Raw genomic sequence first — 461373 nt, 5'->3', positions numbered from 1 at the left:
GCGGATCTACGACGCGATGTCGCTCGGCCACACGCACGACGACATCGCACGCGAGATCGAGGCGTTCCGCCCCGACCTCGTCGGCGTCACGGCGATCACCGCGATGGAGCCCGACGCGCGCGAAGTCTGTGCCACCGCCAAGCGCTGGAACCCGCGGACGGTGACGCTGATGGGCAACGTCCACCCGACCTTCTGCTGGCAGGAGATCCTCTCCTCCGACCCGAACGTCGACCTGATCGTCCGCGGCGAAGGCGAAGACACCCTCGCCGAGCTGGTCGAGGCGCTTGCCGCCCGCGGCGGCGCGGAGCGGGCGACGGCGGGCGATTTCGCTCGCGTCGCCGGCCTCGCCTACCGCCGCGAGGGGGTGCCGGTGGCGAGCCCCGACCGCGGTTTCTGTGCCGACCTCGACGCACTGGTCCCGGCGTGGGACCTCGTCGACTGGCCGCGCTACTTCTACCGGCCGAGCCCCGAAGGTCAGTTGGCGATCGTCAGCTCGTCGCGCGGCTGCAAGCAGCGCTGCTCGTTCTGCTCGCAGCAGAAGTTCTGGGAGCGCAGCTGGCGCGGGCGGCGGGCCGAGGCGTTCGTCGACGAGCTCGAGCTGCTGCGCGACCGCCACGGCGTGCGCGTGGCGATGCTCTCCGACGAGACGCCGACCGTCGACGGCGATCGCTGGGAGCGCATCCTCGACCTGATGATCGAGCGCGGCACCGGCGTCGAGCTGCTGCTCGAAACGCGGGTCGTCGACATCCTGCGCGACGAGGCGATCCTGACCAAGTACCGCGCCGCCGGCGTCAGCCACATCTACGTCGGCGTCGAATCGACCGACCAGGCGACACTCGACCTCTACAAGAAGGACGTCAAGGTCGCCGATTCGAAGCGGGCGATCGAGCTGATCAACGCCCACGCCATGGTGTCGGAGACCTCGTTCGTCGTCGGCACGCCCGACGACACCGTCGAGACGATCCGCCGCACCGTCGAGCTCGCCAAGTGGTACGCGCCCGACATGGCCTTCTTCCTCGCCATCACGCCGTGGCCGTACGCCGACCTCTGGGACGAGCTCAAGGACCACGTGGCGACCACCGACTACCGCCGCTACAACCTGGTCGAGCCGGTGATCAAGCCGAAGGCGATGACGCTCGAGGAGACGCAGCGTGAGCTCCACCGGGCGACCGGCGACTTCTTCCACGACAAGTTCAAGCGTCTCGGCGAGCTCACGGCCGAGAAGCGGCGCTTCATGCTGGCCGTCCTCAAGCTGCTGATCGAGCACAGCTACCTCGGGCACGAGATGCACGCCATGGCCTCGCACGGCGGCATGCCCGAGTCGGTGCGCGCGCTGATGAGCGAGGCCGGAATCGACCTGGCGAGCATGCGGCGAGCGCACTGAGCGCTCCGCCCGCCGACAGCCCCTGCCCTTTCGCTTCGACGCTCAGCGGCCGAGCGCCGCCGACCAGGCGAGCGTGCCGTCCCACTCGCATTCGTCGGCGAAGAGCGGCCCGGTGCGCACTGTCGAGAAACGCCGGTCGACGCGCGTCACGTTCCCCTGGACATCGCGCACCGAGACGCGCAGGTGACGGCGCACGAGCGGCGGGAGCGCGCCGCCGAGTGCGATTTCGTAGATGCCGTCTCCTGCCGGTGCCGCGAGGTCGGCGAGCTCGGCCCCGGCGGGTCGCACGGCGACCGCGACGTCGGCGGTGATCGACAGGCTCGCCAACGCCACTCCGCTCGTCGCATCCGCGAGGCCGACGCGAACGAACGAAACCGGCGCCGCGTTGTCGCCGGCTCGCGGCGAGCTCACTTCGAGCGTCGGGCGGTTGTCGTCGAGCCACCAGCCGACGCCGGCATTGCTCGTCCCGTGCCCGGTGTCGATCGGACAGCCGAGGTCGAGGATCTCGGCTCGGCCGGCGGCACTTACGTCAACGAAACGCGGGTCCAGCGCTGTCCGCTCTCGCCGGGGGACGTGGTGCGCTTCGGTCCGCGTGTCGAGTACGAGGTGGCTCAGGAGGTCGACACCGGTTCGATCTCGCTGGCGCTCGACCTCAACCAGCTGCGCCGCGCCGCCGAGCCGCGCCCGGAGGAGGGCGAGAACCTCCGTCATCTGCAGACCCTGATGGACGCGGCGCGGGCGCTCAACGCCGCCACGGTCCTCGACGAGGTCCTGCAGGTGGTGTTGCAGGCGGCCGCCAAGCTGCTCGACGCCGAGCGCGGCGCCGTCATGCTCCTCGATGAAGCGGGCGGGCGGACGGCAGCCGTGAGCTTCCCGCCGGGTACGTCGAGCGCGCTCTCCGCCGAAAGCGGTGCGCTGCTCGAGCGCGCGGTTGCCGGACGTAGACGATGTCGTAGGCGACAGCCGAGGCCGCCGGCGCCCACCAAAGACCGAGCAGGAGGACGAGGGCGGTCGCACGGAGCATGCAGTCGGGTTCCGCGCGCATCCTCGCGGAAGCGGCCGGGCGGCGTCCGTGAGGAAGTTCACATGCCGCCGTGGGCCGCCACCCGTTCGACTCAGCCGACCCGTCCCTGGTGCCCCCTGCGGACGAAGCAGGAAGGGCCGGCGAACGAGCTGTCGAAGCTCGCCCGCCGGCCCGGAAGCGACCGCGTTCCGCTGGACTACTTCGACCAGCCGGCCGACACCCGCGCCAGGTAGTCGCGGTGGCTCTCCATCACCGTCGACTCCCGCGCCAGGTTGCGCAGGAGCTGCCCCTGGGCCTCGCCGCGCTTGGCATCGGCGGCCGTGAAGGCGGCCTCGATCTCGTCCTCGGCGGCGGCGCTCGGCGAGAGGCTCACCAGGAAGCGGAGACCGCGCGGGCCGGTGTGAATGTCTTCGGCGTGCAACGCCCAGCTCACCAGTGTGCCCTTGGCCACGAGCTCGTCGAGCACCGGCTTGTAGTACGTGTCGAAGCTGTCCTTCCACTCCTTCTCGTGCCCGGCGCGCACCTCGTTGGTGTTCACGGTCAGGAATCCGCCGGCCACCGTCGCGCTCCGGCTCTTCCCCTCGATCGCCCGCAGCAGGTAGTCGTGGTGGGCGCCCGCGGCGGCCGCCGGATGCATCGGCACCTTGAGCAGCTCGACGCGCGCCTTCTCGATCCCGGCGAAGCTCGTCGCCGTCCACCAGATGCCGTGCGTGTTCTCGCCCTCGGTGTGCACGTAGGTCTCGTAGATGCCCCAGTCGACGAGCGTCCCGTCGGCGGCGAGCCGGTCGAGGACCGGCTTGTGGTTCTTGGCGATCCACTCGGCGTAGCCGCTCCACTGGTCGCGCGCGATCGTCCACTCGGCGACGTAGGTGAAGGGCTCGCGCGCCTCCTCGGCGACCGCCACGCCGGCGACGGCGGCGAGCGCGACGAGAACGAACGCGGCGACGAGGATCCGACTCTTGCGCTGAATCATGGTGACTTCCCCCCGATGGCACCCCGGCGCGAAAGCGCGCCCAGGAAACCGAGCCGGCAACCCGATGACTCGCGGTCGTTCCGACCCGCGAGACGCACACGCTCGCGCGACGGCCCCGACGCTGTCGCCGCGAGTCAATCCGCCGTATCGCGACGGGTCCCTGGCTCGGTTGGATAAGCCGGACGAGACTAGGTGAAACGAAGGGAGGATGCACGCCGCCGAGCGGCTAAAGAGACCGCCGCCGTGGGCTTTCCGGCGACTCCGGAGGACCTTCAGAACGGCAGTTGCCGATTGAGCGTGTCGTCGTCGATCTGGTCGAGGAGCGACGGGGGCATCGCGGTCTCCGCTTCCTGGTGCGCCACGTCCTCGCGCGCCGCCCACTCGAGCAGCGCCTCCTGCACCGGCAGGTCGATCCGCTCTCCGCAGTCGGACGGCAGCGCCCGCTCGACGAAGCGGAAGCTGCCGGCGCGCCAGCCGAGCGCATCGAAGAGCGTCGGCAGGCCGGAGGCTGCCCCCACCATCGCGCCGCGGATTCGTCCGGCCTCGAGGAAGATCGACGCCGCGCCGGGCGACGCGCTCACCTCGAGAACACCGGTCCTCGCGCCGAGCCCGAGAAACTGCAGCACGTCCGCCAACGACATCATCGCCAGATCGCCGCTCATCGTCGCATGGCCGCGTCGCCGCTGGCGCAGCGCGACGAAGATTCCCCCGGCGAGGAGTACGACGCCCAGAAGGGCCATCCCGATCGCTGCGCCGCCGCTCGACGACGCGCCCGGCCCGACGGCCGGCGGGGTGACGCTCCCCGGAGCGCCCGCCGTCGTCCGCGGCTGCGACGCCGGCGATGGTGCCGGCGAAGGCGCCGGAAGGGCTGTCGGTGCCCGCTCCACTTGGCTCTCGCCGTCCGGCTCGGCCGTCGCGGCTGCCGCCCTCGCGCTCTCCCCGACGGTCCTCGTGGCGACCGCCGGAGCGCGGTCGGGCTCCGGGTCAGCAGCCGGGCTTGGCGCGGTCGCCGCCGCCGGAGCCGGGCTGGTGGACGCCGCGCTGTCGGCTGGCCGGGACCGCGCGAGGCCGCTGCGGGCGCGCTCGCTCTCCGGATGGTCCTTGAGGAAGCGCTCGTAGAGGTACGCGGCTTCGCGCAGTCGGCCGAGTGCCAGCATCTCGTCGGCGCGCGAGAGCACTTCGCCCTCGCTCCAGCCGATGGCACCCAGCCGTTCGAGCGCCTGGCGCGCTTCGAGGTTCGAGGCATCGTGCTCGAGAGCCTGCCGGAAACTGGCCACCGCCTCGGCTTGACGACCCGCCTTCTCGTAAGCGCGCGCGAGGCGCAGCAGGCGATCGACGTCGCCCGGCGCTTCGCGGACCTCCTGCGCCAGCGCCTCGATCCCCTTGCCTCGCGCCTGCTCCCCGCTCGCGCCCGGCGCGAGCGCACTCGCGGCGACGACGGCGACGAGCAGGCCGGCGAGAACGAGGCGGTGACCTGAGGGCCCTGGCACGAGGCTCGACTCCGATCTCATCGTTCGACCCGGCGGCGACGGCTCAGGGACAGCGCGCGAGCGCCTCGTTCGCGCGGGCGTTGCCGGCATCGAGAGCGAGGGCACGCTGCAGGCTCGGGCGTGCCGTCGCGCAGTCGCCCTTGGCCGCTGCGACCGCACCCACCACGGCATGGGCCGCGGCCAGATCGGGAGCCGCGGCCAACGCTCGCTTCGCGGCCTCGAGCGCAGCCTCCGGCTTGCCCGCGTCGAGGAGCATGCCGGCGAGCTTGGCGTTGCGCTCGGCCTGCGCCAGGTCGCCGTCGATCTTCACCGCCGCCGGGTGCAGGACCTCCTGCAGCTGCGCCTCGCTGATCTCGCCGAGACAGCGCTGGAGCCAGGCACGGATCGTCGCCTGGTAGTTCACCTTTTCGAACGGCAGGTAGGCGAGAAGCGTCTGCGTGCCGTCGGCGATGCCGACCGACGGATAGAGCCGGACACCGAGCTCGCCGTAGAGCTTGTCGCCGGCATCGACGAGGGTCTCGAGACGAAGCCCGGACTGCGCCGCGGCCTCGCGGGCAGCGTCGGCGCCCAGGCGGTCCGAGATCAGGCCGACCCACTCGACCGCACCGTCCTTGTTCTCCGCCCGCCGCTCGGCCTGCAACTCGCCGAGCTCGCGCAGCAGCTCGCGGCTGTGCTCCTGTGCCGGATCGAAGAAGACGAAGAGCGTCGTCTTGCCGGTCGAGAGGAACGGACGCTGGCCGCCGGAGAGTTGCGCCAACTGCGGGTTCGGCAGCTTGCCGCCGATCTCGACGTAGGCGAAAGCTCCGGCGCCGGCGGCGAGCGCCGAGACGAGCGAGAGCGCGACGAAGGCCCTCATCGCGAGGTCGTCCCGGCGGCAGGGGCGGCGGGCCGCGCCTTGCGGTCGTAGGACTTCGCGGCGTGGCAGGTCTTCTCGCACGTCCCTCCGGTGGCGGTGCTGTGAAAGTTGATGCTGAGCATCCAGCCGCCGGTGCCGTACGGCACGCTGTCCCGGACGAGGTGGTCCTGCGGCGCCGCGTGAACCTCGTGGCAAGCACGACAGGTGCGACCGCGTTCGGACTTGTTGACGTGGAGGAAGTGCAGGTTGCGCGACCCGTCGCGGAAGCCCGTCAGGCTGTCGGTGTCGGCGACCATCACCACCTGCTCGTTGTGGCAGGAGAAGCAGAGCTCGTAGCTGGCCGGCGTGAACGGCGCGTAGAAGGCGGAAGGATAGTCGGCCACCAGCAGACGGAAATGCTCGGAGCCATGAGGAACGTGGCAGGCCGAGCAGTCTCGTGCCGCCACCGGACCGTGCGGGAACCGGTTCTGCGCCAGCAACTGGCCGAAGTTCGTCAGCGGCTTGCCCTCGCGGTCGACCGGGCTCTGACCGGAGTGGCAGTTCACGCACAGGTCGTACGGCAGCCCGGCGAGGAGCTTCTCCACCTTCGCCGCGTGCGGGCTGTGGCAGGCGAGACAGGAGCGCCCCTTCTCTACCGCGTCGTGTCGCACCGCGCTCGTGGTGGCGACCCTCTTCACCTCCGCATGGCACGCGTAGCAAAGGTCGGGCGGCGACGCGGCGAGGAGCTTCGGCAGGCGGGAATCGTGCGCGTTGTGGCAGCGCGTGCAGCGCTCGACCGCCGCCCGGTGCGTGACGCGTGCCCCCGCCATCGCCTCCTGCACGTCGGTATGGCAGCTGAAGCAGATGGCGTTGACCTCGCCTCGCAGGGCGCCGGGTGAAGCGGGATTGTCCGAGGCATGGCAGAGGCCGCAGGCGCCGGCTTCGAACGGGGCATGGACCGAGACGGCGCTCGCGCGATCGGCGAGCGGGCCCTGGGGCGGCCCCGGCGGGTTGGCCGCGGCGGCAAGGGAAAGCGGGAGAAGGACGAGGACGACGAGCGACAACAGGACGGATCGGCAAGCCATGGGCTTCCCCCCCGAGAAGACCTGGAGACCCAGGTGCCGCTCAGTGTAGCCCTGCCATCGAGCCCCGATCCCACCCAAAAGGACTGGACTAGTCCTCGAATCGGACCTCTGGACCGCGATAGCGCACCACGAGGAGCGTCAGGTCGTCCCCGGGCTCGCGCCCACCGCGATGCCGCGCCGCCGCCTCGAGCAGTCGGCGCCCGATCGCCTCGGCATCGCCGTCGCGCTCCCCGGCGAGCGCCGAGCGCACGCCGCCGACGTCGAACTCGACTCCATCGAGCGACTCCGACTCGGTGATGCCGTCACTGTAGAGCACGACGCTGTCGCCGGGGGCGAGCCGGCGTTCGAGCACCGACCAGCGCGCCGCCGGTAGCAGACCCAGCAACGGACCGGTCGGCGGGACGAGCTCGAGCTCGCCGGAAGCACGAAGCAGGCCGATGGGACAGTGCCCCGCGCTGGCGAGCCGGAGCGTTCCGTCGGAAGCGAGCAGGGCGGCACCCATCGTCATGAAGCGGTTTCCGGGGTTCTTGGCGCGCAGCGAGCGATCCAGGGCCGGCAGCATCTGCTCGAGCCCCTGGCCGAGGTCGTGCAAGAGCCCGAGCAGCCCCTGCACCAGCGACATCCAGAGGGCGGCTCCGACGCCCTTGCCCGAAACGTCGCCGAGCGCGAAGCCGAGCGCGCCGTCGGCGCGCGCCGTGGCGAAATAGAGGTCGCCGCCGACGGTCCGCGCCGGCTGGGTATGGGCGAAGACGTCGGCGAACGGCAGGCGCGGCGGCGGGGTGAGCAGCGCCGCCTGGATGCTGCGCGCCAGCCCCATCTCGTGCTCGATCTTCGCCTTCTCCCGCGCCTCGCGATAGAGCTGGGCGCTGTCGATGGCGGTCGCGGCATCGGCGGCGAGCGATTCGAGCACCGCGAGCGCAGAGCGCGGGAAACCGGCAGCAGCTGTCGCGTCGGCAGGATCGCCGCCGCGCTCGAGCAGCATGCCGCCGAGCACCTCGACGCGGGCGATGAACGAGGCCTCGAGCCCCGAGCCGAGCGGGCGGCGAGCCACGAGCAACGGGCAGGCGACCTGCTGCAAGCCACCCGGCGCCGCCTGGGCGAGCACCCGGCGTTCGGCAACCGCGCGCTCGAGCAGCGCACCGCTTTCGGCGGAGAGCGCGCTCGACGTACCCGGCGGGAAGCTCACGGCTGCCGTCCGCCCGCCCGCTTCGTCGAGGAGCATGACGGCGCCGCGCTCGGCGTCGAGCAGCTTGGCGGCCGCCTGCAACACCACCTGCAGGACCTCGTCGAGGACCGTGGCGGCGTTGAGCGCCCGCGCCACGTCCATCAGGGTCTGCAGATGACGGAGGTTCTCGCCCTCCTCCGGGCGCGGCTCGGCGGCGCGGCGCAGCTGGTTGAGGTCGAGCGCCAGCGAGGTCGAACCGGTGTCGACCTCCTGAGCCACCTCGTACTCGACACGCGGACCGAAGCGCACCACGTCGCCCGGCGAGAGCGGACAGCGCTGGACCCGCGTTTCGTTGACGTAAGTGCCGCCGGCCGAGCCGAGATCCTCGACCTCGAGCCGCGAACCGTCGCGCCGCAACACGGCGTGGCGGCGCGACACCGTGGCATCGGCGATCGCCAGGTCGCTCGCCGGATCGCGGCCGACCCGCTGCTCGCTCGCTTGCGGACGGAAACGCGCCGGCCCGCGCGAAGAATCGCGGGCCACGAGCAGGTAGGTGAACGCTCCCATGGCGGTGGTCAGCCTCCGAAACGCCGGCCGAGATGGTGCCAGGCCTGGCGCATCCACCAGTTCCACTGGTGTGCCGAGTCGTGGCCCCAGATGTCCCGCTCGTGCGGGATCCCCTTGTCGGCGAGCAGGTCGGCCAGGGCCAGCGTCTCCTCGATGCAACCCTCTTCCCACGGCCCTCGGCCACAGACCAGCGAGAGCGAGGTGTTGTCGCGCACGCGTTCGAGCGCGGCACCCTCGAGACCGCGCACGTACGCCAGCGGGTTGTTGAAGTAAACCTCCGGGCTCGAGTAGCCGCCGATGAAGTTCGTCATCTCGTACCGCCCGCTCATGCAGAGGGCCCAGCGGAAGGTCTCCGGCTGCTTGAGGGCGAAGTTCGCCGCGTAGAAGCCGCCGAACGAGCAGCCGGCGGTGGCGAGCGGCAACGTCTCCGAGCGGCAATCGGCCCGCACCGCCGGCACCAGCGTCTCGAGGACGAAGCGCTCGTAGGCGAGGTGCCGCTGGATCCGCCATGCCGGATCGGCGTCCTGGCGGGTCCACGCCTCGCTCACGTTGCTCTCCGGGCAGTAGAGCTTGATCCGCCCTCCGTCGAGCAACGGTGCGAGCGAGGCGACCATCCCCTGCGCCTCCCACTCGTGAGCGAAACCGGCGGCCGACGGAAAGACGACGATCGGCTGGCCGAAGTGCCCGTAGACCCAGAGATGGATGCGGCGGCCGAGCGGCGGGCTGTCGAGCTGATAGTGATCGCGGCGCATCGTCGACTCGCGACTCAGCCTTCGCTCGACGAGCCCGCGGCCACTGACGGCCTCTCGGGCACCGGGTCCGGCGGCGCGGTCGCGTCGGTCGCGTCGCGGCCTCCGGCGAGCAGCCGCAATCGCAGGCGCACCGCGTCGAGCTCGGCGGCCACCCAGAGCCGCACGCCGCGCAACGCCATGCGCAGCGGCGCGGTATCGGGCGCGAAGTAGGCGGTCAGCCGCCGGCCGGCGTTGCGTCGCCCGGCCTCTCCCGCCCGGCGGCGCCACTCGGCGATCTTCTTGAAACGGCGATTGGCCGTCTTCATCAGCCAGTAGTTGAACGCCGCCTCGCGCGGTCCGAGCACCGGCATCCAGAAGAACCGCTTGTGCAGCCGGTAGGCGGGGGTGACGACGAAGAGGTAGTACTGCGCCGTCTCGATCAGGAAGGCGGCCGACAGGAGGTCGTGCTCGCCCATGTAGAAGTACTTGTCGCGGTAGATCGCCTCGAAGAAGCGCAGGTACGAGCGACGGAAGGTGGCGTTGTGCTCGGCCAGGCGTTCGGCGATCGGCTCGCCGCGGCTCTCCGCCTTGACCAGCTCGACCGACGCCTCGATGGTGAACGACGCATGGTCGAGCCCGGGCGAATAGTAGGGGTCGAGGAACGCCGCCGCATCGCCGAGCAGCGCCCAGCCCGGCCCGGCGTACTGCCGGCAGAGATAGGCGAGACGCGAGTAGCCGCGATAGTCCTCCTCGCGCAGCGTCGCGCCGGCGAGCAGCTCGCCGAGCAGCGGATGCGCGCGCAGGAACGCCTCGAACGCGCCGCGCGGATCGCCGCGGTGCGCGCCCTGCGGGTCGAGGTCGAGCAGCCGGCGGTCGTAGACCACGCCGATGCTCGTCTCGCCGTTGCCGAGCGGAATCACCCACACCCAATAGCCACGGCCGACGTAGTGATTGGTGCCGAGGCGACGCGATCCGATGTTCCCGGCGGCCAGCGCCGGGTACTCGCGCGCGGCAAGGTCGTCGATGTGCCGGACATCGCGGAAGCGTCCCCAGCAGGAGGTCGTCGGGTGCTCGTCGGTGCGGTCGACCAGACCGAGTCGCTTGCCGACGAAGGTCGCCCGCCCCGTGGCATCGAGCAGCCAGCGGCAGCGCACGTCGAGCCGTTCGCGGCCGCGCTCGATCGTCACCCGGTGATCGAGCTCGCCGATCTCGACCTCGACGGCACGCGCCGGACGCCAGACGGTCGCCCCTTCGCGCTCCGCCTCGGCGAGAAGGTGCTCGTCGAGCACGTCGCGGCGCAGTTGGAACGAGGGAATCGTCGACCGCAGGTAGCCTCCGGTCTCCGATGCCTCGCCGTGGTTGTGGACCCCCTCGTTGACGAACCAGTAGCGGAGGCCCTCCTTGGGGAGGTGCTCGGCTTCGAGATGTCGCCAGAGGGCGAGACGGCGGGTGAGGAACATCGCCGACATTTCGGTCGTGGCCTCGCCGACCTTGGCGTCGAATCGCGGTGCCTTCTCCACCACGAGGATCGAGAGCTGCGGCGCCTCCCGTCGCAGCAGCGTCGCCGCCGCCGAGCCACTGAAAGCTCCGCCCAGAACGACGACGTCGTAGCGCGTGGTCTCCATCGATCCGGCTCCCGAGGGTGGCGCGGCGAGCCGCGACAAGGCGAGTCTAGCAGCGGGATGGCGGTGCGGCCGCAGGTGATCGGCCGCCGACGCCGATCAGCTCGGGCCCGACAAGGCGAGCAGTGCCGCGCGGTCGAGCTTGCCGCGATCGGTACGCGGCAGGTCGCGCACCAGGACGAGACTGCGCGGAACCTTGTGCTCCGGCAGATGCGACCGGCAGTAAGCCGCGACCGCTTCGTAGGCGAGCTCGCCGCCGGGACAGGCGACGACCGCGCGGACCTGATCCCCGGCCGCCCCCGGGGCCGGCACTCCGACGACCGCCACGTCGGTCACCCCGGCGAGCCCACGCAGCACCCCTTCCACCTCGCGCGGATTGACCTTCTTCCCCTTCACCAGGATCAGGTCGTCGGCGCGTCCGAGAAGACGAAGCTCGCGGCCGGAGAACGCGGCGAGGTCGCCGGTGAGGAAGCGACCGCCGCCCAGATCCGTCCCGGTGTCGCTCCCGTCCTCGCGGCTGCGCTCGGGCAGATAGCCGTCGGCGACCGCCGCCGAACGGACGGCGAGCCTCCCGCTCTCGGCGTCGAGCTCGAGGGCGACGTGCGGAATCGCCTCGCCGACCGAGCCGCGCTCGGCCGCCCCGCCGACTCGATCGTAGGCGATCCCGCCACACTCGCTGGCACCGTAGAAGACGTGGACCGGAAGTCCGGTGCGTTCGCGGAAGCTCGTCGCGGTCTCGGGTGCGAGCGGGGCCCCGGCGCTGACCACGAGGCGGAGGGTCGCCGGGAGCGGCGGCGGTTCGGCGAGCCGGGAGAACGCCCCCAGGAACGCCGGCACGGTGGGAAAGAAGGTCGCCTCGCCGGTCCGGGCGGCGAGCAGCGGCGCGAGGGGCGAGCGCTCCTCGGCCACCAGCAGCAGGGCGCCGCGGCGCAACGCCGGGAGCGCCAGGCTGGCAAAGCCGTAGGAGTGGGAGAGCGGCACGGCCGCGACCATCCGGTCGTCGGCGGAAAGCCCCATGACCGCGGTGAGCTGATCGTCGTCGGCGGCGAGCGCCTCGGCCCGCACGGCGATGCCGCGCGGCGCACCGGTCGACCCCGAGGTCAGCTTGACCGCCCCGAGCTCGGGTGCGAGGCGCCGCGAGGCGGCAGCCGGGGCGGGGAGATAGCTCCACTCGCCCGCTCCTGCAGCCCACGCCTGACCCGTCGCCAGGACGCCGGCACCGCCGAGCGCGGCGACCACCGCGGCGCGTGCCGGCTCCGGGGCGGCGACATCGAGCAGGATCGGCACGCAGCCGGCCCGCCGCAGCGCGAGGAAACCGGCGAGGAAGGCGGGGCCGTTCGGCGCCGCCAGTCCGACGAGTCGACCCTCGCCGAGCTCCCGCCGGCCGACGAGACCGGCGAGGAGACCCGCGGCCAGATCCACGTCGGCCACGGTGGCGCGCCGCCGCGGCGAAGCGACGAGCGGGCGGCGCGGCTCTGCGGCAAGCAGCGCGGCGAAGTCCCGGAGAATCGGATCGGAGGTCATCGACAGAGCCGGCCGCGGAGGGCTGGCTGCTCCGCTGCAAGTATACTGACCTGCCACGCCTCCGCGCCCGCTCCGCGGCCCTGGAGACTCTGCGATGAACGAGCTGACACCGCCCACCTACGACGTTGCCGTGCTCGGCGGGGGTCCCGCCGGAGCCATCGCCGCGACCCATCTCGCCCAGCGGGGACGCCGGGTCCTCGTGCTCGAGCGCGACCGGTTCCCCCGCTTCCACATCGGCGAATCGCTGCTCGCCACCTGCAACGACGCCTTCGCCGCGGTCGGCCTCACCGACAAGGTGCGTGCCGCCGGCTACCAGGTCAAGTGGGGCGCGACGTTCATCACCCACGACGGCTCGCACGACCGCTACGCCGACTTCTCCGCCTCGCGCGAGCTCGCCGAGCCGCAGACCTGGCAGGTCGAGCGGGCGCGGTTCGACCGGATGTTGCTGACCCATGCCGCCGAGGCTGGAGCCGAGGTCCGCGAAGAACACCGCGTCCTCAACACCGAGTTCGAGGCCAGCGGCGTCACGGTCACGGCGCGCGACGCCGCCGGCGCCAGCCATCGCTTCCGAGCGGCTGCGGTCATCGACGCATCCGGCCGCGCCGGCCTGCTGTCGCGCCAGCTCGGCCTGCGGCGAGAGGATCCGCAACTGCCCAATATCGCCGTCTACGCGCACTTCCGCGGCGTCCCGCCGCTCGAAGGGCGGCGCCGCGGCGACATCCGCATCGTGGCGCGCCACGACGCCGGCTGGTTCTGGGTGATTCCGATCTCCGACGAGCTGATGAGCGTCGGTGTCGTCCTGCCCAAGCCGCTCTTCGACCGGCTGCCGCGCGGCTCGCACGAGGGGATGCTCCGTCACGCCGTCGCCGAGACGCCGGTGATGGCCGAGCTGATGCGCCAGGCCGAGCTCGTCTGGGAGGCGCGGGTCGAGAAGGAGTTCTCCTACTCCACCTCGGCCTACGCCGGGGACCGCTGGCTGCTCGCCGGCGACTCCGGCTCGTTCCTCGACCCGGTCTTTTCGTCCGGCGTCGCCATCGCCCTCGAGTCTGGGCTCGAAGCGGCGCGCGCCGCCGACCAGGCCCTCACCCGCGGCGACCTCTCGGCGCGATCCTTCCGTCGCTTCGACGCTCGGCAACGAGCACGCTACGAAGCCTTCCGTCGCTTCGTGCTCGCCTTCTACACCCCGAGCTTCCGCGACCTCTTCTTCCAGCCCGCCGCCAACCCGGCGTTCTTCCGCGCCGTGGTGACGGTGCTCGGCGGACGCTGGCGACCGACGCTGCCGACGCGGATGCTGATCGCGATCTTCTTCGTCATCGTGCGGTTGCAGGACCGTTTCGATCTCGCCCCTCGCATCTATCCCAGGGGCGAGGACGGCCGCGCTCGTCTGGCCGGCGCACCGGGCAACTGAGGTCGGGAAGGAGCGCCCCGCCATGGTCACCGCCTCGCCGGCTCGCACGGTGCTCGCCGACCGCATCCGCACCTTGCTCGTCGAGGCACTGCATCTCGACGGGCTCGACCCGTTCGCCATCGACCTCGATTCCCCGCTCTTCGGCGACGGCCTCGGCCTCGACTCGGTCGATGCGCTCGAGCTCGTCGTCGCGCTCGAACGGGAGTTCGGCATCGCCATTCCCAGCACGGAGGTGGACGACGAGTCCTTCGGCTCGGTGGCCAAGGTCGTCTCGCTGGTCGAGCGTCTCGAGCGCTCCCGGACCGAGCAGGGAGGCCGCGGGTGACCGATCTGCGCCCTCGACCCGCCGTCGTGGTCACCGGGATCGGGGCGGTCTCCGGCTACGGCCTCGGCGTCGCAGCGCTCTGGCGCGGGCTCGCCGGGGGCCGGACGTCGATCCGCGAAGTGACCCGATTCGACGTCGAGCCCCATCGCACCCGCGTCGCCGCCGAGGTGCCGGGCGACGTCGCGCCGGTGCGCCGCTTCCGTGGCGCGTCGCTCGCCGACCGCTTCGGTCTCGCGGCCGCCGACGAGGCGCTCGCCCACGCCGGCCTCGCCGACGGCTTCGGCGACCGGCGGGTCGGCGTCTACTTCGGCTGCTCGACCGGCGGCACCTTCGAGACCGAGCTCTTCTACGACGGCTGGACCGGCGCCCGCGGCCGGCGCACCTCGCTCCGACTGCTGCTCTCCCAACAGACGAGCGCGCCGGGCGACGCCGTGGCCCGGGCCGTCGGCGCGAGCGGCCCGACGCGGACCATCTGCTCGGCCTGCGCCTCGGCAACCCTCGCCCTCGGCGACGCCCTCGACGACTTGCGCCGCGGCGAGGTCGACGTGGCGTTGGCCGGCGGCGCCGACGCTCTCTGTCAGCTCACCTTCGCCGGTTTCAACTCGCTGCGCGCCGTCGACCCCAGCCCGTGCCGTCCGTTCCGCGCCGACCGCGAAGGGATGTCGATCGGCGAGGGCGCGGCGATGCTCGTCCTCGAGCGCCAGGCGGACGCCGTCGCACGCGGCGCCCGGCCGCTCGCCCGGCTGCTCGGCGCCGGTGCCTCCTGCGACGCTCACCACATGACGGCTCCCGACCCGAGCGGCCTGGGGGTAGCGCGGGCGATCCACGCGGCACTCGCCGACGCCGGCCTGGAGCCGGCGCAGATCGACTTCGTCAACGCCCACGGCACCGGCACGCCGCTCAACGACGCGGCCGAGTGGGCGGCGCTCGCCGAAGTCTTCGGCGAACGCGCCGGACGGATCCCGGTGACTTCGACGAAGGGCGCCGTCGGCCATCTGCTCGGCTCCGCCGGGGCGATCGAAGCGGTCGCCACGGTGCTCTGCCTGATCGAGCACGCCGTCCATCCGACCCCCGGCGGCGGCGCCGTGGACCCGCAGGGCCCCGTCGATCTGGTGCGGGACCTGCCGCGCCCGGTCGCGGCCGAGGCGATCGCTCTCTCGACCAACTTCGCCTTCGGCGGCAGCAACGCCGCCGTCGTCCTCACGGGAGGCGGGTGATGAGCCGCGTCGTCGTGACCGGCGTGGGCTGGGTCGGCTCGCACGGCGCGGGGCGCGACGCCCTGACGGCGGCGCTCGCCGCCGGCCAACCGGCGACGGTCGAGGTCGATCGCTCGGCAGGACACCATCGCCCGAGCGGCGCCCGCCTGGCCGCGCTGGTGCCCGCCGAGTCGCTCGCACCTCTCGTCCCGGCGGCAGCCGCACGGCGGATGAGCTACCCGTCGCGCCTGGCGGTGGCCGCCATGCGCCTCGCCTTTGCCGACGCCGGGCTCGACGAGAAGAGCTCTCCATTCGATGCGACCGGGATCGTCATGGCGACCGCCTTCGGTCCGGTGAGGATCACCGAGCAGATGCTCGACGCGATTCTTCACCGCGGCCCCGACCAGGCCTCGCCCTTCCACTTCACCGAGTCGGTGGCGAGCGCTCCCGCGTCCCAGATGGCGCTCGCCTGCAAGGCGCTCGGGCCGAACGTGACGATCACCCAGCGCGAGGCCGGGCCGCTGCTGGCGCTCGCCGAAGGGGCGCGCCTGGTCGTCACCGGGCGCGTCGGCCGTGCCCTCGTCGGCTCGGTCGAAGAGATGTCGCCGCTGCTCCATGCGCTCCTCGATCGGTTCCGCGCCCTCGCCCTGCCGGAGCCGGACGGCCGGGAACGTCCGCGCCCATTCGACCGCGACCGCACGGGACTGCTCGCCGCCGAAGGCGCGGCCGTCCTGGTGCTCGAGTCGGAGCCGACGGCCGCCGCGCGCGGCGCTCGACCGCTCGCCGTGGTAAACGCCGCCTGGGGAGGGTTCGACCCGACGGCGCCGCCGCTCTCCTGGGGTCAAGGCATCGCGCCGCTCGCCGAGGGTCTCGCGCGCGGGCTGGCGCGACACGGGATCGACACCGCGTCGCTCGACCGGATCGTCTCGGGCGCCTCGGGCGCGCGCCGTGGCGATCGCCTCGAAGCGGCCGTGCTGCACCGCGCGCTCGGCGAGACGCTGCCGCCCGTGCTCGCTCCGAAGGGGACGACCGGCGAGTTCTCCGGTGGCGCGCTCGCCGCGGCGGTGCTCGCCCTCGACGGCAACGCGGACTGGCCGACCGCCGGCTTCGCCAACGCCGATCCCGCCCTCGGCCTCGCACCGCACGACGGCTCGGCGCTCGCTCCGGCGCGACGGATCCTCGCCTCGAGCCTCGCCTCGGGCGGATCGGCCGCCTGGGCCGTGCTCACCCGCCCCTGATCGCCGCCCGGTCGACCCGGCGCCTCCGAACGGTGGGAGAACCTTTCCGGCGTGCGGCGCGTACCTAGCGCCGGACGCCCTCCCCGATGACGCTCAAACTCCGCCTCGCCCTCACCTTCTTCCTGCTTTCGGCCGTCCCCCTGTCGGGGATCGCCTTTTACAGCTACGCCACCTCACGCGCCGCGCTCCGCGAGGCCGCCGAGCTCGAGGCGGAGTTGATGGCCCGGGAGATGGAGACGCGCGTTGCCAGTGTGGCAAGCGGCGTCGGTCGTCGGCTTGAGCGGCTGCGCGACCTCCCGGCAGGCGCGTGGGCGAACGCTGAGGGCGCCTCCGAGGCGACGACCCTGCCCGCCGAGGTCCTCGCCTCGCTCGCCGAGGCTGCCCCCTACTTCGAGGACCTCCGCTTCGTCCCCGAGCCGCCGACGGCGGAGGAGGCTCCGGATCCGCCTTCTGCCGCAGAGACCCCGCCCGGGATCTCTGCCCGGTCCGCGACTCGCTCGGCCCCGCCGCCCGCAGCGCGGACGAGCGGGGCGGTGCTGCCCCCCCTGCCGCGCATCGTCATCCGTACCTGGAGCGATGTCGATCAGCAGGCGCTGCACCGGGAGCTCGAGAGCGTCCGCCGCGAGGTCGCTCGCGCCCTCGCCCAGACTTCCCGCGCGCGCGCCGCCGCCGAGCGGAACGACGCCGACCTCCACACTCGTGCGGCGCTCCGCGAAGTCGAGCGCCGAGCCGCCACCGAGCTCGCTCACCTGGCCGGCACCGGCCTCGCACCGCCCGCGGCGGCCGTCCCGGCGATCGCAGCGAGCCCGGCCGAGCAGGTGCTCAAGGGCGAGTACTCCTGCCCGATCGAAGAGAACGGCAAGGTGGTCGGCACCGTCACGGCGCGGATCCGCGCCCGCGAGCTGCTCCAGGCGGTGCTCGCCGAGACCCATGCCGAACAGGGAGAGATCCCCTTCGCCATCGACGCCGGCGATCAGCTCTACGCCGCGAACACCGAGCACGCAGCCCGTCTGGCCGGCCTGCCCTGGCTCAAGGAGGCGACCGCCAAGGGTGGCCGCGGGGTCAAGGCGGTCGGCGACTGGGTCGTCGTGGCACGCCGCGATCCGGGCAGCGGGATGCGCTACGGCATCGCCCGGCCGATTTCGGAGGCGCTCGCGGCGCTCGGCCGGGCGACGGCGCGCAATTTCGGCTTCGGCCTTGGACTGGTGGCGATCGCGCTTGCCGGGATCTTCCCGCTCGCCGAGCGGATGACGCGCAACCTCGCGATGCTCAACGACGGCGCCTCACGCCTCGCCGCCGGCGATCTCGACGCCCGCGTGCCGGTGCGCTCGCGCGACGAGATCGGCCGCCTTGCCACGACGTTCAATCGCATGGCCGAGCAGCTCCGCGCCAATCAGCAGCAGTTGCTCGCCCAGGAGAAGCTCCGCAAGGAGGAAGAGATCGCCCGCTGCCTGCTGGCCGCCGAGAACGAGCGCAAGGGGCGCGAGCTCGAGGAGGCGCGTCAGTTCCAACTCTCGCTCCTGCCGCGCGAGCTGCCGCCCGTTGCCGGGCTCGAGTTGGCCGTCTCGATGCACACCGCCACCGAAGTCGGCGGCGACTACTACGACGGCCAGTCGCTCGCCGACGGAGACGTCACCCTCGCCATCGGCGACGCCACCGGCCACGGCGCCGCCTCCGCCACCATGGTGACGGTGGTCAAGAGCCTCTTCATCTGCGAGGCGGGTGCGGCCGCTCCCGCCGCCTTCCTGGGCCGCGCCAACGCACAGATCCAGCGCATGGCGCTCGGCCGGATGGCGATGGCGCTGTCGGTCGTCCGGGCGCGCGGGCGGCGGCTGACCCTCTCGGCGGCCGGCATGCCGCCGGCGCTCTGGCTCCACGCCGCCACCGGCGAGGTGGACGAGATCACGCTTACCGGCCTGCCCCTCGGGTCGATGCCCGGGGCGACGTACCAGGAGGTCGAGGTCGAGCTCGCTGTCGGCGACCACCTGCTGCTGATGAGCGACGGCTTCCCCGAGTTGCAGTCGCCCACCGGCGAGCCTCTCGGCTACGAAGCCGCCCGGGCGCACTTTGCCGCCGCCGTGCGTCGTCTCGGCGACGAGCCCTCGGGCGCCGGCGCGGTGCTCGCGGCGCTGCGCGACGCCGCCGAACGCTGGACGGCCGGCGGCGCCCCCTCCGACGACATGACCTTCCTGCTCGTCCGCGCCGCCTGAGCGCCGCGGGCTGTCGCGCCTGTGCTACCTTGCAGGGCGTGCCCGCACCTCCGGCGACCGATCTGTTCCTCGCTCTGACCCCCGAGCGCGTGCTCGAAGCGGTCGAGGGCGCCGGGCTGCCCTGTCGGCCGCTCTGCTACCCGCTCAACTCGTTCGAGAACCGCGTCTACGAAGTCGAGCTCGCCGACCGCACGCGCGTGGTGGCGAAGTTCTACCGGCCGCAGCGCTGGAGCGAGGCGCAGATTCTCGAAGAACACGCCCTCCTCGCCGAGCTGATCGACGACGAGATCCCCGTCGTCGCGCCGCTGCCGTTCCCCGGCGGCGGCACCCTGCGCTCGATTGCCGGCATCCTCTACACGGTCTTCCCGCGGCGCGGCGGTCGCGCACCCGACGACCTCGACGCGACGCTCTCCGCGCGCCTCGGTCGGCTGGTGGCCCGCCTGCACAACGTCGGTGCCCGGCGGCCGTTCGCCCATCGGCTGCGGATCGGCACCGCCACCGTCCGTGCCGACCTCGCCTGGCTCGCGGCGCACGATCGCGTGCCGCGCTCGGTGGCGGAGCGCTATTTTCCCCTCGCCACGGCGATCTGCGACGAAGCCGACCGCGCCCTGGCCGCCGTGCCGACGGAGGCGATCCGCCTGCACGGCGACCTGCACGCCGGCAACCTCCTGCTGCGCGACGGTCTCTTCCACGTCGTCGACCTCGACGACTCGCTCGCCGGACCGGCGGTGCAGGATGCCTGGCTGCTCTTCCCCGGCCGCGATCGCGACAGCCTCGGCCTGCGCGCCGCGTTCCTCGACGCCTACGAAGAGATGCGCGCCTTCGACCGTCGCACGCTGGCGCTGGTCGAGCCGCTGCGCGGCCTGCGCATGGTGCGGCATGCCGGCTGGATCGCCCGGCGCTGGAACGACCCGATCTTCCCTCGCACCTGGCCCGAGTTCGGCACCGACGACCACTGGTTGCGCGAGGTCGAAGGGCTCACCGAACAACTCGCCTGGATCCGCGGCGAGCGCCGCGGCGAACCGGACGATCCCGCCGCCGCGCCCGCGGCTGACGCGAACGACGAGCCGGAGCCCGAGCTCACCAATCGCGACTTCTTCTGGGACTGGAACGGCTAGCCGAGCGTCGAGTCGACATCGATGCGGCGGCGACACCGCCGCCGGCAGCAAGGGCACCCGGCAACGCCTCACGAGGCCCGTGTAAGATCGGCGACCCCGGCTCCGCCTCGTCGCGGATGCCTCCGATCGACACGGGAGACTCTCGACGATGGGCCTGCTCTCCGGTTCCGCCAGCCTCACCCGCTTCACGATCACCGAACGCCCCGAGGAACCGGACTTCGACGCGCTCCGCTTCGAGCCGCTGCTCGGCACGAGCGAACGGCGCGAGAGCGTCGGCTTCCTGCCCTTCGAGATCGACGCACCCTACCGGGTCGGTCACGATCGTTTCGCCTTCCGCGTCCGCATCGACAAGCTGCGGCCCGACCCGACCGCGGTCGCCGAGCGGTTCAAGGAGCTGGTGCGCGACGAGCTCGCCGCGACCGGCCTGCAGTACCTCGGCAGCCGCAAGCGGCGCGAGCTGCGCGAGCTCGCCGCCGAGGAGCTCGTCCACCGCACGGCACCGCGCGCCAAGGTGATCGAAGGCTGCCTCGACGGCACGACGCTCTGGCTCGGCACCACCGCCAAGGCCCACCTCGGCAGTCTCCTCCTGCTGCTGCGCCAGCTCGGGGTCTCGGCCGACTTCCGCGCGCCCTGGCTCGAGGAGGGCGAAGACGAGCCCCAGCACCCGTTCTTCGAGGTCCGCGAACCGGGTCAGTCGGTTTGGGGCTGCCGCTTCCTGCGGGCGCTCGTCGAAGAGGGCGATGTCCTCGTCGAGCCGCTCGCCGGCAGCGTCCGGCTGCAGACACGCGAGGCGAAGGTGACGCTTTCCGGGGCGGTGATCCCGGAGCTCCTGCGATTCGTCGACGAAGGCGCCGAGTTGCTGTCGGCCCGTCTCGTCGCCGGCGATCACCGATTCCGCCTGGAAGCCTCGACGTTCCGCGTCAACGGTCTGTCGGTCGAGACGGCGCGGCACGACCACTGGACCGAGCTGCTCGACGAACGGCTGGAGAAGATCAGCGCGCTCTTCGAGTTGCTCGACGCGAAGTATCGGGAGCTCCGACCGCGGATGACCGACGCCGAGACGCCGGTTCCGGTCGAAGACGAGCCGGAAGGCTGAGCCCTCCGGCAGCGATCAGGCCCGGCGCTGCCGACGCAACGGCAGGAGGTACGGCACCCGTTCCCGGTAGCGGTCGAACGCTTCGCCGTAGTAGCGCCGGTAGCGCGCCTCCTTGAAGCGCGGCCCGACGAAGCAGTACGCGCTCCAGGCGATGGCGAGCGCCAGGCGGTCGGGCGTCCAGACCGGCGCGGTCCAGAGCGTCAGCGCGAAGCCCAGGTAGATCGGCTGCCGCAGATAGCGGAAGAGCCCGTGCGTCGGGAAGCCGTCGAACCGGGGCGCTTCGCCGCGAAAGACCGCCATCCAGCCGAGCGCCCCACTCTGCAGCGGCAGCCCGGCGTCGGCGAGCGCCTTGCCGAGGAAGAGCCAGGCCCCGGCGAAAAGCACCGAGTGGGCGACGAGCGCGCCCCCCTGCGGCTCCCACCAGACCTTGCCGCTCGGCGACCAGAGGACGAAGAACAGCAGCAACTGGAGACTCGAAATGGCGGCGAAGACCGTCGTCTCGAGGTCCACCGCCAGCTCGCGCGGAGCGAGCATGCGCAGCCACCGCCGGCCGCTCGCGGACAGCAGGTAGGAGTGCAGCAGGGGGAACTGGCCGACCAGAAGGACGTTGACCAGGGCAGCCCATGGGCCATGGAACGGTCCCCGCCCGAGCGTCAGCCCGAAGTAGAGGCCGACCACCATGGCGCCGACCCCGGCGAGGAAGAGTCCGTGACAGGCGATCCCGTAAAGCACGGCGACGATCCGGCGGCGGACGGGGACGAGCGACGGCATCGAGGCAGTATCGTCGGAACGAGCCCGCCTCGCAAGCTCCAGCCGCGCTCGCGAGGGCAAGCGCGGCACCGCGCGATGCTACGATCAGTCGAGCGCGGCATCGGGTCGCAGACCCGGCCCAGCACCCTGGAGCTCGACCGCCCGTGGACGAACCGAACGACCTCATCCGCCCCGACGGCCCGACCGCCGATGCGGAGACGAAATGGACGCGCGACGCGGTCGCGGTCTACGGGCTCGAGCAGCCGGTACGCTGCCCGCACTGCCGGCGGCAGGTCCACGAGCTCCACGTCGTCCGCCTCTACCGCGCCCGGGTCGACTTCGTCTCCTCGCTGCCGCGCAGCGGCCGCCTGCTCGTCTGCCCGGCCTGCCGGACGCCGATCCCCGGCGAGCTCGGAGCCGTCTTCTAGACCATCGCGGCTCTCGCCGGCGCGACAGCGGCGGCGCTTGCGTGTATCGTTGACCCAGCGTTCCGAACCCTACCCACGGAGGACCCCAGCATGGTCTTCGGACTCGTCGTCCTCGCCGTCGTCGTCATCGCCATCTTCTGGGTCGTCGGCCTCTACAACGGGCTGGTGACGCTGCGCAACCGTTTCAAGAACGCCTTCGCGCAGATCGACGTCCAGCTCAAGCGCCGCTACGACCTGATCCCCAACCTCGTCGAGAGCGTCAAGGGCTACATGAAGTTCGAGCGCGAGACGCTCGAGGCGGTCATCCAGGCCCGCAACACCGCCAGCGCCGCCGCCTCGCGCGCCGCCGCCAATCCGGCCGACGCCGCCGCGATCCAGGGCCTCGCCAGCGCCGAGGGCGCGCTCTCCGGCACGCTCGGCAAGCTCTTCGCCCTCGCCGAGTCGTACCCGGACCTCAAGGCCAACCAGAACATGCTGCAGCTCCAGGAGGAGCTCACCTCCACGGAGAACAAGGTGGCCTTCGCGCGGCAGGCCTACAACGACGCCGTCATGGCCTACAACATCGGTCGCGAGAAGTTCCCCGCCTCGATCATCGCCGGCTCGTTCGGCTTCACGCCGGCGCAACTGCTCGAGGTCGAGAACCCGGTCGAACGCGTCGCTCCGAAGGTCTCCTTCACCTAGGCCGCCGCCGATGGACTTCTTCGCCCGCCAGGAGGAGGCGCGGCGGAGGACGCGCGCCCTCGCCGGTCTCTTCGCAGCGGCGGTGGCGGCCATCGTCCTCGCCGTCTACCTCGCGGTCCGCCTGCTGCTCTACAACACCGGCGTCCAGGTCGGCGAGGAGGAGCGCGATCCGTTCCTCGATCCCGAGCTCTTCGCCGGCACCGCCGCGGCGACGCTCCTGGTCATCGCCGTGGGCAGCATCTACAAGTCCGCCCAGCTCGCCCGGGGCGGCTCGGTGGTCGCGCAAGCGCTCGGTGGCCGGCCGGTGCAACCCAACAGCACCGACGCGAAGGAACGGCGTCTGCTCAACGTCGTCGAGGAGATGGCGCTCGCCGCCGGGTTGCCCGTGCCGAGCGTCTACCTCCTCGAGAAGGAGCCCGGCATCAACGCCTTCGCCGCCGGACTGACCAGTGGCGACGCGGTGGTCGCGGTGACGCGCGGCGCGCTCGACGAGCTCTCGCGCGACGAGCTCCAGGGCGTGCTCGGCCACGAGTTCTCCCACATTCTCAACGGCGACATGCGGATCAACGTCCGTCTCGCCGGCCTGCTGCACGGCATCCTGGTGATCGCCCTGATCGGCTACTGGATCCTCCGCGGTACCGGCGGACGCTCGTCGGGGAGCAGCAAGAAAGGGGGCGGCGGCATCGCCCTGTTCGGCCTCGCCCTGCTCGTCGTCGGCTGGGTCGGCGTCTTCTTCGGTCGACTCATCCAGGCCGCCGTCTCGCGGCAACGCGAGTTCCTCGCCGACAGCTCGGCGGTGCAGTTCACGCGGAATCCGGCGGGCCTCGCCGGCGCGCTGGCGCGGATCGCCTCCTTCGGCTCCGGTTCGGCGATCGCTTCGCACCAGTCCGAGGAGGTCGGCCACTTCTTTTTCGCCGACGGCGTCGCCAAGCGGATCTTCGGCTTCCTCGCCACCCATCCGCCGATCGCCGAGCGGATCCGCCGCCTCGACCCGAGCCTGGCGCCACCGGTGGAGGCCAGCGAAGCGACACCGCTCGGCGATCTCGCGGCTGCCCTGGCCGGATCCGACGACGCGGCGGTCGTGACCTCCCGCGCCGCGGGGACCAGCCGCTCGCCGTCGAAGGCGGCGGCTTTCGTGGCGGCCGCCGGCCGGCTCGACGCCGGAACGGTGGCCAACGCCAACGCGCTGCTCGCCGGGCTGCCGGGTGGATTGCGTGAAGCGGCGCGCGAGCCGCTCACCGCTCAGGCCCTGGTGCTCGGCCTGCTGCTCGACCCGCGCCCCGAGGTGCGAGACGCGCAGCTCACCGCCGTCGCCGAGTCCGGGAACAACCCGCTGCTCGGCGAGCTCCGCCAGCTCGAGCCGAGCCTGGCAGCGATCGCAACCTCGGCCCGGCTGCCGCTCGTCGACCTCACGCTGCCGGCGCTGCGACGGCTCTCGCCGGAGCAGTACGCCGACTTCGACCGGCTGATCGAGCGGCTCGTGGCTGCCGACTCGCGGATCGGCCTCTTCGAGTTCTCCTTGCAGCGCGTTCTGCGCCGCCATCTCGCCTCGCGGTTCGGCGAGCGCCCCCAGACCGGCGTGCGGTTCACCTCGATCTCGCAAGTCCGGGAGCCTAGCCACCTGCTCCTCTCGGCACTCGCCTGGTGCGGCGGCGGCGACCCGGGCCAGCCGGAACGGGCGTTCGAGGCGGGCATCGCGCTGCTTCCGGGCGCGGCCGCTCCGCCGCAGCTCACGCCGCGAGAACGCTGCGGCCTGGCCGAGATCGATCGGGCCCTCGCCGATCTGGCGGCCGCCGCACCGGCGGTACGCCGCTCGCTGCTCACCGCCTGTGCCGCGACGGTCGCCGCCGACCGGATCGCCACGGCCGACGAGCTCGAGTTGCTGCGCGCCATTGCCGACTCGCTCGGCTGTCCGATCCCGCCGGTCGCAGCAGCGATCGCCGCCTGAGCCTGTCGTCTTTCCGGCGATCTCCGCACGCGGAGGCGTGCGGAGATCGCCGCGCTACAATCGTTCGGCAGGCGAGGGCGGCCCGAGGCGCCGGGGGGCCTCCGATGTCGATGGTCGACGAGAGCAGCGAAGGGACCGCCGAGAGGAGACGCTCGTTCGTCCTCCTCCGCCTCACGCTGTTCATCGCCACCGCCTACCTCCTCCTGGCACAGACCGGTTTCGCCGGCGTCACCTTCGGCGTCGCGCTCCTCGTACTCCTCGCCCTGATCTCCAACGGCGCACTGCTGATCTTGCCGCCGGCCTGGTTCGACTCCGAGCCGTTCATCGGCGCGGTCCTGCTGCTCGACACGGCATGGATCACCGCCTGCCTCCTGTGGAGCGACGCCTTCGGACCGGAGATCTTCTACATCTACTTCTTCCTCCTCTTCCTCGCCACCATCGGCGAGAACCTCCGCCTGATCGCGCTCGGCGCGGTGATCGTGGCCTCGGCCTATGCCTACGGCATCTCGACCGTCGCCGGCGCCGACTCGTTCCTCCAGCCCGCCGCGATGATCCGTATCCCGTTCCTCTTCGCGGTGGCGATCTTCTACGGCTACCTCGTCGAAAGGGTGCGACGCGAGCGCCGGCGGCGGCTCGCCGAGCACGAATCGGTACGCGAGCTCGACGAGGCACGCAAAGGCCTCGAGGAGGTCAACCAGGAGCTCACGCGGCTCAATCAGATGAAGTCGGACTTCGTCTCGACCGTCTCGCACGAGCTCAAGACCCCGCTCACCTCGATCAAGAACTCGCTGGCCCTGCTGCGCGGCGACAAGGCCGGCCCGCTCAACGAGACGCAGGTCCGATTCCTCGAGATGGCCCAGCGCAACGCCGACCGTCTGGCCCGGATCGTCGACGACATCCTCGACCTCTCCAAGCTCGACGCCGGCAAGCTCGCCTTCCGCTTCGGCGACGTCGACGCCGGCGAGAGCCTGCGGCAGGCCGCCGTCGCCTTCGAGGGGCAGGCCCAGGCGGGCGGGATCGAGCTGCGGGTCGAGATCTCCGCCAACCTCCCGCGCGTCTGGGCCGACGCCGCCCGCCTCGACCAGGTGCTGGCGAACCTCCTGAGCAACGCGCTGAAGTTCACCGCCGCCGGCGGGCTGGTCACGCTCGTCGCCCGACCCGACGACGCCGGCGTCGAGATCACCATCGCCGACACGGGAATCGGCATCCCGCCCGAGGACCAGGACCGCGTCTTCGAGCCCTTCTTCCAGTCGCGCGACTCGCTCACCAACAAAGCTCGCGGCACGGGGCTGGGGTTGGGCATCGCCCGCGATCTCGTCCGCGCTCATGGCAGCGACCTGCGATTGTCGAGTCAGCCCGGCCAGGGAACTCGCCTCACCTTTCGCCTGCCCGCCTGGAGCTACCGGGTCGAGGAGCTGGCGGAGTTCGAAGTCTCGGTCCGCGGCTTCCGTCAGTTCCCCTATTTCGCGCTGCTCGCCATCCAGCTCGAAGACGTGGCGAGCGCACCGCTGGGCGCCGAGATCCCGGTCGTCCGCAGCGAGCTCGAGGTCTTGCAGCGCGTCGTCCTCCGCGTTCTGCCGCGCGCTCTCGACATCTTGACGCCCCAGCCGGCCCACGGCAGGCTCCTCGTGACGCTGCTCGGCACGCCGCGCGGCGGCGGCGAGACGGTGCGGACCCGGCTGCAACGGGCGTTCGAGGAGGAAGAGCAGCTCAACCCGGGCGGACCCTCGGGACGGGCTCGGGTGTTCGGCCCGCGTTGCTTTCCCGAGGACGGATCCTCGGCGATCGAGCTGCTCCGCGGTTTCGCCGAGGTCACCGACGCGACTCGCCCCTGAGCCCAGACGGCGAACCTCGGAAGGTCCGCCGCGTTGTCTGATTCCACGACTGGCGCCGAAGGAGACCCTGGATGCCCTCCACCAAGATCCTCATCGCCGACGACGAGCCCGATGTCATCGAAACGCTGCGGTTCCGTCTCGAACAGGAGGGATACGAGGTCGTCGCCTGCGCCAACGGGCTCGAGGCCCTCGGCGCGGCGCGCTCCGCTCGCCCGGATCTGATCGTCCTCGACGTGATGATGCCGGGCGAGAACGGCTATCGGGTCGCCAAGACGATTCGCGAGGACGAAGCGGCCGGGATCTACGACCGGCGAACGCCGATCATCCTGCTGACGGCCCGCAACCTGAAGTTCGATCCCGAGCGCGAGAAGATGTTCATGGACTTCAGCCAGGCCGACCTCGTCCTCTACAAGCCGTTCGACCTCGAGGACCTGGTCACGCGCATCGCCAGCCTGCTCGAGGGTTGACGCCGCCCACCCGGCCGCACCGTTCAGCGGTTGGCTCGTTCGAAGGTCGCCAGGGCAAGTGCGAGCAGACGCTGCCCGTCGACGCGGATCGCGTCGAGGTGTCCGGCCCCCTCCACGACGACCGCCTCGCCCCCGCTCGCCTCGGCCAGCGCGCGCGTGTCCGCAGGCTGGACGCCGCGGTCGAGGGCGCCGGAGACGTAGGTCGCCGCCCGTGCCGCGCGGACCGCCGCGTGGAGCCGCATGTCGAGGAAGCGATAGGCGCGCGGCAAGGCGAAGCGGAAAAGGAGATAGAAGGGTCTTCCCCAGGGCATCTGCCGCCAAGACCACTCGTGAAGGTGCGGCGAGACGTCCTCGAAGAACGCTCCGGCGAACCCACCCCGGCTGACCACCGGGTGCGCCCAGTAGCCGCCGCTGCTGACGCCCCACACGTGAAGCGGTCGACCGGGCAGGAGGGCGGCGAACGCGGCGAGCGCGTCCTCGACGCCGCGGTCGAAGAAGAGGCGTGGCGGTCCGCTGGAGCCGAATCCGGGGAAGTCCGGCACGAGGACCTCGTAGCCGGCCTCTCGTAGCGCCTCGATCCTCCCGCGACGATGGAAGTAGGTTCGTCCCCAGGCGAGCCAGGGATGGAGGAGCAAGACACCGCCGCGAGCGGCTCCGGTCGCCGCGAAGCGGACGGCGGCGAGGGTCCCGTCCCCGACCGTCCGCGCCAGCCGCAGCTCGTCGAACGGCTGCAGGCCGGCAGGCGTCGGTTCGAGCGGGCGGGTCGCCCGCCGCGGGGCGAGCGCGACGAAGAGCAGGCTCGCGACGCGCTCTTCGGCAAGAGACGGGCGACGAGGCGGAACTCGGCCGGTCATGAGCGGGGTTTGTAGCACACCGCGCCGGCGCCGCCGTCCGAGCGCCGGGAGCCGTCGACGCGGGGTGGCGCTCCCGGTCAGCCCAGCAACGGGTCGACCTTCTCCGGGTCGATCCCCAGCTCGGCGACCGCGCGGACCGCGATCGCCGGGTCGAGCTCGCCTCGCCGAGCCAGGGCCGACAGCGCGGCCAACGCCACCAGCTCGGCATCGACCTCGAAGAAGCGGCGTAGCTCGGCGCGCGTCTCGCTCCGACCGAAGCCGTCGGTGCCGAGCGGATGGAAGTCGGTGGGCACGAAGCGGGAGATCTGCTCCGGCACCAGCTTGAGGTAGTCGGTCACCGCCACGACCGGTCCACGAGCCGCCAACAACGCGCGAGTGACGTACGGCACCCGCGGTGCCTCGCCGGGGTGGAGGAGATTCCATCGCTCGCAGGCGAGCGCTTCGCGACGCAGCTCCTTGTAGGAGGTGGCGCTCCAGACGTCGGCGGCCACGCCGAACTTCGCCGCCAGGAGCTCCTGCGCCCGCAGGGCCTCCCGCATCAGCGCCCCGGAGCCGAACAGCTGGACCCGCGAACGGTCCTCCGGCAGGTCGCTCGCGCGGAAGCGATAGAGACCGGCGAGCACTCCCTCCTCGACACCCTGCGGCTGCGGCGGCATCGGGTAGTTCTCGTTGTAGAGGGTGACGTAGTAGAAGACGTCCTCGCGCTGCTCGTACATCCGCCGCAAGCCGTCGCGCAGCACGATGGCCAGCTCATAGGCGAACGCCGGATCGTAGGTCACCAGGTTCGGCACGGTGGCGGCGAGCAGGTGCGAGTGGCCGTCTTCGTGCTGCAGGCCCTCGCCGTTGAGCGTCGTGCGGCCCGAGGTGGCGCCGAGCAGGAAGCCGCGACCGCGCATGTCGCCGAACGCCCAGATCGAATCGCCGATGCGCTGGAAGCCGAACATCGAATAGAAGATGAAGAACGGAATCATGTCGATGCCGTGCGTCGCATCGGCGGTGCCCGCGGCGGTGAAGGACGCCATCGATCCCGCCTCGGTGATCCCCTCCTCGAGGATCTGCCCGTTCTTCGCTTCCTTGTAGTACATCAACATGCCGGCGTCGACGGGCTCGTAGAGCTGCCCCTGCGAGGCGTAGATGCCGTGCTGCCGGAAGAGCGACTCCATGCCGAAGGTCCGCGCCTCGTCGGGCACGATCGGCACGATCCGCGGGCCGAGGTTGGCGTCCTTGAGCAGCGTGCGGAGGATCTGCACGAAGACCATCGTCGTCGAGACCTCGCGCTCCACGCCGGCGGCGAACTCGGAGAACTCCTCGGCCGACGGCGGTGCGCTCACGGCAACGAGCCGGCGTCGCGACGGCACCGGACCGCCCAGGAGCGCGCGGCGTTCGCGCAGGTATTCGAGCTCCTCGCTGCCTTCCGGCGGCCGGTAGAAGGGCGCGTCGGCCAGTTGCGCGTCGGGGATCGGGATGTCGAAACGATCGCGGAACTTGCGCAGCTCCGCCTCGTTGAGCTTCTTCTGCTGGTGCGTGACGTTGCGCCCCTCGCCCGCCTCGCCGAGTCCGTAGCCCTTGACCGTCTTGGCGAGGATGACGGTCGGCATCCCCTTCGTCTCGGTGGCTGCCTTGTAGGCGGCGTAGACCTTCTCCGGGTCGTGGCCGCCGCGGCGCAACCGCTGCAACTGCTCGTCGGAGAGGTGCTCGACGAGACGCGCGAGCTCCGGGTAGCGGCCGAAGAAGTGGCGGCGAATGTACGCTCCGGTCTCGACCGAGTACTTCTGGTAGTCGCCGTCGCAGACCTCGCTCATCCGCCGGACGAGCAGCCCGCTCGTGTCGGCGTCGAGGAGCGGGTCCCAGTCGTCGCCCCAGATCACCTTGAGGACGTTCCAGCCGGCGCCGCGGAAGGCGGTCTCGAGCTCCTGGATGATCTTGCCGTTGCCGCGAACCGGGCCGTCGAGCCGTTGCAGGTTGCAGTTGACGACGAAGGTGAGGTTGTCGAGTCGCTCGCGCGAAGCGAGGGTGATCGCGCCGAGCGCTTCGGGCTCGTCGGTCTCGCCGTCGCCGAGGAAGGCCCAGACACGGCGGTGTGCGGTCTTCACCAGACCGCGATCTTCGAGGTAGCGGGCGAAACGCGCCTGGTAGATCGCGCTGATCGGCCCGAGACCCATCGAGACGGTCGGAAACTCCCAGAACTCGGGCATCAGCCAGGGGTGCGGGTAGGAGGCGAGCCCACCTCCCGGTGCGAGCTCGCGGCGGAAGTTCGCCATCGTCCGCTCGTCGAGACGCCCCTCGAGGAACGCTCGCGCGTAGATGCCGGGCGACGCGTGTCCCTGGAAGAAGATCAGGTCGCCGTCGAAGCCGCTCTCACCGCGACCGCGGAAGAAGTGGTTGAAACCGACCTCGTAGAGCGTCGCCGCCGAGGCATAGGTCGAGATGTGCCCGCCGATGCCCGCCTCGAGCCGGTTGGCGCGCACCACCATCGCCATGGCGTTCCACCGCAGCAGGCTCTTGATGCGGCGCTCGAGCCGGCGGTCGCCGGGAAACGGCGGCTGCTCGCCGCGCGGAATCGTGTTGACGTAGGGCGTGGTGCCGTGCGGCAACGGCACGCCACGCAGGTAGGCGCGTTCGTAGAGGTTCTGCAGCAGGAACCGGGCGCGGGCGTCGCCGTGGGTGGCGACGATCTGGTCGAGGGCTTCGAGCCACTCGCCGGTCTCCTGCGGATCGACGTCAGGAAGGAAGCGGTCGTCCATTCGGGGCCTTTCGTCTCGCGGCCCCGGCGAGCTCTCCTACCCGCCGGGGTGGGAGAGCCTACTCCAATTCGCTAGCAGCGAAACGCCGTCCTGCGGCAATCCTGATTCGACGGATCCGACTTCGATCAACCGGCCGGCGGCCCGACGGGCGGCGAGCCGTTGCCGTCGTCGCCGGCGAGCGGTCCCCCGGCCCCGCGCGGACCGCGGCGCCGATTGCGTCGCCGCGAGCGGCGCCTGGCCTTCAGCTCCCCCGGAGCGCTCTCGCTGCCGCCCTCGGAGGCGCCACGCGACTCGTCGCCGCCCTCGAATCCGCCCTCCCCCGGGCCTCCGGTCGTCGGACCGCCCTCGGAGCCGGCACCGGGACCGCCACTGCCCTCGCCCCCGCTGCCGTTCCCGCCTCGACGACGACGGCGGCGGCGGCGCTTCCCCTTCGGCTCGCTCGACGGATTGCCCGGACCGGAGGCGTCGTCGGGCTGGGGGTCGACAGAAGGTTCGACCTCGTGCCCCGCGACCGCGGCCGCGGCAGGAGCGCCGACGGGCGCGGGCGGCCGGACCTTTTCGCGGCGCCGGCCCTTGGCTGGGCGACCGCCCCCGCGCGCTCCGGCCTCGCGCTCCGGCTTCGCTTCGGGCGCCTCGCCCCCGGCCTTCGGCTTGTCGCGCTCCTTGTCCTTGCCACGCCGCTTGCGCCGGCGCTTGCCGGCCTGGCGCACCTCACCGTCCGACTCGCCCGCCGGCTCCTCGTCCGGAGCCGCCGCGGCCAGCACGTCGCGAACCTGGACGGCCGGCTTGGCGACCTTCGGTGCCGGCTCGAAGATCGTTCCACCCTCGCGCTCCTCCCACTGGATGACCTCGTCCGGCCGGTGAAGGCGTGCCGAGGCGATGACCTCGACGCTCAGGTGGAACTCCCGCTCGAGCTTGGCGATCTCGTGGCGGCGCTGGTTCTGGAAGGCGTCGGCGAGCTCGGGATGGAGCTCGATCCGCACCCTGCCGAGCCTTCCGGTGACGGCGCGGGCCTCGATGCGGCGCAGGAGGTTCAGGCCGACGATCTCGGGGCTGGCGATGCGTCCGGTGCCGTCGCAGGTCGGGCAGGAGCGGTGGCTGCGCACCTTGAGCTCCTGCTGGATGCGCTGCCGGTTGATCTCGAGCAACCCGTTGCCGCTGATCCGCCCGATGGTGACGCGCGCCCGGTCGGGCTTCATCGCGTCCTTGACCGCCTTCTCCACCAGCTTGCGGTGCTTGGCCGACTTCATGTCGATGAAGTCGACGACCACCAGGCCGCCGATGTCGCGCAGGCGGAGCTGCCGTGCCACTTCGACGGCCGCTTCGAGATTCGTCGCGTAGGCGGTCTCTTCCTGGCTCGCGGCGCGCGTCGACTTGCCGGAGTTCACGTCGATGGCGGTCAGCGCCTCGGTGCCGTCGATGACGATCGCTCCTCCCGAGCCGAGCGGCACCGAGCGGCGGTAGATCGCCTCGATCTGCGCCTCGAGGTCGAAGGCGGTGAACAGCGGCGCACGATCTTCGTAGCGCGTCAGCACGACCTTCGATCGCGGCATGAAGGCCTGGACGTAGGCCTCGGCGCTGGCGAACGCCATGTCGTCGTCGACCAGGATCTCCTCGACCGAGTTGTCGAGCTGGTCGCGCAGCGCCTTGAGGATCAGGTCCTGGTCGCTGTAGAGCAGCTTCCAGCTCCGGCCGCCCTTGCCCTCGACCTGGATCCGCTTCCACAGCTTGAGCAGGGCTGCGGCGTCGCGGTTGAGCTCGGTGCGGGTCTGCCCGAAGGCGTTGGTCCGCACGATGACGCCACAGCCCTCGGGGAGATCGAGCTTGCCGACCATCTCGCGCAGCTCGCGCCGCGACTCCTCGTCTTCGACCTTGCGGGACACGCCGCGGTGGTCGTCGAACGGGGTCAGCACCAGGTAGCGCCCGGCGAGCGAGAGGTTGGTGGTGAGCGCCGCCCCCTTGGTCCCCTCCGGATCGCGCGTGACCTGGACGACGATCGGTCGCCCTCGTTCGAGGATCTCGTCGATCGACGGGCGTTCGTCCTCGCTGGCGGGCTGGCGCGTGCGCGCCCCGGCAACGACATCCTGGATCGCCAGGAAGCCGTTGCGATCGGCTCCGTAGTCGACGAACGCCGCGTTGAGGGCCGGCTGGATCCCGGCGATGACGCCGCGGTAGATGTTGCCGCGGGTCAGGGTGGTATCGGCGACTTCGACCTGGTAGCTCTCGAGTTGCCGGTCGCTGACGAGAGCGATCCGCAGCTCTTCCGGGCTGCGGGCATTGATGAGCATGCGACGTGCCAAGCGTGACTCCACGGGAAGACGGCTCGGCGACCTCGGAAGGCCGCCGGGAGGACTCGAACCGACGGGGCAACGGCGCCAGAGCGCCACGGGGAGTCTACCAGTTCGTGGATCGTGGCTCGCAGCCGGGGCGGGCCGGCCGTCTCAGCCGGGTCGCCGGGGGACACGACCGTCGCGAATCGCCCGGTCGTGGCCCCCGCTTCCTCGTGCGACGGCAGCTGTCACTTGCCGGCGTTCGGCGCCGCTTCGAAGGTCATCGCCGCCGAGTTCATGCAGTAGCGCAGACCGGTCGGCGCCGGCCCGTCCTCGAAGACGTGGCCGAGGTGACCGCCACAGCGCGCGCAGCGCACCTCCGTGCGGCGCATGCCGAACGACCAGTCGGACTCGGTCGCCACGGCGTCGGGCGCCGCCGGCTGCCAGAAGCTCGGCCAACCGGTACCCGAGTCGAACTTCGCGTCCGACCGGAAGAGCTCGAGGCCGCAGGCGGCGCATCGGTAGACGCCCGGACGATGCTCGTCCCAGGTTGCGCCGGTGAAGGCCCGCTCGGTCCCCTTCTGGCGCAGGACGCGGAACTGTTCGGGAGTCAGGATCGCCTTCCACTCCGCTTCGCTCTTCACCACGCGGTCGCTCCTTTCCGGTATCGGTTCGTTCGCCCGGGCGCTCGGCTCACTGACCACGCCACAGCCGGCAAGCAGCAGGACCAGGCCAATTCCGGCAGCACGGGACACGATCGTCGTCATGGTCATCTCCTGTCTCCCCCCTCGGCCGGAACGACCGGACCGGGTCGCCGGAACGGAGGAGGTTCATCTCGCCAGCGCTACTGACTCCTACGCTGCCTCCGTCGACTGGGATGCCGCAACGCGCTCGCCGGTGTCACCCCGGCCGGTGATAGAAACTCGGCGATGGCCGTCCGCTCCCGCTCCGGTCCGCCCCCACCCTCCGACCCCGATGCCGGAGTCTTCGCGGGGCGCGCGATCGCCCGCCGGTTCACCTCGCCGGACGGGCTCATCGTGCTGGTCGGCAAGAGCGCCGGCGACAACGACGACCTCTCGCTGCGCCTCGCCGCCCCGCAGGATTTCTGGCTGCACGTGGCCAGCGAGTCGGGCTCGCACGTCGTGGTGCGCAACCCCGACCGCCTGCCTCGCCTGCCGCGCGAAACGCTGCGCTTCGCCGCCTCGCTCGCCGCGGCCCACTCGAAGGCTCGCCGCGGCGGCAAGGTGGCCGTCCACCTGGCTCGGGCCGGCGACGTCCGCAAGCCGCGCGGTCTGCCGGCGGGGAAGGTCGAGATCCGCGACTACGAAACCGTCTTCGCCTCGCCGTGGAAGGCCGACGACGGCCCTTCTGCCGACTGAGCCGCCCCGGCTCCAGAGCTCTCGGGGCAGCCTCCGGCCATGCGCAAGATCCTCCACGTCGACATGGACGCCTTCTACGCCTCGGTCGAGCAACACGACCGTCCGGAGCTCGCCGGCCGCCCGGTGGTCGTCGCCTGGAGCGCCGAGCAGCGCGGCGTCGTCTGCGCCGCGTCGTACGAGGCCCGCCGCTTCGGGGTGCGGTCGGCGATGCCCACCGCGCGGGCGATGCGGCTCTGTCCGGAGGCCGTTCTGGTGCGCCCGCGATTCGACCGCTACCGCGAGATCTCGCGCGCGGTGCGGGCGATCTTCCTGACGCACACGCCGCTCGTCGAGCCGCTCTCGCTCGACGAGGCGTACCTCGACGTGACGGCCGAGCTGACCGGTCTGCCCACCGCGACGGCCACCGCCGAGGCGATCCGGCGCGAGATCCGCGCCGCGACCGGCCTGACCGCCTCGGCGGGCGTGGCGCCGAACAAGTTCCTCGCCAAGATCGCCTCCGACTGGCGCAAGCCCGACGGCCTCTTCGTCATCAAGCCGCACCAGGTCGAGGCGTTCCTCGCCCCGCTTCCCGTCGCGCGCCTCCCCGGCGTCGGACAGGCGACGGAGAAGGCGCTCCACCGCCACGGCTTCCTCACCGTCGGCGACCTCCGGCAGGCCGCCGCCCGCGACCTCGTCCGCCATTTCGGACGCTACGGCGAGCGGCTCTTCGAGCTTGCTCACGGAATCGACGAGCACCCGGTGGTTCCCAACCGCCCGGCGCGCTCGATCTCGTCGGAGAACACCTTCACGCACGACCTGCCGATCGACGACGTCGGCGCCGAGCTCGCCGCCGCCGCGCGACGAGCCTGGGCCGGCGTCGAGAAACGCCGTCGCATCCCGCGGACGGTCACCCTGAAGCTGCGGACCGCCGACTTCACGACGCTGACTCGGCGGCGCACGCTCCTCCGCACGCCGTCCGACGCCGCCGAGGTCGAGGAGGTGGCGGCCGATCTCCTGGGGCGCTGCGGTCTCCCGGCCGACACCCGCCTGCGACTCATCGGCGTCGGGCTGTCGAACTTCCTCGAGGAGGACCCGGAGGGGGTCCAACCCTCCCTTTTCTGAGGCGCGATAAGCTGGGGGGACATGCCTGAGCGGTCCCTTCCCCAACATCCCGTTCCCACCACCGAAGCCGGGTTCGACGGCCTAGGCCTCGATCCGCAGCTTCTCCAGGCGGTCGCCGAGCTCGGCTACCGCCACCCCACACCCATTCAATTGCGGGTGATCCCCTCGGCGCTCGCCGGCCGCGACCTCATCGGGCTGGCCGAAACCGGCTCCGGCAAGACCGCTGCGTTCGTCCTGCCGATCGTCCAGCGGCTGCGCGGCGGCAAGGGGGTGCGGGCCCTCATCCTCTCGCCGACCCGCGAGATCGCTCTGCAGACCAAGGCCCACGCCGACTACTTCGGCGCCAGCCATCGCCTGCGCGCCGCCTCGATCGTCGGCGGGCTCAACATCCGCCACCAGATCGATGCGCTGGCCCGCGGCATGGACATCCTGGTGGCCACCCCCGGTCGGCTCCTCGACCACGCCGAGCGCGGCACGGTGCGACTCGACCAGGTCACCGAGCTCGTGCTCGACGAGGCCGACCACATGCTGGATCTCGGCTTCATGCCCCAGATCCATCGCATCCTCGAGCGGCTCCCGGCGGTTCGCCACACGATGATGTTCTCGGCCACCATGCCGCCGCCGATCGAACGGCTCGCCCAGCGCTTCCTCACCGAGCCGGAGCGGATCGACATCACGCCGGTGGGCAAGACGGCGAGCGGCATCCAGCACCGGCTCTACCTCGTGGACATCGACGCCAAGCGCCCGTGCATCCTCGCCCTGCTGAACCAGGAGCTCGGCAGCACGCTGGTCTTTACCCGTCGCAAGGTCGACGCCGAATGGCTCGCCAAGATGCTGGTGCGCGAAGGGCACCCGGTCGAACGGATCCACTCCGACCTCTCCCAGCAGCAGCGCCTGGCCGCGCTCGACGGCTTCCGCGAAGGGCAGCATCGGATCCTCGTCGCCACCGACGTCGCGGCACGGGGCATCGACGTCGTCGGGATCCGCCACATCATCAATTACGAGATCCCCGACACGGTGGAGGACTACATCCACCGCGCCGGCCGCACCGCGCGCGGCAACGCCCAGGGGCTGGTCTCGACCATCGCGACCTTCCTCGACAAACCGATGGTCAAGGAGATCGAACAGACCCTCGGCCTCGAGCTCCCCCGTTGCACCGCCCCCGGCGTCGAGCCCTACGTCGAGCGCACCTCGAAGCGCACGATGCGCCGCCGGCTTCGCTAGGCGAAGGAAAGCACCCCACTCCGGAGGCGCGAGATGGAGCGGCGTTACCACCGCTGCGGCGGGGCGGAGCCGCCCGAACCTCAGTGCGACGCGGGCAGCAGGCGCAGCACCGACACCGTGGCTCGGCTGACTGCCGCCTCGCTCCACGCCACCGGCCGGCTCTCCCCCGCCAGGTAGAGCCGTAGCTGGTCGTCGTAGTGTCGATCCCCCGGATGCCCCGACTGGCCGCCCGGCAGGACCGAGAAGGTCGTGTCCGGATTTCGCAGGTCGGTCGTCCGCCGCATCGACGGGCCGTAGGTCACCGCCTGCCGGTCGCCTTTCCAGACGGCACCGAAGGCGTCGACCGTCGTTGCGGAGCCAGGAAGCGACATCGGTCCACGGTCGAACCAGGGGCCGAGAACCGGGAGCGCGCCGAGCGGGTGCGACAGGGTGAGCTGGTGGATCTCCCCGTAAGGCCACTGCGAAACCGCCGGACCAAAGCGACCGCTACCTTCGCGCCATGCCGCCGCCAATGCCGCGGTGACGATCTCCGCCCTCGTCTCGTGCTGGGGGGTCGACACGTCATCGACGAACGACGCGTCGATCTCGCCGTGCAACAGGCCCAGCAGCCGCTCGCGGCTGTCGAATCGCGGGATACCCGCCGCGGTCGCCTCGTCGGCGAACAGGCGGGTTCGCAGCTCACGCTCGAGCAGCACGAAGAGCGCCCCGGCCCCGTGCCGCCCCATGGCGCCGTTCCACGCGCGCAGCTCCCGGTAGGCTCGCCCCGCCTCGCCGCGATGGTCGCCGGCGATCGCCGACACCACCTCGAGCGCATAGCGCGAGATGACGTCGGTCTGCACCGCCACGAGCGCCTCGGCCGTCCAGTCGCGGCGCTCGCCGAGGCGACTCGCGATCCGGTCGGCACGGTGGGGGCTGTCGAAATCGGCGACGAGCGCCGCCGGCCGGGTGCTCCCCCAACTGTCGTTGTTCGCCGTGACCAGCATGCCATCGGCCGGAGCTCGCCGAACCGGGTTCTCGCTCGCCGGGAGCAAGCCGTTCCAGCCGTAGGCCGGGTCCCATCCCGGCGAGGGGAACCGTCCGTCGCCGGCGAGTCGATGCGGCAAGCGCCCGAGGACGGCGTGGAGCAGTCCTCCCTCGACATCGCCGACGACCAGGTTCTGCGCCGGACAGACGAACGACCCGATCGCTGCCGGGACCTCCTCGACTCGCGACGCACGAGCGAGTGCGGTCAGCGCCTTCAGCGGATCGGCCGGTTCGTAGGCGGTCCAGGCAAGGCTGCGCGCCGGAAGGCGACGCGCCGGATCCGCCGGCAGCAGCGGACCCCGGTCGGTCTCGGCGAGCTCGAGCCGGACCTCCGCCCCACCGCGGACGCGAATGACCGACGTCTCGCGCTTCACCGGACTCCAGCCGGCGCCTCGGCGAACTTGCGCTCCCGTGGCGTCGAGTTGCTCGAAGAAGAGATCGTGGTCATCGAGCATCACGTTGGTGAAAGCCCAGGCGAGACGTGCGGTGCGACCGATCACTACACCGGGGGTCCCGGGAATCGTGACGCCCGAGACCTCGTAGTCCGGCGCCACGAGGTGCGCCTCGAACCAGACCCCGGGCAGACGCAGGGCGAGGTGAGGGTCGTTGGCGACCAGCGCCGACCCGGTCGCGCTGCGCTCGGCGCCGACGGCCCAGTTGTTGCTGCCCGCGGCGAGGTCGGGTGAGCTCATCGAGCCGGCGGGCGCCACCGAGCTCGCGACAGCGGGCGACGACCCGGCGGCCAGGGCAGCGATCGCCGCCGGGATCTCGGCCGCCGGCAGGCCCACGAGCTGGCGTGCCCGCTCCGGGCCGAAGGCACGCAACCAGCCGAACCGGACCTCCTCGGGGCGGCCGTCCCAGAACGACAGGTCGCGAGCCATGAGCAGGACGAACCCGAGACTGTCGACCGGCTCCCACGGTTCGGGCCGCGCGCCGAGTAGCTCGAGCTCGGGCGGCAGATCGGTTCCGCGCGCCGTGAGCCAGGCGTTCACCCCGGAGGCGTAGGCCACGAGCCAGTCGCGACTCTCGTCCGACGCGCCCTCCCAGAGCCGCTCGGCGGCTCGGCGAAGACGCAATTCGCGGAAGGAGCGATCGAGCTCCACCGTGCGGTCGCCGAGCAATTCGGAGAGCCTGCCGGCCGCCGCCCGCCGCCCCAGCTCCATCTGGAAGAAGCGATCGTTGGCGTGCAGCCAGCCAAGGGCCGCCGCCAGGTCGCGCCCCGACGCGGCTCGCACGTGGGGCACGCCCCATCCGTCGAACCGCACCTCGACCGCCGCACCGAGACCCGCGATCGCCGCCTCGCCTCGGCGCTGCGGGCGTCCCGACCGCGACATCCAGACGAAGGCTCCGGCGGCGACGGCACCGGCGACGAGGATCAGCGACATGACGACGAGGAAGAGGCGGCGAAGGACGCGCGACATGGGACGAAGCCTAGCCCGGATCGGCAGGGTGACGTGCGCGACACTCGCGAAGAGCCGACGCCGCCCGGCGATGGCCGACCGACTCACCCACCAGACGGCCAGCAGACTGGAGAAGACCAGGGCCGCCCAGGCCCAGGGACGTCCGAGGAGAAACTGCCGGGTGGCCAGCAGGGAGGAACCGGGGATCTCGACCATCACGCGCGTGCCGTGGCGCGCGCTCTGGAAGCAGAACGCCCACCCGGCGTGGAGGCCGATGGCGAGGTAGAGCGAGCCCGTGCGCCGCACCACCTCGGCCACCGAGAGCCCCAGCACGAACAGCCCGAAGAGGACCGCCAGCGAGGCCGGCTCGAGCTGGCGGGCGATCACCTGCTGCAGGTAGGAGAACCCGTCGAGCGGCGAGTAGCCGGTCCGGCGAAAGGTCGGGTCCGACACCATCAGGTGGACGACGGCGTAGGCGAAGCTGGTCGCCAGCACCGCACGTCGCCAGCCGACCCCGGCCGCCAGTCGCGGCAGCATCATCCCGCGGAAGAAGGCCTCTTCGAGAAACCCCGCGACGACGGCGCCCGCCAGCGCGGTCGCGGTGCGCAGGGCGAAGAAGCGGTACTCGTGCGCCGGCCAGCCGAGCTCGCCGAACCGGAAGGCGGCGGTCAGACCGACCGCCACGCCGGCGAGGGCGGCGAGGAATCCGGCCCCGGTTTCACGCGCGTTCTCGCCGCGAGATCCCCGGTTGATCAACCGACGCAGCTCCTCCCACCCGACGGCTCTCCGGACGAGGAGGAGCACCACCACGCCGCACGCCATCGCCACCCGGTTGAAGACCCGCGAGAACGGCCATTCGACCTGCGGCGACGCGGCGAGCAGCAGCGCGTAGACAGCGGGAGCGGCGACACAGGCAAGGCCGAAGCCGCCGGCGAAAACCCAAGTCCAGGCGGCAACCGGCGAGGCAGGAGCCCAACGGAGCGCGGAGCGCGGCGGCAATGGCGCTCCCGCATCGTTCGTCTGGCACGCCTCGCCCGACCGCTCCCGCAGCACTGGATCAGCCCCCCGACAAAGCTCCGAATCGAACCGACTTCACGAATGAACAGCCCGGCTCATTCTACGGAAAGACCCCCCTGCCCAGGTCGTCGCCGCCGACTCTCGGCCGGGAAATCGCAGCTCGTCCGGCCTTCCCGGCTCAGAACGGTCCGCCCAGCTCGAGGACCAAGGGACGGCTCTTGCTCGCCAGGATGACGCCGTCGCCGATCGGCAACATCACGGCACGGAGCTGGGGATGGATCATCAGGTACGGATTGAGCAGCTCGACTCGTCGCCTCGCCGGGTCGTCGAGATCCGCCGCCGTCGGGTCGGCCAGGCGACCCTCGGCGAGACAGCGATCGACGATCACCATGCCGCGCACCGCAAGCTGTGGCAGCACGTGATCGACGAGTTGCCGTGCCCACGGTGCCGGCGCCTCGAGCAGGACGAGATCGTACGGCCCGCCCGCTCGGCCGAGCAGCGCGAGCGGATCCTCCTCGACGAGCTCGACACGCTCGGCGACGAGACCGCGCTCGAAGGTTGCACGGGCGATCGCCGCCAGGTCGGGGCAGCTCTCGACGGCGACGATCGTCGCCCGCGGCGCACCTCGGGCGACAGCGAGCGTTCCCTCGCCGGCGCCGCAGGCGAGGTCGAGCACCCGGGCGGGCTCGCGTGTCGCGGCGAGCACTTCGAGCAGCCGGACCGTGGCGGGATCGCGTCGGCGAGACGCGAGGCCTTCGTCCCCTCGCTCGAGCTCGGCGAGGAGCGGATCGCGCGGCGAGAGAAGGCTCCGCAGATAGCGCCCCTGGGCGGGCCGCAGGATCGGATCACGCGCGGCGCCGGGGCGCCGGACGCTCATCGCGGGCTCTGCCAGGCAAGCGACTCGAGAAGGACGGCGTAGCGCACCGCCGCCCGCTCGCTGGCCAGCACGAAATTGGCATGAAGACCGATCTCGCACGCTCCGTCGGCCACACCCGGCGGAACAACCAGCTCGACCGCGTGCACGCCCGGCCCGGTCAGGACCAGCTCCTCGGGGCTGCAGTTGGAGCGGATCGCCAGCGCCGGCCCCTGGGCGTCCGGAAGGCGCTCGAAGCGCAGCCCCGGCTCGCTGCCGCTCGGCAGCCGCAGCATCAGGTGAAGACGGCTCCCGACCGTCAGGCCGGTGACGCGCAACGACCCTTCGGCGTCACCGAGCCAGCGCGAGGCGACGATCTGCTGGTCCGAGCCGGCCTGGGTCGGCAACCAGGTCGAGGAGAACTCGAAGCGTGGGATCGCACCGGTGGCCTCGGGAACGCGGACCGAGGCCACGGCGTACTCGTGCCGGTCGATCTCCTTGCCCTTGGTCGAGAGTGCGAAACGGCGGCGGTCGTCGGCATCGTAGACGCCGAGGCTCAGGGTGTACTCGCCGGCCGGCAGCGCCTCGCCGATCGCCGACTGCACGAGGCGAAGGGGATAGCGCAGTGTCTCGCCAGGCTTCCAACCGTCCGGGAGCGGATGATCGAACGTGCGTAGCACGTCCCCCGGAGCGCTCAGCAGGTGGACGAAGACGGTCGGCGAACGGCCGAGGGTCTCGCGATCGGTCTTCGGCTTGAAGACCAGCTCGAGATCGCGAAACTCGGGGTAGGCCAGCGTGAGGCTCGGCGGAGTCACCGCGAGCTCGGCGACCGGCGGATCCTGCCGGCGACAGGCAGCAGCCGACACCAGGGCACCCAGCACCCCGCTCAAGCAGAGGGCGACGCGCAGCGATCGATTCATCGGTGATTCTCCTCGAGGATCTGGCACGTCGCGGAACAGTCCGGCCCCTCCCACACGGTCACGGCGTCGATTCCAGCGTGCGGCAGCCGTGCTCTCAACTCGGCGAGAAGCCAGGCGGCGAGATGTTCGGCGGTCGGGCTGACCGCGTCGAAAGGCGGCAGTCGATTCAGATCGCCCCGATCGAAGGGTCGCACGAGGCTCTCGAGCTGTTGCCGGACCTCGACGAAATCGAAGGCCATCCCCTCGCGGTCGAGCGCCTCCGCCACCAGACAGACTTCGACCTGCCAGGAATGACCGTGGGGCGTCTCGGGGACTCCCTTGTAGGAAACGAGATGATGCTCCGCTTCGAAGGACGCACGGATGCGGAGAACGTAGCGGACGGACGGGGGCGGGAAATCGCGTGTCACCAGGTTTCCGGGATCGCCGGGGGGTGCTCCGGTAAGAACCCGGAGGCCGGCGGACTCCATTGTCTCGCACCCACGGGAGGTCCCGCCAGCCCCGCTCGGGAGGGGTTTCTAGCTCCCGGCGCCGAGCTGTCCGGTGGCTCGAATCGTTACCTTCACCTGGCGCTGCACCTTGATCAGGAAGAGGCTCGGATCATGGAGACCCCAGTCGAGGAACGGGATGACGAGCTCCGCCGTGGCGGTGAGCCGCTCGCCGTCCACGGTCACGCTCGCTGGGACCGTCATCGAGTGGGGCGCACCGTGGAAGTCCAGCGACCCGGTGAGCTTGACCTCTCCCCGGCCGGAGACCGGGACTCGCCCCTCGATCCGCTCGAAACGGAACGAGGCCAGGGGAAACTTCTGGGACTCGAGCACCTCCTGGTGCATCGTTTCGTCGCGGGAACCGTTGCCGGTCCGTGCCCCGGTCAGCTCGACGACCACCTCTCCGCTCGCCGTCCCGGCCTCGTCGTCGAAACGGATCTCCCCCGACTTGAGCCGGAAGCTGCCTTCGACGTCGTGGAGCGGCGTTCCGAGAAAGAAGTCGATGTGGGTCGCGGCGGGGTCGAGCCGCAGCACTCGATCCGCGGCAAGCAGCGACGAGGCGGCTCCACCCCAGACCAGGAGGACCAGGAGAGCCAGCCCGACGCGGCGGGCGGCAGGGCATCGGTCACGAGTGCAGTCGGACATCGTCATCCTCCCGCCACGGCCTGGGGTCGAGGCGTTCGACCGGCCGAGCACGCCGCAGTCTAGACCGCCGACCGCCCCGGATGGCTGCGAAGCGGATTACCATGGAGCACGATGCGCCTGCTTCTCGTCGAGGACGAGCACCGACTCGCCGGACTTCTCGCCCGCGGCCTGCGGGAGGAAGGCTTCGCCGTCGACGCGGTGGCGTCGGCCGGCGAAGCCCGCGAGCGGGCGGTCGAGACCGACTACGACCTCGTGCTGCTCGACTGGGTCCTGCCCGACGGCTCGGGCGTCGACCTGCTGCGCGCCTGGCGCAGCGAGGGGATGTCGACCCCGGTGCTCATGTTGACCGCCCGCGACCTCCTTGCCGAGAAAGTGGAGGGACTGGGGGCCGGCGCCGACGACTACCTGACCAAGCCGTTCGCCTTCGAGGAGCTGCTCGCCCGCGTCCACGCCCTGCTGCGCCGACGAGCCGCCCCACCCCGGCGGGTCCTCGCCGTGGGCGGCCTGCGGCTCGATCGCGAGGCGCACCAGGTCGAGCTCGACCACCGGCCCCTCGAGCTGTCGCCGCGCGAGTTCGCCCTGCTCGAGCTCCTGATGCTCAACGTCGGTCTCGTGCTGAGCCGGGCGCGCATTGCCGAAGGCGCCTGGGACGCCACCTACGAAGCGCGCAGCAACACGATCGACGTCATCGTCGCGCGCCTGCGCCGCAAGCTCGAAGAGGGGAGCGGCGAGCGTTGGATTCACGCCGAGCCCGGGATCGGCTACGTCCTGCGCCCGCCCCACGGCGCGGAGCCGCGGTGAGACGCCCCCGCTCGCTCAAGGGGCGACTCACATGGTGGCTGGGCGGTGCGATGCTCGCCCTCTACGGCGCGGGCGCCGCGCTCGGCTGGCTCTACGCGACAGGAACCGCTCGCCAGCTTGCCGTCGTCGCCCTGCGCAACGAGACCGAGGCGCTCGCCTCCTCCCTGCGCGCCACCGGGCAGTTGGACGCTCCGGAGCTTTCCGGCGTCGAGAAGGACCCGATCCCGTTCTGGCTGCGCATCGTGCGGCGTGGCCAGGTCGTCGCTGCCAGCCCGGGCGCACCGGACCTGCCCCCGCTCCTCGGCGTCCCCTCCGATCAGGTCTTCGCCGTCTCCACTGTCGAGCGACCGCGTCCGCTGATGCACGTCCGCCACCTCGTCGGACCGGCGATGCCGGAGCTTTCCGTCGAGGGGATCGGCTCGCTCGAACCGCTCGTCCAACGCGCACACCGATTGGCACTGCGGCTGACGCTCGCCGGCCTGGTGGTGATCCCGCTCGCCGCCTATGGCGGACGGCGGCTCGCCAGTCGCGCTCTCGCGCCGGTCGACCACCTGGTGGCCGCCACGCAGCGACTCGGCCCCGAGCGCCTCGACGAGCGTCTTCCGCTGTCGGACGCCACCGTCGACGAAGTCGCCGCGCTCGTCGGCGCGTTCAACCAACTCCTCGACCGGCTGCAGCAGAGTGTGCAGAACCTGAGCCGCTTCACCGCCGACGCGTCGCACGAGATCCGCAACCCGCTCACCGTGCTGCGCACCGGGCTCGAGGTCGCCCTGCGCCGCGACCGCTCGCCGGAGGAGTACCGCGAGCTCCTGCGCGGCAACCTGCAGGAGATCGAGCGCCTGCACGAAGTCGTCGAGGGACTGCTCGCCATGGCGCGCGCCTCGCCGGGAGCTCCGGTGAAGCGCCACTTGGCGCCGGTCGAGCTCGCACCGCTCGTCGAGGAGACCCTGCGCCGGTTCGATGCGGTCGCCGCCGAACGCCGGATCGCCATCGTCCGCCGGCTCGCCCCCGGCCTCGTGGTCGACGGCGACGCCGCGCTGCTCCGACTGATCGTCTTCAACCTGGTCGACAACGCCCTCAAGCACGGACCCGCCGGCTCGCCGATCGACCTCGTCCTGCGGCAGGCCGACCGGTTCGCCCACCTCACCGTGTCCGATTCCGGGGCAGGGATCCCTGCCGAAGCTCGCCAACGGCTCTTCGAGCGCTACTTCCGCGTCGAGGCCAACGGCGGGGAGGCCGCTGGGATCGGCGGCCTCGGCCTCGCCGTGTCGCGATGGGTGGCCGAGCTGCACGGCGGCGAGGTCACGCTCGCCACCGACGGGCCGGGTACCTGCTTCGTGGTCCGATTGCCGCTCCGCCCCCGCTCCACCTGAGCGCGGTCGGTGCGGCAGCGGTCAGCTCGCGCGCCCCGCGGCGGCGCGACGCGCCGCCAGGTCGAGGAGCTGGTCGATGCGTGCCGCCACCATCTCGAGGGCGACGCGGTTCTCGCCCCCTTCCGGCACGATCACGTCGGCGAACCGCTTCGACGGCTCGACGAACTCGAGATGCATCGGGCGCACGGTCGACTCGTACTGGCGCAGCACGTCGAGCGCCGAGCGCCCGCGTTCGGCCATGTCGCGGCGGAGGCGGCGCAACAAGCGGACATCGGCGTCCGTGTCGACGAAGACGCGGAAGTCGAGCAGCTCGCGGATCGAACGCTCGGCAAAGAGCAGGATCCCTTCGACGAGGATGACCGGCCGCGGCTCGACCCGGACCGTCCGATCGGTCCGCCGGTGGTGGACGAAATCGTAGACCGGGGCCTCGACGAGCTCCCCGGCCTTCAACGCCGCGATGTGCGAGACCAGCAGGTCGGTGTCGAGCGCATCGGGATGGTCGAAGTTGTGCGCCCGCAGCTCGTCGTCGGAGTGCCATTCGACGTCGCGGTAGTAGCTGTCCTGCGCGAGGAAGGCGATGCGGTCGGCGCCGACGGCGGTCAGAATCGCGCGCGCGACGGTGGTCTTGCCGGAGCCGGTTCCACCGGCCACTCCGAGGGCGACGGGGCGGTTCACGGAATCACCTGCCGGAGGACGGAGCGAAGGGACGAGAGTGCGCGGCTCACGATCGAATCCTACGCTCGGGAGGTGCCCGGATGCACCGGGGCGGCGAGGGCACGAACCAGGGCAGGCAATTCGGCCATCGACTCGATCGTGTGGTCGGGCACCGGCCCCACGGCGTCGGGCGACTTCAACCAGACCGTGCGCACGCCGGCCGAGCGCCCGGCGGCGATGTCGGCGCTCCTCCGGTCGCCCACCATGATCGCCTCCGCCGGGGAGACGCCGAGCGCCGCGAGCGCAGCCAGCAACATCGCCGGCGACGGTTTGCGCGACCCGGCCTCGTAGCTGAACTGCCGCACCGCGAACGGCGCGAGCATTCCGTGGCGGTCGAGCAGCGGCTCGTAGTGCGCGCGGGGCAGTGGAATGTTCGAGACCAGGGCCAGGGGGACGCCGATCATCCGCAGGGCCCGCAGCGCCTCGACCGCTCCCGGCAAGGGGGCGACCGTCTCGGCAAACGGGGCAAACCAGGTGGCAAGCAGCCGGCGGTCCGAGAAGCGCCGCCGACTGCGGCGTCGCAGGCGCGCGAGGTGTGGATGCCAGTCGGCCTCCCGCCCCAGCTCGTAGCGGCGGGCGTGATCGCGCTTCCAGGGAGCGAAGAGAAGCTCCTCCAGCTCGTCCTGGCCGATGCGCGTCTCGGGTCGTGACGGCGCGGCGGCGCGCGGGCGCGAGCCCCCTCGGCCGACCTCCCGGTCGCGAAGCAGCGCGACCAGGGCCTCGCGTCCGCGGAAGTCGTGGCGCCCCATCGGCAACCCTTCGGCGTTGCCGAACTCGAGCAGCACGCCGCCCATGTCGAGCAGAACCGCACGCAAGGGCATCGCCGCCTCCTTTCCTCAACGCTGACAACGCGGACAATAGAACGAGCTGCGTCCTCCCTGCACCAGGCGACGGATCGTCGCCGCACAGCGCGGACAGGGTTCGCCTTCGCGTCCGTAGACGGCGAGCGAAACCTGGAACTCGCCGGGGTTCCCCGCGCCGTCGGCAAAGTCGTTGAGGGTCGTCCCGCCCTCGGCGATCGCCTGGCGGAGCGTCGCGATCACCGCCGCGGCAAGCCGTTCCCACTGGGCGGCGCGCAGCCGGTCGACGGTCCGCCCGGGATGGACTCGCGCACGGAAGAGTGCTTCCGACGCGTAGATGTTGCCGACCCCGACGACTACCGCGCCGTTCATGAGGAACGTCTTGACGGGCCCCCTCCGCCCCGCGGCGGCCTCGCGGAGGCTCTGCGGTCCGAAGTCGGCGGCGAGCGGCTCGGGTCCCAGCCCGGCGAGCCGCGGGTCCTCTTCCAGGCCCTCGCTCGCGACGGCGACCGCCAGACCGAACCGGCGCGGGTCACGCAGGCGCAGGCGCTCACCGCCGTCGAGACGGAGGGCGAGGTGCTCGTGCGACTCGCGAGCCGTCTCGTCCGGGGCAAGCGTCAGCCGGCCGCTCATCCCGAGGTGAACGAGCAGAGTCGAGCCGCCCTCCACGTCGATCAGCAGGTACTTGGCTCGGCGGCGAACGGCGAGGATCCGCCGCCCGGCGAGGGCACGGCGGAGCGCCGGGCCGTCGAGCGGCTCGCGGAGGGAGACGTTCCGCGATTCGACGCGCTCGATGCGACGACCGACGAGCCGGGGTTCGAGGCTGCGGCGAAGGACTTCGACTTCCGGGAGCTCGGGCATGGCGGGAGCGATTCTAGTGAGCCCCCGGGAATGCCCTCTTGACGGCTTTCGCCGGATAGGCGTAATTTAGGCGTAAATGAACCGAACCGCCACTCTGCCGCTCTTCCCCTTCCCGGTCGTCGGTCGCCCCGAGCCGGACGTCGAAGCCCTCCGGGAGCGCTCCGGAGTCGCCCACTACCCGCTGCCGGTCCGCGAGATCCTCAATCGCCAGGCGAATCCGCGGATGCCGTTCGTCTGGTCGATCAACCCCTACCGGGGCTGCGAGATCGGCTGCACCTACTGCTATGCCCGGTACACCCACGGCTTCTTCGACCTCGACCAGTGGGAGGACTTCGAGCGGAAGATCTTCGTCAAGAGCGAGGCCGGCGAGGCGCTGTCGCGCCGTCTCCGCCGCTCCTCGCTCGCCGGACAGCCGATCGCCATCGGCACCGCCACCGACCCTTATCAGCCGGCCGAGAAGCACCATGGCGTGACCCGCTCGCTGCTCGAGGCCTTCCTCGCCGCCGAGGGGCTGGAGATCTCCCTGACCACGAAGTCGCCGCTCGTGCTGCGCGACCTCGATCTGCTCGCCGAGCTCGACCGCCGCCATTCGGTCACCGTGAACGTCACCGTGACGACGCTCGACGCGCGGCTCGCTCGCCGACTCGAGACGCACGCACCCGATCCGGCCACGCGTCTGCGGACCGTCGAGCGCCTTGCCGAGGAAGGGATCGCGACCCAGGTCTTCGTCAAGCCGCTGCTGCCCGGGATCAACGACGACCCCACGGCGCTCGACGAGCTGCTCGGCGCCTCCCGGCGCGCCGGAGCGAGCGACGTCCAGGCGAGCCCGCTCTTCCTGCGGCCGGCCGCACGTGCCCGTTTCTGGCCGTGGCTGAAGAACGAGTTCCCGGCGCTCGCCGGCCTCTACTCGCGTCTCTACGGCAAACGCGACACGCTCGACGCACACGCCACCGACCAGCTGCTCGCCGACTTCCGACGGCTGCGACTGCAGCACGGCTTCCCGCACCCGCGTCCCGGACGCGTCTGAGCTGTCGGCGGCCCGAGCCTCGGGAACGTCGCCCTGCACCAGCTTGACGCCGAGCGGCGCGAGGCGGGATCCTCGCCGGGTATGTCTTCACCTGCGGAAGGAACCCGATGCTCGAGCCGCTCGATTACGAGGCCGTGGGCCTGATCTCCGGCCTGGAAGTCCATCAGCAGCTACTCACCCGTCACAAACTGTTCTGCCGCTGCCCCGCCGGTCGCTACACCACCACCCACGACGGTGAGGTGCTGCGCCACATGCGCCCGACGCTCTCCGAGCTCGGCGAGTACGACGGCACGGCGCTCATGGAGTTCAAGACGAAGAAGGAGATCGTCTACCTCCTCAACCGCGCCAACGTCTGCACCTACGAGATGGACGACACTCCGCCGTTCCTGGTCAATCAGGAGGCGATCGACACCGCCATCGAGCTCTGCCTGATGATGCGGATGGACATCATCGACGAGGTCCACATCGCGCGGAAGCAGTATCTCGACGGGTCGATCCCCACCGGCTTCCAGCGCACCGCGATCATCGGCGTCAACGGCTTCCTCCCCTTCCACGGCCGGCCGCTGACCGTCACCCACGTGAGCGTCGAAGAGGACTCCTGTCGCGAGGTGCGCGACAAGGGGCATCAGATCGTCTGGCGCACCGACCGCCTCGGCATGCCGTTGACCGAGACGGTGACCGGCGCCGAGCTGCGCACCCCGGAGGAGGTGCGCGACGCGATCCTCCTCTGCGGTCTGACCGCGCGGTCGACCGGGCGAGTGCGCACCGGGATCGGGGCGAGCCGCCAGGACATCAACGTCAGCGTCCGCGGCGGCGACCGGGTCGAGATCAAGGGGGTCCCGCGGGCCGGCTACGCGGTCAAGCTCGTCCACCACGAGGGCGTCCGCCAGCACAACCTGCTCAAGCTCCGCGACGAGCTCCGGCGGCGCGGCCTCGACCAGCGCGAGGCGATCCGCGTCCACCCCGTCGACATCTCGACGCTCTGCGCCGAGATCGACCTCGGTTTCATGCGACGGGCCCTCGCCGCGGGCGGCAAGGTCTTCGCGATCAAAGTCGAGGGCGTCGCCGGGCTCGCGCAGCATCGCACCCAGCCCGACACCACCTTCCTCGACGAGCTCGCCGGACGGATCCGCGTCATCGCCTGCCTCGACGAAGCGCCGGTCGTGCTGAGCGGCGCGGCGCTTCCCGAGTTTCCCGACCGCTACCGGCTGCTCGAGCGGCTGCGCCGGCGCCTCCATCTGGCTGCGAGCGACGACTTCTTCGTCGTCTGCGGGCCGGAAGAGGACTGCCGCACCGCCGCCGAGGAGATCCGACTGCGCTTCGGCGACGCGACGGAAGGGGTGCCGCGGGAGACGCGCCAGGCGCTCGTCGGCGGCTTCACGACCTTCGAGCGGATCCTCCCCGGACCGGACCGCATGTACCCGGACACCGACTCGCCGCCGACCCGCGTGACCGCGGAACGGGTCGCCGCGATCCGCGCCCGCCTGCGACCGGCCCCGTGGGAGCGGCTCGAGCGCTATCTCGCCGCGCGGGTCCCGGAGGAGACCTGCAACTTCCTCATCCGCCGCGGCGGCGCCGAGATCCTCGACGCCGTCGTCGAGAAGACCGGCGCCGAGTTGCTGCTGGCCGCGGTCGAGATCGGGCAACGCGGCAAGGCGATGGCTCGCGCCGGCATCCCGGTCGAGCGGCTCGGCGCCGAGGCCTGGGTGCAGATCTTCGATCTCTTCACCGACGGCCGCATCCCGCGCGAGGGGATCGCCACCGTCGCCGCGTCGATGGCGCGCCACGGCGGGGACGCCGACAGCGCCGCACGCGCCGCCGGGATCGCGCTCGAGCCGCGCGAGCGGTGGCAGCCGGAGATCGACCGCCTCCTCGGAACCCCCATCCCCGTCCGCGGGGACACCGCCCGCCAGCTCCGCTGCGTCGCCGGCCGAGCGGTCAGGGCACTGCGAGGCCGGGCTCCGGCCAGCGAAGTCGCCGCCGAGCTGCGCCAGCGGATCGCGGAGGTGAACCGATGAACGTCCCCGTGAGCGAGCGCAGCGACCGCTTCCAGGGCTACCGCGGCCCGGCCCGCGAGGCCCTCGAGCGTTTCGGCATCGGCGTCTGGAGCGAGGTGGAGGTCACGAACGACCAGGGCTCGACCTTCGTCGGCGTCGTCCTGCCGCGCAGCGAAACCGCCGACGATCTCCACCTCGTCGTCAAGCTCTTCAACGGCTACAACGTCGGCATCCACGCCAGCCGCATCGCCGCGGCGCACGAGGTCGGCTACAAGAAGGCGGTCTACAAGATCCCGGAGAAGGACTTCCCCTTCGACCCGAAGAAGCGCAACGTCACCCTGCTCGGCACCGGCGGGACGATCGCCAGCCGCCTCGACTACCGCACCGGCGCGGTGATCCCCGCCTTCACCCCGGGCGAGCTCTACGGCGCCGTGCCGGAGCTCGCCGACATCGCCAATCTCGAGACGAAGAAGCTGTTCGGCGTCTTCAGCGAGAACATGGGGCCGACGCAGTACATCGCGCTGGCCAAGGCGATCGGCGAGGAGATCGAGAAGGGGGTCGACGGCATCGTGGTCGGCCACGGCACCGACACGATGTCGCATACCGGCGCGATCCTCAGCTTCATGGTCCAGCAGAGCCCGGTGCCGATCGTCATCGTCGGCAGCCAGCGTTCTTCCGACCGCCCGTCGTCCGACGCCGCGCTCAACCTGATGAACGCGGTGCGCACCGCGGCCGAGTGCGATATCGCCGAGGTGATGCTCTGCATGTTCGGCCCCACCTCGGACAACTACGACCTCCTGCATCGCGGCACCCGCTGCCGCAAGATGCACTCGTCCTACCGCAGCACCTTCCGCACCGTCGGGGCGACGCCGCTCGCCACCGTCAGCCGCTATCCGAAGGTGCCCGGAGGGAGTCACTTCACCTACATCTCCGAGGAGATCCTGCGGCGCGACAAGAGCCGCAAGCCGATCATCAACCCGGCGTTCGAAGAGAAGGTGACGATCCAGTACTACTACCCGAACTTCCAGCCCGACATCATCGACGGCCTCTCGGCGATGGGCTACCGCGGGCTGGTGATCGCCGGCACCGGGCTCGGCCACGTCAACAAGCCGCTCTACCCGGCGATCAAGCGGGCGATCGCCAAGGGCATGACCGTGGTGATGACGGTGCAGACCCTCTGGGGATTTGCCCAGATGTACGTCTACGACACCGGCCGCGATCTGCTCGATCTCGGCATCATCCCGCTCGACAACATGCTGCCGGAGACGGCGTACATGAAGCTCGCCTGGGTGCTCGGCCAGACCGACGACCCGGCGCGCATCCGGTCGATGATGACCACGCCGATCAACCACGAGATCGAGCTCCGCGAGCCGCACAACGGCTACCTCATCCTGCAGGGCGGCCTGCCGGAGGTCGACGCCTTCGTCGAGAAGCACTGGAAGTAGCGCGCGGCGCCGGGTCAGCGAGGCGTGAGCCGGAGGACCAGCTCGGCGAGCGCCGCGGCCGGCTCGGCGCTGTCGCCCTTGAGGCGCCGCTCGGTCTCGAGGACGTCCCAGGGCAGGCGGGCGAGCTGCGACTCGGGGAGCCGCGCGGCGAGCAGATAGGCACGGTGCAGGCGGAACGGGTGAAGGCCGGCCAGCGGGTTGCCCGGCAGCTCCGGGTCCGGCGCCTGGAGCAGCGGCGCCCAGCGCGTCTTGAAGCGGTTGTAGTCGCGGTCGGCCGGCGGGACGCCACGGCGTCGGGCCAGGCCGGCGAGCGCGGTGAGTTGGCGCGCCAAGCCGGCGAGCAGGGCGAAGAAGGAGAGCCGCGCGGCCTCCGGCTCCTCGGCGCCCGCCAGCAGTCGATCGAGTCGAGCGAGCGCCTCGGCAGCCCGGCCGGCGCCGATCGCCTCGAGCAGTTGCCAGACATCCTCCTCGCCGCGATCGACCACCGTCTGCTCGACGAGGGCCCGACCGATCCGCTCGCCGCCAGCCAGGGCGGCGAGCTTGCGGTACTCGCCGGCGAACCGTGCCGTGGAATCGGCGTCCGATCCCCCTGCCGGGGCGCCGCGGCCGGCCGAGCGCAGGGTGCGCCGGGCGAGCTCGGCGAGCGCGTCGGGAGCGATCGTCGCTCCCGTCTCCTCGTGCAGCGTGGCCGCCAGGCGGTCGACTCCGCTCCATCCGCCGCCGCGCTCGGCTTGCACGGTGCCGACGTCGATCAGCGATCCGCGCGCCACCAGCGAGCGCACGAGCGGGTTCTCCTCGGGCGCAGCCGATTCGACGAGCACGAGGTGATGCCCGTCCGGGAGCCCCTGCTGCAGCGCCAGGGCGAGATCGGCAACGTCGCTTTCACCACGACCTTCGAGCCCCTCGCGGCGCGCCGCGGCGAGCAGCGCGGCGAGCCCCTCCCGCGGATCGCCCTCGTCGCGCGACGCCTTGGCGCGACCGCGCCCCTTGCCGCCCCCCTTCGGAGCCTTCCACGCCTCGTCGGGCAGCGCCGAGATCGCCCCGGCCTCGGAGCCGGCGAGCGGGTCGATGCCGAAGAGCCGCAGGGCCTGGAGAAGACGCAGGGCCGCGGATCGCTCCCGCGGCGAGAGGGAGGAATCGACGGTCGCCGGGGAGAAGGGCAGGACCTCGAGTGCCTCGTGGAGCAGCGCCGCGGCGGCGCGCTGGTCGGCGAGCACCGCGCTCTCGACGACGACGAGCACCTTGGCCCCGCCGAACAGCGAGAAGGTCCGGAGATCGGCGAGCAGCGCCGAGAGCCCCTCGGGCCGACGGTGAAGCTCCACCTGCCCTCCACCGCGCTCGGCGAGTGCGGTGGCCAACCGCTGCGCCGCGGGCTCGGCGAGAACGCGGTCCCCGCGCACGAGGTAGACGGCCTGCGGCGGCCCGGCGAGGACCCGGGAGAGCGACTCGTCCGCAGCCATCGCCTCAGGCCTCCCGGGTCGCGTCGACGGGGTGGGAGTCCGGGTCCACCGGCCCCCAGACCGGCCGCTCGCGCAACCCGACGTCCGCGGGGGCAAGCCGCTCCTCGGCGATGTCGAGCTCCACGGAGTTCCAGGAGCCGCAGCGCGGACAGCGGTCGAGCCAGTCGGGGCTGCGGGAAGCGCAGACGCCACAGAGGTATTCGGCGGTCGAGAGGTCGAGCGAGCGCAGGCAGGCGCGATAGGCGTCGAGCGCCGAGCGGGCGTCGCCGCGCCGCTCGTGGAGCCGCGCCAGCAGGAAGTGGTAGGTCGGCGAGCCGGCGAGCCGCTCGGCGAGCGGGGCGAGCACCCGCAGGGCCTCGTCGCGCAGCTCGAGTCGATAGTAGAGGCGGCCGAGGAAGAAGCGCGGGAGCAGGTCGTTGGCGGCCGTCGCCGCGCCCGCCGCCAGGCCCCGCAACGTCTCGATGGCGTCTTCCGGCCGCTCGATCTCGATGCAATGGTCCTCGATCCGCTGCAGGAAGACCGGACTGCCCGTCGCCTCGTAGCCACGCCGCCACTCGGCGAGCGCGGCCTCCGGGCGCCCGGCCAGTTGCTCGGCTTCACCGCGCATGATCAGCGCCGGAACGAAGCGCGGCTCGCGCGCCAACACCGCGTCGAAGATCGCCTTCGCCTCGTCGACCGCCTCGAGCTCGAGCTTGGCGACGCCCCGCTGGTACTCCAGCCCGTCGCCGATGCCGCGCTCGCGGCCGGCGGCCGCGCGGTCTCCTCCGTCCTCGAGCAGCGACACGATCCGCTGCTGGTGCTCGCGGGCGGTTTCGAACTCGCCCGCCGCCATCGCCTCGGCACGCCGCCGGCGATGCACGGCCAGACCGAAGCCGGGGAAGTCGCGGAGGATGCGCCCCTCGATCTCCCGCGCCACCTCGCGCTCCCCGGCAGCCTCGTGGTCGGCGGCGAGCTCGTAGAGGAGCGCCACGCTTCCCGGATGCAGCGCCGCGGCACGACGGTGGGTGGCGACCGCCTCGTCGAAACGGCCGAGGTGGCGCTGCACCTCCCCGAGGCGCAGCAGGCCGTCGTAGTCGTCACTCCGGCCGCCGAGCACGACCTCGAGCTCGGCGGCGGCCCGTGCCCACTGGGCGTCGGCGCGCAGGTCGTGTGCCCGGCGCGAGGCGGCATCGAGCCCGATCGCCTCGCGCTCGGCGCGTCGCGACCGGCGTGCCGCGAGATCCCGCTGCAGGGTCTGCACCAGGAGAACGGTGGCCGGCGGCAGGAATCCGACGAGAGCGGCGAGAATCGCCAGCGTCGCCGGGCTCACCGTGAGCCCCCCGGCGAGCGGCACGACCCCGGTCAGCAGTCCGGGATGGAGGCGGACGAGCGCCATCGCGCCGGCGAGCAGCGCCAGCGCGAGGAGAAGGCCGAGGTAGGTACGAAGGCGCATGAGCGGTGGCGCCTCGAGCAGGTTCGACGCGGACCGATCGAGTCGAGGCGCCGCCGCGGAGCGGGGAGCCTCGGCTCAGGCCTCGGCGAGCATCCCCTTTTCCAGCAGCTCCTGGCAGTCGATGCAGAGGCGGGCCCAGGGCAGAGCCTCGAGTCGCAGGCTGGCGATCGCGCGGCCGCAGTGGGCACAGCGACCGAACGCGCCGCTGTCGAGACGGCGGATCGCCTCGTCGATCTGCAAAAGCAGATTCCGTTCGGCGTCCGAGATCGAGAAGCTGAGCTCGCGCGAGTAGGAGTTGTTGGCGCGATCGACGATGTCCTCGGTCGGTTCGTCGGTCGCCTCCTGGCCGAGGCGGAGGTCGTTGCGGTAGAGCGCGACGATCTCCTCCCGCTTGCGCAGGAGCTTCTCGCGGAAGGGTCCGATCGCGACGACGACGGCCGAGCTGGCGTCGGAGTGGGAGCTGGCGGCCGGTGCCGGGCTCTTGGCGGCGTGCTTGGTCTCGCTCTTCGCCGCCGGCTTGGCCGCCGGCCGCGGGGCGACCGCCGCCGGCTTGGCTGCAACCGGCTCCGGGACCTCGACGCGCACCGGCGGCTTGGCGGAAGTCGCCGGGCGCCCCGTCGACGGGGCCGCTGCCTTCACCGGGGCTTTCGCCGGAGACTTGGCAGCCACCTTGGCCGGAGCCTTGCTCGCGGCCTTCGCCGGAGCCTTCACCGCGGTCTTCTTGGCGGGCTTCGCCTTGGCGGGCGCCTTCGCCTTCTTCGCCGGCGGCTTGGCCTTGGCGACCGGCTTGGCCTTCGCGGCCGGCTTGCGCGCCGGCGCCTTGGCCCGGCCGGAAGCGGCTCGGGCCCCGGCAGCCGGCTTCTTCGCGCTCTTCTTCGCTGGAGTTTTCGAGGCCATGCGATTAGCTCCCGTCCGAAAGCTCACGATGATAGCGGAGTCCCGAGTCGATCGAAAGTGCCCGGTAGAGTTGCTCGAAGAGGACGAGCCGCGCGATGGCGTGCGGCAGGGTGAGCGGCCCGAGCGACAGAACCTGTCGGCATTCGGCGAGCAGCTCCCGGTCGAGGCCGAGATCGGACCCGAGCAGAAAGGCGACCGGATGGGGCCAGCGGGCCTTCCATTGCCCGACGCGGGAGGCGAGCTCGCGCGACGAGATGGCCTCGCCCTGGCGGTCGAGGGCGACCGTCCAGGCACCGCGCGGCACGGCCGCACGCAGCGCCGTGGCCTCGTCCCGCAGGCGCTCCGGATCCCCGGCCGCCGAGCGCGAGCGCACGATCGTCTCGCGCACCGGGACCCAGTGGGAGATGCGCTCGCGGTAATCCTCGCAGAGCTCCTCGTAGCGGTCGCGCGAACGGCGACCGGCCCAGAGGACGACGAGCTCGAGCGCCACTACTCCGGCCGCTCGTCGGCCGGCTCCCCGCCTCCGTCGACCCGGTACTCGTGCCACTCGTCGAGGAAGGCAAGGGAGCGCATGTCGCGCATGCGGTCGAGGAAGACGACCGCGTGAAGATGGTCGTTCTCGTGCTGGACGATCCGCGCCTCGAAGCCCTCGGCCCGGTAGCTCAGCGGTCGCCCGTGGCGATCCAGGCCCCGCACCTGGACCGCCGGATGCCGCGGCACGAGGCCGCGCAGATCGGGGATCGACAGGCACCCCTCCCAGTCGTCGACCAGATCGCCGGCCTCGGGCTCGACCGTCGGGTTGACCAGCACCCGCAAAGGGATCTCCTCCTCGGCGGCGTAGACGAACAGCTGCCAGCCGACGCCCACCTGCGGCGCGGCGAGACCGACACCGTCGGCCGCCCGCATCGTCTCGATCATGTCGTCGATGAGCCGCTGTGCCGCCGTGGAACGCAGCTCCGCCGCCGTGACCTTCTCGGCCGGCATTCTCAGGGCAGGGTGTCCGAGGCGGACGATCGGCAACAACGGCATGGTGGCTCGCTCGCGCGGCGGATCTTAGCAGGCCACATTGCTCCGCTCCGGTGCGTGCTATCGTCCCACTTGTCGTGGCCTGGACGTCGGAAGAAGAGCTGCGACGGCGCCGCCGTCAGCGACTGCTCAAGGGGCTCCTCGTCGGCGGAGCAGCCATTGGCATTCCCGCTCTCCTCAACACGATGGTGGCGCGCCGCGCCCGCCGGCTCCCGCAGCCGAGCTGGGGGCGCCTCTACCGCTGGGCCTACCGCCCCGGCGCGATCGCCTTCCGCCGGCTCGGCGAGGGCGACCCGGTCGTCCTGCTTCACGCCTTCGGCCCGGGCTACGACGGTACCCAGTGGCGGGAGGTCGGCGAAGCGCTCGCCGCCGAGCACACGGTGCTGGTCCCCGATCTGCTCGGCTGGGGACGTTCGGAGAAGCCCGGCGGACCCTACGACGCCGAGCTCTATGTCCAGCTGCTGATCGACTTCCTGCGCGAAGTGGTGCGCCAACGCGCGCCGGTGGTCGCCGCCGGGCTGCCCGCGGCCTACGCCGTGCAGGTCGCCGTCGACTTCCCCGAGCTGGTCTCCGGGCTTGCGCTCCTCGGTCCGCTCGGCATCGAGCTGCACTCCGACGAGCCCGACCTGAAGGACGCGCTGATCTACCGGCTGCTCCGCCTGCCGGTCTTCGGCACCTCGGCGATGAACCTCGTCACCAGCCGCTCCGGCGTCGCCAATCACTTCGAGCTCGACGTCTTCGCCGACCCCGAACGGATCGGCTCGGAGATCGTCGACCACCACTATCGCGGCGCCCACGAACCGGGGGCCCAGACGGCCCTCGCCGCCTATCTCTCCGGCTACCTCAACCACGGCGTCGCCGACGCCGCCGAACGGCTCGCCGTGCCGACCTGGATCGGCTGGGGGCGCACCAGCCTGTCGCCGCCGGTCGAAACCGCCGATCTCTGGCTGCACGCCGTCCCGCAAGCTCGCCTCGAGATCTTCGAGCGCTGCGGCTCGCTGCCGCATCTCGAACGACCGGAAGCGGTGGCCGCATGCCTCGCCGATTTCCTCGCCGACCTCGGCGAGCGCGGCGAACGCGGTCACTGAGCGCAATCCGATAAGATTTCCCTTTCGCGGCCCCTCGGGCCGCCTTGGCCTGCCATGACCGACAAGCGCTTTCCCGACCTGCCCGGCGGCTACCCGTTCCCGCGTCTCGAACAAGAGGTCCTGACCTCGTGGGAGCGCGACGACATCTTTGCCGCGACCGTCCACCGCGAAGCGACGGACGGCTCCCGCCGCCAGGAGTTCGTCTTCTACGAGGGCCCACCGACGGCCAACAACACGCCGCACGTCGGTCACGTGCTGACCCGCGTGGTCAAGGACCTCTTCCCGCGCTTCCAGACGATGCGCGGCCAGCGGGTCGCCCGCAAGGCCGGCTGGGACACCCACGGTCTGCCGGTGGAGATCGAGGTCGAGAAGCGCGCCGGGATCAGCGGCAAGAAGGAGATCGAACAGCTCGTCCCCGGCGATGTCGGCGCCTCGATCGCCGAGTTCAACCGCCGCTGCCTCGACAGCGTGATGACCTACGAGCGCCAGTGGCGGGTGATGACCGAGCGCGTCGGCTACTGGGTCGACCTCGACGACGCCTACTTCACCTACACCAACGACTACGTCGAGTCGGTCTGGTGGGCGCTCAAGCGCCTCCACGACAAGAAGCTGCTCTACGAAGGGCACAAGAGCCAGCCGTACTGCGCGCGCTGTGGCACGACGCTCTCCTCGCACGAGGTGGCTCAGAACTACAAGGACGCCGACGATCCCTCGATCTGGGTGCTCTTCCCGGTGCGCCCGGGGCAGACGTTGCGCACCGTCGACGGCGACGCCTGGGCGACCCCCGTGGGTTTGCGCCTGATCGCCTGGACGACCACCCCGTGGACGATGCCGGGGCACGCCGGCATGTCGGTGCACCCGGAGATGGTCTATCGCGTCGTCGCGCGGCCGGGCCACGCCGACGAGCTCCTGCTCTTTGCCGACGCCGTCGAAGTCCCGGTGCCGTGCGAGGTCGAGGAGGAAGGCAAGCGTCGCAAGCTCGACCTGCGCGAGGAGCCGGTGCTGCGCCGTGTCCGCGGCGCCGACCTGCTCGGCCTGCGCTACGACCGCCCCTATCCCGTCCTCCCCTGGGATTCACGCACGGAGAGCGCCGAGATCTCCCCGCCGCCCTCCGACGAGGCCGGCTGGCCGGTGGTGCTCGCCGACTACGTGACGACGACGGACGGCACCGGACTCGTCCACACCGCTCCGGCCTTCGGCGCCGAGGACTACACGACCGGCGTCAAGTACGGACTGCCGCTGCTGCAGACCATCGACGCCCAGGGCAAGGTCGTCGCGCGCCAGGGGATCGAGCGCTTCGCCGGGCTCTGGTTCAAGGAAGCGGACGCACAGATCCTCCGCGATCTGCGCGAACGCGGCCTGTTGCTCCACACCGAGCGCTATCGCCACAGCTACCCCTACTGCTGGCGCTGCGACCAGCCGCTGCTCCAGTACGCCACGCGCAGCTGGTTCGTCCGCACGACCGCGGCCAAGGAGCGCCTCGTCGAGCTCAACCGGACGATCGGCTGGTACCCGGAGCACATCGGCGAAGGTCGCTTCGGCAACTGGCTGGAGAACGTCGTCGACTGGGCCCTCTCGCGCAAACGCTACTGGGGGACGCCGCTGCCGATCTGGAAGTGCGACGCCTGCGACGGCGTCCACGTCGTCGGCGGCTACGACGAGCTCTTCGCCCTCGCCGGACAGGAGCGACCTGCCGACCCGTACGACCGCGCGCAGTTCGACCCGCACCGTCCGTCGATCGACCAGGTGACGTGGGCCTGCGCAACGACCGGCTGCCCGGGCACCATGCGCCGGGTCGACGACGTCATCGACGCCTGGTTCGACTCGGGCGCCATGCCGTTCGCCCAGCACGGCTACCGCGGCGAGCCGCTGCCGCACTTCGACCCCGAGCGCGGCGTCGGCTACCCCGCCGACTTCATCGCCGAAGCGGTCGACCAGACCCGCGGCTGGTTCTACACCCTGCACGTGCTCGGCACGCTGCTCTTCGACCAGGTCGCCTACGCCAACTGCATCGTCATGGGGCACGTCAACGACGAGCAGGGGCGGAAGATGTCCAAGCGTCTCGGCAACGTCGTCGACCCGATGGCGGTGCTCGAGGAGACCGGCGCCGACGCCCTGCGCTGGTACTTCTACGTCAACGACCCCGAGCAGCCGTCGCGCTTCTCGTCGCGGCTGGTTCGCGAGGCGGCCCAGGGGATGCTGCTGCCGCTGTGGAATGCCGCCTCGTTCTTCACCATCTACGCCAACCTCGACGGCTGGCACCCGGGGCGTGCCGCTGCCGTGCCGATCGCCGAGCGCCACGATCTCGACCGCTGGATCCTCCTGCGCCTCGACGAGGAGATCGAGGGCGTCACGCTGCTTCTCGACCACTACGGCATCGCCGAGCCGGCGCGCCGCCTCGAGCGCTTCCTCGACGATCTGACGAACTGGTACATCCGGCGCAGCCGCGACCGCTTCTGGTCCGGCAACCCGGAGAGCCGTGACAAGGAGAGCGCCTACCAGACGCTCTACGAGGTGCTGACCACGGTGGTCCGTCTGCTCGCTCCGTTCACCCCGTTCGTCGCCGAAGTGCTGCACGAGCGGCTGGTGCGGAGCCAGGAGAGCGGCGCCGCCGCGAGCGTCCACCTCGAGAGCTGGCCCGCGCCGCGCGGCTGGCTCGACCAGCTTGCCGACGTCGACCGTACCGAGGCGTTGCGCCTCGTGGCGGCGATGCGCCTCGCCCAGCGTGTCGTCGGCCTCGGACGCGCCGCGCGCGCCACGCACAACCTGAAAACCCGCCAGCCGCTCGGGGGCGTCACCCTGGTCTCGGCGCCCGAGACCGCGGGCGGCGACTTGCGCGGCGGCCTCGACCGCGTGCGCGACCTGGTTCTCGACGAGCTCAACGTCAAGGAGCTGCGCTGGGCCGAGCGGCGGGGCGAGTTCGTCCACCACGAGGTGCGCCCGAACTTCCGCATCGTCGGCAAGCGCGTCGGCAAGCTGATGCCGGCGGTCAAGGCCGCCCTCGAAGCCGCCGACGGCGACGCGCTCGCCGAGACGCTCGAGCGCGACGGGCGGATCGCCATCCTCGTCGCCGGAAAGACGCTCGAGCTCGCCGCCGACGAGCTCGAGGTCCGTCTCGTCGAGAAGCCCGGCCTGGCGACCGCCGGCGACCGCGAGCTCCTCGTGGCGCTCGACACCGAGCTCACCCCGGCGCTCGTCGCCGAAGGCCTGGCTCGCGAGGTGGTCAACCGCCTCCAGGGAGCGCGCAAGGAGGCCGAGCTCGACTACGCCGACCGCATCCGCGTCGCCTATCGCGCCGACGCCGACCTCGAGGCGGCGATCGCGGCACACCGCGACTGGATCGCCGGCGAGGCGCTGGTCGCCGAGTGGCGCGCCGCGGAGGGACGCGACGACCTTCGCACCACCGACGTCGAAGGCCATCCACTGGCCTTCATCATCGAAAAGCACTGAGGGGACCTCACCATGGCAGGGATCTACAAGGCCTACGACATCCGCGGGATCTACCCGACGCAGCTCAACGAGTCGATCGCCCGCCAGGTGGGCAACGCCTTCCAGCACGTGCTCGACGCCGAGGATCGCGCCCACGGCGGCAACACCGTCGTCGTCTCACGCGACATGCGCCCCTCCTCGCTGCCGCTCACCGAGGCGTTGATCGACGGCCTCACCTCGGCCGGCCTCGACGTGATCGACATCGGCCTCGCGACGACGCCGATGAACTACTTCGCCATCGGCCACCTGCGGGCGGCAGGCGGCGTCCAGGTCACCGCGTCGCACAATCCGGCCGAGTACAACGGCCTCAAGTTCAGCCGTCACGAGGCGCGACCGGTCTCCGGCGACCACGGCATCGCGCTGCTCGAGAAGAGCGTGGCCGAAGGCAATCTCCCGGTGGCCGCAACCCGCGGCAAGGTGTCGCAGGCCGACGTCCGGGCGGCCTACGAACGGCACGTCCTCTCGTTCCTCCGCCGACCGGCGGGCGCACGGCGCCTCAAGGTCGTCGTCGACGCTGCCAACGGCATGGCGGTGACCGACCGGGCGATGTTCGACGCACTCGGCGTCGAGATCCTGCCGCTCTATTTCGAGCTCGACGGCACCTTCCCCAACCACGAGGCCAACCCGCTGAAGCTCGAGAACCTGCGCGACCTGCAGGCGAAGGTGCGCGAGACGGGCGCCGATCTCGGCATCTCGTGCGACGGCGACTTCGATCGCGCCGCCTTCGTCGACGAGACCGGCGAACCGGTGGGCAGCGACCTCGCCACGGCGCTGATCGCCGGCGAGCTGCTGTCGCGCGAGCCGGGCCGCCACGTGCTCTACGACCTGCGTTCGTCGCGGGCGGTGGCGGAGTACGTCACCGAGTCGGGAGGGATCCCGGTGCGCGAGCGCGTCGGACACTCGTTCATGAAGGCGACGCTGCGCAAGGTCGAAGGACTCTTCGGCGGCGAGCTCGCCGGCCACTACTATTTCCGCGACAACTACAACGCCGACTGCGCCATGCTCGCCATCGTCGAGGTGCTCAACGTCCTCTGGCATTCGGGGCGCTCGATGTCGGCAGCGGTGGCGCCACTGCGCCGCTATGCCAAGAGCCCGGAGACCAACTTCGAGGTCGAGGACAAGGACGGCATGATCCGCGAGCTCGCCCGCCGTTACGCCGACGGGCAGATCGACTACCTCGACGGCATCACGGTCCAGTACCCCGACTGGTGGTTCAACGTCCGGCCGTCGAATACCGAGCCGCTGCTCCGCCTGGTGCTCGAAACCCGCGACGAGGCGTCGCTCGCCAAGCGCCTCGCCGAGCTCGTCGGGCTGATCGGCGAGCCGGTCGACCACTGAGCTCTCGCGTCAGGCAACCATTTTCCCCGGTCCGGCGTATGAAGAACGGCGGAGCCTGTGCGCCGGCCGGGGCGTGGCGTCCCGGCGCCGCGCCGACTCTCGCCCCCCCCACGTCATGATCCGACTGCGCGGCATCCAGAAGAGCTACATCATGGGGGCGAACCGTCTCCATGTCCTCAAGGGGATCGACCTCGATCTCGACGCCGGGGAGCTGGTCTCCATCATGGGCGCCTCGGGCTCGGGCAAGTCGACGCTGATGAACGTCCTCGGGCTGCTCGACGGCTACGACGAGGGCGAGTACCGCTTCGACGGCGAGCTGCTCAAGGGGCTCACGGAGACCAAGGCGGCCCTCCTGCGATCGCGGTTGATCGGCTTCGTCTTCCAGTCGTTCCACTTGATCCAGTTCAAGAACGCGCTGGAGAACGTCGCGCTGCCCCTCTACTACCAGAAGGTGCCGCGTCGCGAGCGCCTGCGGATGGCCGAGGAGTACCTCGAGAAGGTCGGGCTCGCCGACCGCGCGACGCACCTGCCGCGCGAGCTCTCCGGCGGCCAGCAGCAACGCGTGGCGATTGCCCGGGCGCTCATCGCCCGACCGCGCATCCTGCTCGCCGACGAGCCGACCGGCGCCCTCGATTCGGCCACCTCCCGCGAAATCATGGGCGTGCTGCAGCAGGTGCAGGACGAGGGCGTTTCGGTGGTCATCGTCACCCACGAGCACGACATCTCGGCGATGACCGACCGGATCATCCACCTCGTCGACGGCCAGATCGAGAGCGACGTGCGCCAGCGGCGCCTGGCGGCCCACGGCGCGCCCGCGGCCGTCGTCGTCCCCGCCGTCGCCCCCGCTGCGATCGCCGCCCCGGCAGCCGCCCCGTGAGCCGCCGATGATCGACTTCGATCTCTGGCAGGAGATCCTCTCCACGGTTCGCCAGAACAAGCTGCGAACGGTGCTGACCGGCTTCTCCGTCGCCTGGGGGATCTTCATGCTGGTGGTGCTGCTCGGCTCCGGGACGGGGCTGCGACGCGGCGTCGAGTACCAGTTCCGCGACGAGGCGACCAACTCGATCACCGTGCAGAGCGGCCAGACCAGCCTGCCGTTCCGCGGTCTCAAGCCCGGTCGCGGCGTGCAGTTCCGCAACGCCGACTACCTCGACGTGCGCGACAACGTCCCGGGCGTGGAGTATTCGAGCGCGCGCTACTTCATCTCCGGCGTCATCAAGGTCGCCTACCACGGGGAGACCGGCAACTTCCAGGTGCGGGCCGTTCACCCCGGCTACCGCTTCCTCGAGAAGACGCTCGTCCGGCAGGGGCGGTTCATCAACGAGCTCGACATCCGCGATCATCGCAAGAGCGCCGTCATCGGCGTGCTGGTGCGCGACGCGCTGTTCAAGAGCGAGCCGCCGCTCGGCCGCGAGATCAAGATCAACGGCGTGTCGTTCAAGGTGGTCGGCGTTTTCGACGACGAAGGCTCCGAGCAGGAGCAGGAGCTGATCTACCTGCCGATCACCACCGCCCAGCGCGCCTTCGGCGGATCCGACAAGATCCGCGGCATCCTCTTCACCACCGGCGAAGCCACGCTCGCCGAGAGCAAGGAGATGGAGCGCGAGACGCGTGAGCGACTGGCCGACCGCCACGACTTCGACCCCGAGGACCCCCGTGCCGTCTTCATCCGCAACGAGGCCGAGCAGTTCCAGCGCTTCGTCTCGCTGATGGCCGGCATCCGCGGCTTCGTCTGGCTGGTCGGCATCGGCACGCTGATCGCCGGCGTGGTCGGCGTGTCGAACATCATGATGATCGCGGTCAAGGAGCGCACGCGCGAGATCGGCATCCGCAAGGCGGTCGGCGCGACGCCCGCCTCGGTGGTGCGGCTGGTGCTCGAAGAGGCGATCTTCATCACCTCGATCGCCGGCTATCTCGGGCTGGTGCTCGGCGTCTTCGTGCTCGAAGGGGTGGCGCGCTTCGTGCCCAACGGCGAGTTCTTCCAGCGCCCCGAGGTCGACCTGCGGGTCGCCGCCACCGCCACCGCGCTGCTGGTCGTCGCCGGCGGGATCGCCGGCTTCTTCCCGGCGCGGCGTGCTGCGGCGATCCGCCCGATCGAAGCGCTGCGCGACGAGTAGTCCCAGGGAGACGCCATGACCCTCTTCGACCCCGACCACTGGCAGGAGATCTTCGAGGCGCTGGCGAAGAACCGGCTGCGCACGCTGCTGACCGCCTTCGGCGTCTTCTGGGGGATCTTCCTGCTGGTCATCCTCCTCGCCTCCGGCAACGGCCTGCACAACGGCGTCATGGCCGGCTTCTCCAACGTCGCCACCAACAGCTTCTTCGTCTGGGGGATGCGCACCAGCAAGCCGTTCAAGGGGCTGCAGGCCGGTCGCTCGGTGGAGTTCACCAACGAGGACACCGAGGCGATCCGGCGCGAGGTGGCGAGCGTCGCCGTGGTCTCGCCGCGCGCCCAGCTCGGCGGCCACCGGGGCAGCAACATGGTGGTGCGCGGCGCCAAGTCGAGCGCCTTCTCGATCATGGGCGACCACCCGGAGATCTTCACCATCCAGTCGCAGGCGCTGCAGAGCGGACGTTTCATCAACCCGACCGACATCCGCGAAGCCCGCAAGGTGGCGGTAATCGGCACGCGACCGCTCGAGGTGCTCTTCGCCAAGGGGGAAGACCCGATCGGCGAGGCGATCGAGATCAACGGCGTCTGGTTCAAGGTCGTCGGCGTCTTCAAGTCGCGACAGAGCGGCGGCATGGCGGAGCGCGACGCCCAGACCATCTACGTCCCCTTCACCACCTTCCAGCAGGCGTTCAACTTCCGCAATCGCGTCCAGTGGTTCGCCGTGACCTCGAAGCCGGGCATCGCGGCCTCGGCGGCGCAGGAGGACGTGCTCGCCCTGCTGCGCGCGCGCCACCAGATCGCCCCGGACGACAAGCGGGCGATCGGCGGCTTCAACCTCGAAGAGCAGTTCGGCAAGATCCAGGGGCTCTTCGCCGGCATCGGCGCCCTGATGTGGCTGGTCGGCGTCGGCACGCTGGCGGCGGGCGCCATCGGCGTTTCCAACATCATGCTCATCATCGTGCGCGAACGGACCAAGGAGATCGGTCTGCGACGTGCGGTGGGAGCGACGCCGCTGTGGATCATGGCGCAGATCGTCGTCGAGGCGGTGATCCTCACCTCGACCGCCGGATTGCTCGGCCTCTGTGCCGGCGTCGGCGTGATGGAGCTCGTCGCCTCGTTCGTCCCCGCCACCGCCGCTGGCGGCGGACCCCAGATGTTCCAGAACCCCGGCGTCTCGTTCGGCAACGCCGTGCAGGCGGTGGCGATCCTCGTCGCCGCCGGCACGCTCGCCGGCCTCGCCCCCGCACAGCGCGCCATCGCCGTCACGCCGGTCGTCGCGCTGCGCACGGAGTAGACATGAAGAAGATCCTCGGCATCCTCCTCGCCCTGGCGTTCCTGGTCACCGTCGTCGGCACCGGCGTCTTCCTCTACCGCAAGTCGCGCACCGCCCCGGTCGTCTACCAGACGGCGAGCGCGCACCGCGCCACGATCATCAAGAAGGCGGTCGCCACCGGCTCGGTCGTGCCGCGCAAGGAGGTCGAGATCAAGCCGCAGGTCTCCGGCATCCTCGACCAGCTCATGGTCGAGCCCGGCCAGATCGTCAAGGCCGGCGACTTGGTCGCGCGGATCCGCATCGTCCCGAACATGGTCAGCCTGGCCAACGCCCAGAACCGCGTCGAACGGTCCAAGATCGGCCTGGAGCAGGCGCAGGCCGACTACGACCGCAATCAGGGGCTGGCCAAGGACGGCACGATCTCGCGAGCCCAGTTCCAGGTCTTCGAGATCGCCCTGCGCAATGCCACCGAGGAGTCCAAGGCGGCGCGCGACAACCTCGACCTGATCGAGCGCGGCACCACCTCGCGCATGGCAGCGACGACCAGCACGCTGGTGCGCGCCACCGTGCCCGGCATGGTGCTCGAGGTACCGGTCGAGGTCGGCCGCTCGGTGATCGAGGCGAACACCTTCAACGCCGGCACCACGATCGCGACGATCGCCGACATGGACGACATGATCTTCAAAGGGAAGGTCGACGAGTCCGAGGTCGGCAAGATCCGCCAAGGGATGCAGCTCCTGCTGACCATCGGCGCCATCGAGGGTCGCCAGTTCGAGGCGGTGCTCGAGCACATCGCGCCGAAGGGCGTCGAGGAAAACGGGGCCATCCAGTTCGAGATCCGCGCCGCGCTCAAGCCGCAGCGCGACCTGTTCATCCGCGCCAACTACAGCGCCAACGCCGACATCGTGCTCGATCGTCGCGACGACGTCGTCGCCCTCGACGAGAGCCTGCTGCAGTTCGAGGGCGAGAAGCCCTACGTCGAGGTCGAGACCGCGCCGCAGAAATTCGAACGACGCGACCTCGAGGTCGGCCTTTCCGACGGCATCCAGATCGAGGTGATCTCGGGTCTCGCGGAGAGCGACAAGGTCAAGAACCCGAACACCGATGCCGCGGCTGCGGCTGGCAAGCCGAGCGGCGCGACGCCGGCCGCCCGCGCCGGCGGCGGCGCCCTGGGCGCCGGCCGCGGACCGCGACACTGAGAACCCACACGTCCCGAGTGGAGATCCCGCCGATGCGCCGAACGATCGCCGTCCTCGCTCTCGCCCTCCTGGTTGGCACCACCCCGACTGCCATCGCGTTCGCCGCCGACCCGACCGCCGAGCCGGCCCGCAAGAGCGCCGGCTACGACCCGACCCGAGACCCCGCGCGGGATCTCGCCGCCGCTGTCGAGCGCGCTGGCCGCGAGCACAAGCGCATCCTGCTCGAGGTGGGCGGCGAGTGGTGCATCTGGTGTCACATCCTCGACGAGTTCCTCACCAGCCACGCCGAGCTCGGCAAGACCCTCGCGAACGACTTCGTCGTGGTGAAGGTGAACTTCAGCAAGGAGCAGAAGAACGAGGCGTTCCTCGGCCGCTATCCGAAGGTGGCCGGCTATCCGCACCTCTTCGTGCTCGAGGCCGACGGCACGCTCCTCCACTCGCAGGACACCGGCGAGCTCGAAGCCGGCAAGTCGTACGACGAGGCGAAGCTCGCCGCCTTCTTTGCCCGCTGGGCGCCGGGCAAGTAGCCGCCTCGGCTCTCCCGATCCCCCGCTGACGAGCGAAAGTTCGCTCGCCGCCCCCACTTCGCCCGGGCGGGTGCTACACTTCGCTAGCAGCGAAAGCACCTTCCGTGACCGTCTCCACCGAAAACCTGCGTCTCGTCCTCGGTCTCAAGCTCCGAGCGCTACGCCTGAAGCAGGGACTTCCGCTCAAGGACGTCGCCGAGAAGGCCGGGATGGCGGTTTCGTATCTCTCCGAAATCGAGAAGGGGAAGAAGTACCCCAAGGCGGAGAAGCTCCTCGACCTGTCGCGCGCCCTCGAGGTGCCGTTCGACGACCTGGTCTCGCTGCGCGTCGACGAGGATCTCTCGCCGCTCAAGACCTTCGCCGGATCGAACTTCCTGCAGGAGTTCCCCTTCGAGCTCTTCGGCGTCAAACCCGAAGACCTTTTCGATCTGGTCAGCGAAGACCCGGCCCGAGCCGGCGCCCTGGTCCGCACGTTCATCGAGATCAGCCAGCGCTACGACCTGCAGGTCGAGCACTTCCTCTTCGCGGCACTGCGCTCCTACCAGCAGCTCCATGCCAACTACTTCCCCGACCTCGAGGACACCGCTGCGGCGTTCCGCCGCCGCGAAGGGCTGGGCGCGAGCGAGCCTCCGAGCCCCGAGCGCCTGCGGCAGTTGCTCCAACGGCGACACGGCTACCGCGTCGACGAGACCTCGCTCTCGGGCCACCCGGAGCTCGCCGGCCTGCGTTCGGTGCTCGCCCGTCCGTCGCCGCCGCTGCTGCTCGTCAACCCTCGCCTCCTCCCCGCCCAACGCGCCTTCATCCTCGCCCGCGAGCTCGGCTACCTCGAGCTCGGACTGCGCGAGCGCCCTCGCACCTCCTCCTGGCTCAAGGTCGAGTCGTTCAACCAGGTGCTGAACAACTTCAAGGCCTCCTATTTCGCCGGCGCCCTGCTCATGGACCGCGAGCGGGTGGTCGCCGACCTCGCCGAGATCTTCCGCGCCGAGCGTTGGAACCCGGAGTTCCTCCTGCGCGGCATGCAGCGCTACCGCGCGACGCCCGAGATGCTCTTCTACCGGCTCACCGAGCTCGTGCCGCGCTTCTTCGGCCTGAAGGAGATCTACTTCCTCCGCTTCGGCCACCACGAGGGGAGCGACCGCTTCTCGCTCACCAAGGCGCTCAACCTGTCGCGCGTGCCGGTGCCGCACGGCGTCGGCCCCGAGGAGACCTACTGCCGTCGCTGGCTGGTCCTGGGGCTGCTCGGCGAGCTCGCGGCGCGGCGCCGCTCCGGCGACCCGATCGCCGCGCCGATCGCTCGCGCCCAGAAGGCGGCCTTCCTCTCCGACGGCGTCGAGTTCTTCGTCGTCGCCGCGGCTCGCCCGCTCGCCCTCGCCCAACGCGCCGACTCTGCCGTCTCGGTCGGCTTCCTGATCAACGACGCCTTCCGCTCGACGGTGCGTTTCGCCGACGACCCGGCCGTCCCCCGGCGCGAAGTGAACCTGACCTGCGAGCGCTGCCCCTTGCCGGACTGCGCCGAGCGCGCCGGCCCGCCGGCGCTCGCCGAGCGCGAGCGCCAGACGGCGCGACGCGAGGCGGCGCTCGCCGAGCTGCTCCGCTCGCTGCCCGCCTCCTGAGGAGCTGCCGCGGCCTCCCGCCGGCCGCGGTTCGCCTGCCGTCGTCGCGTTGGTAGGATCCGCGCCGACCGCGGGCGGAATTCTCCAGCGGGCCGCGCGGTTTTCTCGTTCGGCGAGGAGGCCGAAAAGACCATGATGTTCGACCCGATCTACCTGATGTTCATGCTGCCCGCCCTGCTGCTTTCGCTCTGGGCGAGCTTCCGGACGAAGTCGGCGTTCAACAAGTACTCGAAGGTCCGTGTCGCCACCGGCCTGACCGGCGCGCAGGCCGCCCAGCGGATGCTCGACGGGGCCGGGATCCACGACGTCAAGATCGTCCCCCACCAGGGGATGCTCAGCGACCACTACAACCCGGTGACCAAGACGCTGGCGCTCTCCGAGCAGGTCTACGGTGTGCCATCGATCGCCGCGGTCGGCGTCGCCTGCCACGAGGCCGGCCATGCCATTCAGCACGCCACCGCCTACAAGCCGCTCTGGCTGCGCTCGACGCTGGTGCCGACCGCCAACATCGGCTCGACGGTGGGCTACCTGGTGATGATGGCGGGACTCGTCATGTCCTCCACCAACATGGTGCTCTTCGGGGCGGTTCTCTTCTCGGCCGTGCTGCTCTTCCAGATCGTCACCCTGCCGGTCGAGTTCGACGCCTCGGCGCGCGCCAAGAAGCTGGCGGTGGCGGGCGGGATCGTCCTGCCGCAGGAGCGCGAAGGGATGGACCGCGTGTTGAACGCGGCGGCGATGACCTACGTGGCCGCGGCGATCTCGACGCTGCTCACGCTGCTCTACTTCCTCCTCCGCGCCGGTCTGCTCGGCGGACGGCGCGACTGAACGCGGTCTCGGTAGAAGACGGCCTGGTGCGGGCCGAGCGAAGGCCGGTGCTCCGACGAGCGCCGGCCTTCTTCGTCAGAACGGGTTGCCCAGGCTGAAGAACCAGACGTAGGCCGGCTCGCCGGGTGCGCGGTCGAGCTTCCAGCCCACCTCCAGCCGCAACGGGCCGACCGGCGACCGGTAGCGCACGCCGAACCCGGCCCCCCAGCGCAGCTCGTTCGGGTCGAGCTGCCGGCGGTCACGCCAGACGTTGCCGCCGTCGACGAACAGGGTCCCACCGAATTCGCCGGCGATCGGAAAGCGCCAGTCGAGGTTGACCAGCAGGAGCCCGTTGCCGCCCACGGGATTGCCGGAGATCACCGTCTCTCCGTCGACCCCGAGCAGGTCCTGGCCGAAGGCGCGGTGGGTCGTGCGACCGCCGGCGAAGAACCGCTCGTCGATCGGCACGTTGCCCGCCACCGCCGAGTCGTCCGGCAGCGCGACGCCGATCGGCTCGAGCAGTCCGGTGCGAAGGCCGGTCGCGAGCGTCCCGAGCGAACCGAGGTCGAGGTTGAACGAGCCCTGGAAGAAGAGCTTGACGAAGTGCGCGTCGGCCGAGAGGAGCGGCGAGGCGTACTGGACCTGGAGCAGGCCGTTCCAGCCGCGATGCGGATCGAGAGGATCGTCCCGCTTCTCGATGCCGACGACCGGCGTGAGGCTCGAGACCCGCGCGCTGCGACTGCCGATCGGCACGGCAAGGAAGTCGTCGACGCGCGGCAGCTCGACGATGTGGTAGTCGTAGACGAGCCGCAGCCGCCACGGCCCCTTCTCCCGGTTCAGGCCGACCTGCGTCCCCCAGCGGCGCAGATCGTAGGCGTCCCGCTGCTGCCGCTCCCAGTAGGTCGTCGCCGTCGCGTTCAGCGGCCAACCGAAGATCCTCGGCTCGGAGTAGACGAGGCGGAAGCGCGAGTCGCGCTGGCTCGACAGCAGGTCGAGCTGGAGATTGCCGGCGAGTCCGCCGAGATTGGACTCGCCGAGGGTGAGCAGCCCGCGGGTGCCGCCGTCGGAGTCGTAACCGGCACCGAGGCTCAATCGTCGCGTCTTGCCCTCCTCCACCTCGACCACCACGCCGCGGCGCTCTTCGTCCTCCGGTCCGGGAGCGAGCCGCACGTCGACGCGCGAAAAGAGGCCGAGGCGGTAGAGATCGCGCTCGGCGCCGAGCAGGCGGGCAGGGCTCGCCGGAGCCCCTTCGGGCAGGTCGATCAGGCGGCGGATCACCGCCTGCCGCGTCCGCCGGTTGCCGCGCACGGCGACGCGGTCGATGATCGTGCGCCGCCCCTCCAGGACCGAGATGCCGACTCGGGCCCGTTCGCCATGTTCGTCCCAGGCCACGTCCGACGAGACCAGGGCCTGGGCGAAGCCCTCGGCCTCGTACCGCGAACGGAGTTGCTCGAGGGCCTGGTCGAGCAGGATGCGGTGGTACGGCCCGCCGACGACCAGCGGCATCGGCTTCGTGAGCTCGGCGGGATCGAGGCTCTCGACACCGGAGAGAGCCAGCGACTCGACGGTGCGCCGCGGCCCCTCGACGATCGGGATCGTCAGGTCGAGCACGCCACCGCGCTCGTCGACTCGCGGCGTGCCGATGCGCGACTGCGCATAGCCGGCCAGGGCATAGGTCGAACGCAGATTCGAAAGGTCCTCGGCGAGCACCTCGTCGACCAGCCGACCGCTGCGCGGACGGAGCTTGCGGCGCGGGCCGGTGGTCATCCGGCGGGCGAGCTCCTCGCTCGACACCGAGGCGTTGCCTTCGAAACGGACATTGGCGATTTCGTAGAGCGGTCCGGGCTCGACCTCGAGGCGCAACCGGATGCGCTCCGGCGTACGCTCTTCGGTGCGTTCGACCTTGACCCGGTAGTGCCCGCGCGACTGGTAATCGCGCTTGATCAGGTTGAGCGCCTGCAGCACCAGGGCCTCGTCGTAGCCGAAGGAGCCGAGGAACGGCAGCAGCTTGCGCCGCTCGAGCTGACGCTGGTCGGCGCCGCGCACCACGACCTCGAGAAGCGGCCCGAGCGTGACCCGCAGCGTCAGGTCGACACGCCGGCCGTCGTCCGAAACCTGTTCCGTCGGCGCCTCGACGACGGCCAGTCGGAAGCCCCGCTCGAAGAGCCGGCGCTGCAGGCGCTCGGGCAGCTCGCGGACGACCGATTCGCGATAGCCGTCCCCGGCCTTCAGCCGCAGCGCCTTGAAGAGCTCGGAGCGATCGAGCTTGCCGAGCTCGCCGTCGAGCTGGATCTCGCCCACCCGGGCCCGTGGCCCGGCCGCGAGCCGGTAGGTCAGCACGGCCGATCGGCGACCGGCTTCGAAGTCGACCCCGAGGCGAACGGAGGAGCGAAAGTACCCTTCGGAGCGATAGAGCTCAGAGAGGCGGTAGCTGCCGCGCAGGATGCGATCCTCGACGAGCGGCTGCCCACCCTTCTGCGGCAGCACGGCGAGCAGCCGCGCACTATCGAGACCGAGCTCGCCTTCGACTCGGACCTCGCGGACCTGCACCGCCGTACGCACGACGAAGACCAGCGCCAGCCCGTCGGCGCGCTCCTGCGTCCAGGCCTCGGCGCTTTCCGCCAGGCCGGTCGCCGCCAGGGCGCGCAGGGCCGCCTCGACCTGAGCCGGGTCGAACGGCTCGCCCTCGCCGATCCCGAGGACGGCATGCAGGCCCTCCGGAGCAGCGATCGGACCGTCGCCGCGCAACTCGACCGCGACGATCCGGCGCCCGACCGCGGCGGAGGGCTCGTGCTTCGCCGGCTCGACCGCCGCCGCCGCTCCGGCGGCCACGACGAATGAGGCCCCGAGGGCCCAGAGCGCGAGCCGCCACCGGTCGGATCGGCGCACCCTAGAACCTCTTCTCCCAGCGCAGGTCGGCGGCATAGGTCTCGCTGCCGTTCTGCGTCAGCACGACGAGGAGTTGATCGCTCACCTGCCACTCGACCTGCACCTGCTGCTGCTCGGTCGTCGACGGGTCGAGGGTGTAGGTGACGTAGAGCCGGCGCGAGAGTCGCTTGCCGACGGTAATGCGGGCCGACGAGACGACGTCCCGGCTGGTGGTCAGCGGGTCGATGCGCAGCTTGTCGAGCCCGAAGAGCCCTTCGACCCGCGACGAGATCAGCGACGCGGCCTGGCTGTACAGCAGGGCCTCGGCCTGCAGACTGCCCGCCCCGTCCGTCGTCCCGGTCGCCACCGGCAGCGGAGCCGCGCCCTCGCTCGACACCGGCTGGCCGACGGCGAGCAGACCGAGCACGTCGAGGCTCGGCAGCGGCGGGTCGGAGGTGAACGAGGCCGACAGGCGGTCGAAGGTCCCGGAGAGCGACATCGTCACCTCGTACTCCTCGACCTTGGCACGGGCCTCGAGATCGACCACCGGCTCGATGCGCAGCGGATTCGAGAAGGTCAGCCGCGCCCGTTCGACCGAGTAGTCGGTGCCCGAATAGACGAGCTTTCCGCCGCGCTCCGCTTCGACGCGGCCGAAGAGCGCCGGCTGCGCGAGCGTGCCGCGCAGCGACAGGTCGGCGCTCCCACGCAGGTCGGCGAGGTTGTTGCGCACCCGCAGCGCCTGCGGCGCCTGCAAGGTGAGCGCCAGCGAGGTCCCCGCCAGGAGGTCGTCGGTCGTGCCTGCGGAGAGCCGCTGCCGTTCGAGAATCCGCCCGAGGACCTGACCGACGTTCGCCGGCAGATCCTGCAGGAAGTAGGCACGGTCGAGCCGGACGGTGCCGCGCAGCACTCGCCCTTCGTCGAGCGACTGCAGCGTCAGGTCGGCATCGCCGCGCAGCAGCCAACCGGCCGGATAGCGCAGGCTGACCTTCTCGGCGGCGACCTGGAACCGATAGTCCGGCCCGTCACCTCCGTCCGTCCGCTCCCAGACCACCGTGCCACCCGCCCGCAGGCGCCCCCCGCCGAGCTCGGCGGTGAAGGTGTCGAGGACCGCCCGGTCGGGGTAGAAGAGAACCGAGGCGCGCACCTGGTCGAAGGTGTGAGGAAAATCGGCGAGGAGGATCTTGCCGTCCGAGAGCTCGGCCTGTCCGTTGAAGCGCGGCCGGTCGATCGTGCCGCGAACGGCGGCGAGCATGTCGATCTCTCCGGAAAGCGTCAGCGCCGGCAGATAGCGACCGAGAAGTGCCGCCGGCACGCTGGCCTGGAGTCGCAGGTCGAGCTGCCGCTCCCGCGCGAGGTCGACGAGGCCGGACAGCACGATCTCCCCGCCGCTGCCGCGCTCCCCGAGGTAGAGCGAGCGGAGGTCGACGCGCCCACCGGCGATGTCGAGCGTCACCGGCTGGAGCGCGGAGAGCCGATAGTCCGCGTAATCGAGCTCCACCGCCGGCAGGCTGAGCCGGGCGCGCAGCGGCGCGTCGCCGAAGGGATCGCCCTCGACGTGCAGCGAGCCGCGGAGGCTCCCCGTCACGCCGAGGTCCTCCGGCAGGCCGGCGAGGAGCGCCAGGCGCGGCAGGTCCTGCGCCACGAGTTGCAGGTCGAGACGCGACGAGCCCTTGCCGAACGGTCCGCCGCCGGTCACCTCGACGAGACCGAACAGCGACCCCTCCGCCCGGGCGGCGCCGTCGTTCCAGCGCAGGCTGAGGCTTGCGTCGGGCAGGGACGTCTGCCCGACCTGGACGCCCGCGGTACGCCAGGTCAGCGCGAGATCGGGAGCGGCAAAGCGACCGCGCAGCGTCCCACCGAGCTCGCCGACACCGCTCAACGGCGCCGGGAGCAGCGCGGAAAACGGCGCTGCCGCCAAGTCGAGCCCCGGGGCGGAGAACTGGAAGTCGAGGCTCTCCTCGGGGAGTCCGTAGCGACCGGAGGCGGCGATCTGGCCCGCCGGAAGGCGCGCCGCGAGTCGCTCGACCTGAACCCCGGCGGGATCGAAGCGCAGCGCCGCCTCGAGCGAATCGAGGTCGACACCGTACGCGGTCGCGGGAGTGACGGTGAGGCGAGCACGCCCGGCGAGGGCCGCCAGCGTCCCGGCGAGCTCGACGTCGCCGCGCACGGGGCCGGCTAGGGGAAGCGACATCGGCAGCCACGGCATCAAGGACGCCGCGGGCCAGTCGGCGAGAGCGACATGGAGCGCGAGCGGCTGCGTCTCGGCAAACGGCAGATCCCCTCCCAGGGTGACCGAGGTCGCGCCCTGGTGGGCGGTGAGACGAATCCCCGAAAGTCCGTTGGCGTCGACCCCCATCTCGCCGTCGACCCGCTCGGCCGCGAGCCCGCGGGAGACGGCGTGCTCGAGCTCGAGAGCGAAGCGGCTCGCCACCGCGTGAGGGCGCAGCTCGAGCCGCCCGGTGACCCGGCCAGCGCCTCCTGTCGGATACCAGAGAGGAAGATCGGCCGGATCGACAGCGACCGGCAGGAGGCGGACGAGCGCCGCGAGCCGATCGGTCGTCACGCTGAAGTCGAAGTCGCCGCTCTCGGCCGCCAGCTCGTAGCTTCCGCGCGCGTCGACCGACGCGACTTCGCCGACGAGCGTGAGCTCCCGGCTGGTCAGGCGACCTCCGCCGAAGTCGAAGCGAACCGGTCCGGAGAGCGCCACGGCGTCGGGCCGCCCCGCCGGGATCGCCTCGAGATCCAGCGCACCGGTCGTCTCGCCGCCGTCACCGAGCGGCACGCTGAGCCGCAGTGTGCCGGTCAGCACCGCGTCGAGCGGAGCGCCGAGAACGATCTCCCGGCTCGCCAGCAGGCGCTCGACCGAAGCCGCCGCCACTTGGAGGTCGAGACCGAGGGTGATCGGCCGGGCAGCGAAATCGAAGCGCACGCTTCCGTCCACCGAGCCGTCGAGCGCCTGAGCCGAGACCCCGTCGAGGAGCAGGTGCGCACCGTCCAACGCGAGCCTTCCGGTCACCTGGTGGATTCCCAGGTTCCAGAAGTCGAACGTCGGCACCTCGAAGGTGCCCGTGACCTGCCACGGACGATCGGGCTGCCAGAGGAAGTGGGCATCGGCCTTCACCTGCCCGGCGAGCTCGGCGTCGAGAAGGCCGAGGTCGCGTGCCAGCCGGTCGCTGGTCTCGACGCGACCGTCGAGCCGCACCCGCGTGCCGCGGCCCCATCGCACGTCGCCGTCGAGATGCGCGACCAGGTCGGGACCGGAGACCTCCACCGAGTGCATCTCGAGACCGTTCGCGGCGAGCGCGACCTGCGCCGTCACCGTCGCGGCGTACGACTTCGCTCCGGGGAGCTCCACCGCGGCGCTCGCCACGTGCACGCCGCCGAGCAGCGTGTCCCCCGAGCCCACCAGATCGGCCTCGATGCCGCGGGCAACGACCGACAGCGGCACCCGCTCGTCGCCGAGATCGAAGAGGCCGTCGCGGATCTCGAGTCCGGCGAGCCGCAGACGCAACCGTCCCGCTCCCGTCCCGCTCCTGCCGAGGCGCGGCAGGTTGTCGGAATCGTCGGCAAGGAGCTGGAGCCGGAAGACCGGGCGCTCGAGCAGCACCTCGTGCAGCGTCAGTCGCGGACGGCTCAGCCCTTCGAGGTCGGCGACCAGCGAGAGGTGGGCGATCTCCGCGAGCGCCGGATCGTCCGGGCGAGGGCCGGCGACGGTCACCCCCCACGCCTCGAGCGAGAGCGGCACAGCCGACAGCGCCAGGCGCTCGCAACGCACGCGCCGGCCGAGCAGCTCGCCGAGCCGCGCCTCGACCAGCACGCGCGAGCGTTCCGCCAGCCAGCCGCTGCGCAGCGACCAGGAGAAGAGGCCGACGCCAAGCGCCAGGAGGGCCAGCGACCAACCGAGCGGCCGAACGAGCCAACGCCGCAGGCGACCGGGAACGCCCGGGGCTCCGCCGCTCGTCGCCATCTACTCTCCCCAGTGGAGCTTGGCGCGCAACGTGTCGAAGAAGGCGCGCGACGTCGTCCGGACGAGTCGCGCGGCGGTCGAAGAGCGACGGAAGCGGACGCGGTCGCCGTGCACCAGATCGCCGCCCTCCTGTCCGTCAACCGTCAGGTAGACCTGCTCGCGCGGGGTCACCAGCGCGACCTCGATCTCCGAGCGATCGGGCACGACGATCGGGCGGAGCGAGAGGGTGTGCGGACAGATCGGCGAGATGACGGTGACCGGAAGCTGCGGATCGAGGATCGGACCACCCGCCGAGAGGCTGTAGGCGGTCGAGCCGGTGGGCGTCGACAGGATCAGACCGTCGGCCCGGTAACGGGTCACCGCGCAGCCGTCGACCGCGAGGTCGAGCTCGATGATGCGCGCTTCCGCCCGCTTGGCGAGCACCGCGTCGTTGAGCGCCCGATAGAGCTGAACCTCTCCGCTGGCACGCACCAGCTCCACGTCGGCGAGCGATCGCTCCTCGATCCGAAAGCGGCCGGCGAGCACGTCGACCAGGCTCGGATAGAGCTCGTGGCGGGTGATCTCGGTGAGGAATCCGAGCCGGCCGAGATTGACCCCGAGGATCGGCGCGTCACCACCGAGGGTGCGGGCCACGGAGAGCAGCGTGCCGTCGCCCCCCAGCACCACCACCAGCTCGCAGCCCGCCTCGGGGAGCGGATGCGAGAGCGCGGCCAGGCTGGGCTGCGCAGCCGCCGTGGCCGGCTCCACCAGCACCTTGCAGCCACGCCGCTCGAGCCATTCGACCAGCTCGCGGGCGGTCAGCAGTGCCTCGCGGCTCGACCGCTTGGCCACCACACCGATGCGGGTCAGCTCGCGCATGTCGCTCATCGCGGTTTCCTCAGCCAGAGAAAGGCCTCGCGGTTGCCGTCGGCTCCCGGCAGAGCCGAGTCGCAGCGGCCGACGAGGTCGAGCCCGAGCGCGGCAAGCTCGGCGGCGCGCTGCTCGATCACCGCGAGCCGAGTCGCTTCGTCGCGCACGATGCCGCCCTTGCCGACCGCGGCGCGCCCGACCTCGAACTGCGGCTTGACGAGCGGCAGGAGGTCACCGCCCGGGGCGAGATGGGCGAGCAACGCGGGGACGACCTTGAGCAGCGAGATGAACGAGACGTCGACCGTCGCCAGCCCGGCCGGCTCGGGCAGGGCATCGGGAGCGAGATGACGGGCGTTGACCCGCTCGATGACGACCACACGCGGATCGGCGCGCAGCCGCGCGTCGATCAGGCCGAAGCCGACGTCGAGGGCGTAGACGCGCAGCGCTCCGCGCTGCAGGAGACAGTCGGTGAAGCCGCCGGTCGAGGCGCCGACGTCGAGGCAGACGCGACCGGCCGGATCGATGGCGAAGTGATCGAGGGCGCCGGAGAGCTTGCGCCCGGCCCGCGAGACGAACGGCTCGCGCTCGCGCACCGCGAGCCCGACATGCGGGCCGACGGCGGTACCCGGCTTGTCGAGCCGACGCCCGTCGACCTCCACCGCGCCGGCCATGACGGCGCGGCGCGCCTGTTCGCGGCTCGCGAAGAGCCCGCGCTCAACCAGCAGTTGATCGAGCCGCACCGGGGAGCGCCTCGGCGGAGGGCGTCGCGGTAGCCTGCTCGGCCGGGACGGCAGCGCGCGGCGCTCCGGCGGCGAAGAAGCGGCGGAGGCGGAAGTAGATCCCTTCGGCATCCAGGCCGAGGACCTTGCGCAAGACCTCCTGCGAGCCGTGCGGAACGAAGCGATCCGGCACGCCGTGAAGCATCGTCGAAACGCCGGCGAGCTCGAGCTCGGAGATCGCCTCGACCACGGCCGAGCCGAACCCTCCGCTGACCGCGTGCTCCTCGACCGTGGCGATCCGGCCGCCGCCCGCGAGCTGGCTGGCGAGCAGCTCGCGATCGAGTGGCTTGACGAAGCGCGCGTTGACCACCGTCAGGTCGACGCCCTCCTTCGCCAAGCGCTCGGCGGCCTCGAGGGTCGGGTAGACGGTCGAGCCGATGGCCCAGACGAAGCCGTCCCGCCCGCGCCGCAGCACCTCGGCCTTGCCCACCGGGACCGCCCGGAAGACCTCGTCGAGCGGGACACCGATGCCGTTGCCGCGCGGGTAGCGCAGCGCCGCCGGGTGCTCCTGCTCGAGGGCGGTGGCGAGCATGTGCTGCAGCTCGTTCTCGTCCTTCGGCGCCATGACGATCGCGTTGGGGAAGATGCGAAAGAAGGCGTAGTCGAACAGACCGTGGTGCGTCCAACCGTCGTTGCCGGCGATGCCGCCGCGGTCCATGGCGAAGACCACCGGCAGGTCCATCAGGCAGACGTCGTGGAAGATCTGGTCGAAGCCGCGCTGCAGGAAGGTCGAGTAGATCGCCACCACCGGCTTGACGCCGCCGAGGGCCAGGCCGCCGGCGAGCGTCACGCTGTGCTGCTCGGCGATCCCGGTGTTGAGGAACCGCGTCGGGAAGCGCTCGGAGAACGGAACGAGCCCGGTGCCGTCGGGCATCGAGGCGGTGATCGCCACGACCCGCGGGTCGCGCTCGGCCAGGGCGAGGAGCGCCTTGCCGAAGACCGCCGTGTAGCTCGGCGCGCCACCCCCCTTGCCCTTCTGGATCCCCTTGACCGGGTCGAAGGCCGACGGGCCGTGGTATTCGACCGGCTCGTCCTCGGCGTACTTGTACCCCTTGCCCTTCGTGGTGATGGCGTGCACCAGAACCGGACCGTCGATCTGCTTGGCGCGCTCGAGCACGTCGAGCAGATCGCCGACCGAGTGACCGTCGACGGGGCCGACGAAGCGGAAGCCGAGCTCCTCGAAGAGCGTGCCCGGCGTGAAGACGTGCCGCACCCCCTCCTCGAGACCCTTGGCGACTTCGATCATCTGATCGCCGACGCCGGGAACGCGATGCAGCAGCTTCTTCACGTCGTCCTTGAGCTTGGTGTAGTGCCGGCCGGCCATCAGCTCCTTGAGATAGTGCGTCAAGGCGCCGACGCTCGGGCTGATCGACATCGAGTTGTCGTTCAGCACGACGATCATCCGCGTGCCGAGGTGCCCGGCCTGGTTCATCGCCTCGAAGGCCATGCCGGCGGTCATCGAGCCGTCGCCGATCACCGCGACCACGTGGTGCTTCTCCCCGCGCTGGTCCCGGGCGAGGGCGAGTCCCAGGGCGGCGGAGATCGACGTCGAGGCGTGCCCGGCGGCCACCACGTCGTACTCGCTCTCGTTGCGCAGGCAGAAACCGGAGAGCCCGCCATACTGCCGCATCGTATTCATCCGGTCGCGGCGGCCGGTGAGGATCTTGTGCGGGTAGGTCTGATGGCCGACGTCCCACACCAGCAGATCCCGCGGCGTGTCGAATGCGTAGTGGAGCGCGACCGCCAGCTCCACCGAACCGAGGTTCGAGGAAAAATGGCCGCCGGTCTGGGAGACGCAACGCACGATCTCCTCGCGCAGCTCGTCGGCCAACGCGTCGAGCTGCCCGCGCTCGAGCTTGCGCAGGTCGGCAGGAAGATGGACTTGGTCGAGCAGGCTCATGTCAGTGGTCTCGTGCGGCGAGGAAGTCGGCGAGCGACCGGAATAGGTCGTGCCGCCCGGGCAGTCCGGTCGTGCGGGCCGTCGCCGCGCCGCGCAGCCGTTCGAGCTCCTGCCGGCTACGCGGCAGGTCGTAGAGGGCCGGATAGGTCAGCTTGTGCGCACGAGCATCCTTGCCCGCGGTCTTGCCGAGCGCTCCGGCGGTGCCCACGACGTCCAGAATATCATCGGCGATCTGGAACATCAGTCCGAGCGTGAACCCGAAATCGCGGAAGCGCGCTCGGGTTTCCGCGTCCGCTCCGGCGTGCAGCGCCCCGAGCTCGAGGCTCGCGGCGAGCAGCGCGGCCGTCTTGCCGCGATGGATCCGTTCGAGCGCCGCCTCGGGGTCGGCAGGCCACGCGGCCTCCGCCTCGACGTCTTCCATCTGGCCGCCGATCATCCCCGCGGTGCCGATCGCTTCGCCGACGAGCGCGACAGCGGCGCGTCGCCGCTCCGCCGGAGCGTCGGCCGGCTCGGCGGCGAGGGTCGTCAGACCGAGCGTGAGCAAGGCATCCCCGGCGAGCACCGCGGTCGCCTCGTCGTAGCGGCGATGCACCGTCGCCCGGCCGCGGCGCAGGTCGTCGTCGTCGAGCGCGGGCAGATCGTCGTGCACCAGGCTGTAGGTGTGGATCATCTCGATCGCCGCGCCAGGGGCGAGCGCCACCTCCCGCCCGGCCCCGCACGCCTCGGCGGCGAGCAGGGTGAGCGCCGGCCGCAGACGCTTGCCGCCGGCGAAGGTGCAGTAGCGCATCGCTTCGTGGAGTCGGCGAGGAGCCCGCTCGACGGCGGGGAGCAGGCGGTCGAGCTCGGCGTCGATCCGCGGCAGGACGTCGCCGAGGTAGGCGAGGAACGCTTCAGGCCGGCTCATCGCTCCCGTCCTCGCGCAGGCAGAAGGGCATCGCCATCACGGCGAGCAGCATCCGCTGCACCTCGACGTCTCCCCAGTTGTGCTCGAAGAGGCCGGCCACCGCAAACCCCAGGACCGCCGCCATGACGCCGAGGTGAAGGTCCGCCGGTCCGCTGCCGGCGCGCTCGGCGCGGCGCAATCCACGCCAGGCGGCGAGCATCGGCACGGCGAGCAGGGCGAGCAGGGCGACGAGCGAGAGCAGCCCGCGCTCGGCCGCCACCTGCAGGAAGGTGTCGTGCAGGTGCGGAACGCGAAAGCGCGGCGCGGTCGGATGGCGATAGAGCGGATAGCGGATCTTCACCTGGTCCGGGCCGATGCCGAGCAGCGGTTGCTCGGCGATCATCTGGGCGCCCGCGGCAGCCATGCACAGGCGGTCGTAGTTCGACGTGTCGTCTAGGTCGACGATCGACAGCGCCCGCGCGACCCAGGGCACCGGCGCGAGCAGCAGCAGCAACGCGGCGACCGGCAGATAGGCGGCGAGCAGGCGCGGCGCACGGGCGAGCGCCAGACCGGTGAAGGCCACCGCGACGGCGACCCAGGCACTCCGGGTGAGGCTGCCGAGCAGGGCGACGTTGATCAGCGCCAGCGCCGACCAGCGGAAGAGCGGTCGAGCCAGCAGCCGCCAGAACGGATGGGATTCGGCCGGGCGCGCGGTCGGCCGCACCAGTTGGGCGACGAGCAGCAGGTCGACCACCAGCAGCACGCCGGAGAAGGTCATGTAGTGCGAGAACGGGCCGCGGATCCGCAGGTCGATGCCGCCGTAGCCGAAGAAGTACTGCACCAGCCCGTGCACGGCGAAGGCCGAGGCCGCGAGGATCATCAGGTCGACCAGGCGACGCGTCTGCCGCTCGCCACGCACCGAAAGCACGGCAAGCGGCAGGGCCGCGAGGGCGAAGAACTCGGAGAGCGAAGCCAGACTTGCCAGCGGATCGCTCGACGCGGCGATCGCGGCGAGCAGGAAGAGCAGGTAGAGCGCCGCGGCGGCGAGCAGCGGAGTGCCGCGCCGCCAGCCGGCGAAGCGTTGGCGCAACGTCCAGGGCGCGGCGAGCAGGGCCAGGGCCAGCAATCCGTTCGACACCGCCAGACCGAAGAGGCCGAGCAGATGCGACGCGTAGAGCCAGAATGCCGACGTCGCGCGGCGGTCGGCTACGGCCACACCCTCGTGCTCCGGGGCGCTTCTGGGTTCCTGCTCAGCGGCCGAGGACACTCGCCGGCAGCGCGTCTTCTTCGAGCAGGATGGGGATGTCCGAGACGATCGGGTAGACCAGCTGCGACGCCTCGCAGAAGAGCCCCTGGGTCACGACCGGCTCTTCGTCGCGGAAGTGCTCGCGGTACTTCTGGGCGAGGTCGCGACAGACGTCGGCCGGCAGATCGACGAGCGCCAACGGCGCGCGGCTCTTCGGGCAAACGAGAATCTCGAGCAGCTCTTGGTCGACGGCCATCGCGGGGTCACCTCCTCGGGCGCCAACATAGCATGCCCCCCGGGCCCTCCGGCAGGCCACGAGGCTTGCCTGTGCTACGCTTCAGCGTTCCGGGCGGCGCCCCTCCCTCCGCCGTCCCCGTCCCTGCGCACCCCCCATTGGAGGCCCCCGTGTTCCAGAACTCCCGGCAGAACCGACCGCTCGGTGGCCCGACGTCCATGGCGTCCGGGCGGCGCCCGGATGCGGCGACCACGAGCGAGGGACAGCCATGAGCGCGACGCTCTGCCGCGGTTGCGGCGCACCGCTCACCCTCGAGTTGGCCGACCTCGGCTCGTCGCCGCTCGCCAACTCCTACCTCGAACCGGCCGCGCTCGCCGCCGCCGAGCCGTTCCTGCCGCTCTGCGTCTACGTCTGCACCGAGTGCTGGCTCGCCCAGCTCCCGGAGTGCGCCACGCCCGAGGCGATCTTCTCCGACTACTCCTACTTCTCCTCCTTCTCCGAGAGCTGGCTTGCGCACGCCCGCGCCTACGTCGCGATGGCGGTCGACCGTTTCGCTCTCGACGGCACGAGCCAGGTGGTGGAGATCGCCAGCAACGACGGCTACCTGCTGCGCTGGTTCGTCGAACGCGGCGTGCCGGTGCTCGGAATCGAACCGGCGGCCAACGTCGCCAAGGTCGCCGAGGCGTTGGGCATCCCGTCCCTGGTGCGCTTCTTCGGCAGCGAGCTCGCCCGCGAGCTCGTCGCCTCCGGCCGGCGTGCCGACCTCCTGCTCGGCAACAACGTCCTGGCCCACACGCCGGCGCTCAACGACTTCGTCGCCGGGATGAAGATCCTCCTCGCCCCTGGCGGGGCGATCACCATGGAGTTTCCCCATCTCGTACGACTGGTCGAGGGCAACCAGTTCGACACCATCTACCACGAGCACTTCTCCTACTTCTCGCTCGTCGCCGTGGAGCGGGTGTTCGCGCGACAAGGGCTCTCGCTCTTCGATGTCGAGGAGCTCCCCACCCACGGCGGCTCGCTGCGGATCTATGCCCAGCACGCCGGCGGACCTCATCCGGTCTCTCCGCGGGTGGCCGCGCTCGCGGCGCGCGAACGGGAGCTCGGCGTCGAGGCGAACGACTACTACCGCACCTTCGCCGAGAAGGTGCGGGAGACCAAGCGCGGACTGCTCGAGTTCCTCATCGCCGCCAAGCGCGAGGGGCGCAGCGTCGTCGGCTACGGCGCTCCGGCGAAGGGCAACACGCTGCTCAATTTCTGCGGCGTGCGCACCGACTTCCTCGACTACACCGTCGACCGCAGCCCGCACAAGCAGGGGCGATTCCTCCCCGGCACGCGGATTCCGATCCACGCCCCCGAGCGCATCTTCGCCACGCGCCCTGACTACGTGCTCGTCCTGCCGTGGAATCTGCGCGACGAGATCGCCGAGCAGATGGCCGGCGTTCGCGCGTGGGGCGGACGATTCGTCGTCGCCGTCCCCGAGGTCGAGGTCTTTTGAGATTCCGCCCCACCGCCCTGCCCGGGGTCGTCGTGGTCGAGCCCGAGCGCCTCGCCGACGCACGCGGCTTCTTTGCCCGCACCTTCTGCGCCCGCGAGTTCGCGGCTCACGGTCTCCCCGAGCGCTTCGTCCAGGCGAGCCTGTCGTTCAATCCGCGGCGCGGCACGCTGCGGGGGATGCACTTCCAGGAGGCCGGATCCGGCGAGGGGAAGCTCGTCCGCTGCACCCAAGGCCGGATCCACGACGTCGCGCTCGACCTGCGGCGCGACTCGCCCGCCTTCCGCCGCCATCTGAGCCTCGAGCTTTCGGCCGAGAACCGGCTCGCTCTCTACCTGCCTCCCGGCGTCGCCCACGGCTTCCTCACCCTCGACGAGGGCTGCGAGGTGCAGTACCAGATGACGGAGTTCTTCGATCCCGCCGCGGGGCGCGGCGTGCGTTTCGACGACCCGGCGTTCGGCATCCTCTGGCCGGAAGCGGTCGAGGTCGTCTCGGACCGCGACCGCACCTACCCGGATTTCTCCTAGCTCGACCGTCCGCGCGTTCCACCGCCCGGGACCCGGGCGCCGGGACGACCGCGGCACCGCTCCGCCGGTTCGACGGCGGAGCGGCGAAGCGGTGGAACGGACTATCGGGGCGCAGGCGCCGGCGTCGCGGCACCTGCCGGCAACGGCGCCAGGCTCGGGAGCGCCGGCGTCGCCCGGGCAGCGCGTGGTGCGCGCGAGACACGGGGCGGCGGGGTGACCGGCGACGGCACCGCGGGAGGCGGCGGAGGCGCGATCGCCGGCGGCGGAGTCGGCGCCTCCCCATCCTCGCGCGCCTCGGGTGCCTCGAGCTCTTCGGCGTCTTCGGACGTCGCGGCTTCTCCCCCGTCCGCGAACGCCGACGCCATCTCGCGTCCGATCTGCTCGCCGAGACGTTCGAGCTCCCGCAGTTGCGGCGCGATCTCGGCCTGGAGTCGACTCATCTCCCGGCTCAGGCGCTCGACCTCGAGGCGACGCTCGGCGCTGAGCCCTCGCGTCGCCTTGTCGGCCGCCAACGCCGCTTCGGCGTGCAAGCGGGCGAGCGCTTCGGGCGAGGCCAGCTCGCGGTGGAGCTCGTCCATCGCCCGTTCGATCTCGCGCCGGCGCTCGTCGTTTCCCTGCCGCAACTCCTGCTGGAGCCGCTCGAGCTCCCGACCGACCTCCTGCCGCGCCGCGTCCTCGATTCGGATCAGCTCGGCCGCGCTCGGCACAGCCGCCATCGCCGCGCTCGCGGCGTGCATGCCCTCGGCGGTTGCCCGCTGCGCCTCGGCGATCTGCCGTGCGAGCTCCTCGCTCGACGGCATCTCGCGGCGGACCTTCTCCATGGCCCGGCGGGCCTCGCGGGCGGCGTCCCGCACCGCCTTGCGAGCCTGTCGCAGCTCGCGCCGGACGGCTTCACGCTCTTCGGGCGTCAGCTCGCTCCAGTGGCGACCGTCGACCTTCCACGATTCCTCGCGGTCGGAGGGCTCGGGAGTGCTCTCGTCCGCCGACTCGGGCGTGACGACCGGCGCCGGGGCGGCAACCGGGGCCGGCGCGGCAACCGGCGCCGGTCGCGCGGCGCCGACCTGCTCGACCGGATCGACGACCGCGCTGTCCTCGGCAAAGCTCCCCGGAGCCAGGCCGGGAGCGAAGGCGACGAGCGCCACCGCCGCGAGGCCGCTGCCCAGGCGAACCCAACGGAGCGGGATCTCCCGCACCTCGCCGACGCCACGGTCGAGGAGCCGGCGAACCCTCCCGACCAACCTCCGCGACTCGCTGGCGAATCCCGGTGCCAGACGCGCCTGTTCCACCGGCAGCCCCCACGACGCCACTTCGGCGAGGCAACGGGCCAGCCCCTCGGGATCCCCGGTCCAGCGCACCGCCCGTGCGTCGGCGAGCCACTCCGAAAGCTCGACCAGCCGACGGCGAGCGAAGCGGTTGAACGGCTGAAGACTGCCGACGGTCTCGGCGAGTCGCGCCAACAGGAGCCAGGCCGGATCGCGGCGTGCGTGATGGGCGAGCTCGTGGGCGAGCAGCGCGCGGCGCTCGCGTTCGCCGAGCGACGACAGGACCCGGCGGGGCAGACAGATCTCGCGGCGCATCACCCCGAGGGCGATCGGCACGCCGAGCGACGGGGTCTCGGTGAGACGCACCGGGCGCTCGCCCGCCGCGCTCAAGAGCTCGTCGAGCTGCTGCCGTGCCTCCCGGTCCGCCACTTCGCGGCGACCGCGCAGGCGACGGCGGAGCGCCGAAGCGGCGAGCAGCAAGAAGCCGCTGCCGACGAGGGCCAGGCCGACCCAGACGGCGGCTGCGCCCGCGGCAAGCTCGAGGGGAAGCATCCGCGACGGCTCCACCGCTGCGACCGCGGCGGAGGGCGGAGCGAGGTCGAGGACGATCGCCGACACCGGTGCCGGAGCCGGCCGCCACAGACTTGCGGCCTCCTGGCGGAGAGCCGGCCAACCGAGTTGCAGGCTCGCGGTAAAGAACCCGGCGAAGAGGGCGAGACGCCAGATCGCCTCTTCGGCCCGAGGCGCCCGGCCGGCGACGAAACGCGACAGGCCCCACGCCAGGGTGAGCAAGAGGGTGCTGTGGACCAGGTAGGTCAGGCACCAGGCACCCGCCACGCGGAGCCCGTGGACGCCGGCGGGCCAGAGTACGGCCAATTCGTGTGGCAGGTTCATCGCTCGTCCTCCTCGTTGCCGCGCGCGGCGAGCATGCGACGCAACTCCTCGACCTCTCCGGCCGAGATCTTCCGCTCTTCGAGCAGGTGGCTCACCAGCGCCGCCGCCTGACCGTCGAAGAGGCGCTGCGTCAGCTCGTCGACCATCGACCGCCGCACCTCGCCTTCGCTGACGGTCGCCTCGTACAGGAACTTACGGCCGTCCACCCGGTGGGTTACGGCACCCTTCTTCTCGAGCTTGACCAGCATCGTGGCGATCGTCGTCGGGGCGAGACCGCGCTCGTCGAGCAGCGCTTCGTGCACGTCGGCGACACTCACCGCGCCGCGCGACCAGAGGACGCGCATGATCGCGAGTTGCAGGTCTCCCAGCGTCATCGGTTCTTTCATCGGCAGCCTCCTCTACGACCGCGATAGTACTACTTCGGTAGTTGATGTCAAGACACCGCGGAGGAGCGCGGTAGACTGACCGGGTGAGCGCCCATCCTTCGCTTTCGACGCTCGACCCGGCCGGCGCCGGCCAGGCGATGCACGATTTCGCCGCGCGGCTCTTCCCGATCCCACGCAGCCTCACCGGAGACGGGGTGCGGGCCACCCTGCTCGCCCTGCGCGAGCTCGTCCCGCTGTCGTTCCACGAGGTCCCGAGCGGCACCCAGGTGTTCGACTGGACCGTGCCGCAGGAGTGGAACCTGCGCCGCGCCGTGCTCCGCGGCCCGGACGGCACCGTCGTCGCCGACAGCGACGAGCGGAACCTCCAGGTCGTCGGCTACAGCACCCCGGTGCGCACGCGACTTCCGCTCGCCGAGCTGCGCCCCCGGCTCCATTCGCTGCCCGACCGGCCGGACTGGATCCCCTACCGGACCAGCTACTACCGCGAAACCTGGGGGTTCTGCCTGCCCCACCGGGTCGTCGAGGCGCTCCCGGAGGGCGACTACGACGTCGAGATCGACGCCACCCTGGAGAGCGGGTCGCTCAGCTACGGCGAGCTCTTCCTTCCCGGTTCGAGCGACGACGAGGTCCTCGTCTCCTGCCATGTCTGCCATCCGTCGCTCGCCAACGACAACCTCTCCGGCATCGCCGTCTCGACGTTTCTGGCCCGCGAGCTGGCGAGACGCGAGCGACGACTCGGCTACCGTTTCCTCTGGATTCCCGGCACCATCGGTTCGATCACCTGGCTGGCACGCAACGAAGCGGCGGTCGGTCGCGTTCGGCACGGCCTCGTGCTCGCCAACCTCGGCGACCCGGGCTCGTTCCATTTCAAGCGCAGCCGGCGCGGCACGACCGAGCTCGATCGCGCGGTCGGGGTGGCGCTGCGCGACATCGGCGAGCCGTTCGTCCTCGAGGAGTTCGTGCCGTTCGGCTACGACGAGCGCCAGTACTGCTCGCCGGGGTTCGACCTCGCCGTGGGCCTGCTCTCGCGCACCCCCTGGGGTCGCTACCCGCAGTACCACACCTCGGCCGACGACCTGTCGTTCATCCGGCCCGAGGCGCTCTCCGGCTCGCTCGCCGCCTGCCTCAAGATCGTCGAGCTGCTCGAGAAGAACCTGCGCTACCGCAACCTGAATCCCCGCTGCGAGCCGCAGCTCGGCAAGCGTGGCCTCTACCGCACCCTCGGGGGCGACGACTCCGGGCGCGAGCGCGAGCTCGCGCTGCTCTGGACCCTCAGCCTCTCCGACGGCGAGCACGACCTGCTCACCATCTCCGAGCGCTCGAAGCTGCCGTTCGCGCGACTCGCCGAGGCAGCCGCGGCGCTCGTCGACGCGCAACTGCTCGAGCCGCTCTGACGCCGTTCAGGGTCGGCGCGGCGGGTGATTGACGACCAGCTGCATGCGCTTGCCGGGCAGCAGGACCGTCCCCCCTTCGATCCCCTTCGCGCGCAGGCGCTCGAGTTGGCGGTCGACGACGACGTAGACACGCCGGTCCGACTCCCACCAGCTCTTGAGCTCCTCGACGGTCGGGAAGCGCTCGCGTCGCTGTTCGGGCGAGAGCTGCGAGACCCCGAAAGCCAGGTCCTTGTGCGGCTCGGCCGACTCGACGAACCGCTCGAGATAGAACGGCAGGCTCTGGCGATAGCCGCCGAAACAGACCACCCGGTCTCCGGGCTCGAGACGACTCGCCAGGACCTCGGCGATCTTCCGGCTCGAGCGGGTCGGTCCCTCGATCGCCACCAGCGCCCAGAGTGCGGCGCAGAGCAACGCCGAGGCGCGAAGCGTCGGCCCGGCGATCTCCCCGGGGCGCTCCTTGAGGGAACGCAACAGCAGCGCACCGCCTGCGGCAGCCGCGGCCAGGGAGAGCAGGAGCGCCCAGGGATGGAGGGCATGCGCCTCGCCGAGCGGCGGCACGCTCGCCGGCAACAACCCGGTCGTGGCCAGAGCGGCGGCGGCGCCGACGCTGAGCACGATCGCCGCGGAGACCCCGAGCGCGACGCGCTCGCCGACCGACCAGCGGGCGGAGGCCGTCGCCGGTCCGCCGACGAGCATCGCCGCGAGGAGGGCCAGCGGCGGCGCCGCCGGCAGGACGTACGGCGCGAGCTTCGAATGGGAAGTCGAGTAGAACAGCACCACGAAGCCGATCCAGCAGAAGAGGAAGAGCAACGCGCCGTTCTCCTCCCGCCAGCGCCGGAAGCCAGAACCGGCGAACAACCTCGGCAATCGCCCCAACAGGCCGATCCACGGCAGGCATCCGGCGGCGAGCACGGCGAAGAAGTACCAGAACGGCTCGCCGCGCTCGGCGATCGGCGTCGTGTAGCGCAGGAAGTGCTCGTGCACGAAGTAGAACTGGACGAAGCTCGGATTGCGACGCGCGACCAGGACGTGCCAGGGAACGGCGACGGCGAGGAAGAGCATCGTGCCGCTCACCCACGGCACCTCGCGCAGGAGACGCCAGCGTCCGGAGAGGAGCAGGTAGAAGAAGATCACCCCTCCCGGCAGAACGATTCCGACGAGTCCCTTGGCCAGCACCGCGAGAGCCGAGCCACCGAAGAGGGCCGCCCATCCCGCGAGGCGCCGACGGCGCTCCGCCGCCCCGTCCTGCGCCATCCAGAAGCCGACCAGCGCCAGGGTGACGAAGAACGTCAGCGTCATGTCGAGCGTCGCGACGTGCGACAGGCTGAAGAAGTAGGGGCTCGCGAGCAGCAGTCCGCCGGCCAGCCAGGCGGTGCGACGCGGCGCGAGCGCCAACGCCATCCGAACGAGCAATCCCGCGGTCCCGAGGCCGAAGAGTGCCGTCCAGAAGCGCACGCCCACCTCGCGGTTGCCGAGCAGACGCAGCGCCGAGGCGGTCAGCCAATAGTGGAGCGGCGGCTTCTCGAAATAGAGCGTGCCGTCGAGACGGGGGGTCACATAGTCGCCGCTGGCGAGCATTTCGCGGGGGATCTCGCCGTAGCGTCCCTCGTCCGGGTCGAGAAGCGGCACCGTGAACAACGGGACGACGTACAGGAGCAGTGCCAGCGTCAGCAGCACCAGGTGGCGCGGTCGTCGCCAGAACGGGGCATCGCCCGGGGCTCCCGTGGCGCCTCGCAGCGACTCGGCGTGGGTCGGCATCATCGGATTCTCCACCGGCGGCGCTCACGCCGCCCGCGCTAGAATAGCCCGCCGGCACGCCCTTCCGGAGAACCCTCGTGTCCAGAGCCTTCAGCGTCCGCAGCGATTTCCTGCCGTTTTCCCGACCGACCATCCGCCAGGTCGAGATCGACGAGGTCGTCGACTCGCTGCGTTCCGGCTGGATCACCACCGGACCGAAGGCGGAGCGTTTCGAGCAGGCACTCGGGGCCTACACTGGAATCGGCGAGATCGTCGCCCTGTCGTCGGCGACCGCCGGGCTGCACATCGGCCTCATGGCGCTCGGGCTCGGTCCGGGCGACGAGGTGATCACCACGGCGATGACCTGGGCGGCGACGGTCAACATGATCGAGGCGCTCGGCGCCACGCCGGTGTTCGTCGACGTCCACCCCGAGTCGTTGCAGATCGACGAACGGCAGATCGAGGCGGCGGTGACTCCGCGCACCGTCGGCATCCTGCCGGTGCACTTCGCCGGCGCACCCTGCCATCTCGAACCGATTCTCGCCATCGCTCGCCGCCACGGACTGTGGGTCTTCGAGGACGCGGCGCACGGCGTCGGCACCCGGTACGGGGGCGAACACGTCGGCGCCTTCGACCGGCTCGGCGTCTTCTCCTTCCACGCCATCAAGAACATCACCACCGGCGAGGGCGGCGCGCTCGTCACTCGCGACGCCGACCTCGCCCGCCGCCTGCGCGCCCTGCGCTTCCACGGTCTCGAGAAATCGGCCTGGAACCGCTACGCCGAGGGCGGCACACCGCAGGTCCAGGTGGTGATGCCGGGCTACAAGTACAACTTCATGGATCTGCAGGCGGCGCTCGGCATCCACCAGCTCGCCGCCGCCGACGAGTTCAATGCCCGGCGCCGCGCGCTGGCCGCGCGCTATCTCGAGCTCTTCGCCGACGTGCCGGAGCTCCAGTGCCTCGAGGCCCCGGCCTACGACCACTTCCACACCTGGCACCTCTTCGTCGTCCGCGTGCGCGAATCGGCCAACATCGGCCGCGACGCCTTCCTCACCGAGCTCAAGCAGCGCAACGTCGGTGTCGGCATCCACTTCCGCGCCGCGCACGAGCACCCCTACTACGCCCAGAAGTACCCACACTGGCTGGGGCGCCTGCCGGCCACCGAATGGGCCTCGGCACGGCTCTGCTCGATCCCGCTCTTCCCGACGATGCGCGACGACGACGTCGACTACGTCGTCGCGGCGATCCAGGACGTTCTCGCCCATGCACGGAGCTGAGCGAACCGCTGCCGACCGGTCGGCGGCCGATCCCTGGCTCTCGGTCGTCGTTCCCGTCTTCAACGAGGAAGAGAACCTCGCGGAGCTGCACCGCCGACTGAGCGCCGCCCTCGGGTCGCTCGACCGCACCTACGAGCTCCTGCTGGTCAACGACGGCAGTCGCGACCGCTCGCTCGAGCTGCTGCGCGAGCTCACCGCCGCCGACCCGCACGTCGTGGTCATCGACTTCAATCGCAACTACGGCCAGCACGCTGCGGTCTTCGCCGGCTTCGAAGCCTCGCGCGGCGAGATCGTCGTGACTCTCGACGCCGACCTGCAGAACCCGCCCGAAGAGGTGCCGAAGCTGGTGGCCAAGATGGAAGAGGGCTACGACGTCGTCGGCTCGGTGCGGGTGGCGCGGCAGGACACCCTGTTCCGCCGGCTCGCCTCGCGCCTGGTCAACCGGATCACCGCAGCGGCGACCGGCGTGGAGCTCTCCGACTACGGCTGCATGCTGCGCGCCTACCGTCGGCAGGTGGTCAAGACGCTCTGCGCTTCGCAGGAGATCTCGACCTTCATCCCGGTGCTCGCCGACATGTTCGCCGGGCGCGTCACCGAGGTGCCCGTCGCCCATGCCGAGCGGGCGCGCGGCGAGAGCAAGTACTCGATCTGGAAGCTCGTCCGCCTGCAGTTCGACCTGATGACCAGCTTCTCGCTCTGGCCGCTGCGCGCCACCATGGTCCTCGGCATCGCCACCTCCGCCGCGGCGATGGGGATCGCCCTGGTGCTCGCCGCCGGCCGGCTGATCTACGGCGCCGAGTGGGCCGTCTCGGGGGTCTTCACCCTCTTCGCGCTCCTCTTCTCCTTCGTCGGCGTGCTGCTCTTCGCCCTTGGACTGCTCGGCGAATACGTCGGCCGGATCTACCAGGAGGTTCGCCGCCGACCGCGCTTCGTCGTGCGCCAGGTGCTGCGTCACGCCTCCGTCGACCGTGAGGAGACGCGATGAGAGCGGTCGTCCTCGGCTATCACACGATGGGCTGCCTGGGTTTCGAGGCGCTGAGGCGCCACGGTTTCGAGGTGCCGGCGGTCTTCACGCATCGCGACGACCCGCACGAGGAGATCTGGTGGGACTCGCTCGCCGAGCGCGCCGAGCGCGCCGGCTCGGCGGTGCACTACCCGGAGAAGGGCGAGGTCGGTACGCCGGGGTTCGCCGCCGCGGTCGCCACCTATCGCCCCGACTTCCTCTTCTCGTTCTACTTCCGCTTCATGCTGCCCGAGGCGGTGCTCGCGGTGGCGCCACGCGGCGCGCTCAACCTGCACGGATCGCTCCTCCCCCGCTACCGCGGGCGCGCGCCGGTCAATTGGGTGCTCGTCGAGGGCGAGCGCGAGACCGGCGTGACCCTCCACTACATGGTGGCCAAGCCGGACGCCGGAGCGATCGTCGACCAGGAGCGGGTGGAGATCGCCTTCGAGGACACGGCGCTCACGCTCTATCGCAAGCTCGAGCCCGCCGCCGTCCGCCTGCTCGACCGCGCCCTGCCGCGGCTGGCTGCCGGCACGGCCGAGGCGCGACCGATGGACCTCGCCGCCGGCTGCTACCGCGGCGGTCGCAAGCCGGCCGACGGCCGGATCGACTGGTCGCTGCCGGCGCGACGGATCTACGACCTGGTGCGCGCCGTCACCCATCCGTACCCTGGCGCCTTCACCGAAGCCGGCGCGGAGCGGCTGCTCGTCTGGTGGGCGCTTCCGGTTCCTGCCCGCGAAGGCGACCCTCCGGCCGCGCCCGGTACGATCGTCGAGCTCAATTCGCGCGAGCTGCTCGTCGCCACCGGCGACGGCCTGCTCGCGCTTCACCGCTGCCAGCTCGAAGGCGGCGAGGAGGGCGACGCTCCGGCGATCGCCCGCTCGCGCGGCCTCGCCGTCGGCAAGCGTCTCGGAGAGGGGCGAGAGGCACCATGAAGGTCCTCATCCTCGGCGTCAACGGCTTCATCGGCAACGCGCTGGTGCGCCGCATCCTCACGACCACCGACTGGGAGGCCTACGGCATGGACCTCTCGGCGAACAAGCTCGAGCATTCGCTCGACCACCCGCGCTTCCACTTCCTCGAAGGCGACATCACCATCAACCGCGAGTGGATCGAGTACCACGTCAAGAAGTGCGACGTGGTCCTGCCCCTCGTGGCGATCGCCACGCCGGCGACCTATGTCAAGGACCCGCTGCGCGTCTTCGAGCTCGATTTCGAGGAGAACCTCAAGGTCGTCCGTCTCTGCGTCAAGTACCGCAAGCGGCTGGTCTTCCCGTCGACCTCCGAGGTCTACGGCATGTGCGGCGACGCCGAGTTCGACGAGGACTCGAGCCCGCTGGTGCTCGGGCCGATCGGCAAGTCGCGCTGGATCTACTCCTGCTCCAAGCAGCTCATGGACCGGGTCATCGCCGCCTACGGCCAGCAGCAGGGCCTGCAGTACACGCTCTTCCGGCCGTTCAACTGGGTCGGCCCGAAGCTCGACGACATCGACGCGGCCAAAGAGGGTTCCTCCCGGGTGGTGACGCAGTTCGTCATCGACCTCTTCCGCGGCCGGCCGATCCAGCTCGTCGATCGCGGCGAACAGCGCCGGGCGTTCACCTACGTCGAGGACGGGATCGAGGCGTTGATGCGCATTCTCGAGAATCCGGGCGGTGCGGCCGACGGGCAGATCTTCAACGTCGGCAACCCGGACAACGAGTGCTCGATCGCCGAGCTCGCCGAGCGCCTGGTGGTCCTCTTCGAGAAACGGCGCGCGCGGATCCCCGACTACCGGCCGCCGCAGATCGAGAAGGTCGACGCCGAGGCCTACTACGGACGTGGCTATCAGGACATCCTCACGCGCAAGCCGTCGATCGCCAAGGCTCGCCGTCTGCTCGGCTGGGAGCCGAAGGTCACGCTCGACGACGCGCTCGCCCACACCGTCGACGCCTTCCTCGAGGACTGGATCCGCTCCGAAGCCGCCGCGGCGCCGTCGGCGGGCGACTGACGCGATGAGCGCCGGCAGTCGCGTGACGGCGGCGCGTCCGCTCGGCCTGCGCATCGACGTCGACACCTACGAGGGGATGAAGTCGGGCGTCCCGCGGTTGCTCGCCACGCTCGGCGAGCACGGCGTGCGGGGGACCTTCTATCTCTCCTTCGGGCCCGACCGGGCCGGGCTCGCCGTGCTCAACCTGCTGCGTCCCGGTTTCCTCGCGAAGATGCTGCGCACGCGCGCGCCGTCGGTCTACGGACCGCGGACGATGCTCTCCGGCACGCTCCTGCCGGCTCGCGACATCGCCGTCGCCCTGCCGGCCGTGGCCCTCGCCGTGCGTGCAGCCGGACACGAAGTCGGCGTCCACGCCTGGGACCACCGCCGCTGGCAGGACCGGCTGCCGCGCTTCGATCGCGCGACGGTCGGCGCCGAGCTCGACCGCGCCTTCGACGCCTTCGTCGAGGTCTTCGGCGATCCGCCGCGCACCTTCGCGGCGCCGGCCTGGCTGTCGAACGACCTGAGCCTGCTGCACCAGGAAGGCTACGGCCTGGTCTACGCCAGCGACTGCCGGGGCACCGAGCCGTTCCAGCCGCGAGTCGGCGGCGAGCCGCTCGCCACGCCGCAGGTGCCGACGACCCTCCCGACCCTCGACGAGGCGCTCGGCGACACCCACCGCGATGCGGCCTCCTACTTCGACACGATGATCGACGCGGCCGCCGAGCAGCGCTGGCCGTCGCTGACCATTCACGCCGAGCTCGAGGGGGGACCGTACGCTGCCGACTTCTCCCGCTTCTTGGCGCGAGCGGCCGAGCGCGGCCTCGACGTCCTGCCGCTCGCCGACCTGCTGACGGCTCGCCGAGCCGATCCGGCGCCGTTGCCGATCTGCCCGCTTCGCCATGCACCGGTCCCGGGTCGGCACGGCGTGCTGGCGACCCAGGGTGAGGCGGACACGACGAATCGCGGCTGACCTCCCCGTCTCCGGCGATCCCACCTACTTCTTCCAGAAGAGCAGGGCGACTCCGACCACGGTGACGCTCGCCCCGAGGACCGCCCGCCAGGTCGGCCGATAGCCCTCGTGCCAGACGAGCAGGGGGATGATGAGCACCGGCGTGGTGGCCATCAAGGTCGCGGCGACGGCGACGTCGGCGTAGCGCGCCGCGACGAGCGACAGCCAGACGCCGACGAACGGTCCGAACACCGCGCCACCCAGCACCGGGCGCGCCGCACGGCGAAGCAGGTCGGAGAGCGAGAAGCCGGCCAGGCGGCCGGAGCCGAGCGCGAGCGCCCCCATGCCGAGCGTCGCCACGCCCATGCGCACCCACGTGGCGGCGAGCGGGGGGACTTCGCCGGCCATCCCCCGCTTGGCGAGCACCAGCCCCACTCCCTGGCAGGCGGCCGCGACGACGGCGAGCGCCACCGCGCGGCCGCGTCCCGGCGCGGACGGCGTCCCCGGCGTCCGCTCGCCGACCACCCAGGCCACGCCACCGAGGGTCGTCGCCATTCCGGCGAGCGCGCGGAGCGTCGGTCGCTCGCCGAGGATCGCCAACCCGGCCAGGGTCGCGAACGCCGGCGCCAGGGCCATGAGCAGCGACGAGAGCCGCGGCCCGATGCGCACCAGCGCCGCGAACAGCGCGAGGTCGCCGAGCGTCAGCCCGAGGAGCCCCGAGAGGGCGAGGAGCAACACCCGCCCGCCGTCGAGCGAGGCGAGCGAGGTGCCGCTCGCCACGATGGCCGTCGACAGCAGAACCCAGGCGATCGGCAGACGCAGGAGGTTGACCGCCGTCGCACCGATCCGGCGCGCCGCTTCGGTAAAGAACAGGCCGGTCGCCGCCCAGCAGAGGGCCGCGGCCAACGCGGCAAGCTCACCTGGGTAGGTCATCGGCGGAGCAGCAGGATCGGGAGGATGACGGCAGAGCTCGTCGGCCGGAGGGCCGGACTCAGCCGCCGGCCGCCGGGACCGCGGCGGCGCGCGGCCGGATCTCGATGGATCGCGCCGCAAGCACCTTGTGATCGGCGGGGACGTCCTCGGTGACCATCGCGTGGGCGCCGACGAAGACGCGGTCGCCGATCCGGACCGACCCGATGACGGCGCAGTAGGCCCCGAGCACCACGTCGTCGCCGAGGGTCGGCATCTCCTCGATGCGCCCGGTGTGCGGCGCGCCGAGCGTGACCCCCTGCATCAGCAGCGTGTTGCGCCCCGCCCTGGCACGCCAGCCGACGACGATGCCGGTGCCGTGGCTGATCCGCAGGCCCGGACCGAACTCGGCGGCGGGAGCGATATCCACCCCCGTGCAGAAGAGGTTGAGACGCGCCACCGCCGGTCCCAGCACGGGGATGCGATGCCGCTTGAACCAGTGCGCCAGGCGATGCAGCACCACCGCTTGATAGCCGTTCTCGAAGAGCAGCGACTCGATGACGTACCAGGGGAACGACTTGCGCTTGATGGCGCGCAGCTGGCGGGTGTCCTCGCGGAGGTTGTCGAACATCGTCGCGGCAAGGGTAGCGGGCGGCCCGCCTCAGCGCAAGGACGCGCCGGCCCGGATCACTCGCTCTCCGGCGCCGTTGCTCCGTGCCCCGCCACCACCGTGGCGGCAACCCCGCCCAGCGCCAGCGCTCCGCCGGCGAGCTCGACCGGCGTCAGGCGCTCGCCGAGCAGCACCACGCCGAGCGCCGCGGCGATCAACGGCGCCAGCGGGGCGAAGACTCCCGCCTGCAGGTTGTCGACCCAGCGGAAGGCGTAGGTCATCAGCAGCTGGGCGGCGATCGACGAGGCGCCGACGAGCACGATCCACCCGACGGCCACCGCCGACGGCGTGCGCCACTCCCAGATTCCCACCGGCGCGGTCGCGACCAGACCGAGCAGGCTGAAGCTGCCGTAAACGGCCCACGAGCTCTCGGTGCGGCGCGCGGCGCGGATCGCCGTCACCGCCGCCCCGGAAAGCACTGCCGAGAGCAGGCCGACGGCCGTCCACCTGCCGGAGCGGGACCACTCGCCGGGTCCCACCCGCTCGCCCATCACGAGCGCCAGGCCGGCGAGTGCGGCGACCAGCGGAACAACCTTGCGGACCGGCATCGGCTCGCCGAGGAAGGCGCGGGCGAAGAGCACGCTGAAGATCGGCGAGGAGTAGTTGAGCAGCGTGGCGATCGCCACCGGCAGGTGGGCGATCGCCAGGAAGTAGAGGAGCACCGCCGTGCCGCCGAAGAAGCCGCGGTAGAAGAGCAGGTCCAGCCGCTCGTAGCGCATCGCGCGCCGGGCGAGGGACGGCGCCACGGCGAACGGCACCAGCATCATCCCGAAGCGCAGCAGCGCCACCTGGCCGCCACCGAGGGTCGCGGTGGCAAGCTTGGCGACGAAAGCCATCAGCCCGAAACAGACCGACGACAGCGCGAAGAGGACGAGCGCCCGCCGCCGGGAGGGGATCGCGGCAGGAGCCTCGGGCGGCTCTCGATCGCCGTCCGCTCTCACTCCGCCTCGACCCGACGCTGAGAGGCGAGCGCAGCACGCAACGGCTCGGGGATGGCACGCTTGGTCGTCGAGGCGAGGTCGATGCAAACCGTGACGACGCGTGCCTCGGCTCGCGGCGCCTCCTCGTCGGCGACGAAGAGCCGAAAACCGAAGGTGCACGAGGTCGCGCCGAGAGCGTCGACGGTCACCTCGAGCGCCGCCGACTCGCCGTAGCGCAGCGGGCGACGGAAGTCGCACTCCGCGTGGACCGTCGGAAAGCCCAGACCTTGCTGCGCGACGAGCGCCGGATAGGACACACCAAGCGCCGCGACGAACAGCTCTTCCATCGCGCCATGGAAATAGTGGAAGAAGCGCGGGTAGTAGACCCAACCGGCGGGATCGCAGTCGCCGAAGCGCACGACGAGGGGGGTACGGAACGCCATCGGCGGCGAGCGTATCGCAGCGCTCTCGCCGGCGTCCGCGGCGCCGCCGCTGGCGCCGCCGGCGCCGCTCGCATAGGCTTGGCGCGGCCGTCGTCGGGCCACGAAGCGATGTCGATCCACTCCGTCTGCGTCTTCTGCGGCTCCAGCCCCGGGGCCAACCCGGCCTATCGCCGGGCGGCCCAGGCACTCGGTGCCGCGATCGCCCGCCGTGGCCTGACGCTCGCCTACGGCGCCGGCAACGTCGGCCTGATGGCCGAGGTCGCCGACGCGGCGCTCACGGCAGGCGGCGAGGTGATCGGTGTCATCCCGCGGCATCTGCTCGACCTCGAGCTCGCCCACCAGGGGCTGACGCGCCTCGAGGTCGTCGACACCATGCACGAGCGCAAGGCGCGCCTCGCCGAGCTTTCCGACGCCTTCGTGGCGATGCCCGGCGGCCTCGGCACCCTCGACGAGCTCTGCGAGATCGCCACCTGGGCCCAGCTCGCGCTGCACGCCAAGCCGATCGCGCTGCTCGACGTCTCCGCCTACTGGCAGCCCTTCCTCGCCTTCGTCGACCACGCCGTCGCCGAGCGCTTCGTCCGCGCCGAGCACCGCGAGATGCTCCTCGTCGAGGGCGACCCCGACGCCCTCCTCGACCGCCTGGCGAGCCAGACCTCCCCTGCGCTCTGCAAGTGGCTCGACCGCGCCTGACGGCGCGATCGATTTCCGTGTCCTCTCGATCGGTGGCGTCGCGATGGCGGGCAACAGGAGCTACGAGGAGATGGCAGCCGTCCTCGAGGCCTGCCGTGCCGAGGCGCAGGAACGGGAGCTGACGCTCGGCGAGGTGCTGGACCGGTTCGGCGAAGCGAGCTATTCGTTCGTCTGCCTGCTGCTCGCCCTGCCGTTCCTCCAGCCGATCTCGCTCGGGCCGCTCTCGACCCTCGGCGGGTTGAACTTCGCCGCGCTCGGCTGGCAGCTCGCCCGCGGGCGACAGACCCCCTGGGTCCCCGAGCGGCTGCGGCGAGCCGTCCTGCCGCCGAGGGTCTGGAGCATCCTGCTCGGCGTCCTGCTGCGGCTCTTCCGGATCTGTCACCGCTTCACCCGACCGCGCGGCCAGCGCTGGGTGAGCGGCCGCCGCGGCGAGTTGGTCGGCGGGTCGCTCATCGCGCTCGGCGGGCTGCTGATCTCGATCCCGCTCGCCGGGATTCCGTTCAACAATCTCCTGCCAGCACTGGTCATCGTCTTCGTCTGCATCGGCGAGCTCGAAGGAGACGGGGCGATGGTCTGGGTGGCGCTCTTCTGGCTGGTGGTGTCGGTCGCCTACCTCGGCTTCGTCGCCTGGGCGCTCTTTTTTCTCGGGACCGAGGCGTTCGGCTGGTTCGGAAGGTTCCTCGGCAAGTAGGATGGCGTCGTGTCCGCACCTCTCGTTCCAGGCCGGCGATTTCCCTGGATCCGCCTGATCGGCGGCTGCGGCTGCCTGGCGTTGCTGCTGCTCGGCGCCTGCGTCGTGGCGACCTGGCGGGGCATGGGCTTCCTTGCGAAGCAGGTTCCATCGGCGCTGCAGGACGCGGGCCGCGAGATCGAGCGGGCCGCCGGCACCGCCACCGAGATCACCGAAGCGGCGATGCGGGAGCGTTGGCGGGAGCTCAAGGCCGACCTCGACAAGCTCGCCACGGACGACGGCGTGCGCGAGCTCTACCGCGCCAACCCCGCGCTCGCCGCGCACTTCGGGAGCGAGGAGGAGTTCGTCACCCGCGCCCGGCAGTGGCGCCCCAAGGTGGGCGCGCTGGGGGAGGACCTCCCCGCCTGGGAGCAGGCCGACGCCACCTTCAAGCCGTTCCTCGCCGACGGCACCCCCTCGCTCGAGCTCGCCTACACGAATCGCCGCGGGAGCCGGGTGCGGTTCGTCTGGAAGGGCACGCAGATCTCGTATATCGAGATCCAGTAAGACGCCAGGGCACCGGGACTCCGGCGCCACGGCCCGGTTCGCTTCACTCCCCTTCCCTTCCCCGTCGCCGGTCGGGGTCGGCTTCCTGGCGGCGCGTCGGCCCCTCGCCGGCAGCCCCGGCTTCGGCGGCAGCCCACGCGAAGAGCCCATCCCGCCGCAACACCCCGGATGAACCCGGGTCGGTTCTCCTGGTCGAGATCGTTGGCCGCACGCCGGGGTCACCGTCGGCGGTCGCGGCTGCATCCATCTCCTTCCCGGCGCCGAGAGGTGGCGTACGACGCGGACTCCCGATCGGGGCCTCGGGAGCGACCGACCGAGCCCGCTTCCGCAAATCCTCTGTCGGAAGGGGCGAGCGCGATCGCGGTCCGGGCCGCGAAGGCTCATTCTTCCGCGCCCGACAGGTGTCGAATCATTCGACGGTAGGCGTCGAAAAGTTCCACACGCCTCCAAGTGCATGTTTCCGTTGACTTTCGCCGCGTCCGGGGAGGATTTCGACGGGACGCTTGTTGATTTTCGCCACGGGCCCCCGGGCGGGCGGCGGCGAGCCGAGAAGGCGAATGCCCACGCGAAGTCCCCGGTTTTCGGGCTCTTGGGGTGTTGTCGGACAGCGGAGCCGAGGTTGGCAAGCCCCTTGCTCTAAGGAGACCTCGCAAGGTGGAAACGAACCCAAGAAGGAGACTCCCATGACCGTCCTGCTCGTTCTCGCAACTTTCGCCACGTTCCTCACGATCGACTTCATCGTGCGTCATCGGGAGGCGTCCCGTACTCCGGTCATCGTGCTTTCGGGCAGTGAAGCCTCGATCCCGCCGCTCGCCGAGCCCGTGTGGGTCGCCGGCTACCAAGTTCCCGACGAGTGCCGCTTCCACCCCGGCCACACCTGGGCTCGCCAGATCTCGCCCGAGATCGCCCTGGTCGGCCTCGACGACTTCGCCCGCCAGCTGCTCGGCCGCGCCGAGAAGATGGCGCTGCCGGAGATCGGCTCCTGGGTCCGTCAGGGCGCCGCGGCGCTCCGGCTCGGACAGAACGGTCGCACGGTCGACATGGTCGCCCCGGTCGAGGGTGAGGTGGTCGAGATCAACCGCGCCGTCGCCGCCGAGCCGCACCTGGCCACCGACGATCCGTTCGGCCGCGGCTGGCTCTTCAAGGTCCGGACCACCGAGCTCTCCCGTGGGATGCAGAACCTCCTCTCCGGTTCGCTCGCCCGCCGCTTCATGGAGGACTCGCGCGAACGGATGCAGCACTCCCTGATGGCGCTCTCGGGCACCGTCCTGGCCGACGGCGGCGAGCCGGTGGCCGACTTCGCCAAGCACCTGCCGGACGAGGACTGGCAGCGCCTGGTGCGCGAGTTCCTGCTGACCTAGTCGGGATCGACCACGACTCCAGCCCGGAACCGATCCCATGATTCAGACTCGCCCGAACGCCCTGTTGATCGACATCACCCGCTGCGTGGGCTGCAAGGCCTGCGTCGGTGGGTGCCTCGAAGCCCACGGAATGAAGGGAGACCCGGAGAAGGTGACGGGTCTCTCGTCTGAAGCCCTCACCGCGCTTGCCGAACGCGACGGCCTCTATGTCCGCCAGCTCTGCCGGCACTGCGTCGACCCGGCGTGCGCCAGCGTCTGCCCCGTGGTGGCCTTCAAGAAGACCGAGCTCGGCCCGGTGGTCTACGACGCCAGCCGCTGCATGGGTTGCCGCTACTGCATGCAGGCCTGCGCCTTCAACGTGCCGAAGTACGAGTGGTTCTCCGCCAACCCGCGGGTGATCAAGTGTGACATGTGCGCCTCCCGCCAGGAAGCCGGCAAGCCGACGGCCTGCGCCGAGGTCTGCCCGGCGGAAGCGACGGTCTTCGGCCACCGCGACGAGCTGATCGCCGAGGCCCACCGCCGGATCGCCGAGAACCCCGGCACCTATCACCCGCAGGTCTACGGCGAGACGGAGCTGGGCGGCACCTCGGTGCTCTTCCTGTCGCCGGTGCCCTTCGAGAAGCTCGGCTTCCGCACCGACCTGCCGGCCGGCGCCCTGCCCGAGTTGACCGCCGCGGCCCTGTCGAAGATCCCCGGCATCGTCTCGGTGGGCGGGGCCTTCCTCTTCGGCCTCTACTGGCTGACCCATCGCAAGGACGAGGTCGCCCGCTTCGAAGCCGCCCAGCACCAAGCCACCCGCGAGGAGAGCACCCATGCGCAGCACTGAGCCCTATCGCCTGACCTTCTGGCGGGCGTTCTTTTTTCTCGTCCTCGCGGCAGGACTGACCGTCGCCGTCGTCCGCTACACCCAGGGGCTCGGCGCGGTCACCAACCTGAACGACAACTTCCCCTGGGGTATCTGGATCGGCTTCGACCTGCTCTGCGGGGTCGGCCTGGCGGCCGGCGGCTTCACCCTCACCGCCATGGTCTACCTCTTCAACCTCAAGCGCTTCCAGCCGATCGTGCGGCCCACCGTGCTGACCGCCTTCCTCGGCTATGCGCTGGTCATCGTCGCCCTGCTGCTCGACCTCGGCCGGCCGTGGAACATCTGGCACCCGATCGTCATGTGGAACCCGCGCTCGGTGATGTTCGAGGTGGGCTGGTGCGTGATGCTCTACACGACGGTGCTGCTGCTCGAGCTCACCGGCATGATCTTCGAGCGCCTGAAGTGGGAGCGCGCCGTCAAGATCCAGCACGCCGCCACCGTGCCGCTGGTCATCTGCGGCGTCCTGCTTTCCACCCTCCACCAGTCGTCGCTCGGCGCCCTCTACCTGATCGCCAAGACGAAGCTCTACCCGCTCTGGTACTCCGCGGCGCTGCCGTGGATCTTCTGGAGCTCGGCGATCGCCGCCGGACTGGCGATGGTCATCGTCGAGTCGAACCTCTCGGCACGCGCCTTCAAGCGCCAGCTCGAGCTGCCGCTGCTGCAGGAGGTCGCGCGCGTCCTGCTCGTCGCCCTCGGCGTGACCGGCGTCTTCCGCATCTACGACCTGATTCATCGCCACGTGCTGCACCTGGCGCTCCAGTGGACCTACGAGGCCGCCTTCTTCCAGCTCGAGATCCTCGCCGGCGTGATCCTCCCCTTCTTCCTGCTCGCCGTGCCGAGCTGGCGGATCCGCCCGCGGGTGATGTACGCGGCCTCGCTGCTGGCGGTCATGGGCTTCGTGGTCAACCGCCTGAACGTCAGCGTCACCGGGCTCGAGACCTCCGCCGGGCAGCACTACCAGCCCGCCTGGGGCGAGATCCTGATTTCGGTCCTGATGGTCTCGGTCGGTTTCGCCGCCTTTGCCCTGGCAGTGCGATACTTCCGGGTGTTCCCGGAGCCGGAAGAGGGCGACCACCCGTCGCCCGCCCCGGATCCGGTCTTCCGATCGCGCCTCGCTTCGACGAACCGCGTGGTCTAAGGGCCCGAGACGATGGCGACCGCTCAGCCGGATCCTCTCCCCAGCCGCCCGCTCGCGCGGCGCCTGGGCTTCCGGCTGGCGGTCGCTCTTTCGCTCTCCGCCATGGCGGTGCTCGCCGCCGGCCTCGTCTGGAACCTCCAGCTTCAACGCCAGCACCTGACCCTTCTCGTCGAACGTCGGGCCGCGGAGATCGTCGACCTGATCCTCGCTTCCACCCGGCATTCGATGCTGGAGAACAACGCGGCCGAGCTGCAGCGCCAGCTCGGCCGTTTCGCCGGAACGGCGAGCGTGCGGCGCGCCCGGGTGTTCGACAAGCAGGGGGAGATTCGCCACTCGAGCGACCTCGCCGAGACCGGCCGCATGGTCGACCTCTCGGCCGAGCAGTGCGTCTCCTGTCATGCCGCGGGAAAACCGCTCACCCATCTCGACGTCCCGCAGCGTTCGAGAACCTTCCGCACCGCCGAGGGCGAGCGCGTGCTCGGTGTCATCCTGCCGATCCGCAACGAGGCCTCCTGTTCGAGTGCCGCCTGTCATGCCCATCCGGTCGACCGGACGATCCTCGGTGTGCTCGACGTCCAGATGTCGCTCGCCAGTGTCGACGAGAGCCTCGCCACCTCCGAACGGCAGCTCTTTGCCGGCCTGATCGGCACGGTCGCCGCCTTGCTCGGCCTCACCTGGCTGCTCGTCTGGCGATTCGTGCTGCGCCCGGTCGGCGAGCTCACCGCCGCGGCCCCGCTGCTCGCCTCGGGCGACTTCTCCGCCCGCGTTCCCGACCGCTCGACCGACGAGCTCGGCGAGCTCGCCCGGGCGTGGAACCACATGGCCGTCCGGCTCGGCGCCGCCCACGCCGAGCTGAACGAATGGGGGCACCGGCTCGAGCAACGCGTCGACGACAAGACGCGCGAGCTCGCCGACGCCCATGCCCGGATGCTCCTCGTCGAGAAGATGGCGTCGCTCGGCAAGCTCGCCGCCATCGTCGCCCACGAGCTCAACAACCCGCTCGCCGGCATCGCCACCTACGCCCGCCTGCTGCGCCGGCGCCAGGCCGAAGCCGCAGCAGCAGCGGACGGCGAACCCGCCGCCGCCGCTCCGCAGGGCGCCGCCGACACCGAGCGGATCCTCAAGCTGGTCGAGGAGGAGGCGATGCGCTGCGGCAACATCGTGCGCAACCTCCTGCTCTTCAGCCGCACCCCCGGGGCACGCATCGCCCCCGAGGAGATCGCGCCGATCGTCGAGCGGGTGGCCATGCTCGTCCGTCACCAGTTCGAGTTGCAGGACGTCGAGCTTCGCCAGGAGCTCGCCCCTGGCCTGCCCCGCCTGCCCTGCGACGGAGCGCAGATGCAGCAGATGCTCCTCGCGCTGACGATGAACGCCCTCGAGGCCACGCCGGGCGGTGGCAAGGTGACGATCGCCGCCGACACGGTCGACGACCGGCTGCGTCTTCGCGTCTCCGACACCGGTCGCGGCATCGAGGCCGAGCACCTGCCGCACGTCTTCGAGCCCTTCTACACCACCAAGGAGAGCGGCGCCGGCGTCGGCCTCGGCCTCGCGGTCGTCTACGGCATCGTCGAGCGACACGGCGGGACGATCGACGTCGCCTCGACGCCGGGGGTCGGGACCACCTTCACCGCGTACCTGCCGCTCACCCGAAACACGCCGAGCGGCGATTCCGAGGCCACGGCATGACGCTCAAGAAGGAACCCGGCGTCTCGATCCTGGTGGTCGACGACGAGCCGATCGTCAACCAGTCGCTCGGCGACTGGTTCCGGCAGGACGGCTACCAGGTGACCACCGCGAGCAGCGCCAAGGAGGCGCTGCGCCTGGTGGCCGAGCACACCTTCGACATCGCGCTGCTCGACATCAAGATGCCCGGCATCGACGGTCTCGAGCTGCAGGAGCGGCTGGTCCGCGACTGCCCCGACCTGTCGATCATCATCATGACCGCCTACGCTTCGGTCGACTCGGCGGTGCGGGCGCTCAAGGCCGGGGCCTACGACTACATCACCAAGCCGTTCGACCCCGAGGAGCTGTCGATGCTCATCCGGCGCGCCAGCGAGCACCGCTCGCTGCGCTCGGAGAACATCCGCCTCAAGGAGCAGCTCGCCACCGTCGCCGGCGCCAGCCCGATCGTCGGCGTCTCGCGAGCGATGCAGCACGTCCAGGAGCTGATCGACGCCGTCGCGGCGAGCGACGCCACGGTCCTCGTGCGCGGCGAGTCGGGCACCGGCAAGGAGCTCGTCGCCCGCGCCATCCACGCCCGCTCGGCGCGTCGCTTCGCCCCGCTGGTGGTGGTCAACTGCGGCGCGCTGCCCGAAGGGGTGCTGGAGAGCGAGCTCTTCGGCCACGAGAAGGGGGCGTTTACCGGCGCGCAGCAACGCCGCAAGGGCAAGTTCGAGCTCGCCGACACCGGCACCATCTTCCTCGACGAGATCGGCACCATCTCGCCGCGGGTGCAGGTCGAGCTGCTGCGCGTCCTCGAGGAGAAGACGGTGACGCGGGTCGGCGGTAGCGGTCCGGTGCGCACCGACTTCCGTACCGTCGCCGCGACGAACCAGGACCTCGAGGCCGCGGTCAAGGACGGATCGTTCCGCGAAGACCTCTATTGGCGGCTGAACGTCTTCGCCATCGAGATCCCGCCGCTGCGCGAGCGCCCGGAGGACATCAGCGCGCTCGCCGAGCACTTCCTCGACCGCTTCGTGCGCTCGATGAACCGCAAGCCGATGCGGTTCACCAACGACGCTCTCGACGCGTTGCGCGCCTACGGCTGGCCGGGCAACGTGCGCGAGCTGCAGAACGCCATCGAGCGCGCCGTCGTGCTCGGCAAGCCGCCGACGATCGAGGTGGGCGACCTGCCGTTGCGGCTGACCGAGAACGGCCCGCCGCCCGCCGGACCGGGTCCGCTGTCGCTCGAGGAGATGGAGCGGACGCACGTGCGCTACGTGCTCGAGAGCTGCGGCTGGAACATCTCCCAGGCCGCCAAGCTGCTCGACGTCGACCGCGGCACGCTCTACAACAAGATTCGCCGTTACGGCTTCGAACGCACCGGACAGGAAGAGTAGGCCCGCGAGCAGCGGACGATGCTCGCCGAGCCCGACGCTCCGTCGCGACCGCCGATCCTCGAGGTCCGCCTCGTGGCCGTGGCGGGCGCCCCGCCCGCCGAGCTCGACCGGATCGTCGGCGGACTCTCCCGACACCTCTCCGTCGCCTGTCGCCGCGCTCCCCCACGCCCCGAGCTCGGCGGCCGCGAGCTCGCCGGCCGCGGACAGCTCGACGCCGACACGCTGCTCGCCGCGCTCGAGCGACTCGCCGACGACCCGGCGGCCCCGCTCATCGGGCTCACCGACCGCGACCTCGGCCTGCCGATCTTCACTCACGTCTTCGGGCGGGCGCGCGTCGGCGGCAACGCCGCGGTCGTCTCCCTGGCGCGGCTGCGGCCGGAGTTCTACGGCGAAGCGCCGGACCCGCCACTGCTTCTCGAACGGGCCCTCGCCGAGATCCTGCACGAGCTCGGTCATGTGGCCGGGCTCGTCCACTGCCAGGACGCCAACTGCCTGATGCACTTCTGCTCCCGGATCGAGGCGGCCGACGTCCGCGGCAGCGTGCTCTGCGACGCCTGCCGCGAGCGCCTCGCCCAAGCCGACGGGGAGATCCCGCCGCTCTTCAGACGTCGTTGAGCCGTTCGGGCAGGCGACGGATCGAGGGCCAGCGTCCGACCCAGGCCCAGATCGCCCAGACCGCCAGACCGGCCACGTAGCCGTCGACGGCGTAGTGCCAGCCGAGGGCGATCGATCCGGCGAAGGTGACGACGGCGAAGAGCCAGGCCACCGTGCCGGCGCGACGGCCGGTCGCTCCGGCCGCCAGCGCGATCAGGACCACCATCGCCACGTGCATGCTCGGCATCGCCGAGATGCCACCGAACGGCAGCGATCGCCGCGCCTGCCACGCCTCCCAGAGCCCACGCTGGTTGTCGACCGCGAAGAGCAGCATCCCCTCCTCGTCGACCCGTCGTTCGAGCGACCCGACGAGCTCGGCGAACGGATCCGGCCCCGGCACCAGCCGCCCGTAGTAGCAAGGGCCCGCGCTGCTCCAGACGAACGCCCCGACGGTGCCGACGAGGACGAAGGCGAGGAAGGAGGCGGCGAGAAGGCGCCGCCGCAATCGCAGGCGCACCGACCAACCGCACCAGACGATCACGCCGACGAGCAGCGGGAACCAGAACACATAGACGAGATCCAGCAGGCGAAGCAGCTCCGGCCGTCGGGTCGCCCAGGCGAGGAGTCGCCACGGCTCGACGCCGCCGTGGAGCGTGCGGTCGAGGGCCGCCAGACGCTGATCCCAGGCGTACGGCGCGAAGCGCGGCAGGACCTGCTTGAGACTGTTGAAGGTGCTCTGGAACGGCGTGGCGAGCGCAAGGACGACGAGCGCTTCGGCGACGCGCGCCGGTCGCAGGAGCTCCGCCGCCCGGCCACGCAGCCGAGCGGTGAGCAGCATCAGCGCCGTGCCCGCGAGCCAACCGCTCGCCAGCCAGCCATCGACGAGTCGGAACTGCCAATCCCGTCCCCACCCGAGCACCGGTGCGGCCGCGAGGAGATAGCCGGCGACGAGGAGGACCGTTGTCCGGTAGGTCACGAGCACCGTCCTCGTCGCCCGCCATCCCACCGCGCCCTGCTCGCGGTCAAGTGCCCTGGTTTCCATCGTCCTCGAAATTAGCACGCGGTCCGAGCCACCGGTTTGCGGGACCGCGCGGGTTGATTGGCCGGACCCGTGCCATGGCATCATCGGCCGCGTGGCACCGCCGACCTTCCGAGGAGCTCGAAGCATCCTTGCGTGGTCATGCGGCCTCGCGCTTGTCGCCTGGCTTGTTGGCCGTACCGGCTTGGCCCCGATCCTGGCCGCCCTGCGCGAGGGAGCCCGCCCTGGATTCCTCTGTTACACCCTGCTCGCCACAGCACTTCCGCTGCCCCTCGATGCGTGGGCGACCGGACGTGCGATTTCGCGCCTAGGAATCCGCGTCCCGGAGCGTGATCTGCTTCTCGCGCGCGGCGCGAGCTATCTCGCCGGCATGCTCAACTACGCGCTCGGCCAGGGCAGCGTGTCCTGGTTTCTGGTGAAGCGTGGGGTGCCCGCACCTCGAGCTGGTGGTGCCATGCTCTTCGTGTTGGCAACAACGGGCCTCGCGACGATGGCCGTGACTTTCGTCGCGTCCGTCCTGGGCCCCTCGATCCTGCGCAGCGGCGCTCTCCGTTGGCTCCCCTCCCTGACGCTCCTCTTCGTCCTGAGCTACTTGCCAGGGCTCGCCGCGGCTCGTCGGCTCCGTTTCCTTCGGTGCCATCCGCTGCTGGAGGTGCTGCTCGAAGCACCCGGGCGGGATCACCTGCTGTCTGCGGTCGCTCGGCTTCCCCATCTCATCGCAATGTCGCTTCTGGGTTGGGGCCTCTTCCGCGCCTGGGGCCTTGCGCTGCCTGCCGCCGCGGGGATCTCGGCGACACCCGTGATCCTCCTCGTGGCCAGCCTGCCACTGACGCCAGCCGGTCTCGGCACCGTGCCGGCAACCCAGGTCGCGCTCTTGTCGCCGTTCCTCGCGAATCTACCGATCGAGGAGCGCAGCACCGAGATTCTGGCCTGCGCCTTGACCGCCCAAGCGGTGACTCTGGCGACTCAAGCCCTCATCGGAGTGATTTCGCTGGCCCTCTTGCGCCTGCTGAACGAGCCCGCACGAAGCACCTGACTCCTGCCCGTCAGGACGCTCCTCGCGTCGGCACCGGACTCGGCAGGCGCATGCAACAGACGAACTCGTTATAGCGGAAGAAACGGCCGACGAACCGCGGGAACGGGAACGACTCGAGCGCCTCGACAACAAGCCCGCACTCTGCCGCAAGCGTCCGGACAGCGGCTTCGTCGACGAAGCGCACGTGCGTCGGGTCACTGGTGAAGCCGGCCTCCTGCGGCGTGATGACGATGACACGGCCGCCCGGTTTGATCCGCGGCAGATAGTCGCGCATCAACTCGATCGCGCCATCGGCATCGAGATGCTCGAGCAGGTGGGAGAGCAAGAGCGTGTCGAAGGGGCAGCCTCTTCCGAACTCTGACACCGCGAATGAATCCGGCGTGAAGGCCCGGAGGCCGAGAACCTCGACGACGTAGCTCACCGATTCGCGATCGATGTCCACTCCAACGGCATGGCCCTGCAGGTGGCTGAGGTTCCTGCCGATGCCACATCCCACCTCGAGAACGAAGCCGGGCTCGAGAGCCCGGAGACGTTCGCGGTAGGGTCGCTGGACATCGAGGAGCCGTTTCCACCAAGCCGTCTGGAGACGCTGAAGCCGCTGCGAATACGTCGACTCTCCCCTTCCTCGCCTCGGCTCCTCGTCGCTACGCATCACGGGTCTCATCCCTTCAGTCCTGAAGCAGCGCCAGACGAGCAGCGAGCCGCTCGCCGATGCGCGAACAGCGCAGGAAGCGTGGCAGACCTGCGAGATGGCGCGGCCGCAGTCCCGACAGCACGCTCACGACTCCTGCCGTGTCGCGGTGCCAGAGCGCGGCGAGCAGGAGGTTGGCTCGCATCGACAGCTCGCCCGCGGCAATCACACCCGCCCCTTCGTCACCCAGGTCGAGGAGGCGCTGCACCTCGGCCAGCACCTCGACGTGCTCGCGTCGAAAGTCGTCGCTATTCCGCGAACGGGTTGCGGTCTGCGACTCGGCGTGAATGCGGAATCCGGCAAGCACGCGCGGCAAGTAGACGACGGGCACCCTGTCGGCCAGGCGTATCCAAAGTAGCCAATCGGCGGTGTACCAATGCTCCGCAGCCAGCGGTCCCACCTGCCGCGCCGCCGCCACGGAGAAGGCCGCGGCAGGAACCGAGATCGTATTCTGCACTGCCAGTGCCTCGAGCACCCGCGCTCGCGCCACGAACCCTCCCTCGCCAAACGGTGGACGGAGTGTGGCCAGACGTCGCCCCTCCACATCGAGAAAATCGCAGTCGTGCACCAGGAGCCCGATGTCCGGCCGTTCACGCCACGCCTCTCTCGCTGCGGCCATGCGGCCCGGAAGCCAGAGGTCGTCCTGGTGGAGAAAGCAAGCCACCTCGCCGCGCGCCGCATCGAGACCGCGCTGGCTCGCCGCCACCCAGCCGCACGTCTGCTCGTTGCGCAACACGCGAAGCGCGAGCCGCGAAGAGAAGCTGTCCAGGATCTCTCGACTGTGGTCCGTCGAACGATCGTCGACGGCGACGACCTCGAGCTCGTCACCACTCTGGTCGACCAGGCTCGCAAGGGCCGCCCCGAGAAAACGCCCGCCGTTGTGGACCGGCACGATGACGCTCATCCACGGGCGCATTCGACTCCCTCGCTCGGAAGGCGCGCCAAGTGCGATACGCTTGGCTACAGCCGCTTGCGCACTCGACATGAACGGTCTGCTGCTCGCCTCCGAGAATCCTAGCACCGGCATCGAGCCGGATCTCGAGGTCTCAGTGGTCATCCCGTGCCTCAACGAGATGGAAACCGTGGCGGGCTGCGTCGCTCAGGCAGTCGCCGCGCTGAAGCGTCACGGTGTTACAGGAGAGGTCCTGGTCGCCGACAACGGCAGCACCGACGGCTCCCGCGAGTTGGCGGCTGCAGCTGGCGCTCGCGTGGTCGAGATCCGGGATCGTGGCTACGGTAGCGCCTTGCGTGGCGGGTTTGCCGCGGCCCGAGGGCGCTACCTGGTCATGGGCGATGCTGACGGCAGCTATGACTTCGGCGACCTGATGCCCTTCCTTGCGCGCTTGCGCGAGGGCGACGACCTGGTGATGGGAAACCGGTTCCTCGGCGGTATCCGACCAGGAGCCATGCCTTGGAAGAACCGGTGGATCGGTAACCCCCTGCTGAGCGGTCTCGGCCGATTGCTCTTCGGAATCGCGGTTGGAGACTTCCATTGCGGGCTGCGGGCGCTGACGCGCACCGCCGCAGCCAAGCTCGGCCTGCGGACGACTGGCATGGAATTCGCCAGCGAGATGGTGATCAAGGCGCATCTCTTCGGCCTGCGCATCGCCGAGGTTCCCACGACGCTATCTCCCGACGGCAGATCGCGTCCGCCGCATCTGAGGCCATGGCGCGACGGCTGGCGCCATCTCCGCTTCATGTTGCTATTCAGTCCGCGCTGGCTCTTCCTCGCTCCTGGAGCCTCACTCTTCCTGTTGGGAGCGGCGCTCACCGCCCTGCTGGTGCGTGGCCCGGTACGGTTGGGACACATCGGCCTCGACGTCCACTCCCTTCTGGTGGCATCGTTCGTCTGTCTGCTCGGCTACCAGCTGTTGATCTTCGGTGTCTTCGCTCGCGTGTACGCCGCAGCCGAGGGCTTTCACCCCCCCTCAGCCAGGCTAGTGCGCGTCTCACGCCGCGTCAGCCTGGAGGGTGGGGTCATCGGCGGTCTGACCGCCCTCGGAACAGGCATCGTCCTCTTGGTCCTCGCCTTGCTCTCCTGGGGTAGCACCGGGTTCTCGGAGCTCGACCCGGCGGTCACGATGCGTCAGGTCGTTCCTTCGGTTCTGCTCATGGCACTGGGAACTCAGACGGTCTTCGCGAGCTTCTTCATCAGCATTCTCACGCTTGCCAAGACAACGGTGACTGGCTCGCCCATGACACCCTGAGAGCCGAAGGGCAAGCCTCGCCCTCGGACGACTCCGTCATGCCCTCCGCCACTCCATGGGGCCTTTCCTCCGGCAGCGCCCTGTTCCCCCCCGCGCGGCAACCCTGCGGCGATGGCACGCCGGAACGAGCTCCCTGACGAGCGCCGACGGCTTCGACAACCCAAGGGAAACCCCTGGCCGTTCACCGATCTGACCGAAGCACCTCCTGGCGCCGCGAGACTCGCCGGCGCCCCGCGGGCCCTTGCCGTCAGAGCACACCCGAGCGGTATGGCGCATCGCATCCTCGACTGTTGCTCGACTGTTGCCAGCCGCCCACCGTTGACGGACGAGATGGCCTCTCGACCGGAGAGCCGACACAGCGGCTTGGGCATCTGCGTCGGTGCAACATCGCAGACGAGAAGTGAGCATTCCCGGCGGCTGCGATAGGATTTGACGCCTTGATCACGAGCAAGACCGTCGCGAATCTTCTCGCCGCGCTTGCCCTATTGCTCTTCCTGAGCATGGCGGCTACACGTCGCCTCAACTTCGACGAATCGCTCGCCGTGCGCGCGGGCTGGCTCGAGGTGACCGGCAACGACTTCCAACCCGCCTTCTTGATGCCATGGACGCTGTTGTGCGGAGCCGTCGCGAGGGCGTTTGCCGATCCCGGGACGACCTTTCTCGTCCTGAGGCTCACGGCCGCCGGAGGCGTTGCCCTGGCTTTCGTGTCGGCGCTTCGTGCAGCCGCGGCTGGACCCGCGGCGACTGCCGCCGCAGCGTGGCTCGCGATCGGAAACGCAGCCTTCGCCACTCATGCGTTGGAGTTCCGCTACGATGCCGCGGTCTTGATCCTGCTGCTCCTCGCCTATCGTGCGTTGGTTCGTGAAACCTCACCCTTCTGGTTCGGAGCCTTGGCCGCGCTGCTCGCGCTCCATCATCTCAAGGGTATCTACTTCGCCGCGGGAGGGGTCGCCATCTACTTGGCCATGTCGCACGAGCGAAGAGCCGCGGCGCGACGACTGGTCTTCGGGGCGCTCGCCCTCCTGTCCGGGTGGATCGGCCTCCTGCTGCTCGTGGGACTTGGCGATCGCTTTCTCGCCAGCCTCCGAACATTCGCGACGATCGCCACGGATAGCGCCCGCGTGTCATTGGCATCGTCTCTCGGACCAACTCTGCTCAGAGACCTCGCGTGGTGGGTGCTGGTGCTTTCCGCTGCGGCGGTCGCGATGTCTCGACGCGGTCGAGCAACGGATGGCGCCGGCCACAGGGCAGAGCTCGCCGCGCTCGCCATCGCTGCCCTGGGCATCACCTTCTGGTTGGTTCACCCGCACGCCTGGCCCTACCTCGTCGCACTCCCAGTACCCTTCCTCGTCATCGCGGCGGCTCGCGGATTCGCCCGTCGTGCAGGGACAAGCCGATACGTTGCGGCCTTCGTCCTCGGCCTCGCGATCCAAGTGGCCAGTAGCGGAGCGGTTCCCTTCTCATCCATGGTCGCCGGATTCTCCTCGCCGATGGCTGGCGAGGTGGCCATGCTTCGTGCTCTGCGAGCGGACGCCTCGTCCGCGGACCGCATCCTCGACCCTTCCGGCCTCGCCTATTTCATTCTCCCGTGCACGCACGAGTGGTATCTGGATTCGCTCTTCCGCGAGAGAATCGCAGCCGGCACTTGGATGAGCGAGCTGAGCAGCAACGTGCCTTCCGAATGCACGCTGGTGCTGAACAGCTATCGACTCGAGGCACTTCCTCCCGCCGCCATCGCGGTTCTCCGGCGCGACTTCGTCGGCATGCCGTGTGGGCTCGCGGTGCGGCGCCAGAGAGGACGCCTCCCGACCGCCGAACGACTCGGAGGGACCGCGGAAGTGGAGAGCTTCTGGTGAGACGTTCGCTCTCGGCTCGCCGCGGCGATGGCAGGTTCGCGCTCGGCCTCTTCCTGCTCTCGCTCGGGATCTACCTTCTTTCGGGACCCGGCCGTATCGATATCATCGACGGCCAGATTCGATACGAGGCAACTCGCACCTGGCTCGAGACCGGAGCTCCCGAGCTGCGAGATCCGGTCGTCCGACCCTACGGCTTGAAGGGAAGGGACGGCAAGATCTTCGCGTCGTACAACTCCGGGCCATCCGTGGCGGCGGCTACACTCGTATGGCTCGCGGGTACGGACGACGTTCCTTCCGGCGAGCGAGCGCGGTTCCTCTTCTCGCTGACTTCCGCCTTCTTCGGAGCTGCAACGGTCGTCCTGGTCTTCCTTTGGCTACGGCGGCTTGGGGTCGAGACCCGCAGGTCGATCGGCGCCGCGCTCGTCGCAGCGTTCGCCACCTACCTCTGGCCGCTAGCCACCACGACCTTCGACCAGGGACAGCACGCACTTCTGCTCACGGCAGGGCTCTTCTGCGCTTGGCGCGCGGGTTGCGAGAGCTCGCTCGTGCAGGGGCTCCTCACGGGAGCCTGCTTCGGAGCCCTGCTCAACTACCAGGAAACCTACATCCTGCTGTGGCCGGTGGCGGTCCTCTTGATGCTGCGGGGCCGGTCCGTTCGCGAGCGGCCCGTTCGACTCGTCGTGCTCGTCAGCCTTCTGCCCTTGCTCGCTGGGATTGCCGCGCTGTTTGCATTCAATGAGCTCAGGTTCGGGATGGCCTATTTCTTCGATCGCGGGTCCGTCGGGATCTCGCATCCCCCCATCCTCGGAAACCCCGTCGTCGGACTCGTCAGCCTGCTCGCCAGCCCGGGCAAGAGCATCCTTCTCTACAGCCCGGTGCTGATCCTCGGAGTCTTGGGATTGCGGAGCTTGCGCGAGCGCGACCGCTGGCTCGCCCAGGCACTCGTCGCGGCTTCCGTGATCGAGTTGGCCTTCATCTCCTGCCTGAGCTTCTTCGGCTCCGATTGGGCCTGGGGGCCACGCTACCTCGGGCCGCTACTCGCCTTTTGGATGCTCCCTGCGACGCTCTGGCGACAAGGGGATCGATTCCGTGTGTTCCGTGGCGCGATCGTCGTCGCCGGCGTGGTCGTTCAACTCCTCGGTCTCTCGCTCGACACCCATCGCTTCTTCTACGAGCATCGCCTGTCGGGCTTCTTCTGGTACTCCGACCACGAGTTCTATTTCCGACACTCCGCACTGTTCGAACGTCCAGGCGAGATCGTGCGGGCTTGGCAGGAAGCCGCCTCGGGCACGGCACACGAGTTCGCCCCGACACCCGAGCGTGGCCTCGTCACCTATCTGGCGCTGGGCAACAGGGATCGGGACCGGGCACCGACCTGGATCCGCGCTTTCCGCCTCTTCCAGCTGCCTCGCCCTTGGCCGTTCTGGATGGCGACCCTCGAGCCGTCGCGCCGGCCCGTCCCTCTGCGAACGACGGCAGGTCTCGCCGCGGCGATCGCCGCGCTTGGCTTCGCACTCACCTGGCCGGGTCTCCGGCGGAGCGACCCCCGGCCCCAGGACACGCCGGCTCTACCTCCGGCCTTCTAGCCCCTCCGACGCGACCCACCTCCCCGCCACCCACCACGCCAAGGCGGCGAGGGCGAAGCCCGGGTACAGGTCGATCGCGTAGTGCCAGCCGAAGTGGACGGCGCTCCAGGCGACGAGCAGGTTCGCCGGCACGATCACCGCCAGCAGCCAGCGCGCGTGACGCCAGCAGATCAGCGCACCGAGGCCGGTCGTCGCCGCATGCAGGCTGGGGAAGGCGGCGATGCCGAAGAAGGGGACCGCCGGCGCCGCCGGATGCTGCACGAGGTAGAGCAGTGCCTGGCGCATCTGCTCCTGCGTCTGCCAGGCCCAGTTGTCCGCGAGGTGGGCATAGCGAGCGCGCACGTAGAAAGCCGGGCCCATCGACGGAAAGACGAGGTAGAGCAGCGAGCCGATCACGTAGGCGAGTCCGAGCGCGGCGAGCGCGCGCCGGGCCGCCGGGCCGCCGTCGCGCGCGAAGGCCGCGCCGAGCGGCAGGGCGAAGACCGCCCAGGCGAGCAGATAGGCCCAGGCGAGCAGGGCGTTGAGCGCGGCGTCGTGGGTGAAGCCGAGCGTCCAACCGACGAAGTCGCCGCCGCCGAAATGGACCCACGCGTCGAGCCGCTCGAGCAGCCCGTCGAGCAGTCGCGGGGCGAAGAGGAAGAGCCGTGCCTTGAGATTCGTGTAGGCGACCAGCACGACGAGCAGCGCCGCCAGCGCCCGGGCGAAGCGAGCGAGATCCAGCCCCGCCTCGCGCCAGCGGAAGCCCCGTCGCCAGACCCGGTAAACCTGCACCGCGACCCACAGCGGCAGGGTCACCGCCAGGATCGCGCCGAAGAAGCGCAGGTACTCCACCGCCATCGGCCAGCCGGTGAACGGATAGCCGGCGACGCGGAAGGCCATCAGGACCATCGCGAGGTAGACGAGCGCGATCCCCTCCTCCGGCCAGAGGAGCGCGAGAAAACGCGCCACCGCCCCCCCGCGAGGCGGGTCGCTCGAAGCGTCGATGGGCGCCGGGGATGCCAAGCGGCGCGATTCTACCGCTCGACCTCGTCGCGTCCGGCCAGCTAGAAGCGCCGCCCGATCTCGGCGAGGTAGCGCGTCCCTTCGAGGTCGTCGCCCGTCGAATACTCGATCTCACCGAGGAGGTAGAGACGGAACGGCAGCTCGAGCGTTCCCGAGAGCCGGGCCCACTGATTGCTCCGCGGCGCCACGGCGCCGAGCACCTTCGTCTCCGACGCGCCGATCGTCAGACCGAGATCGTGGCCGCCACGCAGGTACTTGCGGACCCGCAGCGAGGCGACGTACCCCTCGGCGACCCCGCCGGTGTAGTAGGTGACGTCGGCTCCGCCGAGCAGCATCCAGCCGAAGAGGTTGGAGTGGTAGACGGTCACCGTCGCGGAGGTCGTGGGATCCTGTCCGCTCTCCTGGCGCTCGAGCCCGACCCCTGCCGACACGTTGAGCCCTCGACTTCCCTGGTACTCGAGACTGGTCCGCGCCCCTTCGCGCAGTAGCAGATTGAACACGTCCTCCGGGCGCGGCTTGGTCTCGTAGGTCAGGTAGTTGCGCCGCTGATCGTAGGTCAGGCTCCACCGCCAGCGCTCGCGAAAGCGCACCGACCCGGAGATCGAAGCGTTCGACACCTGCGTCGCCGAGCCCGCCATCTCCCTGCGCCAGTCGCGGTTCACGTCGACCTCGCCGCGCGCGAAAAGCGACCAGCGCGAGCCGGAACCGAAGCGACTCTCGAGCGAGACGTACTCGCGACTCACCGCCCCGGCCTTGGCGTACTCGCCGATCCCGGCAATCACCACCTCCGCGTAGCCGGGCCCTTCGTCGGCCGCGGTGGCATAACGCACGAAAGCGCCGTACTTCTGGCCGATCGACGCGAGGCCGAGCTCGGCGACCTCGGGCCGCGAGCCGGCGAAGGCCCCGAGATGAAAGCGTCGCGTCAGCCGGACCTGCCCCAGCGCCCCGTCGAGATAGCCGATCCCGACGAACGGGCTGACCCCGAGCCGCCCGACCTGCCAGGCGAAGCGCCCGCCTTCGGGCGCATAGGTGAGCGACAGCTCGTAGAGCCGGTCGCTCTGCTCGGACCGGTTGCCGCTCAGGCCGAAGCCACTCCGCGTCACCGTTCGCGATCTCATCCGCGCGCGGAAGTCGAGCGGCCTGCCGCCGAGGTCGCGAAGACGGAGCGAGAGCCGACCGGTTCCTTCGTCGAAGCCGCCGCTGCTCACCGCGCCGCCGTTGCGATACTGCTGGAAGCCGTAGGAGATCGCGCCGCTGGCGCGGGTCCGGGGCACGGAACGCCGCGGCGACGGGTTCGCCACCGGCGCCGGGAGAGGCTCCGGGACGGGGCGGGCAGGCTCCGGCACCGCCGCCGGTGGGGCCTCGGCAACGCTCTCCGCCGGCACGGAGGCGAGCACCGCCGCATCGCCCTGCCGGATCGAGGAGAGCGCGCTCACCACCCGGCAGGAGGCGGAGTGCTCGGCGACGTAGAGCACCTCGAGCTCGGCGATCTTGTCGCCCGAGCGACGCACCACGAGACGCGATCCCGGTTCGAGCCCCTCCTGTCGCCCCCCGTCGACGTAGACCGCGCTCGTCGAGAGGTAGGTCACGGTCAATCCGCGCGCCGGCACCTTCCCCGCCGGGGCAGCCTTCGCCCCCTGGGCCCAGGCCGCCGGCGACACGGGCGCGAGAATGGCGAACAACACGGCCACGAGCGCGGCGACGGAGAGGCCCTTCGCACCTCCCCGCTCGATGGCTCCGTCGGTGCGGCGGGTCGGGCCCGGCTGGCGAGTCGCATCGGTCATGGAGATCTCCTGTCGGCGAAGGTCTGGCAGCTCAGTCACCAGCGCGACCGTCCGGGTGACACTGGTAGCAGTAGCGGCTTTCCCAACGGTAGCCGTTGACTTCACGGTGCTCGCTGTTCATCGACGACTGGTTGTGCTCGTGACAGAGGATGCACTCGAAGACCTGGAAGTTGCCCGACGCGACGTGGCAGGTCGAGCAGGCGTTGTTCCACACGTTGCGGTGCCGGCCCGAGTAGATGGGGAAGAAGCGACCGTCGTGGTCGAACGTCGCACCCTCCCAGCGCGTGGTGGTGTGGCAGGTCTGGCAGGTGGTCGGGAACCCCGCCGAGGCGTGGTTCGGCTGCGCCTGCTGGTAGTCCTGCTGGTGACAGGCGTAGCAGTCGCGGGGCGTCCCGGCGTAGACGCCGTTGCGATGGCAGTCGGTGCAGCTCACCGAGACGTGCGCCCCCGTCAGCGGGAAGGCCGTGGCATTGTGATTGAAGTTCGCCGGCTGCCAGGCGCTCTCCGTGTGGCACTGCTGGCACGCCGTCGGGAACCCCTGTTGCACGTGGTTCGGGTTGCGCGTCCCCTCGTAGGTCGACCGATGGCACGAGTAGCAGTCCTTCGGCGTCCCGGCGTACTGGCCGTTGCGGTGGCAGCTCGCGCACGCCACGTTGCGGTGCGCCCCGTTCAGCGGGAACGCCGTCGCGCTGTGGTTGAAGTTCGCCGGCTGCCACGCGCTCTCCGTGTGGCACTGCTGGCATGCCGTCGGGAACCCCTGTTGCACGTGGTTCGGGTTGCGCGTCCCCTCGTAGGTCGACCGATGGCACGAGTAGCAGTCCTTCGGCGTCCCGGCGTACTGGCCGTTGCGGTGGCAGCTCGCGCACGCCACGTTGCGGTGCGCTCCGTTCAGCGGGAACGCCGTCGCGCTGTGGTTGAAGTTCGCCGGCTGCCACGCGCTTTCCGTGTGGCACTGCTGGCATGCCGTCGGGAACCCTTGTTGCACGTGGTTCGGGTTGCGCGTCCCCTCGTAGGTCGACCGATGGCACGAGTAGCAGTCCTTCGGCGTCCCGGCGTACTGGCCGTTGCGGTGGCAGCTCGCGCACGCCACGTTGCGGTGCGCTCCGTTCAGCGGGAACGCCGTCGCGCTGTGGTTGAAGTCCGCCGGCTGCCACGCGCTTTCCGTGTGGCACTGCTGGCATGCCGTCGGGAACCCTTGTTGCACGTGGTTCGGGTTGCGCGTCCCCTCGTAGGTCGACCGGTGACAGGAGTAGCAGTCCTTCGGCGTCCCGGCGTACTGGCCGTTGCGGTGGCAGCTCGCGCACGCCACGTTGCGGTGCGCTCCGTTCAGCGGGAACGCCGTCGCGCTGTGGTTGAAGTTCGCCGGCTGCCACGCGCTCTCCGTGTGGCACTGCTGGCAGGCCGTCGGCATCCCCTGCTGCACGTGGTTCGGGTTGCGCGTCCCCTCGTAGGTCGACCGGTGACAGGAGTAGCAGTCCTTCGGCGTCCCGGCGTAGGTGCCGTTGCGGTGGCAACTGGCGCATTCGACGTTGCGGTGCGCCCCATTGAGCGGGAAGGCGGTGCGGGCGTGGTCGAAGTTCTGCGCCGGGCGCCAGGCGCTCGTCGAGTGACACTGCTGACAGGTCGTCGGGAAGGAGCCCGAGACGTGGTTCGGATCGCGCGTCCCCTCGAAGCTCGACCGGTGGCACGAGTAGCAGTCCTTCGGCGTCCCGGCGTAGGTGCCGTTGCGGTGACAGCTCGAGCAGTCGACCGTGCGGTGCGCCCCGTCGAGCGGGAAGGCGGTGCGGGCGTGGTCGAAGTTCTGCGCCGGGCGCCAGGCGCTCGTCGAGTGACACTGCTGACAGGTCGTCGGGAAGGAGCCCGAGACGTGGTTCGGATCGCGCGTCCCCTCGAAGCTCGACCGGTGGCACGAGTAGCAGTCCTTCGGTGTCCCGGCGTAGGTGCCGTTGCGGTGACAGCTCGAGCAGTCGACCGTGCGGTGCGCCCCGTCGAGCGGGAAGGCGGTGCGGGCGTGGTCGAAGTTCTGCGCCGGGCGCCAGGCGCTCGTCGAGTGACACTGCTGGCAGACCGTCGGGAAGCTGCCCGCGACGTGATTGGGATCGCGCGTCCCTTCGTAGCTCGAGCGATGGCAGGCATAGCACTCGCGCGAGGTGCCGGCGTAGCCGCTCTTGTGACAGCTCGCGCACGCCACCGACCGGTGCCCGCCGTCGAGCACGAATCCGGTGGCTGCGTGGTCGAAGCTCTGCGCCGGGCGCCACGCCGTCGTCGTATGGCAGGTCTGGCACGCCGTGGCGAATCCGGCGCTCACGTGATTCGGGTCGCGCGTCCCCTCGAAGTTGGTGCGATGACAGGAGTAGCAGTCCTTCGGCGTCCCGGCGTAGCTCGTCTTGTGGCAGGAAGTGCATCCGACGCTGCGGTGCGCCCCGTCGAGCGGGAAGGCCGTCGCGGCGTGATTGAAGTTCGTCGCGCCCTGCCAGGTCGTCGCCGAGTGGCAGGTGATGCAGTTCGTCGAGAACCCGCCCGCCACGTGGTTCGGGTCACGCGTCGCCTCGAAGTCGCGGCGATGACAGGAGTAGCAGTCGGCCGACACGGCGCTGAAGCCGCCGACATGGCATTGGCGGCAGCCGATCCCCGCGTGGCCGCCGGTGAGCGGGAAGGCCGCGGTGTGGGTGAAGCTCGCGCTCTCCCAGTTCTCCGGGATGCTGCCGTGGCAGTCGGCACATGCCGTCGAGAAGCCGCGATGCGACGGCGTCGCCGTCTCGAAAGCGGTGCGATGGCAGGCGATGCACTCGACCGGGGTGCTGGCGTACTGGTCCTGGCGCTGCCCACCGTGGCAGGACTCGCAGTCGAGCCGGGAGTGCGCCGCGAGCAGCGGGAAGAGGGTGCGACCGTGGCGGTCGAACATCGCCCGCTGGTTCGCCCAGGTGGTCGTGCCGTGGCAGCTCGCGCAGCGCGCTCCGAGCTCGCCGGCATGGGGGTCGCGATGGCAGTCCTGACAGGCGGTGCCGACCTGCGAGAAGACGAGCGTCTGATGGCACTTCCGGCACGCGGCGGTGGCGTGCGCGCCGGTCAGCACGAAGCCGGTGTCGGCATGCCGGAAGCTCGGCGAGGCGACGAGCGGCACCCACGCCTCGGTGGAGTGGCAATCGGTGCAGGCGATCGCGAGATTGCCGTGCGGGTTCTCCGCGACCGCGCGGAGCGGCGTCGCTCCGAGGAAGGCCATCACCGCCAGCGCCGCGACTCCTGCCTGCACCCTGGCTCTCGGAAACATTGGCGGATCCTCCTGGATCGAGCGGCGATTCACGATGAGATACCTCGACAATCGACAGCGAAACAGATCACACCGACCCCGCCTGCTCGCCGCCGAATCGCACGCCCATGCCACGCAGCAGCGCATAGGGCGGGTCGCCGCCGATGAGCACGAACACGTAGTCGTTCTCCAGCTGCAAAGAGCCCGTGGCGGTTTCGAGGCTCACCTGGTCGGGATGGATGGCGGTCACCTGCGAGTCGAAGAGCACCTGCACCTTGCCGCGTGCGATGAGCGCCGCGATCGCGTCCTCGTTCTTGCGCTTGATGCGGAAGAACCCCGACTTGCGGTACGAGACCGTGACCCGGTTCCCCGGCTGGCGAGCGAGGCCGATCGCCGCCTCGACCGCGCTGTCGCCTCCTCCGACGACGAGCAGCCGCTGTCCGCGGTAGGTCTCCGCATCGCGCAGTTGGTACATCACCTTCGGCAGCTCCTCGCCCGGCACGCCGAGCGTTCGCGGCGTGCCGCGCCGGCCGAGCGACAGCACGACCTGGCGCGCGCGCAACGTGCCGGTGGAGGTGATCGCGCGGAGCTCGTCACCGTCTCTCTCGATCCTCGCGAGCCGTGCTCCGTAGCGAATCTCGAGACCGTGCCGGCGGATCTCTCCGGCGAGCAGCTCGAGCAGCTCCTCCTTGCTGTACTCCTCGCGATCGAGGCCGCCGCCCAGCGGGAACGGCACCGGGCGCGTCAGCACCAGCTTGCGCCGCGGGAAGTGCAGGATCGTGCCGCCGAGGTCCGCCGCCTGGTCGAGCACCAGGGCCGAGAGGCGATGGTGGCGCGCCGCCAGCGCCGCCGCGAGCCCGGCCGGACCGGCGCCGACGATCAGGACGTCGAGGAGAGCGGAATCGACCTCCGCGCTCCGCCGGGGTCGCGAGGCGAGTCGCCGGGCGATGGCATCGACCACGTGCTCGCCCTGCTCCACCGCATTGCGCACCAGGGCCAGGCCCGAGAGCTCGCCGGCCACGAAGACGCCGGGAACCGTCGTCTCGCCCTGCTGGTCGAGGATCGGCACGTCGGGTCGACCCTTCAGGTCGCCGAGTCCCACCTCGATCGCGCCGACCGGGCAGGCTTCGGCACAGCGCCCATGACCGACGCAGCGGATGCCGTTGACCACCACCGCGATTCCGCCGACGACTCCCAGCACGTCGCCCTCGGGGCAAGCCCGCACGCAACTCCCGCAGCCGATGCAGGCGACGGCGTCGACGAACGGGAACTGCGCATGCGGCTTGTCGATGCCCAGACCGCGCGCCTCGACGAGGCGCTCGCGATCGCGCCGGCGCGTCCGGTGGAAGGCGATCGCATAGGGAACGACGATCGCGGCGGCAACGACGAACGCCGCGGCCCAGAGGAGCACGTCCTCGGTCAACGACTCGTCCCCGTTCCGGTCGGACGCTTTCCCTGGTGGCACCCTTCGCAAGCGACCGGAAGCGGCTTGTAACGCACCGCCCGGTCGGCACCGATCGTCTCGCTCGCATGGCAGGCCGCGCAGGCGACCTTGCGGTGTGCGCCGTCGATCGGGTAGCGCGAGTCGCGCTGATGGTCGAATCCGGTCGCCGGCCTCCAGCCGTCGACCGCGTGACAGCGCTCGCAGGCGGTCACGCCGGCGCGGGCGAGCTGCCCGGCGTGCGGGTCGCGATGACAGCCGGCGCAGTCGAGCGCGAGATCGCGCAGCTTCATCGACTCAACCTTGCCGTCGGCTCCCCGCGGGTGGCACTTCGAGCACGCGACCGCGACATGTTTGCCGCGCAACGGATAGCGGCTCTTCTCGTGGTCGAAGCTCGCCGGTCGCCAGGCGGTCTGGGTGTGGCAGGCGGCGCATCCGGCGGTCCCGGCAAAGCGATCGAGCTTGCCGCCGTGCGGGTCCGGGTGGCAATCGCGGCAGGCGGTCGTGGCGAAGCGGTAGCGCACCACCGGCGTGAGGCCGCGCTGCGCCAACGGCGGCGGCAAGGTCGACGGCGCGACCGTTCGGTGGCACGCCGAGCAGGGCACCGCCAGGTGGGCCGCCTCGAGATGGAAGGCGCTCCGTCCGTGCTCCTCCGGCCCGTAGCGCGCCGGGGTGAAGCCGTCGACCGAGTGGCAGGTCACGCAACCTCCGCTGCCGCCGGCCCTGGCGAGCTGCCCGAGATGCACGTCGCGATGGCAGGTCTCGCAGCGGTCGAACTTCGGAATGCGGAGCTCCCGCCCGGGGGTGTGGCACTTCGCGCAGTCGACCTTGCGGTGGAGCCCGCGCAGCGGGTAGCTCGTGCGCTCGTGGTCGAAGCCGGCTGCCGGCACGGCCGCCGCGGTGAAGCGCTCGGTGGTGTGGCAGCGCGCACAGTCGCTGCCGAGACGGCCCTTGTGCACGTCGGCGTGACAGCGGGCGCAGTCCGGCGACGGCTGCCCCTTGAACTGCGAGAGGACGATCGTCTTCTCGGCGCTCGCGGCAGAGCCGGTCTGTTGGGCGTGGCACTTGAGACAGGGCGCCTTGAGATGAGCCCCGGTCAGCGGATAGCGCGTCCGCGCGTGGTCGAATCCGGCGGCCGGCTTCCAGCTCGTCTGCCCATGACAGTCCGTGCACACCGCCGGCGCGAGCGCCCCGAGGTGCGGGTCGCGGTGACAGCCGACGCAGGAGGTCGGCTGACCCAGGAGTGTCCTCGCCCGGTCGAGCTTCGGCTCCAGCTTCACGAGCGCGGCATCGACGCGATCGGCGCGATGGCACTCGGCGCAGCGCAGCTGCGTGTGCTTGCCGACGAGCGGCCAACCCGCCTCGCGGTGATCGAAGGCATCGCGTCCGGCCTTGCCCCAGAAGACGAGCGCGAACTCGGCGCCCTGGTGCTCGCTGTGGCAGCGCTCGCAGCGCTCGTGGCCGGCGCGGGCGTGCAGGCCCTTGCCGGCGGCCAGGCGCGCACCGAGGGCCCGGTGGCAGTCGAGGCAGAGGACAGGATCGACGCCCTTGCCGGCACGATGGCAGGCGAGGCAGTTGCGACTTCCGTCGAGCCCGGCGTGCGGCTGCGCGAGCGGCCCGGGCGAGATCTGTGCCGGCAGCGGCGAGGCCAGCGCCGCCAGCGCAACGGCCAGCGCGAGCCGCGCCAGGGAGTGGTGGCGCCCCGTCATGGCAGCCCCCCGGCGTAGCCGGTCATCCACGCAACGCCGACATGGATGGCGACGAACAGGTACATCAGCACCGCGAACGGCTTGTGCAGGACGTGCCAGTAGTGGAAGAGCTCGTGCAGCCGGCTCCACAACAGCAGCCGGCGACGCAGGAGGGCCTTCTGCCGCGCCAGGCGGGCGAATCGGGCCAGCAGCTCGCGCGGCACACCGCGGCACTCGCGCCGGAATCGCGCCAGCCGGGCGGCGAAGCGGATCGGCTCGAACGGCAGGCGGGCGACGAGCGCCAGGGTCCCGGCGTCGGCGCTCCAGCCCTCGCCACCGACCGCATCGAGCCGGGCGAGCTGGTCGGCGGTGAGGCCGAGCCCCCGGAGCTCGGTCGCGAGCTCGCGGTCGAGCGCCGTCGCCTCGGCGAGCGTCAGCTCGTCTCCGGCGGCGGATCGCGGGATCTGGCCGTAGAGGAAGCGCCCGAAGATCCCGCTGCCGGCCACCGCGACCATCGACCAGAAGGCCACCGCCACCAGCCCCTGAACCTTGAAGGCGGTGTGCAGGACCACGAGCAGCGGACCGACGACGCCGAAGTAGATGTGGACGTCGAGCCAGAGCGCCATCCGCCCCGCTCGCCGAAGCAGGCGCCAGCGTTTGCGCAACGGGTAGCCCAGGAGGGCCAGCATCAGGACGCCGCCGACGACCCCGTAGGTCCGCCCGACCGATCCGCCGGGCTTGAGCTCCCAGTGGAGATTGTGGTGCGGACGCTCGACGAGCGGCGTCGCGTAGTACTCCTTCCCGTGTCCGTAGGCCGCAGCGAGGGCGGCAAGAGAGAGGAGGTAGAGGGCGGCGAGGAGGAGTCGGCGAAGTCGCAAGTTAGCGGCGGATCCTAAGGCACGACCCTCTCAAATGAGAGTTAACTAGTCAACAATGCGGTTGCTGAATCCCACCTTTCCGGGGGGTCCCACCCGTCCGCATAGGGCGGGAGACGGCCCCCCCGACTAGAATCGGACCATGTCCAAGATCTGTCCATTCCGGGCCCTGCGGCCCTCGGAGGAGTCCGCCCCGCGGGTCTCCTCGGTGCCCTACGACGTGGTCTCGACCGACGAGGCCCGGGCGCTCGCCGCGGACAACCCCCTCTCCTTCCTCCACGTCACCCGCGCCGAGATCGATCTGCCCGCCGGCACCGACCCGTACGACGCGTCGGTCTACGCCAAGGCCAAGAGCGCGCTCGCCGGGATCACCGCCGCTGCCCCGCTCGTCCACGAAGCCGAGCCGTCGCTCTATCTCTATCGGCTCGTCATGGGCTCGCACGCGCAGACCGGGCTCGCCGCCTGCTACTCGGTCGACGAGTACGACAACGACCTGATCAAGAAGCACGAGCGCACGCGCCGCGACAAGGAAGACGACCGGACGCGCCACATCACCACGACGCGCGCGCAGACCGGCGTCGTCTTCCTCACCTATCGGGCGAGCGCCGAGATCGACGCGGTCGCCGCCGAGGTCGCCGCCGACGCGCCGCTCTACGACTTCACCTCCGAGGACGGCATCCGCCACACGGTCTGGAAGGTCACCGGCGAGCCGATGCACCGACTGGTCGCCGGCTTCGACCGTCTCCCCTGCCTGTACATCGCCGACGGCCACCACCGCGCCGCCTCCGCCGCGCGCACGCGCGCCAAGCTGCGCGACGAGGGGGCGAGCGTCGACGCACCGGTCGGCGACTGGAACCGCTTCCTCGCCGTCGCCTTCCCGCACGACCAGATGCAGGTGCTCCCCTATCACCGCGTGGTGCGCGACCTGCGCGGCAGCGGCCCGGCCGAGTTCCTCGCCCGCCTCGCCGAGCACGTCAAGGTGCTCCCGGGGCCGCCGATTCCGGCGCGCAAGGGGCTCGTCGGCATGTACCTCGCCGGACGCTGGTACACCCTCGAGCTGCCGCCGGCCGCCGACGGGTCGACCTACGCCGGTCTCGACGTCGCCCGCCTCCAGGAGACGGTGCTGACGCCGCTGCTCGGCATCGAGGATCCGCGCACCGACAAGCGGATCGACTTCGTCGGCGGCATCCGCGGCACGCGCGAGCTCGAGCGGCGCGTCGACTCCGAGGAGATGGCGGTCGCCTTCGCCATGGTCCCGGTCTCCGTCGAGGACCTGATGGCGATCGCCGACGAGGGCGGCATCATGCCGCCGAAGTCCACCTGGTTCGAGCCCAAGTTGCGCGACGGCCTGCTGGTGCACCAGTTCTGACCGGCGCGAGAGCAAGGAGAGGTTTGCGATGAAAGTTCTGGTTGCCGACAAGTTCGAGAAGAGCGGTCTCGACGGCCTCGCCGCCGCCGGCTGCGAAGTCGTCTACAACCCGGACCTCAAGGACGAAACGCTGGTCGCGGCGATCGCCGAGACCGCCTGCGACGTCCTCGTCGTCCGTTCCACCAAGGTCCGGCGTCCGGCCCTCGAGTCCGGCAGTCTCTCGCTCGTCGTGCGCGCCGGCGCCGGCTACGACAACATCGACATCACCGCCGCCTGCGAGCGTGGCATCTACGTCGCCAACTGCCCCGGCAAGAACTCGGTGGCGGTGGCCGAGCTCGCCTTCGGGATGATCCTCGCTCTCGACCGGCGGATCCCCGACAACGTCGCCGACCTGCGCGCCGGCAAGTGGAACAAGAAGGAGTACTCCAAGGCGCGCGGCGTCCACGGCCGCACGCTCGGCCTGCTCGGCTTCGGCTCGATCGGCCAGGAGATGGCCAAGCGCGCCCAGGCCTTCGGCATGAACCTCGCGGTGTGGAGCGAGATCGGCGTCGAGACCGACCGCAGCGGCCTGCCGGTCGACCTGCCGCTGCTCGTCCGCCTGCGCCCCAGCTCGGGCTCGCCGCTCGAGCCGAACGTGCGGGTCTGCGCCACGCCCGAGGAGGTCGGCGAGCACGCCGACGTGCTCTCGGTCCACCTGGCGCTCAACGACAAGACGCGCGGCCTCGTCGGCAAGAAGGTCTTCGACCGGATGAAGCCGGGCTCGTTCTTCATCAACACCGCCCGCGGCGAGGTGGTCGACTACGCGGCGCTCGAGGAGGCGGTGCGGGAGAAGAAGCTACGCGTCGGCCTCGACGTCTACGCCAAGGAGCCGGCCACCGGCGAGGCCGAGTTCGTCGAGCCGCTGCTCGCGCTGCCCGGCGTCTACGGCACGCACCACATCGGCGCCTCGACCGACCAGGCGCAGGAGGCGATCGCCCTCGAGACGGTGCGCATCATCAAGGCGTTCACCGAGACCGGCCGCGTGCTGAACGTCGTCAACCTGTCGCGCCAGACGCAGGCGACCCACGTCCTCGTGGTGCGCCACCGCGATCGCCCCGGCGTGCTCTCCTCGGTCTTCGCCGCGCTCGCCACCGAGAAGGTCAACGTCGAGGAGACCGAGAACATCGTCTTCTCCGGCGCGCTCTCCTGCGTCGCCCGGATGAACCTCTCCGGCGAGCCGTCGCGCGAGGCCCTCGAGCGCATGGCCGCCGCCAACGACGCCATTCTCGACATCCAGCTCGTCCCGCTCGGCGCGCCGGCCGCCTCGTACCACCTGGCCCGCTCGCTGGCGACCCAATCGTAGGAGGTCCGCCATGTCCACCCTGACCACGCCTGCCGTCCACCGGGTGCTCAACTTCGGCGCCGGTCCCGCGGTACTGCCGCTGCCGGTGCTCGAAGAGGTGCAACGCGACCTGCTCGCGCTGCCCGGCGCCGGCATGTCGATTCTCGAGATCAGCCACCGCTCGAAGACCTTCGACGCCATCATCCAGGGCGCCGAGGCCGAGATCCGCAGCCTCGCCGGCATCCCGGCCAACTACCACGTCCTCTTCCTCCAGGGCGGCGCCAGCACGCAGTTCTCGCTGGTGCCGATGAACCTGCTGACGGCCGGAGCCACCGCCGACTACATCGTCACCGGCGCCTGGGGCAAGAAGGCGGTGAAGGAAGCCAAGCGCGTCGGCACCGTCAACGTCGCCGCGACCCTCGAGGCCGAGAACTTCAAGCGCATCCCCACGCCGGCGGAGATCAAGCTCACCCCCGGCGCCGCCTACGTCCACACCACGTCGAACGAGACGATTCACGGCGTGCAGTGGATGGCCGAGCCCGCGGTCGGCGCCGCGCCGCTGGTCTGCGACACCTCGTCGGACATGTTCTGCCGGCCGATCGACGTCGGCAAGTACGCCCTCATCTACGCCGGGGCGCAGAAGAACCTCGGCCCGGCGGGCGTGACGCTGGTCATCGTGCGCGAGGACATGCTCGCCCGCAGCCCCGAGTCGCTGCACACGATGTTCAACTACAACACGCACGCCAAGGAGAAGTCGCTCTACAACACGCCCTGCGTCATCGGCATCTACGTCCTCGGCCTGACGATGAAGTGGGTGCGCGAGAACGGCGGCCTCGCCGGCATGGCGGCGCGCAACGGCCGCAAGGCGGCGAAGCTCTACGCCGAGATCGACCGCACCGGCTACTACCGCGGCCACGCCGACAAGGCCTGCCGCTCGACGATGAACGTCACCTTCCGCCTGCCGAGCGAGGAGCTCGAGGCCGAGTTCGTCAAGCAGGCCAAGGCCGCCGGAATGGACGGCCTCAAGGGCCACCGCTCCGTCGGCGGCCTCCGCGCCTCGATCTACAACGCCTTCCCCGAAGAGGGCATCGACACCCTCGTCGAGTTCATGCGGGAGTTCGAGCGGAAGAACGGCTAAGCCGTTTCAGCGGTTCTGCTGTCGAGGCACTGGCCGAAGCTGGCCAGTGCCTTTTTCGTCTTCGCAGTGTGCCACCGGCGTCGCCTTGCGTTTGCTCGCATGTTCGGGCGGAGCCAGTAGGCCACTCGTCATTGCTGATAACTACTCTGGCCTGCGCGACCGGTGCGCGCGACTGGCTCCCCGCGCGCGGATTTCATCCAGGCTCGGAGCCCAACACGCTCGCCTCGAAGGCCGAGGATACGACTGCAGTCCTGCCCACCGTCATCGGCTCTTGAATAGGTGCTTGCCGGAAGAGTCCAGATGCGACGTGTCAGGCACCGGCTGGGCTGGCAGTGGCTGTGAGGAGCTGCCGGATGGTTGACACGATGAGCGTGCGGTCGAGGGGTCCACGGTTGTCGAGCTCCGCCGTCCACGGCAGCATGACTGACTGGGCGACGGCGTTGATGCGCTCGATCTGGTCGTCAGAGACAGGGATGTGGACGGACGCGTCGCGAGCATGGACACGCGTGAGGCACTGGTCGGGTGCGGCCAAGACGCGGACAAGAAGCACACGTGCCTCCTGGCGAAGTGCATCGAGCAGCCAGGGGAGATACGCAGAAGCGCCGGTACTCTCGAAACAGATGACGTCGTGCTGGCCGAGGGCTTCGCGAAGGGCGCTGAGGACGGCCCGAAAGCCTGCCTGCTCGAACTGCGAGTTGGAAGCGCCGAGCTGTTCCCGGACGCCAAGGAAGATCGGCTCGACGCTCAGGAAGTGGAGGCCGAGGTCGGTCGCGAGGAGGTACCCGATCGTGGACTTGCCAGCGCCTTTCGGGCCGACGAGCACGAGTACCTTCTTCATGAACGTCTGATCTGAGGGCACCGGTGCCTGACGGTTATGGAGTTCAGCGCCGGCAGGGACGGCCGCAGGCCAGCCCTGACTTCCGCTGCAATGATGAGATGGACTCCTCCCTCGACTCGGTCGGCATCTGGAGTGCCACAGTCGTCGGAGTCATGAGCGCATGCTCCCTGGAAAGGAGGAGTCCGTGAGTGAGACTACGACAACCCGGGACATCGGGCGTACCGTCATCGCCGTGGACTTGGTAAAGAGCGTCTTCGAAGTGGCCGTGTCCACGCGGCCGGGGCAGGTGCGACTGCGACGACGCTTGACCCGCTCGGCACTGCTCAAGTTCTTCGCCCTGGGAAGAGGTGCCACCCGATTTCCCGCTCGGCGCGACGCCCCGGAGTCGTCTTGGAATCTTGGACATGAGTCCAGGCTCGTTGCTGGGGAAGGGAGCGCCCTCCTCGAGCTTCGTAGTGAGCTCGCGGAGGTTCAGCCTGGCCAGAGGAGCTTCGGAACTCGGGTGGCACCTATTACCGGGGCATCGTCGCGCTCGCCCGCGAGCTGCTCATCGCACTCTCGCGCTTCGTGACCTTCGGCGAGATCCCCGCGGAAGCCAAGCTCAAGCCGGCTTGAGAGAAAAGACTCAGGTAGGGCAACAACGAACTCCGAAACACACTCCGTGAGTCCATGGACGATCGGCTGGTGGACCTGCCCGCACGATGCCGCTGGGTTTCCTCTGGGAACTGAGGGTTAGATGGGGCAGCTCCCACCAACGCTTCCACTCGGCTGCATCTTGCAGCGAACAGAGGATTCGGTGACGGCCCTCGAGGTCGCACGGATATAAGGTCGTGGCAGGACCAGGTCCTGCCCGCACGTGGAAGCGGCCAGCCGCACGTCGGATGCATGGGCTCGTACTGGAGAAGTCGCTGACGACGACAACAACCTCACCCGGCGAGGGGACTACTTGACGGAATCTCCCTCATAGAAGGCGGCGCCCCACGACCGACCAGCAATGTTGCTGGGACCTGCAGACGCCCAGAACGGGACCTGCCTAGCTGCGAGGATGTTCATAAGTGAGGTTTCGTCGAGGGAGGCCGGGCAGGTGATCTGCAGAACGAGGCGATCGGACTCTCCGTGGACTTCGAAGATGCGAAGTGACCTACCACGGACAGAGCGAACCCCGAGATGGCAGGAGCGGATCTGAGAGTAGCGAATGGGGCGGGCGCCGTGGCTGGACACGACGACGATTCTGTCCTTGTAGAGCCTCACGGTTTGCGGGAGGAGCGTCGCCGACACCAGAACCAGCATGATGAATAGCGACGTCAGGAGGCCAATCGCTAGGGTGGCTGGGTCGAATCGGTGAAGTCGCCACCACGCGATCGCCGCGAGGACCGGCCACGGCGAGGCTAGGAGGAGCGTCAGACGAACGACGGCCCGCTTGTGCAGCATCAAGTCGTTCCATGCGAAGGCGGCACGGTCTCGATGGGCCTCTTGCCACTTGAGGAGGGGACGCTCGAAGAACACGACTGAATGTGGCGACGCCTAACGGATGTGGAGTTCAGCGGCGGCAGGGATGGCCGAAGGCCAGCCCTGACGTCCGCTGAAACGACGTGTTAGCCGCCGACTCAACTGAGCTTCGAATCGAGGTAGTGAAGAAGCGTCCGAGCGACGTTGATGACGAGCATGGCCTCTTCGCTTGGAAGCAGAACCTCGTTGGGGTGGGCGACGCTCGTTCGGTTGCGAACAGGGTTCAGCGCGTCGATGATGCTCGCGCAAGCGCGGAGCACCTGCTCGATGTCCTGCGGTCTCGGCCCAAGCGCCCGGAGTGAGGGGTGATGGTCTCGAAGCAGCCGGAACAACTGGGTGATACTGGCATCCGGCGGATACGAGATCGAGTTAGCCGTGCACACCGCGAGCAAGTAACCGTGAAGCGCCGTGTGGACCCTATCGACGCCGCTGGTCGCCCCGCTTGACCGAATAAGCGCCTCCGCGTCGCCTATCGCTCTTGCGACCACGGCCGACGTGATTCGCGGGGCCGGAGACTCAATCGGCGATGCGCCCTCAAGCTGGAGAATCCAGCCGGAGATCTCGCCGTAGAGCTCCTCTGTTCTGGTGTCTGGACCGGAGCCACGCGGAAAGCGCTCTAGCACTCCCCTCAGTATTCGCGCTTGATCGCCAGGCGAGGCACCTCCCAGAATCGTGACGAACCTCTCGCGCGTGGTCCCGGGAAGCGCATTCGGGTCGATATCAAGGCCACAGTACTCGGGATAGAACTCTGCATGGGTGCGGTAGCTGAAATCGCCGAGGTACCCGCCCGCTACCCCGATGTACCGATTCACCACCTTAAGGATCTCAGCTCGAGCGAGTGGCGGCATATGCAAACGGTTCCCGAGGCGGCTAACTACGTTTCGTCGACCACCGCGAAACTTGCGTTCCGTGTGACAACGTCGCGTAAGCAAAGTGGGAGAACGTGGTCATCGACGGCCTCAGGTGTCTTCGCTGCTGTATTTCGAGGCAGTGTAGATGGTTGCGCGGAGATTGGCAATCCTGGTGACAACGGTCGGATAAACCGAATCGTCAGAGGGAGTCGATCGGGCTGCGGACACCGAGGCCGCCGCGGTTGAGGACGTGGGTGTAGATCATCGTGGTGGTGACCTGGCGGTGCCCCAGGAGCTCCTGAACGGTGCGGATGTCGTAGCCCGCCTCGAGGAGGTGGGTGGCGAAGGAGTGCCGGAGAGTGTGGCAGGTGACGCGCTTGGCGAGGCTGGTTCGCCGGGCCGCGGCGGTGATGGCGCGCTGGATCCGTTCCGGGTAGAGGTGGTGCCTTCCGACCCGTCCGGGACGAGGTGCCACCCGATTTCCCGGTCGGCGCGACGCCCCGGAGTCGTCTTGGAATCTCGGACATGAGCCCAGGCTCTTTGCGGGGGAAGGGAGCGCCCTCCTCAAGCTTCGTAGTGAGCTCGCGGAGGTTCAGCCTGGGCAGAAGAGCTTCGGAGATCGGGTAGCGCCTACTACTACTGGCCGTTGCGGGCAGGTTGACGAGGGCGGATGGCTACGCGGAAGGAGCCGCAGCTCTCACGTTGATCGAGCCGCTTCGACGTGGGAAGCGCGTTACCCTCGGCGCCGACAAGGTCACGACACGGCAGCCTTCGTTGCGGAGCTGCCGCAGCTCGGAGTCACGCCGCACGTGTCGCAGAACCGGAACGGTCGCCGCAGCGCCATCGACGGGCGAACGACTCGGCATCTCGGTTACCAGATCAGCCAAGCGCTACGGCCGATGATCGAACGAGTGCCGGCTTGGCTCAGGAACAACGCCGGGCAACGAAAGACGAAACACCGAGGCCAAGCTCGCGTCCAATGGAGCTTCCTCTTCGCCCTCGGGGCCTACGACCTCAGCCGAATGCGAAGACTGGAGGCCGCGACGTGACCCACCGGCACAAGACAGAGACCAAGTCGCCCGGCAAGACGAGCGAGATCGCGGGGAGACCAGCCGGGCGTTGGTCCTCTCGGCCGCCTCAACAGCTCTTCGAGTGCCCAAATGCAGCCTCGGAACACCGTTTTCCCGCAGCCTCTTAGGAGCTTGCGTTGGGAGAGATCATCGAGAAAGAACCGATGTCCAACTCGCGCACATCAAGACCAGCCAATAGCTCGACAAGGCCAACGAGCGACCCTACGGGGGCGCTGCCGAAGTCAATTGAGAGGGACCAGCTGTCGACGGCAAGTGCAGGTTGAGTGACACCGTGGATGACACCGGAAAGGCCGTCGTGACCGGGCGGCTTTTCGTCGTTCACGTCGATTTCGTTCAGAACCCAGTCTTGGAGCGGAGCCCATGTTGCGGGCAGGCCGATGCCGCGAAACTCCACGCCGTTCCAGTGAAGTGGGTGAAGAACAGCGCGAAGTCGTCCCACCTCGAATTTGACCGGCTCGAAAGAGAGGTAGGAATCGGGGTTGAAGTCGGTCAGTTTGGGGTCTTCGGCTGTGCCCGCCAGAAGGTCGATCCGGTACAAGGAGTAGGGACGCGGAATACGGCCCTGCCCGATCTCAAGCAGGACTTCGGGCTGGCCGTCGGACTCTTGTCGACGGGCCTCAGCTATGCCGGAACGCAGATGATCGAGATAGTGATTGCGCAAACGGGTAAGCAATTCGGTGACGGGCACCGCGCGTTTCTCCGGTCCGCCCAACTCTGTATTCGACCCCACCCCGACCTCCTACGCGAACCTGCAAACACGGCACATTCTGCCGTGTAACTCCGGCGGGCAGGACGCGACGAGGGGGCGAGAAGTCGCATGGCTGGTTGACTTGGGGGCAGTGTAGGCGGCTGCATGGCGTGTGTCAAACGTGGCGTGTGTCAAACGTGGCGTGTGGCGCCGTATAACGCCGGCGCTTCAAAAAGGTGGTCGGCGGGGCCGCGAGTGCCGCGGCAGGACCGGGAAGAGGTGCCACCCCGGGAAGAGGTGCCACCCGATATCCCGCTCGGCGCGACGCCGCGGAGTCGTCTTGGAATCTTGGACATGAGTCCAGGCTCGTTGCTGGGGAAGGGAGCGCCCTCCTCGAGCTTCGTAGTGAGCTCGCGGAGGTTCAGCCTGGCCAGAGGAGCTTCGGAAATCGGGTGGCACCTATTGCAGCTGCCGACCCCGGACTCGGCCATTACCACGAGCGCTCACCCGCCGTCCCCTTCACGCCAGCCGCACCAACCCGCTCGAGCTCCGGACGCGGCGCGTACAATTGCCCTTCGACCTCCTCGAGCATGGATCGATCAATGGACACTCGTCGTAGCGAGCTAGGCACCGAATCGATTGCCTCCTATGTCATCGCCACGACCTACCTGAGGAGCGAGGCTTCTTGGGGTAAGTCGAACGCATGGCAGGCGCACGCTCGAACCTCGGCCTACTGGGGAATGGTATCGACCCTCCCCGCATCGGCCATCTGTTTCTTGATTGCCGGGGCCATCTGGCGGCGCATGAGCACCTTCGAACTCTGTGTGCTCGTCATCCCGATCGGATTGGCGACCAGTGCCTACGCGGAAAAGGTCCGGAAGACCGCGTGTCGAAGCGTTGCTGCGGCCAGGAGTCGACTCGACAAGGCCCGGAGAAAGCGACTCGACCGCATTCAGCTCTTTGCGGAGCTTCTCTACCTGGCCCTGTGCATCCTCGCGATGGTTGGAGCCCGCGGATTCTACTTCCGAGCGACCGGCTTGCGGCCCGCTTCGTAGCGATGGCCAAGGGGTGAGACGTCGTTTGACTCTGCCGGCGGCCCACTTTGGTGCGAAGACAGTTCCATTCCCAGTCGAGGAGAAGAGAGACGCGCAGAGAGGAAGCCGACGTCGCTCAGGGATGTCGATTGCACTCCGACGCGAGGCGACCGCCACCCGTCAAGCATCGAAGGGACTCCTGGGAACCGAGCGAGATCCCGTCGTCGCCCTGCTCACTCTCGCCATCGCCCGCTCCATCCGGCCGCGAATGTACCGCCGGTGGAGGGTCGGGAAGACGTTCACGAGGAGCTGCGCGAGGAGGAAGCCAGCGACGACGGACCAGCGACCGACGGCGATCGCGATCACGACGAACGGGGTGAGCAGCACGGCGACCCAGAAGTGGCACGCTTCGGCGGAGGCGGTTTGGAATCGCACGCGCTCTGCGTCGGCTCGGGATCCGTCCAGATCGACCCGCGCGTTCAGGTGGCGAAGCGGGGTGTTTCGCAGCAGGCGTCCGAAGCGCAGCACGCCGTGGCGGCGCAGGGTGCCGCCCTCGCGCTCCCACGGCCACACTCCGGCGGCGGACTTGGGCAGTCGCCCCTCGTTTCGTCCCCACGGTATCGGCAACCACATCCCGCGAGACACCCCTCCTCCGTATCGGCGTTCCAGGCCCGTTCATTCAGGCTAGAATAGCCACATCATGCGAGCGAGCATCTCGGAGGCGAAGAACGGGCTCTCGGCCCTGCTCGACCGGGTGCGGGCCGGTGCCCGCGTGGTGATCGAGGATCGCGGCGTGCCGATCGCCCGGATCGAGCCACTCGGCGCTCCGGGGGCCACCGAGGGCCGGCTCGCCCGGCTCGAGCGGGCCGGGCTGGTGAGGTCGCCGCGCGCCAAGGTCCCGCGCGGGATTCTCGCCGCGCCGCCCCCGCGGGCGCGCGGGCGTGCCGCGGCGAGCGCCGCGCTGATCGACGAGCGGCGGAGCGGGCGGTGAGGTTCTGGGACAGCTCGGCGCTTGTTCCATTGCTGGTCGAAGAAGCGTCGACTGCACGGCTACTCGCGCTCTATCGCGAGGATCTCGAAGTCGTCGCCGCGTGGACCACACCGGTCGAGTGCGCCTCGGCCGTCGCCCGGCTCGAACGGCAGGGGGACCTCTCGTCCACCGACGCCAACGAGGCTTTCGCGCGCCTCGATGCGCTCGCCCCGAGTTGGATCGAGGTCGACCCGCGCGACGAGCAGCGCGAGATCGCCCGCCGCCTGCTGCGCGTCCATCCGCTGCGCGCCGCCGACGCGCTGCAGCTCGCCGCCGCCGTCCTCGCCGCCGAGCGCCGCCCGGCCACCCTCGACTTCGTCACCCTCGACGACCGCCTCGCCGACGCCGCCCGTCGCGAGGGCTTCCGACTGCTTTCGGCCTGAGCGGAAACGCCGCCCCCGGGCGCCGGCCCACTCGGACCGGGCCACCCTCGGCTTGCGCCGCGCGCCCACCGCGCACAGGGCGCACGAGAGGTCTCGAACGCCCGGATCCCGTGGGCTTGCATGCGGGAACGACTGCTCCCACGCCTGGCCTGGGAGCCTTGACCTGTCTGCGGAGACCGGCGCAAGCTCAGCCGAGGGGCTCGATCCGTCGTCGGCTGCAAAGAGACAACCACCGGCAAGGAGGTTGACCATGGCGAGGTTCTCCAACGCACGTCGTCGACGTCACACCCTCGTCTGCGCGTGCATGGCGTCGGCTCTCCTCGCGATCGGTGCCGCGGACGCGGAAGGAATCGGTGGCGACAGGTTCGAGCCTTCCGCGTGCGACGGCGGACAGCTCGCCGCGAGGGCGCACGACGGCGGCGAGATCGCATCCGAAGCTCCTCCAGCCGCCGCCACACCCACGCCCGCCACGGTGGCTCCGCCAAGCGGTTCGGCTCCGCCTCTTCCCGTCGCGAAGGCCGACTCCCTCTGGACGAAGTTGGCCACCCAGGCGGTATCCCGGGGTTGGCTCTGCCCCGAATCCGACCTGCCCGCGGGTGCCCCGGCGGTCGCGGTGCGAGAACCCAACAAGCTCACCGAGTCGGTGCCGCGCATTCACGACTTCCTGGCCGCGTTTCGCCTCTCGAGCGGACCGAGTCACCCGCGGCCGGCGCTCGAGCTCGTCCTCTTCGAGGAGTTCGTGCAGGGGCAATTCCGTTGGACGACGGCCTGCTACGAGCTCTGGGAGCTTCAGGGAGATCCGGCAACGGCCACGCCGGACACACCGCTCGCCCGTCTCGCGCTTGGCTGCCGGTACTGGCACCGTGGCGCACCCGGCGACTTCAAGTTCGTCGGCTGGGGGTCGCCGGTGAGGCTCGGCCACAGCCAGGACTGGGAGGAGATCCACTGGAGTCGCCCTCCGACGCTCGCCAAGCCGGTGAAGACGACGCTTCAGGTCTTGCAGCAGCTCCTCGAAGGCAACGCCGTACCCGCCAACGGAATGTACATCCCGGAACGGTTGGGGCATCGACCGCCCGCCACCCGGCTGAGCCTGAAGAGCGCGGGCGGCAGGATCGATCCCCCGGCCTGGAGCGACCAGCCGGAAGCCGTGTTCCCGAAAGAGCCGTAGCGCCTCACCGGCCCTGACCGAAAGACGCGCTCGAACGAACGGAGGGCAACTCCCTCCGGCGCTGCTCTCTCCGTTGTCGCATCGAACCGGTTGGCAACCTGCACGAGAGCCCCGAGAGGCTCCGGCGATTCCACCGACGCCAGGACGAGGGTTCCCGTCGCAACGTCACCTCGCGCGGCGTCTCGATCGTCGACCACCAACCGACGCCGCGCTTCCTTTCGCCGTGCAGGGGCATCGGGACCCCTCGCCCGTCCGTCTCGACAAGACGAGCGAGCCCGGACGCGAAGCGTCAGGGACCGCTGCCCTCGCCGCCAAGGAGACCGAACCGCTCCGTCACCCGCCAGGGCGACATCCCCTCCTGCCGGATCCGGCAGACGGACTCGAAGCGGATCGTCAACCCATCGCGGAGTGAGGCGACCGCGGCGAGATCGTTTCCCTCGGCCCTGGGGTTTCGGGGGTGAGCCAGGGTGAGGTGCGGCGACGGACGCCGAGCTGGAACGGAGCCCAGGGCCAACTGCCGCAGGGCGTGGAATTCGTCGTCGCCGGAGATGCATGGCAGGAGGATGCCGTGGGTGCTGAACGGCTCCGGCGCCCCGAACGCGAGGGTCAGGGGTCGGGCTTGCGGTTTCGACAACCTCTCCTGCAAGACAGCCACGCTCAGCCCGTCCAGCTCGTCCTCCCGGCACAGCGTGACGTGAGCCGGGATGAGGCGAGACTGCACGGGGTCCAGCGACGCCCGATACGCTTCGATTCGCTCGGCGACCGGACCCGCGACGAAGAGGGTGAGTTGGATTCGGCTGTTCACCATGGCGGGAGAGCCCGGTCGTCGGGCACCGGAGCAGCGTTTGGCATGCGGGAGGTCCGGGACGAGCCGGGGCGGATCGTTCGTGGCCGTGACGCGACGGCTTCGCCGTTGCCTCGGCACGTGGCGGCGGTCCGTCCTCGGCCAGCCTACTTGCCCAGGACGGAGTGATGGACCTCGGCGGTCAGCGCCTCGATCCGCGTCGTCAGCGTCCGGATGATCTCGGTCAGCTTGGTGTTCTCCGCCAGGAGCGTCAGCACCAGCTCCGTCTGGCGCGCCGCGTGCATCGAGCGCTCGACGCTGTCCTGAGCCAGCTCTTCGCGATGCATCGCGTCGGCCTCCGCATGTGCCTTGTCGCGATCGGCCTGCCGCGTGGCCGCGAGCAGGATCAGCGGAGCGGCGTACGCGGCCTGCAGGCTGAAGGCCAGGTTCAGCAGAATGAACGGGTAGACGTCGAACTTCGTCAGCCCCAACTGGTTGATCAGAATCCAGCCGATCACGATGGCCGTCTGCGACACGAGGAAGACGGGCGTCCCGAAGAACCTCGCGAACTGCTCTGCCTTCAGCGCAAACCAGTCGTTTCCGAAGGCCTGGAAGAGATGCTCGTGGGGGCGATGAAAGCGAAAGTGGTCGCTGCCTTGCTCGGCCTCTTGGCCGGTGACTCCGTCGTTCTCCGCTCGCGTCATGGGGCCGTTCTCCGTCGAAGGGCGTGCGCTGCTCGGTGGAGCCGAACGAAACCGAGGTTCTCTGGCGCAGGGCTGCGGGTGAGCCCTGGGCTCCGGGGACGGCTCCCCGCGTTCCCGGAGCGCTCCGTGGACTGTCGCTCTTTTCACCGATCGAGACAACCCGAGCCTGGGTGCCGCGCGCACCGCCGCTGCGGGCCGACGCCCTTCCCGCCCGCGCCGGAACGCCGCGCGTCGCTTCGGCTTGCAGCACAGTCCCGCCTGGACCTACACTGAGCGGCGAAAGGAGAGACTCGGGAATGCCACGACGCGCGCGCTCGGCCACGGGGGCCGAGGAGACGACGATCCGGGCCGAGGTGATGCGAGTCACCTGGGATGCCTCGTTCGCCACCGGCGTGCGCGCGATCGACGTGCAGCACAAGCTGCTGATCGAGATCATCAACGACCTCGGCGACGCGATCGCCCACGGCAAGGGCTCGGCCGAGATCTCGCGCGTCCTCGGGTTTCTCAAGTACTACTCCTCCTGGCACTTCGAGCGCGAGGAGGAGTGCATGGAGCGCCATCGCTGCGCTGCGGCCGAGGTCAACAAGAAGGCACACTGCCAGTTCGTGATGACCTTCATCGCCCTCGAGGAGGAGTTCCGCGCCTCCGGCGGCTCGCCCGAGCTCGCCCTGCGGATGCATCGCGAGCTCACCTCCTGGATGGTCCGGCACATCCGCGGCGTCGACCTCGAGCTGCGCGAGGTCGCGATCCCGGCGCCCGACCCCGACGCGATGTCGTTCGCCTAGGCCTCCTCTCGCGTCCGGCCGATGGCCCAATCCGCCGAGACCGGTCGCGTGTCCCCCCTCTCCTCCCGCTCCTTCCTGCCGGCCTGGTGGCGCGACGCGCCGCCCACCGCACGCCGCGCGCTCGCCGCCGCGCAGCTCGGCTGGATGCTCGACGCGATGGACTTCGCCCTCTACCTGATGGCGATCCCGGCGCTGCAGCACGAGTTCGGCTTCGACAAGGCGACCGCCGGCCTGCTGGCGACCGTGGCGCTCCTCTCCTCGGCGTTCGGCGGCGTCTTCTTCGGCGCGCTCGCCGACCGGATCGGGCGCACGCGAGCCCTCTCGGCGACCGTCCTGGTCTACTCCTTCGCCTCCCTCGGCACCGCGATGTCGGGCAGCGTCCTTCAGCTCCTCGCCTGGCGAACGCTGCTCGGCCTCGGCCTCGGTGGCGAGTGGTCGGCCGGCGCGGTGCTGGTGGCCGAGAGCTGGCCCGCCGAGCATCGCGGCAAGGCCATCGGCTTCATGCAGGCGGGGTGGGCGATCGGCTACCTCGTCGCCGCGCTGCTCGCCGCGCTGATCCTGCCGACGCTCGGCTGGCGGGCGCTCTTCGTCGTCGGCGTCGCCCCGGCGCTGCTCGCCGTCTGGATCCGCCGCCGCGTCGCCGAGCCCACCGCGTGGAGCGCGCGCCGGCCGTCGACCGCGAGCGTCCTCGCCGCCCTGCGGACGCCCGCCGTGCTGCGCCGCCTCGCCGCCGCGAGCCTCCTCTCGGCGGCGGTGATGTTCGGCTACTGGGGCCTCTTCACCTGGGTCCCGAGCTTCCTCGCCAACCCGGTCGACCAGGGTGGCGCCGGGCTCGGGCTGGTGCGCTCGGCGGTCTGGATCGTGCCGATGCAGCTCGGTGCCTTCGCCGGCTACGCGAGCTTCGGCTTCTTCGCCGACCGCTTCGGCCGGCGGCCGAGTGCCGCCGTCTTCCTCGTCGCTGCCGCCGCGCTCGTGCCGCTCTACGGCGGGCTCGCGCGCACGCCCTGGGCGCTGCTCGCCCTGGGACCGCTGCTCGGCTTCTTCGGCCACGGCTACTTCAGCGTCTTCGGCGCGCTGCTCGCCGAGCTCTTCCCCACCGCCGTGCGCGGCGCCGCCCAGGGGCTCGCGTACAACGCCGGGCGGGCGCTCTCCGCCGCCGCGCCGACGGTGATCGGCGCGCTCGCCACGCGCCACGGCCTCGGCACCGCTCTCGGCGCCACCTCGGCGTTCTTCCTCGCCGGCGCGCTGCTGCTCGGGCTCGTTCCCGAGACGCGCGGCCGCGCGCTTCCCGACTGAGCGGCGCGATGAGCCCGCGGATCGCCGTCCACTGGAGCTGGGTGACGGAGGTCGCCCTGCTCGCCCGGCTCGCCCCGCCCGCCGACCACGAGCTCGCCACCGCCGCCGCGGCGGCGCGCGCGCTGCGCGATCGCGTCGCCGAGCTCACCGCCGACGAGCCGTCGCCGCCGGAGCTCGTCGTCGGGCTCGAGTCGCTGCTGGTGCGCTTCGCGCAACCTCCGGACGAACGCTCGACCGCCGTGGGCGCCCGGATCGCCGCGCTCGTCGCGACGCGCTCGATCACGCCAGCGCGCGAGGCGTCGGACGATCCGCGCGAACATCGCTTCGAGGTGAGCTACGGCGGCGAGGACGGACCCGACCTTCCCCTGCTCGCCCGTGAGCTCGGCCTGCGCGAAGCCGAGGTCGTCGCCCGGCATGCGGGCACGCTCTACACCGTCGGGCTCGTCGGCTTCTCGCCCGGCTTCGGCTACCTGCTCGGCCTGCCGCGCGAGCTCGAGCGGCCGCGACTCGCGTCGCCCCGACCGCGCGTGCCGGCGGGCTCGGTCGCCGTCGCCGGCCCCTTCTCGGCGGTCTACCCGCGGGCGACCCCGGGCGGCTGGCGGCTGCTCGGACGGACCGAGGCGACGCTCTTCGACCCGGCGGCCGTGCCGCCCGCCCGCCTCGCCGCCGGCGACCGCGTGCGCTTCGTGCCGCGATGAGCGCGATCGAGATCCTGCGCGGCGGGGCCGCGACGCTGGTGCAGGACCTCGGCCGGCCCGGCCATTCGGCCGCCGGCGTCCCGCGCTCGGGAGCGATGGACCCGTTTGCCGCGACGACCGCCAATCGCCTCGTCGGCAACGCGCCCGATGCGGCGCTGCTCGAGATCCTGCTGCGCGGACCTCGCCTGCGCGCGACGGTGCCGACCCGTGCGGCGCTCGTCGGCGCACGTTTCGCCGCGACGCTCGACGGACGCCCCGTCCGCTTCGGCGAACGCTTCGAGCTGCCGGCCGGGAGCGAGCTCGACCTCGGCGCGGCGATCGACGGCGCGCGTGCCTTCCTCGCCCTCGGTGGCGGGCTCGACGTGCCGCTCGTCCTCGGCAGCCGCTCGACCGACCTGCGGAGCGGCTTCGGCGGCTGGCTGGGGCGCCCCCTCGCGGCGGGGGACCGCCTGCCGCTCGGCCTCGCACGCGACCGCCCGACGCTCGTCGGCCCCGTGCCGCCGTTCGTCCCGCGCTCGGGAAGCTGGCCGCTGCGGGCGCTGCTCGGCCCGCAGTGGGAGCGCTTCACCGCGGCCGCCCGCACCCGCTTCTTCGCCGCGGAGTTTCGCCTCGCCGCCCACGCCGATCGCGTCGGCATGCGCCTCGTCGGCCCCGCTCTCCCGACGCTCGCCGGCGCGGAGATCCGGCCGGAGCCCGCCTGGCCCGGCGCCGTCCAGGTGCCAGGGAGCGGCGAAGCGATCGTCCTCGGCCCCGACCATCCGTCGACCGGCGGCTATGCGAAGCTCGCCACGGTGATCGCCGCCGACCTGCCGACGCTCGCCTACCTGCGCCCCGGCGACCGGATCCGCTTCCGCCCCTGCTCGCTCGTCGAGGCCCGCGCCGCGCTCGCCGAAGTCGCCGGCGCGGCGGACTCGCGACCGGACGAGGCGGCGCGATGAGGTCGATCGAGCTCAACGCCGACGTCGGCGAAGGGTTCGACGACGCGGCACTGCTCGGCCTCGTCGACCGCGCCAGCATCGCCAGCGGCGGGCACGCCGGCGACGATGCCTCGATGCGGCTCGCCCTCGAACGCTGTCGCGCGCTCGGCGTCGTCGCCGGCGCTCACCCGAGCTACGCCGACCGCGAGGGCTTCGGCCGCCGCGCGATGGCCGCCGAGCCCGGGGCCCTCGTCGCCGAGATCGCCTCGCAGATCCGGCGTCTCGCCGCCGTCGCCACCGAGGTCGGCCTCGAGCTCGCCCACGTCAAGCCGCACGGGGCGCTCTACCTGGCGGCGTGGCGCGATCGCGCGACCGCCGCGGCAATCGTCGAGGCCGTCGCCGCGGTCGATCGACGCCTGACCATCCTCGCCCCGCACGGCTCGGCGCTCCTCGCCGCCTCCGCCGCGCACGGCCTCGCGACGCTGCGCGAAGGGTTCGTCGACCGCCGCTATCTCACGAGCGGCGAGCTCGCACCGCGTCATCTTCCCGGCGCGCTCGTCGAGGAGCTCGCCGCGGCGGTCGGCCAGGGCGTCGCGCTCGCCCGCCGCGAAGCGGTTCCGGCGCTCGACGGCGGCTCGCTCCGCCTCGACGTCGAGTCGCTCTGCCTGCACGGCGACGCGCCGCGAGCGGTCGCGCTCGCCGTGGCCCTGCGTCGCGCGCTGCAGGACGGCGGCTTCGACGTGCGCGCGGCGACCGTTCGTCCGGCCGCAACCCGACTCCGTCGCTCGGCGGACGGATCGACCCCGTCGCGCCATCGACGCGCTGGACGACCGCCGCGTCGGGCCGGCGGATAAGATCGCCGGCATGCTGACGATCGCGCGCGAGACCTGGGGCTTCCTGCTCGCGTCGTCGCCCTACCTGCTCTTCGGTCTGGCGCTGGCCGGCGTGGTCAAGGCCCTGGTCCCGCAGGCGGCGATCGCCCGCCTGCTCGGCCACGACGGCTTCCCCGGCATCCTGCGCGCCGCGGCCGTCGGCATCCCGCTGCCGGTCTGCAGTTGCGGCGTCGTGCCTCTCGCCGTGGCGCTGCGCCGACAGGGGGCCTCGGCTCCGGCGACGATGTCGTTCCTCATCACCACGCCCGAATCGGGGATCGACTCGATCCTGCTCTCCTGGGGGCTGCTCGGACCGGTGATGGCGGTGGCGCGCCCGCTCGCCTCGTTCGCCAGTGCGCTGCTCGCCGGGGTCTTCTCGCGGTTCGCCCCGGCGGCGCCGCCGCACGGCACGGTCGCCGGACCCGCCTGCGGTGGCGACGGATGCGGCTGTCACGCACCGCCGCGGAGCTGGACACGACGACTCGTCGGCGAGACATGCGAGCTCTTCGACGATCTGGTCTTCTGGATGTGGATCGGCATCGTCACCGCCGGCGTGCTGGCCGCGCTGTTGCCGGGCGACCTCGCCGCCCTCGGTCTCGGCGGCGGCATCGGACCGATGCTGCTGCTCCTGCTCGTCGGCATCCCGCTCTACGTCTGCGCCTCGTCGAGCACACCGGTCGCCGCGGCGCTGCTGCTCAAGGGGGTGAGCCCCGGCGCGGCGCTCGTCTTCCTGCTCGCCGGCCCGGCGACCAACGCAGCCTCGCTGCTGCTGCTCCATCGCAACTTCGGCCGCCGCTTCATCGCGACCTACCTCGCCGGCATCGCCGTCGGCGCGCTGGCGAGCGGTCTCGCGCTCGACGCGCTGGTCGAGGCCTACGGATGGTCGATCACCCCCGGCCTGGCCTCCGCCTCCGGTGACGGGGCGCCCGGGGCGTGGGCCCTCGGCGCCGCGCTGCTCTTCGTCGCGCTCTCCGGGTGGCGGCTCGCCGCCGGCGCCGGCCGCGCTGGATGGCGCGACCTGCGCGCCAACCTCGCGGCGCTCACCGGCTCTCGCTGACCTGCGGCGTCGGCGGGCTGGCGCCCCTCCTCGAGCGCGGCTGGAGCGAGCCGCGCTCCGAATGCGTTCGGGTCAGGGAGCGGACGGAGCGACGGCCGCGCCCCACGATCCGCTCCCGAGGTCCTCGACCGCCACGGCCCACGTCCCCCGGGCGAGGGCGGTGGCGAGCGGTAGCTGTTCGACCCAACCGGGCGCGAGCGGTCGCGAGACGACGAGGTGGCGAATCTGCCCGGCGTCCGCGGTCCAGGTCAGGCGCACCGGCCCGGCGGAGGGGCTCTCGTCGCCTGGCGCCGCGACCTCCGGCTCGACGCGCAGGAGCATCCCGCGCGTGCCGCTCACCACGACGGCCCGGAGCTTGAGACCGTTGCCGAGTCGCTCGCCGGCAATCGCTTCGGCAAGGTGCAGCTCGGCGACCGCCTCGGGGGTGCCCGAGCGCTGCCAGCGCACCGCCCGCAGCGCCAGATCGTCCGGCAGCAGACGGACCTCGAGGCTGCGCAGCGCACCGTCGAGCGCCGCTGGCGTCCGGTAGACGAGGACGAGACGATGCGACAGGTCGTCGAGCGCCGCGTCGAGCTGGCTCTCGACCCCGGCGAGCGTTCCGGCGCTTTCCCGCGCCAGCGCTCGCACCAGCGCCGAGGTCGGCTGCAGGAAGACGTTCAACGCACCGGGCCGGTCGAGCTCGGAGCGCCGTCCGACGTCGAGCGCGAACGACTGGCTCCCGGAGGCGCCGAGACCGAGCTGGCGCAAGCGGTCGAACTCGCTCGCCCGTCGCTCGTCGGCGCCCTCGGTTTCCGGGCCGAGACCGACGGCGACGACGGTCCAGCCGTACGCCGCCACCGCTTGCGCCGTGGCGGTCAGACCGGCCACGTCCCGAGCGCCGGCTGCCGCCGTGGTCGCCGGAGCCCCGGCGAGATCGGTGAGCCAGAGGAGCGCTCGCGCTCCGCCGGCCGGTCGGCCGACGACCTCCGCGAGCAGCCGCTGGCTCGCCTCGTGCACCCCGGCGAGGTCGACTGTCGGCGGCACCGCGGCGGCGGCGGTCCCGGCCGGCCGGGTCGAAGCGGCGAGATCGGCGAACGCCTGGGCGATCGCCGCGCCGTCGCGGGTGGGCAGGAGCCAGCGCCGGAACGCCGGCCCGGTCTCGACGACCTCGACGTTTCCCAGCCGAGCCAATCGCTCGGCCCGGTGCCCGAGCGCGAGCGCGCTGCGGAAGAGCGTCTCCGGGGCGACGAACGCCCGCTCGAACGCCACCACGACGGTCCACTCGCCCTCCTTCGTCTCGAGCGGCTGGACGGAGGTCACGTCGCGAAAGGCGCCGTCCTCGAGGACCAGGAGCGATCCGGGAGCCAACCCCCGGCGCCGCGACTCGGAGAGCCCTTCCGGCGCTTGCACGACGACTTCGGCCTCGCGCACGACGACCGACTCCTCGTACGGCACGGTGGGGGATGACGGCTGCGCTGCCGCGGAGGAGAGCGGCGCAAGGAGGAGAACAGCGGCAACGGCGGTCCGGAGCATCGGCGACCTCCTGGCAGGCCCCTTCAATGTAGCGCACTCGGCCTCCGGCCGTCGCATGGGAGAATCGACGCGATGCTCTCTCCCTCCGACGTCGATCCCTCTCGCGGCGGCTCGACCGCTCCCCGTCCCACGCTCGCCTCGTTCCTCCCCGGGCCGGAGGGTTGTCCGCCGGAGGAGGCGCTCGACCGCTTCCTCGGGTGGACGGCGGCGATCGGCCTCGAGCCCTATCCGGCGCAGGAGGAGGCGCTCCTCGAGCTCTGGGCCGGGCGACACGTCGTGCTCAACACGCCGACCGGCTCGGGCAAGTCGCTCGTCGCGCTCGGGCTCCAGTTCAAGGGGCTCTGCGAGGGGAAGGTCTCGTTCTACACCAGCCCGATCAAGGCACTCGCCAGCGAGAAGTTCTTCTCGCTCTGCGACGAGCTCGGTGCCGAGCGCGTCGGCATGCTCACCGGCGACGCGGCGATCAACCCCGAGGGGAAGGTCCTCTGCTGCACCGCCGAGGTGCTCGCCAACATGGCGCTGCGCTCCGGCCCGCGGCTCGCCGCGCCGTACGTGGTGATGGACGAGTTCCACTACTACTCCGACGCCGACCGCGGCTGGGCCTGGCAGGTGCCGCTGCTGCTCCTGCCCGAAACGCACTTCCTGCTGATGTCGGCGACGCTCGGCGACATGACGACGATCGCCGAGAAGCTCGCCGCCCGCACCGGCGGCGAGGTGGCGCGCGTCACCTCCGGCGAGCGTCCGGTGCCGCTCGACTACGAATGGCGCGAGACGCCGCTGCAGCAGACCATCGAGCAGCTCCTCGGCGAGGGCAAGGCGCCGATCTACATCGTCAACTTCACCCAGCGCGAGTGCGCCGAGCTCGCCCAGGCGCTGACCAGCGCGCAGGTCTCGACGCGCGAGGAGCGCGAACGGGTACGCGCGGCGATCGGCGACACGCGCCTCGACACCCCCTACGGCCGCGAGTTCCGCCGTTTCCTCTCCTTCGGCATCGGCGTCCACCACGCCGGGCTGCTGCCGAAGTACCGGCTGCTCGTCGAACAGCTCGCCCAGCAGGGCCTGCTCAAGGTGATCTGCGGCACCGACACGCTCGGCGTCGGCATCAACGTGCCGATCCGCACGGTGCTCTTCACCAAGCTGGCACGCTTCGACGGCCGGAAGACGGTCATCCTCTCGGTGCGCGACTTCCAGCAGATCTCCGGGCGCGCCGGGCGCAAGGGGTTCGACACCCGGGGCAGCGTCGTCGCCCAGGCGCCGGAAGACTGGATCGAGCGCAAGGAGGCGGCGCGCAAGGGCAAGAAGTACAAGGCCCCGTCGCGCAGCGACGCACGCGGCGACTCGCGAGGCCAGCGAGCCGGCCGGGCGGGCGGCCGACCGGGAGACAAGGGCGAGGTCTCGTGGACCCCCGAGACGCTCGAGCGGCTGATCTCGCGGACGCCCGAGACGCTGCGCTCGCGCTTCCGCATCACCCACGGGATGATCCTCAACCTGCTGCAACGCGACGCCGAGGAGAACGATCCGCTGCGCCGCAACTTCGCCTCGCTGCGCGAGATCATCGCCCTCTCGCACGAGGACGACGGCAGCAAGCGGCGCCTGCTCTCGCTCGCCGCCTCGCTGGTGCGATCGCTCTACCGCGCCGGCGTCCTCGAAGTGGAGCGCGACGTGCAGAGCGGCTACTGCTGGGTCGTCGTGTCGCGCGACCTGCAGTGGGACTTCTCGCTCTTCCACGCGCTCTCGCTCTTCATGGTCGAGACGCTGCAGTACCTCGAGCCGCAGAGCGAGAGCTACGTCTACGATCTCCTCTCGCTGATCGAAGCGGTGCTCGAGGACCCCGACATCATCCTGCGCAAGCAGGCCGACCGCGCCAAGCAGGCGGCGCTCGCCGAGATGAAGGCGGATCGGATCTCGTACGAAGAGCGGATGGAGAAGCTCGAGGGGATCTCGCACCCCAGGCCCCTCGCCGATTTCCTCTTCGCCCACTTCTACGCCTTCCAGAAGGCGCACCCGTGGGTCGGCGGGCACGAGATCTCGCCCAAGTCGATCGGCCGCGAGATGGCCGAGGGCTACTGGGGATTCGCCGAGTACGTGAAGCTCTACGGCTTGCAGCGCAGCGAGGGCGTGCTGCTGCGCTACCTCTCGCAGCTCTACAAGACGCTCGATCTCAACGTCCCGTCGTGGGCCAAGACCGACGCCGTGTGGGACGCGCTCTCCTACCTGCGCACGCTCGTCCAGGTCACCGACTCGAGCCTGCTCGAGGAGTGGGAGAGCCTGCTCCACCCGGAGCTGCTGCTGCGCCGTGGCGTCGAGCGCGAGCGCGCCGTCGAGGCGCTGTGGATCCGCGAGCTCGTCGAGAGCCCGACCGCGCTCGCCGCGCGCGTGCGCGCCGAAATGCACCTGCTGCTGCGCGCCCTCTCGGCCGGCGAATGGGAGGAGGCCGCAGCGCGCGTCCGTCAGTCGCCCGACGCCCTGTGGGACGCCGACCGCCTCGCCAACGCCCTGCTCCCCTTCCTCGCCGAATACGGGAGCCTGCCGTTCACCCCCGAATCGCGGCGACACCAGTGGACCAAGATCGAGCGCACCGCCGAGCGCCACTGGCGCGTCCGCCAGACGATCCTCGACCCCCGCGGCGACACCTTCTGGGCGATCGACGCCGAGATCGACCTCTCCGACCCCCACGCCGTCGAAGGCCCGCTGCTGCAGCTCACGGCGATCGGAGGCTGAGGAGCGCAGCTCGCGGGACTTCGACGGAGCGACGGCAAAGGGAGTGCGTCGGCCGATGGGAAAGTCCGCGATGACGACGAAGCTCGCGCTGGCCAGCGCGCTTCTCTTGGCCGCGTTCGGAAACGTCCCCGCCGCGCTCGGCCAGATCGCCGTCACCGGCGAGCTGGCGGTGAGCGAGCCCGGTCACGGGCCGGCGGTCGACGATCCCGCCATCGGGCTGTTTCCCGATGGCACGGCCCTCGTCACTTGGCGCGAGTGGTGGCCTTGGAGCCGCGAGGTGCCGGCCCGGATCTACCGTGCCGCCCCTGGGCAACCGCCAATCTCGTTTCTCGTGGCGGAACCCGGCAACTCGACCGAGGAATCGCACCTCCAAGTGTCGTGCAGGGACCGGAGTGCCACCTGCCGAGTCGTGTGGCATGCGACTGGCACGTCGCAGTTCAGCGTACACACTCGCGAGTTCTCGCCGAGCGCAAGCCCTCTGGGTTCCGAGCTTGTCATCGGTGGAGCGGATGATGCCGGCAGTCCCTCGGTCGGCGTTTCCGACACCAGCCAATGGACTTTGGCATGGGTAAGCCTGTCACGAGAGGTCATCAACAGCGTCAACTCCTTTGCCCAAGTCTTCGATGGCAATCAGCCCGTCGCACCGCCGGTGGCGCTCAACACGCCGGTCGAGAACGGCACCTTCGGCCCTCCGTTCATCGCTGCAAGCCCACTCGGCGACTCGGTTCTGGTCCTCAATGAAGCCCTCGACGGCGCGACGTACGGCGAGGTCTGGGCGCGCACCTTTTCACGAGACGGCAGGACGGTCGGCCCACGCGTCCGTGTCGCTCGCGAGGGAGCTCGCTACATCGTCCTCTGCGGGGTCGGCATGGATGCCGAAGGCCGGTTCGCGGTCGCCTGGAGCCAGGGAGACAGCATTCCCGAGGGGGCCTCGAACGTCTACGCGCGGCGCTTCGGCGCCGACGGAACGCCGCTTGGCGAGCCGTTTCTCGTGCCGACCGAGAACGCCTTCGTCCAGTACGACTGCGATCTCGCGATGAACCGCGACGGCGACTTCGTCGTCGTCTGGCGGCACGACGACGGCACCGACGACAACCTCGACGATCTCTACCTGCGCGCCTATCACACCGACGGAACGCCTTATGGCAACCCCGTCCGCGTCGACGCACCGCGCGACCGGAGTATCTACTGGATCGCCTACGACCCGGATATCGCCATCAACGATGCAGGGATCCTCGGCGTGACCTGGCGAGGGGACCTCGAAACCGGACCGGGCGATGTCTACGCGCGGCGCTTCGTCCTGCCGTGCGTCGATTCGGCGACCTCGCTCTGCCTCGGCCACGGCCGCTACCGCGTGCGCGCCGAATGGTGGATCGGCGAGAGCGCGACCGGCAACGCCCACGCGATGCCGCTGCGGGCCGACACCGGCGCCTTCTGGTTCTTCACCCCGGACAACCCCGAGCTGGTGGTCAAGGTCCTCGACGGTTGCCCGGTCAACCAGCGCCATTGGATCTACGCCGCCGGGCTGACCGATGTCGAAGCACGCGTCACTGTCACCGACACGGTCACCGGTGAGGTCTGGTCGCGCACCAGCCCGTTTGGCGAGCCGTTCGCGCCGATTCAGGACGTCGAGGCGCTCGCCGGTTGCGGCCAGGTTGCGTCGACTCCGCTCCGAGAAGTGGGGCCCGGATTCTCGAACCCAGGAAGCAACCCGAGGTCGGAGCAACAGGCCGCTCAGCCGCTGTTTGCCGAGCCCCGCCGCGCCTGTGTCTCCGGACCGACGACGCTCTGCCTGTCCGGCGGGCGATTCGAAGTCACCGCGACCTTCGGCTCGCTCCCGGGCGAGAGCCTTCCCGCGATCGGCGTCCCACTGACCGACGCGAGCGGCCTCTTCTGGTTCTACTCGCCGGACAACCTCGAGCTCGTCGTCAAGCTGCTCGACGCCTGCCGAGATTTCGACCAGTTCTGGCTCTTCGCCGCCGGGCTCAGCGATCGCGAAGTGCGCCTCCGCGTCCGCGACACCTGGACGGGCCGCGAGCGGGCCTACTCGAACCCCCTCGGCGGCGCCTTCCAGCTCGTCCGTGATACCAGCACGTTCCAGGGGTGCCACTAGCCGAGGGTTGCCGCGTCGAGGCTCGATCGGCCGGGAGAGGCGCGTCGCCCAGCGCGGCGGAGCGGGATCCATCTACAATCGCGAGGTCATGCCCTCGCTCGCGCTCCGCGATACCCACCTCCACTACGAGCAGCGTGGCGGTGGGGAGCCGCTCGCACTGCTCAACGGCGTGCTGATGACGACGGCCTCGTGGGGACCCATGCTCCCGTCGCTCGCCGAGCGCCACGAGGTCCTGCTGCACGACTTCCGGGGGCAGTTGAAGAGTCGCTGGACGACGCATCGACTCTCGCTCGACGACCATGTCGAGGACTTCCGGGCACTGCTCGACCACCTCGGGATCGCGAGCTGCCACCTGCTCGGCACCTCCTACGGCGGGGAGGTCGGGATCCTCTTCGCGGCACGGTACCCCGAGCGGGTGCGGTCGCTTGCGATCGTCGCCTCGGTGGCCCACCTCGAGCCCGATCTCGCGGCGAAGACGGCGGCTTGGGCGGAGGCTGCCGCGAGCGGACCTCGCGCGCTCTTCCGCACGATGCTGCCCGACACCTATTCGCCCGGTTTCCGCGAGCTCAACCCGGCGATGCTCGCCGCGGCCGAGGAGCGACTCGCGGCGCTTCCGCCGGAGTTCTTCGCCTCGTTCGCCGAGCTCGTCGCGGCCTTCCACCGGCTCGACCTGCGCGGCGAGCTCGCGTCCGTTCGCTGCCCGACGCTCGTCGTCGCCGCCGAGCTCGACACGCTGAAGCCGCCCGCCTACAGCCGCGAGATCGCGGCGGGGATCGCGCAGGCACGCCTCGCGGTGGTTCGCCGCGCCGGGCACGCCGTCGTGCTCGAACGCCCGGACGAGGTGGCGCGACTCCTGCTCGATTTCCTCTCCAAGATCGACGCCGCCAACGTCGTTTCGTCGTCGGCCTAGGGTCGGAACGGCCGTTCGCCGACGACGGCGTCCCACGCGAGGGCCCGCTCGCGCGCGCTCGCCGGTGCGCAGCGACGAGATCGGCTCCCTCGCTCGAGCCCGGGCGCTCCCCCTCACCCGCGCGCTCGGCGGCGGTCGCTATACTCCCCGCCATGCTTCGGACCTCGATGGCACTGTCGGTCGGGCTCGGCCTGCTCGCCCTCCCGGCGCCGGGCGCCGCCGTGGGGTGGACGCACGTCGACCTCCCGGCGAGCCACACCGACGCCTGGGTGTATGTTCCCTCGACCTACGTCGGACCCGCGCCGGCCCCGCTGGTGGTCTTCCTGCACGGCGCGGGCTATCACCCCGAAGGCTGGCAGGACGACCTCGAACCGGTGGCCGAGGAGGTCGGTTGCGTCCTCCTGCTGCCGCGCGCGATCTCGACGACCGGCTTCGGCGTCGGCGCCGACGACGCGGCGATCGACGAAGGGATCGCCCGCACGAAGGAGATCGTCGCCGTCGATCCGGCGCGTATCTCCCTCTCGGGCCACTCCGCCGGCGGCGCCTTCGCCTACGTCCTGGCGTATGGCACGCGCGGGCGGTTCAGCGCGGTGTTCACGCTTGGCGCACCGTACCGGCAACTGCTCGCGCCGGCCGACCCGGACTACGTGCCGCCGATCCGGCTCTACTACGGCAAGGCCGATCCGAACTATCCGTACCTCGCCGTGCTCGGCCAGGTCTTCGACCGCCTCGGCATCCGCTGGGAGAGCGAGGCGGTCGCCGGCTACGACCACAACACCTGGCCGCCGACGACGCTGCCCGACGGCTTCCGCTTCCTCCTGGCGCAGCGACGCGCGACCGCGGGCGGTTGCGAGCCTTCCTCCTCCCGCCTCTGTCTCGGTGGCGGACGGTTCGAGGCGGAGGTGGCCTGGCACGACCACGCAGGGCACGACGGCGTCGGCCAGGTGGCCGAGGCGCGCTCCGGCGACTCCGGGCTCTTCTGGTTCTTCTCGCCGGCCAACTGGGAGTTGCAGGTCAAGGTGCTCGACGGCTGCGGCGTCAACGGACACCGCTGGGTCTACGCCGCCGGGACCACCGATGTCGCCTGGACGCTCACCGTGAAGGACCGGGTGAGCGGCATCGTGCGCACTTATGCCAACCCGCTCGGCCACGCCTCGTCAGCGGTGACCGACGCCGGCGCGTTCGCCTCCTGCCCCTGAGGCGAGCCGGCGGCGCTCACCCGAAGCGCGCCGGGTCCCCGAGGGGGATGAACGGCGTCGCTGGCTCCGGGCTCTCGCCGTCGAGGTGACGATCCCAGGCGGCGAGCGCGACGAGCAAGGCGTCGAGATCGACGCCGCAGCCCACGCCGCCGCAGCGCTCGAGGCGAAACACCGCGCGGCGTAGCACGCGCTGGGCGACGTCCGGCCGCCGCCGCACCCACAGGTGATGGAACCCCGCGGCGACCAGCACCAGCCCCTGGAAGAGATCGCGCGGCTCGGGTCGGCTCGAGCGCCAGATCTCCTCGAACCGCTCGTGTGCCTCGAAGTGCTCGCCACGGTCGAAGTGGGCGATCCCTTCGGCGAAGAGCGCGCGGCGCTCCTCCGGGCTCAGAACGGCATGAAGCGGACGGGCGGGTTCGGCAGCGGGCGGACGGCGAGTCATGGAATCCCCAGGCGGCGCCGTTTGGCCCAGAGCGCCTTGCGGCTGATCCCGAGAAGCCCGGCGGCCTCGCCCTGGCGCCCGCGCGTGTGGGCGAGCGCACGGAGGATCGCCTCGCGTTCGAGCACGGCGAGCGCTCGGGGCGGGGCATGTCGCGCATCGACCGGAGCCTGCGGGGCGATCTCGGTGCCGTCGGCGAGCACGACTTCGCGCTCGAGCAGGTTGCGCAGCTCGCGCAGGTTCCCCGGCCAGGCGTAGCGGGTCATCCAGGCGAGCGAGGTCGCGGCGAGATGCAGGCCGGGGCGGCCGAAGCGCTCGCCGAGGTCGCCGAGGATGGCCGCGGCGAGCGCCGGAAGATCGGCGCCTCGCTCGGCGAGCGCCGGCAGCTCGATGCGCAACACCTCCAGGCGGTGATAAAGGTCGCGGCGAAAGCTCCCGCGCTCCACCCGCTCCACCAGGTCGTGCGGCCCCACCGCGAGGAAGCGCACGTCGGCCGTGCGCTCGGCGCCGCCGAGCGGCGCGAAGAGATGCTCGGCGAGCAGCCGCAGCAGCTTCGGTTGGACGGCGAGCGGCAGCTCCTCGATCGGGTCGAGGAGGAGCGATCCCCGTTCGGCCGCGGACACCCGGCCGGTGCGCGTCTCGACCGCACCGGTGAAGGCCCCGGCACGATGACCGAAGAGCTCGCTCTCGAAGAGCGCCGCCGGGATGCCGGCCGGGTCGACTTCGACGAGCGGCTTCGTGCCGCGCGGGCTCGCGGCGTGCAGGGCGCGCGCGAGCGAGGTGCGGCCGGTTCCGGGCTGGCCGAGGATCAGAACGGGAGCCGAAGAGGACGCCGCGCGCAACAACGCCGAGCGTTGCGCCGCCAGCGACGGAGAGCCCGCGACGAGACGGTCGAGCGCGTCGACGCGCCCGCTCACGCGGCGAATTCGGCGGTGACGTCCGGGCTGTCGGCCCAGAGCCGCTCGAGCGCGTAGTAGTGCCGCCGCTCCTCGAGGAAGACGTGGAGGATCAGGTCGCCGTAGTCGACCAGGATCCACTGGCCGTGCGGGTAGCCCTCGACGTGCAGCGGCCGGGCACCCTGCTCGCGCAATCGCTCTTCCACGTTGTCGGCGATCGCCTGCGCCTGCCGCTCGTTCGTGGCACTGCAGACGACGAAGTAGTCGACGAAGTCGGTGACCGGGGCGAGGTGACGCACCCGCAGGTCGACGGCCTTGATGTCGAGCGCCGCGGCGACGGCGTACCGCACTCGGTCGCGGGTGTCGAGAATCGGACGGTCGCCGGCGCTCATCGATAGAGGTTGTACTTGCATGCGTAGTCTAGCACCCGCGGAGGAAGTGAGCCCGGCGGCAGCGGCTCCCCGCGTTCGAGCGCGCTGCGCAGCTCGGTCGAGGAGAGGCCCACGGGGCTGTTGGCGAGAAAGTGGACGCGACCGACATCGACCGCGGTGCGAAGCTCGTCGGGCGCGGCGCTGCGCAGGCTCTGCAGATCCCAGCCCGGACGCACCGCCACGGCGATCTCGACCTGCGCCACGAGGTCGGTCCAGCGCCGCCAGGTCGGCAGGTCGCCGAACGAGTCGGCGCCGATGAGCAACACGAGCCGCCAGCTCGGATGCTCGGCGGCGAGTCGCTCGACCGTCTCGACGGTGTAGGCGCTCCGTCCCGGCGTCCATTCCACCGGCGAGGCGAAGAGCCCCTCCTCGCCGAGCAACGCCAACTCGACCATCACGTAGCGATGGAGCGGCGGGGCGAACTTGCGACCCGGCTTGTGCGGCGGCTGCGCGGTGGGAAGGAACAGCACCCGGTCGAGCGCGAGTGCGGCACGTGCCGCCTGGGCGAACGCCACGTGGCCGCTGTGGACCGGATCGAAGCTCCCGCCCAGGAGACCGACCCGCAACAGCGTCTCGGGGAGCCGGTCGGCCTGTCTTCCGCTCATTGCCCGCCCGACGCGTCCGGCCCGGTCGTCGTCGCGAGACAGCGAGCGAGATGACCGACCAGCTCGCGGATGCCGGCGCGCGTCGCCGAGCTGATCTCCAGGTACGGCAATCCCTTCTCCGCCGCGGCGCGAACGAGCGCCTGGCGACGCGAGTCGAGCGCCACGTCCGCCTTGCTGGCGACGAGCACCCGCTGCCGCTGGAGCAGCGCCGGGTCGAAGGCTGCGAGCTCGCGCTCGACCGTCTCGAGATCGGCGCGCGCATCGCCGCCGTCCTCGGCGTCGCTCGACAGCTCGACGACGTGGACGAGCACGCGACAGCGCTCGACATGCTTGAGGAACTGGATCCCCAGGCCGGCCCCCTGCGCCGCGCCGGCGATCAGCCCCGGGAGGTCGGCGATGACGAACGGCGTCTCGAGCGGCCCTTCGGCGACGACCCCGAGCTGCGGGATGAGGGTGGTGAACGGGTAGTCGGCGATCTTCGGACGCGCCGCCGAGACGACGCCGATGAGCGTCGATTTGCCGGCATTCGGCAGGCCGACCACCCCGACGTCGGCGAGCAGCTTGAGCTCCAGCCGCAGTCGACGCTCCTCCCCTTCTTCGCCCGGCTGGGCGAAGCGCGGCGCCCGGTTGGTGGCGGTGGCGAAGTGCGCGTTGCCCTTGCCGCCGCGCCCCCCTTTGGCCACCGTCAGGCGCTGACCGTCGGTGACGATCTCGCCGAGGAGCTCGCCGGTTTCGGCGTCCCGCGCCTGGGTGCCGAGAGGGACCGGAATTTCGAGATCCGCCCCGGAGTGCCCGGTGCGATCGGCGCCCTTGCCGTGCTGACCGCGCTCGGCCGGGTAGATCGACTGGAACTGCAGGTGGTAGAGAGTGTTGAGCCGCTGGTGGCCGACCAGGTGCACGGAGCCCCCGGCTCCACCGTCACCGCCGGAGGGGCCACCCTTCGGCACGAACTTCTCGCGCCGGAATGCGACACAGCCGCTGCCACCACGCCCAGCGCGGACGTGGAGAGCGGCTTCGTCGAGGAAGATCAACGGGAAGCCCGCGACCGGCTGAGACCGGTCGAGCCCGGGCTACTCCTGCGGGAGGATGTGAACGAACTTACCCTGGCGGCCCTTGTCCTGGAACTGGACCGTGCCCGGGACCATCGCGAACAGCGTGTCGTCCTTGCCCTGGCCGACGTTGCGACCCGGCTGGAAGCGGGTGCCGCGCTGCCGGACGATGATCGAACCGCCGGTGACCGTCTCGCCGCCGAACGCCTTGATGCCGAGGCGCTGAGCGTTCGAGTCACGCCCGTTGCGAGTGGAACCTTGACCTTTCTTATGAGCCATCGCGTGCTCCGTCGCCCGATTAGAGGGCGATCTCCTCGATCTTGACCCGCAGGTAGTCCTGCCGGTGACCGGCATTGCGCTGATACTGCTTGCGGCGCTTGTGCTTGAAGATCCGGACCTTGGGTCCGCGCACCTCGCCGAGCAGGCGGGCCCGCACCTGGGCGCCGGCGAGAGTCGGGTTGCCGAGGCGGGTCGCCCCGTCGCCGGCGATCATCAGAACCCGGTCGAAGACCACGCGCGACTCCTGCGGCACGACCTCGCGCTCGACATCGAGGATCGCGCCGGGCTCGACGCGGTATTGCTTGCCCCCAGTTTCGATTACAGCGTACATAGACACTCCGTCCTGGCCATCGCGCGAAGCGCGGAACGCCGAATCTAGCACGGGGGTCGGCGGCGGTCAAACCGCCCGCGGCCGCCAGCGGCACGAGTGGTAGCGTCACCGCCGTGCCTGCCGTCGCCGGGCTCGCCGCCCGCCTTCCCCGCCTCTTCACCCGAGCCGCCTTCGGCGCGCTGGGCTCGCGCGACCGACGGCTGACGATCGGCGACTTCTCGCTCCTCGTGCACGACCTCGGACCGCGCGACGCCGAGCCGTGGGTCCTCCTCCACGGCCTCGCCGCCACCGCGGCCTCCTGGCTGCCGCTCGTGCCGCGTCTCCGGCGGACCGCCCGCCTGCTGCTGCCCGAGCTTTCCGAGGTGGGCGGGACGGTCGGTCCGCGACCGGCCCTGGCAGTTGCCGACGGCGCCGAGATCGTCCACGAGCTCGTCGCCCGCCTCTTTCCCGGGCGAGCGGTGACTCTCGGCGGCACCAGCCTCGGCGGCTGGACGGCGATCCGGCTGGCCCTGGCGCATCCCGAATGCGTGTCCCGCCTCGTCTTGCTCGCCCCCGGCGGGTATCGCGACCAGGACTGGGAGCGCGCCGCCCGCGCCGTCCGCGTCGCGGGGCCGGAGGACGTCCCCCACACCCTGGCGGCGCTGTTCGCCCGCCCCCCCTGGCCGCTCACCCGCTTCCCCGGTCCGATCGCGGCGCTCTACGGCACCCCGGCCGTCCGCCATCTTCTGGGCACGCTGCGCGAAGAAGACGCCTTTGGTGCCGACGACCTCGCGCGACTCACGATGCCGACGGCCCTGCTCTGGGGCGAGGACGACGGCATCTTCGACGTGTCGGTCGGCGAGGCGATGGCGCGCGCACTGCCCGCCGGCCATCTCTATCGATTCTCCGGGGCCGCCCACCTGCCGCACTGGGAAGCGAGCGGTGAGGTGGCCGCCGCTCTCGCCGACTTCAGGGCGCGCCATCCGCTGTCCGGCGTCCCGCCTCGGCGCGGTTGAGCCCAGAGGCCACCCCGGTCATACTGGATCTGCCACCGCTGGTGAAAGGAGGGCGCCATGGCCAGCCCCGACTACCTCATCTGCCTGAATTGCGAGACGCCCTGCTACGTCTTCGAGTGGGAAGAGGACCAGTTGACCGAGGCGCTCTGCCAGGTGTGCGGCAACGACGATCCCGAGCAGTTCGCCACCGAGGAGGAGTTCGACGCGCTCTCCGGCGAACGCGGAGGACGCTGACGCGTTGAGACCGCCGTCGACCGGCGAAGAGCCGCCCCCGCGTCCCGACCGCACGACGCTCGACGTGCGCTTTCGTGAGGTCGACGCCTACGGCGTGGTCTGGCACGGACACTACGTGGATTGGATGGAAGCGGCGCGCAACCGCTACGCGGAGGCGTTCGGTTTCCGGCTGGTCGACGAGCTCGCCCAGGGCTACGTCGCTCCGGTGCTCGAGCTCGCCGTCGACTACCGCAAGAGCGCTCGTCTCGGCGACCGCGTCGCCATCGACGTGCGGCTGGCCGAGGACGCGCGGCGGGTCGTGGCCTTCCGCTACCGGGTCTCTCGCCTTCCCGACGGCGAGCTGCTGGCGACCGGCCGCACCGTTCAGGCGCTCGTCGGCCCGCGGGGCCTGCTGCTCGGCTGGCCGACGCGCGTCCACGAGCTGCTCGCCGCGATCCGCGCCTACGAGGAGACGCTGCCTCCCTGGTGAGGCAGCGGCAGGGCGAGCGAGAAGGTCGCTCCGCCTGCGGCATTGTCGGCGACTCGAATCTCGCCACCGTGGGCGCGCGCGATGCGCCGGGCGATGGTCAGGCCGAGGCCGGTGCCGCCCTTGCGCGTCGAATAGAAGAGATCGAAGACCTTCTCGCGCTCGCTCGGCGGCACCCCGCAGCCGTTGTCACTCACGTCGAGCGCCAGACCCGCGGCCTCGCGCCGGGCCACGAGCTGGACCCGTGGCGGTCGCCCCGTCCCCTCGGTGGCGAGGACAGCGTTGCGACCGAGGTTGAGCAGGAGCTGGGCGATCTGCTCCGTATCGACCGCGACGACCGCCCCGCTCGCCTGGTCGTCGACGACGAGCTCGCCGCCGCGGGCCTGGATCTCCGGCAGGAGGATCGCTCCGGCCTCCTGCAACAGGCTGATCGCCGCGCGTTGCTCGAGCCGCAGCGGACGAGGCCGGGCATAGGCGAGGAAGTCGGAGACCAGCCGGTCGAGCCGGCCGATCTCCGATCGGGTGATCGCCAGCAGACGCCGGTGGTGGCCGGCGCGCTCGGCGGCCGGCAGCTCTTCCTCGAGCAACTGCATGTTGAGCGACAGCGAGTTCAGCGGATTGCGGATCTCGTGCGCCAGACCGGCGGCGAGTGCCCCGAGCTCGGCGAGCCGTTCGGCCTCCGCCGCCTGGGCCTCCAACTGACGGCCGCGCTCGATGAGGTGGCGGATGAGGGCGTATGCCAGCCCGAGCAGGACGATCGTCGCGAGACCCACCGCTCCGGCCTGGCGCAACAGGTCGCCGCGCAGCACTTCGATTCGGCGTCCCATCTCTTCGGTGCTCAGCCCCAGACGCAGCACGCCGAGGTTCGAGATCGGCACCGACACTTCGTAGGTGCTGTGGCGCTCGACACTTCGCGTCTCGATCGACGGCAGGCGCCCGGGCGTCTCGGTCGAGGCACTCGCCGGCTCCGGCTGCGGCAGCACCAGCTGGCTGCGACCGCGCGCCACCAGCACACCGTGCCGGTCGCGCACTTCGACCGTCTCGACCAGCTCACGCTGGCGGAGCATCGAGTCGATGTAGGTCTGGGTCTCGTTCTCGACGGCCACCGCGGTGAACAGGTCGCCGGCCACCTCGGCGCGACCCGCGATCTTCCCGGCCAGCCCCTCGGCCTCCTGTCGCGTCTCGAGGAGCACCCGTTCGATCTCCTTCTGCGAGAGGGAACGGAAGATCAGCCAGGCGAAGAGCCCGATGTCGAGGAGGAGAAAGACCCCGAGCAGCACGGTCACGCCGAGCAGGCTGGTCGGCAGGCGGGAGGCGCGGCCCCGAGGCATCGGCCGGACGATACCAGGAGGAGCCGACCGCGCCGATCCGATAAATCTCAGCATTAAGCACTAAGATTCGAGCCTTCCCGGGAATAATCAGAAAAACCTGAGTGTTCTGTTGGTATGAAACGGCCCGAGGAAGGCTCCCGGGACCGAATCCGACAGGAGGATGACCATGAGCACGACCCTGACCCGCTGGACCCCGACCGCCGACCCGTTCCGCGATCGCGTCAACCGGATGTTCGACGACTTCCTGCGCGACCTGGTGCCGGCTCGCAACTCCGAGGAGATGTCGGGCGGCCGCTGGCTCCCCGCCGTCGACATCAAGGAGTCGCCGGAGGCCTTGATGCTGACGGTGGAGCTCCCCGGCCTGAAGAAGGAGGAGGTCTCGATCACCCTCGAGAACCAGGTGCTCACCATCCACGGCGAGCGCAAGTTCGAGGGCGAGACCAAGGACGCGACCTACCACCGGATCGAGCGCGCCTACGGCTCCTTCATGCGCTCCTTCACGCTGCCGGCCAACATCAAGACCGACCGCGTCGACGCTTCGTTCGACAGCGGACTGCTGACCGTGACGCTTCCCAAGGTCGAAGAGGCCAAACCGCGCCGGATCGAGATCAAGTAACCCGTCGTAACGAGAGCCGCACCCCGGGGCGCCCTACCCGCGTGGGGCGCCCCCATCGTTCGCGTTGACCCCTGCCCGGGGCTCCTCTACGATGGCCGCGGTCCCATGCGACGCCACGGCCCCGCACTCCTCGCCTGCAGGCTGGCGCTCACCGCGCTTGCGGGGCTCACTGCCCTTGCCTGCAATCGCTCTGCACCGCCGGAGGCGCCGGCGACCGGCAAGACGACACTCGTCACCGCGGCGATCACCGACATCGAAGGGCTCAACGAGCTGGTCACCGCCGATTCGCGCTTCACCGGCGAGATCCTCGAGCAGATGTTCCTCCGCCTGTTCGAGGAGCAGCCGGACTTCGAGCTCCATCCACCGACCTTCGCGCCATCGCTCGCCGAGTCGTGGTCGTTCTCACCCGACGGCCTCGAGATGACGGTCAAGCTCCGGCCTGGAATGGTCTGGAGCGACGGCGCACCGATCACCGCCGAGGACGTCCGCTTCACCTACGCGGCGCAGACCTCCCCCGAGGTCGCCTGGAGCTACGCCTTCGCCAAGGAGTCGATCCTCGGGGTCGACGTCGTCGACCCGCTCACCGTGCGTTTCCGCCTGCGTGAGCGGTCGGCCACGGCGCTTCTCGACGTCAACGAAGGCGCCATCCTGCCGGCGCACGTCTGGGGCAAGCTGCCGTTTGCCGAGTGGACCAAACAGTCCGACTGGTTCCGCCATCACCTGGTGGTGAGCGGTCCGTTCACCCTCGAGTCGTGGACGCCGGCGCAGGAGATCGTGCTCGCCCGCAATCCGCGCTACCGCGCCGCCGATCGCCAGCGGCTCGACCGCGTCGTGGTGCGAATCGTTCCCGACCAGGCGAGCCAGCTCGCGCAACTGGCCGGCGGCCAGCTCGACTTCATCTTCGGGGTCACGCCGGCGCGCAGCCGCGAGATCGCCGGACGAGCCGACCTGACGATCCGGTCGTTCGGCAACCGGCAGTTCGACTACATCTGCTGGAACACGCGCCGCCCGCTCTTCGTCGATCCCGAGGTGCGCCGCGCGCTCACCCTCGCCATCGACCGCCAGGAGCTGGTCGACGCGCTCTGGCACGGCTACGCCCGCGTCTCGGTCTCGCCGATCCTCTCCTCGGTCTGGGCTTATGACCGCTCGCTCGTGCCATGGCCCTACGATCCGACCGAGGCTCGTCGTCTTCTCGCCAAGAGCGGCTGGGCCGACCACGACGGCGACGGCGTGGTCGATCGCCAGGGCGTGCGCTTCTCTTTCGAGCTGATGACCAACGGCGGCAACCAGATCCGCTCCGACGCGGCGGTGATGATCCAGGCGCAGCTCGCCAAGATCGGCGTCGACGTGCGCGTCCGCTCGCTCGACGGCAACACGCTCAACCAGCTCAACCGCGAGCACCAGTTCGACGCCACGCTCACCGGCTGGGGCGTCGACACCTCGCTCGACCTGCGCTACGGCTTCCACAGCGCCGAGATCGACAACGGCTACAACTTCGGCGGCTACGCCAGCCCCGAGGTGGACCGGTTGATCGACGAGATCCACCGGCAGAGCGACCTCGCCGCAGCCCGGCCGCTCTTCGTGCAACTGCAGCGGATCCTCCACCGCGAGCAGCCGTACACCTTCCTCTGGGAGCCGCAGCGGATCACCGCGGCACGCGCCGACCTGCGCAACGTCCAGTCGAACGCGCTCGCCACCTTCTTCCACCTCGACGAGTGGTATTTCGACCCGCGCGGAACCGGCCCGCGATGAAACGCCTGCTCGCCCGGCGGCTGGCCGCGGCGCTGGCACTCGCCTGGCTGGTCCTCACCGGCACCTTCTTCCTCCTCCACCTGGCCCCGGGCGATCCGGCGACGACGCTGGGCGATCCGCGCGTGCCGCCGGCGCAGCGCGAACGACTCCGGGCGCTCTGGGGGCTCGACCGGCCGCTCGGCGAGCAGTACGTGCGCTGGCTCGCCGCCGCCGTGCGCGGCGAGTGGGGCTATTCGTTCCAGCATCGGCGCGCCGTCGCCGCCGTGGTGGGCGAGGCGTTCGGTCCGACGCTGCTGCTCTCCGGCTGCGCGATGGCGGTCGAGTGGGTGGGCGGCCTCGCCCTCGGTCTCGCGGCGGCCCGACGTCCCGGCGGATGGCTCGACCAGATCCTGCGCGTCGTCTCTCTCGCCGTCTACTCGCTGCCCAGCTTCTGGCTCGGCTTGATGGCGGTGCTGCTCTTCTCCTTTCGCTGGCCGCTCTTTCCGCCGAGCCACCTCCACTCGGTCGGGGCCGCCGCGTGGCCGTTCGCCGAGCGTCTCGCCGACCTCGGTTGGCATCTCGTGCTGCCGGCGCTCGCCGCCGGATTGCCCAGCGCCGCGGCACTGGCGCGCTTCGTCCGGGCGAGCCTCCTCGAGACGCTCGACCAGGATTTCATCCTCGCGGCGCGTGCCCACGGCCTGTCGGAGTCGCGCGTCCTGCTCCGTCACGCGCTCCGCGCCTCGCTCGGACCGATCTCGCAGCTCTTCGGCCTCTCATTCGCCTTCCTGCTCTCCGGGACGCTCGCCGTCGAGGTGGTCTTCGGCTGGCCGGGCCTCGGACGCGTCGCCTTCGACGCGATCAACGCGCGCGACTTCCCGGTCGTGCTCGCGGTGACGGCGATCACCGCCACGATGGTCGTCGTCGGCAGTCTCGTCGCCGACCTCCTGCTCGTCTGGGCCGATCCCCGGGTGCGCCGTGGGTGATCGCTGGCTGCTCCCCGCCGGGCTCGCCCTCGTCGGTCTGCTGTTTGCTGCGGCGCTCGTCGGCCCCCTGCTGACGCCGCATTCACCCGACCGGCAACTCGATCCGGTGGCCGGCCGCAACCTGCCCCCGGGAACGACGCGTTGGCTGGTCGAGCGGACCGACGGCCGGACGCTGCTCGCCGAGCGCTGGGAGACGGAGCCCGGTGGCGATCTCGGGCTCTGGCGCTTCGACGCTCGCCGGTCGCTGCCGGCCGCCGAGGTGCACCGCGACGCCAGCGGGTCGCCGGTACGCCCGGTCCGGTTCGTCCTCGGCACCGATCGCTTCGGTCGCGACCTGGCGGCGCGGCTGCTCGCCGGGGCGCGCGTCTCGCTCGGCGTCGGGCTCGCCGCGCTCGCGCTTGCCCTCACCGTCGGCATCGCCGCCGGATCGCTCGCCGCCCTCGGCGGCCGGGCCGTCGACCAGATCGTCATGCGCGGCGCCGATGCCCTGCTCGCCTTCCCCCGGCTCTTCCTCGCCCTCGCCGCCGCGGCGCTTCTCGGGCCGGGGATCGCCACGGTGGTGACGATCCTCGGCGTCACCGGCTGGATGGGTGTGGCCCGGCTGGTCCGCGCCGAGATCCTCGCCGCGCGGGAGCGCGAGTGGGCGCTCGCCGCGCGCGCTTCGGGGCTCTCGCCCTGGCGCATCTACTTCCGCCACCTGCTGCCGAACTCGCTCTCCCCCGTCTTCGTCGACGCGGCGCTGCGTCTCGGCGACACCATCCTCGTCGAGGCGAGCCTCTCCTTCCTCGGCCTCGGCATCCAGCCCCCGCGCGCGAGTTGGGGGAGTCTCGTCGCCGATGGCCGCGACGTGCTCGGCTCCGCCTGGTGGATCGCCGCCTTTCCCGGGGCCGCCGTGGCGATCGCCGTGCTCGCCTTCAACCTGGTCGGCGAGGGCCTGCGCGACCGGATGGACCCGCGGCGCGCCGCCGGTCGACGCACCTCGTGACACGGCGATGCTGATCTCCGACTTCGACTTCGACCTGCCCGACGCGGCGATCGCGCAAGAGGCCGCACCGCGCGGCGAGAGCCGTCTGCTGGTCCTCGCCGCCGCGGGACAGGCACGCCACCGGCAGATCGCCGACCTGCCGGAGCTGCTGCAACCGGGCGATCTCCTGGTGGTCAACGACACGCGGGTGATCCCGGCCCGCCTCTTCGCCCGGCGAGCGGCCACGGCCGACGGCGGCGGCGGGCGCGTCGAGCTGCTGCTCGTCGAGAAGCTCGACGACGCCGAATGGGAGTGTCTCGTGCGCCCGGGGCGAAAGGCCCAGCCCGGCACGCGGCTGCTGCTCGACGACACCCTGTCGGCCGAAGTCGTCGCGCGGCTCGGCGACGGCCGCCGCCGGGTGCGCTTCTCCGCCCCGGTCGAGCCGCACCTCGACGCGCTCGGCCACGTGCCGCTTCCTCCCTACATCAAGCGACCCGACGCCGCGGCCGACCGCGAGCGCTATCAGACGGTCTTCGCCGCCCGGCCCGGAGCGATCGCCGCGCCGACCGCCGGACTCCACTTCACGCCGCAGTTGCTCGACCGGCTGGCAGCGCGGGGGATCGCCCGCGCAACGGTCACCCTGCATGTCGGAATCGGCACCTTCAAACCGGTCACGGTCGACCTGGTGCACGAGCACCGCATGGATGAGGAGCGCTACGAGGTGCCCGAAGCCACCGCCAGGGCGATCGCCGAGACGCGCGCCCGCGGCGGTCGCATCGTCGCGGTGGGGACCACCGTCGTGCGCACGCTCGAGAGCGTCGCGGCGGCGCACGACGGCGTGATCGTCGCCGGCAGCGGACGGACGGCGCTCTTCATCACCCCCGGTTTCGCCTTCCGGACCGTCGACGCGCTGCTGACCAATTTCCACCTGCCGCGGTCGACCTTGCTCCTGCTCGTCTGCGCGCTCGGTGGACGCGACCGCGTGCTCGCGGCCTACCGCGAGGCCGTGGCCTGCGGCTACCGCTTCTACTCCTACGGCGACGCGATGCTGGTCTCCCCGGCCTGACGGCCGCCGTGTAGACTTCGGCGCACCACCCACAGGAGGAGACCTTCATGAGACGTTCTCGCTTGCGTCTGACCCCCGCATTGCTTCTTGCCACGGCCTTCAGCTTCGTGGCATCTGCCGGCGCCCAGCCGTTCGGGGCCTTCGTCTCCGTGCCCGGCGAGCCCACGCAGAGCTACCTCTCGATCCCGCACGATGCGAGCCTCAATCCGACCGGAGAGTTCACCTTCGAAGCCTGGGTGGCGATTCGCAACAACAGCGCCGCCGAGGATTGCCGCTCGATCGCCGGCAAGAACTACATGCAAGCCTGGTGGATCGGCCTCTGCACCGTCGGAGGAAAGCCGACGCTGCGTTCCTACATCAAAGGAGGCGGCTCCGCGAGGAGCGGCGGCGTCATCCCGGCCAACGAGTGGACACACATCGCCGTGACGTACGACGGCTCGACGCGGCGCCACTACATCAACGGCGAACAGGTGTACGCCTACACCGAGTCAGGACCGCTCACCACCTCGACGAGCGAGATGCGGATCGGCGGCGACGTCTCCTGGCAGCACACGCCCACCGGAGCGATCGACGAGGTCCGCCTCTGGTCGGTGGCACGCAGCCAGTCGGACCTGCGCTTCTGGATCAACAAGACGCTCCCGGGCACTCCACCCGGACTGGTCGCCTACTGGAAGCTCGACGCCAACGCGAACGACGCGGCGGGCGGGCATGACGGCACCAGCCACGGCGCCGCCTACCTGACCTCGCCGGTCGCCGGCGGCTGCACGGGGAGCGCGAGCGCGCTCTGCCTCTACAACCGCTTCCTGGTGACCGTGCAGTGGCGGGACAACGCCGGCGTGGTGAGCAACGCACAGGTCGTGCCGGGCGTCGGCACGGCGCAGTCCGGGCTGCTCTATTTCATCAACGCGGACAACTGGGAGCTGCTCGCCAAGATGGTCGAAGGGTGCGGCCTGAACTCGCGCTACTGGGTCTTCGTCTCGGGTTCGACCGAGCTCTTCTACCGGCTGAACATCACCGACGTGACCCACGGCGTGAACAAGGTCTACTTCAGCTACAACGGGACGAATCCGCCGGCGATCACCGACACCGACGCCTTCGCCGTCTGTCCCTGAGCCGCCAGGAGGCGGATCGAATCCGTGGCCTGGGTCGGAGGAGCCAGGCGCTCCTCCTCCGGCCTGCTCCGCGGCACGCCGCTCATCCCCGGGAGCCCACACGGCGGGAAGGGGTGGCCTACCCTCCCGTCGCGTGGGTGCCGTTCCCCGCGACCGGCGGCTTGCGTCTCCGCTTGACCTCGTACATCGCGCGATCGGCCCGCTCGACGGCCGCCTCGACCTGCTCGGCGCCGTCGAAATCGGCCAGGCCGAGGCTGGCGAGCAGCGGCACCGGCGGCTCGCCCGGGCGCAGGCCGACGGGCGACTCGGCGAGCAGGCGCTCGAGACGCGGCCCGAGCTCGCCCGCGCGTCCGCGCCGCGCCAGCACCAGGAACTCGTCCCCGCCGAGCCGATAGAGGCGGTCCGAGGGCCGCAGATGCCGCCGCAGGGTGAGCGCCGCATGCTGCAGCAGCGCGTCGCCGGCCGCATGGCCAAGCGTGTCGTTGACCGTCTTGAGGTTGTCGAGGTCGACGACCACCACCGCCCCGTACTCCACCGACCAACCCTCGCGACGCGCCGCCTCGTAGCCGCGCCGGTTGATGCACCCGGTGAGCGGGTCGACGAGCGCCTCGCGGCGCAGCGCGTCGTAGGAGAGCTCGAGCTGCGAGTAGGCATCGTCGAGATCGCGCCGCGCGTCCTCGAGCAACAGCACGACCATGCCGAAACCGAGCAGCACGGCGAGCAGCAGGTCGAAGAACGAGTTGTGCGAAGTCACCCGTCGCAGCAGCGGATTCATGTTGACGCCGTGGGCGTCGGCCGCCGCGAAGGCCACGAGGTAGAGGGTCCAGAGCGCCGCGGCGAACGCCAGCGCCAGCGCCGTGAGCCGGCTCCCCAGACTGCGGCGTGACGGGGAGATCGACTGCAGACGCAGGGCACAGGCTGCCGTGGCCAGCACCATGAGCGGCGCCTGGGTCGCCACCATCGCGTTGAGATCGGGCAGGAAGGCCGCCGCCGCCAGGGCGAAGGCGGCGGCGATCCCGAGGAGCATCGTCCGCAGGCGTCGCGGGAAGAGGCCGCTGGCGAATCGCCAGGTCCCTTCGACGAGCGCGAGCAGCCAGCCCGCCTTGCCGAGCAGGTAGGCGGCATCGAGCGTGCGCACCAGGAGCGGCACCGATTCGGCGACTCCGAGCCGCACCGGGGCCACGAGCAGATAGCGCGCCACCAGCGCCAGCAGCCCCGCGGCCAGCGCCACCCAGCCGAGGCTCCAGATCGCGAAGTAGCGGCGCCGCCGCGCATACGGGCGCAGGACGAGGAAGAGCGTCGCCAGCAGCACCGTGCCGGCCACCTGGGCCAGGAGGCCGATGAACGGAATCATCGCCTCGAGACCACCGAACGGAGCGGGTTGCGTGGGCGGGCTGGGCGCCATGGGACGATCGGAGGCTCGTCGCTTCGGCGAGGCCGGAGGGCGGTCGGGATCGAGGCTCCCGGACCGCCCTCAGCCGGTTCGTCGGCCGGACGGCGTTCCCACTGCGGCAGGTCTCAGCCGACCGACGAGAGCTCCTCCACCGTGGGGCAGGTGCAGACGAGGTTGCGGTCGCCCCACGCATTGTCGATCCGGCCGACCGCCGGCCAGAACTTGCTCTCGCGCACCCACGCCGCCGGGAAGACGGCCCGCTCGCGCGAATAGGGATGGCCCCACTCGCTCGCCACGACCGCGCGCGCCGTGTGCGGGGCGTTCTTCAGCGGGTTGTCGCGCCGGTCCATCCCCCCCTCTTCGATCTCGCGAATCTCCGCACGGATCGCGATCATCGCCTCGCAGAAGCGGTCGAGCTCGGCGCGCGACTCGCTTTCGGTCGGTTCGATCATCAGCGTGCCCGGCACCGGGAACGACATCGTCGGCGCGTGGAATCCATAGTCCATCAATCGCTTGGCGACATCCTCCGCCTCCACGCCGGCGGATGCCTTGAACGGTCGCAGGTCGAGGATGAACTCGTGCGCCACGCGGCCCGCGGCGCCGGTGTAGAGCACCGGATAGTGCGGTGCGAGCCGCGCGGCCATGTAGTTGGCGTTCAGAATGGCGAGCTCGGTCGCCCGCGTCAGCCCCTCGCCGCCCATCAGCGCGATGTAGGCCCAGGAGATCGGCAGCACCGAAGCGCTCCCCCAGGGAGCCGCCGCCACCGGGCCCAGGGCCTGCGACCCACCGCAGGCGACGACGGGATGGCCGGGAAGGAACGGGGCGAGGTGATCGGCCACCGCGATCGGCCCCATGCCCGGACCGCCCCCGCCGTGCGGGATGCAGAAGGTCTTGTGCAGGTTGAGATGGCAGACGTCGGCGCCGATCGCTCCCGGCCGGGTGAGACCGACCTGCGCGTTCATGTTCGCCCCGTCCATGTACACCTGCCCGCCGTGCGCGTGAACGATCGAGCAGATCTCGCGAATCTCGGTCTCGAAGACGCCGTGGGTCGACGGATAGGTGACCATCAGCGCCGCGAGCTTCTCGGCGTGGGCGGCAGCCTTGAGCCGCAGGTCCTCGACGTCGATGTTGCCGTGCTCGTCGCAAGCCACGGCGACCACCTTCATGCCGGCCATCACCGCCGACGCCGGGTTGGTGCCGTGAGCGGAGACCGGAATGAGGCAGACATCGCGATGCGACTCGCCGCGCGACCGGTGGAAGGCGCGAATCACCAGGAGGCCGGCATATTCGCCCTGTGCGCCGGCGTTCGGCTGCAGCGACACGGCGTGGAAGCCGGTGATCTCGGCCAGCCAGCTCTCCAGCGTGCGGAAGAGCTCGGCGTAGCCTTCGGCCTGGTCCGCCGGGGCGAAGGGGTGGATCTCGGCGAAACCGGGCCAGGTGATCGGCACCATCTCCGTCGTGGCGTTGAGCTTCATCGTGCACGAGCCGAGGGCGATCATCGCGTGAGCGAGCGAAAGGTCACGCGCCTCGAGCCGCTTGATGTAGCGCAGCATCTCGTGCTCGGTCCGATAGCGGCGGAAGACCGGGTGGGTCAGGTAGGCGGAGCTCCGCGCGTGCGGCGCCGGCAGCGCCACGCGCGAGCCGGCGAGATCGACAAGACGCAGCCCGTCTCCGTTCTCCCCGGCGAAGATCTCGAGAAGCGTCTCCACCTCGGCCGTGTCGCTCAGCTCGTCGAGCGCCACGCCCACCGTCCGCTCGTCGAGCGGCCGCAGGTTGATCCGGCGCTCGCGCGCCGCGGCAACCGTCGAGGCCGCCGAGCGGCCGGCCGGCAGCTCGACGCGCAGCGTGTCGAAGAACGGCTCGGCGGGAAGGCGGCAGCCGAGACGCGTGAGCCCGGCGGCGAGCGCCCAGGCCAGCCGGTGGACGCGCTCGGCGATGTCGCGCAGCCCTTCGGCGCCATGGTAGATGGCGTAGAAGCTCGAGAGGATCGCCGGCAGCGCCTGCGCCGTGCAGATGTTCGACGTCGCCTTCTCGCGCCGGATGTGCTGCTCGCGGGTCTGCAGCGCCATGCGCAGCGCCGGCTCGCCGGCGCTGTCGCGCGAGATGCCGATGATCCGCCCGGGCAGCTGCCGCTTCTGCCCCTCGCCGGCGGCGAGGAAACCGGCGTGCGGACCGCCGTAGCCAAGCGGCAGGCCGAGCCGCTGCGACGAGCCGACCGCGAGGTCGGCCCCGAACTCGCCGGGCGGGCGCAGCAGGGCGAGCGACAGCAGGTCGGCGGCGACGACGAGGAGCGCGCGAGCCGCATGCACCTGGTCGGCGAGCGGCGCGTAGTCGAAGAGCCGGCCGTCCGTCGCCGGGTACTGCACCAACACCCCGACGACGCGTCCCGAGGAGAGATCGAACCGGGAGTGGTCGCCGACCTCGACGGTCACGCCGATCGCCTCGGCGCGCGTACGGACGACGGCGATCGTCTGCGGATGGCAGAGCTCGGAGACCAGGAAGAGCGGCTCGTCGACGTGGCGGACCGCGCAGCAGACGTGCATCGCTTCGGCGGCAGCGGTCGCTTCGTCGAGCAGCGACGCGTTGGCGATCGGCAGACCGGTGAGGTCGGCCACCACCGTCTGGAAGTTGAGCAGCGCCTCGAGCCGTCCCTGGGAGATCTCCGCCTGGTACGGCGTGTACTGCGTGTACCAGCCGGGGTTCTCGAGCACGTTGCGCACGACGACCGGCGGCAGCACGCTCGCCTGGTAGCCCATGCCGAGCAGGGAACGGAACGGGCGGTTGCGGCCGGCGAGCGCCGCCAGGCGCGCGGTGACCTCACGCTCGCCGGCGGCAGCCGGGAGCTCGAGCGGCGCGGCGAGCCGGATGGATGCGGGAACCGTCTCGGCGATCAGCTCGGCGAGTGAAGGGACGCCGATCGTGTGCAGCATCTCGGCGACGTCGGCCTCGTCCGAGCCGAGGTGCCGGCGGGCGAAACGATCGAGCGGAGGGAACGGATCGGACCCGGCGGACGCCGCCACGGGTCAGTCCTTCCCCTTCGAGGCGAACTCCTCGTACTCCTCGGCGCTCATCAGGTCCTTGAGCTCGTCGGCGGCGGAGAACTTGATCTTGACCAGCCAGCCGTCGCCATGCGGGTCGTCGTTGACCAGCTCCGGATCGTCCTTCAGCCGCTCGTTGACCTCGACGATCTCGCCAGCCACCGGGGTGAAGACCTCGGCCACCGCCTTGACCGACTCGATGGTGCCGATTTCGTCGTGGGTGTCGAACACCTGCCCCGGCTCGGGCAGCTCGACGAAGACGACCTCTCCGAGCTCCTGCTGGGCGAAATCGGTGACCCCGAGGACGCACAGATCGTCCTCGACCCGGATCCACTCGTGGTCGCGCGTGTAAAGGGCATCGCTGGGATACATGCGTGGGTTCTCCTCGACGGACGGCGGTCAGGTTGAGGCAGGGCGGCGCGGCCGGTGGGCCGCCCCGAACGGGCATTTTAGACCCGGCGACCCCCTTCGTGCCCGCTCCGAAAGGGTGGCCGGTGCGAGAGCCCGACCGGGAACGGCAGGCTCTCACCGGAGGGAGCGTCTCTCAGCGCGGACGGCGGTAGAACGGCAGCGGCACGACGCGGGCCGGCAGCTCGCGACCCCGGACGTCGACGGCGATCTCCGCGCCGACGGACGCCAGCGCGATCGGCAGATAGCCCATGCCCACCGCCTTCTCGAGCGTCGGGCCGAACGTGCCGCTGGTCACCGTGCCGACCGTCACGCCGTCCTTGCGCAGGGCGTGCCCCTGGCGGGCGATCCCGCGACCGACCACCTCGAAGCCGATCAACCGGCGGGTGAGCCCGCGCTCGCGCTGGGCGAGCAGGGCCTGGCGGCCGACGAACTCGCCCTTCTCGAGCTTGACCACCCAGTCGAGCCCGGCGTCGAGCGGCGTCGTCGTGCGGTCGATCTCGTGGCCGTAGAGTGCCATCGAGGCTTCGAGGCGCAGGGTGTCCCGCGCTCCGAGGCCGGCCGGCAGGAGACCGAGCGGACTTCCGGCGGCCATCAACGCTTCCCAGACGTGCATCGCGGCGTCCGGAGCGAGATAGAGCTCGAAACCGTCCTCGCCGGTGTAGCCGGTGCGCGAGATCAGAGCGGGGGTGCCGGCGACCTCGCCGTGCGCGAAGCCGTAGTACTTGATCGGTGCAAGCTCGATCGAGGCGAGCGGGGCGAGGATCGCCAGGGCCCGCGGTCCCTGGAGGGCGATGAGCGCCGTCTCGTCGGAGAGGTTCGTCACCTCGCATCCGGGGTGCGGATGGCCGACGATCCAGGCGAAGTCGCCGTCGAGGTTCGCGGCGTTGACGACCAGCATGAACTCCTCGCGACCCAGCCGATAGACCAGCAGGTCGTCGACGAAGGTCCCCTCGGGGGTGAGCAGGGCGCTGTAGTGGGCGCGTCCGATCGCCAGCTTGGCGACGTCGTTCGGCGTGAGCCCCTGGAGGAACGCCTCGGCGCCGGGCCCGGCAACGCGGAATTCACCCATGTGCGAGACGTCGAAGAGCCCGGCAGCGTTGCGCACCGCGCGATGCTCTTCCATGAGGCCGGCGTACTGCACCGGCATCTCCCAGCCGGCGAAATCGACGAGCTTGGCGCCAGCGGCCACATGCGCATCGCGCAGCGGCGTCCGGCGGAGGGTCGTGGTGTCGGTCATGGCTCGATGATAACCCCCGAGAGGCTCGGGACGCCCGGGGCTCGCCAGCTTGTGAGCGCCTGCATTCCCCACCCCGGAGGTCCGCGCTACCGTCCCCTCGAAGGAGTCCTCGATGGCCATAACCGCCCACCGCCCGTCGCTCCTAGCGTGGCTTCTCGCCTTCACCCTGGCCCCGCTCGCCGCGCTCGCACAGTCCGGCGCACCCCAGGCCGGCGGGCCACTGCCCGGCCCGTTGCCGCTCCTGCCCGCCGACAACTGGTGGAACGTCGATGTCACCCAGGCGCCGGTCGACCCGGGCAGCGCCGCGTTCATCCAGTTCGTCGGGCCGACGCGCGGTCTGCATCCCGACTTCGGGGGCGAAGCGGACGATCCTCCGGAGATCTACGGCATGCCCTACGTCACGGTGCCGGGCAATCAGCCGCTGGTGCCGGTTACTTTCGACTACGACGACGAGAGCGACGCCGGCGCACCGGGGCACCCCGACGGCTATCCGATCCCCGAACAGGCGAAGACCGAGCCCCGGTGGATCGAGGGCGGCTATCCCGGCGCGGTCGATGCGGGGGGCGACCGCCATCTCCTGCTCGTCGACCGCGACCAGCGCCTGCTCTACGAGCTCTACGATGTCTTCTGGAACGCCGCGGCCAACGGCGGCAGCGGACGATGGGAGGCCGGATCGGGCGCCGTCTGGCCGCTCGACGAGAACCGCCGTCGGCCCGACGGCTGGACGAGCGCCGACGCCGCCGGCCTCGCCATCCTCCCGGGGCTCGTCCGATTCGACGAGGTGGCCGGCCCCGATCCGATCCGGCATGCCTTCCGCGTCACCGTCCGGGCGACCAACGGCAAGGTCTACCCGGCCTCGCACCGGGCCGGCGACACGAGCGGCGCCCTGCCGATGGGAGCCCGCCTGCGGCTCAAGGTGACGAAGGACCTCTCCGGCTACCCCGAGCCGGCGCGCAAGATCTTCCAGGCGATGAAGACCTACGGGCTGATCGTCGCCGACAACGGCAGCGATCTCTACGTCACGGGAACCCACGACACGCGCTGGGACAACGAGCTCCTGAACCCCGCCTTCGCCTCGCTCCAGGGCAGCGACTTCGAGGTGCTGCAGCTCGGCTGGCAGCCGGCCTCGGCGCCGGCCCCCTGCAGCGCCTCGGCGACGCGGCACTGCCTGCACCAGGACCGGTTCGAGGTCTCGGTCACCTGGCGCGACCCGCTCGGTCGCAGCGGCGAAGGTCAGGCCGTGGCGATCCCGGGAGTCGACGACTCGGGACTCTTCTGGTTCTTCAACGGCGACAACCTCGAGCTGCTGGTCAAGGTGCTCGATGGCTGCGGTGTCAACCAGCACTACTGGGTTTACGCCGCGGCGACCACGGACGTCGAGACGACCCTGCGCGTCGTCGACACGTTGCGCGGCGTCTCGAAGACCTGGGTCAACCCGCTCGGCCACCCGGCGTCGGCGATCACCGACTCGAGCGCTTTCGCTTCCTGCCCGTGACGACGGGTCAGGAAGGTGAGCCGAGAAGCCAGGCGAGGGCAAAGACCCCGAGCATCGCCGCCACGACCGCCATCTTGGCGGCCATCCCGAGCGCCAGGCCAAGCGACGTGGCGACCGCCACCCGCCCGGCGTGCCGGAGATTGCGTCGCGCCACCCACTCGCCGGCGAGGGCGCCGACGAACGGGCCGACGAAGACGCCGACGAAGCCGTAGAGCAGCCCGGCGAGGGCCCCCAAGCTGGCCCCCGCGATCGCCCACCCGCTGGCTCCGACCCGCCGCGCTCCGAGCGCCGACGCGGTCAGATCGACCGCCAGGGTCGACGCTGCGAGGAGACCGGCCAGGGCGAGCGTCCAGCCGCCGACCCGCTGAAACCCGTCGGCCCAGGCGGCGACCAGCAGACCGACCCAGACGAGCGGGGCCCCGGGAAGTCCGGGGAGCACGGTTCCCGCTAGCCCGACCAGGACACAGAGCAACGCCACGATCCAGGCCGCGACCGCCATGGTCTCCGACTCTACCTTCCAGGCGGGGCTCGCTCCAGCCGGGCTAGCCGAAACCCGCGACTTTCTGGTATAGAAGGAACTCGAATCCTGACCCTGTCGGCATCGGCCTTCCCGGCCATCGTTCGACCCTTCACGAGGAGAATCCCGCCGTATGCGAATCCGGAACAGCCTCTCCGCCACCGCCGTCCTCGCCCTCGCGCTTGCTTCGGCTGCCTGGGCCGGCATCGCCCGCGAGCGGCATGCCCCCGTCGACGAGCGGGCGCTCAAGAACCTCCCCACGGCCGGCACGCACACCAACGCACCGAACAACACCGTCAGCTACTCGAACACCATCGTCAGCGGCCCGGAGTGGGCGCGCCCGTTCGCCGACTGCACCGGTTTGAGCGGCCTCGGCCCGGTGCGCTACCACGTCCAGCCGTTCTACGTCAGCGCCGCCGGCGCTTATGACGTGACGAGCGTGCAGGACGGGAGCTGGGACGGTTACATCTTCATCTACCAGGGCGCCTTCGACCCGAACAACCCGAACACCAACTGCGTCATCGGCAACGACGACGGGGCGGGCGGCATCGGCACCTCGGAGATCCTCGGCGAGGCCCTCGCTCCCAGCACCCAGTACCTGGTCGTGATGACCGCCTTCGAGCTCGGCGAAGAGGGGACGTTCACCAATACCATCACCGGCCCCGGCACGGTCACGCTGGGCGCGCTCGGCGGCACAACGGACCTCTCGATCACCAAGACCGCGCCCGACGGCGTGGTGATCGGCGACGAGACCGAGTTCACCCTGACCGCCGCCAACGCCGGCCCCGACCCCGCCACGGCCGTGGTCGTCAGCGACGCGATCCCCGGCGTCCTCAGCTACGTGTCGAACAACTGCGGCGCGACCGCCGTGGGCAACAACCTGACCTGGAACATCGGCGGCATGGCGAGCGGTGGCTCGGCCACCTGTTCGGTGATCACCCAGCTCAGCTCGACGGCCGGCTGCCAGGCGGTGACCAACACCGCGACGATCTCTTCGACGAATTTCGACCCGAGCACCGCCAACAACAGCTCGACCTTCGCCAACGCCCCCGAGCTGATCGCCGACCCGAGCTTCGAGGCCGGTTCCCCGAACGGCTTCTGGACCGAGGCCTCGACGAACTTCGGCACGCCGCTCTGCACGATCGCCGACTGCGGCACCGGCACCGGCACCGGACCGCACACCGGCGACTGGTGGTCCTGGTTCGGCGGCATCGCCGCTGCCGAGACCGGCAGCATGACCCAGTCGGTGACGATCCCGACCGGCGCAACGACGCTCACCTTCTGGCTCGAGGCGCCGGTTTGCGCCAACACGACCGACTTCCTCGAGTTGCGGATCGACGGCAACACCGTGTGGACCGTCAACGGCACCTCGCCGCTCTGCAACACCGTGGGCTACACCCAGCAGTCGGTCAACATCGCCGCGTATGCCAATGGCGCGGCGCACAGCATCCAGTTCTTCTCGACGATCTCCGGCTCGCCGAGCGGCAGCAACTTCTTCGTCGACGACGTGTCGCTCGCGGTCCCGACCTGCACGGTCGACATCCCGTCGGTGATCGAAGTGCCGACCCTCGACCCGATCGGTCTCGCCGCACTGGCCCTCGGGCTCGCCGGACTGGGCTTCGCTCTGCTCCGCCGTCGCGCCGCCTGATCCGGGCCGACGTCGATTTCCACTGGAGGGGCCGCCGCGATCCGCGGCGGCCCTTTTTCGTTTCACCCCGCCGGACCTGAATCCTCCCGCCCCGGATCGGGCTCTTATCGACGGCACCGGCGCTCTCGCCGATCCGCCACCCCCAACGAGGAGATTCCCATGGCGAGCAAGATCCTGCCGATCAACGAGCACCCCATCGAGCGTGGCCTGCGCATCGTCGTCGGACTGATCGGCCTCTCCCTCATCTTCGTCGGCCCGAAGAGCCTCTTGGGCCTATTCGGAGCGATCCCGCTCCTCACCGGCCTGGTCGGCAGCTGCCCGCTCTACACGCTGCTCGGCATCAACACGTGCCCGATCGGCAAGCGCTGAGCGATCACCAGCTGCTCGCCGCCAGCGCGGGCGGCGACGCGCTCGCCTTCGAGCAGTTCGTCGAGCGCCATCAGGGGCCGACGCTGCGCTACCTGCGGCTGCTGACCGACGCTCCCGGATCCGTCGAGGATGCCCTGCAGGAGGCGTTCCTCGCCGCCTGGAGAGGAGCCGCGAGCTTTCGCGGCGAGAGCTCGGCGCGCGCCTGGCTGATCTCCATCGCCCGGCACGCGCTCTTTCGCCAACACCGTCGCCGCGCCGGGGAACCGGACGAGTCCGTCCCGCTCGAAGCCCTCGGCCGGGAGGCCGGGTGGGGTGCCGACCCCCACGTCGACCTGGCGGAGCGATTGGCCGACCGCCAGGCGGTACGTCGCGCCCTCGGCCGTCTCGCGCCGTCCGACCGGGAGATCCTCCTGCTGCGCGACGTCGAGGGACTCAGCGGGGAGGAGTGCGCGGTGCTCCTCGGCCTCGGCCTGCCGGCGGTCAAGAGCCGGCTCCACCGGGCGCGACTGCGGTTCGCTGCCCAATTGCGAGGTGTCGATCATGGACGGTGAGCGAGAAGTCGCCGGCCTGCTCTGCAGCGAGGTTCTGGCGAGCCTCTCCGACTATCTCGACGGCGAGCTCGCCGCCGAGGCTCGGGCGGCCATCGAGGCGCACCTGGCCGGATGCGATCGGTGCGCGCGTTTCGGCGGAGGGATGTCCGGAGCGCTCGCGGCGCTGCGCGAGGCGCTGGTCGACGGATCGGTCGCCGACGACCTCGACGCACCGCAGCTTTTCGCCCGACTCCGCGCGAGACTCGACGACGAAACGGCTCGCCGCCGCTGATCGCCGAGCGTCGCCGCCGCCCAGGCGGTAGACTCCCCCGCGGTGACTCCCCGCGAGTTCCTCCAGAGCTGCCCGCCGTTCGACCGCGTCTCGGCGAGCGCCCTCGACTCGCTCGAGGCGACGCTCGAAGTGCGCTTCGCTCCTCCGGGAGAGGCCCTCTTCCGCCGCAGCGACGCCGAGACGCGCGTCCTCTACGTCGTGCGCAAGGGCTCGATCCGCCTCGAACGCGACGGCCATCTCGTCGAGCTCTGCGAGGTCGGCGAGCTGGTCGGCGCCGCGTCGCTGGTCGGCGGGGGCAGCCCTCGCTTCGACGCCGTCGCCGCCGAGGAGACGCTCCTCTACTGCCTGCCCGTCGCCGCCGTCCGCCCCCTGCTCGGCGAACCGGCGGTGGCCGGGTTCTTTCTCGCCAGCCTGGCCGACCGACTGCGGCGGACCGCCAACAGCGACGCGGCGGCGATGCCGACGGACTTCACGGCGCCAGTGCGCACGGCGGTCCATCGCCCGGCCGTCTTCGTCGACGCGGAGGCGAGCGTCGCCGAGGCCGCCCGCACGATGACCCGGGAGCACGTCAGCTCGGTGCTCGTCTCCGGCCACCAGCTCGGCATCCTCACGGATCGCGATCTGCGCGGGCGCGTGGTGGCTCGTGGGCTCGATCCGCAGACGCCCGTGCGGGTGGTGATGACGCGCCCGTGCCGGACGGCCTCCGTCGACGCCTCGCTCTTCGAGGTCCTGCTCGAAATGCTCGAGAGCCGCATTCACCACCTGCCGCTCGTCGAGAGCGGCGAGGTGGTCGGCGTGGTGACGCAGACCGACCTGCTGCAGCAGATGTCGCGCAGCCCGCTCCACCTGCTCAAGAGCGTCGAGCGCCACGGCGACACCTCGCGACTCGCCGATTTCGCCGCCGAGCAGGCCGCGATGGTCGAGCGCCTCGCCGCCGGCGGCCTCGAGGCCTCGCGGATCGGGCGGATCGCCGCCAGCGTCAACGACGCCCTCGCGGCACGGCTGCTGCGGCTCGCCGAACGCGAGCTCGGCGAGCCGCCGTGCCCCTATGCCTGGATCGTCTACGGCTCCGAGGGCCGCTTCGAGCAGACGTTGCTCACCGACCAGGACAACGCTCTCGTCTTCCGCGACGACACGCCGGAGGCCCGGGAGTACTTCGCCGCGCTCGCCGGACGGACGGTGCGCGGTCTGCTCGAGCTGTCCTTCCCGCCCTGCAGCGGCGGCTTCATGGCGACCCGCTGGTGCTTTCCGCTCGCCGAGTGGCAACGCAAGTTCGATCGCTGGATCCGCACGCCCGAACCGCAGGCGCTGCTCGACGCGGCGATCTTCTTCGACTTCCGCCGCGTCCACGGCGAGCTTTCGCTCGCTCCGCTCGCCGAGCTCGTCGCGGCGGCACGCGAAGCCCGGCTCTTCCTCCGCCTGCTGGCGCAGAACGCCCTGCGCTTCCGGCCGCCTCTCGGATTGTTCAATCGACTGCAGACGGGCGACGGCGGCATCGACCTCAAGAGCGGCGGCCTGATGCCGATCGTCGGCATGGCGCGCGTGCGCGCCCTCGCCGCCGGCCTCGCCGAGCGCTCGACGCTCGACCGCGTCGAGGGGGCCGCCGCGGCCGGCACGCTCCGTCGCGAGAGCGCCGACACGCTCGCCGAAGCGTTCCGCTTCCTGGTTCGCCTCCGCCTCGACGCGCAACTCGCCGCCCTGCGCCGCGGCGAGCCGCTGACCAACACCGTCGACATCGCCGCGCTCGGCGCGCTCGAGCGACGCCACCTCAAGGACGTCTTCCGTAGCGTCGCCGAGCTGCAGGACGAGCTCGCGCTCGACTTCGTCGTCGAGAAGGCGACGTGAGCGCCTTCTGGAATCGCCTCGTCGGACGCCCGCGGGATGTCGCCTGGACCGAGGCGACCTTCTGGGCGCTCGACCTCGAGACCTCCGGTCTCGACGCGCGGAAAGACGAGATCCTCGCCGTCGGCATGCTGCCGATCCGTCAGGGGAGCGTCCGCTGGAACGAGCGCTTCGCTTCGCTCGTCCGCCCGGCCCGGACGGACGGCGCCCTCGGCGACGGTCTGGCGGCCCACCACCTGCTGCCCGGCGAGTTGGCGACCGGCCTGCGAACGGACGAGGCGCTCGACCAGGTGCTGGCGCGACTGGCCGACGACGTCCTGCTGGTCCACTGCGCGCCGGTCGACGTCGCCTTCCTGCGCGCCGCCTGCGCGGCCTGCGGGCGTCCGTGGCCGTCCCCGGCGGTGGTCGACACGGCCGCGCTCCTCGATCAGATGGCCGAGCTGGAATACCCCAAGCCGCCTCCGGCCGCCGGCCTCGCCGCGGCGCGGGCGCGTTTCGGTCTGCCACCGGCGAGCGAGCACGATGCGATCGCCGACGCCCTCGCCACCGCCGAGCTCTTCCTCGTCCTGCGCCATCACCTTCGCGCGACGACGCTGCGCGACCTGCTCTGAGCCGGCGAGGCGCCGGTCGCGGCAACGCTGCCGGAGCGAAGCGAGCCGTCCCGGCTCAGTCCAGCGACCCGCCGCGCGCGGCGCCACGCGGATAGCGCACGCTCTCGACGAACTCCTGGAGCTCCCGGCTCGGCGGCGAGGTGAGACGAGAGACCAGCAGGATGGCGAGGAAGCCGAGAGGGATGCCGAAGATCCCCGAGCCGACAGTGCGAATCCCCCACCAGGCGACACCGAAGTAGCGGCTGGCGACGAGGTAGTAGAGCGTCACGGCGAACCCGACGAGCATCCCGACGACCGCTCCGGCCTTGTTCGCGCGCTTGTCCCACACTCCCATGACCAGCGCCGGGAAGAACGACGCGGCGGCGAGCGAGAACGCCCACGCCACGACCTCGACGATGATCGACAGGCGGAAGGTCGCAGCCCACGCGGCGAGTGCCGCGGTGAGCACGAGGAAGGCGCGGGAGATCGAGAGGCGCCGGCGGATCGACGCCCCCGGGTTCAGGACTTTGTAGTAGAGGTCGTGGGAGAGGACGTTCGAGATGGTGAGCAACAGTCCGTCGGAGGTCGAGAGCGCGGCGGCAAGACCGGCCGCGGCCACCAGGCCCGAGATGGCGAACGGCAGGCCGGCGATCTCCGGCGAGGCCAGCACGACGGCGTCGGCGCCGATCCGGAGCTCGCCGAGCTGCAGCAGTCCGTCGCCGTTGACGTCGCGCCACGACACCAGACCGACCTGCGCCCAGCGCGTCATCCAGGCCGGCAGATCGGCGATCGGCAGGCCGACGACCTGGTCGAGGACCTCCCAGCGGGCGAACGCCGCGTAGGCCGGGGCACCGACGTAGAGCAGCGAGATGAAGAGCAGCGACCAGCCGACCGACGACCTCGCCTCGCGCACCGAGGGCACCGTGTAGTAACGCATCAGGATGTGCGGCAGCCCGGCGGTGCCGACCATCAGGCAGAGCGTCAGGGCGAGGAAGTTCGTCACGTCGGTGCGCGCGAACGGCTGCAGATAGGGGGCGAGCGGCGCCGGCGCCGGGCCCTCGGCGGTCCCGGCCGCCGTCGCCGCGGCGTGCTCGGCGAGGAGCGCCTCGTGCACCGCCCGCTCGGCCGGGTCGGCGATGAGCTGCCGCTCGCGAGCGTCGATCTTCTGCAGGACCTGCCCGTACATCAGCCCGGCAACCGGCACGCCGGTAGCGCGGTACGACATCACCGAGACCGGGACGAGGTAGGCGAGCAACAGCACGAGGTACTGCCCGACCTGGGCCCAGGTGACCGCCTTCATCCCGCCGAGCATCGAGCAGACCAGGATGGCCGCGAGCCCCAGGCCGACGCCGACCGAGAAGCTCAGCCCGAGCAGGCGGCTCATGACGATGCCGACGCCGGTGATCTGCGCCACGAGGTAGGTGAACGAGGTGGCGACCGCGGCGACGACGCCGACCAGGCGCGGGAGATTCCCGCCGTAGCGCGCGCCGAGGAAATCCGGGATGGTGTACTGGCCGAACTTGCGCAGGTAGGGACCGAGGAAGACGGCGAGCAGCACGTAGCCGCCGGTCCAGCCCATGATGTAGGCGACGCCGTCGTAGCCGAGCGCGAAGAGCGTCCCGGCGAGCCCGATGTAGGAGGCGGCGCTCATCCAGTCGGCGGCGGTGGCCATGCCGTTGAACAGGGCCGGGATCTTGCGCCCGGCGACGTAGTACTCGGCGATGCGGGTGGTGCGGGAGGCGATGCCGACGACCACGAAGGCCCCGATGGTGATGCCGATGAAGGCCCAGCCGACCGCTCGCTCCGACGCACCGAGCCGCTCGGCGAGGGCGAGCACGGTGACGACCGCGGCGAGCGCCCCCATCGTCCGCCCGAGGATGCGCCAGCGTTGCGCACCTGCGTTGCCCTCCAGCCGTCGTCCCGCCCCCTTCGCCGCGTCGCGCATCGCCCTCACTCCTCGTCTTCCTGCAGCTCGTGCTGGCGATCGAGCCGGTTCATCGCCCGCGCGTAGTTGGCCACCAGCAGGACGAAGACGAGCACCGAGCCCTGGGCGCCGAAGTAGTAGCCGAGCGGGAAGCCACCGACGACGATGCGGTTCAGGGTCTCGGCCATCAGGGCGGCGCCGACCGACACCGCCGCCCAGACGGCCAGCGTCCCGGCGGTCAGGCGACGCGTCGCACGCCAGTAGGCGGCCAGCTTGCCGCGATCGGGCTCGAGCTCTCGGACGCGCATGCCCCTCCTCCTCTCTGCCTCAGTCGTCGAACCGTTCGTCACCGGTCGGCATCTCGAGCTCCTGCGGCTCGGCCTCGTCGCCGTCGGTCTCCGCCGCGGCTCGATTCGGGTCGAAGACGCGCACCACCGTGACCGTGCAGTCGGCTTCGGACACCAGCCGCGACGAGACACTGCCGAGGAAGCGCCGCAGCGACGAGTGGCCGCGGGCGCCGAGGATCAGCCGCTCGACCCGGTTGGCGCGGATGTGGTCGAGCAGCGTCTGCGCCGGGTCCTCCCCCTCGAGCACCTGGAAGGTGACGCGCTCCGGCGGCAGCCAGAGCGTCCGGGCCCAGTGGCGCAGCTCGACGAGCCGCCGCGCGCTGCTGCCGGCCGCCTCGCCGCCCGGCGCCGCGGCAGGACCCTGCCGGGCCACGCCCCGGACCGAGACGCACATCAGTCGCGCCTGTTGGTCGACGGCGAGCAGACGGCGCACCGCCACCAGCAGCGCGCGCGCCAGCTCCTCGCTGCCCGGTTCGAGGTTGACCGCGACCATGACGAGGCGACCCGAGCGCGGCTCCGCCGCCCGGCCGGCGACCGCTCCGCGACCGCGGGCCACGGCGACCGTCGTGCGGAGCGAGCGCCAGAGCCGGCCGAGCGGGCCGGGTCGCCGCCCACGCCGCGCCCGCTCGGTCAACTCGACCCGTTCGGGGTTCCGCAGGTCGTCGGCGACCTGCTCGGCGCTGGCGTAGCGCCGCCCGGGGTCGGTCTCGAGACAGTGAAGGATGACCTCCTGCAACCACCCGGGGCAGGAGGGATCGAGCGCGCGCGGCGGATCGGGCTCGTGGAAGAGGCGTCGGCGCAACCCCGGCACGGTGCCCGGGCTGCCGAACGGCCGCACGCTCGTCGTCAGCTGGTAGAGCACGACACCGAGCGCGAAGAGGTCGCTGCGCGGGTCGTCGCGATGGAGCAGCACCTGTTCCGGCGCGATGTAGGGACCGCTGCCGAGAGGGAACCGGAACGCCTCGCCGAGCAGGTCCGGCCGGTCGAGCGCGTTGGCCAGCCCGAAGTTGACCAGCACCGCCTCGCCGGAACGGCGGAAGAGCAGGTTGTGGGGCTGCAGGTCGAGGTGCAGCACGCGCTGGCGGTGCAGGTCGGCGAGCGCGTCGGCGATGCGGGCTCCGACCTCCGCGATCTCGTCCGCCGCACCGGCAAGCGAGGCCATCCGGTCGTGGAGCGAGGCCCCCGGCACGTACTCCATCACCAGGTACGGCTGACCCGCGAAGTCGCCGGCCGCGACCAGCCGCGGGGCATGCGGGCCGCGGAGGTGAGCCAGGACCTGCTGCTCGACCTCGAACCCCACCGCGGCCGTGGGGTTGTCCGGCTGGTCGAGTCGCGGCACCTTCATCACCAGCGGCAGGCCGTCCGCTTCGCCGGCGACCCGCCAGAAGGTCGCTCGCACCGCTCGTGCGATCCGTTCGCCGAGGACGAAGCGGTCGACTCGCGCTCCGGGATGGAAGAGCTCGGCGCTCATCCGGACGCGACCTCGCCTTCGGCGCCCGGCGCGGCCGGCAGCTTGACCACCGTCACCGTGCACGGAGCCTCGGCCACCACACGCGCCGAGGTGCTGCCGAGGAAGCGGCGGAGCGTCGAGCTGCCGCGCGCCCCGATGACCAGGTGCGCGACCCGGTTGAGCGTCGCATATTCCACGAGCGCCGCGGCCGGATCGGGGTACTCGAGCACGTGGAAGGAGATGCGATCGTCGGCCAGGTCGAGCGGTCGCGCCCAGCGCTTGAGCTCGGAGAGCACCTGCACCTGAAGGTTGCGTCCCGCCTCGTCGACGCTCACGTCGAGCGCCAGCTTCGGCGTCTTGCGTACCGTCACGCAGGTCAGCCGCGCGTGCGGCGCCGTCGCCAGGACCTCGACGACCGTCTCGCGCAGCGCTTCGGCGAGCGCCTCGTTGCCCGCGGTCGTGTCGACGGCGGCCATGACGATCGGCATCGAGTCGACCGGACGCGCCGTGGTCGGCGCGATCAGCGTGCCGCTACCGGCCTGGAGCCGCCGCCGCAGCGACGACCAGGCCCCGTCGCTCGCGCTCCGCGTCGCGCGCTCGGTCAAGAGCACCTGATCCGGGTGCTGCAGCGCGAAGGCGAGCTGCGCGGCGTCGCGATAGCGCGCCGCCGGGTCGACTTCGAGGCAGCGCAGGATGATCTCCTGCAACCAGTCCGGGAACTCGCGGTCGCGGGCCCGCGGCGGGACCGGCCGCATGTAGAGCCGCTGCCGCAATCCCGCCTGCGTCTGCGGATTGCCGAACGGCTGTTCGCCGGTCGAGAGCTCGTAGAGGACGACGCCGAGCGAGAAGAGGTCGCTCCGCGGGTCGCTCCGCACGTGGAGCACCTGCTCCGGCGAGATGTAGGGCGCCGTGCCCATCGGCAGGCGCAGCTCCTCGGCGAGCAGGTCCGGCAGGAAATCGTGGCGCGACAGCCCGAAGTCGATGAGCACCGCCTCGCCGCTGTCGCGCAACAGGATGTTGTCGGGCGTCAGGTCGAGGTGGAGGACATGCTGGCGGTGGACGTCGTTGAGCGCCAGCGCCACCTGCGCGCCGATCTCCGCGACCGCGTCCGGTTCGAACGGGGCCTGCGGCAGTCGCTTCTCGAGCGAGCCCCCGGCGACCTGTTCCATCGCCAGATAGGGTTGCGAGGTGATGTCGCCCGAACCCACGAAGCGCGGCACGTGGCGGCCCGAAAGCCGCGGCAGGATCATCTGCTCGACTTCGAAGCAGAGGATGAAGGACGGGTTGTCCGCCGCGCCGAGACGCGGGACCTTCATCACCGTCGGCAGGGCAAGATCGGCTCGCGTGACTCGCCAGATCGTCGCCATCCCTCCGGCGTGCACGACCTCCTCGAGGCGAAAGCCGTCGATCTCGACGCCCGGTGCGAGGATCTCGGGACCGGACGCCATTCAGCCTCCGGCTTCGAGGCGCAAGCCGAGCCAGGCCGGCAGACCCGCCTCGCGGATCTTCCGGCTCGCCGTCGCCGCGTCGTAGGGCACGCGGAAGCAGGTGAGGGAGGCCCGGTCGACGTCCAGAATCGAGTAGGACGCGGCGGGATTACCGTCGCGCGGCTGCCCCACCGCACCGAGCACGGCGATCCACCGGCGGAGGCCACCGAGAGGGATCTCGACCCCCGGCACCGGCTTGAACGCCTCCACCCGCCCGGCCGGGCCCTGATGGTAGAGCGTCTGCGAATGGAGGTGCCCGCAGATCGTCACGCGCGCTCCGGTCGCGCCGAGGCTGCGTTGGGCGTCGTCCGTCGACCGCACGTACTCCCAGCCGCCCGGCTTCCAGCCGTTGGCGTGAACGAAGAGCCGTCCGGGCTCCTCGGCGGCGAGCGGCAGCGCGCGCAGGAACGCCATCTGCCCCTCGTCGAGCTGCTGGCGCGTCCACTCGATCACCTCGAGCGCGTCACCGTGCATCTCCTGCCCGGCACCGCGCGCCACCGCTTCGTCGTGATTCCCCATCACCGAGACGGCCCCGTTCGCCTGCAGCCGGGCCACCGTGTCGACGACCCAGCCGGGGTCCGCACCGTAGCCCACGAGATCGCCGAGGAAGACGTGGCGGTCGATCCGGTGTCGCCGGCCGTGCTCGAGGCAGGCTTCGAGAGCTTCGCGATTGGCGTGGGGGTCCGCGAACAGGCCGATGCGCATCGAAGGCTCATTAGAAGAAAACGCCCGGCGAAAGGCAACCGCCCCTCGCCGGGCTCCGCGTCCCTCCTCGATCGGGCAACCGCAAGCGCCGAAGGCCCTTGGCCGCCAGTCGAGGAGGACGAGGCGGGCCGCACCGCGACCGGCCGACGGATCCCGTCCGCCGACCGGCCCTCGCCGCGGTTCGCTCGCGTCAGTTCTCGTGCGTGTAGATGTCCCGGTCCTTCGTCTCCCGCAGGAAGAGCGTGCCGACGACGAAGGTGATAATCGACACGACGATCGGGTACCAGAGGCCGTAGTAGATGTCGCCCCGGGCGGCCACCATCGCCGTGGCGGTCAGCGGCAGCAGGCCGCCGAACCAGCCGTTGCCGATGTGGTAGGGCAGCGACATCGAGGTGTAGCGGATCCGCGTCGGGAAGAGCTCGACGAGGAACGCCGCGATCGGCCCGTACACCATCGTCACGTAGATCAGGAAGATGAACAGGATCAGCAGCGTCATCCCGTAGTTGATCTGCGCCTTGTCCGCCGTCTCGGGGTAGTTGAACGACTTGAGCGCCGCCTTGAGGTCGGCCTCCTTCCACCCCTCGATCACCGTCTCGTTGATCTTGGTCGTCACCTTGCCCGCCTCGCCCGGCAGCGACTCGAAGTTGAGCCCCTGCTTGGTGAGGAAGTCCTTGACCCGGTCGCACTCCGAGAACTTGCTCCACGGTCCGACGAAGATGTGGAACTGGCAGTCGTTCTCGTTGGCCGCGACGCTGATCTTGGTCGTGTTCTGGAACTGCTCGAGCGCCGGGTTGACGTAGTGGGTCAGCGCCTTGAACAGGGGGAAGTAGGTCAGTGCCGCGATCAGGCAGCCGAGCATGATGATCTTCAACCGGCCGACCTTGTCGGAGAGCCAGCCGAAGAAGACGAAGAACGGCGTGCCGAGCAGGAGCGAGGCGCCGATCAGCGTGTAGGTGGTGAGGAAGTCGAGCTTGAGCGTGATCTGCATGAAGAAGAGGGCATAGAACTGGCCCGTGTACCACACCACGCCCTGACCTGCCGTGGCGCCCACCAGCGCCAACAGCACGTACTTGTTGTTCGGGTAGCGCAGGAAGCTGTCGGTGAGCGGCGCCTTCGAGGTCTTACCCTCGGACTTGATCTTGGCGAAGATCGGCGACTCGTGCAGCTTCAGGCGGATGTAGATCGAGACGGCGAGCAGGAGGATGGAGACCCAGAACGGGATGCGCCAGCCCCACTGCGTGAAGGTGTCCTTGCCGATGTAGACGCGGCAGAGGCCGATGACGAGGAGGGCGAGGAAGAAGCCGACGGTGGCCGTCGTCTGGATCCAGCTCGTGCTGTAGCCGCGACGGTGCTGCGCCGAATGCTCGGCGACGTAGGTCGCCGCACCGCCGTACTCGCCGCCGAGCGCCAGGCCCTGGAGGAGTCGCAAGGTCACCAGCAGGATGGGTGCGCCCCATCCGATCGTGGCGAAGGTCGGCAGGAGGCCGACGCCGAAGGTCGAAAGACCCATGACCACGATGGTCACGAGGAAGGTGTACTTGCGCCCGACGAGGTCGCCGATGCGCCCGAACACCAGCGCGCCGAACGGCCGGACGAGGAAGCCGGCGGCATAGGTGGCGAAGGCCGAAAGCAGGGCGGCGGTGTCGTTGCCCTTGGGGAAGAAGAGGGCGGCGAAGAACGGTGCGAGCGTCGCGTAGAGGTAGAAGTCGTACCACTCGAACACCGTGCCGACCGACGAGGCGACGATGACGAGCTTCTCTTCCTGGGTAATCGGCGCCTTTTCGGCGATGACTTCCGTGGCGAGTGCCATGTTGCTGGATCTCCTGGTTCCTGGTTGCGGTTCTAGCGTCGGGCGTCTGGGAGCAGAGCCGAGACGCGCCGGATCAGAACTGGAACACCTGCCACTGCACGACCACCTGGGCCAGGTCGTCGCCCTTCGACGGGCTGATCTTGGTGTAGGCGATCTTGACGTTGTGGTTGTGTCCCGCCGGGAAGAAGCCGATGCCGAACGAGTAGCGCTTCTCGTCGATGCGCGAGACCGCGTCGAAGTCGCGCTGCGCGAACTGGACGTACGGCATGATCTTGGCCTTCGCCGCGAAGAAGCCGATCTCGACGAGCTTGTCGTTCTGCTTCGGGATCGCGGTAAGGAACTTGTCGCCGTCGAACTTCATCAGGTCGGCCTGGATGGTGAGGCCATTGCCGCCGGGCAGCGGCAGGTCGGCGAAGAAGTCGGCGGCGATGGAGCTGTAGTCCTCCTGGCCGTCGTAGCTCGCGCCGATCGCGACCGTCTTCGTCTTGCCGAGCGAGGTGCCGCGGTAGAAGAGGCCGGTCTGCGGGGTGAAGAACGAGTACATCACCCGCCCGTAGGTACGCATGCCGTTCGCCGCGTTCGTGCCGCGCGACCCCTGAAGGATGCCGACGCGGTACTCGAGGTGGTTCTCCGCCGCGTAGCCGCGCGCCTGGATGCCGTAATCGCGGCCGACCCGGCCGCCGATCGGCGTCGACTCGGTGAAGGTGTAGGCGCCGTAGTCGGCCGCCAGCAGCGAGGCCGCCGACTGGTTGTGGTTGTAGGAGATCGCCGGCAGCAGCATGCCGGCCTCGATCTGGAAGGTGGGCTTGAACTTGTAGCCGACGACGAAGTCCTGCAGGTACATGTCGTTGGCGTCCTTCACCCCGGCGGTATTCGACTTGCCGAGGTTCGGGCTGTCGGTCTCGGCGAAGATCGACAGCTTGTCGCCGAAGGTGAAGTTCATGAGGATGCGGGCGCGCCGCAGGAAGAGGTTCTTCGACGTGTCGACCTTCTTGCCGCTGGCGTTGGCCACGTCGAGGGACTCGCCCTGCAACTGCCCGAGGATGCCGACCTTGAAGGTCGACTTCTCGTCCTGCGACTTCCACTGGAGCTGCGCCGATCCCGGACGGGCGGCGAGCAGGGTGACGCCGAGCAGCACGAACAGGGTGCGGACGAGGCGTCGCGGGCGGAGACTCGGTTGCATGGTCCCTCCTTGTCTGAAAAGCCCCTGGCAGAGGCGTGTCGATGGCACGGAAACAAGGTGATCCGTCCCGCCACCCCCTCGAACAGGGGCGGAGAGAACCGGCTGAAGGTCCAACGAGTCGAAGGTGCGCACGATGCTCGGGATCCCATCAGCACGAATCGGGCCAGGATCGAGCGTAGCGTTTCGTAGCGAATTGTAGCGCTCGGCTCGGCAGCATGATTCGCTGTCACTTTTCTTGGGTTCGGTGACGGACCCACTTGATACAGATCGCTACAGCCACTACACTCCTGCCCGTGACTCCTCCGAGCGATCCACTTCTGCTCGCCAGCCGGCTCGTCGACGCCTGTCCGGCGCCGGCGCTGCTCGTCGAAGCAGGAGGGCGACTGCGGTCGGCCAATCGCGCCGCCACCTCGCTGCTCGGGCTCACCAATGGCGGTGCCGAGCCGTCGCTGCGCGATCTGGTGGGGATCGGCTGGCGCGAGGTCGAGCTGATCGCGCGCGACGGACAGAGCGATCTCGCCGCCGAGCTCCCGACCGCGCGGCTTCTTGCCGATCGCCGCGGCACCCGCGTGCGCTTCGAACCGATCGCTGTCGCCGACGGCTCGCTCGCCGGCGTGGTGGCCTTCTTCGAGCCGTCGAGCGACACCGTCGCGCCGACGCGACGCAGCGGGCGCAACGATCGCGGCTTCGACGCACTGTTCGGCGACGACCCCGCCGTCGTCGCCACGAAGGAAGCCGGCGCGCGCTTCGCCCGCACACTGCTGCCGATCCTGCTGCTCGCCGAGACCGGAACGGGAAAGGAGCTCCTGGCACGGGCGATTCACGGTGCCAGCGCGCGGCGCGATCGGCCGTTCGTCGCCATCAACTGCGGTGCGCTCTCGCCGCACCTGCTCGAGAGCGAGCTCTTCGGCTACGCCCCGGGCGCCTTCACCGGAGCCAGCCGGGAAGGCAACGACGGCAAGATCGGCGCGGCACGCGGCGGCACGCTCTTTCTCGACGAGGTCGGCGAGATGCCCGGACCGCTCCAGGCGCTGCTCCTGCGCGTGCTCGAGGACGGCACCTACTACCGGGTGGGCGACAATCGGCCGCGGCAGGCCGACGTCCGCCTGGTCTGCGCCACCTGTCGCGATCTGCCCCGGCTGGTCGCCGACGGCGCCTTCCGTCAGGACCTCTACTACCGGATCAACGGGGCCTGCCTCGGCCTGCCACCGGTGCGAGAGCGCCAGGACGTGTCGGCCCTCATCAGCCATCTGCTCCAGGGACTCGCGGCCGAGGCCGGCCGCGCGACGCCACCTGAGATGGCGCCCGAGGCGTTCGAGTCGATGGTGCGCTTCCCCTGGCCGGGCAACGTGCGGCAGATCAAGACGGCACTGCAGCACGCGCTGATCCTCTCCGACGGCGACACCATCCGGCCCGAGCACCTGCCGCGCGAGCTCGCCGAGAGCGAGCCGATGCCCGAGCGGCGAGAGACCGTGCCGCCGGCTGCCGCACCCGAACGCTCGACTGCGCCGCCGACGCCCGTGCGCACGCTCGTCGAGATCGAGCGCGAGCGGCTCGAGCTCGCCGTCGCCACGGCCCGAGGCAACCTCAGCCGCGCCGCCGACGAGCTCGGCATCGCGCGCTCGACGATCTATCGGCGCCTGCGCCGTCACGGACTGCTTGCATGAGCCCGCGCGAGTCGCCCTCCGGCGTCGTCTCCCCACGCTCGCGCAGCGACGCCGGCAGTGTCGACCGCCGCGCCCGTCGCGCCCTGCTCGAGGTCAAGCAGCGCCTCCTGCCGCCGCGCCTGATCGTCCTGGCAATGGTCGGCTGGCTGCTCTTCGGCTACCCGTTCCTCGCCGTCTTCTCGCGGCCCGACCGGCTCTTCGGCATCCCGATCCTCTACGTCTACGTCTTCACCGCCTGGGCCGCCTTCATCGCCGTCATCGCCCGGCTGGTCGACTCCGGAGGCCGCCGGCGCTAGGCGCGCCGGGGCGAATCCGCGGAGCGAGCACGTGATCGCCGCCTGGACGATTCTCTCGGTCGCGCTGCTCTACCTCGGCCTACTCTTCGTCGTCGCCTTCTGGGGCGACCGGCGCGCCGAGCGCGGGCAGAGCCTGATCGCCAACCCCTACGTCTACGCCCTGTCGATGGCGGTCTACTGCACCGCCTGGACCTTCTTCGGGTCGGTCGGCCGTGCCGCCTCGACGGGCATCGGATTCCTCCCGGTCTACCTCGGCCCGACGCTCGCGGCGGCGCTCTCCTGGGTGCTGCTGCGCCGCCTGGTGCGCATCAGCAAGCAGGAGCGCATCACCTCGATCGCCGACTTCGTCGCCTCGCGCTACGGCAAGAGCCGCTCGCTCGGCGCGCTCGTCGCCGCGGTGTTGGTCGTCGGCATCGTGCCGTACATCGCGCTGCAGTTGAAGGCCGTGTCGACGACCTTCCTGCTGCTGCTGCGCGGCGTCGGCGAGGACGTGGCGCACGACCCGCTCTTCCTGCGGACCTCCTGCGGCGTCGCGGCGACGCTCGCCGTCTTCGCCATCCTCTTCGGCACCCGGCATCTCGACCTCACCGAGCACCACGAGGGGCTGGTGCTGGCCATCGCCTTCGAGTCGGTGATCAAGCTCGTCGCCTTCCTCGGCGTCGGACTCTGGGTCACCTTCGGTCTCCACCACGGCTTCGGCGAGCTCTTCGACCGCGTGCTCGCGAACCCCGAGCTTGTCAAGCTCACGGCCTTCTCCGGCTCCTGGAGCTCCTGGTCGTGGATGCTGCTGCTCTCGTTCGCCGCCATCCTCTTCCTGCCGCGCCAGTTCCAGATGGCGGTGATCGAGAACGTCGACGAACAGCATCTGCGCAAGGCGGCCTGGCTCTTTCCCCTCTACATGCTGGCGATCAACCTCTTCGTCCTGCCGATCGCCTTCGCCGGGCGCCTGCTCTTCGCCAACGGACGCGTCGACGCCGACAACTTCGTGCTCGCCCTGCCACTGGCCGGCGGCACCTCGGGGCTCGCCCTGCTCGTCTTCCTCGGCGGCGTCTCGGCGGCCACCGGCATGGTGATCGTCGAGACCGTGGCGCTCTCGACGATGATGTCGAACGAGCTGATCCTCCCGGCCCTGCTGCGCACGGCGCTGCGCGGCTGGGAGCCCGACCTCTCGCAGCTCCTGCTCTCGGCGCGGCGTTTCGCCATCGTCATCGTCCTCGGCCTCGGCCAGTTCTACCTGATGGCGACCGGAGCGGAGGGCTCGCTGGTCTCCATCGGCCTCATCTCCTTCGCCGCCGTGGCGCAGCTCGCCCCGGCGATCCTCGGCGGCCTCTTCTGGCGTGGCGCCACGCAACGCGGCGCGCTCGCCGGCATCCTCGGCGGCTTCGTCGTCTGGACCTACACGCTGCCCTTCCCGACCTGGGTCAACAGCGGCCGCCTCCCGGCGCGCGTGCTCACCGAAGGGCCGTTCGGGCTCGGCTGGCTCCGCCCGCAGGCGCTCTTCGGCATCGCCGGCCTCGACCCGATGGCGCACTCGCTCTTCTGGAGCCTGACCGTCAACCTCGGACTCTACGTGGCGATCTCGTCGCTCGGCGGCCAGAGCGCGGTCGAATACGCCCAGGCCCGGCGGTTCGTCGACGTCTTCCGGCGCCGCCCGGAGAGCGCCGAGCTGCCGCGCTGGCGCGCCGACACCCCGGTGGCTGCGGTGCGTTCGCTGCTCGAGCGCTTCCTCGGCGCCGAGCGCACCAGCTCGGCGCTCGCCCGCTACTCAGCCGGCCGCGGGCTGTCGCTCGACCGGATGGTCTACGCCGACGCAGGCCTCGTCGCCTTCGCCGAGCGACTGCTCGCCGGCACCACCGGCGCGGCCTCCGCGCGGGTCGCGCTCGCCTCAGTGGCGCGCGAGCAGGAGCTCGCCACCGGCGAGGTGCTGCGTCTGCTCGACGAGTCGGCGCGCGTCATCGCCACCAGCCGTCAGCTCGAGGAGAAGTCGACCGCTCTCGAGCGCGCCAGCGCCGACCTGCGCGCCGCCAACGAGCGGCTGCGCGAGCTCGACCGGCTGAAGGACGACTTCGTCGCCACGATGGCCCACGAGCTCCGCACGCCGCTCACCTCGATCCGCGCCTTCACCGAGATCCTGCACGACCATCCGGAGCTCGACGAGGAGAAGCGAGGCGAGTTCCTGCGCATCGTTCTCAAGGAGAACGAGCGACTGACCCGCCTCATCTGCCAGGTGCTCGACCTCGCCAAGCTCGAATCGGGCGAGGCCGACTTGCACCCGGAGCCCGCCGACGTCGCGGCGATGATCGACGAGGCGGTGGCCTCCGTCGGCAGTCTCGCCGAGCGGCGGGCGATCGCCGTCGCGACGCGGCTCGAGCCCGGCCTGCCCCGCCCAGAGATCGACTACGACCGGGTGCTCCAGGTCCTCCACAACCTGCTCGCCAACGCCTTGAAATTCGCACCCGAGGGCGGCTGGATCGCCGTCGATGCCGCCGCCGACAACGAGAACATCACCTTCGCCGTCTCCGACGACGGCCCCGGCGTGCCGCCGGAGGAGCGCGAGACGATCTTCGACAAGTTCCACCAGATCGAAGGACCGGTGGCGCAGCCTTCCCACGGCATCGGCCTCGGACTGTCGATCAGCCGCGAGATCGTCGCCCGGCACGGCGGCAGGATCTGGGTCGAGCCGAGCGAGCGCGGCGGCGCCCGCTTCGCCTTCACCCTGCCGCTCGCCCAGCGCCGCAGTTGGCCGGCCGGCGAGCTCGCCGCCGCCGGAGCCGAGCGGGAGAGCGCATGAGCAACGAGAGAGGACGGCCATGGCCGAGCGCGTGCTGATCGTCGAGGACGAGCCGAACATCGTCGTGTCGCTCGAGTTCCTGCTCGGCCACGAGGGCTACGTGGTCGCCGTGGCCGGCGACGGACACCAGGCGCTCGCGCTCGCCGCGAGCTTCCGTCCGCACCTCGTGCTGCTCGACGTGATGCTGCCGGGGCTCGACGGCTTCGAGGTCTGCCGGCGCCTGCAGAGCGCCCCCGACTGCCCGAAGATCGTCATGTTGACGGCGCGCGGCCGCGACGTCGAGCGCCACAAGGGGCTCGACCTCGGGGCCGACCTCTACGTCACCAAGCCGTTCTCCACCCGCGATCTGATCGCCCAGATCCGCCGCTGTCTCGAAGGTCGCGATGACTGAGACGCCCACTCCCGTCGCCGGTCGCGAGCTCGAAGAGCTGGCGCGCTCGATGCGCGGCGCCATCGGCAGCCTGCGCGCCGCGGCCGAGACGCTCGAGAAGTTCCCGGCGCTCGACGGGTTGCCGCGGGCGCGCCTGCTCGCCGTCGTCTCGCAGGAGTCCGAGCGGCTGGGCGAGCTCGCCATCCGGGTCGAGCGCCTGGCGCATCGCGCCGTCGCCGAACCCGCCGACGGGACGCCGACGACGATCGACGTCGACGAGCTCGTCGCCCGCATCGGCGCAGCCGCCGACGAGCTCGGCTACGAGGTCGCGTCGCGCCCAGCCGACTCTTCGGCGGCGCCGCCGCTGCGGCTCGATCTGCCCGCGACCGAGGTCATCGGGGCGGTCGTCGCCTTCCTCGCGCTCCTGCGCCGCGAGATGGCCGTCGTGCAGCTGCATCTCGGGACCCGGAGGGTCGATCGGCACGTGCTGCTCGACCTCGGATGGAGCCCCGACCCGGCCGAGGTCACGCGTCTGCTCGACTGGCAGGGCGAGGCGCTCGACGCACCCCCGGAGGACGCCGCCGGCCGTCCGCTCGCACCGCAGGGGCTGCGGCCGATGGCCCGCGCGCACGATGGTGAGGCCTGGTTCAACCTCGACCGCGACGGAACGGCCGCGCACGTCAAGGTGCTGCTGCCCATCGCCGTCGAGACGCCGGAGTCGACCCGATGAGGTCACCGACAAGATCCGCGACGGAGGGGCGAGCGCCCCTCCTGGCAGGAACCATGGGAGCGCGATCGGCCCGGGGGAGCCGGTCCCGAAGCGCGCTCGCGACACCGGACCACGCTTCGAGGGAGGAGCTCCGATGATCCCAGTCAAGCCCGAGATCGCCGCCCACGCCCACATCCGCTCGATGGACGAGTACCGCCGGCTCTACCGGCTCTCGCTCGACGACCCGGAAGGTTTCTGGCAGAAGCAGGCCGACATCATCTCCTGGTTCCATCCGCCGTCGACGATGCTCGACGTCGACATGGAGGAGGTCGACTTCTCCTGGTACGGCGGCGGGCGCGTCAACGCCTGCTTCAACTGCGTCGATCGGCACATGTCGACCCAGCCGGAGAAGACGGCGATCATCTGGGCCCAGGACGAGCCCGGCGAGTACCGCCACATCACCTATCGCGAGCTCAAGCACCAGGTGGCAAGGATCGCCAACGTCCTGCTCGCCCACGGCGTCAAGCGCGGCGACCGCGTCATCGTCTACCTGCCGATGATGCCCGAGCTGACCTACACCATGCTCGCCTGCGCCCGAATCGGCGCGGTGCACTCGGTGGTCTTCGCCGGGTTCTCGGCCGAGTCGCTGCGGGGCCGCATTCTCGACGCCGGCGCCAAGATCGTCGTCACCGCCAACGAGGGGCTGCGCGGCGGCAAGAAGATCCCGCTCAAGACCACCGTCGACCGGGCGATCGAGGGCCTCTCGTCGGTCGACCGCGTGCTCGTCGCCCAACGCACCGACGCCGAGGTTCCGATGACGATCGGGCGCGATTTCTGGCTGACCGACGAGATGCGCAAGCAGCGCTCGACCTGCCCGGTGGAGTGGATGTACTCGGAGTCGCCGCTCTTCACCCTCTACACCTCGGGCTCGACCGGCAAGCCGAAGGGAGTGCTGCACACCACCGCCGGCTACATGGTCTACGCCGCCTTCACCCACAAGCTGGTCTTCGACTATCACCCGGGCGACATCTACTTCTGCGCCGCCGACATCGGCTGGGTGACCGGGCACAGCTACATCGTCTACGGGCCGCTCGCCAACGGCGCGACGACGGTGATGTTCGAGTCGATCCCCACCTACCCCGACCCGGGCCGCTACTGGCGGATCGTCGACGACCTCGGCGTGAACATCTTCTACACCGCGCCGACCGCCCTGCGCGCCATCGCACGCGAGGGCGACGACTGGATCCGGCGTTACTCGCGCAAGAGCCTGCGAGTGCTCGGGTCGGTCGGCGAGCCGATCAATCCCGAAGTCTGGAAGTGGTATCACGACGTGGTCGGCGACGGGCGCTGCGCGGTGGTCGACACCTGGTGGCAGACGGAGACCGGCGGCATTCTCATCACCCCACTGCCGGGCGCCACGCCCTGCAAGCCGGGCTCGGCGACGCTCCCGTTCTTCGGCATCGAGCCGGTGCTGGTCGACGAGCAGGGCAACGAGCTGCACGGCAACGACGTGTCGGGCAATCTCTGCCTCAAGCGCTCGTGGCCGGGCCAGGCGCGCACCATCTTCGGCGATCACTCGCGCTTCCAGGAGACCTACTTCAGCCGCTTCCCCGGCCTCTACTTCACCGGCGACGGCTGCAAGCGCGACGAGGACGGCTACTACTGGATCACCGGTCGCGTCGACGACGTGCTCAACGTCTCCGGTCACCGGCTGGGCACCGCCGAGGTCGAGAGCGCGCTCGTCGCCCACGCCGCGGTCGCCGAGGCGGCGGTGGTCGGCTTCCCGCACGACATCAAGGGCACCGGCATCTACGCCTTCGTCATCCCGACGCCCGAGTTCGAGAGCTACGAGCCGGACGAGCTGGTCGGCATGCTGAAGGAGCAGGTGCGGCAGGCGATCGGACCGATCGCCACGCCGGACCGGATCCAGGTGACGCCGGGGCTGCCGAAGACGCGCTCGGGCAAGATCATGCGGCGGATTCTGCGCAAGATCGCCTCGGGCGACACGGAGGACCTCGGCGACATCACGACGCTCGCCGACCCCTCGGTGGTCGAGAAGCTGGTGGCGGCCCACCGCGGCTAGACTTCTCCTCGCACGGCGTGGCCCGACGAGGCCGCGACCTCGCGGAGGAGGAGACAATGGGACTGCTCGAGACGCTGATCAGCAATGCGATCCGCCAGTCGACCGGCTTCGACGCCGGCCGGCTGGTGCATCGCATCGGAGCGAAGAACATCCTGCTCGCCGGCGGCGCGCTGCTCGCCGGCGGGCTGGCCGCCGAGCGCTACCGCCAGACCCAGGGCGGAGCGGGCGGCGGGCGCTTCGCCGGTTCTCCGGCGGTCCCTGGGACCATCCCGCCCCCGCCGCCTCCTCCGCCCTCGTTCACCCCGCCACCACCGCCACCCGCCGCCTCCGCCGAGGCGGCGGCTCCCTCCGTTCCGCCGCTCCCGCCAGCCACAGCAGCCCCCTTGGCCTCCGCCGAACCCAGCGGGGCGCTCCCCCCGGAAGCGGTCTTCCCGATCGTCCGCACGATGATCGCCGCCGCGCTCGCCGACGGCCGGATGAGCCCCGAGGAGCGCGCCGCGATCCAGGAGCAGCTCGGCTCGGCCGGCCTCTCCGACGAGCAGGTGGCCCAGGTGCACCGCGACCTGGTGCTGCCCGCCTCGCCCGAGGAGATCGCCGGCTTCGCCTTCGCCCCCGAGGCGCGCGAAGTCCTCTACCGCTTCGCCGCCCTCGCCGTGGTGGCCGACCGCGACGGCTCGCCGGCCGAGCGCGCCTGGCTCGACCGTCTCGCCACGGTGCTCGGCATCGTCTCGCCGGCCAAGGACGAGATCGAGAAGGAAACCCTCGCCGCGCTGGGGTAGCCTGGCGCCGATCGTTCCTCGAGCCCCCACGCTTCGCCGCTCCGCTGCAAGGGCGAAGCGAGCCCCGACCCGGAAGGCGCCTGGACGACCTCGCCAACGAGTGGTACGGTTCTCCTGTACAGGAACGGTCCGCCGATGATCACCGAAACCACCTACACGAGCGCCCGCGCGATGCTCGCGGCGCTCTGCGATCAGGTCGCCTCGACGAGGGAACCGGTCATCATCCGGCGGCGCGGCGCCGAGAGCGTCGCCCTGGTCTCCGCCGACGAGCTCGCCAGCCTGCTCGAGACGGCCCATCTCCTGCGCTCGCCGAAGAACGCCCAACGCCTCGTGCGCGCGCTGCGTCGCGCGCAGCGGACGAAGGGCAAGCCGAGCTCGGTGAACAAGCTCCGCCACGAGCTCGATCTCGCCACCACCCGCTAGGACGGTCGGCGTGCCGCGTGCCGTCCGGCAACCGATCTTCCATCGCGAGTTCCGAGAGGACCTGCGCTTCTGGGTCGCCACCGACCGAAAGGTCGCGCTGCGAGCCCTCGATCTCGTGGAGGCCGTTCTGCGCGACCCGTTCCAGGGTGTGGGCAAGCCGGAGCCGCTCAAGTACCTGGCCCCGGGCCTCTGGTCGCGTCGGCTGACGCAGGAGCATCGGATCGTCTACCTCGTCGACGACGCCGTCGTCCAGTTTCTCCAGGCGCGCTACCACTACTGACCTCGCCGTGCCCGCACCCCCGCTTTCGTACGAGAAGATCTACGCGGTGGTGGCGCGCATCCCGCGCGGTCGCGTCGCGACCTACGGCCAGATCGCCGCGCTCGCCGGCCTCCCACGCCAGCCTCGACTGGTCGGCTACGCGCTGCACACCCTTCCCGACGAGAGCCGCCTCCCCTGGCACCGCGTCGTCAACGCCCAGGGGCGCACCAGCCCGCGCTCCGACGGCTTCGGCCACGAACGACTCCAGCAGCACCTGCTCGAGCAGGAAGGCGTGCAGTTCTCCCCCGCCGGCACCCTCTCCCTCGCCCGCTACCGCTGGCGCCCGCGCGCGCTCACCGCGAAGGGCTGAACGCGCCGACCGATCGAGTGCGAGCAGAACGCCGCCGTCGCGCGGCAGGCGATGGGGTCGCGCACGGCGCAGCGGGCTCGTCGTGGAGTGAGGAGCCGAATCGCGGCGCGCGGCGCCCTTGCCCGGTCGCCACGCGCCGTTCCCCTCAGGGCTGGTGCAACGGCACGACCGGCGGCAGCGGGAGCACCGGCGCGCGGTCGAGCGAGTCGACGACGTCGGCTTCGCGCCGCAGCTCGCGGGTCCAGCGGTCGATCTCCTCGTTGAGTCGCTGCTCTTTGAGGAGGCTGCGGATCTGCTCGCGAACGCTCTCGAGCGGCGACGGCGCCTCGCCGCGGTCGCGCATCTCGGGCACCAGTCGCTCGTCGTAGTAGCGGCGGATCTCGTCGAGGCCGACGAAGACACGCGGGCCGAGCCGTTCCTCGACGAAGGCCAGGGTGAGCAGTTGCCGCGCCAGGAGCTGGCGCAACTGCCGGCTGTCGAGGCCGAGCTCGGCGAGGCGCTTCTCGAAGCTCGCCTCGTCGGGGAAGCGGGAGCGCACCCTTTCGACCTGCTCTTCGATGGCGTGCACCGAGACGTCCTGGAAGCCGAAGCGCTCGATCTCGTGGTAGCGCAGCCGCTGTTCGACGAGCAGGTCGAGGACCCGCCGCCGCTCGGCCGCGAAATCTGCACCGGGGCGGCTGCCGAGCAGGCCGAGGCCGATCGCCCGGTCGAGGTCGGAGAGCAGGATCGGGTCGCCGTCGACCAGCGCCACGATGCGGTCGAACAGCACCGGCGAGTCGCCGCCCGCTGCGGGCGCGGGCGTCGGTGCGGACGTCGGCGCGGGCGACGGCGCCGGCATGGGCGCAGCGGTACCGCGCACCGGCGGCGGAGCGATGGCGAGGAGGCCGAGGAGGCCCAGGAGCGGGCCGGAGCGCATGCGAGCGCATGCTAGCATCCGCCTCACGATGGCCGCGGACGGAGCGATCCTGCGCGTCGGCCTCGCCCAGGTCGACGCGCGACTGGGCGACGTCGAAGCCAATGTCGAGCGGCATCTCGAGTGGATCGCCCGCGCTCGCGCCGAGCGCGTCGACCTGCTGCTCTTCCCCGAGCTCTCGCTCACCGGCTACCGCCTGCTCCACCTCACGTCACGCGTGGCGATGCGACCCGACCGTTCACCGGCGATCGCTCGCCTCGCCGCGGCTGCCGGCGAGATGGCGGTGGTCGTCGGCCTGGTCGAGGAGGACGCCCAGGGGGTGCTTTACAACAGCGCCCTGCTGCTCGCCGGCGGCGGGGTGCGCCACACCCATCGCAAGCTCTACCTGCCGACCTACGGGCTCTTCCAGGAGGGACGCTTCTTCGGCGAGGGGCGGCGGCTCGACCTGGCGCGTCTGCCGGGGGTCGATTTCGGCATCCTGATCTGCGAGGACCTCTGGCACAGCGACCCGGCGCGACGTCTGGCGCGCGCCGGTGCCAAGCTGGTGGCGGTCGTCTCGGCGAGCCCCGGACGGCTCGGCCCCGGGCCGCTTCCCGAGAGCCAGTCGGACTGGGAATCGCTCACCCGCTCGACGGCGCTGCTCAACACCTGCTGGGTGCTCTACTGCGGGCGCGTCGGCTGGGAGGAGGGCTCGTTCTACACCGGCGGGAGCCACATCGTGCGGCCGGGCGGCGAGCTGCTGGCGCGCGCCCCCTTCCTCGAGGAGCACCTGCTCGTCGCCGACCTCGACCTGCGCGCCGTCGACCGCCTGCGCTGGCGCCTGCCGCTGCTGCGCGCCGAGCGCACCGACATCGAGGGGCCGGAATGATCCGCAAGGGAGAGGTCGCGGCACGTCTGGTGCTCCACGAGGAGCTGGCACTCTCCGCGCTCACCAGCTTCGTCGCCGACGCCGTCGCCACCGCCGGCGCGCGCGGCGTGACCGTCGGACTCTCCGGCGGCATCGACTCGGCGTTGGCCGCCGCGCTCGCCGTCCGCGCTCTCGGCCGCGAGCGCGTCTTCCCGTTCTTCATGCCCTACCGCTCGTCGAGCCCCGAGTCGGCGCGCGACGCCGCGGCGGTCGCGGCGACGCTCGGCCTCGCGCTCGCCACCTGCGACATCACGCCGCAGATCGACGCCTACTTCTCCGCCGTCGACCCCGAAGCCGACGCCGTACGACGCGGCAACAAGATGGCGCGCGAGCGGATGACCATCCTCTTCGACCAGGCCAAGAAGCTCGGCTGCCTGGTCCTCGGCACCTCGAACAAGACCGAGATCCTGCTCGGCTACTCGACCGTCTTCGGCGACAACGCGAGCTCGTTCAACCCGCTCGGCGATCTCTACAAGCAGCAGGTCTGGCAGCTCTCGCGCGCCCTCGGCCTGCCGCGCGAGGTCGTCGACAAGCGCCCCTCGGCCGATCTCTGGCCGGGACAGACCGACGAGGCCGAGCTCGGCTTCGACTACGAGACCGCCGACGAGGTGCTCTACCTGCTCTTCGACCAGGGCCTGCTGCCCGACGAGGTCGTCGAGCGCGGCTACCCCGAGCCGACCGTCCACCGGATCGTCGCCCTCGAGCGCGCCAACCGCTTCAAGCGCCGCCTGATGCTCATCGCCCGCCTCTCCGGCAGCGCCATCAACCTCGACCGCGAGATCCCGCGCGACTGAGCGCGGGCGCGGCGCGCTCCTCCCGGCGCTCCCCGCGTTCGAGGTCGAGCAGCCACTGCTTGCGCCAGAGCCCGCCGCCGTAGCCGCCGAGCTCGCCGTTCGTGTTGACGACGCGGTGGCAGGGGACGACGATGGCGATGCGATTGCGGCCGTTGGCGGTACCGACGGCGCGCGAGGCGCCCGGCGAGCCGATGGTGCGTGCCAGCTCGGCGTAGGAGCGCGTCTCGCCGTAGGGGATGGCGACGAGCGCGTCCCAGACGCGGCGCTCGAACGGTGTGCCGGGCTCGACGAGCGGCACGGAAAACTCGCGCCGTTCGCCGGCGAAATAGGCCGCCAGCTCCTCGCGCAACTGGTCGAGCAGCGCGTCGCGCCCCGGCACCAGGACGGCGGCGAGCCGCCGCTTCAGCGTGACGAGCTGCGCCTCGAGGGCGCGGCGGTCGGTGAACTCGAGCAGGCAGATCCCCTCGCCGTTCGACCCGGCGACCAGCGGGCCGAGCGGGCTCTCGATCCAGTCGACGCGCACGCACGCTGCGGTCGCCGGGTTCTTCGCCACGGCGCCCGGAGACTCGCCGAAGAGCCGCGCGAAGGCGGCGCGGAAGCCGCTCGCCGATTCGAACCCCGCCTCGTAGCCCGAGTCGTCGAGGTCGGCGCCGCGGCGCAGGCCGTCGAACGCCTCGCCGAGCCGGCGGGCGCGGCAGTAAGCCTGGAAGGTGAGGCCGTACTCGCGCTGGAAGTGGCGTCGGGCGCGCGCCGGCTCGATCCCGAGAGCGCGGATCTGCGCGTCGCGCAAGCGCCCGCCCTCGGCCTGTTCGGCGGCGGCGAGCAGGCGCGTCACCCACTCCGGCGGCGTGCCGGCGGCTTCGAGCGGCCGGCAGCGCTTGCACGGGCGGTAGCCGGCGAAGAGCGCCTCGCGAACCGTCGCCAGGTACTCGACGTTCTGCGGCAGCGGCTTGCGCGCCGGGCAGGTCGGGCGACAGAAGATCCCGGTGGTGCGGACGGCGAGCCAGAAGACGCCGTCATAGGCGGGGTCACGATCGAGGCTGGCGCGTTCCATCTCGGCGAGGGAGGGCAGTCGGCTCATGGGTGGAGAGGCTAGCCCGCTCCGCCCGGCCGTGCCACCGAAAAACGGACGCCGATGTGTCCGGGCTGCCCTGCGCCGCGTAGGATCGACAGATCATGGCCGGCCGCCTGCTCGTCGTCGCCACCCCGATCGGCAACCTCGCGGATCTCTCCGCGCGGGCGCGCGAGGCGCTCTCCGGCGCCGACCTCGTCGCCTGCGAGGACACCCGGCGCAGCGGCCAGCTCCTCGCCCATCTCGGCGTGCGCCGGCCGCTCCTGTCGCTCCACGAGCACAACGAGCGGGCGCGTCTGCCGCGCCTGCTCGCCATGCTCGAGCAAGGCGCGACGATCGCCCTGGTCTCGGACGCCGGCACACCGCTGCTCTCCGACCCCGGCTTCCTCCTGGTGCGCGAAGCGGCCGCCGCCGGCGTGCGGATCGAGCCGATCCCCGGCGCCTCGGCGGTGCTCGCCGCGCTCGCCGTCTCGGGGCTCCCACCCTGCCCGTTCACCTTCGCCGGGTTTGCGCCACCGAAGAGCGGCAAGCGGCGCGATTTCTATCGCCGCTTCGGCGCCCTCCCGCACACCGTCGTGCTCTTCGAGTCGCCGCACCGCCTGTTGCGCAGCCTCGAGGACGCCGTCGCCGAGCTCGGTGAGCGCCCGGCGGCGATCTGTCGCGAGCTGACCAAGCTGCACGAGGAGACGCTGCGTGGCCCGCTCCCGGAGCTGCTCGCCGATTTCGCCGCGCGCCCGGCCCTCAAGGGGGAGTTCGTGGTCGTTCTCGGCGGCTCAGCTTGAGGCTCCCCGCCTCGCGCGGCAGAGCCTCAGGCTGCTTCCCTAGACGTCGCTCCAGCAGCTTCCCGTGCTGTCGCGAAACTCGCCGCGGGCAGGAACTCGTCGCACCCGCCTTCAGAGCCGGAAGTCGGGGCCGAGCTTCTCGATCACCGCATTGAGCTTCATCTTCGCCATGCCGATGGCACTGTCGTCGGAGAGGGCCATGACGAGATGGATGTGCGCCTTTCCGGGCTCGGACTTGAGCGGGTCGTTGCCTTCGTTGAGGCAGCGCACGAGGATGTGCGCCTTCTCGGCCGTCACGTGCACTTGCTGCCCGCGGCCGGCCCCCATCTCGATCGACGCCTTCTGGGCGTTCATCAGCACGTTGTTCGCGAGAACACCGATCTCCTTGGTGAATCCGGTTCCGGCGGAGACCATGGCGAGGCTCTCGCCCTGCGGGGTGAACACTCCGGCGCCCGCAAACCCCTCGACCGCCGCCAACTCCTTGAGCTTGTCCTGGACCGACATCTGCTTCTCCTTTCGACTGGTGACGACACCCGTCCGACCGGCGGGCGCCGAGGTTGAGTTGTCCGACACCTTTGTCGTCGCCTGGTCTGCTGCGGCGGCCAGCTCGTCGCGCCGGCGAAAGCTGTCGAGCAGCACCTGGCGGATCGACAGCGACATCCTCCCGGAGGCGACCGGCGGGGTGGCCAGGATCTCGAGGAGCGCGTCGTCCCAGCAAACGACCTCGTAGGCCGCGCTCTCGTCGATGAGCTCGCCGCACTCCGCGGCGTCGAGTTGGCCGTCGACAATGTGTAGCCAGCCGACGCGTCCCTTGGCCGAGACGCGCAGCGTGCAGCTCCGGCGCTCCATCTCGAGCAGTTGCAGAAAGGTCGATAGCGAGATGCCGCGCATGAGCCCACCGGCACTCGACGCGAAAACCTCCGCCACGCTCCGGACCAGGACCTCGAAATCCAGAGGCTTCTCGAGCAACCTCCCCACGCCCATGCGAGAGAGCCGGGCGGCTGTCGCCGCGCCGCCATGCGCGGTCACCACCAGAACCGGAACCCACGGGCGCGCCTGAACAAGGTAGTCGAGCAGCTCAAAGCCGCTCCCCGCCGGCATCTGAAGATCCGTGACGACCAGATCGACCTGCGTGGTTTCGAGGATCTCGCGTGCCCTCGCCGCGCCCTCGGCGGTCAGGGCGGTCCAGTGCGGGTCGCTCGCCTCGAGTCCGTCGGCCAGGCTGCGGCGAAACAGTTCCTCGTCGTCGACGATCAGGATCGTGCGCACGGCAACCTCACGGACGCCGCTTGAGCACGAGACGTGCCAACCGCTCTCGAGCGGTGGAAACCCCTCGAGAACTCGAGGGAAGCCACAGGGAAGCCGTCGAGAAGCGACAGCGACAGCGCACAATGCGACGGTCAGTGCGCGGCGACGGCGCGTAACGCTCTTGCGCGCCCGGCGACTCCCGGCTTGCGCTGCAACGTCGAAACGGAAACCCCGAGCAATCTCGCTGCGCCGGCGAGGTTGCCGCCGCAGCGCACCAGCGCGATCTCGATCTGTCGTCGCTCGACCTCGGCGAGCGACGCCAAGGCCTCTTCCCGTTCGGCCGCACGCGGCCTTCCGGCGGTCGCACCGGCGAGCAGCGTACCCGGCCGCAGCTCTCCGCCGCGCGACAGCAACAGGGCGCGCTCCAGCACATTGCGGAGCTCGCGCAGATTGCCCGGCCAGGGGTAGTCGGCCAGCCGCTCCATCTCGCCTGGGGCGAGTGGCGGGAGCCGCTCGCCGTTGCCAAGTCGAACCAGGAGCCCGTCGACGATGGCGGGCAACTCGCTCAACCGCTCGCGCAGCGCCGGCAGGTGAATCCGCAGCACCGCGAGCCGGTAGTAGAGATCGGTGCGCAGGCGTCGCTCGCGCAGCGCCATGTCGAGGTCCACGTTGGTTGCCGCGAGGAGCCGGAAGTCGACCTGACGGGCGGCGTTCCCGCCGATGCGCCGCACCTCGCGGGTGTCGAGCACCTGGAGCAATCGCGCTTGGAGGGCGAGGGACATCTCGCCGATCTCGTCGAGCAGGATCGAGCCACCGTCGGCGAGCTCGAAGAGCCCCGGTCGCGTGGCAATGGCACCGGTGAAGGCTCCGCGCTCGTGACCGAAGAGCTCCGCCTCGAAGAGGCTCTCCGGCAGCGCTGCGCAGTTGACCGGGACGAACTCGCCGTTGCGGCGAGCCCCCGAGTAGTGGATCAAACGCGCGAAGAACGTCTTGCCGGTTCCTGTCTCGCCGCTCAGCAAGACAGGCACGTCGGCCTCGACCGCCAGCTCGAGCGCACCTCGCAGCGCGGCGTCGACCGGCATTCCGGGCAACAACGCGCGGACGGCCTCACGTTGGCGACGCCACGAGAGTCGCGACGCCCCCCGCTCGAGCTCCAGCGTACGCAAGGCGCGATCCACCGCGTGCTGCATCGCCAGCGGCTCGCACGGTTTGGTCAGATAGTCGAAGGCGCCCTGCCGGAGTGCACGCAGCGCGTTGTCGAAGTGAGGAAACGCGGTGACGAAGATCACCTTCACCTCGTCGTTGAGCTCGAGCAGCTCGCCGCAGAGGTCGGCACCGACGCCGTCGGGCAACTGCTGGTCGAGCAACACGACATCCGGCGGTCGCTCGCGGGCCACTCGCCTCGCCTCGGCGAGCGTGGCGGCGAGAACGACTTCGAGCCCCTCACGAGAGAGGTCGTCGCGCACCATCTGGGCGAAGAAGAGCTCGTCTTCGACCACCAGAAGGCGGCGCCGCGCTCCGCTCACTCCGCCGCCTCGGGGAGGGTGACGAGCGCCGTCGTTCCTTCGCCGCGAAGGCTGGAGAGCTCGACCAAGCCGTTCATCCGGGCAAGGAGCCGACGAACGATCACCAGGCCGAGTCCGGTCCCTTGCTCCTTGGTCGTGAAGAACGGCCGGAACATCTGGTCGGCGAGCTCGGGCCGGATTCCCGACCCGTTGTCGATGACCCTGATTTCGACCAGGGCCTCCCGCCGGCAGGTCTCGATGCGGATCTCCGGTCGCTGGCGTTCGGCGGCCGCCTCCGCCGCGTTGGCCACGAGGTTCACCAGGATTTGCTGCAAGGCGCGAGAGTCGACCCTCGCCATGACCCCCGGAGCTCCCGCGGCGAACTCCAGGGCGATTCCACGCTCGTGGAATCCTCTCTGGGCGAGCAGCGCGAACTCCCTCATCCATTCGTCGACGAGCAGCGGCTCGAGCTTCAAGTCGTCGTAGAAGCTCAAGCTGCGCAACGAGGCGAGCAGGTCCTCGACACGGCCGAGGTCGGCGAGCGAATGGTCGAGATAGTCGAGAACCGTCTCCCGCTCGAACCGTTCGAGGTTCTTGCGCAGCACCGAAAGGGCCATCTTCACCGAATTGATCGGATTGCCGATCTCGTGTCGAACCGCGGCGAAGACGTGCGCGAAGCTGTTGGAGATCTCGATGGCCTCGGCGATCGACTCGAGCCGTGCCGACTCCGAGATGTCGCGGAAGAAGACCCAGCGAAACCTCCCGACACCGTATCGACTGAAACCCAACAGCCGGTCCCCGAACCGGCGCGACACCCGATCCGGTCTCGATGGAGCCGCACCTCCCGACTCGGAGCCTTCGAGAAACGCCTCGAGGATTTCGCCGTACTGCGCCGGCACCCGAGCCTCGGCCAGCATCGCAAGCGCTTCGCGATTGGCAAAGTACAGCGTTTCGCGTTCGGTATCGAGCACCACGATGCCGTGGCGAGCGCTCTGCATGACCTCCGAGAAGACGCAGTCACCCGGACACGGCAGAAAACTGATCGGACAGGGCCGATCCCGCTCGCACGAAGTGATCGCCTCCATTCGATCACGCTAGTGAAAACGTCTTCAGAACCGCCCCACCCGATCGGGCGGGGTTGGACCCTCCGATCGGAATCTACATCGACCCGTCGATCCAGCAGCCGCCGAGCACGCGACTGCCGTCGTAGAAGACCGCTGCTTGCCCGGGAGCGACGCCGCGCTGCGGCGTGGCGAAGCGCACGTCAGCGGCTTGCCCGGGGAGCGCGCGGATCGTGCAGGCGACGCCCGGGTGGCGCGAGCGGATCTTCACCGTCGCCGCGATCTCGCCGACTGGGGCCGGGCCGATCCAGTGCAGCCGTTCGCCGCGAAGCCCCGTCGCAGCCAGCGCCTCGACCTCGCCGACCACGACCTGGTTGGCCTCCGGCAGGACGCGCAGGACGTAGCGCCGGTCGCTCGCCGCGAGGCCGAGGCCGCGGCGCTGGCCGACGGTGTAGCGATAGTAGGGCGAGCCTTCGCCGAGATGGTGCCCGGCCATGTCGACCAGCTCGGCCGGGCGGCCGAGCGCCGGGGCGGTGAAGCGCTCCGGCGCCGCTGCCACTTCCGCCTCGACGAACTCGCGCACGCCGGAGTCGACGAAGCAGACCTCCATGCTCTCGCCCTTCTCCGCCACCGGCAGCGCCGCGACACGAGCGAGCTCGCGCACCTCGCGCTTGGTCATCTCGCCGAGCGGGAAGCGCGACGCGGAAAGCTGCGCCGCGGTGAGCTCGAAGAGGTAGTAGCTCTGGTCCTTCTCCGCGTCGACCGCCGCGTGCAGCTCGGGCCCGTCGGCTCCGTCGACGATGCGGGCGTAGTGTCCGGTCGCCACCGCCGTGGCACCGAGCTCGCGGGCGCGCTCGAGCAGCAGGTCGAACTTGACGAAGGTGTTGCAGCGCACGCAGGGCGACGGCGTCTTCCCGGCGAGGTAGTCGGCGACGAACGGGTCGACGACCCGCTCCCGGAACTCGGCATCGAGGCGCAGCGTGTAGTGCGGGATCCCCGCGAGCGCCGCGACGCGCCGTGCGTCGCCGAGGTCGAGCGCGCCACAGCAGCGACCGTGCACCGCTTCGTGCGAGCGGTCCCAGAGAAGCATCGAGAGCCCGACGACGGGCTCACCGCGCTGGGCGAGCAGCCAGGCGACCACCGACGAATCGAGCCCGCCGCTCATCGCGACGGCGACGAGGCCGCTCATCGCCCCGCCCGCGCCCGTCGCAGGGCGTCGACTTCGCGCGTCAGGGCGGCGAGCAGCGCATCGACCTCGTCGGCCGAATTGCCGAGACCGACGCTGACGCGCAGCGACGCGATCGACTCCGCGGCCGAGACCCCCATGGCGAGCAGCGCCCGGCTCGGCTCGACGACCCCGGCGGCGCACGCCGAGCCGGTCGAGACGGCGAACCCGGCGAGATCGAGACGGATCATCAGCGTCTGCCCTTCGAGGCCCTCGAACGCCACGTGCGTGGTGTTCGGCAGCCGCGGTGCCGACGTGCCGTGGACGACGTGACGCGGGATCGCCGCCAGCCCGCTCTCGAAGCGATCGCGCAGCGCCGCGAGCCGCGCCGTCCGCTCGGGGAGCTCGCGCCGGGCAAGGTCGGCCGCCGCACCGAGCCCCACGACCGCCGGCACGTTGATCGTCGAGGCACGCCGGCGGCGCTCTTGCGCGCCACCCAGGAGCAACGGGGCGAACGGCGCGCCGCCACGGATCGCCAGCGCCGCCGCGCCGAGCGGTCCGTGGAACTTGTGACCGGCGATCACCAGATAGTCGACACCCAGCGCCGCGAAGTCGACGCGGATCTTCCCTGCCGCCTGGACGGCGTCGCAGAGCACCGGCACACCGCGCTCGCGGCAGCGCGCCGCAACCTCGGCCACCGGCTGGATCGTCCCCACCTCGTTGTTGGCCAACTGCAGGGCGACGAGCGCCGTCTCCGGGCGGAGCGCCGCGACGATCGCCGGCGGAGCGACGACGCCGTCCTGCTCCGGGGACACTTCGGTGACCTCCCAGCCCCGGGCGGCGAGATGCGCGGCCGCGGCCCGCACCGAGGGATGCTCGAGCGCCGAGACGACGAGATGACCCGGCCGGGGTCCGGACACCGCCGGGCGCACCGCGCTCCACACCACGGCGTTGTTCGCCTCGGTGCCCGAGCCGCAGAGCACGATCTCGAGCGGATCGGCGCCGATCAGGCGGGCGATTCGCTCGCGTCCCTCCTCCACCGCCGCCTGCGCCGCCTGGCCGAAGCGATGGATCGACGAGGGGTTACCCCATCGCTCGCCCATCCATGGCAGCATCGCCTCACGGACCCGGGCGTCGAGCGGGCAAGTGGCGTTGTGGTCGAAGTAGAGCGGCGGCATCGCGGGCGGATTCTAGCCCTCGCGATCCCTCGTCGATATCCGGTAGCGTTCTTGCAACGTATGACAGGTTGAGACGAGGAGCCCCGCATGCCCGAGCGCCCCTTCGCCCCCCTGCTGATCGCCGCCTGGCTGGTCGCGGCACTCCCCGGGGGTTTTTCCGACCCGGCCGCCGCCCAGAGCGCGGCGCCGGCGATCGCCCCGACCCCGACGGCGCCATCGGCTCCAGCGGCCGGGCCATCGGTTCCAGCGGCTGCGCCTTCGACTCCAGCGGCTGCGCCATCGGCTCCAGCGGCTGCGCCTTCGGTTCCAGCGGCCGCGACTCCGCCTCCAGCGGCGGCGCCACCCTCCGCCGTGGCACCGGCGAGCCCTCCGCCGAGCGCCGCCGCCCCCCGGCCGAGCGCCACACCGGCCGCCAAGAGCGCTGCCAAACCGGTCAAGCACGATCCGAAAGACCTCTCGCCGGCGCATCGCGAGTGGCTCGAGTCGGTCGAAGCGATCATCTCGAAGGCCGAGCGCGACACCTTCCTCAGCCTCGAGAAGGACTACCAGCGCGACGCTTTCATCGACCGCTTCTGGCAGGCGCGCGACCTCTACCCCGACTCCGGACGCAACGTCGCGCGCGAAAGCTGGGAGGCGCGGGTCCAGCAGGCCAAGAGCGAGTTCGGCAGCCTGAAGGAGGATCGCTCGCGCATCTTCCTGCTCAACGGCTCGCCCGGCACGCTGGTGCGCAGCACCTGCAACAACCTGCTCTGGCCGCTCGAGGCCTGGATCTACCCGCCGTCCGACCGGGTGCGCGAGGTGATGGTCTTCCTCTTCGCCCGCGAGTACGGCCTCGGGCCGTTCCGTCTCTGGGAGCCGTCGCGTGGCCTCGCCGCCCTCTTCCAGTTCCCCGGCCCGGCGAGCGACGCCGAGCTGCTCGCCGCGGTACGCGACACCTGCACGAACGGCGACCAGCTCGCCTCGGCGATCAACTTCGTCCTGCGCCAGGGGATGCTCGGCTACGCCAACCAGCTCCGCGCGGCGGAGAAGCCCACCGCTGTGCCGGTACACGAGTGGGTCGCCACCTTCAACGCCTATTCCACCGACGTGCCGTCCGATGCGGCGCCGCTGCCCGCCGAGATCACGGTCTCCTATCCGACGCGGCGACAGAGCCGCACGGTGGTGCAGTCCGTCGTCGGCGTCACCGCCGCGGCGGCCACGCTCGCCGAGCTCGGCGGTCACCGCTCGTACAACTTCCTCGTCAACGGCGAGGTGCTGCGCGGCAAGCGCCTCTTCGACAGCTTCCGCTACAAGTTCGACTTCCCCGTCGAGCAGGTGGGCGAGAAGATCCCGCTGGTCTTCGAGCGCCTGCTGCGCCCCGGCTCCTACAGGCTCATCCTGCGGCTCGAGGACCTCAACGGCAACCGCTTCTTCCGCACCGAGGTGGCGCTCGACGTGCCGGCGGTCGAAGGCGAGACCGGTCCGCCGGCGCCGGATCCCGAAACCGCCCGGCTCCTCGCCGAAGCCAACGCGGCGATCCACACCGGCGACACCACGGTGGCGATCATCCCGCCGCGCGGCGAGATGCTCGCCGGCATGGTGCGCTTCGACACGCTGACCACCGGCGACGACATCGCCCAGGTGACCTTCTCGCTCGACGGCAAGCCGCTGCTGACCAAGACCCGCCCGCCCTACAGCGTCGAGCTCGACCTCGGCCACATGCCGCGCACCCGCACCCTGCGCGCCGAGGCCTTCGACGCGGCGAACCGCTCGCTGTCGCACGACGAGTACCTGATCAACTCGAGCGCGCACCGCTTCGCCGTGCACTTCGTCGAGCCGCAGCGCGGGAAGCGCTTCAAAGACAGCCTGCGGGCGGAGGTGCGCGTCGAGCTGCCGGAGGGCGAGGCGGTCGAGCGGGTCGAGCTCTTCCTCGACGAGACCCTCGTCGCCACGCTCTACCAGGAGCCGTTCACCCAGCCGATCCTGCTGCCGCCGGGCGGCCAGATCGCCTACCTGCGCGCCGTCGCCTACCTGCCGGACGGCAACTCGACCGAGGACCTCGTCTTCGTCAACGCCCCGGAGTACCTCGAGGAGGTCGAGGTGCAGTTCGTCGAGCTCTTCACCAGCGTCGTCGACCGCCAGAACCACCCGGTCGGCGACCTCGACGAAAAGGAGTTCAAGGTCTTCGAGGACGGCGTCGAGCAGCAGCTCACCCGTTTCGAGAAGGTCGAGAACCTGCCGGTCCACGTCGGCGTGCTGCTCGACGTCTCGGCCTCGATGGAGCCACGCCTGCTCGAGGCCAAGCAGGCGGCGCTCGGCTTCATCGAAAGCGCCATCAAGCCGCGCGACCGCGCCGCGGTGATCACCTTCAACGACCGGCCGACGCTGTCGGCCAAGTTCACCAGCGACCTGCTCACGCTGGCTGCCGGTCTCACCGGACTGAAGGCCGAACGCGGCACCTCGCTCTACGACACCATCGTCTTCTCGCTCTTCTACTTCAACGGCGTCAAGGGACAGCGCGCGCTGCTGCTGCTGTCCGACGGCAAGGACGAGGGGAGCCGCTTCACCTACGAGGACACCCTCGACTTCGCGCGGCGTGCCGGCGTGGCGATCTACACCATCGGCGTCGACATCGCCCGCAAGGAGTGGGAGACGCGGCGCGTGCTCAACCGCTTCGCCGACGAGACCGGCGGACGCGCCTACTTCGTCAAGACCGCCGCCGAGCTGCCGGTGATCTACCAGGAGATCGAGAAAGAGCTGCGCTCCCGCTACCTGCTGGCCTACCAGTCGAGCAACACGACGCGCGATCCGAAGTTCCGCACCGTCGAGGTCAAGGTCGAACGCTCCGGCCTCGAGGCGAAGACCCTGCGCGGTTACTACCCGTGAGGAGCCGGCGACCGCGGCACCCGTGGAACATCGCGGCGCGAATGAGACCGCGTTCGATGGCGCGCGCCGCGGCGCTCCTCCTGCTGCTGCTCCCGCTCGCCGCGCTCGGCGGTGCAGCCGACGAGGCATCGCCGGCCGAGCTGCCGCCGCGCCACCGCGACTTCCTCGACGCCGCCGCCCCGCTCCTCACTCCCGAGGCGCGCCTCGCCTTCCTGGCGCTCTCCCGCGACTACCAGCGCGACGCCTTCGTCGAGCGCTTCTGGCGCGTCTACGATCCGTTCCCCGCGACCCCGGTCAACGAGCTGCGGGTGCGTTTCGAAGAGCGGCTGCCGACCGCACGCCTGCGCTACGGCTCGCTCGCCGACGAGCGCGCCCTGCTCTACCTCGTCTTCGGCGAGCCGACGCGCCTCGAGCACCGCAGTTGCGTCGGGCTCAACCGGCCGCTCGAGACCTGGTGGTACGCCGCGGCCGGCGGTGTCTCCGGCGACTTCGATCTCGTCTTCTATCCCGACGGCACGCGCGGGGAGACCGGCCCGCGCTACCGGCTGTGGAGCCCGAGTCAGGGGCTCTTCGCGCTCCTCGACCCGGGGCTGCTCGGGGGCAGCGATGCCGAGGTGCTCGCCCGCCTCGACCAGGCGTGCGGCGGCGACGACCACGTCTCCTCCGCGCTCACCTCGGCGCTCGACTGGCCGAGCGCCCGCAAGCATCCGGCGCTGCTCCCCCAGCCGAGCGACGAGTGGCTCTCGGCCTTTTCGGCGCGCTCGACCGATCTGCCGGCCGGTGCCGCCGAGCTGCCGGCGACGCTGGCCTTCGACTTCCCCGGACGACACCAGAACCGGACGCTCGTCGACGGCTGGCTGGAGATCGATCGCGCCGTCGCCACGGTCGGCGAGCTCGGGCCGCATCGCGGCTACTCGTTCGTCCTCGACGGCGAGGTGCTGCAAGGCGACGAGCTCTTCGAGCGCTTCCGCTACCGCTTCGACCTACCCGTCGCCGCGCAGGGCGACGCGGGGGGCTCGAAGGCGAGCGGCAACCTGCCGCTCCTCTTCCAGCGCCGCCTCCGCCCGGGGCCCTATCGCCTCGTGCTGCGCCTCGAAGACCTCCACGGCCACCGCTTCTTCCGCACCGAACGCGCGCTCGAGGTGCCGGTGCTCACCGCGGACGGCGCGGCGGGCACGACGAGCGGGAACGCCGCCCTCGTGCCGGGCACGCCGGCAACTCCTGTCGCGGGTTCTCCTCGGCCGTCGCCGGCCACCGCCGGCGCCTTCGCCGAGGCGGTCACCGACCTGCCGAGCGCCGACCACGACGTCCAGCTCACCGTCCCGGCCGATCGCCTGATCACCGGCAGGCTGCGTGTCGACGCCCGCGTGCGCGGCGCAGGGATCGCCCGCGTCGCCTTCGCCCTCGACGGGCGCGTGGTGATGTCGAAGAGCCGGGCGCCCTACTCGGTCGAGCTCGACCTCGGCGTCGCCCCCCGTCTGCACTGGGTGTCGGTCGCCGCCTACGACGGCGCGGGCAAGGAGCTGGCGCGCGACGAGGCGCCGATCAACGGCGGGCCGCATCGCTTCGCCGTCCGGTTGCGCGAGCCGCGCCGCGACCGCATCTACCGCGAGAGCCTGCGCGCCGAGGCGGAGGTCGAGGTGCCCGAGGGCGAGGAGCTCGAGAAGGTCGAGTTCTTCCTCGACCAGGAGCGGCTCGCCACGCTCTACCAGCCGCCGTTCGTCCAGCCGCTCCGGCTGCCGCAGAACGGCGGGATGACCTTCGTCCGCGTCGTCGCGACGCTCGCCAACGGCCTCACCGACGAGGACCTCGTCGTGGTGAACGCTCCGCCGGGTCTCGAGTCGGTCGACGTCGATCTCGTCGAGCTCTACGTCACCGCCCTCGACCGCCGCGGCCGGCCGGTCGAGGACCTCGCCGAGCGCGAGCTCTCGGTGCTCGAGAACGGCTCCGCCCAGACGCTCCAGCGCTTCGAACGGGTGGACAACCTGCCCTTCTACGCCGCGGTGGTGATCGACACCTCGGGCTCGATGGTCGAGCGGCTTCCCGAGGCCGAGCGCGCCGCCTACGCCTTCTTCACCCAGGTGCTGACCCCGCGCGACCGCGCCGCCGTCATCACCTTCGCCGACGGACCGCGTCTCGCCGCACGGTTCACCGGCAACCTCGAAGTTCTCGCCGGGGCGCTCTCCGGGCTCGCCGCCGAAGGCGAGACCGCCCTCTGGGACACGGTGGCGTTCTCCCTTCACTACTTCAGCGGCGTCCGCGGACGACGCGCCCTGGTGGTGCTGACCGACGGCGCCGACTCCGGCTCGCGCCACCGCCACGATGAGGTGCTCGAGTACGCGCGGCGCACCGGCGTGGCGCTCTACTTCATCGGCCTCGACCTGCCGCAGAAGCCGGCCGACATCCAGCTTCGTCTCGACCAGCTCGCCCGCGAGACCGGCGGTCGCGTCTTCCTCGTCCACGCGGCGCGCGAGCTCGAGCCGGTCTACCGCCAGATCCGCGACGAGCTGCGCTCGCAGTACCTGCTCGCCTACCAGTCGACGGCGACGACCGGCCCCGAGCGCTTCCGCCCGGTCGAGGTGCGGGTGACGCGGCCCGGCGTCACCCTCAAGGCGCCGGCCGGGTACTATCCGCGCTGATGGCGCTCCACCTCGTTCTCGCCTCGGGCTCGCCGCGCCGCCGCGAAATGCTCGCGGCGCTCGGCCTCGAGCTCGTCGTCCGACCGGTCGACCTCGACGAGTCGGCGCTCCCCGGCGAACGCCCGGAGGTCTACGTCCGCCGTCTCGCCCTCGCCAAGGCGCGGGCACGCTGCGCCCCCGGCGAGGCGGTCCTCGCTGCCGACACGGTGGTCGCGGTGGAGGGAGCGCTGCTCGGCAAGCCGCGCGACGCCGACGACGCCCGCGCCATGCTCGCGCACCTCGCCGGTCGGGAGCACGAGGTGTTCACCGGCGTCGCCCTGGTGCTCGGCGGCGAACCGCGCCGCGAGGCGTCGACGGTCGAGCGCACGGCGGTGGTCTTCGCCCCGCTGGCCGCGGCGGAGATCGACTGGTACGTGGCCTCGGGCGAGCCGATGGACAAGGCCGGCGCCTACGCCATCCAGGGGCTGGGGGCGCTGCTCGTCGAGGAGATCCGCGGCAACTACTCCAACGTCGTCGGCCTGCCGCTGCCGGCGACGCGGCGCCTCTTTGCCGAGCTCGGGATCGAGCTGCGCGAGCTCATCCGCCGAACTTGATCGGGTCCCCGAGCTCGTCGAGCGAGAAGTTGGCCATGATCTGGTGGCCGTTGAAGTCGAGGACGCGGAGGTCCTCCACCCCTTCGAGGTCGTGCGCCACGTTCTGGAAAGAGTGCTCGTAGCGCCCCTGCACCGCGGCGAGCGCCACCTCGTAGGCGATGAACTTGTCGATCCCCTTGTAGCGCAGCTTGCTCACCAGCCGCTCGTCGGTGAGCTTCGGATAGGTCGAGAGCACGAGGATCGGACCGGTTCCGGTGAAGATCAGGTAAGCACGGATGCCATTGGACGGGCTCATCGATTCAACCTCCCCGAGAAACGCGCCTGGGCAACGTAGCTCCGGGCGCTGCGGGTGTCAAGGGCGACGGGGGCTGGAGGACGCCGGTTCCCGCCGGCGATCCGGAGCACCCGAGGATCCGGTCGTCCGTTCCACCGCAAACGAAACGAGCCCGCCGTTCGGCGGGCTCGTTCGACTGCGGTGCTCGAGTCGTCGTCAGGTCAGGCGGCGCGGCGCTGGCGCGAGAGCAGGAAGAGCGCACCGCCGAGCAGAAGCGCGGCAAGCGCGCCGAGCCCCCAGTGGTCGAGGGTCGGCACTTCGATCACCGAAACCTGAGGACAGGTGTTGCCGAGCACGTGCACCACGTAGTTGCAGCCGAGCTCCCCGGCGTTGGTCGAGTGCACGTCGATGACCAGGTTCCCGCCGCTCGGTACCTCGAAGCTCATGTTCGTGTTGGTGGGCGGCGTCCCCGAGCTGAGTCCCGGGTCGGCCAGATAGTTGGTGCAGATGTTCGCCGGATCGAACGAACCGAGGTAGGCGTCGGACTCCAGGTTGCACCCGGTCTCGTCCGTCACCTCGAGCTCGACCGACACGCACTGCGGGTCGCCCGACTCGTTGGCGAGCGTGTAGGCGTCGTAGTTGAAGGTACCGGTGGCGAAAATGTTGCAGGCCTTCGGGGTGTCGCAGGTCGAGGCGATCCCGTTCCGGTTGAGACGAGCATTCTGCGTCCCCGAGGTCCCCGGATGGCTCGGGCTGCCCGAGCCGAGCACGCCGGCGATCGCGATCTCGGGGCAGGTGTAGGTGATGGCCGACGGCACATCGAGCGTGAGGTTCCCGGTCTCCCCCTGGAATCCGCCGGCCCGGAGGTAGACCGTCTGTCCGGCCGCGATCTGGAAGCTGACCGCCGACTGCAGACCCGAGGCGTCGTCGTTGCAGGCGAGCGGCACCAACGCCGCGCAGGTTCCGGTGAACGCTTCGAGCACCGTGTCCATCGGGTCGCTGGCGAAGGTGTTCGCGCTGATCGCCTGCATGTAGCCGCTGTTGTTGGTGTAGCGATACCAGATGGTGGCACCGGTATCGGTGCACTCGGCGGCCGGCTCCGTGCCGATCGTGGCGGCCGTGGTGTCGACCGTGGAGGAGAACGGGAAGGCACCGATCGCGATCGCGCCCGTACAGTCGTCGTTGGCCGGCGCGGTGCCGGACGGCGCGGGGTGGACGACCGGGCTCTTCGCCGGGCCTCCGGGGAGCGACACGTCCGCCCGTTCCCCCGCGGCAAAGGCACCCGCCGCCGCGAACAACACAAGACTCACCATCACGACCCCACCGAAGCCTCTTCGCATCATCGCGCCCCCTCCTGTCATCGGAAGACGTCATTGTGACGCCAAGCACCCGGTCGGTCAAATGTCGGGTCGCGTCGGCTGGCGACCGATCGCCGGCCGCGGCCGCCGGCGGGTTGCGCTGCCGCCAGCCCGGCGCACCCGAGCCTCAGCCGGGAAACCTCAGCTCGGTTCGTCGCGAGACGGCGCAGTTGGCTGTCCTGGCGGGCCCCCGCTGCGGATCGACGCCGAGGCGTATCCGGACGATACGCCGCAGGCGGTGAACCGCGAGGAGGCCTGTCGGGGCGACCAGATGCGGCGTCGCAGGAGAAGCGAACTGAGGTTTCCCGGCTCAGTCGTCGATCGTCGCTCGTGCGAGCACGGTCGCTCCGCGGAGGGACGGCACGCGGACCTCGACATGGTGCGTACCGCCCCGGCTGGTCGAGCGGTCGAAGACGAGCACGTAGCTTCCGGCGAGCGCGCCGCGCAGGCGCGACATGGCCGCAGCCGGAAAGACGTGGGTCTTGGCGTAGAAGCCGCCCGTGTCGTCGGCCACGCTCTGCAGGCCCACTTCGAGCGAGTGCCAGTCGGCCCCGGTGAGGTCGAGCGCGAACACCGCCGTGTGGGAGGCGGCAAGCGTCCCTCGTGCCGCCGGGTAGTCGCCGCCCATCCACACCGCGCCGCCGCGCAGCTCGCCGAGCCCCCAGCCCAGCAGGGCCAGGGACTTGCTGCCCGGGAGCGCGGCGAGGGCACGCGCCACGAGCAGCAGGCCGCGTTCCGGTCGCGCCGCCGCGCGGGCCGCGCGCGGATCGAGCAGACCGGCGAGCAACGCACCCTCCCGCGGCGGCGCCGGTGCCGGCTCGGCGAGCAGCGCGAGCGGGTTGACCGCGCGCCGCAACGCCGCCCGGTCGGTGGTGAAGTCGAGGTGCAGCGCGAGATGGGAGCGGAAGGTGAGCACCGCGACGCGATCGCCCGGGTCGAGCTGATCGACGAGACGCGCGACGTGCGAGGCCAGCCGCAGCAACCCGGTGGCGCGCGACGGGTGCAGGTCGATCTGGAAGAACAGCACCACCCAGCGCGGCGCCGGCTCCGCCGCTGCGGCAGGGGTCGAGCCGTCGAGCGCCGTCGACACGAACGGTGTCGGAGGCGGGCCGTTCCACTCCACCGCCTCGACGGCGACCGGCTCGCCGTCGACCGTGAGCTCGAAGTCGCGCGGCCCGAGCCCGACGACCGCCTCACCGTGCCGGTCGAGGACCCGCACGTCGAAGAGCGTCCGCCGCACCTCGAGCGTCTCCCCGTAGCGCGGCGGCGTCTCGGCCCACGCCAGCGCGGCGAGCAGGACGGCCGCGCCACCGAGCGCGCTCGATCGCGCCCACCGCCGGCAGATGGATCCCCGAGTTGCCGTCGACACGAATCGCCTCCGGTCGATCCTGCCACGAACGCGGACCGCCTGGCGTCGGCGCACCTCGCGGCTTCAGGGGACCTGGCCGCCGAGCCCGGCCCGGAGGACCAGCCGTTCTACCGCCGTGACCGCCCGCTCTTCGCGCAGCTCCCAGCCGCCGGCGATCTCGACGACGGGGGCGTCGATCGCCGCGAGCTCGGCGCGGAAGAGGGCGAGCTGCTCGGCACGGCGGTCGGCGCCTTCGCGTTGACCGGGCTCGGGGATCCAGGGGACGTCGGGCAGATGGAGGAGGTAGAGGTCGGCGGTGCGACGGCGAGCTTCGTCTTCGATCCACGCGGCGCAGGCGCCGTAGTAGTGGCGGGCGTAGACCACCGTGCTGACGAGGTCGGTGTCGAGGACGAGCAGCGGCGGCACCTCGCGCGTGGCGATCGCCTGGGCGGCGAGGAAGCCGAGGGCGATCGGCTCGACATCGGTGGCATGGAGCGGCCGCGAGTGCGCCGCCGCGTAGAGGCGCGCCTGCTCGGAGACGCAGGGCGCCGCGAAGCGCGTGGCGAGACGGCGAGCGAGGGTCGTCTTGCCGGTGCACTCCGGGCCGGTGACGACGACGCGGAGGGTCGCGCGCCGCGTCGCCTCGCGCGGGGTCCGGCCCGGGTCGGCGCTCATGCGACGACGCCCTCCCCGCTCGGGCGCGACCACTCGCGCAGCCCGAGCGCGGCGAGGACGAGGAAGCCCAGGTAGAGCCCGGCGGTCAGGTGGAGCCCCTTGGTGAGGTACATGCCGACGTAGACGGTATCCACGGCGATCCAGACTGTCCAGTTCTCCAGCCACTTGCGCGCCTGCATCCACTGCGCGGCGAGACTGCCGGCGGCGAGCGCCGCGTCGAGGAACGGCAGCGCGGCATCGGTCGTCCGGTCGAGCAGCAGGCCGAGCGCCGCGGCGAAGGCGAGGGCGCCGAGGGCCAGCGCGACCGCCGTCCGGCGCGGCATGCGCGAGACGGCGAGCGGCCCGTGATCCCCCCCGCCGTGCCGCCAGGCCCACCAGCCGTAGGCGCAGAGGGCGAAGTAGACGACCTGCAGCCCGGCGTCGGCGTAGAGCCGAGCGCGAGTGAAGACGACGGAGAAGAGCGCCACGTTGACGAGGCCGAGCGGCCAGCACCAGACGATCTGGCGGACCGTCAGCCAGACGGCGACGACGCCCGTCGCCACACCGAGGATCTCGAGCGGATCGCTCACTGCCGGGCCCTAGAACGAGAGCTCGAGCGCAAGGACCGCGTGGCGCCGTGCCATCGGGTAGTAGTACGGCACGCCGTCGAGTCGCAGCGCGCCCGCACCGTTGTCGACGAGGTACGGATAGGAGTAGCCGGAAGGCCAGACGCGCTCGGCATCGAAGAGGTTGCCGACCTGCAGCCGGAGCTTCGGGCGACCCAGCGACACCCACGGCGCGAGGTCGAGCCGCACCGCGAGGTCCGACCAGGCGTAGGGGTCGGCCGAGAGGCGGCGATCGCCGGTGTTGTCGAGCTGCGAACGACCGACCCAGCGACCGGAGAGCTCGACGACGAGCGGGTCGAGGGGGCGCCATTCGAGGCTCGCACCGACGATGCGCTCCGGCGAGAGGGCCGGCCGCATGTCGCGGAAGGTCCGCCGCGCGCGGCCGATCCACTCGCCGGCGGCGTCGTAGACGTCGAGCTCCTGCGTCCACCGCTCGATCCGGTTCTCGGCGACGTTGGCGGTGCCCCGCACGGTCAGGCGGGTCGCCGCCTGCCAGGCGACCTCGAGCTCGATCCCGCGGCGGTGGCTGCGCGGCAGGTTGCGGCGGATCGCGTAGCCGAGCGCCGACTGCTCGCCGGTGGCGGCGATCTCGTGACGAAACTCCATCGCGTAGAGGTTGCCGCGCAGGCTGAACTGCTCGCTCCGGAAGTCGCCGCCGAGCTCGACGTCGACGACCTGCTCCGGCCGGACCGCCGTGAGGTCGACCGGCGTGGTGAGGTCGTCCTCCCCTTCGAGCAGGTCGTTGCGCGCCGGCTCGCGCTCGGCGCGACCGACGGACAGATAGAGCCCGGCGCGCCCGGAGAGCGCCAGCCGCACACCGAGCTTCGGATTGACGAAGGTCCAGGCGACCGGCGCGAGGTCGACCGAGCCGTCGTAGGCGAAGCGGGCGTGGCGCACCTGGAGGTCGGCGAAGAGGTGCCAGCGCGGAGCGAGGTCGACGCCGAGCTTGGCGAACGCCGAGAGCTCGCGCTTGCGCCCGGTGTTGGCGTACTGCGCGACGCCGTCGAGCGAGGCGAAGTGATCGCGCGCGAAGGTCGCCCCGTGGAGCCCGGTGGCGAGCTGCCAGCCGTCGCCGGAAAACGAGCCGGTGAGCTGGACGCCGACGGTCCGCCCGTCGATTCCGGCCTCCCGGCGACCGGCCTTGCCGACCGGATCGTCGAACAGGTGGAGCGCGCCGCTCGCGCCGCTCGTGTAGAGCTGGGCGGCGACCTCCGTGCCACCCGCGAGGCGCCGGCCGACCTGGAGATAGGCGAGATCCTGGCCGAAGCCGTCGGTCTCCTCCGGCTGCATCGGGTTGAATCGCGGGCTCGCCGCGAGCACCCAGGGCTCGACGGCGTAATAGGAGAGCTGCGACTCCTCCTTCCCCTTGAAGCCGAAGAAGCGCACGTAGGTCTCTTCGCCGCGCCAGTCGCCGCCGAGGAAGAGCGTCCGCTGGTGCATCCCCGAGTGCTCGCGGTAGCCGTCGCTGTCGAGGTCGGAGTAGCGGCCGTAGAGGGCGACGCCGGAGGCGAGGCGACCGCTTTCGACGCGCAGGCTCCCGCGCGTCGTGCCGTAGGAGCCGCCGGCGAGCTCGAGCGAGAGACCGCGCTCTTCGGCGAGCGCCACGCTGCCGAACGAGATCGCTCCGCCGTAGGCCGCCGAGCCGAAGGTCGAGGTGCCGACGCCGCGCTGCACCTCGAGCGAGTCCACCGCCGCGGCGAAGTCGCCGAAGTTGGCGAAGTACACGGCCGACTCCTCGGGATCATTGAGCGGCACGCCGTCGAAGGTCATGTTGAGCCGCGACTGCGGAAGACCGCGCAACGAGAAGTAGGAGTACCCGGCGCCGAGGGCGAGGCCGCTCTCCGAGTAGCTCGCCACCGCCGGCGTCTCGGCGAGCAGGAACGGCATCTCCTGTCCGTAGGCGAGCGCGGCGATCCGTTCGGGGGCGATCTCGCTCTGCGTCACCGGTGCCGCCTCGGCCGCCCGGACCGCGCGCACGACGAGATCCTCCGCGACACGCAGCGCCGGCTCGAGGACGAGCGCGAGCTCGCTCTCGTCGGCGGCGAGCGCTCGTTCGAGCCGCGCGAAGCCGGGCGCCTGGACGACCAGTCTCCGCGCGCCGCTCGCCGGCGGAAGGACGAAGCCGCCGTCGGCGCCGCTCGGCGCCACCTCGCGGCCGTCGAGCGCGATCCGCGCGCCGGCGACCGGCGTGCCGGTGGCGTCCCGCACCGTGCCGCGGACGCCGGCGGCCCAGGCCACGGCGGCGAAGGACAGGAATCCGAGCAGCATGGCGGCCCACCGGGCCGCGCCGCACGGGCGGGAACGACGAAACTCATGGCACATGCGCGCCTCCCTCCCCGCGTCGCGGGGACTCGAGAAGCGGAACCTCGGAGGGGTTTCGAAGTGCGGGGCCGGACGTCCGGCCCTGCGTCGCCTTCCCTACGCCGGTCTCAACCGGATCAGGTTCGGAGGGTCTGTTCTCAGGCCGTGACGGCCACCCCTAGGCTCCGACGCCGCGAGTCTGTCGCGCTGCGCGCCACGCGTCAACCGAGCGCGGCGCTCAGCAGTGGCTCGGCGACTCGCGCCGCCAGTACAGCCAGCCGTTGACGGCGAAGACGCCGAGCGCGAAGAGCGCCATCGCGGTGTAGGCGGCCACCGGGGTGCCGAAGCGGTCGAGGCACCAGCCGAGAAAGATCGGCGGGAAGAAGCCGCCGAAGGCACCGAGGCAGCTCACGAAGCCGATCACCGCGCCGGCTTCGCGCGGATTGACCACCGGGATGATCTTGAACACCGAGCCGTTGCCGAAGCCCGACGCGGCGCAGATCACCAGAATCGTCGCGAAGAACCCCGCGAACGCGTCCGGGGCGAGATAGGCCGAGAGACTGAAGCCGCCGACCGCCATCACCGCCACGGCGATCGCCGTCATCCGGCCGGCGCCCCAGCGGTCCGCCGCCCAGCCGCCGAGCGGGCGCGCCAGCGTCGCCACCAGCGGCGCGAACGGCGCATAGGCGAGCGGGTTCGGCGCCCCGCCGGGCGCCTTGGCGAAGACCTCGCGGATGACCAGCGGCAGCGACGAGCCCATCGCCACGAAGCAACCGAAGGTGAGGAAGTAGAGCAGCGAGATCGCCCAGGTGTGCGCGTCGCGGGCGACCCGCAGCTGCGAGGCGAGCGTCTTCGGCGGCATCGGGTAGTCCTTCGTCCAGAACCAGATCGCCGCGGCGCAGAGAAGCACGAAGGGGATCCAGACGTAGGCGGCGTTCTGCAGATAGACCGTCTTCGTCGCGCCGCCGGCGAGCGTCGTCGTCTGCCCCGAACCGGCGAGCGCTCCGAAGAGAGCGGCGCCGACCACGGCCGGAACGGTGAGCTGGGCGATCGTCACGCCGAGATTGCCGAGACCGTTGACGCCGAGCGCCGCGCCTTGCCGCTGCTTCGGAAACCAGAGGTTCACCACGCCCATCGAGGTGGCGAAGTTCGCCCCGGCGATGCCGGTCACCGCGGCCCAGAAGAGCAGCCAGCCGAAGGAGGTCGTCGGATCGGCGAGCGCTCGCCCGGCGCCGACGCAGGGGACGAGCAAGGCGAGCGTCACCGCCGCATAGCTCCGCCGGCTGCCGAAGCGCGAGACCAGCAGCCCGTACGGGATCCGCAGCAGCGAGCCGAGCACCGTCGGCGTCGCCGTCAGCCAGAACGCCTGCTGCTTGGTGATGGCGAACCCGGCGTCGCGCAGGCGGACCGTCACCGCCGACCAGAGGAACCAGACGCTGAACGAGAGCGCGAGCGCGGCGACGCTCACCGCGAGCGTCCGCCAGGCGAGTGCCGCGTCGGGGAACGGCTCGGCACGTTCGGCCGGCCGTGCCACCGCGCGCAACGGCTGCGGCAGGAAGCGCAGCAATCCGGCGCCGGCCAGGAAGAGGGCGAGCGAGGCATAGAAGGCCGGCCAGACGATCGAGCGGTCGCCGCCGAGAGCGGTGTTGAGACCGGCCACCAGGAGCCAGATCTGCAGCGAGACGATCATCACCAGGAGGGCGATCACCCCGGCGAGCACCAGGTTCGTCTTCGTCGGGTGCGCCTGCGACTGGGCACGGCGGAAGTCGCTCACGACGCCTCCTCGCCGGTGAGCACCAGATCGCCGTCGCGTACCACGACGGCGAAGCGGCGCAGCGGACGCGGCGGCGGCCCCTGCAACACGGCCCCGCTGCGGGCGTCGAACGCCCCGTTGTGACAGGGGCACTCGATCCGTCCGTTCGCCGCCGAGTAGACGACGGCGCAGGAGAGATGCGTGCACTTCGTCTCGAAGGCGCGGAAGGTCGTCTCGTCGAGGCGGACGACGAACGCCGGCACGGTCGTCCCCGGGACGACGAACGGTCGGCTGCTGCCGACCGGCAGCTCGGCGACGGCACAGAGCCGCGTTCCGCCGGCCGGCAGCCGGGGCGCGGCGACCAGATCGTCCTTGACCGCGATCACCGCGCTGCCGGCGGTGAACCCACCGGAGACCAGGACCAGGTACTTGGCGAACTCGCGCCGGCTGACGTGCTGCGCCTCGACGCGCTCCACCGGGAAGTCGGTGCGCCAGGCCGGGCGCGGCGGCAGTCGATCCTCTTCGCTCATGCGGCTGCTCCTTGCCCCGCGGCCGTCAGTCGACGACCAGCAGGTGACTGCCCTTCGGCATCATCACGTGGACCCGCGTGCGGACCGTCTGCTCGCCGAAGCGGAAGACCGAGACCGGGTCGCTCCCCGGGCGCGCCGCGGCGATCTCGTCGCGCGTACCGTAAGAGAGCGCCCCGCTGGGGCAGACCGTCGCGCACATCGGCTTGCGGCCGGCGCTGGTGCGGTCGTAGCAGAGGTTGCACTTCATCATCAGCTGCTGCGGCTCGATCTTCTTCGGCACCCCGAAGGGGCAGGCGAGAACGCAGTTCGAGCAGGCGATGCAGCGTTCCGTGGCGGCGCTGTGCACCACGCCGAACTCGTCCTTGGAGATGGCGTCGGCCGGGCAGACCTCGGCGCACGCCGGCTCCTCGCAGTGCATGCAGATCTGCACGGCGGTCTGCGGGCTGGCGGCGCGCTGCACGTACTCGACGCTGATCATCGCGATCTGTCCGTTGGTCTCGCACTCGGCGCACGCCATTTCGCAGGCGTGACAACCGATGCAGCGCTGCGGGTCGACGAAAAACTCGCGGTCGGTGCGGAAGGAGGTGTCGGCCGGGATCGCCATCAGACGCTCGCGTGCGCGGCGGCCTCGCGCGCGGACGGGGCCTGGCGGCCGGTGGGTTCGAGGCGGGCGGCACACACCTTGAACTCGGGGATCTTCGACACCGGATCGAGGTGGCCCGAGGTGAGCTGGTTGACCGAGCGCCGACCGGGCCAGTGGTACGGGACGAAGACGGTGTCCTCGCGGATCGTCTCGACGAGCTGCGCCGGGAACTCCGCCGCCCCGCGCCGCGTCACCACCCGCACCAGATCGCGCTCGGCGATGCCGTAGCGTGCCGCGAGGCGCGGGTGGATCTCGAGCAACGGCTCCGGGTACTGCTCGACGAGCTTGCCGATGCGCCGCGTCTGGGTGCCGGAGAGGTACTGCGAGACGACTCGGCCGGTGGTGAGGATCACCGGGAACTCCTCGTCGGTGACCTCGCCGGGGTCGCGATAGCGCACCGCGTTGAAGTGCGCCCGGCCGTCGGCGGTGGCGAACTTGCGGTCCTCCCAGAGCCGTGGCGTCCCCGGATGGTCGAGCGTCGGGCAGGGCCAGAAGACACCGAAGTTCTCTTCGATCTTGCGGTAGGTGATGCCGAAGTAGTCGGCGGTTCCGCCCTTCGAGGCCACGCGCAGCTCGTCGAAGATCGCCTCCGAGTCGGCGTAGACGAACTTGTCGCCGGCCCCGAGACGGCGAGCGATCTCGAGCAAGATCGAGGTGTCCGTGCGCGCCTCTCCCGGAGGCGTCACCGCGGCGCGCACGCGGGTCACTCGCCCCTCGGCGGTGGTGACCGTCCCCTCCTCTTCCTCGTGCAGCGAGCCGGCGAGGACGAGGTCGGCGTGGCGCGCCGTTTCGGAGAGGAAGAAGTCGATGGCGACGTAGAACTCGAGCTTCTCGAGCGCCTCGCGGACGAAGCCGTTGTTGGGCAGCGAGACGAGCGGGTTGAAGCAGATCGAGAGCAGGCCGCGGATCTCGCCGCGGTGGATCGCCTCGACGATCTCGTAGGCGGTGAGGCCCTTGCCCGGCAGCTCGGGCTCGGGGATCCCCCAGACGTCGGCGATGTACCGCCGGTGAACCGGATTCTCGATGTCGCGGTTCCCGGGGAGCTGGTCGCACTTGTGACCATGCTCGCGCCCGCCCTGGCCGTTGCCCTGGCCGGTGATGGTGCCGTAGCCGCAGTTGGGTCGACCGATGCGGCCGCTCGCCAGCACCAGGTTGATGCAGGAGACGACGTTGTCGACCCCCTTGGTGTGGTGCTCGATGCCGCGGGCATGGAGCAGGAAGCTGGTCTTCGCCCGGCCCCACCACTCCGCGGCGAGGGCGATCGACTCGCGGGGCACACCGGTGACCTCTTCGGCCCACGCGAGGTCGTACCCGGCCACGGCGTCCGCCGTTTCGGCGAAGCCGCTGGTGTGCTGGTCGACGAACTCGTGGTCGATCCAGTCGTGGTCGATCATCTGCTTGAGGATCGCCCCGTAGAGCGCCGAGTCGCGTCCCGGGCGCACCGGCAGGTGCAGGTCCGCGGTGCGGGCGATCGGCGTCATCCGCGGGTCGACGACGATCAGGCGAGCGCCACGGTCGCGCGCCTGCCAGATCCAGTGGATGAGCGTCGGGAAGGTCTCGCTGACGTTGGCACCCGCGACGACGATCACCTCGGCTCCGGCAAGGTCGGCATAGGTGTTCGACGCGCGGTCGAGCCCGAAGGCCTTCTTGTTCCCGGCGCCGGCGCTCACCATGCAGAGGCGGCCGTTGTAGTCGAGGTTCTTCGTCTTGAACGCCACGCGGGCGAGCTTGCCGACGAGATAGCTCTTCTCGTTGGTGAGCGACACGCCCGAGAGGAGAGCGAAGGCGTCCCGTCCGTGGCGCTCCTGGATGCGGCGCACCTCGCTCTCGACGCGGTCGAAGGCGCGCGTCCAGTCGAGCGGGCGGAACCCCTCTCCGTCCACCCGCTCGAGCGGCGTGAGCAGGCGATCGGGGTGGTTGTTCTGCAAATAGCGCTGGACTCCCTTGGGACAGAGCCGGCCCTCGTTGAACGGGAACTCCTCCCAGGGGTCGAAGCCGACGACGCGGTTGTCCTTGACCAGGAGCTTGATGCCGCACTGCATGCCGCAGAAGCAGCAGTGGGTCGGCACGACGGCATCGGGCTCGGAGCGCCCCGGAAACCCTGCCGGCGGCGGATAGTTGAGGTGCGGACCGAAGCGCTCGACGAGCTGCTCGGCGGGAATCGGGAGTCGGGCCATGGTCGTCGCTCCAGTGCTCAGCCGAACAGCGAGCCGGCGCGCCGCCGCGCCTCGAGGTGAGCGCGCGCCAGAGCCGCGCGCTTGCCCTGCGGCGACAGATCGAGGTGCGATCCGCCGCCGGCGAGCGTGAAGTCGAATCCGACCTCGCGCGTCACCTGCTTGAGGTCCTCGACGTGCATCCGCGACGCGAACGCCTCGCCGGTGTGCGGGCAGACGGCCTGCTCGCCGGCCTCGCCCGCCCGGCGGTAGAGCGCCACGCCGAGCTGGGCGGGACGCTGGAAGAGGTGGAAGAACTTGCCGAACGGCAGCCAGACGAGCAGCAAGATCACGGTGATGGCGTGCGTGATCGCCATGAAGGCGTGGGCCCGACCCTGCATCAGCTCGTAATCCCAGGTCAGGCCGAGCCCGGTCACCGAGACGGCCAGCAGCAGCACGAGCGGCAGGACGTCCATGTCGAACGACTGCGTGGCGAGGAGCCCGCCGTCGGTGAGGCGCCGTCGCACGAAGTAGAGAGCGCCGGCGATGACCAGCAGCGACGAGACGTTCAGGGCGTGGAAGAGGCCGAGGGCGACGAGCGAATGGAGCGGAAACTCGAATGCGGCGAAGCCGAAGAGATGGGCGACATAGATGTCGGTGCGCCCGGCGGCGAGCGTGAAGTGCACCCAGCCGAAGGTGAGCGGCAGGGTGATGGCGAAGGCCGAGAGACAGCCCCACGAGAGCAGCAGATGCGCGACTCCGCGCCAGGGGGAGCGACGGAAGATGAACGTCTGGCCGACGAGATCGCCGCCGAAGCGCCGGAGGAGAACCAGGGCCTGCGACACGAAGTGGCGCGTGAAGAGCAGGCGCCAGCCGGCGCCCCAGTAGAGCCTGGTCGGCGGCCGGTCGAGCCAGACGGCGTAGCGGTAGACGATGCCGAAGCACGCGAAGAGGGTGCCGAAGAGGTAGGCCACCAGCGCGCCGTCGAAGTTCTGCAGGTTGCGCGAGCCGAGCGGCACCGCGGCGGCCAGGCCCACGGTCCACACCAGCGCCCAGAACAGCGCGCGCGGGTTGAGCGTCAAGAGCATCGTCCCTCCCTTCCCCGAGAGCGAAGGTATCCGTTGGACGGCGCCGGAAGTATGACCGAGATCAGCGACGCGGGGAGGGCTCGCCGGTCCGGCCGTCAGCGGCCGGGCCGGCCGGGCAGCGCCGGCTGCGTCCAGGCGGTCTCGCGATCTCCCTCCGCGTAGCCGTTCGGGTGTCGGCGGTCGGAGACGACCACGGCGCGGACGTAGAGCTCGTCGCCGCGGAAGCGGTAGACGGCGCGCACGCCGGACACTTCGGCGAGTGTCTCGCCCACCGCGAGGTCGGCGACCGTGTCGCCGGGACGACCGCGGGTGCCGATGAAGCGGATCGTGTAGGCGACTCCCGGCGCGGGCTCGACCTCGACCGCCAGCCCCTCGTCGCTGCGCTCCACCGCGCGCAGCGCGACGCCGCTCGAGGCGTAGAAGTCGCCGGCGAGGAGGCCCGAGAGGATCGCGTCCGGGGTCAGCTCGGTCGCGCGGACGACGACCCACCCGCGGCCCGGGTTCGACACGCCGGGGATCTCCCGGAAGTCGTGCGCGTCGTCGGTGGCGAGCGCCCAGAGCGGCGGGGCCTCGACATCGGCCATCTCGGCGAGGCGAACCGCCAGCACGTGATCCCAGATCGCCTCGCTGCTCCGGTGCGTCGCGTCGCCCTCGTTGCGCACCAGGCGGAGGCCGTTGTAGACCTCGAAGAAGCGCTCCTCGACGACCGCCGCGAGGTCCTCGGCCGCGACGCCCCACTCGTAGTTCGGGTGGTTGAGATGGCCGAGCACCGGCCGGCCCGTGCGCCGCCCCTCGGCCGCGACGAGCGCGAGCGTCCGCCGCATGAGCTCGCGCACCGTCGCGCCCCCCGGCGGCGCGATCTTCCTCCCGACGTTGACGGCGCCGTGATGGATCGGGCGCCCCTCGAAGCGGTCCGAGATCTCCTCGGCGGTGAGCAGCAGGAACCCGCCCGGCCGCTCGAAGCGCGTCCGCAGCTCGCGCATCGTCGCGAGCCGCAGCTCCTCCCCGCCCGCCGCGCGCGGGCGCACGGCGACCGCGCCCTCGCCGTAGCGGGCGCGCAGCTCGGCGACGTGCTCGGGATGGGCCAGCTTGTAGCCGACGCCGATCTGCCGCCAGAACTCCCCCTCCGGCAGGATGTTGTGGTCCGAGATCACCAGGAAGTCGTAGCCGTGCGCGGCATACCAGTCCACCACCGCCTCCGGTGCCGAGTCGCCGTCGCTCCACAGCGTGTGGGTGTGGACGTTGCCGCGGAACCAGCGCGGCTCCGGCGACGGCCCGGGCGGAGCGGGGGCGAGCGAGCGGCAGCCCGCGAGGCCGGCGACGAGGAGGAGGGCGACCGCCACGGCTGGCCGTCGGCCCGCTTGCCCGGGATGGAGACGACGCATCGTCGCGATCCTAGCCCACGGCCAGGGCCGCCCCCTTGCGTCGGCGCGCCGCCTCAGAGATCGGCGCGCGCGAGCCGGCGGGCCGCGAGCCAGGTGGGCAGAACCAGCCAGGCGAGCAGCGAGGCGGCGATCGCCAGGCCGGCGCCGAGGCCGCCGCCGGTGAAGCGGAAGAAGGCGAGCGAGGCGGCGCCGAAGGCGGTCGAGCCCTCGGCGGCGAGGAGAGCCCCGGTGCGCACCGCGTCGACCGGGTTGAGCAGCACCGAGACGATGAGCAGGCGCGAGGCGGAGCCCGAGCGCAGCGTCGAGGCGAGGGCGAGCGCCACCACGTCGTAGAGCAGCACCGCGGCGAACCAGACGACCAGCGCCACCGCCAGCGACCGCGCCCGTCCCCGCGCCGAGCTCCCCGCGGAGACGAGCGCGGCGAGGCCGAGGAAGATCGCGGTGAGGGCGAACGAGAAGAGGACGAGCAGCAGGAAGCCCGAGGCGCCCTCTTCGCCGGCGCGCGCGAAGATCACCGCGCCCGCCGCGCCGAAGCCCACCGCCTGCGCCGCCGCCAGCGCCTCGAACAGGCCGAGCAGGCGGCCGAGCAGCAGCGTGCCGCGGCCGACCGGCTGTGAGAAGAGGAGCTCGGCCGAGCCGCGCTCCGGGCAGAGCGCGAGCACCCCGAGCAGCAGCGCGGTGAGCGGCACCAGCAGCAGGACGAGCTGGGTCAGCGAGGCGGCGGTGCGTGCGAAGTCCTGCACCCCCTGGCCGCCCGAGAGCACGTATCCCGAGGCGGCGACGGCGAGCGCGAGCGCGCCGAAGACCACGGCGAAGATCTGCGTCCAGCGCGAGCGCAGCGCCTGGGTGAGCTCGAGGGCGGCGGCGAGCGCGAGCACGCCGAAGCGGGACGGCGCGGCGTCGGTCACGGCGTGCCTGGCGCTCCGCTGGGACCGAAGATCGCCGCCGCGGCGACCGGCAGGCCGCCGGCGGCGGTGGGGTCGGCGTCGCGCGAGGCAACATCGGCGTGCGCGACGAGATGGGAGGCCATCGGGGTCTGCAGGGTCGGGACTTCGGTGTAGAGGGCCGTCGCCCCCGACACCCATTCGCCGGTGCGGTGGTCGGCGACGAAGATCGTGGCTCCCGTCGGCAGCTTCCCTCCCGAGCCGAGGAAGTCGCGGAGGCAGCCCAGGTCGTCGAAGAACACCGGCTCCTCGCCCGGCGCTACGACCTGCGCGGCGAACGGCCGCTCGGAGACCGTCATGCGGCAGAAGCGGCAGCTCTCGTGCCGGGTGTCGAGCTCGGCCGGGCGCGGCGCGCCGCCGTCGCAGGCGGCGACGAGCAGCGTCAGGGCGGCGAGGTGGGCGCGCAGGGCTCCGGCTCTCATCGGCTCTCCTTTCCGGCCCGGCTCTCCTCGACCAGCTCGCGGAAGAGCACGTCGAGCCGCCCCTCTTCGGTGGTGAGACCGGTGATCTCCCCTCCCCGGCGCCGGACCTCGTCGAGCACCGCCGGCCGCCCGGCCGCCGGGCCCGGGAGCACCAGCTCGTCGCCCTCCCGGCGCGCCGTCGGCACGCGGGAGCGGAGCGCCTCGAGCAGCCCTTCCGGCTCGCGGCCGAGCCGCAGCCGCAGCGCGCCGCGGTCCGCCAGGCGCGTGGCGAGCTCCGGGGAGGTCAACGAGGCGACCAGCCTGCCGCCGACCAGGATCGCGAAGCGGTCCACCAGGCGCTCCACGTCGCCGAGCTGGTGCGAGGTGAAGAGCACCGTGCGGCCGTCCCGGCGGTGGCGCTCGACCAGGCCGAAGAACGCCTGGAGCCCCTCGGCATCGAGCGCCGCCGTCGGCTCGTCGAGCAGCAGCAGCGGCGAGTCGGCGACCATCGCCACGGCGAGCCCCAGGCGCTGGGTCATCCCGCCGGAGTAGGTCCCGACCGCCCGTGCCCCGGCGCCGTTGAGCGCGGCGAAGCGCAGCACCTCGCCCACCCGCTCCGCCGCGACGCCGCGCAGACGCCGGTAGAAGGAGAGCACCTCTTCGCCGGAGAGCGAGTCGGGGAAGGCCACCTTCTGCGGCAGGTAGGAGAGCCGTCGACGCGCCTCCGGCCGCTCCGCCGGCTCGCCGTCGACGAGCACCTCGCCGGAGGAGGGCCGGAGCAGCCCGGCCACCGCCTTGAGCGCCGTCGTCTTGCCCGAGCCGTTCGGCCCGAGCAGCGCCACCACCTCGCCGGGGGCCACCCGCAGATCGAGGGCGTCGACCGCCACCACCGCGCCGAAGCGCTTGCCGAAGCGCCGGAACTCGATCACCGCCGCCTCCTGCCGCGCGCCAGCGTCGCGCCGCCGGCCGAGAGCAGAGCCAGGGCGCCGAGCATGCCCGCCGGATCCGCTCCCGACCGGCCGCGCGGCGTCCACTCGGGGACCGCGAGCTCGGGCGCGCGCGCCAGCGGCGAGACGTCCTCCACCGCCACCGGCGCGAGCACCGGGAAGGCCAGCTCGGCGGCACCGAGGGCGCGGGCGGCGAGGCTCTGCGCCAGGAGGTCGGCCGCGGTGAGGTTGCCGCGCAGGTGGTCGAAGACGCTCGACAGGCGGTAGGGGCGGTCGCTCCGCCCGTCGCCGTCGAGGTCGGGCTCGCTCGCGTCGGACCAGAAGTTCCCTTCGAAGCGCGTGTCGGTGCGCCGGCCGGAGAGCGAGAGTGGCGAGAGGTTGCCGACGAAGCTGTTGCCGGTGAAGGCGTTGCGGGCGCAGGAGTCGTAGATCACCAGCGCCACGTCGGAGGCCGCCACGACGTTGCCGCGGAAGACGTTGTCGTAGGAGCCCTCGAGGAAGATGCCGCGGGCGTTGTCGGCGATCAGGTTGTCCTCCGCCACCACCTCGTCGCAGGCTTTCAGCAGCAGGCCGACCGAGGCGAAGCCGCGATTGCGCACGAAGCGGTTGCGGCGGAAGGTGATGCGCTTGGAGTACATCAGCGCAGTGCCGGCGGCCCCGTTCTCGAAGAGGTTGTCCTCGAAGAGGTTGTCGTCGGAGAACATGTAGTGGAGGCCGTAGCGCAGGTCGCGCGCCACGTTGCCGCGCACCACGCCGCCGCTCGAGGACTGGATGTAGAAGCCGTCGCGGACGTCGCGGATCTCGTTCCGCTCGAGCCGGAAGCGCTGCGAGTTCCAGACGTGGATGCCGGAGCCCTTCTCCCCGGGGTCCTTGCCGGGGATGCCGGCGATCGTGCACCCGGCGACGGTCGCGTCGTCGGAGGCCCGCAGGTAGATCCCGAACAGGCACCCCGCGATGCGACAGTCGCGCACCGTGGCGCGCGCCGCCGCCACGTGCACGCCCGCCGTGTCGCGCGCCAGGTCGCCGCCGCCGCGCCCGTCGATGTCGAACCCCTCGACCGTGACCTCGGCCGCCCGCACCCGCACCACGCTGCCGCGGCTCGAGCCGACCAGGCGGGGGCGGCCGCGGCCCACCAGCCGCAGCGGCTTGTCGATCCACAGGTCGCCGGTCCACGTGCCGGCCGCGACCTCGACCGTGGCGCCCGGGGCGGCCGCGTCAATCCGCGCCTGCAGCGGCGAGGTCTCCGAGACCCCCGGCCGGCCCTCGAGGTTCTGTGCCGGCGGCGCCGCCTCGTCGGCCGACGCGCCGCCGGCGGCGACCAGGGCGCCGACCGCCAGGGCCAGCAGGCGCGCGCGCATGACCGGCCTCCGCGCGATCAGAGCGCCTGCCCTTCCCGCCGCGCCTGGCGCCAAGCCAGCGCGAGAGCGAGAACCAGGGCCACGCCGATGGCCATGAGCGCGTAGGAGGCCACGCCGGGGTAGGACCAGACGTCGAAGTTCGCCAGCTTCTTGTAGCCGAACATCGGGGGCATGAAGGGGTCGACCTTCACCGCCGCGGTCGGCGCGAGGTCGTGGCCATAGTGGTACATCTTGTAGCCGAACGACCAGAGCGAGAAGAGCGCGAAGTAGACGTAGAGCACGGTGACGTCGAGCAGGTCCCCGAGGTGGGCGTGCACCGCCGCCCGCAGGAAGAGCAGCGCCAGCGCGCCGATGACGAAGGGCATCCACTTGAACTCGCCGAAGTCCGCGGTGACCAGGTCGCGCATGCCGATGTAGTGGTTGAGGACGTTGATCTCCTTGACGTCCTGCCCGGCGTTGTCGCCGTCGAGCTTGTAGCTGTAGATGTAGAGCCGCAGCCCGTCCGGGTACTGCGGCGCGAACATCGTCAGGCTCCAGAGCGGAAAGAGCGCCACCGTGAGGGTCAGCAGCGCCGCGGTGACCAGCAGGGTGCGCGGCAGACGACGGAGCGGCCGGTCGATCCACCGGGTCTGGGGCGCTACGGGCTCGTCCATCGGAGGGCTCCTTTCGCAACGTCAACGCGGGCGACGGAGCGGGTCCGCCCCGCCGCCCGGCAGGCCCGCTCTAGCGCGGGTTGACCACCATGTAGCCCTGCATCTCCTGATGCAGCGCCGAGCAGAAGTTCGTGCAGTAGTACGGGAAGACTCCCGCCTTGTCGACCTTGAAGGTGACCGTCTTGGTCTCGCCCGGGTCGACCACGATGTTGAGGTTGTAGTCGAGCAGCCCGAGGCCGTGGAGCTCGTCGGTGGTCTGCTCGATGTTGGTGATGGCGATCTTGACCGTGTCGCCTTGGTTGACCGCGAACTCGGTCGGCCAGAGGGTCGAGCGCACCGCCACCATCTTCACCAGCACCTCGTTGCCGTTGCGCGTCACGCCGGCCTGGGCCTTGTCCCAGATGGCCAGCGGATGGTGGTTCTCCTCCTTCGGGTAGACCTCGATCGGCTTGAGCTTGTCGGCCTTGACGATCTGCGCGTAGTGCGGCTCGGGCTCGGTGAAGGCGTCGTAGAGAAGCTTCATCTTCTCCTCCGAGATGTCCACCAGCTGCGAGGCCTCCGGCTGCGACGGGCCCACCGACAGGTGCCGGCCGTGCGAGAGCTTGTTCAGGCCCACCAGGTACTTGCCGTCCGGGCTCACCGTGTCGCCCTCGGCCGCGGCGAGGTGGCCGATCGAGTAGGACATCGGCACCTTGTCGATGACCTCCCAGGTGCCGAGCTTCCATTTTGCGATCGCCGAGTCGACGAAGAGCGAGGTGTAGGCGTAGCCCTGGTCGTCGAACTGGGTGTGCAGCGGCCCGAGGCCGACCGGCACCTCGGCGTCCTTGATCGACTCGTACTTGAGGACCGGGATGCCGTCCTCCTCGCCCGCGAAGTCCTTGTTGCGGATCGCCGTCTGGACCTTCTCGAAGTTGAACACCGTGGTGACGCCCTGGAGCTTGCCCGAGCCGATGACGTACCTGCCGTCGGGCGAGACGTCGACGCCGTGCGGCGACTTGCCGCAGGGCATCAGGTAGACGATCCCCGGCACCTTCGCCGGGTCGATCACCTTGACCCCGCCCAGCATGTCGCCCTGGCCCGCGGCTGCCGCCTTCTCCGCCGCGCGCCAGTCGATCGCCACGATGTAGTCGCGGTCCTTCTGCGTCGAGGTCACCTCGAGCTGGCCGCTGGCGCGCTCGGTGTTGTAGCTGGTCCAGAACATCCAGCCGTCGGAGGCGAGCTTGCCGGCGTCGCCGAGGTCGTAGTCGAACGGCGGCATCAGGATCTGCCAGCCGAGCGACATCTCGCCGCTCTGCGGGTCGATCTTGATCCCGGCGACCACCCCCTTGTACTTGCCGGCGTAGTCGCTCGGCATCGCCGCCGTGCCCTTGGGCAGCGGGATCGAGAAGCGCGAGGCCATCATCGAGTACTCGGTGTTGGGCGTCACGAAGGCGGCGGCGTGGTTGCCCGAGACGTTGGGCACCGGGCCGAAGATCTGCTTGGTCTTGAAGTCGCGCAGGTCGATGCGCGCCACCCGGCCGTTCATGTCGTTGACGAAGAGCCAGCGGCCGTCGTAGTCGCCCTTGGTCTCCGAGAGCGAAGGATGGTGGACGTCGCCCCAGGTGAGGCCACCGAGCATCGCCTTCGACTCGTCGTCGAAGCCGTAGCCGGTCGCCGGGTAGGGCGTGTAGACCGGGATGGTCGACAGGTGCCGCATCGACGGCAGGCCGTAGACGTACACCTGGCCCGAGTGGCCGCCGGAGGCGAACATGTAGTACTCGTCGAGGTCGCCGGGCGGCACGTAGGTCTTCATCGCCGCCTGCGCGATGTCCGACTTGCCCTCCGTGCCGCCAGCCTTGCCGCGCTTCGGCGCCTTGGGCGCGCACGCCCAGGCGGCCAGGGCCACGACCAGCACGGCCACCAGCCCCCCGAGCCACAACTTGCGATCGCTCCTGTTCATCGTTCTCCCCCCTTGGTGCCGAAGGTGCCGCGCGCCTCAGTGGCCCGCGGTGGAATTGGCGTCGTCCACCCCGGCGGCCTTCCGCCGCTGGTGCTCGGCGAACGCCGCGCGCAGCTTCTCGACGGCCGTCGCCTTCTGCTCCGGGGTAAGGATGATCTGGCGCGACAGCACCACCGCCATGGTGCCGGTGGGCTCACGCAGGAAGTCGTCGAGCGTGCGCCCGAAACGCGACTGGACGTCCTCGACCGCGGTCGAGAGGTCGGGACCGATCTGCGCCGGGCTCTTCACGCCGTAGACCGAGATCGAGTGGCAGACGAAGCAGCCGGTCTTGACGAACCAGGCGCCCGGGCCGCTCTCCATCGCCTTCTCGGCCACCGCTTCCTCGGCGGTCCGTGCGTCGCTGCGCGGCGCACCGGCGAGATAGGCCGCGGGCACCTCCGCCCGGCGCCAGGAGAGGATCAGCATCGCGAGGGCCTGGGCGTCGCGGGTCGAGAGGTGGAAGTTCGGCATCACCGTCTCGGTGACCAGGGCGCGCGGGTCCTTGAGGTGCGCGACGTGCCAGGCGAACGAGGTGGTCTGACCCGAGAGGCGGCTGAAGTCGTACTGCTCCGGCGCCTTGTCGCCCACCCAGGTCAGGTCGGGCCCGATCGTGCCGCCGCGCCCGTTGATCACGTGGCAGGCGCGGCAGCCCTTCTCGGCGAGCAGCGCCTTGGCGCGGTTGATCTCCGTCATGCCCGCCGTCTCGCGGTCGTAGCGGTGGCAGACGTTGCAGTTCATCTCGATCAGGCTCCCGGGATCGGCGGCGAGCGAGTACTCCTCGCCGAGCGTCCGGCCGAGCAGCGGCTCCTCCCAGTGCGCGACCTGCCCGTGCGCCGGGTCGGTGTCGATCGCCCAGCCCTGCCCGCCGTGGCAGGAGGTGCAGCCGAACTTCTCCACCGGGTGGGTCCGCAGCGGCTCGACCGGATGGGTCTTCCAGGGGTTCTCCGCCGTCTCGAAGCCCTTCCAGGAGACCGCTTGATGGCAGGTCACGCAGCGGTCGGCGCGGCCGAGGCCGGCGATCCAGTGCTGCTGCACCCCGGCCGGCACGGTCGCCGCCTTCTCGGCGCCGAACTTCTCGCTCACCATCGCGCGAAATTCGTACTGGTAGTAGCGCCAGTCATGCTGGCGGTCGCTCCAGGCGAAGAGCACGGTGCCGGCGACGAGCGCCACGCCCACCAGGGCGAGGATCGGCCGGTCGAGCTTCGGGTAGGGGGAGTTGGTGCGCTTTTCCATCTCAGATCCTCCCCGGAATCTCCGGCCAGGTCTCCCAGGGCCAGAAGAAGTGCCAGTACGGTCCGCGCATGAAGGTGCCCAGGATGGTCAGCAGGACCACCGCCAGGCAGAGGGCGAGGAAGATCCAGTTCTGCGTCCGCCGGCTTTGCGGGAACCACCAGCCGGCGGCGTCGCGCGGACTGCGGTCGAGCCAGGGCCAGAAGGTCATCAGGGCGAGGAGCAGACCGGGCAGGATCACCCCGCCGATGAGCGCGCCGTTGACGGTGAACGACCCGACGTGGAGCGTGGTGTCGGTCACCACCTCCTGCAGCCAGAGGAAGTACCAGGGGGCCTTCGCCGGGTTCGGCGTCACCATCGGGTTGGCCGGCTCCTCGAGCGGCGACGGGATGAGCACCGCGAGGATGCCGACGACGGCGAAGGTCGCCAGCACCACGATCGCCGCCCGCCGCACCAGGTCGGGGACGGAGTTGACGGTGGTCTCGGGCGCCTCGAGCGAGCGCGCCCGGATGGCCGGCGCGGTGCCGCGCGCGACGCCCAGCAGGGTGTAGGTCTTGGTCGGCGCCGCCGGCACCACCGTCGCTTCGGCGAGCAGCCCCTCGCGGTCGCTGCGCGCCAGCCCGCCGTCCTTGCGCACCCGCCACATGTGGTAGAGGAAGAGGATCCCCAGCAGGCCGGGCAGCGCGATGACGTGCAGCACGTAGAAGCGGATCAGCGTCGGCTGCTCGATCGTCCGGCCGCCGAGCAGCAACTCGCGCATCGACTCGCCGACCAGCGGCACCGAGGAGGCGATGTTGGTGCCGACGGTCACCGCCCAGTAGGCGAGCTGGTCCCACGGCAGCAGGTAGCCGGTGAACGAGAGGAAGAGGGTGACGAGCAACATCACCACCCCGATCACCCAGTTCCACTCGCGCCGCTGGCCGCGCCCGACGCCGTTCTTGTAGGCGCCGGTGAGGAAGACGCGGGCGAGGTGGAGGAAGACCACCGCCACCATGAGGTGCGCCGAGAGCCGGTGCACGGCGCGGATCCACGAGCCGAAGGAGACCACGTGCTCGATGTCCTTGACCGAGGCGTAGGCGCGCTCGACCGAGGGGATGTAGAGGAAGAGCAGCGGCATCCCCGAGAGCACGAGCAGCAGCAGCAGGGCCGCCGAGGCGGTGCCGAGCCAGAAGGAGTAGCTCCAGTCGAGCGACGCCTTCGAGACCTTGGCGGGGAACCAGTGCAGCGCGAAGTTCGAGACCACGGCATCGCCGGCCTCGCGGTCGGAGCGCGGGCGCAGGCTCCAGAGCGGCTTGGCGTGGACGTTGGGGGCGCTCGCGGGCGCGGGGCTTCCGGTCGGCTCGCTCATGACGCTCCTCAGGCCGTGGTGAGACGGAAGTCCTGGCCGACCGGATCGGCGAGGTCGACGACCAGCTGGCCGTCGTCGGGGGCGACCGACAGCCGGTACCAGGCGAGCGGCTTCGGCGCCGGCCCGGAGACGTTGGTGCCGTCGCCCTTGTAGGTCGAGCCGTGACACGGACAGAGGAAGCGGTGGGTGAGGCGCATGCTCTGGCCGCCGGTCTCGCTCTCCTCCGGGCGCGACAGCGCCTCGGCGCGCACCGTGCAGCCGAGGTGGGTACAGACCGCCGAGATGGCGTGGAAGGTGTTGCCCTCGCGGAAGACGAAGAGCCGCTGGTCGGGCAGGTACTTCAGTCCGTCGGGGAACTCCTGCGCCGCGCCGAGCTTGACCGTGGTCGGCGCATCGTAGGAGACGTTGGGGACCAGCGAGCGCAGCGAGGCGATCGCCTGCCCGCCCAGGGCGGCGATCCCGGCCCCCGTGCCGACTTTCAGCAGGAACTCGCGGCGGTCCGGCTTGTCGCTCATGCACCCTCCTCGGGGGCGTCGCCGGCGCGGGCGGCGGCCCATCGTTCGGTGATGGTGAAACGCTCCATGGTCATCGCGTCGGTCGGGCAGCGCACCGCGCAGAGCCCGCAGCGGATGCAGCGCTCGTCGTCCTTCAACATCGCCGACAGCGGCAGCCCCCCCCCTGCTGCGCTCGCGGCGAGCGCCGCGCGCTCCGCCGCCGGCAGCTCGATCTCCTCGTAGGGGACGAGCGCCAGGCAGTGCTCGGGGCAGACGTCGACGCAGCGGCCACAGAGCACGCAGGCCTCCGGGTCGTAGATGGTCTGCACGTGGCAGACCAGGCAGCGCGCCGCCTGGCGCTCGGCCGCCACGCGGTCGTAGCCCACCTCGACCTCGGCGATGCCGGTGCGGCGTCCGACGTCGAGGGTCGGCGGCGTCTCGCGGTCGAGCACCTCGAAGCCGGCCGCCATGCGGTAGGTGGCGGTCGGCAGTTTCTCGACGTCGACCGTCACCTCGAGCCTGGCGCGCTCGCCGGCGAGCACGCGGTGGATGGAGCGCGCCGCGCGCTTGCCGTTGGCCACCCCCTCGATCAGGTTGCGCGGGCCGAAGGCCACGTCGCCGCCGGCGAAGATCCGCGGCGCGCTGGTGGCGAGCGTCTCGGGGTCGACCCGGATCGTCCCGCCCGGCGAGAGCTCGACGCCGTCGGCCGGCTGCAGGAACGACAGGTCGGGGCGCTGGCCGATCGCCAGGATGCAGGCGTCGGCCGGCAGGTCGAGCATGTCGGCGTCGTCGTAGGCCGGGGCGAAGCGTCCGTTGGCGTCGAAGACCGAGAGCACCTTGCGCAGGGCCACCGACCGCAGCCGGCCCGCGCCCTCGAAGCGTGCCGGGCCACGGCGGGTGAGGAAGGAGACCCCTTCGCGTTGCGCCTCCTCGAACTCCTCGTGCCCCTGCGTGGTGCGCAGCACCGGCATCTCGTCGAAGGTCTCGAGCGAGACCAGGGTGACCTCGGAAGCACCCGAGCGCAGTGCGGCGCGCGCCGAGTCGAAGGCCTCCTTCATCCGCGCGTCCTCCTCGCGGTCGAGCTCGCCGAGCCCCTGCGGCTCCTCGGTGCGACCGAGGCGCAGGGCGGTGCGCGCCGCGTCGAAGGCGACGAAGCCGCCGCCGATCACCACCACGCGCCGGCCGAGCTCCATCCGGTAGCCGCGGTTGACGTTGAGCAGGAAGTCGACCGCCTTGACCACGCCGTCGAGCTCCACGCCCGGCAGCTGCAGGTCGCGCCCCTTGGAGACCCCGGCGGCGAGGAAGAACGCCTCGTACCCTTCGGCCCGGAGCTCCTGCAGGCCGTAGCCCGGGGTGAGCGGCGTGCGCAGCCGGATCTCGACGCCGAGGCCGGCGATCTTGTCGATCTCGGCCCGGATGACGGTGCGCGGCAGACGGTACTCGGGGATGCCGAAGCGCACCATGCCGCCCGGCTCGTCGGCCGCCTCGAAGACGGTGACCCGGTAGCCGAGCAGCGCGAGGTCGTGCGCCGCCGCCAGCCCGGCGGGCCCGGCGCCGACCACCGCCACCTTCCGCCCGGCGCCGGGCCGGGTCGCGGCGAGCGCCTCGAAGGCGGGGTCGCGCGGCGCTTCGCCGAGCACCGGGAGGAGCGGCAGATGACCCGCGTAGCGGTTCCCCTCCTCGATCGGCGTCGTGAGCAGCCGGTCCTGCGTCCCCGGCTGCATCGACTCGACGCCGAAGCGCTCGCAGACGTAGCGCTTGAGGGCGCGGATCGCCACCGGGGCATCGATGGCGCCGCGGCGGCAGGCGTCCTCGCAGGGGGCCGCACAGACGCGCCCGCAGATCGAGGCGAAAGGGTTGGGCGCACGCGCCACCAGGTAGGCCTCCTCCGGGCGCCCCTCGGCGACGAGCTGGACGTAGCGCCCCGCATCGGTCGCCACCGGGCATCCCGCCTGACACTTGACCTGGGCCTTCCAGTGCTCGAGGTCGGGCAATCGCACCGTCAACGGCATCGCGACTCCTTTTCGCGCCGGGTCCGGGACCCGGCCACTCCGCTCCTTGTGCTCCCTGCGACCACCTGCAGCGACGAGTGGGACCTTACGAGGATGTGCCGTCAACGTACATGACCGAGATCAGGTCGACCCCACCCCGCGGGGTGGGAGAAGGGCCGCGAGCCCGCACCGGAAGGGCAGGCCGGACCTCGGTCGGCGAGCGACCCCTGCTAGCATCTGCCGCCATCGAGCACCCCTCTGCGGCCCGGCGCGGCGTTCCGGCCCCATTCCTCCGATCGGCGCTCCGTCTCGCGGTCCGCGCGCTCGCCCTCGCCGCGACCGTGGCGGTCACCGTGCTCGTCGTGCGGGCGGTCGACGCGCGCGGCATGCCGCCGCTTGAGCCCTGGCACCGGCTGGTGCCACGCGGCGAGGTGACCGCGGCGGGCATCGCGCGGATGGATTCGCTCGCCGACTATCTCGAGCGCGAGTCGGTGCTCTTCCGCGAGGTGGCGACGACGCTCGCCGACGACCCCTCGCCCACCGCGCGGCTCGCCACGAGTCGCTACAACCCGGACGGGCCGCTCCACCCGTCACGCTTCGCGATCGACGGCAATCGCACCCGTGAGGTCGCTCCCCACGCCCCCTGGCAGGGGCCGCCGCGCGCCGGTGCGTTGCTGCTCCACGGCTTGACCGACGCGCCCTACAGCCTGCACGCGGTGGCCGATCGGCTCGCCGCCGGCGGCGTCGTCTCGCTCGCCATCCGCCTGCCGGGCCACGGCACCGTCCCCGCGGCGCTGACCACCGCGCGCTGGGAGGACTGGCTGGCCGCCGCGCGTCTCGGCATGCGTCACGTGCGCGCGACGATCGGCCCCGACAAGCCGCTGCTCGTCGTCGGCTACTCGAACGGCGCAGCGCTCGCCATGCTCCTCGCCCTCGAGTCGCTCGAGCCCGCCGACGCCGGGTCGGCCGATCTGCCGCGCCCCGATGCGGTCCTGCTCCTCTCGCCGATGGTCGCAGTCAGTCCGGCGGCGCGGATCGGCAGGCTCTTCGGCTCGCTCGCCATCGTCCCCGGCCTCGAGCAGTCGGGCTGGTACGAGATTCTCCCCGAGTACCTGCCGTTCAAGTACACGTCGTTCCCGCTGCAGGCGGCGCGTGAGAGCGCCGCGCTCACCGATGCGCTCGCCGCGCGCCTCGCTCGCGCCGAGTCCGACCACCGCCTCGACGCACTGCCGCCGGTTCTCGCCTTCCAGTCGCTCGCCGACTCGACGGTCTCGACCCTCGCCGTGGCCTCACACCTCTTCGCCCATCTGCCGGGCGCGCACCACGAGCTGGTGATCTTCGACCTCAACCGCTCCTCGGACTTTCGCCCCTTCCTCCAACAGCCGGGGCCCGAGCGACTCAAGGAGCTGCGGGTCGCCACGGCGCGAGGGGCGCGGCTGACGGTCGTCACCAACGCCTCGCCGGCGACGACCGCGGTGGTCGAGCAGCGCGACGGCCACGATCGTCCGCTCGGGCTCGCCTGGCCGTCGCAAGTCCACTCGCTCTCCCACGTTGCCCTGCCCTTCCCGCCCGACGACCCGCTCTACGGCCGCGAAGGCCCAGGCCTCCGCCTCGGTGCCCTCGAGCCGCGCGGCGAGAAGGGCGTTCTCGTCGTCCCGGTCGAACAGCTCATGCGACTGACCTGGAACCCGTTCTTCCCCTACCTTGCCGAGCGTCTCGACACCTGGGCGGCGAGCGCACCCCACACGACGCGCTGATCCGGTCGCGTCCCCTCGCTACCGCCCGTCGCGGCAGGCACCGGATCGGACAGTCGCCTCCGGCCGAAACGGGAACCTCGCGACCGCTGCCGGTCTCCAATCGTTCAGCGGGACCTCACGAGGACGGCCCGCAGGAGGCGACGGTGATGACCCCCGACGAAGCGCGAACGTTCCAGCCGGGCCGAGCCCGGGTCCTCTCCGCCGGCGAGCTCGGGGAGCTGCTCGCAGCGGCCGAGACCTGGCGCGAGGAAGACAGCTCGGTCCAGGGGCCGATCCGCCTGCTGCGGCTCGGCGACGTCGTCCTGGCGCAGGAGCACGATCCGCACGGCACGGCCGTGGTGCGTCGCCTCGACGACCGCGCCGCCGCCGAGCGCTTCCTCGCCGCACGCCTCGCCACCTACGACCGCATGTGGGACGGCTGCGGCTGTCGCGTCGACCCGCACCTGCCCTGGCCCGAGCCTGGCGGGTGACGATCGACTCTCGCGTTCAGCGAGCCGAGCCTTACCGCGGCACGCGGTAGACCATCGCGTTGGCGTTCATCCCGGCACCGACGGAGGCGAAGACGACGACGTCGCCGCCTTCGAGCGTGTGGCCGTCGAGCTCGCCGCGCACGAGCAGGTCGAGCAGCGTCGGGATCGTCGCCACCGAGCTGTTGCCGAGCCAGGAGATGATCATCGGCATCACCGCGCGGATCTCCTCGTCGGTGACGTCGCCACGACCGCAGAGCTCGAAGACGCGCCGCACGATCGCCTCGTCCATCTTCTCGTTGGCCTGGTGGATCAGGATCTTGCGCACCTGCCCGAGCTCGACGCCCGCGGCGGCGAGCGCCTTGACCACCACCTCCGGCACCACCTGGCAGGCGTACTTGTAGAGCTTGCGGCCGTTCATCTTGAGGAAGAGGTCGCCGCCCAGCCGCTGGCGGTCGTACGACTCGCCCATCCAGAGCAGGCGGGCGTGCTCGCGCGTGTCCGAACGGGTGACCGAGGCGAGGATGCCGGAGAGGTCGCTGGCACTCTGCGCCGCGCGCGCTTCGAGGATCGTCGCGCCGGCGCCGTCGGAGTAAATCATCCCGTCGCGGTCGTGCGGGTCGGAGATGCGCGAGAGCGTCTCGGTGCCGACCACCATCGCCCGGCGCGCACGACCGGCGACGATCGCGTCGTGCGCCAGCAGGATCCCGTGCAACCAGCCCGGACAGCCGAAGGCGACGTCGAAAGCGACGCACCACGGGTTGGCGATCCCGAGGCCCTGCTTGACCCGCGCGGCGAGGCTGGGCACGAAGTCGGAGCGGCGGTTGTCGTTGCGCACGTCGCCGAAGTTGTGGGCGACGATCAAGAGATCGAGGCTCTCCGGATCGACGCCCGAGCTCTCCAGAGCGGCCCGTGCGGCGAGCAGTCCGAGATCGGAGGCGACCTGGCCGTCCTCGGCCCAGCGCCGCTCGCGGATGCCGGTGATCGCCTCGAGCTGGCCGACGATCTCCTCGTTGCTCTTGGCGAACGGACGGCCGTCCGTGTCGAGAAGCCGGCTGGCGAGGAACTCGGCGTTCGGCACGACGCGCGAGGGGACATGACTGGCATTGCCGACGATCACGGTGCGGGTCGCCGCGGACATGACGGAGCCTCCTTCGTGGCCTTCTCGAAGGACGCATTCTGACGGCCGCGACCGGCGATGGACCGTCAGATCTCTGTCAGATCGCCTGCCGCGGTGCGGCTCCCGAGCTCGCGGAGGCGGGGGGCGGCGCCGGTTCGTCCTGCCAGCAGGTGCATCCGCGTGACGTCTCGAGAAGGCCGTCGACCCAATGCCAGTAACCGCGCCGCAGGACGAGGCAGAGCCGGTGCTCGGGCTCGTTGCCGAGGTCGACACGCAGCGACTCGGTCGGCTTGCCGTCGAGACGGACGGCGATCACCACGCGTCGATCGGCGCGCACATCGTCGAATCGGTGGCGCTCACCGACGGCGAGCGTGACCGGCTCGCCGCCGTCGACCCGGAAGGTGTAGTGGGAGTCCGGACCGGGACCCGGGAGGTCCATCGACGGACCGTGACCCGGATCCGGGTGGAATGCCGCGATGCAGATCGACCCGACCGTGGCCGGCGGAGCCGACGGCGTGCCGGTCGGCGCGCGTTCGGCGATCGCCGTCGCGCCGCAGGTCATTCCGAGCAGCAGCGTCAGGGCTCGGCGGCGGCGGCGTTCGATCGCGGGTCGGCTCGTCGGCATGTCGAGATCCTACCGGAGCGCGCTACGGGATTCGTGCGCGGAGGCTCACCGCGCGGCGACGCGTCGCCGGCGACTCCCTCGCGCCGCCTCGTCACCGCTCGGCGCCCGGAGGATCGTCGCCGGTCGAGAGGCCTGCGCGACCTCTCGTCCCTCCCGAGGCAGAACGAGCCGGGAGCGGCCGGCTCCCGGCTCACCGACGCTACCGGCCGGCCGTCGCCGGCTTGCTCGCCGGCGCCGCCCCATGCTCGCGGCGCAGGCGCGCCGCCTCGTCGCGGATCTCGACGAGGTCGCGCTGCATCTCGCTCCAGCCGTACCAGAGGGCGTAGTCGGGGCTGGCGTGGAAGGTGCCCTGGAAGGCGCGCATCCGGTGCTCGAGGAACATCACCCAGAGCTTCTGCTCGATCGACGTCGGCGTGTCGTGGAAGGTGAGCAGATCGGGGAACGCCGAGGCGTAGTGCGCCGGCTTGGCGAGCACGCCGTCTCGGTAGAGCGCGGCAACCTCCCGCAGCGCCTCGGCCATCAGGTGATCGGCCTGACGGATCATCTCGTCGCCCTGCGCGAGCTGTTGCTGGGCAAAGGCCGGCGCGTGGCACTTGGCGCAGATGCCGAGCATCTCGTCGCGCTCCTTCTGCCAGGCCTCCTGGGTCAGCCGTGCGACATCGGCGGCCTGCACCACCTCGAGGCGGCCGGTCGGCTTGCCGTCGGGGTCGAGCACGCCGAGCCCCTGGAGGATGACGGCACGGTCGGCTGCCCACTGTGGATCCGCCGGCATCGGCAGGCGCACGGCGAGGAAGCCCCAGGCGGTGCGGACCTCGTGGTCGCCGTCGGCCATGTGACAGGTCTGGCAGGTGGGGGCCGCGGCGCTCTCCGGCAGCACGTCGAGCTGCTTGAGCGCGTGGCGCACGCCGTGCTTGGACGACGAGTACATCTCCCACTGCGGGTGATCGAAGCCCATGTGGCAGGTCTGGCAGGCTTGCGGCTGGCGGGCCTCGGCCACCGAGAAGGTGTGCCGGGTGTGGCAGGCGTCGCAGGAGGCGACGCCGTAGCCGCCCGAACTCTTCGACAGCGCGGCGATCTCCGCCTCGCTCTTGACGCCGATCTTGTGGCAGCCGCCGCAGCCCTTCTGGCCGTCGATCATCGCCATCGGCTGCCAGTGCGCCGTCGGCATCGCCTTGACCGAGGCCCAGGCGGCGGCGTGCTTGCCCTTCTTGTACTGGGCGACGCGCTCCTCGTGGCAGGTCGCGCAGGTCTCGGGGGTGGGGATCTTCGCCTCCGCGGCGTCGGCGGCGGAGGTGTGCTCCTCGCCGTGGCAGGCCGAGCAGTCGACGTCGGCGCCGGCGTGCTTCGAGAGCTTCCAGTCGGCGACGACGCCGGGGGTCGTCTCCGCGTGGCAGCCGACACAGGTCGCCGGAGTGGTCGTCGAAGCGGGCGCGGGCTCGGCGGCGAGCACCGGGGCGACCGCGAGCAGGGTCAGCAGGGAGACGAGAGACGTGGGGGTGAGCTTCATCGGGACTCCTTTCGGGATCCCGTTCAGGCTAACTCGGACTTAGCAAGTCCGCGATGACGGCCGTCATGTCCGGCGAAAGACGGCTTCTATGAGTCGGTCGGCCCGGTCAGGGTCTTTTCGGTCCATGGACGCGCGCTGGCCTTTCTTCTCGACGGTGTCCCTTTCGGGGACGAGCTTCTTTCCGCACTCTCGGGAGCCCTTCGTCGGGCTGGTGCATGTTGAGCTGTCCGTCGGCGCTGCGGCGCCTCCGGCACCCTTCTCTGGGGCAGATCGGGCCGGCATGACGACCATCATGCCCCGGACGCCGCGGACCTCGCTAGCATCACGCTCCTTTACCGGATCGACTCGCGGGGCGAAGTGGGCTGCCGGCAGCGCGTTGGGCGGCCGCCGATCGGGCGGACGACCTCCGAAACCCGGTCCCCGAGAGCGCCCCCGGAGCGGCAGACGAACGCACGAGGAGGCAAGCCATGACGATTCCAACTTCGACCCCGCGCCGCTCCCACGCACTCGTTCCGCTCCTGGCGGCCGCTCTCTTGGCGATTCTACCGTCCCGCGCCCTCGCCGCGACGAGCTACGCTCCCCTGGTGGCCGGCGTGTCGCGAACCGGCACTCCCTACCAGGTGAGCTCGCTCGTCGCCCGCACCTCCGACTGGGCGTCGATCGTCAGCGGCGACACCGACGCCTCCCTGTCCTCTTGCGTCGTCGCCGCCCGCACGTCGGGCAGCGGACGGATCGTGGCCGCGCAATGGAACGGCTGGGGGATCAGCCTCGACCAGCTCGACAACCGGAGGCTGACGCAGAATTTCGCGACCTTCCTGTCGGGGGGATCGCCCGGCGTCGTCGGGCTCACCACCGGCCACGGGGAATGGCCGGAGAGCCAGGTCCTCGACGTCTGGCTCGGGCAGGGGTACTCCCTGTCCGACATCGCGAGCCCGGTCACCGCCGCCGGTCTCGCAGGCAAGCGTTTCGTCGTCGTCTCCCATGCCTTCGGTGCGCCCTTCACCGCCGCCGAGATCGCGGCGCTCCGCGCCTACGTCGACGGCGGCGGCGGGCTGCTGCTCACCGGCCTCGGGTGGCCGGTGTCGACGGCCGGCCCCTGGCCTCTCGGCGACCTCGCCGAAGCCTTCGGGATCCTCTTCGCGCGCGACACCGTGACCGACCCCACGGACAACTTCGCCGGCCCGTATACCCCCCAATTCCACCTCTTCCACCCCCAGGCGTCGTTGCTCTACGCCGACCCCGTATCGATCGAGGAGCGCCTGCTCGCCGCGCACGCCGCCCATCCTTCCGACCTGCCGGCCGCATTCCAGGCCGACGCCGCGCTGCGCCGGAGCTACCTCGGGGCTCTCCAGGCCGCGTCGGCGATCGCCAGCCTGAGCCGGCCCGACGACCCCGGCCGCGCCGAGCTCCACGCCTTCTTCTCCGCGCTCCTTCGCGATCGAACTGGCGTCGCGGCGGAGGCGTCCTTGCGCAAGGACCGGCGCCACGATCCGGAGGTGGCGTCGTACTTCGCCTTCGCGCGCGAGCGACTCTTCAATATCTGGCTGCAAGCGGCCCCCGACACCTCCGCCGTCCGATCCGAGATCGCCACCGCGGGCCACTTCCCACCCGCACTGACCGAGCTCCTTCGCGATCACCGCATCCTGGTCATGGACAACGCCGGCCTGGACGCGAGCCAGAAGGCCTACCTCGCCGACCTCCTGCGATCGGTGCCGGGGGAGCTCCACGACCTTCGGAGGATCGCGTTCGTCTCGCTCATCCAGAACCCCGACGACGCATGGCCCGGCCTTCCGCCCGAGCTCGGGTGGTCGGAGTTCTTCTCGGGCAAGGGTGGGGCCGTCAACTCATTCTCGGCGCCGATCGGCGCCGCAGTGGCCAATCCGTTTCCGCCGGAGGTTCCCCCCGGCGAGTCGGACCTTTTCACCGGCGCGCTGGACCACGAGCTGAATCACATCGTGGACGGCCACTGGGTGGCGCGCGATCCGGCGCGCGCGCTCCGGAGGTCCCAGCTCCTCGCCCAAGCGGGCTGTGATTCCCTGAACTACCTGCGACCGCTGCCCGAGTGCTTCTTCCGCGACTACCCCGGCGAGCTGTTCGCCTCCACCGCGAACGCGTGGTTCACCGAGTCTGCGAAGCTCCTCGAAGTCGCGCTGGCCCGATTCGACAGCGGCAGGCGGGAACCGCTGAACCAGTTCCTCTTCTTCGCCGACGTCTACTCGCGCGGCGGTGGCGAGACGCTGTTCTACCGGGTCACCAGCACGGCGGCCCCGGCGCGGATCGACCGGTGGGCGGTCGCGCTCGGCCGCGATGCCGTCGGGCACGTCAACCGCCTGGACTGGCGCGGCACCCGCTACCAGTTCGCGCTCGACGCCAGCGGCAACGTCCTCTCGTACTCTCGCGCCAGCGCGCCGACCGCGACCTGCACGGCGGATCCGACCCACCTCTGCCTGCAGAGCAGCAGGTTCCGCGTCGAGGCCTCCTGGGTCACCCTGAGCGGCGAGAACGGGCTCGGGCAGGCCCACCAGCTGACGGCCGACACGGGCTACTTCTGGTTCTTCGGTCCGGACAACCTCGAGACCCTGATCAAGGTCCTCGACGCCTGCGGCTTCCCGGGCTCGCCCAGGTTCTGGATCTTCTCCGCGGGCCTGACCGATGTCGCCGTGACGATGACCGTCACGGACATGGCGAGCGGCCAGGTCCACGACTACGTCAACCCGATGGGAACGCCGTTCGCTCCGATCCAGGACACCGGAACCTTCGCGACCTGCGGCGCCGGCGAGGCCGGGACCGCGGCGGGAACGACCCTGTCGCAGGGCGCGAGCTCGCCCGCTGACCTTGCGGCTCACTCCACCCCGGCGCGGGTCGGCGACCCGGACGCTCCGTCCGACACGGCCCTCTACCTCAACCAGAACCGGTTCAGGGTCGAGGCGAGGTGGCGGACCGCTCAGCAGCAGTCAGGAGACGGACACGCCGTCAAGCTCACGGCCGACACGGGCTACTTCTGGTTCTTCAACGACGCCAACGTCGAGCTGGTGGTGAAGGTGCTGGATGCGTGCGGTTTCCCGTCCGCACCGCGCTTCTGGGTCTTCGGTGCCGGGCTGACGGACGTCGAGGTGACGCTGACCGTCACCGATACCTCGACGGGGCAGGCGCGGACCTATCGCAACTCCCTGGGCTCGCAGTTCCAGCCGATCCAGGACACGGACGCCTTCGCCACCTGCACGCCCTGAGCGGAGACGGGAGCACCGGATGGCCTCCCGCTCAGCCAGCCGAGCCTGGATGCGGCCACAGCGCCGCGGCAGCCTCGAGGTCAGCGGTCGCTCTCCTGCTGGAACCGCTCGATTGAGCCCGGACATGACGACCGTCATGTCCGGGCTCAGAATGCGCCGCTACGATCCCAGAGTCATTCAAACGAGCGGGAACACCGGGAGACCCTCCTGCGAGAGGGTTTCTGCGCGAAGGACGGTGACCGCTTTGCCGGTCGGCGTCCGGGCTCGAGGAGGAGTCCGCGCAGGCGAAGGCCGTGATTCCCGGTCTCGCACACATGGTCCGAGGCCGCAGCCGAGAAATCCGGAGCGCCCCGAAGTGAGCTCCGAGCCGATCCGTTGGGGGAAAGGCAGTTGTGACCAAGCCGCCAGCCGAAGGGAGAACCTCATGAGAACCAGTCTTCGCCGAATGACGCTCATCCTGTTGACGGCACTGCAGGCAGCGGTGGTGCTTGCCCAGGGCCAGGCGCTCCGCTACGACGGCGTCGCCGACTTCGCGGCCGTTGCCGACGCGCCCGACCTCGACCCGCCGGGCGACTTCACCGTGATGGTCTGGGTCAAGCCCGATCTCCTTCCGACGACCTACTACAACTTCATCCTGGCGAAGAACATGAACTACACGGGGTGGGCGCTGAGCACTGCAACGTACTCTCACCTGCCGGCTTTCGCGACGTTCAACGACGACCAGGACGTCGCCCAGGTGGCCACCTCCGTCTGGCCCATCGAGCCAGGTCGCTGGGTCCATCTCGCGGGTCGCCTGTCGGGCGGTCTCGTCACGGTGTGGATGAACGGCGTCATGACCGGGTCGAACCTCGCGCAACTGCCGACGACCCCGAGCTCGACGGAGCTCTTCGTCGGCTCGAGCCTGTTCGGCGGCGCTACCTATTGGAAGGGGAGCATCGACCAGATCCGGATCTACGATCGGGCGCTCAGCGCGGTGGAGATCCGCGCGGCGATGTGGGACGCAGGGACCCCGATCGACAGCCGGATCGCCGAGTGGTGGCTGGACGAAGGTTCCGGAACGACGAGCACGGACAACAGCGGCAACAGTCACACCCTGTTTCTGGGAACCGCGTCTGGTTACGGAGGCGTCACGAGCCCTGACTGGGTCGCCTCGGATCGGCCCTTCTACAACGACGGCGGGGAATGGGGTGACCTGTCGGGATGGACGGCGGTGTGGCCCGTTCTGTAGCAGCCGGCCCTCCTTCCTACTGATCTTTCCTCCACCCGGCGGCCCGCTGGCCCGGGCGACGGGTAGACTGACGCGCGATGGGCCCCACCCTCGTCGCCCGCCCCGCGTCCCGGGCGCGGCGGTCCATTCCCCGGGCGCTGCTGGTGACGCTGCTGCTCGGGGGCACCGCGGTCGCCGGGGAGGCACCCCCCGGCCGCCGTCCCCCCGACCGCACCGCGGCCCCGCGTCGGCCTGGTCCTCTCCGGTGGCGGCGGCCGGGGCGCGGCGCACCTCGGGGTGCTCAAGGTCCTGGAGGAGCTGCACGTGCCGGTGGACTTCGTGGTCGGCACCTCGATGGGCGCGATCGTCGGCGGCCTCTGGGCCTCGGGTCTGACCGCCGCCGAGATCGAGGAGCGGATCGCCGGCCTCGACTGGGCGCAGGCGTTCGCCGACAAGCCGCCGCGCGAGATGCTCGCCTTCCGGCGACGCCAGGACGACGACGGCCTGTTCATGAGGCCCCGGATCGGCCTGCAACACGGCAGGGCGACCCTGCCGCTCGGCCTCGTCCAGGGCCAGCGCCTCGGGCCGCTGCTGCGCGCCATGACCCTCCACGTCGCCACCGTCGACAACTTCGACCTCCTCCCGGTGCCCTTCCGTGCCGTGGCCACCGACATCGTCAGCGGCGAGGAGGTGGTGATCGGCAGCGGCGATCTGGTCTCGGCGCTCCGCGCCAGAATGGCGGTGCCGGGGGTCTTCGCCCCGGTGACGCGCGGCGACCGGCTGCTGATCGACGGCGGCGTGGCCAACAACCTGCCGGTCGACGTGGCGCGCCGGGCGGGAGCGGAGATCATCGTGGCGGTCGACGTCTCGGCCCGGCCGGTCACGCGGCAGGAGCTCGGCTCGGCGGTGGGGATCGGCGACCAGATGCTGACCATCCTGATGCGCCACTCGACCAACCGGCAGCTCGCCTCGCTCGGGGCCCGCGACGTCGCCCTCCTGCCCGAGCTCGGCGAGCTGCGCTCGACCGACTTCGCGGCAGCGGCCGACGCCATCGCCCTGGGCGAAGCGGGAGCGCGGGCCCGCAGCGACGCCCTCGCCCCGCTCGCGGTATCGCCGGCGGCCTGGGCCGCCTGGTCGGCGCGCAAGGCGCAGCGCAGCACCTCGCCGCCGGAGCTCGAGGAGATCCGCCTCGCCCACGACACCCGGCTCGACACCGCCCTGCTGTCGCGCCGCATGACGGTGCGGCCCGGCAAGCTCTTCGACCGCGCCCAGGTCGAACGCGACCTCGAACGGCTCTACGGGCTCGACCTCTTCGAGAAGGTGGGCTACGAGCTGCTCCCCGGCGAGCGCCACGGCGTGGTGCTGGACATCGTGGCGCAGCGCAAGAGCCGGGGGACGAGCTACCTGCGCTTCGGGCTCGGGCTCGCCGACGACCTGCAGGGCGACACCGCCTGGAGCCTCGGGTTGCGGCTCAACGTCCTCGAGCTGTCGCCGCTGGGGGCCGAGTGGCGCACCGACCTGCGCATCGGCGACGACCAGCTGCTGCGCTCGGAGCTCTACCTGCCGGTCTCGCTGGGCCGCTTCTTCTTCGCGCCCCGCCTCGAGGTGCGGCGCGAGGACGTGCCGATCTCGGCGCAGGGTGACGTCGTCGCGCTCTTCCGGCGCACCTCCACCTCGGGAGCGCTCGACCTCGGCCAGGAGCTGGGCGAGTGGGGCGAGGCGCGGCTCGGCATCGAGCGCGAGAGCGGCGACCTGCGCTCGCGGGTGGTGACCGCCCAGCGGAGCGGGGAGGAGTTCGACGACGCCCGCCTCTACCTGCGGCTCCTCGCCGACACCTTCGATTCGGTCGCCTTCCCGCGCCGCGGCGCCCGCGGCTTCCTCGAGCTCTCGCGCTCGCTCACCGCGCTCGGCGCCGACAGCGACGCCGAGGTCGCCGCGGGCAGCCTGATGCTCGCCGGGAGCCACGGCCGGCACACCCTCTACGGCGGCCTCGCCGGCGGCTCGACGCTCTCCTCCGAGCCGCCGCCCGAGCTCTTCTCGCTCGGCGGCTTCCTCAACCTCTCGGGGACCGTGCCGGAGAGCCTCTACGGCCGCCACTTCGCCCTCGCGCGGTTGGTGTACTACCGCCAGACCGGCGGCAAGCTCTCGCGGATCTTCGCGCTGCCGCTCTACCTCGGGGCCTCGCTCGAGACGGGCAACGTCTGGCTCGATCGCGACCAGGCCGGCGTCGACGACCTGGTCACCGCCGGCAGCCTGTTCGTCGGGCTCGACACCTTCCTCGGCCCGGTCTACCTCGCCTACGGCCGCACCGACGCCGGCGAGGACCGCTGGTACTTCGCGCTCGGCGCGCCGTTCTGAGCCGAACGGGGCCCGGCCGCGTATGATTTGCACGAGGGGCTGCGGACCCGCCCCCGAACCCGGACCCGATCCCAGGAGGACAGCGTGGCCAAGACGAAGAGGAAGGAGCTCGTCGACGGGCTCAACGAGGATCTCGCCCACGAGTACGCCGCGATCATCACCTACCGCACCTACGCCAGCGAGGTGAAGGGCCCCTGGCGCCAGGAGCTGCGCAACTTCTTCGCCGCCGAGATCCCGGACGAGATGCTGCACGCCCAGATGCTGTGCGACAAGATCGTCGCCCTCGGCGGCGACCCGGCGACCGTCCCCGCACCGGTGAAGCAGGCCCGGGACGAGCGGCAGATGCTGATCAACGCCCTCGCCGACGAGAAGGCGACGATTGCGCGCTACATCAAGCGGCGCAAGCAGGCCGAGGCGCTCGAGGAGTTCGGCCTGGTCGTTGAGCTCGACAACCTCATCGCCGACGAGACGAAGCACCGCGACGAGCTCGAGTTGATGCTCGCGCGCTGGGAGTAGACGGCCCCATCCGGCGTCGCCGACCTCGCGGTGACCCGCCTCGAGGGACGCCACAGGGCGGGCGCCGGCAGCGGGTCTGACAGCCGCCGTAGGCGCCTCGCGCGCCATCTCCTCGGTCGTTGCCCGAGCCGGGCGCCGCCGGCGGGCGTTAGACTCGCGGCATGTCCGATCGCAACCTCGCGACTCCCGGAGCCCTCGACGCCGCGCTCGCCGAGCCCCTGGCGGTCGTCTACAAACACAGCCCCATCTGCCCGGTCTCGTTCCGCGCCGAGCGCGAGGTCGAGCGCTTCGCCAGCGAGCACCCGCAGGTCCCGGTCTACCGTGTCGACGTGGTCGGCGACCGCCCGGTCGCGCGGGCGATCGCCGTGCGTCTCGGCATCCGGCACGAGTCGCCCCAGGCGATCCTGCTCTGCTCCGGAAGCCCCGTCTGGCACGACGCGCACGGCGGAGTGACGGCCGCGGCGCTGGCGCGCGCGTGCCGGGAGGCCGCCGCTCCCGCGAGCTGAGGCGGGGCCGCGCGTCGTCTCAGAGGTCGCCGACGGCGGCGACGAGGCGGGTCCACAGCTCCCCGCCGCCGAGGCTGTTGGTCAACACCACGAGGCCCGAGCGCCGCGGCGGCGAGAACTGGCTGAAGCTGCGAAAGCCCGTCCGGTTGGCACCGCTGTGGTGGTAGATCGTGCCGCCCGCCGTGCGGTTGAGCGACCAGCCGAGCCCCCATGCCACCGCTGTCCCCTGCGCCGCACCGGGCCGCTCGATCGGGTCGCGGGCGTCGAGCTCGACCTGCCCGCGCAGCATCTCGCGCGCCGTGCGACGCTCGAGAAGCGGCGTGCCCGACTCCGCCGACTCGAGCATCGCGACGAGCAGCCGCGCGTACTCCTCGGCGCTGGTGTAGAGCGTGTAGGCGGCGTTCGGGTGCGTGTACCGGGAGCGGGTGAGGAAGGCGCCCTCGGCCGTGTGCCCGCTTGCCAGTCGGGCCTCGACCGTCTCGTTCCAGACGAAGCTCGAGCCGGTGAGACCGAGCGGCGTGAAGAGCTCGCGACGGGCGAGCAGATCGAGCGGCAGTCCGGTCCGCTCCTCGACCACGCGCTGAAGGTAGAAGATCCCCTCGCCGGAGTAGCTGAAGCGGCTCCCTGGCGCGAAGAGCAGCGGCAGCGGACCCTCGCGCTCCTCGTCGCCCGGCCGCCAGTTCGGCAGACCGCTGGTGTGCGCGAGCGTCATCCGCGCGGTGATCCGCCGGCGCTCCGGGAGGTCCGGCACCGCCCGCTCGCGCGACAGCTCGACGAGCGGCCGGTCGAGCGGCAGCGCTCCGCGCTCGACGAGCCGCATGGCGATCATCGCGAAGACCGGCTTGCTCATCGACGCGGCTTCGAAGAGCGTCTCGCGCTCGACCGGCGCACCGCTCGCCACGTCGCGCACGCCAAAGCTCTTCTGCCAGGCGACGCGCCCCTCGTCGATCAGCGCGATCGCCACCCCCGGCACGTGATGCTCCGCCATCAGCTGCGGTACCAGCCGTTCGATCGTCGCGACGACCTCGTCGCGCCCCGGCGGCCGAGCGTGCCAGGACGGGGAGATCCGCCCGATCGCCGTGCGCACCGCACGCCGCACCGCCTCGTCGGGATCGGACAGCGCGGCGACGAGCGACGGCAGCACCTCGCCGGCGGGCGGACCGATCTCGCCGAGCGCCGTCGCCGCCATCCCGCGCACGACGGCGCTCCCGTCGGCGAGGGTGCGGGCGAGCGCCGCGACGGCCGGCGCGGCGCGCGAACCGAGCCGACCGAGGGCGATCGCCGCCGATTGGCGGACGCCCTCCCGCGGGTCGGCCAACGCCTCGCCGAGCGCCGGCACGCTCGCCGCCCCGATCCTGCCGAGCGCCACCGCCGCCGCACCGCCGAGGTAGGGGTCCTCGTCGGCGAAGGCGGCGACGAGCGCTGGGACCGCTGCGCTCGCCGGCGGACCGCACCGTCCGAGCGCCTCGGCCGCGGCCTCGCGCACCAGCGGCTCGGGGTCGGCGAGGCGGGCGGTGAGCGCCGGCAGGACGGAAAGCACCGCCGTTCGCCCGTCGCTCCCCGCCGCGGCGATCCACCCGAGGGCGCGCACCGCCCCCTGCCGCACCCCTGCCGGCGCCGCGTCGCTGGCCACGACGAGCGCCGGCACGGCCGCGGTGCCGCAGGTGCCGAGGGCGGTCGCCGCGGCGAAGCGCGTCTCGGCCGCGTGGTCATCGAGCGCAGTGTCGAGAGCGGCGACGAGCGCGGCGATCCGCGACGGCTCGCAGGCCTCCGCCGCGGCGTTCGAGAGAAGGGCGAAGAGGAGGGACAGGCCGGCCTGCCGGACGCGTCGCGTCATCGTTTCACCGTCCGCGGCGAGGGATGCGGGTGATCGCCGCCACCTCCGACGGAGGCGACGCGAAGGCGAAGACGATCGGCAGGCCACCGGTGTGGACGAAGAGGGTCGGCACCGCCGGGTCGAGCACGCCGCGACGAACGAGACCGAGCAGACCGCTCATCGACTTGCCGGTGTAGACCGGGTCGAGCACCAGCCCTTCGAGCCGCGCCGCGAGCTCGATCGCCTCCTGCCCGGCGTCCGTCGGCACGCCGTACTCGCCGACGTCGCGGTCGTCGCACTCGATCGCCCCTTCGGCGACCGACGCCGGGAGACCCAACCGCTCGGCCGCCTCGTCGGCGAGCTCGGCGGTGCGCTCGACAATCGCCGCGGCCGTGCGCGAGACGCTCACGCCGACCACGCGCGCGCGCGGCAGGAAGCAGCGCGCGCCGAGCCAGAGACCGGCGAAGGTGCCGCACGAGCCGACCGCGGTCACCACCTGGAGCGCGCCGTCGCCGAGCGTCCCGGCGAGCTGCCCGGCGATCTCGCGCATCGCCCGCACCGCGCCGAGAGCACCGAGCCCCGTGCTGCCGCCGATCGGCAGCGCGAACGGCCGCCGCCCTGCGGCCCGCAGCTCGTCGACCCAGGCCGCCATCGCCGCGGCGAGCGCGTCGTTGGCGTCGTCGTCGACGAGGTAGCGGATCTCGGCGCCGAAGAGCAGGTCGAGCCGCAGGTTGCCCTCGCAGGCCGCGAAGTCCGGACCGCCGAGGACGAGCTTCACCTCGAGCCCGAGCCGGCGGGCCGCCGCCGCGGTCATCGCCGCGTGGTTCGACTGGGTGCCGCCGATCGTCACCAGGAGGTCGGCGCGCTGCCGCACCGCCTCGACCAGGTCGTACTCGAGCTTGCGCGCCTTCGTCCCGCCGAGCGCCAGCCCCGTCTGGTCGTCGCGCTTGACCAGCAGCCGGGCGATGCCGGCGTGGGCACCCAGGCGCGGCAGCTCGTCGATCGGCGTCGGCAGGCGGGCGAGCGGGATGCGCTCGATCGCGTCGAGCCGCGCGGCGAGATCGCTCATCTCGCGGCGATTATGCGCGAGCGCCGACGCCCGGCGATAGCGACGGCGGTGGCCTTCGTCGCGCGGCGTCGGTGCCGCGTCCTCGGATCTCGCCGTCGTGCCGCAACGGTGCTAGCGTTTCCTCGTCGTCCGACGACCGAGAAAGGACACCCCGATGTCCACCGTGCCGCACCTCCCCGAGCCCAGCCCGGGCTACGTCTCCGCCGAGTCGAAGCGTCAGTTCACCCTCGTCGCCGGGGTGCTCGGCGCCGTCTTCTTCGTCATCCAGTTCCTCCTGCCGATCGTCGTCATGTTCGCCGTGATGCTCCCGGCGGTCACGATGCAGGGCTTGAAGATCGACGACTTCGCCCATGCCGTGCCCTGGCAGGGCGAGCTCTGGTACGTCGAGACCGCGCAGACGGCCTCCTTCGCCAAGCCGCATCCCGGGGCGACGAAGGTCACGCTGCATCACGTGCGGCTCGCCGACCTCGCGCCGGCCGGCGAGCCCGTGGCTCTCGGTCTGGAGGCCGGCGGCCCATCGCACAGCGAGGCCGCGATCGAGCTGCTGCCCGAAGGCGATCGCCTCTGGGTGATCGGCTCCGAGGACGCGGGCTACTACTCCCACGGGCAGTTCACCCGGCTCGCCGGTGCCGCGAAACCGGCGCGCGCTTCGGCGCCGTTTCTCGATCGCGGGCGGCCGACGGTGCTCGTCCGCGGTCGGCTGTCGAGCCTCGCCCGGCTGGTGGTCGACGGCGGCCACGCCGAGTGGCAGCAGGAGCCGATCGAGCTCGAGCCGCCGTCGGAGTGGGAGTCGCTCGGTCGCCTGGAGGTCGTCGACACCGGCGGCGTGCCCCACCTCGTCGCCGAAGCCTGCGAAGACGCCCGCGTCCATCAGACGGCGAGCTGCACCCTCTACCATCGCGCTCTCGATGCCCGGGAGTGGATCGCTGCCGGCGAGGCTTCGAGTTGCTGCCGGCGCTGGGGCGCGGCGGCGGTCGGCGGGGTCCCGGTGGTCGTCGTCGGCGAGGAGGGCAAGCAGGAGGCGCGGCACTTCGCCCGCCTCGTGCTCACCGCAGGCGGCGCCGAGCGCACGGCGCTTCCCGACCTCCAGGGCCTCTCGACCTGGAACGGCACCGTGCGCGGGGCGGGATCGAAGCTCCTCCTCCTCAGCCAGACCCTGCCCGGGAGTCGCAAGCTCGTCGAGCTCGACGGGGCCACGGTGGCTCGCACGGTCGCGGTGAAGGGCTCCCCCTTCCCCTTCGGCGGCGGCATGATGGTGATGATGGTCGTGCCGCAGCTCGTCCCGATGGTTCTTTCGTTGCTGCTCGCCTTCATCCTCAGCGCGCAGATGCGCAAGCATCGCGTCGAGACCTACACGGTCGGCCCCGTCACGCGGCGCTTCGCCTCGCTCTGGCAGCGCGCCTGGGCACAGGTGGTCGACGCGCTCGTCCTCGGCCTCGGACCGCTCGCGCTCTTCTACTCGATGTTCGAGACCTTCAGCGACCCCGAGCGTTTCGTCGAGGCCGACGGCTTCGAGCCGTTCCTGCGCATCTTCGCGCTGATGGCCGCGGCGATCCTCTGGTCGCTTCTCGTGCTGATCGCCTTCAGCGTCGCCGAAGGGCGCTCGGGCAAGACGCCCGGCAAGCTCCTGATGCGCATCCGCGTCCTCGGCACCGACCTCGCCCCGTGCGGTTTCTGGCGGGCGCTGGTGAGGAACCTGCTGACCTTCGTCGACGGCTTCTTCAACTTCCTCGTCGGCGTGCTGCTCGTCGCGCTCACCGACAACTGGCAGCGCCTGGGCGATCTCGCCGCACGGACGCTGGTGGTCACCGACGACGATCGCCCGCCGTCCGGGATGCCGTCCGGAATGCCACCCGACCCACGCTGAACGGCGCGACGGCGCGCGGCACGAGCGCGAGCATCGCTCCATCGGCGAGGTGCAGGTCGAGGACGCTGGGTTGCACGAAAGGAACTGCCGGGTGCTTCTACACGACCGGAGTCCCCGTTCCCGGCGCCAGCCTTCCGGCCGCGTCGAGCGCCGCCCCACCCGCGAGCGCCATCTCGGTGCCGATCGAGCGCACGATCTCGCGCACGTCGAGCACGGAGAGCGGCAGGGCGTGCGGCGCCCCTCTCAGGTCCCGCAGCGCCGCCGCTCCTCCGCGACCCGCGCCGGGTGCCCCGTCCTCACCCGGCCACCCCAGGCCGGTTCTCGATCGACGGCGCCGGCGGGCGGCCCGCCTCGGCCGCGCGAGCCGCGTAGCGGTGGTAGCCGACCGTGCCCCGGACTCCGGCGATGAACATCAGGAGGAGGACGAGGGCCAGCGGCCAGCCGGCCGCTCCGTTCTCGACGAACAGGAGAGCCTTCTCGACGGTGAAGAGCAGCATGCCGGCGACGGCGAAAGCCCGGGAGTAGCGCCGGATCCCCCACGCGATCACGGCGAAGAAGATCGCGTCGAGGTAGGCCCAGCTGTTGATCGACAGGACGCTCGCACCCGACACGGCGGCCCACGTCGCCACCGCCGCGGTCACCGCCGCGACGATCGCCGCCGCCCAGAACCCCGATCTGGCCGCGCTCGCGGCCGACTCGAGGTCGGTGATCTCGGGCCAGAACGGGTTCTTCCGCGTCGCGCTCGGCGTCATCGCTTCCTCCCTCGCTGATCGGTCGTCGGATCCGGACGGTCCGTGAATGGCGATCGTTGGCATCGCGGCGGGGCGTGCTGTTCTTGTCGCATCGCACTGTATCGACGTTTCCTGGGACTGACAAGCCGCAGCGACGCGGCAGAGGCCCGTTGTCCGCCGTCGCACTGCCCATCGAAGTTGGCTCCGACCGCGGCGTACCACTCGAGAGGAACAGTGGCACCCGGCGCGGTGCCCGGAAGGGAGTGACGATGGATCGCAAGGAGTTCCTGAAGAGCGCCTGCGGCGCGGGGCTCTGCAGCTGCGCTTTTTCCTGGCTCGGGACGCCGGCAGCGGCGGTCGCCGCGGAGCCGTCCGCCGACGAGCAGAAGCTCGCCTTCGTGCGCTATCAACTGGCGAAGATGGTCGGCTTCCTCGCCGCGGAGGTGCCGCCGGCCACCTGTGCCTCGGTGCTCGAGAAGACCGGCCGCGAGTGCGCCAAGCTGGGCTCGCTCGTCTCGACCTTCAAGGGCAACCCCGAGGGCTACTTCGCCGCCGCGAAGCAAGCCTGGGGGACCGAGTTCACCTGGGACAAGCCGCGCGGCGTCGTCACCGTGGCCGTCGCCCCCGGCCCCTGCGGCTGCCCGCTCGTTCACCCGAAGCGCACGCCGGCCACCTGGTGCAACTGCTCGGTCGGCTACCAGAAAGAGGCCTTCGAGACCGTCTTCGGCAAACCGGTCCAGGCGACGCTCAAGGAGTCCAAGCTCGGCGGCAGCGAGCGCTGCGTCTTCGAGGTGACGGTGGCGTAGGGCGTGAGTCGGGAAGCGATTCCACGCTCCGAGGCCGGCGCGACCGAAGGGCGGCTTGATACCAAGGACCGTTGCGAACCGTCTTCAACTCGGACCCCTGAGAACTTGCAACGGTCCGAGCTCGGCGAGCAGATCGAGGTGCGGGAGGATCTCGACTTTCTCCAGGCGATCGATTCGCGCCGTTCCACCTAGGGCGAGCGCCGGCACGAAAGCGTACATCTCGCGCTCGGAAAGGGGTCCGAGCCGTTCGAGCGCGGCCGCGAAGAGGGGCGTCTCGTCCTCGCCGGCGAAGTCGGCCTGCGCAGGCTCGCGGCTGGCGAAGAACGACTCGGCCGTCAGGTGCTCCTTCCCTTGCGCGATCCAAGGCCGCGCCCAGTCGGCCGACAGCATGAATCCGTGGGCAGGGTCGATGCGCAGGCTCGGCCCGCTCGTTCTACCCCACGCCTCGAGCGCCCCGAAAGCGGTTCGCGCGATGACCTGGTACTCGTCGAGCCCCATGAGTGCCGTCGGCGCCAGGAAGCGCTCGAGGACCCCTTCGTAATCGGCCGGATCGACGAGCCAGAAGAGGCCGTCGCGATAGCCGCCGAAGCCGTGGCTCACCCAGACGTCGAGGAGCAGCTGCGGCACGCGTCCGCGGTAGCGGTCGAGATGTGTGCCTTCGACGGGTCGGGAGCAACACGGCTCTCCGAACTTCTTCAAGAAGAACTGGAAGCACTCGTTCATTGCGGTCGTTCGTCCGTTCGTTGCGGTGTGGGCCTCACCGGGTCACGGAATCCGTCCCAACTCCTGCAGCTTCGCCTCGACAGATCCACTTCGGACCGCCTCCGGGTGTTGATGTCCACGACGGCGGCTTCGACGTGGCCGGCGGTGAGATGAAGCTCAGTCCTGCTCGAATCGTCGAGGACGGGATCGCCAGCCGCAGAGTTTCCCCTTGGGCGGGCGCGCGGCGCAAGCACGAGCGGGTGCCTGGCTGGCTCCTCGACCCCAGGTTTCCGGCCGCCGCGGTTGGACGGTGCGATCCGCCAACGAGACCTGGAGCGGTCGCGGCCTCTGGCTCGCCGATGGCGAAGGTCGCCCCGTGCGCTTCGACCTCGACGGCGAGAGGCGGGCAAGCGCACCGGGCGGTGCAGGTGCCAGGCACTTTCCGAGGTCCCTCTCTCTCGCTCGGTGTTCGGTGTGACGAGGTGCCTGTTCGCTCCCCTCCCCTCGTCGTCCCGACCCACGGGAGGGACCTGGGCGGGGGGTCTCCGCCGAGATCGCACCGCTCCCGCGCGTTCCGCCCGAGTGTCTCGCTCTCGCTCGGGACGACGGGCACCGGCAGCTGCCTGGCACCCGTTTGGGCCGGCAAGCCTCCCGCACGGCGCCGGTGGTCGCCGGAGCTTCCCGCCTCGGCTCCGGAGGAGCTACCCCAATCGCGGGCTTCCGAGAATCACGCGGCCGAGGAGTCGCCGTAGAGGTACCGCTGGAACCCGGAGAAGACCTTCTTGATCTCCTCCGGCTCGCCGAGGTCGGCGACGGCGTCGGCGAGGGAGTCGTGGTACTGGAGCCTGAGCAGCGGCGTCAGCTTCTGCTGATCGAGCTCCTGGACGCCCTGGCTGACGTAGTGGGCGAGCACGAAGCCGAGGAAGACCTGCTGCTTGCTGTTGAAGCGGGTGCTGATGACCACCTTGGCCATCTCCGCCCGCTCCTCGCGGGTCAGCGGCGGGAGCGCGTAGGCGACGTGCGCCAGGACGTCGAAGAGGTCGCTCTTCTCGGCGTCGATGATGCGCTGCATCTCGGCGAGCTGCTCGCCGCCGAAGCCCTTCTCGGCGAGGCCCTGCAGGAGCTTGGCGCGCGTGTCCGGCGCGCTCCACAGGGCGCGCAGCTCGGCCTCGTCCTGGAAGAACTCCGGCAGCCTGCCGAAGAGCAGCTCGAGGAACTGCTGTGCCGACATCGGCGTGCCGTCCGGGTGCCAGAAGCTCGTCACCATCATGTGCTGGATCGACCGCGCCTTGCCGTCGGCGAGCTTCACCCGGATCTTCTGCCGCCGCGGTGCGGGCTCGGGGTCGGTCTCCTCCGGCACCGGGTCCACGTCGACCGGAAGAGGCCTGGGTTGCGGCTCGGGAACCGGCTCCGGCTCGAGCGGCTCGCCGTCCCACTCGGGGTCGCTGAAGTGGTGGTGCGCCTTCACGAAGTCGTAGATCGTGAAGTACTCCTTGCCGTCGTGGAGCCGCGTGCCGCGCCCGATGATCTGCTTGAACTCGATCATCGAGTTGATCGGCCGCATCAGGACGATGTTGCGGATGTTGCGCGCGTCGACGCCCGTCGCCAGCTTCTGCGAGGTGGTGAGAATCGTCGGGATCGTCTTCTCGTTGTCCTGGAAGTCGCGCAGGTGCTGTTCGCCGAGCTCGCCGTCGTCGGCCGTGACGCGCTGACAGTAGCTCGGGTCGGCGCTGGTCTTCGTCTGGTTGACGAGGTCGCGCACCGCGAGGGCGTGCGCCTGGGTCGCGCAGAAGACGAGCGTCTTCTCGTTCTGGCGGATCAGCTCCATGAAGATCTCGACGCGGTTGCGCTCGCGTTCGCGAATCTCGATGACCTTGTTGAAGTCCTTCTCGGTATAGCGTCTCCCGGCCTCGATCTCGCCTTCGATGAGCTGGTCGTCCGGGGTGTAGACGTAGTCGTCGAGGGTCGTCGAGATCTGCTTGACCTTGAACGGGGTGAGGAAGCCGTCGTTGATCCCCTCCTTCAGCGAGTAGCTGTAGACCGGCTCGCCGAAGTACCTGTAGGTGTCGACGTTGTCCTTGCGCTTCGGTGTGGCGGTGAGGCCGAGCTGCACCGCCGGGGCGAAGTAGTCGAGGATCTCGCGCCAGTTGCTCTCGTCGTTGGCGCCGCCGCGGTGGCATTCGTCGATGACGACGAAATCGAAGAAGTCGGGCGGGTACTCGCCGAAGTAGGGCGAGGGCTTGCCGTCCTTCGGCGGCCCGCTCATGAAGGTCTGGAAGATGGTGAAGAAGAGGCTGCCGTTCGTCGGCACCTTCCCCTTCTTGCGGATGTCGGCCGGTGCGATGCGCACCATGGCGTCTTCCGGGAAGGCGGAGAAGGCGTTGTAGGCCTGGTCGGCGAGGATGTTGCGATCGGCGAGAAAGAGGATGCGCGGTCGCCGTTCCGGCTTGCGGAGGAGGTTCCAGCGGCTGTGGAAGAGCTTCCAGGCGATCTGGAAGGCGATGAAGGTCTTGCCGGTGCCGGTGGCGAGCGTGAGGAGGATGCGCGGCTTCTCCGCCGCGATCGCTTCGAGCACGCGCTCGACGGCGATCTCCTGGTAGTAGCGGCTCGGGTGCGAGCCGCCCTTGTCCTCGAACGGGATGGCGGCGAAGCGGTCGCGCCAGGCATTGGCCTCGGCAAATGTCATCGCCCAGAGCTCGGCGGGCGACGGGTAGGCCGCGATCTCGCGCTCTTTGCCGGTCTCCATGTCGATGGCGTAGATGCCCTTGCCATTGGTGGCGTAGGTGAAGCGGATGGCGAGCTTGCCGGCGTAGTGCTTGGCCTGCGCCACGCCCTCGGTCAGCTCCTCGCCCCACGCCTTGGCCTCGATCACCGCGAGCTTGGTGTTGCGGTACTCGAGCACGTAATCCGCCATCATCGCCTTGCCGCGCCGCCCATGCCCCTCGATCCGCCCGGGTGAGATCGGATACTCCCGCCGAACCCGGCTCCCCTCGACGACGCCCCAGCCCGCCGCCTTCAGGGCAGGGTCGATGTGCTCAGCGCGGGTTTCGGCCTCGTTCATCGGGGCTCTTCCCGAAGGGTCGCCGGAAGGTCGCGGCTCATGTGAACACAGCGGATGACGTACAGGTGCTCGTCGTGCTCGACGTAGAACAGCGCATACGGGTAGCGCTGGAGCGGCAGGAAACGCAGCTGCGGAATGTTGAGGTCGAGCGCGTAGCGGGGAGAGCCGGAGCCGGGATGGGTCTCGATCTGACGAGTGGCGCGTTCGAGAGCATCGATGAATCCCCCGGCTGCTGCGGGCGCTTCGGCAAGGTAGAAGTCGAGCGCCGACTCGATGTCCGCTGCCGCCAGCGCCGAGCGAATCGCAGGCTTCACGAGGTCGGCTTGGAGACCTTCCGGGGGCGGCGGCGCAGCTCGGCGAAGTACACCCGGTCCATCCGCCCGGCGGGCGGTGCCTCGATGCCGGCGAGCAGGTACTGGCGGAACTCGACCCGATCGCGATCGCGCCGGATCAGCTCCCGCATGTACTCGCTCGAGCTCCCGTACCCCTCGTCCTGGATCCGCCGATCCACGAACGCCTTCAGTTCCTCAGGCAACGAAATGTTCATCGTCGTCACGGCGCCGACAGTAACATCCTTGCCAATTCTTGCCAATGTCGCGTCCGGCTCCCCTCGACGACACCCCAGCCCGGGGCCTTCACCCCGGGGCCAATGTGCTCGGCGCGGGTTTCGGCTTCGCTCATGAGAGTCAGTGAAGCTCCCCGACAAATGCCTGGTGCAGGAGCGACCGCTCCAACGCGCGGAGCGAAGCGAGCTTCCGTCCGTACAACTGAACAAGGTGTTGGGTCTCGGCGCGCAGAGCGCGAACCCTTGCCACAATGGAGCGCTGCTCCGGCATCGGTGGGACGTGGAGCATCACTTCCCTGGCAGTTGTGATGTTGAAGTGCTTCTGCGCCGCACCAACACTCTTCCCGAGAACAAGCTGCTTACCAAAGGAGGAATTGAAGAACGCTGCGAGGAAATGAGGGTCAATCTCCTTGCTCGGGCGGGCAATGACCAAGTCGCTACAGTTCGAGTCAGGAAGCTCAGTAGGAATAACAGCCGCTGTCCCAGGATAGCCGGTTCTCACGATTGCGAGGTCGCCTGGGCGCAGTTGGGACTTCTTGAGGGCGCGATGGAACACCTCATCGATGAACATCGAGTTGTCCATTGAGACCTCAAACGGCCGGATATTCTGTGACCGCAGAAACGGTACGCCGTTCTCCTTGTACTGCGTCTTCATCGGCCCGACATAGCCGACGGCGATCTCACGGCACAGTGATGCCAATTGTCGGTCCACCCATCCATCGCCACGCCGGGTGAAGACCGCTTGCAGGTGGCTCTCGAACAACGCCCGCGCGTTCTGGAGGTTCCTCTCGGCGTTGGCCTTGGCGATGGCGATGCCCGCGAACGCTTCATCGAGCAGGGCGACGATGCGCTGCTGTTCGGGGCGAGGCGGGTGGCAGATGTGGAACGCCTTCACTTCGGGAAAGTAGATCGTCTGATGGACCGACCCACTCGCGAAGCGAAGCAGGCCGTCTCCCTCGGCGATGAGGAGGTACTTCAGGAACCCGGGGTCGAGGTCCTTCGAACAGACCCAGTTCACGAAGTCCTGGCTCGTCGCCATCGGGCGGCCCATGACGACGACGTAGCCGACAGAGGCCGTCCGAGAAAGACAGACCGTCCCTGCCGGGAGCAGGCGTGCCGACGAGTTCTCGATGCCGAGCTTGTTGATCGTCTCCTCGGTCTCGTCGATGCGCCGGCCGTCGTGAGCCCTGGCGTCGCGAATTCCGAGCCACGGGATCGAACCGCCCCAGTACTCAGGGTGATTCCGACTCGGCGTGTGTCCCGATTCGAGTCTGGCCAGGTCGGTGAGCGCAGACCACTTCCACCCCTTGGGCGCCGGAGTCGCTGGCATCCCGACCGCGAGGGCGAGCTTCGGCGGGATGTGGCGAGTCGTCGCGGTTCGGCCGCCCGTCGCGGTCACTCGTGCCAAGCCTGCCTTCATAGAAGCGCTTTGATCTTCGCGAGCACTTTCGCGCTTTCAGCGTCCAGAGCGGCGATTTCCTTGAGAATCTCCACCGGACTGCGGTGAGAAGTCTCCTCACCACCATTCGGGTTCTTCGCGGAGAGATCGTAGCTGCCCGGGTCGAGTGCCGCCGCATCGACGTTCCAGCTCTTCGGCGAGTCCGCGAAGGTCTTCTGGAGCTCGACGAACTCGGCGAGGTCGGCGTCATTCAAGGGGTTGGTCTTGCCGAGGCTGCGGCCGGGGTCGAGCTGGTAGTACCAGATCTTGCGGGTGGGCTTGCCCTTCTCGAAGAAGAGCACGACGGTCTTCACGCCCGCGCCCTGGAAGGTGCCGCTCGGGCAGTCGAGCACCGTGTGGAGGCTGCAGCTCTCGAGCAGGAGCTTGCGCAGGCTGACCGAGGCGTTGTCGGTGTTCGACAGGAAGGTGTTCTTGATCACGATGCCGGCGCGCCCGCCGGCCTTCAGGCTCTTGATGAAGTGCTGAAGGAAGAGGAAGGCGGTCTCGCCGGTGCGAATCGGGAAGTTCTGCTGCACCTCCGGCCGCTCCTTGCCGCCGAAGGGGGGATTCGCCAGCACGACGTCGTAGCGGTCCTTCTCCTGGATGTCGGCGAGGTTCTCGGCCAGCGTGTTCGTGTGCAGGATGTTCGGCGCCTCGATGCCGTGCAGGATCATGTTCATGATCGCGATCACGTAGGCGAGCGACTTCTTCTCCTTGCCGTAGAAGGTGCGCGTCTGGAGCGTGGCGAGGTCCCGGGTGGTGAGCTTCCCCTTCCCGGTCAGGTAGACGAACGACTCGCAGAGGAAGCCCGCCGAGCCGCAGGCGCCGTCGTAGATCCGCTCGCCGATCGTCGGCTGGACCACCTGGATGATGGCGCGGATCAGCGGGCGCGGCGTGTAGTACTCGCCGCCGTTGCGCCCGGCGTTGCCCATGTTGCGGATCTTCGCTTCGTAGAGGTGCGAGAGCTCGTGCTTCTCCGTCTGGGAGCGGAACTCGAGCTCGTCGATCTGGTCGATGATCTCGCGCAAGTTGTAGCCGCTCTGGATCTTGTTCTTGATCTCCCCGAAGATCTCGCCGATCTTGTACTCGATGGTGTTCGAGCCGCTCGCCTTCTGCTTGAAGGCGTGGAGGTAGGGGAAGAGCTTGAGATTCACGAAGTCGCGCAGGTCGTCCCCGGTCTTCGCACGGTGGTGGTCGATCTCGCCGTTCTTCGCCTTCGGCGCCGCCCAGCTTTCCCAGCGGTACGGCGGGTCGAGGATAAAGGCGTACTTCCTCCCCTCGAGCTTCGCCTCGGTCGCCTTGTCCTGCTCCAGCCCGTCCAGGTACTTGAGGAAGAGGAGCCAGGACGTCTGCTCGGTGTAGTCGAGCTCCGTCGTGCAGCCGGCCTCCTTCCTCAGGATGTCGTCGACGTTCTTGAAGGCCTGCTCGAACATGGGGGCTACGATAGCTGGACGGAGGCGGCAGTTCCACCGGCGCGCAGCGGAGGTTTCGCTGCCACCCCGGGGCGTTCGACCGCGCCCCCTCCCCTCGTCGTCCCGAGCTTGCGACGTCCAGCTAGGGCGCGAAGGGGTAGGTCCAATCTCCCTGATCGCCGCGCTCGAAGCCAGTGGCAAAGAGAGCGCCGAAGAGGATCTGGACCAGACCCGCATCGGTCGCGGTCCGGTCGTGGCCAGTGATGGCAACGGCAAGGTCGGCGTTGGCGTCAGCGTCTAGATCGAGTGCGACGAGCGGCAGCCCGTAGGCCTGACCGCTGGCGCGCGGCCAGGAGGCATATCCGGCGTCAGGGACGATCGAACGAGCGGTCGCTACGGTCGCCAAGCTGACCGGTCCACGGACAACATGAGCCGCCCCGACGTAGGAGAGTGCATCGTCGGACTCGCTGGGTGCACCGATCGCCAGGTCGGCCTGAGCGTCTCCATCGAAATCGGCAATGGCGAGACCCGCACCGAACTGATCGAAGCCGTCCGACGCCTGGCCGGCCATCATGTCCTGGTTGATATCGAAGGCAAGGGCGAAAGGCGGGCCGATGGCAGCGCCCCAGAAGATCGTGACCACTCCCGCGCCGACCGGAACGGGACCTCCGACTCGCCGGTGGGGAGAGCCCACGACCAGGTCATCCGCCACGTCGCTGCCGAGTCTGCCGGAGGCGACGAACGCCCCGAAACCGTCTTCGACATCGGGTGTCAGTCCCAGGTTCCCAACCGTCAGCACGACGCTGCCCTCTCCCGTGATCCCGAGAGGTGAGCCGAACAGCACGTAGACAGCGCCGGAATGGAACTGGTCGGCGCTGTTCCGGCGGGGTACGCCCACGGCGACGTCGTCGCGCCCGTCGCCGTTGAAGTCGCCGGCGCTCAAGGCCTGGCCGAACCCTTCTCCGGCGGCCGGCAGCCCGCCCATCCCCGGCGTTGATTGGTCGATGCGGCGGGCGCTTGCCGGATCGAGCCCGGTCACCGAGCCAGGGAGAATCCAGATCGCGCCCCCGCCGCCGAGAGTGCCCACCGTCTGGTTGGGGGCGCCGATCGCCAGGTCGTCGAATCCGTCCCCATCGAAATCGCCCACGGCGAACGAGCTACCGAAGAACGACGTACTCTCGCAACTGCCAGGGAACCCTGAGCTTCCCGGCTGAAGAAAGGACTGCAGCACCGAGTGCCCCGCCGCGATGTCGTAGGCGTAGAGGTAAACGGCTCCGCACTGACTCACTCCGCCGACGTGTTCGGAGCCGATGGCAAAGGAATCCCGCCCGTCCCCGTCAAAGTCGCCAGCGGCGAGGCCCCAACCGAGATAGTCGCTGACCCCGGTGCCGACGAGGTGGTCGGAGGGCACGAGAGATCGTCCGCGGGCCAGGAAGAGCCAGACTCCGCCCTGACTTCCGGTGGCGTCGCGCGACTCCATGACCACGAGGTCCTCGCCAGCGAGTCCGTCGAAGTTCCCCGCAGCCATTGCCATCCCGAACCGATTGCCCGCGAGGCTCGGGCTCGGGGCGATGGCGAAGTTGTCGTAGGACCAGACTTGGGCCGAGAGGTCCTGAGGCACCCCGAAGAATGCGACGAGGATTGAGAGTGCCGCTAAGGTGTGAGTCTTGGTGGTCACAGTTCGGGTCCCGCCCAGTGAAGTGTCACCCCGGCAGGAAGGCAAAGCCAAGCCGGAGGGATCTTCTCGGCCACGAGTGGCCTCATCGCTACTGCCAGCGTAGCGTCACGGAGAATACACACCGCTTACGCATTCTACTCCTGGGTCGCCGGCGCCCGGTACGTTTCTCGAGTGCGAGACAGGGCCACCCCTCGTCGTCCCGACCAACGGGAGGGACCTGGGCGGGGGGTCTCCGCCGAGATCGCACCGCTCCCGCGCGTTCCGCCCGAGTGTCTCGCTCTCGCTCGGGACGACGACAGCTTCCAGGTGGGTGCCGGAGGCGCGGGAGCCAGAAGTGGCTGGCGAATTCGCAGCAGGACGGTGGGTTGGATCGCTGGCGTGACCGAGGAGATCGCGAGTCCTCAGGAGCCGGTCCGCGTCCAATCGAAGGACCGGCCGGATCGCGGGGTTCTACGGCTCGAAGGCAGCCCAATCCGCGAGATCGCCGCTCTCGAGTGGGGCGGCGAAAAGGACATTGTTCTGAAGAATCGTCCCGGTGTGGCCGACGACGCGAACATCGCTCGCGGCGCCGACCCAGATTCCCCTGAGGGTACTGTACGTGCCGCTATCCATCGAATTCCAGTTGACACCGTCGTAGTGCAGGATCGTGCCGACGTCGCCCACGGCGTAAACATCGCTGCCGCTGCTTCCCCGTACGGCGTAGAGGTCCTTCGTCGTGCCGCTGCTCATCCCCCACCAGTCCACTCCGTCGTAGTGGACGATGGTCCCTCCCTGCCCGACGGCGAAGATGTCACTCCCGCCTGCGCCCCAGATGCCCCAGAGAGGCTGGGCCGGGCTGCCGCCCGCCACAGACCAACCGCTTCCGTCGTAATGCAGGATCGCCCACGAGGAGCCGACGGCGTAGACGTCGTTCCCGCTACTCCCCCAGACTCCGGAGAGACTATGGGTCACGCCGCTGGTCATCGTCGACCAGCTGCTGCCGTCGTAGTGCAGGATCGTCCCGGCGCTACCGACCGCGAAGACGTCGGCTCCGCTCGCGCCCCAGACGCCGTTCAGCTCATTCGTCGTGCCGCTGGTCATCGCCGACCAGTCGCTGCCGTCGTAGTGCCGGATCGTTCCGCCGCTACCGACCGCGAGGACGTTCGTGCCGCTCGCACCCCAGAGGGCGGAGAGCGCGCTCGTCGTGCCGCTCGTCATCTCCAACCAGTTGCTGCCGTCGTCGTGCACGATGGTCCCGTTGGCCCCAACGGCGAAGATGTTGCTCTCGCTGGTCCCCCAGATGCCTCCAAAGGACTTCCTCGTGCCGCTGGTCATCTCCGACCAGCTGCTCCCGTTGTAGCGCAGGATCGCCCCGCCAGTGCCAGCGACAACCACATCGCTCGCGCTGGTTCCCCATACCCCGTAGAGCGCGCTCGCCGACCCCGTGCTCACCGGCGCCCAGCTACTGCCGTCGTAGTGGAGAACCAGTGCTCCCGAGAGGCTCTGGCCCACCGCATAGACATCGCTGCCGCTACTTCCCCAGACACCATGGAACCAATCGGACACATCTAGTCGCATCATCGACCAATGACTACCGTCGTAGTGGTCGATCCGTCCGCCCCAGTACACGAGGAAGACGTCGCTGCTACTGCTCCCCCATACGCCGACGACAAGATCGTTGTAGTGGAGCGACGTCGCCGACCAGGTGGCGCCGTCGTAGTGCAGGACCGTCGCTGGATCACCAACGGCGAAGACATCGCTGCTGCTGCTCCCCCAAACGGCGGAGAACATGTAGGTGGGAGAACTGAACACCGTCGACCAGCCTATGCCGTCGTAGTGCAGAATCTCTCCCCCGCCGCTGACGACGAACACGTCGCTCGCACTGCTCCCCCATACCCCATGCAGCGATCCTGTCGTGCCACTGTTCATCGCCCTCCAGCGGCTTCCGTCGTAGTGGAGGATCGTCCCGTCTTCTCCGACGGCGAACACGTCACTTCCACTGCTTCCCCAGACGCTCGCAAGGGACTTCGTCGACCCGCTGTGCATCGACCTCCACGAGGTGCCATCCCAATGGAGGATCGTCTTGCCGCTCAGAGCGAAGATGTCGCTCCCTCCGCTCCCCCAGACACTCGAGATGAAGTTTCCCTGGGGGAGCGGGTTCTGCCAGATCCAGTCGGCTGCTCTGGCGGGCAAGCCGCTGAATCCCAAGAGCAGAGCTCCCAGAATTGGAGCCACAGCGCGGCGACCGAGGGAGAACGGGCTCATCGCCAACTCCTTTCGACACACGAACGACCAAGAGAGTGTCAGCCGGCGCTACAAAAGCACAAACACCCGATCGGGTGGGCACCTCCGAACGACGGCCTCGGAGAAGCGCGGCACCCGGCAGGCAGGGTGATCCAGGGGCTCGTCTCGCTTGAAGTGACGAGGTGCCTGATCGCTCCTCCACCCCTCGTCGTCCCGACCAACAGGAGGGACCTGGGCGGGGGGTCTCCGCCGAGATCGCGCCGCTCGCGCGCCGCACGCCCGCCCGGGTCCCCCGCTCTCGCTCGGGACGACGAGCGGGGTTGGCGCGCGTTGTTGGTGCAGGCGCTGCTCGTCCGGGTGCCAGGCACTTTCCGAGCCCTCCCCGAAGGGTCGCCGACCGGCTTCGCGATCGGCCGGCGGTGGCGGTTTCCGCGGGGTCGGCTTGGGTAGACTCGTCGGCTGGCGGACGACGGTTCGCGACCCGGACGCCGAGGAGGCTCGAAGTGCACCTGCAGGCTCTCGACTGGCTGGTCGTTGCCGCGACGCTCGCCGTCTGCTTCGTTCCGGCGCTCTTCTTCGGCAAGCGTTCGGGCAAGGACACCAAGGAGTTCTTCGCCTCCGGCCGCTCGGTGCCGTGGTGGCTCGCCGGGCTCTCGATGGTGGCGACCACCTTCTCGAGCGACACGCCGAACCTGGTCACCGACATCGTCCGCCGCCAGGGGGTGGCGGGCAACTGGCAGTGGTGGGCGTTCGTGCTCACCGGCGTCGCGACGGTCTTCTTCTTCGCCCGGCTCTGGCGCCGCTCGGGGGTGCTCACCGACCTGGAGTTCTACGAGCTGCGCTACTCCGGCCGCGCGGCGCGGCTGGTGCGCGGCTTCCGCGCCGTCTACCTGGGCTTCTTCTTCAACTGCGTGATCATGGCGACGGTCAACCTCGCCGCGGTGAAGATCGCCAACGTCCTCTTCGGCATGAGCGACTGGCAGACGCTCCTGCTCGTCGGCCTGCTCAACGTGATCTTCGCCGCGCACTCGGGGCTCTGGGGCGTGCTGGTCATCGACATGATCCAGTTCTTCGTCAAGATGAGCGCGGTCATCGCCGCCGCCTACTTCGCCGTCAAGTCGGTCGGCGGACTCTCGGTTCTGGTCGCCAAAGTGGGGGCGCTGCAGGGGCCGGTGGACCATGCGATCCCCGGCTTCAGCTACCTCGACATGCTGCCGTCGTTCGCGCCGCACAACACCGACCTCTGGGACCTCGCGGCCGCCGTCTTCATCCTGCCGATCGCCATCCAGTGGTGGGCCGTCTGGTACCCCGGCGCCGAGCCGGGCGGCGGCAGCTACATCGCCCAGCGCATGCTGGCCTCGAAGTCGGAGCGCGATTCGCTCGGCGGCGTGCTCTTCTTCAACGTCGCCCACTACGTGCTGCGCCCCTGGCCGTGGATCCTCGTCGGCCTCTGCTCGCTCGTCGTCTACCCGACGCTCGGCGACATCCGCGCCGCCTTCCCGAATCTCGACCCGAAGTGGCTCGGCCACGACATCGCCTACCCGGCGATGATCAGCACGGTGTTGCCGGTCGGCTGGATGGGACTGATGGTCGGCGGCCTCGTCGCCGCCAACTCCTCGACCATCCTCACCCACCTCAACTGGGGCGCCTCGTACCTCATCCACGACTTCTACAAGCGCTTCCTGCGACCGGGCCGGAGCGAGCGGCACTACGTGACGGCGGGACGGCTGGCGACGATCGGCCTCTTCGCCAGCGCCGCCGGCATGATGTACCTGATGACTTCGGCCAAGGACAGCTTCGATCTCATCCTGCAGATCGGCGCCGGCACCGGATTGCTCTACATCCTGCGCTGGTTCTGGTGGCGCATCAACGCCTGGTGCGAGGTGGTGGCGATGGCGAGCTCGTTCGTCATCTCGATCGTCTTCCTGGTGACGGAGAAGCAGGGGCTGCACACGCCCTCGTCGGTCCGGCTGGTGCTCACCATCCTGTTCACCACGCTCTGCTGGGTGGTCGCCGCGTACGTCGCGCCGGCGACGGACGCGGAGGTGCTGCGCACCTTCTACCGCAAGGTCAAGCCGTTCGGCCCCGGCTGGCGGCGCTTCCGCGACACCGAGGGCTTCGCCGCCACGGAGACGGAGACCGGCGACAACATCCCGCTGGCGCTCGTCGGCTGGGTGTCGGGGTGCGCGACGATCTGGTCGTCGCTCTTCGCGGTCGGCAACTTCCTCTACGGACGCACCGGCTACGCCGCCGTCTGCTGCGCGGTCTTCGCGGCGAGCGGCTTCGTCCTGGTGCGCGTGGTCCGTCGTCTTTGGCAGGCCAAGGGCGCCGGCGAACGGGCGGCGGCCTGAGATGGGATTCGCCGCCGTCGACTACGCGATCGTCGCCGTCTACCTCGCCGGCGTGACGCTCGCCGGCATCTGGATCGCCGGCCGCCAGGGCTCGTCGCGCGACTACTTTCTCGGCGGTAAGGAGATGTCCTGGTGGAGCGTCGGCTTCTCCATCGTGGCGAGCGAGACCAGCACGCTTACCTTCATCAGCGTGCCGGGGCTCGCCTATCGCGGCAACATGCACTTCCTGCAGCTCGCCTTCGGCTACTTCGTCGGCCGGCTGCTGGTCAGCGTGCTGTTCATCCCGGCCTATTTCGAGGGCGACCTCGAAACCGCCTACGACTTCCTCGGCCGGCGCTTCGGCCCCTCGCTGCGCAAGTTCGCCTCGTCGGTCTTCATCGTCACCCGCGTCCTCGCCTCGGGCGTGCGGCTCTTCGCCACGGCGATTCCGGTGCACATCATCACCGGTCTCGACTACCCGACCTCGATCCTGCTGATCGGCGCCTTCACGCTCGCCTACACCTACCTCGGCGGTCTCAAGGCGGTGGTGGCGATGGACGTCGTCCAGATGTTCATCTACCTCGTCGGCGCGGCGGCCTCGATGGCGCTCATCCTCCACCGGCTGCCCGGCGGCTGGGCGGACGTCGTCGCCTTCGCCACGCGCGACGGTGCGAGCAAGCTCGAGATCCTGAACCTCGACTTCGGCACCGGCTTCGTCGGCTTCCTCTCGTCGCCCTACACGCTGCTCGGCGGCCTGCTCGGCGGCACCTTCCTGACGATGGCCTCGCACGGCACCGACCAGCTTCTCGTCCAGCGCCTGCTCGGCTGTCGCTCGCGCTGGGACGCCCAGCGCGCGCTGATGCTCGACGCGACGCTGATCGTCCTGCAGTTCGCCTTCTTCCTGGTGCTCGGGCTCTGCCTCTTCGCCTTCTACGACGGCGCGGCGTTCGCCACGCTCGGTCTGCGGAGCTCCGACGAGATCTTCCCCAAGTTCATCGTCGAGAGCCTGCCGTCGGGGCTCGCCGGGCTGGTGATCGCAGGTGTCCTCGCCTCGGCGATGGGCACGCTCTCCTCGTCGATCAGCTCGCTCGCCTCGGCGACCTTCCTCGACCTGTTCCAGCCGCTGCGGCGCGGCCGTCCCCTGACGCCAGCCGAGGAGGTCCGCTGGTCGCGCATCTTCACGCTCTTCTGGGGGCTGCTGCTGATCGGCGGCGCGATGCTCTTCACCGACACGCGCAACCCGGTCGTCGAGATCGGACTGAAGATCGCCTCGGTGACCTACGGCGGGCTGCTCGGCGTCTTCTTCCTCGGCCTCTTCTTCCGCTCGACGCGGCAGCGCGACGCCTTCGTCGGATTCGTCGCCGGCCTCGCGACGATGGTCGCCGTGCTCGCCCTGACGCCGATCGACTTCACCTGGCACACGCTGATCGGCTGCGCCGCCACCCTCGTCGCCGGCAACGCCTCACGCCTCCTCGGGCGGACGACGAGCCCCACCTGAAGCAGGGCACCCTCCCGTCCGGTTGACCCCGAGGCGACCAGGCCCCTGACCCCGTGCCGGGGCCGGCAGCGTCCGCTCGATGCTTGGCGAGGCATGGCCTCGTCGGCCGGAGCGGTAGCGCCTCTTCGTCCCGAGCGGTAGCGTCTCGTCATGCAGAGCGAGAGCACCTCGTCGTCTTGAGCCGTAGCCCCTCGTCGGCCGGAGCGGTAGCACCTCTTCGGCCTGAGCGGTAGCGCCTCGTCACGCTGAGCGAGAGCACCTCGTCGTCCCGAGCCGTAGCCCCTCGTCGGCCGGAGCAAGAGCACCTCGTCGGCCGGAGCGGTAGCGTCTCTTCGTCCCGAGCGGTAGCGCCTCGTCACGCTGAGCGAGAGCACCTCGTCGTCCCGTGCCGTAGCCCCTCGTCGTCCCGAGCGAGAGCGAGGAACCTGGGTGGGCGGGGGTGCGTGGTCCCCGGGTCCCTCCTGCCGCCCGCCCTCCAGGTCCCTTCCATGAGAAGGCCATGTGGTGTCAATCGGCCGACTTGTCGGCCGCGCTCGAGGTCTTGGGCGAGGGTCCGGTGCCACGCTTCCATCCGCACTCTCGAGGAGCCCGCGTGGGGCTCGGTGCCTTTTGGTGTCCGATCGGAGCCGGGTGCTGCCATCTCACTCGCGGCCTGCGAGGCCTAGGGACCTGTCGCAGTCACCCGGACCCGGGTCGGACCCTGGCCCAAAGTCGTCGACTCCTCTCCTACCCGAGATGTCGTTGCCGTTTCATGCAGTCCCGGCGGCGGTGCGCAGAGCCTCGTAGGGTTCGCCGCTCACCCAGAGCCGATGCAGGAGGACGGCGAGCTTGCGGGCGATGGCGACGATCGCCCGTTTCTTCGCCGCTTTGCCGCCGTGTTTCGACAGCGCTTCGCCAAATCGCCGCAGATCGCTGTCGGGTGCGAGGGGACCCAGGATGTACTGGGCCGCTTGGACGAGCAGCTTGCGCAGGAAGGGGTCACCTTGCTTGGTGATCCGCAGCTGGGGCTGGCTCTCGCCCGAGTCCCGGACGCCGGGGACCAGTCCCAGGTAGGCCCCGACCTCTCGACTGCGGCGGAAGCGCTCGGGGGTTTCGATCGTCAGCACGTAGCTGACCGCCGTGACGACGCCCACGCCCGGGACCTGACGCAAGCGCTCGGTCTCGGGATGACGACGGCCGAGGCTCCTCGACCTCACGGTCGAAGCCCTTGATCCGCTCCGTCAGCTCCATCACCGTTTCGAGAATCCTCAGCAGCGAGGGCCGCAGGCTCTCCGGCAAGGCCGACACGGCACGTGTAGGGAAGGCCTCCGTCGAACACTTGGGCAGACGTCCTCCAATCGCCTTGACCGCGCCGCGCACGTGATTGACCGCCATCGTGCGCATCCGCACCAGGACATCCCGCGCCCGCATCACCTCGAGCTCTCGCTGAGCGGCTTCGCTTCGATGCCGCACCGGATGCAGCAATTTCGGCTCGACACGCGCCAGGCGCGCCAGCGTCTCGGCGTCCAGCGCGTCCGTCTTCTTCCGGCTCTTGCCGATCAGCGGCAGCTGACGCGAATCCGCCACGATCACTTCGTGTCCCAGGCTCGACAGCAGCCGGCTCATCCACGGCGACTGCGCTCCCGTCTCCAGCACCACCTGCATCGGGCCCCAGCGCGCCGACCAGGCTCGCAACGCGGCCTCCGAGCTCCCCGATCCGCTCCTGCCCTGCCTGCTCCCCACTCACCCGGTCCAGCACCACCACCTGCGTCCAGCGGTCGCCCACGTCCAGGCCCGCCGTCCACCCTCCCTCACGCTTGCTATTCTTCTTCACGGCCAACCTCCTTTCTGGGCCCCAGCCCGTCAACCTGCAGACCGAAAAGGTACTGCGACAGGGGGGTTGGCCTTCTCATTCCAATCTCGCTCTCGCTCGGGAAGACAAAGGACTCACCGAACGGCGACCGTTCCCAAGCACGGGGCGTGACTCCCGTGGCGCTCTCGCTCGGGAGGACAAAGGACTCACCGAACGGCAGCCGATCCGAGATGCGAGCCGCAACTTCCACCCTTCTCTCCTCGCGACGACGAAGGACTCACCGAGCGGCGACCGTTCCCGAGCACGGGATGTGACTCCCGTGGTGCTCTCGCTCGGGATGACGAGGGGTCCACCGAACGGCAGTCGATCGGAGGCGCAGACGGGAGCTCCTGGGCTGCTTTCGCGCGGAACGACGAGGGACTCACCGAGCGGCGGTCGAGCCCCGAGGCGTACCACGATTCCGTTGCTGCACTCGCCCGGAGCGACCGCGCGGTTCGGACAGCAGGCCGTCGATCGAAGGCCGCGACGCGGCGCTCGTTCCGTCGCGGAGACGGGCCGTTGTCGTCGACGGCTTCGTCCACCCCGAGGCTATACTCCGATCAAGTGGCAGGCGCCCCTTCGCCCCCTCCGATGCCCTCGCCTCCCCCTTCGCACCCCGGGGTCGAGACGATCCACGAACCGTTCGGCGACGAACCGGGCGGCGACCTGCGCCAGCGCCTCTATCTCCGCATGTGCCTGGTGCTCGGGGCGATCTCGTTCCTCGTGATCGTGCCGCTGAACGCCTTCCTGCGCCTCGACCCCGCAGTCCACGTCGGCGTCATCCTGTTCGGCGCCTTCTCGCTCTCCCTCTTCTGGCTGGCACGGCGCGGGCGCGCCTACCCCGCGCTGCAGCTCGGCGTCTCGCTCGCCATGCTCGCCGCCGTCTGGTTCCCCAACGGCGGGTCCGAGGGGAGCGTCATCTTCTACTTCTTCGCCGCCCTGTTGCAGCCGTCGTTCTTCTTTCGTGGCCGGGCCCGTTGGCTGGGGATCGCCGCCACGGCCGGGGTTCCGGTCGCGCTGCTGGCGCTCGAGCGCGCCTTCCCCCAGCTCGTAACCCCCTTCCACACCCCGGACGACCGCCTCTTCGACCTCGCGACCGGCGTCATCTCGGCCAGCGCGATCACCGTCGGACTCTTGTGGGTGATCATCGAGGGCTACCATCGCGAGCGTGAGCGGCTCGGCGAGTCGCGCGCCGAGATCCGGATGCTCAACAGCGAGCTCGAAGCCCGCGTCCGCGAGCGGACGGCCGAGCTCGAGCGGGCGCTCGGCGAGATCGAGTCGTTCTCCTACACCGTGTCGCACGACCTGCGCGCCCCCTTGCGGGCGATCGACGGCTTCTCGAGCCTGGTGGTCGAGTCGAGCGCCGGCCGGCTCGACGAGGAGTCGCAACGCCTGCTCGGCGTGGTGCGGAAGAACGCGCAGCACATGGCTCGCCTCATCGACGATCTGTTGGCGTTCTCGCGTGCCGGCCGGAGCGAGCTCCGGCGTTGGCGGGTCGACCTCACCGAGCTCGCGCGCTCGGCGTTCGCCGAGCTCACGACGGGAGCACCCGCAACCCCCGTCGAGCTCCGCCTGGCACCGGTTCCCGAGGCCTTCGGCGACCCCGCGCTGCTGCGCCAGGTGCTCGCCAACCTGCTGTCGAATGCGCTCAAGTTCACCGCCAAGGTCGATCGCCCGGTGATCGAGCTCGGTGCCGTCGCCAGCTCCGGCGACACGGCCTACTTCGTGCGCGACAACGGCGCCGGCTTCGACATGGCCTTCGCCAACCAGCTCTTCGGCGTCTTCCATCGCCTCCACGGCGCCGACGAGTTCGAGGGGACCGGCGTCGGGCTGGCGATCGTGCGGCGGATCGTCGAACGGCACGGCGGACGCGTCTGGGCGGAGGGCCGGGTCGGCGAGGGGGCAACGTTCTACTTCACCCTGGCGCCGCCCGCTCCGTCGGCGGGGGCAACGGTTCCGGCGGCTCAGTAGGTCGGCAGGGAGGCGACGCACAATCTGCCATGTCGCAGACACCTCGCCTCCGACTCGTCGGCCCGCGGCGAGCCGCCGTCGCACAATCCCTCAGCCGTTGTGCCCTGCCGGCGACGCGCGTATCTCGCACGCCATGTGCACCTTGGCGAGGAACTGGTCGCCGACCCGAATCGCCAGCGGCTCGACGCCGAACGGCACGAAACCGCAGTCGGCGTAGAGACGCTGCGCCGAGCCGTTGCGCTCACTGACGGTCAACTGGACGACCCGAGTCCCCGGACGCGCACGCGCGGCCGCGAGAGCCGCTTCGACCAGCCGGTGACCGAGGCCGCGACCTCGCGCCTCGCGCTGGAGATAGATGCCGAAGAGCCGCCCCTGGTGGCGGCACTTCTCGCGTCGCTCGAACGACAGCCCGACGACGCCGACGAGCCGGCCGGCGACGAGGGCACCGAAGACGCCGTCGTCCGGCGCCGCCGGGTCGGCCAGGCGCCTCTCCCACCAGGCGAGCGGCAGCTCCGCCCGCTCCGCCACCGTCGAGCGGAACGCCTCGGGATGCGCCTCGTAGGCTTCGAGCAGGAGCGCTCGGTACGCCGCCGCCTGCTCGACGCCGAGGCGCACGATCGACGCCGCAGCGAACGGGTCGCTCGACGGCACGGCGCTCCCGCGCTCGTCGTCGCCGCCGTTGCCCTCGCGCGCAGCCGCCGACACCTCGCCGCCTCGAGACACGCCCTCGCCGCTCACGGCGTCACTCTATCGAACGGCCCCACCCCTCCTCGCCGGCACCGCCCGGCGTGCCGGACCGAGGCGAGCGGAAAGGTGCCCGCGGAAAGGTGCCTGGCACCCACGCGGAAAGGTGCCTGGCACTCGCCGCTCGCCCAGGTTCCGGGAAGGTGCCTGGCACCCGCCGGGCGTCCACGCGACGGCCGCGAGCGCCCCGTTGCCGAAACTGGCGTAGGCTCGCTGCCCCATGACCTTCGAGCTCTTCTCGGACCCCTGGGCGACAGCCCTCGGTCGCGCGCTCGCCGAGAGCGCCGACTACCGCCGTGCCGCCGCGCGCTGGGAGGGCGGTCTCGTCCTCTCCTGGCTGGGCGACGACGGCGAGCCGCGCGGCGGCGTCTTCCTCGACCTCCTGCACGGCGACTGCCGCGCCGCCCGCGCGGCGCGCGAGGAGGACCTGGCGAGCGCCGACTTCGTCATCGCCGGAGGGCTGTCGGCGTGGCTCGCCGTGCTCGAAGGACGCAGCGAGCCGCTCGGCGCCATCATGCGCGGCCAGCTCCGCCTGCGCCGCGGCAGCCTCGCGCGGCTGATGCCGTTCGTCGAGGCGGCCCGTCTCCTGGCGACCGCGGCGCGCACGGTGCCCACGCGCTTCCCGGAGACCGCCGCATGAACCGCGTCCTCAAGTCGACCTCGCCCGCCGGGCTCGACCGCTCCTCCCTCCCCATGCGCCTCTTCCAGAAGGCCAAGCGCCACGGCGTGTGGGACCCGTGCTCCTTCGATTTCGCGCGCGATCGCGCCGACTGGCTCCGCCTCGACGCGACCGAGCGCGAGGTGCTGCTCCACCTGACGTCGCTCTTCCAGGCCGGCGAGGAGTCGGTCACCCTCGATCTGCTGCCGCTCATCCAGGCGCTCGCCGCCGAGGGCCGGCTCGAGGAGGAGATCTACCTGACCTCGTTCCTCTGGGAGGAGGCCAAGCACGTCGAGCTCTTCCGCCGTTTCCTCGACGAGGTCGCCGACGAGCACGGCGATCTCGCGCGGTTCGCCTCGCCGTGCTACCGCGAGCTCGTCTACGGCGAGCTGCCGGCCGCCCTCGACCGGCTGCGCAGCGACCCGTCGCCGCTCGCGCAGGCGGAGGCCTCGGTGACCTACAACATGATCGTCGAAGGGGTCCTCGCCGAAACCGGCTATCAGGGCTACTTCACCGCGCTCGAGCGTCGCGGGCTGATGCCCGGCATGCGGCAGGCGATCGCCCTGCTCAAGCGCGACGAGTCGCGCCACATCGCGTTCGGTGTCTACCTGCTCGCCCGCCTGGTGGCCGAGCACGGCGAGCCGGTCTGGTCGGCGGTCGAGCGGCGCATGGACCAGTTGCTGCCGCTCGCTCTCGGCACCGTCGAGGAGATCTTCGCTCCCTACGACCCGATGCCGTTCGACCTCGCGCGCGACGAGTTCGTCGATTTCGCCGTCACGCAGTTCCAGTACCGCTACCAGCGCATCGCCCTCGGTCGCGAGAGCGGCGGCCTCTCCGCCGAGGCGACCGACGAGCTGGTCGGCGACGAGCCGGTCGCCGGGTGACTCGCGCCTCGGCGAGTCACCGCGCCGCAATTCAAGGCCTCGCGCCCGCGGCCGCTCACCTCTCGGACCGCGGCGAGGCGACGAGCGCGAGCCGGGTCGTCGCCGGGTCGAGCAGCGGCGCGAGCTCCCAGACGTTGCGGTAGCCGTAGCTGTAGAGGGCGATGTAGGTCGAGAGGTTGAGCGAGGCGTCGGCGCGCTTGGACGGGAACGGCCCTTCGGCGTTGCGGAAGTTGTTGTTGCAGTAGATGAGGATCCGCGTCGCGGGGTCGGGCACGAGCTGCTTCAGGCTCGCCGCGTTGATGTCCGGAAAGCTCAGGTTGACGGCGCCGTCGACGTGCAGCTCGGCGTACTTGGCGGCGCTGCGCGCGTCGAGCACGATCGTCCCCGGCTCCCGGCTCGCCGCGAGGAACTGCTCCTCGGTGAGCCGCCGGCTCTCGCGCCACGCGGCGGCCTCGCCGGCCACGCGCAGATAGCCGGCCATGTCGATCCGCGGGTTCTCGAGCTTGCCCGCCGCCTCCGCCCTCGCCACTCCCGTCACCAGGCTGCCGAGCACAACGGCCGCAAGCAACCCGCCCCACCACCAGCGCTGACTCATCGTCGTCCTCGGCCGATGTCGGCCCCGTCTCCCGCCGCGCACGAACGCGCGCGGGAATGCGTGGAACACCACCGAACGTGCAAGGCGGATGCCGGCGGCCTGACCGGCGAGTACAGACATGGACTCGTGCCACCTGCCGATCAGCTCTCGTCCATCCCCCGGCGAGCGCCGGCCAGCAATCCGCGGCGACCCGCGATCGTCAAGAAGGCAGCCGCCCGGCGGGGATCGTCGCCACGAGCGAAGACCTACTCCTCTTTCGAGACCCGCGCTGGAGCAGGGAACGGGGAAGGGAGCCAACCCACCGACTCGGGCCCGGCTACGACATCCGCACCGTCCAGGAGCTCCTCGGCCACCGCGACAACAGCACCGCGTGATCTACACCCACGTCCTCAACCGCGGCGGCCGCGGCGTCCGCCGCCCCGCCGACGAGGCTTGAAGCGCTGGTGTCATGCGGCGCTACACGCCACGTTTGACATCCGCCAGACAGCTCCCTAGACTGACCGCAAGTAAGCCAGTCATGGGACTTCGCCCCCCGCCCGCCGCTCTCTTCGCTCCGGTGTTACACGGCACGAACCGCCGTGTTTGCCGACCCGCGCAGCAGGCGTGGTGGGGTCGAATACGGAGTTAGGGCCCGCGGGCAAGGCCGACCCTCTCGGTGGCGCCCAACCTGCCACCACCACAGAGATCGTCTCAGGAGGTGATAGTGAGTAAAGAGTTCAACCTTCCAGGCTCGTCCTTCGAGGAGGTTCAGAAGATCCTCAAGGGCTATAGCCATGCCTCAGAGAATGCCAGCCTCGATGCGATGTCGAAGCTGACAGGCCTGCACACGACGGTCGTAAGCCGCAACAACAAGTTCCTTGTTGACCTTGGCCTCATCGCCGGCGCCGTGGCGAAGACAGCTACTGACCTCGGACGCAGGCTCGGCCGTGCGCTGGATCACAACCAGGCCGAGGATGCGCGCCGATACTGGAAGGAGGCGGTGCAAACGAACGAGAAGGTCTCGGGACTTGTCACCACGGTTCGAATCAAGGGCGGAATGTCGGAAAAGGACTTCTCAGACCACGTCCTGTATGTTTCGGGCCAGAAGAACAACGCCGGCAACAAGACCGGTGCGCGATGCGTCGTCGATATGTTGCTCGCTGGGGGCCTGTTGGTGGAGGCAGACGGAAAGCTGACAATTGCGTCGCCAGGTGCTGACCAAGGAACCGAGAATTCGGTGGTTCCCGCCACGAAGGCGCCGGTGCCCACGCCACCGCCAGGGCTGGAAGCCTCCGTGCCGCACTCGATAGCGCAAGTTGTCGTACCGCCGCCTGACGCCGCGATGTTGTCGCCTCAGATCGCCATCAACATTCAGCTTCACCTTCCCGAGACTGAGAACGCGGAGGTTTACGAAAAGCTATTTCGGGCGCTGCGGGAGCACCTCCTGTCACCGAAGGCGTGATCCGATGGGGCTCGAAGATTGGGTGCAGGCCGCTGCACGCGCCAGAAGCGCCGCTCATTCCGCGCTTGCGGCCCACGAGGCGTCGGCATCACGGGTGGTACTGCTCGAAGACCTGCTAAAGAAGTTGAAGGCCGCCCCGATTGACGTTCAGGACTACTTTCGCGAGGCGCTCGATTGCCTTGAGCGCGGCCTGAACCGATCCGCAGTTGTGCTCGCCTGGGCCGGCCACTTCTACGTCTTGTCAGAGACAATGTACCGTAAGCATGAGGCAGACATAAGGCAGGTTAGGCCGAAGTGGTCCTTCAAAGATCTTGCTGATCTCAAAGAGCAGTACGCCGAAGCGCAGCTTCTCGATGTGGCGCGGGAGGTCAAGTTCCTGGGGCGCGCTGAGCTTCGCGTCCTGCAGGGCCAACTCTCTCACCGAAACCAATGCGCGCATCCAACGCTATTTCGACCGAGCAGCAATTTCGCCATCGGCTACGTCGATGAAATGATCCGCCAGACACTGCTCTTCCTTGGGCCCTAGGAAGTCGTATCTGGACTCCTCCCGCGAGCACCTGTGCACGAGGCGATGACGTGGGGCGGGACTGCAATCGTATCTTCGGCCTCTGAGGGGAGCGTGTGGGGCTCCGGGCCAGGATGAAGCCCGCGCGCGGGGAGCCAGTCGCTTGCACCGACCAGGTGAGGTGCCACCCGATTTTCACAACTCCTCTGTTCCACCTTCGCCGAGCCGGTCGATCTCGCGCAACCCGGCCGCCGCTCCACTTCCTGCAAGATCGCCGCCCCGCTTCTCGTCTTAGGGAGGCATGGCGAGGAGATTACGCTACATCCCCCCAGGCGGCGGGCTGGTCGAGGTCACTTGCCGCACCCTGCAGGGCCGGCTTCTGCTCCGGCCCTCGGCTCCCCTCAACGACACCGTCGCCGGCATTCTCGCCCGCGCCGCGCGGCTCTACGCGGTCGAAGTCATCGGCTTCGCGTTCCTCTCGAACCACTTTCACCTGCTGCTCTCCGTCCTCGACGCGCTCCAGCTCGCCGCCTTCATGAACTACCTCGACTCCAACCTCGCCCGGGAGGCCGGCCGGCTCGTCCAATGGCGTGAGAAGTTCTGGGGGCGGCGCTATCAGGCGATCCCGGTCTCGGACGAGGAGCCCGCCCAGGTGGGTCGGCTCGCCTATCTCCTGGCGCATGGCGTCAAGGAGGGTCTCGTCGCCTCGCCGCTCGACTGGCCCGGAGCTCACTGCGCGCGGCATTTGGTCGAAGGTACGCCGGTCGTCGGGCACTGGCACGACCGAACGCTCGAGTCGAAGGCGCGGAGGAAGGGCATCCTGTTGGACCGGGAGGACTATGTCTTCGAGGAAACGCTGACCTTGGCCCCGCTCCCCTGCTGGCGGACGCTCGACCCCGAGGCCTATCGCGCACGCATTCGGGACCTGATCGCGGAGATCGAGGCCTGGGGCGAGCAGCGCGAGGAAGAGACCGGCAAGCCCCCACTCGGTCGGGAAGCCGTCTGTCGCCAGAGCCCGCACCACGAGCCGAACCGACTCAAGAAGGCTCCCGCACCGCTGGTCCATGCCGTCGCACCCGAGGTCCGACGAGCGCTGCGCAAGGCCTACTTCGCCTTTCGTGAGGCCTACCAGCACGCCGCGCGGCTCCTCCGCGCGGGCGTGAGAGAAGTCATTTTCCCCGAAGGCGCGTTTCCGCCGGCGCTACCCTTCCGTGTTGCCGCTCGGAGCGGCTAAGTCTCAGCGCAGGCTCGCTCGATTCCGAGGACTGGATCTGAAGCACTGCCACTGCCTGCGGGGCCGAAGGCTGCGCAAGAGAGCCCTCTCGCGCCCTTCGACGGGCGCCGCCCGAGGGCTCTGCCACGTTCTCAGCTCGGCGAGCTCACGACGACGCTCGAACAGGGCGGTCCATTCCCTTGCGGAGAGCCCTGACGCGTGTCCGAGGTTTCAAGACGACTCTCGGCCGTCGCGGCGATCTTGAACTCGGGTGGCACCTCGTCCTGGTTGAGCGCGTCGTAGGCGTAGCGCTCTTTGTGGCGCCGCTCGCTCCCGACGACCGCCACGACCCCTCAGGGTTGCAAGACTGGGTGTCGCCCTAGCTCATGTTACCGGGGCCGCTCGACACTCAGGGACCTTCGCGCTGGAAACCGATCTCATTGCCCGTTAGCAGGCCCCTTGTCTGCGGGAGATGCGAGCATCTTTCCCAACGCCGAGAGAAAGAAGGTCAGCGACTCTCCATCTCGCCGCAGAAGGCGCTTATAGGCTTTGTGAAATGGAAAGGCCTCAATCCGACTCTGGCTCCACCAAAGCGATGCGTACGAGAGGTCTGACAAAGAACGAAGAAGAAGGACCCCGCCGAGGCCTGCTCGTACCGCGTTGGTCAGCAGGACTCCAATGTCACGCGCGAACAAGTTCACGTCACCCGCGTCGGGTGACCATCCCTCTGCCCACATCGCGGCGACGACGTCTTCGAGTGCGCTTGCGATCTCCTCAGGGGAACCGCCGAGGGATACTCCGAACCCGTCAGCGATACGCTCGCGAGCCTGGTGGAGTACATCCTGGAAGAAACCAGCTACCTCGCCTGATTGCGGGAACGGAGCGCCGAATCCACGATACGGCGAAGGCTCGCCTCTCAGTACATCAAAAGGCGGAATCTCTCGGTACAACATAGGTAGGTCCAGTGGCCTTCTCCGCAGATCTTGACCCAGCAAGGCTCTCGCACTCGAGCTCGCTTTCGGCTCGTTCACTGGATCCCGCGAGGGGCCAGGAGGGCGGGCAGATGCGGAAGGGGCCGATTTCGCGACTTTGATCAGCGAAAGACGTCTGGGTGAGGGAGGCGACTTGACGAAACGGGCGGTCGCAAGGTCACGAGAACCCAGGTGGACGCTTGGACAGGACAGTCGAGGTGTTGGCCGGCTGGGCTCGATGCCGGAGAACGGAATTGGCAAGGCCGCAGCCACCCACACCCAGCAGCGCCCCCCACCAGGAAAGTCGTTGGCACATTTTCGGCAGATTCCTTCACAGCCTCCAACCTCTATCCGAGCTCCATCACGCTCGCCAGCGGATGCCCGTGAAATGCGTGCCTGTCCCCTTCTTCAACAACTTCACCAAAACCAGGCTGCCTAAGACTCACCCCCGGAGACGGGGTGTGGGGAATTCCTGAACTTGCTCAGCCAGTTTCGACGCCTGGACAGGGCAACGCTTGGACAGCACACTAGAGGTCATCCCAACTGACGCCTCCGGAGGGCGTAGTCAAATGAGGATACTCGCTCTCTCGCCAAACCTGCAGCCACTCAAGGTCGGCATCCAGCCCCGACAAGACGTCGCATACCCTGGCATCAAACACAAGCACTTCTGGATTTTGGGTCAAGTGCCAGGCACCTGCCTCTGAACTCGGGTCGACCACTACTAGGGGCTCGAACGAAATGGACCTAACCGCACCGCAGAAACAACTTTCAAAGCTCGCACTGTGAATCGACACAGCGATCGCGTTGCTAGCCACGATCTGGACTAGACTTAACGGTGCTTCGCCCGCTGAAGGAATGCCGTCTCGCCAATCGGCTGTCGCGGTGCGAAACCCAATACCCTCCAACCCAAGTTCTCGTAGTGCGTTGGCCGCTTGGTCGTCAACAAGCACGGCATTCGCGTCGCTTACCCACACGTGGCGTGGTCGACAGACCAGAGAGAGCGACAGATCACCTCTTTGAGTACGGCGACCGCGTCCGCAGGTCTCGCAGAGAGATGTCTCACGGGCACCTCCGGTCTCTATTGCGCAGAGAGGACCGTCCAGCGTGAAGAGATTGAGCATCACTAGGGCTTGCCCCCATTCCGGACTCTGTGAATGTTCTCCCAGTAAGTATGACCGAAGCGCCAATCCGTATAGTCCCGAAACTCGAGAAGCTCGACTCCTGTGGCGTTCGGGTGGCCCCGAAGGTACCGTTTCCATTCCTGGTCGAGCAGGGTATGGACGTTTGTCGACGAACCTGGCTGGCGGTAACCCGAGACGCCACGACCCTGTGTTGGACTATCCAGGTCGAGTCCCTGCAAGCGGGAGTCTCCCCTGAGTTGCTGAGGAACTGAATGGTGAACATCCCAATCTCCTGGGAGACGGGGAAGGCCCTCAGCCTCGAGCCCGGCCTGGAAGCGGCCCCGGTAGTTCTCGGGCCCACCTGGAACATTCGGATCAGCAGGGTGAGGGGACGTACCGCCGGCCCTCGTTGAAGGAGAAGGTGCGACGTCTCGTGCTCTGGCGAGCAAGCGACGCTCCGCCTTAGGAAGGCCGATCACTCCGCCGTCCGAGGCCTCAGCTAGGTCGATCTCCAGTGCGGACGGCGAGAGGCCGGACCTAGCTGGTGGCTCGAACTTCGGCGGCTGGAATTTCGGCGCCAGGTCCTCGACCGCGCCCACGGCTCCTTCGCCTAGGCCGACTTCGACCCCAGCGAGATCGACCGACAGAGCACCCGTCGCGAGCCGGGCAGCGCCCCGCGCCACCGCCGCGCCCGTCTCGACGCCTCCGATCACCGCCGCCGCGTCCGAGGCTCCGAGCTCGCCGCCCGCGATGCCGGACTTGATGTACTCGCCCTTCGCCTCGTGTTCTTCGATCCGTGCGATCGCCTGCTCGTGGGCGCTGACGACCGTCTCGACGGGGTGGGCTACAAAGTCCGCAAGGGCCTTGAGCCGGGCGGTGTTTCGCTCTCGAGCGCCCGGCACGACCGCTGCTCCGAGCCCGGTGTCGAGGGCCATGCTCGCTCCGCTCGCCACGGTCTCGCCGACGAACTTCCCGACGCCGAGGGCGCCGCCAAGCGCTCGCTGCGCGTTCTTTCCCGCGTTCCTGGGGTCCCAGATGCCCTTCTGCGTTTCGACGTAGACGTCCACGGCAAACGCCGCGTCGCGCTTGAATTCGTTCCAGCTGTAGAGCCCGAGCGGATCCGTGTAGAAGGTCGGATTCCCGTACGCGTAGAGATACCTGTGCAGCGAGGGCGGCGTGTTCGCCTCGCCGAGGATCGGGTCCTCGCTGAGAAACCTCCCCACCTCCGTGTCGAGGAAGCGCGCCTTGGCGTAGGTCAGCCCGGTGGCTGCGTCGAGCTCGTGGCCGGTGAAGGCGAAGGGCGCGAGGGTGGTGCCGGTCGAGTGGCGGAGGTTGCCCCAGGCGTCGAAGCTGCGGCGGAGGGAGAGGGAGCCGTCGGTCTGGCTCCAGGCGGTCAGCGAGCCCAGGCCGTCGAAGAGGGAGAAGCTTCGCTGGCCCGTTGCCGGGTGCATCGCCACCAGCCGGTCGCCGCCCCACTCGTAGCGCACCAGCGTCGTCCCGGCGTCGTCGGTCTGCTGGAGGATCGCCCCGTCGTCGCGGACGTAGCGGAAGATCCCATCCGGGCCCGCCTTGCGGATCCGGTAGCCGGACGGGTCGAAGGTGTAGCGCTCGAGGAGCAGCCCGTTGCGCTGGACTTCGACCAGGCGATCGAGCGCGTCGAAGAGGAAGCCGTGCTGGACGCCGCCTGCGCTCTTGCCGGTCTGGTTGCCGTTGGCGTCCCAGGTGAACGTGGCGTTGTTCGCCGGGGCGACGCTGTCGACGATCGAGAGCAGGCGATCCCGGATGTCGTAGACGTACGTCTTCGAGCTCGTCGGCGCGTGGCTCGCGTCGGTCGTCACCTCGCTCAGACGGTTGCCGACCGGATCGAGCGTCGTGGTGACGGTCTTCTCCGGGTACGCCACCTCGAGCAGGCGATCGGCGGCGTCGTAGGCGTAGCTCGTCGTCTCCGGCGCGCCGCCGTTCGTCTCGACCTGCTCGGTGCGGTTGCCGTTGGCGTCGTAGGCGTAGGCCCACGAGGCGACGAGCGCGCTGTTCTGCCGGTTGTCGAGGCGGGTCAGGCGATTCGCCGCGTCGTAGCCGTGCGTCGCGCTCGCGCCGTTCGGGTAGGTCCGCGTCTTCAGCAGCGAGCTCTTGAAGTACTCCGACGTCGTCACCCCGCCCGCCCCGGTCTGCGAGACGAGGCGGTTGAGCGCGTCGTAGGCGTAGCTCGTCACCTGCCCGTCGGAGTCCCGCACGCTCCGGCGGTTGCCGTTGGCGTCGTAGGTGAGCGTCGTCATCTCGCCGTAGCGGTTCGTCGTCGTGAGCGGACGGTCGAAGTCGTCGTAGCTCGTCGTCACGAGCGCCGCACCGGAGCTCGAGTACTGCTCGGCGACGCTCGTGATGTTGCCGTTGGCGTCGTGCGTGGTGACCCGGCTCGTCAGCTCGTCGCCCGTCGGTGGCGACGGATTCGGCAGCGTCTCGGTCGTCAGCCGATCGAGCGCGTCGTAGGTGAAGGCGAAGGGCTGCCCCTTCGGGTCGACGAGCGTCGTGCGATTGCCGTTCTCGTCGTAGCCGTAGCTCTCGACCGCCGCGTCGGGGTAGGTCTTGCTCGCCAGACGATCGAGCGCGTCGTAGACGAAGCTCGTCGTATGGCCGTTGGCGTCGCGTTGAACGGTGCGGTTGCCGTTGCCGTCGTAGCCGTACGTCGTCTCGTGGCCCAGCGGGTCCGTCACCCCGCTCAGGCGGTGGGCACCGTCGTAGCGGTAGCTCCAGCCACCCGGGCCGGGCACGCACGGATCGCCGCTCGCCGAGCTCTTCGGGCGCCGCATCCCCGTCCGGTTGCCGACGCCGTCGTAGCAGAAGCTCGTCCGCTCGCCGGCGCCGTTCGTGGCGCTCGTCTGCCGCCGGCGCAGGTCGTAGGCGAAGTGCGACCGGTGCCCCTCCGGGTCGACCGTCTCGACGCGGTCACCCACGTCGTCGAGGACGTGCCGGGTGATCGCCGCGAACGGCCGGTTCTCTTGCAGCAGGAGGTTGCGCTCGTCCCAGAGGAAGCCGGTGGTGTTGCCGTTGGCGTCGGTGACGAAGAGGCGGTTGCCCGCCTCGTCGTACTCCACCCGCTCGAGCTCGACCCCGGCGCGGGTCCTTGCCGTCGGACGGTTCTCCCGGTCGACGCTCGTCCGCGTCGCGATCCCGCGACGGTCGACCTCCTCGACCACGTTGCCGATCGCATCGTAGGTGAACCGACGCGACGTCCCCGCCGCCGGCGGGTCGACGATCCGCGTCACCCGGTTCAGTGCGTCGATCTCGAATCGCGTCGTCTGCCCGCGACGGTCCGTCTCGCTCACGCGATTGCCCGCGACTGTCGTGGGCCCATTGGGCCAGTCATTCGAGGCGCTCGTGAGGTAGCGTCATGTCCTGAATGTCTTGCCCGCAGTTTCCTGGACTCGGGTAGTTTGAGGGGCGTGTCCCCGAGTCGAGGAGAGCGCGATGCCGAAGCGGAGCGAGTTGTCCGGCGAGGAGCGGGTGCAGGTGGTGCTGTCGCTGCTGCGCAAGGAGGAGCCGGTCGCGGCGTTGTCTCGCCGGTACCGGGTGAGCGAGCAGACGCTGTACCGGTGGCGTGACGAGTTCGTGTCGGGTGGTCGAGAGCGGCTGTCGAAAGGCTCGAAGGACTCAGGTGAGGAGAGCCGCCGCATCGCGGAGATGGAGCAAGAGCTGGCTCGTCGGGCGCAGGCGATCGGTGAGCTGACGATCGCCAACGGCATTCTCCGAAAACTACCGCGGTACCCCCGCTGAGCGAGGAGTGGCGGGAGATGGTACGCAACGAGGTCTCCTCGCATTCGCCAGCGCGGCTGAAGGCAGTGGTCTCGGCGGTGGGCTGGCCGTTATCGAGCTTCTTTCGCCGCTCGAGCGCGGAGCGTCGACGTCCTGGTCCAGCGCCGAGGCCGCTGAATCGTGATCTCTACGACGCGGTGAGGGATGTGGCGTTGGCTTTCCCCTGGTGGGGCTACAAGCGCTTGGCGGTGGTTTGTCGTCGCCGACAGCTCGATGTCTCGAACCGCTTCGTGTATCGCGTGCTGAAGGCCGAGGGTCTGTTGTGTCGTCCGCTGCCGCGCTCGGCGGAGCTGTACCAGGCTGCGCGCCTGTTCGAGCTGTTGCCGCGGCAAGCGAACGACCTGTGGCAGGCGGACGTGACGTACGTGCACGTGCCAGGCCACGGCTGGTGGTACGCGGTGACGGTGATCGACTACTTCAGCCGCTACCTGTTGGCGCTTCATCTGTCGCCGAGCCACGACGCGGTAGCGGTGACGACGGCACTCGATCAGGCCAAGGCCGAAGCGGAGAGACTGCACGGGCCGCTGTCGAAGCCGCCGATTCTGGTGACGGACAACGGATCGACGTTTCTGGCGAAGCGATTCCGTCGCCACATCAACGGCGTCCTGAGTCATGTGCGCACGCGCTATCGGACGCCTCAGCAGCTGGGTCTGCTCGAGCGATTCCACCAGACGCTGAAGGACGAAGAGGTGCACTGGCATCTCTACGCCTCACCGGCTGACGCCCGCGAGAAGCTCGCAGCCTTCCGGCGGCGGTACAACGAAGTGAGGCCGCACTGGGCGCTGATGCCGCTCGAGGGAGGTGATCCCGTAACGCCGGTCGACGTCTATGCCGGTGGTGTCGAAGTCGGGATCCCCACTTGGCAGGGCTGGGCGAAAGCCGCCAAAGAGAAGCTCGACGAGCTGATGACCATCGATGCAGAGCGTGGAGCCGCCGCCTGAAGGAGGCTCACGTAAGATCAACCCAACCCGGTCCAAGGGAACTGCGAGCCGAGACATGAACGCTGTGACGAGCAAGGTGCGGTGAGCCTGAGGACGAGGAGGCCACGCGCAATGCCGGCTCATGACCCGAAGCGGAGAAATCGCCGCGGTGCCGCATGACATCCAGGCTTGCGGAATCCCCTGGCAAGACTCGGCATCAGGTCGTCCTGGCTGCGCTCCCGCCTGGAAAGTGTCATCCGATAACCTTGCGGAGTCGCGCGGCCCGAGCGCCGTCTTGGCGCCGTGGAGAAGCCTCATCTTCAGGATGAAACGGACTTCGCCTAGCTTCCTCGGTCGGCTCGCCGCCTCCCCACGGGCAAGCGCGGCCGCGCGTGGTTCGAGCGCCAAGACCGACACACGGCCTGAGCTCCTATTGCGCCGCCTCCTTTGGCAGGCGGGTTGTCGCTACCGCAAGGACGTAGGGACACTGCCCGGACGACCAGACATCGTGTTTACACGGGCTCGTGTCGTGGTCTTCTGCGACGGCGACTTCTGGCATGGCAAGGACTGGCCGGCACGCCATGAGAAGCTTCGTTCTGGATCGAATGCCGACTATTGGATCGCCAAGGTCCGCCGCAACATTGAACGCGATCGACAGCAGGAGGCGCAGCTTCGAGCGGATGGTTGGACTGTCCTACGCTTCTGGGAGTCCGAAATCCTGGCCGACGCCACCGGTGTAGTGACCCAGGTTCTCAGAGCAGTAGGACCCGCGAGAGGCACTTGACAAACTCCCCTCGCATGGCATAAACACGGCGTAAATGGACGCTCAAGGCTGCGTGCTAGATTGCCTTTCACGGTCCCGCCAATGCCCAGGTTGATCAGTCTCTACACCGGCGCAGGAGGCCTCGATCTGGGTTTCGAAGCCGCGGGCTTCACGACCGCAGTGGCGATCGAGATGGATCGCGAAGCGGTCGCCACGCTTCGTGCCAACCGCAGCTGGCCCGTTCTCGACCGCGACATCCACACGATTCCCTCGGCCGAGATCCTCAGCTCGGGAAGACTGGCAGAGGGTGAAGCCGACGCATTGATCGGCGGTCCGCCCTGCCAGCCGTTCTCGAAGGCTGGCTACTGGGCATCGGGCGACACGCTGCGGCTCGATGACCCCCGCTCGGGTACACTCGGCGCCTACCTGCGCGTCCTGCGCGATACGCTGCCTCGGACCTTCCTTCTCGAAAACGTACCTGGCCTCGCCTACCGCAAGAAGAGCGAGGGGCTTGATCTACTCGAGCGCGGCATCCGCAGGATCAATCGCGAGCGCGGGACTGAGTACGCGGTCACGGTTGCCAAGCTCAACGCCGCAGACTACGGCGTTCCCCAGCTGCGCGAGCGAGTCTTCGTGATCGGCGCGCGCGACGGAGCCGAGTTTGCCTTCCCGCAGCCTACCCACGGTGAAGGCGAGACGCTGCCTGGCGTGCTCAATCCGTACGCCACCGCCTGGGATGCCTTGGGCGATCTCGACGACGAGGACCGGACCGAGCTACGGGCTCGTGGCAAGTGGGCACCGCTCCTGCCCTCCATCCCCGAAGGGGAAAACTACCTTTGGCACACCGAACGCGGAGGCGGCTTGCCCCTGTTCGGCTGGCGGCGCCGCTACTGGAGCTTTCTCTTGAAGCTCGCCAAGGACCGTCCGGCATGGACGATCCAGGCTCAGCCCGGGCCGGCAATCGGGCCGTTTCACTGGACAAATCGCCGGCTCTCGGCCCGTGAGCTTTGCCGTATCCAGACAATGCCTGACGATTACAACGTGCTGGGAACCGTGCAGTCGGTGCAGCGCCAAGTTGGCAATGCTGTGCCATCCGCTCTTGCAGAGCTTCTCGCGCGATCCATCCGGCGCCAGCTCCTCGGCCAGCGTGTGGACTCGCGCGCCACGCTGCTACCGGCTCCACGTCGCCCGATTCCTGCTCCCGAGCGTGTACGCCCCGTACCGCGCGCCTTCCGCGACCTAGTCGGCGAGCACGAGGCTCACCCCGGCACGGGTCTGGGCTACGCCGCGCAGCAGAGAGGCAGACAGGCCGAAGAGACCGGACGAGGTGAGCCGCCCCTCCTCCGACTGCCGCTCGCTGCGAGCGGGATCTAAGGCAAGGGGCGAACTAACCGGCTCGACTTGCGTCCGCAAGTGCGCTCGCCGCATCAGCTATCCAGCGGTGATCGATGCGCACGGAGTTGCTCAGTCGACCGCTGCAGCTCTTGTGCGGGTCGAGCTGCCGCGGCTGGCTGTAGCGGAACTCCCACTCCTCAGTTCGTGAGTGCAGGCACGCTGCGATCAAGTCGAATTCCGTCGGCGAGTAGAATCGTGAGCAGGGATCCGCCTTCGACGAGCGGGTTCGCTGGAAGTCGAGTCGGATCTCCCCGTCTTTTCCAGGCTTGCGCAGCACGTTCTTGCACTCGATCGTCAGCCGCCGGCTACCCCGATAACGGAGCGAGATATCCGGCCCACCTTCCTCCTCGAGTCGCTCGAGCTCAACAACTCCCTTGACGCGGCTCAGTTGGCGGAAAAGATGCTCCTCCGCCACCCAACCTCGCACCGCCATCTTGAGGCGTGGCGCGCTTCCGATCAGATCGAGAATCTGGGGCTCGCTGAGCTCGAATTCCTCGGCCAGGGCATGTCGGGTGGCGGCGGGCAAGACAATCTCCGTACCCGAACCCGCGACTGCAGGCGCGGGCTGAACGACCTTCTCAGCCAGCAACTGGCGATGCCCCGGAGCCAGACCCCTCGCCGCTTGCTCAAAGCGCACCAAGCGCAGAAACGACGCCTTCGTTCCGCCGATTAGGACTTCGACCGGATCCTCAATACCGGCCCGGCTGCGCTTGGACCGCTCCCATGAGCACCACCGCTGCGCGAGCGCCTCCTCGACGTTCGCCTCTTTGAGCTCGACCGAGATGAAGAACCGCGTCGGACTGTGAAGCACTGGATCGGCGGCCACGAAATAGCCGCGCTCGGGGTTGATGCCGAGGAAGAGCGTTGTGTACAGCTCGTAGGGGTCCTGCCATATCTCGTGCCGCTTGCCGTCCTTTGAGCCGTACTTCACCTGAAACCGATGCTCGTCGGCCGGTCGGTTGCGAGTGAGTCTGGAGTTGGCGAGGAAGGCGTACGCGACAATCCCCATTCGCTCGCCGAGCGCAGTCTCGAAGGTGATTCGAAACGGCGCTTCATTCGCGACCGAGCACCGCAGAATCCGGCAGCCCGCCAGCTGCAACCCTTCCAACATGAAATCCAACAGGGGCTGCCGACCGCTCGCACTCACCGAGTAGGTTCGGTACATGGTGAGTCGATCCTATGCCGCCTCTGCATGCCTTGAAACCAAGGTGGCAATCTCTGGCTCGCTCCGGCCCACCTTCCGGACCTTCGCACATGCGTAGCGCTTCCGAACTCAACCTTCGCCTGTGGTGCGATTCGCACCCTACTCGACTGGGGAGAGCTTCAGTCGGCCGACCTTGCGACCGGCCCTTCGCAACAGGTCCTGTCTAGATGTCGCTCAGGGAGCAACGGATGGCGAATGGCCCACGACCTCAAGGTACTTTCTCGCCGCCCTCCTCACCCAACCCGCTTCGCGGGCCTGGACGGCAGCAACTTGGCTGGCGAAGCCTGCAACCCGTAGTTTTGTGAGGGCCTTGATCGCATGACCACAGATCTCAGGGTCGTCGATCGCGCGTCCCAGTGCCGCCGAGTAGTCGACACCACCCATTTCGCCAACAAGCAAGGCAACGGACTGTCTTCCCTTCCCATACTCTGGCCGCGCAATCAACGAAGTCGCGGCCTCCAGTATTGGCCCATTCCCCCGCCAACCCCTTTTCTTGCAGAAGAGTCGGAGTGACTCGCCTAACCTCCAAATTCGGAGTTCGTAACCCATCCAGTCCGGGGCTCCGAGCTGTCCCTCCATCTCCACACTCCGAAACGATCGTTCCCAGTATCGGCACAGTTCGATCACCGCCTCGGCGATCTGCCTTGGATCGTCGAGCGCCGGATCGCAAGTTTCGATTCTCCTCTCACAACTAAGGGCTTGCTCCAACTCCATAAGGCCCCCTATTTCCTGGGTGAGCGTAGCTTATCGGCCTTCAGCTTGATCGGGCTTCCCGGGTTTAGGTGTTCCCGAAGTAGAGATCTCGTTATCTCAGCCGTTTCATCGATCAGAATCTGAACGCGCCCAGCTCCTCCGGCGCGCAGAACATGAGCCTTGTAGTCCAAGAGTTGGCTGGACAGGTACTGCGATCCGACAGCCTTGTCTTCCTGGATGAACCGCTCAGCTTCGTCCATGTGGTCAGGGATACGATACTCGCGCTTGCCACTTGCACTGGGGATACGACGTGTATTCTTCGGCAATCCAGAGACACGCGTCCCGACACTCTCCCCGAACTGACCGGCTCGGACGGGCGCGGCTCCACCCACACCAGCACTCACCTCAGCCGACACGCCGCGCGTGACCTGCACCTCCGCCACTTCGACGGCTCCCGTCGCGCTTTCGCCGATCCCGACGCCCCTCACCCTGACCGCTTGAGAGGCACCCACCGGTGGCTCGAATTTCGGCGCCAGGTCCTCGACCGCGCCCACGGCCCCCTCTCCAAGGCCGACTTCGACCCCAGCGAAATCGACCGAAAGAGCACGCGTCGCGAGCCGGGCAGCGCCTCGCGCCACCGCCACGCCCGCTTCGGCGCCACCGATCACCGCCGCCGCGTCCGAGGCTCCGAGCTCGCCGCCCACGATGCCGGACTTGATGTACTCGCCTTTAGCCTCGTGTTCTTCGATCCGGGCGATCGCCTGCTCGTGGGCGCTGACGACCGTCTGCACTGGGTGGGAGACGAAGTTTTCGAGTGCTTTGAGCCGGTCGACGTTTCGCTGGCGAGCGCCTGGCACGACTGCTGCCACGAGCCCGGTGTCGAGGGCCAGGCTCGCTCCGCTCGCCACAGTCTCGCCCACGAACTTCCCGGCGCCGATGGCTCCGCCGAGCGCTCGCTGGGCGTTCTTGCCCGCGTTGCGCGGATCCCACATGCCTTTCTGCGTTTCGACGTAGACATCCACGGCGAACGCCACGTCCTGCTTGAACTCGTTCCAGCTATAGAGCCCAAGCGGATCCGTGTAGAAGGTCGGATTCCCGTACGCGTAGAGATACCGGTGCAGCGAGGGCGGCGTGTTCGCCTCGCCGAGGATCGGGTCCTCGCTGAGAAACCTCCCCACCTCCGTGTCGAGGAAGCGCGCCTTGGCGTAAGTCAGCCCGGTCGCCGCGTCGAGCTCGTGGCCGGTGAAGGCGAAGGGCGCGAGGGTGGTGCCGGTCGAGTGGCGGAGGTTGCCCCAGGCGTCGAAGCTGCGGCGGAGGGAGAGGGAGCCGTCGGTCTGGCTCCAGGCGGTCAGCGAGCCCAGGCCGTCGAAGAGGGAGAAGCTTCGCTGGCCGGTTGCCGGGTGCATCGCCACCAGGCGGTCGCCGCCCCACTCGTAGCGCACCAGCGTCGTCCCGGCGTCGTCGGTCTGCTGCAGGATCGCTCCGTCGTCGCGGACGTAGCGGAAGATCCCGTCCGGACCCGCCTTGCGGATCCGGTACCCGGACGGGTCGAAGGTGTAGCGCTCGAGGAGCAGTCCGTTGCGTTGGACTTCGATCAGGCGATCGAGCGCGTCGAAGAGGAAGCCGTGCTGGACGCCGCCTTCGCTCTTGCCCGTCTGGTTGCCGTTGGCGTCCCAGGTGAAGGTGGCGTTGTTCGCCGGCGCAACGCTGTCGACGGTCGAGAGCAGGCGATCCCGGATGTCGTAGGCGTACGTCTTCGCGCTCGTCGTCGTGTGGCTCGCGTCGGTCGTCACCTCGGTCAGCCGGTTGCCGACCGGGTCGAGCGTCGTGGAGACCGTCTTCTCCGGGTAAGCCACCTCGATCAATCGATCCGCCGCGTCGTACGTGTAGCTCGTCGTCTCCGGCGCGCCGCCGTTGGTCTCGACCTGCTCGGTGCGGTTGCCGTTGGCGTCGTAGGCGTAGGCCCACGAGGCGACGAGCGCGCTGTTCTGGCGGTTGTCGAGGCGGGTCAGGCGATTCGCCGCGTCGTAGCCGTGCGTCGCGCTCGCGCCGTTCGGGTAGGTCCGCGTCTTCAGCAGCGAGCTCTTGAAGTACTCCGACGTCGTCACCCCGCCCGCCCCGGTCTGCGAGACGAGGCGGTTGAGCGCGTCGTAGGCGTAGCTCGTCACCTGTCCGTCGGAGTCCCGCACGCTCCGGCGGTTGCCGTTGGCGTCGTAGGTGAGCGTCGTCGTCTCGCCGTAGCGGTTCGTCGTCGCGAGCGGACGGTCGAAGTCGTCGTAGCTCGTCGTCACGAGCGCCGCGCCGGAGCTCGAGTACTGCTCGGCGACGCTCGTGACGTTGCCGTTGGCGTCGTGCGTGGTGACCCGGCTCGTCAGCTCGTCGCCCGTCGGTGGCGACGGATTCGGCAGCGTCTCGGTCGTCAGCCGATCGAGCGCGTCGTAGGTGAAAGCGAAGGGCTGCCCCTTCGCATCGACGAGCGTCGTGCGATTGCCGTTCGGGTCGTAGCCGTAGGTCTCGACCGCCGCGTCGGGGTAGGTCTTGCTCGCCAGACGATCGAGCGCGTCGTAGACGAAGCTCGTCGTATGGCCGTTGGCGTCGCGTTGAACGGTGCGGTTGCCGTTGCCGTCGTAGCCGTACGTCGTCTCGTGGCCTAGCGGGTCCGTCACCCCGCTCAGGCGGTGGGCACCGTCGTACCGGTAGCTCCAGCCACCCGGGCCGGGCACGCACGGATCGCCGCTCGCCGCGCTCTTCGGGCGCCGCATCCCCGTCCGGTTGCCGACGCCGTCGTAGCAGAAGCTCGTCCGCTCGCCGGCGCCATTCGTGGCGCTCGTCTGCCGCCGGCGCAGGTCGTAGGCGAAGTGCGACCGGTGCCCTTCCGGGTCGACCGTCTCGACGCGGTCACCCACGTCGTCGAGGACGTGCCGGGTGATCGCCGCGAGCGGCCGGTTCTCCTGTAGCAGGAGGTTGCGCTCGTCCCAGAGGAAGCCGGTGGTGTTGCCGTTGGCGTCGGTGACGAAGAGGCGGTTGCCCGCCTCGTCGTACTCCACCCGCTCGAGCTCGAGGCCGGCGCGGGTCCTTGCCGTCGGACGGTTCTCCCGGTCGACGCTCGTCCGGGTCGCGATCCCGCGACGGTCGACCTCCTCGACCACGTTGCCGATCGCATCGTAGGTGAACCGACGCGACGTCCCTGCCGCCGGCGGGTCGACGATCCGCGTCACCCGGTTCAGTGCGTCGATCTCGAAGCGCGTCGTCTGCACCAATGCCTGCTGCGGCCGAAGGCTGCGCAAGAGAGCCCTCTCGCGCCCTTCGACGGGCGTCGCCCGAAGGCTCAGTCTCGTTCTCAGCACGGCGACCTCACGACTCCGCTCGAAGAGGATACGATCCTCCTCCGCGGAGAGGCCTGACTCAGGTCCAAGATTCCGAGACGACTCTGGGCCGTCGCGGCGATCTTGAACTCGGGTGGCACCTCGTCCCTGGGGAAGGCGGAGAGCCCTGAGTCATGTCCGAGATTCCAAGACGACGCTAGGCCGCCTCGGCGATCGGACACTCGGGTGGCACGTCACCCTTGCACCGCACTCTTCGCGGGAGCCGATCGCCGGCAGCGTCCGCGCCACCACCTCCACGATTTGCGCGCAGCGTACGAACCAACGCGCGGTGCGAGAGGTTGGGACCGCCAACCCGGCCTCGTTCCACACCCTGGGACAGAGCTTGGCAACCCACCTACTCGAGGCCGGCTACGACATCAGCAATGTCTGGGAGCTGTTCGGCCACCGCGACGTCAGCACCGCGCTAATCCAGACCCACGTCCTCGACCGCGGCAGCCCTGACGTGCGCAAACCCGGCGATGGCCTCAACCGCTGCGGTTCTATCCGGAGCTACACGCCACGCTTGACATCCGCCAGACAGCTTCCTAGACTGACCGCAAGTAATCCAGTCATTGGACTTCCCGCCCCGCGCGTCGCCCTCCGCCCGCCGGCGCTACACGGCAAGAAGCGCCATGGTCGCCGACCCACGCAGGAGGCGGGATGGGGCCGAATACAGAGTTAGCCGCCGCGCCTCGGTGGCCGGCGGCCACAGCAGTTAGAGTCGAGGAGGTCAAGAGCACAATGGAAGTCCTACAGCAGCTCCTGAAGTCCACCCCAACTCTCTTGATCGTGCTGGGCGCGGTTGCGATCCTCCTTGCTCTGGCGCTTCTTCTCCTAAGCGTACTTGGGAGGGTGCAGGCGAAGGCGATCACTGTAGAACTCACAGTCGCACAGCGCCTCCTGCTTGGGGTCCTTGGACTTGCGCTTGCTACGGGAGGGCTTGGCATCTGGCCCGTTGAAGCTACGGGCAGTCCGGCGACGGGCGGCGGCACTACTGACGTACCCCTCGAAGTCGTGGAGCGCGACTACATTCCTCGCCGGACTGTCGATAGCTCCTACGTGAAGAAGGAGCTGGTGGATCAGCAGTATCTTCGCCGCGATGCGGTCGATGCCTCATATCTTTCGCGCGAGGCCGTTGCTGCCCAGTACCTAAAGCGGCAGGAAGTCGATCGCTTGTACATCAGGCGAGATTCTGTGGCCATTCCATTCCTCGACTGGGGTATGAGCTTTCCGGAGCCCAACATCATCGAATGCAAGGCCAACGGCCGAAGTGTCGGCAGTCGAATTGACTGCAGGAGTTACGGTAGTTGCAACAATGAGACCTACAACCGCAACGCGTGTATCGCAGCGTTTTGCCGAGAGGCCATCGTGCAGGAATTGGCCATTCCCACGGGCCAGCCATAGCGGCGTCTAACAGGTCAGAAACTGGGGTCCAAGTGCACTCCCCTGCTGAGACCCGGCGCTCGCGTCCCCGCAAGGGTCGATTTCCAGGTGGGGATCCAAGAAGTCGGATCGACCTCGATTAGAGCCCATCTCAAATTCGCCTGAGCAGGACGGTCATGGCGGCAAGCTGCACGAAGCAGAGGAAGTTCTCGGCGTAGTACTCCCATCGGACAAGGAGCCGGCGCTTCCACTGAATCCACGAGAAGAAGCGCTCGATGATCCAGCGACGCGCGTAGCGGCGAAGTGACCTGCCATCCTGAGTCTTGCGCTTCTTTCGGTTGCTTCTGTGCGGCGCTATGAGGTTCACGCCTTCGCGGGCCAGCTCGGCATCGAGCGGATCGCTGTCGTACGCACGATCGCCGATCAGGTGCTCCGGCTTCGCCTCCAGCATGTAGAAGTCGAAGCTCAACTGCACCAGCGTGACCTCGTGGTGATTCGCTGCGTGGGTGCTGACCGAAAGCGGAAGTCCATGCCGGTCGACGATCGCGAGGATCTTCACGCCCTTGCCGCGCTTCGTGGGGCCGATTTCGTCGTCGCCACCCTTGGCGAATGCGAACGTCGCATCGATGAAGCTCTCGCGCTCGTCGATCACGCCCACGTCCCGCAGATCATCCGCGAGTTGCGTCAAGATCTCGCGCAGAACATCCTCGCGACACCACTGCTGGAACCGACGATGAACTGTCTTGTAGTTCGGATATCACTGCGGGAGCATGTGCCACTGCGCTCCGGTGTTGAGGATCCAGAGCACACCGTCCAGCACCTCGCGCGCTGGCACCGGCTTGCGACCAGGACGGTCGCTCGGATAGCTCTCCTCGGGGAAGTGCTCCCGAATCCGATTCCAGTGCTCGTCGCTCAATCGCCGCACGGCTGCGATTCTACGAAACTGCGCCGAGTGCTACAACGGTTATGAGATAGGTTCTAGTCGCCCACGATGTCTGTTCGCCTGCCCATCTCAAGCGCCTTCCTCAGGACAGACGTGTCGGACACAGGCCACTTTGAGGCTACGATCCCTGCAACCCATCGATGGAGTGCCCGCTTCATCACTTCGAGCCCCTCTGGCGTGAGATCCGACTGCACAATTCTGAAGTCCTCTGGCGGCATCTCTTCGCGGCCGAGCAAGTGCCGCGTGGTAAGTCCGTTGTCCTGCAGGAATAGCGCCAATGCGTGGAAAAGCGCGAAGATGCTCGCTCGATAGCGTCTGTTCTTCGACGCTGCGAGATGGACCGAAATGTCCGCGATGACTGCTTCGTCGGTGCTCATTTCAGAGGCTCCAGCCCAACAACCCTTGTTGGCGTTTTCGAGACATCGACGAGCTGTCCGGTTCTCGGATTCCGGACGAAAGTCCCACCGCGCGCGCGGATATTGGTCTCCTTGAAGAGCTGAGGTGCCTTGCCGCCTACCGCCACTTGATTCCGGCTCGTCGCTTCTACGACGAATCTCGCGTTGCCCTTGTCATCCAAGACAACGAAGTCTACTCGCCGGCCTTCCTGAGTCAACGGGTCCACGACCTTTTCTCCCTGAGCGTTGAGAAGTGTTCTCTCCCGCAGGACATTGTCCTTCCCGAATCGCGCCTCCAGCTTCGCCTGCAGCCGCTTCTCCCGGAGCCTACCAAGGGCCTTGTTCGACAGATGCTGCGTCTCGTTCTTGGCAGCGTTCAAGCCCTCTTCGACGAGATCCTTTGCGACTGCTTCCTCCACTGAAACTGCTCGACTAAGGCGCGACGCGATAGCCCCACCCGCTGCGACCTCAACTCCCGTTTCGATTCCACCACCCAGCATCTGGGTGAGCTCTCTCTCGCTCGTCGGCTGAACACCGACTGCGCGGTCGAGGAGCTCCCGCGCTGCAGTCGACGGAGCCTCGACCACGACCTTGAACGTGCCCGCTGGATCCTCGACAACACGTTCGACTCCCTTTCTGATCGCTGTCTCGACCTTCTCCGCTGCATCGGCGATCTCACCCAGGGATTCCTGCCCAAGTCTCGAACCCGGCGCCCCGCCACCGATCACGACGTTCGCGACGGCGTTGATCAGGCCTACTCCCTTCGCAGCGAGGCCCAAGACGGCTGAGCCAGCGGCCCGGGCCACTACCCGATCAGCCGGTGAGCGAAGCGGGCCGGTTCCCGCGTCGATGGCCTCTTCACTTGCGTTCTCTAGCTCTTCCTGGAGTTCCTTGAGAACCGCAATGCGGCCATCCGGGTCCCAGTAGAAGGTCGGATTCCCATACGCGTAGAGATACCGGTGCAGCGAGGGCGGCGTCGCGCCATCGCCGCCGTACGGGTCCTCGCTGAGAAACCTCCCCACCTCCGTGTCGAGGAAGCGCGCCTTGGCGTAAGTCAGCCCGGTCGCTGCGTCGAGCTCGTGGCCGGTGAAGGCGAAGGGCGCGAGGGTCGTGCCGGTCGAGTGGCGGAGGTTGCCCCAGGCGTCGAAGCTGCGGCGGAGGGAGAGGGAGCCGTCGGTCTGGCTCCAGGCGGTCAGCGAGCCCAGGCCGTCGAAGAGCGAGAAGCTTCGCTGGCCGGTTGCCGGGTGCATCGCCACCAGCCGGTCGCCGCCCCACTCGTAGCGCACCAGCGTCGTCCCGGCGTCGTCCTTCTGCTGCAGGATTGCCCCGTCGTCTCGGACGTAGCGGAAGATCCCGTCCGAACCCGCCTTGCGGATCCGGTAGCCGGATGGGTCGAAGGTGTAGCGCTCGAGGAGCAGTCCGTTGCGCTGGACTTCGACGAGGCGATCGAGGGCGTCGAAGAGGAAGCCGTGCTGGACGCCGCCTGCGCTCTTCCCGGTCTGGTTGCCGTTGGTGTCCCAGGTGAAGGTGGCGTTGTTCGCCGGGGCGACGCTGTCGACGATCGAGAGCAGGCGATCCCGGATGTCGTAGGCGTACGTCTTCGAGCTCGTCGGCGCGTGGCTCGCGTCGGTCGTCACCTCGGTCAGACGGTTGCCGACCGGATCGAGCGTCGTCGCGACCGTCTTCTCCGGGTACGCCACCTCGAGCAGGCGATCGGCGGCGTCGTAGGCGTAGCTCGTCGTCTCCGGCGCGCCGCCGTTCGTCTCGACCTGCTCGGTCCGGTTGCCGTTGGCGTCGTAGGCGTAGGCCCACGAGGCGACGAGCGCGCTGTTCTGCCGGTTGTCGAGGCGGGTGAGGCGATTCGCCGCATCGTAGCCGTGCGTCGCGCTCGCGCCGTTCGGGTAGGTCCGCGTCTTCAGCAGCGAGCTCTTGAAGTACTCCGACGTCGTCACCCCGCCCGCCCCGGTCTGCGAGACGAGGCGGTTGAGCGCGTCGTAGGCGTAGCTCGTCACCTGCCCGTCGGAGTCCCGCACGCTCCGGCGGTTGCCGTTGGCGTCGTAGGTGAGCGTCGTCGTCTCGCCGTAGCGGTTCGTCGTCGCGAGCGGACGATCGAAGTCGTCGTAGCTCGTCGTCACGAGCGCCGCGCCGGAGCTCGAGTACTGCTCGGCGACGCTCGTGACGTTGCCGTTGGCGTCGTGCGTGGTGACCCGGCTCGTCAGCTCGTCACCCGTCCGTGGCGACGGATTCGGCAGCGTCTCGGTCGCCAGCCGGTCGAGCGCGTCGTAGGTGAAGGCGAAGGGCTGCCCCTTCGGGTCGACGAGCGTCGTGCGATTGCCGTTCTCGTCGTAGCCGTAGCTCTCGACCGCCGCGTCGGGGTAGGTCTTGCTCGCCAGACGATCGAGCGCGTCGTAGACGAAGCTCGTCGCATGGCCGTTGGCGTCGCGTTGGACGGTGCGGTTGCCGTTGCCGTCGTAGCCGTACGTCGTCTCGTGGCCCAGCGGGTCCGTCACCCCGCTCAGGCGGTGGGCACCGTCGTAGCGGTAGCTCCAGCCCCCCGGGCCGGGCACGCACGGATCGCCGCTCGCCGCGCTCTTCGGGCGCCGCATCCCCGTCCGGTTGCCGACGCCGTCGTAGCAGAAGCTCGTCCGCTCGCCGGCGCCGTTCGTGGCGCTCGTCTGCCGCCGGCGCAGGTCGTAGGCGAAGTGCGACCGGTGCCCTTCCGGGTCGACCGTCTCGACGCGGTCACCCACGTCGTCGAGGACGTGCCGGGTGATCGCCGCGAGCGGCCGGTTCTCTTGCAGCAGGAGGTTGCGCTCGTCCCAGAGGAAGCCGGTGGTGTTGCCGTTGGCGTCGGTGACGAAGAGGCGGTTGCCCGCCTCGTCGTACTCCACCCGCTCGAGCTCGACCCCGGCGCGGGTCCTTGCCGTCGGACGGTTCTCCCGGTCGACGCTCGTCCGCGTCGCGATCCCGCGACGGTCGACCTCCTCGACCACGTTGCCGATCGCATCGTAGGTGAACCGACGCGACGTGCCCGCCGCCGGCGGGTCGACGATCCGCGTCACCCGGTTCAGTGCGTCGATCTCGAAGCGCGTCGTCTGCCCGCGACGGTCCGTCTCGCTCACGCGGTTGCCCGCGAGGTCCCACGTCGTCTCGCGGGCGAAAGCGAACGGCGCCGGATCGGTCGCCCGAACCCGGCGGTCGAGCGGGTCGAAGTCGAAGCGGGTGGTGTTCCCGCGCGCGTCCGTCGCACTGCGCACATTGCCCGCTGCGTCGTAGGTCCACTCGAGATGGCGCGACTCCGGGAGATCTTGCGACGTCCGCCGGCCGAGCCCGTCGTAGACGCTCGTCGTGACGCCGCCGTTGGCATCCCTCTCCGTGAGCCGGTTGCCGCGCGCGTCGTAGGTGAAGGAGGCGAGCGCGCCGAGCGCATCGGCTTCGGCGAGCGGCCGGTCGAGACCGTCGAAGCTCCGGACCACCGTGTTGCCGTGCGGCAGCACCGTGCGGACGAGGTTGCCCACGGCGTCGTACCCGAAGGTGGTCACCACGGAGCGCGCCGGCTGGGTGAAGCGGTCGAGCCGCTGCCGTGTCTCGATGCGCCGGTTGCGCGCGTCGTAGCTGTGCTCGGTGACGGCGACGCGCGGATTGATCTCGCGAACCAGATTGCCCACCGAGTCGTAGTCGAACACCGAGAGCTGCCCCTCGGCGTCCACCACCTCGTGCAAACGGTCGAGCGCGTCGAACCGGAAGCGACGCACCTGGTCCGCCGACTCCCAGCCACCACTCGCCGCCAGTCGCTGGTTCAGCCGGCGCTCTTCGATCCGGTTGCCATTCCGGTCGAAGAGCCACTGGGACGTCCGCCGCGCGCCCGTTCGCCACTCGGGCTCGAGCGTCTCGATCCGTCGGCCGAGCTCGTCGTAGCGGTGCGTCGTGCGCCGGCCGAGCGGATCCACCTCTCCGACGACCCGCCCCTCGCCGTCGAGGACCGTCCGCTGTCGGGCCCACTCGCTCAGGTTCTTCCGCGCAACCTCGATTCGCCGGTTCATCGCATCGTAGCGGCTCTCCGTCACGTGGGCGGAAAACGACGGGTCTCCGTCGTCGGACAGGGTCTCGCGAGCGACGTTCCCTGCCGGGTCGTACTCATAGGTCGTGCGTCGACCGAGCGGCTCGTTGCGCTGCACCAGGCGACCGGCGTCGTCGTACGCGAAGGAGGTATCGCTTCGCAATGTCGACGCGTCGAACCAACCGGATTCGGCCACCTTGTTGCCGTCTGGGTCGTAGGCCATTTCCTTGCGACCGCCGGCCCGATTGTCGAGCGAGAGGACGCGACCCTCGCGATCGAGCTGCGTCACCGTCGCGCGCCCGAGAGCATCGACGTCCGTGCGGCGACGGCCAGCGTCGTCGTAGATCACGCTCTCGGAGGCCGCCTGGCCGCCCGTCGGCGGGTAGCTCACGCGGATCCGCCGATCGAGCGCGTCGTACTCGAAGGAGGTCGTATTGCCTCGCGCGTCGGTCTCGGAGGTCGCTCGGCTCCGCACGTCGAAGGTGCGCCTGGTCTCGCCGCCCAGTGGGTCGACAGCCAGAATCGTGTTGCCGTAGCTGTCGTAGGCGAAGCTTCGTCGCTCGCCACGCGGATCGATCAACAGCTGCAGGTCGCCGTTCGCCGCGTAGGTCCGACCGATCGCGACTCGCTCGACCCCGCCGTCGACGTTCTGCACCAGGACCGACTGTTCGACCAGGTGCCCCTTCCCGTCCCAGGAGAATTCGGTCGTGGCCCCGTTGCGGTCCACCCGTCGCGACGGGCGGTCCTTGATGTGCGGCGGCGCAAAGCGCTCCGGTCGCTCGTAGACGGTCGACGTCGAGTAGGAATGCGGCGCACCGTCTGCGTCCACGACCGAAATCGACGAGCTCGTCTCGTTACCGAAGCTGTCGTAGGTGTAGCTCGTGACGACGCCGTTCTCGTCGGTCCGACTGGCGACGAGGATGTCGTCCGGTGTCCAGCTCGTGCGTGACGCATGGCCGAGTGGATCGACTCGCTCGATCGGTGCGCCGTACCCGTTCAAGCGGTGCACCCATGGCTTGCCGCGCCGATCGGTGACCACCACCTGAAGCGTGGAGGTCCCGCCGCCGCCGAGCGCGGCGAGAGCGGCGAGGTCATAGGCGAACCGGGTCGTTCCCCCCTCCGGCTCGGTGACTTCGCTCACCAGGGCTCGAGGTACCGTGAGCGCTCCCTGAACCCCGATCGCCCCGCGCTGGTAGCTGTAGGACGTCGCCGCATCACGCAGCACGTCACGCGCCTCGACGAGGACGTGCGCATCATCGAACGCCTCCGCCGGTCGCAGCTCGTAACGGTAGGTCTCGACCGCCAACGCTTCGCGGGCAGCGCGGACGAGGTTCCCGAAGGCGTCATACGCGAAATCGAGCGAGATACCGCCGGGGCCCTCGACCCGGGTGATGACCTCACCCTTCCATCCAGCGAACTCGCGTCGCTCCCAGGTGAAGCGAAGCGACCGACCGGAGGCGTCCGCCACCGAGGCGAGGCGGCGACGTCCTGCTTGCGAGCTCGCTCCGTAGATCAGCCGCGTCTCGTTGCCGTCCGGGTCGGCGACGCGGTCGAGCTCCCACTCCTGTCCGCCTGCGAACAGATAGTGGAACCGGGTGCCGTTCTTCGAGAAGAAGTCGAACGACCGGTCCGCATTGGCGACCAGCGAGCCGTGGTAGCCCTTGAGCGGACGCAGCCCGCCGGCCCCGTCGTCGACGAAGCGCATCCCCGAGCCTTCGCCGCCGATGACGATCGCCTCGCCACACGGCGTGACGATCACCTTCGAGCCCCAGTTCATCGACCAGCCAAGACCGAGCTCGCCACCCTCTCCGCCAGCGCTCGACGAATAGGTGCGGGAGAAGGAGAGTGAGAGCGCCGGGCCACCACGTCCGGGAACGACGAAGTCCTCGCGCGAGATCGTCAAGTGACCGTCGAAGAGGTCGACACCCTTGACGAGCTCGTGGCCGACCGGCAGCGCGTCGCGACTGGTCAGCTCCGAGAGGGCGATCCCTTCGTGCGTCTCCGTCTTCCCGTTGTCGATCGCTACCCCGTGGAGTACGAATCGGTAGCGACCGGGCGGAACGTCTCCCGGCAGGACCTCGACGTCGTGAGGGCCCGCCGACATCACGCCTTCGGGGAGAAGGGCCACGTGACTACCGTCGTCGGCATACCCTCCATCTGGCGTCGCCATGAGTCCGAAGAGGTCGAGCCGCACCGTCGCTTCCCGCGTCAGCAGGAAGTGGAAGGCATCCGGCTGGAGGCAGACACGGTGGTTGACGAGGTCGACATCCTGGCTCAGCGTGACCTGTCCATCCACCTCGGCGAAGAGCTGCTGGGCGAACGGCAGCGGGACCAGGTCCGAGCGAACCTCTGCAGCGGTACCCCGGTTGAGTACGAGCTGAGCGCTGTACTCGAGCCCCGGATCGATCTCCAGGCCGCGCTGCACCGTCGAGACCCCACCGGCCTGCCGGCTGCTCCCGGTGCCGGTCGCGACCTCTTCGTCGTGGACGACGAAGTCCACCTCTGCGCTGGCGGCAAAGTAGACCGGCGGTGAGATCGCATAGTGGATCTCGGCAGGTTCGCTCGTCTGCCCTTGGTCATCGAGAGGAATCGGATACGGAACGACACCACTGACGATCGGCCAGACCGTCCAAACCGAAGTGACGTTCTGACGACTCGCGGTGGGTAGTGGGGTCTGGCTGCAGTTCCAGCTGGGACAGCACCCGGCATGCGTGACGATGTCCGCCTCGACGAAGTTCTCCCCGACCACGGCTCCCGTCGTCAGGGTCGTTTCGAAGAGGCCTTCGTCGAGCCGCAGAGGCGACGTCGCCGAGCCTCCGTTCGTCACCGAGAGGGTGAGCGACTCCAACCGGTCGTCCGGGAGCCTGACCCAGACACCCCCGTTCGGCGCCATCGGCTGGGGGGGATGCGCAACCGGATCCGGGCAGCGGCTGGGATCTTCCTGGTACTCGAGCACGTTGAATGCGCAGTAGTTGCAGATGCTCCCGCCAAACGGGTCGAAGACGAGCAACTCGAAGCGCATCGGCCCGTACCAACTGCTCGGGCGAGCGGCCTGGATGTTGTGGCCGAGCTCGTCGGAGAGCCAGGACGAGGCCACTCTCACCGCCGACCGCAACGGCCGGCAGGCACCGGTGCCCGTTGGTTGCGTGTAGATCAGGCTGTAGTCCTGCCGTGCCGGCGGCACCCCGCCCGAACGCGCCTCCACGAAGAACGCCTGCAGCTGGTTTCCCGAGATGACCCCCAGGCGCACGCCCTTCGCCGTCGACCAGGCCGTGACGGTTTCGCCGCCGCACTGGCCGAGCAACGGATACGGAATATCGCATTCCTCGCGGTCGAACACCGCGGCAGGCGCGGCCCCGACAACGGGCGGGTCGTTCGTGCAGGTCGGGTCGGCAGGTCCTGTCATCGTGATCCGTGCGTCGATCGGCACGTTCGACACGGGATTGCCGAACTGGTCTTGCGGCTGGATCGCCATCGTGTCGACCCAGATCGCCAGGCTGTCGACCGGCACGATCTGGCCGATCGGGCGATCGGTGCGAACCAGCGTCGAGGGCTCTCCGGGATAGGCCAGAGCCGTGAACGGTGCCGCGAGAGCGAGGTCGCCGTCGTGCGTCGCCACGGTCACCTCGACCAGGTGAGCCCCGAGACGACTCGGATAGGTGTCGCCAGGTGACTTCAACTCGTACACCGGATCGACCGCCGTGCTCGTCCCGAGCCGAAGGCGTGCGCTCGCGATGCCCTGTGGGTTCGTCGTCACGCTCAGGCGCTCCACCGCCACGTCGCTTTCGTCGAGGAAGCGACCGCCACCCGAGTACGAGACGAAGGTGACCCGTGCAGCGACGACGGGCCTGCCGACGCTGTCATGCACCAGGACTGCCAACGGCAACGGCAGGAGCTGAGCGACCTCGCCGCGCTGTCGATCGGTCGTCTCCACCTTCCGGATCGTGGCTCCGGCCAGCGGATCGAGGTTCGGTTCGTCGTACGGCGCGGCGAGCGCGGCGGCCAGGAACTGCAGCAGCCAGCTCTCCGGCTCTTCCGTCGTCGAGCCACCGGCGAGGCCGCCGGAGAGGAAGTACCCCGAGGCGCCGGAAACCGGGTCGTCGACGCGGAAGACCGCGCCCCTCCAGGCGTTCCGCGAGACCTCCGTCCGCGGAATCTCGACGCGCATTCCCCGCCCTGCCCACTGTGCCACGGCGTCACGAACTGCCGGCGAGACGGAGAGTGTCGGCACCACCGTGCTCGCGTTGGCGGCGTCGACCGATTCGATCGCGACTCCCTCTTGTCTGGCGATCCCGAGTCCCTTGTCGGCGGAGATGGCATCGACGAGGAAGAGGTCCTCGAAGACGGCATGCTCGAGCGCAGACCCCTGGAGTCCTGAGAGCAACAGCCCATTCCGTTCGGGGGCAGGGTCGACCGAGCGCGCCACCGGCTCGGCGGCGCGGAACGCCGCGTCCAGGTTGACCCCTTCGAAGCGCAGGGCCCATGGCAGGCCGAAATGCGCTTCGACGGACGCGGCGATCGAAGCAAACACGGCTGATGGCACGGGGCGCAACCAGAGCAGGTCGTACAGCGCCGCGACCTCGTCCTCGGAGGCATCCCAGCGTGCGGCATACTGATGGGCGACACTCGAGAGGAGGCGTGCTGCAATCTGCTCGCTGTCGGCCGGATCGCTTCCCGCGTCAAGGGCGGGCACGGTCGTGGGGGCACCGAAGGCCAGGGCGTGATAGCTCCCCGCGACGAGCGTCTGGTCGGCAGTCTCGAGGAAACCCGGCCCACTCACTTCGATCTCCAGCCGATGTGCCGCCCCCATCGGCAGGTCCTCACCCACGGCGACCTGACGGCCCGCGACCTTCAAGACCGGCCGCAGGTGGACGAGGTAGGCCGGCACCGACCCGAGACCACCCCAGAGAAGGACGGTGCGGTGGTCGTCGACCGTCGCCGGCAGATAGGAAAGCGTGACCCGCCTTCCGGTGAGAGCCGACAGCGGGACCGTCGCGGTGAAGATGGCCGACGAATCCGCTCGCTCGTCGGCCCGGAGGACCCACCGCACCGACGCACGTTCGGTCGCATCCAGCGCGGGCCCTTCCCACGTCACCGCCTTGACGTCGAACGGAAGCGACGAAGGCAGGATGCCGAGCCGCTCGACCACGATCGCCTGGGACCCGAGCTGGTCGGCGTACGTCGCTCCCGGAGCGCTCGCCGCCAAGTGGAGCTCGACCTGCGAGCGAACGAGACCGAGCGGCAGACCACTCTGCGGGCTTCCCAGATACGAGGCGGCGATCGCATCTGCCGAGAGGCCCATCACCGTGGCCACGCCGGTGGGTAGAGCGCCCGCCGCTCGCTTCGCCCAGGGAGCCAGGGGAATCCAGGTCTCGCCGGATCGGTCCGCGACGGACCCACGGTAGTTGGCGTAGGGTACGTGGACTGCGACCCAGACCCGTTCGATCTCGACGGCCGCCACACGGCCGCCACGGATCACCGCCTTCGACGACACCCCGGCGCGGCGGAGTGCGGCGACGACCGCCGAGGAAGTAGGAAGCCGAAGCTCCGCCTGCAGCTCTTCGGCCGAGACCTCGGCAACACCGCGTACCAGGCGCGCCGGCAGCCCGCTCGCCCGCAGCAGCGCCACGAGAAGGCACGACTGGTCGACATCGTTGCCGCGACGCGCCCGCAGCGCCCCCTCCGCTCCGCGAAGCGAGCCGGCGTAGATCTCGGTGACGAGCTCATTGCGTACGAACTCGAAGAGCCGTACTGGATCGTGATCGAGCGCGGCAGCCTGCTCGAGAATCTCTGCCGAAAGCGGCGCCTCGGGAGTCTCTGCGAGATCGGCACTCGTCGGATCGGAGGGCGTCAGCTGGGAGTACGACGGAACGATCGCCGGCGCGATCCGAGGAGCGCGAGGAGCGAGGTCGCGCGTCGCGTACGGCAAGGTCGCCGCACGAAGGAGTGGTCGATTCTCGACGCCGGCCCGCGACTCCGCGAGGGACGCAGCCAGCGAGGAGAGCTCAGACAACTCGCGACGCTCTCTCTCGACGAGAGGCTGATCCTCCGTGCTGATCGACCCATTGGCTCCCCCACCGGTCACCGGCGTCTCCTCACCGAGCACCCGAAGCAAGGTCTGAGCGGCAACGACGAGGCCGTGAAGGCGTTCGCGAGTCGCCGACTCGGCGCGCAAGCGCCGCGCTTCGATCTCGCCGCCGATCCCGGCCTGTCGCAGGCGAGCACCGACCTCGGCGAAGTCACCTTCGACCTCTCGCTCCCGGGCGACGAGCTGGGAGAGCAGGCCTCGCACCCTCGCTCGCAGGGCCGACCGATCCTCTGCGTGAGCCGCGAGGTCTTGGAGCGCCTGCAGCGACTCCTCGAGCCTCGCGGCCACCGGAGAGACCTCGGCGAAGAGCTCGCGCTCGCGTCCCGGATGCTCGGCGAGGTAGCTCGCGATCACGCCGCGCTCCGACTTCCCTTCGGCCATGCCTCGCAGCAGCTCGACTTCCTGCACCCGTCGAAGCTCGCGTCCGTCCCCCGTCGTCTGCGCCGCCATTGGGCTTCCAAGAAGAACGCTGAGCGCGAAGGCAACCCCATGGCGACGATTGCGATTCCAGGCCTTCGCTGCTTTCACGTTCTCCTCCTCACCCCGTGGCCGATTCGTCTCGCTTCGCCTGTCCCGCCAGCACCCGACCTCCCGACACCTGATCATCGGATGCCCCCATGCCGCGTGCGGCGCGAGACGGCGAGAGCCGCGAACACCAGCAGCAGCGAGAAGGCGGCGGCGCCGATGGCGTTCAGCGTTGGAATCTCGAGGACCGAGGCCGGCACGATGGGCGTCGATGTCGGATCGACGCTGCCGGGTCGGTCCGGATCGTCGGTAGCGACCGCCTCGGTTCCCCAGCGGAACCAACCCTGGTTGACGATCTCGCCAACGGAAGGATCGAGAGCCGGATCGACGCGCACGCGGAAACGGATCTCGACCGAGACCCCGGATCCGACGTCGCCAACGTCGACGCGAATCGGATCTCCTTCGCTCACCGCACCTTGTGAGCTCCAGAGTGAACCCGACACGAGCCGGGCGTGGGACGGGATGCCATCCTCGAAGCGGACCGCGTGGGCCGGGCCGCCCCCTCGATTCATCAGTCCGACGGAGTACTCGATGATCTCTCCTGCGGAAGCCCCAGGGGCTCCGGGCGAATCGGGAAAGCGATCGGTCTTCGACGCGTCGAGCTCAGGGAGACCGACGAGTGGGATCACGGTGGGATCGGTGCTCCCTGGACGAGTGGGATCGTCGGTCAGCACCATCGGGAGCTCCGCGCTCTCCACACGACCTTGGTTCGAGATCTGCGAGGTCCCGGCCGGCACCGAACCGGCGATGGCGACCTCGAAGGAGATCTCGGCCGACGCTCCCGGAGCGAGCGTTCCGACCGCCACCTGCACGGGACTCTCGGCGAGGATCGAGCCGGCCGTGGTCGTCACCGAGCCGGGGACCACGGTCGTGGCATCGGGCGCCGCATCGTCGAACCGAACCGACGACAGCTGACTGCCGCCGAGCGCAGCGATCGTCACCTGGTATCGCAAACGTTCGCCCGGATTGGCCGCGCCGTCGCCGTTCGTGTCGAGAGCCAGAGAGACGCGCTTGGCAGCCGCAAGAGCAGGGGGTCCATCGTCATCGACCAGAGTCACGGAGGATTCACCGTCGCCGAGGGCGGCTCCCTGCACGGAGCTCAACCGAACGGTGAAGGTCTCGGCCGGCTCGTCGAGAGCGTCCTCGATCGTCGCGACCGAAAGGACGACCTCACTCGTTCCTGCCGTCACCACTCGCGTCCCGAGGGTGCTCAGGTAGTCGACACCCTCCGTCGCGCTGCCTCCGACCGTGGCGAAGTCGAAGCTCACGTCGACAGCGGGGGGCGGAGTCAGCCGCACATGCACTTGCGCCGTCTCCCCCTCGTCGACCGTGGCGTCCTCGATGGTGGCGACGCTCATCGTGTCGTCGTCACGAATGGTGATGGTGGCCCGAGGCTCCGCGAGTGTCCCGTTCTCGGGCGCCGACAGAACGAGCTCGAAGGTCTCGTCTCCTTCTACCAGGAGGTCGCTGACGAGCGGGATGGCGATGGCGCCGCTGAGCTCTCCGGACGGGATCGTCAGACGTCCGGAGACCGCGAAGTAGTCCAGGCCAGCCGTGGCCGAGCCGTCGCGCGTCGCAAAGCTCACGGTGGTCGGCCGATTGGACGGACGCGAGAGCGAAACGCTGACTACGACCGTGGGCTCACTCTCGCCCGCGACCCGGCTCTCAGCAGCGAGGGCCGGCGTGATCCGGATCTCCGTGCGGGTCGGGTCGGCGGTCGCAGCACTGTCCGGATCGTCGCTCGGCAGCTCTGCCACGCCTTGGGCAACAGCAAAAGCCTGATTGGCGATCTCGAGCCGGTCGAGCGGGAACGGGTCGGCGATCCGCACGCGGAAGCTCGCCGAGAGCTCGGCTCCCACGGCAAGCTCCGGCGACTCGAGGGTCAGTGGCTCTACCGCCGTCACCATTCCCCCAGAGACTTGCAGCGACCCCGGAACGAGCGTCGTCTCCTGCGGCAGCGAATCGGTCACCACCACCGCCGTAGCGGCGGTATTGCCGGAGTTCGTCAACGACACCACATAGAGCAGCTCGTCACCTGGCGACGCGAACCCATCGCCGTCCGCGTCACCCACCAGGAGATCGGACTTGCCGAGATGGAGATCCGGGCGAGCCGACACCGTGGTGATCGTCGGATCTTCCGTTTCCGCCGTCTCGGGATCGTCCGACACCACGGGCGCGAGCTCGATCGATGTCGCCGTCCCCTGGTTGGCAGTTTCCACCACACCGGGTGGTAGAGGTCGCACGACCTGCACGGCGAAACGGATCGCCGCGACCTCTCCTGCCGGCAGGGACTCGATCGCGACCGTCACCGGGTCCACACCGGTGATTGCCCCCCGATCCGTCGTCACCGAGCCGGCAACGAGAACGGTGTGGCTGGGAATCGGATCGACGACGGCGAGGCCGGTCGCTGCCGTGTTGCCGAGGTTGCGAAGGAGCAGGGTGTAGCTCAAGGTGTCGCCCGGCGACGCGACGCCGTCACCGTCCGCATCGACGGCCAGGGCATCGCTCTTCTCGAGCAAGAGCCGCGGCGCCGCCGAGACCGGAACGGCCGTTGGGTCGACGGCTCCGCCGACGGCGGGATCGTCGGTCAGGATCGCCGGAAGCTCGATCGACGAAACTGAACCCTGGTTGACGAGGCGATTCACGCCGGCCGCTAGCGGCGAGTCGATCCGGACGGAGAAGCGGACCGTTGCGCTCTCTCCCGGAGCCAAGGCCCCGAGCGAAACCGTGATCGGATCGATCGCCGTGACGGCTCCCACCGTGGTCGTCACGGACCCTGCAACCAGCGTCGTGTGCTGCGGCACCGGGTCCAGGAAGGTCATCCCCGTGGCCGGTGCGGTTCCCTGCGAGGCGACGACAACCTCGAAGAGGATCGTGTCGCCGGGACTGGGCCTCCCATCGCCATCGGCATCCGAACCCAGGCTCCAGGTCTTGGCCGCGGTCAGGGCCGGCTCCGTTCCGCCGCCGATCGAGAACGAGACGCTCGCCGTGGACCGATTCCCGGCCGCATCCTCCGCCACGACGTGCAACACATGAATCCCCGCCGTGGCGACCGCGGTTCCGGAGATGAAGGCGTGGCTATCGAGCGCCGTCGCGCTCCACCCGAGATGGACATCCTGGATCGAGATGACCGGCACCACCGGCGGCGGATAGCTGCCGCCATCGGCAACGCCGTCGACCTGGATCGCGGGAGGGGTCGTGTCGACCGTGAAGGCGATCGGCAGCGAGGTCGTGGCGTTCCCTGCTGCGTCAGCGGCCCTCACGATCAGCGAGTGCTCGCCTTCGGCCAGAGCCTCCCAGGGTCGCCCGAAGAGGCCGGACGTCGCAGCGAGCAGCGAGAGCTCTCGCCATGTCGCGCCGTCGATCGCGGCCTCGACGCGGTCGATGGTTGACCGCTGATCGACCGCCGTGGCCGCCACCTCGAGCAGCCCTCCGAGGAGCCCTCCGGCAGTCGGCCGCACCACGGTGAGCAGCGGAGGGGTCCGGTCGACGGGGGAGAAGCTCGCGACGGCGAGAGTCACCGCCGGCTGCGGACCCGCGAGCCCGTCGGAATCGAGAGCAAGCACTACGAGGTAGGTCTTCGACCCGAGCTCATCGGTCGCCAGGCTCTCGACGCCGCTCACCCGTGCCCCGGAAGAGAGACTCACCGGCGTCTGACGAACGACGAGACTCTCCCCGGTCGCGGCATCCACGACCGTCAGGGAGGTCAAAGCGCTCGTCGTCGCCGCCCCGCTCTGTTGATGCACCGACCAAGTCGCAAGGAGCGGATCGCCGAACGCTGGGGAACCGGTGTCCAAGGAAAGAGAACCGTCGAAGCTCGGCGGTGCCGCAAGGAGCTCGAACGGGGACAATGCCGAAACCTCGGCGGCATCCGCCCGCTGAACCTCGACCCGGGCGCGGTAGGGCCCGACCGATCCAGCGCTCGATGACCAAGTCCGGCGAACGCTCGCCGAGTCTCCGGGGAGGAGGTCGCCCAGCGTCGTCTGCCACTCACCGTGCACCACACCGTCGGCCGACTCGACGACGAGCCGAGCGACGAGCCCGGAGAGCAGCGCGTTTCCCGCGACATACCGGACTCGCGCCACAAGGGAGACCGGCGACCCCACCAGGTAGGCGGTGCGGTCGGTCTCCACGGCGGCGCTGAGTTGCATCGCTTCGCCCAGCGTGAAGGCCGCGACATCTTCCGTCACCGGCACCTGCGCCAGGTCGCGCAGCGCGGCCCTGACTTGGTAGCCCCCAGCGAAGGTCTGCCCGCTCGGCCAGACCAACGCCCGATGACTCGTCCCGGCGTACGGCAGGTCGACGATGGGCAGATCCAGAAGCTCGTTGACGACGAAACCAAGCTCGTCTTCGAGCGTGACGACGAGGCGACCGTTCCAGGTCGGTCCGGCGTTCGAGAGGTCCACGGCGATCTGCACCGACTCGCCGGCCGCGTAGGTCGTCTGGTCGGTGGCGATGGCGACCGCCGGGCCCGCGAGGCTTCCCGCGAGGAAGCTGCGCTCCCCTCGATTGTTCGACTCGTCGAGCTCCGCCACCTGATTCGACGAATCGACGACGGCAGCGACGACCAAGGTCCCGCCAGCCACCGGCACTTGCAGATCGAAGGAACGCGTCGTTGCCGCGCCAGGAGCGAGCGCCTCCAAGGCGAGGCCTTCGGCGAGAACGATCCGCAGGCCGTGCGAGCCGCTGGCCACCACATCGAGCCACGAGGCCGGGGAGGAAACGGCAGCGAGGTTTCGCACGGTCACCGATACTCTGGCGAGCGAGCCCGCCACCGGCGACTGCGGCCAGACGACGACCTCCTCCGAGCGAATCGACAGATCGGGTGCCGCGTCCGCCAGAAGCTCGAGCTCGATCGGCTGCGATGCGACTGACAGATTGCCCGACGGGTCGGTGGCGCGCGCCGTGAGTCGATTGACGCCGGAATGCAGGGCCAAGCCCGGATGGCGGAACCACCCGGCGGGAGCGTATCGCCGGACCTCGCCGTCGAACGTCGCGGCGAGCACGCCGCTCCGCGACCACTCGAGGGCACCCTCGCCCGGCCGGCCGAAGTCGTGAACGACGCGCTCGGTGCCCGTCGCCAGCTCGATGATCGAGAGACTGCCGTCAGGCCCAAGCACGGCGAGTCGATCGCCGACCGGCGACACCTGCGGGTCGCGTCTTCCGTCGGGAGCGTTGGTGACTTGGGTCACCGTCTGGCTCGTGACAGCCCAGGACCGAACCTGCGGAATGCCGGAAACGTCGGCCGACCAGAAGAGCCGCTCGCCATCGGACGACCAGCTCGGCGCGTCGAGAAACGCCTGGCTGTCCAGTTCGTCTACCGCTGGGCTCGTCGAGGACAGATCGATCGTTACCAAGCGCGCCGTGCCGGCGGCGTTCGGCAGGAGAGCGGCCAGGTGCCGACCATCCGGTGACCATTGGAGGTGATCCGGATCGTGCGCCGACCAGGAGAATTCCAGGAGCGAGCGGGCGAGGCCGGATGCGAGGTCATAGGCATAGAGGCCGGTCCCTTCGCCGAGGTCTCCCGCTATTGCCAGCTCGCGACCGTCGGGGCTCGCGGCCAGATCCTCGAACCATCCGGGAAGGGTCAGCGAGCGCACCAGCCTTCCCTCGGCGTCGAGCTCGAGAGCGACGCTGCCGTCTGGGCCGTGGATCCAGAGGGAACTGCCGCTCCACGTCCAGCGCGCTCCACCGTCCGGCAGCTCGACATCGAGCCCGGATTCGTTTTCCAAGTGAGCCACTCCGACCTCGTCGGTGCGGATCCACCGGCGGCCATCCGGCGCCAGGTGGAGGCGCATGCCGACCCCCGGACCGGCCGGCACGTCTGTCTCCGCCGCCGTCGCGCGCGCCGCACCAACCCACTGGCCGTCTCGGAACAGGGCCACCGACGAATCGGGCTCGGCGAGGCCGGCTACCGAGGCGATCGGCGAAGCCCAGATCAAGGAACGTCCGGCGACGGTCGGGAAGAGCAGAATCGGCGCTTCGACGACGTGGTCGTGCGGAGTTCCGCTGGCTTCGTTGGACGGCAGGCTCTCGTTGCCTGCGACATCGAGTGCAACGACCCGGTAGAAGTAGGTCGTTCCGTTGACCAACCCGAGGTCCCGACGGGTGGTTTCGGAGGTCACCGCGACCGCCTCGAAAGGACCACCGGAGGCCACGCCCCGGTACAGCCGATAGCCTGGAGGCGGACCACCGGCCGGCGGCGACCACCTCAGGTCCAGGGCACGACCTTCGGCCACCTCCGTGACCATCAGATCGAGCGGTGCCGCAGGGGCCACGACATTCACCACGACGACCACGGCATTGGAGAACGCCCCGAGGTTCCCCACCGCGTCGATCGGCCGCACCTCGTAGGTGTAAGTCCCATTCGGGCGTGCCACATCGACCTCCACGAGCAGATCGAGGTCGACGTGCTCGACGAGCTTGGCTCCGTTCCGATACAGATCGTAGCGAGCGACATCCGGAGCCGTGCTCGGCGTCCAAGTCAGATGGACGTCGGAGCCATGGACCGTCGCGGAGAGGATGACCGGCGGCGGCGGCTCGACGTCTCCGATCGGCACGGACGCCGAAGCCGACGGGTCGCTTTCGAAGCCGAGGAGATTCCAGGCCGTCACCGCATAGGCGTGCAGCCCGTCCGCCACCACCTCGGTGAAGCTCGGTTGAGCGATCGTCGGCATCACCTCCACGGCGACCTCGCTCAGGCCGACCCAAGACGATCCATCGGGCTGGGCGATCGGCGCGAGCAGATCCACCCGCAGTCGGTCGGTGCGATAGGCACGGGGCAACCGAAGCTCCGTGACCTCGAGGGCGTTGCCCCGAACCTCGACAAGCGGCACCCAGGCGCGTCCATCCCAGCCGAACAAGTCGAAGTCGGCGGCTCCGAACGGGATGGGTGCGCCCGCGAGCCAGCGCAGCGACGCCCGCTCGACGATGCGCGGCTCGCTCCACGTCACTTCGAGCCACTGCCCGGCGACCCCTGAGGGTTCCTGCCCAGCCGGGGCCCAGTAGCTCCCGGGATCGGCGTCAATCGCATACTCCGGAACCGCTGCGCCCTCGCTCGACGACGCACTGGCCGATTGATAGGCGACCGACTCGACAGCTGGCAGCCGATTCCCGTCGCGCACCAAGCGGTAGCCAAGGAGGTCGGGCTCGGAATTGGCGTTCCAGGTAAGGCTGACGTCATGCTCCCCCGGACCGGCAACACCCGCCACGCCGCCCGGCGCAGCGGGACGGTCGCCGCTTCGCACGATGACTGTCGCGGCCTTGCTGCGATTACCGCCGCCGTCGACGAGCCGCAGGCTGAAGGTGTTGTCTCCGATAGCAAGAGGGATGTCCGGCAGGGAGAAGGTCGCGTCCGCACCCGTGGCGATCGCGGGCAGCGGTCCGGTGCCGGCGCCGTTCGTCAGAGTGCCCTCGATCGTCGCAGCGATTCGGCCGCGACCGGCGAGGATCGTCGTCCGCAGCTCGGTCGGCGTGTAGGGCTGCCGCAGCCGCGGGGTATAGACGACGGCTGGCACCGCGTTTGACGGCAACGAGAGGTTCCCGCTCTGATCCACCGCGACGACTCGATAGTCGTAGTCGCCATCTGCAACGTTTGAATCGACGAGGACCGTCGTCACAACGGGATCGGGCGAGAGTCGGATCCAGTCCTCACTCGCCTGGAGATGGCGTTCAACGAAGTAGCCGCGCAAATCGGGCTCGGTCGAGGCCTGCCACTGCAGCGAGACCTCACCTCCGTCTACAGCGGCTCGAAGCTCGAGCGGAGCAGCCGGAGCTCCGAGATCGGCGTAGGTCACCGTGATCTGCGACGGTCCGGGATCAACCAGCCCGCCGAGGTCCGTTGCCACCGCCTCGAGCTCGTAGTCTCCGAAGGGAAGCGGCGGAACGAAGCTCTCGGGCGTAAAGGCCGCCTCCCAGGGAGCCACGGAGTCGGGGTTCCCGAGGTCGGTCCAGTCCTCCACCCCCACGGCGCGGAATCGGAAGCGCACCTCGGCGACATCCTGGTCGGAGGTGGTCGCACGAACCACCGTCGCTTCACCGATCGACGCCCCGTCCTCCGGCGCGACGATGACGGCATGTGGCGCCTGACGCGATACGGTCGCCTCGGCCGGGCTCGACGGCCCGGAGAGGTTCCCCGCCTGGTCCATCGCGAGCACGATGTAGGTGTAGGTGCCGTCGGGACGCTGGCGGTCGGAATAGGAACTGGTCCGAATGACGAAGGTACGGGGATCTCCGGCCGGTCCTCCGCCGGCGTTCACCAGGGCACCGTCGCGATAGAGCAGGTAGCCCTCGAGGTCTGCCTCGCTGTTGGCGTTCCAGGTGACGGCCACATCGGCCGACCCGCCAGGAACAATTGCCGCGAGACCCGTCGGCGGTGCCGGCGGGAGGTTGTCGATCGTCACCACGACTTCGTCGGCGCCGACGTTCCCCGCGACGTCCTCGGCCTCGAGCCGCAGGCGATGAGAGCTTCCCTCTTCTAGCGTTGCGGTCGCCCAGTCGGCCAACCGATCGGCTTCGACGGGCAGAGTCGACCGCGCAAGGAGCGTCGCTGTCCCTCCAAGGAGAGGCACGACCGAGAGCCGCCATTCCCGCAGGTCTCCGGCGCTCCAGGCAGTACCACGAACCTCGAGCACTCCAGACACCCTCGCCCCGGCCGCCGGCTCGAGGATCCGTGCCAACGGAGGTGTCCGATCCACCTCGACGAGCGCCTCGTTCGAGGGCCCGCTCCGCCAGCCCGCTCGGTCCACCGCTCGCACAACATAGACATGGCGCCCGTCGCCGAGGCCTGTGTCGAGAGCCGTGGTCGCGGTGAGCGGATCTCCCGGGATCTTCACTCCGTCGCGGAAGAGCTCGTAGCCGACGACGTCGGGCTCGGGGCTTGCCGTCCAATGGAGGCGTGCGTCTCGTCCACCCTCGAGGCTGGCGCGAAGCGTCGGCGCCGACGGCGGATGGGTGTCGACCTCGACGGGCAGCTCGACGCGAGCTCGATTGTCGGCCGCGTCGGTGACCTCGAGCCGGAGGAGGTAGCGGCCGTCAGGCGGCAGCGCTGTCCAGATCGCGAGGTTGCCGTCATCGACCGGCGTGGTCGAGCGCCCGATCTCATTGAAGGCCAGCGACCCTTCGGGCGCGACGCTCAGCATGCGTTGGACGAAGTGAGCGTCGGTTGCCGATCCGACGACTGGCGTGGCACCCCTGACGTAGTCCCCCGCTCGCGGCGTGAGGATCGCAGCACCCGGAGGGGTGTTGTCGACCGTGACGACGAGCCTCGTCTCACTCGAAAGAGAAGCTTGGTCCGTGGCGGAGAGCCGAAGCGTGTACAGCCCGTCGGCGAGCCCGGCGACCGCCCAGACGACGAGCGTCGGCTCGAGCGGCAGCTCGGAGCCCGAAGTGAGTGGCATCCAGCTCGAAGGAGAGGCGCCCACACCGACCTCGAGCCGCCATGCAGCGAGGTGTTCCTCGACGACTCCACCGACGATGGCGATTGGGTCTCCGGCCCTCCCGACGATCGCACCGACCGCCGGCGCCGTGATCGCGAGCTGCGGAGGAGTGTTGTCGACAATGAATGGGAGGACTTGTTCGATCCGGTTCTCCGCTGCGTCTTCTGCCCGAACGCGGAGGGCATGGGGACCTTCCGGGAGGCCGTCGAGGCTCCCGAGCGGCGCGTCGACTCGGCTCGCGGATCCCGTTTCGAGGATGCTCCACGGGCCAAGCGGGACACCCGAAGCGAGCTCCACTGAATAGGAAGTCAAGAATCGATCGACGATCGATCCGATCACCGGGCCGGAGCCCGCGACGAAGCCACTTTCCGGTCGACGGATCGTCACATCCGGTGCCTGACGATCAACGGACAGAGGCACGGCCTCATCCTGCGTCACGTTCGGATTCGAGGAGAGGACAGCGTGCACGACGACGCGATACTCCCCGTCGGGAACTTCCTGACCGAGGTCGTCATTGCCATCCCAGCCGAGCGTGAGCGCACCGGCAGCGACGCCTTGGCCGACGACCACCCGGCGCAGGACCGTTCCTCCGAGGTCCTGGATCACGACCGTGAGGCCAGCCGGCACCTCGACACCGATGCGCAGCGATGTGAGCTCGCGTCGACCATCGCCGTTCGGCGAGAAGAGGCCCGGCACGACTTCGACGTACGAGAGAATGCGGTAGGGCGAATCGACGAGAAGTGTCTCCCGGTCCTCAGCGCGGTTGCCGGCCGAGTCCTCGGTCTCGAGACGCAGGGTGTACGTGCCCGACAACCCATACGTGTTCCAGGTTCCGAGGATCTGGTCAGGGCTTGAGGATGAGCCCGCCGCCACGAGCTCCCAAGTCGTCGGCGCGGCACCAACTCCGACGAAGAGCTGGTAGCGAAGGAAGTGTTCGTCTTCGGTTCGAGCACGCACGTTGACCAGCATCGGGAGCGGTTCCCCGGAACGCGGATAGAGCAGGTCAGCGGCGGGAGACGTGTTGTCGACGGTCACCGGCACGATCTTGCGACCGGCGTTGGTACAGCCGTCGAGCACGTCGACGGCGATTGCATAGGTGCCGTCAGACACGACCGTGCCGCGCGCATCCAGTCCGTTCCACTCGACGACGAGCTGGTCCAGCACGAGGTGCCCCTCGAGCAACCGCCGAAGCTCCGGCCCCGAGAGCTCCCATCCACCGGGACCAAGGCTCGCCTTGTACAGGCTCAAGTTCGCGGTGAGGCTCTCTCCCGCATCCAGCGTCAGCTCCGTGGCGTCGAAGACCCCGTCCCCGTTCGGGGAGAAGGGACTCGGACCTGATAGCGAGACGACGCCATCAGGTCGACCGTCCACCTCGACTGTTCTCTCGCGACAGACGCGGAATCCTCCCCAGTCGACCGCCTCGAGCCTCATCGCGACGAGGCCGTCAATCGGGAACTCGCTTCTCCAGGTCTGCATCACCGATTGAACTGGTCCGTCCGGAGATTGGTACCTCGGCGTGCACGCTGATCCTGCCGAGTTGCCTCGACGATTCCGGGGAGACTCCCAAGCGCGATCCAGGCGACTCACTTCCTCACCAGAGCACGCCGGAGGCATGGGCAACCGACCACAGCCCGCGGTGCACAGGTACGGCACAGCACCCGAGCGGAGCAGCCCACCGGAGAACTCGTTGAAATGGGCGGGCAGCGGCGCCGGTGGGCCAGCGAACTCAGGGGATGAGAGGGCGTACTGCAATCCTCCCGCATCGCTCAAGGAGTGATCGACGCGGAAGCTCTTCGCACAAAGAGGCTGCCCTTCCAACGGATACAGGATTTCCGCTGTCGGCGGCGTTCGGTCGACCACGAAACTCCCCAACCACGATCGCTGTTCGCCACTCGAATTGACAACACGCGCACGGTAGCGATAGCTGCCCTCGGAGAATCCGGATGAATCCAGTCGATAGCGGTAGGTGGCTCCCGGAATTGGGCGATTCACGCTCGTCCAAAGCTCCTCGGAGCCGTCCTCCAGAAGACGTCCCAGCGTCAGCAGCAGGATCTCGCGATCGCCTCGGTAGTTTCTCGCTACGGACTCGAAGAGGATCCCTCCTCCAGGGCTTCCGCCGCATTCGGCCGCCCATTCGGGGAACGACCACGCCTCGACGCTGAAACAAGGGCCCTGGAATGGCAGCGGTCCGGTCGTCAAGGGAAGGCGCGTTCCATCGCCGCCAACCCGCCATCCCTCGAATCGCACGAGATACTCGGCGCAAGGCGTCCACGCCTCCACACGGAACAGATACTCGCGGCCGACACCGAACACTGGCGCCAGCCGAACTGGCGGGGTATAGCGCAGATCCGCGGAGCTCGATACCTGAAGGCTCAGCCCTTCGACCTCCTCGCTGCCGACTACCGTGCCGAGCAAGAAGAGCGCATCTCCCTCCTCAATGGCCTCAGCACTGATCGCCTGTCGGTAGAGCCTCGAGATGGCTTCGTTCTCTCCATCCAGGCCAGTTCGAACGACATCTTCGGAGAAGGCGCCCGACAGCTTCAGCGAAGCTGTACCCGCAGCCCCGCGAACGGCGATTCGAGACTCGGCCTCCCAAGCGGCGCCACTTGAGTCGAGGCCTCGGAGACAGACGACGTGCCGGCCAGGAGAGAGGCCGCTCGCATTGATGAGCACCTCGAATCCAAGGTCCGGGAGAGGAAAGCCCCATGGAAGCGAGGCACCGACTTGATAGGTCGCCAGGACGGGGAACACCGCCCCGAGGCCTCCCGTACACTCTCCGGAAGGCGGCACTCGTACCTCGGCCGAGACCAGCGACGTTGGCCAGGCGTTCAGAGCCTCGAGCCGAAGAAGTCCATTCTCTGGAACGTCGAAGGTGTCGCACTGCGTCGCTCCCGGTGGACCGATCAGTTGCCCGCTCGGCTGTCCGCTTGCTGCGCCCAGAATGACCCTCGGCTCAGGACCGGCCGCTGACACCGAAGTCCGGTTCCCGGCGCGGTCGATCGCGATGAGCCGGAAGCGATAGGCCTGCTCTTCATCGAGCGACACGGACCTCAGGTCGATCGGTTCCCAGATCGCCGGGGTCTGCCCGAGGCCTCGCTCCAGATGCACCTCCAGGTCGTCGACAGTTGCTGGATCTCCATCGTCGTCGGCCGATCGCTCAAGGGAATACCAGAGCTCTAGGTGCCTTCCTCCCGGCGCGAGTCCATCCGGGCGACAGGAGGGACTCATCGCGACAAGGGAGAGCGAGGCGCTCGGCGCCCGCGTATCCACTTCGACCCCCTGTTGGAAGTCGAGCACGCGCAACCGGTAGCGGCCATCCACGACACGCGTTCCGGCGTCGTCCCGGCCGTCCCAGACGAAAGAGAATTCGCCAGGAATGGCATGACTGCGCGAGAAGGTCCGCACTGCGGAGCCGCGGGCATCGAGGAACTGAAACTCGAGATTGGCGGGTTCGAGCACCCGATAGCTGACCACCGCCTGGTCGAGGGCTCCGTCGCCGTTCGGAGAGAAGACCTCCGGCGACACGTCGAGGTCCGTCAAAACAGGCGTATCCGAGGAGAAGACCCGGGCTGAGGCCACACGTGTATTCCCGGCTTTGTCCTCGGCGACCAGGCGCACGCGGAACACCCCGGGGCCCGGCGGGATCCAACTCTGAATCTCCCCACCGAACTCCTGATGGGCCGAGGGTGGGGCGATGGGAAGCCAGACCGGCGACGGCGCCTCGAGCGCGTACTCGAGTCGGAACCGCTCGAAGCTTCGGTCGGCCGCAACGCCCTCGAGCAATACACCGCCGACTCCAGGCACACGACGCGCGGTCAGCTCGGTACCGAGGTTGAGCCAGTTCTTCACTGCCAGCAAGTCTGGCCCGGTCCCAAAGCACGCGCTTTCCGGATCGAGCCCGGGGTCCTCGGACTCGAAGAGCAGGCGGCGCCGAGTGGGCGAGAGCCGCACATTCTCGAGATGGGTCCAGTCGGCCAGCAATTCGACGGGGCTTGCGCCGGGATCAAGCCCGAAGGCATGGAGCGGCTTGGCGTAGAGGCTGCTCGCCGTGAGCACCGCCCGGTCGTTGGGCACCCACGGTCCGCCTCCAAGGCCCCACTCAAAGGGCGCCGATGGTTCGTTCCGCCCTGAGAGCGTCCGCCTCGTCTCGGCAGCGGGGACACCGGGGATCGCCCCGTCTTCTCTGGCCGTGAGCGAGAGGCGGAGCGGACCGAATCTCCCCCCCCTCCATGCGGCCTCGATCTCGCGTCCGGTCGCCTCGAACAGCCGGCCATCGTGGCTCTCGATCGCCGCTTTGGTCTCCTGGCCATTCTCCGTTTCGATGGCGGAGACCAGCGAGAGGCGTTCGCCTGCCGCCGAGAGCTGAAGGCTCTCGATCTGCGCCTCGCTCGCCGCGAGGTTACGGATGCGCAAGCGAATCGACCCCTGCTCCTGCCCGATCCAGGACGGCAGATCGAGCGACTCCTCGTCGAATCGCCTGGAGAAGTGCAGCCTGCCGATCTCCTCCCACCCTTGCTCCCTCGCGGCGCTCACAGCGAAGGAGCAGCAATGGCATCGCGCCGGCGACGATCCGAGGCTCCTTGCCGCCGTCGACTGCAGATCGACGACGAAAAACTCCTCCCACATTTCGCAGTTCGCCAAGCGGGAAACCCGGATCGCAAGCTCGTCGTTCCAGGTCGAGAACCCGAGCGGGATCGCGGCGTCGGTGGAGCCTCCGGCGATGGGGCTCAGAGGAATCGAGAGACGCTGGAGGAGTTCGCCATTGCTCGCGAAGATCGCGACTTCTCCGGTCGTCGCGTCCCTCAGCGCCAAGAGTGATCCGTCGTCGCTCCATACCGGCGCGACCCAATCGATGGGTTCCAAGGGAAGCTCAAGGGCAGATCCTGTCTCCAGATTCACCACGAACTGACGTTGCGCGGCGTCGCCGAGGGTCTCGACGAGCACCCTCCGCCGATCGGGCGAGAAGGTCGTTCGCGTGATGGGTGCCGGAGAAGCGAACACGGGTACCTTGAGGGAAGGATCGGAGGTCGCGATCGCGACGAGGGTCTCGGGCGCACGTTCCTGCGCAAGGAGCTTGCGGTCCCCATCGAAGAACCCAAGAACTCGCGAGTCGCTCCCGAGCGGCAGCTCAGCGAGCTGCGTACCGCTGGCGTTCGCAAGAAAGACACCTCGAGTCCCGTTTCCCCCGCAGTGCCGACAATCGCCGCAGAGACATGCGGACTGCGTGAACGCGACAAGGGCTCCACTCGCCGAGACGTTCATCTCGCTTGGCTCGTCAGGCAAGTCACCAATGGCGTGCGGAGCAAACCAGTCCGGTCCAACCACTGGCTGAAGGCTCCCGCCGTTTCCCGGGGCCCGGTAGATGCCCGTCGAAACACCACCCGCCGGCAGCCGGAAGAGGAAATAGGCCCAGCGCTCGTCGGCGGTCAGCTGGAGCTCGTCCGGTCGCGGAGTGGAGCAGGTCAGATTCTCGATCGCCTCATAGGGTGTCCCCGAGGCCTCTACCATCGAGCTGCGGTTGGTGTCGAGCGTGGTCACCGCTCGCGCGAGCACGGATCCATCGCCTGCGACGGCCCTTACCTCGTAGTCACCGTCCCTAGCCAATCGTCCGAGACTCGTCATCCCGGACCAAACGAAGCTACCCCCGGTCGTCGCGCTCCACTCGGGGCGACTCTCCCGCCACACGGTCTGACCCCAGCGGTCGAGAATCTCGACCGCAACGGATGCGGCAGGATCCAGCCGGAAGGAGAACACCGTCGTGTCCTTGATTCCATCGGAGTTCGGTGAAAAGAACCGTTCGGACATGTAGGCGTCGGCATCCTGGACGGCTAGAGGAAGTGCTGCTTGGTTGTTGCCTTCGTTGCCTTCGCGGATCTGTGCGTCCGGGTCGACTCGAACGACCAGCTCGCCACTTGCCACCGAACCATCGAACGAAAGCTCGACCTGCGCCGTCCCACTCCGGCCGCCCCCGACGGGTGCAAAGTGCGCGTCCGGCACGAGCGGGACCTCGTCATCTCCATGGGTTCGCAGGAAGGCTCGAGCCCGCAGTCCCTCGAGCACCTGTTCACCGAGATTGGCGATCTCGATTGACAGCGTCGCCGATTGGCCCGGGACCGGGAAGGGCGGGTTGAGCCCCAACGAGGCCGGCGAGATCGCCGCATCGGGGAGACTCAAGACGTCTAGTCGCCGGAACGCCTCGTTGTCAGCCTCGTCGAGCTCGGAGATGGCGTTGTCTGGATCGACGACCAGATGGATGAAGCGGTCGGCGGCATTCGGCACTTCGGCCCACCGGAGGTCGACGGCCGTCGATGCTCCTTCGGCAAGGCTCGGCACGGTGACGGTCGCGATCGGAGCTCCCCCTTGCGCAGGGTTCCCGTCGAAGGCACGCACGACAATCTGCTGCGCCTCGACTCCACCGGTGTTGCGCAACAGAATCTGCAGATCCAACGGCGCCCCTTCCAACGCGGGCTCGGGGGTGAACTGCAGATCGCGGTAGGAGATTGTCAGGTTGGGCGTGCTCGGCGCTCCGGCGAGAAAGGGGAGGCTCGCCGAGTTGTTCCCTTCGTCGACTTCAGGGACCAACCCCAAGGGATCCAGCACCACACGAAAATCGAAGGAACCTCCTCGCGACACGCGCCAAGGGATCGTCAAGGTTGATGCCGTGCCCGCTGCAAGCTGCAGCGAATCCTCGCTCACCAGCTCTGCGGTACTGCCCTGGACGACCTCGGTGCGCAATGTGAATGCCGGCGAACCGAGCGTCCCACGGTTTCGCAGCGTCACCGCGAAGCGCACGTCGGCCCCCGGGTACGGAGGGTCGAGCAGGGTGATCTGGGAAGCGAGCACTTCGAGATCCACGCTTGGCGCCGTCGTCACCCGGGCGCTGGCCTGGTTGTTGTCTTCCCGCGCTTCAACGACCTGGTCGGCGGGGTCCGCGATCAGAGTGACCTCATGCGCTCCTGGCGACGTGACATCGAACGGGATGCTCACCGGTACGGTCGACCCGGCACCCACCGCAACGGCGACCTCTCCTACCAGGCTGCCGTCCGACGGTGCTCCCCTCCACATCTGGATCGCAACCGCCGGCACCGGGGTCATGCCGCGATTGCGGAGCGCTACGGTGACCGTGACGGTCGACGGCAACAGGTTCGGCGACGAGGGCGAGAACGAGATTCCCTCCGGGCGAACCTCGAGATCGGGCCCTGGCGGAGCAGTGGCGACCTCGAGCGTCAGCAGGCTCCGATTGTCCGACTCGTCTGACTCGATGATGGAGCCTTCCGGGTCGAAGATCGCGACCAGCACGTGGGGTCCCGCGGGCGAGTCGGCGAGCCAGTTGGTCTCGAGGTCGACCTCTCCTCCAGCAGGGAGAGGTGGCACGACCCGATCCGGGCTGATGGCCACACCGCCCTGTTCCGGCAGCCCATCGAAGAACCGCACTGTCCCCGCTGGCAGAGGCAAACTGCCGCTGTTCCGCAGACGAACATGGAGTAGAACGGACTCCCCTTCTGCTGGGTTCGCAGGGACCGCTGAAAGCGAAGCGGAGAACACTCCATTCGGGAGCTCACCCTGTCGCAGCGCCTCGACGACTCGTGCCGTCGTGAAGACACTTCCGTCCCAGCTACCCGCCACGCTCTGGCGGCTCGAGAGGTAGGCGGTTGCCGCCTCTTCGTCGATCGCACCGACTCGTCCTGCAGCCCGCAGCACGAGGAGTGCTTCCGCGGTGGCGTGCGCCGTGCTCGGCGAATCACCAAAACCACCATCGGCGTTCTGATGCGCGGCGATCCAGCCCAAACCGGCCTCTGCGCTCGAGGTCCTGCCGCGCGCAAGGAGCAGGCGCGTCGCGGCAGCTGTGACCTCCACTCTCCCGGAACCCCCGGGAGCGCCTCCCCAGCTTCCGTCCGGATTCTGAGCCTGCACCAGTCTCTGGACCGCCGCGTCGTCGCCGGCACCGCCATCTCGCGCCGACAGCGCCACGACCGTGTCGAGCGGATCCAAGCGGTAGCTCAGGGAAGCTCCCCATCCGCCATCGGGCCTCTGGGCTGCCCCGATCAGGGCAAGCTGGTCTGACCGTTCGGATCCGGCGCCCAGGCGATGAAGCAGCGCCGCACGGTGCGCTCCCGCATCGGTGCCCACGGCCGAGCCGGCACGAGCCCAGGCGACAAGGCCAGCCAAGTCGAAGCTTCCCCCGGCGGCGAGGAGGCTCGAGGCCACCGCCGCGCTGTCGCGCCATCGCGTGCCTTCCCGATCCTGCCAGTAGCCCTCCGCACTTTGGCGGCTGGCTAGCCAGCGCAGGGCGTCGGCGAGGACCATCGCTCCCGGACGGATCGCTCCGCCATCGAGGGGGACCGGGAGCCCCGGCGTCGCTTCGTCGGCACCGAGAGGGTGAATCTCGAGTCGTCCACGGCCGGCGGTCTGGATCGCGAAGCGTTTCATGAGCTCGCGCCGCAGCAGCTCGAGGTTCGCCAGATCGGACTCGCTCACCTCGTCGCCGGGACGAACGAGATAGACGAGCGCTGCCGCGAGCTCTCGCGGAGCCGCAGCGGCAGCGGGCACTCGAGGGCCTTCGGCGGCGATCACGTCCTCGATCGACAGGTCGAGGCGAGTGCCGCTGACCGTCTCGCCGATGCGCGCCGGCCGCTTGGGGTCGATCGTCGGGTTGCGAATCAAGAAGAACGGCGGAACCTCGTCGGAGGACAGGAAGCCGGCGAGATAGAGGTCCAACGGGCTGGCGATCTTGAGCGCGTCGATCGACGTGAACGTGCCATCTCCGTTGTCGCGCCAGTTGTTGCCGTAGAGCACTGATCCATTGGAGGCGAGCAGGTAGCTCCAGTGTCCCTCTCCGGTGACCAGGTCTCCAGAGGGGCTTCCACCCGCCGTGCGAAAGCTGACTCGCGCTGCCCAGCGGTGAAGAAGCTCGTGAGTAGCGATGAGGAGCGCTTGATCGAGTTCGGTGGTGGGCGAATCGAGTCGATACGACGCAAGCTCTCCGAGATCGACGTAGCTCTGCAATCTGCCCGCGCTTCCGAAGAGGTCACTCTGATCGAAGATCGGCAGACCGATTCCCTCGATGTCGTTTCGCACACCGAGGTGATGCGCCCGGTCGCCGGGCCCGAGTGCCACAGGGAAACCAGCCGCAACGATCAGGAAGTCGTAGGCGTCGGCGTGATCGGCGAAGAACGCGCTACCCACCGCCTCGCGAGAGGCCCAGTTCGAGGAACCGTCTGGAGCGACGAAGTCATAATCGCCAGAGATGTCGAGGATGGCGACATGCCCTCGGTCTTCGCGAAAGGCGACCGCCACTGGCTCGCCGGCCCGCGCGGCCAAACGCGGGGGACTCTGGTCGCTCCCCAGAAGCGGCATGGCGAGGAGTGTCATGCCGGAAGCAAGGACGCTCCTGACCCATGCCCGCGAGACGCGGCAGCACGAGAGACACGAGCTGACGTGGCGCCCGGCAGACAGAACGACGGACCTCCAACGGCCCTGGAGCATTCGACCCACCCTCCTCAACACCAAGCCAAGACGTCAAAGCAAGCGCCGATCTCACACTTACTGGCTGGAAACGCAATCACCGAAAGGAATGAGCTTGTCTAGTCACGGCCCACAGATAGCGGACTTCCATGATCTTGTTTATGAATACACTCGCACAGACTCGCGGTCAAAGACAACCCCGCGCCCTCCTCCCGACGGCTGGCGTGCGGCCTGGAGCCGCCGTCAAGACCCGGGGAGGGGAAATCCCTCAACTGGAATCGAACATCCAGCCGTAGGACGACAAGTGACGACCAGACAATGCTCCCGCTGATCCGCGACCGAGGTCGGTGTTCGAGCCGCCGTGGCTCGTCGTGAGATTCTCCGAGCGCTCAAGCCTTCGGCCGAACTGGGGCCCCTTCGACGCGCACCGGGACGGACGAGACCTTCGTCAGCCATAGCCATTCCGCGGGTGACGGACGGGAAACCGAGGCGCTGGAAATACGCGATGGCTTGATCGCATCGGCACTGTTCAGAAGAGGGCGAACGCGAATCGACAACTCGTGTGTCGATGCACCGATCGCTCCCATACGTTCTAGAGGTCGACCAGCGCGAGTCCCCATCGCGCGCGCTCACGCGAGCGCACGCCGACGCCGACTCACGCTCTCTTGTTTCGTCGCGGAGGAGCCCTTCATTGACTTCGCCTTCGAAACGGCGCACGCTGCCGGCTCTTCGACGATCACAACTCAGGAGGAAGGCATGCCACCCAGGGCGAAGCTCTATCTATTCACGACGATGTGGGTCTCGTTCGCTGCCGCGCTCGCGTCGAGCCCCGCGCGCGGTGACGTGCCGTGCGATCCGCCGACGGCAGCGGTGCAGATGCCGCATCAGGAGCACCCGGGCGCGCGGCGCGAATCGCAGATGACGTCGCGCCAGGCCGGCGCCGAGCAGCCGACGATCAGCTTCATCGACTCCCCGACCGTCGCCTGCTACCAGCCCGATCCGGCCGTCGATGCCTGCTGGATCAACTGGTACTACCTCTCGGTCGACGCGAATCCGAACTACATGATCTGCATGGAAGTGACGATCAACGAGATCGGCAAGGTCGGCCGCTACCAGGGGTTCTTCCAGACCTCGATGTACGTGCCCTACAACATGCACTTCCGCGGCTTCAGGGTCGCGTGCGGCGCTCTCGGCTCGGGTGGCGACCCGAATCGCGGCAAGACCTACGGCTACACGATCCGCGCCAAGGACTCCGCCAACCTGAGCTCCGCCAACTACGGCTCGATCTCTTGCCCCGCCTTCACGCCATAGGACCCCCGTCGATGCGGCAGCGACCGAAGCTCCCGCGACTCCATCTCCTGGCCGCTCTCCTCCTCCTGCTGCTCTTGCCGAGCGTCGCGGCTCCGGCACGCGCCGCCGAGCCGGGCACGCCGACCGCGAGCCAGCCGAAGCCGCTACGCGAGCGGGAGGTCGCCGCCGATGCCCCGACGATCTCGTTCATCGACAGCCCGAGCCCGACCTGCTACCGCGAGGATCCGTCCTCCAATCTCTGCTACATCGAGTGGACGTACCTCTACGTCACCGCCGGCTCGGGCCAGTACATGCTGGAGATGACCGTCGAGATCGACGGACGACTCCGCGCGATCTTCGGCGGGTTCTTCCAGACCTACATGTACGTTCCGTCCGACATGTACGTGCAGGCGCTCATCGTCTCCTGCGGGCCGCGTGGCGGCGGCGGAGACCCGAACCGGGGCAACGCCTACGCCTACGCCGTGCGGGCCAAGGAGACCGGCGGCCTGACGACGGCCAACTACGGAACGGTGACCTGCCCGTTCGCCATTCCGCTCTTCTCCGACGGGTTCGAGAGCGGCGCCGCGACGGCGTGGTCGGCGCGGCGGCCCTAGCCCCGATTCCGCGCCCCGCTCCTGCGACGGGGAGTGCCTGGCTCGCTAGGGCGTCGAGAGAAGATGCAGCAGCGAGTCGCCGATCGGCGTGATCAGGTCGGCGACCTTCCAGCACTGCCCCGTCTCGCGCGAGAGCACGATCTCGACCGCATGCGGCGTCGACTTCCCCGCCTCGACGGTGAAGCGATAGCTCATCTGGACGACCGCGGCGAAGTCACCCATGCTCGAGACGACGACGAGCTTCCGGCCTGCCGGCGATCTCGCCGTCCTGCGCGCCCAGCCACGGGTCGTAGTCGAGGTTGCAGAGGCCCTCCTTGGCGAGACAGCTCACCTCGGCGCGAACCGCCTTCTCGAAGGCCGGAGCGAGCAGCCCGGCCGGCGCACCCTCGGCGTAGAAGGAGTAGCTCGACTCGTAGAGGCGCCTGGCCACGGCCTCGGGCGAGTCGCATGGCGTGGCGGCCCGGGCAGCGGCCGGTACGAGGAGCGCGAGAAGAACAGGGAGCAGGCGTCGGGTCGATCTCATGTCGTCTCACCGTCGGAACGCGATCCGCCGCGGGCTCTCGCGGCAGCGCTCACGTCCCGCCTTCCACCCTGGATGCGGCGTCCGCGCCCGAACGGGGCCAGCGTCCGGATGGCGACGATCACCTCGAAGTCGCGGTCACCAGAAACAGGTGGTGGCGCCCACCGTCGCGCAGGGATCGCATCACCTTCACGAGTTGCGCGAACTCACAACGTGAATCCGCGGAAACGAAGACGGGAGCGCCCTTGGAGGCGCGGCTCTCGGCGAGCATCGACGCGAGCAGGTCGTCCGGCACCCAATCGCCGTCAACGATCACTCTCCCGTTGCACCGAACCTCGACCGCGAGAGCGCCGTTCGCAATCATCGTGGCGGGGTGACTCACCGTCGGCAGGAATCCGGGCGGAGCGTGACCGCCCGATGGCCTCGCCACGAGGTAGATGAGAAGCAGGACGAGCCCGATCCCGGAAAAGACGACCGGGAGAACTCGCACAAAGAGGTCATCGCCCACCGAGGGCTCGCCGAGCGAACGCCCTATCCCCACTGGCTCCACCATGAGCATCGACCCTCCTTCGCCGGCACCGGCCCGGACCTGTCGCCCCCCGGGGAATCTACTCCTCGCCAGGCCGAGATGGAAACGCGCGTTCACGCGAGCCGCAGGAGGAGCAGGTTCCTGGCCGCGGGAGTGCCGGCCCGCGCTCCGAGAAACGGGTCGGCTCGCTGTTCAGAGGAGCGTGATCATCCTTCGTCGCGTCAGGGGGTGATGAGAATCGGCGTCCCGTCGGCCACGACGCGCCAGAGCTCGTCCATCTCGGCATCGGTGACGGCGATGCAGCCGTAGGTCCAGTCGGCGAGACGATGCAGTCGACCGAGCCAGCCGAAGCCGTTGCGCAGGCCGTGGATCATGATGAGGCTGCCGGGGCTCTCGCCGCGCGCCGCGGCCCGGCGCGTGTCCTCGGGCGACGGGTAGGAGATGTGCAACGACAGGTGGCAACAGCTTCGCGGGTTCCGGTCGTCGATGCGGTAGAGCCCCTCCGGCGTCTTGCGGTCGCCCTCGCGCTCCTTCGCTCCGACCGGCACGCGCCCGAGCGACACGCGATAGCGGCGCACCACCACACCGCCGCTCTCGAGCTCCATCACCCGCTCGGCCTTCCGCACCACGATCCGCTCGACCCGCGTCCCCGCCGGGAGCGGCGCCGCCTCCGGCCAGTTCGCCCAGGCGAGAAGAGCGATGACGGTGAGAAGCGCGAGCAGCAGGGCGATGACCTTCAATCGCATGGCGAGACCCCTCGTCGTTTCGCAGCAGCTATCCCTGCCGCGTGGGACGTCACCTTCGGGGCGGAGTCGGGCGCCCAACGGGGCCATCGGCGCGGGTCGCCTTCCCGAGAGCGCAGCAGCGGGCGATGCCTCTCGTCGAGGATCTGTCCGCGAGCGTCCGGGTCCGTTCCGCCTCGATCCTAACTTGCGACCCCTGCGGCACTCCGCCGCCACCGCCAGCCGCGCCGCCTCGCGACCGCTCGAGCAACGACGTCCCGGCTAGGTGAGCGGTGCGGGGTTGAACAGCGCCAGGGCGTTGTGGATCCGGTGCACCTCCGACCAGGTCTTCTTCCTGCCGCTGGCGACTTCGAGGTAGAGGTGGAACAGCTCCCAGCCGAGCTCCTCGACGCTGCGCTCGCCGCTGGCGATGCGACCGGCGTCGAGGTCGATCAGATCGGGCCAGCGCCTGGCGAGGTCGCTGCGCGTGCTGACCTTGACCACCGGCGCCATCGCCAGTCCGTACGGCGTTCCCCGGCCGGTGGTGAAGACGTGGAGGTTCATGCCGGCAGCGAGCTGGAGGGTGCCGCAGACGAAGTCGCTCGCCGGAGTGGCGCAGAACTGCAGCCCCCGGCCCTGGGCGCGCTCGCCCGGGGCGATCACGCCCTCGATCGCCGCGCCTCCCGACTTGGCGACCGAGCCGAGCGCCTTCTCCACGATGTTCGACAGACCACCGGCCTTGTTGCCGGGGGAGGTGTTCGCACTGCGATCGCTGCGGCCGCGCTCGAGGTAGCGGTCGTACCACTCCATCTCGCGGATCAAGGCCTGCGCCACCCGCTCGTCCCTGGCGCGGGAGGTCATCAGGTGCACGGCATCGCGCACCTCGGTCACTTCGGAGAACAGCACCGTCGCGCCGGCACGCACCAGCAGGTCGGAGGCAAAGCCGAGGGCCGGATTCGCCGTGATCCCGGAGAAGGCATCGCTGCCGCCACACTGCATCCCCACGACCAGGGCGGACGCGGGGAAGGTCTCGCGGCGCCGCTGGTCGAGCTTGTGCAGGCGTCGCTCCGCCAGCGCCAGGATCCGCTCGATCATCTCGTCGAAGCCGCCGTTCGAATCCTGCAGCCGATAGAGCCAAGGCTCGTCGAGGTCCAGGCCTTCGCCTCCCGCGGCGATGACCTGCGCCGCCTGCAACATCTCGCAGCCCAGGCCGACGACCAGCGCCTGGCCGCCGAGATTCGGGTTGCGCGCCAGGTTGTGCACCGTGCGGATGGGGATGTCGGCACCGATGGCGTCGAAGGCGACCCCGCAGCCGAACTCGTGCGTCAGGGCCACGACGTCGTCGACGTGCGGGTAGCGCGGCAGGAGCTCCGCGCGGATCCGCCGGACGGCGTGCTCCAACACGCCGGTGACGCACTGCACGGTCGTCGTGATGCCCAGGAGGTTCCGCGTCCCGACACTCCCGTCCGCGTTCCGGTAGCCCTCGAAGGTGTACCCCTCGAGCGGCGGGGCCGGTGGCGGCACGTCGGTCGAACAGGGAAGCGCATCGAGCGCGGGCGGCTCCGGCATCATCAGGTCCGCTTCCCTCACCCAGCATCCGGCGCCGAGGGCGCGCCGCGCCGTGCCGATGACCTGCCCGTAGCGCCTCACGGCTTCGCCTTCGGCGATCGGCCGGAGCGCCACCTTGTGACTCGGAGGAATCGCCTCGGCCGCGCGCAGGCCGTCGTCGAAGAGCGCGCCGGCCGCGACGCCGCGCTCGTTGACGACGACGGCGACGTTGTCGGCCAGATGCTGGCGGAGATAGCGCGGGCGTTCCGCGGGCGGGTCAAGCGACATCAGCGTCTCCCTCCGGCGAGGCCGGCGGCCTCGTAGATTGCGAGCACCAGCGCGAGGCTGCGGCGACCCGCCGAGCCGTCGACAAGCGGCTCGCGACCCGCGCGAATCGCGGCAACGAAGTCTTGCAGGATCCGGGTGTGGCCGAGCGTGTCGATTCCGGCAGGGCTCCCTCCCGCCCCGGCGCTCTGCGGCGTCGGCTTGGCGGCACGGATCCGCGGCGCGGCGCCCTCCCAACGAACCAGGGTTTCCCCTTCGAGCTGCGCCCCACCAGCGCTGCCGTAGACCTCGAGGCGGTGCGGAAAGCCCGGAGCCGCGGCCGTGGTGGCAACGATCGAGCCGCGAGCGCCATCCGGGAAGCGCAGCGCCGCGACCACGCAGTCCTCGACCTCGATGTCGTGCACCGAGGTGCCACCCGAAGCACCGACGACCTCCGCCTCCCCTCCCATGAGCCACAGCAGGAGGTCCACGAGGTGGATGCCCTGGTTCATCAGCGCCCCACCGCCGTCGAGCGACCAGGTGCCGCGCCAGGCCGCGCTGTCGTAGTAGCTCGGCGGCCGAAAATAGGGGACCGTCGCCGTCGCGAGGACGAGGCGTCCGAGCTCCCCCGCACGGATCGCGTCGTGGAGCTCGACGAGGGCGGGGTCGGTGCGGCGCTGCAGGACGACGCCCAGGCGCACCCCGGCCACGCGACAGGCGGCGATCATCCGATCGGCGTCGGCAAGGTCGAGCGCCATCGGCTTCTCGACGAGCACGTGCTTTCCCGCCCGGGCCGCTGCTTGAGCCTGGTCCGCATGAAGGCCGCTCGGCGTGCACAGACAGATGGCGTCGACACCGGGGTGGTCGAGCAGGGCCTCGAAGCTCGCCGCGCACGGCACGCCGAGCTCCGCGGAGATCTCGGCGGCGCGCGACGCCTCCGCACGGCAGATCGCGACGAGACGGGCGCCGCGCGTCGCCGCGAGCGCTCGTGCGTGATACCGGGCGACCATCCCCGCACCGACGATCCCGAAGCCGATCTCTCCGCTCATCGCTCGCTCCGGAGCGGCGGCACACCGGCGTCGAGCTTCAGGTACCGCCCCAGAGGGAGCCCCGCCCACACCATCTCGCGCGCGGCCACCTCGGCGATCCGGCGCGCGCCGAGCTCGGACAGGTGCGTGTCGTCGTCGAGCCCCTCGGGCAGGAGCGGGAGGACGCCGGGAGCGACGTGGAGATAGAGCGATCGGGAGCGCTCCACCCCGTAGCTGCGGACCAGCGCCCGAGTCGACGCCTCCATCTCGAGCAACGGCACGTCCTCCTCTCTGGCCACCTCGCGAACCACCCGTGGGTACTCGCCATGACTGTCGAGAAAGGCTCCGCTGGGGTCGAACCGGCGCCTCACGATCGGCGTCGCCAGGATCGGCTGCGCTCCGCGGGCGCGTGTTTCGCGCACGAAGCGCTGGAGGTTGGCGCGGAACTCTCCGTCCGGTTCGGTGAACCGCCGCGGGTCGCGGGACTTCTCGTCGTTGTGCCCAAACTGGATCACCACCCAGTCCCCCGGCGAGAGCGTCTTCACGAGATCGTCCCAGCGGCCCTCGTCGCGGAACGACTTGCTGCTTCGTCCGTTGACGGCGCGGTTCTCGAACCGCAGCGGCGGGACGACGAGCTCGCGGAAAAGCTGCCCCCAGCCGCGCTCGGGGTGTGCGAGATCCGGCTTGTCGGCCATCGTCGAGTCGCCGACGAAGTAGAGGACCGGAGGACTTCTCGGCTCGACCTTCGGCGGGTCGAAGCGCACCGGGGCGAGCCGCTCGGGATCCCATCCCCCGAGAACCGCCACCGGCACGATCCGCGCGGCCTCCGCGGCGGACAGCTCGGCGGACCAGGGCACCCGGGCGGTGCGGTCGGCGCCGTCCCCGGTATTGCCGAACTCGGCGTAGCGGCTGGTGCTCTCGCTCGACGGCCGATCCCAGTTGTGCCACCCCGCCGGGTGAATGCCGGCGTCGAGCTGGCTGTGCAGGAAGAGCGTCGCGGCATGGTCGCGCCACGGGCGGCCGAGATAGGCCCGTTCGCCCGCTGCCACGAGGACGCGACACCGGTGGAAGACGAACCCGAAGGGAGCCTCGGGCGGCGTGGAGGCGGCCGTGATGGCGCTCGAGGCGAGAGCGTGGACGTCGCAGCCTTCGAACCACGAGGTCGCTCCGCCGAAGACGAAGTCGATCGTGCCCTCGATCGCGCAGCCGGCGAAGTAGTGCCGCCCCCGGTCGAGAAAGAGCGTGTCCTGGTGACCCAGCAGGCGACAGTTGCGGAAGACCACGCGGTCGCCGTGCACGGCGAGCGCGATCGCCTGACCGACCGGCCCCGCATCGTTGCGGATCGTCAGGTTCTCGGCCGAGAAGTCGTCGGCGTCGACCGTCAGCGTGGGCGTCCGGAAGGTCCCGATGGGGCGGCCGTCGAGCCCGGTCCTTCCCGCGTGGAGCCCGTAGACGAGGAGCGTGGTCGCCGGATCCTCGCCGACGATGCGCAGATGGCGCTTCTCGCGCTGAATGTAGACGATCTCGCGATAGACACCGCGGCGCAGGTAGAGGGTCGCCGGGCGGTCCGGGGTCCCCGTTCCGATCCTGGCGACCGCCTCCTGGAGCGTGGTGAACTGCCCGCTCCCGTCCTGGGCCACCACGGCGGTGAGGAGCCGGTGATCGGTCTGCGCCAGGGCCGTCGCGGCGACGAGACCCAGACTGCCGAGGAGCGGGACGAGCTTCACCAGACCCCCGGCACCCCGGTCGCCTCAGCCCGGCAGGGACGCGTACGGAGCCTCCTCCCCCGAGGCCGTTGCGCTCGTCGCGGCGCCGCGGCGGGACGGCAACTCGAATCCGAAGAACCGCTCCGCGTTGCGGAAACAGACGTCCTCGACCAGCGCACCGACCAGATCGAAGTCGCGCGGCAGGAGGCCGGCGGCCATCTCGGCGCCGAGCCGATTGCAGAGGACACGGCGGAAGTACTCGTGACGGGTGAACGAGAGGAACGACCGGCTGTCGGCGACCATGCCGACGAAGCGGCGCAGCGAGCCGAGCTGGGAGATCGCTTCGAGCTGACGCTCGATCCCGTCTCTCTGGTCGAGGAACCACCAGGCCGGACCGAGCTGCATCTTCCCCGCCACCGAGCCGTCCTCGAAACAGCCGAGCATCGAGGCCAGCATCTCGTTGTCGCGCGGATTGAGGTTGAACAGGATCGTCCGCGGCAGATTCCCCGCCGAGTCGAGGGCGTCGAGGAAACGGACGAGCGGCTCGGCGTAGGTCCGATCGCCGATCGAGTCGAACCCGCTGTCGGCCCCGAGGGCGGCGAACCTCGCTCGATTGTTGTCCCGCAGCGCGCCGATGTGGAGCTGCATCGTCCAGCCCTTTTCGGCATAGAGAGCTCCCAACTCGAGGAGCAGCGCCGTCATCAGGCGGTCGTGGTCGTCGGGCGAGAGCACCTTGCCGCTCCGCAACCGGTCGAAGCCGGCGCGGACCTCGCGCGGCGCGGCCGGCGCGAAGAGGGCGGCGACGAGCGCGTGATCCGAAAGGCGGCAACCCGCCTGGTGGAAGACGTCGCGGCGCACGCGGAGGGCGGCGAGCAGATCGTCGAAGGACGCGATCTCGACGTCGGCGGCGGCGCCGAGCTCGTCGAGGTAGACGTTCCACGACGACGGCTCGGCGAGCGCCAGAAGGCGCCCGGGACGCCAGGCGGGGAGCACCCGCGGGGCGAAGGTGTCGTCGGCAGCGAGCGCCCGATGATGCACCAGCGAATCGGCCGGGTCGTCGGAGGTGCAGAGCGCGAGCACGTTGCTCTTCTCGATCAGCGCGCGCGGCGAGAGCCCGCGGCGGAAGACCTCGGAGGTCCGCTCCCACACCTCGTCGGCGGTCGTCGCGCTGAGCAGGAGGTCGTCGATGCCGAAGTAGCGGGCGAGCTCGAGATGGCACCAGTGGTAGAGCGGGTTGCGCAGCAGATAGGGCAGGATGCCGGCGAAGGCGTCGAACTTCTCGCGATCGCTCGCGTCGCCCGTGCAGAAGCGCTCGGCGACGCCGTTGGTGCGCATCTGGCGCCACTTGTAGTGGTCGCCGTTGAGCCAGACCTGGCTGATGTTCTCCCAGCCGCGATCGGCCGCGATCTCGGCGGGCGGCAGATGCGTGTGGTAGTCGATGATCGGCAGATTCGCCGCGTGCTCCTGGTAGAGCCGGAACGCCTCCTCGCTCTGCAGCAGGAACCTCTCGTGGATCAGGCGGCTCATGGAACGACCTCGCGCGCCCGGGACAGGGCTTCCCGGGTCTGTTGAGTGACGAGCGACCACCGCTTCTCGGCGATCTGCTGCTTCGTCGCCAGCCAGGAGCCACCGACCGCGAAGACCTGGGGCAGGGAGAGGTACTCCTTCATGTTGTCCAGGGAGACGCCGCCCGTCGGGCAGAAGCGGATGCCGAGCGACTCGTACGGCCCGGCCAGGGCGCGCAGCATCTTCACGCCGCCGGCCGCTTCGGCCGGAAAGAACTTCTGCAGAGTGCAGCCGTGGGAGTACGCCGCCTCGATCTCGGAGGGCGAGAGCACGCCGGGAACGAACGGCACGCCGCCGTGAGCGAAGAGCCGGACGGTCTCCGGGTTGAAGCCCGGCGCCACCGCGAAGGAGACGCCGAGGTCGAGGCACTGCTGTGCCTGCTCTCGCGTCACCACCGTGCCGGCGCCCACCAGCATCTCGGGAAAGGCGCGCCGGATGCGCCCGAGCGCCGCCAGCGCGGCCGGCGTGCGCAGCGTCACCTCGATCCGGTCGAGACCGCCGGCGAGCAGCGCTTCGGCGAGGGGCTCGGCGTCGTTCTCGTGGTCCAGCACGATCACCGGGATCACCGGCAGGCGGGCCAGCCGTTCGGTCGTCGCGCTCATCGGTCCACCCTCGCCCCGCCGCCCCGGACGACCTTCTCGACTTCGCTCAGGGAGGCCATGGTGGTGTCGCCCGGCGTGGTCATCGCCAAGGCACCGTGCGCCGCACCGTACTCCACCGCCAGCCGCGCATCCCCGAGCTCCATCAGCCCGTAGATGAAGCCGGAGGCGAAGCTGTCGCCTCCGCCGACGCGATCGAGGATCTCGAGATTCGGCCGCGGGGTCGCGAGGTGGAGCTCGCCGTCGCACCAGCAGATGGCGCCCCAGTCGTTGACGGTGGCGGTCTTCGCGGCGCGAAGGGTCGCGGCCACCGCCTTGAAGTTCGGGTAGGTCGCCACGGCGCGGCGGATCATCTTCTCGAACCCCGCGACCTCGAGGTCGAGCAGACCGGCGTCGACCCCCTCCACCTCGAGCCCGAGGCAGGCCGTGAAGTCCTCCTCGTTGCCGAGGATCACGTCGAGCGACGGGGCGATCGCCCGGTTCACCTCGCGACAGCGTTCGAGGCCGCCGTAGGCTGCCCAGAGCGACGGCCGGTAGTTGAGGTCGTACGAGACCACCGTGCCGTGCTTCTTGGCGATGCGCGCCGCCTCGACGACCAGGTCTCCGGTCGTCGCCGAAAGCGCCGCGAAGATCCCGCCGGTGTGGAACCAGCGAACGCCGAGCTCGCCGAAGATGTGCTCCCAGTCAATGTCGCCGACGCGCAACTGCGAGGCCGCGCTGTGACCGCGGTCCGAACAGCCGACGGCGCCGCGGATGCCGAAGCCCCGCTCGGTGAAATTCAGCCCGTTGCGCACGCTGCGGCCGATGCCGTCGGACGCCACCCACCGGATCAGGCTCGTGCTCACGCCCCCCTGGAGCACCAGGTCCTCGAGGAGGAGGCCCACTTCGTTGCGCACGATGGCGGTCACCACCGCCGCCCGCAGACCGAAGCAGCGCCGCAGGCCGCGGGCCACGTTGTACTCTCCGCCGCCCTCCCAGACGCGGAACTGCCGCGCCGTGCGGATCCGGCCCTCGCCCGGGTCGAGGCGCAACATGATCTCGCCCAGCGACAGGATGTCGAAGCGACAGGACTCCCGGGGTCTCAGCTCGAGACTCGACACGCTCCCCTCCTTCGGTCTTCGCCCGGTTCGTGCATGCGGAGCTCCGCCCTCACTCGAGACGTCTCGTCGAGTCCCGGAGGATCAGGTCGGGATCCAGGAAGACGCCCGTCCGGGCATCGTCGTGGCGACCCTCGATGGCGGCGATCAGCTTGGTGGCCGCCAGTCGCGCCATCGCCCGCACCGGCCGGCGAATGGTGGTGAGCGTCGGCCTGATCCTCGTGGCCAACGCGCTGTCGTCGAAGCCGGCGACCGACAGATCCCGCGGGACGTTGATTCCCTTCTCGATCGCGACCTGGATCACCCCCGCGGCCATGTCGTCGTTGCTGGCGAAGATGGCGGTCGGCGGCTCGCGCTTCGAGAGCAGCACCCGGGCGCACTCGCATCCCGACTCGAACGTGTAGGCCCCCCGCGCGATCATCTCCTCCTGCACCGCGCAGCCGAGTCGCGCCAGCGCCTCGCTGAATCCCTCGAGCCGCTCGCGAGTCGACCGCCGACCTTCCGGCCCGGTGATGTAGCCGATCCGACGGTGGCCGAGATCGACCAGGTATTCGGCCATCGCCGCCACGGCGGACCGCTCGTTGGAGACCACCACCCGATCCGACGTGTCCAGCGCGATCGAGGCCAGCCGCACGTACGGGATCCTCTCCTGCGCCAGGGCGCCGGCGAGCTCTGCGTCTTCCGAGAGCGGGGGCAGCACGATCACCCCGTCGAGGCGCGAACGCCGGACCGAACCGACGACCTCGCGACAGAGCCCGTCGGCCTCGCCGCAGGGATGGATCACCAGCTCGTAGCCGAGCTCACGGCAGACGTTGAGCACTCCCCGCTGCGCCTCGTCGATGAAGAGCGCGTCCGGATTGTCGTAGATGAGCCCCAGCAGGTAGGAGCATCGACCGGCGAGGCCACGGGCCTGCGCATTCGGACGGTAGCCGAGCTCGTCGATGACCCGCTGGACCTTCTCGCGCGTCGTCCCGTCGACCTTCGACGAGCGGTTGATCACGCGCGAGACGGTCCGGTTCGACACCCCCGAAAGGCGGGCGATGTCACTGATCGTCGATGGCCGCCGGAGCGTGCCACTCATGGCATCCCCTTTCCGTTGCCCGGTGCGATCGACCGGGATCTCCGGAAAAAGCTTCTCATGGCCTCGCAACCTCGGGGCGCCCCCGCGGGCTGCCGGGCGGACCGGGCCGCGCGCCCGGTCGCCCGGTCGCCCGGGGAGGTCAGAGGCTCCAGCGGATTCCGGCGAATGCCTGACGTCCCGAGTAGTTGATCTCGCGGATCAGGTTCATCGTCCCGTCGCCCGTGGTGTACAGACGCTCCTTCTCGTCGGTGAGGTTGATCCCCTCCAGGGTCAGCGAGAAGTGCTCGGTGATATGCCAGAAGGCGCTCATGTCCCAGCGGATCGGTCCGGTCGTGCCCTCGGAGACGTTGCCGTTGGTGCCGAGGTTGTTGGTGATGTAGTCGTCACGGTCGTTGACCGACACGCGCGCACCCCACCGCGGCGTCTCGTAGAAGAGGGTGGCGTTCCAGGAGTGCTTGGACAGCCCCTGCAACGGCACCTTGACGGTCCGGCCGCTGCGCACCACGGTCGTCTCGGCGTCCACGTAGGAGTAGTTGCCGTTGAAGCCGAAGTTGGCCCAGAAGCCGGGCAGACCGGTGAAGCTCTGCTGGTAGGCCACCTCGAATCCGTCGAGCTTCGTACCGTCGGAGTTGGCGGCGGTGCTGTACGTCCAGATCAGGCTTGGATCGAGCAGCTGCGGCTGCGTCGGGTAGACGGCCGCCACGGCGAGCCGGTCCTCCGGCCGCAGGGGCTCCTGCGTCGTGGGGAAGGAGATGAAGCTGTCGATGTCCTTGCGGAAGTACGAGGCGGCCAGCACGGCCTTCTTGGTGAAGTACCACTCCACGCCGAGGTCCAGGTTGTCCGCCACCATCGGCTCGAGCTGGGAGTTCCCGCCGGTGACCGTCAGATTGGTGTTGCCGTAGGCCTTGACCGGCGCCAGGTTGGTGAGCGAGGGGCGGGTCATGGTGCGGCTCGCGCCGGCGCGGAGCACGACCTCCGGGGTCAGGTCCCACGCGATGTTCAGCGCCGGCAGCAGGTTGTCGTATTCGTTCTTCTCGGTGGTGCTGATCGAGGCCGACAGCCAGCCCAGACCCGTGGTCTCGGTGGTCACGTAGCGAACGCCCAGGTTGAGGCGGAAGGCGCGGTCCTTCAGCATCGTCGCGAGGTTGTACTCCCCGTACGCACCCGCGGTCTCCTCCGTCACCACCCACGTCGCGCGGCCCGGACCGCGGAAGGGCTGGAAATTCGATCCGAAGGCGAAGGCCTCCTTGGCGCGCGGGAAGTCCAGGACCAGGAAGCGCAGATCGGTCGCGCTGCCGAAGCCGCCGGTGTCTTGGAACTGGAAGACCCGGCTGATGGACGACAGCGGAACGCCCGGCAGCGTCGTCGCGGTCTGCTGGAAGATCTCGCTCGACACCTCGCGCTCGTTGTAGATCGCGCCGAAGCGGAGGCTGTGCCCGGTGCCGATGAACCAGTCGAGATCGAGCTTGGCCGTGTCGTTCGTGCGATCGACGAGGTTCTTCTGCAGCAGTCCGTCGGTCTGGAGGTCGAAGTTGGCGGGGTTGGTGACGTCGAAATTGTAGTGGATCACCGCGACGTCGGGATTCTGCCCGAAGTCGTACGAGAACACCGCGTTGGGAACGTTGCTGTCGATGTTGAGGCGGAAGACCAGATCCTGGTACTCGGACGTGGCGCGGCCGACCATGCCGCTCAGGATGAGGTCGTCGTTGATGTCGAACTTGAAGTTCCCGGTCAGCTGGTTGAATTCCGTCTGGTCCTCGGCCTCGCGGCTCTCGGTGCGCAGCTCGACGTTGCGGAAGGTGCCGGCCACGGCGACGTTGCCGTTCCCCTGCTGCTCCAGGACGAGGCTCACCGGGGTGATGAAGCGGAACCCCGCGTTGCCGAGGAAGCGGAACTGGGCGAAGGAGTTGTAGCTCGTCGTCGTGTTGTCGAACTTGGAGTACACGTAGTTCAAGTCGAAGTGGAGCCGCTCGGTCGGGCGGAACTGGATCGTCGTCGCGACGCCGGTGCGGTCCTGCTCGTGCCGGAAGCTGTCCTGGCGCGGCAGGCGCGGATACCACGCGGTGCGGAGTTGCTGGTCGCTGTAGGCCGTCGGATTGGAAGCGAATCCGCTCCCCGGCGTCGACGCCGGAGTGTCCGGTTGCGCGAACCGGACGGTGCCGAAGCCGTCCTGCCACGAGTTGCGCTGGGTCCGGGCCGCGGAGACCAGGAAGCCCAGGGTCTTCGACTTGTTCGCCGTGGCGTAGGTGGCGGTGACTCGCGGATCCGACTCTTCGGAGAGGTCGTTGTATCCCGACTGGAACAGGATCGACGCCTGCGGGCCGTCCACGTCGAGCGCCCCCGCGGTGTAGAGCTGGATGGCGCCGCCCACACCGCCTTCCTCGATCGACGCCATCAGCGACTTGTTGACGTCGATGCGCGAGAAGAGCTCCGCGGGGAAGACGTTGAAGTCGAAAGCGCGGCCGCGGTTGATCGCGCCCGAGCTGTCGAGGCCGCCGGTCGAGGCCGGAACCTCCATCCCGTTGAGCGTGACCTGGGTGAACTCCGCGCCCAGGCCGCGCAGCGACAGCTGGCGTCCCTCGCCGCCCTCGCGGACGATCGTCACGCCCGGCACACGCTGGATCGCTTCGGCGACGTTGAGGTCGGGCATCTTGCCGATGTCCTCGCTCACGATGCTCTCGATCGTGTTGACCGCGTCGCGCTTCAATTCGACGGACTCCTCGATCGCGGCGCGATAGCCGACCACCTCGATCGTCTCGGAGATCACCTGCCCCTCGACCGGTTGTTCGGCGGTGCTCTCGGCAGCTTCGGCCGGTTTCGGCTTCTCCTCCTTTTGCGGCGGCGCGCCCTCCTTGCCGGCCTCTTGTGCCCAGGCGACCTGCAGGCCGCCAAGAGAGGTGAGGAGTGCGATCAGAAAAACACCTTTCGACCAGAATGAGGGGTGGTGCGAGGGTCTGAACATGGGTTCCTCCTTTCGCTGACAGTTCTTGCCGGGGACATCGCTCCAAGCTGTCGAAAGCGTCGGGCGCCCTTCCGGGCCTCTGGCCCTGGTCGCGGAAGAATGCCTACGGTGGCACAGAGTATGAACCAGCCCACAGGCGAGGGCAAGAGAAAAATGCCATCGCTAGCACACGACAGCTAAATACCTGACTAATAAATGCTTACACCTGGTTGCTGGCGCCAGGGGCGCGCGCCGTGGCGGCGACGGCGACGCTTTCGCCCGGTCGGGCGGCCGGCGACCGTGGTCGCGGCGGCCGCTCCGCCTCGCCCTGTCGCCCGCCGCGAGCGACCCGCCAGGCGGCTTCAAAGTGAGCCCTGCCAGGCATCTTGTCGCAGGGGGCCGGTCCGTGCCCCCTGTCGTCGAGCGCCGCCTCGACAAGATCCAGCGACCGCCGCTCGCCATGCCAGCGCTAGCAAAGTCGCCGGAAGTTGGTTACAGTACGCTCATGCCAAGCGGCCACGCCCTCTTCCGGGTCGCCACCCGGTTGACCCTGCTGCTGTCGGTTGCCGGCCTCTTCCCCGCGGCGGCTCAGGCCCCGTCCCCGGGACGCATCGACTGGACGTTGGTCGAGTCGATCGTCTCGCGCCTCGAGGCGCCGCGGATTCCCGCCAGGACCTACCGCGTCGACGACTTCGGCGCGGTCGCCGACGGCATCGCTGACGCGCGCCCGGCCATCCTCGCGGCGATCGCCCAGGCGAAGCGCGAGGGCGGCGGACGCGTCGTGCTTTCGCCGGGCGTCTGGCTGAGTCGCGGCCCGATCGAGCTGTCCTCTCACCTCGAGCTTCACCTCGAGCCCGGAGCGCATCTGCTGTTCGCCCCGGAGCCGGAGCTCTATCTGCCCGTCGTCGAGACGCGCTGGGAGGGCACGCGCGTCCTCGGCTATTCGCCGCTGATCTACGCCCGGGACGTCGAGGACGTGGCGATCACCGGTCCCGGGACGATCGACGGCAACGTCCGGAGCGGCTTCCACGCCTGGCACGCCCTGGCGGCGCCCGACATGCAGCGGCTGCGGCGCATGGGATTTTCCGGCGTTCCCCTGGCCGAGCGCGTCTTCGGAGCCGGCACGTTCCTGCGGCCGCCGCTCGTGCAGCTCGTCCGCGCCCGGCGCGCTCTGCTCGAGGGCTACACGGCGATCAACTCGCCCTTCTGGGTCAACCATCTCGTCTACAGCGAGCACGTCACGGTGCGCGGCATCCGGGTCGAGAGCCACTTCCCGAACAACGACGGTGTGGACGTGGATTCGAGCCGCTACGTCCTGGTCGAGGGCTCGACCTTCCGGACCGGCGACGACGCGGTGGTGATCAAGTCCGGCCGCGATCTCGACGGCCGCACCGTCGGCAAACCCAGCGAGTACGTGGTGGTGCGCGGCAACGACATGGGCGGCGAGGACGGGATCGCGCTCGGCAGCGAGATGTCGGGAGACATCCGTTACGTCTTCTTCACCGACAACGAGCTGCGCTCCGGGTCGTCGGCCATCCGCTTCAAGGCGAACCTCGACCGCGGCGGCACGGTCGAGCACATCGGAGTCCGACGCTTCAAGGTCGGCTCCTTCGCGCGACTCTTCTGGTTCCAGCTCGACTACCCCGGCGAGCTCGGCGGCAACTTCCCGGCGACCTACCGCGACATCGTCTTCGAGGACTTCGCGGTCGGTGACGTCGGCACGCTGTTCGAGGCACATGCGCCGGCGCAGGCTCCTCTCCGGGACGTCGTGCTGCGCAACATCGCCGTCGCCTCGGCGCAGAAGACGCTGATCCTCGAGAGCGTCCAGAACCTCCAGTTCGACGGCGTGACGGTCGCCGGCCGCCCAGTGCGTGTCGGCGCTGACGATTCACGTGGGGCCTCGGCTGCCGAGCCACCCCACGGCAGGAACTGAACGGGCAATCGCCCCACGGGGGCGGAGGCAACGCGATGACGAGCGACCGCGAGCGAGAGCCATCCGATCCAGCGCCGCCATCCACCACTGGAGCCGCGGCGGTCGCCGCCGGTCCGAGCCGTGCCGTGCCGTCGGCAGAGGAGGGCATCGGCCGCTACCGTTGGCTCATCTGCGCCCTGCTGTTCTTCGCCACCACGATCAACTACGTCGACCGCCAGGTCATCGGCGTCCTCGCCAAGGAGCTCGAGAAGATCATCGGCTGGTCCGAGATCGAGTACGGGAACATCACCGCGGCATTCCAGGCGGCCTACGCGCTGGGCCTCCTCCTCACCGGCAAGCTGATCGACCGTTTCGGCGTCCGGGTGGGATACACGGTGGCGCTGACGATCTGGAGCCTGGCGGGGATGATCACCGCCTTCGCCCGGACGCCCCTGCAGTTCGGGCTCTGCAGATCGCTGCTGGGGCTCGGCGAGGCCGGCAACTTCCCCGCCGCGATCAAGTCGGTCGCCGAGTGGTTCCCGAAGAAGGAGCGCGCGCTGGCCACCGGGATCTTCAACGCCGGAACCAACGTCGGCGCGGTGATCGCACCGCCCACCGTGGCGTGGATCTTCGTGCAGTTCGGCTGGCAATGGGCGTTCGTGCTCACCGGCGCCATCGGATTGGTGTGGCTCGCGTTCTGGCTGCCGATCTACCGCAGGCCGGAGGAGCACCCCAAGGTCTCGGCGGCTGAGTTGCGGCACATCCAGAGCGATCCGCCCGATCCGGCGGGCAAGACGCCCTGGCTCCGGCTGATCCCCTACCGGCAGGCGTCGGCCTTCGCGATCGCCAAGTTCATGACCGATCCGATCTGGTGGTTCTACCTCTTCTGGACGCCGAAGTTCCTCAGCGAGAAGCACCACCTCGATCTTTCGAGCATTCCGCTTCCCTTGATCGTCATCTACCTCATCGCCGACGTCGGCAGCATCGGCGGCGGGTGGCTCTCGTCGAGCCTCATCAAGCGGGGCTGGCAGGTGAGCCGTGCTCGCAAGACCGCCATGCTCCTCTGTGCGCTTGCCGTGACGCCGGTCGTCTCCGTCTCGCGGATCGAAAGCCTCTGGCCCGCGGTCCTGCTCATCGGGCTCGCGGCGGCGGCCCACCAGGGCTGGTCTGCCAACGTCTTCAGCACCGTCTCGGATACCTTCCCGCGCCAGGCGGTGGGCTCGGTCGTCGGGATTGGTGGAATGGCCGGCTCGGTCGGTGGGATCATGCTCTCCGTGCTGACCGGCGCCGTGCTCCAGACGAGCCCTGGCGACTACACGGTCAACTTCGTCATCGCCGGTTCCGCCTACCTGGTCGCGTTGGCGATCCTCCACCTGATGGCACCGAAGCTCGAGGTCGTCGACATGGGTTCACCGATCGAACCGAGGTCGCTCGGACCGATCGTCGGCTTCGGCTTCGTCGGCCTCGTCTTCGGAACCTTCCTCGCCTGGCTCGTCGGCCTCGTTACCCTGGCCGGCCCCGCTGCGGTCGTCGGTCCCGCCCTTCTCGGCTACCTGGGGTGGGGCGCCGGGCTCGGTGCGGTCGTCGGTGCGATCTCGGGAGTCGCGATCTGCAACGCCCTGGCGAGAACCGAAAGCCACGCCGGCTGACGCGATGCCACGACCTCGAGCGGACAGGGGACCTTCCAGGAGATCCGTCGGCCCCGATCTGCGAGCAGAGCTTCCACGGTTCTCGAAAGGGACACCCTCATGAACGTCCGAACCACGCCCGACCCGGTCCGTCTCGAACAGATGAGCACGACGGAGATTCGCCAGAGCTTCCTCGTCGACACGCTCTTCGAGCCGGACCGCCTCTGCATGGTGTACAGCGACGCGGATCGCGCCATCGTCGGCTCGGCCGTCCCGGCGACGAAGGCGCTGACGCTGGAATCCGCCCCGGAGCTGCGAGCCGAGACGTTCTGCGAACGCCGCGAGCTCGGCATTCTCAACATCGGCGGGCCCGGATCCGTCACGGTCGACGGCGTCGAGCACTCCCTGGCCAAGCGGGACGGTCTCTACGTCGGCCGGGGAAGCCGCTCGATCACCTTCGCCAGTGACTCGGTCGCGCAGCCGGCCCGGTACTACCTCCTGAGCTTCCCCGCCCACGCCACCCATCCAACGGCTGCCGTTCCGCAGTCCGCGGCCGAGACCGTGCAATTGGGCAGCCAGGAGGCCTGCAACCGCCGGACCCTCTACAAGCTCATCCACCCGGGCGGCGCCCGGAGCTGCCAGCTCGTCATGGGCTTCACCGTCCTCGAGCCGGGAAGCGTCTGGAATACCATGCCACCGCACACCCACGCCCGCCGCATGGAGGTGTATCTCTATTTCGACCTGGCGCCGGACGCTCGCGTCTTCCACTTCATGGGTCGCCCGGAAGCCATTCGCCCTCTGGTCGTGGCCGACGGCCAGGCGGTGATCTCTCCGAGCTGGTCGATCCACTGCGGCGTCGGCACCGGCGCCTACACCTTCTGCTGGGGCATGGGCGGCGAGAACCAGGCCTTCGACGACATGGACCTCCTGACTCTCGACCAATTGAGGTGAACAAGCCGTGATCCTGGATCGCTTCAAGCTCGACGGCAGGACCGCGATCGTCACCGGGGCTTCGCGGGGCCTCGGCCAGGGGATCGCCGTCGGACTCGCCGAAGCGGGGGCCGACGTGGCTCTCGTCGACCGCTCGGATGGCGCGGAGACGCGCGAGCGGATCGCCGCGCTCGGCCGCCGCTGCGTGACCGTGCAGGCCGACCTCGCCGACCACGACGCGGTCCGCCGGATCGTCGACGAGACGGTCGACAAGCTGGGCGGCATCGACATTCTGGTCAACAACGCGGGGCTGATCCGTCGCGCGCCTCTCGCCGAGTTCACCGAGGCGGACTGGGACGACGTGATCGACGTCAACCTGCGCGCCCTCTTCTTCCTCTCCCAGGCGGTCGCCAAGGTGATGATCGCGCAGCGCCGCGGCGGCAAGATCGTCAACATCGCCTCGCTGCTCAGCTTCCAGGGCGGCATCCTGGTGCCCTCGTACACGGCGTCGAAGAGCGCCGTCCTGGGGCTCACCCGGCTGCTCGCCAACGAGCTCGCTCCGCACGGCATCAACGTCAACGCGATCGCTCCGGGGTACATGGCCACCGACAACACCCGTGCCTTGCGCGAAGACCCGGTTCGCCACCGAGCGATCCTCGAGCGGATTCCCGCCGGGCGCTGGGGCGCTCCGGAAGACCTTCAGGGCGTGGCCGTCTTCCTCGCCTCGGCCGCATCGGAGTACATGCATGGCTACACCATCGCCGTCGACGGCGGTTGGCTGGCACGCTGAGGTGGAGGAAACGGCCGGTCGACGGCGTTTCTCGAGCCCGGCGCACGAGGACCACTGGATGAAAACCCCGACGATTGCCTGCGGCCTGTCTCTCCTGGTCGTCCTGATCGGATGCGCCGGGACGACGGTCGCAAGACGAACCCCTCCACAGCCGCGACCGATCGCCCATCTCGAGGTCTCGAACCCCTCAGCCTTCCCGCGGCCCGACACGCTGGTGCGCCTCTCGCTGAACGAGCTCGGGGTGACCGCCGGGCCGCTGCAGGTCTGGGAGGGAGCGACCGCGAGGCCCACTCAGCTGCTCGATGACGACGGCGACGGCCGGCCCGACCGCCTCGCCTTCCTGGCCGACCTCGGCGCCGCGGCGACGCACACCTTCTCGATCGACGGCCGGACCGCCGCCGCTGCGGGGCCGGCGCGCGCCCACGCCGAGGTGTCGATCAAGGAGGGCGGCCACTGGCAGGGGAAGACCTATGTCGGGGGAACCTTCACCGGCGTCCGTCAGGTCACGCTGCCTGCCCAGGCCACCGATCACAGCGAGTACCTCCGCTACGAAGGACCGGGGATCGAAAGCGATCGGGTGGGCTATCGCGTCTACCTCGACTGGCGCAACGGCTTCGACATCTTCGGCAAGCGCACCGCGGCGATGGTCCTGCCGACGGTGGGTCTCGACGGCTACGACAGCTACCACAAGATGAGCGCGTGGGGCGCGGACATCCTGAAAGTCGGCCAGAGCCTCGGCATGGGCGGCTTCGGCTATTGGGACGGCACCCGCGCCGTGCTCGCCTCCGACGTCGCGAAGCGCTCGACCTCGATCCGATCCGACGGCCCGATCGAGGCCTCCTTCACCCTCGATCTCGAGGGTTGGAACACCGGTGCCGCCACCGTCGATCTGCACGCCGCGCTGTCGATGCAGGCCGGCAGCCCGCTGGTCGACGTCACGCTCTCGACCTCCGCCCCGCTCGACAACCTCGCCGTCGGTCTCGTCGCCCACCCGGAGACCGAGGTGCTCGTCGGCAATCTCGACATCCCCGGGGAGGCCTGGAGCTACCTTGCAACCTTCGGCCGGCAGAGTCTGTTCGACGACCCGCTCGGCATGGTGCTCCTCTTCCACCGGCTGGATCTCGTCGCGCAGACGCGGGACGAGAACAGTCACGTCCTGGTCCTCCGCCCGCGCGGCAAGGAGCTCTCCTACGCCTTCGGTGCCCTCTGGTCCGGCCAGCAGGGGGGCGTCAAGACCCGCGAGGAACTGGAGGCTTTCCTGACCGCCGAGGTCGAGCGCCGCACCCTCCCCCCACGCCTCCGCCTCGAGACGGAGACGTCGCGTCGAGCCCGGAGCCTGGGCGCCCTCGAGGTCTCGACCCGCCTCGCCACGTCGGAGATCGCCCGTCGCGGCACCAGCCTCTCGTTCGGCGGATGGGACGCCGTGCCTTCGCGGCCGAGCGGCTGGACCTACACGACCGGCCTCCTGATGCAGGCGATGGACGACCTCTCCGCCGCCGTCGGTGATCCGCGCTTCGGCGATTACGCCCGCCGCACGATCGACAGCTATCTCACCGCCGACGGCACGATCCGCACCTTCGACGTCGCCGAGTACAACATCGACAGCATCAACTCCGGCAAGATGCTGCTACGCCTGCGAGAGCGCGATCCCGACCCCCGGTATCGCGCCGCCATCGGCGCGCTGGCGGCCCAGCTCGCCAGCCATCCCCGCACCGCGGAAGGCGCCTTCTGGCACAAGCTGAAGTATCCCCATCAGCTCTGGCTCGACGGCGTCTACATGGGCATGCCGTTCCTCGCCGGGGTCGGGGTCCTGGAGGGGGACGACCGCAAGATCGAAGCGGCGGTCCAGGAATTCGTCCTCGCGCGCTCCCATCTGCGCGACCCGCAGTCGGGTCTCTACTTCCACGCCTGGGACGAGGCGCGAGCGCAGAGCTGGGCAGATCCGGCGACCGGCCGCTCGCACTTCGTCTGGGGGCGAGGGCTGGGATGGTATGCGATGGCTCTCGTCGACATCCTCGACGTGATCCCCGTCGAGAAGACCGCCTTGCGCGCGCCGCTGCTCGCGATCATCCCGGAGTTGGCCGAGAGCCTCGTGCGGACCCAGGACGCGACGGGCACCTGGTTCCAGATCGTCGACATGCCCACCGCACCCGGCAACTACCGCGAGGCGTCGGCCTCCGCCATGTTCACCTACTTCCTGGCCAAGGCGATCAACCGGGGCTATCTCTCGGCGTCCTTCGCGCCCGCCGCACAGAAGGCCTGGGCGGGGCTGGTCGACGAGTTCCTCGCCGTCCACGCGGACGGCTCGTACCACCTGACCCACGTCTGTTCGGGCGCCGGCCTGGGCTTCGGCCGGGACGGCAGCTTCCGCTACTACATGAGCGAGCCCGCGGTCGACAATGACCCGAAGGGCCTGGGCCCGGCGATCATGGCGGGAATCCAGATCTCCGCCCTCGCAGACCGGGCGGGATCGGGCAACACGCAACCGGCGCACCCACAGCCGGGTCGCCAGTAGGAGTCCTCGATGGCCTTCTCCGGATTCGATCTCACGGGCCGCACCGCCGTCGTCCTCGGCGGCACCTCCGGTATCGGGCGAGCCCTCGTCGACGGCCTGGTGGAGGCCGGCGCCGACGTCGTCGCGAGCTCGCGACGCCAGACCGAGGTCGACGCCACGGCCGCGGCGATCGAGCAACAAGGCAGAAGGACGCTGCGGATCGCCGCCGATGTCTCCGACCGCCCCTCCTTGGTCGCCCTCCGCGAGGCCGTCCTCGCGACCTTCGGCAAGATCGACATCCTGGTCAACTGCGCCGGCCGCACGCAGCGCCGTCCGACGCTCGAGGTCGACGATGCCGAGTGGGAGGGGATCCTCGACGTCAACTTGACCGGAACGCTGCGCGCCTGCCAGGTCTTCGCCGTTCCGATGCTCGAGCGCAGCTACGGCAGGATCGTCAACATCGCCTCGCTCGCCTCCTTCGTCGGCCTCTACGAGGTCGCCGCCTACGCCGCCAGCAAGGGTGGCGTCGCCGCGCTGACGCGGGCGCTCGCCGTCGAATGGGGGTCCCGCGGCGTGCTGGTCAACGCCATCGCACCGGGAGTCTTCCGCACCTCGCTCAACCAGGACCTGCTCGACGGCACCGAGCGCGGCCACGAGTTCAAGCTCCGCACGCCCCTCGCCCGCTTCGGCCGCATCGAGGAGCTGGCAGGAGCCGCCGTGTTCCTGGCGTCCGACGCCGCCAGCTTCGTCAACGGCGAAGTGCTCGTCGTCGACGGCGGGTTCCTCGCCAGCGGCGTGAACCGGTAGCGCAATCCGCGACGCCCGCGCGGCGCCGCTCAGCTCGGCCCGCGCGCCACGTCGTTTCCGAGCATCACGAGCAGGGCGAGCAGGGCGAGCACCGACGCTCCGAAGCCCACGAGCTTGGTGATCGTCGCCGCGCTGGCGATGGCGATCCAACGCGGCTCGAGGGCGCTCGCTCCGTTCGTCACGAAGCGCTCCAGCTCGCGGAGGTGAACGAGGTTCTCCGTCCAGTCGGCGCCCAGCGTCAGAGCGACGACGGCGACGAGCCACGCCGCCGAGATCGGCCGTCCGAGGCGGGACCAGACCAGGAGCGAGGCCGCCAAGAGTGCCCCGCCATAGGCGAACGGGAAGATCAGATCGAGCTCGAGGAAGCGTCGCTCGGCACGCAATCCGGCGTCGCCAAGGCTCGACCAGCAGGAGGCCACGTCGTCGACAGAGTAGCCCCAGCGTTGGTTGAGTGGCTTGCCGGCGTCATTCCCGGCAGTGCGCCCCGAGAGCTTCTGCATCGCACCGGCGCCCGCCAGGAAGACGACCAGCGGCAGCACGAGCGCCAGCAGACTGGTGAGCAGCACTCGACCCATTGACCCTCCTTCCGTCACTCAGGTAACGCCGCCACCGCCTTCGCCTTGCGGTTGCACCGAATCTCCCTTGGGAGTGGCACCCAACCTCTCGCTCGCGATCGTGGCTCCAGCCCCGCTTGCTACCGTCCACCCTCGCTGCGGTGGACACCTGCCAGCCGTCGTTCCGATCAGCGAGTCATCGCCTAGTAGACGATCGAATCATCGCGAACGGCCTCGACGAGCTCCCAGCGGCCGGCCTTGCGGCGCAGGACATAGACCCAGTTCTGACCCGTCGGCCACCCTCGTGCGATGTAGGCACAGCCGACCGCGAGATCCCCGTCGACTCGAATGCGTCCTGGTTCGATGGCGAAACGGTAGCCGTACCTCGCATCGACTCGGTCCCAGTCGTTCTCGAGATTGCCGTCGCCATCCGTCGTCAGGCTCCCCAGCTCCTCGGGGGTGACCTCCCGGCATTCGGGACGGTTCGCACAAGCCTCGCGCCAGGGCACCGCCGCAAGATCCTGCGACGTCGCCGCCGAGCCGGAGAAGGCGGCAACCTCTTTGCGGCTCAACACACTCTGCGGGATGACGACGCCCTCGAGTGGACATGAGGTGATCTCTGCGTGGGGCTCCACCACCAGAAGCACCCTGAACTGGCTGCAGGCGGCGCGCACGATCACATCGGCGATCTGTCGAGCCCCGTCAAGGTCCACCACCGTGGGGTCAGTCGGAGGCGAACTCACCGCGCCGAAAGAGCAACAAGCGATGACCACAGGAAAGAGGAGGCCCGCCGCCCCCTTCGCGATCCCGCGAGCGAACCTCCCGGTCACGATCATCGACATGCAACGCCCGAGACGCAGGAGCGTGCCCGGCACCCGCGGCGTGCAGGCGCACCGCCGCGGCATGCGCTCAGCCCTTTCGCCCCGCGCCGCCCCGCCGTTTCCCCACCACCAGCTCGGCAATGCGCACCTTCACGAGCTTGCGGACCAGCGGGAGGGGGAGGGGCTTGTCGGGGGTGAAGCGGATGGTGCCCTTGCTGGTGCTCCAGGGGACGAGTTGGGCGGCGCAGACTTCGATCGGGTGGGCGCCGGGATAGAACGAGCAGTGCTTGGCGGCGGCGCCGTAATAGACGAGGACGCGGCCGGCGAGGCGGATCGCCGGGATGCCGTAGCTGATGCACTCCTCGGCGCCGGGGGCGGCGGCGAGGATGGCGCGGCGCAGCCGTTCAAGGGCGGCGCGCTGCGACTCGGGGAGCGCGGCGAGGTAGGCGTCGACGTCCGGCCCGGTCGGTCGCATCGGCCTCTCCCGGTCTACTCCGGGACCGCCTCCGCCCGCGGATAGGTGCCGAGCACGCGCAGCACGCGCGTGTGCTCGCGCACCGCGTCGAGCGCCGCGGCGACGCGTTCCGACGCCGCGTGACCTTCGAGATCGAGGTAGAAGCGGTACTGCCAGGGCTCGCCCGGAACCGGGCGCGACTCGAGCTTGGTCAGGTTGACGTTGCGGCGCGAGAGCTCGATGAGCGCCTCGCCGAGCGCCCCGGGGCGATGCGCCAGGACGACGAGCAGCGAGGTCTTGCATTCGGCGTCGGGAGGGCAGGGGCGCGCCTCGCGCGCCACCTCGACGAAGCGGGTGAAGTTGCCCTCCTGCGTCTGGATGCCGCGGGCGAGGATCTCGAGACCGAAGAGTCGCGCCGCCGCCGCGCCGGCGATCGCCGCGAGCTTCGGGTCGCCGAGCTCGCGTACCTTGCGCGCCGCGCCGGCGGTGTCGAACTCCTCGCGCGCCGCGATCCACGGATGGCGGTGGATGAACGCCTCGCACTGCCGGAGCGCCTGCGGGTGCGACATCACCGTCGTGACGTCCTCGAGGCGGGTGCCGGGGATCACCAGCAGACAGTGCTCGATCGCCGCCACCACCTCGGCGTTGATCGCCAGCCCGCCTTCGGCGAGCAGGTCGTAGGTCTCGTTGATCGAGCCCGCCGTCGAGTTCTCGATCGGCAGCAGCGCCACGTCCGCCTCGCCGCCGCGCACTGCCTCGGCGGCGCCGCGGAAGGTCTCGTGCCCGAAGAGCAGCGCCCCGCCCGTGCGACCGCCGAAGCGGCGCTGCGCGGCGAGATGGCTGAACGAGCCCTCGACACCCTGGTAGGCGACGCGCAGCGGCACCTCCTCGCGCGTCTCGATGAACGCCTGCTGGTGCGCCGTCGACATCGCCATGATGACGCGGTAGAGCCGCTCGACCTCGTGCGCATCGAGCCCCGATTCGACGGCGAGGTGGCGCACGCGGCGCAGCACCTGCTCCTCGCGCGTGCGGTCGCGGAACGGCGAGGCGGCGGCGAGCTTGGCGTTCGCCACCCGCTCGGCGATGGCCATCCGCTCCTTGAGCAGGGCGAGGAGGCGGCGGTCGAGCCCCTCGATCTCCTCGCGCAGCGCCTGCAGGTCGTTTCGCGGCTCCATGCCGGAAAGGCTATCCTTTTCCCGTTTCTCCGACGAGCCCGCGCGCGACGACGACCCCCGACCATGACCTTCGCGACACCGTCCGACCTTCCCGCGAGCCTCCCCGGACCCGCCCGCCCCGCCGTCTTCGCAGCGCGCGACCTGACCAAGGTCTACCCGATGGGCGAGCTCGAGGTGCAGGCGCTGCGCGGCGTCGACTTCGACCTCTTCGAAGGCGAGATGCTCGTCCTGCTCGGCCCCTCGGGCAGCGGCAAGTCGACGCTGCTCAACATCCTCGGCGGGCTCGACACGCCGACCAGCGGGCAAGTGCTCTACCGTGGCCAGGATCTCACCGCCGCCGGCGAGGCCGAGCTGACCGACTACCGCCGCCACCACGTCGGCTTCGTCTTCCAGTTCTACAACCTGATCCCCAGCCTGACGGCGCGCGAGAACGTGGCCCTGGTCACCGAGATCGTCGAGCATCCGATGCGGCCCGAGGAGGCGCTGGCGCTCGTCGGGCTCGGCCACCGGCTCGACCACTTCCCGGCGCAGCTCTCCGGCGGCGAGCAGCAGCGCGTGGCGATCGCCCGCGCCATCGCCAAGCGGCCCGCGGTGCTGCTCTGCGACGAGCCGACCGGCGCGCTCGACATCGCCACCGGCATCGTCGTGCTCGAGGCCCTGGCGGTGGCCAACCGCGAGCTCGGCACGGCGACGGCGGTCATCACCCACAACGCGGCGATCTCGGCGATGGCCGATCGCGTCGTGCGCCTCTTCGACGGACGGATCGCCGGCGTCGAGCGCAATCCACAGAAGCTCGCGCCCGCCGAGCTCTCCTGGTAGGCGGCGGCACGAGGACTCCGGCGTGACCATCTCCGCGCTCGACCGCAAGCTCCTGCGCGACCTCTGGGCGATGAAGGGGCAGGCGCTCGCCATCGCCCTCGTCGTCGGTGCGGGGGCGGCGATGTTCGTCGCCTATCTCTCGAACTTCGAGTCGCTGCGCCGCACCCGCGACGCCTACTACGAGCGGCAACGCTTCGCCGACGTCTTCGCCACGCTCAAGCGCGCGCCGCGCGCGCTCGAGGAAGAGATCGCGGCGATTCCCGGCGTCCTCGCGGTCGAGACGCGTGTCTCGGTCGACGTGGCGCTCGACGTGCCGGGCCTCGCCGAGCCCGCCTCCGGGCGGCTGCTGTCGATCCCGGCGGTCGGCCGGCCGCGGCTCAACGACGTGTTCCTGCGGCGCGGCCGCTTCCCGGAGCCCGGCAAGCCCGACGAGGTGCTGGCCAGCGAGGCGTTCTGCAAGGCGCACCGCTTCGGCCCGGGCGACTCGCTGCGCGCGGTGGTCAACGGGCGGCGGCGCACGCTGCGGATCGTCGGCGTCGCGCTCTCGCCGGAGTACGTCTACTCGATCCGCCCCGGCGAGCTGATCCCCGACGACCGCCGCTTCGGCATCTTCTGGATGGAGCGGCGCGCCCTCGGCAGCGCCTTCGACATGGAGGGAGGCTTCAACGAGGTCTCGCTGAAGCTGGCCCCGCAGGCCTCGGTCGACGAGGCGATCCTCCGCCTCGACCGCCTGCTCGCCCCCTACGGAGCGTTCGGCGCCATCCCGCGACGCCTGCAGTTCTCCGCCTGGACGCTCGAGAACGAGCTCACCCAGCTCGCCAACTTCGGGCTCATCGTGCCGGCGATTTTCTTCTTCGTCGCCGCCTTCATCCTCAACGTGGCGCTGACCCGCGCCCTGGCCTTGCAGCGGCCGCAGATCGCCTCGCTCAAGGCGCTCGGCTACGGCAACGCCGCGCTCGCCTGGCACTACCTCAAATGGGGGCTCGGCATCTCGATGGTGGGAGCGGCGCTCGGTCTCGTGGCTGGTCACCGCCTCGGCCTGGCGATGGTCGGCCTCTACAACCAGTACTTCCGCTTCCCGTCGCTCGACTATCGCCTGACCCTCGAGGTCGGTCTGGGTGCGGTCGGCGTCTCGCTCGTCGCCGCGGCGCTCGGTGCGGCGATCGCCGTGCGGCGCGCGGTGCGCATCCCCCCCGCCGAGGCGATGCGCCCCGAGCCGCCGGCGCGCTACCGGCCGAGCTTCGCCGAACGCACGCCGCTGCTCGCCCGGCGCGTCACCCACGCGACGCGGATGATCCTGCGCAACCTCGAGCGCACGCCGGCGCGCGCCGCCGCCTCGGTGGTCGGGATCGGCCTCGCCGGGGCGATTCTCGTCGTCGGCTTCGTCTTCACCAGCGCGATGGAGGAGATCGTCGGCTCGACCTTCTCGCTCGCCCAGCGCCAGGACGCCACGCTCGCCTTCGTCGAGCCGCTCTCCGCCGGGGCGCTCCACGAGGTCGAACGCCTGCCGGGGGTCCTCGCCGCCGAGCCGGCGCGCAACGTCGCCGCCCGCCTGCGCTCCGGCCATCGCCACCGCGACGTCGCCCTCACCGGCCGCGCGCTCGAGCCCCGCCTCGAGCGCCTCGTCGACCGCTACGGGCACGTCGTCGCCGTGCCGCCGTCCGGCCTCGCGCTCTCGCGCAAGCTCGCCGAGATCCTCGAGGTCGGCGTCGGCGACGAGGTCGCGGTCGAGGTGCTCGAGGGTCGGAGGCCGACGGCGCGCCTGCGCGTCGCCTCCCTGGTCGACGACGCGCTCGGGCTCGGCGCGACGATCGAGCTCGGGGCGCTGCACCGCCTGCTCGGCGAGGGCGAAAGCCTCTCCGGCGCCCGCCTGCTCGTCGACGCCGACGCGCTGCCCGCCCTCAACGCGCGCCTCAAGGGGCTCCCGGCGGTCTCCGGCGTGGCCTTCAAGCGCACCATGCTCGAGAGCTTTCGCGCCACCTTCGCCGAGAACATGAACATCATGGTGACCTTCAGCGTGATCTTCGCCGGCATCATCGCCTTCGGCGTGGTCTACAACTCGGCGCGGATCTCGCTCTCCGAACGCGAGCGCGAGCTCGCCAGCCTGCGCGTGCTCGGCTTCACCCGCGCCGAGATCTCCCTCATCCTGCTCGGCGAGCTCGCCGTGCTGACGCTGCTCTCGCTGCCGTTCGGCGGCCTGCTCGGCTGGGGGCTCTCGGCCTGGATCGTCGCCACCTTCGAGAACGAGATCTACCGCATCCCGCTGGTGGTGCACGCGAGCGCGCTCGCCTGGTCGGCGCTGATCGTCGCCGCTGCCGCCTTCTTCTCCGGCCTCACCGTCCGCCGCAAGCTCGACCGCCTCGACCTCGTTGCCGTGCTCAAGACCCGGGAGTAGAACCGCGATGCCCGCCATTCCCCGTCTGCTCAAGAACCCGCGACTGCTGGCCGGCGCCGCCGGCGTGGCGCTGCTCGCCGTCGTCGCCCTGCGCCCGCGTCCGGTGCCGGTCGACGTCGCGCCGCTTTCGCGCGGCCCGCTCGTCGTCACCCTCGACGAAGAGGGCGAGACGCGCGTGATCCGCCGCTTCCTCGTCACCGCACCGGTCTCCGGCCGCCTGTTGCGCATCGATCTGCGGCCCGGCGACCCGGTCGTCCAGGGCGGGACGACGCTCGCCACCATCCTCCCCGGCGATCCGACGCCGCTCGACGCCAGGAGCCGCGCCGAGGCCGAGGCGGCGCTCGCCGCCGCCCGCGCCACGCTCGACGGCGCTCGCGCCGAGGCCGGCCGCGCCGCCGCCGCCGAGAGCCTCGCCGCCGCCCAGCTCGCGCGCACGAAGAGCCTCGCCGACGACGGCATCGCCTCCGGCGAGACGCTCGACGCCCGCAGCGCCGACGCCCGCTCCGCCGCCGAAGGCAGGCGCGCCGCCGAGTTCGCCGTCGCCACCGCGACTCATCAGGTCGAAGCGGCGCGGGCACGACTCGCGCAGGCCCGCGGTGCCGCCGAGCGGCCCGGCACGCCGCTCGAGGTGCACGCGCCGATCACCGGCACGGTGCTGCGACGGCTGCGCGAAAGCGAGGGTCCGGTCGTCGCGGGCGAGCCGCTCGTCGAGCTCGGCGACCCGAGCGACCTCGAGATCGTCGCCGACTATCTTTCGACCGACGCGGTCCGCATCCGCCCCGGATCGACGGTGCGCATCGAGCGCTGGGGCGGCGGTGGGCCGCTCGCCGGGGTGGTGCGACGGGTCGAGCCCGCAGGGTTCACCAAGGTCTCGGCGCTCGGCGTCGAGGAGCAACGCGTCAACGTGCTCGTCGACTTCGCCGGCCCGGCGGCCGAGCGGGCGGCGCTCGGCGACGGCTATCGCGTCGAGGTGGCTGCGGTGCTCGCCGAGCGCGCCATGGCGACCAAGCTCCCCGTCTCCGCGCTCTTCCGCCACGAGGGCGAGTGGGCGGTCTTCGCCGTCGAGCACGGCCGCGCGCGCCGCCGCCCGGTCCAGATCGGCGAGCGCAATCCGCTCGAGGCCGAGCTGCTCGGCGGCCTCCCCGACGGCGCCGAGGTCGTCCTCCACCCCCCCGACTCGCTCGACGACGGCAGCCGCATCGAGCGGCGTTGATCGCTCTCCCGCAGGCCGGCTCGGAAGCGCTCGCCAGCACACGGCCCGCGCGATGCGACAGAATCGGCGCGACGAAGGAGGGACGATGCGCATCGCCTGGCTGGGAACGGGGCTCATGGGACGGCCGATGGCCGAGCGGATGCTCGCCGCCGGTCACGAGGTGACGGTCTGGAACCGCACGCGCGCGAAGACCGCGCCGCTCGCCGCGCTCGGCGCGCGGGTGGCCGACGAGGCGAGCGACGCGATCGCTTCGGCCGAGACGGTCTTCACCATGCTCCGCGACGGGGCGACCACCGAGGCGGCGCTGCTCGACGGCGACGCCGATCTGGCCGGTCGCGCGGTCGTCCAGATGGGGACGATCGCCAGCGTGGAGAGCCGCGAGCTGGCCAGCGCCGTCGCCGCACGCGGCGGCGAGTACCTCGAGGCACCGGTGCTCGGCAGCATTCCGCAGGCCACCGCCGGCACGCTGATCGTCTTCTGCGGCGGCGCGGCGGAGCTTCATGCCCGGCTCCAGCCGGTGCTCGCGGCGATCGGACCCCAGCCACGGCGGGTCGGTGAGGTCGGCGACGCCTCGACGCTCAAGCTCGCGCTCAACCAGATCATCGCCACCCAGGCGGCCGCCTTCTGCCTGTCGCTCGGCATCGTCCGCCGCGCCGGGCTCGACCTCGACGCCTTCCTCGAGATCCTGCGCGGCAGCCTCTTCTACTCGAAGTCGTTCGACGCGCGCCTGGCGCGCTACCTCGCACGCGACTACGCCAATCCCTCCTTCCCGCTCGAGCTGCTGGTCAAGGACCTCGACCTGGCGCGCGGCGAAGCGGATCGACTCGGTCTCGCCACCGCGGCGATCGACGGCGTGCGCGAGCTCGCGGCCCGCGCTGCCGGCGCCGGCTTCGGCGAGGTCGACTACGGCGCAATCTACGAAGCGGTCGACCCGCGGACGCCGGAGCGTCCGTGACCGCGGCCCGCTCGCGCCGCGCTCCCGAGCCCGCCCCGCTGCCGCTCGGCCTGCGCCTCGTCTCTGCCCTGGCCGCTCTCGGCGGCGGAGCGGCGCTCGTCACCCTCGGGGCGCTGCTGCGCCACCTCACCGCCGGACACCTCCTGCTCGACCTTCCGGGGGCGGGTTTCGCGGCGCTCGGCTCGACCGTCCTGCCGTTCGTCGCCGGCGCCTGGGCCGGAGCGGCGGCAGCGCGCGTCGCCGCCGTCGACACCGCGGCGCCGCGCCCGTCGGCGGTTGCGCTCGCCGCCACCGCCGGGGCGGCCGGAGCGAGCCTGGCGCTCTCGCTGGTGGCGGCCGGCACCGCGCCGGCCACGCTCTCCCGGGCGATCGAAGGCGGCGCCGCCGCGCTCGCCGCGCTCGGCCTCGGCTATCTCGCCGCGAGCTTCTCGGCCCCGCCGCTTGCCGGCCGGCGGCGCGCCCTCCCGCTCCTCCTGCCCGCCCTCGCCAGCGCCGTCGCGCTCCTCGGGGCCGCGACGACCGCGCACCACCTGCCGACCGCCGCCGCTCCGGCCGCTCGCCACGCCTGGGCGCTCGAGCAGCTCGGCGAGCCCTACCGGCTGGCCGTCGAACGCGTGACGACCGACGCCGACCTGCGCAGCGCCCTCGGCGAACCGCTCGCCGCCGCGCCCGCCGTCGACGGTCCCAAGCGCGTCCTTCGCGGGGCCGGCGGCTGGACCGCCACCTTCACCCTCGAAGTCCGTGGACCGCTCGGCTCGGCGACCTGCGAGCTTTCCGGGCTGCGCCCCCATGTCGGCGACCGCACGGTGCGCTGGGAGACGCCGGACTGCGGCGATCTGCCCGGCAGCGACGAGCTTCCGTCCGGCGAACGCTCGCCCACCCCGCGCCCGACACCCGGCTGACGCCGCTCCGCCGCCTGCGATCGCACGATCGCGCGCCGCCCCCGCACTCCGCGTGAGCGCGGGTGCGCTCGCCGTCGTCCGAGCCGACGGACGGACCCGGGTGTACCATGGCTTCACGGGGAGAGAACGGCGGAGGTCTCGCCATGCAGATCCTCCCGAATCGACGTTCGGTTCACCTCGCCGCGTCGACCCTCCTCGTCGCCCTCGGAACCGCGGGCGCCCCGGCCCAGTTGCTCGGCCCTGAATTCCAGGTCAACAGTTACACCTTCGGCACTCAGGCCCACCCCACCGTGGCGCTGGCGAGCTCGGCCGCCTTCGTCGTCGCCTGGGACAGCTACGGCGCCGACGGGTCGGCCCAGGCGATCTGCGCCCAGCGCTTCGATGCGTCCGGCGCACCGCTCGGCACCGAGATGGTGGCCAACACGTACGTCACGAGTGGGCAGCAACACCCGGCTCTCGGGGCGGATCGCTGGGGGAACTTCGTCATCGTCTGGGACAGTTACCTGCAGGACGGCTCGAGCTTCGGCATCTTTGCCCAGCGCTTCGCGGCGGGCGGAGTCGGCGTGGGAACGGAAATGGCCATCAACACCACCACCAACGATGACCAGGCCTACCCGGCGGTCGGCGTCGACGGCGGGAGCAACTTCGTCGCCGCCTGGGAAAGCACCGGCCAGGACGGCTCGGGGGCCGGCGTCTACGTCCGACTCTTCGAGCCCAGCGGAGTACCCCGCACCGGCGAGCTCCAGGTCAACACCTACACCGCAGGGCACCAGTGGTCGCCGGCTGTCGCGGTGCACAGCGGCGGCTCGTTCGTCGTCGTCTGGCACGACGACTCGCAGGACGGCTCGTCGCAAGGCGTCTACGCGCAGCGCTACGACGCGACCGGCAATCGCCTCGGCGGAGAGTTCCGCGTCAACACCGAGGTCACCAACCAGCAGTGGTGGCCCGCGATCGCCATGGACGCCGACGCCAACTTCGTCGTCGCCTGGGACAGTCAGGCTCAGGACGGCAGCGGCTACGGCATCTACGCCCAGCGCTTCGACGCCACGGGCACGCCGGTCGGCACCGAGTTCCGCGCCAACACGACGACCGCCAACGACCAGCGGATCCCCGCCGTGGCCATGGATCACTGGGGCAATTTCGTCGTCGCCTGGACGAGCACGGGACAGGACGGCTCGTCGAGCGGCGTCTACGCCCAGCGTTTCGACAACACCGGAGCGCGCGTCGGCGGCGAGTTGCAGATCAATGCCACCACCGCCGGCACGCAGCAGAGCCCCGATCTCGCCACCGACGGCTGGGGCAACTACGTCATCGCCTGGGAGAGCGAGAACCAGGACGGCAACGGCTACGGCATCTACGCCCGGCGTCTCCTCGCCACGCCGCTCGCCGACGGCTTCGAGCGCGGCGACCTCTGGCGCTGGAGCGCGGTGCTGGAAGTCGGCGACACCTGAGAACGGGCGGAGCCTCGGCGAAGGCCGCGCACGACCCAGCCGCGCGAGAAGCCCCGCCGCCAAAGGAGCCTGCACCTCGGTGACGTCCGGGTGTGCTTCCGCACCAGAAGTCAGACGTCGGATCGCTCGCGGCCCGAGCGACTGGCGCCCACCTCGTATCGCAGCTCCACCATGCCGTTCTTGTACGCTTCGACCTCGGTCAGGTGCAAAGCGACATCCCGATCGAGGCGGTCGAAGAACGGAATGCCGTCGCCGATCAAGATCGGGAGGATGGAGTAGCGAAGCTCGTCGGCCAGGCCGAGGCGGAGACATTCGGCGGCGACGATGCTGCCGCCGACGATCCAGATCGATCGGAACGCCGGCCGCAGGCGCCCGTTCACGAGCTCGGCCAGATCTCCCGAATAGAGCTCGACACTCTCCCGCGTCACGGGAAGTCTCCGACTCGTGAGGACGACGGTCGGCTTGTCGCCGTACGACCATCCCAGCCCCTGCGCCTCGAACCTCAATGCGGTTTCGTAGGTTCGAGATCCCATGACGTAGCACTCGATCGACCGCAGGAGCTCGCCGACGAACGCCGGATCCATCGTGCGTCCGCCGTCGAATTCGTCCACAGTCTCGAGCCAGTCGACGCGACCGTCTCGTCGCGCGACGTAGCCGTCGAGGCTCGCCGCCATGTGAACCGTCACGCGAGAGCTCGTGCTGGTCATCGCTTCCCTCCCACCGTGACGTGGCCGCGGAGCTTGCCTCCGAAACTGTCCGGCTCGCCGACGGTGCGCCGCACCTGGACTCCTGCGCTGCCCCACCGGGCGCCGCCGCCGATCAGGTCGGCGCCGCCGTCTTCCCTCCGCGGGCTCAGGTCGTTCACTTCCCTTCGTTGTCCGCCGGGCTCGTGCTCACCTCCGACGGACTCGCGAATCCCCGTCGGATCGCCTCTTTCAGCACCTCGACGTTCACCTCTCCGAGCTTCCGGAACTTGATGCAGTACCCCGTGACCTTCGCCTTGCCGATGCTCTCTCCGAAGGTCTGGCTGAGGTACTTCTTGTCGCTGATCCCGAGGATGTAGACGGAGATCCCCGTCGTGTTCGCGCTGATCCCGACCTGGTAGAACTCGCGGCTCTTTCCGTCGGCATTCCTCGAAGTCCGGCTTCCATAGCCGATGTTCGGATTCGACACCACCTTGCCGCTTTCGTCCTTGCCGTCGAGGTACCACAGCTTGCACCCCGGCATCAGCTCGAGAACGATGCGGTGCAGCTCCGCCAAGTCGCGTCGCTTGGGCTCCGGCTGCGCAGCCAGGTACTGTCCAATCTGGTCGTCGGTCTTCATGCAATTCTCCCTTCTCCGACGGGTGACGCGAGCCGTCGGTCGTGGCCACCCGCGCTCGGCGCGAGGCGTTCGATCTCGTCGCCGCCCCTCAGGTCTGCAACACCCCGGTGCGAAACGGCGGCAGCTCCGGGTTGCACGCCGCGCAGGCGAGGGCGCGAGAGATCGCCGTGCGGGTGGCGAGCGGGTCGACGATCGCGTCGACCCAGAGACGCGAGGCTGCGTAGCGCGGGTCCATCGCCGCTTCGTAGCGCGCCTGGATCGAGGAGAGCAGCTCGCGCTTCTCGTCTTCCGACACGTCGGCGCCGCGGTTCTTGAGCTGGATGCCGAGCAGCGTGCGGCTCGCCTGCTCGCCGCCCATCACCGCGATCGAGGCGCTCGGCCAGGCGAAGTGGAAGCGTGCGCCATAGGCCTTGCCGCACATCGCGTAGTTGCCGGCGCCGTAGGAGTTGCCGACGAAGAGGGTGATCTTCGGGACGACCGAGTTGGCCACCGCGTTGACCAGCTTCGCGCCGTCCTTGATGATCCCGCCGCGCTCGGCGCGCGAGCCGACCATGAAGCCGGTGACGTCCTGCAGGAAGAGCAGCGGGATCCCCTTCTGGTTGCAGATCTCGACGAAGCGCGCCGCCTTGTCGGCCGAGTCGCTGTAGATCACCCCGCCGATCTGCAGCTCCTTCTCGCCCGCCTTGGTGCCCGTCTTGCGGTGGACGATCAGCCGCTGATTCGCCACCACGCCGACCGCCCAGCCGTCGATCCAGCCGGTGCCGCAGACCAGCGTCTGCCCGTAGGTCTCCTTGAACTCGTCGAAGTCGCTCCCGTCGAGCAGACGGGCGATCAATTCGTGAGCGTCGTACGGCTTGTTGCGCTCGATCGGCAGGAGCCCGTAGAGCTCCTCGGCCGGATAGAGCGGCTCGCGGCTCTCGCGCCGCGCGAACGGCGCGCGCCCCCCCGCGGCGAGCTGCGCGAACTGGCTGCGCATCTTGGCGAGGCAGGAGGCGTCGTCGGGATGGCGGTGGTCGACGACGCCCGAGATGTCGCACTGCACGATGGCGCCGCCGAGCTCCTCGTTCTCGATCACCTCGCCGATCGCCGCCTTCACCAGATGCGAGCCGGCGAGGAAGATCGAGCCGGTGCCTTCGACGATGTGCGACTCGTCGCTCATGATCGGCAGATAGGCGCCGCCGGCGACGCAGGAGCCGAGGATCGCCGACATCTGGAAGACGCCGGCGGCCGAGAGTCGCGCGTTGTTGTAGAAGATCCGGCCGTAGTGCTCGCGGTCAGGGAAGATCTCGTCCTGCATCGGCAGGAAGACGCCGGCCGAGTCGACGAGGTAGACGATCGGCAGGCGGTTGTCGAGGGCGATCTCCTGGGCGCGCAGCACCTTCTTGATGCCGAGCGGGAACTTCGCCCCGGCCTTCACCGTCGGATCGTCGGCGACGACGACCACCTCGCGGCCGTGGATCCGACCGATGCCGGCGACCACACCCGCCCCGGGTGCGCCGCCCCACTCGCCGTACATTCCCCACGCCGCCCAGAGCCCGAGCTCGAGCCAGGGTGCATCCGGATCGCAGAGCCCGGCGACACGTTCGCGCGCCGAGAGCTTGCCCTGTTCGCGCTGCCGCGCGAGCGCCCTCTCGCCGCCACCGAGGGCGAGCCGTGACGCCTCCTCACCCAGCGCGGCCACCCGCCCGCGCCAGTGCGCCGCCCGCTGATCGAACAGCGCGTCCCGCTTGAGCGTGGTTTCGATGACGGCCACGAGCCCTCCCCTAATTCGACGCCGGCCCGACAGCCGCCGTCGCGGCTCGAATCGCATCGAGCAGGACGTCCCACGAACGCCGCGCGACCCACACGAACACGCAGCTTCCCCCGCTTCTCTCCGCCCACAGCTCACCGACGCGCCGCTTCGCCTGCTCTGCCTCGAGGTTCTCCCAAGGCTCGCCCTTGTACTCGACAACCAGGACTTTGCCGCTCGTCAGACGCGCCACGAAGTCCGGATAGAACTTCCCCCACGGAGTCTGCAGCCAGAAGGAGGTCTCCTCGCGGTCGCGCCCCGGCCCGGCAAGGTTCCGAACCCAGGTCTCCACACCCGCGGCACGGTCGAGGGTGCAGGCACAGTCAAACTCCTCACCCTCCGACTTCAACTCGCCCACTCGTCGAAACAGGTGCTTCCTGAACGAATAGCCCTCGCACATCCAGCTCGGAGCATAGCGATCGGGGTCGAAGACCATCTCGACCTCACTCGTCGTTCGCACTCGGTGCCCACCCGACCCGAAGAGGCACTGCTGCAAGCAGTTGGCGCGTGCATCGTCGCGAAGCTCTCCGAGTTTCCTCTCCATCGCTCGCCGAAGGCGGAATCGGTGTCGAGCGAGGTCGCCGATCGTGAGCCCTCGCACCCGTGTCAGGTTCTCGAGCGTCCGGAGCAGGTACTCCGAAACTTCGTGTATCCCCAAGTCCGGATGGTGAAGCTGTCGGTCGATCCAGTTCGCGAGACCGGGTTCGCTCCACCCCGGCTCCGGCGCAAGCAGGGCGAGCTGGCGCTCGAGGTCCTCGTTATAGAAGACGACCGCGGCCTGCCCCGACTCCTCCTGGATGTCGATCTCACCCGCTTCGGCCGGAGCCCGCCGAGTCGGGAACTCCGTTTCACTCAGGTACGGGTCCGCACCCGCCAACGACCAGCCCTCGTCGAGGAAGTGCTGTTCGTCGAACAACTCGACCTGGCCATCGAGCTCGATCGCCAGGCGGGGCACGCGAAGCGGCGCGAACGGCGCCCTCGCAGGCTCCGTCGTCTCGCCCCGGGACCTCGCCGCCAGGCGCCGGATCGCCGCCTTCGTTGCGGGCTCGTCGGCGCAGGCCAAGAGCTCGCGCTCTTCGGCTTCGGCAAGAGAGCCCTCGATCACCAGCTCGGAACGATCGTCCTCGAACCGAACACGCTCGCGCAGGGCTGGAGCCAGGCTCTCGAGCCGCGGCGGGGCCGGAACAGGTTCTCGCCAGGTCCTGAACAAGGGAAGCTCACCTTGGGGTTGCGCCGTAGCTCCCGCTTGCACCAGGTCTTCGGCCTCGAGCCGCTGAAAGCCGTTCTCGACCAGCGCGTCGCGCAGCGAACGCGCCGCCTCGGCGAAGCTCGGCGAGGCCACGAAGGCGAAGGCTCGATTCAGTTGCGGCTGCCGCTTTCGCTGCGCGCGGGGCAGTCGAAGGATCCGGCCGAGGATCTGCTCGACCGCCGTCGCCGAGGACTGCTCGGCTACCGAGCACAGCACCGAGGCCCATGGGCAGTCCCACCCCTCGCGGAGCTTCTGCACCGTCAGCACGACCCGTATCGGGCATGCAGGGCTCATCAAATCGACGCCGTCGAGCTCGTGCGTCTGGTAGGCCTCCACCGCGATCTGCTCCGGTGGAACGCGGTACTGATCGATCAGTGCTCCCTTGAGCATCTCGACCGTCAACGACTCGTGCTGCGCGCTTCGCGGCTGCGCCTGCAACAGCAGGATCGGACGGATGTGCTCGCCGGTCTCGGCCTGCTCGGCGGCAGCCAGGGTCTCGAGCTCTCGCCGCTTCGCGAGGGCGTCGCCCAAGACCTCCTGCCAATCTGCATGCGTGACCAGCTCGATCGGCAGCTTGACCATCTCTGCAACCTTGAGCTCCAGGGCGGAGACGTGGTGGAGTACGTTGCTCGCGAAGTAACCCTGGTCCGGACGATTGGTGGTCTCGGGTGTGGCGGTCATCTCGACCACGACGGATGGCGCAAACCGCGCCAGCGTTGCGAACGAGAGCGGAGTCCGCGCGTTGTGCGCCTCGTCCATGATGACGATCGGGCGGCGCAGCCGAAGCACGTTGGCGAGCGAGAAGGCGTGGGTTCCGTCCGCCTCGCGTTCCAGCAGCGCCGTCTGCTCGGGTCCAAGCCCAGAAAAATGGTGTTCGAGCGCTCCCGACGATTCGTAGATCTTGCGGCCGTCGACGTCCTGGACGCGGAGAGCGGCAAGCGTGGCGACGATCACCACCGTCTCGCCACCGAGAACCGCGCGTTGAAGGTAGAGCGCTTCGGAGAGGTCAACGACACGCACGGGGCCCGACACTACCTGTTCGAGGGCTTGGCGATAGGGGTGCGCGCGGTCGCGGAGCGCCGCCAGAGTCTGTTCACGGATGGCGTTCGAAGGCACCAGCCAGAGACAGACCGCGTGCTCGACCGCGAGAAACTCCCGCGTAACCAAGCCGACCGCGTAGCTCGCGAGCAGCGTCTTGCCACCACCGGTCGGCAATCGCAGACAGACGTAGGGAAGATCCGGCAGGTCGGGCACCGAGAGGTAGGGCCGATCGGTCCGCAGGATGAATGCGCGGCGAGCACCCTGGTGACGCGCCTCTCGCAGGTAGTTCGTCAGCGCAGCGAGAGCGCGCTCCTGGTAGGGCTTGAGGGCGAACAGAGTGGCCCCCCGAGGCGGAAATCAGCCTTCCGAGCGCGGGAGTCCGAGCTCCTCGCGCACTTCGTCGATGGAGTACGACCGCTTCCCCTGATTCTCTTCGCGGGCGCGGAAGAGAGCGACAAGATCTTCGAGCTCATCGAGCCGCTCCTCGATGGCGCGGAACTCGAAATAGGGAAGCACGACGAACTGCTTCTCACCGTCTTTCTCGAGGTATTGAGGATGAACGTCGACCATGACCAGTTCCCTACCGTTCATAGGCTTCCCGGCGGTTTCGAATCCTCAGAACCAGAATCCTGTCGCCGTCGAGATCGAATAGTACCCGATAGTCCCCGACCCGCAGCCGATACCCGACCGTGAAACCCTGGAGCTTCCGAACATCGCCGGCAAAGCCCTCCCTCAGCTGCTCCAGCCGGGCGAGGACCCGCTCGGCGTCGCGCAGAGGAAGGTCGCGGAGATCGCGCCGGGCTGTTGACAGGATCTCGACCCGATAGCGCATCAGCCCACGCGAATCTCGTAGGGAACCTGTTTGAAGACAATGCCCTCACGCGCCAGGCGATCGCGTGAAAGACGGCTGGACTCGCCATAGATTACCCGCGGACCATCGTGCTCCGGGAGAGCCGCCAGCACATCCCGAGTCAGCACATTGCCACCAACCGGCCTTAGGTCACCGAGAATGCCGTTGAACAGAAGGTAGATCGCCCGCCCCTGGTGCACACCGAGCAGAGGGGTGCAGCCCGAGTCTCGCCTGGAGATCGGTGTCCCCGTCTCACTGAAAAACACGTGTGCGGCCAGGTCGGGAAACGTGACGCGCTCGTTGATTCGCCCAGCTTCGTCGAATAGTGCCTCGCCGAGGCGGCAGTATCGAAATCCACCACCAAGACCCTGAATCCCCTCTCCTGTACCAAGACGTCGACTCGAGTACCCATCGACGACATTCTTCAGCCGCTGCCTCGCCACTCCGCGGCATATTGCTTGGTCAAGTTCGACCAAGATAAACCGTCGTACACCATTGTCGGTCTTGTTGGACTGCATGACGGCCTGGCCTGTTGTGCCAGTCCCCGCGAAGGAATCGAGAATGAGGGCTGTGTCTCCCCCCGCGATATTGATAATGCGGCGGATCAGTCGAGTTGGCTTCGGAGTCACAAATACCGATGCCGAGTCATCGAAGTCGCAAATCGCCAGCAACTCTTGCTTGGCCTCTTGCGTGTGTCCGACCTCCTCGTATCGCCACAATGTCTGAGGCACGACGCCTTGCTTCACTTCGCTGAGAAACCTCTTGATCTGCGGAATCGAATCGCGATTCCTTCCCCACCAGATTCGGTTGTCTCGATCAAGCCGATCAAACTCTTCTCGTGACACTCGCCAGTACATGCCACGCGGTGGCCCGTCGACAACTCGGCCGGATGGGCAGGTGATCGGGTAGGTGCCCCGGCTGTACGGGTTCCGGGCAGAAAGATCGCTCGTCTTCCATGGCCCCCGAGCATCACCATCGAGGTTCCTGTACCGGCGATCTTGCTCCTCGCTTCGCGGCAGGAGATTCGGGGCCCAGCGTTCAGCGTCCTTGGCGTAGACCACCAAATAGTCGTGATCTTCCGAGAAATGCCGGGCTGAGTTCTTCGGCGAGTACACCTTCTGCCAGATCACAGTTGCCACGAAGTTCTTCTTCCCGAAGATCTCGTCGAGAATGCTGCGCAGGTGCTGGACCTCGCAGTCATCAACACTGACGAAGAGAGCTCCGTCTTGAGTCAGAAACTCCCACAGCAGCGCCAGCCGCGGGTACATCATGCACAGCCACTTGTCGTGGCGGGAGAGGTCTTCGGCTTCGCGGCCGACGACTTCGCCGAGCCATTTGCGGATCTCGGGGCTGTTGACGTTGTCGTTGTAGACCCAGCCCTCGTTTCCCGTGTTGTAGGGCGGGTCGATGTAGATGCACTTGACCTTGCCGGCGTAGTAGGGAAGCAAGGCCTTCAGCGCGTGAAGATTGTCACCCTCGATGAGGAGATTCCCGGACTCCGGGTCGCCAACCGACAGCTCGGGGTCGCATTTCAGCAGCCGGAAAGGGATCTCCCGGTGGTGGTTGACAACCGCCCGCTTTCCGATCCATTCGAGTGTGGGCATGCGAGGACGTATTGTTCCACGCCACACGCCGCCGTCCAAGGGTTCGGCACTGCCCTCCAGCCGCCGCGTGGAAATGCCAGCGGAACGGCGCCTCGCGACTCGTCTCGAACCGGTCGGGTCTTGGCGCACCCGAGGTCCGTTAGGATCCGCGCACCGAATCCGTTCGACGAAGCCCGCCCGTCGGCCTTGCAGGCAGGGTGGACCCTGGGAGTCCATGCGATGGAACGCAGCGACGAGATGCTCGAGCTCCTGCACGCCTCGGCCAAAGGCGATCGAGCGGCCTTCGACGCGCTGCTGCCGTTGCTCTACCCGGAGCTGCGCCGGATCGCCCACCGCCAGCTCGCGCGGGTGCGCGCCGGCGAGACGTGGAACACCACGGCGCTCGTCCACGAGGCCTACCTCAAGCTCGCCGGGCACCCGGGCGGCTACGCCGACCTGCCGCACTTCTACGCCGTCAGCGCGCGCGCCATGCGCCATCTGTTGGTCGACTTCGCCCGCCGCCGCACGGCCGCCAAGCGGGGCGGACCGCAGATGCCGGAGACGCTCGACGAGAGCCTCGTCGGCGCCGCGGCCGAAGCCGAGCGCGTCCTGGCGGTCGAGCAGGCGCTTTCGCGTTTGGCTGAATTGGACCCCCGTCTCGTCCAGGTGGTCGAGTGCCGGGTCTTCGCCGGCTACACCGAGGAGGAGACGGCTGCCGCGCTCGAGCTCTCGCTGCGCTCGGTGCAGCGCTACTGGCAGCGAGCGCGCGCCTGGCTCGCCGAGGAGATGCGACCTTGACCGACCGTCGACGGCTCGACGACCTGCTCGACCGCGCACTCGATCTTCCCGCCGAGGAGCGCAGCGCGTTTCTCGACCGCAGCTGCCACGACACGGCCGAGCGCGACGCGGTGGCGCGGCTGCTCGCCGCGAGCGGCCCGAGTGACGCCAGCCTGGCGAGCGGAACCGTCGAGCCGCTCGCCCCCCGGCTCTGGGAGGAGCTCGCCGAGCCGGGGGGCGGAGCGCTTCCGGCGGGGACGCGTCTCGGGGCCTACCGCGTGCTCGGCGAGATCGGCCGCGGCGGCATGGCGGTCGTCCACCTCGCCGAGCGCGCCGATGGCCAGTACGAGCAGCGCGTCGCCCTGAAGATCCTCCAGCGGCCGGCCTCCGATGCGAACGCCGTCGCCCGCTTCGAGCGCGAGCGACGGATCCTCGCCAGCCTCGAGCACCCCGGCATCGCCCGCATCCTCGACGGCGGCATCGCCCCCGACGGTCGCCCCTGGTTCGCCATGGAGCATGTCGACGGGGCGCGCATCGACGCCTGGTGCGACGAACGGCGGCTCGATCTCGCGGGCCGCCTGCGGCTCTTCGCCGACGTGGCGCGCGCCGTCGCCGCGGCGCATCGCCAGCTCGTCGTGCATCGCGACATCAAGCCCTCGAACATCCTCGTCTCGCCGGAGGGCCGCCCCAAGCTCCTCGACTTCGGCATCGCCAAGCTCCTCGAAAGCGACCCCACCGACGCCGCGGCCGCCTCCGACGAGCTGACTCACGCGGCGATCCCGCTGGCGCTGACGGCACCGATGACCCCGAGCTACGCCAGCCCCGAGCAGGTCGCCGGCGCGCCGGTCACCACTGCCTCCGACGTCTACCAGCTCGGCCTGCTGCTCTACGAGCTGCTCACCGGCGAACGCGCCTTCCCCGGCGAGCGCTCGACGCCGGAGTCGCTGCGCCGCCGCGCCGAAGGGCCCGAGCCGACCCGGCCGAGCGCCGCGGTCTCCTCGAACCCGGACGGCGAGCAGGCGCGGCGGCGCGGCTGCACCTCGCCACGCGAGCTGCGGCGCCGACTTGCCGGCGACCTCGACACGATCGTCACCACGGCCCTGCGTCCGCTCGCCGAGCGGCGCTACGAATCGGCAGCGACGATGGCCGCCGACGTCGAGCGCTTCCTCGCCGGCCGGCCGATCCTCGCCCGCCCCGACACGCTCACCTATCGGACGCGCAAGTTCGTCGGCCGCCATCGCTGGGCGGTCGGCGTGGCCACGGTCGCCGCGGTCGCGCTCGTCGCGCTCGCCACCGTCGACGCCGCACGCCTGCGCAGCGAGCGCGACGCTGCCGAGCGCGAGGCGCAGAAGGCGCGGCAGGTGTCGCGCTTCCTCGCCGACCTCTTCGAGGCGAGCGACCCGTTCACCGCCAAGCGGGTCGCCGGACGCACCGCTCTCGAGCTGCTCGACGACGGAGCGAGGCGCGTCGAGGAGGGCGGCGCGCTCGCCGGCGAGCCGGAGGTGCGGGCGGCGCTGCTCGACACCCTCGGCGAGGTCTACGGCGGGCTCGGCCTGTCGGACCAGGCGCTGCGCGCCAACGCGCAGGCGCTCGCGCTGCGCCGGGAGCGACTCGGCGCGGCGCATCCCGAAACGCTCGAGAGCCGCCTCGCCGAGGTCTCGCTGACCCGCGGCGCGGGGAAGCTCGACGAGGCGCGCGACCTCGCCCGCGCCCTGCTTCCCGAGCTGGAGTCCGCCCTCGGCCCGCACGACTGGCGCGTCGCCGAGCTGAAGATGCAGCTCACCCTGGCGATTCTCGAGAAGGGCAGCCTCGACGAAGCGAAGGACCTGATCGCAAGCGCCGTGTCGATCGAAGAGAGCCAGCGGCCCCCCGATCCGGCGCGGCTCTCGCGCCTCCTCGGCGTGCAGTCGTCGGTTTCGAGCCGCAAGGGCGACGCCGAGCTCGCCGTCGCCGAGGGACGCCGGGCGATCGAGCTGCAACGCCGTCTCGACCCGGAGAACCCGCGAATCGCCAGCATCCTCGGCGGACTCGCCGGCGACCTGCAGAACCTCGGCCGCGCGACCGAGGCGCGCGACGCCCTGCTCGAGGCCGAACGGATCCTGCTCGCCCGCACCGGCATCGAGCACCCGCTCGCGCTTCGCCTCTCGATCCGCATCGCCAACCTCGCCATCCTCCTCGGCGACCCGGCAGCGGGCCTCGCCCGCCTCGACGCCCACCTGCCGATCGCCGAACGCGTGCTCGGGGCGAAGAGTCACTGGATCGGCTACGGCAGGATGCGCCGCGCGATGGCGCTCGTCGACCTCGGTCGGCCCGACGAGGCGCTCGCGGAGGCGGCTCGAGGGCGCGACGCCACGGTCGCCGCGCTCGGCGAAGCGGCGCCGCTCGCCATCGACGCCAACCGCCGTCTGGCCGGCATCCAGAAGGACACCGGGCACTTCGCCGAAGCGCGCGTCACGCTCCTGCACACGCTCGAGCTCGCCGAGCAGAAGCTCCCCGCCGGCAACACCGTGACACCCACCACGCTCCACGAGCTCGCCGACGTCGAGTTGGCGCTCGGCGACGCGGCGGCGGCCGAGCAGGCGATCACGCGGGCGCTCGCCCGGCAGTCCGCTCTCTGGCCGGACGGCCACGTCGACCTCGCGCGCGCCTACGCCTCGCAGGCGGAGATCCTTGCTCGTCGCGGTGATGCCGCCGGTGCCCGCGCCGCGCTCAGGCGCGCGCTCGAGATGGCAGGGCGCGTCGAGGGCGTCACGCCAGCGCTGCGGGAACGCCTCGCCGAGATCGAGAGGCGCCTGCCGCGCTAGCGCTCCCCCTCCCACGCTCCGCGGCCAGCCGGGCGACGGACGCGCTGCCGCCCGGAGCGCAACGCAGGCCGGCGGTGGTCGAGGCGGTCGAAGGAGCCGGCAAGTGGCTCCGCCGCCGCCCGGTCGACCCTCCGCCGCTCGAGCAGCGGATGCCCCTTCGACTCACCGGCGACGGAATGGCGATCCCGTTCTCAGGGCAGTTCTGGAATCCACCACGTCCCTGTCCCGCCGCTCTCGAAGCCGTCACGCTGCAGGAGCGACGCCTCGTCGGCGCCGAGGTCGCGGATGCCGAGGCCGTTCGGCAGCGCGTGATCGATGTCGCGCCCCTGCCACTCGAGGTCGTTGGGCGCGCCCTGCCACTGGGAGGTGTCGCAACGGTCGATGGCCGGCGAGGTTTCGGAGAGTCGGTAGTCGCCCGCGCTCGGATTGCGCAGGCGCGGGTCGGCGATGACGATCGCGCGCGTCACCGTGCCGGAAGGCAGACCGGAGAGGAAGTTGACCGTTCGCGAGAGCACGCAGTCGAGCTGCACGAGTTGGGTCGAAAAGCCGGTGAAGATCTGACTGTCCGGCTGATCGAAGAGCGAGGAGAGCACGCGGACGTCGCCGGGGCCCGGGCCGAAAGAGATGAAGCCCGGGCCTGCACCGGAGTTACCGACCGCGGTCACGTTGCCGAGCAGGAGGGTGGTTCCGGTGCCGACGCCCAGCGGCTTGGGACCGGAGTTGCCGGCGAGGATCGACGAGCTCAGCGTGACGCTGCTCTGGTTCTCGAAGGCGCCGATCGCGCCGCCCGCGGTCGCCGTGTTGTTCTCGAAGCGGGTTCCGTGCGCCGTCACCGTCGCACCGTACGACCAGACGGCGCCACCGGCGACCGCCGCCGAGTTCCCTTGCACGAGCGAACACCGCGACGGGTCCACGCAGACGTCGGGGTCGATGCTCGGTCGTCCGAAGACCACGAAGGTGCCGGTGTCCGCCGCGACGCCGCCTCCGTCGTTATCCGAATGATTCCCCGCGATGCGGGCGAAGTAGGCCTGCAGAACCGATCCCGCACCGCGGAGATAGACGCCGCCCCCGAACCAATGGGCCGTGTTGTTCGAGATCTCGGCGAGCCCACCCGGCCAGTAGCCCGTCGCGAGGTCCGCTCCACTGTCGACGAATGCGCCTCCGCCATCGCTACCCGCCTGATTCGACACGATTCCCGCGAAGTTGCCGGTGGCCAGGTGCTCGAAGGTGCAACCCGAGCTCAGGTGTAGGCCGCCACCGTTTTCGGTCGCCACGTTGTTGGCGATGAGCGAGCCGGTCTTGAGGCTCACCTTGCCCGCTCCCGCGCAAGCCAGGCCTCCGCCGTCCTGGGCCTGCCCGCTCGCCACCAGCGACCCGTCCGCAAGGGTGAGCACTGCACCTGCCACCGAAGCGACGTAGATGTTGCCGCCGAACCCCGTCGCGCTGTTGCCGAAGACGGCCACGTTGGAAAGCACGACGGAGTCCGACGGCCCCTGCACGAAGAGTCCGCCGCCATTCCCCGCGACATGTCCGCCGGTCAGGTTCAATCGCTCGAGATAGGCGAGACCCGACGCGTTCAGAAAGAGCGCCCGACTGCTGTTGGTCCCGAGGAGCGTCGAGAAACCCGTCGGCGTCGTGGCCGTGCAGCTCGCGAAGCCGCCACGCAGGATGAGCCCGTCGGTGTTGATGAAGAACGGCCCCTGGTGGTTCGAGTTGATCAGCAGGCGGATCTCGTCGGACCCGGCGTGATTGACCGCATCGATCAACGCCGAGAGCAGATCCGCGTGCGTGCAGCCCGCTCCCGCTCCGACGGTATAGATCGAAGCCGCGGCGGGAGCGGCGGCCAACGCTCCCGCCGCGAAGGCCGCGAGCGCCCCGCGTCGCCCCGCGAGCCGCCAGATCCCGAGGCACAGCCAGATGATCGTTCGATGCGAAAGGCAGCGAGTCTGCATGGAGCTACTCCTTCCAGAGTGGGGTTCGAGCAGTTCCACGCAATCGCCGGACGGAACCCGCCACTCGCGATCGGGGGGCGCGCCGACCACCGCCAGAGGGAATCCGCATCCCGAGAGCGTCGGCGCACGGAGACTCCGGCTTCGGAGGCGCCGAGGGCCCACGCCTAGCCCGTGATGAGCACCCCGTTCCACAACACCAACGTCCCGAGCTCGAAGTCGTCGGAGTGGATGTCGTGGGTGTGCTCGTCGGCGCCGAGGTCGCGCAGGCCGAGACCGCCGGAGTGGGCCGGGTCGTCGAGGTCGTGGCGGTCCCAGTTGACGTCGGTCAGCGGGCCGGTCCAGGCGGCAAGGTCGCAGAAGTCGATGGCCGGCGAGTCGGCGAGGAGGAGGTAGCCGGCGGTCGACGAGGCGAGGCGCGGATCCGCGACGGTGGTGGCGCGCGTGACGCTCTGCCCGGGCAGGCCGCTGAAGAGCGGCGAGAAGCGCGACATCACACAGTCGATCTGGATCCCGACCGCGGTCGGCGCGCCGGGGGCAAAGAGAGCTCCCGCCTGGTCGAAGACGCTCGACAGCACGCGCACGCGGTTGCTGCCGCTCGCGCCACCGCCGAGACGGATGACTCCAGCACCGACGTTGAGATTGCCCACCACGGTCACGTTGCCGAGGACCAGACTGCTGTTGGCGTCGTCGACCAGCAACGGCTCCGCGCCGTCGTTGGCCGCGACCACGGCGTTGGTGAGCCTTCCACTGCCGCCACCGCGCACGGAGCCGACCGGCTGCGAAATCGTCGCCGAGTTGCGCTCGAGGTAGGCGCCATCGACGTTGAGCGAGGCGCTGTCGACGAAGAAGGCGCCCCCGACCGCGGCGCTGTTGTCGCTCACCACCTGGCACCGCACGGCGTCCGCGCAGACGCCGAAGGCGTCGGCGCGAGCAATCCCCACCATCGCCAGGTTGTCCGCGAGGAGTCCCCCGCCGACGTTGCCGGCGTGATTCGTCGCGAGGCGCACGTACTGCAAGACCGCTCGCGAGCCCGAGCCGACGACCGCGAGGCCGCCGCCGTTGTTGCCGGCCGTATTGCCCGAGATCTCCGCCAGGCCGGTGCCTGCGAAGACGTGGGTCGCGAACAGCGAGGCGCTGGCGACCATCACTCCGCCCCCGTTTCCGTTGGCGTGGTTCGAGACGATGCCGCCGCCCGTCGAGCTCGTGGCGCGCGAATCGAGCGAGCAGCCGGACGAGAGGTGGACGCCGCCGCCGTCAGCGGAGGCGCTGTTGTTCGCGACGGCGACGGCCGAATCGAAATACAACAGCGCGGTCCCCGAGCACGCCAGCCCACCACCGTTCTGGGCCGTGCCGGAGGCGAGCAAGGAGGCGCCCGAAAGCTGCACGAAGACGTTCGCCGAGCCGTTGACGTAGAGATTTCCGCCGGCGCCGGTGACGTGGTTGCCGAAGACCAGTACGTCCTGCAGGACCAGAGAGCCGCTCCCCTGCACCAGGATGCCGCCGCCATTGCCGGCGACCGTTCCGCCGGTGATCGACAGTCGGCTCAGGGACATCGCCCCGGAGGTCGACACGAAGAGGGCGCGATTCGCGTTGTCGCCGAGCAGCGTCGAGCTGCCGGTGGGCGTCGCGGCGCTGCAGCTCGCATAGCCGCCTGTGATCGTCAGTCCGTCGGTGTTGACGAAGAACGGTCCCTGATGGCTCGAGCCGGAGAGCAGCCGGATCTGATCAGTGCCAGGATTGGTCGCGGCGGCGACGAGCGCCGAGAGCAGGTCGGGGTGGGTGCAGCCGGCGCCACCCACGGTGTAGACCGCCGCGGAAAGAGGCGCCGCGAGGCCGAGAAGCCACGCTCCGCAGCCGGCGGCGAACCTTCCGGCAAGCCGGCGGGGGGAATCGGTCGAGCGGGCTGGACGAATCGACACGGGCGCCTCCTCGAAGAGAGATCGGGGTCCTGCCGATCTTCACGAAAACGGCCAGCGATTCCCGCCACACTCCCAAAAGAAACGCCGCGGCGCCTCCCTGAGAGGCTACCGCGGCGCGAACCGGCTCCTCGTGGACGAGCTACTTGCGCCAGTCGGCGAGGTAGCGCTCGGCCGGGCTGACGTCGGCCTTCGGGTCGGCCTTGCGGGCGACGGCGATCGCCTTCTCGGCGAGCGCGATCGCCTCGGCCTTCTTGCCGTCGAGGGCGGCGAAGCGCGCCTTGGCGAGCAAGCCGTTCATCGTCTCTTGCACGGCGAGTGACTTGGCCACCCAGGTACGCGCCTCCTCAAGGTTCACGTTCGCGTCGAGGCAGTAGTTCGCCGCGCGCAGCGGGGTGCGCCAGTCGTCGGCCTTGGCGGCGGCGATCGCCGTGCGGGCGGCGGCGAGGGTGCGACCCTGCGTGTCGACGCTGACCGGGAAGGTGATCCTGAGCTTCTCCCAGGAGAACGTGACGACCGTCGAGTCGAACGTCGTATCGGCGAAGGAGAAGGTCATCCGCTCGGCGAACGGCGCCGCCTGCGGCGTCACCGGGAAGCGGAAGAGATCCTCTTCGGCCTTGTACTCGTAAGCGCCCCACTGCTTGGCCCCCTTGTTGAGGATGACCATCCACTCCTTCTCGCCGGGGAGGGTGAAGAGGCCGTAGGTGCCGGCCGGCACGGCCTTGCCGGCCACCATGGCGTCGGTCGAGAAGGTGATGGTCGTCGCCTCGTTGGCGCCGGTGCGCCAGACCTCGCCGTAGGGGACGAGGGAGCCCCAGATCGGACGGCCCTTCACGCCCGGGCTGCTGTAGGCGATGGAGATCTCGGTGAGACCGACCTGCTGCATCACCGTGGCCTTCGGGCTGGGACGGGGCAGCTCGAGCTGCGCCTCGGCCGCGGGCACCGCGGCGAGGGCGAACGAACAGGCGAGAACGACAGCGAGAGGCTTCTGCATGGTGTCTCTCCTCGAGTCGACGGTTGGATGGAACCGCTGCGGCGAAGGGGCCGCCGCGTCCCGGAGGACGCTCCACCGGGGGTGGCGGAGTCTACCCGCCTTTCGCGGCACGGCGGCGTCGATCGCCCTCCGTTCGCACTTGGCGACGCCACGTGGCGCTCGACGAAATCGGAGGCGATCCATCCCGGATCCAGAACACGGGACTTCGGCCTAGACTGGGATGGCACCAACCCGACAGAAGCGGCTCGATCGAGCTGGCGAGGAGCTCCTTCTCGATTTGAGAAGCTGCACCACCCGTCGAAACCATGACCCCGCCCACGCCCCGCTTCGCCCACCCGCGCACGAGCGGACGCCACCCAGCCCTTCGGACCTCCGCCGTGCTCGCGGCCCTCGGAGCCGTCGGCGCGCTTGCCACCTCGGGGTACCACCGCCTGGACCGAAGCCCTCCGGCGGCCCTGGCACTCGACATCGAGGACCTGCTGTTCGGTCCCAAGGAGCCGATCGCGGGGGCTTCTCCACCCGCCATCGCCTGGTGCGGCGAGGAGTCGCACTACGCCGTCGCGTTGGCCGAGGGAGAGCGTCTCACCCTGCAACGCGAGATCGAGGGACCGACCACCCTCGAGGTCGGCGCCTGTGCCGCCGGGGGCCGGCTTCGCCTCTCGATCGAAGTGGGGCAGGCCTGGGGCAGCCAACGAGAGCTCGGGCTCGGACCGACTTGGTCCTCACACCTGCTGCCGCTCGCCGGGGATCCTCCGGGACGAGTGACGCTCACTCTGTCGGCAGCCGGAACCGGGGGACGACCGATCTACTTGCGGGACCTGGCGCTTCGCGCCGAGCGCGCGGCGCCGTCTCCCGCACCGGTTCCGCGAGCGATCTTGATCTCGCTCGATGCGCTCCGTGAGGATGCCATCGGAGCCCTCTCCCGACCGGGCTCCGGGCTCCACACCCCGCACCTCGACCGCTTCGCGACCGAAGCCGAGCGCTTCTTCCCGCACTGGGCCGCCGAGATCTCCACCAAGCCATCCCACGCCACGATGCTCACCGGGCTCCCCTCCCGGGTTCACGGCTGCGACCGCGGCGAGCGACCTCTCCCCGATGAAGTGCTGACGCTCGCCGAGCGGCTTCGCTCGTCGCGCGTGGCGACTGCGGCAATGATGAGCCTCGCTCCCTTCTTCCACCCACGCTACGGACTCGACCAGGGCTTCGACCACTACCAGCTCGCCGCCTGGTCGACGTCGCAGGAGTTGCGCGCCTCGCGGGTGTGGTTGAGCGCGCACCGCGAGAGACCGTCGTTCCTCTTCCTCCACCTCTACGCTGCTCATTCCGACCAGATACACCTACCCTACGAGGCCCCCGGGAGCTCGTCCGACCTCGTGGCGCGGCACTTCGGAATCGCCGACTACGGGTGTCGCGGCGGATCTTGCGCCTCGAAGCTCCTTCACCGGCTCAACTACGACACCGCCTTCGAGCCGCTCCCCCGCGAGGCCGAGGCCCTTCGCTTCCTCTACGATCGCGGCGTCGAGGCGCTCGACGCCGAGCTCGGTCAGTTCTTCGACGACCTACGGCGCTCCGGTCTCTGGGAAGACACCCTCGTCATCGTCACGGCCGATCATGGCGAACAGTTCGGCGAGCACGGCTTCTTCCTCCACGTGACCGCCCACGAAGAGACGCTGCGCGTCCCGCTACTCGTCAAGTGGCCGGGCGGGGCGCGCGCCGGCACGGTGACCGAACGACCGTCGACGGCAGTCGACCTCGCTCCGACGCTGCTCGACCATTTCGGGCTTCCGGCGAGCGACCTGACCGGCAGCAGCCTCGCTCGTCCGCCCCGGCGACAGGCGCCGATCATGGTTTCACACGACGCAGTCCGCATCGGTACGCTGAAGCTCCTGTTGCCCACGACCGAACAGCCCGAGGCCCTGTTCGACCTCGCGACGGACCCCGAGGAGCGCCGCGATCTGCTGGCGCAACGCCCCACCGAGGCCGCGAAGCTCCGCCTCGCCTGGAGCCGCGTCCTCCGCCGTGCTGCGCTCCTCGCGGAGCACCCCCGGCCCGCGGCGCAGCAACCGTTCACCGACGTCGAGCGCGAAGGCCTTCGCGCGCTCGGCTACCTGCGGTGACCTGGAAGAGGGTGCTGAAGCTCATCGACGCCCGCCGGCTCGGTTCGGGCGTGCTACATTGCTCGTCACCGAACGATGAGTCGACCTCGGCCGTTCCGGGAAGGCAGCGCGTCGACGGGGCCCGTGATCCGGACCCTGGCACTCCTGCTCTTCTGGCTCGCCTCTGCGCTCCCGGCCGCCGAGGACGCCGCCCAGCTCGAGCAGCGACTCGCTCCCGCGGTCGGCCCGGCGCGCATCGAGATCCTGCTGTCGCTCGCCGAGGCACATCTCTACCGCGCGCCGGATCGCGTGGTTTCCTACGCGCAGCAGGCGCTCGACGCCGCCAACGCCGCCGGGCGAGCGCACGACGCCGCCCGCGCCCTGCTGACGCGCAGCACCGGCCTCTTCCAGCTCGGCGACCTCGATCGCGCCCTGGCGAGCTACCGCGAAGGGCTGACGCTCGCCGAGCGTCTCGACGATCCGACCCTGCGCGGCGGCTGCCTCAACGGCATCGGGGCGATCGCCATGAAGCGCGGCGATCTCGACGCCGCCCTCGAGTCGCTCGAAGCGGCGAGCGCCGAGCTCACGCGCGCCGGCAACCGCCAGAAGCTCGCTGGCGTCAACAACAACCTCTCGCTCATCTACTACAACCAGGGGCGCTACGACCGCGCGCTCGACTTCATGTTCAAGGCGCTGCGCGACTACGAGGCGATCGCCGACGAGCGCGGCCAGGGCGTGGTGCTCAACGCCATCGGCAACGTCTACAACAAGCTCGGCGACCCGGAACGCGCTCGCGAGCACTTCGCGCGCTCGCTCGCCATCGCCGAGCACACCGGGCACACCCAGCTCGCCGTCAGCGCGCGGGTCAATCTCGGCGAGATCCTCATCCGCCAGAAGCGCTGGGGCGAGGCGCTCGCCGAGCTCGAACGCGCCCTCGCGCTCGCCCGCGAGCTCGGCAACCGCGAGTACATCTCGATCTGTTACAACAACATGGGCGACGCGCTGCGCGAAATGGGGCGCCCCGAGGAGGCGCTGCGCCAATACCGCGAGTCGCAAGCGCTGTTCGAGGCGATGAACGCCCGCCCCCGACTCGCCGTTTCGGCGATCAACATCGGACGGATCGACCTCGAAGCCGGGCGCCTCGCCGCAGCCGAGGCCCAGCTCCGCCGCGCACTCGACGAGGCCCGCGCGGTCCAGGAGCTGGGCTTGCAGCGCGACGCCGCCGCCGAGCTCGTCCGGCTCTACGAGCGGAGGGGCGACTTCCGCCAGGCGCTCGACTACCAGCGGCTCGCCGCCGAGTTGCGCGAGAAGGCTTTCTCCAAGGAGAACCTCGAGAAGCTCGCTACCCTCGAGAGCCGTCACGAGGCCGAGAAGAAGCAGGACGAGATCGAGCTGCTCAAGCGCCAGCGCGAGATCCAGGAGCTCGAAGTGCGACGCCAGCGGCTCCTGCTCTCGCTCGTCGTCACCAGCCTCGCCCTGCTCAGCGCGCTCGCGCTCGTCCTCTACCGTCGCTACCGGCTCAAGGTGCGCACCGGCGCCGAGCTCGCGCTCGCCTACTCGCGCATGTCCGAGCTCGCCGCCCACGACGAGCTCACCGGCCTCTACAACCGTCGCTCGGCGAGCGAGCGGCTGGAGATCGAAGTGGCGCGCTCGGGCCGCACCCACCGCCCGTTCAGCATCGCGCTCGTCGACGTCGACGACTTCAAGCGGATCAACGACGAACGCGGCCACCCCTGCGGCGACGAGGTGCTGCGCCAATTGGCCCAGCTGCTCACCGTATCGGTTCGCTCGCAGGATCTCGTGTCGCGCTGGGGCGGCGAGGAGTTCCTGCTGATCCTTCCCGAGACCAGCCGAGACGGCGCGCTGGCTCTCGCCGAGAAGCTCCGCCAGGCGGTCGCCGCCGTGCGGATCGCCGACCCGGCGGGCGAGCTCACGGTGACCGTGACGCTCGGCGTGGCGACCTACGACCGCCTCGGTTCGCTCGCCGACTGCCTGCGCAGCGCCGACGAGGCGCTCTACGCCGGCAAGCGCGCCGGCAAGAACCGGGTCGTCGCAGCGGCCGCCTGAGCGACCCGCAGGGTTGGCCGGCGCGACCGCCCGGTCAGCGGTCCAGCCAATCGGCCAGACCCGCGTCGAGCGGGCGCGGCGCGAAGGCGAGGTCGCGACGCGCCGAAGCGAGGTCACCGCTCTTCGGTGCGAGCAGCCGCGGCATCTGATCGGCAACGAGCAGCCGCGAGCCGACGAGACGGCAGCCGGCCGCCAGCATGCGGGCGAGCGACAGGGGGACGGGTAGCGCCCGGCCCGGCACACCGAGCACGCGGGCGATCCGACCGACGAGCTGACGCAGCGTGAGCTCCTCGTCGCCGGCGAGCGTGTGCACTCGGCCGGAGGGTGCTGCCGGGTCGAGGGCGCGGCAGGTCGCCGCAGCGACGTCGTCGAGATGGGCGGGCGCGACCTTCCCCTGATCCGGCGCGACCACCGGAGCGAGTCCCCATCTCCGAAGCCAATGGACGAGTGTCGCGACCGCGTCGGTCGATCCGGGACCGTAGACCTCGGCCGGCCGCAGCACGACCCATTCGAGCGGCGCACCCCGCACCGCCTCCTCGGCGGCGAGCTTGCTCGCCGCGTAGGCCCCGCCCCCCGGCACCGCCGCGCGCGAGCTCATCAGGACGACCCGTCGGACCCCGGCTGCGGCGGCGGCCGCCACCAGGTTCCGCGTCCCCTCGGCGTTGACCTCGCGATAGTCGCGCGCCGCGTGGCTGTGGGTCACCGCGGCGAGATGGAGCACCGTCTCGACGCCGACGAGCGCCGCGGCGAGCGACTCGCGATGTCGCAGGTCGCCGCGCACCGTCTCCACGCCGGCATCGACCGCCCGCCGATGCGCGAGGGCGCGCACCGACCGTCCCGGCTGGGCGGCGAGCAGCGGCACGAGCCGCCGGCCGAAGCCGCCGGAGGCACCGGTCACCAGCAAGGTTCGCTCAGCCAAGGCGACCGCCGTGGCCGCGCCGCTCGCGCCAACGCCGGCGGATCAGGGCCGAGGCAAGCTCGAGCACGGCGCGCGGACCGACGAACGAGGCTCGACCTTCGAGGGCGCCGAACACCGTCGGCAGCTCGCCGACGCGCAGGGCGAGCCGGCGCGCCTCGAGCATGATCTCGGCGTCGATGAACCAGCCGTCCGACGCGAGCGTCATCTGCTCGTAGGCGGCGCGGGTCAGCACCTTGGGCTTCGAGTTGACGTCGCGCCAGTCCGGACCGGGGAAGAGGGCGGAGAAGAGCGCGTTGAACCCCCACGAATGCAACTTGCGCTGCAGCCCGTCGGCCCGCTCGCGGCGATAGGTCTTGACCAGGTCGTAGCCTTCGTCGCGCAGGGCGAGGTAGACCCGGGCGAGGTCGCCCGGCGGCATCTGGCCGTCGCCGTCGATGAAGGCGAGGTGCTGGCCGCGCGCGGCGGCGAGACCCCGCCGGAGGTCCCAGCCCATCCCGCCCGCCTTCGGCTCGGCGAGGGCTCGAAGGCGCGACGAGCCGGCCGCAAGCGCGCGCGCCACCGCCGGTGTCGCATCGTCCTGGCCCGGCCAGTAGTTGGCGACGAGCACACCCTCCCAATCGACGGCAGCCGCGTCGAGCGCCGCGGCAGCGCGGTCCACCAGGTCGACCAGCGTGGCGCCAGCGCGGTAGCCCAGGATGACGACCGAGAGCTCGGGGGGCGGAGCGGCGACGTTCATCGTCTCGGCATGTCGGCGGAGCGTCCGGGCCGCCGTGGGGTGCGACGACCGCGACTTCCCCCTAGACTAGCGCCGATCCGCGTCGCGCTCCCGCACCTCGCCACGCCTCCGTGCGCCGATGAAACCCGATCCGACGCCCTCGAACCGACCTCTCGTCGCCTCACACCGTGGCGTGGAGATCGCAGCCTATCTGGCGCTGCTCACCCTCGTCTGGGGACTATCGGCCGGCGAGCGCGGCTTCTACCACGACGACGGACTGCACCTCGCGCTCGTCCACCACGAGGCGGACCGGCTCGCCGGGGCGCTGCGGCCGATCGCCTCGCCCACCCGCTTCCTGGTCGCCTGGCCCTACGCGCTGGCACTCGCCACGGCGTGGCCGGCGCTCGCCCTGCAGATGGTCGATGGCGCGGCGATGCTCGCCCTCGCCCTCGCCGTCCGCGCCCTCGCCCGGCGCCTGCTGCCCGGGGAGCGGCGGTCCGCCTTCGTCGCCGGCGCGCTGGTGCTGGTCGCCACCGGCGACCTGCTTTCGGTGAGCACCGTCGCCCTGCACTATCGAGTCGCCGTGTTGGCCTGTCTCGGCGCGCTGCTCGCCGCCATCGCCGCTCTGGAAGCGACGGCTCGCATGGCGCTCGCCATCCGGCTCCTCGGGGTCGTGCTGCTGCTTCAGGCGAGCCTCTGGACGATCGAAGTGGCGCTTCCGGTGATCCTCCTCGCTCCGCCGCTCCTCGCCCTCTCGGCGCCCGGGGCGACGCGACGACGACGCGCTCTCGTCGGCGCCCTCTGGTACGGCTCGCTCCTGCCGTTCGGCGCGGCATTCCTTTCGGCCCTGCTCGACCGCTCGGGCTATCTCGCCCGCACCGTTCCTGCGCTGGGCCTCGTCGATCGGGCCCGGGAGACCGCCCGCCTGCTGCTCTGGGACTGGACCCCATGGCGCTGGCTCCGGCCGCTGTCGACCTGGTATCCGCCGCCAACGCCGCTGCTCCCTCCCGGCTTCGGGGCTGCCTGCGGACTCCTCGCTGCGGCGCTCGTCGTTGCCGCAGCCTGTCGGCTCCCCGGCACTACCGCCGGAGAGATGGGCGCAGCATCCCCTCGCCATCGGGCTCTGACGGCCGGCGCGCTCGTCCTGCTGGGAATCGCCGCGGCGCTGCCCTACGCCGGGATCGCCCCGCTCGGCGCCTACTTCCGCACGCAGCAGGTGACGCGGATCGTCGCGGCACTGCTGCTCGCACTCGGCATGGCGGCGCTCGCTCGCCGCCTCCGCCGACCGGCGCTCGCCCTGGCTGTTCCGGCGGTCTTCGTCTTGCTCGGCACCTGGAGCGCAGTGCGCCGCCAGGACGAGCTCGTCGGCTCCTGGCGACGAGCCCAGCGCGAGCTCGGCTCGATCCTCGACGAGGTGCCGCGCTTGCGGCGCGGCGCCACCCTGGTGCTCTTCCACGACGGCGCTCCGTGGCTTCTCGCCACCGAGGCCGAGTACCTCGCGCAAAGCTGGTTCGAGCTGCTCTACGACCGCCGCGACGGCGATCAGGCGCTGGTGAGCTGGTCGCCCCGACGCGGATCGGGCTGTCGGTCGACCGGCGCCGGGCTCGATTGCTGGGGGGAGGGACAGGTCCCCTGCGACGGCCGCCGACCCTGCTCTCCCCGCCATCTGGCCGACGAGCAGATCGTCGTGCTCGTCTTTCGACCCGCGGAGGGGCGCTATCGGCTCGCCGAAACGCTCTCCGAGGTGCTCGCCCACGACGAGACCGCCGTCGGCGCGGGCTATCGACCCCGAGCCTGGATCGAGTCGGCGCCCGAGAGCGACCTGGCCCGTCGGCTGCTCTCCACGCCGGCCGCTCTCGGACTCTGGCCCCCGACCGCTCCGCGGTGAGCCTCACTCTCCGGCGGCGCTCGGCGCGCGCAGGCTTCGCTTGCGCTCCTCGAGCTCGTCGAGGGTGCGCGGCCAGTCGCCACGCATCAGGCGTGAGAGCGCGCGGTCGGCGAGGAGCCGCCCGCCGGTCTGGCAGACCGCGCAGTAGTTCGCCTCGTTCGCGGCGTAGGCGAGCCGCTGCACCGGTGCGCCGCAGACCGGACAGGGCAGCCCGAACCGACCGTGCACCGCCATCTCCGGCCGGAAGGCGGTGACCTTCTCGGGAAAGTCGTCGCCCGACTCGGCGCGCAATCGCACCGTCCATTCGCGCAGCACCGTGCCGACGGCTGCGTGAAGGCGGTCGATCTCCTCCGGCTCGAGGTGGGTCGTCAGTTGCAGTGGCGAAAGCCGCGCACGGTGCAGGATCTCGTCGGAGTAGGCGTTGCCGATCCCCGCGACGAGGTGCGGGTCGGTGAGCGTCCGTTTGAGCGTGTGGCGTTCGCGCGCCAGCACGGCGGCGAACGACGCCCGGTCGGCTTCCAGCGGCTCGATCCCACCCGGGTCGAGAGCGGCGAGCGCCGCCTCGCCCTCGACCACCCACAGCCCCGCGCGCCGGCGGCTCCCGGCCTCGGTGAGCAGCAGGCTCCCGCGACCGAACTCGAACGCCGCAAGCTCGGCGCGCCCGGCAAGCCGCGGCGGTTTCACTTTCCAGTGCAGCCGCCCGGCGATCATCAAGTGGATGACCAGGAAGAGATCGTCCTCGAACGCCAGCACGACTCGCTTGCCGACACGCCGCACGCCCACGACGCGCCGTCCGGCCGCCGCCGCGGGGGGCGGGGCCACCGTCCGCAGCAGAAAGGGGTTTCCGATGCGCACCCCGAGGCAGGTCGCTCCGGCCAGGCGGTGGGCGATCGCCTCGACGTAGACGGTGAGATCGGGCAGCTCGGGCATCGATCCTCCCAGCCGACAGCGCGACGCGTGAAGCACCCGGAACATCAGGCCGCCGAGCCCGGCAGTGGTGTCGTCAGGCGCCGCTGGTCCAGAATAGACCAACACCCCTCGCGCCGCTCGCCACGCGACGGTTACTCGAATCCGGAGGAAACCATGGGTCTCTTCGATTTCATCCTCGGCAAGGGCAAGAAGCTCGACGTCCCCGAGCCGACCCCGCAACCGCAGGTCACTCCCGAGGCGTTCCAGCGGGTCAAGGACGCCCGTCGCGCCGAAGGGCTCGCCCAGCTCGTCCGCGGTCTCGGGCTCGAGGTCGACGGACTGGCGATCGAGGTCGCCGGGGCGAAGGTCACCGTGCGCGGCAAGGCGGCCTCGCAGGCGGTGCGCGAGAAGGTCGTCCTCGCGGTCGGCAACGTCGAAGGGGTCGCCCAGGTCGACGACCAGATGGAGGTCGCAGCGAGCGCGCCGCCCGCCGTCTTCTACACCGTCGAACGCGGCGACACCCTGTCGGCGATCGCCAAGAAGTTCTACGGCAAGGCGAGTGCCTATCCGAAGATCTTCGAGGCCAACAAGCCGATGCTCGACAACCCGGACAAGATCTACCCGGGGCAGGTGCTGCGGATCCCCGACGCCGAAGCGCCGAAGAGCTGAACGTCGCGCCGCCGCGGCGGGCCGCTCACGGTCGATAGCGGTAGATCGCCAGGACCGATCCGCCCTGGAGGGTCCACTCGACCTCCGGGCGGAGGCGCTCGCGGCACTCCCGGGTGAGCGCGTTGTCCCAGTCGTCGCGCCGCACCGTCATCACGTAGACCGTTCGTCCCGCCGCGAGCTCGCGCAGCTGCTCCATCCGGCGCGGCGGGATCTCCGGTCGCGCCGGGCTGGTCATCGGCAGGAGCTGCAGATCGGGTCGCAGCCGCCACGGGGCGACCAGGCGCACCGCGTGCTCGGCGATCGGCACCGCCACCGCCGCGCCGGGCTCGGCGTGGTCGGCGAGCCAGGCCATCCCCTGCCGGTAGCTCAGCCCCCAGTAGTCCCCCGCCTGCGGCAGGCCGCGTGCCTGCGCTCCGCCGAGACCGCCGGCAAGCTCGTTCCAGTAGGCGATACCGAACGGGTGGACGGCGACGAGCACCGCGCCCTGCGCGAGGAGAGGCACGGCGAGCAGCGCCACCGGGGCGACACGCGCGGTGCGCGGTGCTGCCGCCGCCAACCGCTGTCCGGCCCACACGAGACCGAGGCCGCCGACCGCCGCGAGCGCCGGGAAGATCTCGAGGAAGTGGCGAACGCCGTCGAAATTGACGGCACCGGGCAGTTGCAGTCGCACCAGCACGACGGCGATCCAGACCACCAGGAGGCGGGCCCCGGGCGTTCCGCGACGCGCGGCTTGCCAGGTCGGAACGACGCCCAACGCCACGGCCAGTAGCCAGGGCAGCGGCGTGGTGAGCGCGATCGCCGCCAGCGGCGAGATGGCGCTCTCGGGTCGCATCGCCGCACCGCGGAAGGCGAGATAGCGCGCGTGCTCGAGCAGCCGGGCAAGCGGTGCCGGCCACAGATACGGCCAGAGAGCGACGAAGAGCGCCACGGCGAGCAGCGCGGCACCCGCCAGGGCGAGCGCAAGCGGCCCCTTCCGGCCGCGCCACGCTGTGCCGCCGCGCTCCCAGGCGACCACGCCGAGGACGACGAACGGCAAGAAGACCGCATTCGCCTTGGTCGCCAGCGCCAGCGCAGCAAGCGCTCCCGCACCGAGGAGCCCGGCGGTCGACCCTCGTTCGCGCGCCGACTCGAAGGCGACGAGCGCGACGCTGAACAGCACCATCGACGGATAGTCCTTCGTGTTGGCGAGCAGGTCGGCGGCGAGGCGCGGCGCAGTGAGGAGCAGCAGCGTCGCGGCGAGCGCCACGGCGAGGCCGAAGCGTCGGGCGAGGAAAGGAACGAAGGCCGCGACGAGCAACGAGGCGAAGAGCAGATTGACGGCATGGAAGCCGTCGAACGGGTCGAGCTGTCCGAGCGCACCCGACCAGAAGACCGAGCTTGCCGCGCCGAGCGCGTCGGCGAACGGGTAGTACTCCCACGGCCGCGAGCGGAACGGCGACGAACCGAGATCGGGGAATCCGGCAACCGGCGCGATGTCGTGCGCGAAGTCGAGGTAGCGCGCGTCGAAGGTGGTGAAGTAGGAGAAGGTGCGACCGCCGAAGAAGAGATCGCCGAGCGCTTCGTCCCAGGTCACGTTGACGCTCGACAGCGCCGGGAACGCCGTCGCCCAGAGCGCGGCGATCAGCACGAGCGCGGCGAGGTCGTGGCGGCGTGCGGGAGCGAGCGGCACGAGGTCAGCGTAGCCCAAGGAGGGTGAAGCGACCGTCCGGCGAGATCCAGAGCGGATCGGCGCGCGTGCGGTCGGCGACGAGCGCGACGACGCCGGGCGACCACTCGATGCCGCGCGGACGGGCGTCGACGAGCAGGTGCGTCACGCCGAGCGCGGCGAAGCGCTCGCGGGCACCGGCCGCGTCGGTTGCCGAACCGAGCGCCGCGGCGAGCTGCGACGCCTCGAAGAAGCTGTCGGCGACACAGGTGCGCGGACAGAAGTAGGTCTGGTTGGTGTTGAGGAGCGCCACTCGCGCGTCGGGCGGCGTGAGCTCCTCGATCGCCCGGAACGGCGGCGGCACCGCCATCGCCAGGACCCGCTCGCCATCGGCGAGGAAGCGCCGGGCGAGCGTCGGCGTCGACGCGAGCTCGCGCGCCGCCGGCGGCACCAGGGCGGCGAGCGCGACGAGCCCCAGGAGCGTGGCGACGGCGTGGCGAGTGGCGCGCCGGTCGATCCCGCCGAGCAGGAGCGCCACCGCGCGGCCGCAAGCGAGCGCCGCCAGCGCGAGAGCGGGCAACAGGAAGCGGAGCTGCTGGGCGCTCGCCGCCCAGAACGCGAAGGCGAGAGCCGCCACGGCGAGCGGCCGGCGGACGCGGCGGCGGTGCGCCTGCCCAACGGCGAGGGGCAGCAGGGCGAGCCAGAGTGGACCGAGCCGCCCGTCGAAGTGGTCGTAGCCGGCGTCGCCCTGGGTCACCACACGCCACGGAAGGAGGAAGTAGTCGAGCGGCTCGCGCCCCATGCCGATCGACCGCTGCCACTGCGCGAGACGAGTCGCCAGATCGGAGCTCCACTCCGGCCCGCCGAAGCGCTCCCAGAAGAGCGGGTAGAACGGGTTGCCGGTCTGCACGGCCGAGCGGACGAGCCAGGGGAGGAGGAGAGCACACGCCGGCAGCGCCAGCCACGCGAGCGCTCGCATCGCCCGCCCACCGCCCGCGCGCCGCAGCTCGACGATCGCCACCACGCCGCCGAGCGCCACGGCACCGAGCGCTCCGGTGGTCTTGAGGCCGGCAAGATAGCCGAGCGCTGCACCGGCGGCGAGCAGGTGGGCGCGCTCTCCGTCCCGTTCGAGCCCCTCCTCGGCGAGGAGATAGGCGACGAGCAGTGCGAGCGCCGCGGCGAGATCGACATAGGCCGCTCGTGCCTCGAAGAGCACCAGGTCGTTGGCGAGCAGGAGAATGGCAGCGATCGCGCCGGCAAACCCGGCAAGGACGCGCCTCTCCCCGTTCGGAAGCTCGCCGCGCGGGCTCTCCGCATGGTGCCAGAGCAGCACCACCAGGAGCAGCGCCGCACCCCAGTGAAGCAGGGTGGCGACGAGCGCGTCCCCCGCGGCGATCGCCGCGGCGAAGAGGAGCTGGAAGTTCGAGGGCCAGTTGGAGTAGACGTTGAACGGCACGCGGACGAAGCCGCCGGCCGCCAGCCAGAGCTTCGGCAGCGTGAGGTGGTAGACCTGTGCGTCCCACGCCGGGTAGGGGTTGAGCGCCTCGAGGAAGAGGCCGGCAAACAGCGCGGCGACGAGGACCGCCGCGGCGCGCGCCGGCAGGCTCCAGCGATCCGCTCCAGCCGACGCCGGGCTCCCGGTCGAAATCGGCGCCCGGACGAAGAGACGACACGCGGCCCAGGACGCGACGGCTACCGCGGCCAGGAGCAGGACCGCGACCCGCGAAAGGGTTCCACCGGCCGCGAGGCCGAAGAGGAGTGCCGTGGCGACCAACGTGCCGAGGAGGAGCTGGCCGGCGGCGCGCGGCGCGGGGAGAGGAATCCGCCGGCCGCTCAGCCGGTCGATCGCCGACCCGAGCATCCCGAGGACGAGAGCCAGGGCGGCGAAGACGAGGGCGCGAGCGAGGACGAATCCCATGGACGCAAGAACGGGAAGGGCGGCTGGCCGCCTGACGCGACCCTAGCCGCCCTTGCCCAATCCGACAACTGCAATCTCCTCCCCCCGCACCTCGCGGAGGCCCGGCTCCCCTGGTCACCCTGCCTCGGGAGCCGCGGCCGCCGTTCCGCCTTCCCTCCTACCAGGCGGGCTTCCAGCTCGACAGAACCTTCATGTAGTTCGTGCGCTCGAACTGCCGTGGATCGGGGCAGCGCTCGAGGCTCATGTTGCCGCGAATCTCGTCGAGCGAATCGACCTCGTGCTCCTCGAGCCAACGGGTCAGGTCGTCGAGGATGAACTTCAGGTAGTACGGCCCATGGCGCAGCAGGGCCGAGACCACCTGCACCGTGTCGGCGCCGCACATGATCGCCTTGATCACGTCGACGGCACTGTGCACGCCACCGGTGACGGCAAGCGACGCCTTGAGCTTGCCCGACAGGATGGCCAGCCAGCGCAGCCGCAACAGCAGCTCGGAGGAGTCCGAGAGACGCAGGCCGGTCTTGACCTCCAGCTCCTCGATGTCGACGTCCGGCTGGTAGAAGCGGTTGAACAGCACGAGGCCGTCGGCCCCGGCCTCTTCGATCTGCGTGGCGAAGTTGGCGATCGAGGTGTAGAACGGCGAGAGCTTCACCGCCACCGGGATCATCACCGCGCCGGCCACCGCCCGCACCATCGCCAGGGTGCGGCGCTCGATCGACTGGCTCGTCTCTTCTGGATCGGTGGCGAGCTGGTAGACGTTGAGCTCGAGTGCGTCGGCTCCCGCCTCCTCCATCATCCGGGCGTAAGCGAGCCAGCCGCCGAGCGTCGTCCCGTTGAGCGAGGCGATCACCGGCACCTTGACCGCCTGCTTCACCTTGCGGATCTGCTCGAGATACTCCTCCGGGCCGAGCCGGAAGTCGCTCGGGCTGGGCAGGAAGGAGAGGGCCTCGGCAAACGAGTCGCTCTGCCCGTCGATGGCGGCGTGGGTGGCGAGCATCTCGCCGGTGAGCTGCTCTTCGAACAGGGAGTGCATGACGATCGCCGACGCCCCGGCGTCCTCGAGACGGCGGACGGTGTCGAGATCGTCGACCAGCGGCGAGGCGCCCGGCATCAGCGGGTGCGCCAGTTCGAGTCCGAGATATGAGGTCCTCAGGTCCATGGCGCTCTCCTTCAGTTCTCCGCCTTCGTCTCGGGCTCGGTCTTGGCGTCGGCCGGTGCGGCGCCGCTCGGAACGGTCAGGTGCGAGAGTTGCTCGTAGACCGCAACCCGCTGGCTGACCTGGCGCTGGGCCTCCGCGGCGAGCTTGCGGAAGCGAGCCGGATCCTGCTTCTCGACCATGCGGAAGCGCGCTTCGTTCTCCATGTACTTGGCCACCGGCACCTTGGCGGCACCGGAATCGAGGTGAAGGGGTGGCTCCCCATTGGCGACCCGGCGCGGATCGAAGCGGTACATCGGCCAGATGCCGCTGTCGACCGCCAGCTTCTGCTGCTCGACGCCGAAGACCAGATCGTAGCCGTGGGCGATGCAGTGGCTGTAGGCGATGATCAGCGACGGGCCGGGGTACGACTCGGCCTCGCGCAGGGCCTGGATGGTCTGCAGCATCTTCGAGCCGAAGGCGACGCGCGCCACGTAGACGTGGCCGTAGCTCATCGCCAGCAGCCCGAGGTCCTTCTTGCCCGAATCCTTGCCGGCCATGGCGAACTTGGCCGCCGCGCCGAGCGGCGTGGCCTTCGAGGCCTGGCCGCCGGTGTTGGAGTAGACCTCGGTGTCGAGCACCAGGATGTTGACGTCGCGGTGCTGGGCGAGCACGTGGTCGAGGCCGCCGAAGCCGATGTCGTAGGCCCAACCGTCGCCGCCCACCAGCCAGACGCTCTTCTTGACCAGGTAGTCGGCGACCAGTTCGAGCCGGCGAGCATCGGCGAGATCGAGCCGGGCGAGCCGTGCCTTGAGCTCGACGACACGAGCCCGCTGCGAGGCGATGCCGGCCTCGTCCGACTGGTCGGCGGCGAGCAGCGCCGTGACCAGCTCGTCGCCGATCGCCGAGCCGTGCCGGGTGAGCAGCTCGGCCGCCAGGCGATGGTGACCGTCGATCGCCAGACGGAAGCCGAAGCCGAACTCGGCGTTGTCTTCGAAGAGCGAGTTCGACCAGGCCGGACCGCGCCCGTCAAGGTTCTTCGAGTAGGGCGTAGTCGGCAGGTTGCCGCCGTAGATCGACGAGCAGCCGGTGGCGTTGGCGATCATCAGGCGATCGCCGAAGAGCTGCGTCAGCGCCTTGATGTACGGCGTCTCGCCGCAGCCGGCGCAGGCGCCCGAGTACTCGAAGAGCGGCTGCAGCAGTTGCGAGCTCTTGACGTCGAGACGGCCGACCTTGGTGCGGTCGAGCTCGGGAAGGGCGAGGAAGAAGTCGTAGTTCGCCCGCTCGCGCTCCAGATGCTCGAGGCGCGGCTGCATGTCGATCGCCTTGTGGCGCGGGTTGGTGCGGTCCTTGGCCGGGCAGATCTGCACGCACAGGTTGCAGCCGGTGCAATCTTCCGGCGCCACCTGGATCGTGTACTTCATCCCCGGCAGCTCGCTCGACTTGTAGTCCATGGCGAGGAACGTCTCGGGGGCACCGCCGAGCGCGGCCGGCTCGTAGACCTTGGCGCGGATCGCCGCGTGCGGGCAGACGAAGGCGCAGTGATTGCACTGGATGCAGATCTTCTGGTCCCAGATCGGGATGTCGATCGCGATGTTGCGCTTCTCCCACTGCGTCGTCGCGGTCGGCCAGGTGCCGTCGACCGGGAACGCCGAGACCGGCAGCAGATCGCCCTTGTTGGCCAGCATCACGCCGGAGACGCGCTTGACGAACTCCGGAGCGTTCTCCGAGACGATCGGCGGGCGGCGCCGCTTGGTGGTGACCGCCGCCGGCACCGTCACCTCGTGCAGATGGGCCAGCGTGTTGTCGACCGCCTGGAAGTTCTGCTCCACCACCATCTTGCCGCGCTTGCCGTAGGTCTTCTCGATCGCCTGCTTGATGCGGGCGATCGCCTCGTCGCGCTCGAGCACGCCGGAGATGGCGAAGAAGCAGGTCTGCATGATGGTGTTGATGCGCACGCCCATGCCGGAGTCGCGCGCCACGCTGTAGGCGTCGATGACGTAGAACTTGAGGCGCTTCTCGAGGATCGTCTGCTGCACTTCGATCGGCAGCGAGTCCCACACCGTCTCCGGACCGTGGGCGGTGTTGAGCAGGAAGATGCCGCCGGGCGCCGCCAGCTCGACCATCTCGTACTTGTCGAGGAACTCCGTCTGGTGGCAGGCGACGAAGTTGGCCTGGCGCACCAGATAGCTCGAGCGGATCGGCTGCGGCCCGAAGCGCAGGTGCGAAATGGTGATCGCGCCCGCCTTCTTCGAGTCGTAGACGAAGTAGCCCTGGGCGAAGTTGTCGGTCTCTTCGCCGATGATCTTGATCGAGTTCTTGTTCGCGCCCACCGTGCCGTCGGAGCCGAGACCGAAGAAGATGCAGCGCCGCACGTCGTCCGGCTCGATGTCGAGCTCGGTGTCGTAGGGCAGCGACAGGTGGGTGACGTCGTCGACGATGCCGATGGTGAAATGGTTGCGCGGCTTGGCGGCGGCCAGGTTGTCGAACACCGCCTTGACCATCGCCGGGGTGAACTCCTTCGAGGAGAGCCCGAAGCGGCCGGCCACGACTCGCGGCTCGACGGCGAACGGCGTCCGCCCCTCGACACGCGCCTCGTTGAGCGCGGTGACGATGTCGAGGTAGAGCGGATCGCCCGGGGCGCCCGGCTCCTTGGTGCGGTCGAGGACGGCGATGGCGCGCGTCGTCGCCGGGAGAGCGCCGAGGAAGGCCGAGGCGTCGAACGGACGGTAGAGGCGCACCTTGAGCACGCCGACCTTCTCGCCCCGCCCGCGCAGCCAGGCGACGGTCTCGTGCGCCACCTCGGCGCCCGAGCCCATCATCACGATCACCCGCTCGGCGTCGGGGTCGCCGACGTAGTCGAAGAGGTGGTAGCTCCGCCCGACGATGCCGGCAAAGAGATCCATCGCCTTCTGCACCTTGCCCGGGCAGGCGAGGTAGTAGCCGTTGCACGCCTCGCGCGCCTGGAAGAAGGTGTCGGGGTTCTGCGCCGAGCCGCGCAGCACCGGGCCGTCGGGCGTCAGCGCCCGCTGACGGTGCTCACGGATCGCGTCCTCGGAGAGGAGGTGGCGCAGGTCGTCGTCGGCGAGCTCTTCGACCTTGGCCACCTCGTGGGAGGTGCGGAAGCCGTCGAAGAAGTGGACGAAGGGGACCCGCGACTCGAGGGTGGCCGCCTGGGCGATCGCCGCGAAGTCGTGCGCCTCCTGCACCGACCCGGAGCAGAGCATCGCGAAGCCGGTCTGCCGCGCCGCCATGACGTCGGAGTGGTCGCCGAAGATCGACAGCGCGTGCGTCGCCACCGTGCGCGCCGCCACGTGCAGCACGAACGGCGTCAGCTCGCCGGCGATCTTGTACATGTTGGGGATCATCAACAGCAGGCCCTGGGCGGCGGTGAACGTCGTCGACAGCGAACCTGCCTGGAGGGCGCCGTGGACCGCTCCCGCGGCGCCTCCTTCGGACTGCATCTCGATCACCTCGGGGACGACGCCCCAGAGGTTCTTGCGTCCTTCGGCCGACCACGCGTCGGCGAACTCGCCCATGTTCGAGGCGGGAGTGATCGGGTAGATCGCGATGACTTCGTTGGTGCGGTGCGCCACCGAGGTCACGGCCTCGTTGGCGTCGATCGTGACCATCTTGCGATTGCTCATGCGTTGCTCCTCCGGGATGCGTCCCGGGTGGAGAACCGTTCTAACACGCGCCACCCCCCTCGACCCCACCCCGGCGGGCGGGAGGCAAAGGGCGCTCGGGGGGGATCAGTTGGGAGAGGGCAGAGGATCGAGCGCGGCGGCGTCGGAAGCGCCGTCGAGACGCAGCTCCCGCACCTTGCGGTAGAGCGTCGAGCGGCCGATCCCGAGCCGTTGCGCCGCCAGGGTGAGGTTGCCGGCGCTCTGCCGCATCGCCGACTCGATGGCGCGTCGCTCGAGCTCGGCGAGCGTGACCGGCTCGTCCGGCAGAGAAGTCGGCGGAGCCGGCAGCGGAGCGACCGGACGTTCCGCAGCGCGGACCGGGTCAGCGACGGCGACCGGCCGCGGTGCCGCCGTCTGCCGCACGCGGTCGGGCAGGTCGGACGGGCGGATCACCTCGCCGTCGCAGACCACCACCGCCCGCTGGATGGCGTTCTCCAGCTCCCGCACGTTGCCCGGCCAGGAGTAGCCGCGCAGCAGGTCGGCGGCCTCGGCCGCGAGCCGCATCGCCGGGCGTCCGGCCGCCGTGCCGAAATCGGCGGCGAACTTGGCGGCGAGCAAGAGGACATCCTCGCCGCGCTCGCGCAAGGGCGGCAGGACGATCTCGAAGACTGCGACCCGGAAGTACAGATCCTCGCGGAAGCGTCGCGTCGCCACGAGGCTCTCGAGGTTCTGGTGGGTGGCGGCCAACAGGCGGAAATCGGAACGGAGGTCCGCAGCGCCGCCGAGCCGGGTGAAGCTTTTCTCCTCGAGCACGCGCAGGAGCTTGGCCTGGGCGCTCGCCGAGAGCTCGGCGACTTCGTCGAGAAAGAGCGTTCCCCCGTCGGCCAGCTCGAAGCGCCCCTTGCGCCGTTCCATCGCGCCGGTGAAGGCGCCGCGCTCGTGGCCGAAGAGCTCCGACTCCTGCAGGCTCTCGGGGATCGCCGCGCAGTTGAGCGCCACCAACTGGCCGCCGGCGCGCGGGCTGGCCGCGTGGATGGCGCGGGCCACCAGCTCCTTGCCGGTGCCGCTTTCCCCGACCAGGAGGACGGTCACGTCGGTCCCGGCGACCCGGTCGATCTGGCGGAAGAGGTCCCGCATGACGATCGAACGGCCGGCGATGGTCGGGTGGCCGTGGAAGGCCATCTCGCGCTCGAGCTCGGCGAGGCGCCGGCTCATCCGATAGCGCTCGGCAGCGTTGCGCACGGTGGTGACGAGCTTGGTGACCTCGACCGGCTTGACCAGGAAGTCGAACGCCCCGAGCTGCATCGCCTGCACCACCACGTCGACTTCGGCCAGGCCGGTGAGGATCACCACCGGGACGTCGCGATTGCGCTCGCGGGCCTTCACCAGGACCTCGAGGCCGCTCATCCCCGGCATCTTCAGGTCGAGGCAGACCGCCACCGGCAGCGAACGCTCGAGCGCCGCCAGGCATTCGCTCCCGTTCGCGCAGGTCTCGACCTGATAGCCGGCGTCCTCCAGCACGTCGCGCAGGAGGGCACGTTGCAGGCGGTCGTCGTCCGTGACGAGGATCAGGTCGCGCATCTCGAGCTCGGAAAGGCTTCGGTTGGCCCGATCCTACTCCTGCCGGACGGCGATCCGCCCCACGCCGTGGGGTGGCGCGCGCGGCCGGCTCGGCGTCAGCGAGCGGAAACGCCGGGGCGGGAGGCGAGCGAGGCCGCCCGGTCGACCCCGTCCAGGCCGGACGGGACCGGCACGCCGAGCAGGGTGGCCAGGGTGGGCGCCACGTCGACCGTCCAGACGGCTTCGTCGTGCCGTCCGGCAGCCACTCCGGGGCCGGCGAAGATCAGCGGCACCCGGCGCTCGAACGGCCACGCCCCGTGGTGAGTCGTGCCGGTGCCGAGGCTCGCCACGACGTGCTCCTGCCAGTGGACGAAGAGGTCCGGGCTGCGTTCCGCACGGAAGCTGCGGGCGTAGGCCGCACGCACCGGGTCGGCCGCGGCGCCGGCAGGGGTGAGTGCCGCCGGGTCGGCGACCTCGCTCGCGGTGAGCACCCGCTCCACTCCCGGGCAGGCGGCCAGCAGCGCGGCGGCCTCGGCGGCCACCGCCGGGCGCTGCAGTCCCGCCTTGGCGACGGTGCCCGAGTCGAGATACAGCCCCCATTCGAACCAGCCCTGTCCGCCGTGGCGTTTCGTCAGCTCGCCCTCGACCCGCTGGAAGCAGAGCGCCTCGGCCACTCCGACGCGGCGATCGACGCCGCCCGAAGCTTCCGGCAACGGCGCCACGCCGTGATCCGCGGTGAGGGCCACGAGATAGCGACCGCGCCCGAGACGAGCGTCGAGCCGTTCGAAGAGCTTCCCGAGCAGGCGATCGACGCGCACCAGGACATCGAGCGCCTCGGCACTCTGCGGTCCGTAGTCATGGCCGACGAAGTCGAGCGCCGAGAACGACAGTCCCAGCAGGTCCGGGACCTCATCCGCACCGAGCTCGTGGTGCTCCACCAGCTCGTCGGCCAGCCCGGCGAGCATCTCGTCGATCCAGGGCGACTCGCCGACCTCGGTGAAGAACCCCTTGCTGGGCGAAGGCTGGAGGCCGCCGAGAAGGTGGGGGAATCCGCTGGCGAAGGCGCCGGTGTCGACCCGGACGACGCCGAGTGACGCCCGATCGACCCCGGCCGGGAGCGGCAGCGGCTCCCAGGCGCGGGCGAAGTAGGTGCGGGCGCCGGCCCTCGTCTCGAACGCCGCGAACCAGCTCGGCATCCGCCGGGCGTAGTAGGGGCTCGTCCGGAATCGTCCCTTCGCGCCGTCGAACCAGTAGGCCGCATCCGGACGCCGGCCGCCGAGCAGCACCGCGGTGCGGTCCTTGGCTGACGCGGTGACGACGCGCGAGCGCTCGTCGGCCCGTTTCATCCAGTCGCCGAGCGCGTCGCCGATCAACCGTGCCGGGGAGGCGACGTCCTCGTCGTCGGTGGCCGAATACGCCTCCCGATGCCCCGTCCGGTCGTACCAGGTGTTGGCGACGATGCCGGTGTGCGCCGGGAATCGACCGGTGACGATCGAGGCGTGCCCGGCCGCCGTGTGGGTGACGCCGTGGGCGTGCGCCGCTTCGGTGAAGACCGCACCCTCGGCGAGCAGACGGGCGAAGCCGCCACGAAAGGCCGGACCGAACCGATCGAGGTAGTCGGCCCGCATCTGGTCGACGACGACGAGCACGACGAGCGGGGGGCGCTCGTCCTTCCCTGCTCGCGGCCGCTCCTTCGGCGCCGGCGGCGCGGTGCACGCGGCGAGCGCGAGCAGCCCGAGCCCGGCGGCGAGCGCCCGCGCTCGCCGGCCGATCCGTCCTGCCGGCCCGACGCTCACGGCAGCGGCTCGAGCGTCAGCGGGTCACGCAAGGGCAGTTGCGTCGCCGCGGCGCGCCCGGGTCCGCTCAGGATCTCCGTCATCTTCGCCCGTCCGTCCGCGTCTCCGGCCGCGATGTCGCTCCACCGTCCGACGACCAGCATGACCATCGCGTCCGGATGCAGGTATTTGGCGGCCGCCGCCCGAACCGCCGCGGCATCGACCGCCCGCATCCGTTCGCGGTAGGTGCGCCAATAGTCGTGCGGGCGCCCCAGGACCTCGTCGGTCGCATAGGTGCGGGCGATCTGGAACGGCGTCTCGAAGCGACGCGGGAAGGAGTCGACGAACGAGCTTCGCGCCTGCCGCAGCTCCTGCTCCGAGACCGGCTCGCGTTGCATCCGGCCGATCTCCTCGAGCGAGATCTTGGCGGCGAGCGCCACCGTGGCGCTCTTCGACTCGAACGCCACCGAGAACGACCCCGGCCAGAGGATGCCGATGTCGTAGTCGGAGCCGGCGCTGTAGGCGAGCCCCTCGTCGGAGCGCACCCGCTGCGTGATGCGCGACGTGAAGTCGCCGCCGAGGATCTCGTTCATCACCATCAGGGCGAACATCTCCGGATCGTCCCAGCGCTGCCAGCGGACGCCGCGGTGACCGATCTCGACCTTGCCCTGCGGGATGTCCTTCTCCACGTAGTAGACGCCCGGCGGCGGCGCATGCTGGGGGAAGGTCGGCGGCCAGGCCGGCTCGGCCGCGGTCGACTTCCAGGCGGCGAGCCGACGCTTCAGCTGGGCGAGGATGCTCGCGGCGTCGACGTCGCCGGCCACCGCGACGACCAGGTGGCTGGGTCCGTAGGTGCGCGCGTGGAACGAGGCGAGGTCCTCGCGGCGGATCGAATCGAGCTCGGCGGCCGTCGTCTCGCGCGCGACGACGTGCTGCGGGCCGTAGAGCAGCCAGTTCCATTCCCGCTCGAGGATGTCACCCGCATCGTCGTTGCGCTGGGCGAGCCCTTCGCGGCGGCTCGACTTCTCCACCGCCAGCCGGCTCTCGTCGAACCGGGGAGCGGTCAGCATGGCGAAGAGCAGGTCGAGCGACTCGTCGAGTTGTTGCGAGAGGCAGTCGAGCGTCAACGTGGTACTCGTGGGGCCGGCGCTCGCCGAGAGGCTCGCCGCCAGGAAGTCGGCGCGCTCGTCGAACGCGTCGGCGGCGAGCGCTCCCGCGCCGCCTCGGCGCAGCATCGCCGCGGTCAACGCCGCGAGCCCGGTCTTGCCGACCGGATCCTGATAGGCCCCGCCGCGCAGCATGAGGCTCACCTTGACGAGCGGCAGGGCGTGGTCCTCGGCGACGAAGGCGACGACGCCGCCGGGCAGCTCGTGGCGATAGCGCGCCGGGTCGGGGAGCTCGAAACGGAGCTCGCCGTAGCGCAGGGCGCGGGGGTGATCGGGAATCGCCGCCGGCGACGCGCCGTGCGCAGCGCCCGCGGCGAGCGAAGCCAGCAGCAGAAGGATGGGAGCGCGGTTCATCGCGGGCCTCCAGCGGGGGGAACGGGGGTCGCGGCGGGCTTCTCGAGCTCGGCGAGGCGAGTCTGGATCGCTTCGATCAGCACTTCGAGGGCGGGGCGGACTTCGGGCGGCGCCCCGCTGACCTGGCCAACCATCGCCTCGAGCGTCTGGCGGAGGACGGCCGGATCGGTGACGGCCTGGAGCTGCCGCACCTTGGCCTCCACCTGCTGCCGCATCGCGGCCGGGACGACGGCGATCTTGGCCGGCAGCGGCCGCGCCGCCTCCCCAGGCTTGCGCCGGTAGAGCGCCACCGCTCGCGACTCCGGCGAGAAGTAGGTCCGCGTCACCCGCTGCACCTCCTCGGCGGTGACGGCGAGCGTGCGGTCCGCCCAGGTGTTCAGGTAGCTCCAGTCGCCCTGGCCCTCGTAGATCAGCAACTGCAGCATCAGATAGAAGGAGCTGTCGAGCCGCCGGAAGGCGGAGGCGGCGATCTGGTTCTTCACCTTCTGGAGCTCGGCCTCGGGAATCGGCTCGTCGCGCACGCGGCGCAGCTCCTCGTACCAGGCCTGCTCGAGCTGCTCGGGAGTCGTCTCACCCTTGGCCTCGGCCGAGAAGCTGAAGGCCCCGGCCCACTTGCGCGAGTCCTGGCCGGCCTGAGCCGAGACCGCGAGCGGCTTGGCGAGAACCATCGCCTTCATCAGACGGCCGGTGCGGCCGTTGAGCAGTCCGGCGAGCACGTCGAGGGCGTAGCTGTCGGCGTGACCGAACGGCACGGTGTGATAGCGCACCTCGACCTGCGGCTGGCAGTCGCACTCGGCCACCATTCGCTTCTCGGCGAGCTGCGGCATCTCGAGGGTCGCCACGTCCGGCGGCTCGACGGCACCGCGCCGCAGGCGACCGAAGTAGCGCTCGGCGAGGCGGCGCACCTCGGAAGGCTCGAAGTTGCCGACCAGGGCGACGACCAGGTTGTTCGGGGCGTAGTAGGTCGAGAAGTAGGCGTCCGCGTCGGCTTTGCTGATGACCTTGAGGTCCGAGGGCCAGCCGACGACTGGCCAGTGGTAGGGATGCGACTGCCAGAAGAGCGAGTCGAACTCCTCCTCGAACTTGCCGGTGGGCGTCGACTCGGTGCGCAGCCGGCGCTCCTCGTGGACGACGTCGCGCTCGGCGTAGAAATCGCGGAAGACCGGCTCGCCCAGCCGGTCCGACTCGAGCCAGAACCAGAGCTCGAGCTTGTTGGCCGGCACGGTGACGAAGTAGAAGGTCAGGTCGTAGTCGGTGCCGGCATTGAGCCCCGTCGCTCCTGCCTCGGTGTAGAGCTTGGAGAACTCCTCCTTGACCATCAGGGCGCGCTGCTCCTCGACCAGCTTGGCGAAGCGCTCCTCGAGCTCCTTGAGCTCGGGGGTCCGGTAGGCCGGGTCGAAGGGGTCGGGGATCTCGCCGCGGCGATAGCGCTCGCGCTGCGCGCGGTAGATCGCCCGCATCTTCTCCTGCAGCGCCTCCTGCTCGGCCTGGATCGCCAGGTCACGGGCGATGTCGGTCGTGCCGATCGCCTTCGAACCCTTGAACATCATGTGTTCGAAGAAGTGCGAGAGCCCGGTGATCCCGGGCCGCTCGTTGGCCGAGCCGACCTTGGCCACCCAGCCCGAGTGGACCGTGGCCATCTCGGGGCGGCGAACGAGCAGGAACCGCATCCCGTTCTCGAGCGTGAAGCTCTCGACGGGCACCTCGGCCTTGCGGGCCGGAGCCGGCGACGCCTGGGCGGCGAAGAGCGGAGCGAGAGGGACGGCGAAGGTTGACCCGACGAGGAGCGCGGCGAGCGCCCACCGTCGTGCGAGCGAGTGCCGATGTCGCATGGGGAATCCTCCTGGGCGCTTGTGACGCACCGCGGCCGAGCAGCGTAGCACAGGGGATGAGCAGGTTCAGGAGCCGGAAACGCGGGTTAGGATGCCCTGTTTTCGGCCGAGCCTTCATGCCCTGGATCCAGCGCGCCGCTCCCGGCGCATCCGTCCTGCTCACCCTTGCCTGGCTCGCCGGCCTTGCCGGCGCACCAGCTGCGGCCGCCGCTGCCGAGGCAACGCCGGATCCCGGACCGGTCGTCGACCCGACCTGCAGGACCTGGCTCGTCGGCGAGGCAATCCCCTCGCCCACCGAGCTCGAGGCGCAAGGGGCCCGCGTCCGGCGGATCCTCGTCCGGGCCAAGAACATCTTCGACCCGGAGGTGCCGGGCGAGAGCTTCTGGGCCTTCCGACTGGCCAACCAACTCCACCTGACGACGCGCGAGCGCGTCATCCTCCACCGCCTCGTCTTCGCTCCCGGCGAGCCCTACCGGGAGCGGCGCCTGGCGGAGTCGGAGCGCCTGCTCCGTCGCGATCGCTTCCTTTACGACGCCGTCGTCCGGCCGGTGGCGTACTGCGACGGCGACGTCGACATCGAAGTGATCACCCGCGACGTCTGGTCGCTCAAGCCGGGGGCGAGCTTCAACCGGAAGGGGGGCGAGAATGCCTGGAAGCTCGAGCTCCAGGATTCCAACTTCCTCGGCCTCGGCACCGATCTGACGCTCTCGCGCGACGAGAACGTCGACCGGACGACGACCCTCGCCCGCTATCGCGACGACGACTTCCTCGGCCGCCGTCTCCGCTTCGAGCTCTGGTACAGCGACAACAGCGACGGCGAGCTGATGCGCCTCGCCTTCGAGCGCCCGTTCCGCTCGCTCGACTCGCGCTCCGCCGCCGGCCTGCGCGCCTTTCGCGATCAGCGGATCGACTCGATCTACCGCCTCGGCGAGATCGACGACCGCTTCGCCGTCGACCAGGAGTACGCCGAGGTCTCGTTCGGCCGTTCGCGCGGTGCGGTGGCGGGTCGCACCGCCCGCCTGCGCTTCGGCGCCACCTGGGATCGCCGCCGCTACTCGGTTCCACCCGGCGAGCTGCGTCACCGCGCGCTGCCGCCGGACCGGAGGTTCGCCTATCCGTGGGTCGCCGGCGAGTGGATCGAGGACGGCTACATCGAGGCGCAGAACCTCGACCGGATCGACCGCACCGAGGACCTGAACCTCGGCCGGCGCGGCAACGCCTGGCTCGGCCTGGTCAGTCGGGCGCTCGGGTCGGACCGCAATGCGGCCCTCTTCGGGGCGAGCCTCGCTGACGGCTTCGCACCGCGCCGCGGGCAGCTCCTGCTCGCCGCGGCCTCGCTCGGCGGTCGAGTCGAGGGCAATCGCGGCCAGGGGATCGGCGGCCTGCGCGACGGCCAGGTCGCCCTCAGCCTGCGCTACTACTGGCGGGATCTCGGCCGTCACCTCTTCTTCGCCAGCCTCACGTTCGACGCCGCCTACCGGCTCGATCCGGAGCGCCAGCTCCTGCTCGGCGGCGACAACGGCCTGCGGGGCTATCCGCTGCGCTACCAGGAAGGAAACCGACGCATCCTCCTGACCCTCGAGCAGCGCTTCTACCATCCGGCGGAGCTTTTCCACCTGGTGCGGATCGGCGGTGCCGTCTTCGCCGACGTGGGAAGGGCCTGGAGCGCCGGGGAACCCGGCCCGCCGAGCCTCGGCGTGCTGCGCGACGTGGGGCTCGGACTGCGCATCGGCTCGAGTCGTTCGGCCAACGCGTCGATGATCCACCTCGACGTCGCCTTCCCGCTCGACGCGCGTCGTGGCGAGCGGCAGGTGCAGTGGCTGGTGACCACGAGCGATACCTTCTGACCCGGGCAGGGGTGCCACGGCGCTTGCCGCGGCCGAAGCCGTCGTTCGACTCACCCCCTTTCCACCCTTCCCGACGCCGCGCTCGCAGCACCGAGCGCTGTGCTACCCTCGCCTCGATCGGAGGAACCGCCGTCCATGAGGGTCTCGCACTGGCGTTATTCCCCGGGCGGCGACTGGCGGCAAGGCGCTTCGGCGGCGACCGCCGAAGGCCACCTCCCCGGCGCACAACTCCTGCTCGTTTTCGGCTCCGGCGCTGCGCTCGACGATTCCGCAGCGCTCGGCGAGATCGCCGCCCGGCATCCCGCCGCGCTCGTCGTCGGCTGTTCGACGGCCGGAGAGATCTCGGGCACACAGGTCGCCGACGGAACGCTCGTCGCCACCGCGGTCGAGCTGGCCAGCTCGACGGTTCACGCCGCCTATCGCGACCTGCCGTCGGCAGAGGCGAGCGGCGCGGTCGGCGAGGCGCTCGGCCGCGATCTGGCCGCCATCCCCGACCTCGCCTACGTCCTGGTGCTCAGCGAGGGGATCCAGGTGAACGGCTCGGCCCTCGTCGCCGGGCTCGGTCGCTCCCTCCCGCCGAACGTGGTCGTCACCGGCGGCCTCGCCGGAGACGGCCCGCGCTTCGCCCGCACCCGGGTGATCGACCGCGGAGCGTTCCGCGAGCATGGCGTGGTGGCGGTCGGCATCGCCGGCAGACGCCTGCGGGTGGGCTGCGGGTCGCTCGGCGGCTGGGACCCGTTCGGACCGGAGCGCCTCATCACCCGCGCCAGTGCCAACGAGCTCTACGAGCTCGACGGCCATTCCGCTCTCGAGCTCTACAAGCGCTATCTCGGAGCCGACGCCGCCGGACTCCCGGCCACCGGGCTCTACTTCCCGCTGGCGGTGCGCGCCCACCGCGACGAGACCGCCGTCGTCCGCACCATTCTGCAGGTCGACGAGGCCGAGCAGAGCATCCTCTTCGCCGGCGAGATGCCGGAGGGCGGGCTCGCCCGTTTCATGAAGGCCAACTTCGAGCGCCTCATCGACGGGGCCACCGATGCCGCACACATCTGCCACACCGCGCTCGGCGAGGCTCCGGCCAGCCTGGCGCTGCTCGTCAGTTGCGTCGGCCGACGGATGGTGCTCGATCAACGGGTCGAAGAGGAGCTCGAAGCGGTGCGTGCCGTGCTCGGCCCGACGCCGGTGCTCACCGGCTTCTATTCCTACGGCGAGATCTCGCCCTTCACGCCCACCGCACGCTGCGAGCTGCACAACCAGACGATGACCATCACCTCGCTCGCGGAGAGCTGACCCGGTGCCGGTCCAACACCGTCTGCTGCGTCGCCAGCTGCTGCGCCAGCTCGGCACCGAGGAGCCGCCGGCCGGCCACGAGGCGCTCTTCGCCGCCATCGACGAGGCCTACCAACAGGCCGATCGCGACCGCGGGATGCTCGAGCGCTCGCTCGACCTCTCCTCCGAAGAGCTCATGCAGGCCAACGCCGACCTGCGCGCCGTCTTCCGTGCGGTCCCCGACCTCTTCCTCTGGCTCGACGAGCATGGTCGCGTCCTCGACGAAAGCGGCGGCAGCAAGCCGATTCGTGCCGCCTGGCCCGGCCCGCTCGTCGGCCAGTCGGTCGCCGGCACCCGCGAGCCGCGCATCGGCCGGCTGCTGACCGAGGCGCTCGCCGAGGTCGCGACGACCCGCAAGCTGGTCAGCGTCGAGTACTCGGTGGTGGACGACGACATCGAGCGCATCTTCGAGGCGCGACTCTTCCCGTTGCTCGAGCGCCAGAAGCTCGCCGTGGTCCGCGAGGTCACCGGGCTGCGGATGATGGAGCGTGCCTTGCGGCGCAGCCAGGAAGAGCTCGAGCAGCGCGTCGCCCAGCGCACCGTCGAGCTTTCGGCCGCCAACGCCGAGCTCGAGCGCGAGATCGCCGAACGGCGCCGGGCCGAGCGGGTCGCCGAGGACGCCCAGCTCCGTCTGCAGCGCTTCATCGAGGCCCTGCCGGCGGTCACCTATCTCGCCGAAGCCGGACCGCGCGGCCAGTGGCACTACGCCAGCCCGCAGATCGAACGGCTGACCGGGGCGCCATCGGCCGAGTTCCTCGCCGATTCCGGCCTCTGGCGGCGGATGGTCCATCCCGAGGACCGAGATCGGTTCACCACCGAAGAGGCGCGCCTTCTCACCGGCGGCGCGTTTCTCATGGAGTACCGCCTGCTGACGCGCGACGGACGGATCGTCTGGGTGCGCGACCAGGCGATCGCCGCCCGCGAGGGCCCCGACGACGACGCCAGGGTTCTCTTCCAAGGGGTCGTGCTCGACGTCACCGACCGCAAGGTGCTGGAGCAGCAGCTCGTCCAGGCCCAGAAGATGGAGGCGGTCGGACGGCTCGCCGGCGGCGTGGCTCACGACTTCAACAACATGCTCACCGCGATCGGGGGGTACGCCGAGCTGCTCGCCCGTCAGCTCCCCCCGGACTCGACCTGGGCCAAGCAGGTCGCCGAGATCCGCCGCGCCTCCGGCCGCGCCGCCGAGCTCACCGCCAAGCTCCTGGCCTTCGGTCGACGCCAGATCCTGCGCCCGCGCACCATCGACCTGCGACGGCTGGTCGCCGACCTCGAGCCGATGCTCGACCGCCTGCTCGGCGAGGAGGTCGAGCTTCAGGTGCTTGCTCCGACCCAACCGGCGATCGTCCGCGCCGACCCCGGCCAGATCGAGCAGGTCCTGGTCAACCTCGCGGTGAACGCGCGCGACGCGATGCCGGGAGGGGGGACCCTCACCGTGCGGATCGGCCAGAGCACGCTGCCCGCTCGCGCGCTCGAGCCCGAGGTGGCGGAACGCTCCCTGCCGGCAGGCGACTACGTCACGATCGAGGTCGCCGACACCGGCATCGGTCTGAGCGACGAGGTCCGCGCCCACCTCTTCGAACCGTTCTTCACCACCAAGCCGGTGGGCCACGGGACCGGCCTCGGGCTCGCCACGGTCCACGGCATCGTCCGCCAGAGCGGCGGCGACGTGCTCGCCGACAGCTCGCCGGGACAGGGAGCGGTGTTCACCGTGATGCTGCCGCGCGCGGCGAGTGACGGACACGAGGCGCCGGTCGTCGCGGCTCCACCGCCACCTCCTCCGCCGCGCGGTGCCGAAACCGTGCTGCTCGCCGAGGACGAGTCGACGGTGCGCGACCTGCTGAGCGCCCTGCTCGTCGGACTGGGCTATCGCGTTCTCGCCGCAGCCAACGGCGCCGAAGCGCTCGCCGTCGCCGAGCGCCACGGGCTCGGCTCGATCGACGCCCTGGTCACCGACGTGGTGATGCCGGGCCTCGGCGGCCGCGAGCTCGCCGAACGACTGCGCGCCGTTCGTCCCTCGCTTCCGGTGCTGTTTTGCTCCGGCTACGCCGAGCGGCCACCCGAAACGGCCGGGGACGTCCGGACCATCTTCCTTTCGAAGCCGTTCTCGCCGACCGACCTCGCCATCCGCCTGCGCACTCTGCTCGACGATCCGTCGGCCTGACGACGCCGGCGCGCCGTCCGACGAGACTCAGTGCACCTCGACCGCGCGGTCGGCGGTCCGCGGCGCATCGCCGCGGTTGCAGAGAAAGACCCCGGCAAGCACCAGGAGGCCGCCGAGGAAGAGCCCCGCCGCCGGCACGCGACCGAACCAGAGCCACTCGAAGAAGAGCGCCAGCGGGGGATTGAGAAAGACGAAGGCCGCGGCCCGCGAGGAGGGCAGCCGGCGCAGCGCTTCGTACCAGAGCCAGAAGGCGAAGAGCGTGCAGGCGAGCGAGAGGAAGAGCGCCGCGCCGAAGCGCTCCGTCCCCCAGAGGGCGAGCTTGGCCCGCAGCGGCGTGTCGACAAGAGCGATCGGCACGGTCGGCAGGCTGGCCAGTCCGAGCACCAGGAAGGTCAGATGGAGCGGCGAGTACCGCGACACGAGCGGCTTCGAGAGCACCGTGTAGACCGCCCAGCTCGCCGGGGCACCGAGCAGGAGAAGCGCGTCGCGCAGGTAGGCGGCCTCGACCGTCCGGCCCGCCCCGTGAACCACCACCACGTAGATGCCGGCGAAGGCCACCGCCAGGCCGGCGGCGCGCCGGAAGGTCGGCCTCTCCTGCCCGGAGAGCACGGCGAGCAGGAAGGTCAACACCGGATTCAGCGTGATGATCAACGACCCGGTGCCGGCTCCGATACGCCGGTGCCCGGCGGCGAAGGCGAGGTTGTAGCCCCAGACGTTGAGGAACCCCAGCCAGGGAACGAGCAACGGATGGGCGCGCAGGATCCCCCACGCTTCACGTCGTGCCGCGGGCAGCAAGGCGAACCAGGCGACGCACCAGAGCGCGACGGGAGCGAAACGCACGACGACCAGCTCGCGTGGGTCGAGCCGCTCGGCCATCGGCACCAGGTCGCCGACCAGCGCCCGCACGGCGATGAACGAGTTGGACCAGATGAGGAAGATGAAGAAGAGCAGCAGGTAGACGCGCCAGAGCCGCGGCGGATCGAGGCGCGCCGCCGCGAGGGGACGGTCCGACGGTCGAGTGCTCAAGCGCGGAGTCTACCGGAGGGGAATGCGCCCGGCCGCGTCGCGCCGCCCTTCGCGCGAAGCGCGGTACGCTTGGCGTCGGCAGTTCCAGAGGAGAGTCCCATGTCGATGATCGATGACGAGTTCGCTGCCGCGGAACGGCGGGTCAAGACCCTCACCAAGCGTCCCTCGAACGAGGTGCTGCTCAAGCTCTACTCTCTCTACAAGCAGAGCACCCAGGGGGATGTGCAGGGCGAGCGTCCCGGGATGATGGAGTTCGTCGAACGGGCCAAGTTCGACGCCTGGGACGACCTGCAGGGTGTCGCCCGCGACGAGGCGAAGCGGCGCTACATCGACCTCGTCGACAGCCTCTTCGACGACTGAGTCCGCGCGGCGCCGACGGCTATTTCCCGGGCAGGAGGGCAATCGCCCGCAGCGGCCCGCCAGAGCCGCCGCCGATCTTCATCGGCAGCGCCACCACCCAGCTGCCGGTCGCCGGCAGCTCGTCGAGCGACTTGAGATTCTCGAACCCGGGCACGTCGTGCGCCCCGGCAATGCGGTGAACGAGAAAATCGCGCGACGGGCCGTGGTCGATGCTCGGCGTGTCGACCCCGATCGCCCCGACCCCCCGCTCCTCGACCAGGAGCCGTGCCGCCTCCGGCCCGAAGGAAGGGAAATGCAGGTGGGTGGCGTCGCCCGGCGTGTCGTCGCCGAAGTAGGCCTTGCGATCTCCCCAGCGCGAGCTCCACCCGGTGCGCAGCAACACCATCGTGCCGGAGGCGATCCGCCCGTGGCTCGCTTCGAAGGCCAGGACGTCCTCGCGTGTCAACCGGTAGTCGACATCCGCCGCGACCTGCCGGGTGACGTCGATCACCACCGCCGGTGCGACGAGCTGGCGCAGCGGAATCTGGTCGGCGGTGCGCTTGCCCTCGGCGAAGTGGATCGGCGCATCGAGATGCGTCCCGCCGTGCTCCGGCGTGCAGAAGCGATTCGCCGCGTAGAAGTAGCCGCCGGGCGTCGGGCCATAGGCCACACGCTCGAGCGAGAAGGTCAGATTCGTTCCGCCGCTCGGCCAGTAGAGCGTGCGCTCGTCGAACGGATGGGTGAGATCGACGACGGTGGCCGTGGCCAGGTCGATCCCCGCAGCCGGACGGGTCGTCTCGGCGAGCGAGCTGCCGGCCGTCATCACCCCGAGCAGCGCCCAGGCCACCCGGCGCAGAGCGCTCTCGCGACGTCCTCCCACGGGCGAGTCGTTCCTTCTCCCTGCGAAGCGCATCGTCTCTCCTCCTGGGGCCGGTTGAGGCCCGCATTCTGTCCCAATCCCCCTCGACGGAGGACACCTGCGGCGAGAAGACGTCGGCTCGCCGGCAGCCGGACTTCCGAGCCCGATCTGCGTCTCCGGCGGCTTCCGGGGTTCGTGTCGAGGCCGACCGCGGCGGGAGGCGGCGAGCCGCGACGCATCGCTGCAACCGACCCGGCCGGAGCGCTACGATGCGAGCTTCAGGGCGATCGGCCGACGGAGGCAAGAGCGATGCTCGGGCATGCGAGACGGCAATGGCTGTGGGTCCTGGCCGCCGGTCTGATGACCCTCGCGGCCGGCGAGGGGAGGACAGCGAGCGATGCGGGCGCCGGCCGCGAGGCGATCCCGCCGGCGCTTGCCCCCTGGCGCGACTGGGCGCTCGCCGGCCAGGAGTTCCGGCAGTGTCCCTTCTGGCTCGGGGGCGAATTCGGCGCCGCCGAACAGCATGCCTGTGGCTGGCCCGGTGAGCTGTCGCTCGCCGCCGACACCCGCGGCGGGCGTTTCGCCATCCGGTGGCGGATCTGGACCGAGACGTGGATCCCCTTGCCAGGAGACGGCGAACATCGACCGTCCGCCGTCCGCGTCGACGGCGTCGCCGCTCCGGTCGTCGACCGGGAGGGGGTTCCGTCGCTGCTCCTCTCCGGCGGCGAGCATCTCGTCGACGGACGCTTCGTCTGGAGCCGGCGCCCCGAAGCGCTCGCCGTGCCCGCGGCGATCGGCCGGGTCGACCTCGTGCTCGACGGCCAGTCGATCTTCCCGCTGCAGCGCGACGGCGCCTCGCTCTGGCTGGGTCGCGCCGAGGCCGCGGAAGGGCAGGCCGACAGCCTGACGGTGCAGGTCTACCGCAAGCTCACCGACGAGCTACCGCCGCAGCTCGAAACGCGCCTCGGCCTCGACGTGTCGGGCCGCGGGCGCGAAGAGGTCCTCGGCCTCCCGCTGCCCCCCGGCTGGCAACCGACCGGGATCGACAGCCCGCTGCCGACGATGCTCGGCGCCGACGGACGCCTGCGCGTCCAGCTGCGCCCGGGCAACTGGCAGATCGTCCTCCACGCGCGCGGCCTCGAGCCGCTGCGACAGGTGAGTCGCCCCGCGCTGCAGTCGCCCTGGCCCGCCGAGGAGATCTGGAGCTTCGAGGCGCGTCCCGGCCTGCGCGTCGCCGCCGCCTCCGGCGGTCGACCGGTCGACCCGAGCCAGGTCGACGTGCCTGCCGAGTGGCGACCGTTTCCCGCCTTCGTGGTCGCCGCCGGCGACGGAATCTCGATCGAGGAGACCAGTCGCGGCATGGCTGGGGACGACGCCAACCGACTGCGACTGCAACGCGAGCTCTGGCTCGACTTCTCCGGCCCGGGACTCTCGGCGCGCGACCATCTCGCCGGTCGCATGGTGCAGGGGTTCCGCCTCGACCTGGCACCGCCGTTCGCGCTGCGACGCGCCACGGCGGGGGGCGAGCCGCTGCTGGTCACCACCGGTGCCGGCCCTGGCCTGACCGGCGTCGAGCTGCGGGCACCGGCCGTCGATCTGGAGGCTTCGAGCCGGGTCGAGGAGCTGCGCTCCAATCTGCCGGTCACGGGATGGCAGGCGCCGTTCGAGAACGTCTCCGTGACCCTCCATCTGCCGCCCGGCCGGCAGCTCGTCGCCGCGCTGGGAGCCGATGCGAGCCCCGATGCCTGGGTCGACCGCTGGACGCTCTTCGATCTCTTCCTGCTCCTCGTCGTCGCCCTGCTCGCCTGGCGGCTCCTCGGCGCGACCGGCGGCACGCTGGCGCTCGTCGCGCTCGGCCTCGCCTATCACGAGGACGGCGGGCCGCTCTGGGCCTCGCTGGCGGTGTTGATCCTCGCCCTGCTCGGACGAGCGCTCCCCGCCGGTCGCTTCGCCACCGTCGTCGCCTGGATCCGGGTGGCGGCATGCGTCGTGCTGTTGCTGGTCGCCCTCCCCTTCGCCGCGAGACAGATGCGACTGGCGCTCTATCCTCAGCTCGAGACCAGCCTGGTCTATGGCAGCGAAAGGGGCTCTCTGCCGGAGGGCGCCAGGTTCGGGTTCGGCCTTGCGCCGACCGCCGCGGCGCCCGCTCCGGCTCCGAACGCCGGCGAGGAGCAGCCCGTCTCGGCCGACATCGAGCTGCACCAGGAGCCGAAGGTCCTCGCGGCGACACGCGACGAGTCGAAGTCGGTGCGTCGTCTGCAGCGCTACGCCGCGAGCAACGTCTTCCAGGCCGGCGGCGGCGAGCCGGCCTGGTCGTGGCGCAGCGCCCGGCTGTCGTGGAGCGGACCGGTGCTGCCGGAGCAGACGGTGCGGCTCTGGATCACCCCGGCCTGGCTGACTCGTGCGCTGCGCGTCCTGGTGGTGGCACTGCTCGCGCTGCTGCTCTCACGTCTCTTCGGCGCCCTCAAGGCGGGCCCGTGGCCGGTCATACGGCTTCTCCACGCTTCATTCACGGCGGCTCTGGTTCTCCTGCTCGGAGCAACCGGCACCGGCGCCCAGAGCACTCCCGACCCGGTGCTCCTCGATCAGTTGCGGCTCCGCCTGCTCAAGGCGCCGGAGTGCCTCCCCGCCTGCGGCAGCGTCGAGGAGGCGAGCGTCGCGGTGCGCGACGGGCGGCTGTCCGTGACCCTCACCGCCCACGCCGCCACGCTGGTCGCGATGCCGGTTCCGGCCGCTCCGGCGAGCTGGCGCATCGACACGATCACCGTCGACGGCGCGGTGCGAGGCGAGCTCGCGCAGCACGACGGAGCCTTCTTCCTGCCGCTCGGGCGCGGCGTCCACCGCGTCGAGCTGGCGGGACGACTTGCCGCCAGCGAGTCGTTCGACCTTCGCTTTCCGCTGCCCCCGGGACGACTCGTCGTCGACAGCCCCGGATGGGACGCCAACGGACGCCGGGACGATCGCCTGCTCACCGACACCCTCTCGCTCGTCCGTGTGCGGGAGGAGGGCGAACGCGGCGAAGCGGCCGGCGGAACGGCCCGCATTCCGCCCTTCGTGCTGGTGACGCGCGAGCTCGATCTCGACCTCGACTGGTCGGTCACGACCCGCGTGGCACGGGTGGCGCCGCGCGAGGGCAGCCTGGCGGTCGAGATCCCGCTGCTGCCGGGCGAGAGCGTGCTCACGCCGGGATTCGAAGCCCGCGGCGGCAAGGTCACCGCGGCCTTCGGCGCGGGCGTCGACGAGGTGACGTGGGAGTCGCGGCTCGAACGCGTCGATCGCCTGGAGCTCTCCGCCTCCGACCTCGCGGAGCGCGCCGAGACCTGGCGCGTCGCCGTCAGCCCGCAGTGGCACGTCGAGCTCTCCGGGTTACCGCCGGTGCGCCCGTCCCAGGCCGAGAGCTTCTGGGTGCACGAGCTCCACCCCCTGCCCGGCGAGACGCTCGCGCTCGCGGTGAGCCGGCCCGAAGCGGTGGCCGGCGCGACGCTCGCCATCGACGACGCCACCCTCGTGTCCGACATCGGCCAACGCGCCAGCGAGCACACCCTATCTCTCGCCCTGCGCTCGACCCGCGGCGGCCAGCACACCGTGAACCTGCCCGCCACGGCGGAGGTGCTGGAGGTGAAGATCGACGACACCGTGCTCAACCTGCGGCCGCAGCAGGGCCGACTGAGCCTGCCGCTCCATCCCGGTACGCAACGGATCGTGCTCCGCTTCCGCGACGTCGCCGGCGCTTCGCTGCTCGGCTCCTCGCCGGCCGTCGACCTCGGTGCTCCGGCCTCGAACCTCCAGCTCGTCCGGCGTCTGCCGGCCAACCGCTGGCTGCTCGCCACCTGGGGCCCACCGGTCGGCCCGGCGGTGCTCGTCTGGGGCGAGCTCGCCGTGCTCCTGCTCGCCGCCTGGGCGCTCGCCCGCTTCGGCCGCGCTCCGCTCTCCCTGCTCCAGTGGCTGCTGCTCGGCCTCGGGTTCGCCACCGCGTCGTGGTGGGCCCTCGCCGTCGTCGTCGCCTGGTTGCTCGCGCTCGAGGCACGACGGCGCATGTCGCTCGACCTCGCCTGGTGGCGGCACGATCTCCTGCAACTGCTGCTCGTCGGCCTGACCGTCGTCGCGATGGGATGCCTGATCTACGCCGTGCCGCAGGGTCTGCTCGGCAGCCCGGACATGCGCGTCGCCGGCAATGGCTCCTCGGCGCACGAGCTGCGCTGGTTTGCCGATCGCACGGCCGGACCGCTGCCGGTGGCGAGCACGTTCACGCTCCCGCTCTTCGTCTTCCGCCTGGCGATGCTCGCCTGGGCGCTCTGGCTGGCGACGTCGGTAGTCGCCTGGCTGCGCTGGGGGTACTCCTGCCTGACGACCGGGGGCGGCTGGCGCCCTCGCCCGCCGAGACCCGCCGCGAGCCTGCCGACCACCCCACCGCCGTCGACGGACGGCAGCGCGCCGACGAGCTGAGCGATCCCTTCCTAGACTGCGAGCCGCCCGCTGAAGGGGAAGCGGCGGCGCAGGGCGCGGATCGGCGGCAGCGCGAGGTAGCGCGGATAGAAGCGCCAGTAGGGAGGAGCGACGCCGAAGAGGCTCAAGGTGCGCTCCATGGTGATCTGCCAGGGGGAGGCCGATCCCTCGGCCGCGTGCACGACGTTCGGTCGGCGACCGATCGTCTCGTCGATGCGGCGCAGGATCCAGTCCTCGCGGATCTCCGGGGAGAGGTAGAAGAGCGGCGCCGTGTAGTCCTGCGCGGCGGAGAGCCGACCCGACGCCACCTCGGCCGCCGCCAGTGCGGTGCCCGGCTGGACGCGAATACCGGTGAAGACGATCGAGAGGCAGCGCTCCCAGTCGAGCTTCTGCTCGATGAAGGCGAGCGTTTCCTCGACCGTCTCTTCCGTCTCGCCGGGGCCGCCCAGCAGGAAGAACCAGGCCGAGGCGAGCCGCGAACGGCGAATGCGCGCCGCCGTCGTCTCCACCGCCGCGCGATCGAAGCCTTTGGCGAGATTGCCCAGCATCCGCTCCGACGCGGTCTCGGGCGTGATCATCACCGAGTTGAAGCCGGCCGCCTCCATTTCCGGGAAGAGCTCCTCGGTGACGCCGAGCGGGTTGACTCCCATGGCGGTCAGCGAGACGCGCAGCTTGCGCCGTCGCAGCTCGCGGCAGAGCTCGAGCGCCGGCTCGACCGGCACGTTGAAGGTCGAGTCGACGATCTCGAACGCGCGCGGCTTGGCCAGACGCGCCACGCGCTCGATCTCGTCGACGATCTCCCCTGCCGGACGCTGGCGGTGCCGCCGCCCTTCGAGACCGGGGTAGGAGCAGTAGACGCACGAGAGGGCACAGCCGCGCTTGCCCTGGATCGGCCAGGTGGAGCCCGAGCGCCGATAGGGCGCCCAGTCGATCCAGCGTTCGAGCCCCGAGGCGCCGAAGCGCTCGAGACGGCGCGACGCCGTGGCGGAGACTCCCCTCTCGCCGTCGCGCCAGGCGACCCCGGGGATCTGCGCCGGCGACCGTCCCTCGGCGAGCGCGGCGAGAAGCGCCGGGAACGCCTCCTCTCCTTCTCCGAGCACCGCGAAGTCGGCTGGCAGCGTGTCGAGGCTCGCGGCACCGAGCAGCGTCACTGCCGGCCCGCCGACGACGACGGTCGCCCCGCACTGGCGTGCCGTCGCGATGAGCACCTGGTGGAGGTGGAGGTCGCTCTCCAGCCGCTGCCGGATCGTGTTGTCGAGATTGCGGATCGAGAAGGCCGCCACCTCGACCCGATGACGGGCGAGCTCGCCGGCGAGTGCCGCCACCGGGTCGCGCCGCCGCGACAGGTCGAGGAACCTCACCTCGTGCCCGGCGTCCGCTGCAGCCGAGGCCACGTAGGCAAGACCGATCGGCGGCGCCGAGAGCATCTCGCGTGACGGGTTGTGGTAGACGAGCAGCGTGCGCATGGTCGTGAAGCTCCGCTCTCAGGCCCACAACGCCGGTGGGTAGTCGAGGAAGAGATGCCGATAGCTCTTCAGATAGGCGCGTTCGGCGCGAACGACGCGCAGCGCGTCGGTCGGACGGATCGGCCGCCGCTCGAGGCGCATCGGCGTGCGCGCCGTCCCCTCGGCGGCGAGCTCGGCGTAGCGCCGGCTGAACTCCGGCAACGGGAGGGCCGTGCGCGTCAGCGGATGCATGCAGTCGTGCAGGTCGCGCGGCTCGTCGATCCAGAAGCGTTCGGCGAGCGCCGCATAGTCCGTGGTGCCCGGCGACGGCGTGCAGACGGTGAAGCTCGACTGCACCGGCGGCAGATTGCGCACGTAGGCGAGCAGTCGGTCGAGCTCGCGCTCGGTCGTCTCGGGCCGGATCATGAACGCCGCGTGCACGGCGACGCCCATGGCGCGCAGCGTGTCGAGCGCCCGTTCGTTGGCGGCCACCGTCGCGCCCTTGCGGGCGTCGCGCAATTCCTCGTCGCGCGTGAACTCGAAACCGAGGAAGGCGGCGTCGAGCCCGATCTCGCGCCAGCGCCGCAGCAGCTCGGGAGAGCGGAGCACCGTCGTCGCCCGCGTCCAGGCGAAATAGCGCTTGCGCACCCCGCGTTCCGCGAGCGCCTCGGCGAGGGCGAAGCCGTGCGCTTCGTCGAGGAAGTTCTCGTCGTCGACGAAGTAGACGTGGTCGGCGGCCAGGGCGGCGATCTCGTCGGCCACCGCGTCGACCGGCCGCGGCGTGTGCACGCCGCCCGAGAGCTGCGGCACGATGCAGAAGCTGCACTGCATCCGGCAGCCGTACGACGTCCGCACCGTCGCCACGCGTGGAAAGAGCGGCTGCCAGGCCTGAACCCCCTCGGCCAACCAGACCGACCGGTAGTCGCTCGGCGACCAGAGATCACGGCGTGGCGCCGGCAGCGTGGCGGGGTCGGGATAGCGCGGCCAGCCCTCGCCGGGCGGCACCGGCGTGCCCGGGACGCGAACCTGGGCGATCCCTTCGAACCCCTCGCCGCGTACCGCGCGGTCGACCAGGGCGCGAAACGGCGCGCACCCTTCGCCGCGCACCACCGCATCGAACGCCGGGTCGTCGAAGTCCTCCGGCGCCACCGTCGCGTGATGCCCACCGACGACGATGCGCGCCGCGGGCAGGGCGGAGCGGGCCTGGCGTGCGAGCTGCAGCACCGCCGTCGCCTCGTGCGTGTACCCGGTGAAGCCGACGAGCTCGGGCCGGAATCGCGCCAGGCTCCGGGCGAAGGCGCGCGCGGGAAACCAGGCGAGGCGCAGGTCGAGCACCCGGATCTCGTGGCCGGGCCCCGCGGCCGCCGCGAGGTAGCCGAGCTCGAGCGGCTCGAGGCGCTGGAACGCCTGCAGCCCGCGAATCGTCGCGAGTCGTGGGCTCGGCTTGACCAAGAGGATTCGCAATCGCCCCTCCCCGCGGGTGGCACCTTCGCGGCCTGAGTCGTCCGACTCTAGGCGGGTCGTCGTCCGGCGCCCCCGCCCCAACGGGCGGGCCTCGCGCGAGGTCGCCGGGGTGCGCTGCTAGAGTCCGGTCGATGTCCGAATTCGAGCCGCGGCAGCAGACCGGAGAGCGGATGGCAGCCCAGACGGCGCGGGTCGTCGTGGTGATTCCCTGCCACGACGAGGTCTCCCACATCGCCAAAGTGGTCCGGGACTTTCGCGCCGCGCTACCCCTCGCCGAGGTGCTGGTGGTCGACAACGGCTCGCGCGACGGCACCGCCGAGGCGGCGCGGCAAGCCGGTGCCCGGGTGATTCGCGAGCCGAACCCCGGCAAGGGAAATGCCGTCCTGGCGGGATTTCGTGCCGCCACCGAGGCGGACTTCGTCTTGATGGTGGACGGCGACGACACCTACCCGGCCGACGCAGCTCCGGCGCTCGTCGCCGCAGGCCTCGACGGCGCCGATCAGGTCGTCGGCACGCGCCTCCAGCAGGCCGCCGACGGGGCCTTCCCCGCCGGGCATTCGGTCGGCAACCGGCTCTTCATCGCGCTCGTCCGCCTGCTCTTCGGGGTGCGAACGGGCGACCTCTTCTCCGGCTATCGCCTCCTTTCGCGCCGCTTCCTGCGCACCGCGCCGCTGCTCGCCACCGGCTTCGAGATCGAGGCCGAGCTCACCCTGCAGGCGGCCAGGCGGGGGCTCACGATCGCCGAGATCCCCGTCGACTACCGGCCGCGCGGCGCGGGCAGCACGAGCAAGCTCGAGACTTGGCGCGACGGCTCGCGCATCCTGCTCGCCCTGCTCACCTACTTCCGCGACTACCGGCCGCTGACCTGCTTCGGCGCGCTCGCCACGCTCTTCTCGGCGAGCGCTCTGTTGTGCGGCTGGCCGGTCCTGGTGGACTTCGCCGAAACCGGGCTGGTCCACCGACTGCCCCTCGCCGTTCTCGCCGCCGCGCTCTTCGTGCTCGCCGCGCTGTCGTTCTCCTGCGGAGTCATCCTCTCCTCGGTCAACCGTCGCGCCGACGAGCTTGCCGCGCTGATCGCCGGACGGTGACCGCTTTCTCGCCACCGGCCGTCGATCGCCCACTGCGGCTGCTGCTGCTCTACGAGACGCTCGCCCCCGACTACGCGGGCGGCATCGAGAGCCGCAACGCCGAGCTCGCCGCCGCCCTGGCGCGACGTGGGGTCGAGGTCGTGCTGGCCGGCTTCGGCGCGAGCGACGGCCCGGCCCCGACCGGCGTCACCCGGCTCTCGCTCGGCGAGCCTCGCGGGCTCTACAACCTCGGGGGCCGGCGCAGCAACCGCCGCGCCCTCGACTACGCGTTGCGCGCAGCGCGCCTCTCGGTGCGCGACTTCGACGTCGTCGAGACGGCGAACATGCCCTTCGCCCACCTGCCAGGAGTCTCTCTGCGCTGCCGCGCCTCCGGCGTGCCGCTGCTCGTCGTCTGGTACGAAGTCTGGGGGGCCTACTGGCGAGACTACGTCGGTCCGCTCCTCGCACCGCTCTATCGCACCTTCGAGTCCGCTGCCGCGCGCCTCGGCACACGCGTCGCGGCCACCAGCGAGCTCGGCCGCGGGCGGCTCGCCCTCTTGCGACGGCGCGACGACGTCGCCCTGACGCCGTGCGGCCTCGACCTCGAGCGGTTCGCCGTCGCCACCGCGGGTGCGCCACCCGGTCCGCCGCTCGTTTTCGCCGGACGCCTGCTCGCCCACAAGCGGGTCGACCTCCTGCTGGCGGCGCTGCCGCGGCTCGCACCGTTCGTCCCGCACGGCCCGTTGCTCGCGATTTACGGCGACGGACCGGAGCGGGCACGGCTCGTCGCGCTCGCCGACGAGCTCGGCGTCGCCCCCCGGGTGCAGTTCCACGGGCAGGTGCCGCACCTCGAGGACGTCTGGCGCGGTCTCGCCGGAGCGCGGCTGGTGGTGCAGCCGTCGCTGCGCGAAGGGTTCGGGATCGTCCCGCTCGAGGCGATGGCGGCGGGAGCTCCCGTCGTCTTCGCGCGCTCGACGGAGAGCGCCGTCGGCGAGCTGGTGCGCGACGGGATCGAAGGCCTCGCCTGCGAGCCGACCGCCGAGGCGTTCGCCACGGCGATCGCCTCCCTGCTCGGGGACGAGGTGCGACGCCGGACGCTCGCCCGCGCCGCCCGCCGTCGGGCGGGGGACTTCGACTGGCCGGCGCTGGCCACCGCCTACGAGCGGCTCTTGCGCCACCTCGCCGCCCGCCGCGCTGCCCCTCGGCAGGCCGGAGGCGCCGCCCGAGAGCGACCGCGATGAGCGGCTACGAGCCCGGCTACTTCGCGCGCGACTACTTCCGGCTCCATGCCGGCAAGGTCGGCTACCTGCGCGCCGTGGCCGATCGCCTCCTGGCCGAAGCGCCGGCGGCACCGCGTGCGCTCGACCTCGGCGCCGGCGTCGGCTTGCTCGTCGACGAGCTCGCCGGTCGCGGCATCGCCACCTGGGGGATCGAGCACGCTCTCGTCGCCTGTGCGCGTCAACGCACGCCGCGGCGCCTCCTCTGTGCCGACGCGCAACGACTTCCGCTCGCCGACGGCTCCTTCGAAGCCATCGCCTTCTGTGACGTGATCGAGCACGTCTCGGATCCAGGAGCCGCACTGGCCGAATGCCATCGCGTCCTCTGCCCGGGTGGCGTCCTGCTCACCATCACGCTCAACGCCCACAGCCTCGCGCGCCCCCTGCTCGGTCGCCGGTGGTCCTGGTACCAGGACCCGACGCACCGCCATCTCTTCTCGCGCCCCGCACTCGCTGGCGCCTTGCGCAGCGCGGGGTTCTCCGACATCCGCGTCGAGACGTTCTTCAACTTCCACTCCGTCGGCGAATCGACGCCCATCCTGCGCCCGCTCGCCCGGCTCCGCCGCTTCGTCACCGTCCCCTGGGTCGGCGACGCCCTGCTCGGACTCGCCTGGAAGGGCTGACGGCATCCCCAGGCGACGAGTCCTTCGACGTAGCGCCGGAGGCCCGACGGGGCGCCGGCTCGGCCTCGGCCCCACCAGCCTCTCCAGACGAGGCGCCGGGGAAGGATCAAAGACCCCCTCGCGGCGTGTGTGCGGTCGCGGTGCCACCGGAGGAGAGACCGCCCGGCTCGTCGGCGGCCGGGGCTGCCGACAAGCCGGACGTCCTCTCCTCACGAGCGGACCCGCCCTCCTCAGCGACCGGACTGGTTCAGCGGCACTCTCACCGTCGCGGAACCGACGCTGCGGTTGCCGCTCGCGTCGGCACAGGCCACGGTCACGGTGTAGACCCGGCCCGGTCCGCCACCCGAACGCTCGGCACGCAGGAGAACCTGCGACGCACTGACGACCTGCCAGTCGGGAGCGGTGTCGCCATCACCACCCCCGTTGACGCTCTCGCTGCTGGTCACCGCGGTGATCGCGCAAGCTGGCGTCGGCGTGCAGCGGTCGGTGCTCGACGCGACGACGCTCACTGCCACCATCCGGTGATTCGGCGGCCAGAGCAGGGTGGGGTTGGCGCTTACCGCCGGCGTCGTGGGCGCCACCGAATCGACGACCGCAACGGTGCGCACCGCGGTCGCCGAGAGGTTCGCGCTGGCGTCGCTCGCCACATAGCGGATCTCGTAGTTTCCCGGGACGCTGCTCGACACGGTGCCGGTCGCGGCGAGCGTCGGACTGGCATCGCAGTTGTCGCGAGCCGCGGCTCCCGCCTCGACGTACGTCTGACCGCACTCGACCTGCTGGAGCATCGGTCCGATCAACTCGACCGTCGGGCCGGTTCCGTCGACGACGCGAACGGTCACCTCGTCGGTGTCCGACCCTCCCTTGCCGTCGGTGACCTGAAGTTGCATCCCATGGTCGCCGAGAGCGAGGACGACGTCGACCGCTGCCGACTCGAACGAGCCGGCCGGCGTCGTCCAGCGGAAGGCGAGCGCGTCGCCGTCCGGGTCGAAGGACGCCGAGCCGTCGAGGTGAGCCGTCGTGCGGCAGGCGGCGTCAGCCGTCAATTGCTGGTCCACCCCGGCGTCGGCCACCGGATCTTCGTTCGACGTCATCGGCGTCAACTGCCAGACCTCGCCGACAATCGTCCCGGAGGCGCCCCAGACATAGCCGGGGCGAGCGAAGCCGAAGTAGAGAGTCCGCCCGCCCTCGAGGTCCGCAAAGGCAGACATCGGGATTGCCGTCGGCATCGGCGAGTCACCCAGGTTCTCGAACGTCTCGGTGGCGGGGTCGAAGCGGATGATGCGATCCGAGCTCGCCCCCATGAAGCTGCCGATCGGATTCCACAGGTAGATGAACCCGTCGGCGCCGACCCAGCCGAGCGTGCCGTGGATGAACTGGAATCCACCGGGGTTGGCAATGGTGCGAATCGTTTCGGTGTTCGTGTCGAGGACCTCCACGATCGACATGGTGCCGAAGGTGTTGCCGCCGAAGAGGTAGACGCGGCCGTTCGCGTGACTGACGCGAACGCCCACCGTCCGTGGAACGGCGAGGTGGCCGACCCACCGCGTCTGATCGGTTGCCGGGTCGTAGTGACGCACATCCGAGATCCCACCGCCGTTCCAACCGCCGATCAGGTAGACCCCGCCGCGCGACGCCGGCGCTGCGGCGAGCGCCACGCCCCAGATGCGGGCTCCCGCCGAGACGATCGGCGCCCGCTCGCGCGCGGTTCCGGCGGTGACGTCCAGCTCGATGATGCGGTCGTGCTGTCCCCATCCTCCGGGTCCATCGCCAGGACCGACATAGACCAGCCCGTTGGAAGCCAGCGCCGCACCGTGCCGCTCGTTGTTGTACCAAGGGTAAGGAAGCACATTCTCGAGGACTTGCCAGCTTCCGTCGACCAGCGAGTAGCGACGAACCGAGCGAAGCCAGGTCCCGCCGAGCGTCGAGCCGCCGACGACGAGCGAGCTGCCGTCCACCGGAGCTTCGGCGATCGCGAAGGCCAGCGGGGCCTCCGCCTGGGCCATGGTGCCCACCAGCTCGAAGGTCGCGTCGGGGAACGCGGCGGTCGCCTCGACGCTTGCTGTGCTGCCGAGAACGGCGGCGACTCCGAGACAGAGAACCGGAAGCCATCCGGTCCACCGGCGCTGCGAGAGCGCGCTCTTGCTGACAAACGACGACGTCGCCTTCCTACTCTGCACGATCATGATTCCCTCCTCGAGTCGCCCGCATCTCTGCGCACGAGCGCGAGCTCGCGCGGCAGTGACGAAAGAGCAACTCACATGCCGGCGTACGGACCCCCGTTTTCGCCACCGGAGGGCGGCAAACGCTCACTCGCTGTTCGTCGCATCGCAGTTCCTTCTCGTCGCCCGCCCATCAACTTGGCGGCCCCGTGCCGGCAGGGGTTCCGACGGTGGCGTTCGGAGCGTCGCGGTCGGGACCACTCCGCTTCCCGCCTTGTGAAAGCACCGTTTGCGGATTGCATGCGCGCCCCCCGCCGTCATCCCTCGCGCCACCGGGTTCGCACCGTTCACCCCCTGGCCCTGGCCGGGCTCCTGCTCACGTCGCTCAATGTGGCGCATGCACGACGCGTCGCCTTCGATCAGCCTCTCCTCGGTCGCGCGACCTTCGAGCGCAACCTCGACTCGATCGCCCGCCTGCCATGCGCGACGAAAGCCGACATCGTGGCCTTGCGGGAGGCCGACGGGCCGTCGCGTTGGAGCGGCGGCTTCGATCACGTTGCGCGGCTGGCCGAGGATGCCGGCTACCCGTGGCACGCGCGCGCCTCGCACGCGACGAGCTGGCGGTTCGACGGCGGCACGGCGCTGCTCGCCCGGCTCTCCGCCTCGGGCAAGTCGCTGTCATAAGGTAGGCCAGAGAGACCGCTCGCATGCGATTCGTCGTCGATTCCCAGATTCCGTTCGCCGTGGAGGCCCTGTCCGCGCACGGCGAGGTCGTGGCGCTTCCCGGATCCGCCATCGCCCCGGAAGCGCTGGTCGGCGCCGACGCCCTCTGGGTGCGGAGCACCGTGCGCGTCGACGCGGAGCTGCTCGCGGCGTGCGACCTCCGTTTCGTCGGCACCGTCACCAGCGGCGTCGACCACCTCGACATCGCGTCAATCGAACGGCGCGGCATCGCCTGGGCCGCAGCACCGGGAAGCAACGCCGGTGCGGTCCAACGCTGGTGGGCAGCGGCGCTGACGGCGCAGGCGCTGCGCGACGGCGTGCCGCTCTCTCGCCGACGCGTCGGCGTGGTCGGCGTCGGCCACGTCGGGCGGCGCGTCGCCGCATTCGCACGGGCCTTCGGCGGCGAGGTGCTGCTCTGCGACCCGCCGCGAGCGCGAGCCGAGGGAGCCGCCGGCTTCCTGCCCCTTCGCGAGCTCCTGTCGCGTGTCGACCTGCTCACGCTCCACGTGCCGCTGACCCGCGGTGGCAGCGATCCGACCTGGCACCTGATCGGGGGCCGCGAGCTCGCCACCCTGGGCAACGGTGCGCTGCTCGTCAACTGCGCCCGCGGCTCGGTCGTCGACTCGGCCGCCCTGCTCGCCGAGAGGGGCCGGATCGTCGCGCTGCTCGACGTGTTCGAAGGCGAGCCCGAGGTCGCCACCGAGAGCGTCACGGCGGCGGCGCTCGCCACCCCGCACCTCGCCGGGAGCTCCCTCGACGGCAAGATCGCCGCCAGCCGGACCGTGTACGAGGCGACCTGCGCGGCGCTCCATCTCACGCCGGCGTGGCCATCCGCCGCCGTGCTCGCTCCGCCGGAGCCGCACCGCCTGGAGATCCAGACCAATGGCCTCTCCGACGAGGCGATCGTGGTCGCCGCCCTCGCACCCTTCCATTCCCTCGCCGCCGACGACGCAGCGCTGCGGCGGATCGCCGGCCTGCCGCCCGGCGAGCGGGGAGCCGCGTTCGAGCGCCACCGCACCGCCAGCACGCCTCCTCGCGAGCCGATCGGCGTGGAGGTTGCCCTCGCGCCGGCACGTCCCGTTGCCGCTGCGGCGCTCGCCGCGCTGGGGATGATCCCCGAGAGCGACGCCAACGCGGCGCGGTCGGTGGAGCAGTCCTCGCCTCCCGACCGCCCCTCCGACGTCGCGTCGCGCGGTCGGCGATCCTGAAGTCGATCGGTTCGTCCGTCGACCGTCGGCAGCGCCTCGGTGAGGGCGGCCGTCAGCTCTCACGTCGACGTGCCCGAGCGGTACGGACAAGGCGCCGACGAGCGCTTCCCGGTGCTCTACTGGCTGCACGGCAGCGGAGGCGGTCTCGAGGGGATCGCTCCTCTGGCCGCGTACTTCGACGACGCCATCCGGACGGGGAAGATCCCGCCGATGCTGGTCGTCTTCCCGAACGGATTCGCCTCCAGCATGTGGTGCGACGCCGCGGACGGATCCGCGCCGATGGAGACCCTCCTCGTCCGCGAGATCGTCCCCGACGTCGACGCGAGCTTCCGCACGCTCTCCACGCGCGCCGGGCGCGCCATCGAAGGCTTCAGCATGGGCGGCTACGGGGCGGCGCGCCTCGGCCTGAAGCACCCCGAGATGTTCGGCGCCATCTCCATCCTGGCCGGCGGACCGCTCGATCTCGACTTCCAAGGCCCGCGCGCCCGGGCGAACCCCGAAGAGCGCCGACAGATTCTCGCCACCGTCTACGGCGGCGACCTGTCGGTCTTCCGCGCCGAAAGCCCGTGGGTCGCCGCCGAGCTCAACGCCGCGCGCGTCCGAGGACGAACGACGGTGCGAATCGTCGTCGGGCAACGCGACGACACCTTCGCCCTCAATCGCGACTTCGGACGACACCTCACCCGGCTCGGCATCGCCCACACCTTCACCGCCCTGCCCTCGGTCGGCCACGACACCCGTGCCGTCCTCGCGGCACTCGGCGAGAACGCCTGGGCGTTCCATCGCTCGGCTTTCGCGGCGCGGGACTGACCAGAGCTCGGCGACGCACTCACCGAACGTTCGGGTACAGCGCGTGAAGGCTGGAAAAGCGGTTCGATTTGGGTTCGATCGGTGTGCGGAATCGTGCGTTCTTATACACCTTGAGCCGGTTTCGGAGCTTCCGAAGCCGGCCCATATTTCCTGCTAAGTGCTGTCTTTATTGGGGTTTAAATTGGTGGAGCTGATCGGGATCGAACCGACGACCTCTTGAATGCCATGCAGGTCCAAATTCAACACGCAAAGAGACTTGGCGGCCGTCGGTTCAATTCGAGTCCAGTTTCCACCGTTGCTGCCGACGAGTTCGCTGTCGAGCGCGCCCACGCGCCTACTCCCGGCGAGGGGATCAGTTGGCACCGAGGCCAGATTCCTTTTCGCGCTACCCCGTCAAGAGAATCCGCCCCTCGCGCCCTACGGCGGCGTCTCACATACAGGCGTCAGTCGCGAACCGAAGCCCTGCAGACCGTTACGCACAGGATCGACCTTGGGAATGCCGCCGATGTAGACCCGGTCGAGAGACGAGTTGGGCGCCACTATCAGATCGAAACACATCGCACGGCTCCTGCTGACCACAGGACATCGAGCACGGAGTCACACCTGTCCATCGCGCGTCGATCGCGCCGCGGGGGTGCCGGCTTTCCAGGCCACCGCCGGGTGCCCTCAAATGAGCCAGGGCGAACTCCCATTCCGAGATCCGCGTTGGATCAAGACACGGGGAAGAGAGCCGATGGGCACTCTTCGAGTCTCCTGCTCCCCCTCCCAAATGCCGTCATGACGCCGAAAGTCCTAAACTGTCCACCGGATCGGGGCAACTCCACCCTCGATCCGCCCGGCGCCACCGCGCGCGCTGTCCCCACGGTCTGAAGGCTCTTGGGTTCGCCAAGATGCGCGCACCGGCGGTAGCCGTCAGCGCAGGAGCGGAACGGCCTCGTCGGAATGCCTCCCCGCCCAGTCTGCCGAGCTCCCGGTCTCGAACCCGTCCGACCAAAGCGGCGCCTCGCCGGCGGTCCACCAGAAGATCTGTTCCTTGCCGTTGAAGTCCCCCGGAACGAGGTTCGCCGAGGCGGATCCGAGGGTGACTCGCCCCCCGTCCGCACTCAGCGCATAGGCCCGCGAGATGGCGGTCCCTGAGGCAAGCGGACGGCTCCAGGAGCGCGAGATCAGCGCCATCGAGTCCGTCTCACCGTCCCAGAGAAAGACATCCTCCGTCGCGTTGCTGTCGCTGACGCCTTCGACCAGGTCTGTCGCGCTCGACGCGAGCAGAACATACCTCCCGTCCGGGCTCACGGCCGACGGGTACGACAGGCCGTTAGCCGCCAGCGTCGGTATCCCGGGCACATGGGAGACCAGCTCGACGAGCCCCGTCTCGCGACTCCAAGTGAACACGTTTCCGGCAGGCTCGCCCGGAATGGTACCGCCGGCGACGAGGTCGGTCGCCCTGGAAAAGAAGGCCACGACGCGCCCATCACCGCTCGCGACCGCTCCCGGTGCTCCGGCGTCGCAGGCCCGGTTCGGCATTCCCGGGACATGGGAGATCAGCCGGATCTCTCCGGTCGACCGGTCCCACGAGAAGACGTCCCGCTCTCCGTTGCGGTCGTCTCCGCCCGCCACCAAGTCGCTCGCGTACGATGGGAACGTTACAACTCCTCCATCCGCGCTCAGCACACCGGGGTGGGACGTCGCGTTGGCCGGCGACGTGGCGGATCCCGCGGCATGGGACACCAGCGTCACCGCTCCGGTCTCGCGTTCCCAGAGGTAGACCTGCGGCGCGCGGACCGCTGGGTCGCTGCCCGGGACCACCAGATCGGTCGCGTAGGAGGTGAAGAGGACGAATTTCCCGTCCGGGCTCATCGCCACCGGTTCCGAGTGGTGGTTGGCGACCCGGGTCGTCGAGCCCGGAACATGGGAGATGAGGCTCACCCTGTCGGTCCGGGCATCCCAGAGGAAGGCATCGGCCTGCCGATTGGAGTCCGTCCCGCCTACGATCAGGTCCGAAGCGAACGAGTAGAAGGCCACGAAGCGGCCGTCTGCGCTCAGGGCCCTGGGCACGGACGCGCTGTTTCCTGTCGTCGCGCTCGCCCTGGGGACGTGCGAGACGAGTGCCACGGTCCCGGTGCCGCGGTCCCAGAGATAGGCGTCGTCCCTGTACCCGTTGCGATCGACCTCCCCCGCGACCAAGTTGGTCGCTCCCGATGTGAAGGCGACGAATCGTCCGCCGTCGCTCATGGCGACCGGTTCGGAGTCTCGGTTCCCCGCAACCGTCGCGGAGCCGGGGACGTGGGAGACCAGTGCGACCGATCCGGTTTCCATGTCCCGGAGGAAGACGGCGGCCTTCGGGTATTCCGCAACGATTCCTGGGATGAGGTTCCCGGCGGCCGACTTGAAGGCAACGAACCTACCGTCGCTGCTCATCAGCCCTGCGTAGCAAGGGTTCGCGCTGGCTCCGATCGCCCCGGGCAATCTCCGCGACACGGAGGTCACCGACCCCGTCTCTCGTGTCCAGAGGAAGGTGTCCTCCGACCAGTTCGTGTCGCGAGCTCCTGCGACGAGATCGGTCGCCGCGGACGAGAAGGCCATGACGCGACCGTCCGCGCTCAGGGCAGCTGACCCCGAGTGGTTGTTCCCCGCCGCGGTGGGCGACGCTGACAGATGAGAAACCAGCGAGACCTCACCTGACTCGCGATCCCAGCAGAAGACGTCGGACTTGCTAGCAGGGCCAGTCCCTCCCGCCACGAGGTCGCTCGCCCACGAGGAGAACGCGACGAATCGTCCGTCTGCGCTCAGCGAGGTCGCGAAGGAGTAGCTGTCGGCGGGAGTCGTCACCGAGGTGTGGGCGTGAGAGACCAAGGTGATTGCTCCCGTACTCCGATCCCAGAGAAAGACGTCTTGCTCATTATGCGGATCGACCTCCCCGGGGATCAGATCGGTCGCCCGCGACTCGAAGGTCACGAAGCGCCCGTCCGCGCTCACCGCCTTGGGGGTGGACTCCCGATTCCCCGCCGAGGTCGCCGAGCTCGCGGCGTGAGAGACCAGCGTCACCTCGCCCGTGCCACGGTCCCAGACGAAGGCGTCGGTGTACCCGTTGGTGTCGACACCTCCGGCGACCAGGTCCGAACCGGTCGACGAAAAGAGCAGCGTCTGCCCGTCCTGACTGAACCTTACCGGATGGGACTGGCCTCCCGCGGGCGTGGTGCCCGAGCCCGGGACGTGCGACACCAGGCTGACGAGACCGGTCTCCCGGTCGATCGAGTAGGCCTGCCAGCTCTCCGGGCCGCCGCTCGCCCCTGGCAACAGGTCGGTGGCGGAGGAGTAGACGGCCACGCTTCCGCCGTCGGCCGACAAGTCCATCGCCCACGAGCTGCCGTTCGCCGTGGTCGCCGCCGAACCGAAGGCATGCGAAACGAGGCTCACATTCCCCGAGAGCCGGTCCCAGAGAAACGCATCGTCGCGCTGGTTGCCGTCGCTCGCCCCGGCGACGAGGTCGGTCGCGGCCGAGGTAAACGCGACGAATCGACCGTCCCCGCTCAGGGCCGCTGCGCGCGATTCCCGGTTCGCGGGCGAGGTCACGTCTCCGGCGCGATGGGACACCAGCGAGACGAATCCGGACTCCCGGTCCCAGAGGAAGACGCCTTCAGCCGCCAGGACGCCACTGCCCCAGACGACCAGGTCGCTTGCCTGCGACTCGAACAGGACGAATCGACCGTCCGCGCTGATTGCCTTCGGAAGCGAGCGACCGTTGCCTGCCACTTCGGAATGCCCGGCCGCGTGCGATACGAGTTCGCGCGTGTCGCTCGACTGATCCCAGAGGTAAATGTCCTCGCCGCCGTTGAGATCGACGACGCCGGGGATCGGGCTGGAAGTGATGGTGACGAGCACGACGTACCGGCCATCGGCGCTGATGACGGACTCGTGCGTCCAGCCCGCAGGAGTGTCCGCTCCGATCGCCCTGGACACGAGGGTCAGCCCCTCGGCACCGACGGGGCACGCCGCGGCGAGGAGCAAGAGCACCGGCAGGACCGCCCCCGCCATGCGAGCGCAGCAGACTGATCGCCCGCTCTCCATGCCGATCAGTCTACAACCCGGTGCGCACCGCTCCCCAGGCGGCGAGATCCCCGGACTCGAAGACGTCGGTGAGCAGGTCGACGTCGAGGGCGAAGAGCGGCTGGTCGATCTCCACCGTGTAGGCAGGGATGATCCCGAATCCCCGCACCTCCGCCCGCATCCGCACCGAGTGCGCGACGAGTGCGCGACGAGCGCACTGCCCGGACGGAAGCCCCGCAGCTCCGCGGTGACCCATCCCAATGTCGGGCCGAGCGCCAGCGTCGTCTCTCGCGTCTCCGTCGAGCTGCCGTCGCACGACGCCCCGGTAAACCCCTCGAGGCCCAGCCACACCTCCGGCTCCGTGCAAGGCCGGGTGGGGGTCGGGACCTCACGCGCTCCTCGCCAACCTCGACCAGCGGGGCATACTGGCCCCGCCACTGAGTGGGCGTCCCGAGAGCTTCGGCGCTTCCGGTCGCTGCGAGAAGTTCCCCGTCTTCTACTGGGCGAAAAAGCGGCGATCTGGCTCGCTTCCCTGTCTTTCGACCATTGAAGACTGCTCGGGAGACTGGGCCACTGGGTGCCATTCCAACGGAAGAGACTCCATACGAGAGGCTTGCACCTGCCCGGGTCCGCCCCGGGTTCGACGTAGACGTCAACGTGCTGCGAGGAAGCAGCGCAGTGGATCAGAGTGGGGCTCTGGCCAATGTGGCCACCCGTGGCTACAATAGCTCCATGAGAGCGATCGGCATCAAGGCGTTCAAGGACAAGGTGAGCGAGTACGTGCGGCTCGCCAGCGGCGGAGAGGTCGTCCTGGTGACCGATCGCGATCGCGTCGTCGCCGAGCTCGGCCCGCCGCTTCCGGGTCGGGCGAAGTCGGCCGACGACGCGCGACTCGCCGATCTCGTCCGCCGCGGCATCCTGACCCCGCCGCTGATGAGGTCTCCGAATCCTCCAGGTTCGATCCCCGCGCTTCCGCTCCGCGAGATCCTCCGCGGTCTCGACGAAGACCGCGCCGAGCGATGATCTACCTCGACACCTCGGTGGCGCTTGCCCAACTCCTCGGCGAGGATCGCCGGCCTCCAGCGTCGCTCTGGGCCGAGACACTGGTCTCGTCGAGACTGCTCGAGTACGAGATCTGGACGCGGCTGCACCGGCTCGGCGCGGCGAACTCCCACGGCGAGGCTGCCCGGGACCTTCTCGCCCGCGTCGCCTTCCTCGAGCTCGCCCCTGAAGTCCTCTCGCGAGCGCTCGAACCGTTCCCAAAGCCGGTACGCACTCTCGACGCGCTCCACCTCGCTAGCGCCGACTTCCTCCGCGCTTCCGGCGCGAAGCTCGAGATCGCCTCCTACGACGACCGCGTGCGCGACGTTGCCGCGGTGATGGGGTTTTCTCTCAGAGACTGAACCCCGACCGTTCTCGACCACACTCGACGGTCGCCTTCTATCGAGTCGGGAACGAGACGAAACCTGCTTCCGTGTCGAGACCCGTCCTGGAGCAGGAGACGGGGAAGAGAGCCCCTACGGGAACGTGCACGGTAGAGCGGAGGTGTGCTGGACGGGAGGCGCCGGATGCATGTCCGGATTCCTGTACTCGTTTCGAATGCCAAGCAACGTGTCCTCGACCGTCAGAACGTAGCCAACGTTCGTACCCGCGGAGAAGAACACCCACTGCATGCCGTTCACGGCGCACCCATCGAGCACTTTCACCAGGATCTCGGGGTTTGTTCCGCCAAAGAACCAGAACAGGCCACCGTCCTCGACTCCTTCAGAACTTAGCGGTATGGCAACACCAGCACCCGAGAACCCCCCGCCCTGGGAGGTTTCGTAGCGAACTGCGACCCTGAAGCGGTTCCTCAGGCAGAGCGTACCTGCGTCTGGAAGACAAATGGAGGCTCCCGTCGCGCCCTGGGTGAAATCTCGACCGTAGTCGAACGAAGTCTCGACCGGCACATATGGAGGACCAACGCTGCCGTCCGGCGAGAATACCGAGGTGTGCTGCACTGGGAGCGCGGCCTTGCCGTCCGGGTTGGAATAGATGACTTTGCTGCCGCTCGTGGTGTCAGTGACGGTGGTCGTCAATCCCACGTTCGTTCCGGCAGACGAGAAGAACCAGAAGTAGCTTCCGCCGTCGAGAATCTTGACGAGCATCTCCGGATTGTTTTGACCGAAGAACCAGAAGAGGCCGCCCCGGCCAACGCCGAGTGCCTCGAGCGGGATCGCGTGGCCGTAGCCCGCCAGCCCACCACCCGAAGAGGTGCGGTAAGCGACTTCGACCTTGAACCGGTTGTCCCCCGGATGATCACTCACGCAGAGCGTAGTGTCATTCGGTCGGCACGGCACACGATCGGCGAAAGGGCCGTCCTTGATCTTCGCCCAGTGCTCGTCGACGAAGGCACTGCCGAGCTCGCCGGCCCCCGAGACATTGGATACCAGCACCACGCCTGCAAGTCCTTCGGCCGCCAGCCGGCTGCCAAGCCCGCGATAGAACTCCGAAGGGAACTGCCATTCCTTGCTGAGGTACACGGTTTGATGGACTGGAATCGTGGTGGCGTCGAGTGCCTGCTGGACGATCACCTGGCGCGCTTCCCGAGCGCTCGTGAGCCACGCGAGACCAGGCACGTCAAGAATCACTCCATCAACCACGGCCGGATCCAATGCAGACAGGTCGGGATCGTCGATGGTCTGAAGGAATATTCCCCGGCCCTCCTCGTCCATGAGCGGAGCTGTCAGGTGCAGTACCTTGGCCCGCGAGTCGACTTGCTTGGCGTACGTGGCCAGTTCGTTCACGAAAGCTGCGAGATAGGTTCGCTTACTCTGGGTAGAGGCGACAGCTCCCGGGGGGCACTCCGCGTTGGCCCACCCATCAGAGTGAACACTGGACTCGAGAAGAACAACTCCATCGAGTCCGTTGAGCGCAAGAATCCTGGCTATCGCTTCATGGAGATGGGCGACGACGGCAGGCACACATGGCGAAAGGTAGAACTCGCTCCTTGGATACGTCCCATAGAGTGGTGTCTGGAACTTCTGGGCTCGGTCGAAGCCACCCTCGTCCAAGAACCGCCGATCGGCGAGGGTGTTCATGGCGGCGAAGACCTGCAGACCGTTCTGTTTCGCTGCCAGGATGGTGTCCTCCACTTCGGCGGGCAGTCCTGGACCCTGACTTGGGATATCCGGGTCGCTGTAGTAGCTACCCAGGAAGGTCTTCAGCGTGATGATCAGGGTGCTGAAGCCACCTTCCCGCACAAGGTCGGCGATAGTCTGCGCTCCATACTTACGAATGTCCTCCCCATTGATCCAGGCCGCGCGCAGGTCGGGGGCGCGGCCGGTAGAGGCAGCCAGCGTGGCGACCTCTGCAAGAAGGCCGTCCCCAGGCAGCAACGGAATCCGGTAGGCGTTCCCCGGCGTGGGATGGACGGGATCGTAGTAGTAGAAGGGATTGGCACTCAGCGCGCTTCCGTAGGCGGCGTGGAGTTCCGCATTGAACCAACCATGGCCCGCCACGTAGAGGGCGCCGCCGAAGCCATAGGGAAGGCCGGCCGCAGGGTAGAGCCCTTCCTTCGGTCGATGAGGAGTCCCGCTTGTCCCCATCATGTATCGCATTTCCTCGTAGGAGTTTGATGCGCTGCCGAATGTCGGAGGAAAGCTGAGGGTCGCGCCGTATGGATTCCGGAACCAGAGGGAATGGACCCAGTCGTAGATTCGTTCGCCAGCCCTGTAAGCATCAGTCTCCTGGGCGACGATCTGCTTGGCGACCTCATACATCGAGAAGTCCATCGAACTCGATTGCAGATGCTCATTGATTTCGACTGCGGCCTCGTTGTTTCGGACCGCCCCAACATACTCCTGGAGTTGCGCAGGGACCGCCCAAGGAAAGAGCCCATTGGGACTCGCGACCGTCAGCATCACGTGCCCAGGGAGATGGCCGAAGATCCCCTGATATCGAAGAATCTGCGCGACCGCGTAGAGCAGGTCCACGAGCCGAACCTCCCCGCCCCTCAGTGAGATCGTGCTTGCCAGGCGTGTGCTGTCGGCGGTGGTCTGGAGGAGGCTTCGAAGATACGGTACGTACTCGTCCCGAGCCAGGGCCGGTCCGTAGACCTGCCGAGTGAGTGCCACGTGGGGATACGGGTCGACCGGCGCGCTCCAATTCCCAGTGAATGTCCCTGCCGGCCTACCGTCGGCAATCGCGATCGTCGCCTGGGCTGCGACCTGGAGGAATGCAGCCGGGTCGAGTGTCAGGGTACCGACGTGGACCTCTGTGGGCAGCGCTCGGTAGGTCTCCATGAACACCGCAACCTCAGTGCTCGCAGCGAGAACATCCGCGAGCGAAACGGATGCCGGAGCGGCCGCCGATGAAGTCCCAAGAAGAAGCCCGCACGCCAGGAGGCAACTGGCCGGTCGGAGAAAGGACGGCTGGGGCATGGTCACTCCTCAGGGTGCCGTGTCAGGCGGCTAGGCCGCGATCCGGGTGAGCGTCGAACACTCGTGGCCGCTGTACCAGCGACACTCGATCGCTGCGATGGTGTGGGAGCACTTGAACTCCACCGCGGGGTCATGCTCAGCACGGTCGCATCCTGCCAGAATCCTCGAACACCCGCGAACCGAGACCATCGACCATGCGCCGGTCCTCGCGATGCAGCCCTTTGATCCCGGCCGGCCACGCCCGTTCTTGCGGTGGACGAGCTCGAGGCTCAGGCACCGGCAGGTCACAGGCTGTAGGTGTCTGCATCTGACTGGTAGTTTCGAACCTAGCCAAGCGCGGTACTCAAGGTACCACTCGAACCACTCGGGAGACTGCTATCGGACAGCGTCCGAAGGGCTCGCCGCTTTGGCTCACGGCCACGCGGGATCCTGCCTCCAGCCTACGACTGATCTGCCTAGACAAGGCTGCCATTTGGTTGCTGAGCTTCCCCCGGATGCAGACCGGCCGGATCCCAGTACCCACTGAACGTCCGCACTCGGCGGGCCAACGTTCGCTGGGCCTTCCCCCAGGCTCGCCGCCGTCACCTCGGCGCCGCGCCTTTGACCTTGAAGCGCTCGGCCAAGGATGGTGCAGGAAACGCCGAGCGCCTAGTTTCGTCGATGGCTGCGACGTTATCTCCCGTCACTCGAAGGAAAATCCCCTCAGACGGAGAAGGTCACTCACGGCATGCTCCCATCTCGGGCTCGCCTTGAACTCCGAAGAGATCGCCGACCGGGAGTTCGGGACTGGCTGGAAGTACCTCGGGTTCGTCATTCGCTGGGCGCTTGAGCTCCCCGCCTTGGCCGATCGCGATCGAGGCATCCGTCTGCGACCGCCGACTCCGCGAGAGTTCCCCGCCATTGCCGGTGGGCCAAGAGGACCGACGAAGGGTCAGAGGCGCCCACAACGCACCGGAAGCCGACGCTAAGCCCGAGCGATCGCCGGCACGATCAGCCGTGACCCGAGGCGCTCAGATCGGCTGCGGCGAGGTGATCAAGACGACGGTGTCGTCAAAATCCCAGTCGTTCCCTTCCTCTCGCGGATCGTTCGCCAGCCACGGGTTCACCCACTCGATGTTGGCCCGGCGGTCATCGAAGCCGATCTTGTGGATGTAGCCCAGGGGCACCTCGAGATCACCCTTCACACGTGACTGATGCCACTTCTGGTTCGCAGGCCCTTCGAGTTGTGGCGTCAGCATCTTCGACCAGCCGACCACGAAGTAGACGCCCGACTGCGTGATCCTGCGGTTGTTGAGGTCCCGATACGGAGGCGTCCCGGACTCAAGGTGCAGCTCCAGGTACTTGATCTCCCCCTGGAGGGCGCCATTGTCGTAGTGCACCAGACAGGCCTGTTCGGCGGCCGCGTTGGTGGAATAGCGGAGGATGACCTGATACCCCGGCGAGAGCTGAATCTCGAATCGATAGAACGCGTCGTACTGGATCGGACTCCACTCACCATCCGGGGACTTGGCCAACATTCGAACCGACATTGCGCCCTCGCTTCCGCAAAAGAGTGGACTTGTCCGACATCTGTACTGCCACAGGGGAACGCCGCGACAGTATTACGGGGTGTCGTCCAAGGACGGCCCCGGGTCGGTCCTCCGCACCCCAGGCTCGAATTCGCTCCGCCCCATGCGGCGGGAGCGATCTGGTGCGCCTCTTCGTGCCCCTTGTGATGCGCCCGCTCCTCGCCTTCCCGGTCGATTGACGCGCTACTTGAGCCTCTCCTGCGCGGAGCCGGCGCTCTCCATCACCCGCAGTGCCCAGCGGTAGAGCATGCGGGCCACCGGTCCCATGGCGCTTTCGGCGCTCGAGGGCTTGCCGTCGGCTCCGGGCCAGCCTTCGGCGGGCTTGGCGAGGACTGCGGCCAGGGCTTGAGCATCAGACTGTAGGCGGGCAATGGTCCGCTCGGCGGCTCTTCCGCCGGCTTCCCGGGTAGAAGCGATCACGGCGGCGACGCGGGCTTCGGAGTCGACGCCTTCCATCGATTCGGCGATCGCTTCGGCGAGTCGGGACTCGTCGATCGCGGACTTGCCTTCGATCGCCATCACTAGGGGGCGGCTCAAGGGGATCTTTGCCTTGGCTTCTAGGCCCAGCACCCAGTCGGCGGAGACACCGAGCAGGGAGCAGAGCTTGGCGAAGGTCGCGAGGTCCGGCTCGGAGCGGCCGGCCTTCCATTCGGAGAGGACCGAGGGGGACCGGTTGAGGGCGGTCGCGAGGTCTTTCTGCAGGCGGTCGGAGTTTTCGATGGCCTGGGACAGGCGGTCCGGGATGGTCTCCATGGTGAGTTGATTGTTCCAGACTTCTGAATCGCGGAAGCGGCATTGACGACAAATCAGAATCTCCCTACACTCGATCTCAGAGATTCTGAACATGTTTTGTCGGCGACATCTCCCTTCTCTGAACTCCCCTCCAGCCTCTCGGCTGTCGGAGGCGACTTGGGGGACCGCTTCGAAGACGGGGGGAGCTGGGTCTTGGCCTCGGGTTGTTGTCTTGGGTGTCCCTGGGGAGCTGTCTTCCTTGGTCCCTGCTCTCGCGGGTGTCTCCTTGGGGGCTTCGTGCCGGTGAGCGGGTCTCCCTGGCGGCTCAAGGAGCGGCAGCGGGCACGGCGGGAGGCCGAGCTGGCCGGCCAGCCCGCGCCGGACCTCGAGCTCGAGGCGGCGGTGGCGATGGCCCGGACGACGCGACGCATCGGGGCGGCCATCGGTCGGGAGCTCGGGCTCAGCGCCAAGACGATCGAGGATTGGGGCAACGCCGAGTCGGGCAACCGCGGGCCGCATCTGACGCTTCTCTATCTGACCTGTCTGGCGCTCGAGTTTCGGCCGGATCGGGAGCGGGTCGAGGCCTTGGCGGCGGTCGACTTCGTCGAGCATCGCCTGGGGCGAATCGTCATCGACCCGGCGCGCTTCGCTTCGCTCGATCCACAGGCTTCGCAGGCGCAGCGGGCTGCCCGGTCGCTCGTCCGGGTGGCCGAGCTGCTCGACTCGGTGTCCGACTTCGAAAGCGCCCCGGAGCAGCGGGTTCGCGCGCACCAGCAGCTGCGCGAGGTGATCACCGCCTGCCAGTCGTTGCTCGCGGAGCTCGGGAGCGAGGCGTCGCCGGCGCCGCGGAGGGTCTCCTGATGGCCGGGCGGTCCAGCGCTCGCCGGTCGGTCGGTCTGTCGGAGGGGGAGGGGGTGGCCACTTCCGGGTCGGGTCCCTTTCCGACCTCTTCGGCTCGGCCGGGGCCGAAGCCCCGCCGGCGGCGGGACGATTCGCTCCAGGCCCTGCTCGAGCTCCTCGCGGCGGGGGGCAGCTTCAACCTCCCCGGCGATCTGGTGCGTCTCGATCTCTTCGCACTCACCGTCGGCAAGAACTCCCGCAGCATCGGCAATGACCTGACCTCGCGCAACCTGCTCCGGCGGCAGCGCTGGCCGGAGTTTCGCAAGGCCGGTGGGGTCTGGGTGACGACGAGCGACCGGATCCGCACCTGGCTCGACGAGCAGCGCTCGAGTCGCTACGACCCGGTGGTCGAGGTCCGGCTGGGGCGGAAGATCCGGAGGATCGGGTGAGCGCCCCGCTCGAGCAGCAGCTCGTCGTCGACGGCTCCTTCGCCTCGCTGGCGACCGGGATCCCAGGACCTTCGTCGGACGCACCTGGCACGCGGGTGCTGACGTTGCCTGCCGGTTCGGGTCGTCGTCGCGTCGCCGTGGAGGGTCCCTCGGAGGTGCTCGCGGGGCTTCTCGAGGCGCTCCGCGCGCTGGGGTTTCGGCGGGTCGGCCACACGCCGCGGCGGGTCGGCCAGTACTTCACCTCGGCTCTCGCGGGAGCTCTCCGCCGACATCGGCTCGAGTGGATCGAGCCTCGTCCGGGCGCGCAGCGTCGGGGCTTGCGCACGGAATCCCCAGGGTCGGCCGAGGGGGTCGCCCGGCGGGGTGAGGGCTCACGAGGGCTCTCCTGAGGCGCGAGGCGCGCCCGGCCCGAGGCTCCTTCTCTTCCCGGACGGTGTGCCCCGCGTGACCGAGGCCCGGATGCGCCCTCCGCTCGCGGCTCTCGGGGCTACTCTGCGGCTGGACGAGGTCTCTCGCCCCCCTGCGCCCGAGGTCGGGCCGCGCTTCCCGATCTTCAACACGGAGAACCGGGGCCGGGCGATCTCGCTCTTCTCGGATCTCTTCCTTCACGCCACGCTCCCCCACTCGCGGCCGCCGAGCGCCTCGTACCTGCGTCAGGCCGCGAACCTGACGCTCGAGCTCACGGCGAGCGCGACGACGGGGCTGCCCTTCGGGAGGTATCCGCGGCTCCTGATCGCCTGGCTGACGACGATTGCCGCGCAGTCGAGCTCGCGCACGGTCTCGTTCCACGGGAGCTTCGGGTCGTTTCTCGGGATGCTCGGGGTCGCCGAGGGGACGCGGACGCGAGAGGCCCTGCGCCACCAGATCCAGGCGCTCTTCACGACGACCTACCGGGTGCTCTTGCGCTCGACGGCGGCGACGCGCCGCGACGGCTATGACTGGACGGTGGGAACGACGTTTACGCTGGCCGACGAGCATGCGCTCTGGTGGCATCCGGGGAACGCCTCGGGAGGGTTTCAGGCGCTCCTCTCCGAGCCCTTTCATCGCCATCTGCTCGAGCGGCGGATTCCGCTCGACTGGAACGTCTTGCGGCGGCTGCAGTCGCCGCTCGCGATCGACATCTACACCGCCCTCTGCAACTGGAGCGGGCCGGATCGTCGCAGTGACCTGGCGATCCCGTGGGCCGGGGACCCGGACGGGGCCGACCTGGTGACGCGCTTCGGGGCGGACTACGCCTCGCACGACGAGTTTCGCCGGAACTTCCGACTCGCTCTGCGCAAGGTCCTGACCTTCTACCCCACCGCTCGGGTGGTCGCGAACGATCCGAAGGTCTTCATCGTCCGGCCGTACCCGCCGCACGTCGCCTACCTCAACCGTCGGCTCGTCGTCGTGCCGCAAGAGCTCGGGCCGTCTCCCGGCTCTGAGCCGTAGACGGCTGCCCGGCGCTCGCTCTCGGCTAGCGTTTCCTACAGGTCGGGGCGCGAGCCCTGTCTCGGAGGGCTGTGGAAAACGCGGTCTCGAGGCTGGGCTTTCCTACAGGTTTCGGGGTCGATTCGGGGGCGTCGTCTGGACTTTGCTACAGGTCGGACTGGTCTTTGCTACAGGGTGGGCTGGACTTTCCTACAGATTTCGGCGGGCAAGGCCTTTGTGCTCAGAAGATGACTCTCCGCTAGCAGGTATAGCAGGGATAGCTCCTACTACCAGTAGCAGGGCGTCCACAGGTGGAAATCTCGCGGGCGAGGTCAGGGACGGAGGAGAGGCGAGAGACGTCTGGGTGGGGAGTGGGGGAAGGGGACGGGAGGTGGGGAGGCTGAGGGAGACGGCGCGAGGGTGGGGGCGGGAGAGACGGCTGGGTGGAGAGGGTGTGGCTCTCAGGTGCATGTGGCGGCCGAGGTGCGGGACGGGCGGGTTGCCAACGAGGTCAGGTGTCGGCCCGGCATCGGTGCCGGACGACGGAGGGGACGCGGCGTCCGCCGAAGCTCAGGCATCGATCAGGGAGCCGTCACGACTCGCCCGGGCTTCCGGTGATCCGACGCCGTCGGGAGGAGCTCGTGCAGGGGCCGGCGTCCCCACCGCAGGAGCGAAGTGCCCCGCCTCGTCGCGTCTGCTTCCGACGCTCGGGTCGCCATGCGCCGAGAGGCGCCGTCCGACGGGTCAGATCATTCCACGAGATTCTCTTGTCCAGCTTCCTCCTCCTTGCGGCAGCTAGAGGTAGGGAGCGGCACGGCGGGACCTAGCCGCCCCTGGACGACACGGAGGAGACTGATTGGTACTGCCACGGCAGCGTTTGGATCAACCCGATCAAAGGAACCTGCTCCGTCCAGCCTCCGCCGGAGGACTCCAGCCGACAGGAGAGGGCGCCGCCTCAAGGGACTGGGGGTTCTCGGGCGTGCGGAGCAGGTCCATCGTCGTCATTGGCCAGGGTGAGGAGACGATGACCCGGTCCGGGATCCACCTCTTGCTGACGCTCGCTCTGTGCATGGTCGTGTTGGGGACGACAGCTCGCGTCGCTGGCGCGATCGACCTGCAATTCAAGTTCCAGGGGACGGCCGCACCGTCGACACTGGAGCTCCTCGCCACTCCCGTGGATGCACCGCCGACGATCGCAGCTCGACGAATCGCTCTTCGCGGCGAAACGAAAGGACCAGTCGTCCTCGACCCGGCATTCGAATGGCACGTCGAGAACGTCACGTCGGGATACTGGAGCGCTGGCGCCGTGGTTCCGAAGGGCGCCGCGTCGGACCTTGCGCTGAAGGTGTCGGTCTTCGAAGCGGCCCGCCTCCGAGCTCTCCTCGCGGTCGAGCGCGGGGAAGCCCTCCCGAGAGAGGTCGATCTCCGCTTTGTCTCACCGCCTGGGGCGAAGCCCGCCGAGGCCATTCCGGAGGGAACCGTCACCTGCCCCGTCAAGGAGGGACTCGTCGAGTGCGTCTTGCCGTCGGGACGGCTCGACGTCCGACTCCGGGCGAAGGGCTTCGTCTCCCAGCTCTTCTGGAACCAATCGCTCGACCCCGGCAAGCCTCTCGACCTCGGCCGTCTTGCCCTCCGCGCCGGTGCCTCGGTCTTCGGACAGGTGGCTTCGACGCAGCGGGACTTCGACCCGAAGAAGGCCAAGGTGCTGCTCTTTCCTTACGGGTCGGGCCCCCGAAACGCCGCGGACGAGGAGCGGATCCAGCGCTCCGGAGTCACCGAGAAGCTCGACTCACGCGGTTCGTTTCACTTCGAGGGGATCGGCCCAGGGACGTACCGGCTGGAAGCGCAGCATCCGGGCCTCGCGCCAGCCGAGCTCGCGCCCGTGGTTGTCGAGGCGCGGTCCGAGACAGATATCCGGCGGCCGCTGGTGCTCGGGCCGTACCGCCAGCTCAGCGTCGACGTTAACCCGCCGCGCGATCTCGCCGGCGGCGCGTGGCACGTCGAAGCCAACCGCGTCTCGCAGCCCGGTGGCAGCCTGGAGGAGAAGGTCACCCTCGAGATGCGAGACGGCGGTGAGTTCATCGCACCGAAGTTGCTCCCCGGCGAGTACTTCGTGCGCGTCATCTCGTCAGAGGGCGAGAGCCTCGCGATGAAGGAGATCGAGATCGGGTCGGGCGACGAGACGGTCCGCTTCGACCTGGATTTCGTCCCCTTGAAAGGCTCGATCACGTTCGGAGGCGATCCCATCGCAGCGGACGTGACCTTTGGAGGAAAGCGCGGCGTACCCAGGGTCGCCTTCCGCTCCGATTCCAAGGGGTCCTTCTCTGGCTATCTCCCTCGACCAGGAATGTGGCGCGTCGACGTCTTCTCTGCGGAGCCGGCGATTCAGCGCAGCCTCCCCAAGATCGAAGTCCGCGTTCGCCCCGGAGCCTCCTCGGCTCTCGTGGATCTTCGTCTTCGAGGGACCCGCGTCGAGGGCGTCGTCGTCGATGAGGCGGATACTCCTGTCCCGTCCGCACGCGTCGTCTCCCTCGGAGAGGGCGAAATCCTCGACACCCGAACCGACGAGAAAGGCAAGTTCCTGCTGCTCGGTCTCGACGAAGGCATGGTACCGCTCCAGGCGACGACCCGTGACAAACAGTCCTTGCTGGAGTTCGTGAACGTCTCGGAGGACTCGCCGGCGAATGTCCGGATCGTCCTCCGCAAGCAAACCGAGGTCGTGGGAAGGGTCGTGCGGTCCGGCGTCGGCGTTCCCGGCGCCCAGGTCTTCGCGCTGCCGGTCGGCGCGCAGGGGTTCGGAAACGCCGGTCAGTCCACGACGGATCTCGACGGAAACTTCCGGTTGAAGGTCAGCGGAGCAAGCAACGGACTCACGTTCGTTGCAATGCCCCCCGGATCGCGACTCGTCGTTCGGCAGACCGCGGGAGACAAGGGCCCGGTGATCCTCGAGAGTCGATGGGGAGGCGGCGAGCTTTCCTTGAGATTCCGCGATCGAAAGCCAGAGGATGGACCGCTCCAACCGATCGACCTGGGCCATGTCGTCGTCTACGTCGATGGCTCTCCGATCAGCGCCACGATGCTCGAGTACTGGGGACGGCTCAGCGGGCGGAAGGCGACCGAGGGCCTGGCGGAGTTCCCGGCTCTCCCCCCAGGGAATCTCGTCGCATGCCGGTTCGGCTCACTCCCTGACTTGGTGTCAGGAGTCTCGAGCACGTCGGTCTCCTCGACGAACTGCGTCTCCGGCTTCCTGATGGAAGGGAGCCAGCTGACCCTGGAGCCTTGACCAGAAGGTGCAAGGTCGTGCATGCCGTGAAGGGCTCAGACGGTGGCCGTCCGTCGGGTGCCGCCCCTCTGGACCCTTGTCCCTCGTGTGTCTCGCCTGCAGCTGCGGCGCCGTCGCAGCGCTTGTAGACTTCCCTGGTTGCCATTTCCAAGTCTGAGAGGAGATCGCGTGTCCACTCTTGACTCGCCTTCGACCAGCCGCACGGTGATCCAGCTGCCACTCGGCCTTTTCCGCGCCCTCTGCTTCGTGTCGGCGATCGGCGCCGCGGTGCCTCTCCTTGTCCTGACTCCTGGAGCCCGGCGCCTGGTGGAGCTGACCGACCTCGGCCGTGGCGTTCTTGGCGTCGTTGCGCTGCTAGCGTTCTACGTCCTGCTCTTTCCGATGGCAGCGGCCCTCGCCTACTCCCGCCAAGGGAGGATCCCACCCCTCTGGCGGTACGTCGTTCTCTCGCTCCTCGGCACGCTCTGTGTCTTCGCTTTCTGGAGACTCTCCGGCTCGAACTGAGCTTCGCGGCTTCGGGCGCCGGGCTCGGGATCTTCGAGACCAGCAGTGTCCGGGGTCCCAACCCACTCGACCTTCTCCAGCACGCTGTGCCAGCGTGTCTCGCTTGCACTTGAATTGTCTTCCGGCAAGCAAGGAGAACTGGGGAGCACCCCGGTCGCGGCACGCTCGAAGGGGCGGGACCACTTGTCGCCAAGGACGTCCTACGGCGGGAGCGGAACGGCACCCATCTCGGTTGGCGACTCCGGGTCGGGTGCACGCCTCGCTCGTTGTTCGTGACGCCAGATCTGCTCGTGCGTAGCCGGCGCCAGCACCGGCGGGTTCGCAGGGCCGAGATCGACGACTCGGCGGCCCCGAGACCAACAGAGACGCGGGGAGATGTGCCATTGTCCCTAGCTAGCCCAGGGCAGGCTCCAGCTCCTGAAACTCGGGAGAGCTCCAAAGCACGCTCCGGGACTCCTTGCTCGTCGCGGCACCTGCTCCACCTCGATGGCCGCCCGATTCCAAGGTCCACGCTCAGGTCTCGATTTCGGCGAGCCTCCATCGACGCCGGCATCGACCCTGAGATCGAGCACCCCGGGCTGACACGCAACGCCGTCATCGCCTACCTGCTGTCGAAAGGGGAATCGGCCTACCTGGTGGCGAAGCTCGTCGGTCACAAGGACATCAGAACGACCTTGCGGTACGCCTAGCGCGACCAACAAGTCGCCGAGCTTCGCCGGCTCGCCGACCGCCTCGTTGCGTCTCGCGAGGCCTGAATCTTGGGTTCGATCGGTGTGCGGAATCGTGCGTTTTTATGCACTTTGGGCCGGTTTCGGAGCTTCCGAGACCGGCCCGTATTTGCTGCTAAGTGCTGACTTTGTTGGGAGTTAAGTTGGTGGAGCTGATCGGGATCGAACCGACGACCTCTTGAATGCCATTCAAGCGCTCTCCCAGCTGAGCTACAGCCCCACCGATGGGAGAGGCATCTTAGCGGAGGCGGGGAGCGGGTGGCAAGACAGGGGAGCCGACCGGGGACGCGGACGCCGGACCGGTCACTCGCGGCCGGCGAGGTCGTACTTCTTCATCTTCGCCTTGAGGGTGTTGCGGGCGATGCCGAGCAAGCGGGCTGCCTCGCGGATGCGACCGCCGCAGGCGGCGAGGCCCCGGGCGATCAGCTCGCGGTCGAGCGCGTCCATCGCCCGCTCGTAGCCGCCGTCTCCGAGCTCTTCGGCCGCGGGCGACACCGTTGTCTGGCGCGGCGTCGCCACGGCACGCGGGGGGTCGCCGCCGGCGATCCAGGCGAAATCGACGGCCGACAACGGATCGCGTGCCGAGAGGACCAGGGCGCGATGGATCGTCGCCTCGAGCTCGCGGATATTCCCCGGCCAGCGATGGCTCGCGAAGAGCTCGAGCGCCGAAGCGTCGAGACCGCGCCGGGGCTGACCGAGGTCGCGGGCGATCTTCGACAGGAAGTGATCGACGAGGAACGGCACGTCTTCGCGCCGCTCACGCAGCGGCGGCAGGACGATCGGGATGATGTTGAGCCGATAGTAGAGGTCCTCGCGGAACTCGCCCCGGACGATGGCGTCCTCGAGATCGAGATTGGTCGCGGTGACGATCCGCACGTCGGCGCGCAGGGTCTTCGTGCCGCCGACGCGCTCGAATTCCTTGTCCTCGACGACCCGCAGCAGCTTCGCCTGCACCGACCGCGAGACCTTGCCGATCTCGTCGAGGAAGATCGTCCCCCCGTGGGCGAGCTCGAAGCGCCCGGGCTTCTGCCCCACCGCGCCGGTGAACGCCCCGCGCTCGTGGCCGAAGAGCTCGCTCTCCACCAGCGTCTCGGGAAGCGCCGCGCAGTTGAACTGGATGAACGGCCCGCTGCGCCGCGGCGAGATGGCGTGGAGCGTGCGCGCGACCAACCCCTTGCCGGTGCCGCTCTCGCCGCGCACGAGGATCGTCGACGAGGAAAGGGCGATGCGCTCCAGCGTCTCCTTGAGCTCGCGGATCGCCCGGCTCTTGCCGATCAGGGCGCCGAGGTGGCGACTCGAGAGCACCTCGCTGCGCAGCGCCTCGTTCTCGGCCTTCAGACGCTCGCGTGCTGCGGAGAGCTCGCCGAAGAGCCGCGCATTCTCCAGGGCGATCGCCGCCTGGTCGGCGAAAGCCAGCAGGAACTCGAGGTCCTTCTGCCCGAACAGGTCGCGCGATCGCCGGTGGTCGATGTAGATCGCGCCGATCAGCCGGTCGCGGATCGCCAGCGGCACGCAGAGGATGGAGACGATGTGCGAAGCGACGATGGAGCCCGCGCCGGCGAAGCGCGGGTCGGCGAGGGCGTCGACGGCGAGCACCGGCTCGCGACTTTCGAGCACCCGACGCACGACCGTCTCGGAGAGCTGTCGCCCCTCGCCCCCCTCTTCGCCGCCGAGGTTGCGCGCCGCGGCGATCTCGAGCTCGTGGGTGAGCGAGCTCCACAGCACCACCATGCCGCGCTCGGCACGCAGCCGGGCGAGCACGATGTCCATCGTGCGGGCCAGCACCTCGCCCTGGTCGAGGCTCGAGTTGATGAGCTTGGCGACCTCGTAGAGGCCGGGAGAGCCGCGGCGGCCGGCCTCGAATCGCTGGCGCTCACGGACCAGCTCCATGGCGCCACGTACGCGCTCGGCCTCGGCGATCGCCCCCAGTCGGTCGAAGGCGACGAGCGCGCGATCGAGCCGTTCGAGCGCGTGGGTCGCCGTGGCCGAGCGAACGCCCCAGTCGACCAGCCCTTGCGCGTATTCGAACGGCAGCTCGAGCTCCTCGAAGAGCCGCACCCCGGCCGCGAAGAGCCGGTCGGCCTCGTCGCCGGCATCGCGTTCGAAGGCGAGCCGCGCTTCGAGGAGCATGAGCTCGGCGAGCGCTCCGCGGTCGCCGAGCTGCTCGACGACCCGCCGGGCGGAGGCGGTTCGCAGACCCGCCTCGTCGCGCCCGCCCTGACGCAGCGCGAGATCGGCTCGGGCAAGCTCGATCCGCGCGATGCTCTCCCGCGTTCCCGCAGCTTGTGCCATGGAGAGCGCGGCATCGAGCTCTCCGGCGGCGCCGGCGAAACGCTCGCGGTCCTTGTCGATGAGCCCGAGTTGCAGTCGCGCCAGCGTCGCCAGATCGCCGTCGGCGATGCGCTCGGCGCCGGCGAGCGTTTCGGCGGCGAGCGAGCGGGCCTCCTCGTGATCTCCGCGCTTGCGTGCCAGCGAGCCGAGCTGCAGTACCGCCGTGAGGCGGTTGCCGTGATCGGGGTTCTCGGCGAGCAGGCGCAGCACCTTCTCGTTCAGCCGCCGGGCCCGTGGCCAGTCGCCGAGCATCTCCTCGACCTCGGCGAGGTTGAGGCGAGCGAGCGTTTCGGCCTCGCGGGCATGGAGCCGTCGCGCCAGCTCGAAGCTGCGCGACAACGGTTCGCGCGCCCCGCGCCAGTTGCCACGCGAGCACTCGAGGATGCCGAGGTTGTTGAGCGCCGAGAGCTGACCCCAGGGATCGCGCACTCGCTCGCAGAATCCGAGGTTCTCCTCGTAGTGACGGAAGGCCCCGGCATAGTCCCCGGTCTTCCACAGGACGTTGCCGAGGTTGTTGCGGAGCTTGACCTGCAGCCGGTCGTCGGCCGCGAGAGCCGCCGCGGTCAGCCCCCGGCGCATCAACCGCCCGGCACGCCGCCAGTCGCCGCGCGAGTAGTAGCTCATCCCCAGCGTGTTGAGCAGCGCGGCGCGCTGGCGGTGGAGACCGAGGGTCGAAGCCCGCCTCAGCGCTTCGCGCGCTGCCGCGAAGCCGGCAGCCGGGTCGCCGAGGTCGCGCAGCGCGCCGGCCTTGCCGTGCAGCAGGTCGATCTCGAGCTCTGGCAGATCGAGCCCGCGCAGTTGCGCCAGGCCCGCTTCGCAGGCGCCGAGCGCCGCCTCGTGGTCGCCGAGCCGTGCCTGCAGGCGTGCCACCTTGACTTCGAGGCCGGCTCGAAGCTCGCGATCCTCGGCCCGGCGTCCGGGGACTCCGCCCTCGCCGAGAAGCTCCTCGAGGATGCGCAGCGCCTTGCCGTACTGACCCGCCGCGGCGAGCGCGTCGGACTGCTCGACGCGGGCCCGCGCCGCCAGTTCGAGGTCGCCCTCTTCGGTGGCGGCGGCGACGGCCCGTCCGAAGCTGCTCGCCGCGGCCGCATGTCCGTGCACGGCCGTTGCCGCCCGGCCCGCGGCGAGGAGGAACGGCAGGCTGCGGCGCCGCTCGCCAGCTTGCCAGTAATGCTCGGCCACTTCGCCCGAGAGCTCCTCGCGCCCATCGCGCGCCCGCCGCTCGAGCCGCTCGGCGATGGCAAAGTGCAGGCGGCGACGGGGCCCGTCGCCGAGCGCCTCGTAGAGCGACTCGCGCAGCCGCGCCTGGGCGATCGCGTAGAGCGTACTTCCCGACTCTTCGTGGCGCTCGACGAGACGCGCCTCCTGCAATCGCGCCAGCAGCTCGTACACCTCCTCCGGCGCTCGCGCCAGGAGGTCGGCGAGCAGCTCGAGGCGGAACGGCTCACCGAGCACCGCGGCCACGTCGAGCGCCTCGCGATCGGCGAGCGGGAGGGCGGCGAGCTGTTGGCGGTCGAGCTCGTCGGTGCCGCCGGGCGCGGTGGCGAGCCGCGAGAGCGCCGGCAGCGACGGCTTCCACTCGCCACCGCGGAATCGCAGTACCCGTTCGTCGATCAGGTGGCGCAGCAACAGCGCGACCCTCCCGGGCACCCCAGCCGACTGGAGCTGTACCCAATCGGTCAACGCGGTGGGCAACTCCTCGCTGCCGAGGCAGGCGCCCACCAGCCGCGCCGTCTCGTCGCGGGCGAGCGGGGCCAGGTGCAAGCGGGCGAGCTCCTCGACCTGGGCGAGAAGATCCAGCTCGAGGGCGGCACGCGGCACCGGCCGGCGGGCAGCGATCACCAGCGTGCGGCTGGCCGCCAGCTCACGCGCCAGGAAGCCGACCAGCTCGAGGCTGTCGGCACTCGCCTGGTGGAGATCGTCGAGGATCAGGACGATCGGCCCCTCGCGCGCCGCCCGTTTCTCGAGCGACGCCGCGATCTCGCGAAAGAGCGCGAACCTCTCGGCTTCGACCCCGACGCTCGTCACCACGTCCGGGGCCCCCTCGTCGCTCGCCACCGGTTCGAGTCGCAACTGGCGCAGTGCCTCGAGCACGGGCTGCAGCGGCTGGGGGCGATGAAGCGACGCCCGCGCCGCCGCCACGGTCGCTCCTTCGAGTGCGGCGAAGAGGCGGAACTCGCGCAGCAGCCGGGACTTCCCGATCCCCTCCCCGCCTTCGAGCAACAACACGCCCCCGGCTCCCGCGCCGGCCCGGGCGAGCGCCGCGCGCAGCTCGGCGAGGGGCGCCTCGCGGCCGACGAGGTTGGACGACAGCACCATCCCCTCGCCGAAAGCGAGCTGTGCGGCGTCGAGCTCGCGGCCGGCGAGCGACGCTAAGTCGACCAGCAGGTGACCGGCCGACGGGTAGCGCTCGCGCGGATCCCGCCGCAGCAGGCGCAGCAGGACCTCGCCGAGACGAGGTGGGAGGTCCGGCCGCAGGGTGAACGGATCGGGCAGCTCGCCTTCGAGATGGAAGCGGATCGCCGCCAGGTCGTCTCCCGCCGAGGGGAGGACGCCGGTGGCGAGCTCGAAGAGCGTCATGCCGAGCGAGTAGAGGTCGGCGCGCTGGTCGTAGCTGTCCTGCAGCAGCATCTCCGGAGCGACGTACGGGAGGGTTCCGCGGATCTTGCGATCGAGCGGTCCGCGGGCGCTCTGCGACAGGCCGAAGTCGAGGATCTTGACCCGCAGCTCCCCCGCCGGAGAAACCGCGAGCCCGAGGTTCTCCGGCTTGAGATCGAGGTGCAGGATGCCGTGGCGATGGATGTGCGCCAGACCGGCACTCGCCTGGATGGCGAAGTCGAGCAGACGGTCCCAGGTCGCGCCCGCGAGCGCTCCACGCAGGTCGCCGCCGGCCACCATCTCCATCGTGAGGAATGGGAAGTCGCCGGGGAGAACGCCGTAGTCGAACACCTGCACGACGCTCGGGTGCCGGACCTCCGAGAGCAGGCGAACCTCGTGGCGGAAACGGATCAGGTCCTCGGCGTCGAGCGGCTGCAGACCGACCTTCAGAGCGCTCGGACGCTCGCCCGCCCCGCCGGAGCGTATCCGGTAGATGACGGCCTGCGGCGTCCGAGCGATCTCCCCTTCGACCAGCAGGTCGCCGAGCAGCCTCTCCAGGTGAGAGAGGTCCGGTCCGCCCCCGCGCGTCCGCAACGCCGGTCGCTGCCGGGTCACGAGCCGACCTCGAGCGGAGCCTCGGCCTCGCTGTCTGGCGCAGTTCCGGGCGTGCGCTCCCGACCGAGCCGGCGACGCACCTCCGCCTTCAGCTCGTCGACCCCGGCGCCGCTCGTCGCCGAGATCCACAGCTCGCCCGGCGCGGCGAGCGGCGGCGTCGCCAGCCGATCGACCTTGTTGTAGACCATGACGAGGCGATCGTCGGCGACGCCCAGCTCGCGCAGGACCGCGGCAGCCACGTCGCGCTGCTCGTGCCAGGCCGGATGGCTCGCGTCGACGACGTGCAGGACGAGGTCGGCCTCGGAGACCTCCTCGAGCGTGCTGCGGAAGGAGGCGACGAGATGGTGCGGCAGCTTGCGGATGAAGCCGACGGTGTCGGCAAAGAGGACCACGGGCGCCTGCGGTCCGAGCGAGCCCCGCCGCAGTCGCGAATCGAGAGTCGCGAAGAGGCGGTCCTCGGCGAGAACCTGCGCATGGGTGAGACGATTGAAGAGCGTCGACTTGCCGGCATTGGTGTAGCCGGCGAGGGCAACGGTCGCCGTCCCGCGGCGCCCACGCCGATGCAACGCTCGTGTCCGCTCGATCTGCTTGAGATCGCGCGACAGGCGGGAGATCGCCCGACGCAGGACCCGGCGATCGGCCTCGAGCTGGGTCTCACCTTCACCGCCGCGCACGCCGATGCCGCCCGTCTGGCGCGAAAGGTGGCGCCAGCGACGCGTGAGGCGCGGAAGGAGGTAGTTGAGCCGAGCCAGCTCGACCTGGGTCCGCGCCTCACCGCTGCGCGCCCGCTGATGAAAGAGCTCGAGGATCAGGCCGCTGCGGTCCATCACCTGGCGCCCGACGATCTCCTCGAGATTCTTGACCTGGCCACCGGAGAGGTCCTCGTCGAACAGGATCAGGTCGGCCCCGGCCTCGTCAGCCAGGGCCACCAACTCCGCCGCCTTGCCGCGCCCGATCAACGTGCCCGGCTCGAGGACGCGACGGACCTGCAGCGTCCTCCCGCCGACGCGCACGCCCGTGCTCTCGGCAAGCGCCGCCAACTCGTCGAGGTGTTCCTCGACTTCGAGGATTTGCTGCGGCTCGCGCGCCACGCCGACGAGCAGGGCGCGGCGAGCGGAAGGGTCGGGGGACGGGGCGGTTGGGTACAATCGCGGCTCCCGCGTAGTCTAGGTCAAAGAAGCGGGGAAACCGCACCAGGAACTGGACGCATGGAACCCGAGACCGAAAACCCGACCGGATCGCCCCCGCCCGCCGACCCTCCGCCTGCCGATCCGGCCCCCGCAGCGCCGCCGTCGGGCGTCCCGCGCTGGGTCTTCGCCGTGCTCGTCGCCGCCGTGCTCGCCGCCCTGTTCTGGCCGCGCGGCGAGCGGATCTCGCTCGCTCGCCGCCCGCAGCCGGTCGACGCCAGCGGATCGAGTGTCTCCCTCGAAGACCGCTTCGGCCGCGTCACCCTGCTCCATTTCTGGGCGACCTGGTGCCCGCCCTGCGTCACCGAGGTCCCCACGCTCAAGCGGCTCGTCCGGGATTTCCCCGACGGAGCCGGCCTGCGCTACGTTCTCGTGTCGGTCGAAGACAACCCCGCCAAGGCGCAGGAGTTCCTCGGCGAGATCGCCGGCCTGAACCTCTTCGACAGTGACTGGAAAGTCGCCCATGGCTATGGCACCGACAAACTGCCCGAGACCTACCTCCTGGTGGACGGCAAGGTGGTCGAGAAGTTCGTCGGCGCCACGAACTGGGACGATCCGGCGCTGCGCGCGCGGCTTCAGAGCCTGATCGGCAACTCGGCCGCCCGCTGACGATCCGCGGGCGGGCCCGAGAGCGGCACCCGAACAGCCCTAGAAGCGCAGGCCGAGACCGATCGAGGCCCCGCCGAACAGGTGCGCCTCGTCGAGGAAGGCGTAGTGCACGTTCGTTTCCGCCGCGAGGTAGAGACGGCGATAGAGCCGGAACTCGCCCGTCAGGCCGAAAGCGAATCCCACGGCCGTCTCGTTGCGCGCCTCGCCGTCCGGCAACTCGCCCTTGACGCGGTAGGCACCGAGCCCGAGGTAGACCCCCAGGTCGTAATAACCCTTGGGATAGCGGTATTCACCGACCAGCGCGGCATACTCGAGATCGGCCTTGGCCAGGTCGCTCCCGAACCCCTTGCTCTCGTCGAACTCGATTCTCCCGGCGCGCACCCCGACCAGCGTGTAGCGCTCGGTGACCATGAGCGCGAAGGCCGAAAAGGCCGGGTTGGTGAGCCCGGGATCGGGCTTGAGGTCCGCCGAACCGCCGACTCCGCCGAGCAGACCCAGGTCGAAGCTGTAGGGCTCGGTTCCCTGGGCGGCCATCGGGGTGGCGGCCAGGGCCAGAAGGAAAAGGAAGGAAAGGGCGCGGCGCAACGGGGCCTCCTTGGACGGTGTGACGACGCATCCCGGCCGAGCCGCGACGCGGGGCGGCAGTATACCGCCACCGATTCCGTCTTTTCCCTTCATACGAGCCTCCCCAGCGCTCCACCCAAGATGTCTATGCTCAGCCACCCCTGGATCGCCTTCGGCCTCGAGTTGCTCGCTCCCGACCGCTGCATCGGCTGCGCCCGTTCTCGGCGCAGCCGGCGGGCTCCCTGCGGCCTCTGCCTGCCTTGCTTCTCCCGGCTCCGGCGTCCGCCCCAGCCGGCCTGCCGACACTGCGCTCGCCCAATCGCCGGTCTCGCCGGCCTCGCTGCGCCGCAGTGCGGCCGCTGCCGGCTCGATCCGCCCCCGTTCGACCGCCTCGTCGCCCTCTGGGAGTACCGTCCGCCGCTCGATCGGGTGATGCACGGCCTGAAGTTTCATCAGCTCGACTACCTCGGCCCGGAGCTCGCCGCGGTGGCTGTCGACCGGCTCGCGGCCGATTTCGCCGACGTCGACCTCGTCGTCCCGGTGCCGCTCCACTGGCGCCGTCGCTGGTGGCGCGGCTTCAACCAGGCCGAGCGGATCGCCGCGCCGCTCGCCCGGCAGCTGGCCATCCCGCTGGCACAGCCGCTCGTCCGCCGGGTGGCGACCCAAGCCCAGGCTCGCCTGCCGCGCTCTGCCCGCCTGCGCGGCCCACGGCGGGCCTTCCATCTTGCCGATCCTGGGCCGGTCGCCGGTCGCCGGATCCTGCTCGTCGACGACGTCACGACCACCGGAGCCACCCTGCGCGCCGCTGCCACCGCGCTGCAGGCCGGCGGCGCGACCTCGGTCTCGGTCTTCGCCATCGGCCTGACGCCCCCTCCGGGCAGCCGATCGGCCTGTCCCAGAGAGAGGTGAGCCGCGCCTCCACCCCTCCCCTGGGAATTCGTTGCACCCCCTTGACGGTTGAGCTATCTTGTAGCGGTCTGGGGTCCTGTTCATGAGCACGAACCGTTCGGTCGTCGCCCTTTGCCTCGCGTGGATGGCTCTGGCTGGTGGTGCGCGTGCAGACCAGGCGCCCGACCCCGGTCGACTCGCCGGTCGCGTCCTCGACAGCGCCGCGCCGCTTCCTGCCGTTCAGGTCTACGCCTACCAGCTCGTCGATCGCACGCTCCGCCTGGCAACGACGCAGGGCGATGGCGAGTTCTTCTTCGACGCCCTGCCAGCCGGCCTCTACAAGGTCATCGCCTTCAAGCGCGGATTCGCACCCGCCGTGCTGATGCTGACGCGCGCCTCGCGACAGGCTGCGCAATGGGTGGAGCTGCAGCTCGTCGCGAGCCCCGAAGAGGGCGGCGACGGCGACGCTGATTTCTGGGCGCTCCGCGAGCAGGTTCCTCCGGACGTTCTGCGCGAGATCGAGCTCGCGGACGGAACCGACGCGGCGAAGGCGGCGTCCTCGCAGACCGCGACGCAGCAGCAGTTCCTCGCCCAGATGACCGCCGAAACCGGCGTCACGCAGTTGCTCGGTGGAACCGATGCCGCGTTCGCCGGCGGCGAGATGCGGCTCCAGGGCACCATGCTCGGCATGCGGCTCTCGGTCGACGGCGACTATCGGCAACTCGGCAGCGAGCGCTTCGACGCCGGGAGCGCCGGAGCGAGCGGCAAGACGACCTCGCTCGCCTTGCGCCTGCTCGGCAGCCAGACGAGCGAGCTCGACCTGCGTTCGCGGGTCGATCGCTTGACGACCCGCGTCGGTGGCCACGAGGTGCCCGTCGATTTCGCCCAACACGGCGTGCGGTGGTCGCGCGCCTTCGGCCCGGCGACCGAGTCGGCGATCCTCGCGCAGTACACCGAGGAGAGCGGGCTGCACGCCAAGGGGCTGATCGAGCCGGCGGCCATCCCGCTCGCCTCGCGGTCGTTCCGACTCGAGGGGACCTACTCGCGCGAGCTCGGTGACCTCGGCGAGTTGCACGCCGCGGTGCGCTATCGGGAGCGCAACAGCGAGTATGGGGACGAAACCTCGCCGCTGCTCGCCGCGAGCCAGCGTCAGTTCGAGGCGTTCGGCGGCGGCGATCTCAAGCTCGACCCGCGGGTGGGCTTGAGCTACGGCCTGCTCGGCGGCCTGCGCGCCGGCGATGTCGCCCTGACGCCGCGCGCCGGCGCCGATCTCGGCCTGGGTCCGAACTGGAAAGGGCGCGTGTTGGTCTCGAAGCGCTTCGATCTCGGCGGCGACGGCAACGCCTGGCTCGAGGAGTTCATTCCGTTGCTGCTCGGACAGGACGATCCCTGCGACGCCGCCGGGTTGACCTGTTACGAGCTCGAGCTTCGGCGCGGCGACTCCGCCACCGATCCGGGAAGCCTGAAGCTCGCCCTGAGCGGCGCCCAGCGGGAGTTCGATCGCACCGTCCGCCTCTACTTCAGCGACGACTTCTTCGATCAGGTCGATAGCCTCTTCCTCGTCCCCGGCGACCGTCTGCCGGAGATCAAGGTGGTGCTCTCCCGCAAGCTCGGCGACCGGGTCTTCGCCAAGCTCGAGTCGACGGCGGCGAGCGGCGGCGGCGGCAGCTATGTCGCGGCCGACCGCCAGCCCTATCGCAACAGCGTCGCCTATCTCGTCACGTCGCTCGACACCCGCTTCGCTGCCAGCTCGACCGCGGTGATCGTCGCCTTCCAGCGGCTGCAACAGGACCTCGAGCCGATGCTCGGCCCGATCGTCGCGACCGTGGCGCAGCTGGACCTCGAGCGCCTCGAGCTGACCGTGACGCAGGACCTCAATGTCTTCTTCGACCTGCCCGCCTCCTGGGCGATGCGGGTCAACATGGAGCTCAGCCGCGGAACCACCTCGTACCTGGAGGACCTCCCGTCCGACTCCGTGCGCCGCCGGCTGACCACCGGTGTGTCGGTCCGCTTCTAGCCCCACCCGCCCGTTCTCGACGATCCCGCCCCTCGCTCGATCGGCCCGAATTGCCGTTTTCGGGAGTCTGGCGCTCCCTATCCTTGGATCCAATCCACTGGATCCTCTCCAAACGATTCCATCGGCATCGCGGAAATCCCCTGGAATGAACGCTCTCGAGGCGATTCAGCCAGCTGCGACGGTGGCACGGAGCGTGCTACATGTCGAATTCGTGAGGCTCGAAGCCCCAGCGACACCATGAACGCCGGAAAGCCCGCTCGACGGGCTCTCGCCCTGGCCTTCCTGCTCCTCGGGGCGATCTGCCTCGCGCTCGCCGGGGTCAGCTTTCACCGCAAGCTGGTCTCCTTCCAACCGTTGGGGTTCCGCGCCGCGGCCGGCGCCGATCATCTGCGCGTGGTGTCGGTCGAAGACTCGACGACCGGGCTCGCGGCGGGCGACCGCATCCTGCTCGTCGACGGCCAGGCGGCCACTTCTGGAGCCCAAGCGATCGAGCGTCACCTGCGCGACCAGGAGAGCGCCCACCTGGTCATCCTGCGCGGCGAGCAACTGATCGAGGCCGACTACCGGCGCCCACCGATCGCGCTCGATCTCCCCTACCTCGTCCTCGCGTTTCTCGGCCTCGTCTACTTCGGCATCGGACTCTTCGCTCTCTGGCGGACACCGCAAGGCCAGCTCTTCTTCCTCTGGGCGCTCGCCTCGGCCGTCGTCTACGTCTTCTCGCCCGTCTATCCGCTCGACGCGCTGGGCAAGCTCCTCTACCTCGTCGAGGCCGCCGCGCGCGGCCTGCTGCCGCCGCTCGCCCTGCACCTCTTCCTGGCGATCCCCGGCGTCCCCGCTCGTCATTCGCGAATTCGCCGGCTGCTCCCCTGGGCCTATCTGCCCGGCGCCCTGCTGTTCGCCGCCAATCTCGATCTCGCCGCCGCCCACGGCAGGCTCTGGATCGGCCCACCCACCGCGGCGACGATCCGTGCGCTCGATCGACTCGACCTCGCCCACATCGCCCTCTTCACGGTCCTGGCCGCCGCCGGTCTGGTCGTCGGCCTCCGCCAGGTGGCCGAGTGGGAGTCGCGACGGCAGATGCAGTGGCTCGCCGTCGGGGCCGTCGCCGGCTATCTGCCGTTCGCCGCGCTCTACCTGTTGCCGACGGTCGTCGGCGTCCACTGGCCTCCGGTGGTCGTCGTGCTCTCGGTCCTGCCGCTCGCTTTCGTCCCGGTGGCTTTCTCCTGGGCGCTGCTCCGCTACCGGCTCTTCGATCTCGGCGTGATGGTGCGCGACGGGCTCTCCTACGGCCTGACTCTCTTCGTCGGCCTCGGGAGCTTCGCGCTGCTCGACCTGTTCATCCGCCGCGTCCTGCCGGAAAGCTGGGGACTCTCGCGCGACGCCGCCTCCTTCGCCGCGGGGCTCGGCATCGCGGCTCTCGTCGTTCCGGCGCAGCGGCGTGTCAGCTCGGTGTTCGAGCGGCTGCAGTACGGTGCCGCGTTCCGGCGGCGCCGCGCGCTCGCTCAGCTCGGTCGCGAGCTGCTCCACGAACGCGATCTCGATCGGCTCGCGCGAGTCCTCGTCGCCGAGCTCGCCGACGCGTTGGAGCTCGATCGCGTCGAGCTCCTGCTCTC

At 70.1% G+C, this 461373-nt stretch carries 354 protein-coding genes, 1 tRNA gene, 2 pseudogenes and 1 riboswitch (2 of these 358 running past the window's edge); of the genes and pseudogenes, 169 read left to right on the top strand and 188 right to left on the bottom strand.

The window, feature by feature from the left end; all coding sequences use genetic code 11:
- Positions 1–1384, top strand: partial view of a cobalamin-dependent protein gene (locus IPJ17_08310; protein ID QQR76123.1) — the 3' portion only. The gene continues 56 nt to the left of window position 1, outside the view; 1384 of the gene's 1440 nt are visible here — the last part of the coding sequence; the start codon falls outside the window, past its left edge; its stop codon occupies positions 1382–1384.
- A gap of 42 nt (positions 1385–1426) precedes the next feature.
- Here IPJ17_08310 and IPJ17_08305 read toward each other — a convergent pair whose 3' ends face one another.
- Complete coding sequence (locus IPJ17_08305; protein QQR75562.1) at positions 1427–1795, bottom strand: hypothetical protein; 369 nt, start codon at positions 1793–1795, stop codon at positions 1427–1429.
- A 57-nt stretch (positions 1796–1852) separates the two neighbouring features.
- Here IPJ17_08305 and IPJ17_08300 point away from each other — a divergent pair, with 57 nt between their 5' ends.
- A complete protein-coding gene (locus IPJ17_08300; protein QQR75561.1) occupies positions 1853–2641 on the top strand; it encodes an FHA domain-containing protein in 789 nt (262 codons plus the stop codon).
- Here IPJ17_08300 and IPJ17_08295 read toward each other — a convergent pair.
- From IPJ17_08295 to IPJ17_08260, 8 genes are all read right to left on the bottom strand, one after another.
- On the bottom strand, positions 2605–3381 hold the full coding sequence (locus IPJ17_08295; protein ID QQR75560.1) for a hypothetical protein: 777 nt from the start codon (positions 3379–3381) through the stop codon (positions 2605–2607). The two genes, IPJ17_08300 and IPJ17_08295, sit on opposite strands and share 37 nt — an antisense overlap.
- 272 nt (positions 3382–3653) lie before the next feature.
- Positions 3654–4871, bottom strand: a complete 1218-nt coding sequence (locus tag IPJ17_08290; protein ID QQR75559.1) for a DUF4388 domain-containing protein — start codon at positions 4869–4871, stop codon at positions 3654–3656.
- 43 nt (positions 4872–4914) lie between these two features.
- Complete coding sequence (locus IPJ17_08285; protein QQR75558.1) at positions 4915–5727, bottom strand: hypothetical protein; 813 nt, start codon at positions 5725–5727, stop codon at positions 4915–4917.
- The gene (locus IPJ17_08280) at positions 5724–6791 is read right to left on the bottom strand and encodes a cytochrome C (protein ID QQR75557.1); all 1068 of its coding nucleotides are present in this window, start codon (positions 6789–6791) and stop codon (positions 5724–5726) included. Before IPJ17_08280 ends, IPJ17_08285 begins: the two co-directional genes overlap by 4 nt.
- 88 nt (positions 6792–6879) lie before the next feature.
- Complete coding sequence (locus IPJ17_08275) at positions 6880–8523, bottom strand: SpoIIE family protein phosphatase (GenBank protein ID QQR75556.1); 1644 nt, start codon at positions 8521–8523, stop codon at positions 6880–6882.
- 8 nt (positions 8524–8531) lie between these two features.
- Positions 8532–9275 (bottom strand): esterase, encoded by a 744-nt coding sequence (locus IPJ17_08270; GenBank protein ID QQR75555.1) that lies wholly within the window; start codon positions 9273–9275, stop codon positions 8532–8534.
- 14 nt (positions 9276–9289) lie between these two features.
- The gene (locus tag IPJ17_08265; protein ID QQR75554.1) at positions 9290–10879 is read right to left on the bottom strand and encodes an NAD(P)/FAD-dependent oxidoreductase; all 1590 of its coding nucleotides are present in this window, start codon (positions 10877–10879) and stop codon (positions 9290–9292) included.
- 96 nt (positions 10880–10975) lie between these two features.
- Complete coding sequence (locus IPJ17_08260) at positions 10976–12400, bottom strand: acyl--CoA ligase (GenBank protein ID QQR75553.1); 1425 nt, start codon at positions 12398–12400, stop codon at positions 10976–10978.
- A gap of 94 nt (positions 12401–12494) precedes the next feature.
- On the opposite strand from IPJ17_08260, the gene IPJ17_08255 reads away from it, so the two are divergent.
- The 7 genes from IPJ17_08255 to IPJ17_08225 all read left to right on the top strand — a co-directional run bounded on the left by IPJ17_08255 (position 12495) and on the right by IPJ17_08225 (position 20991).
- The gene (locus IPJ17_08255; protein ID QQR75552.1) at positions 12495–13808 is read left to right on the top strand and encodes a tryptophan 7-halogenase; all 1314 of its coding nucleotides are present in this window, start codon (positions 12495–12497) and stop codon (positions 13806–13808) included.
- Between the two features lie 22 nt (positions 13809–13830).
- Positions 13831–14133: an acyl carrier protein gene (locus tag IPJ17_08250; protein ID QQR75551.1), complete on the top strand. Its 303-nt coding sequence runs from the start codon at positions 13831–13833 to the stop codon at positions 14131–14133.
- Positions 14130–15350: a beta-ketoacyl-[acyl-carrier-protein] synthase family protein gene (locus IPJ17_08245; GenBank protein ID QQR75550.1), complete on the top strand. Its 1221-nt coding sequence runs from the start codon at positions 14130–14132 to the stop codon at positions 15348–15350. The genes IPJ17_08250 and IPJ17_08245 overlap by 4 nt, the downstream gene beginning before the upstream one ends.
- A complete protein-coding gene (locus tag IPJ17_08240) occupies positions 15350–16567 on the top strand; it encodes a hypothetical protein (protein QQR75549.1) in 1218 nt (405 codons plus the stop codon). The genes IPJ17_08245 and IPJ17_08240 overlap by 1 nt, the downstream gene beginning before the upstream one ends.
- 86 nt (positions 16568–16653) lie before the next feature.
- Positions 16654–18777 (top strand): SpoIIE family protein phosphatase, encoded by a 2124-nt coding sequence (locus IPJ17_08235; GenBank protein ID QQR75548.1) that lies wholly within the window; start codon positions 16654–16656, stop codon positions 18775–18777.
- 38 nt (positions 18778–18815) lie between these two features.
- On the top strand, positions 18816–19895 hold the full coding sequence (locus tag IPJ17_08230) for a serine/threonine protein kinase (GenBank protein ID QQR75547.1): 1080 nt from the start codon (positions 18816–18818) through the stop codon (positions 19893–19895).
- Between the two features lie 148 nt (positions 19896–20043).
- Positions 20044–20991, top strand: coding sequence for a hypothetical protein (locus tag IPJ17_08225; protein ID QQR75546.1), 948 nt, complete (start codon positions 20044–20046; stop codon positions 20989–20991).
- A 15-nt stretch (positions 20992–21006) separates the two neighbouring features.
- On the opposite strand, the gene IPJ17_08220 is transcribed toward IPJ17_08225, so the two are convergent.
- The gene (locus IPJ17_08220; protein ID QQR75545.1) at positions 21007–21762 is read right to left on the bottom strand and encodes an isoprenylcysteine carboxylmethyltransferase family protein; all 756 of its coding nucleotides are present in this window, start codon (positions 21760–21762) and stop codon (positions 21007–21009) included.
- 143 nt (positions 21763–21905) lie between these two features.
- Between IPJ17_08220 and IPJ17_08215 the strand changes: the two genes are divergently transcribed.
- The 5 genes from IPJ17_08215 (at position 21906) to IPJ17_08195 (ending at position 27100) form a co-directional block, all read left to right on the top strand.
- Positions 21906–22169, top strand: coding sequence for a hypothetical protein (locus IPJ17_08215; protein ID QQR75544.1), 264 nt, complete (start codon positions 21906–21908; stop codon positions 22167–22169).
- 90 nt (positions 22170–22259) lie between these two features.
- Positions 22260–22850, top strand: a complete 591-nt coding sequence (locus IPJ17_08210; GenBank protein ID QQR75543.1) for a LemA family protein — start codon at positions 22260–22262, stop codon at positions 22848–22850.
- A 10-nt stretch (positions 22851–22860) separates the two neighbouring features.
- On the top strand, positions 22861–24798 hold the full coding sequence (locus IPJ17_08205) for a M48 family metallopeptidase (GenBank protein ID QQR75542.1): 1938 nt from the start codon (positions 22861–22863) through the stop codon (positions 24796–24798).
- 104 nt (positions 24799–24902) lie between these two features.
- Positions 24903–26633 carry a HAMP domain-containing histidine kinase gene (locus tag IPJ17_08200; GenBank protein ID QQR75541.1) on the top strand — a complete coding sequence of 577 codons (1731 nt, stop codon included), beginning with the start codon at positions 24903–24905 and terminating at the stop codon, positions 26631–26633.
- A gap of 71 nt (positions 26634–26704) precedes the next feature.
- Positions 26705–27100: a response regulator gene (locus tag IPJ17_08195; protein ID QQR75540.1), complete on the top strand. Its 396-nt coding sequence runs from the start codon at positions 26705–26707 to the stop codon at positions 27098–27100.
- 23 nt (positions 27101–27123) lie between these two features.
- Here the strand turns inward: IPJ17_08195 and IPJ17_08190 are convergent, their stop codons facing one another.
- The 4 genes from IPJ17_08190 to msrB form a co-directional block, all read right to left on the bottom strand.
- On the bottom strand, positions 27124–27954 hold the full coding sequence (locus tag IPJ17_08190) for an alpha/beta fold hydrolase (GenBank protein QQR75539.1): 831 nt from the start codon (positions 27952–27954) through the stop codon (positions 27124–27126).
- 77 nt (positions 27955–28031) lie between these two features.
- On the bottom strand, positions 28032–30698 hold the full coding sequence (aceE, locus tag IPJ17_08185; protein QQR75538.1) for a pyruvate dehydrogenase (acetyl-transferring), homodimeric type: 2667 nt from the start codon (positions 30696–30698) through the stop codon (positions 28032–28034).
- 125 nt (positions 30699–30823) lie between these two features.
- Positions 30824–32998: an Rne/Rng family ribonuclease gene (locus IPJ17_08180; GenBank protein ID QQR75537.1), complete on the bottom strand. Its 2175-nt coding sequence runs from the start codon at positions 32996–32998 to the stop codon at positions 30824–30826.
- Positions 32999–33216: 218 nt separating this feature from the next.
- Positions 33217–33741: a peptide-methionine (R)-S-oxide reductase MsrB gene (gene msrB, locus IPJ17_08175; protein QQR75536.1), complete on the bottom strand. Its 525-nt coding sequence runs from the start codon at positions 33739–33741 to the stop codon at positions 33217–33219.
- A 156-nt stretch (positions 33742–33897) separates the two neighbouring features.
- Between msrB and IPJ17_08170 the strand changes: the two genes are divergently transcribed.
- Genes IPJ17_08170 through IPJ17_08160 form a run of 3 tightly spaced genes read left to right on the top strand, consistent with a single transcriptional unit; the run spans position 33898 to position 36672 of the window.
- Entirely contained in the window at positions 33898–34347 is a 450-nt protein-coding gene (locus IPJ17_08170; GenBank protein ID QQR75535.1) for a DUF814 domain-containing protein, read from the top strand.
- Between the two features lie 39 nt (positions 34348–34386).
- Positions 34387–35448, top strand: coding sequence for a DNA polymerase IV (gene dinB / locus IPJ17_08165; GenBank protein QQR75534.1), 1062 nt, complete (start codon positions 34387–34389; stop codon positions 35446–35448).
- Between the two features lie 21 nt (positions 35449–35469).
- Entirely contained in the window at positions 35470–36672 is a 1203-nt protein-coding gene (locus IPJ17_08160; protein ID QQR75533.1) for a DEAD/DEAH box helicase, read from the top strand.
- An 80-nt stretch (positions 36673–36752) separates the two neighbouring features.
- On the opposite strand, the gene IPJ17_08155 is transcribed toward IPJ17_08160, so the two are convergent.
- From IPJ17_08155 to IPJ17_08135, 5 genes are all read right to left on the bottom strand, one after another.
- Positions 36753–40094, bottom strand: coding sequence for a penicillin acylase family protein (locus IPJ17_08155; GenBank protein QQR75532.1), 3342 nt, complete (start codon positions 40092–40094; stop codon positions 36753–36755).
- A 196-nt stretch (positions 40095–40290) separates the two neighbouring features.
- On the bottom strand, positions 40291–40989 hold the full coding sequence (locus IPJ17_08150) for a methyltransferase domain-containing protein (protein QQR75531.1): 699 nt from the start codon (positions 40987–40989) through the stop codon (positions 40291–40293).
- Positions 40986–41885, bottom strand: a complete 900-nt coding sequence (locus tag IPJ17_08145; GenBank protein ID QQR75530.1) for a hypothetical protein — start codon at positions 41883–41885, stop codon at positions 40986–40988. The genes IPJ17_08150 and IPJ17_08145 overlap by 4 nt, the downstream gene beginning before the upstream one ends.
- The gene (locus IPJ17_08140; GenBank protein ID QQR75529.1) at positions 41882–42292 is read right to left on the bottom strand and encodes a 6-carboxytetrahydropterin synthase; all 411 of its coding nucleotides are present in this window, start codon (positions 42290–42292) and stop codon (positions 41882–41884) included. The genes IPJ17_08145 and IPJ17_08140 overlap by 4 nt, the downstream gene beginning before the upstream one ends.
- A gap of 108 nt (positions 42293–42400) precedes the next feature.
- The gene (locus IPJ17_08135; GenBank protein QQR75528.1) at positions 42401–43015 is read right to left on the bottom strand and encodes a YceI family protein; all 615 of its coding nucleotides are present in this window, start codon (positions 43013–43015) and stop codon (positions 42401–42403) included.
- 111 nt (positions 43016–43126) lie between these two features.
- Here IPJ17_08135 and IPJ17_08130 point away from each other — a divergent pair, with 111 nt between their 5' ends.
- Both IPJ17_08130 and IPJ17_08125 read left to right on the top strand, forming a co-directional pair.
- The gene (locus IPJ17_08130) at positions 43127–43816 is read left to right on the top strand and encodes a response regulator transcription factor (protein QQR75527.1); all 690 of its coding nucleotides are present in this window, start codon (positions 43127–43129) and stop codon (positions 43814–43816) included.
- A complete protein-coding gene (locus IPJ17_08125) occupies positions 43813–45189 on the top strand; it encodes a HAMP domain-containing protein (protein ID QQR75526.1) in 1377 nt (458 codons plus the stop codon). The genes IPJ17_08130 and IPJ17_08125 overlap by 4 nt, the downstream gene beginning before the upstream one ends.
- A gap of 21 nt (positions 45190–45210) precedes the next feature.
- On the opposite strand, the gene udk is transcribed toward IPJ17_08125, so the two are convergent.
- Genes udk through mutM form a run of 3 tightly spaced genes read right to left on the bottom strand, consistent with a single transcriptional unit; the run spans position 45211 to position 47564 of the window.
- Entirely contained in the window at positions 45211–45864 is a 654-nt protein-coding gene (udk, locus tag IPJ17_08120; protein ID QQR75525.1) for a uridine kinase, read from the bottom strand.
- Positions 45865–45923: 59 nt separating this feature from the next.
- A complete protein-coding gene (locus tag IPJ17_08115) occupies positions 45924–46724 on the bottom strand; it encodes an HAD family hydrolase (protein ID QQR75524.1) in 801 nt (266 codons plus the stop codon).
- Between the two features lie 15 nt (positions 46725–46739).
- Complete coding sequence (gene mutM, locus IPJ17_08110; GenBank protein ID QQR75523.1) at positions 46740–47564, bottom strand: bifunctional DNA-formamidopyrimidine glycosylase/DNA-(apurinic or apyrimidinic site) lyase; 825 nt, start codon at positions 47562–47564, stop codon at positions 46740–46742.
- Between the two features lie 76 nt (positions 47565–47640).
- On the opposite strand from mutM, the gene IPJ17_08105 reads away from it, so the two are divergent.
- The 3 genes from IPJ17_08105 (at position 47641) to gatD (ending at position 52033) form a co-directional block, all read left to right on the top strand.
- Positions 47641–48591 (top strand): radical SAM protein, encoded by a 951-nt coding sequence (locus tag IPJ17_08105; GenBank protein QQR75522.1) that lies wholly within the window; start codon positions 47641–47643, stop codon positions 48589–48591.
- Positions 48592–48698: 107 nt separating this feature from the next.
- The gene (gene gatE / locus IPJ17_08100; GenBank protein QQR75521.1) at positions 48699–50609 is read left to right on the top strand and encodes a Glu-tRNA(Gln) amidotransferase subunit GatE; all 1911 of its coding nucleotides are present in this window, start codon (positions 48699–48701) and stop codon (positions 50607–50609) included.
- Positions 50606–52033, top strand: coding sequence for a Glu-tRNA(Gln) amidotransferase subunit GatD (gene gatD / locus IPJ17_08095; GenBank protein QQR75520.1), 1428 nt, complete (start codon positions 50606–50608; stop codon positions 52031–52033). Before gatE ends, gatD begins: the two co-directional genes overlap by 4 nt.
- 14 nt (positions 52034–52047) lie before the next feature.
- On the opposite strand, the gene IPJ17_08090 is transcribed toward gatD, so the two are convergent.
- The 5 genes from IPJ17_08090 to def all read right to left on the bottom strand — a co-directional run bounded on the left by IPJ17_08090 (position 52048) and on the right by def (position 56851).
- Positions 52048–53493 (bottom strand): hypothetical protein, encoded by a 1446-nt coding sequence (locus IPJ17_08090; GenBank protein QQR75519.1) that lies wholly within the window; start codon positions 53491–53493, stop codon positions 52048–52050.
- Between the two features lie 4 nt (positions 53494–53497).
- Positions 53498–54925, bottom strand: a complete 1428-nt coding sequence (locus tag IPJ17_08085) for a tetratricopeptide repeat protein (protein QQR75518.1) — start codon at positions 54923–54925, stop codon at positions 53498–53500.
- 75 nt (positions 54926–55000) lie between these two features.
- On the bottom strand, positions 55001–55849 hold the full coding sequence (locus tag IPJ17_08080) for a TraR/DksA family transcriptional regulator (GenBank protein QQR75517.1): 849 nt from the start codon (positions 55847–55849) through the stop codon (positions 55001–55003).
- The gene (locus tag IPJ17_08075) at positions 55827–56312 is read right to left on the bottom strand and encodes a 23S rRNA (pseudouridine(1915)-N(3))-methyltransferase RlmH (GenBank protein ID QQR75516.1); all 486 of its coding nucleotides are present in this window, start codon (positions 56310–56312) and stop codon (positions 55827–55829) included. Before IPJ17_08075 ends, IPJ17_08080 begins: the two co-directional genes overlap by 23 nt.
- Positions 56312–56851 (bottom strand): peptide deformylase, encoded by a 540-nt coding sequence (gene def / locus IPJ17_08070; GenBank protein ID QQR75515.1) that lies wholly within the window; start codon positions 56849–56851, stop codon positions 56312–56314. The genes IPJ17_08075 and def overlap by 1 nt, the downstream gene beginning before the upstream one ends.
- Positions 56852–56925: 74 nt before the next feature.
- Between def and IPJ17_08065 the strand changes: the two genes are divergently transcribed.
- The 10 genes from IPJ17_08065 to IPJ17_08020 all read left to right on the top strand — a co-directional run bounded on the left by IPJ17_08065 (position 56926) and on the right by IPJ17_08020 (position 70313).
- Positions 56926–57936, top strand: coding sequence for an alpha/beta fold hydrolase (locus IPJ17_08065; protein ID QQR75514.1), 1011 nt, complete (start codon positions 56926–56928; stop codon positions 57934–57936).
- Between the two features lie 54 nt (positions 57937–57990).
- Positions 57991–61386 carry an isoleucine--tRNA ligase gene (locus IPJ17_08060; protein QQR75513.1) on the top strand — a complete coding sequence of 1132 codons (3396 nt, stop codon included), beginning with the start codon at positions 57991–57993 and terminating at the stop codon, positions 61384–61386.
- A 12-nt stretch (positions 61387–61398) separates the two neighbouring features.
- Entirely contained in the window at positions 61399–62763 is a 1365-nt protein-coding gene (locus tag IPJ17_08055; GenBank protein ID QQR75512.1) for a phosphomannomutase/phosphoglucomutase, read from the top strand.
- A gap of 115 nt (positions 62764–62878) precedes the next feature.
- On the top strand, positions 62879–63640 hold the full coding sequence (locus IPJ17_08050; protein QQR75511.1) for an ABC transporter ATP-binding protein: 762 nt from the start codon (positions 62879–62881) through the stop codon (positions 63638–63640).
- A gap of 7 nt (positions 63641–63647) precedes the next feature.
- Complete coding sequence (locus IPJ17_08045; protein ID QQR75510.1) at positions 63648–64880, top strand: ABC transporter permease; 1233 nt, start codon at positions 63648–63650, stop codon at positions 64878–64880.
- A gap of 15 nt (positions 64881–64895) precedes the next feature.
- Positions 64896–66170, top strand: a complete 1275-nt coding sequence (locus IPJ17_08040) for an ABC transporter permease (GenBank protein ID QQR75509.1) — start codon at positions 64896–64898, stop codon at positions 66168–66170.
- A gap of 2 nt (positions 66171–66172) precedes the next feature.
- Positions 66173–67348 carry an efflux RND transporter periplasmic adaptor subunit gene (locus IPJ17_08035; protein QQR75508.1) on the top strand — a complete coding sequence of 392 codons (1176 nt, stop codon included), beginning with the start codon at positions 66173–66175 and terminating at the stop codon, positions 67346–67348.
- A gap of 32 nt (positions 67349–67380) precedes the next feature.
- Entirely contained in the window at positions 67381–67875 is a 495-nt protein-coding gene (locus IPJ17_08030) for a thioredoxin family protein (GenBank protein QQR75507.1), read from the top strand.
- Between the two features lie 104 nt (positions 67876–67979).
- The gene (locus IPJ17_08025; protein ID QQR75506.1) at positions 67980–69488 is read left to right on the top strand and encodes a helix-turn-helix domain-containing protein; all 1509 of its coding nucleotides are present in this window, start codon (positions 67980–67982) and stop codon (positions 69486–69488) included.
- Between the two features lie 132 nt (positions 69489–69620).
- Positions 69621–70313, top strand: a complete 693-nt coding sequence (locus IPJ17_08020) for a zinc metallopeptidase (GenBank protein QQR75505.1) — start codon at positions 69621–69623, stop codon at positions 70311–70313.
- Positions 70314–70388: 75 nt separating this feature from the next.
- Here IPJ17_08020 and IPJ17_08015 read toward each other — a convergent pair whose 3' ends face one another.
- Genes IPJ17_08015 through IPJ17_07980 form a run of 8 tightly spaced genes read right to left on the bottom strand, consistent with a single transcriptional unit; the run spans position 70389 to position 83040 of the window.
- On the bottom strand, positions 70389–73181 hold the full coding sequence (locus tag IPJ17_08015) for a BamA/TamA family outer membrane protein (protein ID QQR75504.1): 2793 nt from the start codon (positions 73179–73181) through the stop codon (positions 70389–70391).
- 1 nt (position 73182) lies between these two features.
- Positions 73183–77127, bottom strand: a complete 3945-nt coding sequence (locus IPJ17_08010) for a translocation/assembly module TamB domain-containing protein (GenBank protein QQR75503.1) — start codon at positions 77125–77127, stop codon at positions 73183–73185.
- Entirely contained in the window at positions 77128–77985 is an 858-nt protein-coding gene (locus IPJ17_08005) for an NAD(+)/NADH kinase (protein ID QQR76122.1), read from the bottom strand.
- 5 nt (positions 77986–77990) lie between these two features.
- Positions 77991–78716, bottom strand: coding sequence for a TlyA family RNA methyltransferase (locus IPJ17_08000; GenBank protein QQR76252.1), 726 nt, complete (start codon positions 78714–78716; stop codon positions 77991–77993).
- Positions 78691–80655 (bottom strand): 1-deoxy-D-xylulose-5-phosphate synthase, encoded by a 1965-nt coding sequence (locus IPJ17_07995; protein QQR75502.1) that lies wholly within the window; start codon positions 80653–80655, stop codon positions 78691–78693. Before IPJ17_07995 ends, IPJ17_08000 begins: the two co-directional genes overlap by 26 nt.
- A 1-nt stretch (position 80656) precedes the next feature.
- Positions 80657–81559, bottom strand: coding sequence for a polyprenyl synthetase family protein (locus IPJ17_07990; GenBank protein ID QQR75501.1), 903 nt, complete (start codon positions 81557–81559; stop codon positions 80657–80659).
- Positions 81546–82754 carry an O-antigen ligase family protein gene (locus IPJ17_07985; protein QQR75500.1) on the bottom strand — a complete coding sequence of 403 codons (1209 nt, stop codon included), beginning with the start codon at positions 82752–82754 and terminating at the stop codon, positions 81546–81548. The genes IPJ17_07990 and IPJ17_07985 overlap by 14 nt, the downstream gene beginning before the upstream one ends.
- 34 nt (positions 82755–82788) lie before the next feature.
- Positions 82789–83040 (bottom strand): hypothetical protein, encoded by a 252-nt coding sequence (locus tag IPJ17_07980; GenBank protein QQR75499.1) that lies wholly within the window; start codon positions 83038–83040, stop codon positions 82789–82791.
- A gap of 247 nt (positions 83041–83287) precedes the next feature.
- Here IPJ17_07980 and IPJ17_07975 point away from each other — a divergent pair, with 247 nt between their 5' ends.
- Together IPJ17_07975 and rfbC are read left to right on the top strand one after the other, a co-directional pair.
- Positions 83288–84517 carry a methyltransferase domain-containing protein gene (locus IPJ17_07975; GenBank protein QQR75498.1) on the top strand — a complete coding sequence of 410 codons (1230 nt, stop codon included), beginning with the start codon at positions 83288–83290 and terminating at the stop codon, positions 84515–84517.
- Entirely contained in the window at positions 84514–85041 is a 528-nt protein-coding gene (gene rfbC, locus IPJ17_07970) for a dTDP-4-dehydrorhamnose 3,5-epimerase (GenBank protein QQR75497.1), read from the top strand. The genes IPJ17_07975 and rfbC overlap by 4 nt, the downstream gene beginning before the upstream one ends.
- A gap of 101 nt (positions 85042–85142) precedes the next feature.
- On the opposite strand, the gene IPJ17_07965 is transcribed toward rfbC, so the two are convergent.
- Both IPJ17_07965 and IPJ17_07960 read right to left on the bottom strand, forming a co-directional pair.
- A complete protein-coding gene (locus tag IPJ17_07965) occupies positions 85143–87197 on the bottom strand; it encodes a M48 family metalloprotease (GenBank protein ID QQR75496.1) in 2055 nt (684 codons plus the stop codon).
- The gene (locus IPJ17_07960; GenBank protein ID QQR75495.1) at positions 87194–87583 is read right to left on the bottom strand and encodes a BlaI/MecI/CopY family transcriptional regulator; all 390 of its coding nucleotides are present in this window, start codon (positions 87581–87583) and stop codon (positions 87194–87196) included. The genes IPJ17_07965 and IPJ17_07960 overlap by 4 nt, the downstream gene beginning before the upstream one ends.
- Before the next feature lie 137 nt (positions 87584–87720).
- On the opposite strand from IPJ17_07960, the gene IPJ17_07955 reads away from it, so the two are divergent.
- On the top strand, positions 87721–88977 hold the full coding sequence (locus tag IPJ17_07955; protein ID QQR76121.1) for a DUF4910 domain-containing protein: 1257 nt from the start codon (positions 87721–87723) through the stop codon (positions 88975–88977).
- A gap of 6 nt (positions 88978–88983) precedes the next feature.
- Here the strand turns inward: IPJ17_07955 and IPJ17_07950 are convergent, their stop codons facing one another.
- Positions 88984–90738: a phospholipid carrier-dependent glycosyltransferase gene (locus tag IPJ17_07950; GenBank protein ID QQR75494.1), complete on the bottom strand. Its 1755-nt coding sequence runs from the start codon at positions 90736–90738 to the stop codon at positions 88984–88986.
- A 74-nt stretch (positions 90739–90812) separates the two neighbouring features.
- On the opposite strand from IPJ17_07950, the gene IPJ17_07945 reads away from it, so the two are divergent.
- Genes IPJ17_07945 through IPJ17_07925 form a run of 5 tightly spaced genes read left to right on the top strand, consistent with a single transcriptional unit; the run spans position 90813 to position 95933 of the window.
- Positions 90813–91991 (top strand): aminotransferase class I/II-fold pyridoxal phosphate-dependent enzyme, encoded by a 1179-nt coding sequence (locus IPJ17_07945; protein ID QQR75493.1) that lies wholly within the window; start codon positions 90813–90815, stop codon positions 91989–91991.
- Positions 91978–92976: a glycosyltransferase gene (locus IPJ17_07940; GenBank protein QQR75492.1), complete on the top strand. Its 999-nt coding sequence runs from the start codon at positions 91978–91980 to the stop codon at positions 92974–92976. The genes IPJ17_07945 and IPJ17_07940 overlap by 14 nt, the downstream gene beginning before the upstream one ends.
- Positions 92973–93929 (top strand): formyltransferase, encoded by a 957-nt coding sequence (locus IPJ17_07935; protein ID QQR75491.1) that lies wholly within the window; start codon positions 92973–92975, stop codon positions 93927–93929. The genes IPJ17_07940 and IPJ17_07935 overlap by 4 nt, the downstream gene beginning before the upstream one ends.
- Complete coding sequence (locus IPJ17_07930; GenBank protein ID QQR75490.1) at positions 93926–94981, top strand: bifunctional UDP-4-keto-pentose/UDP-xylose synthase; 1056 nt, start codon at positions 93926–93928, stop codon at positions 94979–94981. The genes IPJ17_07935 and IPJ17_07930 overlap by 4 nt, the downstream gene beginning before the upstream one ends.
- 4 nt (positions 94982–94985) lie before the next feature.
- Entirely contained in the window at positions 94986–95933 is a 948-nt protein-coding gene (locus IPJ17_07925) for a 4-deoxy-4-formamido-L-arabinose-phosphoundecaprenol deformylase (protein ID QQR75489.1), read from the top strand.
- Positions 95934–95957: 24 nt separating this feature from the next.
- Here IPJ17_07925 and IPJ17_07920 read toward each other — a convergent pair whose 3' ends face one another.
- Genes IPJ17_07920 through IPJ17_07905 form a run of 4 tightly spaced genes read right to left on the bottom strand, consistent with a single transcriptional unit; the run spans position 95958 to position 98854 of the window.
- Positions 95958–96845, bottom strand: a complete 888-nt coding sequence (locus IPJ17_07920; GenBank protein QQR75488.1) for an EamA family transporter — start codon at positions 96843–96845, stop codon at positions 95958–95960.
- Positions 96846–96903: 58 nt separating this feature from the next.
- Positions 96904–97452 (bottom strand): hypothetical protein, encoded by a 549-nt coding sequence (locus IPJ17_07915; GenBank protein QQR75487.1) that lies wholly within the window; start codon positions 97450–97452, stop codon positions 96904–96906.
- A gap of 56 nt (positions 97453–97508) precedes the next feature.
- Complete coding sequence (locus IPJ17_07910) at positions 97509–98432, bottom strand: DMT family transporter (protein ID QQR75486.1); 924 nt, start codon at positions 98430–98432, stop codon at positions 97509–97511.
- Positions 98429–98854 carry an acyl-CoA thioesterase gene (locus IPJ17_07905; GenBank protein QQR75485.1) on the bottom strand — a complete coding sequence of 142 codons (426 nt, stop codon included), beginning with the start codon at positions 98852–98854 and terminating at the stop codon, positions 98429–98431. The genes IPJ17_07910 and IPJ17_07905 overlap by 4 nt, the downstream gene beginning before the upstream one ends.
- Positions 98855–98962: 108 nt before the next feature.
- On the opposite strand from IPJ17_07905, the gene IPJ17_07900 reads away from it, so the two are divergent.
- The 9 genes from IPJ17_07900 (at position 98963) to IPJ17_07860 (ending at position 107819) form a co-directional block, all read left to right on the top strand.
- The gene (locus tag IPJ17_07900) at positions 98963–99544 is read left to right on the top strand and encodes a TIGR00730 family Rossman fold protein (protein QQR75484.1); all 582 of its coding nucleotides are present in this window, start codon (positions 98963–98965) and stop codon (positions 99542–99544) included.
- Positions 99545–99614: 70 nt separating this feature from the next.
- On the top strand, positions 99615–100235 hold the full coding sequence (locus IPJ17_07895) for an exopolysaccharide biosynthesis protein (protein ID QQR75483.1): 621 nt from the start codon (positions 99615–99617) through the stop codon (positions 100233–100235).
- A gap of 9 nt (positions 100236–100244) precedes the next feature.
- The gene (locus IPJ17_07890) at positions 100245–100781 is read left to right on the top strand and encodes a hypothetical protein (GenBank protein QQR75482.1); all 537 of its coding nucleotides are present in this window, start codon (positions 100245–100247) and stop codon (positions 100779–100781) included.
- A gap of 683 nt (positions 100782–101464) precedes the next feature.
- A complete protein-coding gene (locus IPJ17_07885; GenBank protein QQR75481.1) occupies positions 101465–102142 on the top strand; it encodes a glycine cleavage system protein H in 678 nt (225 codons plus the stop codon).
- Positions 102143–102179: 37 nt separating this feature from the next.
- A complete protein-coding gene (locus IPJ17_07880; protein QQR75480.1) occupies positions 102180–102968 on the top strand; it encodes a 4Fe-4S dicluster domain-containing protein in 789 nt (262 codons plus the stop codon).
- Positions 102955–104145 carry a Ni/Fe-hydrogenase cytochrome b subunit gene (gene hybB, locus IPJ17_07875; protein ID QQR75479.1) on the top strand — a complete coding sequence of 397 codons (1191 nt, stop codon included), beginning with the start codon at positions 102955–102957 and terminating at the stop codon, positions 104143–104145. Before IPJ17_07880 ends, hybB begins: the two co-directional genes overlap by 14 nt.
- Before the next feature lie 12 nt (positions 104146–104157).
- Positions 104158–105831, top strand: a complete 1674-nt coding sequence (locus IPJ17_07870) for a HAMP domain-containing protein (protein QQR75478.1) — start codon at positions 104158–104160, stop codon at positions 105829–105831.
- Complete coding sequence (locus tag IPJ17_07865) at positions 105828–107204, top strand: sigma-54-dependent Fis family transcriptional regulator (protein ID QQR75477.1); 1377 nt, start codon at positions 105828–105830, stop codon at positions 107202–107204. The genes IPJ17_07870 and IPJ17_07865 overlap by 4 nt, the downstream gene beginning before the upstream one ends.
- An 18-nt stretch (positions 107205–107222) precedes the next feature.
- A complete protein-coding gene (locus tag IPJ17_07860) occupies positions 107223–107819 on the top strand; it encodes a hypothetical protein (GenBank protein QQR75476.1) in 597 nt (198 codons plus the stop codon).
- Here the strand turns inward: IPJ17_07860 and IPJ17_07855 are convergent.
- Positions 107806–108774: a phosphatase PAP2 family protein gene (locus IPJ17_07855; protein QQR75475.1), complete on the bottom strand. Its 969-nt coding sequence runs from the start codon at positions 108772–108774 to the stop codon at positions 107806–107808. The two genes, IPJ17_07860 and IPJ17_07855, sit on opposite strands and share 14 nt — an antisense overlap.
- 157 nt (positions 108775–108931) lie before the next feature.
- Here IPJ17_07855 and IPJ17_07850 point away from each other — a divergent pair, with 157 nt between their 5' ends.
- A complete protein-coding gene (locus IPJ17_07850; protein QQR75474.1) occupies positions 108932–109873 on the top strand; it encodes a flippase-like domain-containing protein in 942 nt (313 codons plus the stop codon).
- 10 nt (positions 109874–109883) lie between these two features.
- On the opposite strand, the gene IPJ17_07845 is transcribed toward IPJ17_07850, so the two are convergent.
- On the bottom strand, positions 109884–110525 hold the full coding sequence (locus IPJ17_07845) for a methyltransferase domain-containing protein (protein ID QQR75473.1): 642 nt from the start codon (positions 110523–110525) through the stop codon (positions 109884–109886).
- A 16-nt stretch (positions 110526–110541) separates the two neighbouring features.
- Positions 110542–111468 carry a glycosyltransferase gene (locus IPJ17_07840; GenBank protein ID QQR75472.1) on the bottom strand — a complete coding sequence of 309 codons (927 nt, stop codon included), beginning with the start codon at positions 111466–111468 and terminating at the stop codon, positions 110542–110544.
- Between the two features lie 79 nt (positions 111469–111547).
- Between IPJ17_07840 and IPJ17_07835 the strand changes: the two genes are divergently transcribed.
- The 3 genes from IPJ17_07835 to IPJ17_07825 all read left to right on the top strand — a co-directional run bounded on the left by IPJ17_07835 (position 111548) and on the right by IPJ17_07825 (position 116213).
- Positions 111548–112771, top strand: coding sequence for a glycosyltransferase family 2 protein (locus IPJ17_07835; GenBank protein QQR76120.1), 1224 nt, complete (start codon positions 111548–111550; stop codon positions 112769–112771).
- 437 nt (positions 112772–113208) lie between these two features.
- Entirely contained in the window at positions 113209–114627 is a 1419-nt protein-coding gene (locus IPJ17_07830) for a hypothetical protein (protein QQR75471.1), read from the top strand.
- On the top strand, positions 114624–116213 hold the full coding sequence (locus tag IPJ17_07825) for a hypothetical protein (protein QQR75470.1): 1590 nt from the start codon (positions 114624–114626) through the stop codon (positions 116211–116213). The genes IPJ17_07830 and IPJ17_07825 overlap by 4 nt, the downstream gene beginning before the upstream one ends.
- Here IPJ17_07825 and IPJ17_07820 read toward each other — a convergent pair.
- The 6 genes from IPJ17_07820 to IPJ17_07795 all read right to left on the bottom strand — a co-directional run bounded on the left by IPJ17_07820 (position 116196) and on the right by IPJ17_07795 (position 126256).
- A complete protein-coding gene (locus tag IPJ17_07820; GenBank protein ID QQR75469.1) occupies positions 116196–117215 on the bottom strand; it encodes a phosphatase PAP2 family protein in 1020 nt (339 codons plus the stop codon). The two genes, IPJ17_07825 and IPJ17_07820, sit on opposite strands and share 18 nt — an antisense overlap.
- Positions 117216–117256: 41 nt before the next feature.
- A complete protein-coding gene (locus IPJ17_07815) occupies positions 117257–118999 on the bottom strand; it encodes a hypothetical protein (protein ID QQR75468.1) in 1743 nt (580 codons plus the stop codon).
- A gap of 31 nt (positions 119000–119030) precedes the next feature.
- Positions 119031–122270, bottom strand: a complete 3240-nt coding sequence (locus IPJ17_07810) for a hypothetical protein (protein ID QQR75467.1) — start codon at positions 122268–122270, stop codon at positions 119031–119033.
- Between the two features lie 67 nt (positions 122271–122337).
- On the bottom strand, positions 122338–123672 hold the full coding sequence (locus IPJ17_07805) for an NAD(P)-binding domain-containing protein (GenBank protein QQR75466.1): 1335 nt from the start codon (positions 123670–123672) through the stop codon (positions 122338–122340).
- On the bottom strand, positions 123669–125399 hold the full coding sequence (locus IPJ17_07800; protein QQR75465.1) for a hypothetical protein: 1731 nt from the start codon (positions 125397–125399) through the stop codon (positions 123669–123671). The genes IPJ17_07805 and IPJ17_07800 overlap by 4 nt, the downstream gene beginning before the upstream one ends.
- The gene (locus IPJ17_07795) at positions 125396–126256 is read right to left on the bottom strand and encodes a hypothetical protein (protein ID QQR75464.1); all 861 of its coding nucleotides are present in this window, start codon (positions 126254–126256) and stop codon (positions 125396–125398) included. The genes IPJ17_07800 and IPJ17_07795 overlap by 4 nt, the downstream gene beginning before the upstream one ends.
- Before the next feature lie 139 nt (positions 126257–126395).
- Here IPJ17_07795 and IPJ17_07790 point away from each other — a divergent pair, with 139 nt between their 5' ends.
- From IPJ17_07790 to serC, 3 genes are read left to right on the top strand one after another with little or no spacing between them, the layout of a single operon-like run.
- Positions 126396–127622, top strand: a complete 1227-nt coding sequence (locus tag IPJ17_07790) for a DUF1015 domain-containing protein (GenBank protein QQR75463.1) — start codon at positions 126396–126398, stop codon at positions 127620–127622.
- A 28-nt stretch (positions 127623–127650) separates the two neighbouring features.
- Complete coding sequence (locus tag IPJ17_07785; protein QQR75462.1) at positions 127651–128964, top strand: hydroxyacid dehydrogenase; 1314 nt, start codon at positions 127651–127653, stop codon at positions 128962–128964.
- 10 nt (positions 128965–128974) lie between these two features.
- Positions 128975–130081 (top strand): 3-phosphoserine/phosphohydroxythreonine transaminase, encoded by a 1107-nt coding sequence (gene serC / locus IPJ17_07780; GenBank protein ID QQR75461.1) that lies wholly within the window; start codon positions 128975–128977, stop codon positions 130079–130081.
- Positions 130082–130391: 310 nt separating this feature from the next.
- Here the strand turns inward: serC and IPJ17_07775 are convergent, their stop codons facing one another.
- From IPJ17_07775 to IPJ17_07755, 5 genes are all read right to left on the bottom strand, one after another.
- Positions 130392–130919, bottom strand: coding sequence for a hypothetical protein (locus tag IPJ17_07775; protein ID QQR75460.1), 528 nt, complete (start codon positions 130917–130919; stop codon positions 130392–130394).
- Between the two features lie 942 nt (positions 130920–131861).
- The gene (locus IPJ17_07770; GenBank protein ID QQR75459.1) at positions 131862–132425 is read right to left on the bottom strand and encodes a hypothetical protein; all 564 of its coding nucleotides are present in this window, start codon (positions 132423–132425) and stop codon (positions 131862–131864) included.
- 101 nt (positions 132426–132526) lie between these two features.
- Complete coding sequence (locus IPJ17_07765; GenBank protein ID QQR76119.1) at positions 132527–133243, bottom strand: abortive infection family protein; 717 nt, start codon at positions 133241–133243, stop codon at positions 132527–132529.
- 235 nt (positions 133244–133478) lie between these two features.
- Positions 133479–133847, bottom strand: coding sequence for a tyrosine-type recombinase/integrase (locus IPJ17_07760; protein QQR75458.1), 369 nt, complete (start codon positions 133845–133847; stop codon positions 133479–133481).
- A gap of 626 nt (positions 133848–134473) precedes the next feature.
- Entirely contained in the window at positions 134474–135058 is a 585-nt protein-coding gene (locus IPJ17_07755) for a hypothetical protein (protein ID QQR75457.1), read from the bottom strand.
- A 602-nt stretch (positions 135059–135660) separates the two neighbouring features.
- On the opposite strand from IPJ17_07755, the gene IPJ17_07750 reads away from it, so the two are divergent.
- Positions 135661–136113 carry a hypothetical protein gene (locus tag IPJ17_07750; GenBank protein ID QQR75456.1) on the top strand — a complete coding sequence of 151 codons (453 nt, stop codon included), beginning with the start codon at positions 135661–135663 and terminating at the stop codon, positions 136111–136113.
- A gap of 159 nt (positions 136114–136272) precedes the next feature.
- Here IPJ17_07750 and IPJ17_07745 read toward each other — a convergent pair whose 3' ends face one another.
- Complete coding sequence (locus IPJ17_07745) at positions 136273–136725, bottom strand: hypothetical protein (protein ID QQR75455.1); 453 nt, start codon at positions 136723–136725, stop codon at positions 136273–136275.
- A gap of 79 nt (positions 136726–136804) precedes the next feature.
- Here IPJ17_07745 and IPJ17_07740 point away from each other — a divergent pair, with 79 nt between their 5' ends.
- From IPJ17_07740 to IPJ17_07730, 3 genes are all read left to right on the top strand, one after another.
- Positions 136805–137083: a type II toxin-antitoxin system prevent-host-death family antitoxin gene (locus IPJ17_07740; GenBank protein QQR76118.1), complete on the top strand. Its 279-nt coding sequence runs from the start codon at positions 136805–136807 to the stop codon at positions 137081–137083.
- Positions 137080–137505 carry a type II toxin-antitoxin system VapC family toxin gene (locus IPJ17_07735; GenBank protein ID QQR75454.1) on the top strand — a complete coding sequence of 142 codons (426 nt, stop codon included), beginning with the start codon at positions 137080–137082 and terminating at the stop codon, positions 137503–137505. Before IPJ17_07740 ends, IPJ17_07735 begins: the two co-directional genes overlap by 4 nt.
- 613 nt (positions 137506–138118) lie before the next feature.
- Positions 138119–138673: a hypothetical protein gene (locus IPJ17_07730; GenBank protein ID QQR75453.1), complete on the top strand. Its 555-nt coding sequence runs from the start codon at positions 138119–138121 to the stop codon at positions 138671–138673.
- 289 nt (positions 138674–138962) lie between these two features.
- Here the strand turns inward: IPJ17_07730 and IPJ17_07725 are convergent, their stop codons facing one another.
- Both IPJ17_07725 and IPJ17_07720 read right to left on the bottom strand, forming a co-directional pair.
- Positions 138963–139481: a 2'-5' RNA ligase family protein gene (locus IPJ17_07725; GenBank protein ID QQR75452.1), complete on the bottom strand. Its 519-nt coding sequence runs from the start codon at positions 139479–139481 to the stop codon at positions 138963–138965.
- A gap of 143 nt (positions 139482–139624) precedes the next feature.
- Positions 139625–140161 carry a DUF1003 domain-containing protein gene (locus tag IPJ17_07720; GenBank protein QQR75451.1) on the bottom strand — a complete coding sequence of 179 codons (537 nt, stop codon included), beginning with the start codon at positions 140159–140161 and terminating at the stop codon, positions 139625–139627.
- 296 nt (positions 140162–140457) lie between these two features.
- Between IPJ17_07720 and IPJ17_07715 the strand changes: the two genes are divergently transcribed.
- From IPJ17_07715 to IPJ17_07690, 6 genes are read left to right on the top strand one after another with little or no spacing between them, the layout of a single operon-like run.
- The gene (locus IPJ17_07715; GenBank protein ID QQR75450.1) at positions 140458–140946 is read left to right on the top strand and encodes a hemerythrin family protein; all 489 of its coding nucleotides are present in this window, start codon (positions 140458–140460) and stop codon (positions 140944–140946) included.
- A 21-nt stretch (positions 140947–140967) separates the two neighbouring features.
- The gene (locus IPJ17_07710) at positions 140968–142242 is read left to right on the top strand and encodes an MFS transporter (GenBank protein QQR75449.1); all 1275 of its coding nucleotides are present in this window, start codon (positions 140968–140970) and stop codon (positions 142240–142242) included.
- 8 nt (positions 142243–142250) lie between these two features.
- Positions 142251–142940 (top strand): allophanate hydrolase subunit 1, encoded by a 690-nt coding sequence (locus IPJ17_07705; protein QQR75448.1) that lies wholly within the window; start codon positions 142251–142253, stop codon positions 142938–142940.
- On the top strand, positions 142937–143878 hold the full coding sequence (locus tag IPJ17_07700) for a biotin-dependent carboxyltransferase family protein (GenBank protein QQR75447.1): 942 nt from the start codon (positions 142937–142939) through the stop codon (positions 143876–143878). The genes IPJ17_07705 and IPJ17_07700 overlap by 4 nt, the downstream gene beginning before the upstream one ends.
- Positions 143875–144711 carry a 5-oxoprolinase subunit PxpA gene (pxpA, locus tag IPJ17_07695; protein ID QQR75446.1) on the top strand — a complete coding sequence of 279 codons (837 nt, stop codon included), beginning with the start codon at positions 143875–143877 and terminating at the stop codon, positions 144709–144711. Before IPJ17_07700 ends, pxpA begins: the two co-directional genes overlap by 4 nt.
- 10 nt (positions 144712–144721) lie before the next feature.
- Positions 144722–145786 (top strand): permease, encoded by a 1065-nt coding sequence (locus IPJ17_07690; protein QQR75445.1) that lies wholly within the window; start codon positions 144722–144724, stop codon positions 145784–145786.
- Between the two features lie 72 nt (positions 145787–145858).
- Here IPJ17_07690 and IPJ17_07685 read toward each other — a convergent pair whose 3' ends face one another.
- Positions 145859–147298, bottom strand: a complete 1440-nt coding sequence (locus IPJ17_07685) for a hypothetical protein (protein QQR75444.1) — start codon at positions 147296–147298, stop codon at positions 145859–145861.
- 72 nt (positions 147299–147370) lie between these two features.
- On the opposite strand from IPJ17_07685, the gene IPJ17_07680 reads away from it, so the two are divergent.
- From IPJ17_07680 to IPJ17_07665, 4 genes are all read left to right on the top strand, one after another.
- Positions 147371–150019, top strand: coding sequence for a DUF3516 domain-containing protein (locus IPJ17_07680; GenBank protein ID QQR75443.1), 2649 nt, complete (start codon positions 147371–147373; stop codon positions 150017–150019).
- A gap of 70 nt (positions 150020–150089) precedes the next feature.
- Complete coding sequence (locus tag IPJ17_07675; protein ID QQR75442.1) at positions 150090–152132, top strand: hypothetical protein; 2043 nt, start codon at positions 150090–150092, stop codon at positions 152130–152132.
- An 88-nt stretch (positions 152133–152220) separates the two neighbouring features.
- A complete protein-coding gene (locus IPJ17_07670; GenBank protein QQR75441.1) occupies positions 152221–153042 on the top strand; it encodes an alpha/beta fold hydrolase in 822 nt (273 codons plus the stop codon).
- A gap of 152 nt (positions 153043–153194) precedes the next feature.
- Positions 153195–154241 carry a hypothetical protein gene (locus tag IPJ17_07665; GenBank protein QQR75440.1) on the top strand — a complete coding sequence of 349 codons (1047 nt, stop codon included), beginning with the start codon at positions 153195–153197 and terminating at the stop codon, positions 154239–154241.
- 16 nt (positions 154242–154257) lie between these two features.
- On the opposite strand, the gene IPJ17_07660 is transcribed toward IPJ17_07665, so the two are convergent.
- From IPJ17_07660 to rplU, 7 genes are read right to left on the bottom strand one after another with little or no spacing between them, the layout of a single operon-like run.
- Positions 154258–154683 (bottom strand): DUF309 domain-containing protein, encoded by a 426-nt coding sequence (locus IPJ17_07660; protein ID QQR75439.1) that lies wholly within the window; start codon positions 154681–154683, stop codon positions 154258–154260.
- Positions 154680–155597, bottom strand: coding sequence for a sigma-54-dependent Fis family transcriptional regulator (locus tag IPJ17_07655; GenBank protein ID QQR75438.1), 918 nt, complete (start codon positions 155595–155597; stop codon positions 154680–154682). The genes IPJ17_07660 and IPJ17_07655 overlap by 4 nt, the downstream gene beginning before the upstream one ends.
- Positions 155594–155968, bottom strand: coding sequence for a ribosome silencing factor (gene rsfS, locus IPJ17_07650; protein ID QQR75437.1), 375 nt, complete (start codon positions 155966–155968; stop codon positions 155594–155596). The genes IPJ17_07655 and rsfS overlap by 4 nt, the downstream gene beginning before the upstream one ends.
- A complete protein-coding gene (gene nadD, locus IPJ17_07645) occupies positions 155965–156612 on the bottom strand; it encodes a nicotinate (nicotinamide) nucleotide adenylyltransferase (GenBank protein QQR75436.1) in 648 nt (215 codons plus the stop codon). The genes rsfS and nadD overlap by 4 nt, the downstream gene beginning before the upstream one ends.
- Complete coding sequence (obgE, locus tag IPJ17_07640) at positions 156609–157643, bottom strand: GTPase ObgE (protein QQR75435.1); 1035 nt, start codon at positions 157641–157643, stop codon at positions 156609–156611. The genes nadD and obgE overlap by 4 nt, the downstream gene beginning before the upstream one ends.
- Before the next feature lie 39 nt (positions 157644–157682).
- Entirely contained in the window at positions 157683–157940 is a 258-nt protein-coding gene (gene rpmA / locus IPJ17_07635; protein ID QQR75434.1) for a 50S ribosomal protein L27, read from the bottom strand.
- Between the two features lie 19 nt (positions 157941–157959).
- The gene (gene rplU / locus IPJ17_07630; protein QQR75433.1) at positions 157960–158271 is read right to left on the bottom strand and encodes a 50S ribosomal protein L21; all 312 of its coding nucleotides are present in this window, start codon (positions 158269–158271) and stop codon (positions 157960–157962) included.
- Positions 158272–158384: 113 nt separating this feature from the next.
- Here rplU and IPJ17_07625 point away from each other — a divergent pair, with 113 nt between their 5' ends.
- From IPJ17_07625 to IPJ17_07615, 3 genes are read left to right on the top strand one after another with little or no spacing between them, the layout of a single operon-like run.
- Complete coding sequence (locus IPJ17_07625) at positions 158385–159266, top strand: alpha/beta fold hydrolase (protein ID QQR75432.1); 882 nt, start codon at positions 158385–158387, stop codon at positions 159264–159266.
- 57 nt (positions 159267–159323) lie between these two features.
- Complete coding sequence (locus IPJ17_07620) at positions 159324–159500, top strand: hypothetical protein (protein ID QQR75431.1); 177 nt, start codon at positions 159324–159326, stop codon at positions 159498–159500.
- A 4-nt stretch (positions 159501–159504) separates the two neighbouring features.
- Positions 159505–159969 carry an acyl-CoA thioesterase gene (locus tag IPJ17_07615; GenBank protein QQR75430.1) on the top strand — a complete coding sequence of 155 codons (465 nt, stop codon included), beginning with the start codon at positions 159505–159507 and terminating at the stop codon, positions 159967–159969.
- On the opposite strand, the gene IPJ17_07610 is transcribed toward IPJ17_07615, so the two are convergent.
- A complete protein-coding gene (locus IPJ17_07610; protein QQR75429.1) occupies positions 159942–161297 on the bottom strand; it encodes a hypothetical protein in 1356 nt (451 codons plus the stop codon). The two genes, IPJ17_07615 and IPJ17_07610, sit on opposite strands and share 28 nt — an antisense overlap.
- Before the next feature lie 166 nt (positions 161298–161463).
- Between IPJ17_07610 and IPJ17_07605 the strand changes: the two genes are divergently transcribed.
- The 6 genes from IPJ17_07605 (at position 161464) to IPJ17_07580 (ending at position 167769) form a co-directional block, all read left to right on the top strand.
- Positions 161464–161913, top strand: coding sequence for an Hsp20/alpha crystallin family protein (locus tag IPJ17_07605; GenBank protein ID QQR75428.1), 450 nt, complete (start codon positions 161464–161466; stop codon positions 161911–161913).
- 105 nt (positions 161914–162018) lie between these two features.
- Complete coding sequence (locus IPJ17_07600; GenBank protein ID QQR75427.1) at positions 162019–163665, top strand: hypothetical protein; 1647 nt, start codon at positions 162019–162021, stop codon at positions 163663–163665.
- Positions 163662–164627 carry an ABC transporter permease gene (locus IPJ17_07595; GenBank protein ID QQR75426.1) on the top strand — a complete coding sequence of 322 codons (966 nt, stop codon included), beginning with the start codon at positions 163662–163664 and terminating at the stop codon, positions 164625–164627. Before IPJ17_07600 ends, IPJ17_07595 begins: the two co-directional genes overlap by 4 nt.
- Positions 164620–165612, top strand: a complete 993-nt coding sequence (locus IPJ17_07590; protein ID QQR75425.1) for an ABC transporter permease — start codon at positions 164620–164622, stop codon at positions 165610–165612. The genes IPJ17_07595 and IPJ17_07590 overlap by 8 nt, the downstream gene beginning before the upstream one ends.
- A gap of 7 nt (positions 165613–165619) precedes the next feature.
- On the top strand, positions 165620–166657 hold the full coding sequence (queA, locus tag IPJ17_07585) for a tRNA preQ1(34) S-adenosylmethionine ribosyltransferase-isomerase QueA (GenBank protein ID QQR75424.1): 1038 nt from the start codon (positions 165620–165622) through the stop codon (positions 166655–166657).
- Positions 166658–166704: 47 nt separating this feature from the next.
- Positions 166705–167769, top strand: a complete 1065-nt coding sequence (locus tag IPJ17_07580; GenBank protein QQR75423.1) for a LamG domain-containing protein — start codon at positions 166705–166707, stop codon at positions 167767–167769.
- Between the two features lie 118 nt (positions 167770–167887).
- Here IPJ17_07580 and IPJ17_07575 read toward each other — a convergent pair whose 3' ends face one another.
- The 4 genes from IPJ17_07575 to gcvT form a co-directional block, all read right to left on the bottom strand.
- Entirely contained in the window at positions 167888–169174 is a 1287-nt protein-coding gene (locus tag IPJ17_07575; GenBank protein QQR75422.1) for a GGDEF domain-containing protein, read from the bottom strand.
- 113 nt (positions 169175–169287) lie between these two features.
- Positions 169288–172182, bottom strand: a complete 2895-nt coding sequence (gcvP, locus tag IPJ17_07570) for an aminomethyl-transferring glycine dehydrogenase (GenBank protein QQR75421.1) — start codon at positions 172180–172182, stop codon at positions 169288–169290.
- 3 nt (positions 172183–172185) lie between these two features.
- Complete coding sequence (gene gcvH / locus IPJ17_07565; GenBank protein QQR75420.1) at positions 172186–172572, bottom strand: glycine cleavage system protein GcvH; 387 nt, start codon at positions 172570–172572, stop codon at positions 172186–172188.
- A gap of 172 nt (positions 172573–172744) precedes the next feature.
- Positions 172745–173848, bottom strand: a complete 1104-nt coding sequence (gene gcvT, locus IPJ17_07560) for a glycine cleavage system aminomethyltransferase GcvT (GenBank protein ID QQR75419.1) — start codon at positions 173846–173848, stop codon at positions 172745–172747.
- A 112-nt stretch (positions 173849–173960) separates the two neighbouring features.
- On the opposite strand from gcvT, the gene IPJ17_07555 reads away from it, so the two are divergent.
- Complete coding sequence (locus IPJ17_07555) at positions 173961–175343, top strand: hypothetical protein (protein QQR75418.1); 1383 nt, start codon at positions 173961–173963, stop codon at positions 175341–175343.
- Positions 175344–175350: 7 nt separating this feature from the next.
- Here the strand turns inward: IPJ17_07555 and IPJ17_07550 are convergent, their stop codons facing one another.
- Positions 175351–175842, bottom strand: a complete 492-nt coding sequence (locus IPJ17_07550; GenBank protein ID QQR75417.1) for a DUF456 family protein — start codon at positions 175840–175842, stop codon at positions 175351–175353.
- Positions 175843–175993: 151 nt separating this feature from the next.
- Here IPJ17_07550 and IPJ17_07545 point away from each other — a divergent pair, with 151 nt between their 5' ends.
- The 6 genes from IPJ17_07545 to IPJ17_07520 all read left to right on the top strand — a co-directional run bounded on the left by IPJ17_07545 (position 175994) and on the right by IPJ17_07520 (position 181152).
- On the top strand, positions 175994–177508 hold the full coding sequence (locus tag IPJ17_07545) for a DUF11 domain-containing protein (protein ID QQR75416.1): 1515 nt from the start codon (positions 175994–175996) through the stop codon (positions 177506–177508).
- Between the two features lie 174 nt (positions 177509–177682).
- On the top strand, positions 177683–177877 hold the full coding sequence (locus tag IPJ17_07540; protein ID QQR76117.1) for a DUF2892 domain-containing protein: 195 nt from the start codon (positions 177683–177685) through the stop codon (positions 177875–177877).
- Complete coding sequence (locus IPJ17_07535) at positions 177856–178428, top strand: RNA polymerase sigma factor (protein QQR75415.1); 573 nt, start codon at positions 177856–177858, stop codon at positions 178426–178428. The genes IPJ17_07540 and IPJ17_07535 overlap by 22 nt, the downstream gene beginning before the upstream one ends.
- A complete protein-coding gene (locus IPJ17_07530; GenBank protein QQR75414.1) occupies positions 178418–178699 on the top strand; it encodes a zf-HC2 domain-containing protein in 282 nt (93 codons plus the stop codon). Before IPJ17_07535 ends, IPJ17_07530 begins: the two co-directional genes overlap by 11 nt.
- Before the next feature lie 42 nt (positions 178700–178741).
- Positions 178742–180544 carry a CBS domain-containing protein gene (locus tag IPJ17_07525; GenBank protein ID QQR75413.1) on the top strand — a complete coding sequence of 601 codons (1803 nt, stop codon included), beginning with the start codon at positions 178742–178744 and terminating at the stop codon, positions 180542–180544.
- Complete coding sequence (locus IPJ17_07520; protein QQR75412.1) at positions 180541–181152, top strand: 3'-5' exonuclease; 612 nt, start codon at positions 180541–180543, stop codon at positions 181150–181152. Before IPJ17_07525 ends, IPJ17_07520 begins: the two co-directional genes overlap by 4 nt.
- Positions 181153–181207: 55 nt before the next feature.
- Here the strand turns inward: IPJ17_07520 and IPJ17_07515 are convergent, their stop codons facing one another.
- The 7 genes from IPJ17_07515 to IPJ17_07485 all read right to left on the bottom strand — a co-directional run bounded on the left by IPJ17_07515 (position 181208) and on the right by IPJ17_07485 (position 190037).
- Entirely contained in the window at positions 181208–182995 is a 1788-nt protein-coding gene (locus IPJ17_07515; GenBank protein ID QQR76116.1) for a cation acetate symporter, read from the bottom strand.
- 86 nt (positions 182996–183081) lie between these two features.
- Positions 183082–183363, bottom strand: coding sequence for a DUF4212 domain-containing protein (locus IPJ17_07510; protein ID QQR75411.1), 282 nt, complete (start codon positions 183361–183363; stop codon positions 183082–183084).
- A gap of 19 nt (positions 183364–183382) precedes the next feature.
- Positions 183383–184873: a universal stress protein gene (locus IPJ17_07505; protein QQR75410.1), complete on the bottom strand. Its 1491-nt coding sequence runs from the start codon at positions 184871–184873 to the stop codon at positions 183383–183385.
- Positions 184870–186300: a protein kinase gene (locus tag IPJ17_07500; GenBank protein QQR75409.1), complete on the bottom strand. Its 1431-nt coding sequence runs from the start codon at positions 186298–186300 to the stop codon at positions 184870–184872. The genes IPJ17_07505 and IPJ17_07500 overlap by 4 nt, the downstream gene beginning before the upstream one ends.
- Entirely contained in the window at positions 186301–187044 is a 744-nt protein-coding gene (locus tag IPJ17_07495; GenBank protein QQR75408.1) for a metallophosphoesterase family protein, read from the bottom strand.
- A 190-nt stretch (positions 187045–187234) separates the two neighbouring features.
- Positions 187235–188854 carry an MHS family MFS transporter gene (locus IPJ17_07490; protein QQR75407.1) on the bottom strand — a complete coding sequence of 540 codons (1620 nt, stop codon included), beginning with the start codon at positions 188852–188854 and terminating at the stop codon, positions 187235–187237.
- 73 nt (positions 188855–188927) lie between these two features.
- Positions 188928–190037, bottom strand: a complete 1110-nt coding sequence (locus tag IPJ17_07485; GenBank protein QQR75406.1) for a hypothetical protein — start codon at positions 190035–190037, stop codon at positions 188928–188930.
- 293 nt (positions 190038–190330) lie between these two features.
- Between IPJ17_07485 and IPJ17_07480 the strand changes: the two genes are divergently transcribed.
- From IPJ17_07480 to IPJ17_07435, 10 genes are all read left to right on the top strand, one after another.
- Positions 190331–191704 carry a sigma 54-interacting transcriptional regulator gene (locus IPJ17_07480; GenBank protein ID QQR75405.1) on the top strand — a complete coding sequence of 458 codons (1374 nt, stop codon included), beginning with the start codon at positions 190331–190333 and terminating at the stop codon, positions 191702–191704.
- Positions 191701–192000 (top strand): hypothetical protein, encoded by a 300-nt coding sequence (locus IPJ17_07475; protein ID QQR76251.1) that lies wholly within the window; start codon positions 191701–191703, stop codon positions 191998–192000. The genes IPJ17_07480 and IPJ17_07475 overlap by 4 nt, the downstream gene beginning before the upstream one ends.
- Positions 192001–192031: 31 nt before the next feature.
- Positions 192032–194791, top strand: coding sequence for a histidine kinase (locus tag IPJ17_07470; GenBank protein ID QQR75404.1), 2760 nt, complete (start codon positions 192032–192034; stop codon positions 194789–194791).
- 19 nt (positions 194792–194810) lie between these two features.
- The gene (locus tag IPJ17_07465; GenBank protein QQR75403.1) at positions 194811–195182 is read left to right on the top strand and encodes a response regulator; all 372 of its coding nucleotides are present in this window, start codon (positions 194811–194813) and stop codon (positions 195180–195182) included.
- Complete coding sequence (locus tag IPJ17_07460; protein ID QQR75402.1) at positions 195175–195891, top strand: hypothetical protein; 717 nt, start codon at positions 195175–195177, stop codon at positions 195889–195891. Before IPJ17_07465 ends, IPJ17_07460 begins: the two co-directional genes overlap by 8 nt.
- A 133-nt stretch (positions 195892–196024) precedes the next feature.
- Positions 196025–197953 (top strand): acetate--CoA ligase, encoded by a 1929-nt coding sequence (gene acs, locus IPJ17_07455; GenBank protein QQR75401.1) that lies wholly within the window; start codon positions 196025–196027, stop codon positions 197951–197953.
- 56 nt (positions 197954–198009) lie between these two features.
- The gene (locus tag IPJ17_07450) at positions 198010–198732 is read left to right on the top strand and encodes a DUF533 domain-containing protein (protein QQR75400.1); all 723 of its coding nucleotides are present in this window, start codon (positions 198010–198012) and stop codon (positions 198730–198732) included.
- 135 nt (positions 198733–198867) lie between these two features.
- Positions 198868–199155, top strand: a complete 288-nt coding sequence (locus tag IPJ17_07445) for a type II toxin-antitoxin system prevent-host-death family antitoxin (GenBank protein QQR75399.1) — start codon at positions 198868–198870, stop codon at positions 199153–199155.
- Positions 199156–199165: 10 nt separating this feature from the next.
- The gene (locus IPJ17_07440) at positions 199166–199435 is read left to right on the top strand and encodes a Txe/YoeB family addiction module toxin (GenBank protein QQR75398.1); all 270 of its coding nucleotides are present in this window, start codon (positions 199166–199168) and stop codon (positions 199433–199435) included.
- Between the two features lie 7 nt (positions 199436–199442).
- Positions 199443–199784, top strand: a complete 342-nt coding sequence (locus IPJ17_07435; GenBank protein ID QQR75397.1) for an MGMT family protein — start codon at positions 199443–199445, stop codon at positions 199782–199784.
- A 145-nt stretch (positions 199785–199929) separates the two neighbouring features.
- On the opposite strand, the gene IPJ17_07430 is transcribed toward IPJ17_07435, so the two are convergent.
- A complete protein-coding gene (locus IPJ17_07430) occupies positions 199930–200700 on the bottom strand; it encodes a hypothetical protein (protein ID QQR75396.1) in 771 nt (256 codons plus the stop codon).
- Here IPJ17_07430 and IPJ17_07425 point away from each other — a divergent pair.
- Together IPJ17_07425 and IPJ17_07420 are read left to right on the top strand one after the other, a co-directional pair.
- The gene (locus IPJ17_07425; protein QQR75395.1) at positions 200699–201565 is read left to right on the top strand and encodes a carbon-nitrogen hydrolase; all 867 of its coding nucleotides are present in this window, start codon (positions 200699–200701) and stop codon (positions 201563–201565) included. The two genes, IPJ17_07430 and IPJ17_07425, sit on opposite strands and share 2 nt — an antisense overlap.
- Positions 201562–202398, top strand: a complete 837-nt coding sequence (locus IPJ17_07420; GenBank protein QQR75394.1) for an NAD+ synthase — start codon at positions 201562–201564, stop codon at positions 202396–202398. Before IPJ17_07425 ends, IPJ17_07420 begins: the two co-directional genes overlap by 4 nt.
- Here IPJ17_07420 and IPJ17_07415 read toward each other — a convergent pair.
- Positions 202367–203452, bottom strand: a complete 1086-nt coding sequence (locus tag IPJ17_07415) for a bifunctional transcriptional activator/DNA repair protein Ada (GenBank protein ID QQR76115.1) — start codon at positions 203450–203452, stop codon at positions 202367–202369. The genes IPJ17_07420 and IPJ17_07415 overlap by 32 nt on opposite strands.
- A gap of 122 nt (positions 203453–203574) precedes the next feature.
- Between IPJ17_07415 and rsmI the strand changes: the two genes are divergently transcribed.
- Complete coding sequence (gene rsmI, locus IPJ17_07410) at positions 203575–204252, top strand: 16S rRNA (cytidine(1402)-2'-O)-methyltransferase (GenBank protein ID QQR75393.1); 678 nt, start codon at positions 203575–203577, stop codon at positions 204250–204252.
- 111 nt (positions 204253–204363) lie between these two features.
- On the opposite strand, the gene IPJ17_07405 is transcribed toward rsmI, so the two are convergent.
- From IPJ17_07405 to IPJ17_07385, 5 genes are all read right to left on the bottom strand, one after another.
- Positions 204364–205521 (bottom strand): response regulator, encoded by a 1158-nt coding sequence (locus IPJ17_07405; GenBank protein QQR75392.1) that lies wholly within the window; start codon positions 205519–205521, stop codon positions 204364–204366.
- A gap of 131 nt (positions 205522–205652) precedes the next feature.
- The gene (locus tag IPJ17_07400; GenBank protein QQR75391.1) at positions 205653–207026 is read right to left on the bottom strand and encodes a sigma-54-dependent Fis family transcriptional regulator; all 1374 of its coding nucleotides are present in this window, start codon (positions 207024–207026) and stop codon (positions 205653–205655) included.
- A complete protein-coding gene (locus IPJ17_07395; protein ID QQR75390.1) occupies positions 207023–208003 on the bottom strand; it encodes a GHKL domain-containing protein in 981 nt (326 codons plus the stop codon). The genes IPJ17_07400 and IPJ17_07395 overlap by 4 nt, the downstream gene beginning before the upstream one ends.
- 160 nt (positions 208004–208163) lie before the next feature.
- Positions 208164–209255 carry a tRNA 2-thiouridine(34) synthase MnmA gene (mnmA, locus tag IPJ17_07390; GenBank protein QQR75389.1) on the bottom strand — a complete coding sequence of 364 codons (1092 nt, stop codon included), beginning with the start codon at positions 209253–209255 and terminating at the stop codon, positions 208164–208166.
- Positions 209252–210409, bottom strand: a complete 1158-nt coding sequence (locus IPJ17_07385; protein ID QQR75388.1) for a cysteine desulfurase — start codon at positions 210407–210409, stop codon at positions 209252–209254. The genes mnmA and IPJ17_07385 overlap by 4 nt, the downstream gene beginning before the upstream one ends.
- Before the next feature lie 351 nt (positions 210410–210760).
- On the opposite strand from IPJ17_07385, the gene IPJ17_07380 reads away from it, so the two are divergent.
- From IPJ17_07380 to maf, 3 genes are read left to right on the top strand one after another with little or no spacing between them, the layout of a single operon-like run.
- Positions 210761–213274 carry a VWA domain-containing protein gene (locus IPJ17_07380; GenBank protein ID QQR75387.1) on the top strand — a complete coding sequence of 838 codons (2514 nt, stop codon included), beginning with the start codon at positions 210761–210763 and terminating at the stop codon, positions 213272–213274.
- Positions 213275–213315: 41 nt separating this feature from the next.
- A complete protein-coding gene (locus tag IPJ17_07375) occupies positions 213316–215913 on the top strand; it encodes a VWA domain-containing protein (GenBank protein ID QQR75386.1) in 2598 nt (865 codons plus the stop codon).
- Complete coding sequence (gene maf, locus IPJ17_07370; protein QQR75385.1) at positions 215913–216506, top strand: septum formation inhibitor Maf; 594 nt, start codon at positions 215913–215915, stop codon at positions 216504–216506. Before IPJ17_07375 ends, maf begins: the two co-directional genes overlap by 1 nt.
- Here maf and IPJ17_07365 read toward each other — a convergent pair.
- The 22 genes from IPJ17_07365 to IPJ17_07260 all read right to left on the bottom strand — a co-directional run bounded on the left by IPJ17_07365 (position 216490) and on the right by IPJ17_07260 (position 241984).
- Positions 216490–216783, bottom strand: a complete 294-nt coding sequence (locus IPJ17_07365; GenBank protein ID QQR76114.1) for a hypothetical protein — start codon at positions 216781–216783, stop codon at positions 216490–216492. The two genes, maf and IPJ17_07365, sit on opposite strands and share 17 nt — an antisense overlap.
- A gap of 218 nt (positions 216784–217001) precedes the next feature.
- Positions 217002–218123: an IPTL-CTERM sorting domain-containing protein gene (locus IPJ17_07360; protein QQR75384.1), complete on the bottom strand. Its 1122-nt coding sequence runs from the start codon at positions 218121–218123 to the stop codon at positions 217002–217004.
- A gap of 325 nt (positions 218124–218448) precedes the next feature.
- A complete protein-coding gene (locus IPJ17_07355; GenBank protein ID QQR75383.1) occupies positions 218449–219507 on the bottom strand; it encodes a hypothetical protein in 1059 nt (352 codons plus the stop codon).
- A gap of 63 nt (positions 219508–219570) precedes the next feature.
- Entirely contained in the window at positions 219571–220161 is a 591-nt protein-coding gene (locus IPJ17_07350) for an ATP-binding protein (protein ID QQR75382.1), read from the bottom strand.
- Positions 220158–220730, bottom strand: coding sequence for a nicotinamide mononucleotide transporter (locus tag IPJ17_07345; GenBank protein ID QQR75381.1), 573 nt, complete (start codon positions 220728–220730; stop codon positions 220158–220160). Before IPJ17_07345 ends, IPJ17_07350 begins: the two co-directional genes overlap by 4 nt.
- Before the next feature lie 9 nt (positions 220731–220739).
- Positions 220740–223088 carry a TonB-dependent receptor gene (locus tag IPJ17_07340; protein ID QQR75380.1) on the bottom strand — a complete coding sequence of 783 codons (2349 nt, stop codon included), beginning with the start codon at positions 223086–223088 and terminating at the stop codon, positions 220740–220742.
- 76 nt (positions 223089–223164) lie between these two features.
- A riboswitch (TPP riboswitch) is annotated at positions 223165–223257 on the bottom strand.
- 48 nt (positions 223258–223305) lie between these two features.
- On the bottom strand, positions 223306–224841 hold the full coding sequence (locus IPJ17_07335; GenBank protein QQR75379.1) for a NarK/NasA family nitrate transporter: 1536 nt from the start codon (positions 224839–224841) through the stop codon (positions 223306–223308).
- Positions 224838–225350: a Rieske (2Fe-2S) protein gene (locus IPJ17_07330; protein QQR75378.1), complete on the bottom strand. Its 513-nt coding sequence runs from the start codon at positions 225348–225350 to the stop codon at positions 224838–224840. The genes IPJ17_07335 and IPJ17_07330 overlap by 4 nt, the downstream gene beginning before the upstream one ends.
- A 25-nt stretch (positions 225351–225375) precedes the next feature.
- Complete coding sequence (locus IPJ17_07325; protein ID QQR75377.1) at positions 225376–225954, bottom strand: 4Fe-4S binding protein; 579 nt, start codon at positions 225952–225954, stop codon at positions 225376–225378.
- Complete coding sequence (locus tag IPJ17_07320) at positions 225954–228170, bottom strand: molybdopterin oxidoreductase family protein (GenBank protein ID QQR75376.1); 2217 nt, start codon at positions 228168–228170, stop codon at positions 225954–225956. The genes IPJ17_07325 and IPJ17_07320 overlap by 1 nt, the downstream gene beginning before the upstream one ends.
- Before the next feature lie 17 nt (positions 228171–228187).
- Positions 228188–229234 (bottom strand): MFS transporter, encoded by a 1047-nt coding sequence (locus IPJ17_07315; protein ID QQR75375.1) that lies wholly within the window; start codon positions 229232–229234, stop codon positions 228188–228190.
- A 95-nt stretch (positions 229235–229329) separates the two neighbouring features.
- Positions 229330–230619: a histidinol-phosphatase gene (locus tag IPJ17_07310; protein QQR75374.1), complete on the bottom strand. Its 1290-nt coding sequence runs from the start codon at positions 230617–230619 to the stop codon at positions 229330–229332.
- Between the two features lie 53 nt (positions 230620–230672).
- Positions 230673–231497 (bottom strand): ABC transporter permease subunit, encoded by an 825-nt coding sequence (locus IPJ17_07305; GenBank protein ID QQR76113.1) that lies wholly within the window; start codon positions 231495–231497, stop codon positions 230673–230675.
- 26 nt (positions 231498–231523) lie between these two features.
- The gene (locus IPJ17_07300; GenBank protein QQR75373.1) at positions 231524–231985 is read right to left on the bottom strand and encodes a hypothetical protein; all 462 of its coding nucleotides are present in this window, start codon (positions 231983–231985) and stop codon (positions 231524–231526) included.
- The gene (locus tag IPJ17_07295; protein ID QQR75372.1) at positions 231982–232893 is read right to left on the bottom strand and encodes an ABC transporter ATP-binding protein; all 912 of its coding nucleotides are present in this window, start codon (positions 232891–232893) and stop codon (positions 231982–231984) included. Before IPJ17_07295 ends, IPJ17_07300 begins: the two co-directional genes overlap by 4 nt.
- The gene (nosD, locus tag IPJ17_07290) at positions 232890–234269 is read right to left on the bottom strand and encodes a nitrous oxide reductase family maturation protein NosD (GenBank protein QQR75371.1); all 1380 of its coding nucleotides are present in this window, start codon (positions 234267–234269) and stop codon (positions 232890–232892) included. Before nosD ends, IPJ17_07295 begins: the two co-directional genes overlap by 4 nt.
- A gap of 17 nt (positions 234270–234286) precedes the next feature.
- A complete protein-coding gene (locus IPJ17_07285; GenBank protein QQR75370.1) occupies positions 234287–234922 on the bottom strand; it encodes a hypothetical protein in 636 nt (211 codons plus the stop codon).
- Between the two features lie 70 nt (positions 234923–234992).
- Positions 234993–236861, bottom strand: a complete 1869-nt coding sequence (gene nosZ / locus IPJ17_07280) for a Sec-dependent nitrous-oxide reductase (protein QQR75369.1) — start codon at positions 236859–236861, stop codon at positions 234993–234995.
- Positions 236862–236897: 36 nt separating this feature from the next.
- Complete coding sequence (locus tag IPJ17_07275; protein QQR75368.1) at positions 236898–238133, bottom strand: c-type cytochrome; 1236 nt, start codon at positions 238131–238133, stop codon at positions 236898–236900.
- Position 238134: 1 nt separating this feature from the next.
- Complete coding sequence (locus IPJ17_07270; GenBank protein ID QQR75367.1) at positions 238135–239478, bottom strand: cytochrome b N-terminal domain-containing protein; 1344 nt, start codon at positions 239476–239478, stop codon at positions 238135–238137.
- Positions 239479–239486: 8 nt separating this feature from the next.
- Entirely contained in the window at positions 239487–239993 is a 507-nt protein-coding gene (locus IPJ17_07265) for a ubiquinol-cytochrome c reductase iron-sulfur subunit (GenBank protein QQR75366.1), read from the bottom strand.
- On the bottom strand, positions 239990–241984 hold the full coding sequence (locus IPJ17_07260) for an FAD-dependent oxidoreductase (GenBank protein ID QQR75365.1): 1995 nt from the start codon (positions 241982–241984) through the stop codon (positions 239990–239992). The genes IPJ17_07265 and IPJ17_07260 overlap by 4 nt, the downstream gene beginning before the upstream one ends.
- A gap of 110 nt (positions 241985–242094) precedes the next feature.
- Here IPJ17_07260 and IPJ17_07255 point away from each other — a divergent pair, with 110 nt between their 5' ends.
- Entirely contained in the window at positions 242095–243720 is a 1626-nt protein-coding gene (locus IPJ17_07255; protein ID QQR75364.1) for an alpha/beta hydrolase, read from the top strand.
- Between the two features lie 146 nt (positions 243721–243866).
- A complete protein-coding gene (locus tag IPJ17_07250; protein ID QQR75363.1) occupies positions 243867–244190 on the top strand; it encodes a hypothetical protein in 324 nt (107 codons plus the stop codon).
- 31 nt (positions 244191–244221) lie between these two features.
- Here IPJ17_07250 and IPJ17_07245 read toward each other — a convergent pair whose 3' ends face one another.
- The 3 genes from IPJ17_07245 to IPJ17_07235 form a co-directional block, all read right to left on the bottom strand.
- Complete coding sequence (locus IPJ17_07245; protein ID QQR75362.1) at positions 244222–245328, bottom strand: ketoacyl-ACP synthase III; 1107 nt, start codon at positions 245326–245328, stop codon at positions 244222–244224.
- 76 nt (positions 245329–245404) lie between these two features.
- Positions 245405–245932, bottom strand: coding sequence for a hypothetical protein (locus IPJ17_07240; protein ID QQR75361.1), 528 nt, complete (start codon positions 245930–245932; stop codon positions 245405–245407).
- Positions 245933–246131: 199 nt separating this feature from the next.
- A complete protein-coding gene (locus IPJ17_07235) occupies positions 246132–247439 on the bottom strand; it encodes a cytochrome C (GenBank protein ID QQR75360.1) in 1308 nt (435 codons plus the stop codon).
- 467 nt (positions 247440–247906) lie between these two features.
- Between IPJ17_07235 and IPJ17_07230 the strand changes: the two genes are divergently transcribed.
- The 5 genes from IPJ17_07230 (at position 247907) to ytxJ (ending at position 255256) form a co-directional block, all read left to right on the top strand.
- Positions 247907–250669: a hypothetical protein gene (locus IPJ17_07230; protein QQR75359.1), complete on the top strand. Its 2763-nt coding sequence runs from the start codon at positions 247907–247909 to the stop codon at positions 250667–250669.
- Between the two features lie 424 nt (positions 250670–251093).
- Positions 251094–251897, top strand: a complete 804-nt coding sequence (locus IPJ17_07225; GenBank protein ID QQR75358.1) for a LamG domain-containing protein — start codon at positions 251094–251096, stop codon at positions 251895–251897.
- A gap of 231 nt (positions 251898–252128) precedes the next feature.
- Positions 252129–254234: a patatin-like phospholipase family protein gene (locus IPJ17_07220; protein QQR76112.1), complete on the top strand. Its 2106-nt coding sequence runs from the start codon at positions 252129–252131 to the stop codon at positions 254232–254234.
- Between the two features lie 84 nt (positions 254235–254318).
- Positions 254319–254750 carry a ferritin-like domain-containing protein gene (locus tag IPJ17_07215; GenBank protein QQR75357.1) on the top strand — a complete coding sequence of 144 codons (432 nt, stop codon included), beginning with the start codon at positions 254319–254321 and terminating at the stop codon, positions 254748–254750.
- A gap of 161 nt (positions 254751–254911) precedes the next feature.
- Positions 254912–255256, top strand: coding sequence for a bacillithiol system redox-active protein YtxJ (gene ytxJ, locus IPJ17_07210; protein ID QQR75356.1), 345 nt, complete (start codon positions 254912–254914; stop codon positions 255254–255256).
- A 19-nt stretch (positions 255257–255275) separates the two neighbouring features.
- Here ytxJ and IPJ17_07205 read toward each other — a convergent pair whose 3' ends face one another.
- Positions 255276–257093 (bottom strand): serine hydrolase, encoded by a 1818-nt coding sequence (locus IPJ17_07205; GenBank protein ID QQR75355.1) that lies wholly within the window; start codon positions 257091–257093, stop codon positions 255276–255278.
- A 4-nt stretch (positions 257094–257097) separates the two neighbouring features.
- On the bottom strand, positions 257098–258141 hold the full coding sequence (locus IPJ17_07200; GenBank protein ID QQR75354.1) for a D-cysteine desulfhydrase family protein: 1044 nt from the start codon (positions 258139–258141) through the stop codon (positions 257098–257100).
- Positions 258142–258295: 154 nt separating this feature from the next.
- Here IPJ17_07200 and IPJ17_07195 point away from each other — a divergent pair, with 154 nt between their 5' ends.
- On the top strand, positions 258296–260008 hold the full coding sequence (locus IPJ17_07195) for an RDD family protein (GenBank protein ID QQR75353.1): 1713 nt from the start codon (positions 258296–258298) through the stop codon (positions 260006–260008).
- A 296-nt stretch (positions 260009–260304) separates the two neighbouring features.
- On the opposite strand, the gene IPJ17_07190 is transcribed toward IPJ17_07195, so the two are convergent.
- Positions 260305–260760 carry a hypothetical protein gene (locus IPJ17_07190; GenBank protein QQR75352.1) on the bottom strand — a complete coding sequence of 152 codons (456 nt, stop codon included), beginning with the start codon at positions 260758–260760 and terminating at the stop codon, positions 260305–260307.
- Positions 260761–261008: 248 nt separating this feature from the next.
- Here IPJ17_07190 and IPJ17_07185 point away from each other — a divergent pair, with 248 nt between their 5' ends.
- Positions 261009–261545: a hypothetical protein gene (locus IPJ17_07185; GenBank protein ID QQR75351.1), complete on the top strand. Its 537-nt coding sequence runs from the start codon at positions 261009–261011 to the stop codon at positions 261543–261545.
- Between the two features lie 84 nt (positions 261546–261629).
- On the opposite strand, the gene IPJ17_07180 is transcribed toward IPJ17_07185, so the two are convergent.
- The 8 genes from IPJ17_07180 to IPJ17_07145 form a co-directional block, all read right to left on the bottom strand.
- Positions 261630–262268 carry a DUF1851 domain-containing protein gene (locus IPJ17_07180; GenBank protein ID QQR75350.1) on the bottom strand — a complete coding sequence of 213 codons (639 nt, stop codon included), beginning with the start codon at positions 262266–262268 and terminating at the stop codon, positions 261630–261632.
- 706 nt (positions 262269–262974) lie between these two features.
- Entirely contained in the window at positions 262975–265308 is a 2334-nt protein-coding gene (locus IPJ17_07175; GenBank protein ID QQR75349.1) for a DEAD/DEAH box helicase family protein, read from the bottom strand.
- Positions 265305–265622: a type II toxin-antitoxin system RelE/ParE family toxin gene (locus IPJ17_07170; GenBank protein QQR75348.1), complete on the bottom strand. Its 318-nt coding sequence runs from the start codon at positions 265620–265622 to the stop codon at positions 265305–265307. Before IPJ17_07170 ends, IPJ17_07175 begins: the two co-directional genes overlap by 4 nt.
- The gene (locus IPJ17_07165) at positions 265619–265864 is read right to left on the bottom strand and encodes a ribbon-helix-helix protein, CopG family (GenBank protein QQR75347.1); all 246 of its coding nucleotides are present in this window, start codon (positions 265862–265864) and stop codon (positions 265619–265621) included. Before IPJ17_07165 ends, IPJ17_07170 begins: the two co-directional genes overlap by 4 nt.
- 130 nt (positions 265865–265994) lie before the next feature.
- Positions 265995–267281 carry a restriction endonuclease subunit S gene (locus IPJ17_07160; protein QQR75346.1) on the bottom strand — a complete coding sequence of 429 codons (1287 nt, stop codon included), beginning with the start codon at positions 267279–267281 and terminating at the stop codon, positions 265995–265997.
- Between the two features lie 8 nt (positions 267282–267289).
- Positions 267290–268744, bottom strand: coding sequence for an N-6 DNA methylase (locus IPJ17_07155; protein QQR75345.1), 1455 nt, complete (start codon positions 268742–268744; stop codon positions 267290–267292).
- 121 nt (positions 268745–268865) lie between these two features.
- On the bottom strand, positions 268866–270401 hold the full coding sequence (locus IPJ17_07150) for an FG-GAP repeat protein (protein QQR75344.1): 1536 nt from the start codon (positions 270399–270401) through the stop codon (positions 268866–268868).
- A 450-nt stretch (positions 270402–270851) separates the two neighbouring features.
- Positions 270852–272573, bottom strand: a complete 1722-nt coding sequence (locus IPJ17_07145; GenBank protein QQR75343.1) for a glucosyltransferase-I — start codon at positions 272571–272573, stop codon at positions 270852–270854.
- Positions 272574–273127: 554 nt separating this feature from the next.
- On the opposite strand from IPJ17_07145, the gene IPJ17_07140 reads away from it, so the two are divergent.
- Together IPJ17_07140 and IPJ17_07135 are read left to right on the top strand one after the other, a co-directional pair.
- Positions 273128–274975 (top strand): Na+:solute symporter, encoded by a 1848-nt coding sequence (locus IPJ17_07140; GenBank protein ID QQR75342.1) that lies wholly within the window; start codon positions 273128–273130, stop codon positions 274973–274975.
- 1 nt (position 274976) lies between these two features.
- Complete coding sequence (locus tag IPJ17_07135; protein QQR75341.1) at positions 274977–276452, top strand: sodium:solute symporter; 1476 nt, start codon at positions 274977–274979, stop codon at positions 276450–276452.
- A 749-nt stretch (positions 276453–277201) separates the two neighbouring features.
- Here the strand turns inward: IPJ17_07135 and IPJ17_07130 are convergent.
- Positions 277202–278265 (bottom strand): annotated as a pseudogene (locus tag IPJ17_07130) (IS110 family transposase).
- A gap of 609 nt (positions 278266–278874) precedes the next feature.
- Here IPJ17_07130 and IPJ17_07125 point away from each other — a divergent pair.
- Entirely contained in the window at positions 278875–280254 is a 1380-nt protein-coding gene (locus IPJ17_07125; protein QQR75340.1) for a hypothetical protein, read from the top strand.
- A 90-nt stretch (positions 280255–280344) separates the two neighbouring features.
- Here IPJ17_07125 and IPJ17_07120 read toward each other — a convergent pair whose 3' ends face one another.
- The gene (locus IPJ17_07120; protein QQR76111.1) at positions 280345–280872 is read right to left on the bottom strand and encodes a GNAT family N-acetyltransferase; all 528 of its coding nucleotides are present in this window, start codon (positions 280870–280872) and stop codon (positions 280345–280347) included.
- 346 nt (positions 280873–281218) lie between these two features.
- On the opposite strand from IPJ17_07120, the gene IPJ17_07115 reads away from it, so the two are divergent.
- Together IPJ17_07115 and IPJ17_07110 are read left to right on the top strand one after the other, a co-directional pair.
- On the top strand, positions 281219–281638 hold the full coding sequence (locus tag IPJ17_07115; protein QQR75339.1) for an SCP2 sterol-binding domain-containing protein: 420 nt from the start codon (positions 281219–281221) through the stop codon (positions 281636–281638).
- Positions 281635–282540 (top strand): R2-like ligand-binding oxidase, encoded by a 906-nt coding sequence (locus IPJ17_07110; protein ID QQR75338.1) that lies wholly within the window; start codon positions 281635–281637, stop codon positions 282538–282540. The genes IPJ17_07115 and IPJ17_07110 overlap by 4 nt, the downstream gene beginning before the upstream one ends.
- A 55-nt stretch (positions 282541–282595) precedes the next feature.
- On the opposite strand, the gene IPJ17_07105 is transcribed toward IPJ17_07110, so the two are convergent.
- Entirely contained in the window at positions 282596–283135 is a 540-nt protein-coding gene (locus IPJ17_07105; protein ID QQR75337.1) for a rhodanese-like domain-containing protein, read from the bottom strand.
- Between the two features lie 703 nt (positions 283136–283838).
- On the opposite strand from IPJ17_07105, the gene IPJ17_07100 reads away from it, so the two are divergent.
- The 3 genes from IPJ17_07100 to IPJ17_07090 all read left to right on the top strand — a co-directional run bounded on the left by IPJ17_07100 (position 283839) and on the right by IPJ17_07090 (position 286315).
- On the top strand, positions 283839–284576 hold the full coding sequence (locus tag IPJ17_07100) for a hypothetical protein (protein ID QQR75336.1): 738 nt from the start codon (positions 283839–283841) through the stop codon (positions 284574–284576).
- A gap of 4 nt (positions 284577–284580) precedes the next feature.
- Positions 284581–285102, top strand: a complete 522-nt coding sequence (locus tag IPJ17_07095; GenBank protein ID QQR75335.1) for a hypothetical protein — start codon at positions 284581–284583, stop codon at positions 285100–285102.
- Positions 285103–285382: 280 nt separating this feature from the next.
- Positions 285383–286315, top strand: a complete 933-nt coding sequence (locus IPJ17_07090) for a transposase (protein ID QQR75334.1) — start codon at positions 285383–285385, stop codon at positions 286313–286315.
- 131 nt (positions 286316–286446) lie between these two features.
- On the opposite strand, the gene IPJ17_07085 is transcribed toward IPJ17_07090, so the two are convergent.
- Together IPJ17_07085 and IPJ17_07080 are read right to left on the bottom strand one after the other, a co-directional pair.
- Positions 286447–286641 (bottom strand): hypothetical protein, encoded by a 195-nt coding sequence (locus tag IPJ17_07085; protein QQR75333.1) that lies wholly within the window; start codon positions 286639–286641, stop codon positions 286447–286449.
- A gap of 1747 nt (positions 286642–288388) precedes the next feature.
- On the bottom strand, positions 288389–291709 hold the full coding sequence (locus IPJ17_07080; protein ID QQR75332.1) for an RHS repeat protein: 3321 nt from the start codon (positions 291707–291709) through the stop codon (positions 288389–288391).
- 142 nt (positions 291710–291851) lie between these two features.
- Between IPJ17_07080 and IPJ17_07075 the strand changes: the two genes are divergently transcribed.
- The 4 genes from IPJ17_07075 to IPJ17_07060 all read left to right on the top strand — a co-directional run bounded on the left by IPJ17_07075 (position 291852) and on the right by IPJ17_07060 (position 295253).
- The gene (locus tag IPJ17_07075) at positions 291852–292157 is read left to right on the top strand and encodes a helix-turn-helix domain-containing protein (protein ID QQR75331.1); all 306 of its coding nucleotides are present in this window, start codon (positions 291852–291854) and stop codon (positions 292155–292157) included.
- A gap of 17 nt (positions 292158–292174) precedes the next feature.
- On the top strand, positions 292175–293137 hold the full coding sequence (locus tag IPJ17_07070) for a transposase family protein (protein QQR75330.1): 963 nt from the start codon (positions 292175–292177) through the stop codon (positions 293135–293137).
- Between the two features lie 412 nt (positions 293138–293549).
- A complete protein-coding gene (locus IPJ17_07065; GenBank protein ID QQR75329.1) occupies positions 293550–293900 on the top strand; it encodes a very short patch repair endonuclease in 351 nt (116 codons plus the stop codon).
- A gap of 81 nt (positions 293901–293981) precedes the next feature.
- Positions 293982–295253, top strand: a complete 1272-nt coding sequence (locus tag IPJ17_07060) for a DNA cytosine methyltransferase (protein ID QQR75328.1) — start codon at positions 293982–293984, stop codon at positions 295251–295253.
- Between the two features lie 13 nt (positions 295254–295266).
- On the opposite strand, the gene IPJ17_07055 is transcribed toward IPJ17_07060, so the two are convergent.
- The 3 genes from IPJ17_07055 to IPJ17_07045 form a co-directional block, all read right to left on the bottom strand.
- Positions 295267–296439, bottom strand: a complete 1173-nt coding sequence (locus IPJ17_07055) for a hypothetical protein (GenBank protein ID QQR75327.1) — start codon at positions 296437–296439, stop codon at positions 295267–295269.
- A gap of 213 nt (positions 296440–296652) precedes the next feature.
- Positions 296653–297057, bottom strand: a complete 405-nt coding sequence (locus tag IPJ17_07050) for a hypothetical protein (GenBank protein QQR75326.1) — start codon at positions 297055–297057, stop codon at positions 296653–296655.
- A 143-nt stretch (positions 297058–297200) separates the two neighbouring features.
- Entirely contained in the window at positions 297201–300458 is a 3258-nt protein-coding gene (locus IPJ17_07045) for an RHS repeat protein (protein ID QQR75325.1), read from the bottom strand.
- Positions 300459–300630: 172 nt separating this feature from the next.
- Here IPJ17_07045 and IPJ17_07040 point away from each other — a divergent pair, with 172 nt between their 5' ends.
- Together IPJ17_07040 and IPJ17_07035 are read left to right on the top strand one after the other, a co-directional pair.
- Positions 300631–301218 (top strand): tyrosine-type recombinase/integrase, encoded by a 588-nt coding sequence (locus IPJ17_07040; GenBank protein QQR75324.1) that lies wholly within the window; start codon positions 300631–300633, stop codon positions 301216–301218.
- Between the two features lie 59 nt (positions 301219–301277).
- Entirely contained in the window at positions 301278–301940 is a 663-nt protein-coding gene (locus tag IPJ17_07035; protein QQR75323.1) for a hypothetical protein, read from the top strand.
- A gap of 130 nt (positions 301941–302070) precedes the next feature.
- Here the strand turns inward: IPJ17_07035 and IPJ17_07030 are convergent.
- From IPJ17_07030 to IPJ17_07015, 4 genes and pseudogenes are all read right to left on the bottom strand, one after another.
- A pseudogene (locus IPJ17_07030) lies at positions 302071–302844 on the bottom strand (IS5 family transposase).
- A gap of 53 nt (positions 302845–302897) precedes the next feature.
- Positions 302898–303239, bottom strand: coding sequence for a hypothetical protein (locus IPJ17_07025; protein ID QQR75322.1), 342 nt, complete (start codon positions 303237–303239; stop codon positions 302898–302900).
- Complete coding sequence (locus IPJ17_07020) at positions 303236–313933, bottom strand: hypothetical protein (GenBank protein QQR75321.1); 10698 nt, start codon at positions 313931–313933, stop codon at positions 303236–303238. Before IPJ17_07020 ends, IPJ17_07025 begins: the two co-directional genes overlap by 4 nt.
- Before the next feature lie 74 nt (positions 313934–314007).
- Positions 314008–332739, bottom strand: coding sequence for a DUF11 domain-containing protein (locus IPJ17_07015; protein QQR75320.1), 18732 nt, complete (start codon positions 332737–332739; stop codon positions 314008–314010).
- 849 nt (positions 332740–333588) lie between these two features.
- Between IPJ17_07015 and IPJ17_07010 the strand changes: the two genes are divergently transcribed.
- Together IPJ17_07010 and IPJ17_07005 are read left to right on the top strand one after the other, a co-directional pair.
- Positions 333589–334143: a hypothetical protein gene (locus IPJ17_07010; GenBank protein ID QQR75319.1), complete on the top strand. Its 555-nt coding sequence runs from the start codon at positions 333589–333591 to the stop codon at positions 334141–334143.
- Between the two features lie 11 nt (positions 334144–334154).
- Positions 334155–334736, top strand: a complete 582-nt coding sequence (locus tag IPJ17_07005) for a hypothetical protein (protein ID QQR75318.1) — start codon at positions 334155–334157, stop codon at positions 334734–334736.
- 45 nt (positions 334737–334781) lie between these two features.
- Here IPJ17_07005 and IPJ17_07000 read toward each other — a convergent pair whose 3' ends face one another.
- The 12 genes from IPJ17_07000 to IPJ17_06945 all read right to left on the bottom strand — a co-directional run bounded on the left by IPJ17_07000 (position 334782) and on the right by IPJ17_06945 (position 348358).
- Entirely contained in the window at positions 334782–334958 is a 177-nt protein-coding gene (locus tag IPJ17_07000; protein QQR75317.1) for a hypothetical protein, read from the bottom strand.
- The gene (locus IPJ17_06995; GenBank protein ID QQR75316.1) at positions 334951–335259 is read right to left on the bottom strand and encodes a hypothetical protein; all 309 of its coding nucleotides are present in this window, start codon (positions 335257–335259) and stop codon (positions 334951–334953) included. The genes IPJ17_07000 and IPJ17_06995 overlap by 8 nt, the downstream gene beginning before the upstream one ends.
- Positions 335260–335377: 118 nt before the next feature.
- Entirely contained in the window at positions 335378–335815 is a 438-nt protein-coding gene (locus IPJ17_06990) for a hypothetical protein (GenBank protein QQR75315.1), read from the bottom strand.
- Between the two features lie 191 nt (positions 335816–336006).
- The gene (locus IPJ17_06985; protein QQR75314.1) at positions 336007–336531 is read right to left on the bottom strand and encodes a L,D-transpeptidase family protein; all 525 of its coding nucleotides are present in this window, start codon (positions 336529–336531) and stop codon (positions 336007–336009) included.
- A gap of 258 nt (positions 336532–336789) precedes the next feature.
- Complete coding sequence (gene garD, locus IPJ17_06980; GenBank protein ID QQR75313.1) at positions 336790–338343, bottom strand: galactarate dehydratase; 1554 nt, start codon at positions 338341–338343, stop codon at positions 336790–336792.
- Complete coding sequence (locus IPJ17_06975) at positions 338343–339368, bottom strand: Gfo/Idh/MocA family oxidoreductase (protein QQR75312.1); 1026 nt, start codon at positions 339366–339368, stop codon at positions 338343–338345. Before IPJ17_06975 ends, garD begins: the two co-directional genes overlap by 1 nt.
- The gene (locus tag IPJ17_06970) at positions 339365–341074 is read right to left on the bottom strand and encodes a hypothetical protein (protein ID QQR75311.1); all 1710 of its coding nucleotides are present in this window, start codon (positions 341072–341074) and stop codon (positions 339365–339367) included. The genes IPJ17_06975 and IPJ17_06970 overlap by 4 nt, the downstream gene beginning before the upstream one ends.
- 24 nt (positions 341075–341098) lie before the next feature.
- Entirely contained in the window at positions 341099–342580 is a 1482-nt protein-coding gene (uxaC, locus tag IPJ17_06965) for a glucuronate isomerase (GenBank protein ID QQR75310.1), read from the bottom strand.
- Positions 342577–343221, bottom strand: coding sequence for a bifunctional 4-hydroxy-2-oxoglutarate aldolase/2-dehydro-3-deoxy-phosphogluconate aldolase (gene eda, locus IPJ17_06960; GenBank protein QQR75309.1), 645 nt, complete (start codon positions 343219–343221; stop codon positions 342577–342579). The genes uxaC and eda overlap by 4 nt, the downstream gene beginning before the upstream one ends.
- Positions 343218–344318, bottom strand: a complete 1101-nt coding sequence (locus IPJ17_06955) for a sugar kinase (protein QQR75308.1) — start codon at positions 344316–344318, stop codon at positions 343218–343220. Before IPJ17_06955 ends, eda begins: the two co-directional genes overlap by 4 nt.
- Before the next feature lie 49 nt (positions 344319–344367).
- Complete coding sequence (locus tag IPJ17_06950) at positions 344368–345396, bottom strand: LacI family DNA-binding transcriptional regulator (protein QQR75307.1); 1029 nt, start codon at positions 345394–345396, stop codon at positions 344368–344370.
- Positions 345397–345535: 139 nt separating this feature from the next.
- A complete protein-coding gene (locus tag IPJ17_06945; GenBank protein ID QQR75306.1) occupies positions 345536–348358 on the bottom strand; it encodes a TonB-dependent receptor in 2823 nt (940 codons plus the stop codon).
- Positions 348359–348842: 484 nt separating this feature from the next.
- On the opposite strand from IPJ17_06945, the gene IPJ17_06940 reads away from it, so the two are divergent.
- The 6 genes from IPJ17_06940 (at position 348843) to IPJ17_06915 (ending at position 356898) form a co-directional block, all read left to right on the top strand.
- On the top strand, positions 348843–350270 hold the full coding sequence (locus IPJ17_06940) for a glycoside hydrolase family 28 protein (GenBank protein ID QQR75305.1): 1428 nt from the start codon (positions 348843–348845) through the stop codon (positions 350268–350270).
- Between the two features lie 35 nt (positions 350271–350305).
- The gene (locus tag IPJ17_06935) at positions 350306–351898 is read left to right on the top strand and encodes an MFS transporter (protein QQR75304.1); all 1593 of its coding nucleotides are present in this window, start codon (positions 350306–350308) and stop codon (positions 351896–351898) included.
- 99 nt (positions 351899–351997) lie between these two features.
- Positions 351998–352828 carry a 5-dehydro-4-deoxy-D-glucuronate isomerase gene (kduI, locus tag IPJ17_06930; GenBank protein ID QQR75303.1) on the top strand — a complete coding sequence of 277 codons (831 nt, stop codon included), beginning with the start codon at positions 351998–352000 and terminating at the stop codon, positions 352826–352828.
- Positions 352829–352838: 10 nt separating this feature from the next.
- Positions 352839–353597: a 2-dehydro-3-deoxy-D-gluconate 5-dehydrogenase KduD gene (gene kduD, locus IPJ17_06925; protein QQR76110.1), complete on the top strand. Its 759-nt coding sequence runs from the start codon at positions 352839–352841 to the stop codon at positions 353595–353597.
- A 58-nt stretch (positions 353598–353655) separates the two neighbouring features.
- Complete coding sequence (locus tag IPJ17_06920) at positions 353656–356112, top strand: glycoside hydrolase family 88 protein (GenBank protein ID QQR75302.1); 2457 nt, start codon at positions 353656–353658, stop codon at positions 356110–356112.
- 9 nt (positions 356113–356121) lie between these two features.
- Positions 356122–356898: a glucose 1-dehydrogenase gene (locus IPJ17_06915; GenBank protein ID QQR75301.1), complete on the top strand. Its 777-nt coding sequence runs from the start codon at positions 356122–356124 to the stop codon at positions 356896–356898.
- Positions 356899–356927: 29 nt separating this feature from the next.
- On the opposite strand, the gene IPJ17_06910 is transcribed toward IPJ17_06915, so the two are convergent.
- The 4 genes from IPJ17_06910 to pheA form a co-directional block, all read right to left on the bottom strand.
- The gene (locus IPJ17_06910; protein QQR75300.1) at positions 356928–357473 is read right to left on the bottom strand and encodes a hypothetical protein; all 546 of its coding nucleotides are present in this window, start codon (positions 357471–357473) and stop codon (positions 356928–356930) included.
- Positions 357474–357655: 182 nt separating this feature from the next.
- On the bottom strand, positions 357656–358294 hold the full coding sequence (locus tag IPJ17_06905; protein QQR75299.1) for a hypothetical protein: 639 nt from the start codon (positions 358292–358294) through the stop codon (positions 357656–357658).
- A 67-nt stretch (positions 358295–358361) separates the two neighbouring features.
- On the bottom strand, positions 358362–358748 hold the full coding sequence (locus IPJ17_06900; protein QQR75298.1) for a DUF1801 domain-containing protein: 387 nt from the start codon (positions 358746–358748) through the stop codon (positions 358362–358364).
- Between the two features lie 14 nt (positions 358749–358762).
- A complete protein-coding gene (gene pheA / locus IPJ17_06895; protein QQR75297.1) occupies positions 358763–359902 on the bottom strand; it encodes a prephenate dehydratase in 1140 nt (379 codons plus the stop codon).
- 63 nt (positions 359903–359965) lie between these two features.
- Between pheA and IPJ17_06890 the strand changes: the two genes are divergently transcribed.
- The 6 genes from IPJ17_06890 to IPJ17_06865 all read left to right on the top strand — a co-directional run bounded on the left by IPJ17_06890 (position 359966) and on the right by IPJ17_06865 (position 367637).
- The gene (locus tag IPJ17_06890; protein QQR75296.1) at positions 359966–360721 is read left to right on the top strand and encodes an ABC transporter ATP-binding protein; all 756 of its coding nucleotides are present in this window, start codon (positions 359966–359968) and stop codon (positions 360719–360721) included.
- 28 nt (positions 360722–360749) lie between these two features.
- Entirely contained in the window at positions 360750–363116 is a 2367-nt protein-coding gene (locus tag IPJ17_06885) for an FtsX-like permease family protein (GenBank protein QQR76109.1), read from the top strand.
- A 7-nt stretch (positions 363117–363123) separates the two neighbouring features.
- A complete protein-coding gene (locus IPJ17_06880) occupies positions 363124–364329 on the top strand; it encodes an HlyD family efflux transporter periplasmic adaptor subunit (GenBank protein QQR75295.1) in 1206 nt (401 codons plus the stop codon).
- Between the two features lie 85 nt (positions 364330–364414).
- The gene (locus IPJ17_06875) at positions 364415–365284 is read left to right on the top strand and encodes an NAD(P)-dependent oxidoreductase (protein ID QQR75294.1); all 870 of its coding nucleotides are present in this window, start codon (positions 364415–364417) and stop codon (positions 365282–365284) included.
- Complete coding sequence (locus tag IPJ17_06870; GenBank protein QQR75293.1) at positions 365281–366186, top strand: hypothetical protein; 906 nt, start codon at positions 365281–365283, stop codon at positions 366184–366186. The genes IPJ17_06875 and IPJ17_06870 overlap by 4 nt, the downstream gene beginning before the upstream one ends.
- A 143-nt stretch (positions 366187–366329) precedes the next feature.
- Positions 366330–367637, top strand: a complete 1308-nt coding sequence (locus IPJ17_06865) for a hypothetical protein (GenBank protein QQR75292.1) — start codon at positions 366330–366332, stop codon at positions 367635–367637.
- 110 nt (positions 367638–367747) lie between these two features.
- Here the strand turns inward: IPJ17_06865 and IPJ17_06860 are convergent, their stop codons facing one another.
- The 8 genes from IPJ17_06860 to IPJ17_06825 all read right to left on the bottom strand — a co-directional run bounded on the left by IPJ17_06860 (position 367748) and on the right by IPJ17_06825 (position 375493).
- Positions 367748–368344: a dihydrofolate reductase gene (locus IPJ17_06860; protein ID QQR75291.1), complete on the bottom strand. Its 597-nt coding sequence runs from the start codon at positions 368342–368344 to the stop codon at positions 367748–367750.
- Positions 368341–368502, bottom strand: a complete 162-nt coding sequence (locus IPJ17_06855; protein QQR75290.1) for a hypothetical protein — start codon at positions 368500–368502, stop codon at positions 368341–368343. Before IPJ17_06855 ends, IPJ17_06860 begins: the two co-directional genes overlap by 4 nt.
- Complete coding sequence (locus IPJ17_06850) at positions 368499–368960, bottom strand: DUF1801 domain-containing protein (protein ID QQR75289.1); 462 nt, start codon at positions 368958–368960, stop codon at positions 368499–368501. The genes IPJ17_06855 and IPJ17_06850 overlap by 4 nt, the downstream gene beginning before the upstream one ends.
- Positions 368961–369048: 88 nt before the next feature.
- Complete coding sequence (locus tag IPJ17_06845) at positions 369049–370770, bottom strand: acyl-CoA carboxylase subunit beta (protein ID QQR75288.1); 1722 nt, start codon at positions 370768–370770, stop codon at positions 369049–369051.
- Complete coding sequence (locus IPJ17_06840) at positions 370724–373375, bottom strand: DEAD/DEAH box helicase family protein (GenBank protein QQR76108.1); 2652 nt, start codon at positions 373373–373375, stop codon at positions 370724–370726. The genes IPJ17_06845 and IPJ17_06840 overlap by 47 nt, the downstream gene beginning before the upstream one ends.
- A 21-nt stretch (positions 373376–373396) precedes the next feature.
- Positions 373397–373609, bottom strand: a complete 213-nt coding sequence (locus IPJ17_06835; protein QQR75287.1) for a type II toxin-antitoxin system Phd/YefM family antitoxin — start codon at positions 373607–373609, stop codon at positions 373397–373399.
- A gap of 10 nt (positions 373610–373619) precedes the next feature.
- Positions 373620–373871 carry a type II toxin-antitoxin system RelE/ParE family toxin gene (locus IPJ17_06830; GenBank protein QQR75286.1) on the bottom strand — a complete coding sequence of 84 codons (252 nt, stop codon included), beginning with the start codon at positions 373869–373871 and terminating at the stop codon, positions 373620–373622.
- The gene (locus IPJ17_06825; GenBank protein QQR75285.1) at positions 373871–375493 is read right to left on the bottom strand and encodes a site-specific DNA-methyltransferase; all 1623 of its coding nucleotides are present in this window, start codon (positions 375491–375493) and stop codon (positions 373871–373873) included. Before IPJ17_06825 ends, IPJ17_06830 begins: the two co-directional genes overlap by 1 nt.
- A gap of 219 nt (positions 375494–375712) precedes the next feature.
- Here IPJ17_06825 and IPJ17_06820 point away from each other — a divergent pair, with 219 nt between their 5' ends.
- Both IPJ17_06820 and IPJ17_06815 read left to right on the top strand, forming a co-directional pair.
- On the top strand, positions 375713–376270 hold the full coding sequence (locus tag IPJ17_06820; protein QQR75284.1) for a sigma-70 family RNA polymerase sigma factor: 558 nt from the start codon (positions 375713–375715) through the stop codon (positions 376268–376270).
- Entirely contained in the window at positions 376267–379053 is a 2787-nt protein-coding gene (locus IPJ17_06815) for a protein kinase (protein QQR75283.1), read from the top strand. Before IPJ17_06820 ends, IPJ17_06815 begins: the two co-directional genes overlap by 4 nt.
- Before the next feature lie 191 nt (positions 379054–379244).
- Here the strand turns inward: IPJ17_06815 and IPJ17_06810 are convergent, their stop codons facing one another.
- The 3 genes from IPJ17_06810 to IPJ17_06800 form a co-directional block, all read right to left on the bottom strand.
- A complete protein-coding gene (locus IPJ17_06810) occupies positions 379245–381005 on the bottom strand; it encodes a hypothetical protein (protein ID QQR75282.1) in 1761 nt (586 codons plus the stop codon).
- A gap of 164 nt (positions 381006–381169) precedes the next feature.
- On the bottom strand, positions 381170–382924 hold the full coding sequence (locus IPJ17_06805; protein QQR75281.1) for a hypothetical protein: 1755 nt from the start codon (positions 382922–382924) through the stop codon (positions 381170–381172).
- A gap of 139 nt (positions 382925–383063) precedes the next feature.
- Positions 383064–383915 carry a DUF2911 domain-containing protein gene (locus tag IPJ17_06800; GenBank protein ID QQR75280.1) on the bottom strand — a complete coding sequence of 284 codons (852 nt, stop codon included), beginning with the start codon at positions 383913–383915 and terminating at the stop codon, positions 383064–383066.
- Between the two features lie 377 nt (positions 383916–384292).
- Here IPJ17_06800 and IPJ17_06795 point away from each other — a divergent pair, with 377 nt between their 5' ends.
- Together IPJ17_06795 and IPJ17_06790 are read left to right on the top strand one after the other, a co-directional pair.
- Positions 384293–386032 carry a sulfatase gene (locus tag IPJ17_06795; protein ID QQR75279.1) on the top strand — a complete coding sequence of 580 codons (1740 nt, stop codon included), beginning with the start codon at positions 384293–384295 and terminating at the stop codon, positions 386030–386032.
- A 123-nt stretch (positions 386033–386155) separates the two neighbouring features.
- Complete coding sequence (locus IPJ17_06790) at positions 386156–388078, top strand: diguanylate cyclase (protein ID QQR75278.1); 1923 nt, start codon at positions 386156–386158, stop codon at positions 388076–388078.
- 34 nt (positions 388079–388112) lie between these two features.
- Here IPJ17_06790 and IPJ17_06785 read toward each other — a convergent pair whose 3' ends face one another.
- Positions 388113–388997 carry an NAD-dependent epimerase/dehydratase family protein gene (locus IPJ17_06785; protein QQR75277.1) on the bottom strand — a complete coding sequence of 295 codons (885 nt, stop codon included), beginning with the start codon at positions 388995–388997 and terminating at the stop codon, positions 388113–388115.
- A complete protein-coding gene (locus IPJ17_06780; GenBank protein QQR75276.1) occupies positions 388990–389733 on the bottom strand; it encodes a glycosyltransferase family 2 protein in 744 nt (247 codons plus the stop codon). The genes IPJ17_06785 and IPJ17_06780 overlap by 8 nt, the downstream gene beginning before the upstream one ends.
- A 172-nt stretch (positions 389734–389905) precedes the next feature.
- On the opposite strand from IPJ17_06780, the gene IPJ17_06775 reads away from it, so the two are divergent.
- On the top strand, positions 389906–391600 hold the full coding sequence (locus IPJ17_06775) for a hypothetical protein (protein ID QQR75275.1): 1695 nt from the start codon (positions 389906–389908) through the stop codon (positions 391598–391600).
- Positions 391601–391603: 3 nt separating this feature from the next.
- Here IPJ17_06775 and IPJ17_06770 read toward each other — a convergent pair whose 3' ends face one another.
- A complete protein-coding gene (locus IPJ17_06770) occupies positions 391604–392530 on the bottom strand; it encodes a formamidopyrimidine-DNA glycosylase (protein ID QQR75274.1) in 927 nt (308 codons plus the stop codon).
- A 153-nt stretch (positions 392531–392683) separates the two neighbouring features.
- Here IPJ17_06770 and lysM point away from each other — a divergent pair, with 153 nt between their 5' ends.
- On the top strand, positions 392684–393178 hold the full coding sequence (lysM, locus tag IPJ17_06765) for a peptidoglycan-binding protein LysM (GenBank protein QQR75273.1): 495 nt from the start codon (positions 392684–392686) through the stop codon (positions 393176–393178).
- A 25-nt stretch (positions 393179–393203) separates the two neighbouring features.
- On the opposite strand, the gene IPJ17_06760 is transcribed toward lysM, so the two are convergent.
- The 8 genes from IPJ17_06760 to IPJ17_06725 all read right to left on the bottom strand — a co-directional run bounded on the left by IPJ17_06760 (position 393204) and on the right by IPJ17_06725 (position 408186).
- Positions 393204–394847 (bottom strand): glycosyltransferase family 39 protein, encoded by a 1644-nt coding sequence (locus IPJ17_06760; GenBank protein ID QQR75272.1) that lies wholly within the window; start codon positions 394845–394847, stop codon positions 393204–393206.
- A 4-nt stretch (positions 394848–394851) separates the two neighbouring features.
- A complete protein-coding gene (locus tag IPJ17_06755) occupies positions 394852–396741 on the bottom strand; it encodes a hypothetical protein (protein ID QQR75271.1) in 1890 nt (629 codons plus the stop codon).
- Between the two features lie 157 nt (positions 396742–396898).
- Positions 396899–397897, bottom strand: a complete 999-nt coding sequence (locus tag IPJ17_06750; GenBank protein ID QQR75270.1) for a dihydroorotate dehydrogenase-like protein — start codon at positions 397895–397897, stop codon at positions 396899–396901.
- Between the two features lie 11 nt (positions 397898–397908).
- Positions 397909–401520: a pyruvate:ferredoxin (flavodoxin) oxidoreductase gene (gene nifJ, locus IPJ17_06745; GenBank protein QQR75269.1), complete on the bottom strand. Its 3612-nt coding sequence runs from the start codon at positions 401518–401520 to the stop codon at positions 397909–397911.
- Positions 401521–401625: 105 nt separating this feature from the next.
- Positions 401626–403080, bottom strand: a complete 1455-nt coding sequence (locus IPJ17_06740) for a sigma-54-dependent Fis family transcriptional regulator (GenBank protein ID QQR75268.1) — start codon at positions 403078–403080, stop codon at positions 401626–401628.
- Positions 403081–403175: 95 nt separating this feature from the next.
- Complete coding sequence (locus IPJ17_06735) at positions 403176–404855, bottom strand: alkaline phosphatase family protein (protein QQR75267.1); 1680 nt, start codon at positions 404853–404855, stop codon at positions 403176–403178.
- Positions 404852–406354: an insulinase family protein gene (locus tag IPJ17_06730; protein QQR75266.1), complete on the bottom strand. Its 1503-nt coding sequence runs from the start codon at positions 406352–406354 to the stop codon at positions 404852–404854. The genes IPJ17_06735 and IPJ17_06730 overlap by 4 nt, the downstream gene beginning before the upstream one ends.
- The gene (locus IPJ17_06725) at positions 406351–408186 is read right to left on the bottom strand and encodes an insulinase family protein (protein ID QQR75265.1); all 1836 of its coding nucleotides are present in this window, start codon (positions 408184–408186) and stop codon (positions 406351–406353) included. Before IPJ17_06725 ends, IPJ17_06730 begins: the two co-directional genes overlap by 4 nt.
- 116 nt (positions 408187–408302) lie before the next feature.
- Between IPJ17_06725 and IPJ17_06720 the strand changes: the two genes are divergently transcribed.
- The 3 genes from IPJ17_06720 to IPJ17_06710 all read left to right on the top strand — a co-directional run bounded on the left by IPJ17_06720 (position 408303) and on the right by IPJ17_06710 (position 413523).
- Complete coding sequence (locus IPJ17_06720; protein QQR75264.1) at positions 408303–410033, top strand: BamA/TamA family outer membrane protein; 1731 nt, start codon at positions 408303–408305, stop codon at positions 410031–410033.
- Between the two features lie 135 nt (positions 410034–410168).
- Complete coding sequence (locus IPJ17_06715; protein QQR75263.1) at positions 410169–411323, top strand: FIST C-terminal domain-containing protein; 1155 nt, start codon at positions 410169–410171, stop codon at positions 411321–411323.
- 4 nt (positions 411324–411327) lie between these two features.
- The gene (locus IPJ17_06710) at positions 411328–413523 is read left to right on the top strand and encodes a PAS domain-containing protein (protein QQR75262.1); all 2196 of its coding nucleotides are present in this window, start codon (positions 411328–411330) and stop codon (positions 413521–413523) included.
- Between the two features lie 27 nt (positions 413524–413550).
- On the opposite strand, the gene IPJ17_06705 is transcribed toward IPJ17_06710, so the two are convergent.
- The gene (locus tag IPJ17_06705) at positions 413551–414549 is read right to left on the bottom strand and encodes a DMT family transporter (GenBank protein ID QQR75261.1); all 999 of its coding nucleotides are present in this window, start codon (positions 414547–414549) and stop codon (positions 413551–413553) included.
- Between the two features lie 99 nt (positions 414550–414648).
- Here IPJ17_06705 and IPJ17_06700 point away from each other — a divergent pair, with 99 nt between their 5' ends.
- Positions 414649–414909 (top strand): acyl-CoA-binding protein, encoded by a 261-nt coding sequence (locus IPJ17_06700; GenBank protein ID QQR75260.1) that lies wholly within the window; start codon positions 414649–414651, stop codon positions 414907–414909.
- A gap of 19 nt (positions 414910–414928) precedes the next feature.
- Here IPJ17_06700 and IPJ17_06695 read toward each other — a convergent pair whose 3' ends face one another.
- A complete protein-coding gene (locus tag IPJ17_06695) occupies positions 414929–415711 on the bottom strand; it encodes a cyclase family protein (protein QQR76107.1) in 783 nt (260 codons plus the stop codon).
- 345 nt (positions 415712–416056) lie between these two features.
- On the opposite strand from IPJ17_06695, the gene IPJ17_06690 reads away from it, so the two are divergent.
- A complete protein-coding gene (locus IPJ17_06690; protein QQR75259.1) occupies positions 416057–420193 on the top strand; it encodes a hypothetical protein in 4137 nt (1378 codons plus the stop codon).
- A gap of 11 nt (positions 420194–420204) precedes the next feature.
- On the opposite strand, the gene IPJ17_06685 is transcribed toward IPJ17_06690, so the two are convergent.
- Positions 420205–421659, bottom strand: coding sequence for a cobalamin-dependent protein (locus IPJ17_06685; GenBank protein QQR75258.1), 1455 nt, complete (start codon positions 421657–421659; stop codon positions 420205–420207).
- An 18-nt stretch (positions 421660–421677) separates the two neighbouring features.
- On the bottom strand, positions 421678–423102 hold the full coding sequence (locus IPJ17_06680; GenBank protein ID QQR75257.1) for a cobalamin-dependent protein: 1425 nt from the start codon (positions 423100–423102) through the stop codon (positions 421678–421680).
- A 170-nt stretch (positions 423103–423272) separates the two neighbouring features.
- Between IPJ17_06680 and IPJ17_06675 the strand changes: the two genes are divergently transcribed.
- From IPJ17_06675 to IPJ17_06665, 3 genes are read left to right on the top strand one after another with little or no spacing between them, the layout of a single operon-like run.
- Positions 423273–424190 carry a glycosyltransferase gene (locus tag IPJ17_06675; GenBank protein ID QQR75256.1) on the top strand — a complete coding sequence of 306 codons (918 nt, stop codon included), beginning with the start codon at positions 423273–423275 and terminating at the stop codon, positions 424188–424190.
- Entirely contained in the window at positions 424187–425410 is a 1224-nt protein-coding gene (locus IPJ17_06670) for a glycosyltransferase (GenBank protein QQR75255.1), read from the top strand. The genes IPJ17_06675 and IPJ17_06670 overlap by 4 nt, the downstream gene beginning before the upstream one ends.
- Positions 425407–426069, top strand: coding sequence for a class I SAM-dependent methyltransferase (locus tag IPJ17_06665; GenBank protein QQR75254.1), 663 nt, complete (start codon positions 425407–425409; stop codon positions 426067–426069). Before IPJ17_06670 ends, IPJ17_06665 begins: the two co-directional genes overlap by 4 nt.
- A 230-nt stretch (positions 426070–426299) precedes the next feature.
- Here the strand turns inward: IPJ17_06665 and IPJ17_06660 are convergent, their stop codons facing one another.
- A complete protein-coding gene (locus IPJ17_06660; protein ID QQR75253.1) occupies positions 426300–428252 on the bottom strand; it encodes a DUF5011 domain-containing protein in 1953 nt (650 codons plus the stop codon).
- Positions 428253–428528: 276 nt separating this feature from the next.
- Between IPJ17_06660 and IPJ17_06655 the strand changes: the two genes are divergently transcribed.
- Genes IPJ17_06655 through IPJ17_06645 form a run of 3 tightly spaced genes read left to right on the top strand, consistent with a single transcriptional unit; the run spans position 428529 to position 430969 of the window.
- On the top strand, positions 428529–428912 hold the full coding sequence (locus IPJ17_06655) for a hypothetical protein (GenBank protein QQR75252.1): 384 nt from the start codon (positions 428529–428531) through the stop codon (positions 428910–428912).
- Between the two features lie 23 nt (positions 428913–428935).
- Positions 428936–430159 (top strand): 4-phosphoerythronate dehydrogenase, encoded by a 1224-nt coding sequence (locus IPJ17_06650; GenBank protein QQR75251.1) that lies wholly within the window; start codon positions 428936–428938, stop codon positions 430157–430159.
- A 39-nt stretch (positions 430160–430198) separates the two neighbouring features.
- Positions 430199–430969: an esterase family protein gene (locus IPJ17_06645; protein ID QQR75250.1), complete on the top strand. Its 771-nt coding sequence runs from the start codon at positions 430199–430201 to the stop codon at positions 430967–430969.
- A gap of 153 nt (positions 430970–431122) precedes the next feature.
- Here the strand turns inward: IPJ17_06645 and IPJ17_06640 are convergent, their stop codons facing one another.
- The 3 genes from IPJ17_06640 to IPJ17_06630 form a co-directional block, all read right to left on the bottom strand.
- Positions 431123–431299, bottom strand: coding sequence for a hypothetical protein (locus tag IPJ17_06640; GenBank protein ID QQR75249.1), 177 nt, complete (start codon positions 431297–431299; stop codon positions 431123–431125).
- A gap of 582 nt (positions 431300–431881) precedes the next feature.
- Positions 431882–435004: a PD40 domain-containing protein gene (locus tag IPJ17_06635; protein QQR75248.1), complete on the bottom strand. Its 3123-nt coding sequence runs from the start codon at positions 435002–435004 to the stop codon at positions 431882–431884.
- Between the two features lie 43 nt (positions 435005–435047).
- A complete protein-coding gene (locus IPJ17_06630) occupies positions 435048–435185 on the bottom strand; it encodes a hypothetical protein (protein QQR75247.1) in 138 nt (45 codons plus the stop codon).
- A gap of 563 nt (positions 435186–435748) precedes the next feature.
- On the opposite strand from IPJ17_06630, the gene IPJ17_06625 reads away from it, so the two are divergent.
- Together IPJ17_06625 and IPJ17_06620 are read left to right on the top strand one after the other, a co-directional pair.
- Positions 435749–436039 (top strand): prevent-host-death protein, encoded by a 291-nt coding sequence (locus IPJ17_06625; GenBank protein ID QQR75246.1) that lies wholly within the window; start codon positions 435749–435751, stop codon positions 436037–436039.
- Complete coding sequence (locus IPJ17_06620) at positions 436036–436419, top strand: PIN domain-containing protein (GenBank protein ID QQR75245.1); 384 nt, start codon at positions 436036–436038, stop codon at positions 436417–436419. Before IPJ17_06625 ends, IPJ17_06620 begins: the two co-directional genes overlap by 4 nt.
- A 114-nt stretch (positions 436420–436533) precedes the next feature.
- On the opposite strand, the gene IPJ17_06615 is transcribed toward IPJ17_06620, so the two are convergent.
- The 3 genes from IPJ17_06615 to IPJ17_06605 all read right to left on the bottom strand — a co-directional run bounded on the left by IPJ17_06615 (position 436534) and on the right by IPJ17_06605 (position 441851).
- Positions 436534–439437 carry a hypothetical protein gene (locus tag IPJ17_06615; GenBank protein QQR75244.1) on the bottom strand — a complete coding sequence of 968 codons (2904 nt, stop codon included), beginning with the start codon at positions 439435–439437 and terminating at the stop codon, positions 436534–436536.
- Positions 439438–440447: 1010 nt separating this feature from the next.
- Positions 440448–440966: a hypothetical protein gene (locus IPJ17_06610; GenBank protein ID QQR75243.1), complete on the bottom strand. Its 519-nt coding sequence runs from the start codon at positions 440964–440966 to the stop codon at positions 440448–440450.
- A gap of 222 nt (positions 440967–441188) precedes the next feature.
- Positions 441189–441851: a helix-turn-helix transcriptional regulator gene (locus tag IPJ17_06605; GenBank protein QQR75242.1), complete on the bottom strand. Its 663-nt coding sequence runs from the start codon at positions 441849–441851 to the stop codon at positions 441189–441191.
- A 189-nt stretch (positions 441852–442040) separates the two neighbouring features.
- On the opposite strand from IPJ17_06605, the gene IPJ17_06600 reads away from it, so the two are divergent.
- The 7 genes from IPJ17_06600 to IPJ17_06570 all read left to right on the top strand — a co-directional run bounded on the left by IPJ17_06600 (position 442041) and on the right by IPJ17_06570 (position 448912).
- Entirely contained in the window at positions 442041–442598 is a 558-nt protein-coding gene (locus IPJ17_06600; protein QQR75241.1) for a hypothetical protein, read from the top strand.
- Positions 442598–443026 carry a hypothetical protein gene (locus IPJ17_06595; GenBank protein ID QQR75240.1) on the top strand — a complete coding sequence of 143 codons (429 nt, stop codon included), beginning with the start codon at positions 442598–442600 and terminating at the stop codon, positions 443024–443026. The genes IPJ17_06600 and IPJ17_06595 overlap by 1 nt, the downstream gene beginning before the upstream one ends.
- Complete coding sequence (locus IPJ17_06590) at positions 443023–443415, top strand: hypothetical protein (protein QQR75239.1); 393 nt, start codon at positions 443023–443025, stop codon at positions 443413–443415. The genes IPJ17_06595 and IPJ17_06590 overlap by 4 nt, the downstream gene beginning before the upstream one ends.
- A 70-nt stretch (positions 443416–443485) precedes the next feature.
- Complete coding sequence (locus IPJ17_06585) at positions 443486–444457, top strand: hypothetical protein (GenBank protein ID QQR75238.1); 972 nt, start codon at positions 443486–443488, stop codon at positions 444455–444457.
- Between the two features lie 1861 nt (positions 444458–446318).
- Complete coding sequence (locus IPJ17_06580) at positions 446319–447719, top strand: carboxypeptidase regulatory-like domain-containing protein (GenBank protein ID QQR75237.1); 1401 nt, start codon at positions 446319–446321, stop codon at positions 447717–447719.
- 168 nt (positions 447720–447887) lie between these two features.
- Complete coding sequence (locus tag IPJ17_06575) at positions 447888–448223, top strand: hypothetical protein (GenBank protein ID QQR75236.1); 336 nt, start codon at positions 447888–447890, stop codon at positions 448221–448223.
- 383 nt (positions 448224–448606) lie between these two features.
- Positions 448607–448912, top strand: coding sequence for a site-specific integrase (locus tag IPJ17_06570; GenBank protein ID QQR75235.1), 306 nt, complete (start codon positions 448607–448609; stop codon positions 448910–448912).
- 183 nt (positions 448913–449095) lie between these two features.
- Here the strand turns inward: IPJ17_06570 and IPJ17_06565 are convergent.
- The 3 genes from IPJ17_06565 to hflX all read right to left on the bottom strand — a co-directional run bounded on the left by IPJ17_06565 (position 449096) and on the right by hflX (position 455643).
- Positions 449096–449171, bottom strand: a tRNA-Ala gene (locus tag IPJ17_06565).
- 83 nt (positions 449172–449254) lie between these two features.
- Positions 449255–454495 (bottom strand): sigma 54-interacting transcriptional regulator, encoded by a 5241-nt coding sequence (locus IPJ17_06560; GenBank protein ID QQR75234.1) that lies wholly within the window; start codon positions 454493–454495, stop codon positions 449255–449257.
- The gene (hflX, locus tag IPJ17_06555; GenBank protein ID QQR75233.1) at positions 454492–455643 is read right to left on the bottom strand and encodes a GTPase HflX; all 1152 of its coding nucleotides are present in this window, start codon (positions 455641–455643) and stop codon (positions 454492–454494) included. The genes IPJ17_06560 and hflX overlap by 4 nt, the downstream gene beginning before the upstream one ends.
- 60 nt (positions 455644–455703) lie before the next feature.
- Between hflX and IPJ17_06550 the strand changes: the two genes are divergently transcribed.
- Positions 455704–456291 (top strand): TlpA family protein disulfide reductase, encoded by a 588-nt coding sequence (locus IPJ17_06550; protein QQR75232.1) that lies wholly within the window; start codon positions 455704–455706, stop codon positions 456289–456291.
- Between the two features lie 39 nt (positions 456292–456330).
- Here IPJ17_06550 and IPJ17_06545 read toward each other — a convergent pair whose 3' ends face one another.
- On the bottom strand, positions 456331–456876 hold the full coding sequence (locus IPJ17_06545; GenBank protein QQR75231.1) for an outer membrane beta-barrel protein: 546 nt from the start codon (positions 456874–456876) through the stop codon (positions 456331–456333).
- 126 nt (positions 456877–457002) lie between these two features.
- Between IPJ17_06545 and IPJ17_06540 the strand changes: the two genes are divergently transcribed.
- The 3 genes from IPJ17_06540 to IPJ17_06530 form a co-directional block, all read left to right on the top strand.
- The gene (locus IPJ17_06540; GenBank protein ID QQR75230.1) at positions 457003–457764 is read left to right on the top strand and encodes a ComF family protein; all 762 of its coding nucleotides are present in this window, start codon (positions 457003–457005) and stop codon (positions 457762–457764) included.
- Between the two features lie 82 nt (positions 457765–457846).
- On the top strand, positions 457847–459760 hold the full coding sequence (locus IPJ17_06535; protein QQR75229.1) for a carboxypeptidase regulatory-like domain-containing protein: 1914 nt from the start codon (positions 457847–457849) through the stop codon (positions 459758–459760).
- A gap of 237 nt (positions 459761–459997) precedes the next feature.
- Positions 459998–461373 carry the 5' end (the start) of a PAS domain-containing protein gene (locus tag IPJ17_06530; protein QQR75228.1) on the top strand. 1396 nt of this gene lie beyond the right edge of the window, so the window shows 1376 of its 2772 coding nt (coding positions 1–1376); it begins with the start codon at positions 459998–460000; its stop codon lies beyond the right edge, outside the window.

The organism is Holophagales bacterium, from assembly GCA_016699405.1.
In the GTDB taxonomy this organism is placed as follows: domain Bacteria; phylum Acidobacteriota; class Thermoanaerobaculia; order Multivoradales; family JAGPDF01; genus JAAYLR01.
Note: the sequence above shows the minus strand (reverse complement) of the source record. Positions and strands in the feature narration are given on the sequence as shown.

What these genes read in the sequence shown, in the direction of transcription:
- IPJ17_08295 (QQR75560.1), bottom strand. Translation starts at nt 3,381, where the DNA reads ATGATTCAGCGCAAGAGTCGGATCCTCGTCGCCGCGTTCGTTCTCGTC.
- IPJ17_08285 (QQR75558.1), bottom strand. Translation starts at nt 5,727, where the DNA reads ATGAGGGCCTTCGTCGCGCTCTCGCTCGTCTCGGCGCTCGCCGCCGGC.
- IPJ17_08280 (QQR75557.1), bottom strand. Translation starts at nt 6,791, where the DNA reads ATGGCTTGCCGATCCGTCCTGTTGTCGCTCGTCGTCCTCGTCCTTCTC.
- IPJ17_08275 (QQR75556.1), bottom strand. Translation starts at nt 8,523, where the DNA reads ATGGGAGCGTTCACCTACCTGCTCGTGGCCCGCGATTCTTCGCGCGGG.
- IPJ17_08270 (QQR75555.1), bottom strand. Translation starts at nt 9,275, where the DNA reads ATGCGCCGCGATCACTATCAGCTCGACAGCCCGCCGCTCGGCCGCCGC.
- IPJ17_08265 (QQR75554.1), bottom strand. Translation starts at nt 10,879, where the DNA reads ATGGAGACCACGCGCTACGACGTCGTCGTTCTGGGCGGAGCTTTCAGT.
- IPJ17_08260 (QQR75553.1), bottom strand. Translation starts at nt 12,400, where the DNA reads ATGACCTCCGATCCGATTCTCCGGGACTTCGCCGCGCTGCTTGCCGCA.
- IPJ17_08255 (QQR75552.1), top strand. Translation starts at nt 12,495, where the DNA reads ATGAACGAGCTGACACCGCCCACCTACGACGTTGCCGTGCTCGGCGGG.
- IPJ17_08250 (QQR75551.1), top strand. Translation starts at nt 13,831, where the DNA reads ATGGTCACCGCCTCGCCGGCTCGCACGGTGCTCGCCGACCGCATCCGC.
- IPJ17_08240 (QQR75549.1), top strand. Translation starts at nt 15,350, where the DNA reads ATGAGCCGCGTCGTCGTGACCGGCGTGGGCTGGGTCGGCTCGCACGGC.
- IPJ17_08235 (QQR75548.1), top strand. Translation starts at nt 16,654, where the DNA reads ATGACGCTCAAACTCCGCCTCGCCCTCACCTTCTTCCTGCTTTCGGCC.
- IPJ17_08225 (QQR75546.1), top strand. Translation starts at nt 20,044, where the DNA reads ATGGGCCTGCTCTCCGGTTCCGCCAGCCTCACCCGCTTCACGATCACC.
- IPJ17_08220 (QQR75545.1), bottom strand. Translation starts at nt 21,762, where the DNA reads ATGCCGTCGCTCGTCCCCGTCCGCCGCCGGATCGTCGCCGTGCTTTAC.
- IPJ17_08210 (QQR75543.1), top strand. Translation starts at nt 22,260, where the DNA reads ATGGTCTTCGGACTCGTCGTCCTCGCCGTCGTCGTCATCGCCATCTTC.
- IPJ17_08205 (QQR75542.1), top strand. Translation starts at nt 22,861, where the DNA reads ATGGACTTCTTCGCCCGCCAGGAGGAGGCGCGGCGGAGGACGCGCGCC.
- IPJ17_08200 (QQR75541.1), top strand. Translation starts at nt 24,903, where the DNA reads ATGTCGATGGTCGACGAGAGCAGCGAAGGGACCGCCGAGAGGAGACGC.
- IPJ17_08195 (QQR75540.1), top strand. Translation starts at nt 26,705, where the DNA reads ATGCCCTCCACCAAGATCCTCATCGCCGACGACGAGCCCGATGTCATC.
- IPJ17_08190 (QQR75539.1), bottom strand. Translation starts at nt 27,954, where the DNA reads ATGACCGGCCGAGTTCCGCCTCGTCGCCCGTCTCTTGCCGAAGAGCGC.
- aceE (QQR75538.1), bottom strand. Translation starts at nt 30,698, where the DNA reads ATGGACGACCGCTTCCTTCCTGACGTCGATCCGCAGGAGACCGGCGAG.
- msrB (QQR75536.1), bottom strand. Translation starts at nt 33,741, where the DNA reads ATGACCATGACGACGATCGTGTCCCGTGCTGCCGGAATTGGCCTGGTC.
- IPJ17_08170 (QQR75535.1), top strand. Translation starts at nt 33,898, where the DNA reads ATGGCCGTCCGCTCCCGCTCCGGTCCGCCCCCACCCTCCGACCCCGAT.
- dinB (QQR75534.1), top strand. Translation starts at nt 34,387, where the DNA reads ATGCGCAAGATCCTCCACGTCGACATGGACGCCTTCTACGCCTCGGTC.
- IPJ17_08160 (QQR75533.1), top strand. Translation starts at nt 35,470, where the DNA reads ATGCCTGAGCGGTCCCTTCCCCAACATCCCGTTCCCACCACCGAAGCC.
- IPJ17_08150 (QQR75531.1), bottom strand. Translation starts at nt 40,989, where the DNA reads ATGAGCGTCCGGCGCCCCGGCGCCGCGCGTGATCCGATCCTGCGGCCC.
- IPJ17_08145 (QQR75530.1), bottom strand. Translation starts at nt 41,885, where the DNA reads ATGAATCGATCGCTGCGCGTCGCCCTCTGCTTGAGCGGGGTGCTGGGT.
- IPJ17_08135 (QQR75528.1), bottom strand. Translation starts at nt 43,015, where the DNA reads ATGTCCGACTGCACTCGTGACCGATGCCCTGCCGCCCGCCGCGTCGGG.
- IPJ17_08130 (QQR75527.1), top strand. Translation starts at nt 43,127, where the DNA reads ATGCGCCTGCTTCTCGTCGAGGACGAGCACCGACTCGCCGGACTTCTC.
- IPJ17_08115 (QQR75524.1), bottom strand. Translation starts at nt 46,724, where the DNA reads ATGCCCTTGCGTGCGGTTCTGCTCGACATGGGCGGCGTGCTGCTCGAG.
- mutM (QQR75523.1), bottom strand. Translation starts at nt 47,564, where the DNA reads ATGCCCGAGCTCCCGGAAGTCGAAGTCCTTCGCCGCAGCCTCGAACCC.
- IPJ17_08105 (QQR75522.1), top strand. Translation starts at nt 47,641, where the DNA reads ATGAACCGAACCGCCACTCTGCCGCTCTTCCCCTTCCCGGTCGTCGGT.
- gatE (QQR75521.1), top strand. Translation starts at nt 48,699, where the DNA reads ATGCTCGAGCCGCTCGATTACGAGGCCGTGGGCCTGATCTCCGGCCTG.
- gatD (QQR75520.1), top strand. Translation starts at nt 50,606, where the DNA reads ATGAACGTCCCCGTGAGCGAGCGCAGCGACCGCTTCCAGGGCTACCGC.
- IPJ17_08090 (QQR75519.1), bottom strand. Translation starts at nt 53,493, where the DNA reads ATGGCTGCGGACGAGTCGCTCTCCCGGGTCCTCGCCGGGCCGCCGCAG.
- IPJ17_08085 (QQR75518.1), bottom strand. Translation starts at nt 54,925, where the DNA reads ATGCGCCTTCGTACCTACCTCGGCCTTCTCCTCGCGCTGGCGCTGCTC.
- def (QQR75515.1), bottom strand. Translation starts at nt 56,851, where the DNA reads ATGCCGTTGTTGCCGATCGTCCGCCTCGGACACCCTGCCCTGAGAATG.
- IPJ17_08060 (QQR75513.1), top strand. Translation starts at nt 57,991, where the DNA reads ATGACCGACAAGCGCTTTCCCGACCTGCCCGGCGGCTACCCGTTCCCG.
- IPJ17_08055 (QQR75512.1), top strand. Translation starts at nt 61,399, where the DNA reads ATGGCAGGGATCTACAAGGCCTACGACATCCGCGGGATCTACCCGACG.
- IPJ17_08050 (QQR75511.1), top strand. Translation starts at nt 62,879, where the DNA reads ATGATCCGACTGCGCGGCATCCAGAAGAGCTACATCATGGGGGCGAAC.
- IPJ17_08045 (QQR75510.1), top strand. Translation starts at nt 63,648, where the DNA reads ATGATCGACTTCGATCTCTGGCAGGAGATCCTCTCCACGGTTCGCCAG.
- IPJ17_08040 (QQR75509.1), top strand. Translation starts at nt 64,896, where the DNA reads ATGACCCTCTTCGACCCCGACCACTGGCAGGAGATCTTCGAGGCGCTG.
- IPJ17_08035 (QQR75508.1), top strand. Translation starts at nt 66,173, where the DNA reads ATGAAGAAGATCCTCGGCATCCTCCTCGCCCTGGCGTTCCTGGTCACC.
- IPJ17_08030 (QQR75507.1), top strand. Translation starts at nt 67,381, where the DNA reads ATGCGCCGAACGATCGCCGTCCTCGCTCTCGCCCTCCTGGTTGGCACC.
- IPJ17_08020 (QQR75505.1), top strand. Translation starts at nt 69,621, where the DNA reads ATGATGTTCGACCCGATCTACCTGATGTTCATGCTGCCCGCCCTGCTG.
- IPJ17_08010 (QQR75503.1), bottom strand. Translation starts at nt 77,127, where the DNA reads ATGGCGACGAGCGGCGGAGCCCCGGGCGTTCCCGGTCGCCTGCGGCGT.
- IPJ17_08005 (QQR76122.1), bottom strand. Translation starts at nt 77,985, where the DNA reads ATGCGCGAGCTGACCCGCATCGGTGTGGTGGCCAAGCGGTCGAGCCGC.
- IPJ17_07995 (QQR75502.1), bottom strand. Translation starts at nt 80,655, where the DNA reads ATGAGCCTGCTCGACCAAGTCCATCTTCCTGCCGACCTGCGCAAGCTC.
- IPJ17_07990 (QQR75501.1), bottom strand. Translation starts at nt 81,559, where the DNA reads ATGAGCCGGCCTGAAGCGTTCCTCGCCTACCTCGGCGACGTCCTGCCG.
- IPJ17_07980 (QQR75499.1), bottom strand. Translation starts at nt 83,040, where the DNA reads ATGGCCGTCGACCAAGAGCTGCTCGAGATTCTCGTTTGCCCGAAGAGC.
- IPJ17_07975 (QQR75498.1), top strand. Translation starts at nt 83,288, where the DNA reads ATGAGCGCGACGCTCTGCCGCGGTTGCGGCGCACCGCTCACCCTCGAG.
- IPJ17_07965 (QQR75496.1), bottom strand. Translation starts at nt 87,197, where the DNA reads ATGAACCTGCCACACGAATTGGCCGTACTCTGGCCCGCCGGCGTCCAC.
- IPJ17_07960 (QQR75495.1), bottom strand. Translation starts at nt 87,583, where the DNA reads ATGAAAGAACCGATGACGCTGGGAGACCTGCAACTCGCGATCATGCGC.
- IPJ17_07955 (QQR76121.1), top strand. Translation starts at nt 87,721, where the DNA reads ATGCACGATTTCGCCGCGCGGCTCTTCCCGATCCCACGCAGCCTCACC.
- IPJ17_07950 (QQR75494.1), bottom strand. Translation starts at nt 90,738, where the DNA reads ATGATGCCGACCCACGCCGAGTCGCTGCGAGGCGCCACGGGAGCCCCG.
- IPJ17_07940 (QQR75492.1), top strand. Translation starts at nt 91,978, where the DNA reads ATGCACGGAGCTGAGCGAACCGCTGCCGACCGGTCGGCGGCCGATCCC.
- IPJ17_07935 (QQR75491.1), top strand. Translation starts at nt 92,973, where the DNA reads ATGAGAGCGGTCGTCCTCGGCTATCACACGATGGGCTGCCTGGGTTTC.
- IPJ17_07930 (QQR75490.1), top strand. Translation starts at nt 93,926, where the DNA reads ATGAAGGTCCTCATCCTCGGCGTCAACGGCTTCATCGGCAACGCGCTG.
- IPJ17_07925 (QQR75489.1), top strand. Translation starts at nt 94,986, where the DNA reads ATGAGCGCCGGCAGTCGCGTGACGGCGGCGCGTCCGCTCGGCCTGCGC.
- IPJ17_07920 (QQR75488.1), bottom strand. Translation starts at nt 96,845, where the DNA reads ATGACCTACCCAGGTGAGCTTGCCGCGTTGGCCGCGGCCCTCTGCTGG.
- IPJ17_07915 (QQR75487.1), bottom strand. Translation starts at nt 97,452, where the DNA reads ATGTTCGACAACCTCCGCGAGGACACCCGCCAGCTGCGCGCCATCAAG.
- IPJ17_07905 (QQR75485.1), bottom strand. Translation starts at nt 98,854, where the DNA reads ATGGCGTTCCGTACCCCCCTCGTCGTGCGCTTCGGCGACTGCGATCCC.
- IPJ17_07900 (QQR75484.1), top strand. Translation starts at nt 98,963, where the DNA reads ATGTCGATCCACTCCGTCTGCGTCTTCTGCGGCTCCAGCCCCGGGGCC.
- IPJ17_07895 (QQR75483.1), top strand. Translation starts at nt 99,615, where the DNA reads ATGGCAGCCGTCCTCGAGGCCTGCCGTGCCGAGGCGCAGGAACGGGAG.
- IPJ17_07885 (QQR75481.1), top strand. Translation starts at nt 101,465, where the DNA reads ATGACCGTCCTGCTCGTTCTCGCAACTTTCGCCACGTTCCTCACGATC.
- IPJ17_07880 (QQR75480.1), top strand. Translation starts at nt 102,180, where the DNA reads ATGATTCAGACTCGCCCGAACGCCCTGTTGATCGACATCACCCGCTGC.
- hybB (QQR75479.1), top strand. Translation starts at nt 102,955, where the DNA reads ATGCGCAGCACTGAGCCCTATCGCCTGACCTTCTGGCGGGCGTTCTTT.
- IPJ17_07870 (QQR75478.1), top strand. Translation starts at nt 104,158, where the DNA reads ATGGCGACCGCTCAGCCGGATCCTCTCCCCAGCCGCCCGCTCGCGCGG.
- IPJ17_07865 (QQR75477.1), top strand. Translation starts at nt 105,828, where the DNA reads ATGACGCTCAAGAAGGAACCCGGCGTCTCGATCCTGGTGGTCGACGAC.
- IPJ17_07860 (QQR75476.1), top strand. Translation starts at nt 107,223, where the DNA reads ATGCTCGCCGAGCCCGACGCTCCGTCGCGACCGCCGATCCTCGAGGTC.
- IPJ17_07845 (QQR75473.1), bottom strand. Translation starts at nt 110,525, where the DNA reads ATGCGTAGCGACGAGGAGCCGAGGCGAGGAAGGGGAGAGTCGACGTAT.
- IPJ17_07840 (QQR75472.1), bottom strand. Translation starts at nt 111,468, where the DNA reads ATGAGCGTCATCGTGCCGGTCCACAACGGCGGGCGTTTTCTCGGGGCG.
- IPJ17_07835 (QQR76120.1), top strand. Translation starts at nt 111,548, where the DNA reads ATGAACGGTCTGCTGCTCGCCTCCGAGAATCCTAGCACCGGCATCGAG.
- IPJ17_07815 (QQR75468.1), bottom strand. Translation starts at nt 118,999, where the DNA reads ATGACCGATGCGACTCGCCAGCCGGGCCCGACCCGCCGCACCGACGGA.
- IPJ17_07810 (QQR75467.1), bottom strand. Translation starts at nt 122,270, where the DNA reads ATGTTTCCGAGAGCCAGGGTGCAGGCAGGAGTCGCGGCGCTGGCGGTG.
- IPJ17_07800 (QQR75465.1), bottom strand. Translation starts at nt 125,399, where the DNA reads ATGACGGGGCGCCACCACTCCCTGGCGCGGCTCGCGCTGGCCGTTGCG.
- IPJ17_07790 (QQR75463.1), top strand. Translation starts at nt 126,396, where the DNA reads ATGTCCAAGATCTGTCCATTCCGGGCCCTGCGGCCCTCGGAGGAGTCC.
- IPJ17_07785 (QQR75462.1), top strand. Translation starts at nt 127,651, where the DNA reads ATGAAAGTTCTGGTTGCCGACAAGTTCGAGAAGAGCGGTCTCGACGGC.
- serC (QQR75461.1), top strand. Translation starts at nt 128,975, where the DNA reads ATGTCCACCCTGACCACGCCTGCCGTCCACCGGGTGCTCAACTTCGGC.
- IPJ17_07775 (QQR75460.1), bottom strand. Translation starts at nt 130,919, where the DNA reads ATGAAGAAGGTACTCGTGCTCGTCGGCCCGAAAGGCGCTGGCAAGTCC.
- IPJ17_07750 (QQR75456.1), top strand. Translation starts at nt 135,661, where the DNA reads ATGGACACTCGTCGTAGCGAGCTAGGCACCGAATCGATTGCCTCCTAT.
- IPJ17_07745 (QQR75455.1), bottom strand. Translation starts at nt 136,725, where the DNA reads ATGTGGTTGCCGATACCGTGGGGACGAAACGAGGGGCGACTGCCCAAG.
- IPJ17_07725 (QQR75452.1), bottom strand. Translation starts at nt 139,481, where the DNA reads ATGGTGAACAGCCGAATCCAACTCACCCTCTTCGTCGCGGGTCCGGTC.
- IPJ17_07720 (QQR75451.1), bottom strand. Translation starts at nt 140,161, where the DNA reads ATGACGCGAGCGGAGAACGACGGAGTCACCGGCCAAGAGGCCGAGCAA.
- IPJ17_07715 (QQR75450.1), top strand. Translation starts at nt 140,458, where the DNA reads ATGCCACGACGCGCGCGCTCGGCCACGGGGGCCGAGGAGACGACGATC.
- IPJ17_07710 (QQR75449.1), top strand. Translation starts at nt 140,968, where the DNA reads ATGGCCCAATCCGCCGAGACCGGTCGCGTGTCCCCCCTCTCCTCCCGC.
- IPJ17_07705 (QQR75448.1), top strand. Translation starts at nt 142,251, where the DNA reads ATGAGCCCGCGGATCGCCGTCCACTGGAGCTGGGTGACGGAGGTCGCC.
- IPJ17_07700 (QQR75447.1), top strand. Translation starts at nt 142,937, where the DNA reads ATGAGCGCGATCGAGATCCTGCGCGGCGGGGCCGCGACGCTGGTGCAG.
- pxpA (QQR75446.1), top strand. Translation starts at nt 143,875, where the DNA reads ATGAGGTCGATCGAGCTCAACGCCGACGTCGGCGAAGGGTTCGACGAC.
- IPJ17_07690 (QQR75445.1), top strand. Translation starts at nt 144,722, where the DNA reads ATGCTGACGATCGCGCGCGAGACCTGGGGCTTCCTGCTCGCGTCGTCG.
- IPJ17_07685 (QQR75444.1), bottom strand. Translation starts at nt 147,298, where the DNA reads ATGCTCCGGACCGCCGTTGCCGCTGTTCTCCTCCTTGCGCCGCTCTCC.
- IPJ17_07680 (QQR75443.1), top strand. Translation starts at nt 147,371, where the DNA reads ATGCTCTCTCCCTCCGACGTCGATCCCTCTCGCGGCGGCTCGACCGCT.
- IPJ17_07675 (QQR75442.1), top strand. Translation starts at nt 150,090, where the DNA reads ATGACGACGAAGCTCGCGCTGGCCAGCGCGCTTCTCTTGGCCGCGTTC.
- IPJ17_07670 (QQR75441.1), top strand. Translation starts at nt 152,221, where the DNA reads ATGCCCTCGCTCGCGCTCCGCGATACCCACCTCCACTACGAGCAGCGT.
- IPJ17_07665 (QQR75440.1), top strand. Translation starts at nt 153,195, where the DNA reads ATGCTTCGGACCTCGATGGCACTGTCGGTCGGGCTCGGCCTGCTCGCC.
- IPJ17_07660 (QQR75439.1), bottom strand. Translation starts at nt 154,683, where the DNA reads ATGACTCGCCGTCCGCCCGCTGCCGAACCCGCCCGTCCGCTTCATGCC.
- rsfS (QQR75437.1), bottom strand. Translation starts at nt 155,968, where the DNA reads ATGAGCGCCGGCGACCGTCCGATTCTCGACACCCGCGACCGAGTGCGG.
- nadD (QQR75436.1), bottom strand. Translation starts at nt 156,612, where the DNA reads ATGAGCGGAAGACAGGCCGACCGGCTCCCCGAGACGCTGTTGCGGGTC.
- rpmA (QQR75434.1), bottom strand. Translation starts at nt 157,940, where the DNA reads ATGGCTCATAAGAAAGGTCAAGGTTCCACTCGCAACGGGCGTGACTCG.
- rplU (QQR75433.1), bottom strand. Translation starts at nt 158,271, where the DNA reads ATGTACGCTGTAATCGAAACTGGGGGCAAGCAATACCGCGTCGAGCCC.
- IPJ17_07620 (QQR75431.1), top strand. Translation starts at nt 159,324, where the DNA reads ATGGCCAGCCCCGACTACCTCATCTGCCTGAATTGCGAGACGCCCTGC.
- IPJ17_07610 (QQR75429.1), bottom strand. Translation starts at nt 161,297, where the DNA reads ATGCCTCGGGGCCGCGCCTCCCGCCTGCCGACCAGCCTGCTCGGCGTG.
- IPJ17_07605 (QQR75428.1), top strand. Translation starts at nt 161,464, where the DNA reads ATGAGCACGACCCTGACCCGCTGGACCCCGACCGCCGACCCGTTCCGC.
- IPJ17_07600 (QQR75427.1), top strand. Translation starts at nt 162,019, where the DNA reads ATGCGACGCCACGGCCCCGCACTCCTCGCCTGCAGGCTGGCGCTCACC.
- IPJ17_07595 (QQR75426.1), top strand. Translation starts at nt 163,662, where the DNA reads ATGAAACGCCTGCTCGCCCGGCGGCTGGCCGCGGCGCTGGCACTCGCC.
- queA (QQR75424.1), top strand. Translation starts at nt 165,620, where the DNA reads ATGCTGATCTCCGACTTCGACTTCGACCTGCCCGACGCGGCGATCGCG.
- IPJ17_07580 (QQR75423.1), top strand. Translation starts at nt 166,705, where the DNA reads ATGAGACGTTCTCGCTTGCGTCTGACCCCCGCATTGCTTCTTGCCACG.
- IPJ17_07575 (QQR75422.1), bottom strand. Translation starts at nt 169,174, where the DNA reads ATGGCGCCCAGCCCGCCCACGCAACCCGCTCCGTTCGGTGGTCTCGAG.
- gcvH (QQR75420.1), bottom strand. Translation starts at nt 172,572, where the DNA reads ATGTATCCCAGCGATGCCCTTTACACGCGCGACCACGAGTGGATCCGG.
- gcvT (QQR75419.1), bottom strand. Translation starts at nt 173,848, where the DNA reads ATGACCGACACCACGACCCTCCGCCGGACGCCGCTGCGCGATGCGCAT.
- IPJ17_07555 (QQR75418.1), top strand. Translation starts at nt 173,961, where the DNA reads ATGGCCATAACCGCCCACCGCCCGTCGCTCCTAGCGTGGCTTCTCGCC.
- IPJ17_07550 (QQR75417.1), bottom strand. Translation starts at nt 175,842, where the DNA reads ATGGCGGTCGCGGCCTGGATCGTGGCGTTGCTCTGTGTCCTGGTCGGG.
- IPJ17_07545 (QQR75416.1), top strand. Translation starts at nt 175,994, where the DNA reads ATGCGAATCCGGAACAGCCTCTCCGCCACCGCCGTCCTCGCCCTCGCG.
- IPJ17_07530 (QQR75414.1), top strand. Translation starts at nt 178,418, where the DNA reads ATGGACGGTGAGCGAGAAGTCGCCGGCCTGCTCTGCAGCGAGGTTCTG.
- IPJ17_07515 (QQR76116.1), bottom strand. Translation starts at nt 182,995, where the DNA reads ATGGGGGCGCTCGCCGCGGTCGTCACCGTGCTCGCCCTCGCCGAGCGG.
- IPJ17_07510 (QQR75411.1), bottom strand. Translation starts at nt 183,363, where the DNA reads ATGCGCGTCCGAGAGCTCGAGCCCGATCGCGGCAAGCTGGCCGCCTAC.
- IPJ17_07505 (QQR75410.1), bottom strand. Translation starts at nt 184,873, where the DNA reads ATGAGCGCCGAGCTCTTCCATCCCGGAGCGCGAGTCGACCGCTTCGTC.
- IPJ17_07500 (QQR75409.1), bottom strand. Translation starts at nt 186,300, where the DNA reads ATGGCGTCCGGTCCCGAGATCCTCGCACCGGGCGTCGAGATCGACGGC.
- IPJ17_07495 (QQR75408.1), bottom strand. Translation starts at nt 187,044, where the DNA reads ATGCGCATCGGCCTGTTCGCGGACCCCCACGCCAATCGCGAAGCTCTC.
- IPJ17_07490 (QQR75407.1), bottom strand. Translation starts at nt 188,854, where the DNA reads ATGGCACTCGCCACGGAAGTCATCGCCGAAAAGGCGCCGATTACCCAG.
- IPJ17_07485 (QQR75406.1), bottom strand. Translation starts at nt 190,037, where the DNA reads ATGCAACCGAGTCTCCGCCCGCGACGCCTCGTCCGCACCCTGTTCGTG.
- IPJ17_07475 (QQR76251.1), top strand. Translation starts at nt 191,701, where the DNA reads ATGAGCCCGCGCGAGTCGCCCTCCGGCGTCGTCTCCCCACGCTCGCGC.
- IPJ17_07465 (QQR75403.1), top strand. Translation starts at nt 194,811, where the DNA reads ATGGCCGAGCGCGTGCTGATCGTCGAGGACGAGCCGAACATCGTCGTG.
- IPJ17_07460 (QQR75402.1), top strand. Translation starts at nt 195,175, where the DNA reads ATGACTGAGACGCCCACTCCCGTCGCCGGTCGCGAGCTCGAAGAGCTG.
- acs (QQR75401.1), top strand. Translation starts at nt 196,025, where the DNA reads ATGATCCCAGTCAAGCCCGAGATCGCCGCCCACGCCCACATCCGCTCG.
- IPJ17_07450 (QQR75400.1), top strand. Translation starts at nt 198,010, where the DNA reads ATGGGACTGCTCGAGACGCTGATCAGCAATGCGATCCGCCAGTCGACC.
- IPJ17_07445 (QQR75399.1), top strand. Translation starts at nt 198,868, where the DNA reads ATGATCACCGAAACCACCTACACGAGCGCCCGCGCGATGCTCGCGGCG.
- IPJ17_07425 (QQR75395.1), top strand. Translation starts at nt 200,699, where the DNA reads ATGCGAGCGCATGCTAGCATCCGCCTCACGATGGCCGCGGACGGAGCG.
- IPJ17_07430 (QQR75396.1), bottom strand. Translation starts at nt 200,700, where the DNA reads ATGCGCTCCGGCCCGCTCCTGGGCCTCCTCGGCCTCCTCGCCATCGCT.
- IPJ17_07420 (QQR75394.1), top strand. Translation starts at nt 201,562, where the DNA reads ATGATCCGCAAGGGAGAGGTCGCGGCACGTCTGGTGCTCCACGAGGAG.
- IPJ17_07415 (QQR76115.1), bottom strand. Translation starts at nt 203,452, where the DNA reads ATGGAACGCGCCAGCCTCGATCGTGACCCCGCCTATGACGGCGTCTTC.
- rsmI (QQR75393.1), top strand. Translation starts at nt 203,575, where the DNA reads ATGGCCGGCCGCCTGCTCGTCGTCGCCACCCCGATCGGCAACCTCGCG.
- IPJ17_07395 (QQR75390.1), bottom strand. Translation starts at nt 208,003, where the DNA reads ATGCAGAGCGCTCGCCACGGCATCGTGGTGCTCGATACCGAACGCGAA.
- mnmA (QQR75389.1), bottom strand. Translation starts at nt 209,255, where the DNA reads ATGAGCGGCCTCGTCGCCGTCGCGATGAGCGGCGGGCTCGATTCGTCG.
- IPJ17_07385 (QQR75388.1), bottom strand. Translation starts at nt 210,409, where the DNA reads ATGCCGCCGCTCTACTTCGACCACAACGCCACTTGCCCGCTCGACGCC.
- IPJ17_07375 (QQR75386.1), top strand. Translation starts at nt 213,316, where the DNA reads ATGAGACCGCGTTCGATGGCGCGCGCCGCGGCGCTCCTCCTGCTGCTG.
- maf (QQR75385.1), top strand. Translation starts at nt 215,913, where the DNA reads ATGGCGCTCCACCTCGTTCTCGCCTCGGGCTCGCCGCGCCGCCGCGAA.
- IPJ17_07360 (QQR75384.1), bottom strand. Translation starts at nt 218,123, where the DNA reads ATGATGCGAAGAGGCTTCGGTGGGGTCGTGATGGTGAGTCTTGTGTTG.
- IPJ17_07350 (QQR75382.1), bottom strand. Translation starts at nt 220,161, where the DNA reads ATGAGCGCCGACCCGGGCCGGACCCCGCGCGAGGCGACGCGGCGCGCG.
- IPJ17_07340 (QQR75380.1), bottom strand. Translation starts at nt 223,088, where the DNA reads ATGTGCCATGAGTTTCGTCGTTCCCGCCCGTGCGGCGCGGCCCGGTGG.
- IPJ17_07330 (QQR75378.1), bottom strand. Translation starts at nt 225,350, where the DNA reads ATGAGCGAAGAGGATCGACTGCCGCCGCGCCCGGCCTGGCGCACCGAC.
- IPJ17_07325 (QQR75377.1), bottom strand. Translation starts at nt 225,954, where the DNA reads ATGGCGATCCCGGCCGACACCTCCTTCCGCACCGACCGCGAGTTTTTC.
- IPJ17_07320 (QQR75376.1), bottom strand. Translation starts at nt 228,170, where the DNA reads ATGGCCCGACTCCCGATTCCCGCCGAGCAGCTCGTCGAGCGCTTCGGT.
- IPJ17_07315 (QQR75375.1), bottom strand. Translation starts at nt 229,234, where the DNA reads ATGCTCTTGACGCTCAACCCGCGCGCGCTGTTCTGGGCGCTGGTGTGG.
- IPJ17_07310 (QQR75374.1), bottom strand. Translation starts at nt 230,619, where the DNA reads ATGCGTCGTCTCCATCCCGGGCAAGCGGGCCGACGGCCAGCCGTGGCG.
- IPJ17_07300 (QQR75373.1), bottom strand. Translation starts at nt 231,985, where the DNA reads ATGAGAGCCGGAGCCCTGCGCGCCCACCTCGCCGCCCTGACGCTGCTC.
- nosD (QQR75371.1), bottom strand. Translation starts at nt 234,269, where the DNA reads ATGCGCGCGCGCCTGCTGGCCCTGGCGGTCGGCGCCCTGGTCGCCGCC.
- IPJ17_07285 (QQR75370.1), bottom strand. Translation starts at nt 234,922, where the DNA reads ATGGACGAGCCCGTAGCGCCCCAGACCCGGTGGATCGACCGGCCGCTC.
- nosZ (QQR75369.1), bottom strand. Translation starts at nt 236,861, where the DNA reads ATGAACAGGAGCGATCGCAAGTTGTGGCTCGGGGGGCTGGTGGCCGTG.
- IPJ17_07275 (QQR75368.1), bottom strand. Translation starts at nt 238,133, where the DNA reads ATGGAAAAGCGCACCAACTCCCCCTACCCGAAGCTCGACCGGCCGATC.
- IPJ17_07270 (QQR75367.1), bottom strand. Translation starts at nt 239,478, where the DNA reads ATGAGCGAGCCGACCGGAAGCCCCGCGCCCGCGAGCGCCCCCAACGTC.
- IPJ17_07265 (QQR75366.1), bottom strand. Translation starts at nt 239,993, where the DNA reads ATGAGCGACAAGCCGGACCGCCGCGAGTTCCTGCTGAAAGTCGGCACG.
- IPJ17_07260 (QQR75365.1), bottom strand. Translation starts at nt 241,984, where the DNA reads ATGCCGTTGACGGTGCGATTGCCCGACCTCGAGCACTGGAAGGCCCAG.
- IPJ17_07255 (QQR75364.1), top strand. Translation starts at nt 242,095, where the DNA reads ATGACCGAGATCAGGTCGACCCCACCCCGCGGGGTGGGAGAAGGGCCG.
- IPJ17_07250 (QQR75363.1), top strand. Translation starts at nt 243,867, where the DNA reads ATGACCCCCGACGAAGCGCGAACGTTCCAGCCGGGCCGAGCCCGGGTC.
- IPJ17_07245 (QQR75362.1), bottom strand. Translation starts at nt 245,328, where the DNA reads ATGTCCGCGGCGACCCGCACCGTGATCGTCGGCAATGCCAGTCATGTC.
- IPJ17_07240 (QQR75361.1), bottom strand. Translation starts at nt 245,932, where the DNA reads ATGCCGACGAGCCGACCCGCGATCGAACGCCGCCGCCGCCGAGCCCTG.
- IPJ17_07235 (QQR75360.1), bottom strand. Translation starts at nt 247,439, where the DNA reads ATGAAGCTCACCCCCACGTCTCTCGTCTCCCTGCTGACCCTGCTCGCG.
- IPJ17_07230 (QQR75359.1), top strand. Translation starts at nt 247,907, where the DNA reads ATGACGATTCCAACTTCGACCCCGCGCCGCTCCCACGCACTCGTTCCG.
- IPJ17_07225 (QQR75358.1), top strand. Translation starts at nt 251,094, where the DNA reads ATGAGAACCAGTCTTCGCCGAATGACGCTCATCCTGTTGACGGCACTG.
- ytxJ (QQR75356.1), top strand. Translation starts at nt 254,912, where the DNA reads ATGTCCGATCGCAACCTCGCGACTCCCGGAGCCCTCGACGCCGCGCTC.
- IPJ17_07205 (QQR75355.1), bottom strand. Translation starts at nt 257,093, where the DNA reads ATGACGCGACGCGTCCGGCAGGCCGGCCTGTCCCTCCTCTTCGCCCTT.
- IPJ17_07200 (QQR75354.1), bottom strand. Translation starts at nt 258,141, where the DNA reads ATGAGCGATCTCGCCGCGCGGCTCGACGCGATCGAGCGCATCCCGCTC.
- IPJ17_07195 (QQR75353.1), top strand. Translation starts at nt 258,296, where the DNA reads ATGTCCACCGTGCCGCACCTCCCCGAGCCCAGCCCGGGCTACGTCTCC.
- IPJ17_07190 (QQR75352.1), bottom strand. Translation starts at nt 260,760, where the DNA reads ATGACGCCGAGCGCGACGCGGAAGAACCCGTTCTGGCCCGAGATCACC.
- IPJ17_07185 (QQR75351.1), top strand. Translation starts at nt 261,009, where the DNA reads ATGGATCGCAAGGAGTTCCTGAAGAGCGCCTGCGGCGCGGGGCTCTGC.
- IPJ17_07180 (QQR75350.1), bottom strand. Translation starts at nt 262,268, where the DNA reads ATGAACGAGTGCTTCCAGTTCTTCTTGAAGAAGTTCGGAGAGCCGTGT.
- IPJ17_07175 (QQR75349.1), bottom strand. Translation starts at nt 265,308, where the DNA reads ATGAACGAGGCCGAAACCCGCGCTGAGCACATCGACCCTGCCCTGAAG.
- IPJ17_07155 (QQR75345.1), bottom strand. Translation starts at nt 268,744, where the DNA reads ATGTTCGAGCAGGCCTTCAAGAACGTCGACGACATCCTGAGGAAGGAG.
- IPJ17_07135 (QQR75341.1), top strand. Translation starts at nt 274,977, where the DNA reads ATGGGATTCGCCGCCGTCGACTACGCGATCGTCGCCGTCTACCTCGCC.
- IPJ17_07125 (QQR75340.1), top strand. Translation starts at nt 278,875, where the DNA reads ATGCCCTCGCCTCCCCCTTCGCACCCCGGGGTCGAGACGATCCACGAA.
- IPJ17_07115 (QQR75339.1), top strand. Translation starts at nt 281,219, where the DNA reads ATGACCTTCGAGCTCTTCTCGGACCCCTGGGCGACAGCCCTCGGTCGC.
- IPJ17_07110 (QQR75338.1), top strand. Translation starts at nt 281,635, where the DNA reads ATGAACCGCGTCCTCAAGTCGACCTCGCCCGCCGGGCTCGACCGCTCC.
- IPJ17_07105 (QQR75337.1), bottom strand. Translation starts at nt 283,135, where the DNA reads ATGAGTCAGCGCTGGTGGTGGGGCGGGTTGCTTGCGGCCGTTGTGCTC.
- IPJ17_07095 (QQR75335.1), top strand. Translation starts at nt 284,581, where the DNA reads ATGGGGCTCGAAGATTGGGTGCAGGCCGCTGCACGCGCCAGAAGCGCC.
- IPJ17_07090 (QQR75334.1), top strand. Translation starts at nt 285,383, where the DNA reads ATGGCGAGGAGATTACGCTACATCCCCCCAGGCGGCGGGCTGGTCGAG.
- IPJ17_07075 (QQR75331.1), top strand. Translation starts at nt 291,852, where the DNA reads ATGCCGAAGCGGAGCGAGTTGTCCGGCGAGGAGCGGGTGCAGGTGGTG.
- IPJ17_07070 (QQR75330.1), top strand. Translation starts at nt 292,175, where the DNA reads ATGGTACGCAACGAGGTCTCCTCGCATTCGCCAGCGCGGCTGAAGGCA.
- IPJ17_07060 (QQR75328.1), top strand. Translation starts at nt 293,982, where the DNA reads ATGCCCAGGTTGATCAGTCTCTACACCGGCGCAGGAGGCCTCGATCTG.
- IPJ17_07055 (QQR75327.1), bottom strand. Translation starts at nt 296,439, where the DNA reads ATGTACCGAACCTACTCGGTGAGTGCGAGCGGTCGGCAGCCCCTGTTG.
- IPJ17_07050 (QQR75326.1), bottom strand. Translation starts at nt 297,057, where the DNA reads ATGGAGGGACAGCTCGGAGCCCCGGACTGGATGGGTTACGAACTCCGA.
- IPJ17_07035 (QQR75323.1), top strand. Translation starts at nt 301,278, where the DNA reads ATGGAAGTCCTACAGCAGCTCCTGAAGTCCACCCCAACTCTCTTGATC.
- IPJ17_07025 (QQR75322.1), bottom strand. Translation starts at nt 303,239, where the DNA reads ATGAGCACCGACGAAGCAGTCATCGCGGACATTTCGGTCCATCTCGCA.
- IPJ17_07015 (QQR75320.1), bottom strand. Translation starts at nt 332,739, where the DNA reads ATGACACTCCTCGCCATGCCGCTTCTGGGGAGCGACCAGAGTCCCCCG.
- IPJ17_07010 (QQR75319.1), top strand. Translation starts at nt 333,589, where the DNA reads ATGCCACCCAGGGCGAAGCTCTATCTATTCACGACGATGTGGGTCTCG.
- IPJ17_07005 (QQR75318.1), top strand. Translation starts at nt 334,155, where the DNA reads ATGCGGCAGCGACCGAAGCTCCCGCGACTCCATCTCCTGGCCGCTCTC.
- IPJ17_07000 (QQR75317.1), bottom strand. Translation starts at nt 334,958, where the DNA reads ATGGGTGACTTCGCCGCGGTCGTCCAGATGAGCTATCGCTTCACCGTC.
- IPJ17_06995 (QQR75316.1), bottom strand. Translation starts at nt 335,259, where the DNA reads ATGAGATCGACCCGACGCCTGCTCCCTGTTCTTCTCGCGCTCCTCGTA.
- IPJ17_06990 (QQR75315.1), bottom strand. Translation starts at nt 335,815, where the DNA reads ATGCTCATGGTGGAGCCAGTGGGGATAGGGCGTTCGCTCGGCGAGCCC.
- IPJ17_06985 (QQR75314.1), bottom strand. Translation starts at nt 336,531, where the DNA reads ATGCGATTGAAGGTCATCGCCCTGCTGCTCGCGCTTCTCACCGTCATC.
- garD (QQR75313.1), bottom strand. Translation starts at nt 338,343, where the DNA reads ATGTCGCTTGACCCGCCCGCGGAACGCCCGCGCTATCTCCGCCAGCAT.
- IPJ17_06975 (QQR75312.1), bottom strand. Translation starts at nt 339,368, where the DNA reads ATGAGCGGAGAGATCGGCTTCGGGATCGTCGGTGCGGGGATGGTCGCC.
- uxaC (QQR75310.1), bottom strand. Translation starts at nt 342,580, where the DNA reads ATGAGCCGCCTGATCCACGAGAGGTTCCTGCTGCAGAGCGAGGAGGCG.
- eda (QQR75309.1), bottom strand. Translation starts at nt 343,221, where the DNA reads ATGAGCGCGACGACCGAACGGCTGGCCCGCCTGCCGGTGATCCCGGTG.
- IPJ17_06950 (QQR75307.1), bottom strand. Translation starts at nt 345,396, where the DNA reads ATGAGTGGCACGCTCCGGCGGCCATCGACGATCAGTGACATCGCCCGC.
- IPJ17_06945 (QQR75306.1), bottom strand. Translation starts at nt 348,358, where the DNA reads ATGTTCAGACCCTCGCACCACCCCTCATTCTGGTCGAAAGGTGTTTTT.
- IPJ17_06940 (QQR75305.1), top strand. Translation starts at nt 348,843, where the DNA reads ATGCCAAGCGGCCACGCCCTCTTCCGGGTCGCCACCCGGTTGACCCTG.
- IPJ17_06935 (QQR75304.1), top strand. Translation starts at nt 350,306, where the DNA reads ATGACGAGCGACCGCGAGCGAGAGCCATCCGATCCAGCGCCGCCATCC.
- kduI (QQR75303.1), top strand. Translation starts at nt 351,998, where the DNA reads ATGAACGTCCGAACCACGCCCGACCCGGTCCGTCTCGAACAGATGAGC.
- IPJ17_06920 (QQR75302.1), top strand. Translation starts at nt 353,656, where the DNA reads ATGAAAACCCCGACGATTGCCTGCGGCCTGTCTCTCCTGGTCGTCCTG.
- IPJ17_06915 (QQR75301.1), top strand. Translation starts at nt 356,122, where the DNA reads ATGGCCTTCTCCGGATTCGATCTCACGGGCCGCACCGCCGTCGTCCTC.
- IPJ17_06910 (QQR75300.1), bottom strand. Translation starts at nt 357,473, where the DNA reads ATGGGTCGAGTGCTGCTCACCAGTCTGCTGGCGCTCGTGCTGCCGCTG.
- IPJ17_06905 (QQR75299.1), bottom strand. Translation starts at nt 358,294, where the DNA reads ATGTCGATGATCGTGACCGGGAGGTTCGCTCGCGGGATCGCGAAGGGG.
- IPJ17_06900 (QQR75298.1), bottom strand. Translation starts at nt 358,748, where the DNA reads ATGCGACCGACCGGGCCGGACGTCGACGCCTACCTCGCCGCGCTCCCC.
- pheA (QQR75297.1), bottom strand. Translation starts at nt 359,902, where the DNA reads ATGGAGCCGCGAAACGACCTGCAGGCGCTGCGCGAGGAGATCGAGGGG.
- IPJ17_06890 (QQR75296.1), top strand. Translation starts at nt 359,966, where the DNA reads ATGACCTTCGCGACACCGTCCGACCTTCCCGCGAGCCTCCCCGGACCC.
- IPJ17_06880 (QQR75295.1), top strand. Translation starts at nt 363,124, where the DNA reads ATGCCCGCCATTCCCCGTCTGCTCAAGAACCCGCGACTGCTGGCCGGC.
- IPJ17_06875 (QQR75294.1), top strand. Translation starts at nt 364,415, where the DNA reads ATGCGCATCGCCTGGCTGGGAACGGGGCTCATGGGACGGCCGATGGCC.
- IPJ17_06865 (QQR75292.1), top strand. Translation starts at nt 366,330, where the DNA reads ATGCAGATCCTCCCGAATCGACGTTCGGTTCACCTCGCCGCGTCGACC.
- IPJ17_06860 (QQR75291.1), bottom strand. Translation starts at nt 368,344, where the DNA reads ATGACCAGCACGAGCTCTCGCGTGACGGTTCACATGGCGGCGAGCCTC.
- IPJ17_06850 (QQR75289.1), bottom strand. Translation starts at nt 368,960, where the DNA reads ATGAAGACCGACGACCAGATTGGACAGTACCTGGCTGCGCAGCCGGAG.
- IPJ17_06845 (QQR75288.1), bottom strand. Translation starts at nt 370,770, where the DNA reads ATGCGATTCGAGCCGCGACGGCGGCTGTCGGGCCGGCGTCGAATTAGG.
- IPJ17_06835 (QQR75287.1), bottom strand. Translation starts at nt 373,609, where the DNA reads ATGGTCGACGTTCATCCTCAATACCTCGAGAAAGACGGTGAGAAGCAG.
- IPJ17_06830 (QQR75286.1), bottom strand. Translation starts at nt 373,871, where the DNA reads ATGCGCTATCGGGTCGAGATCCTGTCAACAGCCCGGCGCGATCTCCGC.
- IPJ17_06825 (QQR75285.1), bottom strand. Translation starts at nt 375,493, where the DNA reads ATGCCCACACTCGAATGGATCGGAAAGCGGGCGGTTGTCAACCACCAC.
- IPJ17_06820 (QQR75284.1), top strand. Translation starts at nt 375,713, where the DNA reads ATGGAACGCAGCGACGAGATGCTCGAGCTCCTGCACGCCTCGGCCAAA.
- IPJ17_06810 (QQR75282.1), bottom strand. Translation starts at nt 381,005, where the DNA reads ATGCAGACTCGCTGCCTTTCGCATCGAACGATCATCTGGCTGTGCCTC.
- IPJ17_06800 (QQR75280.1), bottom strand. Translation starts at nt 383,915, where the DNA reads ATGCAGAAGCCTCTCGCTGTCGTTCTCGCCTGTTCGTTCGCCCTCGCC.
- IPJ17_06780 (QQR75276.1), bottom strand. Translation starts at nt 389,733, where the DNA reads ATGAACGTCGCCGCTCCGCCCCCCGAGCTCTCGGTCGTCATCCTGGGC.
- IPJ17_06770 (QQR75274.1), bottom strand. Translation starts at nt 392,530, where the DNA reads ATGCCCGAGCTGCCCGATCTCACCGTCTACGTCGAGGCGATCGCCCAC.
- lysM (QQR75273.1), top strand. Translation starts at nt 392,684, where the DNA reads ATGGGTCTCTTCGATTTCATCCTCGGCAAGGGCAAGAAGCTCGACGTC.
- IPJ17_06755 (QQR75271.1), bottom strand. Translation starts at nt 396,741, where the DNA reads ATGGGATTCGTCCTCGCTCGCGCCCTCGTCTTCGCCGCCCTGGCTCTC.
- IPJ17_06750 (QQR75270.1), bottom strand. Translation starts at nt 397,897, where the DNA reads ATGGACCTGAGGACCTCATATCTCGGACTCGAACTGGCGCACCCGCTG.
- nifJ (QQR75269.1), bottom strand. Translation starts at nt 401,520, where the DNA reads ATGAGCAATCGCAAGATGGTCACGATCGACGCCAACGAGGCCGTGACC.
- IPJ17_06740 (QQR75268.1), bottom strand. Translation starts at nt 403,080, where the DNA reads ATGCGCGACCTGATCCTCGTCACGGACGACGACCGCCTGCAACGTGCC.
- IPJ17_06730 (QQR75266.1), bottom strand. Translation starts at nt 406,354, where the DNA reads ATGAACCGCGCTCCCATCCTTCTGCTGCTGGCTTCGCTCGCCGCGGGC.
- IPJ17_06725 (QQR75265.1), bottom strand. Translation starts at nt 408,186, where the DNA reads ATGCGACATCGGCACTCGCTCGCACGACGGTGGGCGCTCGCCGCGCTC.
- IPJ17_06720 (QQR75264.1), top strand. Translation starts at nt 408,303, where the DNA reads ATGCCCTGGATCCAGCGCGCCGCTCCCGGCGCATCCGTCCTGCTCACC.
- IPJ17_06715 (QQR75263.1), top strand. Translation starts at nt 410,169, where the DNA reads ATGAGGGTCTCGCACTGGCGTTATTCCCCGGGCGGCGACTGGCGGCAA.
- IPJ17_06700 (QQR75260.1), top strand. Translation starts at nt 414,649, where the DNA reads ATGTCGATGATCGATGACGAGTTCGCTGCCGCGGAACGGCGGGTCAAG.
- IPJ17_06695 (QQR76107.1), bottom strand. Translation starts at nt 415,711, where the DNA reads ATGACGGCCGGCAGCTCGCTCGCCGAGACGACCCGTCCGGCTGCGGGG.
- IPJ17_06690 (QQR75259.1), top strand. Translation starts at nt 416,057, where the DNA reads ATGCTCGGGCATGCGAGACGGCAATGGCTGTGGGTCCTGGCCGCCGGT.
- IPJ17_06685 (QQR75258.1), bottom strand. Translation starts at nt 421,659, where the DNA reads ATGCGCACGCTGCTCGTCTACCACAACCCGTCACGCGAGATGCTCTCG.
- IPJ17_06675 (QQR75256.1), top strand. Translation starts at nt 423,273, where the DNA reads ATGGCAGCCCAGACGGCGCGGGTCGTCGTGGTGATTCCCTGCCACGAC.
- IPJ17_06665 (QQR75254.1), top strand. Translation starts at nt 425,407, where the DNA reads ATGAGCGGCTACGAGCCCGGCTACTTCGCGCGCGACTACTTCCGGCTC.
- IPJ17_06660 (QQR75253.1), bottom strand. Translation starts at nt 428,252, where the DNA reads ATGATCGTGCAGAGTAGGAAGGCGACGTCGTCGTTTGTCAGCAAGAGC.
- IPJ17_06655 (QQR75252.1), top strand. Translation starts at nt 428,529, where the DNA reads ATGCGCGCCCCCCGCCGTCATCCCTCGCGCCACCGGGTTCGCACCGTT.
- IPJ17_06650 (QQR75251.1), top strand. Translation starts at nt 428,936, where the DNA reads ATGCGATTCGTCGTCGATTCCCAGATTCCGTTCGCCGTGGAGGCCCTG.
- IPJ17_06635 (QQR75248.1), bottom strand. Translation starts at nt 435,004, where the DNA reads ATGGCGGGGGCGGTCCTGCCGGTGCTCTTGCTCCTCGCCGCGGCGTGC.
- IPJ17_06625 (QQR75246.1), top strand. Translation starts at nt 435,749, where the DNA reads ATGAGAGCGATCGGCATCAAGGCGTTCAAGGACAAGGTGAGCGAGTAC.
- IPJ17_06620 (QQR75245.1), top strand. Translation starts at nt 436,036, where the DNA reads ATGATCTACCTCGACACCTCGGTGGCGCTTGCCCAACTCCTCGGCGAG.
- IPJ17_06615 (QQR75244.1), bottom strand. Translation starts at nt 439,437, where the DNA reads ATGCCCCAGCCGTCCTTTCTCCGACCGGCCAGTTGCCTCCTGGCGTGC.
- IPJ17_06610 (QQR75243.1), bottom strand. Translation starts at nt 440,966, where the DNA reads ATGTCGGTTCGAATGTTGGCCAAGTCCCCGGATGGTGAGTGGAGTCCG.
- IPJ17_06605 (QQR75242.1), bottom strand. Translation starts at nt 441,851, where the DNA reads ATGTTCAGAATCTCTGAGATCGAGTGTAGGGAGATTCTGATTTGTCGT.
- IPJ17_06595 (QQR75240.1), top strand. Translation starts at nt 442,598, where the DNA reads ATGGCCGGGCGGTCCAGCGCTCGCCGGTCGGTCGGTCTGTCGGAGGGG.
- IPJ17_06585 (QQR75238.1), top strand. Translation starts at nt 443,486, where the DNA reads ATGCGCCCTCCGCTCGCGGCTCTCGGGGCTACTCTGCGGCTGGACGAG.
- IPJ17_06550 (QQR75232.1), top strand. Translation starts at nt 455,704, where the DNA reads ATGGAACCCGAGACCGAAAACCCGACCGGATCGCCCCCGCCCGCCGAC.
- IPJ17_06540 (QQR75230.1), top strand. Translation starts at nt 457,003, where the DNA reads ATGCTCAGCCACCCCTGGATCGCCTTCGGCCTCGAGTTGCTCGCTCCC.
- IPJ17_06535 (QQR75229.1), top strand. Translation starts at nt 457,847, where the DNA reads ATGAGCACGAACCGTTCGGTCGTCGCCCTTTGCCTCGCGTGGATGGCT.